The sequence below is a fragment of the Corynebacterium sp. ZY180755 genome, from assembly GCF_054331495.1.
The window spans coordinates 1,954,039-2,415,411 of sequence record NZ_CM135811.1; the positions used below are offsets into that span (position 1 = coordinate 1,954,039).

The following is a 461,373-nucleotide window of genomic DNA, read 5'->3' on the forward strand; positions in this document are numbered from 1 at the left end:
AAAGCGCGGCATCAATGAGCACGGTTTCCGTGGCATTGCAGACGGATGGGCGGCGGGTCTTGCCGTTGATCGTCAACTCAATGCCCTGGTCCACGTCCGCGTCACGGTCGATGTAGAAGTGGCAGTTGCCGGTGCCGGTCTCAATGGTTGGCACGGTCGCGCCGGTGACGACGGCCTCGATCAGGCCCGCGCCACCACGAGGAATAACAACATCCACCAGACCGCGTGCGGTGATCAGGTCCTGCACCGAGGAGTGGGTTTGGCACGGAAGCAGCTGCACCGTTTCCTTAGGCAGATTGAAGGAGGTGAGGACCTCCTGCAGGATCTCCACCAGCTTGGTGTTGGAGTTCACCGCGGTCTTGGAACCGCGCAGAAGCGCGACGTTGCCGGACTTCAAGGCCAAACCGAACGCGTCCACCGTGACGTTAGGGCGCGCTTCATACACCATGCCCATCACGCCCAGCGGCACGCGAACCTGGCGCATCTGAATGCCGTTAGGCATCACGGAACCACCAACGACCTCACCCACTGGGTCCTTGAGCCCAGCCACCTGGCGCAGACCACCCGCGATGCCCTCAATGCGGGCAGCGTCCAACGCCAGGCGGTCAATGAGGGAATCAGCCATGCCGTTGTCCCGGCCGGACTGGATGTCCATCTCATTCGCAGCGATAATCTCACTAGCTTTGGCAATGAGGGTGTCTGCCGCAGCGAGGAGAACCTCGTTCTTCTGAGCGGAGGTCAGCCCCGCAATCACAGGCGCAACGTCCTTCGCCTGACGCGCCAGATTGAGAACCTGCTCGCGCTCTTGAGCTTCCAGTTGGGTCTTGTCAGTCATCACTACATTCCTCTAATTGTTTTTTTCTAAATTCTCAAAGTCTTAATAGCCTGCCGCCGCGTCAACCTCAGTCAGCAGTGGCTGTCCTGCCTCGTACGCCGCAAGATTATCTACCGTCAGTGGCCCAAGCAGGGTGCGCGTGCGCTCCATGGTGGTAGCCACGTGTGGGGTAATCACCACATTCTCTAACTCCCACAGGCGGTGATCATCCGGCAGCGGCTCAGGGTTTACCACATCAAGGCCCGCCGCGAAGATCTGGTTAGATTCCAGCGCCTCAACCAGCGCCTGCGTGCGCACAATTCCGCCGCGGCCGACGTTGACAAAGATCGCAGACTCCTTCATATCCTTAAAGAACTCCGCGCCAATCATGTTCTCGGTGTGATCCGTCAGCGGCGCAATCACCACCACGAAGTCAGCGTCACCCACCAGATGCCGATGTGACGCGAACTCCTCAAAGCTAAAGGTGGCGTGCGCACCGGGAACGTCCCGACCAGACTTGTTTACCGCCGTCACCTCACAGCCGAAAGGCTCAAGGAATGCGATCAGCCGCTCACCAATGCGACCCGCACCAATCAGCAGGACCTTCTTACCACCGTGGAGCCACCTCGTGCGCTCATCGGTCTCGGTGTACATCCACGACGCGCGCTTAGTCACATGGGGATGCATGTGCGCTGCGGACAGCATGAGCGCCAACGCGGACTCCGCTACCGAGTCCGCGTACAAACCTCCGGCATTAGCCCACCGGACGCCGCGCTGCGCGGTCTCCGCAAGAATCCCCGCCTTGCGCAGGTGGTCTACGCCTGCGAACGCGTACTGGATGAGCCTGATGTTGTTGGGCAGGGGCTGCGGAAAGTCCTTGGGGAAAGAATTAAACAGCAAGACATCTGCATGAGCGATGTCCTTGACCATCTCATGCCCAGCATCGCGCAGAATGTGGGCTGTTTCTTCCCAGTATTCTGGGTGAAAATGGATCTTCATCCGTGCACTCCCCTACCGATTAAGCTACGCCCTAGACGCGAAGTTAGACAGGTAGTCCGCGTGTACAACAGGACGCTGCATGCCCTCGGGCAATTCATCAGTGTGCTTACCCAGCATGCTCACCAGGGTATCTGAGTCATAAGAGACCTCACCGCGGCCAATGATCTGGCCATCCATGGTCATGATCTCCACGATCTCACCAGAGCGGAAGTCACCAATGGCCTCCTTAATGCCCACAGCCAGCAGCGAGTTTCCACCGGAGGTCACCGCACGTGCCGCACCATCATCAATGCGCAAAATACCGGAGGTATCCGCCGCATAGAGAACCCAGAACTTCCACGCGGACAGGCGATTCTCCCGAGGATGGAAAGCCGTGCCCACAGACGCGGAGTCCAGCGCGGCGCCAATGTTATCTGCCGACGTCAACAGCACGGGCACGCCACCGCGCGACGCCAGGCGCGCCGCGGAAACCTTGGAGGCCATGCCGCCGGTGCCCACCTTGCCGCCGTCGCCAGCAATAACGCCCTTGAGGTCATTACCATCGCGCACCTCCGGCACGAAGTTAGCCGTTGGGTCCGATGGGTTCTTGTCATACAGGCCATCGACATCAGACAGCAGAATCAGTGCGTCCGCACTGGTCAGGTGCGCCACCAGCGCCGCCAGGCGGTCATTGTCACCGAAGTGCATCTCCGAGGTGGCCACCGTATCATTTTCATTGACGATGGGCACCGCGCGCAGCAGACGCAAACGCTCGATGGTGCGCTGCGCGTTGCGGGCGCGGTCGCGTCGGCCCGCATCAGAAGCGGTCAGCAGAACCTGGCCGATAGGGCGGTCATAACGCGCGAAGCTCATGCCCCATGTGTGGGCCAAGTGGACCTGCCCCACAGACGCCGCGGCCTGCTTGGTGGCAAGATCCGTTGGGCGAGACGTAAGACCAAGCGGGCCCATGCCCGCCGCCACAGCACCGGAGGACACAACGATAACGTCCGAGCCCTTCTCCATGCGCGCCTGGAGCGCATCAACAATGCGATCAATCTGCGCCGGATCAACACGGTAATCATCGTTGGTCAGGGATGAGGAACCGATCTTCACGACCACCCGCTTGGCCTTGCGAATGACCTCACGAACCGGGGAATCATACCCCACTGCCTTGTCATCAATATCGTCTGGAAGGTCAGGGAACTCGGCTTCATCGCTGTGCCCTGGGTAAGGGCTCATAGCCAAACCAAGGCCCGCCACAGTTGGCGTATCTGGGCTGGTAGCCTGCTCGTGCATGTCATTCACCTCTACGGGGTCACCGGAAGAAAGCGGTTGCTGCGAATCACGTGGGGTGGTCTCTGAAGAATTCGGTGTAGTCATATCCCGTCAATAGTAAGCATGACCGGCCATTTTTAACTAAAAATGAGACCACAAAAATATGGTGATCTTCCCCTTAAAAGAAGGCTGTATACCTCACGTCTGATCAGTTGAACGCCCAGTGAGTTTAGCCCACAGATAACCATTGGGTCCCCACACCCAGCGGCATAGAAGTTACGGCAAAAAATCGGCTGAATAAAACTTTTACCTGCGCCTTCTACATCCCAATACGAGCCTGACTGCCACGGGTTTTGGAAAAACTCGCTCAGGTCAATCCCGCTACGTGGGCGCGTGCAAGCTTCTCACGCCACCCCGAGGCTTTTCATAACGCTCAGCTGCGTAAAGCAGACTCACTCTGGGCGAGGTCACCGGCGTTTTTATCACCACCAAACGTTCACGGAGGCATGAGTAATGCCCCACACATCCTGCACGATCTGTGGGGCATCATTTCTTGGTGTTTGCTAACCCTGCCAGCGGTCGCGGTTAGCGGACTCACGCGTGACTTCAGGGTTGTCACCGTAGTCGTACTCATCAATGAGGCCGCGGCGAACCTGAGAGGCACGCTTACGCTCCGCAGCGGAGATACGGGTGTTCTTCTCCAGACGCATGTCCGTGCCACGGCCAGACAGCGTTGGATCGATGCCCGCAGCCGTCATAGGCTCCCACTCAAAGGTGACTTCGCCGATGGTCACCGCACAGCCAGCACGAGCGCCTTTCTTGTAGAGCTCCTCTTCTACACCCATGCGGTTGAGGCGGTCAGCGAGGTAGCCCACGGCCTCATCATTTTCGAAGTCAGTTTGGACGATCCAGCGTTCCGGCTTCTCGCCTTGAACAATAAAGCCACCCTCGATCTGCGGATCCTTGACAATGGTGAAGTCTGCCTGCTTGCCCTTCTTGCCGCGTGCATCTACCGCCTCCGGGCGCAGAATGATCTTCTGCTCTGCCTTCTGCTTCGGGCGATCCTTACGCGCCTTCTGCACAATCTCCAGCAGCTTGTAGCGCAGTGGATCTAGACCCTTGCGTGCGACAGCAGAGATGATAAAGACCGGCCAGCCGAACTGCTCCTCCAGATCCTCCTTCAGGAATTCCGCCAGCTCCATGGCTTCTGGAACGTCCACCTTGTTCAGCACGATGATGCGCGGGCGATCGCGCAGATCACCCAAGGAGGTGTCCTCGTCCAACGCTGACTGGTACTCCGCCAGCTCATTCTCCAGCGCCTCAATGTCCGAAATCGGGTCACGGCCAGGCTCCAACGTTGCGCAGTCAACCACGTGGCACAATACGGCGGTGCGCTCGATGTGGCGCAGGAAGTCCAGGCCTAGGCCCTTGCCCTCTGATGCACCGGGGATCAAACCCGGAACATCGGCGATAGTAAAGGTATCGTGCCCTACCTCAACTACGCCAAGGTTTGGTTGCAGGGTGGTAAACGGGTAATCGCCGATCTTTGGTTTAGCTGCGGACAACACAGAGATCAAGGACGACTTACCTGCGGATGGGAAGCCCACCAAGCCAACGTCCGCCATTGACTTCAACTCGAGCACCACATCATGTTCTTCACCCGGCTCGCCCTTCAAGGCGAAACCCGGTGCCTTACGCACGGACGATGCAAGTGCCGCGTTACCTAGGCCACCGAAGCCGCCCTTCGCTGCGGTGAACTGCATGCCCACGCTGGTCATGTCTGCAAGAGTCTCACCAGACTCGGTCATCACCACAGTGCCGGCTGGTACTTCAAGAACCAGGTCCTCACCGCGGGCACCATTACGGTGATCACCCGCGCCATTAGCACCGCGCTGCGCCTTAATGTGCGGACGGTAGTGAAGATCCAGCAGGGTGTGTACCTGCGAGGAAACCTCCAGAATGATGTCACCACCGTGGCCACCATTACCGCCGTCTGGGCCACCCAAAGGCTTGAATTTCTCACGGTGGATGGATGCACAACCATTTCCGCCGTCACCGGCTTTGAGGTGCAACACCACGCGGTCTACAAAACGTGCCATGAACGCAACCAGTCCTTAACTATCTCAATAAATTTGCTCACACCACTCTACCGGCAGTGTGAGCAAAACTCTTCATCGTATGTGGGGCGTTACTTGGCAGCCCGCTTGGAGTAAGGAGAAAACTCCTTCATTCGCTCCTTATACCACTTCAGTTTGGTGGCTGGTACTGGCTTTGGCCAATCGTTCGCACGGAACCAAGCATCAGAACCGCCGTCCACAGTGATGACACTGCCGCACAGGAAGGAGGCAGTGTCAGAGAGCATGAAGTAGATCCACTCTGCGATCTCTTCTGGCTTTCCGTAACCACCAATAGGTACTGGGAAGCTTTCGACTGCCGCGGCCTCCTCAGGAGTAGACAGCTGCTTCTCCAACAGTGGAGTCAAAATTGCTCCCGGCGCAATGACGTTGAGATGGATGCCTTCGCCCGCCCACTGCGCAGTAACAGCCTGTGCGCGCGCCCACTGGGTCACTGCAATCTTGGAGGCACCGTACGCCATAGATGGGGTGTTGTCCCCAAATACACTCACCCACTTGACTGCGCGGTCTACGTTATTTTTCTTCAGCGCCTTCACTGCTGGTGCAGGCACGAGCGGCATGGTGGTGGTGGAGTTAGAGCCCACGACGACAACCTTTGCGGAATCCTTCTTAGCCAGTGCTGGGCGCAGGCCTTCGAGCACCTCAGTGATGCCGTAGTAGTTAACCTCGAGGATCAGTTTCGCGTTTTCCTTGCCTGGGATAGGGCCAACGCCGGCAGCCAAGACCGCACCATCTAGTTCCCCGCCGCTGAGCTGAAGTGCTTGAGCGATAGCCTCGCTGCGTCCTTGTGCGGTGGACAGATCGGCAATGATCTCTGCCTCCTTGAGGTCAATGCCAATAACGGTGTGGCCTTCGGCGCGCAGTTTATTCGCCGCTGCTCCACCCATTCCGGACGCTGAGCCGGTGACTACGTACGTTCCCATAATGATTCTCCTTAAAGCTTTGTAACCGTATTAATGGCAGTTAATGAACTAATACGATGACGGCGCTACGCCACCACCGCGGGAGATCCTCATTTTCTCCCGCACCCATGTTGCCATAAAGGCGATCTGGCCCCGATTCGAGGCTGGCTTCACTTCCGTGACGTGCCCTAATAACACCACCGCCCTTGCCATGGCTTGCTAGCCTGGGTTCACACATGAACGCGATCACACCTCAGGGGTGTTAAGGTTTCTAGCTATGTCACGCGCCTGCGCAGGCACGTTGAACCGCATCAGTTGCAGTACCAATGACGCCGCAGCTACAGCTTGGAGCATTCCGCGCAGCGCCGAAGATGGAACACCTGCGTTTCTTGGCGATCCATCATCCCACCACGACCCCGTAGTAGGCGCACTGGGCACAGTGTTGCCCGCCTAAAGCAAAAATCCCAGCACACCAAAGCGGCATGCTGGGATTACTGAGTTTAGTCTGCTTTACCAGATGGTCACCACTGCGTTATTGCCACCGGAACACGTTGCCGTGCCACCGGAGTAGGAGCAGTTCATGGTGTACCACTTGCCGGTTACCGGTGAATACACGCTGGACAGACGTGGCGACGTGTTTCCGGAACGGTTTACCTCAGCCACATACGCATTGAATACTGCCCGCGCAAAGTCGTTGGATGTCACCGAACTAGACGCACTGTAATTGGTGAACGTCTTTGTGCCTGAGGATGCCGCTGGGGCCGCAGGAGCTTGGGTCTGATACTCAGTGACCACCACTGGGTCCGACGAGCTTTCGGAGCTGGAGTCAAACCATCCCTGACTAAAGCCAAGCGCCACAACGCCAAAGGCGATGAGCACAACCACGGAACCAATGATCGTTGCAATCAGACCGGCATTAGACTTCTGTGGCGGCTGTGGGTACGGCTGCGCATACACCATCTGCGGTTGGGGCTGGTACTGCGACGTGGGCGGGTACTGCTCTGGTTCATACATGGTCAGTAGCATCCTTGAGGGATAAGAAAATACTTAAAACAAGTTAAGAATGCCACTAGAATCCGCTAAATAAAAGGATGTTGTTATTTCTACCCCTATTAAGAACACCGTGAGGCAGGAAGCGCATCTAGGTGGGGGCTCAGGACGCTGACCATGGCGTTGATCATGGCCTGGCCTGCCTCGTAGGTACCCGCCGATGGCAGCGCCGTGATCCCTACAGCAACGCTGCCGGAGCTGTTAGCAACAAGCCCTAGTTGGCGCACCTGATACATGCCAGAGGTATCTGGGCCCCAGCCACCTTTAAAACGGGCACCAGGCAGTTGCCCTAGGCCGTAGGCTTGGCTGGGACTTATGTTCCCCATCAGTTCCAAGACGGGTGCGGAGCCGTGAACACAGCCAAGATTGGCAGCGAATGTTGCCTCCTGGCTTGCGGACCAGAGCGTCTGCCCGAAGGTAGAAAATTCTGGGCGCACTACAGCAGTATTGACGTTTACCCCAACCCCAGCTTCAGCCAACACCGAGTCCGCCGCACCAGGGGCGAGAATGCTGTTGAGGGTTTGCGCTGCAGCGTTATCGGACGCCGTGATCGCCGCCTGCGCGTGGGAGTACATATTTGGGTCCTGCTTCAGCGCCGCTATAGCGAGTGGCACTTTGATGGTGGACCACGCTGGGTAAGCTGAATCATCCCCGGCGACGGTGGCGTTCTCACCATCAGACACCGCGATCGCAGCCACCCCGCCCACTTGGCTTACGGCCGCGTCCACGGCCTGTTGCAAGATTTCCTGAACGCCTGTGCCTACTTCTTGTTCTTCTTGCGGCTGAGCGGACTCCACTGCAGACGGCGGTGCCGGCGCGAGTGTTCGGGATGAACTGGACGGCGCAGGAGCTGAGAGCGGCTGAGACTGGGGCGTCAACCAGTCCGCTTTGAGAGCTACCGCGAACAACAGCGCAGCGAGCACACCCACTACGGTGAAGATGACGGCCACAACAATGGGCCACTGTGGCTGGTGTGCATGGCGAGGAGTCATGCTCTTATTGTCACAGAACCAAAAAGATTAAGAAACACTAAGAAGAAAAGAAACTCGGCACTCCACAATCTGTGTGGAGTGCCGAGTTCTTTTAAAGCGTGAAAAAGGCTTAGGCCTCTGCAACCTCTGCAGGAACGATGTTCACGGTGCGACGGTTACGCTTGATCTCGAACTGCACGGAACCTGCAGCGAGAGCGAACAGAGTGTCGTCGCCACCACGGCCAACGTTCTCACCTGGGTGGAACTTGGTACCACGCTGGCGAACGAGGATCTCACCTGCGTTAACCTGCTGACCACCGAAACGCTTAACACCAAGGCGCTTTGCGTTGGAGTCACGACCGTTGCTGGAGCTAGATGCACCCTTCTTGTGTGCCATTGGTTTTCCCTCCTTCGGGAATGCTTAGTTTTGGAAAAAGCCAGTGGCTTTTACTTGATACCGGTGATCTTAAGAACGGTCAGGTTCTGGCGGTGCCCCTGACGCTTCTTGTAACCAGTCTTGTTCTTGTACTTCAGGATCTTGATCTTTGGACCCTTAACCTGGTCCACGATCTCAGCGGAGACACTTACCTTAGCAAGTGCATCAGCATCAGAGGTGACGTTTGCGCCATCTACGAGCAGAACCGGGGTGAGAGCCACGGAAGCACCAGACTCACCCTCGATCTTCTCGACCTTGACGAGGTCACCTTCAGCAACCTTGTACTGCTTTCCGCCGGTCTTGACGATCGCGTACATACGAGGGCTACCCCTTCTCTATACTCAATCCCCGGCCGGTGAGAGCCGAGGTAGGACTTAAAATGATTACTTTTGCGTTTTGAACCAGAGGTTTCACCACCTCTGGGATTATCTCCACTCACGCTAGCTGCACAAACAGCCATTTGGGCGCGCTGGGATAGTCTCTTCAAAACAGCGACTGTCCAAGACTACCCCTAACAGCACCCAAAAAACAAACCGGGGAAGAATTAACTTTCCTTCCGTACCGCGCGCCTACGCCCACGACCACGGCTACGAGTGCTATTTTCCTTCGCCGTTGATTCCACTGCAGTTTCTTCCGTCACAGCCTTTTCAGCTGAGCGGGAAGAACGCCTGCGCACAGCGCGACGCCGGCCTGAGGCCTTCTTCTCCTCAGGCTGGGCCGAATCGCTCGGCTCAGGCTGCGAAGATTCTTCAGCTGGGGCACCCGCGACGGCGGTCTTGCGAACGACGCGTCGGCGGCCGCCACGCGAGACACGAGTGACCACTACCGAAGACTCAGGTTCTGCCTTAGCGCCTTCACCGGCCTCGGCATCGGACGGCTCTGCAGCCTTGTCTGCCTGCAGCTGTGGCTTCTCGCTGCGCGCGGATGCGCGCTTTCGGGCGGCGCGGCGGCGGCCCCGCTGTGGCTCCTGCACCTCAGGTGCCGGCGTCTCCGCTGGCGCCTCAGATGCAGCGTGTGCCTCGACAACCTCCGGGGCCTCGTCGGCACGCTTTACTACCTTCCGGCCGCGGCGACGCTGTGGCGTGTCATCGCTAGGCTGCTCGAAGTCTTCTTTGCTTGGTGGCACATCAGACTTAGAGTTGCCGCGCGTCTTGCGCTTGCGACGTGGGTTCGACTCGAAGTCAGCCATCGCCTCCTCGTAGGTGGTGATCTGCGGCATGTGGTCCGCACCGGATGGCTCATCCGGATCCTCTTCACCGGCGCGTGCGAGCGCGGCGTCGACGATGTCTATCACAGAGGCAGCCGCATCCGTAGCTTCCGGCTGTGCTTGCTTCTTAGAGGACCGACGACGACGAGACTTCTTCTCCCCCTGAGGGGCCTGCTCATGATCGGCCGTTTCTACGCTCTCAGAAGGCTCTGCCTCGGCCATGACGACCGCTGCCGCAAGCTCCTCAATGCTTGGGGCATCGTGGGTAGCCTTGCCACCACGGCTAGACACCGCGTCCTGGTTCTTCCGTCCCTCATCCTCCGCTGGCTGGGCCTCATCCTTGTGGTGCATGGCCACAGCAGCAGGGTGACGGGTTGGATCCTGGTGGCGTACGCCGTGATCTTCCTTCTCTGCCTTCTTGCCCCCGTGACGGCGGGCATCACCGTGAGCCGAAGCCCCGCGGTGCTCCACTGGATCATCGTGGATGATCACGCCACGGCCCTCACAGCACTCGCAGTCCGTAGCAAAGGTCTCCAGCAGGCCAGTGCCCAAGCGCTTGCGGGTCATCTGGACCAAGCCAAGGGAGGTGACCTCAGAGATCTGGTGGCGCGTGCGGTCACGGCCCAGAGTCTCCTTCAGACGACGCAGCACAAGATCCTGGTTTTCAGGCAGCACCATGTCAATGAAGTCGACCACGATCATGCCGCCCAGATCACGCAGGCGCATCTGGCGCACGATCTCCTCGGCGGCCTCAAGATTGTTGCGGGTAACGGTCTCCTCCAGGTTGCCGCCCGCACCGGTGAACTTGCCGGTGTTGACGTCAATGACGGTCATAGCTTCCGTGCGGTCAATGACCAAGGTACCGCCGGACGGCAGCCAGACCTTGCGGCTCAGCGCCTTCTGGATCTGCTCGTCCACGCGGAACGCCTTGAAGGCGTCCTCGCCATCGTGCTCGGCACGGTCATAGTGAGTCAGGCGATCAGACAGCTCCGGCGCCACGGACGAGATGTACGCGTGCACGGTGTTCCACGCGCGCTTGCCGTCCACAACGAGCTCAGTGAAGTCCTCATTGAAGAGATCGCGAACAACCTTGACCAGCATGTTCGGCTCTTCGTACATGGTCTGCGGCTTAGCGCCCTTGGATTCTTTCTCCTTGGTGGTGCGCTCCTGAATCTGCTCCCACAGGGTGTGCAGGCGTCCCACGTCAGCCGCAATGGCTTCCTCGGACACGCCCTCCGCCGCGGTGCGGATGATGACGCCGCCATCGCCTGGCACTACCTTGCGCAGGATCTCCTTGAGTCGCTTGCGCTCCGGCGCTGGCAGCTTGCGGGAAATACCCGCGGTGCGACCACCTGGAACGTACACCAAGTAACGACCCGCGAGGGAGATCTGGGTGGTTAGGCGCGCACCCTTGTGCCCGATGGGGTCCTTGGACACCTGAACCAGTACCTGGTCACCGGACTTCAGCGCCTGCTCAATCTTGCGGTTGCGGCCACCCAGGCCCGCCTGACGCCAGTTCACCTCGCCGGCGTAGAGCACGCCGTTGCGGCCCTTACCGATGTCAATGAATGCGGCCTCCATGGACGGCAGAACGTTCTGCACGCGGCCCAAGTAGATGTTGCCCACCATGGACGCCTGCGTGTCAGAGGTGACGAAGTGCTCGACCAGCATGTCATCTTCCAGAACGCCCACCTGGGTGACAACACCTGGGTGGTCGCCGCGCTCGCGCTCGCGCACCACCATGGTGCGCGTCACAGATTCACGGCGGGCAAGGAACTCCGCCTCACTGACCACATGGCGCTTCTTGCGGGATTCCTCACGCATCTCGTTACGACGGCGTCGCTGCGCCTCAAGGCGAGTGGAGCCCTTGATGGCCATCGGCTCATCAATCTGCTCGACTTCCTCATCCTTTTCTTCAGCTTGACGACGCCCCTTAGCGCGCGCCGGCTTGGCGGTCTTGCGGTCATCGTCCGCACCGCGGCCGCGGGAGGTCCCGCGGCGCCCGCGGCGGCGCTTCTTTGGCGCGTCCTCGTCATCCTCAGCATCATCGGCGTCGAAAGAGTCCAAGGCGTCAGCGATCGCGGCATCCACCTTGGCTTGGTTCTCTGGGCTGACAGGTGGGGCCATGAAGATCGGCATAGCAAAACCGGTGGTCTCCGGCGCTGGGGTGATCTCGTCTTCTACGTCCTCAAGCAGCTCAGCGTCCTTCTCCAGCTCCACTGCCTCTTCCAGGTTGATGACGACGTCAAAGTCATCCTCATCCGCCCGCTCATCAGTATCAAAACGATCCATCTTCGCCGGACGGTTAGCCTCTACCGGCGCATCAGACTCCTCCGGATCATCCTGCTCCTCAGAGAAATCAAGATCATCCTCCTCATCCGCCAAGATGCCAGAAACCAAGCGCTGCTCGATCTCCTCTTCCACCTTGTCCTCGATCTGGGCGATCTCGTTCTCAACGTTCTTCTCCACCCGGTGACGCAGCTTAGCTTCATCCACCTCAGGCTGATCTACGCGGCCACCCAGCTCGCGGTCCACCTTCTCCTCAATCTGGGAGATCTCATTTTCCACGTTCTTCTCAATGCGGTGGCGCAGCTTCTCTTCCTCAGAGAACTCGGCCTTCTTCGCGGCCTTCTTGGCCACCTTAGGCTTCTCAGGAGCGGTGAGCTCTGCGCCCGTGAGGGTGTCGAGAAGCTTGAGGGCCTCATCCCTAGTGATGTTGGACGCAGAGGTCTTCTTCACCCCGAGATCACTGAGAGTGACAAGGAGCTCCTTGGTGGGACGGTCAATCTGCTTGGCCAACTGATGCACGCGCATCTTCTCACCAAGAGACGCCCGCACGGAGGCGAAAGGATCAGCACTCTGCTGTGCAGGCGTGTTCTTAGCGGTTGATTTCTTGGCCCCTGTTTTCTTGGTGCTGCGCTTAGTGGTCTTCTTCGCTGGAGCCTTCTTGGTGGCCTTCTCCTGCGCATCAGAAGCAGGTGTTGCTTCAGCCTTAGCTGAACGTTTAGTAGCGCGACGTGGGCGCTTCGTGGTTTCTTCCGCCACGGTCTCTCCTATGAGTGTGCACTGCAACCATCATGCCCCGGGCGCAACCACCAACGGTGACGGCGGCCAGCTGCCGCACAGGGAATGAATCAGCACATGCTTCCCTTCCGCACTGTGCCAGAAGGAAAACCATTATGAAGTTATTGCAGTGAAGTCTAATAAATTGTCCTTGTACTGCATGTTCAGCGGTCTTCGCCGGTGAGAATTATTGTGATTCTTCCCGTCCGGCGGAGCGATACAGCAATACTGCCTCCCATTGTCGCACACTTTCACCCCAGGCGGTGAACGATAAGACAGTTTCGCCCAGAAACCTATTGCCTAGGGTGATACAGCCCACTACAGTGGCGACTATGAGCGGCAATGAAGTTCAGAAAACTGGGGACGAATACCCCGTACAGCCGCTGCCTACAGACCCCGCCGCAGCGCAGCTGGAATACCACCGACGCGCAGGGATAATTCCCCCACCTCAATACAAAACGCTGCCCGGCGCGCTCGTGATCGGCGGCGGACTAGTTGCGATGAACCTATCCTTTCCAGTCCTATCCGTTTGCCTGCTTGTGGTTGGTTACCTGATGATTTTTCTAGGCAACCAACAAGGACTATCCCGCACCGGGTTGCAGACCAACATGGTGGATAACCAGGTCCTGCGCCGGAACATGAAGCGCTACATGGTGGGCCACACCATTACAGCATTCCTGCCACTCATCGGCGGCTTCGTGGTGTCCGTCCCACTGATTGCAACCCTGCCGGAATGGGCCGCCTTTATTAGCGGCGCACTGGTGGTAGGAGCCGGAGCCAACTATGCGATACGCCGGCTTTTCACCCTCAACACGCGTGACAGCAAGTTCCGCCTAGAGCATCTCCTACAGGGCGACCAACTGGAAGGCGTGACCCAACCACGCCTCGAGGTGGCGGAATCCTCCCGCAATGCAGCGGTAGCACGAGCGATGTGGAAGGCTGGGGCATTCTGTGGCACCCAAATCCAGCTGTGGAAGATCGCCTACATCATGGGCGTAGACATTGACACCGTCCACGCCGCGATCAAAGAACTAGAGGCAGCTGGCCTAGCCCAGACCAGCACCATCCAATCCCCACGTGAGGTGGCCAAGTGGTACGCGGAGCTCACCGCTACAGGGGTGCGCGTCTACAACCAGCTTGGCCACCGCTAAATCCTGGATCTGATGGACTCCGGCGCAGGAGCTGTCCGCCGTGCGCATGCCCCTCCGCGGCCACTTAAGCCCATGGATGGCCTCGCCCTACGCAAAACCCCGCCACGCACGTGACGGGGTGATGAGGTTCTAGAAAGCCACATCCTTTAAAAGTTAGGACCTTTGAGGTTAGGTCCTTAGAGGTTAGGCCTTTTGAGATTAGATCCTTAGAGGTGGGATCTTTAGAGGTTAGATCTTTAGAGGTTAGGGAACCAGATGGAGATCTCGCGCTCAGCGGACTCTGGGGAATCAGAACCGTGAACTACGTTCTCGCCAACCTCGAGTGCAAAGTCACCGCGAATGGTGCCTGGGGTTGCCTTAGCAACAGGGTCAGTGCCACCAGCCAGCTGGCGCCAAGCCTCAATTGCGCGTGGGCCCTCAACAACGCCTGCAACCAGTGGTGCGGAGGTGATGAAATCAACCAGCTCACCAAAGAATGGCTTGTCAGCGTGCTCAGCGTAGTGCTTCTCAGCGGTCTCGCGGTCAGTCACGCGCAGGTCCATAGCTACCAGCTTCAGACCCTTGCGCTCGATGCGGGAGATTACGTCGCCAATATGGCCATTGCGGACGCCGTCTGGCTTGATCAGGATCAGTGTACGTTCAGTCATAGACAAAAACTCTACCCGAGATTTAGCGCCTGCGCATGTCACCGTCTAGCTGTTGTTGGCCACTTCTCAGGTGTTGCTGGGTAAGGCGCACCATGACGAAGCCCCACACCAAGGTTGCGAACCCACCGATGAGAAACACGATCGCCCACGCCCAGCCACGGCCAGTGAGGACTGCAGCTACGGCGAGCGCTAAGAATGTGAGCGTCGAAAGGAAATAGATCCACTTCACGTTGGTTTAAGCCACCTGTTCCTTGTGTCTTGGAAAGCGTACTGTTCCCTTTGCTTGCAACTTAGCTATGCGTCACCAGCTAAAGCACTGCACTGAGCACAACAAACGACCGCCCACGGCCATTCCCTGTAGCGAGGGAGGCCATAGGAAGGGAGGCCTCACGCTGACGGTGCTGCCTTGAGGCGCATTACGCAGCATGCTTCCTCGCAATCAGCTCGAGATGCTCATCCACCACGTCAATGTTGGTGAGATCGTACAACATGCGCGCGCCCACTACATCCTCGATCTCCCCCAGCACGACGCCGCCTGCGTGGTACAGGAAGTCAATGCCTGCGTAGTCTATAAGTAACGCAGCGTTGATTATAGAAACCCACCGCCGCATGAGGGGCGTGGGTTCGATGAGCCGTGCCGAACCACCCAGGGTGAAGTTGGCCCGCAGCTGGCCACCTCTGGCTGTGCGCTCCACCGCCGCGAGGATCTTGCCGCCCAGGACGTAGACGCGCACATCTTTCCCAGGGGTGTCCGCTAGTTCCTGCACGATGACATCGCCTGGGTGCTCGCGACGATAACGTTCGAGTTCCGCCGGCGTTTCCACCAGCTGCACGCCCTGGCCGCCGTGGCCGTCGAGGGGCTTAGCCACCACGGGGTAGGCCACGCCGGTGGGTTCCTCATCACCTGGGCGCAACACTTGGTAGTCCAGAACTGGCACGCCCAATTCGCGCGCGAACTCGTAGCAGGTGTCCTTGTTGTTGGTGATCTCAGAAACTTTCGCGCTGTTGTACACGCGCACGCCTGCGGCCTCGAGGTGCTGATGCAGGGTGAGATCTATGCAGCGCATGATCGCCACGTCCGGCGCGCAGCCATAGGCCAAGGAGCGGGAAGCGTCATTAGCCATCATCAGCTTTAGGTCAATCCCATGATGAGGTGCGCGCTCAAGGTAGTGGCCAATCAGCCAGCGGTTTACTTCAGCGCGCTCTTGGTCATAGACCAGCCACGCCGTTAGTTTCGCCACTACATCCCCACCTCATTAACAACGTGCTGGATGATCTTGGCGCCCACATTCACGCCCGTACTGCGGGAGAGATTCACAAAGTGCGCGTTGGAGTTTACCTCACACAGAACTGGCCCCTCCGCGCCGAATAAGAGATCCACGCCGGCAAAGGTGAGCCCCAAAGCTTCGCAGGTGTCCACGGCCATGGCCACCTCCTCCGGCGTTGGCTGGTACGGCTGGGCAGTGCCACCATTGGTGAGGTTGGCACGGAAATCACCGTCATGGGCAGTGCGCTTAATCGCGGCCACGACTTCCCCGCCCACCACCTGCAGGCGGGTATCTTGGCCATGCGTTGCCTCCACATACTCCTGCAGCAGTGCGGGTCTGGTCTCCAGCTGATCAAGGAACGCTACGAGCTCGACCTCACTGTTAATGAGGTGGACCTGCGCGCCGAAGGAGCCGAATGCTTCCTTAGCCACCAATGGCAACCCCAGCGATGAGATGGCATCCGAAACAAATGCCGTGCCAGCCCAACTAACACCACGGAAGGTGTGCGGCGTAATCAGCGTGAGTGGCTGTGTAATATGGGGCGCCGCCTCTTTCAGGGCTAGGTAGGTCTTGGCCTTGTCATCACACAGTTCGATGGCGCGAGCATTGTTGAAGGTAGGGATCCCCTCAGACTCAATGCGCTTACACAGTTTTACGTCTTTATCCCAGAACAATGCGAAGTCCGGGTGATCGCCCCACTCCAGCTTGCCGTGAAGATCCACGTTGGTTTTGAGCTCGAGGTCCACGCCCTGCTCACGGGCACTGCGCAGGAGCCACTGGTGTAGCTCCTCAAACTTAGGGGTGTGGACGAAGCCGTTGACCACCAGCCAGCCCCGTAACGTGTTAGCCATTCTGGCTCCTGTGGGCCTCCTCGGTTACTGCATACAGGGCAACCTTTTTCAGTGCGCCTACAATTGCGTCGGCACGTGGCGCTTGCTCGAGGAAAAATTGGGAGTTGAACTCGATCTGGAAGCACGGGATCTGCGCCTCGCGCGCCACGTGCGAGGATACGGTGGTGGGCTTGGACGCGGTAAAGATCTCATCCACCACGACGTTTTTGAGACCAACCTGCTCCAACGAAGCGATGATCTCTTCAGTGATGTCATCGCGGCCAAAGATGTTGTTGCCGTGGGCGGTGCCGATGATGGCGTCATGCTCGCGCTCAGGTGAGAGCTGGTGGAGATCAAAAAGGACCGCCACCTTTTCCTCCACGATGTATTCGATCAGCGCATCACGGTAGGAGGACTGCTCATCCCAGTTAGCATCGTTGGCATCATTGCGGGTTTTGATGATCACCGGGAAACCGCCCTCGGCAAGCATCAACGCCATAGCACCCGTGCCCGGCTCGGCAAACTTATCTTCGCCATCGCGAACCTGTGCCACTGCATGGGGCGCGGAAAACATCACCGGCAGCGGATTGTCTTTTACAACAAAGTCCTCCGCCTGCTGGTGGATCGACGAATCAGTGGCGAAAGCTTCAACGCGGGAAAGGTGGTGAAGGAAGTCATTCATGGTGCTCACTAAATTAGCAGTTCTTTAACTGCCATGGACCGGTGAGCAAAAGGAGTCACCCGTCCACTCTCCCAGAATCACCTGCGAGTGATAGCCGATAACACTCATGGAATCGACCTTCTCTAACACAGCGTCCACATCAAGAACTTCATCCACTGCGTACCTAAGGTCCTCATACACTTCCGCAATAGCAACTGCACGGTCCTCGTGGTCATCCCACAGGACCTCATTAATAACCTTGTGCAGTGCTTGCTTCTCTAGCGCCTCGATATCCGCAATGTCAGCATGGATCTCGAGTTTGATAGTTACTTTCACGCGTCTAACAATAGGCATTTATTGCCCTTTACGGAACACAATTCCAGAACATTTTTTAGTGCTTAACGTGCGTCTTTACGCCTAACGACTCCCACAATTTCATCTTTCAGCAAGTCAATGCCCGCTGCATATGTACTACGTGGGCGGCGGTGCACATCGAAGGGACAAGAAATTTTTTTCCTCGCGATTGCTTCAGACCTCACGGCAATCAGGCGTGGGACAGAAAACTAAACTCTGGGGCCACATTTTTAAGATTTGGGACCTAGAAAGCCCTCAAAGATTAGAATTTTGTACCTGTTTCTACTCTCCACTAAAAACCCCGGCACCAGAGCGTTAAGCTGATGCCGGGGCGAAAAAACACGACTTACATGTGCTGGGTAGTGAGCAACCCACGCTTCATGCGTTCAATTAAGTTCTTGCGCAGGTACAGCAAGTACCACCACGCCGCGATGAACAAGATGGTGACAAAACCCATGGAAGGGTGAATGAAGAAGCCCAACAGCGCCGGTACCTGGATAGCCAAGTTTGCTGGAATCGCCCACTTGAACTTCTGGCAGAAGCTCAGAATCACCATGGCTACGGTCAGTACCGTGATGTAGCCCCAGTTGAAGGTGGTCCACAGCTGACCGTTTTGTACGCGCAGGATCACCGTGAGCACCAAGCCGGTGGAGATGGCCTGCATGAACATGGTTCCGGACATGACGCCACGCACGCCCTTGAGAGGGTCCTTGACGGGAGCGTGGCCAGGGCCCAGTGGGCCGTATTCAACTGGCTTTTCTTCCTTTTTACGAGCCACTACTGCGGTTCCTTTCCAAACAGGGTGCGTGCCTCACCAGCGGTAACAACGGAGCCGGTGATGACGACACCCGCGCCGGATTGAATGTCTGCTTCCTCGGCCAACTCTACGGCCAGCTCGATGGCACCCGGCAGGTTGTAGGTGACGTGCACACGTTCTTCTCCGAAGATATCACGCGCGTACTCGGCCAGATCATCAGCATGCAGTGCGCGTGGCGACTGCGTCTGCGTGATCACTACCTCACTGAAGACGGGTTCCAGCGCCGAGAGAATTCCCGATGCGTCCTTGTCACCCAAAACCCCGACTACGCCGATCAGCCGGTCAAACGCGAAGGATGAGGACAGGGCGCCAGCCAAGGCCTTAGCGCCGTGTGGGTTGTGGGCGGCATCAATCAACACAGCAGGGGTAGAACGCACGCGCTCTAGGCGACCCGGGTTGTGGACGGTACCCAGTCCCTCACGGATGATGTCCTTGTCCAGCTGACGACCAGCGCCCGCTCCAAAGAAGGCTTCCACCGCAGCAAGTGCCACCGCGGCGTTGCGTGCTTGGTGTTCGCCAAACAGTGGCAGGAAGATCTCGTCGTACTCTCCGCCTAGGCCACGCAGCGTCAGCTGCTGTCCACCGATGGCTTGGCCGGCGGCAGCTACACCGAACTCGCTGCCCGCGCGTGCCACCGCGGAGTCCACGGCGATAGCGCGCTCCAGAATTGCCTCCATGGCTTCTGGTTCCTGCTCGGCCACAATCGTGACGTTGTCCGGAGGGGTCAACAGATCATCAGCATCCCAGCGGGACTTGATGATGCCGGCCTTCTGCGCGGCAATCTCCGCGAGGGTCTCCCCCAGCATGCCCTGATGGTCCAAGCCAACAGGAGTAATCACTGCCACGTCTGCGTTGACCACGTTAGTGGCGTCCCACGTACCGCCCATACCGCACTCGATCACGGCCACCTCAACGGGCGCATCCGCGAACGCGGCATAGGCCATGGAGATGATGACCTCGAATTTGGACATCCGTGGGCCACCACCGGATACGGACTTCTCATCCACCATCTCGATGTACGGCTTAATCTCTTCATAGATCCGCACGAAGTCCCGCGGGTGGATGGGCTGGCCGTCAATAGCGATGTTCTCCGTCACCATTTGCAGCTGCGGGCTGGTGATGCGACCTGTACGGCGGTGGAAGGCACGCAGGATGGATTCGATCATGCGCACCGTGGAGGACTTGCCGTTGGTACCCGCCACCTGGATGACGGGGAAGGAACGTTCGGGGTTGCCCAGCAGATCCATGAGCAGTTCCACGCGCTCCAAGGTGGGGTCGATCTCCACCTCAGAGTTGCGGGTATCCAGCTCCGCCTCCACGATCGCGAGCGCAGCCAAGTCATCTGAGGTGATGGTGAGGGGCTCCGGCGCCTCCACATCGTGGCTGAGATCAACTGGCAACTCTAGGCCATTCTCACCTAGCTTCACTTCGCCCATTCCGGCGAGTCCGTCTGCTTCGCCGGAAATTTCCGCCATGGCGGCCTCGAGCAGCTCGTCATCAGACTTTGGCTGAGCTGGGTGCTCAAAACCCGCCTTTAGGCCCTCCTCGAAGTTGGAGCGCTCGTGATCATCGTGTGGATCAGACACTACTTAAGTTCCTCCAGACGAGCGGTAATACGCTCGACCTCTTCCTGTGCAATCTTCTGGCGTGCGCGGATCTTCTCCACCACGGCCTCCGGCGCCTTAGAAAGGAATGCCTCATTGCTCAGCTTCTTACCGGTGGTCTCCAGCTCCTTTTGGTTGGTAGCTAGGTCCTTCTCCAGGCGCTTACGCTCAGCCTCCTTGTCCACGGTGCCGGATGTATCCAGTTCCACCGTCACCGTTGCCTGGGACAGGCGCACCTCAATGCTTGCCGACGGCGCGAAGTCATCTGCAGGTGCGTCCACCTTAGCCAGCGAGCGCACCAGCGCCTCTTGGCCAGCCAAGTCGGCGGCGGCAAAGTCCACGCGAGCAGGAACCTTCTGGGAAGGCTTCACTCCCTGATCCGCGCGGAAACGGCGGATCTCGGTGATGAGCTTCTCGGTGTCCTCGATGCGGCGTGCGGCTACTTCATCAGTCTCCGCACCGCCGTTGGTCATCTCTGCGTCCGGCCAAGCTGCGACGCACAGGGATTCTTCATCGGTCAGCGCTGTCCACAGGACCTCAGTAACGAATGGCATTGCTGGGTGCAGCATACGCAAAACAGCGTTAAGGACTTGGCCGAGAACCAGCTGGGTGTTTTCACCGGTCTTACGCTCCGCGTCAGTTACGGCGTCTACATCGCGAGGAATCTGTACCTTCGCGTACTCCAAGTACCAGTCGCAGAACTCGCCCCACGCGAATGCGTAGAGGGCCTCGTTGGCCTTGGAGAACTGGTAGCGGTCCAAGTAGTCATCCACGGAAACGCGCAGCGCTTCCAAGCGGTCCAAAATCCATTTGTCCGCATCGGTGAGTTCCTCGCGAGCAGGCAGCTCACCTACGCGCGCGCCGTTCATCAACGCGAACTTGGTGGCGTTGAACAGCTTGGTAGCAAAGTTACGGGAGCTAGATGCGGAATCCTCGCCCACGGGGAGATCCACACCAGGGTTAGCGCCACGGGCTAGGGTGAAACGCAGTGCGTCTGCACCGTAGCGCTCTACCCAGTCCATGGGGTCAATGCCGTTGCCCAAGGACTTACTCATCTTGCGTCCCTGCTCATCGCGGACGAGGCCGTGCAGGAACAGATCAGTGAATGGGATCTGTGGGCGAGAATCAGTGCCCTCACCCAGAACCTCCGCAGTCTTCTTCGCTGCGTAGGTGCCGAACATCATCATGCGAGCAACCCAGAAGAAGAGGATGTCATATGCGGTGACCAAGACGTTGGTTGGGTAGAACTTCTCCAACTCTGGGGTCTTCTCCGGCCAGCCCATGGTGCTGAATGGCCACAGCGCGGAGCTGAACCAGGTGTCCAGGACGTCTGGATCCTGCACGTAGCCTTCCGGTGCGGTCTCATTTGGTCCTACGCAGACGATGTCGCGCTCGCCGGTAGCCTCATCCACTGGGCCGTACCAGATTGGGATGCGGTGGCCCCACCACAGCTGGCGAGAAATACACCAGTCGTGCATGTCATCAACCCACTCGAAGTAGCGTGGCTCGCTCGCCTTAGGGTGAATGACGGTGTCACCTTCACGGATGGCGTCTCCTGCCATCTTGGCCAACTCTTCGACCTTGACGAACCACTGCAGGGACAGGCGTGGCTCGATTGGCTCGCCAGAGCGCTCGGAGTGTCCGACACTGTGAACGTAAGGACGGATCTCCTTAACAATACGACCCTGCTCCGCCAGTGCTTCGCGGATCTTCACGCGCGCCTCAAAGCGGTCCATGCCGTCGAACTGGGTACCAGTGCCCGCAATGTGGCCGGTCTGGTCCATGATGGTTGGCATCTCAAGGTTGTGGCGCTGGCCCAATGCGTAGTCGTTCGGGTCATGTGCAGGAGTAATCTTCACAGCACCGGTACCGAATTCAGGGTCTACGTAATCATCCGCCACGATGATCATCTGGCGGTCTTCCAAGAATGGGTGCGGCAGCGTGGTGCCAACGAGCGCGGCGTAGCGCTCGTCGTCTGGGTGGACGGCCACGGCGACGTCGCCAAGCATGGTCTCGACGCGGGTGGTGGCGACGATGACGTGCGGTTCATCGTCGTTAAGCGAACCGTAACGGATGGAGACGAGCTCGCCCTCTACGTCCTTGTACACGACCTCGATATCAGAGACCGCGGTTTCCAAGACAGGAGACCAGTTAACAAGGCGGTTTGCCTGGTAAATCATGCCGTCGTCATAGAGCATCTTGAAGATGGTCTGAACAGCCTCCGACAGGCCATCATCCAAAGTGAAGCGCTCACGGGACCAGTCAACGGAATCACCAATGGCACGCATCTGGTTCTGGATGGTGCCGCCAAACTCGTGCTTCCACTCCCAGACCTTGGAGATGAAATCCTCACGCTCATAATCCCAGCGCTTCTTGCCCTCAGTTTCCATGAGCTTGGCCTCAACCTTTGTCTGGGTAGCAATACCCGCGTGGTCAGAGCCAGGAAGGGCCAGCACCTCGAAGCCCTGCATGCGCTTGCGACGAACGATCGCATCAATCAGCGTGTGGTCCAATGCGTGACCCATGTGCAGCTGACCAGTCACGTTAGGTGGTGGCAGAACAATGGAAAATGGTGGCTTATCACTGGAAGGATCAGCCTCAAAGTAACCCTTTTGCACCCACTGCTCATACAGTGAGGACTCATGGTCCTGAGGAACCCAGCTTGCTGGCAGTTTATTCGCACGATTTAGATCAGTCACGGTTAGCCATTCTAACGCATGACTGCGACACTGCCCCAAAGCACCCAATCTCCCCAAAGGCCATGCACCCACCCCCACAAGAAGCCTCACGGAACCCTCTGCAAAAACCATCACCACACAGCAGAAAAGTCCGCAGCGAGTTGCGCGCTGCGGACCTGGATGAGTTGAGGAATCTAGTAGAAGTAAACCGCCGCGTTGTTGCCACCCGTGCAACGAACGTATACGTCTACGTTCTCACAGTTCATGGTGTACATCTCGGAGGTGACAGGACTGCGCACCTCAATGCTCGGCTTCAAATTCTGCCTGATGTTGTCATAAGTAGCGTTCAGGCCTGCCGTCTGGGTATTGAACACCGCTTCTGCGAATTCACAGCTAGCGTTATCATTAACCGCCCAAATATGGGTGCCCCATCCGTCTCCTACGACGCACGACGTGGCCGGCTCACCCAGCACAGTGAAGCGCTGCCCCACCTCACTGATCTCAGCAGGATGATCCCTTAGCTCCAAAAGACCGCTCTCCCCTGCTGCCGCGTTCGCCTCAGGAAGCGGGGCCGAGCTATTGCCTGGTGCCGCTGGAGCAGCAGTCGCCGTTGCATCAGGCACACTAGGCGAGGCCACTGATGACTGCGCAGTTGTTGGATCGCTGGTTGTCTCCGCGGCCGATACAGCGACTGTTTGGGCAGTTGTTACGGCAAGGTTGTCACTCTGGGCATCAGAGCAAGCCGCAGCTGCTACAGCAGAGAGAGCCAGAACAGAAGCTAAGGCGGTGGTGCGTGCACGGTGGTTGGCGGTCATGGTGAACCCTCCTCGTCGTTATGAATGCTATGGGTATCCGAAGATCTCCCTATATCCATAAAATCGTAAAAATAGGATTAAGTGTTACCTGCATCACTAAATCCACAGGCTTATCGCATCACTAGTGGCTACACCGTCAGGAAGAGCACACAGCTCGCCAGAGCAGTACTAAGACTCCACACGGTCTTCTTTCCCGCGTTCTCGTTCGTCTTCTTGCAGTCATGGAAAAACATCTCAACGGCCACCTTTACTGGTCGTACTCTAATTGGCTGCACCGCACCTAAAAAATCTATCGATCATTAGATACTGGCGACGTAGTGACCATTGTGCCCTAGATCACCCAATGACGCACCTCCCTTGATCGCACGGGGGCACTCCTTACCCCAGAAGGCCACCACACAGACTTCGGAGACAATTAAAGCCGCACACCCCGAAGAGTGTGCGGCCCAATAAAACAGAAGCGTTTACTTCAGCAGATCTGCAACAGCGTCTGCCTCGCCCTGCAGCTCCTTGACGTTTGCGTCAATACGAGCCTGCTGGAACTCGTTGATCTCAAGTCCCTCAACAACTTCCCACTTACCGTCACGCGCAACGGTTGGGAGGCCGATGATGATGCCCTCTGGGATACCGTAAGCACCAGTGGATGGGATAGCTGCGGAAGCCCAAGACTCGGTGCCATTGATCCAGTCATGCATGTGATCAACTGCGGAGGATGCAGCGGAAGCCGCGGAAGACTTGCCACGAACCTCAATGATCTCAGCACCACGGTTTGCGACGCGTGGGATGAACTCCTCGGTGTACCACTTCTCATCAATCAGATCCATTACCGGCTTGCCCGCAGCGGTCGCGTAGGTGAGGTCTGGGAACTGGGTTGCAGAGTGGTTACCCCAGATAGCAACCTTCTCCAGCTCGGTCATGTCTACATCCAGCTTGGCGGACAGCTGAGACAGAGCACGGTTGTGATCAAGACGCATCATGGCGTTGAAACGCTCGTTTGGAATGTCCTTTGCCGCATGCATAGCAATCAACGCGTTGGTGTTTGCTGGGTTGCCAACCACCAGAACGCGGATGTCATCAGCAGCGTTGTCATTCAACGCCTGGCCCTGTGGGCCAAAGATCTTGCCGTTGTTTGCCAACAGATCGGCACGCTCCTCACCCTTGCCGCGTGGCTTTGCGCCAACAAGGAAGGCAGCGTTGGTGCCGTCGAACGCCTTGTTGGCGTCGTCAGTAACAACGATGTTCTTCAGCAATGGGAATGCAGAGTCATTGAGCTCCATAGCTACGCCCTCAGCGGCGCCGACTGCCTCAGGAATTTCCAGCAGCTGCAGCTCGATAGCCTGATCCTTGCCGTAGACATCACCATTAGCAATGCGCCACAGGAGGGAGTATGCGATCTGACCAGCTGCACCAGTAACGGCAATCTTCTTTACGGAGTTGCTCATAAAAGTCTCTTCCTTTTCCTGCACCGCAGTCCGTGGGTGGGACCCGGTGCAAACATCTATATATTCTGCGCCTTTAGCGCCACGTTTTATCACTCGCCGTACAAGTAGCGGCGACTCGGTCAACATTGATGCCGACCCCATACATTAAGCTCAGCCCACTGCCTGAGCCCAAGAAGCCTTGAGCATCCTTGAAACCACTCACCAGCCTAGTCTCTCCACGCAATGCCCGCACGGGCACTTTGCATTCTTGCAGGTCAAAGGGAATTAAAAACGAATAACTGTGTCAGTTTTCACAGGAAAAGCGCGATAATCGGGCACTATCTCAACTATTCTCACACATTCCCACCATGATGCCCGATTCCACACAAAGCCACCAAAACAGGTTGCACTCAGAATGCAAAACAAAAGTAATCAGACATCGTTACCCCCGAAATGATGAGGTTGGGCGCGAACTACCACACAATATGGAAATTCAATTCCGCTTAGCTATCTCCAGCTGTAACGTTTCAGACAAAGCGTGCCCACAACCACGTGGCGCGCCCCACTACAGCGAACCTGCAAACACTGCCCACCAACCCCCACGCTTTCTACACCTAGGAGCACATCTTGAGCCAGCCCGATTCTTTAGCCTCAGAACACCAGCCAAAGGATTCCCAGCCGGCGCCAGGAAACCGCGATGAACTGGGCCACGGTGGCGACATAGCTACCAAAGACGTACTCAACATCGCACTGCGCAAGTTCGCCGCCTTAGGATTCGCAGACGCAAAACTTGAGGCCATTGCTAAAGAATCCGGCATGAGCAAACGCATGCTCCACTACCACTTCGGTGACAAAAAAGGCCTCTACCGCCAGACCCTAGAACACGCCATCACCGTCCTACGCCCAGCAGGCGCAGACATTGAAGTACCCGCAGGTACCCCCGTAGTGGACGGCGTCCGCCTAGTCACAGACGCCCTGTTCGCCGCGTACGTTAACAACCCAGACGCCGTGCGCATGCTGCTTCTAGAAAACCTCCACCACTACGGCAAAGTGGGCGAAGGCAACCCAATCTTGGACCAGTCCGCAGTCATCCTGCAACTGGACAAACTGCTCATGCAAGGTCAAGATTCCGGCGCATTCCGCCCCGGTATTTCTGCGATGGATGTATTCACCATGGTCATCTCCATGGCCGTATTCCGCCTATCCAATCGCAACACCATGCTCAATCTATACAACTTTGACACTCTGGATGAAGAAAACACCCAAGGCATGGCCCGCATGGCATCAGACGCCGTACTAACCTTCCTCACCAGTAACCTCAAATCCACCAACGCTGTCAGCTACCTCACCGCTGGCGTCGGTTTCGATGCCCCAGATAAGGAACACCAAGAAGCTGCTAGCTACGACGTGGAATCGGACATCTTCGAAGTATAAGCACACACTAAGGGCCGGTGAACGAAAAGCTCGTTCACCGGCCCTGTGGTGTGTACTTAGGCGATCTTCTCGTCCTCATCACGGTCTACTAGGACCGGCTCAGATTCACCACGCACGGACTCCGGGGTGATGACGACACGGGAAATGTCCTCGCGATCAGGGATGTCATACATGACCGGCACCAAGATCTCTTCCATAATGGCGCGCAGGCCACGGGCGCCAGTATTGCGCTCGATAGCCTGATCGGCAATTTCCGCAAGAGCATCCTCCTGGAATTCCAAGACCACGCCATCCATGTCAAAGAGGCGCTCATATTGCTTGACCAGGGAGTTCTTTGGCTCAGTAAGAACCTTCACCAATGAAGCCCTATCCAAGTTGCCCACGGTTGCCACGATTGGCAGACGACCAATGAACTCTGGGATGAGACCAAACTTAACCAGATCCTCCGGCAGGACATCCTTAAAGATGTCTACCTCATCCTTTTCTTCCTTGCCCAGCAGCTCAGCGCCAAATCCAAGGCCCTTCTTGCCACGGCGGTCCTCAATCACCTTTTCCAAGCCAGCGAATGCACCAGCCACAATGAACAGGATGTTGGAGGTGTCCAGCTGGATGAAGTCCTGGTTAGGGTGCTTGCGCCCGCCCTGTGGCGGAATCGATGCGACCGTGCCCTCCAAGATCTTCAACAGCGCCTGCTGCACGCCCTCACCAGAGACATCCCGAGTGATAGACGGGTTGTCCGACTTGCGGGAGATCTTGTCCACCTCATCCACGTAGATGATGCCGCGCTGCGCGCGCTCGACATCGAAATCTGCTGCTTGCAGCAGCTTGAGGAGGATGTTCTCAACATCCTCGCCTACATAACCGGCCTCCGTGAGAGAGGTGGCGTCTGCGATGGCGAAGGGGACGTCGAGAAGCCTAGCCAGAGTCTGCGCGAGGTAGGTCTTACCGGAACCCGTAGGACCCAACATCAAGATATTGGACTTCTGCAGCTCAGTCTCATCCTCCGCAGAACGGCGGGTAGACTTCGCGCGCGCTTCCTCAGCACGAACACGCTTGTAATGGTTGTACACAGCCACGCTCAGGATGCGCTTGGCATCGTCTTGGCCGATAACGTACTTGTCCAAGAATGCTGAGATCTCAGACGGACGCGGCAGCTTATCACCGCGCTCCTTCTGCTCATTCTGGGCCTTACCCAGCTCTTCTTCAATGATCTCGTTGCAGAGCTCAATACACTCGTCGCAGATATACACACCGCCACCAGCAATGAGCTTCTTCACCTGCTTCTGGCTCTTTCCACAGAAGGAGCACTTCAGCATATCGGCGCTTTCTTGCATACGTGCCATTGAAAAGCTTTTCTCTTTCCTCGCCCAACAAACTTACAACCGCACCCATTGTAGACCCCTCACTGCGCCACAGCATGACCGCAGCAAAAGGCAACAAAAAGGTAGTACCCCACTCTATCGAAACCACGCGACATTGACCGCCGACGCCACCGGAAAGCGAACAAGAAGTTCCCCACATCAACTACCCTAAAATTCATGATCATCACGACAGCCACCTTTGACCAGATCGATGAGATTGTCGCGCTCTGGGAAGAATGCAAACTCACACGCCCATGGAATGATCCTGAAGCTGAGGCGGCCCAAGCCATCGACGCCCCAATGAGCGAAATCCTGATCGCCCTAGAAGGCGTAGATGAAGACGAAGAACTATCAAAGGACGTGGTGGGCAAGCCTGAGATCATCGGCACCGCGCTCGTAGGCTTTGACGGCCACCGAGGCTCACTGTACTACGTGGCCACGAAACCAATCCGCCAAGGCCAGCGCATTGCAACCCAGCTCATCGACGTCGCCGAGAAGTGGCTCGCTGACCGCGGAGCGTCCAAAGTACAGCTCATGTTTGAGCCCAGTGACGAACAGCTCCAAGGATTCTACGAGCACCTAGGCTACGGAGTCAGCGAGATGACGCTCATGCACAAGCAGGTCAATCAAGACTAAATTCCTTGTCCTTTAGGGAACCGATCCGGCCCTTTCCGCTTCTAACTCAAGTAACCAGAGTTCTCAAGCGAAAGGCCGGATTTCTTGTTTTCATCAGCTAGCCTCACCAGCACCCAGCGCAATCGACTACCCGCTGAGGTCCTTGCCGGCACCCTGATTCGTGTGCGCCGCGGATACTACGAACACACAAGCAAGTGGACGCGACTGTATAACTATGACAAACACCGCCTGCGGGCGATAGCACTGGGCGACAAGCTCACCGCAGGGGCACTCACTGGAGCCTCCGCGGCCACCGTTCTGGGCCTGCCCATCCGCATTACAGCCGCTACCCCGCTGGTGATGGTTGGCAAGTCCAAAGCTCATTCACAGGAGGATGGTCTCCAGCGAGTTGTGTGGTCACGTGGCGAGCAGTCACGGGTCACACACGTCCATGCCGAAGGTTTTACTGTGCCGGTAACGAGTCTGCCGTTCTGCCTAGCCGAGCTGGCGCGCGGCCTCTCCGTTGAGGAGGCAGTGGTAGCAATGGATCATTGCCTACACAACAAGCTCGTTACTCCAGCCGAGTTAACGGAAATGGCGAACGTGTACAAGCGCAAACCCCATGCGGGGCGCGTTATCCTCGCCGCCGACTTAGCCGAAGGATTAACAGAAAGCCCCATGGAAACGCGACTGCGATTGGCCATGCTGCGTGCGGGGCTCAGTGGCTTCCTCATCCAGCCGGAGATAGTGCTGTTCGGCATCAACAGGTTTATCCGGCCTGATTTCTTCTTCCCCGACAACCAATTGATCGTGGAATACGACGGGCAAGCGAAGTACGACAGTAGAGCCACTGCAGCATTCGACGACATGAACCGGATGCACGCGGCCGCTAACTGTGGCATTACATTTCTGCGCGTGAATAAAGAGTCGTTTTCCTCCGGCGCTTGGCTCAGGGATCTCCAGCGCTTACTCAGCCGACCTGCTGTCACCCCACACCCGGATGTTGGGATTCTCGGCGGTCAATTGTGCTCGAACCGATGGGTGATGGGCCAAAGCTAGGGAGTTTGGGCAAACGGGAGACAACGTTGGCTGTTGGGAATATAAAACCCCAGTTCGCCAGGTTGCGTTGTCGCAACGTTGTCTCCCGTTTGCCTGACCCAGTCAATTTCCCAACGATCTGCTTGCGGTCACCAAAGAGGTGGTAACCCCAGACGTGGTCCAGGATGCCGTACTCCACCCGTGGGAGGAGATGAAAGAAGCCCCGGCGGACGGGAGACAACGTTGGCTGTTGGGAACGTAAAACCCCAGTTCGCGAGGTTGCGTTATCGCAACGTTGTCTCCCGTTTGCCGGTTTTTGTAAGTTTCACGCAAAAACCCGCAACCACTTACGGTTGCGGGTTCTCAAGCACTAACTCTTACTGAGCGCTCTGCTTACGGTAATCGAAGACCTGGTCCACGATGCCGTACTCCACGCACTCCTGTGCGGTAAGGATCTTATCGCGGTCAGTATCAATACGGATCTGCTCTGCGGAGCGACCAGTGTGGCGAGCCAAGGTCTCATCCATCAGAGTTCGCATGCGCTCAATTTCCCTAGCCTGAATCTCCAGATCAGAAACCTGGCCACGTGCTCCCTCAGTTGCTGGCTGGTGGATCAGCACACGAGCGTTAGGCAGCATCGCACGCTTACCCGGTGCACCGGCAGCGAGAAGTACTGCAGCCGCGGACGCAGCCTGGCCGAGGCAGACGGTGCGTACGTCTGGGCGGACGTACTGCATGGTGTCATAAATTGCCATGAGAGAGGTGAATGAGCCACCTGGGGAGTTGATGTACATGGTGATCTCGCGATCAGGATCCATGCCCTCTAGAACTAGCAGCTGCGCCATGACGTCGTTAGCGGTGACGTCATCGACCTGGTTGGCCAGGAAGATGATGCGCTCTTCAAACAGCTTGTTGTATGGGTCAGTGGTCTTGGTGCCAAAAGCGGACTGCTCGACGAACTGTGGCAGCACGTAGCGAGAAGACGGCATCTGCATTCCGTTAGTCATTGGTGAATTCTCCTTTAAATCTGCTCGTGCTTAGTTAGCGATTGGGCCGTGTGCGGCGGAAATAACGTGGTCGACTAGGCCGTATTCCTTGGCCTCTTGAGCGGTGAACCAGCGGTCACGGTCAGAGTCCTTGGTGATCTGCTCGAAAGTCTGGCCAGTGTGCTCAGCAATAAGTTCGGCCATCTCACGCTTGGTCTGCGCGAACTGCTCAGCCTGGATGGCGATGTCAGCAGCGGTACCGCCCACACCTGCAGATGGCTGGTGCATCATAATGCGTGCGTGAGGCAGAGCGTAGCGCTTGCCCTTGGTGCCGCCGGATAGCAGGAACTGGCCCATGGACGCAGCAAGTCCCATACCGTAGGTGGCGATGTCGCATGGAGAGTACTTCATGGTGTCATAAATAGCCATGCCAGCGGTCACGGAACCGCCTGGGGAGTTAATGTACAGCGAGATATCGCGGTTTGGATCCTCTGCAGACAGCAGCAAGATCTGGGCGCACAGCTTGTTGGCGATCTCATCATCAACTTGGGTGCCGAGGAAAATAATGCGCTCACGCAGCAGGCGCTCGTAAACGGAATCGGACAGGTTCATACCTGCGCCGGCGGAAGCCAGTAGCTCATTGCTCATTGTTTTCGTACTCCTTGTTATCTATTCCTACGCGTGACTAGAACCCAAGATCCCAATTTCACGCGCGTTATACAATGCAACCCACCATACCAACGGAAAAGTCCCCGCATAGGCTCTGTTCGCTAACAGCGTTTAGCTCAGAAACCTACGCCCGTTAGCCGGAGAAATTTCAGTGTTCAGCAGGGACTTCCACGCGAAGGAGGGCTCAACCGTTGCCGGTTGAGCCCTCCGCAAAAGACAAGTATTACTTCTCTTCGGTTGCCTCTTCTGCTTCGTCCTCGTCCATGCCGAAGTAGACGTTAGGGTCAATTGCGTTGCCCTCTTCGTCCTTGACGGTGGTGCGGGTGATCACTGCTGCGAGTGCCTTGCCGCGACGAACGTCGGAGAACAGCTGGCCGATCTGGCCAGCGGACTGCAGCTGCTGGATGAACTGGTTAGGGTCCATGCCGTAGGACTGAGCGGTGAACAGGATGTGGTCAGTCAGCTCCTGCTGGGAAACCTCAGGGTTCTCCTGCTCAGCGACGGTGTCCAGGAACAGCTGGGTGCGGACAGCCTTCTCGGCTGCTTCCTTGTTGTCCGCATCGAACTGCTCGCGGGTCATGCCCTGAGCCTCGAGGGCCTTGTTCAGTGCAGCGTCGTCGTGTGCCAGCTGACCCAGGGTCTGGTGCAGCTGAGCGTGAGCCTGCTCTTCAACAACCTTCTCTGGGAGCTCGAACGTAGCCTTCTCCAGTGCAGCATCGAGAACGGCGTCGCGGATCTGTGCAGCCTGGTTAGCCTTAGCCTGCTCGCCTACGCGCTCAGCCAGGGACTCGCGCAGCTCCTCGACGGTGTCGAACTCGGACGCCATCTGTACGAAGTCCTCGTCCAGCTCAGGAAGCTTGCGCTCCTTGGACTGCTGAACGTGAACCTTAACTACAGCTTCCTTGCCCTCGTACTCACCCTGCTTGAGGGTGGTGGTGAACTCAGCGTCCTCGCCGGTCTTCATGCCGCGCAGAGCGGTGTCCAGGCCGTCGATCAGGTCACCTGCACCAATCTGGTAGGACATACCCTCAGCGTTAGCCTCTTCAATCTCCTCACCGTCAACGGTTGCGGAGAGATCGATGATGGCGAAGTCACCGGTCTTCATCTTGCGCTTGGTGTCCTTGAGCTCACCGAAGCGCTCACGGAGGCGCTCGATCTCAGCGTCGATAGCCTCTTCGTCAGATGGCAGAGCTGGGACGGTAACGGAGATCTCGGAGAAGTCTGGAACCTCGATCTCTGGGCGGACGTCTACCTCAGCGGTGAACTCGACAGTCTCGCCATCCTCCAGCTTGGTGATGTCGATCTCTGGCTGGCCAAGAGGAGTGATGTCATTCTCCTCCAGCGCCTGCTGGTAGCGGGTTGGGAGCATGTCATTGACAACCTGCTCCAGTACTGGGCCGCGACCGATGCGAGCGTCGATCAGCTGGCGTGGTGCCTTGCCCTTACGGAAACCTGGGATGTTTACCTGCTGTGCAAGTGCCTTGTATGCGTTATCGATCTCTGGCTTAAGCTCCTCGAAAGGAACCTCAACAGTCAGCTTGACGCGGGTTGCGCTCAGCTTTTCTGCGGAACTCTTCAACGTCAGTCACGCTCCTGGGTGGTTTATAAAAGTGTAAAAGTCTGGATATACAAGTATCACCCTCACCCAAATAACTTTGAGTGAGGGTGATATTGGTCGGGACGACAGGATTTGAACCTGCGACCCCCTGTACCCAAAACAGGTGCGCTACCAAGCTGCGCCACGTCCCGTTACAAGATGTACCTGAACAAGTTTGGGTCATTGCTTCACAAGGTGTCCCCTGTGCGGTACGGGATATGAGTTTAGACAACTTCCACGAAAAAACCTAATCGGCACACTATTCCCAGCTCAAAGGCACTTTTTAAAAGTTTAGACAGCAACCCATTTCTCCACACCGCACACCCCACCAACGGTGAGGAGCACGGCGACGCGGCACCCCGTGCCGAACAGGGGGACGTCGGCAAGAAAAAAGGAGCCCCACTTTCTTAAAGAAAGTGGGGCTCCTGGTGGAGGGGATGACGGGAATCGAACCCGCGTTATCAGTTTGGAAGACTGAAGTATTAGCCACTATACGACATCCCCACAGCATGCTTTCGCATGTGCTGGAACCCAACTGTATACGACACCGGCAAAACCAAGCAAATCACCACCCCACGTCAGCCGCGCGCAGGGTGATCAAAAATGGAGGAGTAACACCCTCCAGAGCAATCAATAGGAGTGATTGGCTTTACCTAAATTTACCCCCAAAAGCGTGTGACCAGCGAGAATAGCACACTTCCTACAATCCTATCTGCCCGCAGTTTTGCATTTTCTTAGGTTAAAAATGCAAGAAAACGCATGCAGCTTATTAATCGACTTATAGAATCATTCGCATGAAGCCAATGATTATCGACGCCAAAACCGGCACCGAACTGTGGACCGCCATTGAGTGCGCACAGTTTTCCGGTACGGCTCGTGGAACATTTACAAGCTATGCAGGTCGAGGTCGCGCACCTGAACCTGTAGCGCGTCTCCACGGACTGACTCTATGGAATAGCAATGACATTCGTTCATGGGTCGAAGAGCGCACCAAGGGCGCACAGGCGAAGAAGACGACAGAAGAGCCTTAGGGTTTGAGTCCTACTCTCAGTTTCTATCCACCGCCATTCCGCGAAGCACTAAACACGTGCTTCGCGTTTTTCTTTCCTACTCCCCCGCGGAACAATACAGGCGGCGGAAACGTTAGAAAAAGTAATGCTGATTCCTCACATTGTTGAGGCATTGTAGAGGTCAATCAACCACTTATCTTGGAGGCTTTAAATGGAAGCACTGTTACTTGCCGGCCTAGTCGTTGGCGGCCTGGTTTTCGCCGTATCGCGCAGCCAAGGCGGCAATACCAAGAAGCGCGAACAGGCTTCTTTCGAGGACGCCATGGCTGATGCCCGTAGGTGGACCGAGCGCCTTGGCGGACAGGTCCTTAATATCGCAGGTACAGACACCGCTTCCACGCAGGCGATCGCAGACGCATCCGAGCGCTTCACCGCAGCAAACTCCGCGCTATCTTCCGCCCAGACGGTCAAGCAGGCAGAGTTAGCGCGTGAATCCGCGCTCGAGGGACTGCACTACATGAACGCAGCCCGCGAGATCATGGGCCTGCCTGCCGGCCCTGAGCTTCCACCTCTCGAAGGCCAGCGCAAGGCCGGCAAGGTCACTGAGACCCGCACCATCAACCACGAGGGCCAAGAAATCACCGCGTCCCCAGTGGCTACAGATCGCACCCCGAACTACTACCCAGGTGGCATGGTTGCAGGCCGCCCAGTTCCTGCGGGCTGGTACTCCACCCCGTGGTGGGCTTCCGCTCTCACCACCGGCATGTGGACCGCTGCGTCCTTCATGATGTTCAGCTCCCTGTTCGGCGGCATGGCTGGTGTTGGTTACGGCGCCGACCAGTGGGAGGCCGGTTACGGTGACGGCTACGAGGACGGCCTCGCCGCCGCCGAGGGCGGCGACATGGGCGAGGCCGGCGAGATGGGCGAGGCCGGCGACATGGGCGACATGGGTGACGCCGGCGGTGACGGGGACTTCTTCGGCGGCGACGGCGGCATGTTTGACGGCGGCGGCTTCGATTTCGATTTCGACTTCTAAAACCTCTTTTTCGGGGGCTCACATTCTCACAGGATGTGAGCCCCCGTTTTTGCACTGATGAGGAGCCCAGGCCCATCGTTGCGGCCACAGGAGCCAAGAAAGCCTCCGCTGTTGTGCACTGAGCACAACAGCGGAGGCTTGAGTTGCTACGTAGTTTAGGATTCTGGGATCTCTGGTGCGATACCGGTGCGCTCGTAGTCAGCGAGGATGTCGATGCGGCGCTGGTGGCGTTCTGCCTTGCTCCACTCCTGGTCAAGGAAAGCATCAACGATCTTGAGTGCTTCTTCCTCGGAGTGCATACGGCCGCCGATGCCGATCAGCTGAGCGTTGTTGTGCTCGCGTGCCAGGCGTGCGGTCTCTTCAGACCATGCAAGTGCGCAGCGTGCGCCCTTAACCTTGTTGGCTGCGATCTGCTCGCCGTTGCCGGAGCCACCAAGTACGATGCCCAGGGAGCCTGGGTCGTTGACTACGCGGCTAGCTGCCTCGATACAGAATGCTGGGTAATCGTCATCAGCATCGTAGGTGTGGGCACCGCAGTCGATGACCTCGTGGCCAGCCTTGGTGAGGTGCTCTTTAATTACATTTTTCGTTTCGAACCCTGCGTGGTCCGCTCCAAGATATACGCGCATGCTCTTTACCTTAGCCGAAACCTTAGTCGAACTTTGGGAATTCCGTGCGCGTGCGCTTCAGCTCGAAGAAGTATGGGTTGGAGGCCAGCTGGACGGAGGCGTCGAAGAGCTTGCCGGCGTCTTCGCCGCGTGGGATGCGGGTGATGACTGGGCCGAAGAATGCGGTCTCGCCGAACTTGACCACTGGGGTGCCTACCTCGTCGCCCACGGCGTCCATGGCCTGCTGGTGGTAGCCCTTGAGGGATGCGTCGGCGTCCTCGGTATCCGCCACTGCTGCGTAGGACTCATCGAGGCCGACCTCAGCGAGGGCCTTCTTGATGAGCTCGTTGTAGGCGCCCTTTTCCTTCTTACCGGACTCGCCGCCTGGGTGGATGAGCGTTCCGAGGGCGGTGTAGAGCTCGCCTACCTTCTCTGGCTCCTTGTCAGCAACGGCAGCAAAGACACGCGCTGGGCCCCACGCCGCAACCATGCGCTCCATGTACTCAGGGTCTAGATCGCGGCCTTCGTTGAGGACAGCCAGGCTCATAGGGATCCACTCGACCTCAATGTCGCGTACCTTTTCTACTTCCTTAATCCAGCGGCTAGTCACCCACGCAAATGGGCACGTTACGTCGAACCAGAATGAGACTTTGTCAGCCATTGTTTTTCTCCTTAGTAGTTTTCTTTCGCGGGCGGTGGTGATCTCCCGTTTGATATCCCGCACCTCAACCAGCGTATGCGCGCAGTCCTTGTTTGTGCCACGTTGGTATTCTGGTGAGCCGTACGTTGACCGCATCCAGGTACTGCGGAAAGCTAGAAAGAAGGATGAATAAGAATGTCTTCGACTAATCTGACCCTCACCGAAGCCCGCCACCGAGCACGCCTTTTGAGCGTCAATCATTATGACTTTGCCATTGACGTCACCGGCGCACCACAGGGCGAGGAGACCTTCCCCTCCACCACCGTGGTCACCTTTGAGGTGAAAGAGGAGGGCTCCACGTTCATTGACTTGATCGCGCGCAGCGTGTCTCTAGTTGAGCTCGACGGTGAGGACATCACCGCAGCCGCCGTTTCTACCGCCCAGGAGGGCGCTAAGGCGGGCTCCTATGACTCCAAGAAGGGCATCGCGCTGAACAATCTCAGAGTGGGCCAGCATGAGCTCAAGGTGGTTGCGGAGTGCGAGTACAACCACAACGGCCAGGGCCTGCACGTGTTTACGGACCCCGCAGACGATGAGACTTACCTGTACACCCAGTTCGAGACCGCGGACGCCAAGCGTGTCTTTGCGTGCTTTGACCAGCCAAACCTGAAGGCTACCTACACCATTTCTGTTACCGCGCCGGATGAGTGGGAGGTCATCACCAACGCGCCCCAGCGCCGGACCAGCGCGCCTGCCGGTAGCGGTACGGTCAACATGTCTGAGGTGGACTACCCGCTGTCCACGTACCTGATCGCCATCTGTGCCGGCCCGTACGCCTCCGTGACCGATACCTGGCAGGGCACGCTCACCCACCACCCAGAGACCCCAGAGGACCAGCCGCACGAGCTGGAGATTCCGCTGGCCATTTACTGCCGCAAGTCCCTGTTTGAGCACCTGGACGCTGAGACCATCTTCACTGAGACCAAGCAGGGCTTTGACTTCTACCACGCGAACTTTGGCGTGGCGTACCCATTTGGCAAGTACGACCAGCTGTTCGTGCCGGAGTTCAACGCGGGTGCGATGGAAAACGCCGGCTGCGTCACCTTCCGCGACGAGTACGTATTCACCTCCAAGGTGACCAAGTCTCGCTACGAGCGCCGCTGCGACACCATCCTGCATGAGATGGCGCACATGTGGTTCGGCGATTTGGTGACCATGCAGTGGTGGGATGACCTGTGGCTCAATGAGTCCTTCGCAACCTGGGGCGCCGCTATTTCCCAGGCTGAGGCCACCGAGTACTCCAACGCCTGGGTGACCTTCGCTAACGCAGAGAAGTCCTGGGCCTACCAGCAGGATCAGCTACCATCCACGCACCCCATCTCTACTGACGCGTCTGACATCGAGACGGTGGAGCAGAACTTCGACGGCATCACCTACGCCAAGGGTTCCTCCGTGCTCAAGCAGCTGCAGGCGTACGTGGGCCGCGAGAACTTCTTCGCGGGCGTGCGCCAGCACTTTGCTAACCACGCGTTTTCTAACGCCACCTTTGATGATCTCCTCGGCGCGTTCGAGAAGGCCTCCGGCCGCGACCTCTCCGGCTGGGCTGACCAGTGGCTCAAGACCACCGGCATCAACACCCTGTCCCCGCAGTTCACGCTTACCGACGACGGCACCTACGCAACCTTCAACGTAGCCCAGTCCGGCGCGGCCCCAGGTGCGGGTGAAACCCGCACCCACCGCACCGCGGTGGGCCTGTACTCCTTGGACGACAGCGGAGCTGTCGTTCGCACCAAGCGCGTCGAACTGGACGTGGAGGGCGCAACCACTGAGGTTCCTGAGCTCGTCGGAGAGCCAAAGGCTGACCTGGTGATCGTCAATGATGATGACCTCACCTACTGCCTCATCGGGCTGGACGAGGACTCCGCGGCCTTCGTGGTGGACAACATCGATAAGATTGAGGACCCCATGGCGCGCACCCTATGCTGGTCCGCCTCCTGGGAGATGACCCGCAGCCAGCAGATGAAAGCGCGCGACTTCATCGCACTGATTGCCAAGGGCGCAGCCTACGAGACCGAAATCTCCGTGCTTGACCGCATCCTCCTGCAAGCGGTGAGCGCGCTCAAGACCTACGCTGATCCAGAGTGGGCCAAGGCAGAAGGCGCTGACATCCTGGCTGATGCGCTCATCGCCGGCGCCCAGACCGCAGCCCCTGGCTCAGACTTCCAGCTCGCCTTCATCCAGGCACTGGCCAAGGCACCGCTCAACACCGCGGCAGTCAACGTGTTTGATCAGATCCTAGCCGGCAACGCGCCGTTCAAGGGCCTACAGATTGACTCTGACCTCAAGTGGTGGGCCCTGACCGCCCTGATCGCGCACGGCACCATCCAGAACCCAGCCGCTGCGGTGGACGAGCTCCTTTCCGAGGACAAGACCTCCTTCGGCCAGGTAGCCGCACTGCGCGCGCTCGCCGCAGTCAACACCGACGAATCCAAGGCAGGCGTGTGGGACGAGGTGACCGCGCTGCCATCCACCCTGGGCAACCTGGCCATGCGCCACAAGCTAGAGGGCCTGACCTTCACCGGCTCCGGCCAACACCTCCAGCGCTTCAACGAGCGCTTCTTCGAGATCGCCCGCCCCATCTGGGACGAGCTGTCCAACGACGGCGCCGCCGACATCCTCGCCGGCACCTACCCACGCTGGGACATCACCGAGGAGGGCATCGCCCGCGCGAAGAAGTTCCTCGCCGACGAGACCCTGCCAAGCGGCCTCAAGCGCGTGGTCTCTGAGCGCACGGCCGAGGTAGAGCGCGCCCTAGCAAACCAGCGCTTCGACGCCGCCCAGTAGCCCGCCCACGCTTACTAGTGCTAGGTTGCGTACTGAGCACTAGTAAGTGAGGTCAATGCATGGACAAGCGAGTAGGAACAGCAGACCGAAACCACGCGCTGGACGTACTGAGCAACGCGTTTGCTGACGGATACCTGACCCTGCAGGAGTTCGACGAGCGCTCAGGGCGCGTGGTCGAGGCCACCTACCGCGCGGACATCGAGCATCTCCTGGCCGACCTCCCTCAGGACCCCACCGAAATGGCCATCCGCGGGCTGCCCCACCACCGCGCGGAAGCCGAATTAGCGCAGCTGCGCCGCAAGGGCAAGATTCTCAAGATCACGGACTCTGTCACCATTGCGTTCATGGCGTTCTGCTTTGTGGTGGCGATCCTCACCGGGCAGAACTGGCCCCTCTTCTTGGGCATCTTTGGCACGGGTGCCGGTCTCATTGGAGGCCGCGTTATCCTCGGCTTGAGCGATGCCGAGGAAGACTTCCTTGAAGAAATCGAGGCGGAAGAACTTAACAACCGCGAGGAGCGCCTGCGTATCGCGCTGAAACGACGCAAGGAAATGGGCAGCTAGTTAGCCGCCTTGATGATCTGGGCTATGTCCCTGCGGGCGTCGCGAGCTTCCTTAATGGGAAATACCGGCCACACATGGTTCATGCCCTCCACCTCGTGATAATCCACATCAATGCCGCGCTCCCTAGCGATGCGGCAGAGCTTGCGGGCGTCCGCGTTGAGGACGTCATAGGTGCCGGTGAACACGGAGATCCTGCCCAAGTTCTCCAAGCTTCCGTACATGGGCGACACGCGGTGATCCGTGGTATCCCACTCCCCCGCCCACATCTCGCCGGCCACGATCATGGTGGTCAGATCCAGCATGGAGTCATTGTCCTGAATGGCGGCGGCGGCCTCGTCCGTCATGGTGAGATCTAGCCACGGGGAAATCAAGATGATCTCGCGTGCACCGGGCTTGCCTTCGGCTGCGCGCAGCTGGGATAGCGCCAGCGCCATGCCGCCGCCGGCGGAGTCTCCCATCACCACGTCTGGGTTGAGCTCGTCCCACACCTTCATCATCATGGGGATGACCTCGCTGGCGGTGTGATTGGGGGCCAGCGGGTACAAAGGCATAAATATCTCTGCCTGGGCATTGCGGGCGAGCTCCTCTGCCATGAGCTCCTGGAACACGAAAGGGCGATGAGCGTAGCCGCCGCCATGGATATAGAGGACGCGGGTAGTGGAGGAATCCGCGTCATCGCCGTAGCGGATGGTGTCAATGCCGGCGATGGTGGAGCGGGACACGGTGGGCATGAAGCCTATGCGGGAGCGCCAGTAGCCGTCGTTGAGCAGGCGCTGGCGGCGGACAAACTTCTCCGCGGCCTCGCGCTCACGCAGGGGGCCGCGGCGGTTGAAGGTGCGGATGACGCGGTCTGCGCCCACTGCGCCCGGGCTGCGGGGATCAAACTCGTCGCGGCCAATAAGGCCCCACGTGGACAGCCATAACTTCCAGTACAACTGGAGGCCTTCCAACACGGCGGTTAGTCCTAGTCCCTTGAGTCTCAACGAAAACCCTCAATCAAAAACGGTTGTGGTGATGCGTTCGAGCCTACAAAACGGACTACGCCTGTGCCACTGCCTCCAGTGCGGTGTCGATGTCTGCGAGGAGATCCTCAATGTCCTCGATACCCACAGAGATACGGACCAAGTCACGTGGGACCTCCAGCTCGGAGTCCGTGACGGACTGGTGCGTCATGGTAGCTGGGTGCTCCAACAGGGACTCCACGCCACCTAAAGACTCAGCCAAGCAGATGAGCTTGGTGTTCAGGCAGAAGGCGCGGGCGGCGTCCTCAGAATGGAAGCGCACAGAAATCATGGCGCCAAAGCGGCGCATCTGCTTCTTAGCCACCTCGTGGCCTGGGTGGGACTCAAGGCCTGGGTACGCAACGGAGGCGACCAACTCGTGGGCGTCCAGGTGCTTTGCGATGACCTCGGCGTTGTCGCAGTGGCGGTCCATGCGCACGGCCAGGGTCTTGATGCCGCGGGCGGTGAGGTAGGCGTCGAACGCGGATGGGATGGGGCCCGCACCGCCCTGCATGAACAGCAGATCCTCATCAATCTGGGCGTCATTGGTGACGACAACGCCGCCCACAACGTCAGAGTGGCCGCCCAAGTACTTGGTGGTGGAGTGCAGAACTACGTGCGCACCCAGCTCCAGAGGGTTCTGCAGGTACGGGGACGCGAAGGTGTTGTCCACCACCAGCTTGGCTTCCGAGCCGGAGACAACCTCAGCCACGGCGGCGATGTCCGTGATGGCCAGGCCTGGGTTGGATGGCGTTTCCAGCCACACTACCTTGGTGTTCTCGCGCAAAGCCTCTGCCACCTGGGAGGCGTCCGTGGTGTCTACCACGGTGTAATTGATGCCCCACTGGGAGAAGATGGAATCGATCAGGCGGTAGGTTCCGCCGTAGGCATCATGGCCGAAGATCATGTGGTCACCTGGCTTGAGCAGGACGCGCAGGAGGACATCAGTAGCCGCCATGCCGGATGCGAACGCGCGACCAAACTGGGCCTTCTCCAGCGCAGCCACCGTCTGCTCAAGCGCCGTGATGGTTGGATTGCCGCAGCGGGTGTACTCGTAGCCACCGCGCAGCTCATTGAGACCGTTCTGGGCGAACGTGGTGGAAGCGTAAATAGGGGTGTTGATGGGGCCGTACAGGGAGTCGGGCTCGTAGCCAGCGTGGATGCTGTTGGTGGAAAACCCTTGGGATCGTGGATCAGCAGCAGACATGGGGACTCCTCAATCAGATAAAACGCTACAAAGTTATCCCCAGATAGTAGACCAAGCTGTCCATTTCTTACAGACTTCCGCCACTTTGGCCCAAGACGCCGCGCCCATAAGAGCCAAACCTGCACCACACACGGTTGCGCGGATCACACATCGCGATGAATAAAATTCCTTTTGGCTCACGCCCTAAGCGTTACTAAGGTGGGTTCCATGATTGTTGCGCAAGACGAAGCCCCCACCACTGTTTTTGACGTCAAACCCACCAATGTCATCACCCCAGCTCCCACCGCTGGTGAACGCATTGAAGAAGCGACGGAAGAACTCAACCGCTTCCAGCGCTGGCTCGCCAGCGACCAGGTCCAGCAGTGGCTCGTGGAAAAGCCTTTCGAGATCATCCTCACCATCATCGGCGCCATCCTGCTGCACGCCATCCTGGTGTTTGTCATCAACAAACTGGAAAAGATCAACATTGGCAAATCCCTGCGCGTACAGTCCGCCCTGGCGGCGCGCTTAGGGCGCCGCAACGCGGGCGCCGCCAGCAAGCGCGGCCAAGCCACCGAGGCGATGGTGGCCACCCAGGAGGAGCGGCGCCAGTCGCGCATTAGGACCCTGAGCTCCGTCGGAAAGTCCGCAGTAGCGATCTTCGTGTGGGTGTGGGCAGTCATTGCCATCCTGACCACCGTGGGCGTCAACGTGACACCACTGCTCGCCTCCGCCGGTGTGGCCGGCGTGGCCCTGGGCTTCGGCGCGCAAAGCCTGGTCAAGGACTTCCTGTCCGGCATCTTCATGCTCATCGAAGACCAGTACGGCGTGGGCGACTGGATCAACGTGGGCGAAGTAGAAGGCACCGTAGAAGAAGTCACCCTGCGACTAACCACCCTGCGCGACAACAACGGCACCCTGTGGTACATCCGAAACGGCGAAATCCTGCGCATCGGCAACTCCTCACAGGAATACGCCGTAGCCGTCATCAACTCCCCTGTCTCACTGAAAGCCGACACCAACGAGGCCACCGAAGCCGTCAAACGCGCCGTGGAACAAGCCATCGAACGCCCCGACATTGCCGAACTGCTGCTCAAGGAACCAGAGTTCGACGGCGTCAACGCCATCAAGGTGGACCACATGATCATCCGCACCCGTCTCGAAGTGCTGCCAGGCCAACAGTGGTTCGTCGAACGCGAGGTAGGCACCGCCATCATCCGCGAATTCCGCAAAGCAGGAATCCCCGCCCCCAACTTCGTCCCCACCACCAACCGACCAGAATAAGGAGCACGCCGTGCAGCTACCCGACCCCGCACAGCAACCAGCAAACCGCGCGCAACAACGCTTCTACGACTCCGTGGGCGGCGAAGAAACCTTCACAAAACTCGTCCACGAGTTCTACACCCGCATGCGCAACGACGACCTCATCGGCCCCATGTACCCCGACGACGACTGGGACGGCGCCGAAGACCGCCTACGCTGGTTCCTCGCCCAATACTGGGGCGGGCCGCAAACCTTCAGCGAACACCGCGGCCACCCACGCCTACGCATGCGCCACAACCGCTTCCCCATCGGGCCCGCCGAAGCCGAACGCTGGCTAGAGATCATGGACGCCTCACTGGCCACCATCGACGACACCACCCTCCCGCCAGCGCACCGCCGCGCCATGCGCGACCACATGGAGCGCGTGGCCATGATGCTGATTAACAAGGCGCCGTAAAACTGGGTGCGCTGGGGATCGGCTAAATGAGCAGGCTCAGGCCACGAGAGCTGTAAACGCTGCCGAAGGGGGCGTCAATGCGCACCCAGCGGCCACACTGGGAAACCCGCAGGTGGCGCGGCACGGAGGTGTCCTCGGCGAACATCGCCGGGATGAAGCCTAAGGAAGTACACGTGAAGATCTCCCGCATGGAGATCTCCGCGTGAGATGAGGTGGCCTCATTGGCCACCGTCAGCACCGTCTGATCCAAAAGCGACGCCGGTGGGCCCAAGGGCCCGGAAAACTGGCGCGCGAGCGCCTGGCCCTGGGTAGCGAGATCCTGAGCGACGGCGACGGGGATTTCGTCGATAAGCTGAAAACCGGCCACCGGCGGCAGCGCGCCAGCCCACGCAAAGTCACACGCAGTGAGGCTGGCAGACACAGAATCAGGAGAGCCCATGGCGGCCAAGAGATCCGCGGCGCGGGCCACGGAGCCGGAGCGGGACACGGTGCCGGCGGTGCGTCGGGAAGCAAGAGTAGAAAACGGCGTCTGAATAAACACCTCAACCACACCATCGCGCACCGACGACACACGCACCAACCCATCCGGGGAGGTACGCGTAAAACGCTGCAACATGGCCTTAACGCCCGCCGCAGCGTGCAAAGTTACATCAAAATGAGACATCGCTAGACAGTTGGCGCCACAGCGGCCTCAAGAACCGCACGCTCAGCCTCACTCAACGGACGCGCACGACCAGAATCAATATCCACAGCCACGGAAACAACCTCCACCACGCACGCCACCTTGCGGTCAGCGCCCTTAATCTCCTGGCGCGTAGCCAGAGAAGAATTGCCCACATGGGTGACAGAAGTTTCTACAACAACCTCCTGCGTACCCGGCAAAATCGGGCGGAAATACTCCACCTCAAGCTTGCGCACCACTACCGCCGGCATCTCCAGGCCAGCCTTATCAAAGAGACCGTAACCGTGCTCCATGCGAGCCTCCTGCGCCAACTCCACATAAGCAGAATTAGTAATGTGACCATAACGGTCAAAATCACCCCAGCGCACGGGGACTACACTCGAAAAAACATGCGGGTTGAGATCAGTCATTGTTCAGCCTCTTAAATTTAAGTATTCGTCCACTTGGTGTGCACTACAGGCACGACCCTAACAACCTTAGCCCCACTTTGGTGATTTAGCACACGCGAAACAACGCCATTCAGCAAAAGCAGCAGATCCGCTAGCACCCCAAACCATGAGGTGGCAGGAATAAAATAGCCCCGAACCGAGATAGCGGCGCGGGGGAACGTGCTGTGAGCCTACCTAGACTCAACGCGTGGGCGGTTAACCCAGGTGAGTTCAAAGCCCATGGCGTCGAAGAGGTCGAAGGCGTCCGTGGTGGCGTCCTCGATGCTATCTGCGACATCCTCACCACCGGACGTAATGTCCACCACCACTTCATCAGGGGTGGACTTAGCGACGTCGGTCACCTCCTGCACCATCCAGCCACCACGGCCACGCACACCCAGCTGATCCGTGGCGAGCTCATCAAACCACGCCTGCACCGCGGCGCGGGCGTTAGCACCACTGACGGTAAGGCGCACCGTCGCCGGCGCATCAATGCTGTTGTCTAACCAATCATGGTCCATCACGTATTTATTGCTCATGGCATACGAGTGTACGCATAAACGCCCACCACCAACGGCGGTGGGCGCGTGCCTGTAGCCGTAGCACCTTTAGGTGTTACGGCTGTTGTGTGTTTTTGGTGGGGTTTATCCGAAGATTTTTCTGCAGCCACCGAGCATGGCAAGCGGGTGCTGGTTTCTCCTATCCGGTAACCCGTAGGCTGATACCCAGTAGGCAAACGGTCCGCGTTTTTCAATGTGCCCGTGGATGTTGTTCCACCAGTCATCATCGTTGATCCCGTTGTGGTAGGCACATAGTGGCACCAAATTCTTGATGTTAGTGTCGCCACCGTTTTTCCATGCCACTACGTGGTGGAGTTGGCAGTCATCGAACGCCACCGTGCATCCTGGTGCTACACAGGTGGGGTTTTCCGCGAACGCCGCATAGCGTTGTTTCTGGTTGGCAAACCGTTGTGTGCGGAACATGTTGAGTGTGCCTTCTTCTTCATCCACAAGAGCAACCAGCCCATAATCGGTTAGTAGGCGTTCTAGGTATTCTTTATCCGATAGGACGGTGCCATCAGAACACACCACTTTAATACCGTCACCCTCACCACGAATGATTTTGGCGTGTTCTTCTACGGGGACTACTACTAGTGGTGTGTAGCCACCTTGGGGCACACCTGCGTCGCCGCGAAGGAGTTCGGCGAAGGCTTCACCCCGGGCCTGGTCCTTGGTTTTATCCTTATCCGCTTCCATCAGGCTTTTTACGGCTTCTTTAAGGCTGCGGTTGATGTCGGCCAGGTGTGCTTGGGGTGCGGTGAAATAGAGAGTGCCCATGCCGTCTGCACCACGGACGGTGCGCATCGCTGTTGTTCTCTTAGCGGGTGGTTGTTTCAGTTCTTTCACCCGCTTCAACGCGAGTGTGTTGATGACTGCTGCGGGGCGCTTCTTTCCGGTGAGTTCGCGCCAGAGGACCCATTGTTCGCGTTCAGTGGTGAGTTTTTCTACGTGTGCGCGGATCATGGTGAGTACGGACAGGGAGAACCCGTGTTCAATGGCTGCCTCGACGGTGCGGCGTTGCTGCATGGTGTACCGAGTTGTGCCGTAGAGCCAGGCGGCGGTGCCGATGAGTTCTTTTGCGTCGCGTGGGGCGATGGTGTCAAACTCCCAGTGTTTGCGGCCGTGGAATGCGCGCAGCAGGATGGCACCGCTGTTCATGGCGGTGAGGTAGTCCTGGAGTGCTGCGTGATCATCGGTCATGGCATCAACCGTAAACGCACACACAAGACCAGAAAAGCGGCCCCTAGGAAAACCGGCGATTCTGTGGATAACCCCCGAGGTTTCACCCCGAGGCGCCATTGGGGCCTGTGGATAACTCCTTAAAACACCGAACCCCGCCACCAGCGTGCGTGCTGGTGGCGGGGTATGAGCTGTGCCCGGCTGGGGTTTAGCGGGTCAGCTTGCGGTGGGTGACGCGGGATGGGCGTGCGGCCTCTGGGCCGAGGCGCTCAACCTTGTTCTTTTCGTAGTCCTCGAAGTTGCCCTCGAACCAGAACCACTGGCCCTCGGCAACGTTGCCTTCCCATGCGAGGATGTGGGTACAGGTGCGGTCCAGGAACCAGCGGTCGTGGGAAATGACCACTGCACAGCCAGGGAACTTCTGGAGTGCGTTTTCCAGGGAGCCCAGGGTTTCAACGTCGAGGTCGTTGGTTGGCTCGTCAAGCAGGATCAGGTTGCCGCCCTGCTTCAGGGTCAGGGCCAGGTTCAGGCGGTTGCGCTCGCCACCGGAGAGAACCTTGGATGGCTTCTGCTGGTCTGGGCCCTTGAAGCCGAACGCGGACAGGTACGCACGCGATGGCATTTCGTTCTGGCCAACGATGATGTAGTCCAGGCCATCAGAGACAACTTCCCATACGGTCTTTTCTGGGTCGATGTTCTCACGGTTCTGGTCAACGTAAGACAGCTTGACGGTCTGGCCAACCTTGACCTCGCCGGAGTCTGGCTCCTCCAAGCCGACGATGGTCTTGAACAGGGTGGTCTTACCCACACCGTTAGGGCCGATCACGCCCACGATGCCGTTGCGTGGCAGGGTGAAGGAGAGGTCCTTGATCAGGATGCGGCCGTCGAAGCCCTTGGTCAGGTTGTTAACCTCAACGACCTGGTTGCCCAGGCGTGGTGGGGTTGGGATCTGGATCTCTTCAAAGTCGAGCTTCTTGTACTGCTCTGCCTCTGCTGCCATTTCCTCGTAGCGCTGCAGACGAGCCTTGTTCTTGGCCTGACGTGCCTTAGCGCCGGAGCGAACCCACGCGAGCTCTTCCTTCAGGCGCTTCTGCAGCTTCTGGTCCTTCTTTCCTGCAACCTCAAGGCGCTGCGCCTTGGTCTCCAGGTAGGTGGAGTAGTTGCCCTCGTATGGGTAGAGCTTGCCGCGGTCAACCTCACAGATCCAGCCAGCGACGTGATCGAGGAAGTAGCGGTCGTGGGTGACGGCGAGGACGGCGCCCTTGTAGTCAGCGAGGTGCTTCTCCAGCCACTGCACGGACTCGGCGTCGAGGTGGTTGGTTGGCTCGTCAAGAAGAAGGAGGTCTGGCTCGGACAGCAACAGCTTGGCCAGCGCGACGCGGCGGCGCTCGCCGCCGGAGAGGTTGGTCACCGGCGCGTCGGAAGGCGGGCAACGCAGAGCCTCCATGGCCTGCTCAATCTTGGAGTCAACTTCCCACGCGTCGGCTGCGTCGAGCTCCTCCTGCAGCTTGCCCATTTCTTCCATGAGCTCATCGGTGTAGTTGGTGGCCATCTCCTCAGCGATGGCCTCGAAGCGCTGCTTCTTCTCAAAGATGCCGCCCAGGCCCTCCTCGACGTTCTCGCGAACAGTCTTCTCCTCATTCAGAGGTGGCTCCTGCAAAAGGATGCCCACGGTAGCACCTGGGTCAAGGAAAGCCTCGCCGTTAGATGGCTGGTCCAGGCCCGCCATGATCTTGAGGATGGATGACTTACCGGCACCGTTAGGGCCAACAACACCAATCTTTGCGCCTGGGTAGAACGCCATGGTGACGTTGTCCAAAATGACCTTGTCACCAATGGCCTTGCGCACGTTCTTCATCGTATAGATGAACTCGCCCACTGATAGTCCCCTTAAAGGTTTGAAAGTATTTCTTTTATCAGCCCTCTAGGGTACATGATCTGCACTATTTCCCCCACACAGCCAAACGGGAGCGCCTTCAAAAGGACACTCCCGTTTGTGCGTGCCGACGATCAGAATGGGGCCGCAGGTTCCTTGGTGCTCTGCTTACGGGTTGTTGTCACCGAACGTGGCTCCTTATTCGCCGCTGCCTTGGCAGCGGCGTTGGCACCGGAGCCCTCAGGCTCGGCCGCCGCCGCGGCGTCACCGGCGGTGTCTGCCGGCGGTGGGACGTCGGAAAGATCGGTGTCTACCAAGCCCTCATCGCTGTGGGGAGTGTCCAGCTCCACCCCGTCCAGCCTGACCTCGTCGTCGGCAATGCTGCGGCGCGAGCCCGCCACATACCAAGACAGCTCGAGGCCCACGTTGGTGGCGCGCAGAACCGGGCGGGAACGCTTGTTGCCGTCCTTATCCTCCCAGGAACTGGTGTACATGTAGCCGTTGGCCATGATCGGACGCCCCTTGATCAGGGACTTCTTCACGTTCCTCGCCAGCTGGCCCCAGCACTCAACGTCAATGAAGAAGTGGTCCATGTCCACCCACTCCACCGCGCCCGCGCCCTCTGGGTTGTAGCCGGCGTTAGCCAAGTTCTGCTGCGCCTGCGCCGCGCTGGCGGGATCCACCTGGCGCTGCACTCGGCGCGAACAGGCCACGCGCATCTTGGTCACGTAGTTGTTGTTGCGGGTCTTAGTAAGCTCTGGGTCCTCAATGAGGTTGCCCATGACCGTTACCGTATTGTGCATAGTGATTGAGTCACTTTCTCCGCCACACGTGGCGGTGTTCGGTGACCTTCCCTTAGGTTTCTTTCCCGCCCCAGTAAAAGAGGAAAGATCACAAAGGATTAAGTACTGCCCCACCACGTAGAGCCTTAAGGTGGCGCACCTCCCACTGTGGCAAGGTACAAGCGCCAACGCCACCCGCTTCGAGCAAAAGTGCCGTTTCTGTGGATAACCGCACACCTGCGCCAGGCGTTTTCCACAGGCGCGGTGGCTCATGCCCAAGAAGAAGGGGCGTACACGCTGCTTAGACCCTTGCCACCAATGCCTCTCCTGCTCGCCTAACCAAGGACACCACCGCTTGTACATGAGCCGAAGCACAAAGAAAGTCACCTGTAGATCAGGTCTTCTGCTCTACAGGTGACTTCCTTAGGGTAATGAAGGCTTAGGTATCCGCCCGCTTTTGTCGCTCGTCCTCAGAGACGGTGTCCTTGGATAGCTTCTGTGCCTCTCGCTTGGCGCGGTTCACGGACTGCGCCTGGGATGGGCGGGAGTGGGTGGCACCGCCGGAAAGCTGCGCCAGCATAGCGTTGTATGCGGCAAGCTCATCGTCTTCATCGATGTCATCCGCCGTAGCTTCGCCGGCGGCCACGGCCTGCTCGTGGTGCTTGCGGGCGCGCTCGGCCTTCTCATCAAAGGCCTTGGTCTCCTCGCGGTCCTCGCGCAGCCACAGCATGAACAGCGTGCCAAAAACGATCACCAGTGGGAAGGAGCCGGACGCCCACGCGATGCCGCCGCCAACATCCTGGTCCGCCATCAGGTCCACCTCGAACGGCAGCTCCAGCGAACGGTAGAAGTCCTCTGCGAGGATCTGTGACAGCTGCATCAGGTACACGCCAAAGTAGAGGTGGAATGGCATGGAGAACACCAGCCACGCAAGACGCTTGACCACGGAGTTGTACGCCGGCTTAGGATCGCCACCAATCATCTCCCAGTAGTAGAGGTAACCAGAGCCCAAGAAGACCCAGTTCATGATCAAGTGGCCCGCGTGCTCAGAGACCATGAGGTCATACCACGGCGTGATGTAGAGCAGGTAGAAGATGACCACGAACTGGATGGTGTTAAACCACGGCTTCATCACAAACGCCAGCGTGCGTGACTTCAAGAACGCCTGAATCCACTCGTGCATTCCTGGGCGCCCCGGCGCGCCAGGCTTAATGGCCTTCAGCGCCAGCTCGATGGGGTTGCCCAGAACTAGGAACACAGGAATAACCATGGACAGCACCATGTGGGCCACCATGTGCATGGAGAACATGGCCGTCATGTACAGGCCCACGCCGGAGCTCATGCACACGGCCAGGCTGATCGAGCCGAGCAGGAACCACGCCGTGCGCTGCCACTTCCACTCCACCCCGTTGCGGCGAAGACGCAGCACGCCCCAGATATAGAGGAGGGAAAGGATGATGCCCAGCGTGCCGAACATCAGGTCAAAACGCCACACGGTCCACACGCTGGTCAGTGTTGGTTCCTTGGTGACCTCGTAGCCCATCTCCAGGATCATGGGCGACAGTTTGATGTCACGCGGTGGCGGTGGCGGGGTGCGCGACATGGAGGTGGCAACGCCCATGATGGCCGCCATGAATACTGTCTCCACGATGGCCACGCGCGCGAACAGGCGCGTGGATCCGCCCGCCGCATTAATCAGCGGGATGGTCTTCTTCCGGTGGTACCAACCGAACAGCGCTAGCACGATGGTGAGCACAAACTTGGCCACCACCGTACCGCCGTAGGCCACGGTGAACAGGTCCTCAAAGCGCACGCGGATGCTGGCGTTGATCACGCCCGTCACGGCCATCACGATCGCCGCGATGAACGCAATCTTGGAGTATCGCGCAACGGCCACACCCATATCTGGGCCGAGCCTGCGCGCGTGGGCGATCAGGCCCAGCAGGCCGCCCACCCACAACAGGGCGAACAAAATGTGCCACAACAGGGAGTTAGTACCGTAATCATGGTCACCACCTGCCGCGGAGTGGCCCGACAGCCCCAGTGGCGCGGTGGTCAATACGGCGCCGACGAGCCACACCGGCTGCCACATCCACCGCGACGTAAACAGGCTCAGCGTGCCCACCACGAAGGAGATGCCGGCCACCATCAGCCACACGCGCGCGTCAGCCACCTGGCTTAGCGCGGTGGCGATGCCATCGACGCTGAGCACGCCGGCGAGGGGCTCGCCGGCGACGTCGGAAAGCACCAACGGCACCATCATGAGGCCTATGAGGCCAAAGCCAAACAGGGCGAAAGAGCCCGTGCGCTGCGCGACGGAACCGTCCGCGGACAGCGTTGCCGACTGCAGGTCATCCGTGCGCGGCGCCAGCAGGAACGACGACGCCAGGAAGCTGCCCACCGCCAGCGATACCAAAAACCACCCCAGCGCCCGCAGGAACGGCAGGCCCGCCAGCGTGAGCGGACCCGGGTCCGGGATGCCCAGCGCCGCCAGCGACTCGCCCGCAAAAGACCAGCCCAGCACCGCGGCCACCAGGCCCGCGACCAGCCCCAACATCACGTACAGCGGCCACGTGGAACGCACCGACGCACCCCCCGAACGCGCAGCGCCCGCATGCCCCTGCGGCCCGCGCGCCTTTCCCGACGACGACTCTTGCGTCATAGTTTCAGCCATGCCCTCTAGGGTAACGCAGAGACCAGCCAAACTCGATACCGCAAACTGAGGCGAGAACGGATTACGAAAACCCTGATTACGTTGGCCTCGTTCGAAATTCACGGGACCTTCCAGTACGCAGCCTCACGTTCATTTCTCAGCATCTGCTCCACAAAACAACGCCCCCGTAGACTCTATTAATTAACCAGACCCACGACGCAGAGCAACTCGTTGAATCAGATGTTCGATTGATTAATTAATGCACGGTTCCGTGTCGCTACTTCCGAATAGTCTAGGGACGATTGCAACAAGCAACATCCCCCAAAAGTGATTTCACTCACTATTCGACTAAAAAGTAGCCGGGGACAATTTTGAGCTTTAATATTTAAGTTGAGAATTGAACCTCAGTAAGCATCGCCTCGTTTGCGATGTTGATTGCTCCAGCCGGTGACTTTTTAGTTACCGGCTTTTTTCATACCCCTCCACGAAAGGATTGGCATGTCTCGAAATTACAGGGTAGGCATTGACGTCGGATCTTTTTCGATTGGTTTCGCAGCCATCGAAGTCAACGAAGACAACCTCCCGATTAGCATCCTCAGTGCCTCGTCTCTGATACATGATTCAGGTCTGGATCCAGACAAAATCAAATCTGCTGTAACTCGACTTGCATCCTCAGGTGTAGCCCGACGAACCCGCAGGCTTTACCGAAACAAGCGCCGCCGTTTGCTGAAACTGGATAAATACATTCAGTCTCTAGGCTGGCCTACAACGGAATTTGAAAACTACGAAGACCCATTCCTGCCATGGAAGGTCCGCGCTGAGTTGGCGCTTAGCTATGTTGAAGATGAGACAGAGCGCGGTGAAAAAATATCTATGGCGATGCGCCACATCGCACGTCACCGCGGCTGGAGAAACCCATACTCCAAGGTCAACACGCTGCACACCACCACTGCCCCATCCGAGGCCTTCAACACTGTAAAGGAAGAAATCCACAAGGCTACTGGTCGTGCCATTCCAGATGAAGTCACCGTCGGGCAGTTGATTGCTCTATGCAGTTTGGGATCACAGAAGCTACGCGGAGATGGCGGTGTCCTCTCAGCACGTCTGCAGCAGAGCGATCACGCTAACGAGATTTTAAAGATTGCCGAGACCCAAAAGCTGGACCGCACGACGACAATTGGTCTCATCGACGCGGTTTTTGCAGCCGAGTCCCCCAAGGGCTCTGCGGAAGGCCGCGTTGGAAAGGATCCTCTCCAACCGGGTAAGAAGCGCGCATTGAAAGCGACGGATAGTTTCCAGCGTTACCGCATCGCTGCACTGTTGGGAAACTTGCGGATCAGGCAAGAGGGCAAGAAACGCGTACTAACCAAGGAAGAGCGCCTGCTCGTCTTCGATTACCTAGTAAATCTGAAGCACTCTGAAGAGCCAACTTGGCTCAAGGTTGCGGAAATCCTCAACATCGACCGTGGCCAACTACTTGGCACAGCAACAATGACCGACGATGGCGAGCGAGCAGGTGCAGTACCACCAGTTCACGGAACAAACCGCGCAATACTCAGGTCAAAGCACAAGGAGCTCATTAGCTGGTGGAAGCAAGCTGATAAGAATGACCAGCGAGCAATGATCAAGGCTTTGGCCAATGCCGAAGTTGACGACTTCGATTCTGAATCGGGCGCCAAGGTTCAGGAATTCTTTGCGGGGCTGACCGATGAAGATCATCAGAAGCTCGATTCACTACATCTACCTATTGGTCGCGCCGCTTATTCCGAAGACACGCTGGAGCGCATCACCTCGAGGATTCTGGATGAAGGCGTGGACCTCTACCAGGCCCGCCTCGATGAATTCGGAATTGCTCCTGATTGGGCTCCTCCGGCACCGCCTGTGGGTGAGCCGGTTGGAAACCCTGCTGTTGACCGCGTGCTCAAAGCTGTATCTCGCTGGCTAGAAAATGCCGTTTCTGTTTGGGGTCCACCTCTGTCTGTGAATATCGAGCACGTTCGAGCAGCTTTCACTAGCGAGGCCGTCAGCCGTCAAATAGAACGTGATCAGGCCAACAGGCATAAGCGCAATATGGCTCTGTTCGCGGAAATGCAACACAAATTGGGTGTCAAGGAGAAGCCCCGTCGCTCTGACCTCTGGCGATACCAATCCGTTCAGCGCCAGAATGGCCAGTGTGCTTATTGTGGTAGCCCAATTAGCTACGGCAACTGCGAAATGGATCATATTGTCCCACGCGCGGGACAAGGCTCTACCAATAAGCGAGAAAATCTCGTGGCAGTATGCCACCGATGCAATCTGCAAAAGCGCAATATTCCGTTCGCTGTATGGGCCGAGCAGACATCCATTCCAGGGGTTTCTGTAAAGGAAGCAGTTGAGCGCACGCGCCACTGGATTACAGATCCAGGCCTAAGCGCAAAGGACTTCAATAAGTTTAGGTCTGAGGTTGTGACCCGCTTCGAGCGGTCCGCCGTTGACGAAGAGATTGATGCTCGCTCGCTAGAATCTGTCGCTTGGATGGCTAACGAACTTCGTGGACGTATTAACCAAGCATTCCAAGTACACGGCACCAGCGTGCGTGTGTACAAGGGTGCTCTTACCGCTGAGGCTCGTTATGCATCTGGCATTGCCCGTCGATTGGTGTTCATTGATGGCCACGGCAAGTCCCGCCTCGACCGACGCCACCATGCCGTTGATGCTGCAGTAGTTGCTTTTGCAACTCCATACGTGGCAGAAGTACTGGCGCAACGAGTTAACTTGCGCGAGGAGCAACGCATCACTGGTGGCCCTGAACAGTGGAAGGAGTTTACCGGCGCAGACGAAGCACACAGGTCAGAATGGCGCCGCTGGGTCACTCGCATGCAGGCTCTCGCAGAACTGCTTAATGCTGCTCTTGCAGAAGATGAGATTGTAGTGATGTCTAACCTGCGCCTGCGCCTAGGAAATGGCCTAGCCCATGAGGAGAGCATCCATAGCTTGGATAGGTCCCTCACCGTGGGAAGTGAACTTTCTACAGCAACAATCGATAAAGCTGCAACGGAAGCTTTGTGGTGTGCCCTGACACGCCACCCTGACTTTGATCCGAAGAACGGCCTTCCTGCGGACCCTTCACGAACAATCAAGGTCAATGGCAAGACCCTGGCTGCCGATGACAAGCTGGAGTTCTTCCCTGTTACCGCTGGCGCCATGAAGCTGCGCAACGGTTACGTGGAGCTTGGTTCCGCCTTCCATCACGCGCGTATTTACAAGATCACCTCTGGCAAGAAACCTGTTTTCTCCATGATGCGTGTCTACACCGTTGATTTGCTGAAACACCGCCACGAGGATCTTTTCTCCGTGGAGCTTAAGCCGCAAAGCATGACCGTGCGCCAGTGTGAGCCTAAACTGCGTGCTGCTCTTGCCGATGGCACGGCTGAGTACCTCGGTTGGCTAGTTGTGGATGACGAGCTTCTCATCGACACCACAGCATTCAACACTGGCCAGGTGTACACCACGCAGCAAGAGCTGGGAACCATCAGCCGCTGGAGGCTGGACGGATTCTTCTCCAATAGCAGACTCCGCCTGCGTCCTCTGCAAATGAGTGCGGAAGGACTCAAGAGCAATGCTAAAGATGATCTGAAAAAGATTATCGACGCACCAGGCTGGAGGCCTGCAGTCAACAAGCTATTTACGTCTGGAGACGTGGTTGTTATAAGGAGGGATGCATTAGGACGTGTTCGTCTGACCAGCGATGCTCACCTGCCAATTTCTTGGAAAGTGCAGTAGCAATGAATCCGGGCTGGAGGATTCTCGATCTCACCGCATTCAGCGGATCGCTTACTTACGTGCGTGGGCGGCTTAAGGCAGTTCCAACCGAGAATGACACACCTGCCGTTGAAGTTCCCTTATCCCATATCGCGGTTGTTTTGGTTGGAGTGTCCACCAGTATTTCAGGTGCTCTTCTCACCAAATTGACGGAGTACGACGTAGCTGTAATGGTTTGTGATTGGAAAAATGTTCCCCAAGCAGCAGTTTTTCCTTGGTCAAGCCATACACGTGTTGGGGCACGCCAACTGGCGCAAGCTCACATGCCGGTTCCACGTATGAAGTCCGCTTGGGCAAAGATCGTTCAAGCGAAGGTGCGAGGGCAAGCCAACAACTTTAAGGACACGGACACACTCACTGCTAGCAAGCTGCGTAGCTTGGCCCAGCGTGTCCGGTCTGGCGACCCCGACAATATTGAGGCTCAGGCTGCCCGCCTGTACTGGAGTAAGTTTGCTTCCGATTCAGCTTTCCACCGTAACGGAGGTGTTGGTGCCGATCCGATCAATGCAGCACTTGACTATGGTTACTCCGTCCTGAGAGGTTATGGTGTCAGAGCCGTCTTGGCCTCTGGGTTGTGTGCCTCCATCGGTGTATTTCATCGTGGCAGGTCAAATCCTTTCAACTTGGTGGACGACCTCATTGAGCCATTCCGGCCAGCAATTGATCATGCTGTCGCACATCTTGACATTGGCGATGAGTTACCCCTGAGTAGGGAAACTCGAACTGCTCTTGTTGCGGCTGCTGACTGCCAGTTCCTCGAAACTGGCGAAGGCATCTCCACAGTTTTCCAAGACTTCGCGCAGAGTTTCGGACTCTACGCCGAAGGCGAATCTTCTAAGCTATCAGTTCCCTCTTGGCAAGGGCCTTTCTGATGCCGCGAAAGGATAGCGAACCCATGTGGAGCGTTGTGATGTTTGATCTCCCGGTCAAAACTGCGAAGGAACGAAAAGAGGCGACTCGGTTTCGGAAACACCTACTGGATAACGGTTTCGCGATGGCGCAGTACAGCGTATATGTCCAATACCTTCCGCTGGCTAGTAGGGTGTCCACTTTGGTGAAGGGCATTAAGAGGGAACTTCCCCGCGGTGGCGACGTAAGAATTCTCTGTGTCACGGACAACCAGTGGTCCAAAACCATTCGTTTTTCCAACCAAAGTGAGGAAAATGTTGAGGAATTACCACCCCAACTAACCATTTTTTAACAGCCCAAAAACCGGTTTTCCTATGGTGAAAACCGGTTTTTTAGAGCCTCTGAGAAGTCTATCAGGGTTATTGAGAATTGAACCCCAGCGTGTGGATGAGGTGGTGTCTGAGATGGTGAAGTCTATCAGGGTTATTGAGAATTGAACCCCAGCTGTCTGATGGTAGGTAGTCGATGTCGAGGAAGTCTATCAGGGTTATTGAGAATTGAACCCCAGCAATGGCGCACGGGGGAACCTGGGCTTGTGAAGTCTATCAGGGTTATTGAGAATTGAACCCCAGCAAGTGAGTAGATTTTGAGCTTCATTAGAGAAGTCTATCAGGGTTATTGAGAATTGAACCCCAGCACGAGAGAGTGTTTGAGCTAACAGACGTGAAGTCTATCAGGGTTATTGAGAATTGAACCCCAGCTAGATGATCCTCGCTGCGCTCGGCATCGGAAGTCTATCAGGGTTATTGAGAATTGAACCCCAGCTACGGCGTAGGCGAGGTGACGCGGTGGGGAAGTCTATCAGGGTTATTGAGAATTGAACCCCAGCCATTGCCGACGTCCTTACAAACGGGGGTGAAGTCTATCAGGGTTATTGAGAATTGAACCCCAGCAGGTCATGAAGAAAGACACCACTTATAGGAAGTCTATCAGGGTTATTGAGAATTGAACCCCAGCTCCACTCTGCCAAGGAATACACGGAAGGGAAGTCTATCAGGGTTATTGAGAATTGAACCCCAGCTACACTGACTTCACTCTAGTCATTGATAGAAGTCTATCAGGGTTATTGAGAATTGAACCCCAGCTATTGATGAATGTGGTCATTCGAGGTTTGAAGTCTATCAGGGTTATTGAGAATTGAACCCCAGCGCATTCCTACGACGAGCATTCGGCTTAGGAAGTCTATCAGGGTTATTGAGAATTGAACCCCAGCTGCTGGTTGGTGGTGAGCTGGTTGCTGAGAAGTCTATCAGGGTTATTGAGAATTGAACCCCAGCTTATTGATGAGATTGACCGCATGTCTAAGAAGTCTATCAGGGTTATTGAGAATTGAACCCCAGCACATGGAGGACGCGGCCATTGGTCAGGTGAAGTCTATCAGGGTTATTGAGAATTGAACCCCAGCTATAGATTCATTCATGTCAGCAAGACAGGAAGTCTATCAGGGTTATTGAGAATTGAACCCCAGCAATCAGCTGGTATTCAACACGGTTATAAGAAGTCTATCAGGGTTATTGAGAATTGAACCCCAGCTGACACGCAGTCACTGGGTGACGCGGTGGAAGTCTATCAGGGTTATTGAGAATTGAACCCCAGCGGGTCACCCCGCGTGATGTTTGAGAACTGAAGTCTATCAGGGTTATTGAGAATTGAACCCCAGCATTTACCGCGTGCGCTACCACGGGAACAGAAGTCTATCAGGGTTATTGAGAATTGAACCCCAGCAGTCTTTTGCGCAGGCTGTTGTCCCAACGAAGTCTATCAGGGTTATTGAGAATTGAACCCCAGCTTGGTCACCTGTAAAAAACAGTGATGAAGAAGTCTATCAGGGTTATTGAGAATTGAACCCCAGCACATGAGACTCAGGTCATCGTAGGCTTGGAAGTCTATCAGGGTTATTGAGAATTGAACCCCAGCTGCATGGGCAGGTCTTTAAATACGGTGACGAAGTCTATCAGGGTTATTGAGAATTGAACCCCAGCAAGGCGCTGAACGCTGAACGTGAAGCACGAAGTCTATCAGGGTTATTGAGAATTGAACCCCAGCGGCGTGGACTGACATGGAGGACGCCGCCAGAAGTCTATCAGGGTTGTTGAGAATTGAACCCCAGCTCATGCCGGAAATGGTTCCCGTTGGCGAGAAGTCTATCAGGGGCCTTAAGAATCGAACCCCAGCCCCGCGCTAGCGAAGATGAGCCATGTCTATATAGTACTTCGACTTTCGAGAAATTAACTCCAGCGAATGACTCCGCCCGCGTTTTTACGATCGGGCAATGAGTGCGCTAATCTTGTAGTTTGCTGGCCTCCATAGCTCAGTGGACAGAGCAGAGGGTTTCTACCCCTTTGGTCGCGGGTTCGAATCCTGCTGGGGGCGCTTTGTCATCAGTCGGGTCATACTTGACAGTATGAGTCGGGACATGATGGACAAACCGGCGGGTTCAGAATAAAAATCTGAACCCGCCGGTTTAGTTTTTGGCGGGCTCGCATTGCCTCCTAGTGAGCAAGTGCGAGTTACGTCCCACGCGGCGTCGGATGGATGAGCGCTAATCGCGATTGAACACACAAGAAGCTAGGCGATCACCACGTCCACTCAGGTGGCACCCGCCGCAGCCCAGCCCTAGGCATGCCGGCACACTCCGACCCCTCATCGACTCCTCTTTCCTTTGGCCGGCACCAGACCACAAGATCATCATTCAGGTGGCCTCCCCAGCCTTCACTGAACTGATCTCAACGCCCCGAAGCTCCCTACCTGGGAACCCTCGCCACAATCATTCCGCGAGAAAGCGGCACAAAACTAGCCCACTCCCCTTGTGCGTTACTTAAAGGAAATGGACTAGTTGAAAAGATGTGCGTTAGGCGTTGACGAGCTCGTCTTGCGTGGCCTCTTGGTGTGCTTCGAATTCGCGGTTGACCTTGCGCACGCGGTTGGCGCGGACGGTCAGGGTGATCAGAAGTGGGACCACGGTGAAGATAGCCAGTGCGATGATTGCGGTGACGTAGGTGCTGCCAAGGTCACCTTGGGTGGCGTAGACGAATGCGTCGCGGCCGTACTTCATTGGGGTCAGTGGGTGCAGGATCTGGAAGATGCCCGGCACGGTGGGCAGTGGCCACACACCGCCGAAGGAGAACATTCCTAGCGCGAATAGGCCCAGCATCGCTAGTGCGCCCGTCACTCGGCCGAGCAGTGCGCGCAGCATCTGGTTGGTTGCCGCGGCGGCACTTGCCATGCCCAGGAAGGCCAGGGCGATGCCGGACTTGGACTGAGGGCTCCAGCCCACCATGCCGGATCCCACTGCCAGGACGGCGAGGATAACTAGGCCTACAGCTACCAGTCCGAGGAAGGAGATGAGGGTAGGCCCAACGTAGGAGGTGCGGCGGTTGGTGCCAAATACGTGCGGGATGCTCATTGCGGCAACGGCCATGAGTAGGAAGCCGAACACCAAGATCATGAGCATGGATGCGCCGCCGGAGAGGGACTTCACGGTTGGGTCGGCTGGATCCACAACCAACTGGACTGGGTTGGCGTTGGACTCAACGTACTTAATTGGTACCGCTACCTGCTTGGAGGAGGCCTCCACGTTGCTGATGGTCGGCGCAGATTTGGCGCCTTCGCCGAGCTTGATGGACAGCTCGGTGGTGCCGTCCTTGAGCTGGGCGGAGCCCGCCTTGAGCTGGCTCTGGCCGTTAAGCAGCTGCTCGGTGCCGGCCGCGAGCTCGCCGGAGCCGGAGTTGAGCTGGGTGGCGCCGTCGTCAAGCCTGATGGCGCCGTCATTGAGCTGGGTGGCGCCGTCGTGGACCTGGCCGATGCCGTCCTGCAGGCGCAGCATGCCGCCTAGGTACTCAGAGGAGGGGTCGGTGAGCATGTAGTGCAGCGTCGCGGTGCCCTCCTTCAGGGTCTGCAGCTGGGACACCAAGTTGTCTGGGTTGTTGGCATCCAGCTGCCCCAGCACGCCCTCCAGTTTGGTGGCCTGCTCGTTCAGCCCCACCTGGCGCAGCATCGGGATGACGGGGCGAACCTGCGCCGCCAGGTCCTGCGCCTGCTTCAGCGCTGGAACGGCCATGCCTGTGAGCTTGCCGACGCCGGCATCAATCTGCCCCGCACCGTCACCAAGCTGGGCGGTGCCGTCCACCAGGGTGGCCGCACCGTCACGCAGCTGGGCGGTGCCACCCACCAGCGTGCCGGTGCCCGCGGACAGCTCCTTGGTGCCGTCGTTAAGCTGCTGCGCACCATCGCGCAACTGGTTCGCGCCAGCGTTGAGCTGTGCGGTGCCGTCATAGGACTGGGACAGGCCCTCGTCGATCTGCCCGGCGCCGCTATCAAGCTGCTTGGAGCCGGCCGCCGCCTCCTTGATGCCACCGCCGAGCTGATTCACGCCGCCGATGAGGCGCTCAGCATAGGACTCAGAGATGGACGACGACACGGAGGTCTTGATCTGCGGCACCAGCGCGCCGGTCAGAACAGAGCTGTTGGTGCCGTTGAAGTCATTGAACTCGAAGGCAATTTCCGGCGCCTTAGGCTCCTCATCCATCAACGTGGCCACATCCTTGGAGAAGTTCTCCGGGATGGTCACCGTAAACAGGTACGTGCCGTTAGCCAGACCATCCTTAGCCTCCTGCTCACTCACCTCCGCAAAGGAAAGGTAGTCACGCGCCAGCAGGCCCTCAACCACGGACTCACCGAAGTTTGTGGTCTCACCCTCCTGCTCGATGCCCGCATCCTGGTTCACCACCGCAAGATCCACCTCGCGCAGGGACTTCGACGGGTCATACAACGCCCACATAAAGACCATCGCCGCAAGGATGGGAAGAACAATCAGCAACGTGACTGCAAGCTTCTTCCAATTCATGCGACGGTGGCCTTCACCGAAGTGCAAAATGTCTTTCTGTGATGCAGTAGAAGCAGACATAGGGTTGATACCTCTCCAAGATCTTAAGAAAGCAACCTGCACCATCTTGAGCCCGATGTGCGCTGGGTCACCTTCTTATGTGGGTCAGGTCACAACAATATACAAAGAAGTATCGTTTCCGAAACATTTTTCTTAAAAAATTTTTGGCAGCTACACCCTTTCCGCCCCTGCCAACTAGCCCCCGCTGGCCGCTTCCGAGGGACATCTCTGCGCTAGTCTACTGCTGCTGAATACCACTGATGGACACTTGTAATCGCCCTCCTTGCCTGCCGCGCGCCAGCACCCGGCGCGCGTGGGCTCCACAGGGGCGCAGCCTTGGATAACAGCAGCGCGCCTCATCAGTGCGGCGCTTCTGGTCGGTGCTGTCTTCTGGTCAGTGCGGCAACCCTCGACTAACGCCGTGCCCTCGGTTAGTGAGGTACACCTAGACCCTCTACCCCACCACCAGCCCCCTTACAAACAAAAAGGCTGCCCCAACCGGGACAGCCTTCACAACACACTCCGCGAGCTAAATCGACTCACGGCTTTCCATAATGCCTGTTGCCGCCCCAGCAACACGATCAATCAGCGGCTCACCGGAGTCAGTAATAGCCTGCTCCCCAGTACCGGCATCAAGAACCACGTACCACTCGCGGTCATTCTTCTCAGCAGTGCCCTGAATAACGCACACTCCATCATCGAGCATCTCAAAACAGTGCACACCATCTTCACAGCCCGTCTCGATCCACAACGACAGGTACGGCGTGCGCTCCATGACGCGATCTAGCAACTCATCTAACGTTTCTGGCTTTACCATTCGAACGCTCTCACTTTCGGCTTAGTGTGGGCGAACTAGCGAACCTTCCCCTCGCCTCACGGCAAGTTCGATCACTAGTAACTATGCCTGCAACTCTCCCCAATATTCCCCTTGTTCGCAAGACAAAACTAAAACTTTTTCCAAAAAGCCAGCTCAACACCCTTAAGCGAGGCACCCCCTTTTATAGTGGGGCCAAAGACTCTCCCTAGTTACCGGACTAGAGAGATCAAAGTCCGAACAATTAGATTTTCTCGCTTTTCAGCAATCGCCACCGCTTGCTCCACAACACAATGCTTTGTAAGTACCCGAACAAATGCAATAAAAACGACCGAACTTAGCAAACACCGCCCGAGCACTAATGGCAATCATGCAATCAGCAGAACAACCCTTCCCCCTGAATACTTACCTCCCGAACAGGCGCTAGCACTGGCGAGCTTCAATCCTCACTTACGAGGTTGCTTGCGCTTCCAGTAGTGCTTTTCGGAGTTCATCGTCGACAGCGTAAATGTAAAGACCTCTGACGCCTCGGGTCATAAGAACGTTAAGCTGGTTACGTAGCAAATCCTCAGCAACTGACACTTTGCTTCCATCTGACATCGTCCTCTTGCGGACGACATTCGGATTGAAGCTCTTACTTGCGTCGAATTCTAAGATTCCGTTGCGCATACGCACAGAAGGACCAATGATCACAGCGGCATAGTTCAAGTCAAAGCCTTGAATAGTGAAGATCGATCCGACTTCATCGATAGTCTGTGGCCTTTCTGCCCATGACTTCATTTTGTTTTCGCGTTTTTCTTCGCGAGTGTAGTCGCGCTGATTATTCCATGGTTTGGAAAACTCACCGATCTCTACGCACCAAGGACCGCCACCTTCCGGTTTATGCCCAGTCGTAAACTTCCAGTCATAGGTGGCGATCAGACGAGAGATGCCTTTTTCGAGTGTTGTTTCCTCATTTGCTAGAGGCCGAATCGCCTCGTGCATGAGCGTCGGGTCTTCAAAGATCCTGATCTCATACTTGTCTTCACCAGGCTTAGGCAGCGGCGTGACAACGCCCTTGTCAAGAAATGTTCGAATCCACTTCTCAGCGGGTCCATCCGAATCGATACGCATTTGCTGGGTCAGCTCAATGATTGTATGTTTTTCCTCGTCAAACAGCCATTTCATCAGGGATTCCTCCCAGAACTGATTACCTGCCAACGCCTGCATTGGGTCAAAGATTGCGATGACAACACGAGCTAGCTTAAGGATATCCTTCAGCTGATTATTACCACGGTAAGATTGCTTGCCTTGAGTCCACAAAAGGTGAGCTTCATCGATAAGAACTACGTCTACTCGTTCCCCATCTTTGTGTTTATTGATGAAGCTTGTAGGTTTCAGGACACGAGGCCTCTTCTTGCTGTGAATACCAAGCTTCTCTGCAATCGTTTCGTAAACCTTCAGCTGCTCATCATGGTTGACTAAAAGGTAGGCATCGAGATCCTGATAATCGAATACATCATCTATTTGGTCGACTTCTCCCTGGTAAAAGTCATAGAACAAGCTACTCATTAAAACCGTCTTGCCAGTGCCCGCGGCCCCTTGGACGAGGATTAGTTTGGCGTCCTCAGAAGCTGGAATCTCACTAAGGTCTGGACTCCGCATCACATCAAATGTGGCGTCTACAATTTGTTGCTTAGCCTGAACTTGTTCCTCGGTGAGTTTATGGAATGGTGAAGCCTTGAAAAGAGCAGAATCCTTGATTGTCTTTTCAAGCGGGAAGAGCTTCTTATCGTGTTTGCGGAGCTTCTTCCAGATGTCAGTGAAAACTTCATCAAATTGATCTTTAGTGAAGTAGTCCAGCTGGTCATTCGTACGTCTATTAAGGCACTTCACTTCTTCAGTAGTCTCATTGGTGCCGAGGTATAGGAGGAGTTTGTTCTCAACATCCAGGCTCATTGACTTAGTAAAGAGAGTGTTTGCAATGACGAACATCGTTGAATCTTCGTCACGAAGCTTCAACCAATTCTGAGATGCTGTTAGCTTCGCTTTCTCGCCAGAAGACAGGTCAGCGAAATTCTCTGGGTTCTGTAGGTAATCCAGAGCAAGTTTTACATCGCCCTTCAAATGCTTGTTAGTGCGCTGACGAATGGAATTGGATTCGCCGATGTAAACCTCGTATTTCGGTCCTTGCCATTCAGAATTCCGTGATGTGTAGATAACGTAAACCGTGGGGTAATCCAGGACAAACTTCGAACGAGTCTCATCGTTTTCCATCAACTTCAAGAATTCTTGAAACGAAGCCTCGGTGTAGTCGACCTTCTCGAGATAAGTCGTCGGCTTTAGGTCAGGACGCATAGATATAGATTAACGGCAGACAGCATTCAAGAACGTTAATTCAGACCAACGATCTTTACTTTGAGTATTTGCGGCTACTTCCTTTGAACTCCGTCACGGGATACTTAGACCTAGTTATCTCAAGTTTTTCCAAAATTAGCGACTCAGGATCTTCACCGATTTTATCTGCAAGCATGTAGCAATAAGTCAGCACATCCGCGAGTTCGAGACGAACGTTTTCAAGGGTTTCAGGGTTTCCCCATTGAAACTCTTCGAGTAACTCAGCCGCTTCAATGCTAATGCTCTTGGCTAAGTTCTCTGGCGTATGGAACTGGCCCCAGTCACGATCCGCAATGAATTTCCTAAGCTCCGCTTTGAGCATGTAATCAGTCATACTTCAAAGCGTAGCAACCCCGCTTTTATACCTATCGCTACAGCATTTTAGAATCTCACGCGCTGCACGGCAGCGCCTCGCCCCGCGGGTGCGGGGCGCGTGCGGTGTTGGGGCGCCGGAGGGTTTCCTTATTTAACCGGCACCACCGCGAACGCGCGTGCAGGGAACCCATCCCCCGCCGCGGGCTTCGGCCACGTAGCCACAATGAGGCCACCGGCTTCAGGAAGTTGATCCAGATTTGTCATTAATTCAATTTGCCAGCGATCCTGCTGGAGCCAATACAGCTCACAGGCAAGCTCGCCTTTGTCGATCCATGGGCCTGGATCCGTATCGGTTGTTTCGTGACCGATCGCGGTGATTCCGCGCTCCTTCAGCAAGAACTCAAGTGCTTCACGTGACCAGCCGGGGCAGTTGCAGTGGCCTTCAGCATCCTTGCCGTACATGTCATTGTCTTCCCAGCGCTTGGACCAATCTGTTCGCAACGCAACAAAACTGTTAGCGGGAATCTGGCCATTGCGTTCTTCCCAGCCTTGAAGATCCTCGACCGTTACGGCGTAGTTTGGATTGGCTGCGACCTCATCCACGATGTTGACAACTACCAGAGGGAGAATCATCTCCTCCACCGGTAGCTGATCTAAGGTTCTAGCATTCTCAACAAAGTGCACCGGTGGATCAACGTGTGTGCCCCACTGGCCGGGGAACGAATACTTGGTGACGGAAAAACCGTCATTTTTCACGGTGAATACGGTCTCATTAGTTTGATCAGGCAGCGCCGCAAACTTTGGCTGCCCCGGCTCAAATGTGTGCGTGAGATCAACAAACTTGTAGTCCTGCGAGTGCAGCGCCTTAGCGATCTCCCACAGCTTGTGCTCAGTCATATTCCCTAGCCCCTTTCACCTTTGGGTGTGCGATGTGGATGTGGTGTTTTGGGTTTGCGCACGGTGTGCGCACGCCGATACTGGAAAGACTAAGAAGCTCGCTTTGGGGTGACAAGCATTAGCAGGATTTTTATTCGCCATCATGCTTTTCATACGTTTACTGTTGCTCGGCTGACTTCCGTTAATTGCACTGGGTGTTTGTTGGGTCTTCCGGCGGCATTACATCCTGCGTGTGCTCTTGGGGTTTCCCCTTAGTGTCTGCTGCGGGGGTGTTCCCGGCGCGGTGGAGTTGCGGCGCCCGATTGAGCCACGGCTAAAGGCTTCTTGTCGCTGGCTTTCCTTTGTTCGTGCCAGCTACGGCCTTTTACTTGGGTTGCTTGAACCGCGGTTTTCTATCGGCGTAGTGCTGCGAGGATGCCAATCACGATCAGTGTGAGCATGGAGCCTGCCGCGGCGACGCCAGCGAACAGTGCGGTGCCACCTACAAGGGTGCTGCCCATGACTCCGTAGCCCAAGCCGACGCCCACGAGGACCGCCGCGATAAGAAACATGACTCCTGCTGCAATGAACCATGAGGTAAGGCTTGGCGGTTGCTGGTGTTGGGGATGCGGTGCTGGGGTGCTCTGGGGCGCGGGGTGTGTGGCATTATCGCGCCTGTGTGCTGGTGGCTGCTCGGGGCGTGTGGGCGCGTCGGCGCTGGGTACCTGGGGCTTGTGTGCCTGCGGTTTGTGTTCCCGTGGCTTATGAACTGCGCGGTCACCTGGATCTAGTGAGTAGGGATTTTCGGGCAGGTTCTGCGCTGGTTGTGGCTTAGGCGCCGCATGGTCGGGTTCCTGGATGTCGGGTGCATCCTGCGGATCCTGATACACCGCGTCCCCCACTAGGTGTGATTCCACCCAGTTAGTGAATACATCCATGGGGATAATCGGCTTGCCAAACTCCCGTGCCTGGGCTTCTTTGCCGTTGGTGTTGTCTGGCTCATCGGTGATCAGCGCATCCGTTTTAGTTTTGGTGACGCGCTCAGACAGCTCGAATCCGTACAGTTCACAAAACTCCGACCACGGCGCGGTGGATGGGTAGTTTTTGCCATTTACTGTGCCGTAGCCCTTGAAGGAGAGGCGGGCACCGGGGAGCAGGATGGCGTCAAGATCTAGTGGGGTGTCAGGGTGAGTTGGTGAAGTCATAGGCAACTTTCGTTTAAGGCACGATGATTTCCATTAGAACACCCCAGCATGACTGGGCTCTACCACTTAAGAATTTTCTAAGCGGATTCTTCATGGATTCTTATGTGCCTCTTAGCTGCTCAATCGCTTCCACTTTTCTGGCCTTTCCTACGGCTTCACCGGTTACACCTTGTGCTGGTGGCCGCAAGAGGCGGCATGACTCCCTCACGGCCTTAGACTCCGTAGCCTGCTTCTAGTTAGCTGCGGGCAGTAGCCGTCTGCTGGACGGCAATGTGATGGGGCGGGTAACGCTACATCGCGATCCAGCTTGGCTCGATGGTGAGAGTGATGACGAACGGGAGTCCCTGGACGTAATCCTTGGCGCTGCTCAACCACATCAGCACAGCCGAGCGCTCGCCAGCGCACACCAGGCGGTTGTTTGAGGTGACAGTCCTGCGCAGCCTGCGCCAGCGGTGAAATGTGCCACGCTGTGGCCTACTGAGGGGGTAGAAAACTACGGGCTTCAAACCCCCTACCTTGGCGGCGATAATTGATGAAAACCCCTAGTCAAAGGCCATAAAAGGCATTATTTAGAAAGGTTTCCCAAACAATTTCATAACTTCTTAAGTTTTTCTTTACAAGTTTTAATACACTAAGCCGGTACGTCTTTTAAGAGTCGTTACACCCCTCATTTTCCATTAGGAATCTCATCGAAGGCCCAGAATCCCGTGCACCACCAGCCGGACGAATCTGGGCCTTATCCTTTTCTTTGGTTTCCATTTAGCTCACTAATCTCTCCTTTGTGGGCCAGTGAAGTAGCATGGGATCAATCGTCTTTAGGAAAGGTTTTTTGCAATGGCACTGCCTCCACCATCAATGAACTCCCGCGCACTCGTCACCGGCGCCAGCCAGGGTATCGGCATGGCCATTGCGCGCGACCTTGCCAAAATGGGCCACAACCTCATCATCGTTGCCCGCCGCAAAGACATCCTTGATGAACTAGCTGCCGAACTCAACCGCAAGCACGCCGTGACGGTGGAAGTACGCGCCCTTGACCTCGCCGACGCCGAACAACGTCGCGAACTGGTGGAGGAAATCCGCGACCGCGAGATCAACATCATTATCAACTCCGCCGGCATTGCCTCCTTTGGCCCCTTTATTAAGCAGGACTGGAGCTACGAAACCAAGCAGTTCGACCTCAACGCCGCAGCTGTATTCGAACTCACCGAAGCCGTACTCCCCGGCATGGTGGAGCGCGCCATAGGCGCGATCTGCAACGTGGGCTCCGCCGCCGGCAACATCCCTATCCCCAACAACGCCACCTACGTGTTCACCAAAGCCGGCGTGAACGCCTTCACCGAAGCCCTGCACTACGAGCTCCGCGACACCGGCGTGACCTGCACCCTGCTCGCACCGGGACCGGTGCGAGACGCCGAGGTTGAGGACCCGTCGATCGTCGATAAGGTAGTGCCAGACTTCCTGTGGACCACCTACGAATCCTGCGCCAAAGAAACCCTCGAGGCCATGGCCGACGGCAAACGCCGCGTAGTACCTGGCCCACTGTCCAAGGCCATGAACATAGTCTCCCAGGTTGTCCCCACCCCGCTGCTCGCACCACTGGTGGGAAGCTTCTACAAGAAGATGGGCGAGTAACTTCCAGTTTGGTTAGTCCTATTACAGGACTCCACACAACGGGACTACAGCCTGAGCCCTACGGCGGAAAATACTTCCCATGGGCTCGGGCACCGCACACCCAATATCCTTGCGGCGTCTGGCAATAGAATCCGCTTCTTGGACTGCGGATTCGAGACCTCATGAGTAAGAATCTGCGCCCCATAATCCTTTGCTTGTGCAATCAGCATCAAGTCTGCAGAATCAGCAAATTCATCCTTAGCGTCCTGCGTAAAAATGCTGTGATGCATCAAACGCCCAATTAATCAGCGCAGCGACATTGGCTGAAGTTTTTTCTAGGCTGTAGCCAGAAGGTTGTAGGTATCTGTGATACTGCCCACTGCGCCAATCTGTCATTTCCTTGATTGATTTCCTACCGAACAGCATCAATGGAGAAGAACACGCCATTTTGATGTTGCGATTCGAGCCACGTCCAAAATGACGGTGCTAGATCGAATGAATAGTAGGTTCGAGCAGCAGCCATGAAGATATTTGCATCAAGCAGATACATCATCAGCTCCTCGCCCTAATAAACTCTGCATAGTGCTCAAGAGAATTCATCGACTTAATTCCCGTCAAACTCAATGCGTACATCGGCTGCAGTTTGCCAGCATTGAGTTCGCGAATAACTGCTCGAGAAAAGCTTTCACCGATCCGAAAACGGCGGATGTAGTTAATATTTCCACCGGAAGAAACCTGCCGTTGTTGGGCAATAATCGACTTGAGTCGGTCTAATTCTTGGCCGTACAGCTCTGAAAAGTCAGAGCGACTAACTTTTCCGATTCGCTTCAGCGCAGCAAGAATTACAAGCGTGCCACAACGATAAATCCGAGACAGTTCCTCAATGAGCTCAATTAGATCTTCGCTATAAGAAGGAGAAACTGTGCGATCGATCAACTGGGCCTTCAAATGCTCCGATGGCACAAGAAATTCAGCCGCTACCTCGTTACACCATTGTTCAGTGTCATTTCCCGAAGGCTCTCCTAGTGTCTGGTTCCCCAACGCCCCAATACCTCGCCACACGTGGGCGAGCTCATGAGCAAAAGTAAACAGCTGGCCGTTCATAGTCTGACCCCCATTGACAAAAACCAAAGGAGCCATTCGAGAGACTAACGAGAAACCGCGAAACTCTTCGGGGTCAAGTTTTCTATGCGTGTTGTCACCGACCATGGAGTTAAACATCGCAAGACCGCCGATAGCCTCGAATGCGGCAATAAGAGCATTACGTTGATCCTCGACAGAACCGTGACGCTCATTCACCTCAAAACTCAGTATCTGACGCATGTGGTCCGCAGTTTGCCGGGTCGTCCAATTCCCCGCGATACCAACAACTTCAGTCTCCGCGTAACCATATTCCTTGGCGGTTTCTTGGTACCAATTCTGACGACGAAGGCACGTGTTGATGACTTCATGTAACTCAGGAGAAACAGTTACGCCACCGGCGAAACCGTCACGAAAGTCCACAATTGGGAGCGAACGCTCAGGAATCCTATCTAGGAGAAAGTACCCGTAAGGAGTTCCTACCCGAGAAGCAAAACTTCTCAGCTGCCGCCACGTAGGCTGACTATCTCCGGAAATCCACTCTCGAATTTTGGGGTATCCCTCTAACAGTTCGGCAGAATCATGAGCTTGTTCCGCAGCCCAGCGAACGACATCAGGATTTACTGGTACACGAACTACCATTTTCTCCTCCTATGATGACGCCGTTGCCTTTGAACCTCCTATTGTAGGCAACGCACGAGGGGCAGGAGAAGAGAATTCGCCAATTGGGGGCCATCCTCAAGCACTCTCGCGATTAAGACAAGTTGATGAGGCCCCTTTCTATAGCAAGACCGGTATCCTTTCAGGCGCGCACCTGAACTTCTTGAAGCCAACAACAGCGGGAGGCAAGTTGACTCTAAGCGTTTAGCATGTGACCTACAATGGATGGTCATGAGCGAAAATGTTGCACCAAAGAACGACCGCCTTGTCTGGATCGACTTGGAAATGACCGGCCTGGACATCCACACCCACACCATCGTGGAAGTGGCAGCGCTAGTAACAGACGCAGACCTCAACATCATCGGTGACGGCGTCGACCTGGTAGTCCATGCCACCGAGGAAGAGCTAGCCAAGATGGATGACTTTGTGACCAACATGCACGCCTCCTCCGGCCTGACCGAAGAAATCCGCAACTCCACCGTCTCCCTCGCTGAGGCAGAAGACGCCGTCCTCGCCCTCATCGAGAAGCACTGCGACCCCGAGCACCCAGCACCACTGGCCGGCAACTCCATCGCCACCGACCGCTCCTTCATCCGCGAACACATGCCACGCCTAGACAAGGCCCTGCACTACCGCATGATCGACGTCTCCTCCCTCAAAGAACTTGCGCGCCGCTGGGAACCACGCGTGTACTTCAACCAGCCAGACAAGGGCCTCGCCCACCGCGCACTGGCAGACATCATCGAGTCCATCCGCGAGCTCGACTACTACCGCCGCGCCATGCTCCGCACGGATGTTTCAACCGAAGAAGCCGAGGCCGCAAAAGCCGCCGCAACCGACAACTACCAGCGGTTTTTGAATTCCTAGCTATTTGGGCTAATATAGTCCTCGCTGCTTTAAGCAGCGATGGTGGCTGTAGTTCAGCTGGTAGAGCACCAGGTTGTGATCCTGGGTGTCGCGGGTTCGAGCCCCGTCAGCCACCCCAAAGCCGAAGCCCTGAGCTTGAGAAATCAAGCTCAGGGCTTCATTGCTATCTCAGCCTGGCGACGGAAACCGCCGAGCGGCACGGGCCACGGGACTTGGTGTGGCCTATGCGGCGTCGGAAAGCATGCCCGACGGTTGATTAGCCGTCCACGTTGCCGGCGGACCATTCCTCCCAACTCATGTTCCAATCACCCAAACCATCGTAGACAGGCAAGGTCCCGCCGACGGTGTTCTTCACGCGGACGATGTCACCCCGCTGGGAGATGCTCATAAACCACTGCGCATCAGCATCCGTCATATTGATGCAACCATGGGAGGTGTTGGTGTTACCCTGCGCCCACACCGACCACGGTGCGCCGTGAACATAAATGCCCGAGTAGGACAACTGCGTCGCGTAATTCACCTTCGTACGGTAGCCACCATCCTCGTGAGCGTAGCCGAAAGTCTCAGAATCCATGATCAAACTCTCGTGCATATCCCCCACGATGTAGCGCCCATTAGGCGTAGCCCAACGCTCAACATCACGGCCCAAAGACACAGGAATCTCACGCAAAAGCTCCTGGTTCCGGTACACCTTCATGGTCTTGGTCTGATCATCAACGATGGAAATCATGCGATCACCAATAGTGAAACTGGTGGAAATGTCATCCGCACCATACATGCCGTTACCCAAGTCCGTACCGTACAGATCAGCCTCAACCTCAACCTCAGTACCGGACTCCCACGGATACTGCGGGCGCCAACGCACCTCATAGTCACTGATCCAGTAGAACGCGCCATCTACCTCAGGCGTGGTCTTGATCGTGATCGCATCCTGCGCGGCCTGGCGATCACCGACCGCCGAGTCAAAGCGCACGCCCACGGTCTGACCGACACCCACCGTGGAACCGTCCATCACGTTAAACCACGCGGACGCAGTGTAATCCGGAGCCACAGTCTGGAACTCAATGGTGGTTTCCTCACCATTTTCATCCGTAGCCACGATCGTGTACGTGCGGTAGTAGCCCAAAGTTTCAGCGGTCGTCCACGTCATCTTATCCGCGGACAACTCCGACTCAACCTCGTAGCCCTCCTCATTAGTCATGACCACATCCTTGAGCCCCTCGCCCAAAGACTTCACCTCAACCGGAACAGACGGATCAACATCAGTATCACCATCCTCCACCGTGGCGACCGGCGCCTGGCTTTGCGCTGTTTGGCTTTGCGCGGTTTGGCCTTGCGTGGTTTCTTGCTCGGTTTCTTGAGAGGCTGCGTTATCGATAGTGCAACCAGCCACCACCAGGGACAAACCGGCAATAACGGAGACCAAGACAAGACCGCTTCTGCGCACGCTAACCAACCACCAATCCAACGAGACACGAACAATCCACGGAAGCACCCAATGAGACTTGCTATGAGCTTCTCAGTGAGGCGAGACCCCAATGAGGCACGAACGGCCTTAATCCTAAGCCCCACCAACAAACATTTCACAGCGAAACACAAATGTGTTGCCGAAGCGTTATCTTGCACCCAACGCTTGGTAACGAACTGCGCATATTTTCGTAGGTACGGATTTTCCGTGGCCACGGATTGTCCTTAGACACGGATTTTCCTTAGACACGGATTTTCCGTGGGCGCGGATGAAGTTTCTCGCCATCCGATTAGCTTTGCTTGTTCCGCTCGGCTTTGGTTGTTCCGGTCAGCTTTGGTTGTTCCGGTCGGCTTTGGCTGCATGGGGAATGCGTAGCGTGCCCGATTCCCGCACAACCTAAGACCTATTAAAACACCGCCCTGAAATGCCGTTTTTACAAGCGCATGTCAGTGGGCTATATTTTTCTGGTTGCTTCTTGCAGCTTTACGCGCCATTAGCTCAATTGGTAGAGCAACTGACTCTTAATCAGTGGGTTCGGGGTTCGAGTCCCTGATGGCGCACCGATAGCCCTCTAGGCCTTAGATTTTAACGCTAAGAACCTAGAGGGCTTTTTCGCGCGCCCACTCCCCTTAGGCCCTAGTGATCGCGGAAATACAGAGTTCCAAAATCACCACCCTACGGATCTAGCCCCTCATAGACCACGCCGGCACCTAGCCGACCCAAGCCCCCAGCCCGAGCTCTTTAAGCCCTCTCTAAAACACTTCTTGACCTGCCGATTTTACAAGTAGCCATCATGTGCGTTATATTTTTCTTCGTTGCAGCGAGCAACGGTACGCGCCATTAGCTCAATTGGTAGAGCAACTGACTCTTAATCAGTGGGTTCGGGGTTCGAGTCCCTGATGGCGCACAATATGAGAAACCGGAGTGAAATTTCACTCCGGTTTCTCGCATGTTCAAGCAAGTAGAGGGTTAAGGGTCAAAATGGAATGAGTCCCCAGTGAAAATTCTACTGGAGACTCATTTATGTTGATGCTACAATTTTCGCCCAATTCCGGTGATACGGATGAATAAAATTACGATTGCGGCAAAGGCTAGAAATGAAGCTGCTTGAACCCATCCGGAAGCATCAGCGGTACTGATGTAGATCCCGAGAATGACTACGACTGCTAGCATAGCGATGCCTAGCTTCATGCCGCCGGTAAATTTCTCAAACTTCTTGTTCATTCAGTGACCTTCCTAGAGGAGGTATTCCGCGAATACTCGGGTTAATGGACAAAAGGGGATGCGATACTTTTGATTTTCTTACTGCGTAGGCAACGCGTCCCCGGCATAAAGGTACTCAAGCTCTGGGGTGACAGTGCCCGAATCGTAAGTAAATTCCTGGCCCTTAAAGCTGCACGTAATTGAGGTGTCCGTCACCGCGTCGCAGCGGATTCCACGAAACTCGATGAACTCGCCCTTATTCAGCTTCTTGGTTTCAGGCGGCAACGTCACCGACCCCATAGCCACGTTCACCGCGTAACCAACACCATGGGCCTCATCAAACGAAATGGCGTTAGCGGGCTGCACCTGGTCTGAGGTATCCGGCGTCATGGGAACCAGCGGCGGATTCGTCAGGTTAACCGTGCACATGCCGTGACCAGCCTTGGACTCGTTATAGAACCAGCAGCTGCCCTCCTCATTAGGAAGGACAAAGATCAGGTCACCGTTATCAATCATCATGGCCTGCGTGACGTCCTTGCTGGCGGCCTCTCCCGCCGTGGTGGTGCGCTCGCTGGGCGCGGTAGTGAGCTCGCTCACCTGCGCGGCCGAGGATTCCTCCACCGCGATCGTGCTCGTCGACGGCTCCTGCGTAGTAGACGTATCGGCACTATCTGAGCAGGCAGTCAAAGTAAGCGCACAAACGACAGTTGCTGCGAGGTATCGCTTCACAGACACACTTCCTTCTTGAGAGGGACATCTGAAAACAATCTTAACCCAGCTGAACTCGGGCGGGCCCGGGTTAGCGTTCCCGAAGAGGGATCTCGGAGCCGTCGGAAAGCGTGGGGTCATGGAAGAAGTCACCGCCGATGATGGCGATCTTGCGGGTGTCGTGACGCAAGCGGAACAGCCCCTCCTTCAGCATGCGGCGACCCATCTTGTTGGAACCCGTCACCTGCGTGAAGTTCAACACCACCGTGTCCACATCAAGCTCGTGGTCGGACAGGGAGTGCAGGATTGTTTCCGCCGCATTGAAATCAATGTAACCCTGCAGGTCAACGATGATGTCATTGCCCTTCTCGCGGACCTCGCGGATGGCATGAACACCGTAGCGATCCGCCGTAGACATCAAATGCAAACCCATGTCATGGCTCAAATACTTGAAAACCTCCGCACCACGCACCGAATTACCCTCCGGATCAAGACGCGGGGAAAACGTGGCCAAACCAATCTGACCCGGCAACGAACCAATCAAACCACCAGCCACGCCAGACTTCGCAGGAATGCCCACCTCAGCCATCCAACGGCCCGCACCATCATACATGCCAGCACTGCTCATCACCGCCAACGTCAAACGGCACACATCCGCATCAAGGATCTTCTCCCCCGTCACCGGCTGACGACCACCATTAGCCAACGTCGCCGCCATCACCGCCAAATCCTCGGCAGTCACCAGCACCGAGCACTGTGTCACATACGTACCCACCGCATCATGGGCCTCATCCTGGATCACGTCATAACTACGCAACATATGCGCCAACGAAAGATTACGATCCGCCGTAGACAACTCAGAATCATTAACCCCCTGATCAACCGCCAAATCACGACCAGCAAGCTGCGACAAATACGCCACAATCTTGCGCTCGCGATCCTCCGGCAAAGACTCCGGGCCGTTGATGAGTTGGGTAACAGCAATAGCACCCGCATTAATCATCGGATTCACCGGGCGGTGATCATCATCATCCAAACTCAACTCATTAAACGCCTCACCCGAAGGCTCCATACCCACAATATTCTTGACCTTATCCAAGCCCAGCTCCTGCAGCGCGAGGGCAAAAATGAACGGCTTAGAAATCGACTGGATAGTGAACTCCGTCTGAGCATCACCCGCCGAATACATATGCCCACTAGTTGTGCACAATGCAACACCCAAGGGGTTCGGGTCAGCATCAGCCAACTCAGGAATATAGTCCGCAACAGCACCATCAGTGTTGTCACGAACGCGGTCAAGAATATCCTCAAGATACTGCGGAATCGGGCTCTTCATAACCTCCTACAGTAGCGTGCACAACCCCCAATATGGCCAACCAGCTGCCGGCGGGGCGGGGTGGGCTGCTTGATGGTGTGCTGTGGTGGGCCGTGTGTGGCCTGGGGTGGGGTGGGATGTTTGACGGTGTGAGGTGGTGAGCAAGTGGCCTATGAAATCGTAGGGCCAGCAGCGCCCACCTCTATACAATCAGGACTTATGAAAGCACTCATCCTCGTAGACGTCCAGAACGACTTCTGCCCCGGTGGCTCACTCGCCACGGAGCGTGGATCGGACGTCGCCACCAACATCGCCCAATACCTACTCACCCACGGCGCCAACTACACCAGCATCATCACCACCCAAGACTGGCACATCGACCCAGGCACCCACTTCTCCAACAACCCAGACTATGTAGACACCTGGCCAGTACACTGCGTAGCCGACACCAACGGCGCCGCCCTACACCCCGCCCTAGCCACCGCCACCATCGACGCCGCCTTCCACAAAGGCCACTACACCGCCGCCTACTCCGGATTCGAAGGCGTACTCGCAGGCACCTACGGCACCGATGACGCCGTGGGTCTAGCCGAATGGCTACGCGACCGCGGCATCAACGAAGTAGACATCTGCGGCATCGCCACCGACCACTGCGTCCGCGCCACCGCCCTCGATGCAGTGAAGGACGGCTTTAGCGTCACGGTAATCAAACGCCTGTGCTCCCCCGTATCCGAGGAAGCTGGGCAGGCAGCGCTCGAAGAAATGGCAGCGGCGGGGGCTGCAGTTGCTTAGTTTTGTTACTCGGTAGTGCCGTCGGGGCCGCCCCTGAGGCGGGCGGCCCAGCCGACGCAGGGCCCTGGGCGCGGGAGCCTTGGGTGACGTCGATAAGCAAAAACCGCACTCCCCAGAACAGGAAGTGCGGTTGCGCTGAAAGCAAAAACTAGGAACGACGAGCAGCCAGAAGCTTCTGAATCTCCTTAAGCTGCTTACGCTTGGAACGGCCGCGAGCTGCGCTAACAACGATCAGGGTGACAATCGCTGCGCCAACGCCAGCCAAAATCTTCTGGATCTGAGGATCCTTAAGAATGTCATTAGCCTGGCCCTTAGCGTTATCTACCAACGCCTGCGGCTGGGAACGATCAGCAATCTGATCAAGGGTGCTAGCCAGCTGCGCGCGGGTGCGCTCAATGTCGCGCTGAATATCATCAATGCTGCGTGCCACGGTGAAAATTCTCCCTTATTCAAGTTCACAAAATTAGTACTCCCAATAACAATACCCGCAACAACACCTTTTCGGCACGTCGTGGTGCACAAAACTTAGCTACCATGAAACCCATGAGTGAAAACATCCGTCTGGAAGAAGGCCAAAAAGCCCCCGAATTCACCCTCACCGACGACCGCGGTGAACACGTCTCCCTAAGCGACTACGCAGGCAAACGCGTCATCGTCTACTTCTACCCACGCGCCAACACCCCCGGCTGCACCAAGGAGGCATGCGACTTCAGAGATTCCCTAGCAGACCTCAACAACACCGGAATCGACGTCGTTGGAATCAGCCCAGACAAACCAGAAAAACTCGCCAGCTTCCGCGAAGAACAAGAACTGAACTTCCCACTACTGTCCGACGAAAACAAAGAAGTCATGAAGGCCTACGGCGCCTTCGGCGAGAAAAAGAACTACGGCAAGATCGTGCAAGGCGTCATCCGCTCCACCTTCATCATCAATGACGGCGTGATTGAGAAAGCCATGTACAACGTACGCGCCACCGGACACGTCGCCCGCGTGCTCAGGGAACTTTCCTAAGCACAGACGCCATTGGGCAGATTTAGGCCGGATGGTCCGGCCGGACGGTTGGGCCGGATGATTGGCCCGGACGGTTCGGCAGGACGGTTCGGCCGGATGGTTGGGCCGGATGGTGCTGAGAGGTATTTAGCCTAGGAGGTCGCGCACTACGGCCTCGGCTTTGGAGAGTTCATCCTCGTCTTTGACCACGCGCACGTTCAAGCCGGGCTGGGGCAAGAATTCCTGACACGCGTGGTCCGGGATCACCTCAACGTCCGCTTTCAGGCCGCGGGCTTCGAGGTAAGCGTCGAAGTGATTGGAGATGCTCATGGGGACGAGTGTAGTGGAGGGACAAAAAACTAAACTTTGTGGGTGTTTTTGAGTATTTTTCTTTAAAAACCGGCTCAGAGTTTAGATTTTTGTTCCTTGAGGAACTTCCGCAACACTTTGGAGTCGAATCTGGTGGTGTCATCGTAGATGAAAGCACCCCATGGTTTCCGGCGTTTGGTGTTCTTCAGCGCCCGCAGCACAACGCCACGCCACGAGCCGTTCTTGAACATCGAGTCTTTGATGCGAACCACCGTAAAGCCAGCATTGACCAAGGCATGTTGGCGCGCCATGTCCGCCATCGCCGCCGCATGCGGATTCTGCTCGTATTTAGATTTGCCGTCATACTCCACGATCACGAGCTGATCCACGAATAAAAAATCTGGGCGATAGTAAGCACCAATATCCTCCAGATAGATCTTGGGTTGGGCGCAAAAAACTCCCGCGCCTAGGGCTAGGAGGCCCAGGCGGAGTTGCGATTCCCGCGGGCTCTCAGACGAGCCACTCATGAGTTCCACCGCCGACTGTAGGACGCGGACGTTACGTTTTAGGCGGTAATCCTGGGCAATAGACCGCATCTCAGATTCTGTAATGACACGCTCGTGCAGAAGAAAGTCAGCAGCAACCACAGCCTGCTCACAGCCATCCAACAACGCAATATGCGCCACCGTGTCAGCCGGGTGAGTCAGTCGAAAGGCACGATCCTCCTGCTCCCCTCGGCTGTTCATCACGGCAAAGGAGTGAGTCTGTGCCCTGTCCACTATAGATGGAGAAGTCTTCCGAAACGTGATGTGCTGATGAGGGCTGGCCTGAGGATTCAGTTTCAGGAACACAAAAGACCTGGAGTAATCCAACAGCGGGATGCCCGCCAATACCGCAGCGGCACGGCCAGTAATAACGGCGTTTCGATACTTCTGCGTTACAGCCTGAGCGCTCCACAGAAAACGATCACGAGGATAAGCATCCCTCCACCTCGCACCATCCACACTCCACTGAGGAGCGAGACGAACCAGCTTCCCCTGTTGAAGAAGGACTCCGGCCTTCCTGCGGCCAATGTCATCGGTATGAACTAACACTGGGAATCAACGTGTCCTCACACCGCCCCGAATTGCACTGATAGAGACTAATAGAAAGGTGAGCAGGTTTAAGGGTATGGGGTTTTTCGAAGACACTCGGAAAAACTAAACTTTGAGGCCAAATCTGTGGAATTTACCGCAAAAATGGGCCCAAAGTTTAGAATCTTGTCCCTGCCTGTGGATAACGCTGAGCCCCTGCTCCCAAGGTGATGGAAGCAGGGGCTCAAGGCATCTATTTTCCCAACTGTTTAACTACAGGAGGCCGTTGCGAACAAGGATATCCCTGATCAAGCCCTCCTCAGACTCAGTCAGTTGAGGGACCGGCGCTGGCATCTTCGCGGATTCGAAAACGCCCAGCAGCTTCAGGGAGACCTTAAAGCCACCCACGCCGGCACCAAAGCCCTGGCAGGAAGTAGCAAGGCGGGCAACCCACATGAGATCAGCCAAACGATCCTGCTCACGCTTAACCTGCGCCCAGTCACCAGCCTGGAAGGCATCCCACTGGCGGACATAACCCGCAGGATCAACATTGCCCAGGCCAGGAACAGAGCCATCCGCGCCGGACAGGTATGCACCATCAACAACAACCTCATGGCCAGTGAAGACGGCGAGCGGATGACCCGCAGCATGGTTTTCCAGCACAAGGTTACGGAATCCCACGTCGTCACCGGAGGAATCCTTCACACCAGCCAACACGCCCTCAACGCCCAGCTTGACCAGCATGGCAGAAGGCAGCTTGGAGTGGACACACACTGGGATGTCGTAAGCAAAAATTGGCATGTCAGGAACTGCAGCGTGAATGAGGCGGAAGTGCTCCTCAATCTGAGGCAAGCCACCCAAAGCGTAGAACGGAGCAGTAACAACCACAGCGTCCGCGCCACATTCCTTAGCATGGTGAACCAGCTCAATGACCTTGGCCGTCTGCGTCTCAATGCAGCCAACCATCACCGGAACGCGGCCATCAACAACCTTGAGGGATTCCTTCACAATCGCATCACGCTCAGCGAAGGTCACGAACGCACCCTCACCGGAAGAACCTAGAACAAACAAGCCATGAACGCCAGCATCAATCATGCGGTTGATGTTGCGCGCATACGACTCCATGTCTAGGGTGCCGTCATCATGACGAGCAATCACTACCGGAGGAACAACGCCCTTGAAAGTAGAAGACATAACGAACAATCCTTTCCTAATTAGAGCGTCGGGTGCAGAAGCGAAGGAGCGGCGCCCAAGAGTTTCTTGGTGTATGGGTCCTTAGGATTCTCAAAAACCTGCTGAGCAGGCCCAGTCTCCATGACCTCGCCCTTGTACATCACAGTGATGGTGTCAGAGACGTAACGAACAGTCTGAATATCGTGAGAAATGAACACCATGGACAAACCAAGCTGTTCCTTCAGATCCGTCAGGAGATTCAGAATCTGCGCGCGGACAGAAACGTCCAGCGCGGATGTTGGCTCATCCGCGATGATGGCATCCGGGTTCAGAGAAAGCGCACGGGCAATAGCCACACGCTGACGCTGACCACCAGACAGCTGACCAGGCAGTGCGTCCAGAGCAGACTCCGGCAGACCCACCATCTTGATGAGCTCATGAACACGCTCTTCACGCGACTCAGGTGTACCAATCTTGTGCACATCCAGCGGATCGCGCAGCTGGTCACGCACAACCATGCGGGAATTCAACGCAGTAGCAGGATCCTGGAACACAACGGACACCACGCGACCCATCGCGCGACGGTCCGCCGCCGTACGCTTGGTCACCTCGCGGCCGTTAAAGTACACGTGGCCACCGGTAGGAGCCTGCAAACCGCACATCACGTTTGCGGTAGTGGACTTGCCACAACCAGACTCACCCACCAAACCAATGGTCTCACCAGGCATGAGCTTCAAGCTCACGCCGTTCACAGCCTTGACAATGTGCGGGCGGAAAATACCACCAGTACGGGCCTTGAAGTGGACCTGAACGTTGTCCAGCTCAATGATCGGCTGGTTAGGGTCTCGCTGCGGACGATCCTTCAGAAGGAGATCTTCAGTAGACATTGCTTACCCCTTAGCTTGGGCATCGATGCCCATCTGGATGTAGTCGGCGTCGGAAAGCTGAGGACCGGTGAGCTTGCCTGCGCGCTCGAGCTCGGCGGCGTAGTGCAGCTCATCTGGAAGATCAGCGTAAACATGGAAGGTGCCAGGCACCGTGCGCATGACGCGCGGTGTTTCGATGCCCACCGACGGGTGCGAGGAACGAGGAGCAAAGCGATCGCCCTCAGGGAAGTCGGCAGGTGAAGGCACCGTGCCAGGGACCTGGTGGAGGCGGCCGGAGCCGGCCTCGATGGACAGCACAGCACCCAGCAGGCCGCGGGTGTACTCGTGACGAGGATCCGTGAGGATCTCGCGAGTAGAACCCTGCTCTATAACCTGGCCTGCGTACATAACGGTGATGGAGTAGGCAACCTCAGCAACCAAAGCAAGGTCGTGGCTGACGAAGATCATGGCGAAGCCAAGCTTGTCCTGCAGATCCTTAATCAGCTCAATAACCTGCTTCTGAACCGTCACATCCAACGCGGTCGTAGGCTCATCCGCGATCAACAACTGAGGATCGCGAGTCAACGCCATAGCAATCAGCACACGCTGACGCTGACCACCGGACAGCTCGTGAGGGTAGGAATCCAGCGTGCGCTTAGGATCCAGACCAACCAGCTCCAGCAACTCCTCCGCGCTACGAGTACCACCGCGGGACGTCATCTGCTTCATCTGAGCCCTAATCAGCATCGATGGGTTCAAAGAAGACAGCGCATCCTGGTACACCATCGCAATCTCATTGCCCAGCAGCTTATTGCGCTCAGCATGGCTCATCTTCAACAGGTCCTTGCCCTGGTAGAAAATCTCACCAGAAACCTGAGCCTTAGGATCCAGCAGACCCATGATGGTCAGCGCCATGATGGACTTACCACAACCAGACTCACCAACCAGACCCATGGTCTCACCCACAGGAACAGAGAAGGACACGTGATCCACCACGTTCACATCACCATGGCGTGGGAACCTAATGCACAGATCCTTTACCTCAAGCAATGGCTTAGTGCCAGGAGCCGGTGCGAAACGGTCAGTGCGCTTAGTCTCCACTTCCTGCAACGCATCCAAGCGCTGAACCAGAGAAGCATGCTGAACTTCGTAAGCCTTGACTGGATCAACCAGCAGCTTGTCAGCCTCGCGCGCAGCAGCAGGGTCGTGATCATCAACAACAGGGCCCTTAGGAGCCGCAACCATAGCGTCCGTAATACCCTCAGACAAGATATTCAGGCTCAACACAGTCAGCATGATCATCAAACCAGGGAACAGAGCCTGCCACCACTCACCACGCAGAACACCCTGCTGAGCAGCAGAAAGAATGTTACCCCACGTAGGAATAGGCTCCTGCAGACCAGCACCAATAAAGGTCAAAGAAGCCTCAAGAATGATCGCGTCAGCAACCAGCACAGTAGCGAACACCAACACCGGAGCCGCACAGTTACGCATCACATGCTTGATCAGAATCCACGGAGCCTTCGCACCGGAAACAACAACCGCATTAACGTAATCCTCACCGTACTCACTCATCACATTCGCACGAACAATACGAGTCAGCTGCGGAATGTAAACAAACGCAATCGAACCAATGATCACACCCAACATCCACTCAGGATGCTTAGGATCACGGAAAACAACCACGGTAACAGCAACCAGCGCGATACCAGGCACGGACATCACAACGTCCATGATGCGCATGATCAGCTCAGAAACCCACTTACGAGATACCGCAGCAATGGAGCCGATGATCGCACCAATGATCAACGCAACCAATGTTGCGCAGATACCCACAGCCAAGGAGTAACGGCCACCGTAGAGAAGGCGAGACAAAACATCGCGGCCCAGGTTGTCAGTACCGAACGGAAACTCACCACTCGGCGGCTGAGACTTCAGCGCAATAGCAGTTGGATCATGAGGCGCAAGCAGCGGAGCAAAGATCGCAGACAACGCCACAAGAATCAACACAATCGTGGCGATCTTAGAGCCCAAGCTCATACGCTTCCAGCCCTTAAACCTATGGACTGTATCTTTATCAGACAGTTTGGTAGCCAGTGTATTACGCATCGATTACACCGTCCTAATGCGAGGATTGATCAGGATGTACAGGAGGTCAACCACAATGTTGACCACGATGAACGCAATAGCCACCATCAACGTTGCGCCCTGCACAACCGTGACCCAGTTCATCGTGATGCCATCAATGAGCACACGGCCCATGCCAGGCAAGGAGAAAATAATCTCAATAACAACCGCGCCACCCATCAGGTAACCAACGCGCAAACCCAGCACCGTCACTGGTGTAATCAGTGCATTACGAAGCACGTTGCGGGAAACAACGGTGGACTTAGGAATACCAGCACCCAAAGCAGTGCGGACATAATCACGATCCAGCTCCTCCACCATGGAGGTACGTACCACACGAGTCAGCTGGCCAATCACCGGCACCGCCAACGCAAACGACGGCAACAGCATACGCAAAACCCAGCCGCCAAAATCCTCCGTCGGCGCAGGCAAATTACCAGCAACTGGAAGCTTGCCCATGAAAACAAGGACCAACAAAATAGCCAACCAGAACGAAGGCATCGCGATGCACACAACAGAAATCAGGCGAATAACCTGATCAGGCCAACGATCGCGGTACAGAGCAGCCAGCACGCCCAAAGGGAAAGCAAACACAACAGCAATGATCAGACCGATGAACGTCAGCTGCATAGTAATAGGAAGAGCCGCGAACACCTTCTCACTCACCAGCTGATTGTTCTGACCATACGTACCCAGGTCACCCTGGAGCATTCCGCCAACATAGGAGAAGAATCGAACCAGCCATGGATCATTAAGACCATTAGCCTCACGGTAAGCCTCAAGCTGCTCAGGGGTAGCAGACTCACCGAGCGCAGAATACGCAGGATCGATAGGGGACAAAGACATCAAGACGAAAACCAAGAACGTAACGCCCAAAACCATAATGGGCAGAGCGATCAGCCTTCGACCAATGAGTCGTATCAAGTTATTCACTTACACGCACTCCTTGAGAGACGATGCAGAGCGGTGGTGCCCTGCTTTCACAATCAATAATTTTGCTATTAACTTTTTAAAAAGAGGCGTCACAGTAACCAGAATTCAATTGGAAAGGGATGCCCAAAGGGGCGCAAAGATTGCCTGGACTAACAAGTTGAGCTGAATTTCTTGGAGACTGTCAGGACATTTCCAAGACAAGTGGTAGACACTGCATCATCCGAGTTAAGTCAGCTACCACCTACGCCCCTTTGGTGAATATGTGTGGAAATTGCATCCCAGCTTCTAGCTCTCCTCCGCCCCTCACCTTTAGTGACGCTACTCAAGGTGAGGGATCTCTACAGAGAAGTTTTTATGAACTTACTTCAGCAACTTTGCTGTAGCTACTTCACCTCAGCACCCACGGCCCACAGGCCGGTGGTACCGATGGACTTGAAGTTCTCCAGCTTGTTAGCGTTGTAAGCCGTGATCATCGTGCGGTGGAACAGTGGGTAGATTGGAACTTCTTCAGAAATAAGATCCAATGCCTCGTCCCACTTCTGCTGCTGCTCATCACCCTCAAGCTTGGTGGCGTCGGAGATCAGAGACTGCAGCTCGTCGTACTTAGCCTTGTCGCTCTGCTGCCAGAAAGTACGCTTCTGGGTCCAGACGTTGTCACCAAACCACCAGTTGATCAGCAATGCTGGGTCGTTACCAAATACGGAAGGATCGCCAGGAGCAATAGCTACATCGAAGGTTGGGTTATCAACATCCAAGTGGTTGGAGTACAGAGAAGCAGAAGCCTCAGTCTGAAGGTTGACGGTAACACCCACTGCCTCCAGGTCATTCTTAATCTGAGGAGCCAGATCAGAAATCCATGGGTGGTCAGTAGTCAGGAGGGTGATGTTCAGGCCATCAACGCCAGCCTCCTTCAACAGAGACTTTGCCTTTTCCTGATCGTAGGTAAAGACGTTAGCGGCCTCGTGGTAGTTAGGGTGGGACTCAGGCAGGAAGGACTTAGCAGCCTTAGCCTTGCCATCCATGTTGTTATCAATCAGCTGCTGAGTGTTGATCGCGTAGAAGAATGCTTGGCGAACCTTAGGATCGTTGAAAGGCTCCTTCTCAGTGTTGAACAGCAAGAATGGGAGGTTAAAGCCGTCAACTTCGTCGACAGTCATACCTGCGGCCTCAAGCATTCCAGCGTTGGCAGCAGGGACTGCCTCCATGACGTCGATGGTGCCAGAGGTACCAGCGGTAGTACGAGCGGTGTCATCCTTGATAACATCCCACACCAGCTTCTCCGCGCCGGCAGGCTTAGGACCGTTGTAGTTCTCATTAGGAACAGCGGTGACCTGGGAGTCAGTGATGGACTCGTACTTGTATGGGCCGGAACCGATTGGCATAGAGGTCAGCTCATCATCGGTAGCTGCCTCAGGAACGATCTTGACAATAGCAAGGCGCTGCTCAGCCAAGGAGAAAGGCTCCTTCAGCTTAATGGTGACAGTGGTGTCGTCCTTAGCCTCAACAGTATCGATGAAGTCAAGCATAGTGGCGTACAGGTTGCCCTCAGTCATCGCACGCTCGAAGGAAGACACAACGTCGGCGGTGGTGACAGCAGTACCATTCGAGAACTTAGCCCCATCACGAAGCTTGATCTCCATCTCGGTGTCAGAAACTGCGGTAGGAGCATCAGCTGCCAACGCAGGGTAGACCTCGTAGTTGCTCATATCGAACTCGTAGAGGCCCTCAACCACATGCCAGTTGGTACCCATGGCAAGAGCAGAAGACGTAGTGGATGGGTGGTAGTTGGTGGTCTCATACGCAACACCCATGGTGATCTGGCCGTTGCCGGAGCCTCCGCCAGCAGCCGCGCCCGAATCAGTTGAAGAATCGGAGCCACCGCAGGCACTGAGGGTCAGAGCGACAGCAGCAATCACTGCTGTCAGTGCACGCTTACGTTGAAACATGACTTCCTCTCTGTAAAGGGGATATTGGAAATTCCTATTCACTTATGAAGCTTGATAATCTCGGCGGCAAACTGGTCAAGGAACTCTGGGACAATTGAGTGCTCACCGCCCGGCAATAGCAGCACGGTCACATTCTGATTGCCCAGAGCATCAACCTCACGCTTGCCCTCAGCACCAACAATGCAGTCCTGTCCGTCGCTCGTCACAACAGTGGTGGGAACCGAAATCTGGGACACCATGTCTAGCCAGTTGTCTTGGAAGCTGACCTCACCCGTAGCAACTAGGTCTAAGTCCACATTGGCTTGGCCATAAATCCAGTTAATGTGCTCACGCATGCTCCACGGGCGCTTCGCCGCGTTCTCCGCGATAGCTCCAGCGGGATCCTCAGCCCACCGCTTGGCGCGCAGGTATGCGTCTGGAGCTTGGGCGCGGTAGAAAGCCTCAAACTCTTCATTCAGCCAGGCCGGATCCGCTAGGACGAGACCGCGAACCATATCTGGATGCCGTACGGCGATAGCGGTAGCAATGGCACCGCCCATGGAATGCCCTACAAGCAGTGGTTTCTTGCCAAACAGTTCGCTAACAAAGGTGATGAGTTCTACTGCCTGATCAACGCTTGCCTCAAATGGGCGCTCTAGCTCAGCGTCGGTAAAGCGGCGGGACTGGCCGTGACCAAGGGCGTCAACGGTGACGCTGTGGAATCCTTCACCCAGCTTGTCAATAAGCGGAGCCCACCAGAGAGACGAGTTGTTCACACCATGCAGGTAAACGACCAACGGGGCGTTGGGATCTCCGCTTACTGCGTAGTGCAACATGATGTGCCTTTCTACAGGGGTGAACAGCTGACGCAATTAAATTGGACCTCGATCACATTTCCTATGCCTATGTGACCAACCCCTATTATAGGTATGACATCATACGGAATCTTTGTTCCTGAGAAATTTACCCCCGCCCTAACCGGAGGGTTTTCAATCTTTTCGCAGTTCAGCTCGCCCAAAAGCGCATTATATGACGTCATACAATTAACCGAATGAAGGCGCTTGCATACAGAAAATCCACTTCCCCGAACAGGAAAACTACCCCCGCCATCCCACGCATCCTTAAGAATGAAGGGAGAAGAACCTGCCGATAACGCCGTTCATTTCGCGCCAAGAATCCACTGGGTAGGCCAATGCCCCATGGAAAGTTCCCTCCCACATATGCAAGGAGCACTCCACCCCACGATCAACCAGACCAGTAGCGAGCGCAATCCCCTCATCGCGCAGTGGATCTACCGGATTCACCACCACAAGCGTTGGCGGGAACACTTCAGGGTTTATGTCATCCACGCGTGGCATCACGTCAATCGCCTCCCTGTCACCCACGTACGCCCGCCACGCAAACACCGCAGCCTGTTTCGTCCATACCGGCCCGTCAGCATGGGTTATGTAGGACGCACAAGCCATCGATGGATCCAAGCAGGGTTCCAGCAGCACCAATCCGGCAAGACCATCTAGCTCACATGCAGCACTAAAGCTGAGACCTGATCCAGCGGAATCCCCATAAAAGAACGCTGGAAGATGAGCAAACTCCCCCATTGCCCACCGGGCCACGGTGAGCACATCTTCCTTTCCCGCAGGGAAAGGATGCTCAGGCGCGAGCCGGTACTCCGGCGAGACCACCACCGCCTGGAAACGCTCAGCCAAGAAGGCGTTGCGCTCGTCGTCAAAGCGGGCACGCCCAGCCACGTAGCCACCACCATGCGGGGCAATGAGCAGTCGTTCAGGATTGGAAGCGGAGAACATCCTGACCTCAATACCGGCCACATCGAGGATGCGCGCTCCCCAATCTCGGGCGTTAGCAAACATGCGATCCGCTTCCGCTCGCATTGCATTAATGTTCCACGTTGTCTGCTCCGGAGCACGACAATTGGCTAAAAGCTCAGGTTGAATGTAGTAATTCATCAAATGTGCAGCTTTCTCGGTGGTGGCCATTAGGGGCCACAGTCATATGATGTATGATGAATCTAGTTTAGGTTGCTTCTTCGCCCCGCACCACCACTTCACCCCTCAATTGATCCACCATCGGGCGTAACCAAGGTCCGCAAAGGAGTCTTTTTACATGAACAAGACCGCAAGCGCATCAAGCCAAGCTCAAGACGGCATCATTAATTTCATTAAAGACAAAGGCCTTACCCCCGGAGACCCGCTCCCCAGCGAAGCCTTCCTCTGCGAACAACTGGGGCTATCTCGCACCTCCATTCGCCAGGCAATTCACACACTGAGCTCGCTCGACATCATCGAGGTACGCCACGGCCACGGCACGTTCGTATCCAACATGTCATTGCAGCCACTCATCAAAGGAATGATCCTGCGCACGATCTTGGGATCAGAAAAATCGCTCGACACCCTCGATGAGATCGTGGAGCTTCGCAGCGCTATAGATCATTCCCTCGCCGACGAGCTTGTCGACGCATGGAAGGGCCAAGACATCTCAGAAATCATGGCCATCGTGGACGATATGCACGCCCACCACAAGGAGGGAAAGCCTTTCTACCAGCAGGATAAACTGTTCCACCAGAAGCTGATCGAGCCCACCCACAACTCCATCATGAAGGAACTCTCCGACGCCTTCTGGGAGATCCACATGGCACTCATGCCACGCCTTAAAGTGGTCATGCCAGGCGACATCAGCATCACCATCCAGGCCCACGCCTCCATGATCCAGGCGCTCCGCGCCGGCAACACCGAGCGCTATCAGCAGCTTGTCGACGAACACTACGCGCCGCTTCGGCGCACCATCGCGAACGCGCAAAAATAGGGCCGCACAGCTAGCAGCACGCTAGAGATAATACGACAGTCGTCCGACAACTTAGGGGTAGCTTCTACCCCTTTTTTAGTACCCCCAGACCACTAGTCGAAGAGCCTCCGCATATGACTTAACACACAGAATTGCCCCCATCTAGTGCCCACAAAACTCTAGCGCCAGCGTTTTAATGACCATCAGTACGGGCGTAATTATCCATTCCTAAGCTAAACCTTGACAACAAAAGCCCCCTAACCTGCCAGAACGCTCGCACGTTGCGTCAGGAAAAGGGCGAAGCTCTCCAACCTCATCACGGCGAGGCTGGAGATCCGTAATCAAGGAAAAGAGACGCAATGTCTAACGCTTCGAATGTCGCTGCTGAAACGATGACGCCAAAACAGCAAAAGGCAGTCAAGTACGCGACAACTCTCGCAATCATGGCCACGATGGGCCCATTCTTCTACGGCTTTGAGGGCATGGTCCTCAACGGTGCAATCAATGCCGTTGGCACTGAATTCCAGCTTGGTGATTTCGCCAAAGGCTTGGCAGGCGCCGCCGGCATCTTTGGCGGTTTCATCGGCGCACTAGGCGCAGGCCGCATTTCAGACAAAATAGGTCGTAAGACCACACTTATGTGGGGCGGTCTTTTCCTGCTTTTCGAGGCAGTTCTAGGCGCCTTCTCCCCATGGCTCGGCGGTTACTTCTTCCTCATCTTGACCCGTATCGTCGGCGGTATTGGCTTCGGTGTGGCAACCACTATCGCGCCAGGATACGTTGCAGAGATCTCGCCCGCCAAGATCCGTGGTCGCCTCATCGCTTTCCGACAACTCGCCATCATCTTGGGTCTACTGTTCGCGGCAATCATTAATTTCGTCGTAACCCGGCTCGCAGGTTCCTCCACCCAGGAATTAGCCTTAGGGTTCAAAGCATGGCAGTGGATGTTCCTATGCTTGCTCATTCCTGCGGTGTTCTACCTAGTCCTGACCCGCATGATGCCAGAAAGCCCTCGTTACCTGGTCTCTGTCGGAAGGGACCAAGAAGCTGCTGAGATCCTCGAACGAGTAACAGGCGATGAGCCAGACCAGGCACAGGAGCGCGTGGTCACCATCCGCCAATCCTTTGGTGAAACCGTGGAGAAGCTCTCCATCCGCCAGATCATGAACTCCAAGTGGCGCGGCCTTGTTCTTGTTGGCGTCGCAATCGCTGCCTTCCAGCAACTCACGGGTACTAACGGCATCTTCTTCTACTCCAATACGCTTTTTGAGGCGGTTGGTTTCACCGAAGACATGGCGCTGCAGCAGACACTGGTCCTATCCGTGTTCAAGATCATCGGCGTCACCACCGGTATCTTGCTCGTTGACAAAGTTGGCCGTAAGAACATGCTCATCTACGGCGGCACCCTGATCTTCCTCTCCTTGGCAGTTGTGGCAACGGTCTTTACCATCGCACCTACCGTCGACGGTCAACCGGATATCTCTCAGAACCCGGTCCTCGGTGTCGTAGCCGTTGGTGCACTGTGCTGCTTCCTCCTCGGATTCACGTCCTCGTGGGGACCTATCTTCTCCATCGTCATGGGCGAAATGTTCCCGAACAATATTCGTGGCGGTGCGATGAGCGTGGCCAGCGGAGCGGACTTCTTCGTCAACTTCCTCGTGGTACTTCTGTTCCCTTACCTCATCGCATGGTCCCCATCAGCTACCTACTGGATCTACTGCGCATTCGGTGTCTTGGCCGTCGCATTCACCGCGAAGTACTTGCAGGAGACCTCCGGTAAGGACCTGGAGGATATGAACAATCTCGTTCAAGACAAGTAATCACTGAAACGATTTTTCTTCCAAGAAAGCCAGCACCATGTCTGCTACTAAGCGCGATATCCCTGATAACGTCCGCAACGTCCTCGTCATCATGACGGATCAGCATCGAACGGACACCATCGGTTGTCTAGGCAACCCCCACGCCCAGACTCCAGTGATCGATAAGTTCGGTGAGGAGGGTTTCGCTTTCACCAATTGCTACACCCCAACCGCGATCTGCACCCCGGCGCGCGCCTCCTTGCTGACCGGCAAACTGCCCATCAAGCACCAGGTTCTCGCCAATCCGGAGTGGAACATCGCTTATGGCACGGAGATTCCTCTGGATGCGTGGACCTACACTCAGGAGCTTCGTGACCACGGCTACAACGTGGGTATCGTCGGAAAGTACCACTGTGGCCCGAACCTTCCGGATAAGTTCGGAATGGACGATGATTCCTACTGGGGCGCGGAGAATCCCGTGGCGAACGAGAAGTACGTCGCGTGGTTGGAGGAGAACAACCTCCCGCCGGTGAAGGCTCATGACTTCTGGCGCGGCAAGCTTCCAGGCAACCGCGACGGCCACATCATTGCCGCGCGGCTGAAGCAGCCGGAGGAGGCCACCTTTGAGCGCTTCATCGCGGATCGTTCAATTGAGAAGCTGCGCGAATATGCCAAGGACTGGAAGGATTCTGGTAAGCCGTTCAGCTTGGATGTTCACTTCTTTGGTCCGCATTTGCCGTACTTCCTGCCGGATGAATGGTTTGATTTGATCGACCCTAACGATGTCACGCTGCCGGAGAGCTTTGGTGATTCACTGATTGGCAAGCCGCCTATCCAGCAGAATTACGCAACGTACTGGTCTACCTCATCGTTTACGAATGAGCAGTGGAAGAAGCTCATCGCGGTGTACTGGGGTTATGTGGCCATGATCGATTTTGAAATTGGCCGCATCATCGATGCCGCGAAGGAGCTGGGCATCTTGGACGATACTGCGGTGTTCTTCTGCGCGGATCACGGCGAGTTTACTGGTTCCCATCGCCTGAACGATAAGGGCCCTGCCATGTACGACGACATTTACAATGTTCCGTTCATCGCCCACATCCCAGGCGTATCCAAGGTCGGCCGAAGTGAGAAGTTCATGTCTCTGATCGATCTCCCGGCCACGGTTCTTGATATTGCCGGCTTGGACACCTCTTTGGTGGAGGACGGCCGTTCCATTGTGGATCTGACCCGCGGGGATGATGTTGATGATTGGCGAGAGAATATCGTGTGTGAGTTCCACGGGCATCACTTCCCTCTTCAACAGCGAATGATCCGTACCAATGAGTTCAAGCTGATTGTCTCGCACGAGTCGATTAATGAACTCTACGATCTGCGCTATGACCCATCTGAGATGAATAACGTCTACACCTCACCGGTGTATGACGATGTACGTAGGGAGCTAGCGACCGAGTTGTACAAGCAGCTGCGCGAGCATGGAGATCACTCCTTTGCTAAGTGGATGGCTGCGATGACGGACTTTGATGTCCCGCTGGTCAATACGGCTCGTTCCGATCTTGATGAAGTTATGGCTGAGTAAGCCTCGAGCAAGGTTGCTGATTCTTGAACCCCAGGGTGATTTTCTTCTCTTTTATCACCGCTGGGGTCAAGAGTGGGCAATATGAAAACCAACGATCCGATTGCCTTAAGGAAAGGCTATTCCGTGAGTTCTAGGTTTCCTTTGATATCCGTTTCTCCCCCGTTGTCAGATCAGATAGTTCAGCTCTTGGCGGCAGCTCCGGCTACTCGTGGTGAGCTGTGTACTGCTTTGCAGGTGTCGCGTTCAGTGTTGGGGCGCGCACTCATTGATTTGCTGGATAAGGGTTTTATTGAGCAAGTAGCTACGAAGGCTCGGCCACAGCGAGGCAAGCCCGTGGGGGTGCTAAGTCTGAGGGATGATATGGCTTACGCCATTGGCTTGGACATTGAGCGTTCTCGGTCTACGGCTATTGTTGTTGACCGTGCGGGTCGTACCTTGATCGAGCTGGAGCATGTGTATTCCGGTTGGGATTGGGCGCGGATTTGCCACGATCTTTGTTCTCGGTTGAGGCTCAAGATGAGTATGTCTGGGATTAATTCTGACTCCGTGGCGGTACTTGGTGTGGGTGTTCCGTTTCCCGTTCGGAGGATCGTTTTTGGTGCCCACCCGGTTTCGGAGAGGAATTCCCGTTTTTATAACGATGAGTTGTTGCGTGAGTTGCAGGCGATATTTTCGTCCTTTTGGGATGTGCCTACTCTGTTCGACAACACAGTATGTATGTCTGGTCTTTCGGAAGCTGCTCGGTGCGCGGATGGGGCCTGTCGTCATCTGTATGTGCGGGTTTCTGGTGGTGTTGGTGGCTGTTTTGTTCACAGTGATGATGTAGGTCTTGCTCACGTTTTGGCTTGTGAGCTGGGGCATGTTGAGGCGGGGCTTGATGCGCGCAGTGTTAAGCGTTGTCACTGTGGCCAGCTGGGGTGTGTGGAGACGTTGGTTCGTATTGAGAGCTTGTGCCGTCGTTGTGACGAGGTTGATTTCGATGGGGTTGTCCGCCGGTTCTATGACCGGGATCCGGATGTGGTGGGCGTGGTCAATAATGCGGCGATTGCCTTGGGGCGTGCGCTGGCCACTACGATCACGCTTTTTGCCCCGGAGACCATCACGATTGGTGGTGAGGTTCCTTCTAGGATTCGTGAGTTTACTGAGCTTGTTCGCTTGGAAACTTATTCTCGGCTGATGCCGGAGCTGCTGAGTGAGATCACTGTCGAGGAGGCTGATTCTGAGCCGTTGCTGAGCGCGCGGGGTGCGGTGTGGGCAGCTTTCGGCTTTCTGTCTCAGGTTCCGTGCGGGGAGAGATGATTGATGAGACGCATTCCGTTGTCGGTGGTTACTAAACCTACTGGTGCTGCGTGCAATCTTGACTGTAAGTATTGTTTTTTCTTGTCTAAGCATCTTCTTTACGATGAGAAGCGGCAGTTGATGTCGCGGGATACTCTTGAGGCGTATGTCCGCAATTTCTTAGCGGCGTCTGAGGACGGGGAGGTTACTCTGCTGTGGCAGGGTGGCGAGCCGACGATGCGCGGCGTTGATTTTTATCGTGACGCGGTTGCTTTTGCGAAGCGGTATCGTCGCCCAGGTCAGCGGGTGCGCCACGGGTTGCAGACCAATGCGACGCTTATCGACGATGAGTGGGCGGCCTTTTTCGCTGAGAACGATTTTTTGGTCGGCGTCTCTATTGACGGCCCTGCACGGCTTCATGACACGTACCGTGTCAATCGCGCGGATCGCGCGACGCACGCCCAGGTGATCCGCGGTTACGAGATCCTGCGCCGGCATGGGGTGCGCACCAATATTTTGTGCACTGTGAACAGTGCGAATCAGGATCACGGCCTTGAGGTGTACCGGTACTTCCGTGATGAATTGCGCGCAAGCTTTATGCAGTTCATTCCCATCGTAGAGCGCTTTACCGAGGAGGAATTGGGTGCAGCTCACGATGGTTGGTCTTCTCGCAGTTTCCTGTACACGCAATCTGGTGACTACGTGTCCGAACGCAGCGTGACGCCTAAGAAGTATGGGCAGTTCCTCATCGATGTTTTCGATGAGTGGATCAGCAACGACGTGGGAGAGGTATTCGTATCAGATTTTGATGCCGCTCTGTCCGCCATGTTCAACATCCACCCGTTGTGCGTGCATGCCCCTGAGTGCGGAAACAATGTGGCGATGGAGTTCAATGGCGATGTTTACGCCTGTGATCACTGGGTGGAGCCGGATTGGTTGCTCGGTAACGTCCACGTCAGCGATTTCCCGAGCTTGGTTGAGACTCCCACGATGCAGCGTTTTGCTCGGAAGAAGAACACGGAATTGCCCGTCAAATGTCAGGAGTGCCCAGTGCGGAAGTTCTGTCATGGTGGTTGCCCTAAGGACCGTTGTGGTGATGACGGTGTGAATTATCTCTGCGAGGGGTTTTACTCGTTTTATTCCCATATCCGTGGCGATGTTTTAGAAATGGCGCGCCTTGTCACCTTTGGGCGCCCTGCGGCGGAGATTATGAGCAGAGGTACGAAGCCGTGATTGTTCTCGCTTCACTCATTGGTATTGTCATCGGCGTTATTGTGGGCGCTTTGGGGGCAGGTGGCGGCATTTTGTCCGTCCCTGTGCTCGTGTATTTACTTGGGCAGTCTCCCCACGATGCGGCAGCAGGGTCGCTGGTGATTGTGGGCTTGACCGCGTTGGTGTCACTGATATCTCATGCGCGTAGCGGTACTGTGCATTGGCCGGATGGCGTCTTGTTTGGCTTGCTGTCCGTGGCTGGATCGTTTGTGGGTTCTCGCCTGAATGCGAGGGTGGACGCCACGGTACTCATGATGAGTTTTTGTGCCTTGCTGTGCGTGATCTCCGCAACGATGGTCAGGCGCGCCGTGGCGGAGCAGAAAGCCGCGAGTGAGGTGAAGGAGAAGCTCGCTCCTGAGCCGGTGGTGAAAACCAACTGGCTGCTTGTATTTCTAGCGGCAACGGTGACAGGTTTTCTCACTGGTTTCTTTGGTGTGGGTGGCGGCTTTGTCGTGGTTCCTATGTTGATGCTGGTTCTTCATTTCCTGATTAAGGATGCTGCATCCACGAGTCTCGTGGTTATGGTCATTGCTTCCGCCTCTGGATTGTTGTCCAGGGTGGGCACAGACATCAGCGTCGATTGGGGTGTCATCGCAGTCTTTGCCGCCGGCTCCATGGTCGGTGGTGTGATCGGGCCAAAGCTCACCAAAAACGCCAAGGATTATGTGCTCACTGCGGTTTTTGCGGCGCTACTGGGCGCTGTTGCGGCAGTAACGTTCGTGGGCACTGTCCTTGGCTATTAGAGGGCTACTCGTTGCGGAGTGCTAGTTGAGGAGTGAGCCGAATTGCTTGGTGATCCAGCCTGGGTCGGTGATGGCGGTACCTGCGATGACTGCGTCGGCGCCGGCCAGGATGCCGTGGGCTACGTCGGCTGGGGTGTGGAAGCGTCCTTCGCCGATGATGAAGGCGGAGTCATCGTTGATGAGCTTGATGCCCTCACGCAGGCAGTCCAGGTCCGGACCTGCGGTCTTCTCGCGGTGCTCGGTGTAGCCGGCGAGTGTGGTGGAGATGATGTCGGCGCCGTCATCGTAGGCGGCCTTCATTTCCTCAGGGGTGGCGCAGTCGGCCATGATCAGGACGCCTTCCTCATGTGCCACCTCAACCAGGTCTTTGAAGCTGGAGCCGTCGGGGCGCTCGCGGAATGTGGCGTCAGCGCAGACCACCGCCGCCCCTGCGCGTGCGACGTCAGCGACGGACTTCTTGGTTGGGGTGATGTAGACGCCCACGGTGCCTTCTTTGGTCAGGCCGAAGATTGGGACGTCGCAGGCGGAGGAAATGGACGAGATGTCCTCCAGCCCGCCGTAGCCGCCGCAGCGGATGGCGGGTGTGCCGCCGTCTACGCACGCTTTTGCCACGTAGGTCAGGGTGTGGGTGTCGCGCATGGCGTGACCATCCGGCGCTTGGCACGAGACGATGAGTTTGCCTCGCACGAGGTCGATGATTTCTGCGCGCTTGTCCGCAAGGTTGGTTGCGGTGAAGGTGTAGGTCATGGTGTCTCCTTTTTCTTTGTCACGCTTGGCTTTGCGACGCGAAACAGCGCCGCAGGAAACGCCGCCGCGCGAGGCGTCGCCTCGCTAGACGTTGTCTCGTGCGTATTGCGCTGCGGCGATCAGTGGTGCGTTTCCGGTGAGCATGCTGGTGAGTACTGGGATGTCTTTGTTGGGAACCAGTGCGGTTTCGCGGATTCCGCGCTCGATGGGTTCGACGATACGCGCGCCGATTCCTACGACGCCACCGCCCAGGACTATTCCGGAGAGATCGAAGGCGCTTGTCAGGGCCCCGAGACAGCGGCCCAGTCCGGCGAGGTTTCCGTCGAGGATGTTTCTGGCGAGGGCGTCACCGTTGTCGGCTTTGTCCAGCACGCCGCGGAGGTCGATGGTGGCGTCCTGTGGAGAGGTCCATTCGATGCGACCGGCGTCTGGGTTGGCGGAAAGCACTTGGTAGTAGCGCGCCAAGGATGGGCCGCAGGCGATGTTTTCCGCCCTGTCCGCGTATCCGCGGAAGTCTGCACATACCAGCTCGGATACTTCGCCCGCGGACCCTGATGGGCCTGAGAGGAGTTCTCCGTTGTCTACTACTGCTCCGCCTACGCCGGTGCCCAGAGCGATGTAGAGGACTCGTCCGTGAAGCTGAGTTCCTGCGCCGAGGTGGTGTTCGCCGTAGGCCCAGATTCTTACGTCATTGTGGCAGGCTACGGGGACGTCGATGACCTCGTGAACTAGCTGCGTGAGGTTGGTTCCTCGCCATCCTGGGATGGTGGGACCGTTGTAGGTTACTTCCCCTGCTGGAGCGTTGATGACTCCGGGGGCGCCCATGCCGACGCGGGCAATGGTGATCCCTGAGACGGTGGCGGATTCGGCGGCTTCGCGGACGGCTACTTTTACTTGTTCCTGGATTGATCCGTTGGCGGGCTGGGAAGGAACGCGGCCCTCGGCGATCACGTGCGTGGGGTCATCGTCTGTGATGATTCCGTACGCGATTTTGGTCCCACCAATGTCGAGCGCGAGTGTTGCAGTGCTCATGGTTTGGGGTCCTTTCTTCTTGGGGAAGTAAACGCAATTTTTTACTAAATAACGTGGAAGGAAGCGTATTTATAAGTTATGATACATCATACATCATACCTGTAGTATTATAGGGTGTGAGCGTAAATGCCCGTAAAGAAAAACAAAATATTTCACCGAGAAAGGCTTGTTGAAAGCTGATGGGCAATCAGATTAATTACGTAGAAGGCAAAGTCATCACTGCCTCACGTACCTTCGAAAACGCACGAGTCTCAATGGAAGACGGCCTGATCACCGCCATTGAGGAACTCGATGCCACCTCAGATCACACGCTGACGTGGGTTCCCGGCTTTGTTGATCTTCATAATCACGGTGGCAACCGTGGAGCTTTCCCCACCGGAACCTACGAGGATTGTGTCACAGCAGCCTCCTATCACCGCAGTCAAGGCACTACTACCCTTTTAGCGTCAATGGTATCTGGCACGTGCGACGAGCTCAGCTCTCAGGCGGAGATTCTTGGCGCACTCACTGAGGCCGGTTACGTTGCGGGCATTCACATGGAGGGCCCGTTCATTTCCCAGTGCAAGTGCGGCGCACAGGATCCTTCCCGCATCGTCCCTGGAGACCCTGATTTCTTTGCCAAGGTCTGCGAGGCAGCTGGCGGCCACATGCGGTCCATCACGTTCGCCCCGGAGACCGCCAATGTTGAAGGGCTCCTTGAGGTATGTAAGAAGTACAACGTAATTGCGTCCCTAGGCCACACGGAGGCGGACTTTGCCACTACCGCCCAGGTCATTACCCAGGCGATGCAGCTGGGTGTCACCGTCACCGCGACGCACCTGTTCAACGCCATGCCTCAGGTACACCACCGCGAACCAGGCGCTGTGGGCGCTTTGATCGCCGCCGCTAAACGCGGAGAAGTCAGCCTCGAGCTCGTTGCAGATGGGGTCCATCTTCATGACGGCACCGTGGACTTGGCTTTCAACCACAAGGCGTTTGCTATTACCGACGCCATGGAGGCCGCAGGCATGCCGGATGGCCAGTACCGCCTAGGGCAGCTGAACGTCACCGTCACCGACCGCGTTGCACGCGTCGATTCCGGTGCGATCGCTGGCGGCACCTCCACACTGCGCGAGCAGTTCATGCGCTTTGCAGCGCGCCACAATGACCAGGAGTCTGTCCAGTTTACGTCCACTACCGCCGCCCACGTTCTTGGCGACGACACCATCGGCGACATCGCGGTAGGCAAGAAGGCAAACCTCGTCGGACTCACCCCTAACGGCGCCGTGGAGCAGGTGCTCGTTGGCGCAACAGAATTGTAATTTGAAGGGAAACTCATGGAAATCCTGATCCGCAAGACCACCGATGAAGTAGCACACCTTGCCGCGGACATCCTCCAGAAGTATGTGGAGCGCGGCAAGACGCTGGGCCTGGCCACTGGCTCTACCCCAGTTGAGACCTACAAGGAGCTGATCCGCCGCCACCAAGAGGAGGGCCTGAGCTTTAAGGACTGCCGCGCTTTCCTCTTGGATGAGTATGTAGGGCTGCCTCGTGAACACGAGCAGAGCTACTACTCATTCATCCGCGCGAACTTCACGTCACACGTGGATATTCCTGATGAGCTGGTCCAGTCCCCCGATGGCACATCCCCACACCCAGCAGAAGCCGCGCAGGCTTATGAGGACGCCATGATTGAGGCTGGCGGCGTAGACATTCAGATCCTGGGCGTTGGCACCAATGGCCACATCGGCTTTAATGAGCCAAGCTCTTCCTTGAATTCGGTCACCCGCTTGAAGACACTGCACCCGCAGACCATCAAGGACAACGCCCGCTTCTTCGCTTCCGCCGACGAGGTTCCACAGCATGTCCTCACCCAAGGCCTTGGCACGATTCAGCGTGCCCGTCACTTGCTGTTGCTCGCCACAGGCGAGGGCAAAGCCAACGCCGTGAAGGCCCTGGCAGAGGGCCCACTGTCGGCCCACTGCCCAGCGTCGATACTGCAGTGGCACCCACACGCCACCGTAATCGTGGACGAGGCCGCCGCAAGCAAGCTGGAGAATCTGGAGTACTACCGGTACACGGATGAGAAGAAGCCAAGCTGGCAGGAGCACTAAAAGCACAATCCCCGAGGAAAATTCCTCGGGGATTTAATCGTTATGGGCGGTCCAGCTGGAACTGAGCCACTACCTCGTTGCGGCGCCAGTGCTCGACGAAGAAGCTCAAGAACGGGATGGTGCCAGCCAGCGCGGTGATCAGCCACTTGGTTGGCTCCCAGCGTGCCTTAGTTCCCAAGTTCAGGGTTGCCACCAGGTACAGCATGTAGAAGACGCCGTGAACTTGGCCGATGTACGTTGCCCAAGTTGGGATGTCCACGCCAAAGATGTATTCCAGCACCATACGGGCGACGAGCAGGAGCAGCCACACGCCGGTGACCCATGCCGCCACGGAGAACAGTGTCAACGCGCTCTTGACGCGCTTCTTACGCTCGGGGTGTACTGCCTGCTGGGAAGTAGGGGTAGTCATAAATTTCCTATTGCTGGGGTTGTCTTATTGGTGGTTACGGCGACGCTGAGGAGAGTTCATCTTGTTAAAGTCCTCCACGGTGATCTGTGGCCGCTGGGGAAGGAAATCCTCATCAATGCTGGTCGCCGCACTATCCTGCACGTCTTTTGCGACGTACGTCTGCGAATCTACAGCGCCATCCTCCGCCGTGATGGCATCATAGCGGTCGTTCTCATATGCCAAGATCTGCTTGTAGGCGTAGACAAAGAAGGCACCGAACAGGGGCCACTGGAATGCGTAGCCGAGGTTTTGGAAGGTGCCGGAACCAGACTGGAACCTAGTCCACTGCCAGTACGCTAGGCCGAAGGTGCACAGCACCGCTATGACGAGAAGCACGACGTGCCACGCCTTGACTTTAAACCGGCGTGGTTTCTTGATTGCACTCTCGGAACTCACAATCCGGAATTGTACTACTTACCCAACTAAAGTTGTAGATAGTAACCGTGTTGGTGTGCCGGTTTTTATGTTCGGCGCGAACAATGTATGCTGTGTAATTACTGCGCCTGTGGCGGAATTGGCAGACGCGCTGGATTTAGGTTCCAGTGCCTTAGGGCGTGAGAGTTCAAGTCTCTCCAGGCGCACAGTGTAAAAACCACCTCCTAGGAGGTGGTTTTTTCTTTCAGGAGCGAGTTGCTAAGAGCTTATGTTTGCATGCGCGTTATAGATGCAGAGGCGAAAGGTGATCGTATAGTCACCTCGTCGCCCTTGCTAAGGATATGCAGATAGCTTGGGCGATTTTCATGCAGTAGCTTAAGCATTCAACAGCCCCAATCCTAGGCGCCCCCCAAACTGGTTCAGAAGCTCTAGGTATGGCACAAATTACGATGCAAATTCATACGCAAAGTGCTTAGTGTGGGGTGCTCTAGGGATTCCAGCGACAGCTTTCACTAGTGGTACGTGGTCGGCCACTGTAACTGGTATTAAGGCCTACAATTGGAAACTAACTGCTTCCACCATCGCACGAGCCCTTGGTCCTACATTCGTAAACGGGGCTGGAAAAGCCATCGGTGGTCCAGTTGTGATCGCAGCTGCTTTGGCTACTTCCGCAGGATTGTGCGCTTTTCAACAGTAACGGTTTATAGGAATAAGCATCTCAATGGTTTCTAGGAATAAGTATCTCGTTCGCCTCATTGTCGCCAGCATTCTTTTCTTTGTTATTGTCACCACCATCTTCGCTTTCTTTTTTTCTCTGGGACGGGGGCACACGCTAAATTTCGACGACGCAATTCCTTGGCTCGTCGGAGCTTTGGTCTCTGGACTGCTAACTGCAATCTGGATCAAAAGAAAAGCGAAAGTCTTTCGAGAACGCGACAATCTTTGGGGCCCACCAAAAAGTAGGAACACCTAATTTGTCAAAATAATAGCGTTCATCCTTATGACGAAGAGTCGGAGCTTTTCTTTAAAGCGCTGCCCCTCGCTTTCTAGGGTTTCGTCAATCCAGTTATCTTGGTCGTAGTCGTTATCGGCGGCACCGTACTGCTTGGTGGTGAGCATGACGTACTCACACCGGCCTAACGCATCTGTTTCAAAGCGATACATCCGTGGCGAGTTCGAACCGTCGGTGTTACGACGATAGGCCTTTTTGAAGTCGCGCCAACGCAACCGTGGAGTACTTCGCGACCTAGAAGTACACGGAGTTGGTCACGGTCGCTGGCAGATGCTGGGGTGCTATCCAGCCCGCCGCGGTCGGGTTCGACACGGGACTATGATTTGATATGCCCGTTGTGCGCGTAAGCCTGTAAACTCACAGCCATGCTTTCTTCCAGGTGTGTGCTGGGTGACAAGCTGCTGGCTAGAGTCAAAACTCCCCGCTGAAGAAGGGAAACCATGCTCTATATAGTTCCCGGAATACTAGTTGGAATAATTTTCTATCTTATTCTTACAGTAGTGAGCTGGTTCCTTGGCAATGTATGGCCGAAGGATCAGAGGCTGCGTGCACATAGTCGTCTTGCTATCCATTGCCTAGCCGCTATAACGTTTACTATTTTTCTTGTTACTTCCGGTGGCGGTGGGAATTGGGCTACTCACTTGCAGATTAGCGGTTTCCTATTTGCTGGATGCATGTTGAGCTTCGTAACATCATTCCGAGAAAATTCTCGTCCTCAGCGAAAAGAAACGGACAGATACCTGATAAAAAGGGGAGACAAAGACTCTACTTCTCAGCTATAGGCAACAATGTGCTGAAATTAGAGGTAGCAGAGCTTAGGAAAATTTTCTGAAACCAGGAATTATATCTGCTACAAACGTGCGTCACACTGTGCGATGCCGCAAAGTGTGACGCGAAAGGCGTCCTGCGGTATCTCAGCATTCACCCATATTTAAAGAATCGTTGAGTTTTATAGGCATGCAGTTTGTACAGTTTACTCTAAATGCTAAACATGCTGGTAGATAAGTCTTTTTATTTCTCTTTATCGTCATGTTCTACAGACAGCCCAGCGAGCATGATGCGGTAAAACTCGTTTTCAATGCTCTTGTCTTCGAAGTCCGCAGCGACGTGTTCCCAGTGGTACTCCTCCAACCGGGGCAGCATCGCGGTCACTGCCATCTTGAGGTAGAAACCTCGGCTGCGACCAGTGCGGGCGGATAGAACATCTAGCCGCTCGATGATATCTTCTGGCATCCGTACAGATACCACTCGCCCTGAAGGGTGGGGGCCTTGAACCATAACCAAAAGTCCTTTCCATCATGAGGTAAACAATGTTTACCATATGTCGTGGAACGGTGTAGATATTTTTCTCGACACCGCTCTCGATATTAGGTAAACATTGTTTACCTAATATCGAGAGCGGTTGAGCGCGAATTTTTCGTTATAGCTCCGGCCCCTCGCTTCTGGGATGCTATCGAGCCGATTGTCCTGGTGGTAGTCACTGTCGGCGGCAGCTTGCTGATGGATACGGGCCGCCATCGCATCATCTGACGTTGTGCTAATACCTAGTGAGTCGAGGAAGTCCATGGACTGACCAGTTTGGCCAGTTCCCAGTCCTGTTTGGCCTGCCCAAATAGTGCTTGAGGTGTGCGGTCACCTTGGGCGCGAACGCCTGCAGATACTAAGAGGTCGCGGGCGTAGTCGGCGGACTCACGCCGAGTAACCTGGCGTACCTTGCCGTGCGCGGTCTCGGTATCTCCCGGTTGAGTCTCGGCGATGTACAGGAGGTTACCTTCACGTCCTCGGGTCATCGGCACGCAAACGCCGGCTTTATCGAGGTTGCCGACACCGGCGACCACGCGGGCTACATCCACGGTTGCGCCTTGGGAACTATGCCCGGTAGCGGAATAACCGAGTTGAGCATGCTTTTCCAGGTAATCGCTTTTTAACGTCACTGTGGCAGAAGTATCGTCACACCGACGGGCAGTGATCGAGCCGTCATAGCCGATGGAATCGACAACCCAGCGTTGGCCATTGCGCACCATATCCCGTTGCTAGTAATCAGCTTCGATTCATTGCAATGAGTCAGGACTGCATCACCAACGCCAGCTTCCAGACCATCATTTAACCCCACCCACAAAACACACAAGCCGTAACACCACAAGGTGCTACGGCTACAGGCACGCGCCAAGTTACTGAGCCAGTTCCGCGATGACGGGCACGAGCTGCGCCAGTGCCTTTCCGCGGTGCGAGAGTGCGTTCTTTTCTTCTGGCGCCATCTGGGCACTTGTGCGGCTGGTGCCGGCTTCATCTTCTTCCGCTGGCACAAACAGCGGGTCGTATCCGAAGCCGTTCTCTCCTTGCTCGGCGCGGAGGATTCGGCCTTCCCAGCGGCCCTCCACAACGTGTTCGGTTCCGTCCGGTGTGACTAGGGCGCACACGGAGACGAACGCCGCCTGCCGGCGTTCGTCGGGGACGTCGGCCATCTGACCTAGCAGGAGGTCGTTGTTGGCTTGGTCGTCGCCGTGGCGTCCGCACCAGCGTGCGGATAGGACTCCCGGCATGCCGCCCAGCTCCTCGACGGCGAGTCCGGAGTCGTCGGCGATGGTGATCAGCCCGGTGTTGGCGGCGCCGGCGCGGGCTTTGATGAGAGCGTTGTCGGCGAAGGTGCGGCCGTTTTCGACGGGCTCGTCGTAGGCATCGACCGCATCCAGTGGCAGCACGTCCACGCCGCCTAGCCCGGCGCCGTCGAGGATGACTTTGAGTTCGCGCAGCTTTTTCGCATTGTTGGATGCTACGAGGATCTGCATGGTTAGATTCCTAGCGCTGCTTTCTGGGCTTCGATGAGTTCGCGGCAACCTTTTTCGGCGTAGTCGAGCATTTCTCCGAGCTGGGTGCGGTCAAATTCGTTGTGTTCGCCGGTGCCTTGGATTTCTACGAATTTGCCTTCGTCGGTCATGACTACGTTCATGTCTACTTCGGCGCGGGAGTCTTCGGCGTAGGGCAGGTCGAGGCAGACGTGGCCGTCGATGATGCCGACGGATACGGCGGCTACAGGTGGCAGCAGTGGTTCGCCTGGGACTACGCCGGCTTCTTTGAGGGTTGCGATGGCGTCGGCGAGCGCAACGTAGGCGCCGGTGATGGATGCGGTGCGGGTGCCGCCGTCGGCTTGGAGGACGTCGCAGTCGATGTTGATGGTGTTTTCGCCCAGTTGTGACAGATCCACAGCGGCGCGCAGGGATCGGCCGATGAGGCGGGAGATTTCGTGGGTGCGGCCTTTGACCTTGCCTTTCATGGATTCACGTGGCATGCGGTCGTGGGTTGCGGCTGGCAGCATGGAGTATTCGGCGGTGAGCCAGCCTTCGCCGGAGTCCTTCTTGAAGCGGGGTACGCCGTATTGGATGGAGGCGGTGCACATGACGCGGGTGTTGCCGAACTCGACGAGGACGGAGCCTGCTGGGTTGAAGGTGAAGCCGCGGGTGATCTTGACGGTGCGCATTTGGTCCACTGCGCGGCCATCGAAACGTTCGTAATCAGTCATGCACTCAAGGGTACAAGACGTGGGCGCGAGATTAGGCCCCGCGCCCATACACGCGCCCCTACACTCGCCCTTCACGCGTTGCTTAGACGTCGATCTCCATGCCTGAGTAGGCTACGGAGACTTCGCCGTCGAATTCGCTGCGCGCTGCGGCGAGGCAGGCGTCGGCGTCGCCCCATGGCGGGATGTGGATGAGGACGAGTTTGCCTACGCCGGCTTCTCGTGCGATGCGGCCTGCTTCTGCTCCGGAGAGGTGCATGTTTGGCGGGTTGCCTTCGTCGTTGTCGCACCAGGTGGCTTCGCAGAGGAAGACGTCTGCGTCTCGGGCGCATTCGATGAGTTGGTCGGTCCAGCCGGAGTCGCCGGAGTAGGCGAGGATTTTGCCGGTGCGGTCGTGCTTGATGCGCAGGGAGTAGGACTCGATGGGGTGTACGGCGGTAAATGGGGTGATGGTGAGGGCGTCGAGGATTTCTGGTTGCCCGGGTACCCATTTGCCGAATGCAAAGGTGTCGGAGAAGTCGACGATGTCGTCGATGGTGTCTGCGTCGATGCGGCCCATGCGTACGGCGGCGTCGGCTGGGCCGAAGCAGAGGTTGCGGCCTTTGGCGGCGCCGGTTGGGTGGTAGCGGCGCCAGACCATGAGGCTTGGGAAGTCTAGGCAGTGGTCTGGGTGCATGTGGGAGAAGACGACGTGGGCGTCTACGGGGTCGGCTACTTGTTGTAGTTTGGCTAGTACGCCGGGCCCGATGTCCATGATGACGTTGGTGCCGTTGCCTGGTTGCACGAGGTAGCCGGAAGCCGGGTTGTCTGGTGCTCCTACGCTTCCTGATGATCCAAGAACGGTTACTTTCATGCTTTTACTTTTTCACTTTTGTCCCGTGTGTGGGTAGTAATCGGACATTTTTGTGGCTAATTGCCTAGGAAACCACACCAACCCCGTATGTGTGATTTGCAACACTCCCCCATGTGTTGGGTCGTGATTAGACCACGTTAGGGCCCATAAATCGGGCGGCGAGCTGTTTGAATAGGGCTGGATCGCCGGTGGATTCGAAGACCCTGGTGGGGGTAACTGTGTCATCGGCGAGCATGTCTTGTTGGCTGAGGATGCGCAGCACATCCTTGGCTGTTTCCTCCGCGGAGGACACGAGCGTCACGTGGTCGCCCATGGCCAGTTGGATTACGCCGGACAGCAGCGGGTAGTGGGTGCATCCCAGCACGAGCGTGTCGACGCCCGCAGCTTGCAGCGGCTCAACGTACGCCTCGGCCACGCCGAGGATCTGCCTTCCGGAGGTGATGCCGCGCTCGACGAAGTCAACGAACCGTGGGCACGCTTGCGCGTAGGCCTCGACGTGGGGGTTGACCTCAAACAGGTCTTGGTAGGCCCCGGATTTCACGGTGCCTACGGTGCCAATCACGCCGACTTTGCCGTTGCGCGTGGTGGCCACCGCGCGCCTCACGGCGGGATGGATGACTTCGACCACGGGCACGTCGTAACGCTCGCGGGCGTCGCGCAGGCACGCCGCCGAGGCCGTGTTGCAGGCGATGACGATCATCTTGCAGCCGCGTTCGACGAGCTCGTCCGCGATCTTGAGTGCGTGGGAGCGCACTTGGCTAATGGGCAGTGGGCCGTAGGGGCCGTTGGCCGTGTCGCCGATGTAGATGATCGATTCGCCCGGCAGTTGGTCCATGATGGAGCGGGCTACGGTAAGCCCGCCCACGCCGGAGTCGAAAATGCCGATTGGTGAGTTGCGATCCACGTCTACCATTGTGGCCCCCTGTAACGCTTAGTGTTTCGTTGCTCCTGCTGCGCGCCCAGCCCGTAGCCGGACTGACCGTACCCTGTCTGCCCGTAGCCGCCGATCTGGTTCTGCTGGCGCTGTTGCTGGGCTAGTTTGCGCTGTTGTTTTTTGGCGGCGAGGGCTGGTGGGTCGTCGGAGGTGATGAAGATTCCTGCAAGGATGCCGCCGATGGCGCCGAAGAGGTGGCCTTGCCAGCTCACGCCGGTGGCGCCTGGGAAGACGCCCCAGATGAGGCCGCCGTACATGAAGGCCAGTCCGATGCCGAGGATGGCTTGGCCGGGGTGGCGGTTGAAGAAGCCGCGCACGATGAGGTAGCCGAGCCAGCCGTAGACGAGGCCGGAGGCGCCGATGTGGTTGGTGCCGATCCCACCGAAGAGCCAGGTGCCGATTCCGCCGACGAGGCCGGCGATGATGGTGACTTCCCAGAAGACGCGTTTGCCGCTCATGCCGATGAGGAAGCAGAAGACCATGCCGGGTACGGAGTTGGACAGGATGTGTTCAACGCCGCCGTGGAGGAGTGGGCTGGTGGCGATGTGCCAGATGGAGCCCAGGTCTAGGGGGTGGACGCCGAAGTAGTTGAGCTGTCCGCCGAAGACGGCGTAGTTAACAATGAACACGGCCCAGATGATGAGCAGAAATCCCACGGCGTGGGTGATTCCACTTCCGATGCGGCTGCGTTTTTGGCGGGGCGCTGGGGTGTTGGGGTAGGTGGGTTGGGGTGAGTAGTAAGTCACTTATTTGATCTCGCTTAGTGCAGTGAGTCCATATCCGGGTGAGGCGTGGGCGACGGCACCCACGATTGCTTGGGCCACCACGGTGGCTGCGGCGGCGGAGAGGGCGGTCATTGTTTCGGTGTCCACGCCGGTGCCGTCGCCGGTGGAGAGGGCGAATAGGGTGTCGCCGTCGAGTGGTGAGTGGGCGGGGCGTACGGCGACCGCGATTCCGTCGTGCGCGGTCATGGCGATGCGCTTGGCCTGTGCTTTGGTAATGGGGGCGTCTGTTGCCACCACGCCGATGGTGGTGTTGAGTTTGGCGGCGGGTGATTCCAGCGCGGCAAATTTTGCGGTGTCTACGGTGATGGTGTCGTCGCCGTACATCGTTCCCGTGCGCGGGTTGATGACGCTGCCCACGGGGTTGGCCACGATTCCGGCGGCCACGGTGTACTTTCCGACGCTCACCGAGGCCTCTCCCCAACCGCCGCGCAGGACGCCTGCGGTGGCACCGCACCCGGCCCCTACGGAGCCCTGTTCGGGTTCGCCCGCTGGCGCAGCCATCGCGGCGGCTGCGGCCGCCGCACCGTCGGCGGCGGTGGGGCGGTGCGCGGCATCGCCCACGAGCAGGTCAAAGATCACGGCCGCGGGCACGATGGGCACGATCGGCGAGTTGGCTTTGTCGTCAAGCACTTTGAAGCCGATGCCGCGGGATTCGAGTTCAGCCATGACGCCGTCGGCGCTGGCCAACCCGAAGGCGCTGCCGCCGGTGAGGGTGATGGCGTGGATGCGTTCGACGGTGTTGTGTGGGGCGAGGAGGTCGGTTTCGCGGGTGCCGGGCCCGCCGCCACGGACGTCCACGCTGGCCACGGCGCTGCCTTGGGCGAGGATGACGGTGCAGCCGGTGTCGCCTAGACTCTGGTGGCCCACTGTGATGCCTGGCACGCGTGCGAGGCTCACTGCAGTGGCCCCATCATTGCTTCGAGCAGGGACTCTTGGTTGTAGGCCAACCACTCCACGATGCTGTCGCGGTCAAGGCCGTCGGTGACCTCGCTGGAGGCAAGGTAGAGGCGGATGTCGTTGAGGGCGCCCAGCCACGCGTGAGCTTCCTCCTCCTGGAGGGATACCTCTACCCCGCCGTCAGGACCAATGGCTGCCGCTAGGACCTGGAGGTTCTCTAGCTTGGCCTTGGTGATGTCCGTCTCGTGTAGGGAGCGCAGTAGGGAGTTGTCGCCGTCGTATTCCTCGTCGCCTTCGCGTTCGAAGTCTGGGAGTAGGCGCGCAAGGCCTGGGTCCTCCGGCGCATCCTTGTGACCGGCGGACATGCCCATCATCTCCGCCAGCTCGTCCTTGGGAGCTGACTGGGCGCGCTCAATGAGCTTTTCTGCCACCATGGACGCCAAGTTGCCCAGCACCTCGCGCTCTACGGGCTCAAACACGGTCACGAACTTTGCCCCGCGCATCAGGGACTTCTTCTTTTTCCACGCCTGCATTAGTTTCCCCTAGCCCGCCTGCTGCATTGTTGCCCACAGGCCTGCGGTGTGAAGCTTTTTCACATCGCCTTCAACTTTGTCCTTTTCCCCCGAGGACACCACTGCTTTGCCCTCGGTGTGGACCTGCATCATCAGCTCGATGGCGCGCTTCTTGCTGTAGCCCAGCACGGTCTGGAACACGTACGTCACGTAACTCATGAGGTTGACCGGATCGTCCCAGACGATGCACATCCACGGCAGGTTCTCCGCCGAGGCGACATCCACCTCGATCTTCTCATCGAGTTCAGGCGTGGCCATCGGCGACGGCCCTAGCCGCACATCCATCAGTTCCTCATTGCTCATGACTCACCATAATAGTGGCATTCTCACCAGCCTCACAGTAGCACCGGCGAAGCGCAAGGATCCGCGGTGGGCTGTTCGCTTCGCCCAGCACGCCCCGTAATGCGGTGAGTGTGGGAAGCATGCGCCTGCCCCAGGCCCACGTTTGTTGGCCTTTATATTCGTCCCGTTGGCAGCTGCGCGTGGCCTGTTAGGGCAGGTTCCGGCCGCCGCCCTGCGGTCCCCGTGTGGGGCCAGTAGCTAGTTTTCGCCTAGGGGGCGTATTCTTGGTTGGGTGAATTCTGATTGCACCCCATCTACTGCCCTTCTGACTGACCGCTATGAGCTGACCATGCTGCAGTCAGCACTGGCTGACGGCACCGCTCATCGCGAGTGCGTCTTTGAGGTTTTTGCCCGTCGTCTCCCTAATGAGCGCCGCTACGGCGTGGTCGCTGGCACCGCGCGCGTGCTGGAGGCGGTGAAGAACTTTAGGTTCACCGAGGAACAGCTTAAAACGCTAGATTTCCTCAACGATCAGACGCTAGAGTTCCTGCGCAACTACAAGTTCTCCGGCCAGATTGATGGCTACCGCGAGGGCGAGCTGTACTTCCCTAACTCGCCGCTGATTACGGTCCGCTCCACCTTCGCTGAGGGCGTGATCCTGGAAACCGTCATTTTGTCCATCATGAATGCTGACTCCGCTGTGGCGTCGGCGGCCGCACGCATGGTGACGGCAGCGGATAGCCGCCCGATCATTGAGATGGGATCTCGCCGCACCCACGAGCACGCGGCGGTTACCGCATCCCGCGCGGCCTACTTGGCGGGCTTCACGTCCACCTCTAACTTGGAGGCCTCTCACCGCTACGGCATTCCGGGCGCGGGCACCGCGGCACATGCGTGGACCCTGCTGCACATTAATGAGGACGGCTCCCCTAATGAGGAAGCAGCGTTTCGTTCGCAGGTGGAGTGCTTTGGCAAGGACACCACGCTACTGGTGGATACCTATGACATCACCAAGGGCGTGGAGACCGCCATCGAGGTGGGCGGCACTGAACTGGGTGCCGTGCGTATTGATTCCGGCGACTTGGGCGTGATGACGCGCCAGGTCCGCCAGCAGCTGGATGAGCTGGGCGCCGTGAACACCAAGATTGTGGTGTCCTCTGATCTGGATGAGTACGTGATTGCGGGTCTTCGCGGTGACCCTGTGGACGTCTTCGGCGTAGGCACCTCCGTGGTCACCGGCTCCGGTGCACCTACGGCGTCCATGGTGTACAAGCTGGTGGAGGTAGACGGCCACCCAGTTGCTAAGCGCTCTCTGGACAAGAAGTCCGTAGGCGGAGGCAAGCGGGGTATCCGTACCCACCGTGACACGGGCACCGCTATTGAGGAGATCATCTTCCCATTCGATGCTGAGAAGCCAGACACCGGCAACGCCAAGGTCACTGAGCTCACCGTGCCGCTGATGCGCGACGGCGAGATTGTGGATGGCCTCCCTACGCTGGAGGAGTCCCGCGAGTACCTGGCCAAGCAGCTGATCACCCTGCCGTGGGAGGGACTGTCCCTGTCCAAGGGCGAGCCAGTGATCCACACCCGCCTGGTTGGTTTCTAAGTTGGAGTCACCGCTGTCGCACTCTACTCAGGATCTTCTCGCTGCCGCCGTCGAGTCTCTCGGCGGCGCTCCGCGTCAGGGGCAGCAGCAGATGGCTGACGCCGTCACTGCCGCGATGGAAGATAACATGCACTTGGCTGTGCAGGCAGGCACGGGCACCGGTAAGTCTTTGGCCTACCTGGTGCCCGCCATTCGGCATGCGCAGGCCACGGACACCACGGTGATTGTGTCCACGGCTACCATCGCCCTCCAGCGGCAGCTTGTGGACCGCGATCTCCCGCGCCTTGCAGACGCCCTGGAGCCACTGCTGGAGCGTCGGCCCACCTTTGCCATCATGAAGGGCCGCAGCAACTACGTGTGCATGAATAAGGTGGCGGCGGGCGCTATCGAGGGCGCGGAGGACGCGCTCATTGATGAGGAGGACCTCTCGTGGCTGGGCAAGCACGTCAAGCGGGTGCACGAGTGGGCCAATGAGACCGAGACCGGGGACCGCGACGAGCTGGAGCCGGGCGTGCCCGATCAGGCGTGGCGCCAGGTGTCCGTGACCGCTCGTGAGTGCATCGGTGCGTCGCGCTGCCCGCATGGTGAGGAGTGCTTCGCGGAGATCGCGAAGCGTAAGACCAAAGAAGTGGACGTGATCGTCACCAATCACGCGCTGCTGGCCATTGACGCGCTGGCGGACGTGGATATCTTGCCGGAGCATGACGTGGTAATCGTCGATGAGGCGCACGAACTCGACGGCCGCATCACGGCCGTGGCCACCAACGAGATCGGCATCACCGCCCTGAAGATGGCGGCGCGTCGCGCCGGCAAGCTGGGGGCCGACGGCAAAGACGACAAGCTGGTGGAGGTCTCCGCGGACTGGGAGCTGGCCATGGAGAGCGTGCCTGAGGGCCGCATCACCGAAATGCCGTCGGAACTGCACGGCCCCCTTGTGGCGCTGAAGGATGCGATCTGGCGCTGCCGCGAGCACATCCAGAAGCCGCCCGCCGGCGAGGAAGCAAACGATCCCGAACGCTTTGCCGAGCGTCTTTCCCTGTCCAATCACATGATGGACCTGCACGATTCCATCGTCCGCATCATGGAAGTCTTTGAGGAAGAGGATCCGTCCAAGCAGACCGACGTGGTCTGGGCATCCAATGAGATGCGGCGCGGCGCCATGTTGAAGGTGGCACCGCTATCGGTGGCCGGGTTGCTGGCCACCAAGCTGTTCTCTGAAAACACAGTGGTGTTGGCCTCGGCCACACTCACCATCGGTGGCAACTTCAAGGCCATGGCCGCACAATGGGGCCTGCCCAGGGGCACGTGGCGATCCCTCGACGCGGGCACCCCGTTCGATCCGCGCAAGTCCGCCATCCTGTACACGCCACGGCACCTGCCTCTCCCCGGCCGCGACGGCATTGGGCAGGAATACTTCGACGAAATCTATGACCTCATCATGGCCACCGGCGGCCGCACCCTCGGGTTGTTTTCATCTCGACGCGCAGCCGAAGCCGCCACCGAGGACCTGCGCGCCCGCCTGCCTTTTGAGATCTTCTGCCAAGGTGAGGACAACACCGGCGCGCTGGTGGACAAGTTCGCCAAGAATGAGAATTCCTGCCTCTTCGGCACGCTCTCGCTCTGGCAGGGCGTAGACGTGCCCGGCAAAAGCTGCTCACTGGTGATCATGGACAAGATCCCATTCCCGCGTCCCGACGATCCCCTGCTCCAAGCCCGCAAGGAAGCCGCCGACGCGGAGGGCCGCAACGGCTTCATGGAAGTAGCCGCCACCCACGCCGCCCTACTCATGGCGCAGGGCGCCGGCCGCCTGCAGCGCCGCATCACAGACAAAGGTGTTGTCGCTGTGCTGGACAAGCGCGTCGTGGAGAAACGCTACGGCGGCTTCCTCCTGCGCTCCATGCCGGACATGTGGCGCACCGACAACAAGGACACCGTCAAGGCCGCGCTGAAGAGGCTGGTCGCGGGATAAGCGTAGGCGCGCTAGGCGCAGTCCAGCGCGACCACGGTGACGGACCCCGGTGCGATCTCGGTGTAGCCAGCGTCGCGGATGGTAACGGCGCCGAGGGCGTCCACGAACGCGGCAAACTCATCGCGCGGGATCTCACGGACACTCAGAGGGTAGCCCTGATCGCGCCACTGCCTAGCGCGCTCTAGGGACATACTGCCCGCCAGCAACATTGAGCCATGGCCTACCTGGGCGGCGGTCTTTCCCGCGGACATGTTAAGGGACCGGTCCACGTAGATTACTGGGATATTCGGATCCGGTGCCTCACAGTCGTGGTGTGGAAGGTCAGTGCCTGAGATCTGGAGCTTGCGGATCAGAGGATCAACTGCACCCACGGCCGATGGCTGGAAGGCACGGGCCTGCGCCCCATTGTGGTCCACGGTGATGCCCGCAAGCTTTTGGACATTGTCCCAGCCTGAGTTTCGGGCGCGACGCGCAACCTTGCGAATGCGGTGCGCGTACCAATTCTTCAGGGCGTCGTAGTAGGTCTCGTCTCCATCCTCTTTCAAGCACGCCGCCACCACAGCCCGTGCCGCCGCAACGAGGATGTCGTTGCGCGACGGCGGATCATTCTTAGGGATACACAGAGCGATCTGCATCGCTTGAACTGAGGAAGGATCGCTCGGGTCCTCCCCCAGCCAACCACGATGCTGGACAGCATCAGCGAGGAGTTTATGGGCGTAGTCGAAAGTCACGCCTAGCTACGATACTCCAATGGGACACGGCGGTAAGGATTGCGCTCGTCAAGCACCTCAGCTTCAGCAGCTTCAATCTCATCGCGGGTGATGCCCAGCATGTGTAGCACCTCATCCAGGAAAGGCGACGACACTGCGGTGTCAGCTATTTCTCGCAGCGCCGGCTTAGCGTTAAAAGCCACGCCCAATCCTGCGGCGGAGATCATGTCAATATCGTTGGCGCCGTCACCCACGGCAATGGTCTGATGCATCTGCAGGCCGGAGTCCGCAGCAAACTCGCGGAGGAACTCAGCCTTAGCGGCGCGGTCCACGATCTTGCCAATCACATTGCCGGTGAGCTTGCCATCCACAATCTCAAGGGTGTTAGCGCGAACGTAGTCGAGCTCAAGGTCCTGCGCGAGGCCTTCGAGCACCTGAATGAATCCGCCGGACACCACCGCTGCCTTGTATCCCAGCTTCTTCAACGTGCGAATGGTTGTGCGCGCACCCGGGGTGAGCACAATGTCCTTTGCTACTTCATCAATGACGGACGCGTCTAAGCCGGCGAGGGTCTTGACACGCTCGCGCAGAGACTCCTCAAAGTCCAATTCGCCACGCATGGCGCGCTCGGTCACCGCCGCCACCTCGGCCTCGCGTCCGGCATGGGCCGCCAGCATCTCAATGACTTCACCGGTGATAAGGGTGGAGTCGCAATCGAAACAGATGAGGCGCTTAGAGCGGCGAATCAGGCCCGCACGCTCGATGGCAATGTCTACACCGATCTCCGAAGACAAAGCGGCCAGTGCTTTCCTAATGCTCTCGCCACCGCCCTCTTCAGGGTTAGCCACGGTTATCTTGAACTCGAGGCCAGTGACTGGGTAGTCAGCGATACCGCGGATTGTGTCAATGTTCGCGTCAAAATCAGCAAGCGCCTGACCGATGCGCGAAATCGCAGACGCCTCCACTGGGTCACCTAGCACCACGAGCTCATGGGTGGAACGAGGCCGGGAGGTCTGGGCTACTTCCTTCACCTCAACAGCCACTGACTGGCCGTAGAAGGACATGGACTCCTCCAACCCTTGTTGGAGGGTCACCACCTTACTCGGGTCCACGCCCACGTAGGCAGCTAGGGAGAGGAAGCCACGAAACTGGGATTGCTCAACATCTAGGACTTGGACGTCATGGCTGGTGAGTACTCGGAAGAATGCTGCTGTCACACCTGGACGGTCTTTTCCGCTCACAGTGATGACTGCTGGCTCGTAGCCGGCCTTGAAAGCAACGGTGGGTTTATTCTTTTGATCGGTCACGCATATTATTCTGGCACGTCAATATTAGACATAACAAGAGGCTCCCCCGTACAACGGGAGGAGCCTCTTGTTTGTAAGTCAGTGAGGAAAAATCTTTCCTACTTTTTAGGCGTTAGCCTTCTCCTTGGTCTTTGGTTCGTGATTACCGTGACCAACGTGTGCCTCGCGGCGCATGCGCTCAACCATGTGTGGGTAGTGCAGCTCGAACGCAGGACGCTCGGAGCGGATACGTGGCAGAGCGATGAAGTTGTGGCGTGGAGGAGGGCAGGAGGTTGCCCACTCCAGGGAGTTGCCGTAACCCCATGGGTCATCAACGGTGACGATCTCGCCGTAACGGTAAGACTTGAATACGTTCCAGATGAATGGAATAACGGATGCACCGAGGATGAAGGAGAATACCGTAGAGATCTGGTTCAGGGTGGTGAAGCCGTCGGAATCTAGGTAGTCAGCGTAACGACGTGGCATACCCTCGTTGCCCAGGTAGTGCTGGACCAGGAAGGTGCCGTGGAAGCCGATGAAGGTCAGCCAGAAGTGAACCTTGCCCAGCTTGTCATCCAGCATACGACCGGTCATCTTAGGGAACCAGAAGTAAACGCCTGCGCAAGAGGTGAATACAACGGTACCGAAGAGGGTGTAGTGGAAGTGAGCAACCACGAAGTAAGTATCGGAGATGTGGAAGTCCAGTGGTGGGGATGCCAGCATAATGCCGGTGAGACCACCGAAGAGGAAGGTGACGAAGAAGCCAACTGCCCAAACCATTGGTGCTTCCCAGGTGATGTGACCCTTCCACATGGTGCCCAGCCAGTTGAAGAACTTAACGCCGGTAGGCACGGAGATCAGGAAGGTCATGAAGGAGAAGAATGGCAGCAGGATCGCGCCGGTAACGAACATGTGGTGTGCCCACACTGCCATGGAAAGGGTACCGATGGACAGGGTTGCGAATACCAGGCCGATGTAGCCGAACATTGGCTTACGGGAGAATACTGGAACGATCTCAGAGACGATGCCGAAGAATGGCAGTGCCAGAACGTAAACCTCTGGGTGACCGAAGAACCAGAACAGGTGCTGCCACAGAACGGAGCCGCCGTTACCTGGATCGTAGATGTGGCCACCAAGCTTGCGATCGTACATAACACCCAGTGCAGCTGCGAGCAGCAGCGGGAAGATCATCAGAGCCAGGATGGACGCAACGAAGATGGTCCATACAAAGATTGGCATACGGAACATGGTCATGCCAGGTGCACGCAGGCACAGAACGGTGGTAACCATGTTGACTGCGGAAGCAACGGTACCAACACCAGTTGCACCAACGCCGACGATCCAGAAGTCAGAGCCGATGCCTGGGGAGTGGATGGAGTCAGCCAGTGGCAGGTACATGGTCCAGCCGAAGTCTGCTGCACCACCTGGGGTCAGGAAGCCGCAAAGCATTGCGACGATACCAACCTGGGTGATCCAGAAGCCGAATGCGTTAAGACGTGGGAACGCAACGTCAGGTGCGCCGATCTGCAGTGGCAGAACGTAGTTAGCAAAGCCCCAAACGATTGGGGTACCGAATGCAAGCAGCATGATGGTGCCGTGCATGGTGAACAGCTGGTTGAACTGCTCGTTGGACAGGAACTGGAGTCCTGGTGAGAAAAGCTCAGCACGAATGAGAAGTGCCATCAGGCCACCAACGAAGAACCAGATGAAGGACATAACGATGTACATCATGCCCAGCAACTTGTGGTCAGTGGTGGTTAGCATCTTCCATGCCAGCGTGCCCTTACGGGCTCCGCCGGTAGGTGCGGGCCTAGTTGGCTCGGTGTAATCCTCGAGCCGTGGCGCCACAGCGGTCATATGATCCTCCTGACTAGGGGGCACTCACGCTCTTACGTAACAAAGGGCGCAAGCATCCAAAAATTACACTGCCTTATCTTATGGCAGGGTAAGCGTCGATGCCAGCCTTTTTGTGGCTGGAATAAACCTGATTCTATCCACCTCACCTCCGTTTTTGAAACGAAACTGGCAACAACCTTGGGATAGTTACAAGCAAACTCCAAGCTCCCCGCCCATGGCGTGACTCGCACCACACTTTTCTGAGAGCATTTTCAGATCCCGTTCCCCTATTTACGCACCCCAATTACCCCCTACAGGTATCAACCCAAAGGTTGATCAAAGTGTCGGAGCGCGCGAGTTTTCGGCTACCGCGTATTGGGATCACTCCCGTCACAGTTGTCACTTAAGCTGCGATTGGTCGAGCACTTAACCACAAAAATAAACTGGCCATCAGCATTTAATTCACTGATGGCCAGCTTTTCTCACAGAGCGTTATTTAGAAGTCCCAGTCCTCATCGGTGGTGTTTTCCGCCTTACCGATCACATAGGAGGAACCAGAGCCGGAGAAGAAGTCATGGTTCTCGTCGCCGCCAGGGTTTAGCGCGGCGAGGATCGCCGGCGAGACCTTGGTCTCGTCGGCTGGGAACAGCCCCTCGTAGCCCAAGTTATTCAGCGCCTTGTTGGCGTTGTAACGCAGGAATCGCTTCACGTCCTCGGTCCAGCCTAGGTCATCGTAGAGATCCTCGGAGTACTGGCACTCATTCGCATACAGATCAAAGAGCAGGTCGAAGGTGTAGTCCTTGAGCTCCTCGCGGCGAGCTTGGGTTTCGATTTCTAGACCACGCTGGTACTTGTAGCCGATGTAGTAGCCATGCACAGCCTCATCACGGATGATCAGGCGGATAATGTCTGCGGTATTGGTCAGCTTGGCGTGGGAGGACCAGTACATAGGCAGATAGAAGCCGGAGTAGAAGAGGAAGGACTCCAACAGCGTGGAAGCAACCTTGCGCTTTAGTGGATCATCACCCTCGTAGTAGGACATGACGATCTTGGCCTTCTGCTGAAGGTTCTCGTTTTCCTCAGACCAGCGGAAGGCCTCGTTGATTTCACGGGTGGAGGCGAGCGTCATGAAAATGTTGGAGTAGCTCTTCGCGTGAACGGACTCCATGAACGCAATGTTCGTGTATACCGCTTCCTCGTGCTGAGTAAGGGCATCAGGAACCATGGATACTGCACCGATGGTGCCTTGGATGGTATCCAGCATGGTCAGGCCGGTAAACACACGCATGGTGGTTTGCTTCTCAAGGTCATTGAGAGTGTTCCAGCTCTTGATGTCATTGGATACTGGCACCTTCTCCGGCAGCCAGAAGTTGTTGGTCAGGCGGTTCCAGACCTCGAGGTCCTTGTCATCCGGAATGGTGTTCCAGTTAATTGCCTTCACCGGCTTCGGGTGATTAGCGAGGTATTCCTCGTAACCGCTCATCCCAACACTCCCCTATATATAAAGGTAATAATTACGAGACCCTAGATTACCACTAACTCCCGTGGCTTTCGATCCAGGCGATAGGTTGATCACAGCACAACTAATCCCCCGTAACCTACGGATTCTACGTAGGTTACGGGGGACCTAGTTGTGCACTTACAGCATGCAGGATACGCAGCCGTCTACCTCAGTACCTTCCAGCGCCACCTGGCGCAGGCGGATGTAGTACAAGGTCTTGATACCCTTGCGCCACGCATAGATCTGCGCGCGGTTGATATCACGAGTGGTCACGGTGTCCTTGAAGAACAGGGTCAGAGACAGACCCTGGTCAATGTACTTTGTTGCCTCAGCGTAGGTGTCAATGACTTTTTCGTAGCCGATCTCGTACGCGTCCTCGTAGTACTCGAGGTTGTCATTGTTCAGATGCGGTGCTGGGTAGTACACGCGCCCAATCTTGCCTTCCTTGCGGATCTCAATCTTGGAGGCGATTGGGTGAATGGACGAGGTGGAGTTGTTGATGTAGGAAATGGAGCCGGTTGGTGGAACCGCCTGGAGGTAGCGGTTGTAGATGCCGTCAGCCATAACGTCCTGCTTGAGCTGCTCCCACTCATCCTTGGTAGGGGTATGAACGGTGGAGTTAGCAAACAGCTCCTTGACCTTCTCAGTCTTTGGCAGGAAGTCCTCCGGATTGAAACGATCAAAGTATTCACCAGAGGCGTACTCGGACTTTTCAAATCCTTCGAATGCGTGGCCGCGCTCGCGAGCGAGCTTATTGGACGCGCGCAAGCACTGGTACAGAACAGCCGCGAAGTAAGCATTGGTAAAGTCCAGGCCTTCTTCCGAACCGTAGAAGATGTGCTCTCGACCCAAGTAACCGTGCAGGTTCATCTGACCCAAGCCAATTGCATGCGCGGCATTGTTACCTTTGCGGATGGACGGTACGGAATCGATGCTGGTCTGCTCAGATACCGCAGTCAGACCGCGGATGGCGGTCTCTACAGTCAAAGCAAAGTCAGGTGAATCCATAGCCATTGCGATGTTCATGGAGCCCAAGTTGCAGGAGATATCCTCGCCGACATGCTGGTAGGTGAGGTCGTCATTGAATACGGACGGGGTGTTAACCTGCAGGATCTCGGAGCACAGGTTGGACATGTTTACTCGGCCGTCGATTGGGTTGGCCTTGTTTACGGTGTCCTCGAACATGATGTACGGGTAACCGGATTCAAACTGGATCTCAGCAATGGTCTGGAAGAACTCACGGGCGTTGATCTTCTTCTTGCGAATGCGAGGATCCTCAACCATTTCCTCGTAGTGCTCGGTGATAGAGAGATCAGCGAACGGTACACCGTACACGCGCTCCACATCGTATGGGGAGAACAGGTACATGTCATCGTTCTTCTTAGCCAAGTGGAACGTGATGTCAGGGATGATGATGCCCAAAGACAGGGTCTTAATGCGGATCTTCTCATCCGCGTTCTCACGCTTGGTATCCAAGAAGCTCAGAATATCTGGGTGGTGCGCATTCAGATACACCGCACCCGCACCCTGGCGAGCACCCAGCTGGTTGGCGTAGGAGAAGGAATCCTCCAGCAGCTTCATCACAGGGATGACACCGGATGACTGGTTTTCAATGTGCTTAATTGGCGCGCCCGCTTCACGCAGGTTGCTCAGCAGCAACGCTACGCCACCGCCGCGCTTGGACAGCTGCAGCGCGGAGTTAATGGAGCGGCCGATGGACTCCATGTTGTCTTCAATGCGGAGCAAGAAGCACGATACTGGCTCGCCGCGCTGCGCCTTGCCGGAGTTCAAGAAGGTAGGAGTAGCCGGCTGGAAACGGCCCGTCATGATTTCCTCGACCAAGTGCTCCGCGGTCGCGGTATCGCCATCGGCCAAGGTGAGCGCAACCATGCAAACGCGGTCTTCAAAGCGCTCGAGGTAACGGGAACCGTCGAAGGTCTTCAGGGTGTAGGAGGTGTAGTACTTGTACGCACCGAGGAACGTCTGAAAGCGGAACTTGTGAGCGTAAGCCTGCTTGAACAGAGACTTCACAAAGGAGAACTCGTACTTATCCAGCACCTGCGGATCGTAGTACTTGTTCTTTACCAGGTAATCGATCTTCTCCCGCAGGTTGTGGAAGAACACGGTGTTCTGGTTAACATGCTGCAGAAAGTACTGGTTTGCAGCCTCACGGTCCTTATCAAACTGGATCTTGCCGTCACCGTCATACAGGTTCAGCATCGCGTTCAACGCGTGGTAATCCAGCTGATCCTCTGGATTTGCTGGCTCGGCCACAGAACGGCCCAACTTGGCTTCAGACACTAGGTGCTCCTCCTGGTGGGGACAATCAGGGGATTACCTGATCGCTTACTCATTATTTATGTTTATTACTATCCCAGAACGGGGTAGAAACTCTGGTCGATTGTACCCAGTTTGACCCCTCGCCACCACTTTCCGGCGATGGTTCCTGAGACATTACTGGGCGCTAATTTACAAGCCCGAGCTTCTGAGCATTCTGCTCCAACCCGCCGCGCACAATGCGCACGTCCTCATCATTACCCAGAAGCTCAAAGCGGTAGACGTACGGGACTTTGCACTTGCTGGAGATAACATCGCCGGCCTTGCCAAAGTCCGCCCCGAAGTTGGAGTTGCCGCCGGCAATCACGGCGCGGATGAGGCTGCGGTTGTGCTCATTATTAAGGAATCGAATGACTTGGCCCGGCACGGGCCGAGACGTCTGGCCCGTGATGCCCACTCCCCCGCCGTACGTGGGGCACACGAGCACGTAGGGCTCGTCGACAAGCAACTCAGGATCCTTCTTGTGAAGCGGTATGCGCTTGGCAGGGAACCCGAGCTTTTCCACAAAGCGTTTGGTGTTTTCGGTGGCGGAGGAAAAATAGACAATGAGCATATTGACCTCATAAAAAAGGCCCCACTACTTTAGCGGGGCGCGATACTGATCAAACTTAAGCAACCAAGGACTGGATGCGCTCTGGACGGAAACCGGACCAGTGCTCTCCGTTGACCTCTACGACTGGAGCTTGGAGGTATCCAAGAGCCATAACGTAGTCACGCGCCTCATCATCCTGAGAGATGTCTACCATCTGGTAATCCAGACCAGCGCGGTCAAGTGCCTTCTTAGTGGCGTTGCACTGAACACAAGCTGGCTTGGTGTAGAGGGTGATAGACATTTCTTTAAACTCTTTCTACTTGAGGTTTGATCAGGCGATTGAGGGAGCTTTTTGGAGCTTCTTGCAAGGTATTAAGCGCCGCGCCAATGCATCGACATGGCGTTCCTCGCGACGTAAAAAGACACTATACGTTGTGCTGAAGATACGCAACCACCACAACATATAGTAGTTACAACTATGAAATTCCCAGTACAAAACCTGCTACGGCCCCACATCTTGTAAGCACTAGACACTCCGGATAAAGCGGGCCTAATTCCACCCATGGCATTTACCCAGCTCGGCACACATAATTGTGAGCCAGTTCTCATTATTTAGACACCGTCACCCTCGCCCCCTAGGGTCGCATACCATCCCAAAGCCCACCCCAAAAGCAAGACACCGGAATGATTACGAACACGGTGTCACCACACCCGCCCCGCTTTCCTAACAAAAGACACGCCGAGCGTGTGAGTATCGACACCCGCGGCCATGCCCATAACGCAGAAAAAACCGGCACCACCTAAGCGGTACCGGTTTTATAAGCCAAGGGGAATTAGCCCTGGCGAGCCTTGAAACGAGGCTCCTTCTTGTTGATCACGTAGACCTTGCCACGACGACGCACAACCTGAGCGCCCGGCTTGTTCTTCAGCGACCGAAGGGACTTACGGACCTTCATCGGGCGCTCCTTTCTTTAGAACGGTGAATTATCAAGCGGCGGCTAAACATTAAGCCAGCCACGACACGAGGAATTACTTTATTACACTTAAGCCCAAAACACCAAACTTTGTTGTATAGGCCTAGAATGGCGACATGTCTGATGCAGCAAAAATTACCGACACCCAGCGCGAGATCATCTCCGAGCTCAACACTCATGCGGACATTGATCCGGCCAAAGAAATCGCCGCCCGCGTGGATTTCCTCGTGGATTACTTGAAATCCTCCCATACCAAGGGCTTTGTGCTTGGCATTTCAGGAGGCCAGGATTCCACACTCGCCGGCCGCCTCGCGCAGCTGGCGGTAGAAAAAGCCCGCGGCGAGGGCATTGAGGCGGACTTTTACGCAGTGCGCCTGCCCTACGGCGTTCAAGCCGATGAGGCAGATGCCCAGATCGCCCTAGAGTTTATTCAGCCAGACCATAGCATCACGGTCAATATTAAGGACACTACGGACGCAGCCGAGAAGCAGGTTGCCGCCGCACTGGGCCAGGAGGAACTCACAGACTTCAACACCGGCAATATTAAGGCGCGCCAGCGCATGATCGCGCAGTACGCCATCGCTGGCGAAAAGGGGCTGCTGGTGATCGGCACAGATCATGCCGCCGAGAACGTAACGGCCTTCTTTACCAAGTTTGGGGACGGCGCAGCAGATGTCCTGCCACTGTTCGGCCTATCCAAACGCCAGGGCGCGGCACTTCTGAAGGAGCTGGGCGCACCGGAGTCCACGTGGAAGAAGGTACCTACGGCGGATCTGGAAGATGATCGACCAGCACTCCCCGACGAGGAGGCCCTGGGTGTCACCTACACGCAGATCGATAACTACGTTGAGGGCACCGGTAAGGTCGAGCAATCCGCCCGCGAGCGTATTGAACACTTGTGGAAGGTAGGCCAGCACAAGCGCCACCTCCCGGTCACCCCGCAGGATGACTGGTGGAAGTAACCACCTAGATACATAGATCCCCTTACCGCTTGAGCGAGCGCGGTGAGGGGATTGTGCTTTCGATAGGCAAATGGGAGACAACGTTCGGTTTTCAAGAAGTGGCGACCAGCGGTTTTGCCGGATGCTAAACCAACGTTGTCTCCCGTTTGCCGCATCACCCAACCGCATCACCCAACCACATCACCCAATCGCATCACCCAACCACATCACCCACCGCGCTTTCAGATCTCAAGCACGTGCCGGGCTGCACGCACGAGTTCGCGCCCGTAACTCGGCCCGTGCGTCACCGCGTGCACGGCTAGCGGGTGCAGTTGGTGCAGCGGGATGCGGTCCACCCAGCCCGTAGAAAGCGGCGATACTTCCTGGTATCCCGCGATGATCTCATCAAGATAGGGCGCGCCAAACAGCGCAAGCATGGCAAGGTCCGTCTCCGGGTGACCACCGTGGGCCGCCGGATCGATGAACACAGGCCCAGTGACGCCGAACATGAGGTTGCCCGACCACAAATCACCGTGGATGCGCGCTGGCGTGTCCGGCGCCAACTCCTCCGCGTGATCCAGTATCCAATCGCAGGCTTTACCCACCACTGCGGCGTCATGAGCCGTGAGGTTGCCATTGTCTACAGCACGCTGCACAAACACCAGAACGCGCTGCTCCACGTAGAACTGAGCCCACTGTTGAGTGGGCTCACACGGCTGGGTCTGGGTGCCGATGTAGTTGAGCCCGTCCCACCCCTCCGGCGGGCTGCCATATGCCGGAGCTCCGGCGCGGTGGATGGCTGCTAGTTCCCTACCCGCGGTGCGGGCGGCACCCGGGGTGGGCGCTGCCCTTTCTACCATGGCCGTTTCGATGTGGTCCTCGCTGGCGCTGAGTACTTCCACAACGCAATTTGAGCCCTGCCTCAGCCAGCGCAACCCCGCGGCCTCAGCTAGTGCGGACTGGGGCTCGCGGGGATGTTTGGTGAAAGAAGACACTTAGTAGCGCTCTGGCTCTTCGCCTAGGTTGAAGGCGCGGCCGGAGATCTCGTTAGCGTTAATGCGTACGTAGTTGTACTTCAGGGTTGGAACCCATGGTTTGAGCTCAAGGGAGTCAGCCTTAGCAACTTCCTTGTTGTCTTTAACCAAGGTTGCGGTGCCCTTGACCACCACGGACCACGCCTTGTCACCGTCAACACAGTCAGCCTCAAACAGGACGTCGGGGTTGAGATTCACGGTGAATAGCTTGTTGCCTTCCGCAGTGCGGAAATAAATGTTGTTCTCTTCATCGATGACGTAGTTGACAGGGAAAATGTCCATGTCATCCTTGCGGCGCACTACTAAACGGCCCAGCTGCTGTGTAGCTAGGCGTTCGTACGATTGTTCCTCGGAGAGAACATTGATTGCTTCGGTGAATTCTTCGTTGCCAGCCATAGTGTCATTCTTCCACCCTTTGCTTACCCCGTGGGATTTCTATGCAAGGTTTTTTCTCACACTTTTGGCCTTATGCCCGCAACCCGCCGTCGGCTTCGAGGAACGCTACATACGGCGGGTCGACGAACTCCCATCCCTCAACAAGGGCGGCGATTCGCTCGCGAAGCTCGGCCTCATCAACCTCCGCGCTCGCGTGGGCGAGCGCGAAAGGCAGGAGGCCCATGGCCTCCTGATTGCCAATCCACGCCCACGCCAAGTCTTCGGTGTTGACAAAGATCGTGGTGCGCTTGTCGGGCTTGGCGTCGTCGGCAAGCTCAGCTAGTTCGCGGCGTTGGGATTCGTAGGCGCGGATGCTATCCAGCACTGCGGGGGACTGAATAAATTCCATGAGCTCTTCTATATTCATGCTGCCCATTGTCGCACACATGAGTATGTTGATTGGCAAGGAGGATCCCCATGATCAGAAGAGTTTCGGCAACCTTCGCAAGCTTCATCCTCATCGCTATTGCGCTCGCAATGTTTGCCGCCCCGGCGCACGCGGCCGATAACGTGATTGACAGCATCACCATTGACGTCACCGTCCATAAAGACGGCTCGGCTACCGTGACCGATGAGCGCCAGTACACCTTCAACGACGCCACTGAGCATTACATCCCATTCGCTGCTTTGGGTGAATCCGAGATCACGGACGTTTCCGTCAGCCAGGATGGCACACCCATGGAAGAGTCCACGCCGTGGGATGTAGACCGCAGCTTGGAGGAAAAGGCTGGGCAGTTCGGAATAGTGGACACCGATGATGGGCTAGAAATCGCATGGGGAATCGGCTCCGAGGGAGCCCATACGTCCGAGGTGAGCTACGTAGTCACCAACTTCGTGCGCACGCTTACTGATGGGCAGCAGGCCATCTACTGGCAGTTCCTCCACGAGGGTATGACCGACACCAACAATGTGGAGATCACCGTTCGCAACGATGCGGGCTTCGATTTCACTGCGGATAACACCCACCTTCAGGGTTACGGCTTTGAGGGCGAGGCACAAATCCGGCCCGGCGCGCTGAAGATGAGTACGGATACCTATCATTCTGATTCCCGTGCCGTCATGCTGGCGATCATGCCTCCCAATACCTTTGGCACATCAGCGTCCTGGCCTTGGAATGCGGAAGAAATTAAGGCCCAAGCTGACGAGGGCACGCAGCCCACGCCACCCGGTGTGATAGCGGCGATCATCGCCGGAGCGCTCGCCATTGTGGGCGCCGCTCTTGCTCTGGCTGCGCTCTTACTTGAGCAAGCGCCCTGCAAAGGCCACTGGCTTTGCCCCATCTTCGTGGAAGATAGAGCACACCACGTCCATGCCGGACGGTGAGGTGCTGGCGCTGAGTGGTTTGTACCATCACACGGATGAGCAAAAGTTTGTAGCTTATCTGCTGAAGTGGATTCTGGGCCGTAACCTCATTGAGCAGGAGTATGAGGTTGGCGTTATGTTGAAGAGGCCAAAACCCGGCCTGCGTATTGCCCAGCCACCCGCCTTTGAGAATGATTGCGAGCGTCAGCTGTGGGACTTGATCACTGCAGCCGCAGGCGAGGATGACCTCATTGAACAGTCTGAGATCAAGGACTTCTTTGCCAAGAAGCGGACGGAGTTCACAACCTGGTCTGAGAATGTGAGGGACTATTCCACCGACTACCTTGCTACTCACGGCTACACCATCAAGGTGCGCAAGACCGGATTGTTCCCGCGCGATGAGTACGAGCTCACCGAGCTTGGACGGGCCACCGTGGACCAGATGGATGGTTTTAGGAAGTACTTGCGCGACGGCTGGCACCCCGATGCGGCCCCGCAACCAGAAAAGCACTTGATGTGGGCCGGCTTCCTCGGCGCTCTGCGGGAAACGCAGCGACGCTTGGGCGATAACTACGCGTTCTATCCTGCGGTCTACGCTGCGAACTCTATGACCACCCAGGCTGCCCAGGGCTTTGCGCCCGCAAGCACGTCCGCTGGTGGCGGAGCAGGTGCAGCAGGGGCCGCGAGTGGCGGTGGCGCCCGCTAAGCCCCTCTCCCCTTTCCCCCAGTGCTGGCTCAAAGGACGCTAGGGCGAACGCGATGCAGCATCCGCTGAACGCCATTAGTTAGGAAGTTCGAGGAGTAGAGCCGGGTATTGCGGGGCGTTGACACGCCGCGGCGGGGCTGCTGGGTTGAGCGGGGTGCGGGTAGGCCACGGCGGGGTGCGGGTAGGCCACTGCGGAATCAACCTCAGTGGGGGCTGCTGGCCCGAGCGGGGCTGGGGCGCAGCGCTGCCGCCCGCTTGGAGTGAGTTTTTCATTAGTCTTTACTGTATGGGCGAACACGTATCTTCAGATTCCTACACTCCACAACAGCGCACCCGCTACCGTGAGCGGTTGATGCAGGATCTGGAGTTGTTTGACAATCACCTTCAGCACGCCAGTTTTGATGATAAGGGCACCATCGGCCTCGAGCTTGAGCTCAATTTGGTCGATGACCAGATGGAGCCCGCCACCACGTCGCGCAGTGTGTTGGATCATCTCTCTGATGAGTACCAGTCCGAGATTGGCGCATTCAACGTTGAGCTCAACCTCCCGCCCCAAACTATTGACGGCGATGGGCTGCTTGGGTTGCAGGCTGAGCTGGAGAACCGGCTGGCAGCCGTGCGCGAGGCCGCACGTCAGGAAGACTCCCACGTGGCGATGGTGGGAACCTTGCCCACGCTGAGCACTGAGTTCTTGTCCACCGAGGGGTGGATGACCGGTGAGAACCGCTACCGCGCGCTGTCTAACACCATCATGGAAAAGCGCGGCGAGTTGGTGCACATTGATATTGCTCGTGAAGATCACTACCACGCGCAGTTCCAGGACATTGCGCCGGAGTCTGGTTGTACCTCCATGCAGCTGCACCTGCAGGTGAAGCCATCGCGGTTTGCCGATGTGTGGAATGCCTCCCAGGCTATTGCCGGCGTGCAGGTTGCCACCGGCGCGAATTCGCCGTTGTTTGCTGGCCACCGCCTGTGGCACGAGACCCGCATTCCGCTGTTTAAGCAGGCTATTGATACCCGTACGTCGGAACTGGTGAATCAGGGAGTGCGCCCACGTGTGTGGTTCGGTGAGCGTTGGATTACGAGCGTGTTTGACCTCTTTGAGGAAAACGTGCGCTATTTCTCCCCTCTCTTGCCTGAGGATCGCTCCGATTCCGGCACCCCCATGATGACGGGTGATTCGCCTGCGCTGCATTACTTGAATCTGCATAACGGTACGGTTTGGCGCTGGAACCGTCCTATTTACCAGCCCGGTGAGGAAAGCTCTCACTTCCGTATCGAGAACCGTCTGCTACCGGCGGGGCCTACGCCGGTGGATATTGTTGCGGACGCGGCTTTCTACTATGGCCTCGTTGAATACCTTTCCAATCAGACTCGCCCGGTGTGGTCGAGGATGTCCTTTGCGGAGGCCAACAGCAACTTCGAGGCGGGCGCCCGCGATGGCCTCAATTCCATCATGAGCTGGCCTACTCTTGGCAGGATCAGTGTGATCGACCTGGTCAATAACTACCTCGTCGATCAGGCCGGCGAGGGGCTCATGCGGCTAGGGGTGTCCACCGAGGTGGTGGATAAGTACATGAACGTCATTTCCGGCCGCATGAACCACCGCCAAAACGGCGCGTCGTGGCAGCTGGACTACTGCATCAATCACTCCGTACCCGTTATGCTGCGGCGCTACCTGGAGCTTCAGGCCACGGGTGAGCCGGTGCACACGTGGCCCCTCACCTAGGCCGTCTCGCTGCTTGCCGACGTCCTTCCACCGCCGCCTGCGCGCGGCGTTTCCCTTTCCCCGCAGGTCACAGCCCTGCGGCGAGCAAGTGGCGGATAGTTATGGCTACCGTGGGACGTATGAAACTTCATGATGGAAACGAGATCCCACAACTTGGATTTGGCGTGTTCCAGATCCCTAACCCAGAGACCCAGGCTGCTGTCGAGACTGCACTCGAGGTTGGCTACCGCCACATCGATACTGCGGCTGTATACGGCAATGAGGAAGGCGTCGGCTCGGCGATTAAGAACATTGACCGCTCAGAGCTGTTTCTGACCACCAAGTTATGGAATGACCGCCACCAGGACGCACCAGCCGCGCTGGCGGAGTCCTTGGAGAAACTGGGAACGGACTATGTGGATCTGTATCTCATCCACTGGCCAGCCACCAAGAAATTCGGTGATTCCTTCATCAAGGCATGGGATGACATGCAGGAGCTCAAGGCCCAAGGACTGGCCAAGTCGATCGGTGTATCCAACTTTGATCAGCAACACCTCGATGCCATCAACGGCGAGGTCCCTGTGATCAACCAGGTGGAGCTGCACCCAACTTTCCAGCAGAGCGCGCTGCGTGCGCTACACGCTGAGCGAGGCATTGCTACTGAGGCATGGGGCCCGCTGGGACAGGCGCAAGATCTAAACAATGAGGAGATCGGCACGATCGCTCGGGAGCTGGGCGTGACGCCAGCGCAGGTGATCATCCGCTGGCACCTGCAGATCGGTAACGTGGTCATTCCAAAGTCCGTGACTCCGGAGCGAATCGCGTCTAACTTCGACGTCTTCAGCTTTGAGCTAACGCCTGAGCATATGGACAAGATTGCTGCCGTTGACGCTGCGAACCGCATCGGCCCTGCCCCAAGCGAAGCAGACTTCTAAGCAGCAAAAATGGGCTAATCGGTGGCGATGTCGCAGGGTCATTGTAGATTGGGAAGCATGACTCATGTGACGCCCATTTCACCGTACGCCTCCCCTCTCGTTGAGGTCCTAAAAGCTCAGGGCCCAACTACCATTGTGTGCGGTCCACAATCACGCGATGATGTCATCTCCGCCATTGCGCCCTTCGGCCCCTACTTGGGCGTTGAGGTTGTCACGCTGGAGATGGCTATCACGCATGGTGCCAAGCACCTCAGCCCGCGCAAGCCTCTCACCCACGCCGCGGTAGCGTCGCAGGTTGCAGCGCTGATGAGTGATGGCGCCACCCCAACCGTTTTTCACTCCAAGCAGCTCAACAATGAGGCCGTCACCCGAGAATCCCTCACTAACTCCATCACCACCGTGCTTAACTTGCCGCGCGAGTGGCGTGAGCCAGCACGCGGTGCGGATCTCCCTCACGTGGTGTATGAACTAGCCGTGCAGGTGGAGGAGAACCTCAAACATGAGTTCTTCACTCGTCCTGAGGCAGTCGAGGCCACCACACAAGCCCTAGCCTCCCGCACGGTCATCGTTGCGGGCCCTATCGGTTTTGATCCGTTCACAACGTGGGCGCTTGAGCAGCTCTCGCCTGACCACGTGTTCACTCTCAGCGTGGACTCCACTGCGCAGTACCACTCCTTTGTTTCTGAGGTAGATGAGGCGTCCTTTATTGCCCGCACCATCGTGGACAAGGTGGAACAGGGCGTTGCGCTGCATAAGATGGCCATCGGCTCCTGCACTGAGGAATCCTTACCGTTTATCACCCAGGCGCTGGATAAAGCTGGGGTGCCTTACTCTGGGCCAACGAACACCACGTGGCTGGAAAATCCGAGCCTACGCGCCATAGCGTTGCTGCTGCGGATTGACCCCGCGAAGATGCTGCGCACAGACCTCGTTAACCTGCTGGAGACGGGCAAGGTGCGCGGGGATAGCCCAAGCCTTGTTGCCTTTGACATCATCACCCGCAACAGCAGTGAAACCTACTATTCCGGCAAAGACTGGGATCAACCAGAGCCAGAAGGGCTGTCTGAGAAGAAGTCCTCGATGTGGAATAAGACCCTCGCCTGGATCAAGCATCTGCGCGAGCAGCTGTTTAAAGTCTGGGACTCCAGCTCGTGGGAATCGGCGTCTGACCAGCTCGCAGCCCTTATCAAGGAAGATCTTGCCGGTTTTATCGGCGCTGAGAAGGTGATGGCGGATGAGCTCCTGGCGCTCCTGTCCGGCATGAGCGGCCCAGTATCACGTGAGCTTGCCGTTGAGGTCGTACACAATTTTCTTGAGACCGCACAACCTCAGGTTAAAGATGGTTTGCTCAAGGTAGGGCTGCTAGACAAACTCGCAGGTCGCAACCTCTCCGTTGCTTTTGTTTGTGGCGCCACCGATAAGGCACTGCCGGGCAGCATCAGCATCGATCCGTCCATCACTCAGCACCAGCTCAGACTCACCTCCGCCGATTTCCTTCGCCACCGTCGAGCGGCATTTACCGCAGCAGCCAACAGCGCAGCCGAAGTCATTTACACTTACCCGCGCTCCCACGCAGACGGATCTGGCAAAGCCGAGCCATCACTGTGGACAGGCGGCACGTTCACTCGCCATGGGCCCGCATACTTGGATGTTGCCGCGGGCGAGCTCACGCCGCTGAATGCTGAGGAAGTGGACACCCTCAAAGCAGCCGTATCCGGTGACTCAACCTACGCGACTATTTCCTCAGCCCGCAAGGGCGGCAAAGCGAATGAATTCAACGGCTTCATTGCTACTGACCTAGGAAAGAAGTTCTTTGAAAAAGACATCTCCAATTCTGCGCTGGAGAACTTCGCTAACTCCCCTTTGACATTCTTCATCTCCCGCGTCTTGGGGCAAGGAGTGCTCGAGTCCCCTGAGGCACTCATGGACGTAGAGCCACGAGAGGCTGGCAACTTCTACCACGCCATCTTTGAGGAATGGACCAACCGCGTCTGGCTTCATGCCTCACCACGCCCTCGATCCGCAGCTGAGATCGACTGGGACAAGGCGTTCGAGACCCTGATGGAGATCACCCACCACCGGTTGAAACTTCTCCACAGCGGCACCATATCCACGTCAGTGGCTCGGCGCTTTTCTGACAATGCACTCAAGGCCATCACGGAATGGTTCGAGGTGGAGAAGTCGGACGCAGTAGACGGCGGATGGATTCCACTGGGTGCAGAGTTGAAGTTCGGATACAACCGCCACGCAAAGACACACGATGTCCCGCTCACTATCGATCTGCTCAATGGCCAAAGAATCACGCTCACTGGTTCAATTGACCGATTCGACTACCGCTTTAATCAGGCCAAGGAGCGCTATGAGCTCCGCGTTACTGACTACAAGTCAAGCAAGACCCCATATAAGATCACGCAGGAATTCCCAACGGGCGCACAGCCCAATAAAACTGGTACTTCTCAGTCCCCCTACCGCTTCCAGCTAGCCCTGTACGGCGAGGCCGTTCGCCAAGCCATCTCCCCGCAAGCACCTACTGGTTTGCTTGGTAACTTGGGCACACAGTTCCAGGGTAAAGACGTCGTCATCCAAGCGCGGTTCTGGCACTTTCTGCCTCAGGCTACGGAGCCGTTCAAGGAAATTGAGATTACAGACGCCGTCCACGAGACGCTGCTCGATCAGCTGACTGCCATCCACGAGATGATTACCAGCGGCCAATTCCCTGCAACGCCGCAGGAAAGGCGCTACCTCTTCGAAGAACGCCTGCGTCTTGGCCATTCCAACTACGACACCATCGCAGAGGGCTTTGCTGAACAAGCTCTCGTTCCCCTCACGCTCTCCTAAGTCCACGACGAAGAGGAAGGTAAGTAATCATGACGCACACCGACTTCATTGCAGAAGATGCCGCGGCGCGTAAGGACATCGTCCACAACACTGATCGTTCCTTATTCGTCGAGGCAGGTGCTGGATCGGGCAAAACTCACCAGCTGGTAGAGCGTCTTATCACGCTCATTGTTGATGACGGCGTGAGCATTGACCGCATTGCCGCCATTACCTTCACGGAGGCCGCTGCAGCAGAGCTTACGGCTCGCTTACGCAGGTCTCTCTCCACAATTCAACTCACTGGCGAACTCCCCAACGGTTTCTCAGACCCACGCACCTTTGGTGACATCACGCTAGCTCAGGACCGCGCAACGAAAGCTCTTGAAGGTCTTCCGGGTGCTGCGATTGGTACGCTGCACTCCTTCTGCTTGTTGTTGCTCAAACAGTTTCCGTTTGAAGCAGGACTCCCTCCAAAGGTGGAAAAGACCAATGAGCTCCAGGTAGGAGTGGGCCACGTTTCCGCGGCTGAAGCAACTCTTGAGTTTTTCGACGCAATCCTTGACGAGGATCCAGACGCTGAAGCTTTCCTCCGCGAACTGGACTGCGGAATTGTTCCTGCACGCCTGCGTGAGTGCCTTGAGTTGCTGCTCGCCAATGGCGTCAAGGTTCAGGCGATAGCTGACGTCGCTCAGTGGATGGACCAAAACTGGGGTGATCTTAGGCCAACCCTGCGCCACCCCATCAGCGTTGAGAAGCTCACCAAGACCAGTCTCCGTGAGCTATACACTAAGTTATCACCGTACAACCACCAGAACTACTCCGCTGCCGGCAACAAGTTCGTAGAGGCATACGTTGCCCCGCTGCTCGCGGAAATGGACAAAGTAATTGCCAGCAGCGAAGACGAACTCATCACCAATTGGGACTTTGAGTCCGGAGCCGACCATCGCAGAGGCGGTAACAAACCTGAAGTTAAGGCAATGAAGGACTGCCTCAAAAAGACTGAGCAGAAAATTAAGGAACTTCACAACGGCCGCCTTGTTGAGGCAACGTCCTATCTGCGCCGTGTCATGGCTGGTATCGCTGTGCACAATGCCCGTCAGCGAGTGCGCTCGGGTCGCTTAGAGTTTCATGACATGGTCTTCCTCGCAGCCGAGCTGCTGGCCAACCATGAGGCCGTTCGTCAGGCCCTACACGATCACTTCCATGCCATCTTCGTAGATGAATTCCAAGACACCGATCCAGTTCAGCTGCAGATTGTCACGGACATTGCTCGGGGATCTTCGGACAATCCATCTGAAGGCAAGCTGTTTACGGTGGGTGATCCTAAGCAGTCCATCTACAAGTTCCGCCGCGCGGACATTGAGTCCTTCATGCGAGCTAAGACCATGCTGAATGATCTGGCAGTTGCTCGCGACCCTAAGGACGAGGCCAAGGCCGAGCGGAAGATGCACCGAAACTTCCGCTCATCCAGCAGCGTAGTTAACTGGGTAAACCTCACCTTCGGGGAGCTGTTCAAGCAAACCTCCGGCGCCACGCCTCAACAGGCTAGTTATGAAGACATGATCCCTAATGACACCGACCACCCGGGACGTGTGGTGCTGGTGCGTTCGGGAGACCATCCCGACGGTGTAGATAGCGCGACCGCCAAGGCGCTGGAGGATGCTGACATTGTCAGCCTCATTAAGGCAGCCGTTGACAACCCAGAGGAAGGCTGGTGCCACCATGCAGGCAAGAAAGCTGGCGAGGGCTTCGCGTTAGAAGACATTGCCATCCTCGCTCCTACACACTCCATCGCCAAGCGCATCATGGCCGCATTGACCAAGAATGGCATCCCCTACGTCTCCGAGGGATCCCAAAGCTTGTTCGGCACTGAGGACATCACCGATTTCCTCGTAGTCTTGAGAGCAATTGCAGACCCAGCAGATGCGTTCACGCAGGTAGCCGCGCTGCGCAGTCTTGCATTGGCAGTCAGTGATACAGACTTGGCCACTCACTTCACTGTCGCACCTCTTGGCCACGTAGACGCGCAGATTAAATGGATCTCCGCGCAGCGCGACAAGCTTGCCCAGGTGCCGCTATCTGAGTTCATCCGTGACATTGCTGAGGACCTCCAACTGCGCCAGAAAGTCGCGTCCAACGGCCGTATCGTTGATCTCTCACGCCTTGATGCATTCTTAATTCAGGCGGATTCCTTTGCTAAGACCTCAGGCCTTGGCCTGAGGGAATTCGTGAATTGGGCACAGGACCAAGCGTTCAACACTCAGGGCGCAAGTGACCCAATTTTGGATAACTCCGTTCCGGGAGTCCGCATCCTTACCGTTCACAAATCCAAGGGACGCGAGTTCCCCATGGTGATCATGGCCGGTATGACTGCGCGTGCGAATAATGCGTTGGAACGCCGAGGCTTCTTGTCCGTTTCCGCTGGCACCGGCCTTGCCAATTTTAAATTGGACCCTGTGGAAACCGACAATTTCACAGAGTTTAGCAATATGGACAAGCTTGCAGACAAGAACGAGCAAACGCGCCTGCATTACGTAGCCGCTACTCGAGCTAAGTCGGTGCTGGCAATTCCGTTCGAATGCGTGTTGACCGATAAAGGCAAGGCCCACGGAGCTCAGACCTCGGCGCCGTTGTTTGACGTGGTCAACGCCCGTGATGACTTCATCGATGCAGCTGAGCTCAAAGCCCCTGAGGACCGGACGTTCGCCCACGTGGGTCTCACGGATCTCCCCGTAGAGAAGCTTGAGAACTCCGTTGCAAATCGTGAGCTACTCATGCAGAAGGCTTCGCAGGTCGCTCCCCGTGTGGCGGTCACTACCATCGCACACGCTCTGGATCATTCTTCAGAAGACATAGCGGCGGAAAAGCACGCCGCTGGAGCGCAGGGCGAGACTTCTCGCTCCGTGGCCGCAATGCAGACCGGCGCCAAGGTACGCGAATCGCTTACCCCGATCGCAGTGCCTGCTGGTTTTGAGAAAGGCATCCACGGCAATCACTCCATCATCGGTGGCCCTGCCTTCGGTAGCGCGGTGCATGGGGTTATGGAGTTGCTGGATGCAGATTCTGATGTTGCGCAGCTTGCTGCCACCGTCGCCCCGCTGCACGGTGTGGGCAAGGCACAAGTAAAAGACATTGTCCTCGCTGTGGAATCACTGCGAGCAACGGATGCCTTCGCACGAATCCTGGCCGCCGATGAGGTGATGCGTGAGGTTCCAGTCATCGCCGAGATCGATGGCGTGGCCGTAGATGGTGTCATTGACGTCCTCTACAAAGACGGTGAGGATTGGGTCATCGCTGACTACAAGACGGACCAGTTCACCAAGCCTGAGATGATCCAAAGCTACCTCACTCAGCTGAACCTCTACGCGGGGATTGTCGAGCAAGCGCTGGGAAAGAAGATCGATCGCCTTGAACTGATTTTCGTTGGTGAAGCTGAAGGAACGGTTGTCACTTACAAAAAATAGTGACAAGCATCCATCGGAGGTCTAATATTCCTCCGATGGAGCGTTCTATAAGTCCAGCCCGTCTAACAGCGGGAGGTTTTCTCCTCCTGATTCTGGCTGGAACGGTAGCACTGATGCTGCCGTTTTCCTCGCAGGGATCTCACTTCACCCCTTTCATGCCAGCTTTCTTCACCGCCACGTCCGCGGTGTCGCTGACGGGCTTGATCGTGGTGGACACGGCCACCTACTGGACGCCTATTGGTCAGGCCATCATCATCGGCCTGATTCAGCTTGGTGGTTTGGGCATCATGACTCTGGCTTCACTGTCAGGTTTGGTAATTTCCGGCAGAATCAGCGTGAAAACCCGCCAGTTCGTGGCGGCGGAGGGGCGCCCCATTACGGGCGCCAGTATCCGGAAGATGCTAGCTTTCACTTTCCTGTTTACCGTCGCAGCGGAATTGGTGATCGCTATTATTATTGGCACGCGCTTGATCGTGACTTATGATTATTCGTTTTCACGGGCCGCCTGGGAAGGCGTTTTTCATTCGATTTCGGCGTTCAACAACGCTGGTTTTTCAACGCACAGCGACAACCTGATTTCTTTCGCCCACGACGCGTGGATTCTTCTTCCCCTCGCCGCGGCACTCATCGGTGGCGGTTTGGGGTACCCGGTGTGGGCGGAGCTCCTGACCGGTCATACCTCTATCACCACTCGTATGACCGTTAAGGCCACCATTTTCCTGCTGGTTGTGGGGGCGGTTTTTGTTGCTTTCGCTGAGTGGGATGGGTTCTTGGCGGGAATGACGGTGTCAGAGAAAATCCTCAATGCTTTCTTTCAAGGAACCGTTCCGCGCACAGCCGGCTTCAACTCAGTCGATTACGCTGAGGCGCACCCCATTACTTTGATGGGAACCAACGTACTCATGTTCATTGGTGGTGGATCCGCGGGTACGGCTGGCGGTATCAAGGTCACCACGGCGTGCGTGCTTGTTGTGGCCATGGCGGCGGAATTCTTGGGCCGTGAAGACACCACCATCGCCAGGAGGCGAATCCCGCATACCGTGATGAGGCAGGCACTCGCCCTCACTTTCGCGGGCGTGGTTGTTGTCGCCTTTGGCATTGGCGCTGTTCGTGTTTTCGATCCCGAGTTCACCGGAGATCAGGTGAATTTTGAAGTCTTCAGTGCTTTTGCGACGGTGGGCTTGTCCACGGGAATAACGGCCACTTTATCCACCCCGTCGCAGCTTGTGCTGTGTTTCTTGATGTATCTTGGCCGCATTGGCCCCACCACGCTGGTGGCGTCCCTCGCCGCTCGCAGCGTGTTAAAACGTTACCGGTATCCCGAAGAAAGGCCGATCATTGGTTAGCATCTTTAACAAAAAACCTCCTAGCACCACACCTGTTGTGGTCCTTGGGTTGGGACGGTTCGGAGCCTCTTTGGTGAATGAGCTGCGTGATCACGGGGTGGAGGTGTTGGGCATTGATACTGATGAAAAGCGCCTCCGCGACGTCGATCTGACCGAATCTGTCATCGCGGATTCCACTGATCCGCAAGCCCTTCGCCAGCTGGGTGTGGAGGAGATCGAGCGTGCTGTTATCGCCATCGGTTCGGATCTCGAGGCGTCCATCCTCACTGCTTCCAACATTGTGGAACTGGGCGTGAAAGATATTTGGGCTAAAGCTGACTCAGAGGCGCATGCCCGCATCCTTTCTCAGATTGGGGTGCACCACATCATCCGCCCGGAGCGAGATACTGGCAGGCGCGTCGCCCACCTTCTGTGTGGCAAGTTTGAGGATTTCGCGGAGCTTGCCTCTAACTATGGTGTCACTAGGATGTCTGTACCGCCCGCCCTGACAACCATGCCGGTGGACTTGGATGCTATTTGGCGTGAGCACAGGGTGCAGTTGGTTTCCGTGCGTACCAGCAGTGGGGTGTGGACTCCGCTGAGCACCGGTGATGTCCTCACTACCTCTGATTTCATTGTGGTGGCTGGTTCCCCTATGGCATTGGAGGCTTTCAGCGCCGAGGAGTAAAAACTTCAGCTACTGACCTGCTGGCCTACCTATTTGCGTTAAGGATTAGTCCGCTCACCTTGTGGGTTTCGTAGTCGCAGCGATGCCTGTCAAACAGGGAACAGCTCCTTCTTGGTCCTCTAGTCCTTGGCGAACATATCCCTGAACGCGCGCAGCAGTGGCTTGGATGTAGCGGAGTCCACGTTTTCGAGGCTGGCGCAGAGATCGTCGTAATCGTCGGGATCGAAGTACCCGGCGGTTTTGTAGAACCCGGCGCGGGCGATCAAGCTTGGCGTATCGAGTTCTGGGTGGAATTGCGTGGCGTACTGCTTGGTGCCGATGCGAAACATTTGGACGGGGCAGCCTTCGCTGGTGGCCAGGAGAACGGCTTGCGCAGGCAGTTGGGACACCGCCTCTTTGTGCCCCACCGCGGCCAGGAATTGCTGCGGGACGCCCGAGCGCTGCACGAGCGGGTCTTCCAGACCGTCGTCGGTGAGCGAGATTTCCACGACCGAGACCTCCTCGCCGTGTGTGCGATCGATGATCGCGCCCTGGTGCACGCCGAGGGAGCCCACGCCGTAGCAGGCCCCGAAGAACGGGATGTCGTGCTCCATCACCATGTCGATCAGGTCAAAGATGTCCTGCTCCACGCGCAGCTGCTCAGCGGACTTAGTTTCCACTGGGTCGCTGGTGGTGTACGGGCTACCGCTGACGATCACGCCGGATATGTCATCTGGGGAAATGGCGGGCATGGCCTTGCGCTCGAGGCGAATTCGGATTAGCTGCTCGTCGTTAAGCCCCATGATGTCGCGGAAGGCTTCGTATTCCGCTTGTGCTGGTTCTTCTTCGCCGCGTGAGGCAACTAAAACGAAAGGTTTCATACTAGGAGATTAACCTAATCTGGGCGTTTCACTGGCGCTGGGTCCCTGCCAGCCGAATCAAAAAGGGGTGCCTACGGCCTTGGCTATACTGATGGCCTGACGTTTCACTGCTTTCATGGAGGTATTTGTACGGTGATTGAGAGTCCGCGCCTAGATCGGCTTCGTCTCATTTTTGGCAATGAGGGCTTGCAGAAGCTGCAGGATTCTACGGTGATGGTGTTGGGCTTGGGCGGCGTGGGATCGTCCTGCGCGGAAGCCCTTGCTCGTGGTGGCATAGGCACTCTCATCATGATGGACCGAGATGTGGTTGAGGAGTCCAACATCAACCGCCAAGCACTTGCTTTCACTTCAACGCTGGGGCACAAGAAGGCCGAGGTGATGGAGAAAATGGTGGAGGAAATCAACCCGTACTGCACGACCTACACCAAAGAAGTTTTCCTCACCGTCGATAATGTGCCGGAAACTCTCGAGTCCTTCCCGCGCCCAGATTACGTACTGGACTGCATTGATACTGTGTCTCAGAAGCTGGCGGTGGCGCAGTGGTGTGCGGAAAATGGCATCCGCCTCATTTCCTCCATGGGCGCGGCAAACAAGATGGATCCGGCGTACCTGAAGTTTTCGAACATCCGCCGCACACAGAACTGCCCACTCTCTAAGGTCATACGCATTGAGTCCCGCAAGCGCGGCATCCGCGGTACCGAGGTGCTCTACTCTTACGAGGAGTCTTTCAAGGTGCCAGGTGCAGGGCCTACCAAAGGCGAATCTCTAGGTTCCATGAGCTACATGCCGCCGATCATGGGCCAGATGATGGCTGGAAAGGTCATCCGCCGCCTAGCTGGCCTGGAGGAACTGCCTAATCCACCGCGCATGGGCAAGCCCGCACTCACGGTTGAGGAGTAGCATGCTGCTCGACACTCACTACCATTTCGACTTCATCCCCACCACCCAGCGAGAGTCCTTCCTTTCTACGCTCGCTGAATCTGAAGTCCGCATCGTCTCCCAGACGCTGCTGCCGTCGCAGTTTGTCGAGCATTACCCCAACGCCGCGCTAGGCTTCCACCCGTGGCAGGTGGCTGAGGCTGACGTTGAAAAAGAACTCGCGATCTTCCGCGAGAACCTTCCCCTCGCGCGCCTCATCGGCGAGATCGGCCTTGACTTCGGCCCGCGCCACGCCTCAGCGCGCCAAGAGCACGTGTTCCGCAGTATTCTTTCCGACGTCGCCCAGGCCGAAGAACCTCGCGTTCTCTCGATCCACTCGGTCCGCGCCACGAGCGCGGTATTGGACCACTTGGCGGACCTGCCGGAGCACATTACCAAGGTCATTCACTGGTTTTCCGGCACCTCGGATGAACTTACTCGACTGATCCGCATGGGCGGGTTGATCTCGGTGAATCCGATGATGCTCCAGGCCAAGCGTGGGCGTGCGTACGTCAGACAGGTGCCCGCCGATCGCATCCTCTTGGAGTCTGACTACCCACTGGAGCCTCCTTCCGGCGCGGGGGAAGACATCGCTCAGGAGCTGATTACTGCCATTGCGAGTACAGTGTCCACGATCAGTGAGATTCGTGGAGAGGACATGGCCCCCGTAATAAAGGAGAATCAGCGCAGGGTCTTTGGAGGCATCACCAGTTTTCCGGGTTTTTAGGGGAAAAGGACAAAAAACTAAACTTTGAGCCCATAATTGCCGGAAAAGATCAGAAAACACCCTCAAAGTTTAGTTTTTTGTACCACTACTGTTTAGATCGGTGATTCCTCTGGAACCTTCACGGCGGTGCCACGGTTGAGGGACTGCCCCGCAAAGAATGGCCTCGTGGAGCGCAAGCGCGCAGCTACTTCCACCACCACTAGGCCCATAGCAAGTGAACCCACTCCCATCACAAAAGTGCCAGATGTGCCCAGGATTGTGGTGTACCCGTAATCGGGTTGAAACATGTGGATCGCACTCGTGATAAAAACCCCACCCATCAGCACACCACCAATCGCGGGCAGTATGAAGCGGTTGAGTGCGTTGCGTGGGGTATCGAACAAACTTTTACGAAAGTATGCGATGCACGCAAAGGACGTAATGGTGTAGTACACCGCCACTGCCAGAGATGTTGCCTCGATAGTGTCAGCCAGCACATCCTGACTGATGATGGTCATGCCCACGTAAAACGCTGCGGATACTGTTCCAACAAATAATGTGGCATAGCCTGGGGTTTGATACTTGTTTACGGAGGCGAATTGTAGTGGCAGCGCCTTGTACACTCCCATGGCGAAAATGCCGCGGGCGGCGGGCAGGATGGTGGTTTGGCAGGTGGCGAGCGCGGAGATGAATACGGCGAAGACCAGCAGCCATCCCCACTCGCCGAGCGCGTCGCCGCGGAGGTTGTAGAAAACGTCGTCGGCAAATTCCTGATTGCTCAGGCCCACGCCTTCACCGCCGATGCCGGCGTACATCATGGTCAGGATTGTCATGCCCACGTAGGTGATGAGCAGCATGCAGGTGGTCATGAGGGAGGCAAAGCCTGGACCGCGAACGGGGTCCTTGGATTCCTCTGACAAACTCATGCAGGAGTCCCAACCCCAATAAATAAAGATGGCGAAGAGGACCGCTTGGAGGAAGCCGGTGGGGTTGTCGGTGGCAAATGGGTTGAACCACTGCCAGTTAAATTTCAGGGCGTAGTTGCCACTGTCGATAAGCTTCCACAGACCCAAGCAGAAAGCAATAATCGCAGCGTATTGCATGCCCAGCAGAGCATACTGAGTTAAGGCGCCTGCCTCCACGCGGCGGTAGGAAATGAAGGTCATGGCAGCGATCATGGCCACGCCCACGCTGGTAACCACCGCCTGATTGCTCCCTAGTGAACCATCACCAATCATGTACAGGAAGTAGCGCGACGCCACTTCAGACTGCGCGGCCATCACAATGACACTCGAGACCAGCACACTCCAGCCGGTGAACCAACCCGTACGCGGACCGAAGGTTTTACTTGCCCAAGTAAACGCCGTTCCAGCGTCCGGCACGGCGGTGGTGAGCTCTTTATACGCCATGGCCGTCAGCGCCATAGGAATGAACGCCACGATCAAAGCGATCGGTGCCTGCGCACCCGCCGCAATTACGATGTACCCCAGCGTTGCCGCCAGAGAATACAGCGGCGCCGTGCTGGACATCCCAATCACTATCAGGGGCCAAAACCCTAGCCTGCCGTCAGCAAGACCTTTATCAACCTTGTGCTCAACTGCCGGAGCAGGTCGCAAAACAACACCGTGGGCCATGGGCACCCCTTTGTTAAGTAACGGAAAAATCACCTTCAAAAAAACTTGACTTTGCGCCGCCAAAAGCACGCTTATTCACCCCATATCTCACACTATGACGATGAACTTTCCTATTCCCCTACCCCTACTCCGCAAATACGCAGGTTGCGGAAGCACTGTCTGCCCCCGCCAGCACGCACCGCCATGTCCAAGATCAGACATCCGAGTGAAATCTGTGATTCTTCTTTATCGCCCTCACCGCAGACCTACTTCCGCCGTGCATTTTGTTATTCCTCTTGGCGCGATGCGGTGTTTTGTGCTTGCCCGTGCCACAATGAAGGATGCGCATTTAGCGTCCAGGCTCCTCACCTTACTGAGACTCTTGCTAATTGCGTGTGGTTCTAGGAAGCAAGGTGAATGACAACGGTGAAAAAGGTCCCAAACTTTATCGATGAAGAAAAGACCGGCCCGCGGGTTCGGGGCGGTCTTGGTCGACTCCTACCCACTGTTGTAGCCATCCTTATTCTGCTTCTCGCGTGGGAGTTCTGGGTGCAATCGGGGGCTGTTAAGGAATCCCTCGTGGCGGCTCCAAGCAGTGTTGTGCACGCAATCGTTGATACGTGGCCGACACTGGGCCCTGCTACCGCGGTCACAGCTTTCGAAGGCTTTGTAGGCTTCCTATTCGCAGTGGTTCTTGGCATCCTGGTGGGCATCGCCCTTTACTCTTCACGCACGGTTAACGCCGCCCTATTCCCACTGCTATCCGCGGCACAAACCATGCCCCTAATCTCTATCGCACCCTTGTTTCTGATCTGGTTCGGCTTTGAGATCTCAGGCAAGATCGTCATCGTTACCGTCTTTGGCATGTTCCCCATCGCGGTAGCAACAATCCGCGGTCTGGCATCGGTCCCGCGCTTCTATTCGGACGTGGCACTCACATCAGGCGCAACACCTGCGTGGACACTATGGCATGTGAAACTTCGGGTGGCTGCGCGCCAAATCTTTGGCGGTATCAGAGTATCTGCGGCGTACGTGTTCGCCACCGCCGCCACCGCGGAGTATTTGGGCGCTAGGCAGGGGCTAGGCATTTGGCTTCAACAGGCCTACAACTCCTTCCGCACACCTCTAATTTTTGCTGCCACAGTGGTCATCATCCTGCTGACCGCCGTGTTGGTGCTGATGGTTAATACCGTCGAACGCGTCATGCTAGGTGATCCTTCCGTCGAAGACATGGGTGATCACTCCTAACAGAACCGCCCGATAAGGCTAGATCACCCAAAGCTGAGCCTCAATACTTTCGCGCACAATGGCCCGATCTGTGGATAACTTCCACGCCCAAAGGACGTTTTCCACAGGGTTTCGAGGAGGTTGCTTTACCGATCGCGTAAACGCCTTTACGGTTGCGTTTATGACCGATTTTGACGCAGAGTTCAGCGCTTTCCTCACCGCCTTAGACAGCGGCGCCGTTGTGCTGCGAGGATTCTTCGGCCGCAAGAAATGGGACTTCCCCACAATCGCCCCGGCCGAGGCCGAGCTATACATCACAGCTGCAAACTGGCTGTTTGGCCCAACCAAGCACGTCATGCAGCAACGCCGCACTCTCGAGGCTATCGAAACCCATGGTTTCTCCCTCTCCGTACTGGGGATGATCTGCAGCTACGTGGAAAAACTCAAAGGTGAGCGTGAGCAGTGGAAACTCTGGCGCGACCTGACCGAGGAGAAGAGACCTTCTAGCACAATTGCCGCATTGGCAAAGAAGCGCGTTACCGAGCTCAAACAAACTAAGCCCAAGCGCACTGAGAGTCTGCGCATCAGCCGCGGCAGTGACGGTATGAGCACCATGACCTACACTGCCCCTCAGGCACGCATCGCAGACATTTCCAAGTCAGTGACCCCCGTAGCAAAAGAAATCACAAGAGTCGACAGCAGCAAGACCAAAAACCAAGCTTTGGGCGAAGCCTTTGCCAAGCTACTGGAAAACGGCGGAAACGTAGCCGTTTCGCCTGTCATTCCAATGGTGAGCATCCCGTTGGAAGAACACGCCCAGATACTCCGCGGTGAAGGCGATGACCTCCGTCTCGCCTGCAGTGACGGCACAGAACTCACCGGCAAGGAATACGCGGAGCGGGCCCTGCTCAACCATGGGATCTACACAATCCTCGATCGCCTAGCCGGCGCGTTGGATAACTATCGTGATGAGCGTTTTGCTACTGAAAAGCAACGCTTAGCGGCTTTCGCGGAAAACCCCACCTGCGTGGCACCAGGGTGCAGTGTGCCGTTCGATGAATGCCAGATGCATCACGTCATCGCCTTCAAGAACGGCGGGCTGACCAACATGGACAACATTGTGCCTTTGTGCAAGTACCACAACGGCAAGAATGATGACGACTGGTGGCGCAGACTCAACGGCCATGTCGAAAAACGTGGCCCCTTCGCCTACTGGGTTTCCGCGTATGGTTTCAAAGACCGAAGAAACGAGCACCGGCTAGCCATGCTCGGTGCCGCTCGTAAACTTTTCGGATAACACCTCAACAAAAGCCGTAGCACCCAGGTGCTACGGCCGAAGGTGCGGGCAATGGTCCCCTACTGAAGGAACTCGTCGGTGGCCAAGTCCTCAGCGCGTGGCGCGGTGAAGGTAACTTCGTCATTTTCGTCGGTGTAGGTACCGCCTTCAGCGATGAAGTCAAAGTACTCCTGCGCCGCGGGGATATCTGCCTGCCCTAGGACGAAGGAGCCGTCGACAATGGCGGCCGGATCGCCCCAGTACTGCTCATCAACAATGAGATTCATGGAGTCCTTAGCCAACTGCGGGTCGATGTTGGCGTCGGTGGCTTCTTTGACCAAGATCTCTGCGGCCTCGTCTGGGTTTTCGTAGGCGTACTCGTAGCCGCGCTGGGCTGCGTGGACGAAGGCGCGAACGAATTCTGGGTCTTGTGCGACGGTGTCTGCCTTGGTGATGACTCCGATCTCATTGGGGTTGCCCGGCACGCCGTAGTCCTCACCGCGGAAGCAGTTCAGATCTGGGCCGTTGAGCGATGCCTGGACCCCCTCCCAGGTGGAATAGAAACCGCCGAAGTCCGCCTCACCTGCCTCCATGATTTGGAAGGTGGAGGTGCCCACGGTGACGGAGTCGAACTCGCCCTCGCCGCCATCGGCCTCGATCATGCGCTTGAGTATCGCGGAATCCTCGTTAGCGCCAAAGGAAGCAAAGGTTTTGCCATCTAGGTCTTTGGGGCGAGTGATATTGTCGTTGCTCTCGAGCGCACACCAGATGGCGCTCGGGCGTTGTTGTACTTGGAGTACCTGCTTGAGGTCTACGCCTTTAAGGCTAAGTGATCCAACGTTGGACATGTTGGACAGTGCGAAGTCTGCGAGTCCATTGTTAACTGCCTGCTCTGCGCCGGCTTGGGCTACGGCTACGATGTTGACGCTTAAGCCTGCTTCTTCAAACCAGCCCTTGTTCTTGGCTACGTATACACCAATGTGGTTGGTGTCTGGGGCCCAAGACAACATGAAGGTGGTTGCTCGAAGTTCCTGGCCGGCCTCGTTGGTGATGGTTTTGCCCATGGTGCCCGTGTCCGCACACGCTGAAAGCGTTAACGCTGCGGCAGAGAAAGTGGCGAGTATTGCGCCTGAAGTACGAATGTGGCGTTGTGCCATGATCACGACTCCCTATGTCGTTACTGTGGCGTCCTCTGGGATATGGATTTCGATGTCTTTGTGCTGTGGCAGAGGATCGCAAAGGGCCTAAGCACACTGTCAATGAGCCTAAATCATCGTGCCGTTGACCTGCAAGTTTCCCCTATCTGTTTTCATTATCAACAGTCAGGTGAAAACGTGGGTAGGCTTTGGGCATGACTAATCAGACTGTTAAAGCAATTGTGTCCATGGCAAAGGGCGAGCCCGTTGAGAACGTCACTATTGTGATTCCGGAGCCCGGCCCAAATGATGTGATCGTGAAGATCCAGGCCTGCGGTGTGTGCCACACGGATTTGGCCTACCGCGATGGCGATATTGAGGATGCTTATCCATTCCTGCTTGGTCACGAGGCAGCGGGCGTGGTGGAGACTGTGGGTGACCGCGTCACTCACGTGGAGCCAGGTGACTTTGTGGTTCTCAACTGGCGTGCGGTGTGTGGTGAGTGCCGTGCGTGCAAGAAGGGTGAGCCTAAGTACTGTTTCGCCACGTTCAATGCGTCGAAGAAGATGACGTTGGAGGATGGCACGGAGCTCACTCCTGCGCTGGGTATTGGTGCGTTTGCGGAGAAGACCTTGGTTCATGAGGGCCAGTGCACCAAGGTGGATAAGGATGCTGACCCTGCTGCGGCGGGTCTTCTGGGCTGTGGTGTCATGGCTGGTTTGGGTGCCGCGGTGAATACCGCGGACATCAAGCGTGGTGAGAGCGCTGCCGTTTTCGGTTGTGGTGGCGTCGGCATGGCAGCTATTGCTGGCGCCCATCTTGCGGGCGCGTCCAAGGTGATCGCCGTGGATATTGATGATTCGAAGCTGGAGCAGGCTCGTGAGTTTGGCGCAACGCACGTCATTAATTCCAAGGAGCTGAGCCATGATGAGATCGTGAAGGCTGTTCAGGATCTCACTGACGGTTTTGGCGCCGACGTCACCATTGACGCCGTGGGTATCGAGCCCACCACCCAGGCGGCGTTCTACTCTCGCGACTTGGCCGGCCGCATGGTCATGGTGGGTGTGCCTAATCAGACCAGCCGCTTTGATATCCCGGCCATCGATTTCTTTAGCCATGGTGGCGCGCTGAAGTCCTCGTGGTATGGCGATTGCCTGCCGGAGCGCGATTTCCCTATGTATGTGGATCTGGCCAACCAGGGTCGTTTCCCGCTGGAGAAGTTCGTCTCCGAGCGCATTACGCTTGATGAGGTTGAGCGCGCTTTCGACACCATGAAGGCGGGCAAGGTTCTGCGTTCGGTGGTGGAGATTTAAGCATGCAGATCGATTCAATTGTAACCAGTGGCAAGTTCTGCTTGGACGGCGGCGAGTGGGATGTGGACAATAACGTCTACATCATCGGCGACGCACAGGATGTGTATGTCGTGGACCCGTCGCACGACCTGGATGCCGTGGAGCGCGCTGTAGGTGAGCGCACCGTGCGCGGTATTGTGCTCACCCACGCCCACAATGATCACTGCGATCTCGCCCCCGCGGCCGCTGAGCGCTTCGGCTGCGAGGTCTACCTCCACCCGGACGATGACATGCTCTGGAAGGAATCCAACGGCGACGCACCCTACACCCAGCTGTCTGACCAGCAGGAGTTCAACATCGCGGGGCAGAAGGTCACCGTGTTGCACACCCCGGGCCACACCCCGGGCTGCGTCGTCCTGTACTTGCCGACGGAGAACACGTTGCTTTCCGGCGACACGCTCTTCAACGGTGGCCCAGGGGCCACCGGCCGCAAGTACTCCTCCTTCGAGACGATCATCGAGTCCCTGCGCGGCGTCGTGTTCCAGCTACCTGCTGAAACCACGGTCCTCCCAGGCCACGGCGACGCCACCACCGTGGGCGCTGAAGCAGCCCGCATTGATGAGTACATCGAGCGCGGTTACTAAGTAGCCGCCTGCCGCTAGGGGTGCCGTCGCCTCAGGCACCCCAGCGACACCACTACCCCGCCTCTAGCGCCTTGAACTGTTTTCGCGCCTAGCAGAGGCACGAATCCTTCCAGTACCCCATGAAAGAGATTTGATCCTTCTTAAAGCCGCACTGTTTAACAAGCAACCGCCGAAGCGAGCGGACGATTCCTGATTCGCCAGCGATCCAGAAGTAGTGCTTATCCGTGACGTGACTAGGCTCTCCCCACACGAGATCTTCCACGTCGCAACCGCCGTGTACCGCACAACGTGGTCCTAGGTGGGTAGCCTCTGGCCGATGATCCACGCCAATACCCTCAGCGAGGGCTAAGTGTGTCTTTTCACCTCGCGCCGCACCGTTGCGGGCTAGCCACACCACATCGAATCCCGTAGGAATATGGAAATCGTTTCGGAGATCATTGATATCCGCATCGGATGGGAGCTCAATAACCACCAGGCCGCTCTTCAATGTTTCTGTTTCTGGGGAGGATTGTGCGATATCGCTCAGAATTCTTCCGATCGCTGGTACCGCAGTTTCATCGCCGACCATGAACACATGGCTGGCGTTGCCGGGGAGGAACGCTATTCCGTTATGCCCCGCAGCACCATTGCTCGTACGAGCAGGCCCCACCAGAACAATCTCATCGCCCACAGTGGCCCCATCGGCCCAACTAGATGCTGGGCCGGCCTGACCACCGTTTCCATCCCCGTGTAGCACGAAATCCACATCGTATTCGGTGGTTTCGGCGGTCATGCGCTGCTCGCGAATTGAGTACGTCCGCATCACGCCACGTTCGCGTTCATCCATCGCTAACCAATTCTGGTACCAGTCACCTTCTACCGGCAATTCAGGCGTGCGTCCGGATTCCGTGAAGATTAGTTTGATGCGCTGGTCCAGGACAGCGTAGTCAGATCCAAGCTGCGCCATCTCTGGGCCACCGAATGTGATGCGGACGTAAGAGTCCCCTATCCGCTGAGTAGCCATTACTTGAGCGTGGACAGGTACATAAGTTGTCATATGCAGGCCTATTGAGGTGTTTGTTGGGAGCTAAAAGGGAAAACGTGCGGAGCCCCAGAGACTGGGTCGACACCAATGTGCGATTCGATGCCGAACACCTCTCGGATGCCCTCCACGGTGAAAACATCCTGTGGTTCACCCTGGGCAACAATCGCTCCGTCCTTCACGGCGATAATGTGATCGGAATAGCGCGACGCTAGATTCATATCGTGCAACACCATCACCACGGTCGTGCCCTCTTCACGGTTGCGCTGTGCAATGACATCTAAGACTTCTAGCTGGTTTGCAATATCTAGGAAGGTAGTTGGCTCGTCTAGGAGAAGAATGTCCGTATCCTGCGCCAGCACCATCGCGATCCACACCCGCTGGCGCTGGCCGCCGGAAAGCTCATCCACAGGGCGATCGGCCAAATCATAGGTTGAGGTTTTTTCCATCGCCCGCCGGACGATCGTGTCGTCTGCATGATCAAGACGCCCCAGCAAACTCCTGTATGGCTGGCGGCCGCATTCGACTAAGTCCGAAACAATAATGCCTTCAGGCGCAATGGGATTCTGGGGTAGCAAACCCACGGTTCGGGCAAATTGCTTGCGCGGAACCTTATCTGCTTTATCACCATCCAGATATACGTACCCATTCTTTGGGGCTAACAGCCGCGACAGAGCACGCAACAAGGTGGATTTACCGCATCCGTTCGCGCCGATGATGGAGGTCACTTTCCCGATGGGTATGTCGACCGTCAGATCCTTAGAAACGGTAAAACCGTCATACTCCAGTGTGAGGTCGCGACCACCAAACTCATGGACCCCGGCGCGAGGTTGTCTCACGTCGCGGGGTTTGGTTTTATCTTCCCCAGCCGTGGAGAATTCGGATACTTCAGTCATAATCACATCCCTTTTCGGTGGGAACGGATGAGCAAATAGATGAGGAAGGGTGCACCGAGGACGCCAGTAATCACGCCCACTGGATATCGAGCCCCCAGCAGGTTCTGGCCGATAAAGTCAGCGCCAACCGTCAGCACTGCGCCAACAGTGGCCGCGACCAGAGGAATAAATATGCCTCCCCGCATCAGCCGTGCTGCGATTGGCCCAGACATGAAAGCCACGAACGCGATCGGCCCAGCCGCAGCGGTGGCAACAGAAATGAGTGTCACCGCGCCAACAATGAGTATCACCCTAGAACGACCGACGTGGACGCCGAGCGCGGCTGCTGTATCGTCACCCAGGCGCAGCATCTCTAGGTTGCGTAGCTGCAGCACTACGATCGGCAGAACAATGATGGTCACAACCATGACCGGAATGACGCGTTCCCATGTTGCACCGTTGAGGGAACCGTTGAGCCAACGGGTGGCAGTGGGCAAATCCCATGCTGCCGCTCGCGAGAGAACGAATGTAACCACCGATTGGAGAATCGCCGTGAAACCAATACCCACAAGGATGAGGCGTGTTCCTGCAAAAGATCCTCTCCGGTAAGACAAGAGGTAAATGCCAGTGGCTACGGCTAGTGCCCCCACCAAAGCCCAAAGGCTCACTAGAGTTTGTGGCAGCCGGAAAACCAGAATTGCCACCACTCCGGTTGCGGACGCACCTGCTGAGATGCCGATGATGTCTGGCGACGCCAGCTGATTCCGCAACATCGTTTGGAAAACACAACCAGCCAGACCGAACGCCACGCCCACCAGTACGCCCAGCGCGAGACGCGGTAGGCGGATCTCGCCAATTGCGTACGAGGCCCCAGGGACGATCTGCCCAGACAGAACGTTCACAACATCCCGCAGCGAGTAGTTTGTCTCGCCTATCAACAGGCTAACTACACACAACGCGACAAGCAGGAGTAAAAGAGCAACGGCAACGGCGGCGTTGTGTTGTTTCCGACGTGGCTGGGACGCGTGCACCGCGCCGCTGCGCACGCGTGACGTTGAACTCATGATAGATCACGCAACTTTCGTGAACGCACAATCCAGATGAACAGCGGCGCTCCCAACAAGGGCATGACTACGCCCACATCGAGGTCTTCTGGCCGCACCAGTAGCCGCCCAATCGCATCTGAGAACAGTAGGAGGCTGGCTCCCGCTAAAGCAGCAGTTGGAATTAACCAACGGTGATCAGTTCCCACGATGTGGCGCATGATGTGGGGGACGATCAGCCCGACAAACCCAATTGGACCAGCCAAGGCCGTAGCAACACCGCATAAGATGACTGCGCCAATGGAGATGCCAAGCCGTGCGGCGCCGACGTTAACGCCTAAGCCGGCTGCAACATCGTCGCCCAGCGCGAGTGAGTTCAGCAGCCCCGCACTGACCATGCAGATAATCAGCCCCACCGCGAATACGGGAATGGCCCGCACAAGCGTTGACCACTCAGCACCGCCGATCGATCCGATCTGCCAGAAGCGGTAGGAATCCATCACTTCACTCCGGGGCAGGATAATCGCCGAGATCAGTGACGATATTGCAGCCGATGTTGCGGCCCCGGCGAGCGCAAGTTTGAGCGGCGTTGCGCCGCCTCGCCCTAATGATCCAACAAAGTAAACGAATGCTGCAGCGATTGCCGCACCGATAATGGCCAGGAGGATTGTTCCGGTGCTCTGCGCCATTTGACCAAAGAACGCTAAGCCTATGACGACGGCTAATGATGCGCCGGAAAGTACTCCAAGAATTCCTGGATCGGCGAGTGGATTTCGCGTTACCCCCTGCATTGCTACTCCTGATACCGCTAGTGCAGAACCAACTGCCACCCCTAGCGCTGCTCGGGGGATGCGCGTGGATACCGCCGAAGCATCGACGCTGGACGTATCCCCCGAGATCGCGGCAATAACAGCCGAAAGTGGTACGTCACGAGCACCTAAAACAATCGAGGCTATTATTGCCAATATCAGCAGGGCCACTAGCGAAAGAAGTACCAATACCCTTCTCACGTGGAATTACCCTATCCTTAACGAACTGTTACTTAGCCGCTGTCGCCAGCGTAGCTAGGTACTCATCCAGCGTGGATGGGATGGAAAGCGGTGATGGGTTAGCGGACGCGGCCAATGGGTCTTCGCCAAGGAAAGCTACATTGCCCTCCTTTACCGCACGGATCTTGCCAATCAGTGGGTCGGACTGCAGCTTCTTCAGAAGCTTTTGGTTTTCTGCTTCGTCATTGGAGCCGTAGGACACGATGATGTCTACGTCGTCAAACATCTCGGGATTCTCTGCGGACACCGTTGTCCAAAATTCATCGGTTTTGGCACTGGCATCTTCTACGGCCTTAGGGGCAACCAGGCCATGCGCCAGTGGGAAGCTCACTCGAGTATCGTGCGTTGTGTAGAAGCCAACTTCGGACATGTCATCCTGGCCGAAAGCGGTGAACAGAATTTTCTTCCCTTGTAGCTCTGGGAACTTAGCGAAGGTCTCATCAATCTGGTTATTGATGTCCTCCAAGTACTTCTTTCCTTCTTCCTCCTTTCCAATGGCCTTGGAATTCATCTCGATCATCTGCTCGTATGTCGCGGACCATGCAACGTCTGGGTATGCGACCGTCGGGGCAATCTTTGAGAGCTGCTCGTAATCTTCTTGGGTAATTCCGGAGTAGGTAGCCAGAATCACGTCGGGTTGTGTATTCGCAATCTGCTCGAAAGGCAGACCATCCGTTTCATCGAACAGCTCTGGAGCCTCCCCGCCCAGTTCCTTCAACTTCTCGTCTACCCAAGGAAGGACGCCATCGCCGTTGTCGTCACCCCAGGTGGCCTTTGACATGCCAACGGGAACAACTCCTAGCGCCAGCGGCACTTCGTGATTACCCCATGCAACGGTTGCGATGCGCTGAGGTTTGCCGTTGATTTCAGTCTCACCAAAGGCATGCTTGATAACGGTCTTACCTTCAGATTCTGAAGCGGAGGTGTTCTGGTCTGCAGCTCCCCCATTTGTTTGGCTTGCTTCTTCGACGGAACTGCAGGCGCCCAAGGTGAGTGCGGCAAGTGCAACGACCGCGGTAAGTGAGGTACGAAGACGATGAGTGGTGGACAAGTTGATCCCCTTATTCGAATGAGCCGGTGAGCGGTGTTTTCAACTCTGCTCACAGATGATGAGATCCGGAGTCAGAGCTTATCCTGCCCAAGTACTGAAACAACGCCAACGTAGCACACGTAAGTTAGGGTAGTCTAACCTTTCAACATAGAGTTTGCATCTAACGCCCACACAAGTAGCCCAGGCACCCCTCCTAGATTGTGCTTTGTATCGATTCACGTCACCTTTTGATTCTCCACGCGCAAAGCCAGCTAGAGCTTTACAGCAGCGCAGCGCGCTGAATGTAATCCTTCACCTCTGCCTAACTGCGCCCCACAAGCTCACGAATCCGCTTCAGCTCAGTAACTGAGATTCAGTCATCCCTGTGAGGCGGAAACCTCACCTCGGTTACAGTTCCTGAGCGCATTCGGAGGAGTAATAACCCCCTTTGGCGGTGGCGTGTTTTGCCGTTCGGATGTTCTCAATCAGCAACTCTGCAGCTGGGAACGCTGAGCCGAGACAGCTGAATATACTTTTGCTCACACAATCCCATCTGAGCTGGTCATTCTCACTTAACCGATTCATTAAATTGTGCACGCCGGACGTAAAATTATGAGGGTTTTACACCCACCGCCCATCCGAGCTCCTTAGATGAAAGGACATGCCTCATGAGCACAGCAGTGTCTCCTGACGTTGCAGAAAAGAAAAAGGAAATAAGTCACTTCAAACCGGCATATCTTGGATTGGCTTTCGCCGTCCTGATCGGTATCTTGCTTCTGCCGTTACAAGGCACCGGTGAAACTCCTCTCACACAGCAAGGCCACATAGCTCTAGCGTTATTGGGTTTTGCGGTTATCTTGTGGGTCACGGAGGCGGTCTCCTACCCTATTAGCGCTATCATCCTGACTGCTCTGATAGCTATCCTTATTGGGCTCACGCCCAGCGAGGAAGATCCAAGCACCGTCACAGGCACATCCAAAGCCCTGGGGACAGCCCTAGATGGTTTTTCAAGCTCCTCCGTGGCGCTGGTCGCCGCGGCCTTGATGCTTGCGGCCGCAATGCAAGTCACCGGTCTTCACCGCCGCATAGCACTGGGCATTCTCAGGATCGCCGGGGAGAAGACATCCCATGTGCTTGTCGGCACGATCATGATCTCTATTGTGCTGGCCTTCTTTGTTCCTTCCGCTACTGCCCGCGGTGGCGCTATCCTGCCTATTTTGCTCGGCATGATCGCGGCTTTCGGCGCAGCGAAGACCTCAAACTTGGCTGCCCTCCTGGTCATTTGTGCGGTTCAGTCTATTTCTATTTGGAACGTAGGCATCAAGACGGCTGCTGCGCAGAACCTTGTGGCTATCGGTTTTATTGAGGAGAGCTTGGGTGTGCAAGTCACGTGGGGTCAATGGTTCCTGTGGGCAGCCCCATGGTCCATCCTGATGTCTATCGCGCTGTACTTCATCATGCGCATGAGCATTAAGCCCGAAACTGACCGCCTCGCCGGTGGCCGCGATACCATCAAGCAGCAGCTTGCTGAACTAGGTCGGATCAAGCGGGAAGAAATCGTTCTGATTGTGGTTTCTGTTCTGCTGCTGTTGTTCTGGGCAACGGAAGGAATTCTCCAGCCTATTGACTCCGCCACCATCACCGTCCTAGCTATCGGTGTCTTGTTGATTCCACGAGTTGGAGTGTTCAACTCGTGGAAGGATCTAGAGCAGAAAGTGGACTGGGGTACTCTTCTCGTTTTCGCTATCGGCATTTCGCTCGGATCGCTACTTCTCAAGACGGGTGCCGCTCAGTGGCTGTCTAACTCCCTCTTTGGTGCCTTGGGGATTGAGAACTTCCCTCTCCTTGCCACCATCGCACTGGTTACGGCGTTTACCATTGTCATCCACTTGGGCTTTGCTTCTGCTACCTCGCTGGCTTCGGCATTGATCCCAATCTATATTGCCCTTGCAGCGACCCTGCCGGTCCCTGATCAGGGGCTCGGGTTCATCATCATCCAGCAGTTCGTCATTTCCTTCGGATTCCTTCTGCCCGTCTCCGCGCCGCAGAACATGCTGGCTTATGGAACGGGTACGTTCACCACGAAGCAGTTCCTCAAAGTTGGCATCCCGTTGACCCTGGTGGGCTACGTACTGGTACTCATCTTCTCAGCCACGTACTGGAACTGGATGGGCCTAGTGTAAAAAGCTTAACTATTTAGCCCCAAGCGCCGCGAGACCTCATGCTCGCGGCGCTTTACTTGATGAGGGTGCGTAGTGCGTCACGGGCATCCACGATACTTACATTCGGGTGGTTTTCCCGAAGTCTTTTAATCGCGCTAACCTCGCCATTTTTAAGAAATTCTTGGCGCAGAGCTGATTTCTCTTCTGGGCCAATTTCCAACGGCTGATCTCGATTATCCCTGTAATAGAAACCGAAGATCGCTAAGGCGAGCGCAAATATAAGACCTGCGTATCCTACAACCGCCGTTATATCAGTGGGGCGCCCAGAATAAGCAATCAATAAGCAGCTGACAACCAATGCGGTGAGAGACGAGCTAAATAGTTTTCCTCGCATGAACCCTACTTCCCGTGGAATCATGACGCGCAGTTGAGCTGCGCTCCGGTGATACGGAGCAATTTTCCCGCAGGTGCTCAGGTTGCGCAACAGCTCAATACCCGGTCTTGGGGTGGCGGCTAGGGCTTAATGGGGCCGTCGGAGCAGTGAGCCGTATCGCAGCACCTGTACCGGCGCCTCTTTTTCAGTAGCGGAGAATTCCATAGTCAAGCAATCCACCGCAGGCCTTAAGCGGGAGCAAAACACCTGAAGCACCACTACGCACCGCAAAAATGAGGGCGCCTGCGCCCATTCTACGAGCTCTAAGCCGGGATACTCCCATTGAAATAGCGAACCTACCTGCACAAATACAAAGAATCCGCAGGCTGTGATTGACCTGCGGATTCTTATTCGGTGGAGCTAACGGGATTCGAACCCGTGACCCCCACACTGCCAGTGTGATGCGCTACCAGCTGCGCCATAGCCCCGAAACGTAATTGCTTACGGAGTAGATAGTACTTCCCACCAAGGGATATAGGCAAAACGGCTGGTAAATAGCAGAAAAACCCAGCCGCGAAGCTGGGTTTTTCAATGAAGGATACCGAACGGATTAGATGTTGCTGGTCCAGTTCATTGTGTCTTCAACTTCCTTGCCATCCACGAATACGCGTGGGGAGGATACGGAGCCGCCGTCCTTTTCCAGCTTGGTGGCGTTACCGGCTGCCACCTCAGAGTTGAAGGTGCCCATGTTGACGCCGTCGGTGATCTGGGTGACTACATCCTCGGGTGCGCCGAGCTGGCCGGCAACATTACCGAACTTGGCGTTGTCCCACTGGCCGTAGATGTTGTCTTGCTCCTCCATGAGGAGGGTGCGGTAGTTCCAGTACAGTTCGGCGTCGCCGGTCTGCGCGATGGTGTAGGCGGCGGCGCCGGCGCGGGTGGATGAGCCTTCGGCGTTGCCACGGTCGAGGAAGTTGAGGGAGCGAATGTTGACGATGACCTTGCCGTCTTCGATAAGCTGCTTCATGTCGGCGTCGGTTGCTTCAGCCAGAGAGCTGCAGTGAGGGCAGGAGAAGTCTTCGTAAAGGTCTACTACCTTGGCGTCGTCGCCGGCGTTGTCGGCTTTGAGCACGACTGCGTTGTCCTCAAAGTTGGCGGAGAAGGATACGGCCTCGCGTTCCCGGTCGGCGTATTCATTGTTCTTGGCGTCGCGTCCAGAGATGACGATGTAGCCAACTACTACTGCAACGATAACGATGAGGGCGAGCAGAGCCCAGAGGAAGCCGTTGGACTTCTCATTAGGGTTTTTGATCTTGGTAGACAAGAGGTTTCCTTTGATTGTGCGTTGTTAAGACTGTCTAAGCGTGAAGCGCGAATTTGCGGAATGGGCGGAAGACGGTCCACATGGAGAGGAAGATGTAGAACACATCGCGTGCGATGGTCTTGGCGTAATTCATGCCCACGTCCCCATCCACTTCGGTGGCGCCGAAGCAGCCGCAGTCCGTGACGATTCCACGTGCCCACGCCTGCGCGATGCCAATGATGAAGAGGCTCAGCACGATGGTGGACAGGATACCGGAGAATCTGAGGAAGATACCCAGCAGGAGTAGGACGCCGCCGGCGATCTCCAGTGGGCCGATGACACGGGCGATGTAGCTTGCCCATTGTTCGGTGAAGATCTCGTAGCCTTGGACAGACTGCATTACCGTCATGTGGTCGCCAATTTTTGACCAGCCGGCTTTGATCCAGATGTAGGCCATGTAGAAGCGTGCGACGAAACTGACTACATCCAACACAATGGAGCCAATTGGGCGCTTTAGTTTACTGTCAGACACAATTTTCCAGAGTAACGAATGCTGTGTTAATAAAAAAGCTCCCCTACCTTCTCACAGGAAAGATAGGGGAAACTTTTATCATTCTTAGCCGCCGAGGACGTCAGAGACGAGGGCCTGTGCCTCTGCTTGGACCTTCTTCAGGTGGTCCTCGCCCAGGAAGGACTCCGCGTAGATCTTGTACTTGTCCTCAGTGCCGGATGGGCGGGCTGCGAACCATGCGTTCTCGGTGGTGACCTTGAGGCCGCCGATCGCCGCGCCGTTGCCCGGCGCGTTGGTCAGCTTGGCGGTGATGTTCTCACCAGCGAGCGTGGTGGCCGTGACCTGCTCTGGGCTCAGCGCCTTCAGGATTGCCTTCTGCTCGCGGTTGGCCTCGGCGTCGGTGCGGGCGTAGAACGGCGCACCGAACTTCTCAGCCAGCTCAGCGTAGCGCTGGGATGGGGTTTTGCCGGTGACGGCGGTGATTTCTGAGGCTAGGAGGTCGAGGATGATGCCGTCCTTGTCGGTGGACCAGACGGTGCCATCGTGGCGGAGGAAGGACGCGCCTGCGGACTCCTCACCGCCGAAGCCTACGGAGCCGTCGATAAGCCCTGGTACGAACCACTTGAAGCCCACGGGGACCTCGACCAGCTTTCGGCCTAGGTCTGCGACCACGCGGTCAATCATTGACGACGACACCAAGGTCTTGCCCACGGCGGTTCCCTCGCCCCATCCGGGGCGATGGGCGAACAGGTAGTCAATGGCCACCGCCAGGTAGTGGTTAGGGTTCATCAGTCCCGCGTCAGGGGTGACAATGCCGTGGCGGTCGGCGTCAGCGTCGTTGCCGGTGGCGATGTCATACTTATCGCGGTTGTGTACCAGGGAGGCCATGGAGTTAGGGCTGGAGCAGTCCATGCGGATCTTGCCGTCTGTATCCAAGGTCATGAAGCGCCACGCGGCGTCAACCAGTGGATTGACCACGGTGAGGTTGAGCTTGTGGGTCTCTGCGATTGCACCCCAGTAATCCACGGAAGCGCCGCCCATGGGGTCCGCGCCGATACTTAGACCGGATGAACGGATGGCGTCAATGTTGACCACGTTTGGCAGATCATTGACGTAATTCTCGAGGTAGTTGTGCTTCTGGGCACGTTCATCCAGAACGCCAGACACGCTCGTGCGTTTAACATCCCTCATGCCACCCGCGAGGATCTCGTTCGCGCGGTTGGCGATCCAGTCGGTCGCGTCGGTGTCGGCTGGGCCGCCGTTCGGTGGGTTGTACTTGAAGCCGCCGTCGCGCGGCGGGTTGTGCGATGGCGTGATGACGATGCCGTCGGCGCGCTTAGGGTCGGTGCCGGTGACGCCACCGGCAAGCTTCGCGTTGTGCGCGAGGATCGCGTGGGATACGGCAGGAGTTGGCGTGTAGCGGCCGCGGTCGTCGACAAGCACCGTGACGTCATTGGCGAGTAGAACCTCCATGGCGGAGATCATCGCCGGCTCGGACAGCGCGTGCGGATCGCGGCCGATGTATACAGGACCACCGATGTTGTTCGCGCGCCGGTAGTCCACGATCGCCTGGGTAGTGGCAAGAATGTGGTGCTCATTGAACGCCGTGTCCAGCGAGGATCCTCTGTGGCCAGAGGTTCCAAAAGAAACGGCCTGGTCAGGATTGGAAACATCCGGGGTGCGCGTGTAGTACGCGGTGACTACTTCGGCAATGTCGATCAAATCTTGGCTTTGTGCAACTTGTCCTGCACGCTCGTGTGCCATGTGTAAGCTCCTTCGATCAATACTCTTTTTCTATTGTCCTCCCTTTCCGTTTTCCTCGCACGGCTTCTGCAAAATTAAGTGGGTTTATACTGTGATCCATGTTGGAAGCGTTGACCGTGGGAGTAGGCGCCGGCCTCGGCGCCGTGCTGCGTTCGCTTCTCGACGTCTCCCCCTGGGCAATCCTGGGCATCAACGTACTCGGGTCGTTCCTCATGGGCTTCTTCCGCCCGCCCAAGTTCTGGGGCACCGGCTTCCTCGGCGGTTTCACGTCCTACTCCGCCTATGTAGTTGCTATAAGTAACGGTGCGTTACTTATAGCAACGTTGACCATCATCGGCTGTATCGCCGCCTACGTGCTGGGGAGCATGAGATGGGCATCCTAATCGTCTTTGTAGGTGGCATGGTCGGCGGCATGTGCCGCTACGTTCTCGCCCGTGCGCCCCAGTGGGGAGGCATCCCCGTGGGCACGCTGGCTGCCAATACTATCGCGTGCGGGATCCTTGGAATGGTTACTCAAGCAGAACTGACCGCTTTGTGGCAGTTCTTTTTGGGCGTCGGTGTCGCGGGTGCCTTGTCCACATGGTCCACTCTGGCCAAAGAACTCGGCGACATGCTGCGTGACCGCCTGTACATGCGCTTCGCCATTTACTTGGGCATCACGCTGCTTTCCGGTCTGTGTGCTACAGGTTTCCTAAGCTGGCTTGCGTGACTTTCCTGAGGCTTTCTTCCAAGGCAGCGCCGTCGCTTGTTCAGTCTGAATGTAGGTGAAGAAGGTTGTGGCCTGCGCTTTAATGCGAACTGCGGATACAAAAGAAGCAGTTCCCGTGGGGCCTTGAGGCGGGGCCTTTAGGGAACTGCTCAATCAGTGGTTGTTATTGTGGGGCTTGACTTTTGCCCTCATCGCTTAGGCGCTGGCTGGAGCCTGCTTTTTGCCTTTGCTATCTCGTCCGCCTTTGCCTGGTAGCCAACCTAGGAAGAATGGGATGGCGAGGATCACTAGCGCTGCCACCATGGTGATGGCACCGAATCCTAGGGTAAAGCCGGCGATCACGGCGATTGGGGCAAAGATGTTGACTGCGATCTCGATTGGTGCGTAGCCGACGTAGGCGATGCCATATTCGTCGAGGGCACCGGACTTCAGCTCTGGGTCCACGATCTTGAGGAGGGCAATGCCGGTGGCAACGGCTGCGGTTGCCCAGCCCCAGCTGAAGATGCCGCGCTCCAACCACTTTTCGCCGAAGAAAGCAGGCGAAACCACGAAGAAGAAGAACGTGCAGTACGCCACGCCGAGGACGAAGAGGATGAGCAATGGAATCCAGTAACTAGCCACGGCGGCAGGCACGATGGATGCCACACCGAAGGCGATCAGGAAGTCGGTTGAGGCACCGGAGATGGATTTTACGGTCGTCTGGTCCAGGTATTCTGGGCGCTTAATAACGGTGAGGAAGATGCGTCCACCAATGCCCACTATGAAGGCCAAAGCGAACAGCGGGATGGAGATGGACTCGAACTGATCCTGGACAAACTGCTGGATGATGTACGCGATGGTCACAGTGACGGCAATGAATCCACCGTGCAGGGCCAGCGGTTCGATGGAGGACGGATTGGTCGTTGCATTACCAATGGATGGCTGCATGGACTTCTTCCTGATCTCACCGGAACGCAGCTCCCATGGCAACTTTTCCGGCAGCGTAGACGTACGGCCGGTCTTGATACCCCAGTTGGCGAAGATGATACCGCCGACGATTGCAGCCAACGTGCCCACCGTAGCGGAGGTGAAGCCAAGAGATGCTGCTTCTTCAATACCGATGGAGTCCAGCGCACCACCGATTGCGGCTGCGGTACCGAAACCACCAACGAATCCGACAGGAAGAATCATGCCGAACCAGTCCGCGGTGCCAAATACTGGAACGAAGATCAAGACACCGATGAGTACGAAGAGTCCCCACTGCCCCAGGAACATGCCTGATGAGTAGGACCACATGTTCTTAGCTTTGGAGATGTCGCGGGACGCGAAACTCATGGAGTACGGCATGGCCGCGAAGACGACCGCAATGAGTAGCGTGGAGTAATCTCCGAGCGCATCAGAAAACGGCATGATTCCCAATACTTCTGGGCCCAGCAACAGGCCAAGCAGACCCGCTGTGATTGGTGCAGGAATCAAAAGATCTCGGAACCACTTGAAGTGCCTACGCATGAACGTGCCTACCACCAGCAGTATGGAGATCATTCCGACATCCATGAGCAAATCAAAGACGCTATATTCCACGAAAGCACCCCTTAACTTTTATTCTCAACAATCTTTTTCTCTCGGCCTGTGCCGAAATACCCGAATAATTTTATACTGGTGCCCAATAGCGCTCGGAATAATCCTGCAAACGTTATGCGATCTTTACGTACCTCAGGAGTGAGCTTTGGTGGAAGATTACGCACGGTGTGCTGGTTACGGAATTAGCCCTGTGAGTGAAACCTAGGAAAGCACACAAGCCCAGGTAGTCATTGCTTAAGTATGACTTCCTGGGCTTGGTTACAAGGTTCGCGTTAGTCCGCGATTGCCTCTAGTGGTGGCGTGCGGGATGCCTTAGCAGCAGGCCACAGTGCAGCGACCACACCCACCACCGCGGAGGCTACAAGCATGAGGCCCAGCATCTCCCACGGTATGGTCAGCTTATCTAGGCCTTGGCCGGCAAGAACCTTGAGGAAGGCCCAGCCCAATCCCACGCCTACGATTATGCCCACCAGCGCGCCGTAGATAGCGATTTGTACACTCTCCACGGTGATCATCGTGCGTACCTGGCGGCGTGCGGTACCCACTGCGCGGAGCATGCCAATCTCCTGGCGGCGCTCGATCACATTCAGTGCAAGAGTGTTAATGATGCCCAAGATGGCAACGATTACGCTCAAGCCTAGGAGTGCGTAGAGGATGTAGAGCATCTGGTTGATCATGGCTACCTGCTCACCCGCGAACTCCTCAGCGGTTTGGACGCGAACAACCAGATAATCAGCGACGGTTTTCTCTAGGTCAGCTCGCAGGTTCTCACTTTCGCCATCCACCAGCATGGCAAAGGTATTCTGCGCTGCTTCGTAGGCGGTTCCTTCGAGGGTTGCTGCCGACAATACGACGGTTCCCATCAGCTGGCTCTCACCGTACAGTCCCACGATCTTAGCCTTCGCCACCTGCTCCCCTTGCGTGCCGACGATGGGCAAGGTCTGCCCCATGGACCAGCCCTGCTTCGCGGCAAAGTCCTTATTCACCACGAGCCTGTTCGGCTCGTTCAGGTCAAAGTCGCCTTCGGCGTCCTTGATATTCAGGGAGTCACTCGCATTGCCGGTGGCGAGGGTGGTCAATCCCCCACCCGGCCCCTGCAGGCTCGCAACCTCACCGACTGCGACTTGGCCGTAAGAGAAGGTAGTCACGTTGTCCACGCCTGGGGTTTCGGCTACCTTTTCTGGAACTTCAGCCGGGATTGGGAACGAACCATTTTGCGGTCCGGAAAGGACGTAATCGGACTTCACCTCAGTGGCTACAAGATCCTCAATGGATGAGCTCATGGTAGAAGACAGCATGCCGATCACAGACACCAGAGCCACGCCCAGTGTCAGGGCGAAAGCCGTGGTTGCCGTGCGGCGCGGATTGCGCTTGGAGTTTGTTGCTGCGAGCTTTCCTACAGCACCAAACGGCGCGCCGATCGCGCGACCAATCCCACCCACCACGGGGATGGAAATCGCCGGGGAGGCAAGGAACACACCGACGATCACGAGGAAGGCGCCCGCGCCAACGCTAATGGCAGCAGTCTTGGTGGCCCAGTCGCTCACCACGCCAGCTACAGCTGCGGCGATGCCAGCCACGATGGCAATAGCACCTAAAACGGTACGTACCTTCAGGGAGGATTCACTAGCGGTCTCCGTTGACCGCATCGCCTCCACCGGACGCACCGCGCCAGCCTTGCGGGCAGGAGCCCATGCACTGACCACAGTGACGATCATGCCCAAAATAATTGGCACGATGATGCTAGTAGGAGTAAGCCCCAACCCTGCGTTGTCTAGTGGCATGTCCATCGCGGCAAAAATAGCTTGCAGCGCCTGAACCAGACCAAAGCCCGCCACTACGCCGATAGCTGAACCAACGAGACCCACAAAAGCGGCCTCAAGAACCACGGAACCGGTGAGCTGCGTGCGGGAAACACCCAGTGCGCGCAGCAAGGCGAATTCCTTGATCCGCTGAGCAACAATCATTGCGAACGTATTAGCGATGATGAAGGTACCTACCAGCAGGGCAATGAGGCCAAAGGCAATGAGGAAGTAGTTGACAAAGCTGAGAGCCTGCTTAATCTGACCAGTGATCTCCTCAGCGAGTGCGTCACCGGCCTCCACCTTTAGATCCGGGTAAGCACTGCTAAGTTGCTCCACTACCTGATCGGGATTAGTGCCTGCGACCATCAGCGTCCGCGTGCCGGCGCCGCCGGAGTACAGCTCCTGGTAACCATCAGCGGCCATGTACGCGGAAACACCGTGCGGGTTTCGTGACTCGGCCGTTGTTAAACCAACAACCTCTAACTCGTGCTGCCCCGCTGGATCGACAGCCAAAACACGCTGGCCTAGGGAGATGCCGTTCTTTTCAGCTTGCTCCTTGTCCACGGCAATTTGCTCAACGCCGCGTGGTGCGCTGCCCTCCACTACCTGTACCGGGTCACTCACCGCATCTTTCGGCGCATACCACGGCACTAAAGATCCGGAGACAGACTTGCCGCCAATCTGCGTCCGGTCAGGGTTAGCCAACACGATGGATGTGAAGGAGTTGATGTTCACTCTATCCACGTTCGGGTCATCGGTAATCTGCGTAATTTGCTCAGATGTCAAAGGACCAGAATCCGAGGTCACAACGGCATCCACGCCATCAAGTTCATTGGACACAGCCGAGTCAAACACGTTGTTAAGGCTGGAGGTGAACATCATGGAGCCAGACACGAAGGCAGTGCCTAGGACAACAGCAAGGATGGTAAGAAACAGGCGAAGCTTATGAGCCGCGATGGAACGCAAGCTCAACCGAGCCATTGTCATTACATATCCTCAATTCCGGACATAACCTCATGAATCTTGTCCATAGTAGGCTCGTACAGCTCTTCTACAATCTTGCCGTCGGCGAGGAAAACTACACGGTCAGCATAGGAAGCAGCTCTAGGATCGTGGGTCACGATAACGACAGTTTGCTTGTCCTTATCCACCGCAGTACGCAGGATCTCCAGGACCTCGCGGGAGGAGTTGGAATCAAGGTTGCCCGTTGGTTCGTCGCCGAAGATGATTTCCGGCTGAGCAACGAGCGCTCGAGCACACGCCACGCGTTGTTGCTGACCACCGGAAAGTTCCGCGGGACGGTGCTTAAGACGCTTACTCAAGCCAAGACGCGAGGTGACCTCCTCGTACCAAGCCTTGTCAACTTTCCTGCCGGCTACGTCGAGCGGAAGGGTGATGTTTTCTTCAGCCGTTAACGTGGGAACGAGGTTGAAGGATTGGAAAATGAAACCCAACCGGTCGCGACGAAGATTTGTCATTTCCTTGTCATTGAGTACACCAAGGTCTGTATCACCGATGAAGGTGGAGCCTGAGCTGATCTGGTCCAGGCCAGCCATACAGTGCATCAAAGTCGACTTACCGGAACCTGATGGGCCCATGATCGCGGTGAACTGCTCAGCGGCAAACTCAACATTAATGTGGTCAAGAGCCTTTACCTGGGTTTCGCCCTGGCCATAGGTCTTCACTAGGTCCACTGCACGCGCAGCAATGCCGCGTGAATCAGTAGCAGACATAAACTAATCTCTTTCTATTTCTTCCTATCTACACACATAGAACGATTGAAAGCTGAATTAGTTCCAGCTACACGGCTAAGGCCCTAGAACTTGAGGTTCTAGGGCCTTAGTTTGTTGTTAAGTTTTTGGTCGGCGGTGACTTACTCTCCCACACCCTCCCGAGTGCAGTACCATCAGCGCTGTCGGGCTTAGCTTCCGGGTTCGGAATGGGACCGGGCGTGGCCCCGACGCTATAACCACCGACACATCTATTACTGAGTGTGGACACAACCGCCTTGGTGGGGTGTGTTGTGTTGTGTCAGATACTGCATAGTGGACGCGTAGTCTATTACTGTTTTTGTTCGTAGAATGTTGTGGGTTTGTTGTTGGTTGTTTGTTGGTAAATTAGTACCAGTCGCCTTCACACCTTGCGGTGCTTCCAGGTCTGGCCTATCAACCCCATAGTCTGTGGGGTACCTCAAATGAAACCTTATCTTAAAACAGGCTTCCCGCTTAGATGCTTTCAGCGGTTATCCCTTCCGTACGTAGCCAACCAGCTATGCCCCTGGCGGGACAACTGGCACACTAGAGGTACGTCCGTCCCGGTCCTCTCGTACTAGGGACAGCCTTTTTCAAGTTTCAACGCGCGCGGCGGATAGAGACCGAACTGTCTCACGACGTTCTAAACCCAGCTCGCGTGCCGCTTTAATGGGCGAACAGCCCAACCCTTGGGACCTACTCCAGCCCCAGGATGCGACGAGCCGACATCGAGGTGCCAAACCATCCCGTCGATATGGACTCTTGGGGAAGATCAGCCTGTTATCCCCGGGGTACCTTTTATCCGTTGAGCGACACCACTTCCACTCGTAGGTGCCGGATCACTAGTCCCTACTTTCGTACCTGCTTGAGCTGTCGCTCTCACAGTCAAGCTCCCTTGTGCACTTACACTCAACACCTGATTGCCAACCAGGCTGAGGGAACCTTTGGGCGCCTCCGTTACGTTTTAGGAGGCAACCGCCCCAGTTAAACTACCCACCAGGCACTGTCCCCAACCCAGATCATGGGCCAAGGTTGAGATGCTCAATTCGATCAGAGTGGTATTTCAACTTGCGACTCCGCATCACCTAGCGATGATGAATCAACGTCTCCCACCTATCCTACACAAACCGAACCAAACACCAATACCAAGCTATAGTGAAGGTCCCGGGGTCTTTTCGTCCTGCCGCGCGTAACGAGCATCTTTACTCGTACTGCAATTTCACCGGGCCTGTGGTTGAGACAGCAGGGAAGTCGTTACGCCATTCGTGCAGGTCGGAACTTACCCGACAAGGAATTTCGCTACCTTAGGATGGTTATAGTTACCACCGCCGTTTACTGGGGCTTAAATTCTCCGCTTCGCAACCACAAGGGTTGCTAACAGGTCCTCTTAACCTTCCAGCACCGGGCAGGCGTCAGTCCGTATACATCAACTTCCACGTTTTCGCACGGACCTGTGTTTTTAATAAACAGTCGCTTCCCTCTATTCTCTGCGACCACCACCAGCTCAACCAGTCTGTCACCAGCAGTGGTCCCCCTTCTCCCGAAGTTACGGGGGCATTTTGCCGAGTTCCTTAACCACAGTTCACCCGATCGCCTTAGTATTCTCTACCTGACCACCTGTGTCGGTTATGGGTACGGGCCATATGTGCACTCGCTAGAGGCTTTTCTCGGCAGTACAGGATCACCAACATCCCCAACAATGGGTACGCATCACGCCTCACCCTCATGTGGCACGGATTTACCTATGCCACGGGCTGCACGCTTACACCACAATCCAATAAGTGGCTCGGCTACCACACTGCGTCACCCCATCACTTGGCTACTACCAACGAAGGTCCCACGCACACACACACCACAACTAATCAAAGAAAAGCAGTGGAGGTGTGTGGGTGGTTAGTACCATTGATTCACCACTGGGCGCGCACACACGGGTACCAGAATATCAACTGGTTGTCCATCGACTACGCCTGTCGGCCTCGCCTTAGGTCCCGACTCACCCTGGGAAGATTAGCTTAACCCAGGAACCCTTAGTCATTCGGCGGATAAGTTTTTCACTTATCATTCGTTACTCATGCCTGCATTCTCACTCGCACACACTCCACACCCGCAGGTTACCCTGGTGCTTCACAGTCGTGCACGACGCTCCCCTACCCAACAACACCCAAGGGTGTTATTGCCGCGGTTTCGGCGGTGTACTTGAGCCCCACTACATTGTCGGCGCAGAACCACTCGACCAGTGAGCTATTACGCACTCTTTCAAGGGTGGCTGCTTCTAAGCCAACCTCCTGGCTGTCTTCGCGATCCCACATCCTTTTCCACTTAGTACACTCTTAGGGGCCTTAACCGGCGATCTGGGCTGTTTCCCTCTCGACCAACGGAGCTTATCCCCCGCAGTCTCACTGCTGTACTCTCACTTTGACCGGCATTCGGAGTTTGGCTGACATTGCTAAGATTGTGGTCCCGCTCAACCAACCAGTAGCTCTACCTCCGGCAAGAAACATACAACGCTGCACCTAAATGCATTTCGGGGAGAACCAGCTATCACGGAGTTTGATTGGCCTTTCACCCCTACCCACAGCTCATCCCCTCAGTTTTCAACCTAAGTGGGTTCGCGCCTCCACAGCATCTTACTGCTGCTTCACACTGGCCATGGGTAGATCACCCCGCTTCGGGTCCAGAACATGCCACTCACACACCCTCATTAGGATTCGCTTTCGCTACGGCTACCCCACCCGGGTTAACCTCGCGACATGCCGCTGACTCGCAGGCTCATTCTTCAAAAGGCACGCCATCACCCCACAAGTGGAGGCTCTGACGGATTGTAAGCACACGGTTTCAGGTACTATTTCACTCCCCTCCCGGGGTACTTTTCACCATTCCCTCACGGTACTCATCCGCTATCGGTCACACTGAGTATTTAGGCTTACCGGGTGGTCCCGGCAGATTCACAGCAGATTCCACGAGCCCGCTGCTACTCGGGAACACAATCAAAAAACACCATCATGCTTTCACGTACGGGACTCTCACCCACTACGGTAGACCATTCCAAGCCACTTCCGTTAACACAACAAGCAATTTTCCAGCAGTCGGTAGCCCACTGACGATCATGCCCCACAACACCACACACGCAACCCCTACCAGGTATCACACGCACATGGTTTAGCCTCATCCACGTTCGTTCGCCACTACTAGCAGAATCACAATTGTTTTCTTCTCCTACGGGTACTGAGATGTTTCACTTCCCCGCGTAACCCCCACAACAGCTATGAATTCACTGAAGGGTAACCGCACATAACCACGGCCAGGTTTCCCCATTCGGACATCCTCGGATCAACGCTCTATTGGCAACTCCCCGAGGCTTAACGCAGCCTTACACGTCCTTCATCGGCTCAGCATGCCAAGGCATCCACCGTGTGCCCTTAACCAAACAACACAACAAACAGATACTCACAAACAAAAAACACTAAGAACAAAAAAGAATAGAATCTTTTCACTCAAAAAAATGAAGAAAAAACATATTCACACACATCACAATCAAAAAACACAATTTTTGACCACGATGAAAATGCAAAAAATACGCGTCCACTATACAGTTCTCACACAACACACCAACCACAACAACCACCAACACAAACCGTGCCGATACTTATTATCGTTGGCCACAGGAACAAACAATGTTGCCCCAGACACCCAACAGCATGCCAACCACTTCAAACTTATTTTGTCTTTTTATAACGTTGACTTTAAAAGACTTAACTGAACCAGGCACCACCGGAAACAATCAGTGTTTCCCAGTCATGACACCTTTGGGTGTGCTCCACCCGGATAAAATATGTGCCGCACGGTAACCACCATGCGGACTTGAAAATAATAATGCTCCTTAGAAAGGAGGTGATCCAGCCGCACCTTCCGGTACGGCTACCTTGTTACGACTTCGTCCCAATCGCCAATCCCACCTTCGACCACTCCCTCCACAAAATGTGGTTAGGCCATGGGCTTCGGGTGTTACCAACTTTCATGACGTGACGGGCGGTGTGTACAAGGCCCGGGAACGTATTCACCGCAGCGTTGCTGATCTGCGATTACTAGCGACTCCGACTTCATGGGGTCGAGTTGCAGACCCCAATCCGAACTGAGGCCGGCTTTCAGCGATTCGCTCACCCTCACAGGCTCGCAGCGCGTTGTACCGACCATTGTAGCATGTGTGAAGCCCTGGACATAAGGGGCATGATGATTTGACGTCATCCCCACCTTCCTCCGAGTTAACCCCGGCAGTCTCTCATGAGTCCCCGCCATAACGCGCTGGCAACATAAGACAAGGGTTGCGCTCGTTGCGGGACTTAACCCAACATCTCACGACACGAGCTGACGACAACCATGCACCACCTGTACACCAGCCACAAAGGGAAGATACATCTCTGCACCCGTCCGGTGTATGTCAAGCCCAGGTAAGGTTCTTCGCGTTGCATCGAATTAATCCACATGCTCCGCCGCTTGTGCGGGCCCCCGTCAATTCCTTTGAGTTTTAGCCTTGCGGCCGTACTCCCCAGGCGGGGCGCTTAATGCGTTAGCTACGGCACAGAAGTCGTGGAAGACCCCTACACCTAGCGCCCACCGTTTACGGCATGGACTACCAGGGTATCTAATCCTGTTCGCTCCCCATGCTTTCGCTCCTCAGCGTCAGTTACTGCCCAGAGACCTGCCTTCGCCATCGGTGTTCCTCCTGATATCTGCGCATTCCACCGCTACACCAGGAATTCCAGTCTCCCCTACAGCACTCAAGTTATGCCCGTATCGCCTGCACGCCCGAAGTTAAGCCCCGGGATTTCACAGACGACGCGACAAACCACCTACGAGCTCTTTACGCCCAGTAAATCCGGACAACGCTCGCACCCTACGTATTACCGCGGCTGCTGGCACGTAGTTAGCCGGTGCTTCTTATACAGGTACCGTCACATAACGCTTCGTCCCTGTCGAAAGAGGTTTACAACCCGAAGGCCGTCATCCCTCACGCGGCGTCGCTGCATCAGGCTTGCGCCCATTGTGCAATATTCCCCACTGCTGCCTCCCGTAGGAGTCTGGGCCGTATCTCAGTCCCAATGTGGCCGATCACCCTCTCAGGCCGGCTACCCGTCGACGCCTTGGTAGGCCATTACCCCACCAACAAGCTGATAGGCCGCGGGCTCATCCCTAACCGAAAAAACTTTCCACCATGAACACTAAATCACGGTCCTATCCGGTATTAGACCCAGTTTCCCAAGCTTATCCCGAAGTTAGGGGCAGATCACCCACGTGTTACTCACCCGTTCGCCACTCGAGTACCCAAGCAAGCTTGGGCCTTTCCGTTCGACTTGCATGTGTTAAGCACGCCGCCAGCGTTCGTCCTGAGCCAGGATCAAACTCTCCACAAAAAATAAGAAAAACAATTTCCTTATCAGGCTTCGTGAAAAGCCCAACCAAAACTGGCAAAAAAACAAACAACCAGCACAAACAACAAAAAATTGTTCACAAATGATTGTCCAAAAAATAATAGATGAAAAAACAAGAACACAATCCGACGAGGAAAAACTGCTCTTGCACGCTTCGTCACAACTAAGCGGGAACATCTAACGTTAATTCAACATGATTAACAAGGGCGAAAAAACAACAACCCTTGCCGGCCACACCAAACAACAAGCCCCACAAAGCCAACAAAACAAAATAAAAAGTACATTGGCACACTATTGAGTTCTCAAACAACACATCACCACCCAGCACCCAACTGGGCGCCTCAAGCAGCGAATTTCAAACTTACACCCACGAGCGAACCATGTCAACTCAAGGAAGTAAATCCATTCTGTCAACCAAACCAACCAGCGGCTGTCCCGGCGACTCGCTATAAGTTACACACATCCACAGATTTACACAAATTCCCTGCTAGAACTACGTTTTTACAAACAACTAAAGGCCGCTTAGTAAGCGGCCTTTAGGTTCTTGGCTCTAGGTGCCTAGGATTCACTCCTGCGCTCAATGGTGGCGCCGAGCGATTGCAGCTGTTCTACAAACTGCGGATAACCGCGATCAATATGGAAGACGTCGTAGACTTCAGTCACTTCACCTTCTTCGGCACAGAGTGCAGCCAACACCAGTCCGGCGCCGGCACGAATATCGGAGGACCAGACCGGAGTAGAGGAAAGGTGTTCTACTCCGCGCAGTACTACATGGTGACCATCAACGGTGGCATCGGCACCGAGGCGGACCATCTCATCAACGAAGCGGAAACGTGCCTCGAAGATGTTCTCTGTAATAACCGACGTTCCATCCGCAATGGAGGCGATACCAACAGCCATCGGTTGCAAGTCAGTTGGGAAGCCTGGGAAAGGAAGGGTCTGGTAGTCGGTTGCGGTTGGTCGCTTGTTCATGCGGACACGGAATCCCGTGGAGTAGGTTTCGATTTCCGCGCCGGCAACTTTCAGTTTTTCCAGTGGGAGGTGAAGGTGCTTCGGGGAGATACCGCCAACAGTAATGTCACCCTGAGTCATGGCAGCGGCGTACGCCCATGTGCCGGCGACGATGCGGTCACCTACTACTTCGTGAACGGTCGGCTGGAGCTTGTCCACGCCATCAATGATGATGGTGGAGGTACCTTCGCCCTCAATCTTTGCACCCATCTCTTTAAGCATGAGGCACAGGTCAACGATCTCCGGCTCGCGCGCGGCGTTTTCGAGAACGGTGCGGCCGTCGGCAAGCACTGCCGCGGTGAGGATGTTTTCGGTCGCGCCCACTGATGGAAAATCGAGATCAATCTCCGCGCCGCGGAGAGTTTCGGCCTCAGCCACGACGCAGCCGTGCAGGATGTGGGTGGATGCCCCCAGCTTTTCCAGGCCGGACTGATGCATGTCTAGCGGGCGGTTGCCGATCGCGTCACCGCCAGGTAGCGCGACCACCGCGCGGCCACAGCGCGCGGTGAGAGGTCCAAGCACGCAGACGGAGGCGCGGAATTGTCGGACCGCATCAAAGTCAGCGTCGGAAGATAGCGTGGCGGGAGTGGTGATGTGGACTGTGTCGCCGTCATCGTCCATCTCTACTGTGCAGCCAAGGCCTTCTAGAACGTCCTTCATGTAGGAGACGTCCAGAATTTTCGGGCAGTTCTTGAGAGTGGTAGTACCCTCCGCCAACAATGCTGCGGCCATGAGTTTGAGCACGGAGTTCTTCGCTCCGGCTACCTTCACAGAACCGTTGAGGGATGCGCCACCTGTTACAAGGAAATAATCTTTCACGGTTACAAAGCGTACCGAATTTTTGTGGACTACCGTTATGGCTATGGCTGTACATTTGACCAAGATTTATACCCGCACCGGCGATGATGGCACTACTGCCCTCAGTGATTTTTCCCGCGTTCCAAAGAACGATCCACGTTTGCAGGCGTACGCGGATTGCGATGAGCTCAATGCTTCCATTGGCGTGGTGCTCGCGATGGGTAACCCGTCGGAGGAGATCGTTGCCACTCTTCGCAGGGTCCAAAATGAACTCTTCGACGCGGGCGCCGATCTAGCCACACCTGACAATCCAGACTTGGGATACGAGCCACTGCGCATCACGCAGGAGTACATCGATCGCTTGGAGCAGGACTGCGACGCCTACAACGAGAAGCTCGAGAAACTGGACTCCTTTATCCTGCCAGGCGGCACTCCAGCCGCAGCGTTGCTTCACGTTTCCCGCACCATTTGCCGCCGCGCCGAGCGCGCGGCGTGGGCTGCGGTAGAAGCCGTTCCAGACACCACTTCTGTGCTTCCGGCGAAGTATTTGAATAGGCTTTCTGACCTGCTGTTTATCTTGGGTCGCGTAGCGAACAACTCCGACGACATCAAGTGGGTGCCAGGCGGCGAGCGCTAGTCCGTAGGATCCTAAAAAGGCGGGAGGGCCAAAGCCCTCCCGCCTTTTATTCTTGTTTTTACTAGATCACGGCAGTGCGCCGATGCGGCGTGCTGCGTTTACTGCTTCGTAACGGGTATGAGCACCCAGCTTGCGCATGACAGAGCGGAGGTAGCTCTTCACTGTCTCTGCGCCGATGCCCATCTCCTCAGCGGCCTCGACGTTGGTGTGACCCAGCGCCACGCAGGAAAGAACATCCAGCTCACGAGCGGAGAGCTTGGTGGTCTGCTTGACGCGAACCGGCGCAACCATTTGGTCACACAGCTCTTCAAGCTCGGTGCGAATATCTTCCTGCTCGATGCGGTTAGCCAACATGCGCAGCTTGGAGTGGGTGGAGCGAATCTGCTCCCACTCGGCGCCGTTCATCAGACGGCCCTGCTTATTCGCGCCGGCGCGAACGCCATCGGTGCGGCGCGCCGCTGCATTGACGGCCAAGTCCTGCTCAAGGGTGCGGGCCGTCATGGTGACTTCTTCAATGACCTTGTCGCCCAAACGCACTGGGGAGTGAACGCCAACGTACAGAACGCCGCGAACCTCACGGGTAACAATGACAGGCACAGCCACAATGGAGTGCATGCCTTCGTCTTGAATGACAGAGTCCATCTCGTGGGAAATCACATTAGCGCGGGTGTAGTCGCTCACGCCCACTGGGCGGCGGGTGGCAAGAACGCGTCCACCGACACCAACGCCAGCCTCAATAATCAAGTTCTGGAGAGCTGGAGTGCGAAGTCCAACCCACTGAGTGATCTGGAGTCGATTATCTGGCTGTACGCTCGCGTACATGGTTACCGGGATACCAGTAGCCGTCTTCAGTGATGCCAATGCAGAGCGGATTGCATCCTCATCTTCCTTGACGCGCTGTGCCTCCACGGACATACCTCCTGCGGGATAGAAAGTCACCTAATTTGTGGGTGATTCAAACTTCTGCCGGAAGTATAGCCACAACGCGGGGGTATGCAAAAGCACATTTCCACCCTCCGCCGTTTTGGTTTTAGTTCCGAATGGATTGCGTCGGGGGTGGAGGTCTGAAGTCAGTCACCGCCCCGAACTCCCCCACCCCTCAAAAAAGTTCCCGACTACCCCCGTGCGAACGCGCCCTTTTGGAGGTAATAACCACTAGCAAACATGCTGTTTATCAACACAATATTACGGATGGCAAGGTAGCCGCCCACCACGAACAGCAAAAACAGATTGCGCGCCATCTATCTACGCAGACAGCCTCCGTTGCCCCTCGGGCCACGAAATTATAGATGTAGCTCAGCTAATATTTAGGACTGATTAATGGTTAGAAACAAAAAGGAATTACTCAGCAGTTTTGAATATTTTTCACACAGCTAACTCGAATTCTCACGCCAAGCTCGCCACTTCTTCATTCACCTAAGGAACCAAGCTGACCCGTTCCACCTTCGCGGCAGACACAAAATGCAAGCGCACAGCAGGTCAGTAAAGTCCATCACCATGGACACACCCAAGAGATATAGACCACTTGTTCTGTTATAAAAGACCAAGCTGTCTAGCTTTTTTCGTGCAAGCGATGTACAGTGGTCGACATGGCACCACGAGGTGCAGATAAAAATCATCTATTTCTAGGAGCTTTTCTTCTCATGGCAAAGGTCTATGACAACATCCTTGACACCATTGGCAACACCCCATTGGTAAAGCTGAACCGTATTACCGAGGGCCTCGGCGCTACCGTGTTAGCAAAGCTGGAGTTCTACAACCCTGCTAACTCCGTCAAGGACCGCATTGGTAAGGCAATCATCGACGCAGCCGAGGCATCCGGCGAACTGAAGCCAGGCGGCACCATCGTTGAGGCAACCTCCGGCAACACCGGTATTGCCCTCGCGCTGGTTGGCGCAGCACGTGGCTACCACGTCGTTCTGACCATGCCAGAGACCATGTCCGCTGAGCGCCGTGTCCTGCTGCGCGCTTACGGCGCTGAAATCGTACTGACCCCAGGCTCCGCAGGCATGCAGGGTGCAGTAGACAAGGCAAACGAGATCCTCGCTGAGCGTGAGGGCTCCATCATGGCTCGCCAGTTCGCAAACGGCGCAAACCCTGAGATTCACCGCCAGACCACCGGCGAAGAAATCTGGGCTGACACCGACGGCGACGTCGACGTCTTCGTTGCCGGTGTTGGCACCGGCGGCACCGTCACCGGTGTTGGCGAGACCCTGAAGAAGTACAAGGAAGACGTTCACGTCTTCGCTGTTGAGCCAGCAGCTTCCGCACTGCTGAACACCGGCAAGGCTGGCCCACACAAGATCCAGGGCTTGGGCGCAAACTTCATCCCTGAGGTTCTTAACCAGAAGATCTACGACGAAGTCCTCCAGGTCAGCAACGAGAAGGCTATCGAGACCTCTCGCAAGCTCGCTGAGGCAGAAGGCATCCTCGGCGGCATCTCCGCTGGCGCTAACGTAGCTGCTGCACTCGAGCTGGCTGCTCGCCCAGAGTTCGAGGGCAAGACCATCGTTACCGTTATCCCAGACTTCGGTGAGCGCTACGTCTCCACCGATCTGTACGCAGACATTCGCGATTAATCGCCCACGAGCGTTCAGCCCGGCAAGGTACATCCTTGCCGGGCTCTTTGCACGGCTAGCCAATTTAATTCATTTCCCCGTGGTTGAAAACGCGCAATGTAGGTATAAACGAGTACGTTGTCAGTAAGTATTTGAACCACCAGAACGAAAGATCTTGATGTTCAGCATTATTCGGATGGTCCGTGAAGACCTAAAAAACGCCCGCGAACACGATCCAGCTGCCCGCGGTGACGTGGAGAACGCCATTGTTTATTCGGGTCTTCATGCTATTTGGTCTCACCGCGTCTCACATTGGCTGTGGACCCGTGGCTTCCGTGGCCCAGCCCGTATCCTGAGCCAAGCCACTCGTTTCCTCACCGGCATTGAGATTCACCCCGGCGCCACCATCGGCCGACGTTTCTTCATCGACCACGGCATGGGCGTCGTCATCGGTGAGACCGCCGAGATCGGCGACGGCTGCATGCTCTACCACGGCGTGACGCTGGGTGGCCAGGTACTAACACAGACCAAGCGTCACCCCACCCTTGAGGACAACGTCACCATCGGCGCTGGAGCCAAGGTGCTCGGCCCTATTACCGTGGGCAAGGGTTCCGCAGTGGGCGCCAACGCCGTGGTGACCAAAGACGTTCCTGAGTGCCACATCGCAACGGGCATTCCAGCAACAAACCGTCCGCGTAAGCCGGAAGAAAAGATCAAGCTGGTTGATCCGGACTACTACATTTAAAAAGTTAAAGCCGAGGCCACGTGGCCTCGGCTTCTTTCTTATGCCTTGACAGCGTCCTGGTATTCAGGGTTTTTCTCAATGAACCCCTTCACCGCGGAGCACGTAGGAATGATGAGGTAACCGAAGTTGCGGGTATCATCCAGCGCCTGCTGAATCAGCGGCTTGGACAGGCCCTGACCGCGGAACTTCTCGTCGATAACGGTGTGGTTGAAGTCGCGAACCTTGGCCTCAGCGTCCTGCTCGTACGCCGCGAAGCCGGCGAGCTCACCGTCTACAAAGATCTCGTAGCGCTGCTTGCTTTCGTTGTTCTTTACCTCGTTGCTCATTTTCCTAATTCCCTTCTGTTGGTAGTGGGCCTGGGCGCCACATAGCTAGTTCGGATTCCATGTCATCATTGTCTGGAATGTAGCCCAGCGGTACAAAGCCCATGGAGTGGTACAGGGCCGCAGAACGAGCCGAAGACGCCTCGAGGAAGATCGGGGTATCCCCCACGCGTTCGAAGCCGTGAGAAAGCAATGCAGAACCGATTCCTTCGCCCTGGGTCTCCGGTAGAGCCGCAATGGTGTAGAGATACCAGTGTGGGAACTGCGGGTGATACTTCGCATTGCGCACTTGGCGCACCACGTTAGAAACCACATCAGCGCCAAAGAGCCGAGCGCTCTCCGCCACCAACTTGGTCTGAGTCAAAAGAGACTTAGAAGCCTCCGGTGGCTCCCACAGCGCGCAAGCCACAACTCGACCAGTGGCGCCATCTGTAACTACGTCCACCACTCCCTCAGGCATGTAGTGCTGTTCCAGCTGGGACGTAAACAGCTGAGTCAAGATGTCGATCGGGTTCTCTTTGACTTTGTCTGACTTTCGCAGAAATGAAGCATCGTTTTTGAATGCTTCTGCGAGCACCAGCGCTACAGCGGGTACGTCGTCATTGGTTGCGGCTCTAATGGTGAACTTGTCATTCATTGTGCTGTGGTAACACATCCTTCTTGCTTGTGGCTTGCCTGCCCCATTGTGCCAGAAAATGAAAAACCCCGGCTCCTTTTTTCAAAGAAACCGGGGCTTCGTGGTGGCACGGACCAGGATCGAACTGGTGACCTTCCACTTTTCAGGCGGACGCTCTACCAACTGAGCTACCGCGCCACTGACCACAATGTGATCGAGCGACCCTGACGGGACTTGAACCCGCGACCTCCGCCGTGACAGGGCGGCGCGCTAACCAACTGCGCCACAGGGCCATTTTTATTTTTCAGTGCAGTTGTTCTCTGCAACGTGTTTAGACTCTACACAGTACTCTATTATCTGCACAAATCGGCAGGCAGACACATGTTTTTCAAGCTTTTCCACCTGGAAATAAGCCTCGTTGACACCGTGTACCCAGATCCTAGGTAAAGCAAAAACGGCACCTACTTAAAGTAGATGCCGTTGTTTGCGACCCTGACGGGACTTGAACCCGCGACCTCCGCCGTGACAGGGCGGCGCGCTAACCAACTGCGCCACAGGGCCTTATTTAATTGCCAATCACACAAGTGATTGAGTACTCCCAACGGGATTCGAACCCGTGTCGCTGCCGTGAAAGGGCAGTGTCCTAGGCCCCTAGACGATGGGAGCTAGTGCAGGTGTTCCTGCGCTGTGAGAAACTATACATGATCCGCAGCAATTAACAAAACCACAGTTCAGAGTGTAAAAATGTACCTCTATTTACGCTTTAAGGAGGCACATGTTCCGGCTCATCGGCATCGCGGTTTCAGTGGTTACTACAGCCTTGGCGCTTTACGCAGTGACCGAGGTGGTCCCTGGCATTTCCATCCACTCCCCTAACCAGGAAGAGGGAACGGGATTCCTGATTATCGCCCTCGTATTCGTTGCTGCAAACAAGGTAGTTGGACCAATTCTGCGCATGGCAGGAACACCACTGAAGTTCATCTCCCACGCACTATCACGATTGTTGGTAAATTCCGCACTGCTATGGATAACGCACCGAATCTCCACAGAGCTAGGGCTTGGGCTTTACATCTCTGACTGGTACTCACTGATAGCTGGTGCCGCCATCATGGCCATTGCAATGTGGATCATCACCACGGTCCGCGCCTTTCGCTAAGCCGCGCAACGCTAAACACCGCTTCACTTCTAAGCGTGATTACACTTATCGCTTGCCCACTAGTGCGGCTGAACGCCTCTCGCCTCTTAACTAGACAAGTTAGACCATGCTTTTCCAACCCCGCTCTGCGTCCTCAACATGCGAACCTGGGACAGAAAAGGATCTTGTCAGTTAAGCACCGCAAACAATCGGCATATCAGCCCATGTAAGTAATTTCGAGGTCTTGAATTGCCTACATCTAAGACCCACGTCGCTCGAATAACACTTCAAAAAAGAGATGGGTAGATAACGCTTCGCGGGGTTTAGTGCCAATGAAACTAGATTGCTCCAGAGGCTCCAGCAGCTGAGAAATCCACAAAAAAGGGAGCAGCTCATAAGCGCCACCCCCTTGAAGTCGTTATCCCGCTATGCGTTTTGGCCGTACCAGATAGACCCCAGCACACCCCTCACACAGCCTTCCAAGAAGACCGCGATGAGAGGTCGAGGATCATATTGGGTTCCCGGATTGCCGAAAATATTGAAAGACGTAGGCTGATAGAGCTGAATCAATCCGGAAATAATCCACTCATCTTCCACGCTCGCATGAATGAAGCCGTTAGCGCGGGCCGCAGCGATGATGGCGGAATTGGCAGCGTCTAGCTCCTGCTTCTTCTCCAACAGCAAAGGAGACAATTTCTCCTCCCCAGGCTCCAGAAGCGCCGGCACAAGAACGTTAATTCCTACAGGAATAACACGCTCAACCAACCCGAGCAGGATGTCCGCGGGCGCGCTGTGGCCGTCAGCCAACAATTGCATAGCCTCAGTCTCAAGAGCCACAACTTCATCGCACAGATGCACAACTACCGCTTCGACGAGGTCCTTGCGTGTTGGGAAATTGCGATACAGGGTGGCGATACCCACGTTCGCCTTTGCTGCAACCTGCTCCAGCCTTACCCTTTCACCTTGCGTGACAAACAGCATGCTCGCAGTTTCAATGATCCTGGCACGACGTCTAGCTGCATCCGCACGCAAAGGTTTCATGGTCACCCCCCTGTTTTTATTAAATCCACCTCCAGCCTAGTCGGTAGAGGTAAATTTTTTTCTACTTATAGTCAATATATTGCGCGCTAATATTTTTCGTTACTAGGGTCCGTACAGCCCATTGAACTAGTTTTTCCGGAATAAACATTCAGGACCCGCAACTTTCACTCCGTTCCCTCGCGCGACAACTTGCAGATCTATAGGAAACCGAAAATGAGCGAAGCTCTCCAGCTATCAACTAGGAGTAGGAATACAAAATATTGCCTTGACCCCGACCAAGAGACCCCGGCCCCCTCTCCCCTCGACTGCCTGCAGCAAGGCTCACGAAAGCGCGCCCTCCTGATCTAGCTGAAACAGCACGAACAGCAATACAGTGCCCATTTCAACTTAGCCAGCCGCCACGGCCAAATTGCACAACGACAGAAATTGGTAAAGCAAAGAAATCTGGGGCAAACACACAAAATGCGCGTCCCCCACGAAACTTCGTGCGGGACGCGCATTTTGCTCTTTAAGCTAAGAGCGCCTTTTCAATAGTCACCTACAAAGTAACTATCTATTGAGACAGACTTTCGTAATTAAGCAGCCTCGGAAACGTTAGAGGAACCGAAGGAAGAAGCAGTGTCGAACTGGAACTCCTTAACTGCGGAGGTCTCAGCACCGGCAGCGGTAGCCTCTACAGCGCCTCTACAGCGCCCTCGGTCTCAGCTGCGGAAGAGCCGCCGAGCTCAGCAACAGAAGAGCCACCGGTGAAGAGGTCACCCAGGGTCTGGAAGATGGTTGACTCGCCCTGGAACAGGTCGGAGACGGTGTTAATTACGGAAGACAGGCCGTTAAGTGCGGTGGAGAGTAGAGCGATATCCATGTTTTTTCCTCCTATGGACGGGGTGCCAGCTTGCTGCTGACAAGACTTCAGTTTGCTGACACCTGTTAGGGCGTCACACCTGTAATTTTGCCACGCAGCTCATTCACGTCAATCCCCAATTTAAGCTTTGAAAATTTACTTAAATCCCTAATAAACCTCTTATAACCGATAATAAATTGAACATCCATCCCTCACTAAGTCTCTGAGCTGGGAAAATGTTGGTTAGGCTTACCTTACTAAGTAAACAACCGGTAAACTTCAGGGAAAATGCTAATTTTTGAGCGCTCAAACAAAATTTTAAAATGTCACATCGCGCTCATTTAAACACCTTCAAAAACCGCAAAATTACCCCTATTTGTAGGTATTCCTAGGTGCTATCTGAGACCGTTTTGCAGTGAAAACTATCACTATGTGTCATATCCACAATTTTGCCGCTAATCACGTTAGCTCGAACGGGGGTACCAAACCTGCGTGAGTCACCGATGCTTCTTCCAGATCTCGGGGCGCTTCAAACATCCCCGAGGAGGGCGCCGGTTCATTTGGACGGCAAACTCCTCGGCGTCCTTTAATGGCATCTTCTGCCGCACCTAGGAGCAGCGACCGAAATGAACCTACTGTGCCGAATCCAATAGCCGCGTTGTTCGGATTAAGCCCACCTCAACAGAACAGTCGCAGCTTTACCGGTTAGGCAAAATTGCTACACCTCTACACACCCTCGAATTCCCTTGCTAGGACGTGCTGTTCGCTTTATTGAACTAGTTTCGTTAGGGACCGCTGTAGAAGGTGGCAGCTCGTAATTCGATTCCTCAATGGCTTGGGACTAGACACCATGGCATACGGTTGCGAGTCATCACCGAGAGCGCCGGAAGGGCCGATATCAGTTCCCACTCTACTTGGCACAAAGATCACTATGCCGACTGGGAAGGCCCATTCTTGGCTTCAGTTGGGGTTGGCAGATCGCTATTGTTTTCTTTGATCGCGAAAAGATCTGCGGAAGCTTCAGTGAGTAAACGTTCATTACCCACAACGATTAGCGGACACAGGCACACAGGCCACCGACTCACCGCTTTAGTGGGCACAAACGCAGAAGTTAGAGATAGGCCTCTCCGCGTGCAGTTGCCCTGATTCTCTCGGTTTACGGTTTCCCAAGCATGCCCCGTTGCACAGGTTTCATCCCAGACAGCAAAACACCGCATCCCCTGCTCAATCAGAGACAGGGGATGCGGTATGTGGTGGGCCCTCCGGGGCTCGAACCCGGGACCTGCGGATTAAAAGTCCGTAGCTCTACCAACTGAGCTAAAGGCCCAACGCCTATAAAATTTAGCAATTTCAGCCCGATTTGGGAAATCGAACTCGATGAGGAATGAGAGCCCCCAAGGTGGTGACCCTTGGGGGCTTTCAACTCGTACGCTTAGGAGAGCTTCATGGAGCCAGTCTCAGCAAAGCGCTGGTGGAAGGACAGTGCCTCGCCCATGATGTGTGGGGTGTGGAGGGTCTTCTTCTCGGTTGCGTATGCAACTGCGCGGTCGAAGTAGTCCTGCAGGATTGGGCGGTAGTCAGGGTGCGCAATGTCGATGATCTTCTGTGCACGCTGAGTTGGTGCCAAACCACGCAGGTCTGCGTAGCCGTACTCGGTGATGAGAACCTTCACGTCCTGCTCGGTGTGGTCAACGTGCGATACGAATGGAACGATCGCAGAGATGTCGCCGCCCTTAGCAAAGGATGGGGTGATGAAGGAGGAGATGTAGCCGTTACGGGTGAAGTCCGCGGAGCCGCCAACACCGTTCATGATGCGGGAGCCAACCACGTTGGTGGAGTTGACGTTGCCGTAGATGTCAGCCTCGATCAGACCGTTGGTTGCGATCAGGCCCAGTCGGCGGACAACCTCAGGGTGGTTGGAGATCTGCTGTGGACGCAGGATGATCTGCTTAGCGTACTTGGACGCCTCGTTGTTCATGCGCTCTGCGTACTCAGGAGACAGGGAGAAGGAGGTGGAGGACGCAACGGTCATCTTGCCGGCGTCGATCAGGTCGACCATGCCGTCCTGGATAACCTCGGTGTATGCCTGGATGTTCTCGAACTTGGAGTCCAGCAGGCCTGCCATCACAGCGTTTGGAACGTTACCGACGCCGGACTGCATGATGTACTTGTCGTATGCAAGGCGGCCGGCTGCAACTTCGCCCTCGAGGAAGTCCAGGAAGTGGCCAGCGATCAGCTTGGACTGCTCATCGATTGGCTTGAATGGAGCGTTGCGGTCTGGCTGGTCGGTCTCTACAACTGCAACAACCTTGTCCAGGTCGATGTCGATGTAGGTGGTACCGATGCGCTGTCCTGCCTCGGTGATTGGGATTGGCTGGCGGTTTGGCAGGCGGTTGATGCGGTAGATGTCTGCCATGCCTTCGAGCTCAACGGACTGCCAGGAGTTAACTTCGAGGATGATCTTCTCTGCGTTGTCCAGGTACTCGACGTTGTTACCGATGGAGGAAGAAGGAATCAGGTGGCCTTCTTCGGTGATGCGGACAACCTCAACGATGGCTACGTTCATTGGGCCGAAGAAGCCCTGCTCAACGTACATTGGGGATTCGGAGAGGTGGTAGTCAACGTAGAAGCTGGAGCCGTCGTTGATCTTGTTACGCATGATTGGGTCGGACTGGTAAGGCGTACGCAGGTTAATTGCGTCAGCCTCTGCCAGAACGCCGTCACAGTCAGGTGCGGTGGAAGCGCCGGTGAATAGGTTGATCTTGAACTCGTCACCCTTAGCGTGTGCTTCCTTGGCGCGCTCAGCGATTGCGGTTGGGAGTGCCTTAGGGTAACCAGCACCGGTGAAGCCGGAGATGCCGACATTGTCACCATTGTTAACGAACTGTGCAGCCTCCTCAGCGGACATTACCTTGCCAGCGAGCTGAGAATTCGCAATACGATCAGACATTCATCCTCCTAGACGAAACAGATGAGTTTTGTATGTTCGTGCGTGCCTTAGTCCTTTGTGAGGCAGCACAATGCTCACCTAGTTAGTTACGAACAACACAATACCGACTCCGCCCCTAAAATGTGACAGTTTGCACCCCTAAACTTCACCCCCTACCCCATATATCCCGACACAACAGGGGGTGCACTCAGTTCCCAACTGGGTTTTTCATATAACTACCAGCAATTACGTAGCCCATTGCAAGCCTTAAATGTGCGCCTTTTTCACCGCCCTGAGCGCTCACGTTAGGGCAGTTTTGCTAATTCTGCGAACCTACTCCTGACATAACAGGGCGGCTTGCTTTGGTTTTAGGGGGTCGGACGTTGCCCCCGATGCGCTTTCGTGGCGCCATAGGCTGAGTTGCTCTGAACTTACGTAGCGGGAAAGATAGCGGTCGTGACTTTGCAGATTGGATCTTTGACTCTTTCCTCCCCTGTTGTTCTCGCCCCCATGGCTGGCGTGACCAACGTTGCTTTCCGCACCCTGTGCCGCGAGCAGGAGGAGCAGAAGACCGGCACGGTGTCCGGCCTGTACGTGTGCGAGATGATTACCGCACGCGCGCTCGTCGAGGGCAATGAGAAGACCATGCACATGACCACCTTCGGCCCCAATGAGAACCCTCGTTCCATGCAGCTGTACACGGTCGATCCGGAGTACACCTACCTTGCGGCGAAAAAGATCGTGGATGAGAACCTAGCCGACCATATCGACATGAACTTCGGCTGCCCCGTGCCCAAGGTGACTCGTCGCGGTGGCGGCTCGGCCTTGCCGTACAAGCGTCGCCTGTTCGGCCAGATCGTTGCCGCGGCCGTTCGGGCCACGGAGGGCACTGATATTCCGGTCACCGTGAAGTTTCGCGTGGGCATTGACGACGAGCACCACACGCATCTCGACGCCGGCCGCATCGCCGTGGAGGAGGGCGCTCAGGCGGTTGCGCTGCACGCGCGCACCGCGGCGCAGCGCTACTCCGGCACGGCCGATTGGAATGAAATCACTCGTCTGAAGGAGCACCTCGCCCACACCGGAATTCCGGTGTTGGGCAACGGTGACATTTTTAAGGCCACCGACGCTCAGGCCATGATGGACCAGACCGGCTGCGACGGCGTGGTCATCGGCCGTGGCTGCTTGGGGCGGCCATGGCTGTTCGCAGAGTTGTCCGCCGCCTTGCGCGGCGAGGAGCTCCCACCGGAGCCAACCTTGGGAGAGGTCACCCGCATCATTTACCGCCACGCCGAGCTGCTGGTGGAGCACGATGGCGAGGCTAAAGGCTGCCGTGACATGCGCAAGCACTTTGGCTGGTACATGCGTGGATTCCCCGTCGGCGGTGAGATCCGTCAGCAGCTGTCCACTATCACCTCGCTGGAGGACCTGAAGCGGATTCTGGAGCCGTTCGCGGATTCGGATGCACTTGCTGAGGACTCCGACGGCGCACGTGGCCGCAAGGGCTCCCCGGGCAAGGTCATGTTGCCGGAGGGCTGGCTGGATGACCCAGAAGACGACACCGTCCCAGAAGGTGCGGACATCATGCACTCCGGCGGATAGATAGCGCGATTTCAGATACGCCCTTATTCTTGTAGTCATGCGTAGTGCCTATCAAGAGCGCCTGAACAGCTTCGCCGCGGACTTAATCGCCATGTCAGAGACGGTCCGCACCATCCTGGGGCTCGCCAGCGCTGCCCTTCTCAAACAACGCCCTACCAAGGCGGAAGAGGCCGTCAAGCTGTTCGCGGATCTAGAAGATGCCCGCCAGCGTTGTAAGAACTCCGCGGTGAGTCTGCTCGCGCTCGAAGGCCCTGTTGCCCGCGACCTGCGCCAAGTGGTCAGCTCCATCTACATTGTGGAAGACTTCGACCGCATGGGCTCGCTGGCCAAGCACATCGCCAAGACCGCAAACCGCCGCTACCCTAGCGCGGTTTTACCGGAGGATTATCAGGGCTACTTCAAAGAATTGGCGCGGCTGTGCCAAAACCTTATGGATAAGATCCATGACTTGCTAGAGGATCCCAACGCAGACGTTGCCCTCGATATTGAACGCGATGATGACGCCGTGGATGACATCCACTCCCACATCATGGCCAAGGTGACGTCTGATTCGTGGCCGCATTCCTCCCGAGAGGCCGTAGATATCGCCCTTCTCGGCCGTTTCTACGAGCGCTTTGCAGACCACACCGTGAACGTAGCCGCACAAATCGTTTTCCTCGCTACAGGCCTCAACCCGGATCAGTATTTGGAACAGCGCCAAGGCAAGAAGGACCAAGCCTAAAGCATCCGGCGTTGACACATGAAAGAAGGCGGGAACAGCGTGCGCCGTTCCCGCCTTTTTCGTGTGTGGTTATCCGAACCGGCCGGAGATGTAGTCTTCGGTCTCCTTCTGGTCTGGGTTTTCGAAGATTTTCTTGGTGGGGCCAACCTCAACAAGGCGGCCTGGCTTGCCGGTGGCCTCGAGTGAGAAGAACGCGGTCTGATCGGACACGCGCGCAGCCTGCTGCATGTTGTGGGTGACGATCACAATGGTGAAGTCTTCCTTCAGCTCGTGGATGAGATCCTCAACAGCCAAGGTGGAGATAGGATCCAGGGCAGAACACGGCTCGTCCATGAGTAGAACTTCAGGCTCAACGGCAATGGCGCGGGCAATGCACAGGCGCTGCTGCTGTCCGCCGGACAGGCCACCGCCTGGGCGATCAAGGCGGTCCTTGACCTCGTCCCACAGGTTTGCGCCACGCAGAGCCTTCTCGGCGGTTTCCTGTAGTTTCTTCTTATTTTTCACGCCGGAGAGTTTCAGGCCCGCAACCACGTTTTCCTCAATGGACATGGTGGGAAACGGGTTTGCTTTTTGGAATACCATACCGATGGTGTTGCGCACAGCTACAGGGTCCACCTTCGGGTCGTAGATGTTCTGACCATCGAGCAGGATTTCGCCTTTCAAGTAAGCACCTGGGATGACTTCGTGCATGCGGTTGATGCTGCGCAGCACGGTGGACTTACCGCAGCCAGATGGGCCGATGAAGGCGGTTACTGCCTGGTTCGGGATTTCAATATTGACACTTTGTACCGCATGAAAGTCACCGTAGTAAATGTTGACGTCGCGGAGTGAGAGTTTAGACATGGGGTTCCTTTAAGAAGTCTTTACGGAGAACTTTGCGGAGATCACGCGAGCCGCGATGTTCAGGACGGCGATGATAAGTACCAAGGTAAAAGCAGCGCCCCACAGTTTGGCGAGCACGGCGTCGGTTGCGCCAGCCTTGTACATGTCAAGCATCATCAGCGGCAGGGAAGACTGCGGACCAGTAAACGCGTCCCAGTTGATCATCTGGGTGGAGCCCACCAAGATCAGCACAGGCGCGGACTCACCCATCACACGGGCGATGGCCAGCATGATACCTGTCACGATGCCGGACAGTGCGGTGGGGAGAACTACCTTGGCAATGGTCTTCCACTTGGGGACACCCAGGGCGTAGGAGGCTTCGCGCAGGTCCATGGGGACAACACGCAGCATTTCTTCGGTGTTTCGAACTACCACAGGAATCATCAGCAGCACCAGCGCGATGGCCACGGCCATACCCGAACGCTCAAAGCCAAAGAGGACGATCCACATGGAGTACACGAACAAGGCTGCCACGATGGACGGGACACCGGAGAGGATATCCACCATGAAAGTGGTGACGCGGCCAAGCGTGCCGCCCCTGTCGTATTCCACCAAGTAAATCGCGGTGAAGATACCGATGGGGATGGAGATCGCGGATGCGATACCTACCTGAACCAAGGTGCCCACGATGGCGTGCAGCGCGCCGCCGCCCTGTTGGGTGTACATGATGCCCAGCTGGGAGCTGGTCCACCACTGTGGGTTGAGCACAGGGGCCATGCCGCGCAGAACGAGTTCGAGGAGAACCCAAACAAGGGGCACCAGGGCAAGGATCATGGTGCCGTAGACCAGGATGGTGAAGATTTTATCGGTGGTCTTACGGGAGCCCGAGATATCGGAGAAGGTTGAGGTGTGGCGCTTTGATTGAGTCTTTGTAGTCACGTCTTTGTCTCCTACTTCTTGTTCGCTACGAGAGAGCGGGCAAAGGCATTGACCACAAAGGTCAGAGCGAAGAGCACCAGGCCGGCGGCGATGTAGGCGCCTGCCTTAAGGTCAGAATTGAATTCTGGCGCAGCGTTCGCGATTGCAGTAGCAAAGGTGGTACCGCCGTCGAAGAGGGAGAAGCGGAACTCAGAGGATGGGGATACCACCATGTAAAGTGCCATGGTCTCACCCAGTGCGCGACCAAGTCCGAGCATGGAACCGGAGATGAAGCCGGACTTACCAAATGGCCATACGGTCATGCGGACCACTTCGTATTTAGTTGCGCCCAGCGCGAGAGCTGCTTCGATGTGTCCGCGTGGGGTCTGAATGAACACCTCGCGGGCGGTTGCTGCGATGACCGGCAAAATCATGACGGCAAGCACGATGCCGCCGGTCATGATGTTGCGGGCGGTGTCAAAGCTTGGGCTGTTTGAATAGGTTGCAAACAGCGGGAACCAGCCGAGGTTGGTGTTGAGGAATCTGAACACCTCGCTCAGTGCTGGGCCGAGCACCTGCCAGCCCCATAGGCCGTACACAATGGATGGTACGGCGGCGAGCATGTCCACCAGGAATCCGAGTGGCTTGACCAAGCGCTTTGGGGCGTAGTTGGTGAGGAAGATGGCAACGCCCAACGCGATGGGCATAGCGATGATCAAGGCCACAACGGAGATCAGGACGGTGACGGCGAAGAGGTTCGGAATACCGAACTTCATGGAATCCAAGTTGGTGAGATCCCAGCCGCCGGAGTAGGTGAAGAAACCACCAAGTCCGTCGGCGTTGTTGTTCACCGCGGGAACGGCACGCCAGATCAGGAATGCACCAATCGCTGCAATGAGAACGGTGATCACCGTTGCCGCTGAGTTGGAAGCGAATTCGAAGATCTTGTCGCCTGGACGCTTTGCATCCCCCATGATGGACGTCTGCTTGCGTGAACCCTCGTCGTTCTTGATGATGACGGTTGAATCCTCACCGTCTACTCGGCGTTCTGAGTCAAGGGTGCTAAGACCAGACTCTGTAGACATGCTCATGAGATTGTGCCTTACTTAATAGCGTCGACGGCAGCTGCAAGACGCTCGCCGTGTGCGGAATCTGGTGCAACTGGGATAAAGCCAAGGTCCTCCAAGCCGGAGTCCTGGGAGTTGAGAGCTACCTTCAGGAAGTCCTTGACCTGATCAGCGGTGCCTTCTGGATCGCCGGCTGCGGAGTAGTCAGAGCAGACGATCTCGTAGGTGGTCAAGATCAGTGGGTAGGAGCCCTCAGCGTTCTGTGCGAACAGCTTTTCTGCGTCAACAACCATGTCATTGCCCTCGGTGGTGAACTCGAGTCCATCCAGCGCGGTGTTGACGGACTCAGCGTTGAGCTCGGTTGGGCCTGCACCGAAGTCGATGTTGGCAACGTTGAGCCCCTGCTCGGTGGCGAAGCCGGACTCCACGTAGGTGATAGCGCCGGAGATGGCCGCAACCTCGTTGGCTACGCCGGAGGAGCCGTTGGCGCCGGAGCCGGTGGAGTTAGGGAATGCCTTGCCCTCAGACGTCCACTCACCATCGGTGGACGCTGCTAGGAACTTCTGGAAGTTGTCAGAGGTTCCGGACTCGTCAGAGCGGTACACAACCTTGATGTCCTGGTCTGGGAGGGTAGCGCCCTCGTTTTCAGCGGCGATTGCCTCATCGTTCCACTTGGTGATGTCGCCCTTGAAGATCTTGGCCAAGGTGGAGGTGGAGAGGTTGAGGTTGTCAACGCCTTCAACGTTGTAGGCGATCGCCACTGGGCCGATCACCATCGGCAGGTGCCACGCCTCAGCGCCACCACAGCGCTCGGAGGCCTGCTCAATCTGCTCATCCTTGAGTGGGGAGTCAGAGCCTGCGAAGCGAACCTGGTTGTTCAAGAACTGCTCCTGGCCAGAGCCGGACCCGGTTGGGTTGTATGCCAATGAAGCGCCGGACACAGCTGCCTGGTACTTGACGTTGAAGTAGTCCATTGCCTTCTGCTGAGAGGACGCACCCTCAGCTACCAGCTGACCGGAGGTGCCGGACAGACCTTCGATAGCTGCGGAGTTGGCGCTGCCACCGGCTGCGTTGTCAGAGGACGTGGAGCCGGTCTCGGAGCAAGCGGTAAGTGCGAGAGCGCTGATCGCGGTAGCTGCGAGGACGGAGCGCTTGAAGGTGATGTTCACGACAGATGTGCCTTTCAAAGGAGGGAAAAGTTTCATCGTTCAAGGGGCGCGCCTTGAACCCGACTAGTAAAACTAGGGCCTGAAAGTTACGCCCCGACCGCGAGAGAGTTAACTAAATATGAACTCCTTTTGAGTTCTTGAGAAACAACCATGGGCGCGTACCCATCTTTCCTGTTACGGACATCGCGGACGCGAGTTAATCGACCACGGAGGATGTCATTGAGTCCGCGGGGAGCGGCTTTCCTCTTAATGGGGGCTTCACACCACGATGAAAAGATGTGAACCGCACTTATATCAGTAGGCTAGATACAATGAGCACCAATTCCTTCCTCCCCACGGTGGCTGACAACATCAGCCACACCGTGGGTTCTACTCCTCTCGTCCGCCTTCACAAGGTGGCTGAAGATGTAGAGCTGTACGCCAAGCTCGAGAGTTTTAACCCCGGCGGTTCTGCCAAAGACCGCACGGCAATCGCACTTCTTGAAGCTGGCATCCGCCAAGGCCGTGTAACTAAGGACTCCGTCATCGTGGAGTCTTCCTCGGGCAACCTTGGCATGGCACTGTCCCGGGAGTGCGCCATGCGCGGGCTGAAATTCACATGCGTGGTGGATCCGCGCACCAACGAAAGAACCCTGGCCATCATGAAGGCCTTTGGTACTGAGGTGGTCATGCTGGATGCCCCCGACCCAGAAACCGGTGACTGGCTCATCGCGCGCCGGGCAAAGGTGCAGGAGCTGATCGCTCAGGATCCTCACGCAGTCAACCTCAACCAATACGCCAACACGGCAGCGTTTGATGCCCACTACGTCACCATGGGTGAAATCATCACCCAGCTGGGCAAGGAGCCGGACTATCTGTTGGTGGCGATGTCCACTACCGGCACCATCGGTGGCTGCATCACCAAACTCAACGACCTGGGCTCTCACACCACCGTCATCGGTGTGGACGCTTTCGGCTCCGTACTCTATGGCGGTGCCCGTGGCACCAGAATGCTGCCGGGCTACGGTGCGGGCGTGACCCCGGAGTTGTCGAAAAGCATCACCCCGCACCGAGTGGTGCGGATTAGCGACAAGGACGCCATCGCCGGCGCGCGCCACCTCGCGCGAACGGAGGGCTTCCTGCCCGGAGCTTCCGGCGGCGCGGTGATCGCGGCGCTTGAGCAGTGCGACTTTGAGCCAGGTGCGACCGTGGTTGTGATTTTGCACGACTCGGGCGAGGCCTACATGGATACGGTTTATAACGACGAATGGGTTAAGGAAAACATCAAGTGAAAGTAGCTATTGTGGGCGGCGGCCCGCGCGGACTTTGGGCAGCAGAGGAACTACTGTTTCGCGCCGAGCGCTTATCCGTGCCCGTAGATCTCACGGTATTTGAGTCCGGCAATCTGGGCGAAGGCTCTGCATACTATATAGACCAGCCACGCCAATGGCGGATCAACGCCAACAGCGCCATCATTAGGTCGCACGTGGGATCCTTTGATGACTGGCGCGAGGATTCCTCCGATCCTTTCCCACCGCGCGCCCAGGTGGGCGAGTTCTTCGCCTACTCCTGGCGCAAACTCGCGGAGCGTTTCCCCTTCACGGTGATACACGCCCGCGCGGAGCTTGATTCCCTCACCGGCTTCGACCAGGTCCTCATCGCGACTGGTCACGCCCCCACCTGGCCGGGTGCACTCAAAGGCGCCATCAGTGCCTACCCAGCAAGCAACCTCGCAGCAATCACCCCAGGCAGCCACGTCGCCATTCGTGGCGCGTCGCTGACCTTCATCGACGTTGCGCTGTATTTGTCCGCGCTGCCGGAGGACCAGCGCCCAGCCCGCGTCACCGTGCACTCGCGCTCCGGCCGCTTCATGGAGGTCAAACCAAACCCCGGCGAGGGCCCAGACATCACCGCACAGCTAGCCGAGGGCGACCGCCGAATCCGCCTGTGCGAGGACTTCACCCAGTTCCGCCAGATCCTCATCAACACCGCCGCGTCCCTTCGCCCCGGCCTTGATGAGGATCTGATCACCTCCATCATCGACGGCACTGACTACACCGGTGACTCCGTAGCCGAACTGCGCCGCAGCGTGGCCATGGACTTCGACGAGCACTGGGCCGTAGGTGCCACGTGGCGCGGGCTCTACCCCGCCATCTGCTACCGCACCTCCTTCGGCCGCCGCGCAGACCTGACAGGTTTCCACGAGCTGTCCCGCACTCTCGAGCGTGTTGCCTTCGGCCCACCCGCCGTCAACGCCGCCAAAATCCTCGAGCTGATCGACTCCGGCTTCATCGACACCTCCATCATGACCCAGGACGTCGAAACCGTCGGCGCGGACCACATCGTCGACGCCGTCCTCAGCCCCCAAGGCCTCGTCCCACACACCCTCACCTCCCAGCTCGTCAACGACACCGTCACCACAGACCACGCCGGTTTCATCGCGCCGGGTTGGGCTGTCGTGGGCCGCGACACCGAGGATCACGTGCTGGGCAATGACACGCTCTCGCGCACGCTTCACGACGTCATCCCGCGGTGGGCAGAAGCCGTGCTCGCAACCGCACCGGCATCCTTTGACCGCGGTGTCCACGCCACCGTGCCGCTTACGGCACGCCTCGAACACTGGGAGGCGCAGCTCGCGCAGCGCCCCGATCAGGCACAGGAGATCGTTGAAAAATTCGGCTCGCCCACCAACGTGCTCAACCCAGCACCGATGGGCCGCAACATCGCAGAGCTGGTCAATGCTGGCGCAGACCACGGCGTCACCGTCAAGGTGTTCTACGCACGCAAGGCCAATAAAGGCCTGTGCTTCGTGGATGAGGTTCTCAACACCGGCCACGGTGTGGACGTAGCCAGCGAACGCGAGCTACGCCAAGTCCTAGACCGCGGCATGCCCGCTGACCGCATCATCCTCTCCGCCGCGATCAAACCGGATGCCTTGCTGAAACTCGCTGTATCCGCGGGCGTGCCACTGAGCGTGGACTCCACCTCAGAAATGCGCAGGATCGCGCGCATCGCAGCCGAGCTGGGTACGGTTGCCAAGGCGGCCCCGCGCCTCGCGCCGGATCCTTCCACCATGCCACCCACCCGCTTTGGTGAGCGCCTGAGCGTATGGCAGGACAACCTCCCCGCCGCCGGCGGATCCGTGGCAGTGGTGGGCGCACACGCACACATGCACGGCTACGACGAAAAAGACCGCCGCTTCGCCCTCAACGAGTGCGTCCAGCTGCTCGATACCGCCCGCGAGCAAGGCCACCACCCTGAGTTCGTGGACCTGGGCGGCGGCGTACCCATGAGCTACCTCGATGATGGCTCTGAGTGGGAGGCTTTTAATAAGGCACGCGCCGAACACCCCGACACCTTCACGTGGAAGGGCGACCCGCTGAAAAACACCTACCCGTTCCACCAGTCCCCTACTCGCGGGGCATGGCTCAGCACACTGCTGTGCGGCGCAGTAGGCGATGTCACCGGCGCTGAGGCACTGATCTCCCGCGGCCTGCGCCTGCACTTGGAACCAGGCCGATCCATCCTCGACGGCTGCGGCATGATCCTTGCCGACGTCGCCTTCGTGAAAAAGCGCGCCGACGGTCTCCCCCTCGTGGGACTCGCGATGAACCGCACCCAGTGCCGCACCAACACCGACGACATCCTGCTGGACCCCATCCTCATCCGCACGGACCGCGACACCGACCCAGAATCCGCATGGAACGAATCCGTGGACGCATTCCTCGTGGGCGCCTACTGCATTGAGGACGAGCTCATCATCCGCCGCAAGATGCGCTTCCCCGCAGGGATCAAGGCCGGCGACATCATCGCCATCCCCAATACCGCCGGCTACTTCATGCACATCCTCGAATCCGCATCCCACCAGATTCCACTGGCCAAGAACGTGGTGACATCCGGCTCCGGCGTCGAACTGGACGCCATCGACGCAGGCTAACTGGCGGAATACACCACGTGGGACTCAATCGTGGAAAAGCCGAGCGCCTCATACGCCTTCACGGCAGGGGCGTTATCGGCCTCCACGTAGAGGATCACTTCCTCCATGCCCCTCAGGTGGTGCAATCCCATCTGGATGAGGGGCTGGCCAAGACCCCTGCCACGGTAGTCCGTGCCCAAGCCCACCACGTAAACCTCACCCTTGGTCTTGCTATGACGCTTCAGCCAGTGGAAGCCCGCAATCCTGTCATTCTGTGAGTCATAGAGAAACAGGACGTCACCAGGATCAAACCAGCTCACCTGCTGCGCCTTAGTGAGCCTATCCATATCCCAGCCACCCTGCTCGGGGTGCCACGAGAAGGCCTCATTATTAACCTTCAACCACTCTTCTTGCGCGTCCGGAAGCTCACTCAGGCTTTTGACCTCATATCCCTCCGGCGCGTCAAAATGCTCAGGCAGCGTGGTTGTAGACATCACTAGCAACTCGCGGGTCTTAACAAACCCCTTCTTCTTCGCTATAGCCTGCGCCGCCGGATGATCACCATGCGCCCAAAAATCAGTCACACCATCAGCTAGAAGTTCATCCACCAGCGCCGTGCCCTCACCACGCCCACGAGCCTCAGGGGCGATAAACAACTCCGCCTGCTGGCCATCAATCGCCGCAAGACCAATCAAGTCATCTCCGGCGTAGACGCTCACATGGCGGTGCCCCTTCGAATCGTCCTCTAAGCCAAGCAGAAACTGCTCAGACAGCGGTGCAATGCCGTCATTATCTTCCGTTCGCTTTGCTAACTGTTGAGCCACATTGTTGATCGTCATGACTCCACCATAGCGACGAAGCGCCAACAGCGTACACGTCCTACCCGAACCACATGAGGGTTTACCTGCATCAACCCGAATCTGTGGATAACTTTCCCTTCCGGTTTGGGTTATCCACAGGGATTTGAGGCCCTAGTTTCCTTCACACATTTTTGTGTTTAGCGTTGGGGCCATGACCGATGAACACGCAGCACTCCAGGACTACCTCACCGCCATGGGAAGCGGTGCCATCCTGCTGCGCGCATTCCACGGCCGGAAACACTGGGAGTTTGACACCATCGCTCCACGCGACGCGAAAGAACTCATCGGCACTGCCTCTTGGTTGTATGGCAAGACTCGGTACAGCATGCAGCAACGCAAGACACGGGAAGCCGCCATTGCCCACGGGTTCTCCCTCTCCGTGCTCACCATGATCCGCCGGCACGTAGAAAAACTTTCTACTGAACGCGAACAATGGGTCCTGTGGCGCGAGCTCACCAACACACCACGGCCTGCTGCGGTGATCAACACACTCGCGTTGAAGCGGGTGAAAGACTTGAAACAACCACCCGCCAGGCGAGACACCGCTATGCGTATTGTGCGTGGTGCCGACGGCATGGGCACCCTGTACTTCACCGCACCACAAGCACAACTCGCCGACATCAACCGCAGCCTCAAAGAGTCTGTTGCCACCATCATGGAACAAGACTCCGACAAAACGAAGAATCAGGCCCGGGGTGAAGCCTTCGCCGAACTCCTCCGCGGCGACGCCAACGTGCCCCAAGGCGGCTACACACCACTAGTAGTTGTTCCCGTAGAAGAACACGCCAAGATCATCCGCGGTAAAGGTGACGGCATTAAAGTGGTGTGCTCTGACGGCACCGTCTTATCCGATAAAGAATACCTAGAACGCCTACTAACAGACTATGGGCTGGTTGCTCTGGTGGATGAAGAAGAAGGCACCCTGAATATGTTCCGCACACAACGGTTTGCCAACCAGAAACAACGGTTTGCGGCGTTCGCGGAAAACCCCACCTGCGTAGCACCAGGCTGCACGGTGGCGTTCGATGACTGCCAACTCCACCACGTAGTGGCATGGAAAAACGGTGGCGACACCAACATCAAGAATTTGGTGCCACTGTGTGCCTACCACAACGGGATCAACGATGATGACTGGTGGACCACAATCCACGGCCATATTGAAAAACGCGGGCCGTTTGCCTACTGGGTGTCTGCTTATGGGTTACCGGATCGACGAAACCAGCACCCGCTCGCCATGCTCGGTGGCTGCAGCAAAATCTTCGGATAACCCCACCAAAAACACACAACAGCCGTAACACCTCAAGGTGCTACGGCTACAGGCGCTGCTATATTGCAGGCTTTAATGGTAAAGATTATAAGGTGAGTAAAGCAGGGAAAGTAGCCTCCGTAACTGTCGCCGCTCTAGCGGCCGTAGCTGGCGTTGCATGGGTGGGTGATTCCGCCCTCGCAGCCCGCACCGAACAGGCTATTTCACAGGAAGTGCGCGAACACGCCCGCCTTGAAATCACGCCCAACGTGAGCATCCAAACCTTTCCCTACACCACGGTGCACTTCACCGGTAACATCAGGGAATTGCGCGTGGGCATTTCTGACGTGACCGTCCCAATTTTTGGAATGGTGCGGACCAACACGATCCTTCAGGATGTCAGCGTCACCGACGAGCAACTGCAGACAGGGCGCATTGACGGATCCCGTGCGGCGCTGATTTCCCGCAACGTCGGCCTTGACGCCGTAGCATTGGGCGATCTCCTAGAAATCAAGGACTTGGATATTTCCAATCCCTATGACATCTCCCCCGCTGGCGGAAACGCGAACGAAGCCCAGCTTCGTGGCACGCCGCCAGGTTTTGATGAGGAAGTTGCCGTTGAAGCCACCCTGAGGCTGGTGGGTCCTACCTTCAAGCTCACCCCTGTGAAGCTGGTGGAGGGCGACCCCGCCCAGAGAGACAAGATCTTTGACGCTTTCCAGCTTGAGTTCAATACCAACACTTTGCCCATGGGTGCCCAAGCCAGCTACGTATTCCTGTCCGGCGGAACCGTGTTCTTCCAGGCCCAAGAGAGAAACGTCATCGTCCGTCTCTCGGACCTGTCACCAATCGTCTCACCTGACACCGCTGATCAGGTGAAGACGGAAATGTCCTAGATACGGATGTCGAAGAAGCCCAGCAGCTGACGCACCTTGGAAACTGGCGTTGCATCCACCTGCTCATCTGGGGCATACACCTTGATGGCCTCCGGTACAGCACCCAAGTGGACGCTTTCCAGTTTGCCTGCATACTCGCCGTCCACCTGGAATCGTTGTTCCTCGTGGCAATCCAGGTCTACGTCCATGGCGTCGTCAAACATCTCGATGCGCTGCTTGACAATCTTCTCAGTTGGGCGCTCCAGGAGGCCGCCGTGGCCTGCGCCGAATAGGTGCATGAGGCTTGCGGCGCCTGCCAAACCGTCGAGATCTTTGATTCCGAATAGGCTAAGGCCCAAGTCGAAAGAGTTACGTGGGTTGGTCACCACTGGCAGTGGGCCTAGGAATGTCCATGGGTTGGTGTTGGACGCGATCAAGATTGGTAGGCCCTGCGCCTCAAAGGTCTTGCCTTCGCGGTCGGTGGCGCGGACGTCGATGGTTGGCGGGGTGTCGAGGATCCTGCGCCACACGCGCGACGTGACGCGCAGGTAGCGCAGTGGGGTCGCGGAGAAACCCTTGTTGCGCAGACGCTCAACACCAGCAATCACGTCCGCATCAATACCAAAGCCTGCGTTCACGCAGAACCAGTTGTTATCCCATGTTCCTAGGTCAACTAGGCGGGTCTTATTCTGCGCAATCATCTCCGCCAAGACTTCGGCGGCATAGGTCGGCTCGCCTGGGAAGCCCAGTGCGCGGGCGAAAACGTTGGCTGAACCAGTTGGGATAACGGCGAGGGTTGGTAGCCGATCAACGTCTACGTTTGGTTTATCGCTACCGGCTTCGTACTCACCAAGCAGGCCGTTAATAATCTCGTTAACGGTGCCGTCGCCACCTACGGCGATGATAATGTCTGGATCGAACTGCTCCAGCGCTGGGTTAAAGTCCTCTAAAGTCTTGGCGTCTGGGCTTTCCAGTTTTGTTACGGGCTGTGCGTTGCCCAGTTTGCGCTGCATGATCTGCGCGCACATGTCCTTGGCGTGGTTTGGGCGCGTAGTGGAAACGCTCAGCAGCTCTAGGCCTTCAACGCCGCGAAGGATAGGGACTATGCGGGAGAACAGCTCGGGAGTCTGGCTGGTGGAGTTTGGATTCTGAATCAGCAGTGCTTTCATAGCTCACTACTCTACTGTAATTTTGGTTCAGCTATAGGTTTGGGGCTCCAAAATCGCACTACATCACGCTCTGCGCTACGCTAGTTCCTCATGAGCGAAAACATTAATCCAGCATCTGATACTCCAGCTGATGCTGCTGCCGCTGGCCAGCAGCCAAACGTTAACCTCACCGGCGATGACGCTGTAGCTCGCGCGGCTGAGCAGTGGAAGGGCACCTCTGCCCGCAACATTCCGGGCTTGGGCGAGCTTCCCATTGCGGATGATACCGCTAACCTGCGTGAGGGCCCATCCCTCAACGATGGCCTCCTCGCCCTGCTGCCTCTGATCGGTGTGTGGCGTGGCTCTGGTCAGGCGGATACTCCCGATAAGGGCCAGTACGCGTTCGGCCAGGAGATTGTGTTCTCTCACGATGGCGAGAACTACATTAAGTTTGAGTCCCGCACCTGGAAGTTGGACGATGAGGGTAACGCAGTTGGCCCAGACGAGCGTGAAGTGGGCTTCTGGCGCATCAACTTGGAGGACGAGATTGAGGTTGTCGTCACCCACGCTTCCGGCGCGGTGGAGATCTACTACGGCCAGCCGGTGAACGAGCGTGCTTGGCAGGTTGAGTCTGCTTCCACCATGGTTACTGCTACCGGCCCAGCTAACTTGGGCCCAGGTCGTCGCCTGTACGGTTTGATGCCTAACAATAACCTGGGTTGGGTGGATGAGCGCCTGATGGGTGAGGATATGCACCCACGCATGTCCGCTGAGCTTCAGCGCGTGATCGGCTAATTCGTCGTATGAGAATGCCCTGCTACCAATCATCAACGAGCAAGGTAGCAGGGCTTTTTGTTACTGGCTGAGTGCGTTGGTGATGAGTTGTTTGATCTCTGCTTCGTTGTCCGGCTTGGGTAGCTTCTTGTCATTTAGCCGCCGAACGCGGGTGGCCATGCGTACTGAGCTGACCAGCCAGACGGAGTCTGCTTTCTCTAGGTCTTCGATGTAGAGGGTTTTGCCTTTGCACCGCCATCCGTGTTGGGAGGCATATTCGAATAGGGCTGCTTGTGTGGTTCCTGCGAGTACACCGTTTCCTGGGGTCGGGGTGCGCAGCTTGTCGCCGCGTACGATTACCACGGTGGAGGTGGCTCCTTCTAGGATGCGCTCGCCTTCTTTGGTTTCTTCCGTGAAGATGACGTCATCGTAGTCGTGTGACTTCGCCCAGCGCAGTGCCGCCATGTTGGCGGCGTAGTTGAGCGTTTTTGCTCCCACGATGGCCCATGGCGGGGTGGGGTTGTCTTTTCCGCCTGGTTCTTCACTTGGTGCGGTAGGCAGGCCGGTGTTGAGCACGTAGCCGCGCGGGCTGGTGAGGACCTTGACGCCTTCTTGGCGTTGGTGGAGTGTTGTTTCTGGTACTGCGGTGACGGTGAGCCAGGCTGTTGGCACTTGGGTGGATTCACGGCCGCGGGAGTAGGTCCAGGTGCATTTGGCGTCGCCGTCGGAGATTTTGTTCCATTTTTCTACGGCTTCGTTGGTTGCTGAGCGCCAGTAGTCGAGGGATGGTTCAGGTAGGTCTAGTAGTTTGGCTGATTTTTTGAATCGCTCCGCGTGGCGGTCGAAGTTTGCTATTTTTCCGCCGGTGATGAGGAGTGTTTCGAAGACGCCGTCACCGCGTGTGACGAGGGCGTCGTCCCAGAACACGAGCGGGAGTTGTGCTCGGTGATCACGGATTGAGCCGCCAAATGGCTCAACGGCAATGATGATTGGTTCTGGTGTTGGATTCTGCGCAGCCATACTTAGAATTATGCCCCTTTGCTGGTTGTTGCGTGACCGTTGTGAGCAAATCTCCCGTCTTTGTTAAATCACTATGATGGGTCATTATGGCTGACTATTCTTCTGACTTGCTTGTTCTTAGTGGCGCAGCTGCCCCTCATGGTGATGAGGATCTTCCTGAGTACCGCGGGGTTGCGTGGCATTATGGTGACCCGTTGGTGGAGCAGCGGGCGTTTAGCATTGGCGCTGGTGTTGTCGATCGTTCTCACCGCAGGGTCATCAAGGTTGAGGGCGAAGATGCTGGCACGTTCTTGAATAATTTGCTGAGCCAGAAATTGGATTCGCTTTCCGACGCCCACACCGCCGCCTTGGATCTTGATCTCCACGGCCACGTCCTGCATCACATGGGCGTGCTTACGCACGCCGGGGTGTTTTATCTCGATGTTCCGGCGCCTCAGTTTGATTCGCTTTTTGATTATCTCACCAAGATGATTTTTTGGTCCAAGGTGGAGATCACGGAGGCGGACGTGGCCATCCTTACTCTGGTTGGCCCTGATCGCCCGAAGGCTCATGGGTTAGTGCGAGAGATGGTGGACTCGACGGACGTGTTTGTTCCCCGTTCTGAGCTCCTGTCCACGGCCAAAGCCTTTATTGCTGATGGTGTCAAGCCGGTGGGTTTGATGGCGTACACGGCTGAGCGCGTGAAGGCTCTTGTTCCGGAAATCGGAATTGATATGGATGAAAAGTCCATTCCTCATGAGTCCCCCGTCCTACTCAAGCAGGCGGTGCACCTGAATAAGGGCTGCTATCGCGGTCAGGAAACGGTTGCGCGCGTGGAAAATCTGGGGCGCTCGCCGCGTGCGCTGGTGATGGTGCATATTGATGGTTCTTCCCCTGAACAGCCGAAGCCGGGTGAGTCCATCACCTCCGGAGGCCGGAAGGTTGGCCGTATGGGCACGGTTGTGCACGATATGGATTACGGCCCTATTGCGCTCGCGCTGATCAAGCGCAGCTCTTTGAACGCACCCGAACTCCTCTGTGGTGTGACGGCACTATCCATCGACCCAGATTCTTTGCCTAAGGAGACGGGAATTCAGGCTGGCCGGGCTGCGATCAATAAGTTGAAGGGACTCTAGAGCGAAACCACTACTACCCACCTTAGGGGGAGAAAGTGAGGAAAACTCTTGGCGTTTCCGCAGGTCAATTGTCTGGGGAGACAAACGCGTGTGTTTACCGCTATTGTGTCTAACAGGAATATATTGAAATGAAGCCCACGGAGCATCTAAATTCCCAAGTTCGCTCCGCACATAACAAGGGGGTCATGCCATGGGTCGCGGTCGCGCGAAGGCAAAACAGACCAAGGTTGCACGTCAGTTGAAGTACAACACTCCAAACATGGATTTGGATTCGTTGCAGCGGGAGCTGGCGGGAAGTTCCCCTAGCGCTAAGGATCATGATCACGATTATGATGATCTTCCTTACGACGATCAGTACGCCGAGTACGCTGACTGGGATGAGGACGATTCCGCCTCTAAGTAATAACTAAAGAAAGCGAGGCCCTAGGGCCTCGCTTTTTTGTGTTTAGTAGTTCGGGTGGGCACCGCTGAGGATTACTTTGTCGGTGTCGTCGTCGCCAGCGTGGCGGATGGTGCCGAGTTCCCATGCATCAATGTGGCGGGCCGCCAGCATGGCCAGCGCGCGGTCGCGGTCCTTGGCGGAGACAACGGCCACCATGCCAACACCCATGTTGAAGGTCTTCTCCATCTCTTCGGTAGGCACTTTGCCCACGGATTCGATGTAGCGGAAGATTGGGCCTGGGGTCCAGGTGGCGCGGGACATCTCGCACACCAGGCCGTCGGGGATGATACGAACCATGTTGCCTACTAGGCCACCACCGGTGACGTGGCAGAAGGTGTGGACTTCGCATTCATCGGCGAGTGCGAGGCAGTCGAGGGCGTAGATCTTGGTTGGCTCCAGCATTTCCTCACCAAGGGTGCGGCCCAGTTCCTCCACGTGGCCGTCCAGCGGCAGGCCTGCCTTGTCCAGCAGGACGTGGCGGGCTAGTGAGTAGCCGTTGGAGTGCAGGCCGGATGATGCCATACCGATGACGACGTCCCCGGCGCGGACCTTGTCTGGGCCGAGGAGCTCGTCTGCCTCGACTACGCCCACGGCGGTGGCGGATACGTCGTAGTCACCTGGCTCCATCACGCCTGGGTGTTCAGCGGTCTCGCCGCCCAGCAGGGCGCATCCCGCTTGGACGCAGCCCTCTGCGATGCCGGATACGATCTGTGCGACGTGCTCTGGCACTACCTTGCCGATGGCAATGTAGTCCTGCAGAAACAGCGGCTCTGCGCCACACACGACTAGGTCGTCCACGCACATGGCAACGAGGTCGATGCCGATGGTGTCGTGCTTGTCCATTGCCTGCGCAACGGCGAGCTTGGTGCCCACGCCGTCGGAGCCTGCAGCTAGCAGGGGTTCGCGGTACTTCCCCAGCGCGAACAGGCCGGCAAAGCCGCCTAGTCCGCCGCGTACTTCTGGGCGGGTAGCTTTCTTGGCTAGTGGCGCGAACAGTTCAACAGCCTTGTCGCCGGCTTCGATGTCTACGCCAGCGGCCGCGTAGGAAACTGAAGTGTCCTTGTTCTCAGTCATGTAAAAGTGTTCCTTGATTGTGGTTATTACTATTCGACGCCACCACAGGATCCGCGCTTGAGCGCGGATACCAGTTCAGCGTTGTGGTTTCCTGCCGGCAGGCCCAGGGGGTACTCGCCGTCGAAGCATGCGCAGCACAGGTTTTCTCGCGGCTGCTGGGTTGCCTCTACCATTTGTTCCGTGGATACGAATCCCAGGGAGTCTGCGCCAATAGCGACGCACACGCTATCTACAATTTCTTTCTCGTTATCGCTGGTGACAGCGTTAGCGATGAGCTCGCCTGGGGATGCAAAATCAATGCCGTAGAAGCATGGCCACTTTACTGGTGGGCTGGCGATACGCACGTGAACTTCGGCGGCACCGGCTTCTCGCAGCATGCGGATCAGTGCACGCTGGGTGTTGCCTCTAACGATGGAATCGTCCACAACCACAAGCTTTTTGCCTTGGATTACTTCACGCAGCGGGTTGAGCTTGAGCCTGATGCCCAGCTGGCGGAGGGTGTCAGATGGCTGAATGAAGGTGCGCCCCACGTAAGCGTTCTTGACCAAGCCTTGGCCGAACGGGATGCCGGATGCCTGCGCGAAGCCAACGGCGGCGGGGTTACCGGATTCAGGAACTGGGATGACTAGGTCGCAGCCGTCGGCAGGATACTCCTTGGCTAGGCGACGGCCGATCTCTAGGCGGGACTCATTGACGTTGCGGCCGTTGATGGTGGAGTCTGGGCGGGCAAGGTAGACGTATTCGAAGACGCAGCCCTTTGGACGCGGCTTGGCAAACTTTTCGCTTCGCACACCGGACCCGTCAATAGCCACCAGCTCACCGGGCTCGATGGAGCGCACGAAGGATGCGCCCACGATGTCCAACGCGCAGGTCTCGGAGGCGATGACCCAGCCACGGTCTAGGCGGCCAAGGCACAGAGGGCGAACGCCCTCTGGGTCGCGGGCCGCGTACAGCGTGTGGCCGTCGGTGATGGTGAGGCAGAACGCGCCGTTCATGCGCGGCAGTAGTTGCTGGAGGCTTCCGTACAGGGAACCTGAGGTCTTGATGCCGTCGGAAAGCAAAGCCGTCATGACATCTGAGTCGGATGGGCGCTTGTCCTTGTTTACCAGGTTTTTCTCGGCGGCCTCATCGAGCAGCTGGAGGTAATTTACCAAGTTGCCGTTGTGGCACAGTGCCACGTCTGTGCCGTCGGCTGCCACGCGAAACATTGGCTGGGAGTTCTCCCACGTCACTCCGCCTGCTGTGGAGTAACGGGTGTGACCAACAGCCACGTCGCCTTTCAGTGACTCAAGGATCTGCTCATCAAAAATTTGGGAAACGAGGCCCAGGTCCTTGAATACTACGACTTGATCTCCGTCACCTACAGCGATGCCAGCAGCCTCTTGGCCGCGGTGCTGCAGTGCGAATAGTCCGAAATAGGTGAGCTTGGAAACTTCTTCGCCGGGTGCCCAGACACCAAAGACGCCGCATTCTTCGCGTGGTGCTTGTTCACCAAGATCGTCGAAGGCGGATGCAGGCGTCAACGTGCCACTAGCTTTCGGCTTATCTGTATATGCCACGGGGACAATGCTAGTGCCTTTGGTGGCGTGGAACAATCAATTTTTCGAAGTCTACTAGCCCCTGTTTATAACCAGTGAGGTGGCGCATTTCCTACCAGAAAAGGGCTGCACCGTGATGCAACCCAGTTCAGATAACATTTTTCTACAGGTACTAACCAGCCACCGAGGTCCCCAGCACCATGCCCAGGACGTAGGTGACTTCAAAGGCCAACGCACCGCCAATGACCAAGCGCGCTACAGAGCGCGTGTGGCTGCCCTCGGAGAACAGCGCAGACACAGTGCCGGTGATGGACAGGGTGAACAGCGCGGCAAGCAGCACCGAAATGACCCGCGCGCCCTCCGGAACAATCAGCACGACAAGCATTGGGATGATCGCGCCCGCCACGAAGGCTATTGCCGACGCCGCTGCGGCCACCCACGGGTTGGTGTACTCGCCTTCCTCAATGCCCAGCTCCAGCTCTAGGTGTGCACCGAGCTCGTCGTAGCTGCGCATCTGTTCGGCGGCTGCCTCAGCAGTGGGGCGCTCGACGCCTTTGCGCATGAGGATCCGTACCAGTTCCTCGTGCTCCGCCTCCGGCCTATTGGCCAGCTCCCAGCGCTGCCGCTCCACGAGGGCCTTCTCCGTGTCGCGCTGCGCGGAAACGGACACGTACTCACCCAGCGCCATGGAAACCGCGCCGGAGATCACCGCGGCGGTGCCTGCGGTGAGCAGCTCCCTGCTTCCGGCTCCCGCCGCGGCCACGCCGGTGAGCAGACCGGCAACGGAGACAATGCCGTCATTGGCGCCCAGCACCCCGGCGCGCAGCCAGTTGAGCTTGCTGCCAATTTTTGTCATGCTCTGCTCCGCGTATGTGTATGCGGGAGCAGCTGTGGTGTTGCTCATTGGGATCCCTCTTTTCCGTTCGGCTCGATCCGGACAAGTTCCACGCGCCGTGAGTTCTTGTGCTGTTACTAGAAATTGTGGCACCAAAAGAAAAGAGTTGCACCCAAGCCAATCCTTACCTAAATACCCCTCTAGCTGGGCTTTTTTAGGTTAGGGTAAGCAACGATGGGCAGCCACGTGGCCACTTCGTGGGCGCGCGTTCCAGACGCATCGATCTTGGGATTGCCCGCAAATTCCTCGGCCCCCACGGCCACGCGTAGCCACGTGAGTGGTTCCATTTCCACGATGTTGGGCGGTGTGCCGCGCGTGTGCTTGGGTCCCTCAATGCACTGAACTGCGACAAAAGGAGGTACGCGCACCTCTACGGTGTGCCCCGGCGCGTCATGTTCCAGTGCGCGGACGCTGCGGCGGACGGCGTCGGCAAGCAGGGGGCGGCTGGGTCGCGGTGTGTTTTCTGGGTCCATGACCCAGTCAATGACCGCTTGGAGCGCTGAGCGAAGTTTCGCGCTGTCATGATTACTTTTTGCCATGGGATTGATCCTAGCGTGGCAGAAATCACTATTGTTTATCCTATGACTACTTCTTCCCGCTCGCCTGAGATGACTCTTCGCTTCCTCGCTGCCCCTACTGATGTGATCATGGCCGGTGCCCATGGTGTGTCCGGTGGGCGCGTGTTGGAGTGGATCGATAAGGCCGCATACGCCTGCGCCGTGCAGTGGTCAGGTACCTACTGCGTGACCGCTTATGTGGGGCACATTCACTTCACTCGCCCCATTCCGTCGGGGCACCTCGTGGAGGTGCGTTCGCGCATTGCGCTCACCGGCAACTCCTCCATGCACATTGTCAACGAGGTCTTTTCTGCCGACCCACGAGAGGGCATCTTCACCCGCGCCTGCGATTGCCTGGTCATCTTCGTAGCCAAGGATCCAGAGACCGGAAGGCCAACGAAGGTGCCCACCTTTGAGCCTGCCGACGCAGAACAGGCCCGCGTCCATGACGCGGCCAAGTCCCGCATCGCACTACGCAACGCCATTGAGGCAGAGATGGAAAAGCAGACCTACGACGGCCCTTCCGACGCACCGCGTCTGATCAACCGCTTCCTTGCCAAGCCAACTGACGTCAACTGGGGCGGTAAAGTCCACGGCGGCACGGCAATGGAGTGGATCGATGAGGCCGGCGCGGCCTGCACCATGGAGTACTCAGGCGAGTACACAGTGGCTGTGTACGCGGGCGGCATCCGTTTCTACCGCCCTATCCAGATCGGTGACCTCATCGAGGTAGATGCCCGCATGATGCGCGCAGATGCCCGCAGTATGCAGATGAGCGTCCACGTGCGTTCAGGCGACCCAAAGGGTGGCCGTAACCACCTGGAAACTGCCATCCACGCGACGATCACGTACCTTTCCATGGACGAAAACTCCCAGCCGCTGCCAGCTCGTCCATTTACCCCTATGACCGAGGAGGACAAGCGCCTTGCCGAGCATGCAGCAACCCTCCGCAAGCTGCGCGGTGAATTCGCCCCTAAGCCACTTGTGACGCGCAGCATCGCCCAGCACTTAAATTAGCGTTCTTTCATTTTTCTGGAGATTGGTTCGAGGGACAACCACAATGGTGTGTATCGAACCAATCGAAAGGAAAAACAGTGAAGAAATTCATCATTGCAACCGCGTCCTCCGTCATGGCCTTGGGCCTTATGACTGCGTGCTCCGATTCCGGCAGCTCAGCCCCAGTTACTGTTACCGAGACCCCAGCGCCTGTGACCGAGACCGTCACCGAAAAGGCCGAGGCTACCGCAGATGAGACCGCCACCAAGGATGCAGCGGCACCGGCATCCAAGGATCAGAAGGAGCAGCGCGGTGTTGAGCGCCCGAAGGACGTTCCTTCCTCCGTCTCCAGCTACTCCACCGAGGCAGAGCGAGAGATGACCGAGGAAGGCCTCACCGAGGCCGATGTGGACTCTGTTGTTAAGGCTGCAGTAGACGGTGAGGCCCGCGTTGACTGGGATGGCGACGGCTACTTCGAGCTAGAGCACCAGGGCATTGACATCGACATCACCCCAGAGGGCAAGGTCCTGGACGTCAGCCGCTAAAGGAAAAACAATCCCACTGCACACTGTGCAGTGGGATTTTTTGTTGGGTTTAGTGTGCACCCACCACCGCGATCCAGATGGCAACCAGGTGCACCACGGCGGCCACGATCGTCGCGGCGTGGAAGACCTCATGGTATCCAACAACTTTGGCCTCGCGGCCTGGCCAGCGGAAGCCGTAGGTCATGGCACCGGCCGTATAAACCAGGCCACCGGCAACGAGGAGCCAGACCACAGCTGGCCCAGCGTTCTCCCAGAGCTGCGGCGCCAACGGAATGATCAACCAGCCAAGAGCGAGGTAGACCACCACGTCCAGCCAGCGTGGATGATTGATCCAGACCATGTTGAGGAAAACGCCCGCTATCGCACCCGCCCAAGCTACAACCAGAAGCCAGGGATGGTCAGGCAGCGCGATCAGGCATAGCGGTGTGTAGGTGGAGGCAATAAAAATAGCGATGGTGGCGTGATCCGCTCTGCGCCACCACGTAATGGTTCGGAGGGTTTTCCACGGGCCACGGTGATACGCAGCTGATACACCGAACAACACGATGAGCCCGAGCGCGTAGACGAGCACGCCCATCCCCTGCTGCCAGGGCAGTGTCATGAAGCCGTAGGTGGTCAGCACAGATCCTGATATCACTGACAGCCACGCCGCCACGAGGTGGAACCAGCCACGAGTGATCGGACGGGGACCACGATCATAGATCTGCCGAGTAAGCGTTATTAGGCCTTGTTCCATGACACAGATCATAACTTACGACCCCGTAGGTAGAAAGCTTTATTTCCGTTCGCACGATGAGTCACTACCCCCAATGCCAAGAAAAGAAGGCACCTCAACCCAGACCAGCAATGAGCACACGCGAGAACAACGGCACAGAGATCAGGCAGATTTAAGGATCTGCACAGGCCAAAAGGACTAAGGACTCCCCCCGTGGGTGTAAAAAGCCACGGTAAGTTCCGTATCAGGTGCTCAGTAACGATCAAATCACGGTGACATCCATGCTAGGGTTGCCATGTGTTTAGCAAGATCGCCTCTCAAAAAATCATCAAAGCAGCAGCTGCCGTCTGCACAGCCCTAGCATGCACCCTCGCCCCAGTAACGGCGAGCGCGCAGTCCACGTTGCCTCCAGAGGGCTTCAACGAGCCATGGCGTGGAAACACGCCTCACGTTGTATCAAAGACCCACATCGCCGGTAACCACTGGAAGCTGAAAGTGTGGTCACCTGCCAACAGGCGCGTAGTTACCAACAACGTCCTAGTGGCGGCAGGCACTGCGCCACGCGGCTCCCTGTACTTGCTACCAGGCATTCAGGGTGGCCTGCGCGGTTTGAACTGGATGACCCACACTGACGTTGCTCGCTGGTCTGCCAACAAGAACGTCAACATTGTGATGCCACTGGGCGGCAACTCTTCCCTGTACACGGACTGGAATTCCTACGATCCAATCCTGGGCACCAACAAGTGGAACACCTACATGACCCGTGAGCTACCTCCGATCATTGACAAGACCTTCCACGGCAACGGTCGCGACGCTATCGCGGGCTTGTCCTCCACCGGTGGCGCCGCTTTGGACATTGCTGGCGACGATAAGAAACGCTTCAAAGCCGCAGCATCCTTCTCCGGTTGCCCTGTTCGCTCCGGCCCGCTGGGTGGCACCGTGTCCACTGCCTTGATGGCCTACGGTGGCGGCAGCTCCCAGAACGCATGGGGACTGCCAGGCCACCCCGACTGGATTAAGCACGACCCAGCAGCACACCCAGGTGAGCTGCGCGGCACCAAGGTGTTCATCGGCTCCGCCACCGGCAAGCCGGGCGCCATCGACCGCACCAACTCACCTGGTCAGTACTTTGGGCCTTCCCAGATTGAAGCACTGTTCAACGAATGCTCCAACCAATACACCCGCAAGGCCCGTGCAGCCGGTGTGGACGTCCACCGCTACATTTCCCCTACCGGTTCCCACAGCTTCGGCCTGTTTGAGCACCAGCTGAAGCTCAGCTGGAACACCACCATCAAACCGGCAATCGGCTAAAGATTCCCAGCGCTTTAAGGGAGGAGGGCAATGCCCTCCTCCCTTACTTATTTCCCCGGCTCTACGAAAGCACCCAGCAAATTTTTAACTTTAGAATCTCCGGATCGGTTTTGTTTCCAAAGCGCCAGCTAACACCGGCTAACTGGAAATGACTGTGTTTTCAGCTGACTTTCAGGGATGAGCGTTATCAGCGTTACCGCAGGTGGCCAAATGTGATCTGAATTTTATTCGGTTGATTTCTTTTCTGCCGAGTGGTTAACTTCGTTGTATCAGGTCTTCACCTGATCGGCATTCTTTATTGGTGATTGCTAGCCCTACTCGTGGGGGCTGTTAATCGTTAAGAATGTCGAGGGCCAATCTCTTGGATATGGCCTCCCTTTCCCAAGGGAAACGCTGTGGGACGTTGAGGGGCGTCATTAACTGCAGCACAATCCAAGGTGCATGAGATTCCTTTCGAGAGACATCCTTTCTTTCAAAAGGAGATGGCCCCAGCTTTTGCTGGGGCCATTTTCATATCTTTTATGGGTTAAGTAGCAAAAAGCGTTTCTGGTTTGGCGTGTTGGATTATGTGCCGAAGTGGCGCCCTGAGAGCAATAGCAACGCTTGACGCTGTAGCGCTACTTATCGTTGAGGTAGTCCACGACAAGGTTTTCAATGATCTGGGAAACGTTAGCCCGCTTCTTCCACACTGCGGATCTTCACCTTCTTCCGGGAATCGTCCGGCAGATAGATCGTGGTGCGACGAGTCAGCGCCGTTTCTTTTTTTGAAATCCGAAGCGGTGAGCATGTGTTGCAATAAAAAGGCTTCCAAGACGCCGATTACGGCAAACTTGGAAACTTTCTTCTTACCAGTGGCGGGGATCACCGCTGAGCCGGATACCACCTTTTACTATATGGGCATCTTTCGCCACACGGCCTGGCATCGGCCACATGGCCGAACCCCTGCAAGGTTTCGGGAGGGACATACAATGCCGGCCCCAGCCTAACGATTCTTATTTCGATTCTTCTGATAGTTTGTCGCAGCTAAAAAGGTACTAGCCGCTCCAACCAAGGCACAGCAGCCCGAGCTAATCAGAACCGCCGTCGACGGGTCAGAAAGGGAAATCGTAAAAGCAAAAACGCCAACGCCTATCACCAGTGCAATCAGAGCTACAGACAACAATATTGCATCACGCATACTTTCCTCACAATCTCGTAGATACTGAAGGCTTATTGTCCGCTACATTCAGCGGCCGTAGCACCAACACCACCAGCTATTCCTGAAGCTGCAGCAATTGAAGTTCGAGTCTTAGCAGTCAAAAAACCACCCTTATTGGATTCGGATATCTGACTGTTCCCAGAGTAGGGACTTACTCTCACTAAAGACATCGACTGCCATTAACTTTATGGAAAAAGTACACATCCTTAATGGCTTCGAGACAAAACCCAAAGTATTGCTTCAGATATTCTTTAAAAACTGAAAATATCCTAGCTGTGACTGTGTACCTGACTTAGCTCCAGGAGTTTGCCCATATGCCTCGATGGACACTTCCTGACCTGAACTGCGCACTCCCCGCAGGCCTACGCACCCTCAGGTAACCTAAACCACGATTCCCAGACACACTTTTTGCTACTTAAACCGCCATTTTCATATCTTTTATGCGCGGGCGCGGTCGATCTCTTCCTCGATTGTCGGCCACAATCTACCCAAAATGTACTGCCATGTGATCACACCCAACAGACGGCGCTCGCCGTCGTCCGGTATCACCACGGCCAGCTGCTGGTTCTCAGCGCGCATCTTGTCCAAGGCCTCGTGGATGGTGGTGGACTGCGTTAGCACCAGAGCTTCCCTACTGAATTCCAGCGCCGTAGTACCAGGCGCGGCAAGCAGTGTGTCACGCACGTGTACAAAGCGCGGGGTCTCCCAGGTGTCATCGGACATGAGCACACGCATGTGGCCAATGCTGCGCGCGGTGTCCTGGACCTGGCTGACCGTTGCATGTGAATCCAGTATCACTGGGGCATCATCGTGAGCAATCGCCTCCCCCACGGTTGATGTCTCCAAAGCGATGACTCCAGTGATCTGGGAGGCGGATTCCTCATCCAGTGTTCCAGTGTCTCGGGAGTGATCAACAAGGCGCTGCAGGGTGTTGGCGTCATAACCACTAGCTGACGCGGACTCCACTGGGGTCTCACCCGCCTTGCGCACCAATGCGTTTGCCATGTGGTTAATCCATGACAGCAGAGGGCGGAAGAGGGCGATGAACCCGCGCGCGGGGATGGCGATGATCTTGATGGCAGACTCAGGGTGCGCAATCGCCCACGATTTAGGAGCCATCTCACCCACTACTAGGTGAAGGAAGGTGACAATAAACAGGGCCAGCAAGAAGCTCAGCGCGTCTGCCACACCTTCTGGGATTGGTAGTGCCTCGAAAACAGGCATGAGTAGGTGGTGCACCCACGGTTTGGTGATAGCGCCAAGAGCGAAGGTGGCTGCCGTGATGCCCAGTTGTGCACCCGCGAGCATGAGCGTGAGCTCATTTAAAGAGCGCAGTGCTGCGCGGGAGCTCGCGGAGGACTCCGCGGTTTCTTCCAGGCGATTGCGTCGTGCGGCAAGGAGGGAAAATTCAATGATCACGAAGAAGCCGGAAAGAACAATGATTCCGATGGTGATCAGCAAGGATGCGATCCAACTCATTTACTTCTCCTCCTCTTCTGGCTTAGTTTCCACCAATTCAAGGTGAACCTTGGCTGGTACGTTTCGGTCAATTTCGTGGATTTCTACGCGCAGCTGGCGCGTGGGGGCATCCTCGCCTTCCACGTAGTCCTCTGGCTCCGCCTCCAGCGGAATCTCATGAACGTCGCCTTCTTCTACCAATGCACCCGCGTGAGAGAGGATCAGGCCGGAGACTGTTTCAAAGTCGCCTTCTGGCAGCTCGTGTCCGATCGCGCGTTCAATCTCATCAATTGGGGTATCGCCTTCAACCAGCCACTCGTCCTCATCGGTGATGGTGATGTCTTCGGACTCTGGTTGATCGTGTTCGTCGGTGACATCTCCCAAAATTTCCTCGGCTAGGTCTTCGACCGTGATGATGCCGATGAAGCCGCCGTACTCGTCAATCACGCAGGCGAGTTTCTCGCCTGCGTTCTGCAGCGCGGTTACTGCGTCGGGCAGGCTCATGAGCTCGGTGAGCACCACGGGGTCACGCATGATGGTTTTCACTGGCGCCTCGGCGTCCGCGTTGTGATCGAGTACGTCAATCAGGTGAACTACTCCCACTGGGCTGTGTTCATCATCGATCACTGGGTACCGCGTGTGCTGCGTAGCCATCATGCGACGGACGTCTTCAATGCTCGTTTCCGGATCCACCACGTCCGTGCGCGAACGCGGGATCATGGCGTGCTCGACGTCGTGGTCTGGGAAATCCAACAGGCGGTCGAGAACGAGGAAGGTGTGGTCGTCTAGGTCGCCAGACTCCTTGGAGTTGGCAACGATGTGCCCCAGGTCCTCAGCCGTTGCCGTGGAGTCAACATCTTCCACTGGCTCAATCCCTACTGCCTTGAGTAGGGCATTGGAGGAGGCGTCAAAGAACTTGATCAGTGGGCCAAAGATCAGGAGGTAGATTTTGGTGGATTTAGCCAGCGCTAGGGAGGATTTCATGGGCGCAGCGATGGTGTAGTTCTTGGGGAACAGTTCACCAAAGACCATCTGCACCACGGTGGAGATCGCCAGCGCAGCGGTGGTGCCAATAGCAACCGACACGGCAACGGGGATACCCGTACCGCCGAGCAATTGGCCAATGGCTTCACCCACGAGGGGTTCAGCCACAAAGCCCACAAGCAGTCCGGTGACAGTGATGCCCAGCTGGGCGCCGGAGAGCATGAAGGATGTGCGCTGAGTAATGCCGAGCGCAGCGTGGGCTTGTTCATCGCCTTGATCGGCACGGGCGCGAAGCTCCGTGCGGTCCACAGACATGTAGGCGAATTCCTGGGCAACAAAGTAGCCGTTGGCCACGATAATGACTGCGATGACAAGAAGGCCCAGGAGGAGCAGGAGAACAGCGGAAATCATTGCTTAGCTCACCTGCCCTTTCACTTCTTGACGGCAGGTGAGCTTGGTCGCTCGATATTTAGGCGACGTAGGTTCCGGGGGCTCCAATGTAAGAATTTTCTCCTTGAACTCGGGTACTAGAAAAGTAATGACAGTCTAGCAATACTTTTGCGCCAGAATCCATCGCAGATGCCCCTGTTTACCTAGTGTTTACTTACACCGGCAGGATGGGGTCGAGCTCGTTGAAGATCTCCATGTCTTCCGGATCTACCTTGGATGGGAAGCGTGCTACCACTTCCCCTTCCGGTGAGACGAGGAACTTCTCAAAGTTCCAAGCGATGTCCTCCCCGCCGGTCTGCTCCTTCAGGTACTTAAACAAAGGCGTTGCCTCTTCACCGTTGACGTCACCTTTTTCCAGCAACGGGAACTGCACCCCAAAATTAACCTGGCAAAACTGGGCGATCTCTTCATCGCTGCCTGGTTCTTGTCCACCAAACTGGTTGCATGGTTGGGCAAGAACAAACAGTCCGCGAGGGGCAAGGTCCTCGAATAGTTTCTGGAGGCCCTCGTATTGCTCGGTGAAGCCACACTCGCTGGCGGTGTTGACGATCAACAGCGCGTGCCCCTGCCAATCGGCCATGGTGGTCTCACGGCCGTCGGCCATGGTCACTGGGATATCGTAGAAGCTCATTTACTGTTCCTTTCCAGTAGCTTGGTTAATCAGCCACGCCCACTCGAACGCTGTCTGGCGCCACTTTTCGTAGCGCCCAGATACGCCGCCGTGGCCGGCTGCCATCTCGGTCTTGAGGTAGAAGTTTCCACCGGTAGCGGTCGCACGAAGCTTCGCAATCCACTTGGCTGGCTCCACGTATAACACGCGGGTGTCGTTGATGGAGGTGGTAGCCAGAATGTTTGGGTAGTCCTTGGCCTCAACGTTTTCGTATGGGGCGTAGGAGGCCATGTAGTCATAGATTTCGCGCTCGTGGAGCGGGTCACCCCATTCATCCCACTCGCCGATGGTCAATGGGAGCTCCGGCTTGAGCATGGAGGTGAGGGGATCCACAAACGGCACCACGGCGAGGATGGCCTTGAACTTCTCAGGCGCCATGTTGGCCACGGCACCCATGAGCAGACCGCCGGCGGATCCACCTTCCGCTACCAGCATCTCTGGGCTGGTGACGCGCTTGTTCAACAGATCCTCTGCTACGTCAATAAAGTCTGTGAAAGTGTTCTTCTTGGTGGTTGTTTTACCCGTGTCGTACCAGCCACGGCCCATCTCGCCACCGCCGCGTACGTGGGCAACCGCGAAGATCATGCCGCGGTCCATGAGTGAGAGACGAGCAATTGAAAAACCGGGGTCAATGTTCGACTCGTAGGAGCCGTAGCCGTACAGCAGGGTTGGGTTCGGCTGCGTGGTGTCTAGATCCGCGCGGTGCACCAAGGAGACCGGAATCTTGATTCCGTCGCGCGCCGTCACCCACAGGCGCGATGAGGTGTAGTCCGCAGGAGTGAAATCGCCTTGAATTTCCCGTTCCTTGAGTTTGGTGCGCTCGCCGGTGGCAACGCGGTAGTCCCACACCTGGCTCGGGGTGGTAAAGGAGGTGTAGCCGAAGCGGAATACTGGCGCGTCCCACTCAGGGTTGCCCATGGACCCCACGGTGTAGAGTTCCTCGTCGAACTCCAGCTCTTCAAAGGTGGAGAATCCCTGGGTCAGGTCCATGACTGCGAGGCGCCCGATGGCGCCGGAACGGTAGCCCAGCAGCATGAAGTCGCGGTAGCAGTCAACGCCCTCGATGCGGACGTCGTCGCGGTGCGGCACCAACTCGTTGAGGTTGTCCAGCCCTAGGTCGCCTTCTTCGCGCCCTTCCACCGTGGTCCAGCCGACGGCCGAGTTCGGGCCGGTCTTGTTGTGGGTGACCACCCACACGTCTTCGCCCTCGATCACCGCGTGCTCGACGTCCACCTCAACGCCTGCTTCTCGACGGTGCAGGCAGCGCAGCTCACCCTCCGGCTCGTTCGCGTCCATGTACCACAGCTCAGTGGTCAGGCGCGAGCCTGACATAACGAAGAGGTACTTCTCGCTTCGGGTCATACCGACCCCGACGCTGAAGCGTTCGTCTTCGGTCTCTTGAAATACGAGAACGTCTTCGCTGGCGTCGGTGCCTACCTTGTGGCGCCATACGGTGTCGGAACGCCACGCGTCATCGACGCGCTGGTAGAACAGGTAATCCTCGCCGATCCAGGTGGCGCCGTAGTAGATGCCCTCGATGACGTCGTCAAGCAGCGTGCCGGTGTCTAGATCCTTGATTCGCAGCGTGAAACGCTCATCACCTGAGGTGTCCGTGGAGAAAGCGAGGTAGCGGCCGGAGGTGGTGATGGTCGATGCACCGAGGGAGAAGAAATCATGGCCCTCGGCCAACTCATTCATATCTAGAATGATCTGCTCGCCTTCTACGGGACCGTCCTCAGGGATCACTGGTGGCACCCACGCGTCCTCCCCTGGCTTGACGGGGATGCGGCAGGAGTAACCGTAGCTTTTCCCCTCCTCCGTGCGACCGTAGTACCAGAAGTTTCCGGAACGTACCGGCACGCTCATGGCGGTTTCTTTCACACGAGACTTGATCTCCTGGTAGATGTTCTCCCGCAGAGGCTCAAGGTGCGCGGTCTCCTGCTCCACATATTCATTTTCTGCGTTGAGGTGGTCCGTGGTTTCCTTGGACTCTTTCTCGCGCAACCACTCGTAGTTATCCACGAAGTCAATGCCGTGGACAGTGCGGGTGAAGGGATGAACTGGCGCTATCGGAGGATTCATGCTCATGAAGTCTCATCGTAATAGCAATGCGGAAAAATTTTTTTACACAACATCCTTATTGCTTAAATGCCAACTTAGGAGTAGCTTCCATAAAGTAAGGTTAGGTTTCCCTCAGTAAGGCAGAACTAAGTATGTTCCTAGCAGCGTTGCTCATTGGCTTAAGAGAAGGTCTGGAAGCCTCACTCGTCATCGGAATCCTGGTTGCCTTCCTTGTTAAGAAAGGCAAGCGCGCTGCCCTCCCAGCCGTCCGTAACGGCGTGATCAGCGCAGTCGGTTTATCGCTCGCAGTGGGCGCTTTCTTCACGTTCGGCGCTCAGTCCCTAAGCTTCAAGGCCCAAGAAATCATTGGCGGTAGCTTATCCATTCTCGCCGTAGTGATGATCACCTCCATGGTCTTTGTCATGCTCAAAGCTGGCAGGAACATGAAATCCTCCATTGAAGACAAGGCCACAGAGGCTCTGAACGCTGCCTCCGGCAAACAGCCCATGTTCTGGCTGGCATTCATCACGGTGGGCCGCGAAGGTCTGGAAACAACGTTGATGCTGTGGGGTTGGGCAATGCAACCGGCCGCTTTTGCCGGAGTGCTCATTGGTTTGGCCGTGGCGGTGGCTTTGGGTTATTTGCTCTACCGCAATGTCATTCGTCTCAACTACCAGGCCTTTTTCACCTGGACCAGTTTCCTGCTGATATTCGTTGCCGCAGGCGTCCTTGCTTACGGCATCCATGACCTGCAAGAGGCTGCGGTCCTTCCTGGACCGTTCTCTGGGGCGCCCATTACTCCCACTGATTTCCGAACGGGTGAAGTTCTCACTGGGTTCTTTACCCCCTACCCTTACTGGGGCGTTGCGTTCCCATTCGGCTGGGCCTTTGATGTCCAAGACACCATCTCCCCCGATGGTTTCCTCGGCGCAGTTCTCAAAGGCACCATCGGCTTCACACCACAGATGAGCTGGCTAGAAGTAAGCGCGTGGTTTGCGTACGTGGCTATCGTCTTGCCCCTCTTCATCGCTAAAACCAGATCACACAAGAAAGTATCACGATGAAAAAACAACTCATTCTTGTCACTGCCACCGCAGCCCTTCTTGCTACGAGCTGCTCCAACGCCCAAGAAGAGGCACCGTCTAGCTCGCAAAAGGCTCCCAGCGCTGGCACCCTAACGGTTTCCTCAACCGCAGATGCCTGCGAAGTATCTTCTCCATCCACGCAGTCGGGTACCACCACGTTCCGCATTACCAACGACGGCACCCAGACCACAGAGTTCTACCTCCTTGCCTCTGACGGCCTGCGCATCGTCGCCGAGAAGGAGAACATCGCCCCAGGGTCGAGCGCGGATCTCACCGTCACCCTGCAGCCTGGTGATTACTACACCGCCTGCAAGCCGGGCATGCGAGGCGGCAATGTGGATGAACAGAAGTTCGCCGTTACCGGTGACAAGATCGAGCTCAGTGGTGAGGACCAGGAGCTTTATGAGGCAGCTGTAGCAGACTACGTCAACTTTGCTAAGAACGAGGTTGCTCAGCTTCCACCGCTGGTCAAGGAACTAACAGACGCATACATTGCCGGCGATGACGAAAAAGCTAAGGAAATGTTCGCCCCAGTTCGCCTCCACTACGAACGCATCGAGCCCATCGCTGAAGCCTTGGGCATCCTCGATCCACGCATTGACTACCGAGAGATCGATTACCTGGCAGAGGCCGATGCACTCAAAGAAGACGACCCAACCTTCACCGAGTGGTTAGGTTTCCACCGCATGGAAAAGGACCTCTGGGTTCCTGACAAGGATGCGGTGCAGCCAGACGGCACCAGCGCCTACGACGGCTGGAAGCCATCCACGCCAGAAGATCGCAAGCGCATTGGTGAGACCCTCGTAGCGGACATCGACAAGCTCTACGAGATGGTCCATGCAGATGACTTCATTGAGGCCAACAACGTCTCCATTGCCACCGTCTCCAACGGCACGTCGGGACTGCTCGAGGAAATCGCCGTCAATAAGGTCACCGGTGAAGAGAACTGGTGGTCTCACAAGGACCTCTACGATTTCCAGGCCAACCTCGATGGCGCCCGTATCGCATTCGATTTGGTCAAGCCGATCGCTGAGCGTAAGGACTCTGATCTCACCGCACGGATTGATGAGGAGTTCACTGCCCTCCAAGAACTGCTCAACAAGTACGGCAACGCTGAGGAGGGATTCGTATCCTACGACGAGGTAGATTCCGAGCAGCAGCGCGAGCTCATCAACCAGATCGACGCCACTCGCGAACCACTATCTCAACTCACCGCAACTATCCTCGAGGGTTAAAATGGAACTTTCTCGCCGTGGTTTCCTCGCTCTAATGTCCGCAGCGCCCTTGGCTGCTTGCTCCACAGAGAAGCCAGCCCTAGGCGCCCCATCCCTAGAGAAACTGGAATACCCATTCCACAACGGTCAGCATCAAGCAGGCATTATCACGCCGGCGCAGGAAAACCTGTACTTCGCGGCCTTTGATATTGATGACAAGACTACGCACGAGGAGGTTGCGGAGCTTCTCCAGGACTGGTCATACGCAGCTCATCGGCTCATGATGGGTGAGGCAGTCGCCGCAGAAGGACCGTTCAATGGTAGCCCCTACGCCCCACCTGCGGACACCGGCGAGGCAGCCGACCACGGCCCCTTTGGTCTGACCATTACGTTTGGTTTTGGCGCCAGCATCTTTGACTCTCGGTTTGGGTTGAAGGACCAGAAGCCAAAGGAGTTCGAGCCGCTGCCCACTATGGTCAATGATTTCATTGACCCGAAGATCTCCGGTGGTGACTTGTGCATACAGGCCTGCGCCAACGATCCGCAGGTAGCGATGCACGCGGTCCGCAACCTCACGCGCATCGCCATGGGCCGCGCGAGCCTGCGCTGGTCCCAGGTTGGTTTCGGGCGTACCTCGTCCACCACCAAGGACCAGTCCACACCACGTAACCTCTTCGGACAAAAGGATGGCACCAACAACCTGAAGGCCGAAGACAGCGAGCTTCTAGACACGCACGTGTGGATTAATGACGGGCCTGAATGGGCTCGCGGCGGAACCTACCTGGTTGCCCGCAAAATCTACATGACGATCGAGGTATGGGATGGCCTGCGCTTGGAGGAGCAAGACCGCGTCTTGGGGCGCGCAAAAGGCACCGGGGCGCCGTTGTCGGGCGGGGATGAATTCACTGAACCTGACTTTTCCAGCGGAAAGATTGACACTCGATCCCATGTCTACCGCGCTCACCCAGACAACAATGATGGAATCCAGATGCTGAGGCGAGGATATAACTATGCTGACGGAAGCAATGAGTTTGGCCGCCTTGACGCAGGCTTATTCTTCATAGCCTTCGTCTCCTCCCCTGGCCGTTTTGCCAAGGTGCACTCCAACCTTGCGCGTGATGACATGTTCGTGGAATATCTGAAAACCCAGTCATCTTCCACGTTCATCGTCCCACCTGGGACCAATGAAGGAGAGTACGTGGGACAAAAGCTTTTTGGCTAGTCCCACATGCAATTAGCTCCCCTGGCTTTAGCCAGGGGAGCTAATTTTTAGGCGCGCTCGCCAATCCACTCAGAAAACTTCTGATCCGTGAGGCGCTCATATGCTTCAACGTAGCGCTCGCGGGTGGCTTCCACTACAGAGCCTGGAAGCGCTGGTGGTGGGGTTTCTCCATCCCAGCCAGATTTAGCACTGGTCAGCCAGTTGCGCACGTACTGCTTGTCAAAGCTTGGCTGAATTTTGCCCTCTTCGTAGGAGTCGGCTGGCCAGTAACGGGATGAGTCTGGGGTTAGGACCTCGTCGCCAATGACCAGGTTTCCGTCCTCATCGAGTCCGAACTCAAACTTGGTATCTGCAAGGATGATGCCCTTGCTCTCTGCGATCTTGGCTGCCTCGGCGTAGATTTTCAGGGATGCTTCCTTCAGCTCGGCTGCTCGAGCAGCGCCCAGCTTCGCCTCTACAGCTTCAAAGGTGACGTTCTCATCATGGTCACCAATCTCTGCCTTCGTTGCAGGGGTGAAGATTGGCTCCGGTAGCTTGGAGGATTCCACCAATCCCTCAGGAAGCTCGACACCGCACACGGTGCCATCCTCTTGGTACTCTTTGAGGCCAGATCCGGTCAGATATCCACGCACTACGCACTCGAATGGCAGCATTTTCAGCTTCTTCACCACGATTGCACGACCGAGCACTTCCTCGGGGATGCGTGGATCATCGATGTCGCCATCAAGGTGGTTGGGGAAATTGATCTCACCAAAGAAGAACATGCTCATTGCGGTGAGCACGCGACCCTTGTCTGGGATCTCTGGATCGAGAACATAATCGTAGGCAGAGATTCGGTCACTGACAACCATGAGCAAGGTGTCATCGTCGATCTCGTAGATCTCGCGGACCTTACCTGCGGAAATATGGTTGTACTGGGAAAGTTCTGGACGCATAATGGGAAATTTTAGACCTATCAGCCAGAAATGGTGAACCGATAGCACATTTTGGGGCAGAGGTTTAGGCGAAATCACAAAAACCCTGCCCCAGTAGTGTAGGTATCTCCGCCCCGCTGGGCTCTCGCGTGCGGCTGTTACAGGATCTCGCCTGGAACGTAGTTCGCGTACTCAGGGTAGCGGTTGACCAGGTCCTGGATGCGGTCGAGGACGCGGGAGACCTGATTCTCAGCGGCACCAATGAAGGCGTGGCGATCAGCCAATGCCTCGTCCAGCTGCTCGCGGGTCATTGGTAGGCGCTCGTCTGCGGCAAGGCGCTCGATGAGGTCCTGCTCGCCACCGTTTTCGCGCATGTTCAAAGCTACGGCAACGGCGTTCTCCTTGATAACCTCGTGGGCGGTCTCACGGCCAACGCCTGCGCGGACTGCTGCCATGAGGATGCGGGTGGTGGCCAAGAATGGCAGGTAGCGCTCAAGCTCGCGGTCGATCATGGCTGGGAATGCGCCGAACTCGTTGAGCACGGTGAGGAAGGTCTCGAACATTCCGTCCAGCGCGAAGAATGCGTCTGGGAGAGCAACGCGGCGTACCACGGAGCAGAATACGTCGCCTTCGTTCCACTGCTGACCGGACAGGTCAGCCACCATGGTGAGGTAGCCGCGCAGGATGATCTGCAAGCCGCCTACGCGCTCGCAGGAGCGGGCGTTCATCTTGTGTGGCATTGCGGAGGAACCAACTTGGCCTTCCTTGAAGCCTTCGGTGACGGTTTCGTTGCCGGCCATCAGGCGGATGGTGTGTGCTAGGGAGGATGGGCCGGCACCCAGCTGCACGAGGGTGGAGACGGCGTCAAAATCTAGGGAACGTGGGTATACCTGACCAACGGAGTCGAATACGCGGCCGATGCCCAAGTGGTCAGCGATCTGGGTCTCGAGGGAGCCGAGCTTCATCTCGTCACCGCCCATCAGGTCCAGCATGTCCTGTGCGGTGCCCATTGGCCCCTTGATGCCGCGCAGCGGGTAGTGGCGCAGAAGCTGCTCACAGCGTTCGATGGCCACCAGCATCTCATCGGCGGCGGAGGCGAAGCGCTTGCCCAGGGTGGTTGCCTGCGCAGCTACGTTGTGGGAGCGCCCAGCCATGACGAGGGACTGGTACATCGCAGCGCGCTTACCTATCTGGTTCACCACGGCAACGGCCTTGCCCAGAACCAGCTCAAGGGAGCGGTAGATTTGCAGCTGTTCAACGTTTTCCGTGAGGTCGCGGGAGGTCATGCCCTTGTGAATGTGCTCGTAACCGGCAAGCGCGTTGAATTCCTCAATGCGTGCCTTCACGTCATGGCGGGTGACCCTCTCGCGTTCCGCGATGGATTCCAGATCGATCTGGTCAATAACAGCCTCGTATGCCGCGATTGCATCGTTGGGAATGTCAACGCCCAGGGCCTTCTGGGCGCGCATCACGGCGATCCACAGCTGGCGCTCCATGACAATTTTCGCCTCAGCGCTCCACAAATTGGAAAGGTCTGCTGATGCGTAGCGGTTGGACAGTACGTTTGCGATTCTCTTCTTTTCAGCCACGTCGCCCATTATCGCACGATCTCCCCAATTTTTAACCCCTTATCTCCCCCTCATCTGCGTGAGCCACGAATCCAATTTTTTCATACACCCTGTTCGAGATCGGGTTCGCTTGGTCCGTGTACAGACGCGGGGTGAGCCCGCGATCCAGGAAATCCTGCGAGAGCCTTGCCACTACCCAACCTGCATATCCGCGCCCGCGGTGCTGCATAGGGGTAAACACCGGGCCAAAGTGGGCGATGCCGAACCCCACCTCCGCCGCCCTAGTCATGTGCACCGGCGTGCCATCGACTTCCCAGAACCAGTACAGACCCGCTTGGATCGCGCCGCGAAGCTCCTTCTCCCGCAACCTTCCGGACGTTAAGCTTGCGATCATTTCCGGTGATGCCTCACGCCCAGCGTCTGCTTCAGCGTCGATGACAAATTGCCTATCCCACGCAGCGATCAGGTCGTAGTCCCCCATCGTTGCTCGGCGCAGGGTACCCTCAGGCCGCTTAGGCCAATCCACCGATTCAAGAAAGAAAAGACGAGACTGGAACGTGACGCGAGGCGTTCGCCCCAACGAGCTAAGCAGTGCCGTGCATGAATCCACGTTGCCGTTGGCGGCAGTAATGTCTTCCTCCCTATCCTTGAGCGCTAACGCCAATGCTGCGATGTGCTCGTCACTCATCTTGGGCAAAAACAGCGCATGCGGGGCGTGCGGTTGCGTGCGCATTGCTACGTTCACCACCGTTTCCCCATCACAAATTGCCGCAAACCAGTACGGCTCGTTGGCTACAGGCTGTCTAGTGGTCTGTGACGCAATGACGGAACAATCGCGTACATGAGTACGCAAGAAATCCCCAGCGCGATCACTAAAGGCTTGAGGGGCTGAGAAGAATTCAACGTGCATTCAGGTATTCCTTTAACCTCCGGCAGGCTTCCTTGGTGTCCTCCACGGAGGCGCATAAAGATACCCGCATCCATTCCTTGCCGTGCTCAAGATCAAAATCGACGCCCGGCGCGAAGGCTACACCGATTTGTTCGACGAGCTCATTGCACCAGGCCTCGGAGTTGTCTGTGTAGTCGGAGACCTTTACCCAGAGGTAGAGGCCACCGTCCGGATCGGCGAACGTGCCCAGCCCCATGGCCGGAAATTCCTTGAGAAGAATCTCTCGAGCTTGGGCGTAGCGGGCCACGTGGGCGTCTAGTTCCGCTATTGCTTCGGGTGTGAAGGCGCCGAGGGCGGCGCGTTGGGACACCGCCGGCGGACACAGCGACAGCGATCCCTGCAGGTTTTTGAAGGTCTCCACGTGTTCTTCTGGCATGATCAGCCAGCCCACGCGCCAGCCAGTCATGGAAAAGTACTTCGATAGCGTGCCCACCACCACGGCTTTGTCGCTGAATTGGCGTGCGCTGGCGGTTTCGCGGCCGAAGGAGATGCCGTGGTAGTCCTCGTCGGAAAGAAGCAGGCAGTCATTCTCTTCGCACCAGTGGGCGATGTTGCATAGTTCCTGCGGGTCGATGATGGTGCCGGTGGGGTTGCCGGGGCTGGTCACGATCACCAGTTTTGGTTTTACTTCCTCCAGCATTGCGGCGGTGGGCTGGAAGCGGGTCTCCTCCGTGCAGCGCAGCTCCACCACGTTGGCGCCTAGGGTTTTCAGGATGTTGCGGTACGCCGGGTAGCCCGGCGTGGCAATGGCCACGGTGTCGCCGTGCTCGAGGTACATCAGGAACGCGGCCACAAAGCCCGCTGAGCTACCCGTGGTGATGACCACGTTGCGTGCCGACGTCCCCACGCCGTATTTCTGCGCGTGCCAGCGCGCGATCACCGCGCGCAACTGTGCGTCGCCGATGATCTCCGTGTAACCCAGGGGGTCGTCGTAAAGCACCTCACTGACAGCATCCAGTGCGGGCCGTGGCCCGCCTGTCGACGGCTGCCCCACGCACAGCATCAAGGTGTCCTTGCCCTCGTGGCGACGCTTGTGGATGAGGTCCAGCATCTCCATCACGCGGAAGGGCTCAACTGTGCTGCGAGAAGATAGGTTAACCATGAGCACAGTGTAGCCCTCGGCGCAGGTGACGCGAGGGGAGATTCACGGCTTCATGCAAGTGGCCCATGCCGATCATGTGATCAGCATGGGCCGGGGCACAGGTTCCTCAGGCTAGCCACGGGACGCGGCCGTGAGGAAAGCAGGGTGGTTATTTGAAAGAGGCGATGAGCTGATTGACCTGCTTGGAATCAATATTGACGTTCACGCCTTGAACGTGTGCCTGATTATCCAGCAGAAGCAGGAGGTCACCCACTGTGTAGTCACCTAATGCGAGGTTCTTAAGATCAGCAGTTGGGATCTCGCCCTCCTTGGCCAGTTTCTCCACTTGGCGGACGAAGTCCTCAGCACCGTCACCAAGACCTGCATTCTTGGCAGCCTCAGTGACGGCAGGCGCAGCAACCGCACCAGCAGCAAGGGCCAGTACAGCGCCCACCAGTGCGGTGGCATCCATGCCCAAGTCCGCCCCAGCCGGAACATTGAGACCATTGAGCTTGCCACCGGCGGCGTTGAGGTTGCCCGCGGCAAAGCCGGCGAGCTGGCCCTTATCGCCGTTAAACAGGTTCATGTCCACCGGCGTATTGATACCCGCAACTCGGCCAGAGTCAGAGCGCTGCCACATGGCAAGCTTGTTCCAACCACCCACGGGGCTCGGCGCGTGGTTCTGGTAGGCAGCCAACCACAGTGGGTACTCCGCAAACTGCTTAGTGTTACCCATGTGGTCGCTCCAGAAGTAGCGGTAGGTGTAGATCATTGGGCGCTTGCCCGTCAGGCGTTCAAGCTCCACGAGGAACACACGGGTCCATGCCTGCAGGGCGACTGGGCTCAGGCCTTCAGCAACCTCTAGGTCAAGAACCGGCGGCAAGTTCTGGCCCGGCGCATTCTTGATCTGCTGGGCAAAGTGGCGAGCCTGCGCGAGCGGGTCACCCGCTGGGCGGGCGTAGTGGTAGGCACCAACCTTGAGGCCAGCTGCCAGCGCTTGGCGAACGTCCTCCTCGTAGAAAGGGTTGATATAGGTACTACCCTCGGTGGCCTTGACCATCGCAAAATCTTGGGAGCCGTTGACCGCATTCCAGTCAATGCCCTGTGCACCTGGGTGCTGGTAGTTGGCCACGTCAACACCCGTTGCGATGCCGGAAGTGGCAATAGCCTGTGGCGCAACAACGGTTGAGAACGCCAGCGCTACTGCAGTGGCAACGGACAGTAATCCACGAGATTTTTTCATGACTAGCACGATACAACATCTGCCCCAATAGTCACAGTATTAACATCAGTTTCTTTTTTGGGTGTGCCATAAGATACAAAAAGCCTGCCTACGTGAGTAGGCAGGCTTATAGCGGAAAGATTGTTAAATAGTGATGCGCCCTTCAACGGCAGGAAGTGCGATATCGCTGCGGTAGTGGGATCCCTCCAGCTGAATGTCCTTGATAACGTCATACGCAGCATCCCGCGCATCAGCCAAGGTAGCCCCCTTACCAATCACATTGAGAACACGGCCACCAGCCGAAATCAGGTTGCCTTCCCCATCCTTAGCCGTGCCAGCATGCAGCACTGCCTCGTGATCAGCGCCGGTGATGATATCCCCCGTCACTGGGGAGGCCGGGTAGTTGTTGGCCGCGAGAACAACAGTCAGGGCGTAGCCTTCCTCCCATTGAAGTGGTGGCAACTGCGCAAGCTTACCGTTAGCTACTGCACTCAGCACCTGAGCCAGTGGGGTCTTCAGTAGTGCGAGCACAGCCTGGGTCTCAGGATCACCAAAGCGGCAGTTGAACTCCACCACGGATGGGCCTTCCGCGCCCCAAGCCAAACCCGCGTACAGCAGGCCGGAATAGGCACAACCGCGGGCGACCATCTCCCGAGCAACGGGAACACATACCTCATCCACGATGCGCGCGACGCCGTCCTCCGGTAGCCACGGCAACGGGGTGTACGCGCCCATGCCACCGGTGTTTGGCCCCTCGTCATTGTCCCCCACACGCTTGTGATCCTGAGCGGGAAGCAAAGGAACTACGGTCTCGCCGTCAACAAGGCAGAACAGGGAGACCTCAGGCCCCTCAAGGAAGGATTCCAGCAGAACGGGATTGCCGGCCGCCGTCACGGCGTCCACGTGAGCACGCGCCTGCGCACGATCCTCAGTCACCACAACGCCCTTGCCGCCGGCAAGGCCGTCATCTTTAACAACGTAATGGGGACCAAAGTTGTCTAGTGCTGCATCCTTTTCTTGATCGGTAGCATCCGGGGAAATCTGCTGCGCATGGGCAGTCTTAACCCCCGCCGCAGCCATGACATCCTTGGCAAACGCCTTCGACCCCTCAATGCGCGCCGCATCCTTGTTAGGGCCGAACACGGCAAAGCCATTCTCACGCAGCACGTCCGCCACACCGGCAACCAGTGGAATCTCTGGGCCAACCACCACCAGATCGGCTTTAATTTCCTGAGCCAAGGCCAACATCGCGGCAGGATCATCCACCTGCTTTGCCTCTGGATGAATGGTGGCGATCTTCTCCATGCCTACGTTTCCTGGTGCAACGTGCAACTCAGACGTAGCCGGATCTTTGGAGAGACCAAGTGCGAGGGCGTGCTCACGGGCACCGGAACCAATTACAAGAATGCGCATGGAAACATATTTTAGCAACGAACAACACGTAGTACCCTTTAAACCATGAGTAGCGTATTCACTAAGATCATCAACGGCGAGCTCCCTGGCCGCTTCGTTTACCGCGATGACGCGGTTTGCGCTTTCCTAACCATCGAGCCACTTGCCTACGGTCACGTTTTGGTTGTACCCATCGCTGAGGTTGACCGCTGGACTGACCTGAACCCAGAGATCTGGATTCAACTCAATGAAGTAGCGCAACTCGTTGGCAACGCAGTCATCAAAGCATTCGACGCACCGCGCGCCGGCTACATCATCGCCGGCTTTGACGTGCCACACACCCATATTCACGTCTTCCCAACCTCAAAGATGGCGGACTATGACTTCTCCAAGGCGATGGCCATGGATGAAACCGATCCAGCACAGATGGATGAGGCTGCAACCAAGCTCAGGGATATCCTCAACACGGACGAAAACGGCTTTAGCCAGGGGTAATGTCTCTTCTTTTGTGGCTGCCCACTCGGGGTAGCCTCCCAGATTCACCACCGTGCGACGAACAAGACGTCCCGGTGGTGTTTTTGCACGGCACCCTCGCATCCCCAGGAAACTTCGAGCTACCGGCAACAGAACTCGCCCGGCTACAAGTCCCGTTCTTTGCCCCCGCCTACGGCAAACGGGGTACCGGTGACCTGGACGATTCCCTCCGCGAGATTGTGTCCTTTATAGATTCGCTTCCAGTTCCGCAGGTGGACATTGTGGGCCACTCACTCGGCGGTCTCTTGGGCCTCCAGGTCGCTCACGCACGCCCGGGTAGAGTGCGCACCCTCGTGGGCCTCGGTGCGTGCTACAGAGGAGTTCCTCTTACATACAGGTTCCCACGGTTAGTGCACTGGGTAGGAGGCCCCGCCTACACCCAGCTCACCGACACCCAGCGGTTTGATGTTCGCGAGCCAGAGGGAACGCGCGTGGTGTCGATTGTTTCTAGCGGGGACACGATCGTGCCCGAAAGCTCCGCCACGCTCGGAGAGATCATTCATATTCACGGCATCCGCCACGAAATCCTGCCCCAGCAGACGCAGGAAATCATGCGGGCTTTAGGCCTTGACGGCAGGTAGCTCCACGCGGAACGTGGTTCCCTTCCCAAGGGCGGTGTCCACGGTAACCGTGCCGTCGTGAGCCTCAACCAAGGACTTCACAATCGCAAGCCCCAAACCAGAGCCGCCCGTGGCGCGCGTGCGGGACGTGTCGGCACGATAAAAACGCTCAAAGATATTGCGGGCATCCTTCTCGCTCATGCCCACGCCATCATCACTTACTTCCACAATGAACTTCTGCGGCTTGAGGTCCAAGGTTTCCTCCGTAATGCGGACCGTCACCTTAGCGTCATCGCCACCGTGCTTGAGCGCGTTAACAATCAAGTTTGTGAATACCTGATGCAGCTTGGGGGCATTGCCCAGCGCCATAGGCAGATTCACGGTGTCTGGGATGATGGACATCGTGCGCTCAGGGTAGGCACCCTGAAGTGAGCCAACGACACTCGTGATCAGCTCCAGCAGATCCACGGGCGCCTTCTCCGTGGTTTTTCCCTCCGCGCGGGTGAGGGCCAAGAGGTCTTCCACCAGCAGGCTCATGCGGCTGGCCTCAGTCTCGATTTTTTCGATCACCATGTTGGCGTCATCTGTAATACCCGAGCGGTACAGCTCAGCGTAGCCTTTCACGCTAGTCAGCGGGGTGCGAAGCTCGTGAGAGGCGTCCCCCACAAAGCGGCGCATCTCCTCCTCTTTGTTGGTCAGGCTGCTGATGTTGTCTTGGATTTGCTCCAGCATGGAGTTGACCGACCGCGCCAAAGAACCCACCTCAGTTTGAGCAGGCCAGTCCTCGGGAACACGGCGTTCCAGGTCACCGTGAGCAATAGCGTTGGCGGTTTCCTCTACCGTGCGCAGAGGGCGCAGGGTTTGGCGAATGATGTAGGAGGAAGCAAGGGCAATGAGAACGAGTGCACCTAGACCGATGGTGATCTGACCAAAGACGAGCCGATTAATCATCGCCTTTTCCCTGGTGATGTCCTTGGCAACAACCACTAGGAGATCACCCTTTTCCTCAGCCAGCGCACGCCACTTCACATCACGGTCTGAGCCGGGCTTGGAATCTACGTTGAACACGCCTTCATTGACGCGGAGCTTGTTAAAGTCCGGTTCGGAGTTCACGTAGTCACCGCTGAATTCGGTGCCATAGGATCGGTCTTTCTCAAACCATCCGTAGTACATATCTGATGGAAAGACGAGTGCCGTAGCTGGACCGTAACTGACACGAGTGCTCAGGCGCCCCTGCCAATCATCAACCTCCTGGCGCAGCTGGGCATCCACCGAGGTGTAAGAGGCGTGCTCGACCGATCGCTGAACCACAATAGAGCTACCGAAAATACCCACCGCGGAGAGCAGGACAATCAGGATCACCAGCACCGTGGACAAAGACAGCCCAAGGACGGAGTTTTTATCCACCAGCTTCTTAAGCCAGGGATTCCCTACTTTTACGGGTTCTTTGGCAACCATTGATTACGAGCGTGGAGTCCGCAGGACGTAGCCAACGCCGCGAACTGTCTGGATGAGCGGAGGTTCCTTGGTATCAATCTTGCGGCGAAGGTAAGAAATGTAGCTCTCCACCACGTTGCCATCGCCACCGAAATCGTAATGCCACACGTTGTCCAGAATCTTTGCCTTGGAGAGGACTACTTCCGCGTTGAGCATCAGGTAACGCAGCAGATTGAATTCAGTTGGAGAAAGCTCAACAACCTCCCCGCCCTTGGTGACCTCGTGAGTGTCATCATTAAGGGTCAGGTCCGCGTAGGTGAGGGTGGAGTCATTGTCCGTATCATCGCTCACCTTGCCACGGCGAAGGATGACGCGCAGACGGGTAATCACCTCTTCCAAGCTAAACGGCTTGGTTACGTAATCATCAGCCCCGATGGTGAGGCCATGGATGCGATGCTCCACTGCATCCTTTGCGGTTAGGTAAAGAACGGGCCCATCAAAGCCCTCGGCGCGCAGCTTGGGTAGGAGCTCGTAGCCATCCATGCCTGGCATCATCACATCAAGGATAAAAGCCTCCGGCTTGAACTCACGCGCCACCTCCAAAGCCTCGAGACCAGAGTGCGCTGTCGCAACCTCGAAACCTTGAAACTTGAGAGATACGTTGAGTAACTCAACAATGTTCGGCTCGTCATCAACAATCAGCACACGAGTCTTGGAATCAGGCATGAAAAGCTCCTAGGAAGTGGTTACGTTCTTTACTTAATTAACCTCCATAGTAAAGCTCCTCGAGCTGGGGCGTCACTGCACGCTGTCTGAGCGATGTCTGTGAGTTAGCTGTATCTACCACTGCGGGTTGTTGAGGTCCACGCCCTGCTGCTGCGCGTGGTGCTCTACCAGTTCCAAAAGGTAGTGCGCAGTACCCCGGTAGGTTTTCTCAAAACGGGGATCCTCAACATACATCCGCGCCAAAATAAGCTGCTTATCCGGGGTTACCTCGTAGAAACGTGCGATGGACTTTCGGTGCTGCTCCACCAGCTCTTGGGCGCGGTCGCTGCCTGGCTGAACGCCCTCGGCTTTGGCTTTGGCCAGGGCCACAATGAGCTCCTCCTGCTCGCGCTTAACGTCCGCCCAGTCACCGGCCCCCATGTTCGCTTGCGCTTGCTGGGACTGTGCCCATTCCGGGGTATCGCCCCATCGGTGCTCGGCCTCCTTGTGGTAATCCTTTCCAAAGTGATCAATCTTCTCACTCACCGTGAGCTCCTTCCCTTGCTCTTGCGCCGCGATGATGGCATCGAGCGCTGAGATTTGTTTAGTCAGTGAACGAGCGCGTCGCATCAGTACTTCACGCTGGCGGGCGAGACGCTGCATAGCGGTGCTGGGCTCGTCCAAGAGGGCTGCAATGTCCTTCAACTCAAGGCCTGCACTTCTGTACACCATGACCACCATGCCCAGCTCCAGATCATCCTCGGAATAGAGCCGGTAGTCAGTTGAGGTACGCCGCGACGGGCTAAGCACGCCCATGTCATCCCAGTGCCGCAGGGTTCGCGGTGTGACGCCAAGAATGGCCGCTGCTTCGCCGACGGTGTATTCATTGTCCATGTTCACGATTCCTAGTCAAAAGGTTGCCGCCACGGCAAGGTCAAAAAGCCAATTGAAACTGTAACGACCGTTCGGTACTGTCTCCCCTTATGACCGCTCAAGCTACCACCCCACAACAGCGCTGGACGTTCCTGCTCGTCATCTCACTCGGGCTCTTTGTCGTCGCGGCAGACAACTCGATCCTGTATACGGCTCTTCCTACCCTGCGAGCGGATCTCCACACGACTGAGCTGGAGGGGTTGTGGATCATCAACGCCTACCCGCTGGTACTTGCGGGCCTTTTGCTAGGAACTGGCACATTAGGCGACAAGATCGGCCATCGCCTCATGTTCCTTGTGGGTTTGACACTGTTTGGGCTGGCGTCACTGGCCGCGGCGTTTTCTCCGTCGGCTGTGCTTCTCATCCTGGCCCGCGCATTCCTCGGCGCAGGCGCCGCCACCATGATGCCAGCAACGTTGGCGCTGATTCGCATCACCTTCAGTGACGTGAGAGAGCGCAACATTGCCATTGGCGTCTGGGGTTCCGTGGCCACCATCGGCGCGGCGGTAGGGCCAGTCCTCGGCGGCTTTTTGCTGGAGCACTTCTGGTGGGGCTCCGTATTCCTCATTAACATCCCCGTCGTATTGGTGGCCACCTCGTGCACCATCGCCTTGGCACCGCCCAACGTTGCGGATCCTTCAAGGAAGTGGGACGTGATCTCCTCCGTGTATGCAATGGTGGCAATGGTGGGTGCCGTTCTCGCTATCAAGGAGCTGGCGCACTCCCCCATCAACGCTCAGATCCTGAGTGCAGCCGTGGTGGTCATGATCATCGGCGGGTGGTTGTTCAGCGCCCGCCAGAAGAAGCTTGCTGAGCCGCTCCTGGCTTTTGACCTGTTCACCAACCCCATGCTGCTTGCCGGTGTGACTGCCGCGGGTCTAAGCATGTTTGTCCTCGCCGGCGCGGAGATCCTCACAACTCAGCGGTTCCAGTTGGCGGAGGGATTTACCCCACTACAGGCGGGCCTCATCACGGCCGCCATCGCGCTAGCTGCTTTCCCGTCGTCCATTTTGGGTGGCGCGAACCTGCACCGCTGGGGTTTCAGGAACTTGATTTCCGGCGGGTTCCTGCTCATTACGCTCTCAGCATTCGTGAGCGTGTGGAGTATCACGATTGATCACTTTGGTATCTTCCTAGCGTCCATGGTGGTTGCCGGATTCGGCGTGGGGCTCGTGATGAGCGTGTCCTCCACCGCCATCATTGGTTCCGCCCCCGCCCGGCGCGCCGGAATGGCCAGCGCAGTGGAGGAAGTGTCGTACGAGTTCGGAACCCTCATGTCCGTGGCTGTGCTGGGTTCGCTGTTTGGAATGTTCTACGCGGCTCACGCGCCGGCTGGCGCGGAGAACATGGATGAGGCAGCCAGAAGCGATGTATTGGGGGATGCTGCCCGTAACGCTATCGATTCCGCGTACATGTCCAGCATGATCATCGCGGCGGCGGTGGCGCTTGTGGCCACGGTCATCACGGCAGTGTTGCTGAAGGGGAATCCGAAGGAGACTGACTATGCGCACGAGTAAGAAGCAGGCCCTCATTACTACCGCGGTGAGCATTGTGGAGAAAGCTGGGCTTGAGGCTTTGACCTATGACTCGCTGGCGCAGGCGTCGGGCCTGTCCAAGTCTGGTTTGATCTATCACTTCCCCACTAGGGAAGCAATGCTGCTGGCTATCAACAGCAAACTCGCTGCTGATTGGGAGGCAGAACTGGTACGGGTTGCTGGTGCACCGGCGAGTGAGCTAGGTCTGAGGGAGCGCGTACGCGCACTGTTGCACACGCTTTCAAGCAACGCCACCCGCGCGGACCTCTTGCTGGCCCTAGACGCCCGCCATAAGCCTAAGCTCCAGGCCGTCTGGGATGACGTGTTGAACAGGTGGAACGTGCCTCAGGAAATGCTGCGGGATAACCCGCAGCTGTTCTTGATCAACGTGATTGGTGATGGGCTGTGGATCCATGACCACATCAACGGCTTTAACTTGAGCGATGAGGAGCGCGCGCTCCTCATCCAAGCGGCGGAAAACCTACTCGCTTAGCGCTGGGAACTAGTTCCCAGCGCTGGCTCTTTGCCTTATGGGCGCGGGATGTTGCGGAGATTGCTCTTGGCCATTTCCAACATGTAGCCCACGCCGCCGTCGAGGACGGTGCGGGTTGCGGCCTTGGCAAAACCGGTGAGCATCTCTAGGTCGATCTCTGGTGGGATGCTGAGCGCGTTCGGGTCCGTGATGACGTCGATAAGCACTGGGCCTGGCGTTGCAAGTGCCTGCTGGAGCTGCTGCTTGGCCGTCTTCGGATCGTCGATTGTGACGTGTGTAAGGCCGATCGCGGCCGCTATGGCCGCGTAGTTCACCGCATCGTGGTCAGTCTCGTGCTCCGGCAGACCTTCAACCAGCATCTCCAACTTGACCATGCCCAGGGATGAGTTGTTGAAAACCACCAGCTTGGTGTCCAGCTCATGGAGCTTCACGGTGATTAGTTCACCCAGCAGCATGCCAAGGCCGCCGTCGCCACAGAATGCGATGACTTGGCGGTCTGGGTTGGCTGCCTGCGCGCCGATCGCCTGTGGTAGAGCGTTGGCCATGGTGCCGTGTTTGAACGATCCGATCATCTGCCGGCGCCCATTAGGGGTGATGTAGCGCGCAGCCCACACGTTGTTCATACCGGTATCAACGGTAAAGATTGCATCGTCGGCTGCCAGCTCATCCACAAGGTTGGCTATGTATTCAGGGTGGATGGGGATCTTGTTCTCCACGCCGTGGGTGTAGGCCTCCACCACCTGCTTAAGCTTCTTGTGGTGCTCCTTGAGCATGGAGTCCAAGAAATCCCTGTCCTGCTTCTCCTCGATCAGTGGCAGCAGCGCCTCGATGGTGGCGCCCACGTCACCGGTGACAGGGTGCGAGATCTTGGTGCGGCGCCCGATGTGAGAACCGTCGATGTCTACCTGAGCTACGTTCTTGCTGGGCAGGAAGTCATTGTATGGGAAGTCCGTTCCCAACAAGATCACGAGGTCCGCTTCATGCATCGCGTCATAGCAAGCGCCGTAGCCAAGCAGTCCGGACATTCCCACGTCAAACTTGTTACCCCACTGGATGTGCATCTTGCCCAGCAGGGAGTGGCCGATCGGCGCCTTGATCTTCTCCGCGAGGGTGAAGACCTTCTCGCGCGCATCCTTGACGCCCTCACCGCAGAATAAGGTCACGGTCTTGGCCTCATTAATTGCTAGGGCAAGGCGCTGGACCTCTTCGATGTCCGGGTGCAGCACGGTCCGCGGCGCGGAGATCCTGGACTGAGTAAACAGGCCCTCGGCAGCATCCTCCTTGGAAATGTCGCCTGGGATCACCAGGACTGAAACGCCTTTGCCTGCCATGGTGGACTGGATAGCGTGGTGGAGGACCACCTCGCCCTGCTCCGCGGAGTTGACCATCTCGCAGTAGGCGGAGCACTCGCTAAAGATCGCCTCCGGATGGGTCTCCTGGAAGAAGCTCGAACCAATCTGGCGCGAAGGAATGTGGCTGGCTATGGCCAGCACCTTGGCGCCATTGCGATGAGAATCGTAGAGTCCCTGGATAAGGTGCGTGTTGCCCGGACCGCAGGAGGCGGCGCAGACGGCTAGCTCACCGGTGGTGAGGGATTCAGCGCCAGCGGCGAAGGCCGCCGCCTCCTCGTTGCGCACGTGAACCCACTCGATGGTGGAATCACGCACTGCGTCCACAATCGGATTCAGGCTGTCACCCACGAGGCCGTAAATGCGTTTAACGCCTTGGGCTTCAAGGGTGCTCACTAACTGTTGAGCGAAGTTTTTACTCATAATCATCACGCTTTCGTCAGAGTTGAACACACACCATCGTCCTCCTTTATTTCTATTCTCGCCATGCCAAGGTATCCTCACAGTGATTATCATGAGCAGATTCGAACCAGATTTAGAGTCCCCAAATGATCCGGGTGCGCTGGAACGCGCTGCTCGCGAGCAGAATTCAGCGCCCGCGTCTACTGACGAGTCCCTGCTTCAAGCCTTCAGCAATCTGAAGGAGGCTGGGCGTGATGACAGCCCATCCGTGGCAACCATCGACGTCGCCCAGGCACCACCGCTGGCGCCCCTCGCGCCCGTGGACACGTCCGACCGCGACACGGTCATGGGTGTATTCGACATCGTCTCCAGGATTTGCGAGATCCACATCAATGCTGGTGTCACAGTCCCCGATTCCCAGGCCCAAGCACGCGCTATGCTGCAATCCTTCGGCCTGTGGAACGTGCACATTGATCTCACCGCACGTCGGATCCGCTTGTATACCCAAGCCACCGCCAACATTGCGGAACCGGTGGTACTCATCCGCGTCATGCCACCGGCGGAGCAGGACTTTGACAAGCTCATCAAGGTAGACAACCTGGTAAGAGACATCCTGGCGGGCCGCACCAACATTGTTGAGACGCAGGAGCGCCTGCTTCAGATTGAGACTGAGCCCCGGCCGTTCGGCCTGCACACCGTGGTTCTGAGCTGGGGAATCATGGGCGCGGCCGTCGCGCTGTTGATTGGTGGCGATCTCCTAGTTGCCACCCTGTCCTATATTGCCGCTACGGGCATCATGTACTTGCAAGCTTTCTTGGACCGCAAGAGCTTGCCGTACTTCTTCCAGAACGTGGCGGGTGGAATCTTCGCCTCGATGCTTGCCGCAGTGAGTTATCACGTGGCAGCAGACCTGGGGATCACGCTCAGGCCGTCGCTGGTGATTGCAACATCCATTGTCACCATGGTGGCCGGCCTAACGCTTGTCCAGGCACTGCAAAACGGCGTGGCCAGCGCCCCCGTCACCGCGTATGCGAGGTTCTTTGACACCATCATCAACACCAGCGGCATCGTGGCCGGTGTGGGTCTGGGCATTCTGATTGCGGAACTGATGGACATGTCCCTCCCGCCTATTGAGACGCTGGCGCCACCAAACTTCTCCTCTGACTTCATCCGTGTTGCGGGATCCGTGGGCGCAACCGCCGCCTTTGCCCGCGCCTGTTACGCCAACTGGTCCGCCACCGTGTTGTCCGCCGCCACCGCTGGTGTTGCGTCCGCACTGTACTACTACGCCCTCGTTCCGCTTGAGGGTGGCGGCGTATTCTCCACCGCTCTTACCGCCATCCTCATTGGCTTGCTCGGCGGCCTGTGGGCACGTCGCTACCGCGTCCCACCTCTGATCATCATGATCGCCGGCGTGACCCCGCTGCTGCCAGGCATCACCATCTACCGTGGCATGTACGGAATTCTTCATGACCAGCTCATTGCTGGTTTCGCCAACCTCACCATCGCCTTCGTCACCGCCGCTGCACTGTCAGCCGGTGTGGTCTTTGGCGAGTTCTTCGCCCGTAAGCTGCGCCGCCCGCGCGGCCTGAGCAAGTACACCGTGGCCATCAAGCGGATGGGGTATATCAACCGCCGCCGACAGTTCCGCCGCGCTATGAAGAACACCCCAGAGAATTCAGTAAACGTGCAGGTAGTCAACGAAGATCCGGCGATGTCTTAGCCGGTTTGTAGACTGTGGCGGCATGAATGAGATCGAGGTTGCCGCCGCCCTCCTTTTCGGCCCCGGCAGCAGAAAAGAAAAAGTACGCACACTCAAGGAGCATGGTCCGCAGGCATTGCTGGATCTGGTGGCGCCGCCCTCCCTCTTTGGAGGCGAAGGCCCCCAGCTGAACAAGGCTCAAGATCTGCTCCGCCACAGCTCGGTTATTGCGACGTCTATAAGCAAAAACTACCCGCGCATGCTCGCGCTTTCCGACGATGACCCCGGCCTACTATTCGTCACCGGAACCTTGCTGCGCGACGAACCCACCGTGGCCATTGTGGGCTCGCGCCACGCGCGCCCACACGATGTGGACTTCGCCCACAGCCTCGCTCACACGCTGGGCCGAATGGGGATCTGTGTGGTCTCCGGCCTCGCCAGCGGCATTGACACCGCCGCTCACCGCGGCGCCCTGCAGGCGGGCGGGCGCACCATCGCTGTCATGGGCACCGGCCCTGATCTCACTTTTCCCGAACACAACGCGCGCCTGCGCCAGCACATTGAACGCAACGGGGCGTGCGTCACTCAGTTCCCGCCGGGCCAGGCAGGGACCGCCTTCACCTTCCCCCGGCGCAACATCACCATGGCGGCGCTGTCGAGCGCCACCATCATCGTGGCAGCGAGGGAAACCTCCGGCACTAGGCATCAGGCTCTCGCCGCACTGCGCAACGGTCGCACGCTCATCATCACTCCGCAGGTAGCCAAGTGTGCGTGGGCCAAGCAACTGACCGGAAAACCCGGCGTGCACATAGCAAGCTCTGTCCCACAGATCACCGCGATTGCTAACACAGTTAACTGTCACGCGGCATTGAAACAGCAATAAGTGTCCTCGGGAAGACCGGACGGACACTTTCGCTACTTAACTCTCTCTTCTCAGCTGTTAGCTGCTCCAGTGGTTGATCTTAATTTCAGCCAACGAATTTCAGGAAGCACGATTGTGTGCACCCAGTGAGCGATCAGGGCTCGTTGCAGGAAGCGTGAAAACGCTCTTTTAAGCGACTTCGATGACACATTCTCCGGGTTTTCCCACACGACCTTCAGCAGTCACTGAAATCTCAGATATCGACGAGTTAGGAATTGATGTGGGAAGCTGCATTTCAGTTTGTTGGCTACCCATCTCAAAGGAGATTGTCTCCGGTTCTTCGGAGCCTGATTCCTTCCCTATTTTCACCTCAATACGATCACCAGGTTGGCCCTTGTACGTAATGAAAGCAACGGGCTTCTGGTGGTCGATATCCACTACTTGAGGATCGCATTTTCCATCACTAGACACGTTGCCAAGAATTGGATCGTCAGGCTCGCGGATGAGGAGATCTTCGTCCGCTGACTGAGTGGCCCCAGGGGCGGGCACTAGTTCAGGTTGCGTTGAGCATCCCGAAATGAAAGCCGCGACAACTAGGAGGCATGCTGCTACGTGGTGTTGCTTTTTTACCAATCGGATCGCTCCTCACACTGAATCCCGTTAGGAAAGAACACAGAACCAGGTATTCCGTTGCCGTCTCGGAACGTCACGAAAGCACCCTAGGGAAAGGCTACAAGAACCTTGCCTTTTTCCATCGCGTCTTTCTGACAACCAGTGGTAACCATGTAGCTTTCGCCGTATGAGGTACCAAAGGTTGCGCTGAAGGCCTTTACGTCCACTCCCCCTTAGTCGTGCACATAGCCTTGCGTTCTGCTGACGGATACGGGCTTAGCAGAAAAAGACCAGCTTGCTGAGTAAAGGGATAGTCAGCAAGCTGGTCTAGATGAGCTGAAGACGAGACTTGAACTCGCAACCTACGCATTACAAGTGCGTTGCGCTACCGATTGCGCCACTTCAGCACGTGTCAAAAAGACACGCCCAAATAGTAACCTACTTGCCTGCTACTCACCAACACAGGGAGCAAGTTAGCTAAAACAGCGGGCTTAGGGATACCTTAGGATGGCAAAACGTAAATAGGCTCAAGGGAAGTTGAAGGGGCACGAGTGGGACTACTAGACAAGCTGCGAAACGTCGCACAATCCAGCGACAATCTCGCAACCATTGACGTAGTCAAGGCAGCCCCGCCACCATCGCCGCTGGCTCCCGTTGATCTGACAGACCCACAGCAGGTTGCGGGTGTTATGGATGTAGCGGCCCGAATCGGTGACATCCTGCTTTCCTCCGGCACATCCAATCGCGATACCGTCGCACAGATCCAAGCGGTTACCTCCGCCTACGGTTTGGTCTACTCACACGTAGACATCACCCTCAACACCATCACACTGTTTGCAACAATTGGTGATGACACCAAAAAGACCCCTTTGAGCGTGTTCCGCGTGGTCAGTACCATGACCACGGATTTCTCCAGACTCAGTGAAGTCGACCGCCTCATCCGTTCCATCCAGGCCGGCGCCACCACCCCAGAGATGGCCATGCGTATCCTCGACAACATTTATGCGGCCAAGCCCAGCTACGGGGAGAAAGTGGCGCTGCTTGGCTGGGGTGGACTCGGCGCATCCGTGTCCGTCTTGCTTGGCGGAAACCTATTCATCGCTTTCGTGTCATTCCTCCTCGCCATCGCCATCATGGGATCTGCGAAGTGGATGGACAAGCACGGGTTACCAGTCTTTTTCCAAAACGTCATCAGCGGATTCCTTGCCACCGTGCCCGCGGCGGTGGTGTACGCGGTCGCCGCGGACTACGGCGTATGGATCACGCCCTCGCAGATCGTAGCGTCCGGCATCATCGTGATGCTGGCAGGACTGACACTTGTGCAAGCGCTGCAGGACGGCATCACTGGAGCACCAGTGACAGCGGGCGCCAGATTCTTTGAAACGATCCTGCTTACCGCCGCCATCGTGGCCGGCGTGGGCGCGGGCATCCAGGTGGCAGAGTTGCTGAATATTACGCTGCCACCACTGGAAACGGTCACCACAGACACCTACACCTCCGGTGCCGTCAAAGCACTAGCAGGCGCGTGCGCATCCGGTTTCTACGCGCTCGCCTGCTACGCGCAGTTCCGCTCCATCGTGGTCTCCAGCCTTGCGGCACTCACGGGTGCCGTGGTCTTCTACGTAGCGCTCATCCCCATGGGAATTAGCCAGGTGGCCGCCACAGCAGTGTCAGCTACCCTGATCGGATTGGCCGGTGGCCTGCTGGCGCGTCGTTTTATGATCCCACCGCTGATCACGGCGCTCGCCGGAATTACCCCCATGCTGCCTGGCCTGTCCATTTACCGCGGAATGTACGCAGCGCTCAATGAGCAGATGCTGGTTGGATTCACCAACGTTGCGTTGGCGCTATCTATCTGTTCGGCGTTGGCTGCGGGCGTCGTGTTCGGCGAATGGATTGCCCGTCGCCTCCGCAGGCCGCCAAAGCTTAATCTGTACGCCGCTTTCCGTCGCACCCGCCGATACACGTTCGACGAGCCAACCGATCCAGACACCACCAGCTTCACCGTGGTGGATGCAACCCACACGGCACGCGGACGTCGCCTGATCCGAAAGTCTCAAGCTAAGCAAAAAGAGCAATAAACGGGTACAATAAATGACTCGGACTGCGATTTTAAAAAGTGAAAATCGCTAGACTGACTGTTTTTAGGATTTATCATTATCCCCAGGAGGACCCTTGCCACCTAAGGTTTCAGACACCCGCGCCGCATCAGCTGAATCCCTGCACGCTGTTGAAGCAGAGACCGCGGCTGGCGCACGCCGTATTGTTGCCACCTACGCTGAGGACTTCTTCGACGGCGTCACGCTCATGTGCATGCTCGGTGTAGAGCCTGAGGGACTGAGCTACCGCAAGGTTGCTGCTGAACATGAGGCAGCTAACGCTCCGAAGAAAACCACCAAGAAATCTTCGAAGAAGGCAAGCAAGAAGGCGTCCAAAAAGACGTCCAAGAAGACCACTAAGAAAGCAGCTAAGAAGACCACCAAAAAGGCTGCGAAGAAGACAACCAAGAAAACAACTAAGAAGGCCTGATTCTTTGTGAGCGGTGACAACACGTTCGTTGTAGTAGCAAACCGCCTCCCTGTTGACATCCAAGTCGCCGCGGACGGCACCCGTACTGTAAGCCCGAGCCCTGGTGGCTTGGTCACAGCACTGTCCCCAGTGCTGGAACGCCACGAGGGTTGCTGGGTTGGCTGGCCTGGCACTTCGGATGACACCCTCGACCCCTTCACCACAGACGAAGGCGTGCTCCTGCACCCAGTTCACCTGACGGAGCACGATTACGAAGCCTTCTACGAGGGCTTCTCCAACGCCACGCTGTGGCCGCTGTACCACGATCTCATCGTGCAGCCAATCTACGATACCGAGTGGTGGGAAACCTACCGCGAGGTCAACCTCAAGTTCGCCCACGAGGTAGCTGAGGTTGCGGCAGAAGACGCCATCGTGTGGATCCAGGACTACCAGCTCCAGCTGCTTCCTGGCATCCTTCGCCAGATGCGCCCTGACCTCACCATCGGCTTCTTCCTTCACATTCCATTCCCATCCCCGGACCTATTCCGCCAGCTTCCGTGGCGTGAGGAGATCGTCCGTGGCCTGTTGGGCTCTGACCTGATCGGTTTCCACCTGCCATCCAGTGCGACAAACTTCCTAGAGCTCACCCGCGAGGTAGCAGGCGGCGTGGGTTCCCACACCGGCCAGCCGGACTCCCTTGAGGTCACCGGCGAAGTCAGTGTCCGCGAGGTGACCGCGCACGTACGCACGCCGGATAACCGCGAGGTAGGCGTCGCCGCTTTCCCAATTTCCATTGACGTGGAAGGTTTGGTCAAGCACATGCCTTCCCAAGAGGAATCCGCGAAACTGCGTGAGAAGCTGGGCAACCCTGAGACCCTCATCTTGGGCGTAGACCGCCTGGACTACACCAAGGGCATCCTGCAGCGCCTGCTGGCCTACGAAGATCTCCTAGAGTCCGGTGCGCTGGATCCGGAGAAGTCTTTGCTGGTTCAGGTTGCTACTCCGTCGCGCGAACGCATCGACCACTACAAGGTCACGCGCTCCCAGGTTGAGGAGGCCGTGGGCCGCATTAACGGACGCTTTGGCACCTTGGGCAAGCAGGTAGTTCACTACCACCACTCCTCCTTCCCTAAGTCTGACTTGGCAGCCCTGTACACCACGGCGGACATCATGTTTGTCACCTCCTTCAAGGACGGCATGAATTTGGTGGCCAAGGAGTACGTATCTTGCCACCCTGATGGCTCCGGCGCGTTGGTGCTCTCTGAGTTCGCGGGCGCAGCCTTCGAATTCCCTGAGGCGTACTTGTGCAACCCATTCGATATGGAGTCCATCAAGCGCGCGCTGTCGAACGCCGCGAATGCGCTGCTCAATAATGATGAATCTGCCGTCGAGCGCATGAAGACCATGAACCAGCAGGTTCTGGACCATGATGTAAACCTGTGGGCAACCTCATTCCTTGATTGCTTGCAGATCATCCACGAGTCCAACTAAAACCACTAAACTGCTAACCGCACCACTAGCTCACCGGTGGTGCGGTTAGGTATTTGTTCCCAAAGGATCTCCATGAAAAAGGCTATCGCAGCGCTGCTTACCCTCCCGATGCTTGTCTCTTGTGCGTCGGAAGAACCCCAGCAGAATGTTCGCCACACCGCCTGGCAGATCAGTGAGGTCTACGTGGATCCAGAGACCCCGCCTGCCATCCCGCGCGAGGTCATCGGCGCCGCCGTCATGAACTTTGGCGGGCAGTCAGCCAACGGATTCACCGGCTGCGCTTCCTTCAACGGAATCGTGGCGTTTACCAAGGACGGTGAGGAAGCGTCTCCTGAGGATGCGGATATGCTCGATGTCCGCACCGTGGAGTTCAGCCCGATTGATGAGAACCAGTGCGTGGGCAAAGTTCGATTCGTCCACGATGCACTGGTCCACATGTTGGTGGAGAACTCCTTTGATATCAAGCGCACCCCAGACGGCGCCCTGCGCATGATTGCCCAGACTGAGGACATTGATCCGCAGGGCTTCAAGCTAGATTCACTGGCCCCATCTCAGTCTGCGGAGTAGCTTGAAGGGCTTAAACAGTAGTCCCGCTGCCAACCGTGAGCTCAGTTACTAGACTTGGGTTTCATGAGCGCTACTATTTCTGATCTAGCCCACACTGACAATCTTCTTGTCATTTCCGATTTCGATGGCACCCTCGCTGGTTTTTCCACTGATGCCTATGATGTGCCGGTGAATCAGGAGGCCGTAGCCGCGCTGCGCAAGCTCGCCACCCTCCCCAACACTACGGTGGCTATTTTGTCAGGCCGCCACTTGGGCGGACTCATCCAGGTGAGCGGATTCAGCGAGCAAGAGTTCGTGCTCGCCGGGTCCCACGGCGCTGAGACGAGCGAGGATCAAGGCCTGCTCTCCCCCGAGCAGGAGTTGTTGCTTGCGAACGTCACCGAGGAGTTTGAAGCACTCATCAAAGACGTCCCCGGCGCCTTTGTCGAGCACAAGCCGTACCACCGCGTGTTGCACCTTATCTCCGTGGAGGATCCTGCGCTGCAGGAAAAACTGATGGTGGACGCACTCGCACTCGATATCCCCGGTGTGAAGATCAAGCAAGGAAAAAACATTGCGGAGGCTTCAGTCACGGACATCACCAAGGGCAGTTGGATTGCTGCCGCACTGGAGCGTTACAACGCCACTGCCGCGATCTTCATTGGTGATGACACCACGGATGAAGACGGCTTCAAGGTACTCAGTGAGCGCGACATGTCTGTCAAGGTAGGTGATGGTGAGACCGCCGCCACCAGCCGCGTACCTGACATCGAGGCCGTGGGCGCGCTCCTACAGCAACTCGCCCACGCCCGCGAGGCCGCTACTGCCTAGGCTCGGCCACCGTGTGACCTTCATGGAAGGTGGTTTCTAAAAGCTCGTGGCCGCAATCGCGCTTATTCGCAATAAGGTCAGTAAGCATGCGCCCGGCGTTGAATCCCTTCTGCTTGTTGGGCTGAATCACGGTGGTCAGGCCCTTGTCCAACGACCGTTCGATGCCGTCGAAGCCGGTGATGGACAAGTCCTCGGGGACACGAAGCCCCTTTGATTTCGCATACTCCCAAGCACCAAAAGCCATGGTATCTGTGGTGCACAGGACCGCGGTGAGGTCTGGATTCGATTCCAGCAGCTCCTTCGCTGCATCATAATTGTTTTCGGGGTCGTTGATATGGCGCTCGACTATGGGAACCAGCTCAGGGTCAATACCGTTTCGCTCAAAAACATCCAATGCCCCCAGAATGCGCAGGCGCTGAACGTGGTGGCGGGCGCGCGCCAGACGCTTGCGTGACACGATGCCGTTGTTTTCCTCGCTGTCCAAGCGAATACACAGAATGCCTATCTTTGTGTGCCCCGCAGTGACCAGTGCCTGCGCTGCGGGTGCGATGGCGGCGCGGTCATCAATACCCACAAATGGAATGTCAGACTCTGTGGTGGGCTGGTCACAGATCACGGTAGGCAAACCGCGCTGAAGCGCGGCCTTGAGGTACGGGTCCCCTTCCGCAACCGAGTACACCACGAAGCCATCCACCACCGCGGAGTTCACCAAACTACGGGCGGCGAGCTCATCGGTGGACTTTGGCCCCACCGGCACCAGCGTCATGGAAGTGTGCGTACCGTAGGAGGCCTCAGCCATGCCCGCGAGGAAGTCCACGGACGCGCGGTCCTCGAAGGCATAGGTCAGGTGCTCCGTCAGCAGGACACCAATGGTTCCCACGTGCTTGGTACGCAAGGATCGCGCCATGGGATCCGGCCCCGGGTACCCCAGCTCCTCCGCCGTAGCTAGGATTTTCTCCCTCAGTGCCTCAGACAACTGCTCTGGGTGGTTGTAGGCGTTAGAAACCGTTGTGCGTGAAACGCCCAACTCTTTAGCAAGGGACGCCAGCGAGGTACGTTTTGGGGTCTTAGACATACTCCTTAGGCTATATGCTGCGAAAAACAACGTACTTAACAGTTAAGACATTTACCCCGAAAGGGGTTGAGCTTTGTCGCTGTTATGATTTTGGGAAGTGTTTCATCACGGGCAGAAGAAAGGACCAGAACGCACGCACATGGTAGACATCAAGCCTTCTCGCTACAGCATCTGCGTCGACGGTGTGACGAGGAAGTACATCGCGATTGAGCCCGAAGGCCATGTGCGGGGTGTGTTCTTCTTTCTTCACGGATCTACCCAATCCGGCAACGTTGCTAGGCGGTTCACGGATCACACCTTTGATCACTTCGCGTCCAAAGGTTTTGTTGTCATTTACCCAGACGGCGTGGCACGGCACTGGAATGACTCTCGCGCCACCCTCCCGGAAAAGACCCGTGCGCTGGGCACGGACGATGTGAGCTTTATCAGCTCGATTATTGATCGGCATCAGGTTGACGGCGGCGAGCTGTACCTGACGGGTTACTCTAATGGCGGCCAGATGGTGCTCCGCCTCTTGCACGAGCTGGGCAGGAAGATAAACGGCGCAGCCTTGATCGCTGCCACTCAGCCGGAGGCAAACAACTTCCTCTCGGATCCGGCCGGATACTCAACTACCCCGCTCCTTTTCATGCATGGCACTCTAGACAAGCTTGTGCCCTTCGACGGCGGCCAGGCCGGCCCGCGTGCAGAGAAATCCCGTGGCGAAGTCATGGGATTCACCGAAACGGTGGAGTACTACGCCACAAAGAATGGCTGCGACTACGCGAACCGCACTTTACTGGCTCACAATGACACTCAATCCATTTTTCAGATCGACTACACCGGCCCCGCCCCAGTGCGAGCCATAGTGATGGATGGTGTGGGCCATGTTGTGCCTACCCATAACACCATTGACTCCCCGCACATTGGCCCCGCCACCACACTGATTGTGGCCGCGGACGTCATTGGTGATTTCTTCTTAGGGCACGTGACTTAAAACATGTAATGGCTCCACCTTGGTAGAAGGTAGAGCCATTGAAAGTTGGGCTACTAGTGTGCGCGACGCTGACGGGCGAACTCGCTCAAAACCACGCCCGCGGCAACGGAGGCGTTGAGGGACTCAACCCAGCCCGCCATTGGGATGGACATGATTACGTCGCAGTTCTCACGAACCAGGCGGGAAATGCCCTTGCCCTCAGAGCCGACCACAATAACCACTGGGTCAGTGCCACCCTTGTAGGAATCGAGGGTGTGCTCACCGCCGGCATCCAAGCCAACAACCTGGTAACCGTTGCGCTGGAACTCCTTGACGGTACGGGTGATATTGGTTGCCTTGGCAACCGGCAAGCGCGCTGCGGTGCCCGCAGAGGTACGCCACGCAACGGCAGTAACGGATGCGGAACGACGCTCCGGGATCACCACGCCGTGACCGCCGAACGCCGCAACGGAGCGAATAACGGCGCCGAGGTTGCGAGGGTCCGTGATGTTATCCAAGATGACAACCATGCCCTTTTCACCGGAATCAGCAATGTTGCCAATCAGGTCATGAACCTCGGTGTACTTGTACGGCGGGATTTGCAGGCCAATGCCCTGGTGCATGCCGTTGCCGGTCATACGATCCATCTCGTGGCGCTGAATCTCTAGCACTGGGATGGATCGCGCGTTGGCAATAGCCACTGCCTCGGACAAACGATCGTCATTGCCGGTACCAGCAACAATGTACAGCGCGGTAGAAGGCACCTTAGCCTTCAAGCACTCCACCACCGGATTGCGTCCCACTACGAGCTCGGTGGTTTCTTCCTTAACGTGGCGGCCGCGATCACGACGCTGGCGCTCCAGCTTTGCCTTGTATTTTGCGTGATAGACGCGGTCCTCAGCCTTAGGCGTTGGCCCCTTACCTCTGAGTCCACGGCGACGCTCACCGCCGGAACCCTTCTGTGCACCCTTCTTATTGGTTTTGCGCAGTCCTGGGCGCTTTGGGTCATTACCAGCCATAAAGTTTTCCTCTTTTAGTTATTTAGTGACCACTGTGGGCCATCAGCTGTATCGGTCACGGTGATGCCTGCGGCAGCGAGGCGATCGCGAACTTCATCCGCGGTTGCCCAATCCTTCTCAGCACGAGCCTGCGCGCGGCGCTCCAGCTCCGCCTTGACCAGAACATCCAAAGCGTCAAGGGCTTCATCATTTCCAGTGGCAGCGTCAGCTGACCACTGCTCAGATTGCGGGTCTACTCCCAGCACGCCGGTCATGGCACGCAAGGAGGACGCGATCTTCTCAGCAGCTGCTTTGTCGCCGGCAGCCAGTGCGGTGTTACCAGCGCGCACGGCGTTGTGGATGGCAGCCAGAGCCTTAGGCACGGAAATGTCATCATCCATCGCGGCAACGAATTCCTCCGTTGGCTCGCCAACCTCAACGTCGCCCACCTTGGCCAAGAACGCCTCGATGCGACGGTATCCTGCAGCAGCTTCCTTCAAGGCGTCCTCGGAGTACTCCAGCATGGAACGGTAGTGAGCAGAACCCAGGTAGTAGCGCAGCTCTACAGGGCGGACCATGGTGAGGATGTTAGGCACGGACAACACGTTGCCCAAAGACTTGCTCATCTTCTCGCCACTCATGGTTACCCAGTGGTTGTGCATCCAGTACTGGGCAAAGCCATCGCCGGCGGCGTGGGACTGTGCAATCTCGTTCTCATGGTGAGGGAACTGCAGATCCAATCCGCCGCAGTGGATGTCGAACTTTTCTCCCAAGTACCACGTGGCCATCGCAGAGCACTCAAGGTGCCACCCTGGGCGGCCAAAGCCCCACGGAGTTGGCCAACCAGGCTCACCCGGCTTTGCCGCCTTCCACAGCGCAAAGTCCAATGCTGAGCGCTTACCGGCGTTTTCCGTTTCGCCTTGCTCCATCTCATCCACGCGGTTGCCGGAGAGGGAGCCATAATCAGAACCCTCCGCAGCGTTCCACGCGGCCACGTCAAAATAAACGCTGCCTTCTGCGGCATAGGCAAAGCCGTTATCAATCAGACGCTGCATGTAGTCAACCATCTGAGTGACATGGCCCGTGGCACGTGGCTCTACGGATGGAGGAAGTACGCCAAGGGTGTTGTAGGCCTTGGTGAACTCACGCTCGAAAGTAGAAACCCACTCCCACCAAGGGCGACCATTTTCCGCCGCCTTGTTGAGAATCTTGTCATCGATATCCGTGACATTTCGCACGAATGCGACATCATAGCCCTTGGCCATAAGCCAACGACGCAGAATGTCGAAAGCAACACCGGAACGGACGTGACCAATGTGCGGGTAGGTCTGTGGCGTAGCGCCACACAGGTAAATCGAAACATGTCCGTCGCGCAGTGGCGTGAACTCTCGAAGGGACCTGGAACCGGTATCAAATATGCGTAAACTCACGCCCAATAGTCTAACTGATGTGCGTGAAGTTCCCTACACTTACTTCCACACCACAGCAGTGGCAACGGCAGCTCGGCCTTCCCTGCGTCCGGTGAATCCCAAGTGATCAGTTGTGGTTGCGGATACGGACACTGGCGCGCCCAAGATCTCGCTCATAACCCGCTCCGCTTCCTCGCGCCGCGGCCCCATCTTGGGGCTCTGCCCCACCAGCTGCACTGCACCGTTGCCAATGGTGAAACCATTGGCCTCAAGCAGTTCACGACACTCTCGGAGCAGGCGGGAGCCTGCTACGCCGTCGTACTCCTTGCGCCCTACCCCCACGAACGATCCCAAGTCCCCCAAGTTGGATGCGGACAGGAGGGCGTCGACAAGCGCGTGTGCGACAACATCGCCGTCGGAGTGCCCCTCACAACCGTCAACCCCCTCGAACTCCAGGCAGGCAATCCAACACGGCTTGCCAGCCTCAATCTGGTGGGCATCAGTGGCGATACCTACACGCGGAATAATGGGCTGGTTAGGGTTTGACATCTGGCACCTCAAAAATCGTTGGTTCGGCCTCATCCGTCACGGCTTTGGCCAGGGCGTAATCAATGGGAGTGGTGATCTTGAAGGCCATCGGGTCTCCCTGCACGCAGTGCACTGTCGCGCCGAACCACTCCATCAAACTGGCATCGTCTGTGGCCACAAAGTCTGGATCGTCCAACTCGAAGTACTTCTCATTGGCTTCCAGCAAGGCAGCCAAGCTGTACCCCTGCGGCGTCTGCACGGCGCGCAGGTCAGCGCGCGGCGGCGTGTGCTTCACTACGCCGTGGGCGTCCACCACCTTGATGGTATCTGCCACTGGGAGCACCGGAATCACAGCACGCTGGCCAGAAAGCACCGCGCGGGCAACGCGTGCGATCATCCCCGGCGGGGTAAGCGCACGCGCCGCGTCATGGATCAACACCACGGCATCCTCGGCATCAATAGCCTTCAAACCTGCATACACGCTATCCGCGCGTTCACCGCCACCGTGAACAAGGCGCACTGGGATCTCCGCGTTCAGCAGGTCCTCTTTCTCCAGAATCATGCGGGCGTAATCTTCCATGTCCGGACTGATCAGCACAATAACCTCATCCACCACGGCGGACGTAATCATCGCCTGAACGCTCCGCACCACCAGCGGGCGACCGCGCAATGGAACATAGCCCTTAGGAATATCAGCGCCCAGGCGTGTGCCCTGGCCAGCAGCCGCCACCAGCGCCACTACACGACGGGAAGTACCACTCACATTGCTACCTTTCATAGGAAAACGCCCCACACACCAAGCTTATTCTGGCGCACGGGGCGTTAAACAATTAAGGATTAATCCTCGTCATCATCGTCAAAGTTGAGATCGTCCAGATCGACATCCATATCGATGTCCTTCTTCTCTTCCTCTTTGTCTGGACCAGCAGCGCGGTGACGCTCGATGGTGTCATTGATCTCAGCAAGGAGCTTGTCAGCCTTCTCATCGTCCACATTCTCGGCCAATGCAAGCTCGCCAACGAGCACCTGACGTGCCTTAGCCAGCATGCGCTTCTCACCGGCAGACAAACCACGGCCCTGATCACGACGCCACAGGTCACGAACGACCTCTGCCACCTTGTTCACGTCACCAGAGGCCAAACGCTCCTGGTTAGCCTTGAAGCGGCGAGACCAGTTGCCAGCCTCTTCAACATCCGTCTCACGCAGGAAGCCGAAAACCTTGCGTAGGCCTTCATCACCCACGACGTCGCGCACGCCAACGAGCTCAGCATTCTTGGATGGAACGCGGACCACGAGATCAGACTGGTGGATTTGGAGAACCAAGTACTCCAAGGTCTTGCCACCCATCTCACGCTGTTCGATAGCCTCGATTACAGCCGCGCCGTGATGTGGGTAAACGACGGTATCGCCGACCTTGAATTCCATCTACACTCCTTGAAACAAATTTCAGTCAATCTCCGCCATTCTATCACGGACCCCACCTGCAGTGACGCCGTGGGCGGCGGGCAAACACTTTCCACCCCGAATCAGGCATCACGACACGAAAAAACAGCCAAGATCCAGTGTGAAACAGCACACCTTTTATGCAGTCGAATACCGGCGCCTTATTACACCACCATCCAAGCAACCCGCTTTCACCTGCACAGATTCAAAATGTGAAGCACAGACACCCAACTTGGTAACGGCGTTACTATGCGCCTAAAGATTCCCCCCGTTTGGAAAATTGAATCAACTATCAAGTGTGTGGACGGTAACGGAAGATACTAGAGTATAAAAAGAAAATCTGACTTGTTTTTGACCGATCTTGTAGTTTCGGGATCGGTACGATTACTCGCAGTCACATGAATTTTTAACCCCGAAGTTCTAAACCCGATGGAGGACGAACACGTGAAGTCCCTGAAGGCCACCGCTCGCCGTGGCGCGCTGATCTCTGTAGCCGCAGTTTCCGCACTGGCTCTGGCATCTTGCTCTGCCGGCCAGATTACTCAGACCTCTAGCCAGGTTGCTGCTGTTGACGGCGCTGAGGCTGCCACCGAGAGCAACACTGTAGTTGTTCGTGACGTAACCGTTCACGTGGACAAGGAAGGCCAGGCAGGCCTGAAGTTCGTTGCTGTTAACCAGGACAACACCAACAAGGACCACAACCTGCGTTCCGTTACCGTTGATGGCGAGACCGTAACCCTCAATGGTGATACCACCATCAAGTCCAACTGCTCCCTCGTTGCTGACCTGCAGGCTGAGCTGGATCGCTTCCCTCAGGCTGAAGCTGGCTGCATCAACTACGTTGCAACCTCTCTGCCCAACACCGGCCTGGCAGTTGGCGGCAACAAGGACGTTACCTTCAACTTCGATGACGGCGAGATCAACGTCGTTGCAACCATCTCCGAGCCAGTCTACGAGTCCGGCACCGTTGATCGTGTTGTTGGAGAGCGCTCCCACGACTCTCACTAATTCCTTTTTAAGGGGTTAAAAACTCTTCCAGATCGCTAAGGGGCGGTACCACGTGTGGTGCCGCCCCTTAACGCATCCCCGATGGCGGTGCGCGCAACGAGTGGTTTTTTGAGATTAATCTCAACTATCCGGCGGCCGTTTCACAAGGTTGTGAGGCTCAAGACTACCCATGTCTCAGCCATGGTCTAGTGTGTTGTCCATGGCAAAGAAAGTGCGAAGTATCCATAGCTGCAACGAGTGCGGCTACTCCTCCCCCAAGTGGCTTGGCCGCTGCCCTGAGTGTGGCGCGTGGGGGAGCATGGAGGAGAAAAAGCAGGCGGAAAAGGGTGGCGCTGCTACTGCCATCGCCACCGGAGTAGCACCCGCAGGCCTCGCCCCCACCTCACCCGCGCAGGCAATCACCCGCATTGATCCCGCTATAGCTACCGCGCTGACCACCGGCATCGGTGAGCTGGACCGCGTACTCGGCAAGGGCATTGTCCCCGGCTCTGTGGTTCTGCTCGCGGGCGAGCCTGGTGTGGGTAAATCCACCCTGCTGCTGGAGGTCGCAAGCAGGTGGGCGCAGCAGGCGGATGACAAAAACGCGGGCAAAAACCGCACGGCACTCTACATCACCGCGGAGGAGTCCGCTGGTCAGGTGCGCATGCGCGCGCAGAGGACTGACGCACTTCAGGAAACCCTCTTCCTGGCTTCTGAGTCCAATCTGGACGTCGTTTTTGGCCACGTTGATCAGCTGAAGCCAAGCCTTCTGATTGTGGACTCAGTACAAACCATGCACGCAGCGGGCGTGGAGGGCGTGGCTGGTGGCGTGGCACAGTCGCGCGCCGTGACAGCAGCACTGACCACCTTGGCCAAGAGCACGGGTATTCCCATTTTGCTGGTCGGTCACGTGACCAAGGACGGCAACGTGGCGGGCCCCCGTGTGCTCGAGCACTTGGTCGATGTTGTCTTGCACTTTGAGGGAGATCGTCACTCCAGCCTCCGCATGCTGCGCGGCATTAAGAACCGCTTTGGCGCTACTGATGAGGTGGGGTGTTTCGAACAGCAATCGGACGGTATCAAGGAGGTCCCTGATCCATCCGGGCTGTTCCTCTCCCATCGGGGCTCCACGCCGGACGGCACCGCTGTTACGGTGGCCATGGATGGGGTACGCCCGATCTTGGCCGAGGTGCAGTCGCTGGTGGTCCCCACGGAGTCAAAGAACCCGCGCCGCGCGGTCACGGGGTTGGACGCTACTAGGGTTCCCATGGTCCTGGCGGTCTTATCTGCGCGCGCTGGCCGACGCACCCACACCTCAGAGGTCTATGTGGCCACCGTCGGCGGCATGAAGGTTGGTGAGCCCGCCACTGACTTGGCGGTGGCGCTGGCCACCGCCAGCGCCATGGCTAAGAAGGCCCTCCCACCAAAGACCGTAGTGGTAGGCGAGGTTGGTCTCGCCGGCGAGATCAGGCGGGTCCCCAACCTCGAGCGCCGGCTCGCAGAAGCCGCACGGCTGGGATACAAGAAGGCCGTCATCCCGCAGGGTGATTACAAGCTCAGTGAGCTCCAGGGCATGAAGATTATGCAGGTAGCGGACATCCGCGAAGCCCTGTCTATCACCCTCAGCTAAGCAAAAGGGCCCAGCGTCAGCTGGGCCCTCGGGTGTGGACAGTAACGTAGCGTAGTTTTACCTGAGATTAAATGTTGCAGGCTGGGAAGCGTTGTTGCCCACCACGGTGTGGAGGTAGAAGCTACCCGGCTCTACTCGCTGGCGATCCTCGCACCGCTCCGGCGCCGAGGTGGTTCGAGACCACGTTGCCTGGTAGAAACGCTCTTCCCCTGGCGGAATGGTCTGCTCGCCTTCTCCCACGGAGTCGTTGCAGTCAATGTCTGCCCACATGCGCTCATTGCTGGTGAGGTTGTACACCTCAAAGCGTGGGGTGGCCTCAGTGAAGTCAATAATGCAGTCCACCGCAGTTGGGTTCTCAATGGTCATGTAGAACGTTGGCAGAATGCCCTCGCCGTAGTTTGGCTGGTCCGTGCGAGCACTGACTACCAAGTCATCAATGGTGCAGGAGTCCTTAGGTTTCGCTGAGGTGGTCTTTTCCGCCGCCGACTTCTCCGCCGGCTTTGCCGCAGACGACGGAGCTGGCTTGGCTTCCGATGTGACCTCGGACGTAGTTACCTCGGCCGGCTTTGAGGTGGTGGTTTCTGCTACTTGGGCCGTGTTTTCCTCATTGTTTCCACCGAGGGAACTGAGAATCCACACCAGCAGAAGGGCAAGCACCACGAGCACTACCACGGCCGCTGCACGGCGGCGTTGGTAGTACACCTGCTGCGGATGCCGGCGGCCGGCAGAACCAGGTTTATTGTTCTTTGAGTTAGTGTCCACGAACTCCAGCCTAAAACAGCCCGCGGATACATTAAGGGAGCTTAACCGGTGTGTCTAACACGGAAATAAGCTCCCTTGAATGCCCTTTTTTAAGGTTAAATGCCGTACGTCCTCACGGTCTGGACCTTGCCGTCAGACAGGCAGTAGCGGGCAGATACCAAAGCGGTGGTGCCTTCTTCTACCTTCTTCTTGATCCGAGAAGACAGCCACATAATCTTCTGACCAACGGCGTCAGCGTGGTAGCGCTCGTAGGAATCCGTGTGGTTCTTACCCTTGGAGCGCGCCTCCAGAATCGATGGGGTGATCTGCTCAACGATGGTGCGCTGGTGGCCCGTTGGGACTTCGCCCTCGCCGTTGAGCACATCAGTTGCTGCGCGAACCGCGCCGCAGCTTTCGTGGCCGAGGACCACAACCACCTCAACGCCTAGGCTCAGCACGGCGTATTCGAGGCTGGCCATGACGCCGGAGTCAACGATCTCGCCTGCAGTACGGATAACAAAGATGTCACCCAGGCCAGCGTCAAACAGAATTTCGGCTGGGACGCGGGAGTCACCACAGGTAAAGACGCACACTCGTGGGGTTTGACCCTTGGTGAGTTCAGCGCGGCGCTGGGCGTCTTGATTTGGACGAAGTGGCTTACCTTCTGCGAAGCGCTGGTTACCTTCCAGCAGTGCTTCCCACACTAGCTTTGGGTTGCGCTCTGTAATTCTATGCATGGTTTTATTGTCGCACCTTCACTTGTGAAGTCTCCTAATTTGTGACATTTATTGCCCGAATAAGGGGTAAATATCCCCAGATGAAAACAACAATCGTCTACACATTCAGCGGGAAAGCTTTGGATATTCGGGGGCAGTGGCCGAGTAGGCAAACAATGCAGGAGTGCGGATACAATGAGCACCAACTATGAGCGATCTTTCTACTGCCCCGGTGAACCCAAGCACAGATGCTGAGCGCGCGGAGTTCTCCGCAGTCATTACCCCCGCATTGCTTAAGTTCTACGCGGATAACGCCCGCACAATTGTGTGGCGGACACCTGAAACGTCCGCGTGGGGTGTGCTTCTCAGCGAGGTCATGAGTCAACAGACGCCCGTGAAGAGGGTGGAGCCGTCATGGATTGAGTGGATGCACACGTGGCCCACGCCAGCGCATCTCGCGGCTGCGGATACCGCGGATGTGTTACGCGCATGGGGCAAACTCGGATATCCCCGGCGCGCACTGCGGCTCAAGGAGTGCGCGCAGGCGATTGTGGATAAGCATGGTGGTGAGGTCCCGGAATCCGTGCCGGCGCTGCTGGCGTTGCCCGGTATTGGGGATTACACGGCCCGGGCAGTTGCGGCCTTTGCTTACCGCCAGCGGGTGCCGGTGGTGGATACCAACGTGCGCAGAACCTACGGGCGCTTGGTGGACGGCAAGTTTTTGCCACCCGCCGCTTCTAAGCGTGAGCTGGCGCTGGTGGAGTCCATGCTGCCTGAGTCCCCAGAGGTGGCCGCGCAGTGGTCGGTTGCGATCATGGAGCTGGGCGCTTTGGTGTGCACTACCAAGCCGGATTGTGCTTCTTGTCCGCTTATCGACGCCTGCACGTGGCAGCGCCTGGGGCGCCCCGCGCCCAGCGAGGCCGAACAAGATAAGGCACGCAAACGCGTGCAGAAGTTTGCCGGTACAGATCGCCAGGTACGCGGCAAGATCATGGCTGTACTGCGTGACGCCACGTCACCGGTGGCGATGCCTGATATTGAGGCGGTGTGGCCGCAGGATCCGGCCCAGCTGTCGCGGGCCCTGTTCTCGCTGCTGGAGGATGGCTTAGCCATACAGGATGCGAACGGCCACGTGGCGTTGCCGTAGTTGTTACTTCTTCCAGCGCCCGCGGTAGCTCAACCCTCCGGGAAGGTTGACCCACAGGCCGCCGCGGGAGTTGAGGGTGAGCGGGCCAATCTTGGTGGATAGGGATGCGCCGGAGCCGGAGAAGTTGATCCAGCTGTTTTTGCCTAATTTTTTGCGGTTGCGGAACTGAATTCCCATAGCCGTCCTTTTTGTGTTTTGTACTGGGTTTCGACATTCGATCGTACAGGATCTAGCCACCCCCTTCTGCGCCAAATAGTAATCTGGGTCACATTTAGGGCGGCTTTTGGTTTATACTCGGTCACACTGTTTGTTCACCAAACCTAAGAAAGTATGGCCATGAAGCTCACTTCTCTGTCAAAAGTCACCGCCGCCGTCGCGGCCTCCGCATTGTCATTGTCCCTGGCAACGGCCCCAGCTTCCGCGCAGTCCAGCCTGCCACCATCAGCCGCCGAGGCCTTTGTGTCTACCCCAACTGACCCGGCCCAGTTCGGCGCTCCCGGCACCGTGCTGAAGCGCACCCCTGCACCGCAGCTGCTCAACATCCTCGGCCCAGACCTCCCCGGCTACGCAGAGAAGCTTCTTTTCACCACAACCAACCAGCACGGTGAGAAGGTCAAGGCCACCGGCATGGTGATTCAGCCTGCCGTCAAGTGGCAGGGCAAGGGACCAACACCTACGGTGGTGGTGACTCCGGGTACCCGCGGCCAGGCCGATAAATGCGCAGCCAGCCGCAGCTTCTGGAACATTCCGGAACTGGGCACTGATCCTATTTCCGCCGTCAACAGGTATGAGGGAACTATCGCCCAGGCACTGGCCCTGAAGGGCATCCGTGTATTCATCGTGGACTTCATCGGCTTGGGAACCCCAGGTGTGCATACCTACATGAACCGCGATGACCAGGCGCACGCCACGTTGGACGGTGCGCGCGCGGCACTCGCGGCATCTGGCGCCGCACCTGATTCCCCTGTGGCATTCACCGGCTACTCACAGGGCGGCGGTGCTGCTGTCGCAGCGGGTGAGGCCGCTTCGACGTACGCCCCCGAGCTCAACGTCAAGGGCACGGCAGCTGGCGCGCCACCTGCTGACCTCATTGCTACCCTGCCCCAGGTCGACGGCTCCGCAATCTTTGGCGTTTTTGGATACGCACTCAACGGCTTGGTGGAGCGGTACCCAGAAATGCGCGCAGCGGTGGACGATCACCTCAACGCGCGGGGTAAGCAATTCTTGGCGGACAACCGCAACAGCTGCGTTGGAGAAAGCATTGCTAAGTGGGGTTTCCAGAAGTCCAGTAGCTTGACCAAGACTGGCGAATCCTTCAAGGATCTTATCCAGCGCGACGAGCGCTTCAGGAACCCCGTTGCGGATCAGCGCCTTGGTCTCAAGGACCTCAACGCACCGCTGGTGGTGTACCAGAACCGCACCGATGACATCATCCCATTTGCTCAGGCCAAGCAGATGGCTAAGGATTTCTGCGAAAACACTGATCAGCCGGTGTACTTCCACGAGTTCAACTACCAGGGCATTGATCCATCCAAGAAGGCCGTCATTGGCCACGCAGCGCCGCTGCCGGAGATGTTCCTAGGGGCGGCGAACTGGCTGCAGGGCCGCTTCAACGGCACCACTGCGCCAGACAACTGCGCCAAACTCTAACCTTTGGGCCGAAAATCGCCAATAAAGCTGGCGGTTTCGGCCGCAAAGGTGAAAGTTTCGCGCCTTAGAGAAGATCCTTGAGCATCGGATCAGCGATCTTCAAGGCCGCTTCGCGTGCTTCCGCGGCCGTCCAGGATGCCAACGCGTAAGCGGCCATTTGCTGGCACGTGGTGAAATCATGGACACGCAGCGCTGCACGTACTGCCTGCACCTTGGTGGGCGCCATGGACAGCGAGGACACGCCCAGGCCCACCAGCACCAGCGCCAGCAGTGGGTCACCGCCAGCCTCACCGCATACGCCAATGTGCTTCCCCGTTGCCTCGCCACCGTCGCAGGCTGCTTTGATCATGGAGAGCACGGCTGGCTGCCATGGGCTCAGGAGATGAGAAAGCTCACCCTGCATGCGGTCGGCCGCCATAGTGTATTGGCTCAGGTCATTGGTGCCAATGGAGGCGAAGTCCGCAATTGACAGCACCTGGTGCGCGCGGATGGCTGATGCCGGAGTCTCAATCATGATGCCCACCTTGGGCAGGCCGCAGGCTTTGGCCTTGTCTACGAACCAGTGTGTCTCCTCCACGGTTGCCACCATGGGAGCCATGACCCACAAGTCCGCGCCGGTCGCGCGCTGCGCGGATGCGAGCGCTTCCAGCTGGGTGGTGAGCAGGTCTTCACGCGCCTGGGATAGGCGCAGGCCGCGGCGCCCAAGCGCCGGGTTTTCTTCCTCGCCCAGGTCAGCGAAGCTCAACGGCTTATCGGCACCTGCGTCCACGGTGCGTACTACCACGCGGCGGTCACCAAACGCAGTGAGCACCTCGGTGTAGGTGGTGGTCTGTTCTTCTAGGCTCGGAGCACTGTCTCGATCCAGGAACAGGAACTCGGTTCGGAACAGGCCGGAGCCCTCCACATCGCAGTCAGCAGCCTTGTGTGCGTCTGCCGCCGTGCCAATGTTGGCGAGGAGCTTGACCTTTCGCCCGTCGCGAGTTTCACCGGCGCCGGTGGAGCCAGCCAGAGCTTTCTCCCGGCGCTGCGCCCTCTCCTCGAGTGCGGCTACGTCGTCGTCGGTGGGGTTAATGATGACCTCACCCACTCCTCCATCGAGGGCGAGTTGAGTCCCGTTGGCCACCTTGTCCAGAATGCCTGCGGCCTTCACCACCGCGGGGATTCCCAGCTGTGAAGCCAGAATTGCGGTGTGGCTGGTAGGACCACCAGCCGCGGTGATGATGCCTAGGGCATAGGCTGGATCCAGCGTTGCGGTTTCCGCAGGCGCTAGGTCATGGGCCACGATGATGGCCGGCCGATCCAGCTGCGGGATGCCCGGTTCCGGTACGCCTCGCAGGCGGGAGATGGCGCGGTCACGGATGTCGTACAAATCTGTGACGCGCTCGGCCATATATTCGCCGATCTTGCGTAGCTTGTTGGCATACACCTCCACAGCGTCATGCACGGACTGCGTTACGCCGGTGCCTTTCTTCAGCTCCTTGACCACGGCTTTAAGCAGGCCACGGTCACCCGCCAGCTGCGCGGTGGCCTCTAGGATGGGCTTGCTGGCAGCGGGGGCGGTGGCGGCGCGGGCGGTGAGCCCGGCTACCACCTGCGCCAAAGCGTCCTGCACCCGGGCCTTGTCTGCGTCTACGTCTACGCAGGCAGGCTCGGTGGTGTCAACACCAATAGCTGGGCGAACAGTGGCCACGGGGCCGGCGGCGTTACCAATGGAGACGCCGATTCCGTGTAGTACTTCCCTGTTTTCACTCATTGGTCTAGGCGTCCAGATCGGACTCAATGAGACGTACTACCTCATCAAGCGCGGCCTGGGCCTCAGGGGAGTCCTCGTCTACGGAGACCTCTACGGTATCGCCGTGCTCGGCGCCGAGGGACATGATCTCGAGCGCGGAGGCTGCGTCAGCTTCCTCGCCGTCGAAGGTGAGGGTGATTTCGAAGTCATCGTATTCTGCAGCAGCTGCGGCGAGGGTTGCGGCAGGGCGAGCGTGCAGGCCAACGGAGGATGCAACGGTTGCGGTACGGTTCAACATGATATGTAGGTTCCTTAATTTCTATAGTTGGTTGCTCAGACGAGCAATGTGTAGTGCTAGGTAGGCCACCTCGTCGTCAGAGAGCACTTGGTCAAAGCGCAGTTCGATGATGGTGGCAAGTGTGCGGGCGCACTCCGCGGCATCGGGGTAGCTGGCCATGATGGCCTCACCCACCGCGGTGTGCTCGCCGTCTAGTTGGTTGGTGTTTTGGAGCCGGACAAACAGGTAACGCAGGTGAGTGATGAACCTGCCCACGGACACCTCGCTGGTGTCTAGCTCCCGCTTGTAAAAGCCACCCACAATGGAGAGGATCTGCTGGATCAGCCCGGTCATGGTGTAGGTGTAGGACAGGTCGCCGGAGGTAAAACCCGCGTTGACTAGGTGGAGGGTTAACGCCACCACTTCTTGCTCAGGCAGTGGCACATCGAGGCGGGCGTTGACGGCGGCGAATAGACTGCCTGCTAGGGCAAAATCCTCGGCGTAGAGGTGTTGGACTTCTGCTTTGAGTGGGTACTCGATGAAGTTGCCGTGTTGGGCTCGGTCTATTGCGGCGCTGATGTGGTCCGCGAGAGCTACCACCAGGGTGAGTTTTTCCTGGCGCTCGGCCTCCACGCCGGATTCTGCCAGTGATTCGGTGACGATGCGGATGTAGCGTCCTGGGATCTCAGCCAGCATTGCGGCTAGGTGGTCTGGGTCGCGGCCGTCGGCGGGCACGAACACCTTGCCAATCTTGTCAGCATCAACTTGTTGGCCTTGCTTGGCTTGGAAGCCAATGCCGCGGCCGGTGACAATCACTTCCCTGTCACCTTGGCGGGCGAGCACCACGTTGTTGTTGAATACCCTCAGGATCTTCATGCGCTGGTCACCTCCTCACGTGTTTGTGGTTCGTTACAAGGTTACTTATCTACGCTCAGCACGGCCACGCCGGTGTGAGCTGTGCCATCAGCAATGCGCTCCACGTTGGCCAGTTGCTTGGAGTTGGTCACGGTCATGACCACGGTGGTGTCGTAACCCGCCTGGCGGACAGCGGCGAAGTCCACGTTCACCAGAGCCTCACCGGCGGTGATCCGCTGCTTCTTCTCCACGGCTGGGGCGAATCCTTCACCCTTCATCTTGACCGTGTCGATGCCCACGTGCACGAGGATCTCCACTCCGTCATCGGTCTTGATGCCGTAAGCGTGCCCCGTCTTAGCCACGGTGGCAACGGTGCCAGTCACCGGCGCAACCACGGTCTCTACGCCCGCGTTGTCACGAGGAACAATTCCCAGCCCGTAGCCCAGGGCGCCGGATGAGAACACGGGATCCTTGATCTCCTGCATGTCCACGATCGCGCCAGCGATCGGAGCGGCCACGGTTGAATCTGAGTTCTTGTCGACGTCGGCAGGCGCCGCACCAACCCCCGCTTCCTGCTCCTTTTCGGCCTCCTTGGCCTCCTGAGCAGCGCGTGCGCGCTGCAGTGCCTCGGCCTTTTCTTCCGGCGTGCGGTAGTCAGTGACGGCAATAAGCACCATTGGGATGATGAACGCCACGGCGATGGCGATCACGTAAACCCAGATTGGCTGGAACACGATGGTGGTAAGCAGAGAGGTGAAAACGAATGCGTCCGTCTTGACGCCGCCGTCAGCCATGCCCAGCTGGGTCAGTAGGGCGATGGTCAAACCACCGGCGAAGCAGCCAACCAGCATGCGTGGGTAGATCTTCTTGAAGCGGAGGTGGATACCGTACAGGGAAGGCTCGGAGATACCTCCGAACAGGCCAGCTGCCAGTGCAGACGCGGAGGTCTGGCGCATCTCAGGATCGCGGTCACGCATGGACACGATCAGCACACCAGCGGTAGCGCCGAAGCAGGCGAAGTTCCACGCACCCATTGGGCCCTGGATGAAGTCATAGCCCAAGGTCTGAATGTTGACCAGCATCAAAGCGTTCAGCGGCCAGTGCAGACCAAGTGGCACCAGGAATGGGTAGAGCATTGGGATAGCGATGGCGAAAATGAACGGAACGTTGTCATTCATCCACGACAATCCGGTGCCGATAGTGTTACCCATCCACACGCCGGCTGGGCCAATCAGGAAGGCCGTCACGGGGATCATGATGGCGAGGGTGAAGAACGGTACGAACACCATATGAACGGCAGAAGGAATGATCTTCTGGAAGCCCTTGTACACCAGCGCAGCAACAACAGCCATCATCAGCGGAACAAAGACGTTGCCGCCGTAGCCCTGCAGCAGCATGGTCATGCCAAAGATAGAAATGGAGCAGGTCTCAGTGCCTAGCGCCTCATTGGTGGTGCAGGTTGCAGCCACGTTCTCGCTGAGTCCCATGAAATCTGGGGTAAGCAGGGCAAACATGATTGCGCCGGTGACCCACGGGTCAATGCGCAGCTTCTTGCCCGCGTTGTAGGCGACCATGACTGGCAGGAAGTAGAACACGCTGTTCCACATCGCATCCACAAACAGCCAGGATGCTGGCTTCTCCTCCGCGCGGAAGTCCTGCACGCCAAAAGCGTCCATCACAGCAGCGAATGCAATGATCAACGACGCACCCAGCAGAACGCCAAGGATAGGGCGGAAGGAGTCAGACAGGTACTCGAAGAAGGCGTCCATCCATGGGAGCTTGCCTTGAGCCTTAGCGCGCTGCTCGGCCTTCACATCATCGTTGCTGCGAACGGCGCTTTCGGTGGAACGCATTTCCGGCAGGTTCTGCATAGCGTTGTACACGTTGGCGACGTCGCCGCCAATCACAACCTGATAGTGGTTCCCGCCCTGCGGAACAGCACCCATGACCTTGGGAATGGAGTCCAGCGCTTGCTTATCCACGCGGCTAGAATCCGCCAGCTCAAACCGCAGTCGCGTAGCGCAGTGGGTCATGGAAACGATATTGGATGGACCGCCAATGCCCGCCAAGATCTCCTCAGCGGTGGTGGTCAACGCCTGAGCCATGATCGTTGCCCCTTTCTCGTGTTCGGGCTGTGATTCTTTCCCAGAAATGACAAAAGACCTGAGGCTGAAGTGCTCACTACACACGTGTAATGAACATTCAGCCTCAGGTCTTGCCTCAAAGAAAGAGTAACAACCCTGAAGTTGTTGTAGATACCTTTAACCCTAAACCGATTCAGCGTGATGTTCAACCACAAACGCTTCATCAGTGACTAGTTTCATATCCCACGCCGCACTACTGACGCCGCTAGCAAAAGAAGGGAGGACACGGTGTAGCCCGTGTCCTCCCTTACAGGAAGTTGTAATTACTTCTCTTCCTCAGGAACCTCAACGCCCTCATCAGCTGCATCGATGACAGCCTGCTGAGCGTCCTGCACGTCCTCGGATTCCTCACCAAGGTCAGGCAGTGGCTTTGGTGATGGGGTGAAGGTGAAGGACGCCTTATCGGTTTCCTTAGACTCTCCATCCCAGTCAGCAACATCGACGGTGACCACGTCACCGGAGCCGACCTCACCGAAGAGGATCTTCTCAGACAGAACGTCCTCGATCTCACGCTGGATGGTACGGCGCAGTGGACGAGCACCTAGGACTGGATCGAAGCCACGCTTAGCCAGGAGGTTCTTAGCCTTCTCGGTGAGCTCGATGTCCATGTCCTTCAGCTTCATCGCCTTAGCAACGCGGCCAATGAGTAGGTCCACCATCTCCACGATCTGCTCCTGGGTGAGCTGATGGAAGACCACGATGTCATCGATACGGTTCAAGAACTCAGGGCGGAAGTGCTTCTTCAGCTCATCGTGCACCTTGTTCTTCATGCGCTCGTACTGGCCATCGGCGTCCTGCTCCCCGACGGAGCTGAAGCCCATACCCACGGCCTTGGAAATGTCCTGCGTACCGAGGTTGGAGGTGAAGATCAGAACGGTGTTCTTGAAGTCCACCACGCGGCCCTGGCCGTCAGTGAGGCGACCATCTTCGAGCACCTGGAGCAAGGTGTTGTAAATCTCCTTGTGTGCCTTCTCGATCTCGTCGAAAAGAACAACAGAGAACGGCTTGCGGCGAACCTTCTCAGTCAGCTGGCCACCCTCCTCATAGCCCACGTATCCCGGAGGCGCACCGAACAGACGAGATGCGGTGAAACGATCGTGGAACTCGCCCATGTCGATCTGAATCAGAGCATCATCCTCACCGAAGAGGAACTCAGCCAGCGCCTTGGACAGCTCGGTCTTACCAACACCGGACGGACCAGCGAAGATGAAGGAGCCGGATGGGCGTCGTGGGTCCTTGAGGCCAGCGCGGGTACGGCGGATCGCGCGGGAGACGGACTTGACTGCGTCTTCCTGACCGATGATGCGCTTGTGCAGCTCTTCTTCCATCTTGAGCAGACGAGAAGACTCTTCCTCAGTGAGCTTGAATACAGGGATGCCGGTCCAGTTACCCAGAACCTCAGCAATCTGCTCCTCGCCTACCTCAGCAATGTCCTCCAGCTCGCCGGAACGCCACTGCTTTTCCTTCTCGGCGCGCTCCTCGTTCAGCTGACGCTCCTTGTCGCGCAGACCTGCTGCCTTCTCAAAGTCCTGGTTGTCGATCGCAGCTTCCTTTTCCTTACGGACTTCAGCGATGCGATCATCAACCTCGCGGATAGAGTCAGGTGCGGTCATGCGCTTGATGCGCATGCGGGCGCCCGCCTCGTCAATCAAGTCAACCGCCTTATCTGGCAGGAATCGGTCATTGATGTAGCGATCAGATAGTTGAGCCGCTGCCGTCAAAGCACCATCGGTGATGGAGACGCGGTGGTGAGCCTCGTAACGGTCACGCAGACCCTTCAGGATTTCCACGGTGAGCTCAACGGACGGCTCTGGAACCTGCACAGGCTGGAAGCGGCGCTCCAACGCGGCGTCCTTTTCAATGTGCTTGCGGTACTCGTCCAAAGTGGTTGCACCAATGGTCTGCAGCTCGCCGCGAGCAAGCTTTGGCTTCAGCAGGGAGGCTGCATCGATGGCACCCTCTGCGGCACCAGCGCCCACCAGGGTGTGGATCTCATCAATGAAGAGGATGATGTCACCGCGCTGGTTGATCTCCTTGAGAACCTTCTTCAGGCGCTCCTCAAAGTCACCGCGGTAGCGGGAACCCGCAACCAAGGAACCAAGGTCCAAGGAGTACAGCTGCTTGTCCTTCAAGGTCTCAGGGACCTTGCCGTTGACAATATCCAGTGCCAGACCCTCAACAACTGCGGTCTTACCCACACCAGGCTCACCAATAAGAACAGGGTTGTTCTTGGTGCGACGTGACAGCACCTGCATAATGCGTTCGATCTCTTGCTCACGACCGACCACTGGATCCAGCTTGCCCTCCTTGGCAGCCTGGGTCAGGTTGCGGCCGAACTGGTCTAGGACCAGAGAGTTGGAGCGATCACCAGCACCGCCGGAGCGTCCACCACGGCCACCACCGAGGCCGGAGCCGGATGGGTTGCCACCGGTACCAGCACCAACTGGGCCGTTGTTGGCATCGTTTTCAGGGTTGTCCTGGCCGCCCTCGTAACCGGAGAGAAGCTGGATAACCTGCTGGCGTACGCGTGGCAGGTCAGCGCCAAGCTTAACCAGAACCTGAGCAGCTACGCCCTCACCCTCACGAATGAGGCCGAGCAGAAGGAATTCAGTACCAATGTACTTGTGGCCCATCTGCAGGCCCTCACGCAGGGAAAGCTCAAGCACCTTCTTGGCGCGCGGAGTAAATGGAATGTGGCCCACTGGTGGCTCAGAGCCGTGGCCAATAATCTCTTCTACCTCTTGGCGCACTGCCTCAAGGGAGATGCCCATGGACTCGAGGGCCTTGGCAGCAACGCCTTCACCCTCATGGATAAGGCCGAGCAGGATGTGCTCGGTGCCGATGTAATTATGGTTAAGCCCACGCGCCTCTTCCTGTGCAAGGACGATGACGCGACGAGCACGATCGGTAAACCGCTCGAACATGTGACACCTCTAGCTAATAGTTAAGTTTGTTTCAGTTTCACCCACTCTAACGCGCGCATGAGACCTTTCATTGCCCGATCCGCCCTTACCAGTAGCGAACCACCCCACAAAGCACTGTATTTGCGCAGGTTAATGGCCATTATTGGAGCTGTACGCCGGTAGCGAACAGCGCCCAGATAAGCGTTGTTCACGGGGTGGACGCGTCGCGCGCGGCGCGGAGGTATACCGCCCGCATCCACTGCGTTTCTTTTTCCAGATCCAGCTGCATTGGCCCAGATACGAAAAAAGGCGCAGGTGGAGCCGTTAAAACTAGCCCAACCTGCGCACTCAGTGATCCTTACACGGGATCAGAGGAATGCGTCGTGCGCACCTTTGGTTTATCCAGTTTCACCAGTGGGCTCACCAGGATGCCCAGGGCCGCGAAGGCCATGCCCAAAAGGAACGCGGAGGCCGCGCCGGAGGCGGTGGCGTCGGAAAGCACCTCACCTGCGGACTGCTTGCTGTTGAGGGTGAAGGTCATGGCCGCAACGAGCAGCGCGGTGCCGGTGGCGCCAGCCAGCTGCTGAAGGGTGTTGAGGATTGCGGAACCGTGACCGTAGAGGTTTTGTGGAAGCCCGCCCAGCGCCGTGGTCATCAGCGGAGTCATTGCCAGGGCAAGGCCGATGGCCAGAACAGCGAACAGAACCGCAACAACAAAGACCGCGCCGGAGACGCCAAAGTATTCCTTGCCGTCCCACGCGTGGATGTCGCGGGATACCCACCACATTCCGGTGACGCCCAGGAAGATGATGATGGAGCCCGGGATCAACAGCGGGCGAGGGCCAACCTTGTCATAAATACGACCAACGAATGGCGCGGCCAGACCCTGCAGCAGACCGCCTGGCATCACCGCAAGGCCGGACACAACTGGTGCGGCCATCAGGGCGTTCTGCAGCAAGATTGGAATGACGGTAACCAGGCCAATGAACAGGCCGAACATGACTAGCATCGCAATGATGGAGTAGCGGAAGCTTGGAACCTTGAAGGTACGCAGATCCAGAAGGGATCGGTCTTCCTTGACAAGCTTCAGCTGGCGCATCACAAAAACAATCAAGGCAATGACACCGATGACACCAACGGCGAGCACCACAAAGTTGCCTTGTTCCAGCGCCTTCTCAAAGGAACCCAGTGCGTACACCAGACCGCCGAACGCAATCACGGAAAGCACCACCGAGATGAAGTCCAGCGGGATAACGCGCTGCTCACCAATGTTGGATACCAGCTTCAGGCCCGCGATGAGCGCGATGGCTACCAGCGGGATCATAAACCAGAACAGGAAGTGCCAGGTGAAGTGCTGAAGAATAACGCCAGACAGTGTTGGTCCGAGCGCTGGCGCCACCGCAATCACGATCGAAATCAGACCCATGATGGAACCGCGTCGCTTTGGCGGGACGACGGTCATCGCTGTGGTCATCAACAGAGGCAACACCAGCGCCGTGCCGGCCGCCTGCAGCACACGGCCACCGAGCAGCACCGGGAAGGCCGGGGCAATGGCCGCCACCAAGGTGCCGGCCAAGAACACACCCAGGGCCGCGGTAAAGATCTGGCGGGTGCTAAAGCGCTGCAGCAAGTAGCCCGTGGTTGGGATGACCACAGCCATGGTGAGCAGGAAACCGGTGGTCAGCCACTGTGCGGTGGAGGTTTCAATCTGAAAGTCCTCCATGATGGACGGCAGTGCCGTGGATAGCACTGTCTCATTCAGAATCATGATGGTAGCTGCTGCAATGAGGACTACAAGCACCATCTTGGACTCAGTTGACAGAACCTCAGGCGCGTCTTTGCTTGCCTTCTTGTCATTTTCTTCGCTCGGCCCAATCATCGCATCCCTCTTCCTCAACTCTGATTCAAAAACTAGAAAATACTATCCCTTTTCATTAATTTTTCCCAATAATACGGATACCGGTGCCCGCTATAGCGAGGTCACCACCCACCTCCCCCGCCTTGCCGTCACTGGTTATCCACAGCTTTTTTGTTGAAACGTCAACAACTTGCGAGTTATCCACAGGAATTGTGAGGGATACGTGATCGGGGCTTGCCCGATCCTTACGCTGATGCCCATGGATATCATGAGCACGCTGCGCACTATCGACAGGCAAGGGATCGCCTTGATCAGGCAGGCCCATGGCCTGCCCAGGCATAGATTCCCCAAAATCCTCAGCACCGGCGATATCAAGACCCTCACCCAATTGGGCAAGGTCCTCTTCGGCCGCACCAAGTTCACCTCGCGGCAACGCGTGGTGGTTGAGCTGGCGGAAACCAACCAGCACGCGTGGACTACGCTCGCCATCATTAACAAGCACGCCCGCACACTCCCCAACGAAAAAGACCGCTGGAGAGTATGGAACCAGCTGGTGAGCATGACAGCATCAGACAAAGAGATCAACGCAGTGGGCAAGAAACTGGTACAGGAATTGGCTGAGCCTGCCCCACCCAGGGCCATTTCCCACACTTTCACCTCCGGCCCTGACGGCATGACGCGGGGCACCTACGTCATCCCCACGGACCAATTCCACGCAACGCGCGCCCAGTACCAAGACAACGTAGACAAAGAAAAGACGTTCCGTGAGGGAGAAGGCGAAGCGTTCTTGAAATTCCTCCAGGGCCAAAGCGCAGTCGATGACACCGAAGACGGTGCGCCAACCCGTAAAACCCCGCGCACCATCCTCGTGATCACCGCCAGCATCAGTGCCGCTACCCAGGTGATCAAAGGTAAAGGCAACCACCTGACCTTTGGCTGCTCCGACGGCACCGTCATCACCGGCCAACAGCTGCTCAACCAGCTCGAGTTCTGCGAAATCATGGCCGGGCTATTCCACGAAACCCTAGGACCTATTGAGCTACACCGATTCTCCCGAACCGCCAACCTGCCCATGAAAATCCTAGCCACCGCAGAAACCATGTGCTGCGCCACCCCAGGTTGCGGCATGCCCGCTGAACGCACCCAGATCCACCACATCGTTGCGTGGAAAAACGGTGGCGAAACCAACCAAAGTAACACCACGCTTCTCTGTGCTCGATGCAACGGAAGAAACGATGATGATCCCGATAAACCCCTCCACGGCCGCATCATTCGCCATAACGGCAAACCCATGAAACTAGGCACGTGGAAAGGCGCCCAGCCCCAGATCAACACCCACCCACGCGCCATGTACGGAGCCATGCACATCTTGAAAGAAGAAGACCGCTTGATCTAAGCCCGTAACGCACAACAGCCGTTGAACCATGGTGGTCCAACGGCTAGAAGTGCTGCCTAAAAGTCCCCTGTCCCGCCCTCACCGCACAAGCTACGCCAGTTCCCAGTATCGCGGTAGTGAGTTATACCCAATAATGCCTTTCGGCATGTGCCCATGTACACCATGCAGGTGAGAGGAGTGCTGTGAAGAGAGTCGAACCCTTCTGCCTTTTCTCACCACCAAGGCGCCATGATCCTCACCTAATCAAACCGAGGTGAGCCGGTCTGATACTCGGCCGAACACAGCGTGGCTTCCGTGCAGTTACCAACTTTGGCTAGCTAGTTTGCAGCTCGGTGGACCAGTTCAGCTGCTGGATTCGGGTATCCAGCAGGCGGTAGTCCTTTGCTGCCTGATCTGCTTTAGCGCGCAGATCGCTCACGTCCACGGTAGAGACGTACTTGATCTCGGAACGGGAAAACCGGTCTTGGCGGGTGCCGGCGGCATCAGCCAAGTTGGTGTAGAAGCGGCGACGCTGCAGGGCAACATCGCGCTTAGCAATTGCATCGGTAAGCGTGAGCTCATCATCGAACATGGTGGCGGTGTTCGTCGCATTGATGCGGCGGATCAGGTCCTCCACCTTGGTGTAGAGCACGGCAACCTCATCCAGCAATTCTTGGGGATCCTCGTCCGGAACGTCACCTTCTTGGATTCGGGCAACCGCCTTCAGCCGTTCCGTCAGGCGTAGCAGCCTGTTCTGTGCCTCGGCGCGCTCTGCTAGAGCTTCCGCAAGTAACATGTGGTCACACACCTCCTCTGTGTTGTTCTTTTCCTCCAGTTCTACCACCTACACAGCAAAAAATGCTCCCCATCCGTAGTGGATGAGGAGCAATGTGCACGCTTTAGCCCTTTTGTTCTGGCTTCACAATTGGGAACAGAACGGTCTCGCGGATGCCCAGGCCGGTGATCGCCATGAGCAGGCGGTCGATGCCCATGCCAGCGCCGCCTGTAGGAGGCATACCCTGTTCCATGGCCGCGAGGAATTCTTCATCCAAAACCATGGCCTCGTCATCGCCGTTAGCAGCCAGTCGAGCTTGGTCCTCGAAACGCTCGCGCTGGATCACTGGGTCGACCAGCTCGGAGTAGCCGGTTGCCAGCTCGAAGCCGCGCACGTAGAGGTCCCACTTCTCCACCACGCCAGGAAGCTCGCGGTGATCGCGGGTCAGCGGGGAGGTCTCTACTGGGAAGTGCTTGACAAAGATTGGGCCCTCCAGCTGGTCCTCGCACAGGACCTCCCAGATTTCCTCAACCAGCTTGCCGTGGCCCCAGCCGCCGTCCTTAGGAACGTCAAGGCCTACTACCTTGGCGAGCTCCTTGAGCTCGTCGACGGTGGAGTCCACCGTGACCTCAGGCTGGCCTGGGAACTTGCGGGCCAGTGCCTCGTTAAGAGATGGGTACATTTCGATCTCTGGCCACTCGTCGCCACCAAGGTCGTACTGGGTGCCGTCGGCAAGCGTGACGGTGGTGGAGCCAGCAACGGCTACTGCTACGGCCTGGATTGCCTCACGGATGGTCTTGGCAATGGTGTTGTAGTCACCGTATGCGTCATAGATCTCCAGCATCGCGAACTCAGGGGAGTGGGACTTGTCAATGCCCTCGTTGCGGAAGTTGCGGTTGATCTCGAATACCTTGTCAATGCCGCCCACAACGGCGCGCTTCAGGAATAGCTCTGGCGCGATGCGCAGGTAGAGGTCAATGTCCAGCGCGTTGGAGTGCGTCACGAATGGTCGCGCTGCCGCACCGCCGTGCAAGGTCTGCAGCATTGGGGTCTCGATCTCGTTGAAGCCCTCATCTTCTAGGTGGCGGCGCAGCGCGCGGATGGCCTTGATGCGAGTCATGGCGTTCTTGCGGGCGTCTTCACGAACGATCAGATCGTTGTAGCGCTGGCGCACGCGGGTGTCCTCGGCCATGTCGGCGAAAGCCACTGGCAGTGGGCGAAGCGCCTTGGACGCCATCTGCCACATCTGCGCCATGACGGAGAGCTCGCCGCGCTTAGATGCAATGACCTTGCCGCGGATGGAAACGATGTCGCCCAAGTCCACATCGGACTTCCAGGCGGCCAGAGCTTCCTCACCCACGACGGCAAGGGACAGCATTGCCTGAACCTGGGTGCCGTTGCCCTCTTGGATGGCGGCGAAGCACAGCTTACCGGTGTTGCGTACGAAGATGACGCGACCAGCGATGGCAACCTCTACCTCGGTCTCATCGCCGGCACGGAGGTAGGTAACGCCCTCGTCACCTGCAGGTTCCTCACCCTCAGGGACAACAACGAACTTTTTGCGCAGCTCAGAAATGGTGATGGTGCGGTCAACGGAGACAGGGTAAGCCTGGCCGCCGTTGTCAATCAGCTTCTGGCGCTTCTCACGACGGATGCGCAGCTGCTCAGGTACGTCATTTGCTGGGGTCTTCTTCTGATCAGTCACGGTGAATAAGAATACGCCATCGAGGGCAAAAATCGAACTGAAATGCACCACCCTTGAAAAGTGATATCACTTTAAGTTAAAGTGATATCAGATTATCTCCCCTGCCCCAGCAGCCCGCACGAAAGGAAAAGATCATGGCCCCCACCAACGGACCATCCCCATCCCCTGAACCAACACACGCGAAAGCGGATGCCTCCACCCCAGTCGGCCACGAGGGCGCACGCGTGACCGTGACGGAAAAAACCGCATGGACAGGAGGCGCAGGCTTGGGCGTGGCAGCCCTTCTTGGCTCGCTCATTCTTATCACCCTTGGCGTATGGGGATTCATCTACGGTGGCTTCCAACTCGACGCCGGCAACTCCACCGGCGCCCTGTGCATGATCGGCGGCGTCGTCGCCGCCATTGCCTCCGTCATCTTGGTGGCCATGGTCCGCATCACCTCACCAGGCCATACCCACGTGGTTCAGTTCTTTGGGCGCTATCTGGGCACCAACCGCCGCACTGGTCTCTCCATCATCCCGCCGCTGGCCACCAGCAAGAAAACTTCCGTCCGCGTGCGCAACTTTGAAACCAGCGCGCTCAAGGTCAATGATCTCAACGGCAACCCCATCATGATTGGCGCCATCGTGGTCTGGCAGATCGCAGACACGGCGAAGGCAACCTTTGCCGTGGAGGATGTTGAGGAGTTCATCCACTCCCAAGCCGAATCCGCGTTGCGCCACGTGGCTACCACTCACCCGTATGACGGCGGCACCGCCCACAACCCATCCCTGTCTGGATCCACCGGCCTCGTTTCTGATGAGATCGCCGCTGAAGTGGCAGCCCGCGTTGAGGTTGCTGGCGTGGAGATCATTGAAACCCGCATTTCGTCTCTCTCTTACGCGCCAGAAATCGCCCAGGCCATGCTGCAGCGTCAGCAAGCGTCCGCGATTGTGGATGCGCGCGAGACCATCGTGGACGGCGCTGTCTCCATGGTCGAGTCCGCACTGGAGCAGCTGGAGCGCAAGGATATCGTGGATCTTGATCCAGAGCGCCGCGCGGCGATGGTGTCCAACCTCCTGGTTGTCTTGTGCTCAGACAACAACGCCACCCCTACGATCAACACAGGCAGCCTCTACACCTAGAATTGATCAAATGGCTAGAAAAAGCATCCCCCTGCGCATCGATCCCGTCGTCGCCGACGCGATCGCGCGTTGGGCTGCTGATGAAGGCAGGTCCACCAACGCGCAAATAGAGGTGATGTTGCGTGATCAGCTCCGCAAGGCGGGGCGCCTACCTAAAGGTGCAGGCGATATCCCTAGGCGGGGCCGTCCGCCCAAGAAGGATTAGCCTTCCTGCTCCCCCACGTTCTTGAACCCAATTCCAACGGGCACGCCCACGTTGTCGATCAGGTGAACCTCGCCCAAAGTCACGCCGACGAACAACCGGCCGTCGCCTTCCGCAGGTGCCTCGCCTAGGCCGAGGGAGCGCAGCTCCAGGTAATCAGGGGTGACGTCGGCGGCGATCAACACTTCGCGCGCCGTGGCAAGGACCGCCTCTGCCCCGCCTTCAGCGGCGTAAGCGCCCGCCGTGAGCGCGGCGGACACGGCCAGCGCCTTCTCGCGGTCCGCTTCAGCAACGAGCGCGTTGGACAGGGAGATGGCCACGCCGTCTGGCATGCGCACGGTAGGTACGGAGTGGACTTTCACGGGCACGTGGAAATCATTGATCATGCGTTGAACGGTGACAAGGAGCTCGTAGTCCTTTTCGCCCAGGACAACATCTGTTGGTGCCACAACATTCAGCAGCGTCAGGATCAAGCTGGCGTCATGGGCAAGATGTGCGGGGTCCTCCATCCCGTTGTCAGCCACGTGGATGAGTGTGCGCGCGCCCTGTGGCCACAAGCTTCCTGGCGTGACGGTAAACACGGCGTCCACCTGTTCCTCCGCCAAGATGGCGGTATCTACGCCCTCATGAACGGAGGCAATCACAACGGCGCCGGGAATGCGCTTGGCCGCACGGATGAGCGCACGGTGGCCCGCATGCACTCCTGCCCCCAGAGGCACATACGCCACCGGCTTGCCCTTCTTCTTGAAGGCACTGGCCACCATGGCAATGGTGTGCGGGGTGTCAAATACTGTGGCTGCGCCAAACTCAAAGGCCATTGTCATTCTCCTCGCTCAGTGCCCACCACTGCGCATTGAATTCTTGTAGTTCCACTGCTGCGCGTGTGGTGAGGTGGGTAAATAGTGTCGCGTCGTGGTCATTGCCCAGCTGCGCTTTGGTTCGTATAAGGGTGGGCACGTCCAGCAGCTGGCGGTTAAGGCCCTGGTACGAGACGATCTGATCTACCACTGATGGGTCAGGGATGATCTCATCCAGGATCTGCCTGCCTGGGCGGGCAGCGAGGTTGTTGAACTGCCCCAGCGTCATGCCGGCAACCAGCGCCTTCAGGTAGCCGTTGCTCACTGGGACGGCTTGGACGTGGCATTCGCTCATCAGGAGCTCGCCCACGGTGGCGGCAATCTCGTCACCTGCGGTGATGCTGCGCAGATTCTCGCTCAGCTGGTAGCTGACCAGCACCACGGCTCCTTGGCGTTCCACTGGCCCCAACACCTCCAGCCCGAAGCGGGGGCAGGAGTGTAGGAAGATTTGGCCCCGCCGGCAAAACGCTGCCAGCTGGCCAACCAGCTCCTCCATGTCATCGGCGTCCACTGCCAGGTAGACCATTTCTGCGCCGGAAATGTCGCTCGGTTCGGTGGCGCGGATAATTGTGTGCCCGGCGCGCTCGAGGGATCCGGTGAGGGTGGAGTCACCAAAGCAGGCGATGCGCATGCGCGGTGGCTGCATTAATTATTTGTCCTTCTTGTTGCGCTTGAGCAGGTCTGCAACGGAGATTGCTTGGGTGTGTTCGTCGCGGCGGCGCTTGCCGTGGTTGGCGTCAGCTTCAGCTCTAGCCTCGGCGGAGCGCTTGCCCACATATGTTGCGCCAGCCTGCTCGCCGGTGCTGCGCTTGCCGGTTCCGCCCTGGACCCATTGGACTTTTTCGAACGTGTTGGTATCGAAGGTCTTGTTCTCTTTGCGGCGTCGCCCGCCTGCCACTGGCTCTGGGGCTTCCACGTCGATGCGCCCGAAGGATCGGGTTTCCTCCACTGCTTGGGCGCGCGTGGTCTTTCTCAGGCTGTCCTTGACCGCACCTGCTGGGGTGGCGTAGTTCTGAGGGTTCTTAGGCTGAGCCTTTGGCGTGCTTGCTCCAAAGATAGGCGCAGAGTCATCTACCTTTACCTCTGGTTTAACAGGTTCTGGTTCAGGGGTGACGGTTTCAGGCTGTGCTGGGGCAGGCTCCGGCTTCTTCTGCTCGGACTCGATCTCCGGGATGCGACGTGCCTGCGCGTGAATCATGGAAGGCTCAACGTAGGAGTGTCCGGTGAGGTATTCCAACTGGGAGCGCATCTGCTCGAGCTGCTCGCGGATCTCGCTGAGAGTCTCGGACTCTTCCGTGCGGATCTTCTGCGTGACACTCTCGGTGATGTCGCGTTCCATCTGGGCCTGGTCTGCGTCGTAGCGCGCCTTGGCTTCCTTCATCTCGAGGTCATGCTGGGCGCGTTCATTGCTGAGTTCAGCGCGGGTGGATTCAACCTGATTGCGGTAACGGAACACCAAGATGATACCAATGACGGCAGCCCACAGTGCCGCCAGCAGGGCGATCTTCAACGCGCCTATGCTGCCAGTGAACAGCATGACGACGGAAGCTACCAAGGCAAGAACTACCAGCACAATGAGAAGTGTTTGTGCGTTGTCTCGCTGGGGAGTTTCCGCTTCGCCCGTGGAGATGACGCTTGGCTTAGTCTCGTTGTTGTCCGCACTCATGCTAAATAAACTACCCCACTGGCTCGCCGTCTGTGGGAGGTGGCACGGAACAGCTGCGTTCCAGCCATACACCAGCGGCGGCAAGGGCCACGGAACCCAGCGCAGCAATGATCATCACCGGCCCCTCTTGCTGCGCCACGGCAAGCTGGCCCATCCGCGGGACAACGTAGATGGCCATGCCGGTGTAGACGCCGCCGAATAAGGCTCCCGTCCACGCAGACGCTTTGCCGATCACCATGAATTGGGCCGCCGCCACGGGGTTGAGCTGGCTGCGATCCTGACCAATTTTGTTGTCTTTGACTCGGTTGCGGACCCTGATGCCTAGGCACACGCACAGCACCGTGAGCCCAAAGAGCACAAAAAGCACGGAGATCGGGACGGGGCCAAGCAGGCCGTAGAAACGCGACACCACAATGAATGTGGCGGCAGCGAAGAACCCACCTAGGGCGAACAGGTAGGACATTGGCGTGTTCTTCATGGTTTCTAAGAATAGTTACTTCTGCGCCGGCACAACACCGGCCACCTCGTCGTGTGGTAGCTCGGCCACGAGCTCGCGCACGTCGGCGCCAAGCAACCTCGCGTGCGGGTCCGCGTCCAACCATGGGACGAGCACGAAGGCGCGCTGGCGGGCGTAAGGGTGTGGAAGGGTCAATACCTCATCTTCAGAGCGAAGCTCGGTGCCTGCCTCGTCCCACACGGTGATCACATCCACGTCCAGCGTGCGCGGGCCCCAGTGGCGGATGCGCTTGCGCTCGGCGGCGTCCTCCAGCGCCTGCCCGCGGCGCAGCAACTCCATGGGGGTGTTGTCTACGCGCACGATCAACACGGCGTTAAGGAACTCATCTTGGTCCGTCACGCCCCACGGCGGGGTGGAGAACACCTGCGAGCGGGCCAGTGTCTCATCCTTGAACTCCTCAAACACGGTCTCCAGCAGTCCGTAGCGGTCATCCATGTTGGAGCCGATGGATAGTACAGCGGTGATCATCGGCGGGAGCGCCTCGCAATCACGGCCACATCCGCGAACTCGCGTGGGATAGGTGCTTGCGGCTTGTGCACGGCCACCTCAACGGCCATGATCTGCGGGTAGGTCTCCATCACCTGATCCGCAATCACGCCGGATACTTTCTCAATGAGGTCATAGGGCTCGCCGGTGATCACGGCGTGGGCGATCTCCGCTAGGTCCGCGTAGCTGACCGTGTCATTCAGGTCATCGCTGTTTGCCGCCGGCTTGAGATCCAGCCAGCAAGTCATGTCCACAATAAAGTCTTGCCCCTGGCGCTTTTCAAAATCAAAAACACCGTGGTAGCCGTAGGCCTTAAGGCCCTTAAGTTCAATGCGATCAGCCATGCACCACAGCTTACCGAGCCATCCGCCAACGGGCCGCAACATCGACCGCGTCGCGGGAAACGGCCACGTCGTGCACGCGCACGCACCACGCGCCCAGCTGGGCGCTGATGGCCGTGACCGCGGCGGTCGCGGGATCGGCCTCCAGTGCTTTCGTGGCGACGTCGTCACGCGTCGTCACGTTGCGCTCCGCTCTGATCGCGGCGAGGAAGCGCTTGCGCGACGCGCCCACGAGCACCGGGTAGTCGTCGGCGATGAACTGCGGCAGGGCGTTGAGCAGCTTCCAGTTGTCCTCCGCGCTCTTGGCAAAGCCAAGGCCCGGATCCAGCGTAATGTTGCGCTCCTCAACTCCCGCCAGCAGCGCCTTATCGACAATCCGTGCGAGCGTATCGCGCACGTCCGCCACCACGTCACCACCGTGATCGGCCTGGCCCGCGGCATCACCAAACCGCACTGTCTTCCAGTGCATCAGGCACACCGGCACGCCGGCCTCAGCCATCACCGAGTACATGTCTGGGTCCGCCAAGCCGCCCGACACATCGTTAATCAGGTTCACGCCCGCCGTGACCGCAGCCTGGGCCACCGAGGCGCGCATGGTATCCACTGATGTCTTGATGCCATCCTGCGCCAACGCCTCAATCACTGGCACCACGCGCGCCAGCTCCTCGCTCGGTTCCACGCGGGTGGCCCCAGGCCGTGTGGACTCACCGCCAATATCTATGATGTCCGCGCCCTGCGCCACCAGATCGTGCGCGTGCGCAATGGCCTTATCAATCTCTAGGTACTTGCCGCCATCAGAAAACGAATCCTCCGTGACGTTCACGATGCCCATCACGAGGGTACGGCCATCAAGAGTCGTCTCAATTCCCAGCACTGAATCTTGCATGACTTAGATCATACGTCTCCCCGTACGCCACCACGCGATAGCCTCCCATCACCATCTCGCCACCCCACCACCGCGTGAGCACACGATTTCCGCTGGAATACGCCACTAGAACCACCGCAGGTGCATGCGCTCCACGCCCTGTAACTCCCCCTAGTTCAGGGCTAACTACACTAGGTCCCATGCCAGAGACCATCTCCATCGCTTCCTTCAACATCAACGGAATCCGCGCCGCCCACAAGCGCGGATTTACCACGTGGCTTAATGAGACCTCCCCCGATGTGGTCGCGCTTCAGGAGGTCCGCTGCCGCGTTGCTGACCTTCCGCTGGATGCGTTCGGTGATTACTACTTCACCTACGATCCGGGCACGCTACCCGGCCGCAACGGCGTGGGGTTCCTCACCAAGCAGCCACCGGCGGCGGTGCGTACCTGGGGCGCGGACGTGCTGCTGCGCGCGCCCGGCGGGGACAACGTAGACCTAGTAGAACCTTCACCCACCGGCGCGTTGGCCCGCGGCCTGAGCGGTTTCGTGGCCGAGGGCCGCTACATCGAAATCGACCTGGCTGATCAGCCGCTCACACTGGCAAATCTGTACCTACCCAAAGGCGGGCTGCCCGCGGAGCTGCAAGTCCCCGGCCGCATGCGCGACAAGCCGGACGGCGGAGCCAAGTACCTGCGCAAGCAGCGCTTCATGGCGTCCTTTTCCCGCCAGCTCAAGCGCAGCCGCACCGCCGCAAAGGCAGCGGGACGCGAATTCCTGCTCATGGGCGACCTCAACGTAGCCCACCAGAACCTTGACGTGACCAACTGGCGCAGCAACCAAAAGACCGACGGCTTCTTGCCGGAGGAGCGCGAATGGATCGGGGCACAGCTGTCCCCGCGCACGCTCGTCGATGTGGTACGCAGCCTGCACGGGGATCAGCCCGGCCCCTACACGTGGTGGAGCTGGATGGGACAGTCCTACGCCAAGGACGTGGGCTGGCGCATCGATTACCACCTCGCCTCCCCCGCACTGGCTAAGCGCGCCCAAAGATACCGCGTGTACGGCGAGCAGGACGGCGTGCGCATGAGTGATCACGCTGCGCTGCTCGTTGAGTATTCACTTCCTCATTAATCCCCGCCCGCGCTGTGCATGGGTTTTAAGCGGCACAGCGAATCACGCAGGCACCGCGTTGATGTGGAACTGACAATGCACACACATCGAAAGCGGTGCTCTCCGCAGGGGGAGAAAAAGACCACAAGACGCCGCACATGGCGTCTTGTGGTCTTTCTTAGGAGGCCTTAGCTTAGCCGCGAATCAGGCTCAGCGCCTCGGCGCGGGCCGCGGCGTTGCGGTGGAAGCCGCCGCGCACAGCGGAGGTTGTGGTGGTGGCACCTGGCTTGCGGATGCCTCGCATGGCCATGCACAGGTGCTCGCACTCGATGACCACGATCACGGAGTGGGCGTCGAGCTTGTCCACCAAGGCGTCTGCCACCTGGCTGGTCAAGCGCTCCTGGACCTGGGGGCGCTTGGCGTAGCCGTCCACCAGCCGCGCCAGCTTGGACAGGCCGGTGACTTTGCCGGAATCACCTGGGATGTAGCCGATGTGAGCCTTTCCGTAGAACGGCACCAAGTGGTGCTCGCAGGTGGAGTAGATCGGGATATCGCGGACTAGGACCAGCTCGCGGTGATCCTCAGAGAAGGATTTGTTGAGGACCTCGGATGGGTCAGTGTGCAGTCCGGCAAAGACCTCCTCGTAGGCGCGGGCCACGCGCGCTGGGGTTTCCAGCAGGCCCTCACGGTCAGGGTCCTCGCCCACGGCGATGAGTAGTTCGCGGACAGCTGCCTCAGCGCGCTCGCGGTCAAACTTGTGTGTCACTGTGCTTTAGTCCTTCTTCTCGTCATCGCCGATGCGTGGAATCACGCCCGTCTCATCTTCGCCCCAGCCGCCCGGCGCGCGGTGCTTGCCACCTTCATCCGGCAGCTGCTGCTCCGGCGCATCCAGGCCCTCTGGCGCAGGGTCTGCTACGTCGGAAGCATCACGTCCTGGGGCTTCTTCCTTCTCACCATCATTCCACGGGTGCTCCACGCGCTCGCGTTCTGGCAGGCGGAAGCCGATCTCTTCTGTCTCAGAAGGCTCTGAGCCGTACGCCTTCATACCCGGGTGCTCGGACGCTGGGGAAGCAGATGTGGCATAGGGGTTCTCGCCGGCATTCTGAGGCTCAAAGCCTGCTGGGGCCGCTGGCGTGGTGCCGCCGGCTGGTGGCCAGCCTGGGGCAGTCCAGTCGGATGGCGGCGGTGTGCCGCCGTAGGTGCGTAGCGCCTTGGAACCGGATGGCGCCGCGGTGGCGTCTGGACCGGCCGCTGGGGTGGCGTCGGCAGGAACAACCTCTGGGTTGTCCATGGTGCCCAGTCCGCGCAGCTCCTTGGGCTTGGCAGGACCCTGCTCAGGTGCAACCGGGGACAGGCCCTGGTTCTTTGCCGCCAGCTCTGCCTCGCGCTTGGCGCGCGCCGCCTTGGAAGCCTCCAGCAGGCTGAATGGCTTTGGTGGCTCTTCGCCGCGCTCGATGGCGAGCTCGGTTGGGGTCTTCACCGGCTCGCGGTTCTCCTGGCGTGGGAAGCGCACGTCCTCATCAGGGAATACGTCACCCACTGGGCGCGGTTGGAGACCGTCGAAGAGTGCCTCGAGGTCAGGGCGACGCAGGGTCTCCTTCTCCAACAGCTTCTCCGCCAGCTTGTCTAGGTAGTCACGGTTCTCGGAGAGGATGCGGTAGGCCTCTTCGTGCGCCTTATCAAGGAGGTACTTCATTTCCTCATCGATCTTGGCTGCAGTAGCAGGCGAGTACTCGAGGGTGCCGCTAGAGCCGCGGCCGGAGAATGGATCGCCCTGCTCGTCGCCGTACTTGACCATGCCCAGGCTTGGGCTCATGCCGTACTCGGTGAGCATGGACTTGGCAATCTTGGTGGCCATCTCGATGTCGGCGGAGGCGCCGGTGGTTGGCTCACCAAACACGACCTCCTCCGCTGCTCGGCCGCCCATGGCAAAGACCAGGCGTGCGTACAGCTCGTCGCGGTTGTACATGCCCTTGTCATCCTCGGGTGCCGTCATGGCGTGGCCGCCGGTGCGACCACGGGCCAAGATGGTGACCTTGTGCACGCGCTCGATGTTCTCCAGCGCCCACGCTGCCAGGGTGTGGCCACCCTCGTGGTACGCGGTGACCTTCTTCTCCTTCTCGGAGATGACCTTGGAGGAACGGCGAGGTCCGCCAACCACGCGGTCGGTTGCTTCTTCTAGGGCGTCGCCGGTGATCACGTTGCCGCCGATGCGGGCGGTCAGCAGCGCAGCCTCGTTCAGCACGTTAGCGAGGTCCGCACCGGACATGCCGGCGGTGCGGCGCGCAAGAGCCTTCAGGTCTGCGTCCTTGGCCAGTGGCTTACCCTTGGCGTGAACCTCGAGGATCTTCTCGCGGCCCTTAAGGTCCGGGTTGCCCACCGGAATCTGGCGGTCAAAACGGCCTGGGCGCAAAAGCGCTGGGTCCAGAATGTCTGGTCGGTTGGTGGCTGCCATCAAGATGACGCCCTCGCGCTCACCAAAACCGTCCATCTCCACCAGCAGCTGGTTCAGTGTCTGCTCGCGCTCATCATGTCCGCCGCCCATGCCGGAGCCACGCTGGCGGCCCACGGCGTCGATCTCATCCACGAAGATGATGCACGGGGAGTTTTCGCGCGCCTGCTTGAACAGGTCACGCACGCGGGAGGCGCCCACACCCACGAACATCTCCACGAAGTCAGAACCGGAGATGGAGTAGAACGGGACGCCGGCCTCGCCGGCAACGGCACGCGCCAAGAGGGTCTTACCGGTGCCCGGTGGGCCGTACAGCAGCACGCCGCGCGGGATCTTAGCGCCGAGCTCCTCGTAGCGGGATGGGTCCTGCAAGAAGTCCTTGATCTCATGTAGCTCGTCCACTGCCTCATCCGCACCCGCGACATCAGCAAAGGTGTTGGTAGGCATGTCCTTATTCAATTCCTTGGCGCGGGATCCGCCAAAGCCAAACATGCCCATGCCGCCGCCCTGCATGCGGCTGAAGAACCAGATGAGCAGGCCAAACACGATGAGCATTGGCAGGATGTAGCCCACCATGGACATCAGGAAGCTGTCCTGGGTGACGTTGGTGGTGTACTTCTCCGGCTTCGCGGCCTCCACCTTGGTGAAGATCTCCGGCGCGGTACGGGCCGGGTACTGAGTCATGATCTCAGTAACGTCCTGCTCACCCTCGTGCTCGATGCCGTTGTTCAGCGTCAAGCGCAGACGCTGCTCGCGGTCATCAATCTGGGCTTCCTTTACGTTGCCGTCATTCAGCTGGGCAATAGCCACTGATGTGTCTACCTCGCGGAAGTTGCGGGTATCACTGCTGAACAACGTGATGAGGTAAATGAAGATCAGCGACACCGCTGCGATGACGCCGATCTGGATAATCTTTTTGTTCTTCATGTAAAAGACAGTCGCGCTGAGCGCCCTTTATGCGCCCAACCTCGCCCTTTCTTTGTTGATCCCGAAAAAACACGCAGTGCAATGGGCACTGCTCACCGCTATGAGCATACAAGCTCGTGAAGGGTTATAGCTAAGGCCTGTCATCCCTACGGCGGTGCTTGCTGCTCCCTATAACGTTTAAGGGTGGGCATTTCGTTCCCACCCAACAGCAAAACGCCCGGCACCGCACGGTTTCCTCGCACCGGGTGTGGGGAAGAAAACCAAAAGCCGGCCTCCCCTTAAGGGAAGGCCGGCCTAAGGATAAGGCTTTACTCCGAGTAGACGCTCGGGTGCAGGGTGCCCACGTATGGGAGGTCGCGGTAGCGTTCGGCGTAGTCGAGGCCGTAGCCGATCACGAACTCGTTTGGAATATCGAAGCCCACGTCCAGCAGGTCGATGTGGGTCTTGATGGCCTCAGGCTTGCGCAGCAGGGTGACCACCTCAAGAGACGCAGGCTTGCGGTTCTTTAGGTTGCGGATGAGCCAGGATAGGGTGAGGCCGGAGTCGATGATGTCTTCCACGATGACCACGTTGCGGCCTTCGATGTCGCGGTCCAAGTCCTTGAGGATGCGGACCACGCCGGAGGATGAGGTGGAGTTGCCGTAGGAGCTTACTGCCATGAATTCCATCTGGGATGGGATGGACAGTGCACGCGCGAAGTCCGTCATGAAGAATACAGCGCCCTTCAAAACACCAATGAGGATGAGGTCATCCTCGGTGTCCTTGTATTTCTCAGATACGCTGTCTGCTAGCTCTTGGATACGAGCGTGAAGTTCTTCTTCATTAATGAGGACAGCTTCAACATCATCGCCGTAGCGGCCAGCGGGGACGTTGAAATCTTTCTTTTCGTGCATGTGGGCTCCTTGGGCGTCTTTCGCACAGTGGTGATGGGTTAGGCCATCGTTTGCCTACCGATAACGGAAATTGTGCCATTTTTCCGCACTACTTCCAACCTCGTGCCGCGATCTCCCCCGCATGCGACACCGCCCTGCCCGCGCCAGTTAGTCACCAGCGCGTCCACTGCTGCCACGATCGTTGCTGACACGGTGAGGTTATGGTGGTGCAGGAAATCTACGATCACCTGCCTGCGCACCGCGGGGGCTAGCGTGGCCAATGCCGTGGCGTTTAGTTCTGCTCGCTTGCCGACGTCCCCCGCCGCCGCAGCAACAACGTCCCTGTCTTGGGTAACGGTCGCTGCCGCACGGGCCAAGCTGGTGACTGCGTCACCAGCACAAAGATCAGAAAGCTGCGGGATGATCTGCGTGCGCAGCGCCACCCGCAGGAAGGCGGCGTCCTGGTTCATGGGGTCATTCCACACCTCAAGCCCCAGCTCCTCGCACGCACCCAGAGTTTGCGCGCGGCGCACGCCAAGGAGGGGCCGGACAAGGGTGCCATCTACGGCCTTCATTCCGGTGGCGTGGCCGCGCAGGGCAGACATGAGGAAGGTTTCTGCCTGATCGTCAGCTGTGTGCGCCACCCACAAGGGCGAGTTCCGCTGCCTGGCAACGGTGTGCAGTGCGGCGTAGCGGGCCTCGCGGGCCATGGCTTCGAGGTTGCCCGGCGCGACGGTGACCGCTATGACTTCGGCCGTGGCCCCTAAGGACTCCGCCACCTTTTTGGCGCCGCGGGCTACGTCGGCGGATCCTTCTTGGAGCTGGTGATCGATGATTACTGCGTGGGGTGATAGGTTCTCCGCCGCCGCTGCTGCAACAAGGGCGAGGGAGTCAGCACCACCCGACAGCCCGATCACGGGTGAAGGTGTGGCAAGGTTTCTCACCGCGCGCCGTACAGCAAGGAAGTGCGGGCACGTGCGTGGCCAGAAGGGCGTCACCATTTAGAACTCTCGAATAACTGAGGTGAACTCATCCATGGCCGCACGCTGGTCCAGCACGTTGGCGTCAGTGCTCAGAAGCGCGAATGAGTAGATGTGTTCGGATTGTGAAACCACCACGCCCGTCAGCGCGGAGGTCTCCGTGAGCGTGCCCGTCTTGGCTCGCACCCAGCCGCGTCCAGACATGCCCTCAAAGCGCTCGTACAGCGTGCCGGTGCCACCAGCGATGGGAAGCGTTCCAATCAGCGGGCGCAGCGCTTCATTGGTGACCGCCTGGGTGAACACCTCCGTCAACAGCGCCGGCGGGATCACGTTATCCACGCTCAAGCCGGAGCTATCGAGTAGGTTCACGCCGGTTAAGTCAAAGCCTGCCTCCGCCAGGATTGCCGTGGTGGCACCTGTTGGATCCGTCCCGTCGATTTCGCGGCCGATGGCCTCTGCCATCACGTTGTCAGAATCCTCCATCATCTGGGTGACTCGCTCGCGCAGCGTTGGTGACTGGGTGGTGGCCACGATGGTGGCATCAGTTTCTGGCGGGTCATACTCGGTATACCCGAAGCTCTTCACGCCAAGCCGGTCGGCGATGGCGCCGGCCACGTCTAGCGCTGGCGTGGTGCTGCGCGGCACGTCGCCCTCGGTGTCGCCGATGCGGGCGCCGTGGATCATCATTGGCTCCATGGGGGCAATGTATCCGCCCTGAATGTCTACTGGGTCCCAGCCCTGGGCAAACTTAGGTGCCTTCCATGCGGTGATGTCGATCAGGACGTTGCTCACACTGGGCATAGCCTTTTTGATCTGGTGGGCCAGCTGGTCAAGGCGGGCGGTGTCCATCCAGACGTCGCCAGCGGCCTTAATCACTGCCGTTTTCTCATCCTTTTGGTACACCTCAGTAGTGACCCTGTCGTCCGCGCCCAATTTCAGCAGGGCAGCCGCGGCCGTGAGGACCTTGGTGGATGAGGCGGGGCGACGCGGCTCGGTGGGGTTGAGCTCAAACACTGTTTCGCCCGTGGTGGCATCAACCACCTTCGCACCCAGGGAGCCCAGGCGGGGATCTTTAGCCAGTGTGGCTAACCGCGCCCCCAGCGCGGCATTATCCACCGGCGCTGCTGTGGAGCCATCAAGCCCAACGATCTCGCGCTCAGGCGCCGCTACCGTGGGTGCGGGGGCGTAGTTCAGCCGGTTGACCTCATTGACGTAGACTCCCGCGGCCACCGTAGACGCCACCGCTACAGTTGCCACACCCGTTGCTACCCACCACTTCGTCCTTTTCATCACCTTAACCCTATCGCGTTCTTCAACCTCTGCCCATTTAGCGGTAAGATGGTTAGGTCAAAAAGTTTGGGCACTCAGTGTGCAAACCACATCAAAACTCCCAAGGAGCAACGCAGAACATGAAGGTTGACGTAACCATTGAGATCCCTAAGGGTTCCCGCAACAAGTACGAGGTAGACCACGAGACCGGCAAGCTCTACTTGGACCGTTACCTGTTCACCCCAATGGCATACCCTGCTGACTACGGTTTCATTGACGAGACCCTCGCTGATGACGGCGACCCAATGGACGCACTGGTTATTCTGCCTGAGCCAGTTATCCCTGGCGCTACCGTCCGCGCACGCATCGTTGGCGTATTCAAGATGACCGACGAGGCCGGCGGCGATGACAAGCTGCTCTGCGTCCTCGATGATCCTCGCTTCGATGACTTCCAGGACCTAGAGGACGTCTCCGAGTTCACCCGTGATGAGATCGAGCACTTCTTCATCCACTACAAGGACTTGGAGAAGGGCAAGGAAGTACAGGGCGCTGGCTGGGGCAGCAAGGAAGAAGCTGTCAAGATCTACCAGGATTCCATTGACAACTACAAGGCCGCTCACTAATTAGGGCTGAGCTTTAAGGGGAGCAGACGCATCTGCTCCCCTTTTCTTATGCCCAGGCTCTGAGACTCCTACTCATTAATGAGTCATCAGCGCCGCGATTATGCCCACCAACAGCAGCCACACACCCAGCAACGCGGCAATCATTAACCACACGGTGCCCTGCCAGATGATCAGGCCCATGATTGCGCCCACGAGCATGATCGCACCCATCCACACAAGGATGCGGGGAATGGATGTGGCTGGCCGCCTCAGTACCCAGCACACGCTCACGACAACGGCAATGGGTAGCGCCAGTCCAGCGATGGTGACCAACGTTGCGCCCACAAAGGTGGGCAAACGGGTGATCAAGAACAGGCCCGCGACCAGCGCGCAGACGATCACCACGACCCACAAACGCAGCGCCATCAGGCCGGTGAGCTTGCGCATATTGTCAGCGTCCAGCGGCTCGCGGCGCTTGATACGCGCCGCATACGCTAGGTAGCCGTCACCGTTTACTGCCTTTCGTCCCATAAATCACTACACTAGTGCAGCATGAAGCATGTAGAGGTAAACGAAGTTCCAGAAGGCGCACAGCTGATCGACGTCCGCGAGGTTGAGGAGTTCGAGGCAGTGCATGCCCGAGGCGCCAAGAATATTCCAATGAGCGAGTTCGTGGGACGCATCAACGAGGTGGATGATGAGCAGGATATCTACCTCATCTGCAAGGCCGGTGGCCGCAGCCAGCAGGTGGGCCAGTACCTCGAGTCGCGCGACATCGAGTGCATCAACGTTGATGGCGGCACCGACGCCTGGGTCGCAGCAGGACTGCCAACCGAGTAGTAACCCAGTAAACGATCCGCCTCAGCGTCGCACCAGGTGCTGGGGCGGATTTTGCACGTGCCCTGAGGAGCACTCATTCCCCCTATTAGAGTGGGCGGCTAGATCAAGGGGCGAATGCAATTAGGGCTGTGACCATTAGGCAGCCGTCTCAAAAAATGGGGCACCCCAACAAAATCGTGAAATTTGCAAGCTCATACAATATGATTGGCAATCATGACCCAACCTTCTTTTCCAGCGGACCTGCTGTCTTCTCCGTCATTTCAGTTAGAGCGTTTGCGTCGCCGTACCCGCGACGAAGTAGAGGCACGTCTGAGTGAAAAGAAGGTTACTCTCCGTGAGTTCTGGGTTCTTACGTGCTTGACTGATTCTCATGCCACAAGCCAGGCTTCCCTCTGCGAGATTCTGGCTATTGATGCCTCAGATATGGTTCGTCTCATTGACTCGCTGGAGGCAAAGCACTGGGTAAAGCGCGAACGCGACCCCAAGGATCGTCGCCGTCAGATTGTTACCTCCACTAAGAAGGGACGCAATCAGCAAAAGCAGCTCAAGGTCCTGGTCTCTGAGGCTGAGGATCACGCACTTGATGAATCCACCTCAAAGCAGCTCAAGCACCTTCGTAAGCTCGCAAAAGCAATCATCGCGTCTGAGGAAGACATCTCCTAACCTGTGCTATGAGTCCTTCACTCGCTGGCTACCCCACTTCTTATCTCCGCGGCTCGGAAGCCCCGGAACCGCGTACCTTATACGACATCCTTGTAGCCACAGCGAAACAGTTTCCTGAGGCTGCTGCCATTGATGACGGCGCTGTCATCACCTACTCCGAGCTCATGGACGAGGTCCACGCTGGCGCGACGTACTTGCATGAGTGCGGCATCAAGCGCGGGGACCGCATTGGTGTGCGCATGTCCTCTGGGCACAAGGATCTCTATGTGGCTATTCTTGCCACCATCGCGGCGGGTGCAGCCTACGTGCCCGTGGACGCGGATGATCCGGATGAGCGCGCGGAGATGGTCTTCAGCGAAGCTGGCGTCAACGGCGTATTTACTGATGAAGGATTCAGGCTCATCCGCGCAACCCCCGGCGGGGATACCCGCTTGCCCCGCTTGGATAACCACGCGTGGATCATCTTCACCTCCGGGTCCACCGGCAAGCCCAAGGGCGTGGCCGTCTCCCACCGCAGTGCGGCTGCGTTCGTGGACGCTGAGGCCCAGTGGTTCCTGCAAGACGCACCGCTTGGCCCCGAGGACCGCGTTCTGGCGGGGCTCTCCGTTGCCTTCGACGCCTCCTGCGAGGAGATGTGGCTGGCGTGGGGGCACGGCGCGTGCTTGGTTCCTGCTCCCCGGTCCTTGGTGCGCTCTGGCATGGACTTGGGCCCTTGGCTGATTCGCCGGGACATCACGGTGGTGTCCACCGTGCCTACTTTGGCGGGCATGTGGCCGGCGGAGGCTCTGGACAATATTCGTCTGCTCATCTTTGGTGGGGAGGCGTGTTCCCAGGAGCTGGTGGACAAGCTTGCTAACGATGACCGCGAGCTCTGGAACACCTACGGGCCGACGGAGGCCACCGTGGTGGCCTGCGGCACGCAGCTGCGTCGCGGGCAGGCCGTACACATTGGCAAGCCCCTTGCGGGCTGGGACCTTATGGTCGTCGATAAGAATGAGCAGCCTGTCCGGATGGGCGAGGTGGGCGAACTCATCATTGGTGGCGTGGGCTTGGCGCAGTATCTGGATCCTGAGAAAGATCGGGAGAAATACGCGCCGCTGAAGTCTGTAGGATGGGCGCGCGCATATCGCTCTGGTGATCACGTGCGCTTAGAGGAAGACGGCCTGTACTTTGTGGGCCGCATTGATGATCAGGTCAAGATTGGCGGGCGCCGCATTGAGCTGGGTGAGGTTGATGCCAACCTCGCAGCGTTGGATAACGTCCGCCAGTCCACGGTGGTGGTGCAGACCACCGGCGCGGACCAGAAGGTGCTGGTGGGTTACGTTAGTGTGGACGACCCCGCCCAGGGCTTTGACCATGATGCGGCGCACGCCCGCTTGGCAGAGTCCATGCCCGCAGCGCTGGTGCCGCGCATCCACGTGATGGATGACTTGCCGGTGACCACCTCCGGCAAGGTAGATAAGAAGGTCCTGCCGTGGCCACTGCCCGGCGTAGAGGTAGACACCGAGGGCCTGACCCCTACCCAGTCATGGTTGGCTGGGCTGTGGGTTGATGCCTTGGGCGTTGCCGTATCCGGTGAGGACGCTGACTTCTTCTCCCTCGGTGGCACGTCCCTTGCCGCGGCCACCCTGGTGGGCAAAATCCGCGAGAAGGCCCCTACCATTGCCGTCCGTGACCTCTATGATCACCCTCGCCTCGGCGCACTGGCCGAGCGCGTGGAGCAGATTGCCAAGGAGTCCGGCTACCAGCTGGATTTTGGGCACACTGAAACGCACAAGATACAGCAGCCCCTACCCACGCCCGTCTCCTTAAGCACCCGCCTCAAGCAGGAGCTCATCCAACTTCCGGTCATGACTCTGCAGGCCACCCAGTGGCTGGCGTGCCTGTTGTTGATCAACAACATCGCCGCGTGGGTGAGCGCCAACTACTTTGAGATCAGCTGGGCTACCTCCGTGAATTGGTGGCTGGTGGTGGTGATGGTGATCATCTTTGCCACCCCGATCGGCCGCCTCCCCATTGGCGGCCTGGGCTCACGTCTGATCACCCGGGGCATTGCCCCGGGCACCTACGAACGCGGCGGCAGCGAGCACCTGCGCATCTGGGCGGCGGAGAGGCTTTCCGACGCCTCCGGTGTCCGCAACATCTCCGGCGCCACCTGGGTGAACTACTACGCCCGCGCGCTGGGCGTTGAGATTGGCAAGGGCGTAGACCTGCACTCCCTGCCACCAGTCACCGGCCTGCTCACCTTGGGCGAGCACAGCTCCGTAGAGCCCGAGGTGGACCTCAACGGCTACTGGGTTGACGGCAATAAACTGCACGTGGGTGCCATCACCATTGGTAGCAACGCCCGCATCGGTTCGCGTTCCACCCTGCTGCCCGGTGCCGTGATCGGTGAGGACGCCCATGTTGAGGCTGGCTCTACTGTCACCGCCGATAAGAAGGTCAAAGCCGGCGCCCGGTGGTCCGGATCCCCAGCCAAGAAAGTGGGCCGCTCTAAGCACCGCTTCCCTGATGAGCACCCACCACGGAAGTCCTGGTTTGTCCCCATCTACGGGGCATCCTCCATCCTTCTGTCCGCCCTACCCATGCTGGCACTAGCTATTGGTGGTTTCGCCATGGTGGCGGGCACAGCTGCAACCGGCGGAAACTACTTTGTGGGCGTGATCGTGTTTGCCCCACTGGGCGCGCTGGTGGCGTTCGCCTCATACATGCTGTTCATCTGGGTGCTGGTAAAGCTACTGAGCATTGGGCTTACACCGGGTGTGACACCCGTGCGCTCTGCTACCGGCTGGCGCCTGTGGCTGATCGAGCGGCTCATGGATGACGCCCGCACCTACCTGTTCCCGCTCTACGCATCCCAGCTGACCCCAATCTGGCTGCGCTCGCTGGGCGCAACGATCGGCCGTGATGTGGAGATTTCCACCGCCGTGATGGTGCCCAAGTTCGTGGAGATCCGCGATGGCGCCTTCCTCGCGGACGACACCCTGGTTGGCGGCTATGAGCTCGGCGGCGGCTGGATGCTGTCCGGCCCCACCCGCATTGGCAAGCGGTCCTTCCTTGGCAACTCCGGAATCGCCGCTCCTAACCGCAAACTGGGCAAGAACTCCCTGGTTGCGGTGTTGTCCTCCACACCCAAGAAGGCGAAGGCCGGTTCCAACTGGTGGGGCGCCCCACCAGAGCGCATGCGCCGCGTACAGGCCTCCGCCGGTGAGGGCGATACCCTCACCTACGCCCCAACGAAAAAGGTCAAGCGCCTGCGCGGCCTGGTAGAAACCATGCGCCTGCTCGCCCCCATGACCTCTGCGGCACTCGCCGCCGCTTACCTGGGTTCTTTGCAGCTGATCTACACCACCACGAACCTGGGCGTCACGTGGCTGCTATCAGGTGTGCTTCTCATGGCGTTCGGCGTGATAGCACTACTGATCACCGCCGCCGTGAAGTGGATCTGCATAGGCCGCCACACCAAAGCCGATCACCCGCTGTGGAGCTGGTTCGTGTGGCTCAATGAGCTGCAGGACACCTTCGTTGAGGTTGTTGCCGCGCCGTGGTTCTTTAACCCCAACCTAGGCACCGGTTCCATCAACAACGGCCTGCGGCTACTGGGCGCCAAGATCGGCCGCGGCGCGTGGATTGAGTCCTACTGGTTCCCGGAAACCGACCTCTGCGAGGTGGGCGCCGGCGCCACAGTGGGCCCTGGCACGGTGGTCCAAACCCACCTTTTCCAGGACCGCGTCATGAGCCTCGACTCCGTCGTCATCAAGGACGGCTCAACCTTGGCCGCCCACTCCGTGGCTCTGCCCGCCGCGGTGCTGGGCGTTGGCTCATCCGTGGCCCCTGGATCACTGGTCATGCGCGGCGATCAGATCCCAGCACACACTCGCTGGCAGGGCAACCCTGTAGAGCCCACCGCATAGGAAAACCCTCTGCCTTCTACGCTGACACGTGATAGAAAGCAGAGGGAGTCTAGCTTTTAGGCTAACCCACCAACACAACAATGTTGGTGGGTTTTGCTTAACGGCGGTTAGTCACCAATCTGGTCGCGGCCTCGGAGCACGATCAATGGATCTGGCTCGCCCACGAGCTCATGGTCCTTGTTGGTGTACTCGAACTTGCTCAGGATGTACCGCATTGCATTGATGCGGGCACGCTTCTTGTCATTGGACTTGATGGTGATCCATGGGGACTCATCAGTGTCCGTGTAGCGGAACTGCTCTTCCTTAGCGCGGGTGTAATCATCCCAACGATCCAAGGACGCCAAGTCCATTGGAGACAGCTTCCATTGGCGCACTGGGTCAACCTGGCGGATAGCGAAACGGGTACGCTGCTCCTTCTGGGTAACAGAGAACCAGAACTTAGTCAGGGAGATATTGGAGCCCAGGATCATGTTCTCCAGCATTGGTACTTCGCGCAGGAACTCTGCGTGCTGGGATTCAGTACAGAAGCCCATGACACGCTCAACGCCGGAGCGGTTGTACCAGGAACGGTCAAAGAATACGATCTCACCAGCACATGGGAAGTGCTGAATGTAGCGCTGGAAGTACCACGAGGTGGACTCACGAGGCGATGGCTTTTCAAGCGCAACGGTGCGCGCACCACGTGGATTGAGGTGCTCATTGAAGCGCTTGATGGTGCCACCCTTACCGGCGGCGTCACGGCCCTCAAAGAGGATGATGTGGCGCTGGCCGGTGTCCTTGGTCCAGTTCTGCCACTTCAGTAGCTCGATCTGGAGGGCACGCTTAGTCTTTTCGTACTCCTCACGGCTCATACGCTCTTCGTATGGGTAGTTTTCACGCCACGTGGAGATTGGGGTTCCATCCGGCGCTAGGAGCACCGGATCGTCTTCATCGCTGTCATCAACGATGTAGCCTTCAGTTTGCGCGAGGTCAATGACCGGGAGGTCGTCATTATCAGTGTCAGCCATATGTAAATAGTACCGCCAAAGTACTGTTTTTCTCCTACCTTCTTCAGGTATTTCCCCCATTTGTGCACACACCCCAAAAGATCCCACCAACCTGCGCAAACAATCCCCGAACCCCGCCCCAAGACACGGCAAAAGCCCCAGCAAAAGCTGGGGCTTTCAAGCTCCTCAGTTACCTAAATAGGTAGTACCTTAGGCAACCAAGCCAATCAGGCTGGAGATAGCGTCAGCAATCTTGCCGAGACCACCGAAAGCCTCAAAAAGGTGTCCAACAATAGGGTTTGCCTCGGCGTTGGTAGAGAGAGATACCCACTCGTTGATGTTCTCCATTTTTACTCCTTGATAAGAATTAGTTTTTAGGGAAAATTACTTACTACAGTAATTAAATGCCTAGGATTACCTTAGGCTTCTTTCTTTGGTGGGAGGTCGAGCCCTTCAGTACCTTCAGAGCTGGTGAAAGCCAGACCGAGATCCTGGATAACCTTTGGGAATTCTTGGAACACGGTGGTGACGTTACCCACGAGGGTCTTGAAGTTAGTGAGCTGCTCCGCAACTACAGCGAGATCAATGTTCATATGCATCTCCTACGAACGGGCTGCCAGCAGAACACTGGCAGGATGATGGTTTCCAACACCCTGTGGGGCGTTTCACGTATCATCATGCCACACAATCAGATCACGTCAAGAGCCTTGAAACACGCGGAAAAATAAGCTTTCGTCAGCAAATTAAAACAAGTTAGTTGGGGAATTTTGCCGTTTTATAGGTCTGAGCTGGGAAAACAACTTATTAGGTAAGCCTTACCTGATTAACAGAAGGTTAATTCGGGGTAAAACATTGGACAATCAGCCCCTGAAACCGTTACCGAAGTGTCATATCCCGCTCATTTTTAGTCACCGAAACGTTGCAAATTTCCACCCATTCGGGGGTATTTAGACCAATGATTTGGAGATAGTTTTTAGCACAAAACCCCAGTAAAACCGGATAATTTTCACTTCCGGAGCAGTAACACTAAAGGCGCCACCCACTGAACTGCTCCCCATTAGTTGGACTGAGAAATCAGAATCCAATTAGTGGGGAGTATTTTCATTGAGAGCACGAAGTTCTTTGACTGAATCCCAGCGGGAGCGTTTGGTTGAGTTGTTTGAGCAAGGCTACGGTTGCAAAGCCGTGTCCACCCAGCTGGGTGTTGGTTTTGATGCTGCTCGACGGCTCTATAACCGTTACAAGCTTCATGGCAGACTATGTCTTGTGGAGAAACCAACAAAGCAATCTTTTTCCTTCGCCATCAAGAAGGAAGTCGTCGAACGGCACTTAGCCGGTGAAACCAGAATGGATCTTGCCAGCAAGTTTGGCCTGTCGTCCGAGCAGCTCGTTGGAAGTTGGACGTGGAAGTACCGCAAAGAAGGTTGGGACGGGCTTAAACCGAAGCCCAAAGGCCGACCTAAAGGGTCACGTTCTGCGAAACCGTTGACGGACATCGAGAAACTTAAGGCTGAGAATGAACGGTTGAAAGCAGAGCTTGATTACATAAAAAAATTGAGAGACTTGAGGAACCGGGGACGCGCCTAAAAGTAGAGGTGATTGTCACCCTCAAGTCTGTTCACCGACTCGATGTTCTTCTTGATGTGGCAGGGCTAGCGAGGTCAACATATTTCTACCATCTGAAACGACTCGACATGCCGAACAAGCATGATGATCTAGAAGAAGAAATCAAGAAGATTTTCTTCGGCAATAAGAAACGGTTCGGTTATCGGCGAGTGTGGTTAGAACTGCGTAACCAAGGCATCGTAGCTAACCACAAATTGGTGTATAAGATCATGGATGCCAATGGATGGAAATCGAAGGTGCGCAAGAAACCAAAGTACAACTCCTACCAGGGCACAATCAGTACGATCGCTGAGAATGTGTTGGACCGTAACTTCACTCCCACTGCGCCGAATATGGCATGGGTCAGTGATGTTACCGAGTTTAAGGTCGCAGGCCAGAAGCTGTATCTGTCACCGGTGATGGATTTGTATGACCGCAGCATTTTGGCCCACGAGCTTGCCACGAAACCAACGACGAAGTTTACTGCCACATCGTTGCGTAACGCGATCAACTGGCATGATCCTGGTGAGGGGCTGATTGTGCATACTGATCAGGGCTTCCAGTATCAGCATTCCAGTTGGCGGAGCTTGATCTCATCGTGCGGTGGTGTGCAATCAATGTCGCGTAAAGGTAACTGTTATGACAATGCGGTGATGGAGAATTTCTTTGGGCACTTAAAGTCTGAGATGTTCCATGGTGAACGATTCGACAGTGTGGAAGAGTTAAAGGCAGCGATAGATGACTACATCCTCTGGTACAACACTCAACGATTGCAGGCACGGATAAAGGGCCTGACACCGATGGAGTATCGGAGTCAGACCCTTCAAGCCCTAACCGTTTAGAATTAACCCAGTCCAACTAATGGGGAGCAGTTCACACTGGGGTGGCGCCTGTAAGGCTAGATAGGGGTTAGGGAATTAGAAGCCCATTCCGCCCATCTCATCAGCACCTGGTGCTGCAGGAGCAGCAGGCTCTGGCTTATCAGCAACTACAGCCTCGGTAGTCAGGAACAGCGCTGCAATGGATGCAGCGTTCTGCAAAGCAGAACGGGTGACCTTAACTGGGTCATTGATACCCGCAGCCATGAGATCAACGTACTCACCGGTTGCAGCGTTCAGGCCCTGGCCCTCAGGCAGGTTAGAAACCTTGTCAGCAACAACGCCTGGCTCGAGGCCAGCGTTCTGAGCAATCTGCTTCAGTGGAGCAGACAGTGCCTCACGAACAATCTTGACGCCGGTAGCCTCATCGCCAGCCAGGCCGAGGTCATCGTCCAGAACGTGGGAAGCCTGCAGCAGTGCTACACCACCGCCGGCAACGATGCCCTCTTCAACAGCAGCCTTAGCGTTACGGACAGCGTCCTCAATGCGGTGCTTGCGCTCCTTGAGCTCAACCTCGGTAGCAGCACCAACCTTGATCACAGCAACGCCGCCAGCAAGCTTTGCAAGGCGCTCCTGCAGCTTCTCACGGTCGTAGTCAGAGTCAGAGTTCTCAATCTCGGTGCGGATCTGGTTGACGCGACCCTCAATCTGAGCAGCGTCGCCAGCACCCTCAACGATGGTGGTGTCATCCTTGGTAACAACAACCTTGCGTGCACGGCCGAGCAGTGGGATGTCAGCAGAGTCCAGAGACAGGCCAACTTCCTCAGCGATAACCTGGCCGCCGGTCAGGATGGCCATATCCTGCAGCTGTGCCTTGCGGCGGTCACCAAAGCCTGGTGCCTTAACAGCAACGGACTTAAAGGTGCCGCGGATCTTGTTAACAACCAGGGTGGACAGAGCTTCGCCCTCAACGTCCTCAGCAATGATCAGCAGTGGCTTGCCGGTCTGCATGACCTTCTCCAGCAGTGGGAGGAGATCCTTGATGTTGGAGATCTTGCCGGAGAACAGGAGGATGTATGGATCCTCAAGAACTGCCTCAAGGCGCTCCATGTCAGTTGCCATGTAGCCGGAGATGTAGCCCTTATCAAAGCGCATACCCTCGGTTACCTCGAGGTCAACACCAAAGGTGTTGGACTCTTCAACGGTGATGACAGACTCCTTGTTGAGCTTGCCGCCACCTACGGCGTACATAGCCTTAGCAATTTGAGCACCGATAGCAGGGTCAGCAGCGGAGATACCAGCGGTAGCTGCGATCTCTTCCTCGGTCTCAACTTCCTTAGCGCCTGCCAGCAGCTTCTCGGTAACAGTCTTAACAGCCTGCTCGATGCCGCGCTTGATGCCCATTGGGTTGGAACCAGCCGCAACGTTGCGCAGACCCTCGCGAACGAGTGCCTGTGCCAGGACGGTTGCGGTAGTGGTGCCGTCGCCTGCGACGTCGTCAGTCTTCTTAGCTACTTCCTTAACCAGCTCTGCGCCGATCTTCTCGTATGGGTCCTCGAGATCGATCTCGCGAGCGATAGAAACACCGTCGTTGGTGATAACTGGTGCGCCCCAGCCACGCTCAAGAACGACGTTGCGGCCCTTAGGGCCGAGGGTTACCTTAACGGCGTCAGCCAGAGTATTCAGGCCAGCTTCGAGGCCGCGACGTGCTTCCTCATCAAAGGCAATGATCTTTGCCATAAGTGAATGTTCTCCTTATTTATTATTGAGAGACGACACTCGGCGTCATGTATCTTCCCTTGTTAGGCGCCCGCGACGGCACGGAAGGCTTTGAGTGTGTAAGACTTCCTCACCTTTAGGAAAGACGGTAGCCGCAAGCGCCTACCGCATATAGTTTTGTCATTTTTTAGCACTCTGACATTTATAGTGCTAATTCGTTTCTAGCAGTCGGCACCTTAGAGTGCAAGAAACGCGCGTACGCCATAAGAGAACGATCCCGCCTACCGTGCGCTGACTGAGCAAACGCGTACTGCGTAACGCTGTGCATTACTGGGAGCACTGCCAGCTAGGCGCATTCCCCAACCTCGCTCACCTGTGGCGATTTTTGCTCTGAGAACCCGCACTATATGCGAAGGTGTTCCAGCTATGCCTACACTGGACAGTTATGAGTACTGATGAAAACAATCTTGATTCACTAGTGTCGAAGCTAAGGGCCAACATCACCGCCCAACGCGAGCAGATCTTCACCGACCTCAAGGAGATCGTGTCCTTTAACTCCGTGCACTCCGTCCCCGAGCTTGCAGCGGAGCACGACGGCGCGCGCCAGTGGGTGGTGGACCAGATGAACAAGCTGGGCCTAGACGTCACCGAATACCCATACGAGGGCGGGGCCACCACGGTCATTGGCACCAAGGAGCCTAAAGGTGATGCACCGACCATTCTTCTGTACTCACACTACGACGTCGTGCCTGCCGGCAACGTCGAGGCGTGGACCAACCACCCATTCGAGCTCACCGAGCGCGATGGCCGCTGGTACGGCCGCGGCGCGGCCGACTGCAAGGGCAACCTCGTGATGCACCTTGCTACCCTGCGCGCCGTCGAGAAGCTGGGCGGCACGGACCTAGGCATCAAGTTCCTCGTCGAAGGCTCCGAGGAGATGGGCGGCGAAGAGCTCTCCCACCTCATCAAGTCCCAGCCAGAGCTGTTTGCCAGCGACGTCATCCTGATCGCAGACTCCGGCAACGCCGCCGTGGGCGAGCCAACCACCACCGTGTCCCTGCGCGGCGGCGCGCAGTTGACCGTCACCGTGGACACTCTCAACGCCGCAGTGCACTCCGGCTCCTTCGGCGGCGCCGCACCGGATGCCGCGGCAGCGCTGATCCGCCTCATCGATACGCTGCGCGACGAGCACGGCCGCACCTGCATTGACGGCATCGACTGCCTCAAGAAGTGGGAAGGCGCCTCCTATGACCGCGACACCTTCCGCAAGGACGCAGGCATGCTCGACGGCACACAGATCATGGGCACCGCCGACGACGACCCAGCCGACATGGTCTGGGCCCGCCCAGCCATCTCCGTCACCGGCTTCACCTCCACCCCAGTCGATCAGGCCGTCAACGCCGTGCCCGCCACCGCACAAGCGCGCCTGAACCTGCGCGTCCCACCAGGAATGGACGCCGCCGAGGTTGCCGAAGCAACCAAGAAGCACCTCGAAGCCAAGGTGCCATGGGGCGCAAAAATCGCGGTTGAGGTAGAAGACATCAACAACCCGTTTACCGCACATACTGACGGCCCAGCCATACAAAAGTTTGGCACCTGCCTGTCCGCCGCCTACGGCAACAAGGACCTCACCATCAACGGCTCCGGCGGATCCATCCCACTGTGCGCGGAACTGCTGGAAGCAGTCCCTCATGCAGAGCTCGCACTGTTTGGTGTGGAAGAGCCACAGTCCACCATCCACTCCCCAGATGAGTCCGTAGACCCAACCGAGATTGAAAACATCGCGATTGCAGAAGCAGGATTCCTCCTCAGCTACGGCAAGTAACAACCACGACAAGGGGGCCACAGCCTTTAAAGGCTGTGGCCCCCTTGTGCTGCGCGGGGTGCGCTAGCGGCCTGGAATGACGGCGGAGGCGGCGTCGGAAAGCCCCTTGCCAAAGTTTTCAGAGCTACCAACAATGCCCTCTGAGGACCCCAGGTTGCCGTACTCATAAGAGTCCTGGTTCTCCTGAAGATCCTTCTGGGCGTACTCCGGCAGCGTAGGCTCAGCAGGCAAACGAGGCTCAGTCAAAATCTTGAGGTACTCCCCCAAGCTTCCCAGCAAACGCACCGAGCCCACCGCGTCCAAACCGGACGCCACCGGCTTGGAACACACCTCACGGGAAATGCGGGACGGATCTGCAGGACCATCGTGCTCGAGCGCATCAACAACAAGCGACTGAGCCGCGGGATCAACCAGCATTCCGAGGTGACCAGGGATCTTATTCGCGCACACATCCTGAACCGCCACATTGCGTGCCCCCTCCAGACGGGACACCTTATTAGCCGGCTGAATTCCGTAGTCCGTGCGCGAGTACACCGACGTCACAGAAATATTCTCAGGTAGCGGCTGGGCATGGACAGCCTTCATAAAATCACTGCCCACGGTCATCTGCCACCCAATGGCAGGACACTCCCCCAGGACCTGGCACAGCGCACCAACAAAAGTGGTGCCGTGCAAAGCGCCCGCTAAGGATACGAAATCATCAACCTTGGCCGCAGCCTCAGCGTCATAACGCAGCGCCCACAAAGTAGCGGTAGGGCCACCACTGTGGCCGATCACCGATATCGGAGAACCCAAGCGATTGTGCGCAAGAGTGATCGCGGAAGATACATACTCAGCCGAGTCAATCAGATCAGCGCGACCACTGCTGGGCAGATCAACCGTGCACACGTCAAACCCCTGCTGCTGCAAAGAGTTCTCGTAATTCCACGAATACGTACCGGTACTATCCGTGCCTACTCCGTGCACGAGCAGGACGGTCTTTTTGGCATCGGATGAAGCAACATCGCTTACGCAGCTAAAAGCCTTCTCATGCGCGGGCGGAATCTGCTCTGTGACAGCTGACGCCGCAGCAGTGGCAGGCACTGAAGAAAGCCCCAGCGCAAGCAAAACTGACAAGATCCGGAAACGCTTCATTATCTGTTCCTCACCGTAACGAAATTTTCAGGATTTCCCCGTAACATGACCGACGGGCGAGCGTACACCGATAGCACACGTGCTATCGAATCGCGCCACTGTCCTTACGTATCGATAACGCGAGGTACAACGTTACGGAGTCAGTGCCCAACAACCACCCCTAAGCAATGCCACCGCAGCAGGCGGACGCTGCACCGATTTCCGTGCACACTCAGCTCCACTACCTGGACAAATGGGGATTTCCCGAGAGTGTTTCAAGTCAACACCGCCTAGGACATCAGACGTCCGACTTGCATGTGTATACGACAGCAGATACCATTGCCACTTGTGACTTACAGCACCTAACACTCGGTGACAGTTTCAACAACTTCAATGAGCTACCAACAGCTAACGGTCCACCCAATACCGAAACCCAACGTCGATCCCGGCCCACCACAGCCATCCACACGATCGACTCACGCTACCAAGGTCACTAAGCAGAACACGTATATTTCAAGGACCGTAATACCCATGTCATTCTCCACCATCACCACGGAACGCACCTCCACGTTCACGAGCTTCCACCGTCCGGCAATCACCGCAACCGAGCAGGCACCACAGCAGTCCACCACTCGCGTCTTTGCAGATGACCCATTCCGCGCACGCTTTGGCCACAAGCTCCCCGTGGGACTACGTTCCGAGGCGCGTGGCATGCAGTGGCGGACCTTTGTGAGCACCTACGCGCCAGCATCCAACATCCGCGTCAATCTAACCGAGATTCAGCGCCTGCGCGGCGCATACAACCGCTACAACGTTGAGATCACCACCAACACCCCAGCCGGCCGCACAGTAGAAGTCACCGACATCGTGGCATCCGGCGCAATGCAGGCAGTATCCAACCTCCTGGCCGATCGTGGCCGCCGCGTCGAAATCTACTCCTTCCACCAGTTCGAAATCTTTGAAGCTACCGTCACCTTCATCTACGCAGGCGACAACAACAAGAAGCACTGGGCAATGGGCTTTGGCGGCACCCGTGAGCAGTCCATGGTTGCGGCAATGAACTCCGCATCCGAGCTCATCCACGGCTAAAACACGCCACATCTAACCCACTCGAGGTTCTGCCGAGTGGGTTTTTTGGGCTTTTCACTCGATAAACAATGTGTATGCGACTAACCCCGTTTTGATGTAGGCTGTGAAAAGTGTGAAACGCGTCTTAGTCCCTTTCAAGTGTCGCTATCCCACCTGAGTGGATAAAGGATCTATACGAGGACGCAACAGGATTGAAACTAGAAGAGAGGATTGCATTTAGTAGTAGTGCCTTAGTGCGCTGTTGGAGTTAAATGCTGTGGTCTTTTGTGGCTTCAGGCCTATCGTGTCCTGACGCTTAATCACGCGCAATTCGATATTTAAGCCCACAACCAACAAAGGATTCACCGACTCGTGCTCCTGCTACTGCTTGCACTCGCCGGCGCTTCCGTTCTAGCCCCGTTCCTCATCAGAGTCATTGGTAGGCCCGCGTTCGGGCTCCTTGCCATCACACCAGCCATTGGTTTCGGCTGGGTGCTGTCACACTTGATCAGAGGAACGTTCGATTCCGGTGGCGCAATTGTTGCCCACTACGGCTGGATGACAAGCGCCAATCTCAACCTCACGTTCAGGCTGGACTCACTTTCTGCGCTGTTCAGTTTGATCATCCTGGGCGTTGGAACGCTCGTCCTGCTGTATTGCTGGGGCTACTTTGACAATGCACCTAAGCGCCTGAGGTGGTTCGCGGGCCAGATGGCCGCATTTGCGATGGCCATGTACGGTCTCGTCATCTCAGACAACCTGCTACTGATGTACGTGTTCTGGGAGATCACCTCCATCCTCTCCTTCCTGTTGGTGGGATACTACGGCGAACGCGCATCCTCACGACGGTCCGCTACCCAGGCACTGATGATCACAGGACTCGGTGGCCTCATCATGCTCGTGGGCATCATCCTGCTGGGCAAAGAAACAGGCGCATGGACCATCTCCCAACTGGTCACCATGGACCTCGCAGGCACCAACAATATTTCGTGGGCCATCGTGCTCATGCTTGCGGGTGCGCTGACAAAATCCGCCATCGCGCCTGCCCACTTCTGGCTGCCCGGCGCCATGGCTGCGCCGACCCCCGTGTCTGCCTACCTTCACTCAGCGGCCATGGTGAAGGCAGGCATCTACTTGGTGGCACGCCTGTCACCTGCATTCAACTTCGCTGAGGCATGGTACTTGGTGATCATGCCACTGGGCATTCTGACCATGGTGATGGCCGGTTGGATGTCCCTGCGCCAAAAGGACCTGAAGCTGATCCTGGCGTACGGCACGGTCTCCCAGCTTGGTTTCATGATTACCGTTGTGGGCATCGGTTCCCGTGAAGCTCTCCTGGCCGGCCTCGCCCTGACCTTCGCGCACTCACTGTTCAAGGCCACCCTGTTCATGATCGTGGGTGCGATCGACCACTGCTCCGGAACCCGCGACGTTCGCGAGATCTCCGGCCTCGGCCGCAAGCAGCCCCTGCTTGCGCTGTTCGCCTTCATTTCAGCCGCATCCATGGCTGGCATCCCGCCTCTGTTTGGCTTCGTGGCCAAGGAGGCTGTGCTGGAGATGATCCTGCACGAGCCACTGCTCATTGGCATGCCGGGCAAGATAGTGCTGGTGGGCTACGTGGTTGGCTCCATCATGACCATGGCCTACTCCCTGCACTTCCTGCATGGCGCATTCTCTACCAAGCCAAAGACCCACCCCACTGGCGGTGGCGTATCACCGGCGGTGGAGAACATGCACCGCGTTGGGTTCAAGCTCCTGCTCGCCCCGGCTGTGTTGACTACTCTGACTGTGGTGTTGGGTCTGTTCCCAAAGCTGATCTCCCAGTTCCTGGAAGTCCACGTCCACACGGTCCATCCGCTCGCGGAGGGAGAAAAGGCGTCCTACCTCGCACTGTGGCACGGATTTACCGTCCCATTGCTCATCTCCGCCGTCATTGTCACCGTGGGCGCGATCATGTTCTGGCAGCGCCACCTCGTGGCCAAGCTCTACTTCCAGACCCCAGCTCTGGGCAACGCCAACGACGCCTACGACAGCGTCTTGGATTTCTTGCGCAATGTTTCCCTGCGCCTGACTGCATCCACGCAGCGCGGTTCCCTGGCTATCAACTTGGGAATCATCTTCCTCTGCCTCGCCCTTACACCAATGGTGTCCCTGCTACTGGGTGCGCGCACAGATATCCGCATGGAGCTGTGGAACTCACCTCTGCAGGGTGTTGCGGCCGTCATCATTATTTTGATGTCCATCGCCGTCACCGTGATGCATAACCGCCTGTCCGCACTCGTCATGACCGGCGTTATCGGATACTGCATTGCGTTTATCTTTGCCACCTACGGCGCCCCAGACCTCGCCCTCACCCAGCTTCTGATTGAGACCACCACCATGGTGATTTTCATGCTGGTTCTGCGCAGACTGCCGGCGGACGTCACGTGGCAGGCCGGTCCTCGCGCAACCCGTTTCCGCGCGTGGATGGCGGTTACCGTGGGCGTGGCTGTCACCGTCTTTGGTGTCTTCGCGGTCAACGCCCGCTCGGAGCAATCCGTTGCGTCTTTCATCCCGGACTTGGCGTATGAGATCGGCCATGGCGCAAACGCCGTCAATGTCCTTCTGGTGGACATCCGCGCATGGGATACCTTCGGCGAGAGCATGGTGTTGGTCATCGCCGCCGTCGGTGTGACCTCCTTGGTCTACCGCACCCGCAGCTTCCGACGCTCCTCCCGCCGCCCTACCCTCAGTGCCAGTGGGCGCCGCTGGCTGGCTTCATCTGGCGCCGATATGGCGCAGTCCAACACCGAGAAGGCCCGCAACCGGTCTCTCCTGGTGGACGTGGTCACCCGCCTGCTGTTCCCATCCATGATGGTGCTCAGCGTGTACTTCTTCTTCGTGGGCCACAATGCACCAGGCGGTGGCTTTGCCGGCGGTCTGGTGGCCGCCCTAGCTCTGACGCTGCGCTACCTCGCAGGCGGCCGCGATGAGCTGGAGGCAACCTTCCCTATCGACGCCTCCCGCGTGCTGGGCATCGGCATGTTGCTCTCAATCAGCACGGCGATCGTCCCCATCTTCTTGGGTAACCCACCGCTGACCAGCTACTACTTTGCGCCGGAAATCCCATTGATTGGCAAGGTGTCCATTACCTCCGTGCTGGTCTTCGACGCCGGCGTCTACCTGGTAGTTGTGGGCCTCATCCTTCACATCTTGGATTCCCTCGGCGCCCAGCTCGACCGCGACGAGGACATGCGTAAGCAGCGCGCACGCGACCGCGCCCGCAGGCTGCGCCGCGACGTTGAACGCAAAAAGGCACTACAGGCCAAGAAGGCAGCAGAAAGAAAACAGATGGCAACGACAACAAGTGAGGAGAAATAAATGGTAGCCAACCTATCCCTCGCTCTTGCCGCTGGCGTACTCATTGCGGCGGGTGTGTACTTGGTGCTTGACCGCGCTATGACCAAGATGATGATTGGCCTGCTGCTGATGGGCAACGGCGCTAACCTCATGATCCTCATGGCCGGTGGTGAGCCCGGTTCCGCGCCGATCAAAGGCCGCGAGTCCTTGATCTTCGGCGACCAGATCGCTGATCCGTTGGCGCAGGCCATGATCTTGACAGCCATTGTCATCTCCATGGCGATGACCGCCTTTATCCTGACCTTGGCTTACCGCCAATACCGTTACCGCACCCAGGACGTTGTGGACGATGACTCCGAGGACGCAGCAATCGCAGCACGCCCCATGATCGCATCTGCAGCCCCTGACCATGACGCATCCGATGACCCAGATACAGGCCGCGTCACTAGGAGCGGCGACGCGTTCGGCCCGAAGTCTTTCGAGGCTCCAGTGAAGGAGGACAAGGATGACTAGTTTCCTTGACGCGCTTGCCCCCCTGCTGCCAGCCATAATCCCCATGCCGGTGCTGCTACCGGCATTGGGCGCGGCCCTGGCTCTAGTCGCGGGCCGCTTCCCGCGCCTGCAGATGTGGATTACCATGACCCTGCTGGGGGCCATGATCGTGCTGTCTGTCCTCCTAGTGCTGCTGGTGGACAAGCAGGGAATCCAAACTCTCCAGATCGGTGGTTGGGACGCCCCAGTGGGCATCACCTTGGTGGCGGACCGGTTGTCCACCCTGATGTTGGCCGTATCGTCCCTCGTTCTGTTCTGCGTGATGTGGTACGCGATTGGGCAGGGTGTACGCGATCGTCGTAAGGAAGACCCGGTTGCGGTATTCCTGCCTACGTACCTGCTGTTGTCCATGGGCGTGAACGCCTCCTTCCTGGCAGGCGACCTATTCAATCTCTACGTGGGCTTTGAGATCTTCCTTGTCGCCTCCTATGTTCTGCTGACTTTGTCCGCATCGCAGGCGCGTGTTCGTGCGGGCGTGGGTTATGTCATGGTGTCCATGGTTTCGTCCATGGTGTTCATCCTTGGCCTAGCGCTTACCTACGCCGCTGTGGGTACCCTCAACATGGCCCACATTTCTGAGCGCATGGAGTCTGTGCCTTCTGGCACCCAGGCGATGATCTTTTCCGTGCTTCTGGTGGCTTTCGGCATCAAGGCCGCGGTGTTCCCACTGGATTCGTGGCTACCGGACTCCTACCCCACCGCGCCGTCACTGGTGACCGCGGTGTTTGCGGGCCTGCTCACCAAGGTGGGCGTGTACTCCATCATCCGTATGCGATCGGTGGTGTTCACGGACGGCTCTCTAGACACCTTGCTCATGTTCGTGGCGTTGGCCACCATGCTGGTAGGTATCTTGGGCGCGATGGCGCAGAATGACATCAAGCGTCTGTTGTCCTTCACGCTGGTATCTCACATCGGCTACATGATCTTGGGCGTGGCTCTGGGCACTGCGCAGGGTTTGTCGGGCGCGATCTTCTACGCGGTTCACCACATTCTGGTCCAGACTGCGCTGTTCCTGGTGGTTGGGCTCATCGAACGCCAGGCCGGATCTTCCTCGCTTCGTCGCTTGGGATCCCTGGCCAAGGCTTTCCCGTTGCTCGGCCTGCTTTATCTGATCCCAGCACTGAACTTGGGCGGCATTCCTCCGTTCTCCGGTTTCCTGGGCAAGATCATGCTTCTTCAGGCCGCCGCGTCCGAGGGCTCTACCTTGAGCTGGTTGCTGGTGGCCGGCGCGATCGTCACGTCTCTATTGACCCTCTACACCATGGTTCTGGTCTGGGCGAAGGCGTTCTGGCGCGACCGCGCTGACGCACCTGATGGCAGCACGGTCATGGCGCGCCCGTCTCTGCTTTCCGACGACACCGACGAGATCGATGTGGAGGAGCGCGTGGACGTGGGCCGCCCACCGGTGGGCATGGTCGCCGCTACCGCGGCTCTGGTTATCGCATCCTGCTCCGTGACCCTCGTGGCAGGCCCCGTCTCCGCCGTCACCACTCGCGCTGCTGATTCCGTTCAGGACAAGCAGGTCTACCGCTCCGCGGTACTGGGCGAGGATTATTCTTCACCATCGCGCAGCACTGACTCCGGAAACCAGGTCACCGAATCCTCCGGCGATGACCTTAACGTGCGCAAATCTGAGGCATCCTCAACAGCGATCCCGCCGATCACACAGTTCTCCACCACGGTGGCGCCAGCAGACCCAACTGCCGCCCGCGCTTCCCGCGATGCGCTCACATCAGCCCGTAAGTCGGCCGCGAGCGCGGAAATGACGAGCACGGTGGAGCCGATTGAAGACAACACCGAACCAACGGAAGGCCGCGACAATGAGATCAACCCTCGGGAGGAGCAGTAATGTTTGCTGGGCTTAAACGACGCTTCCACCCCCTGTTCATCCTGTGGACCGCGGCAATGTGGGTCATGCTTTTAGGCGAACTCAGCATTGGAAACGTGGTGGCCGGTCTGCTCATCGGCCTTCTCGTGGTACTTCTGCTACCGCTGCCTGCCGTTCCTGTTGGCAACATCAAGGTCAACATTGGGCCCCTGTTCACGCTTCTCGGCACATGGCTCGTCGATCTATTCAAGGGAGCGTTCCAAGTAGCGTGGCTGTCTATCCGTCGGCAAGATCCACCAAACACCGCGATCTTGGTATTGCCCATGCGCGTAGAGTCCGAGGCCGTCTTTGCCCTCGCCACCATCATGTACAACCTGCAGCCAGGTGGCACGGTGACAGACCTCGATATTGCTAACCGCCGATGGGTAGTCCACATCCTGGACGCCAGCAGCGACCGAACCATTAACCGCCAACGCGAGGCCGTCGCCCTACTCGAACGCCGCCTCATTGAAGCATTTGAAAGGAGCTAAACAGTGAACCCAGATATCTACAACTTTGTGCTCCTGCTCGTCGCCATTGCCTTTGCCACCTCATTCATCCTGACCGCCTTCCGCATCTTGGCCGGCCCGAACTCCATGGACCGCATGCTGGGACTCGATGGCCTCACCGCGATGTTGCAGTGCGCACTGGCAACCTACATTTGCTACTCCCTCGACACCACCGTGTCCAACGCCATGATCGTGGTAGCTTTGCTTGGCTTCATCGCGACCGTCTCCGTGGCTCGCTTCAGGAAGAAGGATGCCTAAATGAATGTCCAACTGATCACTGACATCGTCTCCTTGGTATTCATCTGCCTAGGTGCCTTCTTTGTGCTCTCAGCCGCCATCGGCCTCGTGCGATTCAAAGACTCAATGTCGCGCATCCATGTGGTCACGAAACCACAAACCGTGGGCCTCATCTTGACCGTCCTGGGCGCGATCATCCGCATGGTTGGTCACGACCAATTCGACGTCGGGCAACGAGGCGACATAGGAATACTTCTCCTACTGGTGCTCTTCACCCTCCTTACTAGCCCAGTCACCGGCCAGCGACTCGGCCGCGTGGTGCGCAGGGAGGCCCTCTACGGAACCCCAGAAACCATCTCCCGCAACGAAGCACCCGCGGCAGGAAAAAAGAAACGCGCCAAATAGCAGCGCCTGTAGCCGTAGCACCTTGGGGTGTTACGGCTGTTGTGAGTTTTTGGTGGGGTTATCCGAAGATTTTTCTGCAGCCACCGAGCATGGCCAGCGGGTGCTGGTTTCGTCGATCCGGTAACCCGTAGGCTGATACCCAGTAGGCAAAGGGCCCTCGTTTTTCTATATGGCCGTGGATGTTGTTCCACCAGTCATCATCGTTGATCCCGTTGTGGTAGGCACATAGTGGCACCAAATTCGTGATGTTGGTGTCGCCACCGTTTTTCCATGCCACTACGTGGTGGAGTTGGCAGTCATCGAACGCCACCGTGCATCCTGGTGCTACGCAGGTGGGGTTTTCCGCAAACGCGGCATAGCGTTGTTTCTGGTTGGCAAACCGTTGTGTGCGGAACATGTTCAGTGTGCCTTCTTCTTCATCCACCAGAGCAACCAGGCCGTAGTCTGCTAACAAGCGCTCCAGATACTCTTTATCCGATAGGACGGTGCCATCAGAACACACCACCTTAATGCCGTCACCTTCACCGCGGATGATCTTGGCGTGTTCTTCTACTGGGACGACCACCAGTGGTGTGTAACCACCCTGGGGCACACCGGCGTCGCCGCGGAGGAGTTCGGCGAAGGCTTCACCACGGGCCTGGTCCTTGGTTTTATCTTTATCCGCCTCCATGAGTGCTGTCACGGTTTCTTTGAGGCTGCGGTTGATGTCGGCGAGGTGTGCTTGCGGTGCGGTGAAGTACAAGGTGCCCATGCCGTCTGCACCACGCACAATACGCATAGCAATGTTGCGTCTGGCGGGCGGTTGTTTCAGTTCTTTCACGCGCTTGAGGGCGAGTGTGTTGATCACCGCCGCAGGCCGTGGTGCGTTGGTGAGTTCGCGCCACAACACCCATTGTTCGCGTTCAGTAGAAAGTTTTTCTACGTGTGCGCGGATCATGGTGAGTACGGACAGGGAGAACCCATGGGCAATGGCGGCCTCGACAGTGCGGCGTTGCTGGAGACGGTATCTGGTTGTGCCGTATAACCAGGCGGCGGTGCGGATGAGTTCTTTTGCGTCGCGTGGGGCGATGGTGTCAAACTCCCAGTGTTTGCGGCCGTGGAATGCGCGCAGCAGGATGGCACCGCTGTTCATAGCGGTGAGGTAATCCTGGAGTGCTGCGTGATCATCGGTCATGGCACCAACGCTAAACACAAAATCAAGGTCTGAAAAGTAGACCCTCTAAAACCCTGTGGATAACCCAAACCGGAAGTAAAACTTATCCACAGGCTATGGTGGCGGCAAATTCCTGAGGGTTACTGAGGCTCACGTTTTTGAACTCTGCCTGCGGAAACGTGCTGCGGTGTTCTTCGCCAGCTAGGACGAGCATGCGTGAGCTTAGCTTTCGCGCCTCCTCGCGTACGTCGAGGCCCAGATTTGATTCCAGCGCCGATTGCATGGATTTCTTCTGGCCTTTGAGCAGGAAGCTCGGCATGAATTTGAGTGCTGTGAGTTGGGCGTGCGTTTGCTTTTCGTCCACGTACACTTCCGGTGCGGATACGATGAGGCGGCGCACGCGAGAAGGGTTTCGGTCCGTGAGCTTAATGGCTATGGCTGCGCCGGTGCTGTGGCCCACGATGTCCACGTGGCGGATCTCGTGTTTGTCTAGGTACTTCTCGTATTCGCGGACCGCGTCATCGAAGGACAGCCCCGTGGTGTTGATGAGTTTAGGTGGGGAGCCCGCGGGCAGGTTTTGCACGACGCTTATGAGGGCGTCGGGGTTGTGCCCAAGTGGCTGGATGAGCAACAAGGGGGTCATGAGTTTTCTTCGTGCAGCGGGCGCAGGGTGTCTAGTTCATCTACTAGGGCATCAACGGCAGGCTTCCAGTCACCTTGCTGGTCGAACAGGGCGCGCTGGCGCTCGTAGGATGGGCCGCGGTCAATGATCTCGTGGATGAGTTGGAGCTCATCAAAGCAGTTGTATTCCCGCGCGATGTCTTCTAGTTTGTCGATCCATGCGACCAGCTCGTCGCGGACGTAGTATTCGTCGGTTTCGCGGCTGGTGATGATGAGGGCATCCATGCCGTAGCGGGCGGCGCGCCATTTGTTTTCCGCCAGGTGCCATGGTTGCAGTGACGGTAGTTCCTCGCCGCGCTCGTACATGCGATCAAAGTAAATGACCAAGCAGTGGGTCAGTGCGACCAGCGCGGAGAGTTCACGCAGGTTGCTGATGGAGTCCGCGATGCGGACTTCGATGGTGCCCCACTTGCCGGCGGGGCGGATGTCGAAGTGCATGCTGCCGGTGTGGTTGATCACGCCGGAGCGGTCTTGATCGTGCATGTAGCGTTCCCACTCGGCCCACGATGAGAACTGATACGGCAGGCCGGCGGTGGGCAACTGCTGATACAGCATGGTGCGGTTGGAGGCGTAGCCGGTGTCCACGCCGTCCCAGCCGGGGGAGCTCGCGGTGAGGGCGAGCATATGCGGGTACATGGTTAAAAGGGCGTTGATGATGGGCCATACTCGCTCTTTGTCGGAGACTCCCACGTGCACGTGAATGCCCCAGATGAGCATCTGGTTGCCCCAGTATTGTGTTCGAGAAATGATCTCGTTGTAGTGGCCTTTGGCACTGACGGGCTGCTTGCGGTAGTCCGAGAATGGGTGGGAGCCGGCGCCCCAGATCTTCTTGCCTTTTTCGGCGGCGGCTTCCTGCACGGCGTTGATTGCCCGCGTTAAGTAGCGCACAGCTTCCGGAGTGTCGTGGCACACGGGAGTCACCATCTCCACGGTGTTGGCAAGGAACTCTCGCTCAAGGTGGATGTCTGGATGTGCGGCGGCGACCATGTCCACGATCTCACCGGCTAACGGAACAAGGTCACGGGTCTCGGGATCTAGGATGGCTACTTCCCACTCCACGCCGAGGGTTGGCGCGGGGGAGGCGTTGAAGGGCTGCGCGGCGGGTTGAGCGTCACGCGCGGGTGCGGCTGGCTTGTTAAGCTCGGCGTTTGTACCGCCCGATGGCTGCTGTTTCATGGCGTAGAGGGCCCTTCGTGAGAAAAAGACTGCCGGTGGTGTGCTACTAGCAAACTCTAATGCGGCAGTCTTTGTGCTGCGAATCTTTTGTGTAGTTAGATTCAGTTGATCTGAGTCTCGCCGGCTAGGACCAGCACGATGGTGTTGGCGTCGCGGGTTTCTTCTGGCAGGTTGTCTACGCGGGCAACGGCAATGCCGCCCACGGAGTCAGCTAGCTTGCGCGCGGCTTGCTCAGCGCCTGCGGTGTCCGGCGTGAAGTAGACGGTGTTTTCTGGAACTACGCCCTCAGCGTAGTTGCCCACCTCACCCAAGTCGTAGCCACGGCCCTTGAGTTGGTCAGCTACGTCTTTGGCTAGGCCTGGGACCATGGAGTTGTTGAGCACGTGTACGCGTGGTTGTGGTGCGGGCTGGTTCCCACCAGCTGGCGCGGGCGCCGGTGCGGATGCTGGCGCTGGTGCGTCGGCAGGCGCGGGGGCAGATGATGGCCCGGCCTCCGGCGCTGGGGAACCCTCAGGTGCCGGGGCGGAGGAAACTGGCTGCGCTGGGGCGGAAGCAACCGGTTGTGCTGGTGGCTGTTGTGGTTGCAACGTGGAGCTGGAGTTGATTGCACCGTTGTCGTCGTCGCGGGTCATGGCGTAGATGCCCCAGCCTGCGAGCAGGACAGCTACGGCAATGAGGATCATGGCCATGCCTCGCAGTGGCAGGCCGTCGGCAGTGGAATTCTGATCAGTCACAAAAGTTGATTCTAGTCACAGGCGCAACAGTTGGACATCATTTTGGTTCTCCGTGTCGCTACCGCCCGGCGCGGCGGTGCTCGCGTTCGTCGCGTTTGCGACGAAGCCGTGCGGTCAGCAACGGGAAAGCCTCCATCATTTCTGGGGTGTCGATGGCAACGTTGAGGCGCTGGTAGTAGCGGATGGGCGTGAGCCCCAGCCGCTGTTTGATGGCATCTTCCTTGGCGCCGAGCGAGCGCGGCGCGCGGGACTCGAAGGTGAGGAGATCGCGATCGGTGGGGGCGTCGGAAAGCTGCCCTCCGAGGCCATGTTCGATTCCTGATGTTTCACCCTGATCGTGTTGCATGCCTACACTGTATTGCATGACTGTTCGTCCTATTGTTATTCACGGTGATCCGGTGCTCCACAACCCTACGGAGCCTGTTACGGAGCCGGTAAGCGAGCTCAAAGAGCTCATCGCTGACATGTACGAGACCATGGACGTGGCCCACGGGGTTGGCCTGGCCGCAAACCAGGTAGGTGTGGCTAAGCGCCTATTCGTATATAACTGCCCTGATATTGAAGGGGAAGACGGCGGGTTGCTGCCGGAGGATCAGCAGCGCTACCGCCGCGGCTGCGTGATCAACCCTGTGTTGGAGACCTCTGAGATCCCGAAGACCATGCCCCATGATGACGGGTCGGATGATGAGGGCTGCCTGTCAGTTCCGGGCGAGGGCTTCCCTACTGGCCGCGCGTACTGGGCCAAGGTCACGGGCCTCGATGAAAACGGTGAGCCAGTAGAGGTGGAAGGATACGGATTCTTTGCCCGCTGCCTGCAGCACGAGGTAGGCCACCTGGACGGTTTCGTGTACACGGACGTCCTCACCGGCCGCTACAAGCGCGCAGCTAAGAAGGCTATCAAGGCCAACGGTTGGACCGAGGCCGGCAACACCTGGATGCCGGGCGTGGACCCGGATCCATTCGGCCACGATGATCTTGAGGAAGACCAGATCTAAAATGTCCTACATTTTCCGCTCAGACAAGGTTGTGCCCGGCGAGCGCGTCGTGCTGCGCAGGCTTATCGACGGCCTCAAGTCCGACATCATCGGTCACGTCGAGTCCGTCAGCGAGGATGGCATCGCCATCCGCCCGCAGGAAGTGGGCGGCTTCCCGTCCTCGCTTGAGTCGGTATTTGTCCCCCAGGACGAGATCAAGATTGTCAAGAAACTCTCCCCACGCCGGGTCCTCAACTCAGAGATCCGCAACTTGGAGACCGCCTACTCCAAGGCGTTCCCCGGCATCGAGCACACCTGGTGTGGCCAGTGGCTGTTGCGCGCCGGCGACGGCATCACGGAGCGCTCCAACTCCGCGGCCCCGCTGGGCCGCTCCGCGCTGTTTAGCCCGCCGCCTATCGACGACATCAAGGCGTTCTACGCGCGCCACGGTCTCCCCGCCAAGATCCTGATCCCAGAGCGCATTGGCAAGCCCGCCGAGCAGCTCGCGCTCGCGCAAGGCTGGGAGCTGGGGCCAGAAATCATCGTGATGACCAAGAACCTTGAACCCTCTACCCCGCAGCTGCCAGAGGGGCTGGAGTTTTCTATTGAGGATCAGCCCGATGATGAGTGGCTGGCCATGTACCACTTCCGCGGCGAACCGTTGCCGCAGCACGCGCTCAACCTGCTGCGTGAGAAGATTGACGGCGAAATGGGCTTTGGCAAGATCGTGCACCCTTCCGCCGGCACCATCGCCATCACTCGCGCCACCATCACCGAGGTGGGCGACGTCAAGTACCTGGGCTACTCCGCGGTGGAAGTGGCCCCTGAGTTCCGCCGCCAAGGTTTGGGCACCGCACTGGGTGAGTTCATCATGAGCGACGGCCAGAAAAAGGGTGCTGACATCGCTTACTTACAAGTCATTGCCACCAACGCTGCAGGCATTGGGCTGTATCGCAAGCTCGGGTTCTACGAGCACCACCGGCACCGTTACGCAACGATAACAACTTAAGCCCATACCTATTTTTCTGAATGCTCAGTTGTTAGCCTAAAGCCATGAGCACAAGGTTTACGCCGCAGGATGAGTCACTGACTGGCCTAGATCTGCATCCCGCGCCATTCATGAACCGCTTTCTAGCGTATTTTATTGAGTCCCTCTGCTTGGGCCTCGTATCTAGTGCGATTGTTTACATTGCACTCTTAGTGGTGCAAGGAACCCTTGCCCCAGAACAAGACCTCCTCAACGGCGAAGGACCTTATCGCGCGGCTGCGGAAGCCACGCTTTTGTCAATTCTGTGGCTGTGGATGCGCGTTCACTACGAGATGCGCGGCAAGGCCACATTTGGCAAAAGCATCTGCAAGATCAGGCCTCATTATCTGGGCACGGGGCCTAGCCTTTCGCGGGTGCTTGTTCGCAACATATGGCTGGTCGCGGATCTACTAACCTTAGCGTACGCATGGATACGGGGGGTTTACGGTGACTGGGGACCGATGGAATCCGATGTCTCGGTACCGTGGCTCCTTCTCGTGGCTTTCACCTGCCTGTTTAATAAGCGCAGCCGGAGTCTCGCAGACAGGTGGGCGGTAGTGGAGTTCGTTCGGACATAACCGGTAGTATCGGATGCTATGCGCATCGTGAATTGGAACGTAAACTCAGTCCGCACTCGAATAGACCGTGTGACTGAGTTTTTGTTACGCCACGATGTCGATGTTCTAGCCGTCCAGGAAACCAAGTGCAAAGACGATCAATTCCCATACGAGCGCTTCGAGGACATGGGGTATAAGGTGGCCCATTTCGGCCTAAACCAGTGGAATGGAGTGGCAATCATCTCCCGCGTGGGGCTAGAGGACGTTCACACCCACTTCCCCAACCAGCCAGGTTTCAACAAGGATCCCCTCAAGGAGCAGTCCATAGAAGCACGCGCCATCGGTGCCCTCTGTGGAGGTGTGCGCGTGTGGAGCCTGTACGTCCCTAACGGCCGCGAAATCGCGGACCCACACTATGACTACAAGTTGCGCTGGCTACATTCCTTGGCAAACTACGTAGAAACCAGTAAGGATGAGAAGCTCGTCCTCCTGGGTGACTACAACATTGCGCCCAAGGATGAGCACGTGTGGGACATCCGCGCCTTCGACGGCAAGACCCACGTGACCGAACCAGAACGCCAGGCGTTCGAGCAGCTCTTGGAGTCCGGTTTGCAGGTAAGCTCCCCGCTGGAGGGATTCAGTTATTGGGATTATCAGGCTGGTCGATTCCAGAGAGGCCAAGGCATGCTCATTGATTTCCAGCTCTCCCGCGGACTCGAGGTGGACAACACCTTTATTGATGTAGACGAGCGCGCAGGCAAGGGAGCCTCTGATCACGCACCGGTGGTAGTGGACTATGCACCTGTCGCTTGATGTCAGCAACTGGCAGCTGATTGGCCTGCTACTTGACTACACCATCAAGATCATTGCCATCGGCTTCGTGCCGGAGGGACGCCGCCCGAGCTCCTCTACAGCATGGCTACTCGCCATTCTGCTCCTGCCGTACCTTGGCCTACCACTATTCCTGCTCATGGGCAGCCCTTACATCAATAGGCGCCGCCACCAAGTGCAGAAGGAAGCAAACCAGGCCATCACGGACGTCCACGAGCACGAACCCGATTACCCGCCGGGAGTGCTTTGCGACAATGAGATCCAATCCATCATCAAACTCAACCGCAAGCTCACCCACATGCCGGCGGTGGGTGCACTCAACCTGGGTCTGCATACGGAGTATGACAACATCATCCGGCGCATGGCGGAGGCCGTTGACCAAGCACAGGAGTACGTCCACGTTGAGATTTACGTACTGGCGTGGGACAACACCACAGACGTCTTCTTCCGCGCGCTGGAGAACGCGGTAAAGCGTGGCGTGAAGGTCAGAATCCTTTTCGATCACCTCGGCTCATGGCGCTACCCCGGCTACTTCTCCTTGGGCAAGCGCCTTGACAAAATCGGCGTGCACTGGGAACTCATGCTCCCCATTCAGCCGTGGAAGTGGCGTTTCCGCCGCCCAGATCTGCGCAACCACCGCAAGATGGTCATCATCGACGGCGAGCGCGGATTCATGGGCAGCATGAACATGATCGACTCCTCCTACCTCAGGCGCGCAAACCGCCGTGCAGGTAGGCACTGGGTAGATTCCATGGTCGAGCTGTCCGGGCCGATCATCGCCTCCATGAACATGGTCTTTGCGGTGGACTGGTACTTGGAAACCGAAGAACTCCTGCCCATCGATGATGACGCTCACGTGCCGGAGATTCCGGATTCCCGCCACACCGCGGTCAACATGGTTCAGCTGGTCCCATCCGGCCCCGGATACCAGACCGCGCCTAACCTGCGCATGTTTAACTCACTCATCCACCACGCTAAGCATCGGCTGGTGATGTGCTCCCCGTACTTCATTCCGGATGAATCCATGCTAGAGGCGGTCACCTCAGCCGCATACCGCGGAGTGGAAGTAGAGCTCTACGTGAGTGAAAAGGGCGACCAGTTCATGGTCCACCACGCCCAGTCCTCCTACTACCAGGCCCTATTGGAAGCTGGTGTGCGCATCTACCGCTACAAGCAGCCGTACGTGCTACACACCAAGTTCTTGCTTGCAGACCCTAGCGTTGAGGACGAAGCCCTAGGCGTGATCGGTTCCTCCAACATGGACATGCGCAGCTTTGGCCTGAACTATGAGATCTCCCTGCTGATTGCCCACGGCAACATCATTGATCAACTTAACGTTTTAACCAGTGAATACAAAGAAAACTGCACTGAGCTCACCCTGGAAGAGTGGAACCAGCGCAGTTGGGGTCGCAGGTACGTGGATAACGTTATGAGGCTGACTTCTGCGCTGCAGTAACGGCGCCGAAGGCCAAAAGTGAGCAGACGACCATGGCAATCGCCATCGAGCGTGCAGCGTTGTCCCCCAAGCCCACAATCGGCGCGATGGCTCCCGCGAGCATGAACTGAGTAAATCCCAGCAGCGCCGTGCCAGCACCGGCACGCTTACGAACAATACCGGTAGCAAGTGCTGTGGAGTTGCCCAGAATCATGGAGGTTGGGGCAACGCACAGGAACAGCAGTGGCAGGACTACCCACAGGTTAAAGGCCACAGCAGTGGACACCAAGAGCAGGGCGGATGAAACAACCACGGTCAGCACGGCCGCCCGGAGGATAGTAAACGGCGGGAACTTGTTGAGCAGGCGGTTGTTGAGCATGCCGCCGAACATCAGGCCCAAGGCGTTGATGGCAAAGATCATGGAGTACTGGTGCACGCTCAGACCAAACTGATCCTGGATGACAAAGGCAGACGCGGAAATGTAGGAGAACAGTGAGCCAAAGCCAAAGGCCACGCCCAGTCCAAAGAAGACAAAGGCCGGGAACTTCAACGCGTACGTGTAACCGGCAAGGGTGTTGCGGACGGAGGAATCCTCCCGCAACTGCTTGGGGCGGGTTTCCGGAATGAACACCAGTGCTACCACTAGCTGCACAACGGCAATACCGGTGAGCACCCAGAAGATTCCGCGCCAACCCACAGGCTCCGCAAGTATTCCACCAAGAACCGGCGCAGCCACCGGGGCTACGGACTGGATCACCATCATCAGGGTGTAGGCCTTAGCAGCTTTCGCACCAGCTGCTAGGTCTGGGATGATGGAACGAGCCACGGCCACACAGGCACCAAAGCCCAGCCCCTGCAGGACGCGGGAGAGGATGAGGATCTCAATAGTGGGCGATAGTGCTGAGACCACGGTGCCCGCCGCGGAGATGACTGCGCCCGCAACGAGTATTGGTTTACGCCCTAGCACGTCGGACATGGCGCCGCCGATGAGCTGGCCCAAAGCCAAGCCAAACACCACGGTGGTCAGTGTCAGCTGCACCATGGAGCTGGTAGTAGACAGCTCCTCCGTGATCTGTGGGAAGGCCGGAATGTACATGTCGATTGCAAACGGCCCAGACGCACTCAGCAGCGCTAGACCGCACAATAATTGCAGTGGTATCTGGTTATTCTTGGTCACAATCTCAACCGCCCTTAGTATTAAAAACAAACTTGACTACCATAACGCATGGAGGAAAGGAGGCGGGTTTTGTCCTACACAACGTCAAAGACGCCGTCTCTGGACCCTAATCAGTTCACGCGCCATCATGAATTAGGGGGCGTGGGCACCGCCCAGTTGCGTAATGAGGACCTAGAGGCCACAGATGCGCTCACCAGGCTCGGCGCTACGGTGGTGTGGTTATCCATCTTGGCGTCAGTGGGCGTCGTGGCCCTGGGCCTTCATATCCTGATGGAATCCTTGGTAGCCATCTTCCACGACACCGATATCCTAGCCACAGCTAGCTTGGGTACCGCATTCTTCGCCGGAATGGTTGCCACCCTCCTGCTGCAGTCCTCCACCATGGTCTCCGTCGTGCTTGTCACGAGCGTGGGCACGGGCACACTGCCCGTTGATGTGGCGCTGATGGCAATTTTTGGTGCAAACTTGGCAACCACCGCAACCCCGTTAGTATTCTCCTTTGTTTTTGCGAGGCAACGCGAGCATTTCCTGAGGGCAATGCGGGTTTCGTGGATGCACGTATGGTTTAACGCCTTGGGCATCATCACCATGGCACCCATTGAGCTGATGTTTCATCCGCTGCGCAATATCGCGCTGCAGCTCACCCAGCCGCTGCCTCGCATTGACAGTGTTGTGACCCCTCAGCTGTGGTCCGCATTCGACATATTCGCCCGAGAGAACCCCGAGACCGCCGCGATCACGGCATGTGCAGGTGCAGCCATAGCCGGCGCGGGAATGCACTTGGTTGCATGGAGAGTGCGGGTCCTGACTGGCGGAACCGGCTTCCCCATCCTTGAGCGCTCCGGTGGCTTAAAGGATGCCATTGGCATTGGCGTCGGCGCGGTGGGCACGATGGCCGCGGGGGCGTCATCGATTCTGGTGTCCGCTGTTGCCGCCATCACCAGCACACGGGGCATGGCCACGTCCTCCGCACTGCCGCTGATTTTGGGCGCGAATATCGGAACCACGCTCACGAGTATTGTGACGGCGATGAGCATGCAGGGTCAGATGGGAGTCATCTCCCTGCAGGTGGCCATCGTGCACGTGCTCTTCAACCTGACGGGCACGTTGCTGGTACTGCTGATCAGCCCGCTGCGCAGGCTGATTATAAAAATGGCCAGCTGGACCGCAAGTGTGTCTACTCGCAGTATGATCGTGGCGATCATCAGCATGGTGATGATCTTTGCCGCGATCCCAGCTGGCCTTATGGTGTTGTAATTAGGCGTCGCGCTTGTTCAGCACCACCACGCCGAGGATGAAGATGACGAGGGCCCACGCAAGGAAGTAGAGGCCCGAACCTTGGTAGCCCCACGGCGCATCCTGGATATCCTGGCGGGAGACAAAGGCCATCAAGTTGCTCATTGGGCCGAATTCCCGGAAGTGGTGGCCAATCTTAGGAATCAGCGCGAGCAGTCCCTCCAGCGCCGTGTACCACACCAGCATGATGGAGATGACGCCAGCAGTTTGGCGCAGCAGCCACGCAATACCCTGAGAAAAGAGGGTGAGCATGACGGCGGCAGCGGGCATCAGCCACATAAACTCCTTAGCTACTGGGTTGCCCCACACATCCAGCGTGGCGGATGCAAGGTCCGAGGCAGTCAGCTTGGCTACGTAGTAGCACGCCAGCGTAACGATGGCAGTCAGTACCGCAACGTACGCGGAGTACAGGCCAGCCTTGGCCACTGCTACCGTGGTGCGGTGTGGGGTGGCTATAAAAGTGGCGGACTGCACGTTAAAGCGGTACTCGCTCGTGACCACCATGACGGCCTGAATGATGACCACGTAGAAGCCCAGGCCTGAGATACCCAGGAGGGCGGAGTCCGCCGTCAGCAGCGGAATACCCATCTCGGACTCAGTGACCATCCAGCCTGCGATAGCGGCCATGCCCAGCGCAAAGAACACGTACAGCACGGTGGTCCACAGGAAGGCCTTGGTGGTGACCAGTTTGGTCCATTCTGATTTCACGGTGTTCATTACTTCTCGCCTTCCTTGCGGACGTCGTCAACGCGGTACTGGACAGAGTCGCTCGTCATCTCCATGAACGCTTCCTCCAAGGAGGCGCGGCGCTGCTGGAGCTCGGAAACCATGATTCCGCCAGTGAAGGCGAGCTCACCCACCTGGTCAGTGGAAAGGTTTGGCACCGTCAGCGTTGGTCGGTCTTCCTCGTCCACGCCAGCGGTGGCCTCGAAGCCCTGCTTCTGGAGCAGTTGCGCCAGCTTCTCATTGTCCGCGGAGCGCACCACAACGGACCCAGCGGAGTGATCCTTAATGAAATCGTAGGTGGAGCAGTTGGCTACCAAGCGCCCTCGGCCGATGACCACGAGTTCATCGGCCGTCTGGCTCATCTCACTCAGGAGGTGGGAGCTGACCAAGACAGTGCGGCCCTCGGCCGCCAGCGCGCGCAGGAAGTCGCGCACCCAGCGGATGCCCTCTGGGTCAAGGCCGTTGACGGGCTCATCAAGGATGAGCACCTCCGGGTCGCCCAGCAGGGCGGCCGCGAGGCCAAGGCGCTGGGACATGCCAAGGGAAAAGCCTCCGGCTTTCTTCTTGGCGACGTCGGAAAGCCCCACCGTGTTCAGGACCTCCCCCACGCGCGAGGTTGGAATGCCGTTGGACTGCGCGAGCCACTTCAGGTGATTCGCTGCAGAGCGGTTAGGGTGAACGGCCTTGGCATCAATCAGGGCACCCACCTTGGTCAATGGGTTCTTGATCTCCTTGTACCGCTGGCCATCAATGGTGGCCTCACCGCTCGTTGGGGTGTCCAGGCCCAAAATCATTCGCATGGTGGTGGACTTACCCGCACCGTTAGGGCCGAGGAATCCAGTAACGATGCCGGGCTTGACGGAAAAACTCAGATCATCCACTGCCCGCACATCGCCATACTGCTTGGTTAAACCGCGCACTTCAATCATGCCTAACAGTCTGGCATATCCAAGCGACAAGGACTATCGGAGTTGATTAATGTTCGCTCTCAGCATCGGCCACACCCGCGCGAATGCGGGCAGGAGATCCAACTCCGCCACCTCATCGATGGCAACCCACTTCAGCTCCTCAGATTCCTCATTGGGCTGGGTCCCAAGCTTGTGGGTCGCGGTGGCAATCACCGTGGTGTAAGTCCAACCACCTGCGAGTTCAGGGCGATCGGGATCAGCCTCGAACGGCCCAGCGGTCACAATCTCTGATCTGTACGTCACCTGCTCACGGCTGATGCCAGTCTCCTCATGCGCCTCGCGAGTGGCGGCCTCGAAGGCTGTTTCGTGAGCCTCCCGCGCACCACCGGGCAGCGCCCATGTGTCACCTTGCGCAGTCCACACCGCCCGATGCTGCATGAGCACGTGGCCTTCCGCCACCAGCAGCAGGCCAGCTGCGCCAAAGCGGCCCCACAGCTTGACACCGTTGGGACCTGCGGCCCAGCCCTCACTTCGCGGGGAATCTAACGCTTTGTCACCAACCATGAGCCCAAGCTTAAGTAAAAGTATTTCGCGCTGCACATTTTTCTCGCTTGCGCCATGTGCATCCACTATTCTTAAGTGTCAGTGCCCGATTCTCCGATTGTTCTAAGGACGCCATGAGTCATACACCTTCCCCAGCAGTCATGCTGGATGATGACTGGCTTGACCAAGAGCCGCAATCGGAGCAGCAAAAGAAGCTTTCCGGCCTATGGTATGAATTCATGCACCAGCCATTTACATGGCTGAGGCACCTAGTCACATTCCTGCGCTCCACCCCAGGCAAAATGACAAGCCTGGTCATCGTGGTATCCCTATCAATCTTGGCCGCGGGCTTGTCCATGTCCCAGAGCTCAGCAGAACGACGCGCAGATCTGGACTCACTGATCAGCAACACCGAACCCGTCTCCCACACCGCACACAACTTATACACGTCACTATCCCTAGCTGACACCTCCGCCACCGTGGGTTTCGTGCGTTCCGGCAGCGCCGTGGAATCAGCACGTGAGAGCTACAACCACAACGTACAAGAAGCCGCTCGGTCTGCGGCCCTGACCAGCTCAGGCCTAGAGTCTGACGCCGCCATGGATTATCTGGTCACCATCAACCAGTTGCTGCCTGTCTACACCGGCCTCGTGGATACCGCGTGGTCTAACAACCGCCAGGGCAACCCCGTGGGCGCGGCCTACATGTCTGAGGCAAACGCGCTCATGCGCCTGCAAATCCTGCCCGCGGCCAACGAGCTGTACCGGCTCACCAGTGAAGATGTGACAAACTCCCAAAACCGGTTGGCTACTCCGCAGTGGGTGCCCATCTCAGGATTGTTTGCCGCTCTCATCTTCTTGGTCTTAGCCCAAGTCTGGCTGGCGCGCACCACACATCGCCGCCTGAATCGGGGCTTTTTGGCCGCCACCGTTTTCATGGCCATCGCCACCGTCTGGGTGACCATGGCCAGCATCATCACGTGGCAAGCCGGCTCACACGCATTCGAGGAAGCTGCGCGCCCACTGGAAAAAGTAACCAGCGCCCGCATCATGGCGCAGCAAGCCCGCACCAATGAAACGCTGGCTCTTGTGCTTCGCCAGGCCCAAGATTCCAGTCAAACCACGTTCCCCTCGGCGCAGGTAGCGGTACGCGACGCTCTGATCGCATTTGAAGAATCCGTACTAGCGGATGACAACACCAATCGGGAGAACGTGGTTGAGGCCCGCACCGCCATGGATCAGTGGACGCGCAGCCACGATAGGCTGCTCGATGAACTAGGCGCCGGCAACTACGAACGCGCCGTTGAACTGGCGCTGGGAGAAGACGGCGAACAGACGCAGTACGCGGTACTTGATAACGAGCTAGCATCCTTGGCCTCCCAGGCCCGCGAGACGCTACGCAGCTACATGGGACAAGGTGCCGCGGCATCCCAGTTCGTCAACATCGCGGTACTCGTGCTCTCACTGCTCGCCGTACTGGCGGTGTGGATTGGCATCAGGCCACGATTGCAGGAGTACCTATGATCAAGAAAATCACCGCCGCGATCCTAAGCTCATGCCTGCTCGTCTCCTGCGCAGATTCCAAGAACTTTGACGGAGCATCAGACGAATTCAGCGTCGTCCGCCCACTGCCCGAAGGTGTGGAACTGGAAAAAGCCGGCTCCAAAGAGCCCCAGTCCGTGTTGACCACCAACCTGTTGGGATCACTTCGCCCAGATGAGCGAACGCCTAAAGAACGCGTACCAGAGATCTACCGCCGTGGCCGTCTCATCGTGGGTGTAGACCAATCCCAGAACCTGCTTTCCTTCCGCGACCCCGCCTCCGGCGAAATTGAGGGGTTGGAAGTAGACATCGCGCATGAGATCGCACGAGACATCTTTGGCGATCCCAACAAGATCGAGTTCCGCTTCATCAACTCCGCCAACTGGATTGACGCATTAGAATCCAAGCAGATTGACATCGCACTACGCGCCATCTCCGTCACCCGAGGGCGCCAAGACCAAGTTTTCTTCTCCACCCCTTACCTGACGGCCAACACCAGAATGTTGGTAGAACGCGGCGGTGAGGTATCTTCGCTGGAGGATCTGAAAGACAAAACGGCCTGCGTTTCCAGCGCATCCACCGGCCTACAGCGATTGCGCGAGATGGCACCAGATACGGATATCCTGATTGCCAACTCCGCCGCTGACTGCCTCATCATGCTGCAACAATACGACGCCGATGCCGTCATCTCAGATGACACCATCTTGTCTGGCATGGCCACGCAAGACCCCATGACTGAGGTGGTGGGCGAATCACTGGGTAAGGAAAGTTACGGCATTGCCATTGCAAAACCTGGCCAGCGTCACAACACTAGCGGGCTGATCCGCCAGGTCAATTCCACGCTGGAGCGCATCTTCCGCGACGGTAAGTGGAATTCGATGTACTCGAAGTGGTTCAGCGAATTCCTGCCGTACCAGCAACCACCGGCCACCAACTACCGAGCGGAGGACTCCGATGACGAACGATGATAAAGATCTCACCGCCGCAACGGAAGCTTCTGCCGCGTTCTTGGATGAAGATCACGAAGAAGGAAATCCCGGCACCCAGGCGGTGATGTTCAATCCCTTCGAGGATGACGATGACGAACCGGAGATGGATCTCAATGATCCCCAGTTTGCGGATCTGATCAAAGAACTCGATCGCCTGCCCTACTACCCCGGCGGGACGGCTCGCAACGTCCACGCTAAGGAGCCGGTAGAAGACAATGAGCCGATGGCAACGTCGGCAGTCCACTACGATCCTTTCGCCGACGAGGACATGGCCACCTCCGCCGTGCCCTTCGATCCCTTTGCCGAAGATGAGGAAGGCACCGCAGCCGTGCCCTTCGACCCCTTCGCCGATGAGGACGAAAATCAAGACGAGGAGAAAGAAGACGTAGGCGCCCGCGCCCGCAACGAGGCCATCTCCACGTTCCGCAAACGCCGCACCCATGAGCGCCAATCACGCCCAGTGGCCAACGGCATGGTCAGCCTGCCATTTATCCCCATCCCATCTTCAGGCCTCCCGCTCAAAGATCCCGCTGAGTCCAAGGCCGAACCTCCCGCCCTACAACCGGGCGATATGGTGGCAGACCAGTATGAGATCGCCGGCGTGATCGCCCACGGCGGCATGGGATGGATCTACGTGGCGCATGACCGCAACGTTTCCGGACGCACCGTCGTGCTCAAAGGCATGATGGACAAGGGCAACGAGCACGACTACGGCGCCGCAGTGGCCGAACGCGAATTCCTCGCCGACATCACCCACCCAGGCATTGTAAAAAGCTACAACTTCATCGATGACCCCCGCGTCAAAGGCGGGCTCATCGTCATGGAATACGCACCCGGGCCTTCCCTCCGAGAGCTGAAGAAGCAACAAGAAGGCGGCCTGTTCAGCATCGATATCGCCATCGGCTACATCCTCGAAGTACTCCCAGCGCTGAACTACTTGCACGCCCGTGGCGTGGTGTACAACGACCTGAAGCCGGATAACATCATCGCCACCGAAGACCAGGTCAAGCTCATTGACTTGGGCGCGGTATCCGGCATTGGCGCCTACGGTTTTATTTACGGCACCAAGGGCTTCCAAGCACCAGAAGTATCCAAGGTAGGACCAACGGTAGCCAGTGACATCTACACGGTGGGCCGTACCCTCGCCGCTTTGACGGTGAACCTCCCCATTGAAAACGGCGCCTATGCACCAGGCCTTCCCGGGCCGGGCGAGGAACCACTGTTTGCCCAGTACCTGTCCTACTACCGCGTGCTACGAAGGGCGACGGAGCCGGATCCCGCCGACCGATTCTCATCCATCCATGAGCTAGAAACCCAGCTCTACGGCGTGCTACGCGAGTTTCTGGCAGTGCGTGACGCCAAGCAGTTCCCCGCGCAACACTCACTGTTCTCCCCGCAGCGCTCCACTTTTGGCACCAAGCACGTCGTCTTCCGCACGGATCAGCTTATCGACGGCATCGAACGCAGCGTGCGCATCACCGCACCCGAGATCGTTGCCGCGCTTCCCATCCCACTGCTGGATCGAGATGACCCCGGCGCGATCATGATCTCCGGATCTTCGTACTCCGAGCCATCTGAAGCACTGGAAACTATGCGCCATGCCATGACGCAGGAGGAGTTCCACACCTCTAAAGAAATCCCCTTGGGCGTTGTGCGTTCCCTGCTGGATCTTGGATTCACGGCTGAGGCCCGCAGCTGGCTGGCAGGCCTCGAGCCACGTATGGGCTCCGACTGGCGCTTTCGCTGGTACTCCGGCATCACCTCATTGTTGCTAGAGGACTATCCCGGCGCCCAGTATGACTTCAACGAGGTGTTCTCTATCCTGCCAGGTGAGTCCGCGCCTAAGCTGGCACGCGCAGCGGTATCAGAAATGCTCCTCCAGCAACAAGGCTTGCAGGACACCCCCCTGCTGGACGCAGATCTAGTGGCGGCAGCATACAACCTGAAGGGCGAGCTCGTGGAGTCCATGGCCGGGATGTGGAACCAGCTCACCCAATCCCCCGTGGCACTGCGCTTTAAAGCGATATACATGTATTCACTGGTGTGGACGACCAACCCCACCACAGTCTCCTCCGCCTTTGGCTTAGCTCGCCAGCTGATGGCGGAGCGCCACGTGGAACTAGCAATCAAAGCCCTCGACCGCGTTCCTCAGTCCTCGCGCCACCATCGCATGGCGCAGCTGACCGCCATCCTCCACTTGATTGCGGGTGAGCTGTCAGAGTCTCGCGTTCGGCGCGCCGCTAGGCGGCTGGATGAGATCCCTACCAATGACCCGCGCTTCTTGCAGATCCGCATCGCGGTCTTGAACGCTGGCCTCACATGGCTTCGGGACTCAGGTCTTGAACAAGCCGCCAGCCCGAACGAGCTCTTCGAGTATCCGTTCAGCCAAGACGGCCTACGTACAGGCCTGTACGAAACCCTGCGGTTGCTGGCGCGTGCCACAACCAATGCGCAGCACCGCTACCAGCTGGTGGATATGGCAAACAAAGTTCGCCCGACCACATGGTTCTAAGTGTTCGCTTTTTGAAAAGGCGACAAAAAACTAAACTTTGAGCGCTAATCTGACTTTTTTTAAAGAAAAAAGCGCTCAAAGTTTAGAATCTTGTCCCTGCCCAGGCTCACCCCGTAAAAACACTCACCATTGCGTGAACCTAGATGTTGTTATTTAGTCCCCGCGAGTTCCTATACCTCTTCTCGTTACCTTCCCGTCGGCACTAAAGGGCACAGTAAAGCCCCGTGCGTTTTGCACGGGGCTTAAGCCATGAAGCTACTTAATACCGTTGGCCTTATCAGCAAGCTGCTTGGCGTAACGGGCGATAGCAAGCTCCTCGTTGGTTGGAACGACAAATACCTTCACCTTGGAATCGTCCGTCGAGATCTCACGAGGGCCATCATTTGGTGCAGCGTTGCGATCCGGATCAATCTTGATGCCATACATCTCCAGATTAGCCATGGCATCCTCACGCACGAAGCTTGCATTCTCACCAACACCTGCGGTGAAGGTGATGGCATCCACATTGCCCAACGCGATCATGTAGGAGCCTAGGAAGCGGCGCAGCTGGTGAATGTAGATGTTGTACGCACTCCATGCATCTTGATCACCGTTGTCCGTCATCTCGCGCAGTTGGCGGAAGTCATTCACACCAGCGATGCCCTTCACACCAGAACGCTTGTTCAGGAGGTTATCAATCTCATCGATGCTCATACCCGCGTTGCGGTAGAGGTGGAAGATGATGCCAGGATCGATGTCACCACATCGGGTACCCATTGCAAGACCAGCCAGCGGGGTCATACCCATGGTGGTGTCTACTGGGCGCCCCTTGCGAATTGCCGCTGCGGATGCGCCGTTACCTAGGTGCAGGGTGATCTGGTTGACCTCGTTTGGCTTCTTACCTAGAAGTGCTGGAACCTGCTGGGATACGTACTCGTGAGAGGTGCCGTGGAAACCGTATCGGCGAATACCGTTCTTCAGCGCAGTCTCACTCTCGATGGCGTACAGCGCAGCAGCTGGTGGCATTGCTTGGAAGAAACCGGTGTCGAACACCGCAACGTGTGGGATGTCTGGCAACAGCTCGCGAGCTACCTCAATACCGGAGATGTTGGCCGGGTTGTGCAGTGGCGCCAGTGGAATCAGGTCGCGCATCCACTCAACAACCTCGTCAGTGATGATCTCTGGCTTGGAGAACACCTGTCCGCCGTGAACTGTACGGTGGCCAACGGCGTAGAGGTCAACGTCCTTTGGCCCACAGCCATGCTCAGCCATCAGGCGGAAGGATAGATCCAAGCCCACTGAGTGGTTAGGGATTTCAGCCTCAATCTTGTGCTTTTCACCATTGTGCTTGAGGGTAATGGTGCCGGATTCCTCACCAATCTGTTCCACCAAGCCCTCTACAAACGGATCATCCGTTGCCTCCTGGGTTGGATCAACAAGCTGGAACTTAATAGAGGAAGAACCTGAATTCAGAACGAGAATCAATGACATTGTTTATCCTTCCACCTGGATTGCGGTAATGGCCACGGTGTTTACGATGTCATCAACGGTAGCACCACGGGAGAGATCATTTACTGGCTTGTTGAGGCCCTGCAGGATAGGGCCAACGGCCAACGCGTGGCCTGTACGCTGCGCAGTCTTGTAACCAATATTGCCCGCCTCCAAGTCTGGGAAGACGAATACATTGGCCTTACCGGCCACCTCGGAGCCAGGCAGCTTCTTTTCTGCGACAGTAGGGTCCACAGCGGCGTCGAACTGCAATGGGCCTTCTACCTTGAGATCAGGATCCAACTCGCGAGCCCGCTGGGTTGCCGCAATCGCGCGCTCTACGTCAGGACCGGAGCCGGAATCACCGGTGGAGTAGCTCAGCATTGCTACGCGCGGGTCGATGCCAAACTGCGCTGCAGTTTGTGCTGATACCACAGCGATCTCGCCCAGCTGCTCGGCAGTAGGGTTAGGGTTGACCGCACAGTCGCCGAACGCCCACAGGCGATCGCGCATCACCATCAGGAAGATGGAGGATACGACTGACGCACCTGGGCGCGTCTTGATGATCTGGAAACTTGGCTTAATGGTGTGCGCCGTGGTGTGGGCTGCGCCGGATACCATGCCGTCCGCCAGACCCTTGTGGATCATCATGGTGGCGTAGTAGGAGATATCCTTCATGGTCTCGCGTGCCTCATCCAAGGTGACACCCTTGGACTTACGCAGTTCTGCGAATTCCTCAGCAAACTCTTCCAGTTGAGGATCAGTCTGTGGGTCCTTCAGGTGTGCCTTAGACAGATCAAATCCTAGCTCGTTGGCGCGAGCGGTAATTTCATCAGGCTTACCCAAGATCGTGAGCTCAACAATGTCATCCGCGAGCAGGCGGTGCGCGGCCTCGAGGATACGATCATCATTGCCCTCAGGGAGCACGATGTGGGAGTACTCAGCCTTAGCCTTCTCCAGAAGCCACGTCTCGAACAGCGGCGCGGCCATAACGGGCTCCACGTCCTGCTCAAGGGACTGCTTGATCTGTGCAATTCCCTCCTCAGTAGCTGCTTCTTCAGCGGTAAATTCTGCACCCAAGGTGGCGCAGAGCTCTTCTGCCTCGTCGTGAACGAGGTCAACGTGGATACCTGGGGCATCAATAAGGAGAAGCATTGCTACGCCCAGCACAGAGGCAGCCTTAGCGTCAAAGTTGACATTGCCGGTACCAACCAACAGGACTGGATCACCATCAACTGGCTTCGCAGCCAAGATATCAGCAAGATTGGTGGAATCAGACACCAGTGGCACTGCGGTGAGCCCCAGCTTGGATGCAAAAGCGTCAATATCGAATCCATCAAAGTTCCGACCCGCGCGGGTAATGAGCGCGGACTTTACTGCGTTACCTGTCACTGACATTAAGTCCCTTTCTCTTTCTTATATAAGGCACCCATCTAGGTGCTCACCGCCGATGAGGAAGCCTTACTCCGGAACGTAAAGACAAAAGAAATCGGCAAATGTGGCTTACGGTTAAAAACTGCCTAAATGTGATTCAAAGCATAAGTTTACATGGCACACGCCACCAAAACACCGAAATCTAGGAGTTTCACAGAACACCCCTTCACTAGATTTACACCAACTACCTCGATTTTCTGCTTTTCCTTTAGTTATACCCACTTCAGACCGTGTTTTACAGCGGGCAAAAAGGAGCAAAAGTACCCCCGCACTCCGGCTTCACAGTCACTTAACTGAAGATTTTCTCGAAACACAGTGCAGGTGCCTGTAACAAGCGCACCACTTCGTGCCGGACACCACCGTGCGCAGTCTCGCATTTCACTATGTGAAACGCGTAAGCTGGGAGGTTGTTTTCCCCTTCTGAACACCGTTACTTATAGAGGAATTTTCTTACATGACTTCACCGTTGCGCGTCGCCGTTGTGGGCGCTGGCCCCGCAGGCATTTATGCTTCTGATCTCCTGATCAAATCCGATGTCGATGTTCAGATCGACCTCTTCGAGCGCATGCCAGCACCATTCGGCCTTATCCGTTACGGCGTGGCTCCTGACCACCCACGCATCAAGGGCATCGTTAAGTCCCTGCACGCAGTGCTCGACAAGCCCGAGATCCGCCTGCTGGGCAACATTGAGATTGGCAAAGACATCACCGTCGAGGAACTGCGTGAGTTCTATGACGCCATCGTTTTCGCCACCGGCGCCACTGGTGACCGCAACCTCAACATCCCAGGCCACAATCTGAAGGGCTCCTACGGCGCGGGTGAGTTCGTTGGTTTCTACGACGGAAACCCAGACTTCTCACGCACGTGGGATCTGTCCGCCAAGCAGGTCGCCGTAGTGGGCGTTGGCAACGTTGGCCTTGACGTGGCCCGCATCCTGGCAAAGACCGGTGATGAACTGCACGTCACGGAAATCCCAGACAATGTGTACGAGACCCTGAAGCAGAATCAGGCTGAGGAAATCCACGTGTTCGGCCGCCGCGGCCCAGCACAGGCGAAGTTCACCCCAATGGAGCTCAAGGAGCTAGACCACTCCCCAACCATCGAGGTCATCGTCAATCCGGAGGATATCGACTACGACGAAGCCTCCATCGAGGCTCGCCGCGACTCCAAGTCCCAGGACCTGGTCTGCCAAACCCTTGAGAACTACGCCATCCGCGAGCCAAAGGGCGCACCACACAAGCTCTACATCCACATGTTTGAAGCACCAGTGGAGATCCTGGGCGAGGACGGCAAGGTGGTAGGCCTGCGCACCGAGCGCACTGAACTCACTGGCGACGGCAACGTCCGAGGAACCGGCCAGTTCACCGACTGGCCAGTACAGGCCGTCTACCGCGCGGTGGGCTACCGCTCCGACAGCGTCGAGGGAGTGCCTTTCGACGACAAGAAGGCTGTCATCCCGAACGACGGCGGCCACGTCACCAACGCAGACGGCAGCATCGTTGATGGCCTGTACGCAACGGGCTGGATCAAGCGCGGACCGGTTGGCCTGATCGGCAACACTAAGTCCGACGCCAAGGAGACCACCGAGATGCTGGTCAATGACTGGAAGGACGGCAAGCTCACCGAGGCTACCCAACGTGATCCGGAAGCGATCACTGCGTTCTTAAAGCAACGCAGCATTGCTTTTACCACATGGGACGGCTGGTACGAGCTGGACGCTGCTGAGCGCAAGGCCGGCGAGGCCGAGGGCCGTGAGCGCAGGAAGATCGTCGAGTGGGATGAGATGGTCTCCTACGCGGCAGGTGAATACCAGATCTAAGATTAAGGACTCTGCGGAGTCCTTTTTCTTTTTCCACCCAGCGTGGGACTATGCTCTCTTAGCTATGCAAACCATATTTGCCGTGAATCCGCTCAAGGAGCTCTCTGCATTCGAGGTTCACCAGTTGTACAAGCTGCGCGTTGACGTTTTCGTGAATGAGCAAAACTGCCCGTACGCAGAGATTGACGATACCGATGCGGAGCCAACCACCCTCCACGTGACTGCATGGGAGCGCGACAGCTACGGCCGCCGCAATATCGTGGGCACCGCCCGGTTGTTCCCTGATGAGGTTGACGGGGAGAAGGTCTCCCACCTCGGTCGATTTGTCGTCACCCCGCGCCACCGTGGTAAAGGCGTGGCGTCGAGCCTGATGCTCCAAACCCTCAAGCTGTCCTACGAGCAATCCCCTGATCTGCCCGTGTACCTCACCGCGCAGGCACCATTACAGGACTACTACGCCGCTTTCGGCTTCAACGCCTGCGGCGAGGAATTTGATGATGAAGGGATACCGCACATCCCCATGCGCATGTCCGCTGCCCAACTGAAGAAGGCCATAGAGACCACAAGCTAACTAGCCGCACTCTGGGCGAGTTTTTATATTTACGCAGGTAGAAAGCGATGCGAGCTTAACATAACACTTAACATAACACTTACTTCCCACAGTGTTATGTTAGGTGTTATGTTGAGTGCGATGTTAGGCCTTAACCCTCAAGGCTGATGGCCGCTGCTACGCTGCGCGCGCGGATGCGTGCGGTATCCGTGTCCTCGGCGGTGGCAAGGCCAGCGCCCATTTTGCGGCCGGGGTAGGCGTCGCGCTTGCCAAACAGGCGCAGGTCTGACTCTGGGACGCTGAGGGCGTCGGGGATGCCAGAATAGTAGACCTCATCCAACTTCTTGTCCGCGGTGATCATGCAGCACGCACCCGGGGTGGTCAGGGTGACGTCAAGTGGCAGACCAAGCACCGCGCGGGCATGGAGGTCAAACTGGCTGAACCGCTGCGTTCCCAAGGTGACAAGACCGGCAGCGTGCGGGCGTGGGGAGACGCCGGAGAAGTAGATGTCCTCACCGGAGACGAACAGGTCCACCGCAAACAGGCCACGGCCACCAATCTGGTTGGTGATGCGGGCGGCAACAGAGCGGGCGTTATCCAGCGTCGCCTCAGAGAGGGCCACGGGCTGCCAGGACTCACGCAGACCGCCGTCAGCATTCATGTGGCCGATGGGCTCACAGAACCAGTTGGACAGGGCGCCGGTCTCAGCGTTGATGGATCGGCCCACCAACAAGGTGATTTCCACGTCGTAATCAACCACGGCTTCCACCATCACACGATCATGAATCTCCACACTGGCTAGTTGGGATTCATCCTCGAGCACCAAGTGGTTCTGGTTCTGGGTGTCCGTCACGGACTTGATAATGCACGGGAAGCCGGTGTGCCCCACCGCCACACGCAGCTCCGCTTCTGAGGAAGCAAACCCGTAACGCGCGGTAGGGATGCCCAGCTCATCCGCAGCAACGGTGCGAATGGATTCTCGATCAAAGGCTATGTCCAAAGCCCGAGCGCTAGGAACCACGCCTGCTTTCTTGTCTGTGAACTTGGACAGCGCGGCAATGTTTAAGCCATCCGCAGCTGGCACGATGAAATCTGGGCGAACAACTTCAATGAGTTCACAAAGCTGCTCCTCATCGCCCAGATCCAGCGCGTATGCATTGGGCGCAACCTGCGCACCCGGCGCGTTTTTGTAGGATCCGGCGACGTGAACGTTCACACCTAGGCTGTGGAATGCGAGCGCAGTTTCCTTACCCATCTCACCAGCCCCTAATACGAGGACTCGTGGCGCGTTGGTTTGTGGCGTGTAACTTTCAGTCATAACGAATAAGTCTAATCCTTGTAGTGGAAAAGACCCGCCGAAGCGGGCCTTTTCACCTGTGTTTTCCAGTAATGCTCAGCTTTTAGTCTGCCATCACATCATGGCGCACGATGGTCTGGTCGCGGCCTGGGCCCACACCGATGTAGGAGATGCGGCAACCAGAGAGCTCCTCCAGGCGCAGAACGTAGGCCTGTGCCTTCTCTGGCAGCTCTTCAAAGGTCTTGCATTCGGTGATGTCCTCGTCCCATGCAGGCATGGTCTCAAAGATCGGCTCTGCGTGGTGGAAGTCAGTCTGGGAGACGGGCATCTCATCGTAGCGCTTGCCGTTTACATCATAAGCAACGCAGATTGGGATCTCCCCGATACCGGTGAGAACATCCAGCTTGGTCAGGAAGTAATCGGTGAAGCCGTTGACGCGGGTAGCGTAACGAGCAATCACGGAGTCGTACCAACCACAGCGGCGCTTACGGCCGGTGTTTACTCCGATCTCGCCACCGGTGGTCTGCAGGTACTCGCCCCACTTATCAAACAACTCGGTTGGGAATGGGCCTGCACCCACGCGGGTGGTGTAGGCCTTGATGATGCCCAGGGAGGTGGTGATCTTGGTTGGTCCGATGCCGGAGCCAACGCAGGCACCACCTGCGGTTGGGTTGGAGGAGGTCACGAATGGGTAGGTGCCGTGGTCCACGTCCAACATGGTGGCCTGGCCGCCCTCCATCAGAACGTGCTTGCCCGCATCGAGCGCGGCGTTGAGCTCGTACTCGGCGTCAATGACCATGGGGCGCAGGCGATCCGCGTAGCTGAGAAAGTAGTCCACGATCTCATCCGCAACGATGGCCTTGCGGTTGTACATCTTGACCAAGATCTGGTTCTTGACGTCCAACGCGGACTCGATCTTCTGGCGCAGGATGGACTCATCAAACACGTCCTGCACGCGGATGCCGATGCGGGAGACTTTGTCTGCGTAGGTTGGGCCAATGCCACGGCCGGTGGTGCCAATCGCGCGCTTACCCAGGAAGCGCTCCTGCACGCGGTCTAGGACCTGGTGGTACGGGGCAACGAGGTGAGCGTTGGCGGAGATGCGCAGGCGGGATGCGTTAGCGCCGCGGGCTTCGAGGCCGTCAATCTCCTCGAACAGGGCCTCCAGGTTGATAACAACGCCGTTGCCCAGGATAGGCACTGCATTCTCAGACAAGACACCAGCGGGAAGGAGCTTCAGCTCGTACTTCTCACCACCAACAACGACCGTGTGACCAGCGTTATTGCCGCCATTCGGCTTTACTACGTAGTCAACGAGTCCGCCAAGGATATCGGTTGCTTTACCCTTGCCCTCATCACCCCACTGGGCACCAACGATCACAATTGCAGCCATGGATTACACATCCCTTTGAAGATTTGGAAGGGACCACGGTCCCTATTACCGCTTTATTTTATGCACCGAACACGCATTTACATAAATAATTTTCAGTTCGGCGCTTGACCGAAGCTTCATTCTACATTGCTAAACTTCTGGCATGCGCTTAATCATCTGCCAACTAGGTGACACTTCCCACACCCTCCCAGACGTGGAGGTGCTTAACCTTCCTGCTATCCCCACACGCAAGGATTTGAAGCGTCTGGATGAGATAGCGAGGGAAGTGTTGCCTGTAGATGACACCCCCAGCTTGGATGAGATTGCCAAGTCCCCGGACGTGGCCCACATGTCCACACCGCAACTGGCGCCACAGAAGCCAGCGGAGCCTCTGCGCATCATCGTTGTAGGCACAGACGCCGGCCTGTCGGCCGTGCTCACTAGGCTCATGCGTGCCGACAACCTCTGGGCCGAAATCGGCTACGTTCCCACAGCCGCTTCGGCGGCTGCGACCAACTGGGGCATCCCCGACAGCTTCACCGACGCCCTCGAACTGGCTCTCACCGGCAGTGTGCGCCCCGTGCCGCTGATTCGCGACGACAAGGCGATCGCCGTGGCCGCCACCGCCACCGTCACCCACGCCGAGCCAGGTGAGATCACCGGCGAGATAGTAGTAGACAGCGAAGTCTTGCTGCGCCATGAGGCAAACGGAAAGATCCCCACCCGCGGAGTTTACGGCGCAAAGCTGGTAGCCATGACTGACCAGCCGGGTATCGCAGCCGTGCTGCTGGATAGCCCGCTGGAGCCCCAGAAGCGGTCTGGGCTGGCTGGGCTGTTGGGAAAGACCACTGATCACGGTACTGCCGTGGCCGATACCCTACTCACCGGCCGTGCTCTTCAGGCCGGTGGACCACACTTGATGGTGTCTATAGACGGCGAATCCCGCAAGCGCCCTACGCAACGTGTGACGTTCTATAGGCACCTGCGGGATCTGCAGATTGTTAGGCCTGCTTAGTTACTGGTGGCTCAGCGGACCACGGGAACACGATCCACTCGTCGGTGTGCTTCCAGGTGTAGTCCGGCTTCACAATGGAGCGGGACTTCTCATAGATCACTGCGGAGCGAACCTCAGCACCGTGGGACTCGAGAAGCTTGATCACCAGCTCTAGGGTACGGCCGGAATCGGCTACGTCATCAACAACCAACAACTTCTTGCCGGCAATCTCGTTGGTGTCCAACATAGGAGCCAGCAGGACAGGGTCGGGCAGGGTCTCGTGGACGTCAGTGTAGAACTCCACATTGATGGCGTCGGATAGTTTCACACCCATGGAGTAGCTCAGCGCACCAGCTGGCAGGAGACCTCCGCGGGCGATGGCGATGATGACGTCTGGGGTGAAATCATCATTGACAATGGTTTGTGCAAGTTCCGCCTGGGCTTTGCCAAAGCCTTCCCACGTGAGGATTTCCTTGCCTTCAAGATCGGTTGCGTCTGCATGATAAGCCATAATCAAACTTTACATCCCTCAAGGACTGTTAGCTATTCTCACCTTTGCCAGACTTCTCAATCCAGATTTCTGGCGGGAACGCAGGGTGCTCGGAAGTAGGGATCAATACGGCAACTGCAGACTCTCGGCTCATGCCGCACACCTGCAACAAATCCACAATGATGGACCGAGACTGCGCGAGAATCACGATCGCAGACAACACGCCACCATCAGCGACCTCAAGGGACACCTTTGAGCCCAGCGTGCGCAGGGTCTTAACAATGTTCGGAATTTCCTGCGCCTCAGTAAGCTCAGCCTTCTTCAAATAAACATCGTGCAGACGCATCATCACGGCGGCCAGCTCGCGAATGATCTCGATCTGCTCCGCTTTGACCTTGTCACCATCTTGGCTGAGCACCATCGCCCGGCGCGCCAGCACGCGAGTGTTGCGCACCGCGTTATCCACCGGCGAGAGTATCAAGGAGAAACTCCTCACGCGCCTGCGGTAAGACCACAGGAATGGTGAGACCCTCGTGGACTCATCGGCTGCCTTCTTGGCCAACAGCATGTTGTTGATCGCGGCTTGCGAGCCGCGGACATGCTGGAGCGCCTCCTCGATGCGCTTGGCATCGCTGGATTCTAGGGCACTGGCGACGTCGAAAAGCACAGACGATGCGATGCGGAGCACCTTGGCCACTTCCCTGCGGCCACCAGCCAGCGGCGAGGTGGGCACGATTGCCATGACGACAATGCCCACCACACAGCCGGTGACGGCGTCCACCATGCGCTCAGGGCCGGACGCGGAGCCCGGCGGCATGATCGTTGCGATCAGGATGGAGCCGGTGGCCACCTGATTGACCAGCAGGGGCGAATCAGACAGGAAGGATGCGATAAGCAGAGAGAGCCCTACCGCGAGGGCGATCTGCCAGTCACCGGTGCCGATCCCCAAAATAATGAGGTCACCAACACCAACGCCCAGCGAGCAGCCGATGGATAATTCCACGGCACGCTTAATGCGGTTGCCGGAAGACAAGCCGAGAATGATGACTGCGGCCATCGGCGCGAAGAAAGGCACCTCATGGCCAAAAACCTTGGTGGCGATGAAATAGGCAATGCCGGCGGAGCAGGAGGCCTGAATGATCGAAATTAACGATGTACGCGTACGGAAAGCACGCGCCGCGAGGGAACCTTCCAGCTCCTTCAGCTGCGCGACTGTGCGGACGGTGTATCTAGGCATGGCACCACTTTAGGAAATTCGCTGCAGACACGCATAAAGGGCGACCACGGCCGCCCTTTACACATATCTGCTGTCACTCCACGCTACGTGGGATGACGAGATGAATTAATTACTTGGAAACAGTCTTACCTACGGAGTGCAGGTCCTGGCAAGCCTCGATGACGCGCTCGGACATGCCCTGCTCAGCCTTCTTCAGGTAGGAGCGTGGGTCGTATACCTTCTTGTTGCCAACCTCACCGTCGATCTTGAATACGCCGTCGTAGTTCTCCATCATGTGGCGAGCCACTGGGTTGGTGAATGCGTACTGGGTATCGGTGTCAACGTTCATCTTGATGACGCCGTAACGCAGTGCCTCTTCGATCTTCTCCTTCTCAGAGCCGGAGCCACCGTGGAATACGAAGTCAAATGGAAGCGCGTCATCATCCAGACCCAGCTTTGCAATAGCAGCCTTCTGGCCCTCAAGAAGAACCTCTGGGCGCAGCTTCACGTTGCCTGGCTTGTAAACGCCGTGAACGTTACCGAAGGTAGCAGCCAGCAGGTAGCGACCCTTCTCACCCGTGCCGATTGCGTCGATGGTCTTTTCAAAGTCCTCGACGGAGGTGTACAGGTTAGCGCCAGCCTTAGCCTGAACGCCGTCCTCTTCGCCACCAACAACGCCAATCTCTACCTCGAGGATGATGTTGGCCTTGTGTGCCTTCTCCAGCAGCTCCTGAGCGATGACCAGGTTCTCATCAATTGGAATAGCGGAGCCGTCCCACATGTGGGACTGGAACAGTGGCAGCTCGCCGCGGTCAACGCGCTCCTGGGAAAGAGCAATCAGTGGGCGAACGTACTCATCCAGAACTTCCTTCTGGCAGTGGTCAGTGTGCAGCGCTACGTTGATGCCGTAGTGCTTTGCTGCCTCGTGAGCGAAAGCAGCCAGAGCGCAAGCACCAGCAACCTTGTTCTTCACTGCCAGGCCGGAGCCGAACTCAGCGCCACCGGTAGAGAACTGAATGATGCCGTCAGACTCTGCCTCTGCGAAGCCCTTCAGAGCTGCGTTAATGGTTTCAGAGGAGGTGCAGTTGATGGCTGGGAAAGCGAAGCCGCCTTCCTTAGCGCGGTCAAGCATCTCGTTGTAGACCTCTGGGGTTGCGATTGGCATAGAGTTTCCTCCAAGAAAGAGTGTGTATTCGAATATCGAATTTCTGACTAGCACGCAGGCACGCCCGCGCGACCTATTAAACAATTATGCCAGCAAACCAAGCCCCGCGCGCGGTCTCCCAGCACAAACAAAACCACACAAACAAACACGAACGGTCACCTTTAATGCCTGATCGGTCACTGGCTCAGATGAGGCGCTGGAAAACAGCAGTTCACAGGCTTAAGTAGCACACAACCTAACAACGCACGCCCCAAAGGTGAAATAGCACACTACCCACCCTTTTGAACGCTTGCGATGGCCTGCCCAACGGAGGATGTTGGAACAAAAAGTGGACGGTCGCCACGCACTTGCCCGCTGGGAACGTGAAACCCACAGCAATAGCTTTTCAGGCTCACCACAAGGAAGGCGCAATGCCCGTCGTGCTGGAAATAAGGCGCGATCAGAAACCCGCGATCCCCTGAGCCCCACCCCAGAAGATAGGTCCGGTTTACGCCCTAGTCCTCATGCTCCGTGTTTCGTTCGTGCATGGAGCACCGAGCTGCAGCCTCCAGCAGCATCCATCCGGACAGCTGCACAGAGAGGTCGCGTTCATCAATGCGAACCACGCGCACAAGGTCGCTGAGAGCGCTAGCCCCCAGGCCAAAGGTGTGAGGAAGCTTGGCGTCAGCGGTCCAGTCTGTTGCGAACACCGGCAGTCCATCCACCTCAAGGCGGTGATTCCACACTGACTCCGCGGAAGCATAAATCAGGCGGGCAGCGATTTTCTTAGCTGCAATGTTGGCGGAATTATCCTCCGGCAATCGCACCGCAGCATCCGCCAAGTAGCGCATCAGGATTCCCTTGAACAGGCCGCCATCGCCGTCGCCGGTATCCCAGTCAATCACACCGTCTTTGTTAGCCAGTTCCTTAGCCACAGCATGGATCAGCGCGCGAGCGTGCGCGAGGTATGCCACGGCCTCGTCATCCATACCGTCCTCGCGCAGGGCTAGCGCAATCTCAACACAAGCGCCGATAACTACGCCTTGGCAGTACGGGAAGATGTACTTGACCAGGTCAGGACCGGCCATGGACATACGCAGCCCGTCCATCACTAGGCCTTTGTCATCAATCAGATTGTCAAAGATCCAATCCACAAAATGACGCGCAATATCTAGGCGGCCAATGCGTGCCGCCATGATTGCCGCAGGCCCGTTGGTAGGAACGTTATAGAACGTCTCCCCCACACGCCACGGAAGAACGCCAAAGGTGTGGTCAATTCCCTCCAAAATGTTGTCTTCCAGTTGACGCAGGTACTTCTTGCGCGGCAGACCGAGGGTTTCACACGCCCGGTTGAGAGCCAAGGCGAGCCACGTCTTGTCATCGTAGTAGTTGTTGCGGGTCAACTTGCCTAGTTGACGCACTCGAACGCCGGAGATGGTGTCAAGAAGACGGCGCTTGCGCGCCTTGGTGGGGCGGCGGTTGGTGGCGTCAACAAGACAGTCAATGTAATGCGCCTGCCACCAGTAATGCCAACGGTAAAACACCTTTTCCTTGGTGTGCGGCGGCCACGCCACCACACCCAGGTTGGTTCGCGGAAGCAGCCAGACCCTGGATGAATGACGGTCATTGATCGCGGATTCAGCAAGGTCGGCGCGATGGAACCATTTTTCCGGCACGGAGAGTCCTTCTCATGTGAAGCGTGTGGGCAACTATACGACTGCCCACTTTAGTCATTGTTTTACTACCACGCGTTATCTAGGTCAGCGTGCTGCCTGATCCACGCGTGCATGGCAATTCCAGCGGCCACGCCCGCGTTAATGGATCGAGTAGAGCCAAATTGCGCAATGGAACAAGTCATCAATGCATTGTCCTGGGCGTCTTGGGTAACGCCTGGCCCCTCTTGGCCGAACAGCAGCAAGCACCGCTCTGGCAGCTGCGCCGTTTCCAGCGGAACACACCCCGGCGTGTTATCGATAGCCACGATGGTGAGGCCCTGCTCCTTGGCCCATCCAACGAGGGAGGCAGTGTCAGGGTGGTGCATCAGGTGCTGGTAGCGGTCCGTCACCATGGCTCCCCGACGATTCCACCGCCGCCTGCCCACAATGTGCACCGTGTCCACCGCGAACGCGTTCGCGGTGCGCACCACGGTGCCAATGTTGGCATCGTTTTCAAAGTTCTCGATGGCAATGTGCAAGGCATGCCTGCGGGTATCAATATCCTTAACAATGGCCTCGCGTGACCAATAGCGGTAGGCGTCCACCACATTGCGGCGGTCACCATTTTCCAGCAGTTCCGGATCATACTGATCGCCCACAGGAAGCTCGCCCTCCCATGGGCCCACACCGTGGCGGCCCTCACCCCATTCGGTAGGACCAGGTTGATTTTCTGACAACGTTACGCCAGCCCCAGATCTTCAAGGCCGAGGATGTAACGGTACTCGAGGCCTTCAGCAGCGATAGCCTCGCCCGCACCAGTCGCACGATCAACAACGGTTGCCACACCCACAACCTCGGCGCCAGCCTCACGCAGAGCCGCAACCGCAGTGAGTGGAGAATTGCCGGTAGTGGTGGTGTCCTCTACTACCAGCACCTTCTTGCCCTCAATGTCAGGGCCCTCAATCCGGCGCTGCATGCCGTGCTTTTTGGCTTCCTTACGCACAACAAAAGCATCAATCGCTCGACCCTCGGCGTGCATGACGGAGGTAGCCACTGGGTCAGCGCCCAAAGTCAGTCCACCCACGGAGACGTAGTCCCAATCGGCGGTGAGCTCGCGCAGCAGCTGCCCGATCAGCTTAGATGCTTCATGGTGCAAGGTGGCACGACGCAGATCCACGTAGTAATCAGCTTCCTTGCCGGATGACAGGATAACCTTGCCGTGCACCACGGCCAGTTCCTTGACCAATTGAGCTAATTGGGCTTTCTTTGCTGCATCAATGCTCATGACGATCTCCTTACTTGCGTTCCTGGAAGAATTGTAGATGTTTAATCACCAAAAATGGTCGGCTTGTGGGTGTTGTCGCGAACGATTCGTGTTCCTTGGTAATTCTGGGGGCTCTCATCAAGGTTCTGTGCAATTGCCTCCACCTCATCACCGCCTACCTCACGGGGCTCAACAACACCGTGCGATTCCCCGCGTGCTCGGGTAGGCAGCGGGGCCCTTTCCTCCTCGCGCTCGATCTTAGGAATGACGGGGGTGGGATCTTCCTCATCGTCAGTAAAGCTCACCGGCGCATTGGGCAGAGGACGGGACGGATCCATCTCACTAAGATCAATCGGCTGCGACGCCCCCGTGCGTGGTGGCAGTACCCGTGCTGCATCAGACATCTGCGCCAACGGCTTAAATAGCGCGTCCCATTCTGTATGGTCAGCATTCTTGGTGGTTTGGGCAAGCACCCAATCCGATTCAATCCATACTGCCGTCACCGCCTGCGGCATGGCGGCCAAGGCCCTTCGTGCTCGCACATCGAGCATCCGCTCCGTGGCACCTTGATCATTACTGAGAATGGTGAAGCCCTCCATGTGGCATACGTGGATGAGGTCATCAGAGTTTTGAGCGTTATCAAGCTCACCTCGACGCATATCCACCACAACATCACTAGATCCGGGACGGCGCATCGCCATTACCGGCACCCCAGCTAAGTCCACAAAGTACATTTCATGTCCGGCCGCCGTGCCGGACACAACGTCTTTGGCAGGGGCACCTGCGGAAGCGGCTCCACGTGCCCATTCGTCGTTAAGAAAGTTGTCTACCTTCGAGTACTCGAAGCCATGGTGCGCAGCCCATGTTTTGCGCTCTCGGCGCATCGAGACCGGAATGACGCGGAAGCCGGACTTGTACGGGTCTTGTTCACTGAACACGCCAACAGCTGGCTCCTCACGCGGAAGCTCAATCGTCTCGCCTTCGAAATACTCATCCTCTTCTGCCGGCGCGTTGCTGGTGAGGTTGGTTTCAATGACCTGATCCGCAACCGTTGTTTCAGGAAGATCCTCCAGCTCGAGGTCCTCCGCAATCAATGCAGGGTTCTGTTCCTCTTCCTCCTTGGGATCAACAGCGCCTGATTCGGGATCATCCTCTTCTAGCGCAGCCGGCTCTGCCTGGACTTCTTCCTCGGCTACCTCAGCAGCATCCTCATCGGAATCATCGAGTCCATCTTCACCTACCTCAAGAGGATCCTCATCCACGGTTGGCTGAGGATCCGCATAGGGAGCTTCGCTCGTACCCACGCTAGGGGTTTCACCATGATCCTCACTAAGGAGTGGGGCTTCTTCCAGCTGGGAGGCTGCTTTGCTGCGACGGGAGACGTCAAGCAGCAAAAGTGCCAACCCCAGTAATCCGAGTACGGCGGCAATGAGGATCAAGAACATGGCACATAGCCTACTAGGCGCCGCCCGTCTCCACCTCATTAGATGCATCCGCACACCACTGAGACCAGCCACCGATGTAGTGCCGTGGGATTTCTAGCCCAACCAGAGCCATTGCCGCGATCACCTGCGCGGAGTGGTTTCCGGAACCGGAGTAAATGATCATGTCCTTGGTTTCAGGCGTGATGCCGTGTGCAGCAAACAGCTCAGTGAGCTCTTCCTTGGACTTGAAGCAATCATTCTCATCCAGAATGGAACGCGTTGGGATGTTGATAGCCCCCGGAATGTGACCGGCTTTGAGATCCAAGTACTCTTTACGGCCAGCAAAGCGGTTGGCCTCACGAGCATCAATGAGAATGCCCTTGTGCGCCTTAACCTCCTCAATGGTCGCGGTAGGCATCTGGCCGAGGTTAGCTTTGAACTCTTCCGAGTAACCAGCCAAGTTGCCTGGCCCGCCGAGGACGTTAAAGCCTTTACGCTCCCACTCGGCCTGACCGCCGTCAAGAATGACTACGTTGTCAAAGCCAGCCCATTTCAGGATCCACCATGCGCGTGCAGCAAACAGGCCATGGTGGTTGTCATACACCACCACCTGCTTGTCTGGGCTGAGACCCCAGCTGGAGATCCAGTGATCCAGGATCTCTTTGCTTGGGAGTGGATTGCGGCCAATGCTGGAACCCGGCACTCCGGCCAGCGCGAATCCAACATCACAAAACAGTGCTGTGGAAATGTGCTCGGAGCAGAATTGTTCCTTGCCCGTTGCACCTGGCTTGTCCCACATGGCCGCAAGGATCGTTTGCTTTTGGCCTTTACGGATCCTTGCGTCAAGTTCTTCAACTGAAATGGTGATCGTCATAATGTCCATGCTAGAGAGAAATTCGTCGCCTTGTTAGGCGTACCTGATCACAGTAGACGTCAGATGAGTGCAGGATACAGCGCTAACCATGAACAAACGTTCTAGTAGGCACGCGACCGTGTCTGCCACCGCGGTTAGCTTTTATTCCATGAATAACACCACTGATGCTAAGAAATTCTCCCTGAACCAGCCGCCTTCACCAAGCACGTTCGCACGGAAGCGGCCACCTACCCCACTACAGGCACGCCAAGATTGCATGATTACTGTGAGCGGCTTCACCGCGGTCTGCGTGGGAAACGTAGGTTTGATGACCGTGGCCATTACCACCACCATTGGTGAATCCATGTGGCAAACCAGCTTTAGCGAAGTTTTCTTGCTGCCCCAGAGCAAGCCTATTCCTCGACCGCAGGCCCAATCCCCCTTACCCTGGCCGCTCGTCGAGGTGTGTGAGACCCATCCAAGCGCCCTCGGCGCCAAGAAGTTCTTGGTTAAGAAAATCGATGCCGCCGTTGCCGCCATCCAGCGCGTTCACGGCAGCCTGCCTGTCCTGATTGATAGGCAGGCCATCTCAGACTACCGTTGCCACCTTCGGCCACGCGTTGCGATGATGCGCATGGCTACGCTGCGCAGCGTAACCCATGGCATCGCCCTTGCTCGCGCCGAACAGGCCCTGCCGGCTTTGCTAGAGTTTTGCCCTCAACAAGGTAGCTTGTTCGCGGCACGTATGGCTGATCGCTGGGAGATGGAGGCCGCAACGTGCTTGCCCATGATTAATGCTGGTCTGCGCCCACTTGTTATTGCTACCGACGCAGCCCGCTCGCACCGGAGTGCCACGGTGGCCGTGGCCACGTCCACCGGCACGATCCACACCTTCAGATCTGAGCAAAAACTTGGCATTCGCGAGCTGGAGATGGAGGGCATTGCCTCTGCGATGGTTCACTTCTCCGCTCAGTACCCGAACCGAAAGATCGTCATCCTTAGTGATAGTCGCCCAGCGCTCAGCCGCATTGCGGCACGCGGCTTCGGCATAGATAAAGTCGACGCAATCCTTGCAACGGGCCTAGTCACCCTCAAGTGGGTACGTGGCCATAACGGCCACGGCCTCAACGATATTGCTGACCGCGCTGCACGCATTCTTCGAATGCAGATTGAGTGCGAGTTTCCGGACGAATGGTTCGCAGACAGGTGCGCCAACCTGCGCGCAGAGCTTCTTGAGAACCTGAGGACGGATTCCAGGCTGAACAGCTACTTCTACGGAACAACACAAGCCGACCTCGCACTGGCGGGATAGCCCAGCCAGATGGTGCCCTTCAGGTAACGCGAGGCATGTTCCATGAAGCCCCTGTTCTAAGCGCATAAAAATGTTCCCCAATAGTCGGTGCTAAATTGCAGCCCAACAATTGGGGAACGGTTCACCCTGTGATCAGCGCGGCAGGCGATCGTAGAGGCGCGTAGCGTTACCGGCCAAGATTGCCTCTATCTCATCGGAAGACAGCTGCGAACCGCGGATGTAATCAAAAGCTCGGACGTACTTCTCCTCCTGGAAGTATGGGAAGTCAGAGCCTCCCATAATCTGCGTGAACCCGAAGGTCTCAGCAGCGAGGCGCAGTGAGGGTTCGTAGAAGTTCGCCGCGTCGAAGTACATCTTCTTCAGCTGCGCCCTCGGTGAGGATGGAAACGCGTCCCAGTCCTCGTAGTTATCCTCAATGCGCTGCGTTAGGAATGGGAGGTCTCCACCCAGGTGAGCGATGTGGAATGTGATATTGGGGAAGCGGCCCGGAACATCTGCTTTAAGCAGCTGCAAAGTTGCAGTGGCGTCTTCAACAGGAGCGCCATTTACCCAGTGCAGATCTGCGTTAGCCAGCATGGTGGAATCAGCGCCGCACCCAGTTGGATGGATGTTAACAACGGCGTTTTTGTCATTCAGTGCTTCCCACACTGGGTCCAATCGGGAGTCGTTCAGGTACACACCGTCACCGATGATGGTGGATATGGATACTCCCACAAAACCGGTCTCAGAGAAGATTCTTTCTACTTCAGCCACCGAGGCCTCAACGTGAGGAAGCGGAAGGGCTCCGTAGGCGTAGAAACGATCGGGATATTCGGAGAGAATTCGGGCGTACTCGTCATTAATCATCGTCGCTGCCTGCGCAGAATACTTGGATTCTGGAAGGTAAGGACTCTGAGGGGTTACCGCAATGATTTGTGCCTTCACACCCGCTTTATCCATCCATTCGAGGCGCTTGGACAAGTCTTCATCGGTGGAATCCGCGTTGAGATTCCGAGCAATGGCCACCTCGCTCTCACTTAGACCATGCTGGGTGAGAAAATCCAGGTAGAAGGATGGAAATACGTGAGCATGAGTATCGATTGCTGTAGGTCGATCTGTTTGATGCATCTAAGTGTCCTTTCTACTAAACGTCAGAGACTGGGCTCTTGCTGCGGGCGCCGCATCACTTCAACGGCCCCTAAACCTCTGTTTAGCGAGCTTTTAGACCATTGAAAATTGATTCATCTGAGTGGCGGGCTTGCAGGGATAGCACGATCGTAACAAGACCCAGTCCGATACCGATTCCAGCAATGACAACCAAGGCAGTAGCCGACGGCACTGAACGGCCACTGTAGGAGACTGCGAGAGCCGCCGTAATAGCTGCCACGATTGCAGACGACAACGACATTCCGATGGAGCGCATCAGGGCATTGACCGCGTTGGCGGAGCCAGTTTCATGAGCTGGCGCGTATTCAACGATGACCATTGGAAGGCCAGCGTAACCAATACCAATACCAATAGAAATGACAGTGGCCCATACCAAAATCCATACACCGGATGGAGCCCACGCTATACGCAGAATGTAACCAATGGTTACCACTGCGGCACCAGCAAGCAGTACTGATCGTGGACCGAAGGAGCGATCCAATCGGGAGCTAATTGGGGTGACAAAGAACATCAGCACAGCCGATGGCAACATGGCAAGACCTGCAGCGGTTGGTGACCAGCCAAATCCGTCCTCAGAGACTGGGTTCTGAAGCTCCAGAGTAGTCAGCAGCAGGTTGGTAAACATCATCAGACCGAAGGTCAGGGCGGCGATATCAACCAGCAATACTGGGCGATCAAACGTGGTACGCAGATTCACCAATGGAGAATCTTGACGCAGTTCGTATACCGCCCACAGACCGAAGAATACGAATCCTGCAGCAAACAGGCCTAGTACCAGTCCGCTTCCCCAGCCCCACGCAGCGCCCTGGGACACTGCGGTCAGCGTAGCAGTCAGACCGAACGCCAGCAGGATCGCACCTGGCACATCAAAGCGTCCGTCATGAGAACCCTTGTCTTCAGGGATGATCTTAAAAATAGCTACAGCAGATACGGCGGAAAGCACGGCAGCGAACCAGAACATAGATTCCCAGCCGAAGGCTGAGAGCAAAACGCCTCCGAGCGGGATGCCCAGGCCGCCACCGACACCGAGCATGGCGCTGAGCAAGGCCAACGCACCACCAAGGTGATGCCCGTGAAGGCTGTGGCGCATCTCAGCCATAGCTACTGGTACCAGCGCGGTGCCTACGCCCTGGAGTGCTCGGCCAAGAATGAGCGTGGTCACGCCGCCCAGCGGAGCAATGATGGAGCCGACTAAGACGATACCCATCGTCATAATCATCAACCAGCGGCGTGAGTACAAGTCTCCCAAGCGACCAATAACCGGGGTAGCAATTGCACCAGTAAGCAGGGTTGCAGTCACGGCCCAGGACATAGTGGTTTGGTCAGTTCCCAGTTCCGCAGGAAGCATTGGTATTGCCGGAATAACAAGAGACTGCAGCAACGTAACCACTAAACACGAAAATGCCGCCACGGCGACAAGTGAGTTATTACGTGGAGGAACACCGTCGTGTGGTTTAGCTTTGGCCTTATCGGCAGCCTGATGCTGCTCGTTGCGCACTTCAGTGCGTACGGAATCTTTTCCCTGGCTCATCTCGATCCTTGTTCTACTTTTCTACAATGTGTTGAAGATGTGTGAAGATACTAGGCAAAGATATGCTGAATCTGACAATCTATGCAGGAATCTGACAAATCGAGGTATTTTATGGTTTCTTTCGACAATCAGGCGTCACCCATTGCGCTTGATGAGACACGGCTAGATAATCTGGATCGCGCTATCGTGACTGCCCTGATTCGCCAGCCCGAGGCACCTTTCTCCACTATCGCAGAAGAGACACACGTCAGCGCTCGCACCGTTGCCCGCCGTTTTGAGGTGCTACGCCGCCGCGGCGTGATTAGGGTAGTCGGCCGTACGCTTCCTAGCTTTGGCGGACGATTAGCGTGGCTGTTCCGCATCAGTGGATCCCCCCAAAAACTTGATGCCTTAGCGCTAAAACTCCAACGGTTAGACACCACCCGCTGGCTCCGATACTCCTTGGATCGGGGTGAGTTGCTGTGCGGCAGCGTTACCGCGGGATTCGATCACAACGATCTCCTACACGGCCTGTATTCCACGGTTCCTGCCCGTGACGTACGGGTACACCAATTGCTCCACGTTTGGAGCGATGAGGGCGTGGTGACCTCGAGCCATGACCGCCTTGATGAGCTAGATCAGTTGGTCTTGGAGGCATACGCAAAAGATGGCCGCATTTCCGCAACCGACCTCGCCCAACAACTAAGAGTGGACCCCGCCACCGTGTCACGCCATCGCCGGAAACTCATCGAGGCGGGCATTCTGTTTTTTGAAACCAACGTTCACCCTTCATTTTTGAACACCTTCGGTGACTTCAACCTATGGTTGAGCGTGCATCCGGGAGCTATACAACAGCTGGGAAGACTTCTGTACTCGTTGCCTCAAACACGGTTTGTGGGGGCAACCAGCGGATCCTGCCAGCTCTACGCCAACATTGTGGTGCAGGAATCAGCGGACGTTATGACTTTCTTGGACGAGCTGGTGAATTCCCCTACTGCGCGCGACATGGGGATTGATGCTGGCAGCATAACGGCGGTGGAAACCATCCCCATGGGGCAAGTTATCCATCTTGCTGCGTCCTAAAAGTACAGATTCACCCCTCTTCTGCTCAGCGTTCTGACGGAAGTCCCCCATAACTCACCTACTGGCCTACGGAAGCGTCAGCAACAGAAACAGCCGACTGACGGTTTACGTCAGTCGGCTGCACTTCACTAGGTGCGATACCCCTCCGCATCACCTTGCTGCGTGGGCGGAAAGTGATAACGGGGTGGAAAGCACCCTATTCCGAGCGGGACCTCTACTGGGCGTTAATGTACAGGGACTCGCCGCCATCTTCTACGTCCACGTGCACGGTGTCACCATCACGGATGTCGCCTGCCAGAAGCTTCTTCGCCAGCTGGTCACCGATAGCTTGCTGGATGAGGCGACGCAGCGGACGAGCACCGTACGCAGGCTCGTAGCCTCGCTCGCCCAACCAGCTCTTAGCGGTATCGGAGACGTTCAGGTGGAGTCGGCGCGAAGCCAAGCGGTTGGCAAGATCACCCAGTTGGATATCGACAATGCTGGTCAGCTGCTCTGGTGAGAGCGGATCGAAGATCACAACGTCATCCAAGCGGTTGACAAACTCAGGCTTGAAGGCTCGCTTTACCGCGTCCATCATTTCCTCATTGGTGCCGCCGGCACCAAGGTTGGAGGTGAGGATCAAAACGGTGTTGCGGAAGTCCACCGTGCGGCCTTGGCCGTCGGTGAGACGCCCCTCATCGAGTACCTGCAGGAGGATGTCGAATACGTCCGGATGTGCCTTCTCAACCTCGTCGAAAAGCACGACGGTGTACGGCCTGCGGCGAACAGCCTCCGTGAGCTGGCCACCCTGGTCGTAGCCGACGTATCCCGGAGGGGCACCAACCAAGCGTGCCACCGAGTGCTTCTCACCAAACTCGGACATGTCGATGCGCACCATCGCGCGCTCATCATCGAACATGAACTCAGCCACGGCTTTCGCAAGCTCCGTCTTACCCACACCCGTTGGGCCGAGGAAGAGGAAAGAGCCGATTGGCCTATTAGGGTCAGCTACGCCCGCACGGGAACGGCGCACTGCGTCCGAGACCGCCGTCACGGCATCCATCTGGCCAACCACGCGCTTGCCCAGCTCGCCTTCCATGTTGAGCAGCTTCTCAGTCTCACCCTGGAGCATCTTGCCTGCTGGGATACCGGTCCACGCGGAGACCACTTCAGCGATGGTGTCAGGGGTTACCTCCTCCTCAACCATGGTGGAGTGGGCCTTGGTTTCAGCCTCAGCTACTTCCTTCTCCAGCTCAGGGATGCGGCCATAGCGCAGCTCCGCTACCTTGCCGTAGTCTCCATCGCGCTCAGCGATCTCTGACTCCTGGCGGAGCTTCTCCAGCTCCTCCTTGGCCTGGCGGACCTTATCAATGGAGTTCTTCTCATTGTTCCACCGAGCCTTCAGTTCGCCGAGGCGCTCTCGCTCATCGGCAAGCTCCTGGCGCAGCTTGGCCAGGCGCTCCTTCGACGCGGCATCAGACTCCTTGGCAAGAGCCATCTCCTCAATGTCGAGACGACGAACAACACGCTCGAGCTCGTCGATCTCCTGCGGGGAGGAGTCAATCTCCATGCGCAGGCGAGAAGCAGCCTCATCCACCAAGTCAATTGCCTTGTCCGGCAGGAAACGGGAGGTGATGTAGCGGTCAGACAGCGTGGCCGCCGCAACCAGCGCGGAGTCCTGAATACGAACACCATGGTGAACCTCGTAGCGTTCCTTCAAACCACGCAGGATACCCACCGCATCCTCTACGGAAGGCTCACCCACGAAAACCTGCTGGAAACGACGCTCAAGGGCAGCATCCTTCTCGATGTACTTGCGGTACTCGTCCAAGGTGGTAGCGCCAACCAATCGCAGCTCGCCACGCGCAAGCAACGGCTTGATCATGTTGCCCGCATCCATAGCGGAGTCGCCGGTAGCGCCGGCGCCGACGATGGTGTGCAGCTCATCAATGAAGGTAATAATCTCACCCTCAGCGGACTTGATCTCATCCAGAACAGCCTTGAGTCGCTCCTCAAATTCGCCGCGGTACTTGGCACCGGCCACCATGGAGCCAAGATCCAAGCTAATGAGGGTCTTGCCTTTCAGTGACTCCGGAACGTCCCCGGCGACGATACGTCGGGCGAGGCCCTCAACAATCGCCGTCTTACCAACACCAGGCTCACCAATGAGCACAGGGTTGTTCTTAGTACGGCGAGAAAGAACCTGAACCACGCGACGAATCTCAGAGTCACGGCCGATCACGGGGTCAATCTTGCCCTCGCGTGCGCGAGCAGTGAGGTCCGTGGAGTACTTCTCCAGGGCTTGGAACTGATCCTCTGGGGACTCGGTGGTGACCTTCTTATTGCCACGCACGGAAGGGAATACGCCCTTGATCACGTCATACGTGGCTCCGCGCTTGGTCAGAAGCGTAGCTGCGTCACCCTTGCCACGCGAGATCGCGGCAAGCATGACCTCGGTGGAGACGTACTCATCACCAAGCTCCCCCGCAAGCTCCTGAGCTGCAGTGAACACGTTGAGCGCATCACGGTTAAAGTTTGGGTTGGCCATGCCCGAACCCTCAGCCGATGGCAACTTGGAAATAAGCTCATCAGCTTCCTTGCGCACAATATCTGGATCCACTCCCGTTGCACGCAGAACTGGGACCGCAATGCCATCCTCTTGGCTAAGAATTGCCGAAAGCAAGTGCTCAGGGCGGATATCAGGATTTCCCTTAGCGGAAGCGTTCTGCAACGCGACCTGCAGAGCCTCTTGGGTCTTGGTGGTTGGGTTGAAGCTCGACACTTCTCTTCTCCTTAATAAATGCGTTTTATTGTTGAGTCTATGGCGCTTAATTCTATGCGCTTACATCTACCCCAACGCACCACAAGTTGAGTTTGTTCCACTCAACTTTGAAATTCTTAAAAAACCAATCCCCACTTGCCTCTGAAGTGCGTATACCTCGACCCTAACCTGCAGATTTACCCGCCTTAAGGAGACACACTTCCTCTGCGCCGGCACCCCTGTTCCGCCACGGCGATCACCAAGAAACACCAGTGCTTCCTTTTGAGAATAGTGACGCGTCAACATAGGATCGGTCCCTATGAAGAAGTTTGGTTTCCTGAGTTTTGGCCACTACGGCCACGGCATGAGCGCACGCGACAGCCTCCACGATCAGCTGGAGCTTGCCGTTAACGCAGATGAGCTGGGCGTTGACGGAGCATATTTCCGCGTCCACCACTTCGCCGCACAGGGCGCTGCCGCCATGCCAATGTTGTCTGCGGTGGCAGCACGAACCAAACGTATTGAGGTGGGCACAGGCGTCATTGACATGCGTTACGAAAACCCGCTGCACTTGGCAGAGGAGGCCGCGGCTCTCGACATGATCGCCGACGGCCGCGTCGCCTTAGGCGTCTCCCGCGGCGCGCCGGAGCTTGCCGACAAAGGCTGGGAGGCATTCGGTTACGATGCTCAGGCCCCTAACGGCTCCGACATGGCATATGAGAAGTTCCACCAGTTCATGGCCGCCATTAAGGGCGAGCCGGTCACCCGCGCCGCGCAGGACCAGTACCCACCGCATACCTACCCAGCTGGCGCGCCACTGCCTATCATGCCCCATTCCCCTGGCCTTCAGCAGCGCATATGGTGGGGAGCAGGCACCATCGAAAGCGCGGTGCGCGCCGCTAAGAACGGCGTGAACCTGATGAGCTCCACCCTGGTTTCTGAAGCCGATGGCCGTACTCTGGGCGAAGTTCAGCTAGACCAGATCCGCGCCTTCAAGGACGCATGGGAGGGTGACTTCGAACCACGGGTGTCAGTTTCTCGTACGATCTTCCCTATCGTGGATGAGCAGTCTCGCCGGCTGTTTGGTGCGCAGGGATCCTCAACGGATCAGATCGGCACCTTGGGGGAGGGCCGATACGTCACCTTCGGACGCACCTATGCGGCCGAGCCGGACGTCCTGATTGAACAGCTCAAGGCTGACCCTGCTCTCATGGAGGCAGACACCTTGATGCTGACCATTCCTAACCAAGCTGGCTGCGATATCAACACCAAGATTCTCGCTGACTTTGCCGAGTACGTGGCCCCAGCGCTTCAGAATTCGTAGTTGTTTTCTGGATACTCCAGAACCGGAAGGGACTCGCGGTCCTTGGTCACATCAATGTCAATATCAAAGACCGCAACCTCCACTTCATCACCCAGTTCCGCGAGTGTCTCACCCTGTGGATCAGCAATGATGGAGTGTCCAATTCCGGTGGGCGCACCCTCGGAGCGCTTATCCTGCGCAGGCGATTGGTCGCACGCGATGACGTACGTGGTGGAATCTAGTGCGCGCGCCTTGGCCAACGCACGCCACTGCACTAGTTTGCCTTCGCCATCCGCCCAACTAGTGGGCACGATCACCGCTTGCGCACCCGCACGCGCAAGTTCCCTAAACTGCTGTGGGAAACGGATGTCGTAGCAGACTGCTAGGCCGAAGGTGATGCCACGATAATCGAATTTCACCAACTTATCGCCTGGCTTTACGGTGTCTGATTCCTTGTATCCGTAGGCATCAAAGGTGTGGATCTTGTTGTAATGGACCAAGCTTTCACCAGGAATCGCTGCGATCGCCACGTTGTGAATGCGGTTGATCTCCTTGTCACCCTTGACCACGGTGTCCGCTGGGGTAAAGATGCCTGCCACAATGGCCATGTTGTGCTCATCCGCAAGTGACTGAATGGTGCTCACAAACTCACCATCCAGTTCCTCCGCTTGCTCATCTAAGCGGCCGGTGCCAAAACCCTGCATGGTGCCTTCAGGGAAAACTAACAGCTCAGCGTTTCTTTCCGCCGCCGAGGAAACGGCCTTGTGAACCTCCACGAGGTTGGCCTCTTTATCACCTGTTGTTGTAATTTGTGCTAATCCAATACGCATGTCACCAGCGTATGTGGATAACTTCTGGCCCGCCAGTAATTTATCCACAGGGTTTTGAGGCCACGATTGATCAGGGATGGATTCTGCGTCATTGTGGGACCATGACTATCCAATTCTCCCCCACAGCCATCTCACAACTGTCCTGCGTCCTCACCTCGCCGGGGTGCGCCAATACATTAGGCCCATCACTGACCGCCGAGGCAGTAGAGGAACTGATACGCGTCACCTCCTCCGCCCAGCGCCTCCGCGCACGCCACATTGATCAGCATGTGCACGAAGTGCGCAAGCTTGGACGCACCTTCGAGGAAATCGACCATCGTTTAGCCCGAGCGTTGGAGGGCTAATGCGTACACAAGCAGCTTTACTTCCACAATGGCGGGCATCATCGCTTGCTGAACTCGATCAACAGTCCGCCCACGTCACCGCGATACTGTCCGACACCGTGGGCGAGAGTTTCGCAGCAGCCCTCAGCCGCTTCACTAGACTCCTTGATCACACGCCAGAAGACCGCCTGCACCGAGCAGTAACTATCCTCAATCTCACTGCAGAGAGCGTGGATCTGCTCAACACGCTGTTCGACCGCAGCATCCTCGCCTCTGCCCTAGTACGTGACGTCCAGTCCATGGGACGCGTTCTTGATTTCGCCTGTTCACGCGCCATCCTTGCGCTGTGCACGGAACAAAGCGATGCAGACTTTGGACTCGCAGACTTCTCCTCGCTCACGTCCCAAGAGATCCATGAGTTCAATAGCATCAGAGCACCAGAGGAAGTACGCACTATCCTGGCGCGCCATCCTGACGCCACTCTGCTCGAGGTCAGCGAGAACACTATGGTGCTGGCGTTCGGCGATATTGACTCCGCCGACCACATCACCACCATCATCCCCGGTGTTGGTTCGCAATGGGACACGTACGCCTCCGTGGCCAAGGACTTTCATTCAGGTGGCGCCACCATCATGTGGTTTGGCTACACCCCGCCCGCATCTTTGCCCGCAGGTGTTGCAACCCAACCCGCCGCCGTAGGCGGCGAGAACCTGCACGCATTTCAGGATGCACTGCGGGCGCGAACCGACGCGGAGCTCACCGTGATCGGCCATAGCTACGGTTCCGTGGTGGCGGGCCACGCGGCGTCGGAAAGCAGCCTTGCCGCAGATACGCTGATTCTGGCCGGCAGCCCTGGCGTGCCCAAGGACCTCAAGAACGATCGCGTGGTTGTGGCACTCACGGACGCTGACCTGATCACGTTCACCACAACCAACCGCGTTGCCATCCACGGGGAGGACCCCGCACTTAATCCCCGTTATGAGCAATGGCGTTTCAGCGGCGGCCACTCGGATTACCTGAATAATCCCGAGTTTCGTGAGCGCGTAAAAAGCCCCGCTACCTCGAACGCCATGGGGTGAAAGGGAACCCAAAAAGGTAGCGGGGCTCACATCCCACCATCACCTGGTGGGAAGACCAAAACTAGCCAGTGACTAACTGCCGGCGTGGGCCAAACCTGGCGTGCACTGGATACTTAGTGCAGCGACCGCACCCGCAACAACGTAGGTACGCGCGGATAACCGCACCGGCCTCTTTTGTGACCCACAACACTGCGCGAGCACAAGACTAGCCTGAGCTAGGTACGTGATCCACCTTTACTTTTACGGGTGTAAGCGGGCTAAAAATTTGCACGATTTTAACCACACCCAATCATGCTGCCTGAATGTCTGCTAAGTGGAGCACAACAAATCTGCTAACCAACACTGCAGCGGGGGTAGGCACCAGGTATGCATTCCGTGAGCAGTGCTTCGACATTGGGAGATCATCGCGGCGTTCAGCTTTAAGCTGACGTACTCAAAGGGAGTGTGCGCCAGGGGTGTTCGCAGCCACCAGCGTCAACCAACGCCAAAGCCCCCGTTCACGCTTATGAACGGGGGCCGGCTCCACGTTAGGTCGAGCTATCTGCGCTTACCTCTGCGCGGTTCCCACATCACTACTGCGGTTGAGCGTGGGACGTGGACGATTTCACCACGCGGGCGTGCTGCTTTGCGGCGCAACTCTTCGAGCTCCTCACGCAGGCGAGCATTCTCATTCTTAAGCTCAAGAATTTCCTTAATGCCCGCCAAGTTAACGCCGTCTTCTTGGGAGAGCCGTTGGACGGTACGCAGCATCTCCACGTCATGACGCGAATACCTGCGACCACCACCGCGAGTGCGCTGTGGGGTAACCAACCCCATGCGGTCATAGGTGCGCAGAGTCTGCGCATGCATGCCCGCAAGTTCAGCTGCCACCGAGATCACAAAGACCTCGTCTTTATCATCAGAAGCCATTGTTTCACCTCACTTAGTTTCCTGCCCAGCCTGCTCGTGGATCGAAACCAGAGTCCTTCTCCGCCTGAGCATACGCACGCAGTGCAGACATTGCAGCCGCGTCGAGCGAAGACGGAACCGTGGCCTTGACCTTGACCAATAGGTCACCGGCTTTGCCGTTTCGCTTAGCAATGCCTCGGCCGCGGACGCGGAGCACCCGGCCATCCGGGGTGCCAGCTGGGATCTTAAGTCGTACAGCCTGATCCAAGGTAGGAACGGAGATGGTGTCACCTAGGGCAAGTTCCGCAAAGGAGACGGGAACCTCAACCTCAAGATTGTCACCATCGCGTGTGAACACCTTGTCTGGCTTGACCTGCACGTTCACAAAGAGGTCACCAGCTGGTGCACCATTTGGGCCAGCCTCACCTTGGCCAGCAAGGCGTACCTTTTGCCCATCAATCACGCCCACTGGAATGCGGACCGTAATTGAACGGGTGCGGCGCACCGTTCCCGTACCCGAGCAGTCAGCGCACGGATCCGTAATCTTCTTGCCGGTGCCGTCACAATCAGTACACGGAGCGCTAAAGCCAAAGGCACCACGGTTCTCGCTCTTGAAACCAGTACCCGAGCAGGTACCACAGGTGGATGTCTTTCCAGACTTAGACCCTGAGCCATGGCAGGTGCTGCATGGGGCGTCTCCCGTTAGTTGGATCGGGATCGTCGTTCCCTTAGCCGCTTCGCGGAATTCAAGGGTGATGTGCGTTTCGACGTCTGCCCCTCGCGTCGGCCGAGTTGGGCGGCTAGGACCAGCGCCGCGGTTGAAAATGCCACCGAAGATATCCCCAAGACCACCGTCTTGATGGCCTCCTCCGCCAAAGATGTCGGAGAAGTCGAAGTTCTCTTGCGTGCGAAACCCGCCGGGAAATCCGGCGCCTCCGCCCTGGCCACCAAAACCTGGGAAGCCACCTCGAGAGATCATCGCCCTGAAATCGTCATATTCTTTACGCTTGGCTGGCTCACCAAGCACATCGTATGCCTCAGCTACCTTCTTAAAGCGCTCCTCCGCTGCCTTATCCCCCGGATGAGAGTCAGGGTGATTCTCGCGTGCGAGCTTGCGATAAGCCTTCTTAATATCCGCCTCGGAGGCGTTCTTACTCACCCCGAGATCTTTGTAATAGTCCTTTTCTGCCCATTCTTGCTTCGGCGCCATAGTTTCTCCTCATCGGACTCACCGTGATGTCACAGATGAGACCTAGTTTTCTAAATAATTTTCGCTAGTTAATTCAACAAGTGCGGGAGTGATAAATTCCCACTTCCGCAACAAAGTTGAGTCTACAGGGCTAAAGGTTGTGGGCGTTAACTGCGTTCGCTGACAGCGTTATACGCCCGTGCTCCCAAAAAGCACCGCGAACAACTCCCTACATGCACACTGAACAGCACTTGCACGCATGGATACGTGGGGTTTGCGCGCAAGAACCAGCAACGGCATCTCCTTTCGCCGCGGTGCAACCACAGCCCCTAAAGGCAGGGCAACCACTGAGTCTCAGCGTGCGCTACCCTGAACATGGGCTACGTAGTGGACGCTGGCGCCTAACTCGGCACCAGCTCAGAGCTAAGGGCAGTGGGGCCTTTACACCCCCACTGCAAGCGTCTGCACGGTACCTCATCAAAGTAATTGACTAGCACATAAAAAGGATTGACATGCATATTGCAATTGTTGGCGGCTCGCAGGGCACCGGCGCAGCGTTGGCGGTTATCGCCCAGGAGCAGGGCCATGACGTCACCGTTATCTCGCGGTCCGGTAACGCACCCCACGGCGCGAAGGTGGTTAAGGGTGACGCCAGCAACTCCGACGTAGTCAAGGATGCAATTGCTGGAACCGACGCCGTTGTTGTCACCGTGGGCGGCGCAAAGGGCGCGGACAAGCCGCGCACCCAGATCACCAAGGCCGTCATCGAGGCCATGAAGGACTCCGGCCCACGCCGACTCATCATCCAGTCTTCTCTGGCGGCGGGCGATTCCACCCAGCAGCTGCCACCGTTGCTGCGCGCCATCACCCCGCTAATGCTGGCCAAGCCGCTCGCTGACCACAACGATCAGGAAGCAGCCGTCCAGGTCAGCGACCTAGATTGGACCATCGTGCGCCCAGCGGGCCTGAAAGACGCCCCTTCCAAGGGATCATGGAAGGCTCTTACGGTAGATGAGCAGGGCACGTTGAGCGGCACAGTTCCCCGTGCCGATGTTGCAAAGTTCATGCTGGAGGCTCTAGCGAATGATGACACCATTCACAAGGCCTATGGAGTTTCCTCCTAAAAGCACAAAAAATCTCCCTTCCGCCGCTCACAAGCGACAGAAGGGAGATTCTCTTATTCGGCGTCCTCAGTGCGCGGATCCGCGATGATCACCATGGCGGTGCGGAGCAAGCGGTCGTCATCAAGCATGTAGCCCTTGCGAAGCACAGTACCAATAGCCTTCTCATCGCCGGAGGAGAGGTCCTGGACTGCTTCATGGCGCTCAGGATCAAACTCGTCCCCTTCCACACCGAAGGACTTGACCTTCAGGGTAGTGAAGATGGAGATGATCTTGTCATGGAACGCCTTGACAGGTCCTTCCAAATCACCGTGCTTTTCTGCCAAATCCATATCATCCAGAATTGGCAGGAGCTGGGTGATTACCTGCGCCTTAGCATTGTCCACGCCTACCTTGCGCTCACGTTCGGTGCGGCGACGGTAGTTCGCGTACTCGGCGGACAGGCGCTGGAGATCCTCCGTGCGCTCGGCGAGTTGCTCTTCGAGAGTTGGCTCGGCCGGTGCCTCATCGGCTGCTTCCTTCTCCGCCAATTCGGCGTCGATGTCAGCTAGGGCCTCGTTAATGTCAGATTCCAAAGTAGGATCCAAGTCTGCGGTATCGGTCTCCTCAGCAGAATCTTGGGCCTCACGCGCCTCCTCGGCAGCAGCCTCAGCCTGCTCGGCGGAGGTTGCTTCCGGATCAGTGTTGAGTGGATCGCCTGGATTATCGGCCATACCGTTTTCTTGGGTCATTACTTCTTCTCGTCTTCCTCGTCGACTACCTCGGCGTCAACAACGTTGTCATCCTGTGGTGCCGCTGCACCCTCGGCACCAGCGTTAGCTGCCTCAGCCTCGTAGATAGCCTTGCCCATTTCCTGGGACTCGGTGTTCAGCTTCTCAACAGCAGCCTTGATTGCCTCGATGTCGTCACCCTTGAGTGCTTCATCAACGGCATCTGCAGCCTCGGTAACCTTGGTCTTGACGTCCTCAGGGAGCTTCTCGCCGTTCTCCTCCATGAACTTACGGGTCTGGTAAGCCACGGACTCAGCAGAGTTACGGGTCTCCTGCTCCTCGCGGCGCTTCTTATCCTCTTCAGCGTGAGCCTCAGCGTCCTTGACCATGCGATCGATCTCTTCCTGAGACAGACCGGAGCCGTCCTGGATCTTGATGGTGTTTTCCTTGCCGGTGCCCTTGTCCTTAGCGGTGACGTGGACGATGCCGTTAGCGTCGATGTCGAAGGTGACCTCGATCTGTGGGATGCCACGTGGGGCTGGGGCGATGCCACCCAGCTCGAAGGAGCCGAGGAGCTTGTTAGCGGAAGCCATTTCGCGCTCACCCTGGAAGACCTGGATCTGTACAGAAGGCTGGTTGTCTTCTGCGGTGGTGAAGGTCTCAGAACGCTTGGTTGGGATGGTGGTGTTGCGCTCGATGAGCTTGGTCATCACGCCACCCTTGGTCTCGATGCCCAGGGACAGTGGGGTGACGTCAAGAAGAAGAACATCCTTGACCTCACCGCGCAGAACGCCAGCCTGCAGCGCCGCACCAACGGCAACAACCTCGTCTGGGTTTACGCCCTTGTTTGGCTCGCGGCCACCGGTCATTTCCTTAACCAGCTCAGAAACTGCTGGCATACGGGTGGAACCACCAACCAAGACAACGTGGTCGATGTCATTGACGGAGATGCCTGCATCCTTGATGACCTGGTTGAATGGGGTCTTGGTGCGGTCCAGCAGATCGCTGGTGATCTTCTGGAACTCGGTGCGGGACAGGGTCTCATCCAAGAAGAGTGGGTTCTTCTCAGCATCAACGGTGATGTAAGGGAGGTTGATGTTTGCAGACTGGGAAGAAGACAGCTCAATCTTTGCCTTCTCAGCAGCCTCGCGCAGACGCTGTGCCGCCATCTTGTCCTTGGACAGATCTACACCGTGAGAGGACTTGAACTTTTCAATCAGCCACTCAACAATGCGGTTGTCCCAGTCATCGCCACCGAGCTCGTTGTCACCAGCGGTTGCGCGGACCTCTACAACGCCGTCGCCAATCTCAAGCAGGGAGACGTCGAAGGTGCCGCCACCCAAGTCGAATACCAGGATGGTCTGCTCAGCCTCGCCCTTTTCCAGGCCGTAAGCCAGAGCTGCAGCGGTTGGCTCGTTAACGATACGCAGAACGTTGAGACCAGCGATCTGGCCAGCGTCCTTGGTGGACTGACGCTGCGCATCGGAGAAGTAAGCAGGAACGGTAATAACGGCATCGGTGACATCTTCACCCAAGAAAGCCTCAGCGTCGCGCTTCAGCTTCATCAGCGTACGAGCGGAGATCTCCTGAGGGGTGTAGGTCTTATCATCGATTTCCTTGGTCCAGTCAGTGCCAATGTGGCGCTTGACGGAGCGAATGGTGCGGTCAACGTTGGTAACTGCCTGGTTCTTAGCGGACTGGCCCACCAGAACCTCGCCGTTCTTTGCAAATGCAACAACGGAAGGGGTGGTGCGAGAGCCCTCAGAGTTAGCGATAACCTGAGCTTCGCCGCCCTCAAGAACAGCTACACAAGAGTTAGTGGTACCGAGGTCAATGCCTACTGCGCGTCCCATTATGATTTCCTCCAAAGGTAAATTGTTTTCGTTTTAACAAGTTGATAGCCATCGGCTCAACTTCCGAGATTCATAGTACTCACGAACTAGAGCCTGTGCCACTCAACCTGACAATAGATGTAACTTCCAAACCGGAAAAGTTGTTCCCACCCGACTCAACTTTTTTTCAAAAAATCCTATTATTGCAGTTCAGAGGGTAAAAAGTTTTTTCACGAGGACAGCTCCCTCGACGCATCTACCTTACTTTAAGGTTGAGTCAGGCAGACTCAACTTTAACGGGGAGCCTGAAACCATCGGACCAATTCCCCCGCATCAGCCCACAAAAGTTCATCAATAGACAATTACAGTTCGACATCAGTTTCTCTTCTGGTTGTGTTTAACCTAAATCTTTGTGGCAGAGTTGTTGAATTATGAACGAAAACGAAATTCAACCAAACAGCCCCGGAAACCAGGGCACAACAGAGTCACAAGACTTTGCCGATGTCCTCGATGAGAAACTCACAGACGAGGAAAAGATTAATAATCCCGCTTACGTTTCTCCGCAGAACATCTCAGAAAAAGTTGACCGCGCCGTAATCCTGGGCAAGGACGGAAGATGGGCAGCCGGGTGGGCGCTGCGCTTCCTGCTTATTGTTGCCGCCGCAGTGGTGGCATGGAAGGGCCTCGCCATTCTTTGGCCCGCAGTGCTGCCAATTTTCCTAGCGCTGCTGATCTCCACCGTCCTGTGGCCTCCAGTGCGTTGGATGCGTAGCAAGAAGGTTCCAGCAGCACTCGCCACCCTCATTACGATCATTGGCTTCTTCGCCATCATCATCGGCGTATTCACCGCCATTGCACCGATGGTCGCCAGCCAGTCCAAGGATCTTGTTGCCAAGGCGCAAGACGGCATCAACCAGCTAACCCAGTGGGTACAGGGACCACCGCTGAACCTGGATACCTCACAGTTTGAGGGAGCCCTGAGTGAGATCACGAGCTTCCTGCAGGGCCGTTCCTCCGATATCGCCTCTGGCGTTTTCACTGGCGTGTCTGCCGCAAGCTCCATTCTGATCACCGGAGTCTTGGCACTGGTACTAACCTTCTTCTTCCTCAAGGACGGCACCAAGTTCCTGCCAACCATCCGCAAGGCTGCAGGCCCTAATGTGGGCTGGCACCTGTCTGAGGCCCTCACCCGCGTATGGAACACGCTCGCAGGTTTCATTCGCACCCAGGCCATCGTGTCTCTTGTTGATGCAATCCTGATCGGCATCGGCCTCTTGGTACTGAACGTCCCACTGGCTCTAGCACTGGCTGTGATCACGTTCTTCGCCGGCTTCATCCCTATTGTCGGTGCATTTACCGCTGGTGCACTGGCAGTTGCTATCGCGCTGGTATCCAACGGCTTCACCAACGCTTTGCTGGTGCTGCTGCTGATCATCTTGGTTCAGCAGCTCGAGGGCAACGTTTTGCAGCCAATCCTGCAGTCCAGCGCCATGAACCTGCACCCAGCAATCGTATTGCTCTCCGTTGCTCTGGGATCTACCCTGTTCGGCGTTGTGGGCGCGTTCTTGGCAGTGCCTGTGGCCGCAACCGTTGCCGTTTTGATCCGCTACCACCTAGAGATTGTGGCCCTGCGCGCCGGTGAGATCACCATCGATGACATTGAGATGGCCACAACGGCCGAGTCTTCCACGGCCAAGGACCCGATGGAGACCTGGCACAGCTTCGTAGGTCGACTCAATAGCATTGCAAAGCGCAAGCCGATCAAACCACTAGGACACCCCAAGTCCGCGAAATCTACTTCTCCCACGAAGGAGTAACTAACAAAGAACCAGCCCGCGGGCTGGTTCTTTTTTTATTTGCGGCTGTAGGTCTTACCCGGCACAGGCTTCGGTATGAGGCGGTCTAGGCTGACCGGTTCAAGGCCCTTGGCGCGGAGACCGTCAATGATGCAGCTGACAGCGTCCACCGTGGTGGCGTGAATGTCATGCATGAGGACAATATCGCCGGCCTGTGATTCATTCACCGCTACCCGGCAGGTGCGAGCAGGATCGCGGTATTTCCAATCCAAGGTGTCGATCTGCCACATGGCCAGTGCCATGCCCTTGTCTCCCGCAGCTCGGGCCACGGTTGGGTTGGTGGCTCCGTACGGTGGCCGCATCCAGCGCGGAGCACTGCCGGTGTTGCGTTGGATGATGTCATTGCCCTGCTGGATTTCTTGAGCAACTTGTTGGTAACTCAGCTGGTTGAGCTGCCGGTGGGTCATCGAGTGGTTGCCCACCGTCATCCCGCTGTCGGCCATGCGTTTGAGCATGCCTGCGTTCGATCGCGCGTTGGGCCCCACCACAAAGAAGCTCGCCTCGGCATTTTTTGCGTCCAGCAGATCCAGAAGGCGGGTTGTGTGCCCAGCAGGACCGTCATCGAAGGTAAGCGCTACGCAGTTTGTGCAGTCAGCAGGCGTGGCTGTGCGCCCCGCCCTGGTCTTGGGCTTGTCTACCAGACCCAGATCCTTGGCCACACGTTTCACCACTGGGTTAGACTTCACTTCTTTTGGCAGGGTTCGGTAGAAATTCCTGGCTGCATCCTGAGGTACCTGCGAACTTTGCGCCGACGCCTGAGTGGTTCCGGAGGCAAAGATACCCAATGCCACTACCAGCGCAGCTGCGCGCCTCGATATCCCCATATGCTGACACCTTTCTACGTACCGCTAGGTCTGCTTGCAAAAAAGACCGAGCGCTTAAACCCCATCTGTCACTCTAGTAACAGGGTTGATCATAGTGGACAATGCCGCGGCTATTCAGGTGCGAAACTCACACCCCACGATCACGCACCCCTCTGGTGAAGAAAGGCTTTTTCAGGCAGGCTCCTCCACGACATGCTTGGCCACCTCCCAGAGCCACACGTGGCCCTAGACAGCACAATGGCCCCTTGCGGGGCCATTGTGCTGAACTTATGAGGTTAGTACGCCGTCAATTGCTTATCCCCAGATAGCGTTGAATACCAAGACGGAGATGGAGGAAACGATGGCGGCCGCTGGCAGGGTGATGACCCAGGCGAGCGCAATTGGCTTCATCAGCTTCCAGTTGGCAGCTCGGTTGACGATACCCACGCCTAGGACTGCGCCGATCAAGATGTGCGTGGAGGATACTGGCAGGCCTAGGAGTGAGGCGCCCATTACCACGCCGGCTGCCGCCAACTCAGCGGAGAAACCAGATGCAGGGTGCATCTTGGTGATGCCGGAGCCAACCGTCTTGATAACGTGGCGGCCAACGAACCACAGACCAGCGATCAGCGCGATACCACAGGTAACCAGCGCTGCCATTGGCACTGTCGCTTCAGCGTTGATGGCGTCCTCACGCAAAACGTCAATGACAGCGGAGAATGGGCCGATGGCGTTAGCGATGTCGTTTGCACCGTGGGAGAACGCGAAGGCACACGCGGTGAACACCTGCATCCAGGAGAAGATCACGAAGGTAGCTCGTGGGAGGTCTTCCTGATTCAGGGACTTGGCAAAGATGTAGGTGGCGATCCAAGTAATGGCACCAACCATGCCCATGATCATGTAGTTACCCACAGAGGAGATGTGCAGGTTCAGGTTGTCCAGGCCCTTGAAGAGCAGCATTGCCGCAATGACGATTGCACCGAATGCAGCCAGCGGCGGAACGAGGATCTCGAGCGCCTTGTGGGTGCGCACGCTCTTGGAGCGTTCATTGATGTTGTGAAGCGCTCGGTAGTAGCCAGACTCGAAGTCAGATGGCTTAACGTCCCTGCCTTCAGCAAGCTTCGCTGCATCGCGAGACATCTTGCGGGAGTACTCCAGCTGCTCAGCCTCAGAAAGGGCGTCAAAGTCACGCTTGAACTCGTCGTGCAGCTTAAGGCGCGCGTTCTTGATTTGACGGAGGGAATCTTCGGCCTTGTCGTTGTACGTGAGGATGTAGCGCTTGACTAGGCCGAACAGAATGAGGGAGGCGAGGCCACCCAGAACCGGAGAGAGCACCCAGGAAACGGCAATGGTGCCGATCTGATCCCACTGGACCATGTCCATGCCACCGATGTTTTCCACTGCACCAATGACCAGGGAAGCACCGACGATACCGCCGATGATGGAGTGCGTGGTAGAGACAGGCCAGCCCATGCGCGTTGCTATCAGCAGCCACAAGGACGCGCCCACCAGCGACGCCATCATAATGAACGCGAACTGGTTAGGGTTCAGATCAATAGCATCAAGGTCGACGATTCCGCTCTTCACGGTGTCCGTCACGGCACCGCCAGCAATGACGGCGCCGGAAACCTCAAAGATCGCGGCGATGACCAACGCTTGCTTCAACGTCAGCGTTCCCGCACCCACAGAGGTGCCGAAGGAGTTGGCAACGTCATTACCACCGATGTTGAAGGCCATGAAGATGCCGAAGGCAATCGTGGTGATGAGGATTGCCTTGTTAGCTTCTGGGCCAACAAAATCGAAGGACCACATGGTGAAACTGATCAAACTAACAACAAGCAGGCCACCGAAAGTGAGGTGCCATGCAAGGTCGTTGCCACCACGCTGCTGCGTTGGATCCATCGTCAAGGATTCGTGAGACATTCGGACTCAACTTCCAGATAAATAACAGGTTTCATTAACGAAGACACAATGGCCCCCTTAGGTGAACGAAAGGTAAACCACTACGGGGATCTACCCATTAATTCTGTACTTCTCTTGACGTTTTTGGAGGAGATGTGAACAAAACCCCACATCACCCAATTTTGAGGCTGTGAGGGATCACATGAATTGAAGCCGTTTCTCGCCCACCACCAACCACCCCCATTTGGGGAATACCCTTGTGGGGCATCGGCAGGCACATGACCAAGGCACAGAATCAGCTAATGGATTCCTTAACAAAGTTTCCTTGGCAGCGTTTGTGAACTGCCGCATCGTGAGCACGCTTCTTAGCCAGGAAGTAGCCGCGAGCGGTCAGCGCAAAGCCAGCGATGAGGATGCCGAAGATGAGAAATGAGGTGGAAAACGGCAGAGTGACCCCCACCAAATCCAAGACCTTCGAAATGTTCAACGCCACGATCACGGTTCCGACGAATCCACCGAGCACAATGGCATTGACGCGGCTGATCATCCACGCGGCAACCGGCGCCGCAATCATGCCACCCACGAGCAGCGCCGCCACGGCGGCTAGGTTGGCCATCAAGTCATTCCACAGGCCAATCATAAAGCCTAGGGTCGCCGCCGAGGAGACCATAAACTCAGCGGTGTTCACCGTGCCGACGATTCTCCGAGGCTCTTGTCTGCCGAGGCTCAGCAGAGTTGAGGTGGTCACGGGTCCCCAGCCGCCACCGCCGGTGGCGTCAACAAAGCCGCCCACACCGCCGAGCGCGATCAGGAATGGGCTAGAGTAGCTCTTTTTTGTACCTTCGCGGCGCACCCGACCGCGACTGAAACGCACAACCAAGTTCAGGCCAACAGCCACCAAAATTGCCGACGTCACCGGCGCAGCCACAGAGGTGTCAATATTAGATAGGAACGTGGCGCCCGCGAATGCCGCTATGGCGCCAGGAACGCCCAGCTTTAACACGATCTTCCAGTCCACGTTGCCGAACTTCCAGTGCGCGATACCGGATGCCAAGGTGGTACCCACCTCCGCGGTGTGCACCACCGCGGAAGCCTGCGCGGGGCCGAGCCCCGCGAGGAACAACAAGATGGTGGTGGAGGTGACGCCGAAACCCATGCCCAGGCCGCCGTCGACAAGCTGGGCACTAAGGCCGGCGATGGCAATGAGAATGAGTGTTTTCATGTCTTTCCTTTATGCAGCAGCGAAGCGGGAGGCAACGATGTCCGCGAGCGCGGTGGTCAATGGTTGAGAGGACGTAATACGCTTGTGCGCTGTTTGCTCAACCACGGGCACTCGCTCAAACGCACGATCCAGGAGCAATCCGTCCGTAATAAACAGCGGGAGGATGTGCATGAAGCGGCAGTCGAGAGACTCCGCCAGCCGTTGCAAACATCCCTTATCCGAACCGGTGGCCTTAATGGAGCTGACGTTATGCCCACTCAAGGTGGCTACCTGGGCGGCCAAGTCAGTGACTGCCTCGTTAGCCCGAGCATCGGAAGAGCCCACGCTGTACAGCGCCACATGGCTTCCTGCCGGCGCTTCTTCTGATACCTTCGCCGCCAACAGTTGGGCAAGATCTGCCCCAGTGCCAATGGAATCCACCAAGACAACCTTCATGCCGCTTACGCGCCGCGCCTCATCAATGGCCTGCGGGACATCAACTTTGTGGTGGTAGGCGGAGGTAAATAGGAGCGGAACAACCACGGCTTCGGTGAAGCCTTGCTCAGCCAGCCGCACACAGGTTGTTGTGAGGTCTGGCTCATTGAACTCGAGGTGAGCCGCAAAGCTGGGTGTGCCTGCGAGCTCCCCTGCCACGCGCGTCAGCGCACAGACTCCAGCTTCCGCGTGTGGATGCCGAGAGCCGTGCGACAGCGTGACAAGCGCCCTCACGGTTATCGCTTCCCCGCCAGTCCTGCAGCAAGGGTATTGCCGGACGCGTTATCAATCAGCAGGAAGGAGCCCAGCGCACCACGCGCTACGTAGTCCTCCACCGGAAGTTCCGTGGCAAGTTCCACGGTGACATGGGCGATATCGTTCAGCGCCACAGATTCCGGTGAATCATTGTGCTGCTTGCCGTCAATGTCAATGATGCGGTCCACGGATGCAATGCGACCGCGAACCAAGTTCGCGCCGTAGCGCACCTTCACCATTTGTCCTGCGCGCAGTTCCTTCTCAGTGAGCGCAACGATGGTTGCGTCGAAGCTGCGTACAACGTCAGGGGCATTGCCACTGGAGATGAGGTCACCACGGACCAAATCAATCTCATCAGCCAAGCGCAGCACGACGGAGTCGCCTGCGGTGGCGGACTGAACCTCACCGTCTGAGGTATCAATACCCACGACGGTGCTGGTGCGAGTACCCGCGGAAGACACGGTGGTAATGGCGTCGCCTACGGCAACGGAGCCTGTTGATACCTGACCAGCGTAGCCACGGTAATCCAGGGAGTGCTCGCGAATGACGTACTGGATGGGGAAGCGGAAGTCTAAATCGTTCGCGCGTCCACGAGAAACCTCAACGGATTCCAGCAGTTCCAGCACGGTAGGGCCGGTGTACCAATCCATGTTGGTGGAGCGCTCCACCACGTTGTCGCCCTTGAGAGCAGAGATAGGCACAACATGTGGATCGCCCACGCCCAGGCGTTCTGCCTCAGTAACGAAAGTCTGCTTGATCTCGTTGAACACGTCCTCGGAGTAATCCACCAAGTCAATCTTGTTCACAGCGAGCACAACGGTGCGCACGCCCAGCAGCGCGGCCACATTGAGGTGGCGGCGGGTCTGCTCGACTACGCCATGGCGGGCGTCGACAAGCAAGACAACAACCTGGGAGGTGGACATGCCGGTGACCGTGTTGCGGGTGTACTGAACGTGGCCTGGGGTATCCGCAAGGATGAAGGTTCGGCGATCAGTAGCAAAGTAACGGTATGCAACGTCAATGGTGATGCCTTGCTCGCGCTCCGCGCGCAGGCCGTCCACCAGCAAAGACAGGTCAAGGCCTTCGAAGCCGCGGTCGGCGGAGGTGCGCTCCACGGACTCCAGCTGGTCAGCAAGAACGGATTTGGTGTCATGCAGAAGGCGACCAACAAAGGTGGACTTGCCGTCATCAACGGAACCCGCAGTACACAGGCGCAGCGTCTCGCGCGAGTTGATTAGCTCCGTAGCAGAAGTAGCGGTAGTCATCAGAAGTAGCCTTCCTTCTTGCGGTCTTCCATTGCGGACTCAGACAGCTTGTCGTCAGCGCGGGTTGCGCCACGCTCGGTGAGAGTGGAGGTGGCGATCTCAGCGATCACCTCATCGATGGTGGAGGCGGTGGAATCCACCGCGCCGGTGCAAGACATGTCACCCACGGTGCGGTAGCGCACGGTACGGGTCTGGAGGGTCTCGGCTTCCTTCTCGGTTGGGCCACCCCACTCGCCTGCGGTCAGCCACATGCCACCACGGTTGAAAACCTCGCGTTCGTGGGCGAAGTAGATCTCAGGCAACTCGATGCCACGGGCACCGATGTACTCCCAAATATCAGCCTCAGTCCAGTTGGAGATTGGGAACACGCGGATGTTCTCACCCGGCAGTTTTCCACCGTTGTAGAGGTTCCACAGCTCGGGGCGCTGGCGGCGTGGGTCCCAGCCACCAAAGCTGTCGCGCACGGAGAACACACGCTCCTTCGCGCGGGCGCGCTCCTCGTCACGACGAGCACCACCGAGCACGGCATCGTAGCCCTGCTCCGCAATGGTCTCCACCAGCGGTACGGTCTGCAGCGGGTTGCGGGTGCCGTCTGGGCGCTCCTGCAGGTCACCGCGGTCAATCCAGTCTTGTACATGCGCCACGCGCAGGCGGGCACCGGTCTTCTCAACCAAGCGGTCACGGAAGTCAATGACCTCAGGGAAATTGTGGCCGGTATCTACGTGCAGTAGCTCGAAAGGAACGGCGGCCGGTGCGAACGCGCGGCGCGCGAGCTCAAACACAACAACGGAGTCCTTGCCGCCGGAGAATAGCAGTCCCACTTTGTCGAACTGGCCAGCAACCTCTCGCAGTATGTAGATGGACTCGTTCTCGAGGTCCTTCAGGTGTGGGGACAACGCCTGCGCGGTGTCCGTAGGTTTGGTATTGGTCATGAGTGAAGTCCGCATTCTGTCTTAGCCATGCCAGCCCATCGGCCAGCACGTGGATCTTCGCCTTCGGCGACGGGCAAGGTGCAGGTAGCGCAGCCAATTGATGGATAGCCCTGCTTGGTCAGTGGGTGGATGATCAGGTCATGTTCTTCGATGTAGTTGTCCGTATCCTCCAAAGACCAGGTGATGATCGGAGAAATTTTGAGACGGCCAGTGTCGTCCAGGGACAGCGCTGGCGCGTGCGCACGCGTTGGTCCGTCGGCCCTGCGCAGGCCGGTAACCCAGCCCGCGTAGTCGCTCAGCGCGACAGCCAACGGCTCCACCTTGCGCATGCGACAACATGCGCCTGGATCGCGCTGGTAAAGGTTCTTTCCGTACGCAGCGTCCTGCTGCTCACGGGAGAGAATGGCCGTGGCACGCACGAGAGGCTGCGGGTACCGCTTCTCCACGTCGCTGGCTACAGCGAGCGTCTCCTCAAAGTGATACTCAGTGTCCAGGAATAGGAAGTGCGAATCCGGAAGATACTGAGACGCAAGCTCGGCGAGCACAGTGTTTTCCATGCTTAAAGTCACGACCAGCGTGCCCGGTGCGTACTCGTGAGCCCAATCAAGGATCTCTTCCGCCGAGGCGTTGTAGAGCTCATCAGCGTACTGTTCAACAAGTTCCTTGTTCTTTTGTGCGACATCCTCCGGCAAAGGGGCGGTTGCTTTTGGTCCTGGTGGGGACACGGATGGGTCGGTGAACTCACCGGCGCCGCCGAGTAGATTTACTCCGCTCATAGTGGTTCTCCTTTTTAAATTTCATACGTGCCGGCGAAGTGCCCGCGCTTGGATAGTGAATTCTTAAGAGCATCCGAAGAACTCAAGCTCGAGTTCGGAACATGCCCTGGCTCGTCTTGGCCGTGGAACATCACCGAGAACACGCGACGGCAGTCAGCACAGCTCCATGCAAATTCTGTTTCTACGTCAGGAAACAGCAGGGTGGATGCACAAAAGGGGCAGTATTCCGGATGGTTGCGGTTGGGGTTCGGCTTGCGACGAAACTTCACTGAAGGTCCGCCTCCTCCGCTCGCACAGCCCACTCGCGGAACTGTTCACCCGGCTCGCGCTGCTCCTTGAACTTCTCCACTACGCGAACCACGTAATCGCCAACCTCTTCAGACGTGACCTTGTGTCCGCGCAGCTTGCGACCGAAGAACGGATCCAAGCCCAAGGTGCCGCCCAGGTGAACCTGGAAGCCCTCGACACGATTGCCCTCGCTGTCCGTGACCGTCTGGCCCTTGAAACCAAAGTCCGCTACCTGAGTGCGAGCACAGGAGTTCGGGCAACCGTTCAGAGAGATCTTCAACGGCACATCAATATCGCCGAGGCGATCCTCTAGGTGATCAACCAGCTCGATGGCGCGTGCCTTGGTGGTGGTGTGTGCCAGCTTGCAGAACTCAAGGCCGGTGCAGGAGACGATGCCACGACGGAACTCGCTCGGATTGGAGTACAGGCCCGTCTCATCCAGAGCCTTCTGCAAGGCGGCTACGTCGCTTTCATCAACGTCAAGGAACAGCAGTTCCTTGTCCGGAGTAGTGCGCAGGCGGGTGATGCCAAACTTCTCTGCAACATCTGCAATAGCGATCAGCTGCTCACCGGTGGCGTGGCCTACGGTTGGCTTTACGCCTACGTAGAACTTGCCATCCTTCTGCTCGTGAACACCCAAGTGGTCACGAGAACCTGGATTGATTTCGACCTTTGGGCCGTCGATAAGCGGCTCGCTCAGGTACTCAGTCTCCAGCACCTCACGGAACTTCTCAATGCCCCACTGCGCAACCAAGAACTTTAGGCGCGCGCGGTTACGCAGGCGGCGGAAGCCGTAATCACGGAACAGGGTTGCTACGGCGCCCCATACTTCTGGGACTCGCTCAATAGGGATCCATGCGCCCAGCGGCTGGGACAGCATTGGATTGGTGGACAGGCCACCACCCACGAAGCACTCAAAGCCTGGGCCGTACTCAGGGTGAACGGAACCAATGAAGGCAACGTCCTGAATCTCATGAGTAACGTCCTGGCGGGCGTGGCCGGAGATAGCAGACTTGAACTTACGCGGTAGGTTTTGGAACTCCTCGCGCATCAGCCAATCATTGACGATCTCTTCGATAGCTGGGGTGCCGTCGATGATCTCGTCCTTGGCAATGCCCGCAACTGGGGAACCAAGGATGACACGAGGGACGTCACCACAGCCCATGAGGGTGGACAGGCCCACTGCCTCGAGCTTGTCCCAGATGGTTGGGACGTTCTCGATCTCGATCCAGTGCAGCTGGATGTTCTGGCGGTCGGTGAAGTCCGCGGTAGAACGCGCGTAGTCACGGGAGATCTCACCCACGGTGCGCAACTGCTGTGGAGTAACACGGCCACCGTCGAAGCGGACGCGGAGCATGAAGTACTCATCCTGCAGCTCGGAGTTGTCCAGCTGACCCGTGAGCTCGCCGCCTAGGTCCTGGCGGCGCTGGGTGTACAGACCCAACCACTTGAAGCGTGGCGCCAAGTCCTCCGCAGGAATGGATGAGAAACCTTCCTTGGAGTAAATGTCGATAACGCGCTGGCGTGCGGAAAGGCCACCGTCTTCTTGCTTGATGCGCTCATCAGCATTGAGTGGCTGCGTGCCATCAACCTTCCACTGGCCCTCGGGCTTTGGCTTACGCTGCCTGGCTGGGCGAGTTGGTGTGGTGGTCATGTGAAAGTCCTCTGTTTCTACATCGTCCGCTTCTCATGCGATGAATAAACGTGTCATGCGATGAGCAAGCGTGGATATGGAAAAATTTGCTTGGTGCAATTCAAGCGTACCGAGCGGTCTATCGCAATAGACCAATCAGTTCAGAACGGGGACTTTACCCAAAATACTCCCCCTGCCTGCATGTTTAGAGAAATTAGCCCGTGAATATATATCCCCTGACCGAGGTTAACTTTTCGTATAAGTGAATAAAATGCGACAGATACTTGCACAAGTCCGCCAAAATTGACTAGTTTTACAGACCACTTGGTCTATAACGATATATAACCGGAGGCACCTCCATCGCACAGGGTGTCTGTTGTAGGCTCGACCTGAGTTACAACATGTTTAAGCGAATCTAAAATTTTGAAAGGCACATGAGTTTCATGACCTCCTCAACCCCTAACTCTGCTGACCGCAAGCTCAAGGTGGCCGTTATCGGCGCTGGACCTGCAGGCATTTACGCATCCGACATCTTGGTGAAGAACACTGACGGCAACGTGGAAATTGACCTCATCGAGCAGATGCCAGCACCATTCGGCCTGATTCGCTACGGTGTCGCACCTGACCACCCACGCATTAAAGGCATCGTTACCTCCCTGCACCGCGTACTGGACACCCCACAGATCCGCCTGCTGGGCAACGTACACATTGGCAGGGACTTGACCATCGATGACCTGCGCAACCACTACGACGCAGTAGTATTTGCCACCGGCGCCGTAGGTGACCGCATCCCTACCCTGCCAGGCGCCGAGCTGGAAGGCGTCCACGGCGCTGGCGAGTTCGTCGGTTTCTACGACGGCAACCCACGCTTCAATCGCGATTGGGACCTGAGCGCCAAGCAGGTTGCTGTGGTGGGCGTTGGCAACGTGGGCCTTGACGTAGCACGAATCCTCGCAAAGACCGGCGACGAGCTTCTGGTCACTGAAATCCCAGATAACGTGTACGAGTCCCTGAAGAAGAACCAAGCCGACACCGTCCGAATCTTCGGCCGCCGCGGCCCAGCACAGGCAAAGTTCACCCCACAGGAGCTCAAGGAGCTGGACCACTCTGACACCATCAACGTCACCGTGGATCCGGAAGATATCGACTACGATGAGGCGTCCGAGCAGGCCCGACGCGACTCCAAGTCCCAGGATCTGGTCTGCCAGTTGATTGAGAATTACGCCATCCGCGAGCCCAAGCAGGCTCCGCACACCCTGCAGATCCACTTCTTCGAGAACCCAGTGGAGATTGTGGGCGATAACGGCAAGGTATCCGCCATCAAGACCGAGCGCACCGAGCTAACCGGCGACGGCAACGTTCGCGGCACCGGCAAGATCACCGAGTGGCCAGTTCAGGCAGTGTACTTGGCAACAGGCTACCGCTCCGACGCCATCGCGGACGTTCCTTTCGATGACAAGAAGCACGTCATTCCTAACGATGGCGGACACGTACTCGACGCCCCAGGCGGCCAGCCAGTAACTGGCCTGTACACCACCGGCTGGATCAAGCGCGGCCCAGTAGGCCTGATTGGCAACACCAAGTCCGACGCCAAGGAAACCATCGACATGCTGCTTACCGACGCCGCCAACGGCACCCTCAACGCACCGACCGCAGGCGACATCACCGAGCTCCTGAATGAGAAGAACATTGAGTTCACCACTTGGGACGGTTGGCACGCCCTCGACGCCGCCGAGCGCGCGCAGGGCGAGCCTGAAGGCCGCGAGCGCAAGAAGATCGTTGAATGGGAAGACATGGTCACCCACTCCCGCGTGCAGCAGTAAAACCCTGTGCAGCAGTAAATAACGATCCTCTGCCCCTTTCCTCACAGGAAAGGGGCATTGACGTTTTATAGACGCTCAGCTCACCCGCGACCGGATTCGCGCGATCCTCAAGGGCGCCGGCACAAGGCCTCGACCTTCTACTTAAAACCCAGCTTCTCCAGGGCTTCACCTAGTTCCTGTGCCCCGTGATCAATAGCCTGTGACCAGGAGACGGTGGCAGTCTCATCTGCATTGTCACTGACCTGTTTCAAGAGGGTGACGTCCACACCAAACTGCTGGCATACATACACCACAGCCCAGCCCTCCATGTCACACAGCTCCGCAACTTGGCTAAGCTTTTCCCGCTTTACCCCGTCATTAACAAAAGAATCCCCTGTGGCGAGGTACGCTTCCGGCAGCTTTCCAGAGGTAGAGACGTGAAGCCAGCGCTTCTGCGGCAGGCCGGTTATTTCCTCAATTTTGGTGTATTCGAAGTCATGCTTGATCACGCCGTTGATCTCAAACACACCAGACTGGCCATCCTTTAAGGACCCCGCAGTGCCCACATTGATAACACGCGACGGCAGTGGCCCTATGGCTAGGCGCCTGGCTAAGGCAGTTGCCGCAGCGACCGTGCCAATTCCAGTAACAAGAACTTCAGCACCATCAGGCACGTAGGCGGCCTCACCTTTGACAGCAGCGATAAACAGCGGGCGCGCGGCGTCACTCATGAACGAACTCCTTGGACTGTAGCCCTGAAGGTGGCTTTGGGTATTTCTGTTATCCATTCTGCCCAAGTGCCGGTACTGCCGGTGAGGTTTTAGAAGCGGTTCCCCTTTGTTCGGGTAGCTCCACCGTGTACACCCGCTTAGCGACCACACAACATACCGATCTGTCTATAATTTTATTCACTTTTTATTGCCCTTTACCTGCGCATTTAAGGTTAAAGGTCAATAACCCTTCATTAAATAGACAGCTTGGTTGTATATTTTTAGACAGTTCGGTCTACAAATGGTTAGACTGATCACCGTACACAACACATTCCAGCTGAAAGGTAAACGATGTCTCGCAATCCATCCATCGCCGTCATCGGTGCCGGCACCGCCGGCCTCTACATTGCCGATCAGCTCATGTGCCAGGAGCAGACGCTGCACGTAGACCTTATCGACGCCGCACCGTCCCCAGCCGGTATCGCACCGTTCGCCGGCAGCGCTAGTAGCGCAGCCAAGGCCAAGTCCACCACCAACTTCATTGGCAACGTCACCGTTGGAATTGACATCACCGTGCACGAACTCCAGGACCTCTACGACGTGGTCATCGATACCACCCGCATCCCCACCACAGAGTTCGCCACCAACGCCACCTTGGACGTAGCACTTCACCAGTTGAACGCCCTCACTAAGGAAGCGGGTTTGACCATCGGCCTAGCCGACTTCCTCATCGCCCGCGGAGTACCAGCCACCCGCTGGACAAATCCGCTGAATCTCCCCGCAGGCCGCACCTTCGCCGAGTGGGCGCAGGTAATCCACATGGCTTATGGCACTCCCGTATGCGTCTAGGATCGCCTCACCATCGCCCGTACCTCCAAGGTACGGGCATTAACTTTGCTGCGGCTTCGATGCTGTATCTAGTCGGTCAAGCATTTAAGGTATAAGCAGCACCTTTTCACCTCGCGAACTCCATACCACGCGGTGATTATTCTCCCCTAAAGGATCGTGATTTCCCTGATGCTTCTTGCAGCCACTTCCGCAGGATCAGCTACATCCACCTTCACCCTGATCATGGGCGTGTTGGGCATCCTGTTGTCGTTGCCATGCTGGATCTATTTCGTCCGCGCAGTGATGAGGATCTATGGCTTCATCTCCTCAGGCCAGCCCACCACTAAACGCACCGATCAACCAGGCAAGCGCATTGCCACTGTGGCGAAAGAAGTCTTCTTCCACACTGAAATGATCCGCAAACCCGCAGTGGCCGTTGCTCACTGGTTTGTGATGGTGGGATTCATGATCGGCGCCGTGGTCTGGTTCGAGGCCTACATCCAAACCTTCGCGCCACATTCGGGCTGGCCAATCCTCAAGGACTTTAGCCTGTACCACTTCGCCGAGGAAGTACTTGCGCTGGGCACGGTACTCGGCATCATATTCCTAATTGCCATCCGCGTGAACAAGGGACACCGCGAAAGGCTGTCACGCTTCTACGGTTCCAATGCCAAGGCCGCCTTCTTTGTTGAAGGCGTAATCCTGCTAGAGGGCCTAGGCATGCTGCTGGTCAAGGCAGCCAAAATCGCCACCTTCGGTGAGCATTCCTACTCCCCGTGGGCTGACTTCCTGACCCGCCACTTGGCAAACATCATGCCCAGCTCCCCTGAGGCAGTCTCTGCCCTAGCACTCTTTAAGCTGCTCGTGGGCATGGTGTGGTTGTTCATCGTGGCCCGCAACATCACGTGGGGCGTGGCGTGGCACCGCTTCCTTGCATTCTTCAACATCTTCTTCCGTCGCAACGCGGACGGCTCCCAAGCCCTAGGCAAAATGACGCCCATGGTAGACAAGGGCGAACCGGTCACCCTTGAGTCCTTGGAAGATATGGAAGAGGAACCGACCCTAGGTGTTGGCACCCTCAAAGACGCAAGTTGGAAGATGCTGCTGGACTCCTCCACCTGTACAGAGTGCGGCCGGTGCCAAGAGCAGTGCCCTGCATGGCACACCGCCAAGCCACTTTCCCCCAAGATGCTCATGACGGACATCCGCGACGCCGCGGTTGCCAATGCTTCCTACCTACAAGACCCAAACACCTTCGCCGCTGACGAGTCCTATTCCAACGTGGACCTCCTCAAGATGGTGGGCGAAGGCGACGCCGGCATCATCGACCCAGACGTGCTGTGGTCCTGCACCAACTGCGGCGCCTGCGTGGAGCAATGCCCAGTAGACATCGAGCACATTGACCACATCGCCAACATGCGCCGATTCCAGGTCCTAGCAGAGTCTGACTTCCCAAGCGAGCTCGCCGGCATGTTCAAGAACCTAGAGAACAAGGGCAACCCATGGGGCCGCAACGCCAGCGAGCGCAAGAGCTGGATTGATGAAGCCCGCCGCGACGGCATCGAGGTCCCCATCTTTGGCGAGGACATCACCGACTTTGATGACACCGAATACCTGTTCTGGGTCGGCTGCGCCGGCACCTTCGACGACGACGGCAAGCGCACCACCCGCGCCGTAGTAGAACTCCTGCACACAGCAGGAGTAAAGTTCGCCGTCCTCTCCAAGGGCGAGACCTGCACCGGCGACCCGGCGCGCCGCGCGGGCAACGAGTTCCTGTTCCAGCAGCTCGCCCTCGAAAACATTGAAAACCTGAACAACGTCTTCGACGGAGTACCAAAGGGCCAGCGTAAGATCATCACCTCCTGCCCACACTGCTTCAACACTCTGCGTAACGAGTACCCGGACTTTGACGGCCAATACGACGTGTTCCACCACACCCAGTTACTCAACCGCCTAGTCCGCGACGGCCTGCTCAAGCCAGTGCCACGCACCCCCGAAAACCGCAAACCAATCACGTACCACGACCCATGCTTCCTCGGCCGCCACAACAAAGTCTTTGATCCACCACGTGAGCTCGTCACCGCTGCCGGCGCCAACCTTGTGGAAATGGACCGCAACCGCAACGAGGGCTTCTGCTGTGGCGCCGGTGGCGCCCGCATGTTCATGGAAGAAAAGATGGGCACGCGCATCAACGAAAACCGCGCCGCGGAGGCCATCGGCACCGGCGCGGAAGAGATCGCAGTGGGCTGCCCATTCTGCAACACCATGATGACCACCGGCGTCAAGGCCCTGTCCGATAAGCCAAAGGACGCACCGGTAGTTAAGGACGTCGCCCAGATGCTTCGCGACGCCGTGCTTGTCGACGGCAAACTGCCAACCCGCAACAAGCCACTGTTCCTCGAAACCCCTAAGCGCGTGGCCAAGGAGACCACAACCACACCGGAACCAACCAAACCTGCCGCACCAAGCGCAGCGACGCCCGCTGTATCTGACTCCCCTGCCGCACCAAGCACCCCAGCGCCTAAGGCACCCGCCGCCCCTGCGCCAGGAGCAAGCATGCCAGCAGCACCGGGGGCAGCAGCGCCAACGCCGGCTGTTCCTTCAGCACCAGCGGCACCAGGAGCAGCTGCCCCAACGCCGGCTGTTCCTTCAGCACCGACGGCACCAGGAGTAGCAGCACCAGGTGCAAACGCACCAGTACCGCCCAAGGCACCCGCAGCAGCGCCAGCGGCACCAGGCGCAACAACTCCAAGCGCCCCAATCCCGTCGGCGCCAGCAGCGCCAGAAGCAGCTGCCCCAACGCCGGCTGTTCCTTCAGCACCGACGGCACCAGGAGTAGCGGCACCAAAGATCCCCGCGCCAGGCGCAGCAGCACCAGGTGCAGCAGCACCGGCGGCACCAGGATCAACCGCCCCTGCGCCAGGAGCAAGCGTGCCGGCGGCACCAGGCACAACGGCTCCAAACGCCCCAATCCCGTCAGTACCAGCAGCGCCAGAAGCAGCTGCCCCAACGCCGGCTGCACCTTCAGCACCAGCGGCACCAGGCACCAGCGCACCAAAGATCCCCGCACCAGGCGCAGCAGCACCAGGCGCCAGCACACCAGAGCCACCTAAGGCACCCGCAGCGGCTACCCCTGTAGCTCCCCAAACGCCAACCGCACCAGCGGCACCAGGATCAGCCGCCCCTGTGCCAGGAGCAAGCGTGCCGGCGGCACCAGGTACAACGGCTCCAAACGCCCCAATCCCTTCAGTACCGGCAGCGCCAGGATCAGCTGCCCCTGCGCCGGCTGCACCTTCAGCACCAGCGACACCAGGCACCAGCGCACCAAAGATCCCCGCACCAGGCGCAGCAGCACCAGGCGCCAGCACACCAGAGCCACCTAAGGCACCCGGTGCGGTAGTACCTGGAGGGACCAAGGAAGGTCAGTCGCAACAATCACCCGTTGCGCCAGGAGGCGCTATCCCGCCAGTGCCAGGCGCACCGGGGACAGTAGCGCCGGAGAACGAAAAATAACCCGTTCGATGAGGGCCGCTGAGTTAGCTCAGCGGCCTTTTTATTATCCGAAGAATGGCCATCGAGGAATACACCGATGCCAATCGTCGTTGAGGTTTACTACCATGAGAAACATGAGCGATCCGTACACCCCCGATTACCGCATCGGCGATGCAGAACGACAGCAGGCCATGGAAGACTTGGGCGCCCACTGGGCGGCAGGTCGACTGGACTATGAAGATTACGAAAAGCGCCTGAGCGACGTCACACAGGCGCAGACGCGTTCTGATATCTCCTACATCTTTGACGATCTACCAGCGTCCGCCTCACGTAATCAGTATGGGGCGCTTGAAAAGACGTACACCGAGTCCGAGATCATGCAGGCACGCGCTGAGGGACGCCGGACCCGCGCTGGCATCATGACGATCACGGCCACGATGGTCTTGGGATTTGGCATAGCCTTGGATGCCCCAATTCTTATGGTAATCATCCCAGTCGTCTTTGCACTTTTGTATCTGCTAAAAGTGGGGCCAGATTCTTGGTACATGCCATCGCGTGCAAAATTGGAGCGTGAGCGTATTCGTAATAATCGCTTGGAGCTGGCTGAGCGCACCCGCGAGATTGAGTCCCGCACAGCTATGCAGCAAGCAGAAATGAAGGCCCTACGTAAGCAACGAACCCAAGAGCTCACGAATACAGCGCTTGAGTTCACCAATGAGTCCATCAAGCGCTTCAAAAACCGCAGCAAGTAAATTCTTGTCATTTATGCCCAATCCTGCCGCTCATCAGGATTGGGTTTTCTGCTATCACGCCTAATTATCCGCTTGAGCATCCTCTAGAAAGCTCCTAGTGCACTGCTTGCCCGCTGGAAGCTACCATGAAGGGCCACACAACCCCTAAAGGCAAAGTGTTGGTCTTGGGTGCCGAACCTTTGAGCAGGAATTCAAATGTGCAGAAGTAGTCACATTGAGTTGTTCGAAGGTGACCAGCCCAAATGAGCACTCTGGGGTCCTCGAGTCCGACAAGCGCATCCCTATCGTGATTGGTGTTGATGATAATGTCACGGGTGGAGCTTCATCGTTGGGGATCGCTCCCTAACGGATGAGAAATATGCAACAGCCGACGAGTTTTCCGAGCTGTACTCCAATCCCATGACGGAACATCAGTAGCTAGGTGAGAAGCAGGACGCCATGCCGAAAAACCAGATGAAAGCTATTAGCGCATGCATGGCAGGAGTGCCATGCCGTTTCGATGGCAAGGCTAAACCCGTGCACACTGCACTCGAACTTGTCGAAAGCGGCGAAGCTATCTTGGTATGCCCCGAGGAAATGGGCGGGCTGTCCACACCCCGCCCGCCGGCGGAAATTGTCGGCGGTGACGGAGAGGACGTCCTAGCTGGTCGCGCGAAGGTACTCACAGCAGACGGTGTAGACGTGACGGAACAGTACGTTGCTGGTGCCAAGAAAGCTGCTGACGTGATCGAGGAACGTAAAGTTAACGCTGCGTTACTTAAAGCAAAAAGCCCTGCATGTGGCTGCAGCAAAATTTACGATGGCAACCATTCAGGAACACTGGTCGGTGGCATAGGAGTATTTGCCGCTGAGCTAAAGCGTCGCGGAATTCACCTAGAAGAAGCCTAACGGCCATGAGGATCCACTTCTCGCATAGGTGCTAAACCCGTCGAAACCTAGGTACAGCTCACCGAAAAATGGACTCCTCATGGAGGCGAATGTGGCACACAGGATCCGTTCCCTCTGGTTCTTGCACACGGTAGGTCGTTCCTGTCGGTGGCTTTGATCGGTTCCATGGCTTTGTAACCGATTCACCACGACTTTTTAATGGCCGGGGTTCTTCCTTTCTGCCTTACTGTCAGCTGCAAAAGTGATTTCCCGTCGAGCTTCATTGATCCTCTTAGCCCCGTTATCTATCCTTGCAGGCCAAAAAATGGCAACATAGAACGCGTGAGTAAGAAAGAGACCACCCAACCAGTAAAAAAGCGTCAGCGTCGCATTTTTGATCAATCGGACAAAATGAAGGACGTTCTTTATGAGATCCGTGGTCCGGTGGCGGCGGAGGCCGAGCGCATGGAGCTCGATGGCCATCGCATTCTAAAGCTCAATACAGGTAACCCTGCTATTTTCGGCTTCGAGGCACCGGACGTAATCATGCGCGACATGATCGCCGCACTGCCTACTTCTCAGGGTTACTCAACCTCTAAGGGCATCATTTCTGCCCGCCGCGCGATCGTGACGCGCTACGAGGTTATCCCTAACTTCCCTCTCTTCGATGTGGAAGATGTCTACCTAGGCAATGGCGTTTCTGAGTTGATCACCATGACCACTCAGGCTCTTCTGAATGACGGTGATGAAGTCCTAATTCCTGCGCCAGATTACCCACTATGGACGGCTGCGACGTCTCTCGCCGGCGGCAAGCCCGTGCACTACCGCTGCGATGAGGAAAACAACTGGTTCCCTGACATTGAGGACATCAAGTCCAAGGTCACGGAAAAGACCAAGGCCATCGTTGTTATTAACCCAAATAACCCGACCGGCGTTGTTTACTCCCGCGAAATACTGCAGCAAATTGTGGACGTCGCTCGTGAGAATGACCTGTTGATCCTGGCCGACGAGATCTACGACCGCATCCTCTACGACGGTGCAGTGCACACCTCTATCGCCACTTTGGCACCGGATCTCCTGTGCATCACGTACAACGGCTTGTCCAAGGCCTACCGCGTCGCAGGTTACCGAGCTGGCTGGATGGTTCTGACCGGACCAAAGCAGTACGCGCGGGGGTTCATCGAAGGCCTCGACCTTCTCGCTGGCACACGGTTGTGCCCGAACGTTCCCGCTCAGCATGCAATTCAGGTAGCTCTTGGTGGACGCCAATCGATTTACGACCTCACCTGCGAATCTGGTCGACTTCACAAGCAACGCGACGTTGCCTACGAAGGCCTAAATGCAATCCCAGGTATTAGCTGCGTGAAGCCACAGGGTGCTTTGTATGCGTTCCCAAAGATCGACCCTAATGTGCACGAGATCCATGACGACACCCAATTCATGTTGGATCTCCTGCGCGCAGAAAAGATTCTGATGGTTCAAGGCACTGGCTTTAACTGGCCTACACCTGACCACTTCCGCGTCGTGTTCCTGCCATGGAGGTCAGAACTCGAGGACGCAATCCAACGATTGGGCAATTTCATGGCAAGTTACAAGCAGTAAGCATCGCTTTACTTAACGCCCTAGGACGCAGCTTCAACGCAGATGCGTCCTAGGGTTTTTGTATTCCCGTAAGTTGCGGTGGTGGTTAATCGATCACCACGCTTTGCACAGCTGAATCAACAAGATCTACGTTGCCTTGGTCTTAGAAAAACCGGAGATTCTGCATTCTCCCTGTGTCTCTGGTTGAGGGGCGCGTTAAGCAGTTTCTGCGTCTACAAGAGACTTCTTATCAGATAAGTTGCTCAGCATTCGCTAATAGTCACGTCCTCCTAGCTATGCGGGCTTGAAGTTGATCTTGATCAAAACTATCGAGGTGGTACACCTCTTGCCCACACTAGTTATTGCCAGGTCAATGAGCTCCACGCCAGCCATCGCTAAGACCTAAACGGCCCGTTTAGTTGGATCCTGCACTGGCACCAAGACGAGAGCACCAACGAACAGGACGAGCGCAATCGCCAAGATACCGCCGCGATCGCCTTGTCCCAAAAGAGATACGAATGCGCCGAACAGGGCTGGGGTAAGCCAGCTTACGGCGCGACCAGTGGTCGTATAAAGCCCAAAGAACTGGCCTTCCTGTCCCATCGGAGCCACTCGGGTAAGGAAGCTTCGAGCTGCAGACTGAGCTGGACCGACACACAAACACAAGATCAAGCCACAAATCCAAAATACTGTTGTGCCTTCGCCAAAGTACATGACCACAGCAATCATGGTGAGAAGGATCAGGCAAGCAATGATGATGATCTTCGGCCCAATCTTGTCATCTAACAATCCACCAATCACTGCGCCGATGGCAGCTGAGACGTTAGCGGCAACGCCAAAAATCAAAACGGTTCCTGCGTCCAACCCGTACACGCTCACACCTAGTACAGCACCGAAAGCAAAAACTGCGCTCAACCCGTCGCGGAAGATTGCAGACGCTAGGAGGAAGTAGAACGCGTTGCGGTCGCCATGCCACAGCTCTTTGAGCGTCTGAAACAGCTGAGCATAGGCGGACTTGATGCTGCCGGTGTGATGACCAGCAGCGGGGATTTCTGGGACACGGAGTAAGGTTGGCAAAGCTGAAATACCAAACCAGACTGCCGCAAGGATGGCTACCAGGCGAATGTTCCAGCCACCTTCTGTGCTCAGATCAAAGAGTCCGCGGGTGGGGCCATCACCGGCAACGAATCCGAAGTAGCAAATCAATAGCAGTACAATGCCGCCAAAGTATCCGGCCGACCACCCCAAACCTGAGACGCGCCCCACGTTGTCTTCGGTGGAGACCTGACTGAGCTGAGCGAAGTAATTAACCTCAGCAAATTGAATAGTCACGGATCCAACGGCCAAAATGGTCAATCCAAGCCAAAAATAAATCGGCGCATCGTTCCGGATGAAAAACAGCGCGCCCATGAGCAGGAACGTTATCGCTGACCAAAATGCCAGTGCCCTGCGCCGCCTGCCCAAGTTATCTGAACGCTGACCAACTACCGGGGTCACGGCGAAGATCACCAAACCACCCACAGCCATTGACCAGCTCAGCCACTGTGCGGGTGTTTGCGATGTAGTGATTTGCTGTCCTACGGAATCCGTGAGGTAGACCGCGAAGATGAATGTGACCAGCACTGCGTTGAACGCAGCGGCACCCCAGTCCCACATCGCCCATGAGATCACCGTAAGCTTGTCTGTGCGTTTAGCCGAACTCGCCACCGATGCGGGGCCTGTGGAAGGTAGGTTCATAACGAAAATAGTAAAGCTTGCCCGTGTGTCCTGCAGCACTTCCTCAATATATGAGCCTAGGTATTTACTCTGAACGCGATCCTTCGCCTAAAAACTTAAGCGGCACCGAAATTACGCACTAGCGCTTTCCGCTATCGCTTCTGCGGCTATCACATCTTGCGAATACCAGAGTTGGCGGAATTGAGTCCGGCTAAGGAATGATGATTAACATCGCGATTACTCGAGGCACACCATGAGATAGAGACACGGCACCGCGTGCTGAACAATAGGCAGCGATCCCAAGATTGCGTATGGGCGCCTCTACACTTGCCCCCATGCCGGATCGCTGTGCATTGGGGACACACAGGACAGCCTGAACTGCTATGTATGCCCGATGGTTTGGCCTATTAAACCCGTCGCACCAACGCCGGAAGCAAGGAATCCACGGATTCCCGATCCTGGTTTAAGCCCTAACAAACGCACATAGCAGTTCAGAAGCTAGAAGCAAGCCGGTCTGCACACAGTGATTGCCCCACGAGCACAACGACCGAAGGATGTCCTGCGGAGAACAGGCTTTTCTGACCGTGCTGGTGATACCTGCTAGGGAACGCGAAAACCAGGACTTGGGGGCCTGAAGTTCCATCAGAGTTAAGCGGTAGCCATTTCCTTAAGCATCAATCACCCGCGCTAGTGCTAGCTACGAGCCAAGATCTCATCTACGCATGCGGAGACGGAAACGATCATTTCTGGGAAAAACTGGGCACAGTGGCTTTATGAGGAAGGGCTACTGAAAGTTCAGGTACGCCTTGGACGGAGTTGGACCACGCTGCCCCTGGTACTTAGAGCCCAGCTTGCCGGAACCGTACGGAACTTCTGCTGGTGAGCTCATCTTGAACAATGCAAGCTGACCTACCTTCATTCCCGGCCACAGCGTAATAGGCAGGTTGGCCACGTTGGACAGCTCCAAGGTGATGTAACCAGAAAAGCCAGGATCAATGAATCCCGCAGTGGAGTGGGTGAGCAATCCTAGGCGGCCGAGAGAGCTCTTACCCTCCAGACGTCCCGCAAGGTTTGGTGGCAGTGTGAACTTCTCCAGAGTTGAGCCCAGAATAAACTCTCCGGGGTGAAGAACGAATGGCTCATCTTCCTGGACTTCCACCAAGCTGGTCAGTTCATCTTGCTGCAGCTTAGGGTCAATGTGAGTGTACTTGGAGTTGTTGAACACGCGGAAGAATCGATCCATGCGCACGTCCACACTCGATGGCTGGATCAGCTCTGGGTCGAATGGGTCAATTCCGAGTTCGCCGGCGTCAATGGCCGCGCGGATGTCATGGTCTGAAAGAAGCACGCCATTAGTTTAACGCGCGGAGCATTTTCCCGTTAGGAAAGCAACGATTGTCTCCCCGCTGATTCCACCCCACATTTGTGGCCTGCTTGCTGGCGCTTCACACTTTTGGGTTGTTTAGGACTAGGATTATAGCCACGTCCTGCCGGCGTAGTTTAGTGGTAGAACATCAGCTTCCCAAGCTGAGAGTGCGGGTTCGATTCCCGTCGCCGGCTCCAATCAAATTACCTGTTCAGAGCATGATTCTGAACAGGTAATTGTGCGTTAATGACGGTCCTCGCCGTGGTCGCCAAGTGAGTAACTGGCGTCGCAATCCAGCTCCTCGATTTCCTCCTTCAGCGTGTAATCGATGAAGGCATGAAGGAGTTGGTTGCTTACGTGTGGCGCCACTGCGGAGATGGGTTCTGGCTGTGGGCGGGTGAGAATCCCTAGGGCCACTATTAAGTCAAATACGGAAATATCGGAGCGGACCACTCCTGCATCGACAAAAGTGCTGAGCAGATTCTTGAGCTTGTCCAAGGCTGCTTCTTGAGCAGTCATGACGTGCGCATCAGTTTTGACGTCTTGGACGTCCACGAAAGCCCCCAAACCCAACCCGGCGAGAGCGTGGAGGAATTCTGACCACGTGGTGGCGTTTACTTCGTGATTTTTAAACGTGTCTACTGTGGCGCCAATGTCTGCAATCAGCTCCACTATGACGGCGCGGGTGAGATCTTCGCGAGATGAGAAGTTGCGGTAGAAGGTGCCAACGCCTACATGGCTAGCTTCCGCGATGAGCTCTAATGCCACGCCGTGACCGTGGGTGGCGAACATGTGGCGGGCGTTGGCCAAGATCCGACGGCGACGCTCGAGAGCATCCGCACGCATAATGCACCTTCACTTTCAATGGGATGAGTTCTAGGAGGGGTAAGGGCTCTCTCTAATGTAACGCCCTCTGGTTACCGCTGATTCCAGACATTACTCGATGTCACTTGACAAGGAGTTTGTGTAGCGACATAATTCCTTGATCACTTGTGGAGGTTTTTCCTCCATAAACCTGAAGAGAGGGACGATGTCTTCCACCGAAAAGACCGCCACGTTACCGGCGCGCACAAAATTTACTAAGGCAGTGGCTCTAATTCTTGGGCTTTCCATCATCTTGGTAGGCATGCTCCTGCTGTTCATTATGCCCAGCCTAAAATCTGGCCCACACCATCTGGAGGTTGGCGTAGTAGCTGACCAAGCAACAATGAAACAAATTGAGTCTGCGCTCAAGGCCGATGATCCAGAGGCTTTTGACCTTGTTAAATTCTCCAATTCGGAAGAACTCAACACCGCCATTAAAGAGCGTAAGGTCACCGGCGGTTTTGACTTGTCGTCCGCCGACGACGTCCGCGTCGCCGTAGCCTCCGCGGGATCCACGGCTGTATCAGGCACCCTCACCCAGGTGGGAACAGGCATTGCCAAGTCCATGGGAACAGAGCCAACAATAGAGGACATCGTCCCCCTTCCCGCAGCAGATCCCACTGGCGTAGGAATCGGAGGATTGGCCTTCCCTCTCGTGTTTGGCGGAATTGTTCCAGCAGTAGCGTTCCGCTCACTGCTGTCTGGTCACCGCTTGTGGGTCTTGGGGGGAATAATTTTGTTCTCGCTGGTCGGCGGATTCATTGTGTCCCTCGTTCTACAGGAACTGTTCGGTTCAACCGACGGTGTCCTCCTGCCGGTGACCGGCGCCATGGCGCTGGGCATCGCAGCGCTAGCTCTGCCACTATCTGGCCTCGCCGAAGTCTTTGGCAACAGAGGTTTCACCCTGGCCGCCATGACCATGATGTTCGTGGGCAACCCCTTCGCAGGCATTGCAACGTCCTCTGTCTGGCTTCCTGGCGCCGTCGCCACGCTGGGGCAGCTCCTGCCACCTGGCGCCACCGGCACCCTTGTCCGTGCCGTGGCCTACTTTGATGGCCACGGTGGGACGCAGGCTTTCTGGACGCTCACTGCGTGGGTAATTTTTGGCCTCATCTTGTGGGGCGCCGCGCCAATTCTGGACACCAAGCGCGAGCGTCGCATCATCATCGAAAAGCGAACCACCACTCCAGAACCAGCAACAAACTAGAATCTCTAAAACTTGGAGATTGAGGACACATTCTCACGTTTGTGCGAAACTGAGCTTCGTTTCCCAGACTGGGTTAATTCTCAAGGGTTTGATTCCGATGGAACATCGGGGTTGGGCCCTTGAACTGTGTCTGAAGCCTGCTGAGCACGCCAAATATAGACGGTGGGATCCTCTGCGAAAACGTCACACAGCCCGAAGAAGTTAACTTACTGCCTGAAAGTTCAGCCAGAGTAGCCATCACCACGCTAAGCCGACGAACACTACAGGCCCCTCACCCTTATTCGATGGACCCATCCAGCAGAGGCGATAATGAAGACCATTGGTGGAATTACTCTGGCCACAAGGATTTCGAAGCAGCGCATCTCAGAAGGTATTAGCCCATACCGTTCCGCAAGCTCTTTTCGTGGGCTGGAGTCCCTAAGGGCTCATTACCCCAAAGACCAAGGCAAACGCATTTTGAGCCTCATCCCGTTTTCCTTATCCTCTTTCAGTCGTCTCGATTCAGCATTCAATTTCTTCTCACCACTAAACCTTCTGCTGCCGCGACGTTTGTTTTCCTGCCAGCTAGGCGTCTTAAAGGAACAATTAGGCAACAGAACTGAAAACTTTTCAAAAAAATTTTTGATAGCCAAAACGCCAGCTCAAGGCACTAAAATCGGGCATCCGGAAGCGACATCTAGTGGTCTTAAGACAATCATTGGTTTGAACCAAGGGTTTAAACGTGTAAGGTAAACAGCACGTTAACTTCATTGGACATTGTCCAATAGTTGGTTTGAAACCATTAATTTCTGTTCGTTTTCAAGTTCCACGGAAAGGAGCGCAAGCTCATGACTATGACTTTCTCACTAGATAACCAGAAGCTCTCCAACCGATGGAGCGAGCTGCTCACCCAGTGCCTCGAGGTTAAGGGACGTTCCACCACCCCAGAGCGCGCCGAGGAAACCCCAGCGGACCTCCACGCTTACATGATGGAGAAGATCGTCTCCCATCGCGCAGCTTAATAAGCTTCGTTTACTGCCCCGCCACTTACCCGTGGCGGGGCATTTTTGGCGTGCGTAGGACACGATTCACACTCTAACCTGCATAACTTCGCTCAGGAGCCGGAGTAGCATCGGGACTAGATGATACCCGCCCCATTGGCGCGCTCCACGCCAATGGTGGGAGTCCAAACCCACTAAGGAATGATCTTTAGGTTATGTCAGCCCCAACCCACAAGCCCTACGTCGATCCCATCGAAGCCCACGCTGATCACGCAACCAAGACTCACGGCCACCACCCTCCAGTTGTTCGAACCGTAAAGCATGACATTAACCAGAAGCCATTCATCGTCATCTGGGAAGTAACCCGTGCTTGTGGCTTAGTGTGCAAACACTGTCGCGCAGATGCCCAGCACGAACCCCACCCTCAGCAGCTCAGCACTGAGGAGGGCAAGCAGCTGCTCGCAACCTTGGCATCCTATGACGCGCCAAAGCCACTCGTGGTACTAACTGGTGGCGATCCTTTCGAGCGCGCGGATCTGGAGGAACTCGTCCGCTTTGGCACAGAACACGGCCTGAACATGTCGCTTTCACCTTCCGTGACGCCAAAGCTCACCCCGGAGCGCATTAATTCACTGCGCGAGGCAGGCGGCAAGGCCATGAGCATGTCCTTAGACGGTGCAACCGCTAAAACTCATGACGCCTTCCGCGGTTTCAGTGGAACATTCGAACAAACGCTTGCGATGGCTCCCCACATTAACAAGGCCGGCTATCGCCTCCAGATCAACTCCACCCTTACCAAGGGAAACATCCATGAAGCACCGCTGCTGCTCAAGACGGTGATCGAAATGGAAGCCAAAATGTGGTACGTATTCTTCCTCGTGCCCACCGGCCGTGGCGCTGATCTGGGTGCACTTTCCCCAGAAGAGCGCGAGGATGTTCTCCACTGGTTGAGCGATATCTCCAACCGGATCGCCATCAAAACAACCGAGGCTCCGCAATACCGTCGCGTAGTTCTCCAGCAGCAGGAAGCTAAGGAGAAGGGCCTTGAACCATACTCAGGTGGCGAACTATACAAGTACCTCACTAAGGAGACCACCAGGCTCCTAGGCGAGCATCCTGAAAAACCTCGGCGCCCGCGTTCCCCTATGGCTGTGAACTCCGGATCCGGTTTCGCCTTTATCGATCACATTGGTGATGTATACCCTAACGGCTTCCTGCCGCTTCACTGCGGAAACGTCAAGCAGACCAACTTCAAGGACATCTACACAGATTCTCCTGCATTTAAGGCACTACGCGATCCAGACCATTGGCACGGAAAGTGTAGCGTGTGTGAATACCACGACGTCTGCGGTGGTTCTAGGTCCACCGCCTACGCGCTCACCGGTGACTACACGGCATCCGACCCAACCTGTGTTTATGTACCACAGGCGTGGAAGGACATGAGTGAAGAGGAGCGCCAAGCGTCCACGGGCAGTGCCACTGTAAAGCTGCGCCTTCCTATCGCCCCGGTAGAGGAAGTTGGAGCTCGCCGCCACTAGCGAAGATAGATTCCTGACAAAGATTAGGTTGTGCGCCGCATTTAGGCAGTGCACAACCTAATCTTTGTTCAGGCAGGTAGGATCGCTTCTTATGACCGCACCAGATCCTAGTCCTGCACTTTTGCTCAAGAACCTGAGTAAAGTTTTCAGGTCTTTCCGGACTCAGAAGGCCACTGAAGTGGTAGCCGTTAACAACATCTCCCTGCGGATTGAACCAGGTGAGATCGTTGGCCTTCTGGGCCCCAATGGCGCAGGAAAATCCACGTTGGTCGATATGATCTTGGGCCTTATTTCCCCCACCTCAGGAACCGTAGAGGTTTTTGGCCAGAGTCCTAAAGACATGATCAGGCAATCTCGACTGGGAGCAGTCATGCAAACCGGTGGGCTACTTCCAGAGCTGACGGTGGAAGAAACCATCGCCATGATCGCCACCACACACGAAACAAACATCTCTGTCAGCCAAGCGCTGGAACAAGCTAATCTGCTTCAGATCCGGAAGCGTCGCGTATCTCAATGCTCCGGTGGTGAGCAACAGCGCGTACGCTTTGCCATCGCCCTTCTTGGGGACCCAGATCTCCTACTGTTAGATGAACCCACCACCGGTATGGATACTGTTGCTAGACGTCACTTCTGGGATGCAATGCGAGCCCAAGCCAAACTGGGTAAAACTATCATCTTCGCAACTCATTACCTTGAGGAAGCACAAAACTTTGCCTCCCGTATCGTCATGGTCAATGAGGGCCGGATCATTGCTGATGGAACAACCCACGATATCCAAGCACTCACCAATTTCCGCATGATTTCCTGCGAATTCCCCAGGCTGAGCGATTTAATGGTCTCAGACATCGGCCGCGCCCCGGGCGTATTGAGCGCAGTCAGGACAGGCAATGGCGTCAGGATTCAGGCCAACAACTCAGATGCGGTTGCTCGATGGTTGCTCACCAATACCAGCGCGTTCAATCTCACCATTTCTAGTAACTCGTTAGAGGACTCTTTTATCGCTCTCACCCAACAAGCCCTTTCAGCTGAGGAGGCGGGGAACTAAGTGAAAACCCTCCGATTTTCCCTTTATGACCTACGCCGCTTGCGCAGTGACTGGTCAACCATCCTATTCTCCGTCCTGCTTCCCGTGGCTTTCTACCTGATTTTTGGTTCGTCACAGGATGCTGGGAATGTCAGGCTGCGTGACGGCAATGGTTCTGCCTATGTGATGATCGGAATGGCCTTATATGCCGGCGCCGTGGGCGCTGTCTCCGCAGCTAGCAACGTGGTGTTGGAACTCCAAACCGGTTGGGGCAGGCAGCTTGCTCTCACACCTCTGAGGCCTTATCAAATCCTCATTTCTAACCTGACGAGCATCACGGTCCGCGCAGTGTTACCTATCACCGCAGTGTACGTCACCGGGTTTTTCACGGAGTCTTACATGCCCCGCATAGAGTGGATCTCAAGCTTCCTCCTTGTTTTCCTGTCAGCTCTGCCCTTTGGCGTACTCGGCTTGGCCGTAGCACTGGTACTTCGCACCACCAATGCCGTGTCCGTGGCATCGACCGCGGTGGTGGTCTTCGCCGCGGCGGGCAATGTTTTCATGCCACTTTCTGAAACCTTGTTCGGTTTCAGCCGCTTCACCCCTATGTACGGCCCAGCCGCACTGGCTCGCTATCCACTCACACACGGTGACATCCTGATCCAAAGCGAGACGCCTTTTGTCAATGATCCGCTGTGGTACGCGCTGGTCAACATTGTCCTGTGGCTAGGCTTGTACGTCATCCTTTGCCTATCGTCCTACCTTAGGGAAAAGGGCCGCATGTAAAAAAAGGAAGCACCGTGAGGTGCTTCCTTTTTTCGTCGTAAAGCTATCCCGTGCACCGAACGATCGGTTCTGGGTCATAGACCGTAGTAGTTGAATCGCGGGAGATCTCGTTACCTGCCAAGTCACGGATGATTCGTGTGTCTGAGGTGGTGAATCCCTGGGAACCACTGGATGGACTGCAGTTGGAACCGGACACGGACACCGGCTGCGGGCTGGTGTAGCTCCATCGGCCACCGTTGACGGACTCAACATCTACCGTCTTCACACCCATCATCGTCACTGTGACGCTGCCACCGCCCACGGAGGCAAGAATGCGGACCGGGTACTGGGAATTATTCTTGAACTGCAGGTCAATGGCGCCCTCGTACACAGTTGCCTCACGCCCCGCCGGGTAGCGGGAAATGTAGTAGGAGTGAGGGGTGTGCGCTACATCCTCAAAGCCCGCAAAGTAGGCTGCGTTGTACAAGGTGGTAGCGAACTGGGAAATTCCGCCACCCACGGCTGTGTCTGCACGACCGTTCAAGATGATGCCGGATTCCACAAACCCCTGCGCGGTACCACGAGGTCCGGTCCAGTTGTTGAGGGAGAACGTATCGCCCGGCGCGACGATTGCGCCATTAACCATCTGAGCGGTCAGCGCAATGTTAGTGCCGGAGGCAGCGGAGTAGCCACTTGTGGTGAACTCAGAAACTACTTCATCAAAGGTTGCTGCTTCAGCTTGTTCAGTGGTGAACGTTGCTGGATCATCCTCATAGACGGCGTCGAAGGTACGGTCGTCACCTTCTGCTGTGATGCGCTCGTCGAAGCCAGCCATGGTCTTGTCCCAATCGATGATTTCACCATCGGCGTGTGGGGTTACGGTTTTGTAGCCGGATGCGAAAGAGATCTGGGCGTTCTGTTTCTCCACCTCGGTCTCGGAGAGAGTCTCGGCCAAGATTTCCTGAGCGCGCTCGGAGTTGACGTCCATTCGGAACGTGTCGCCGTCAGGCACGAAGCTCACAACTTCATCCATGCGCTCCACGGGAATCACGCCATCTACATTCTCCCTGCCCTTGGCAATGATCGGCCCAGAAAGCGCCTGCTTTGCTTGGCCACCTGCAACCTTATCCACTGCCTTTTGATCCAGCGTTGGTTCTGTCACCTCAGCGTCAACCTCAACGCCTTCAGGCTTGAGCCAATCAGCCACGAGCTTTTCCTTGAGATCCTCAGCGCCCACGGCTTGACCATTGACGGGCTGCGGATCAATATTCACGCTTCCACCGGCGAGGTTGATGCCACCTTCTACTGGGTCACGGCTCAACTCTTTGCGGACCCGTTCCACTGCCGGAGACAGAGCCTGTTCGTCCACGGTGGTAGCGGGCTCAATCTCATAGGTGGTGAAGAAACTCTGGATACGCGTAATGGGGTTAAGTGACTGGTCACCGGCACTATCGACGGTACGCTCCCAATCAATGCCCATGCCGGATTCCGCTGGTACTAGCTGGGTAGTGAGTTCTCCCGCCTGAATAGTTACAGGCATAGTGGTGGCGTTACCAAGATTGTCTTCCAGCTTGCTTACTGCAGCCGCCTTGGTCATGCCACCGATTTCTACGCCACCTACGGTCACGCCTCTAGGAACATTGTCCTGATTCATCACGTAATCCGCACCGTAGGCTACTCCACCAATAACTACGGTTCCAAGAAGGAATCCGGCGACAACGCGTGCGCCGGTGTTTTTCTTTCCGTTCTTGCGCTTAGGTGAACGGCGAGGCGTTTTCTTACTCACGTGAACCCATCTAATAGTTGGTCTGGGGCATCATTTACTGCATATTGCACATATATTGTACTCAATGGTACTTTTCGGCGGCATTCGTACCCTATTCCGGTTGGCTACGTTGCGCCACTAAGTCATCGTTAGACCATGACGCAGTGTTACTAGGATACGCTGCGGAAGAAAGAACCTGATACTTAAGTTCAGGGGGTCACGGCACCGGCTTGGCAAGCGGTGGCAAAGCAACCCGGGCAGCTTGAGATGCTAGCTGCTCCACGGGGTACTCGCCGCTTTTGACCTTGGCCACGGCACGATCGATGGCAGGAATCAAGTGGGCAGTATTAATCCACAGAGCCTGATCCGCGCCAGCAACGAGGGACTGAGCAATAGCCTCAGCGGCCGGCATCCGGTTCGTAATGGCCTTCATGCCGGAGAGATCGTCCGTGAAGATGATGCCATCAAACGGCTTGCCGCCAGGATATTCGCCACTGCGCAACAATTTATAGGCAGCGGGGTTTAATGATGCCGGCACGGGCTCACCCAACCCAGGAACCACCATGTGCCCCATGAGCACTGCAGCAGGTTCCACGGTGAGCGCTGTGGCATATGGGACCAGATCGAATGACATCATCTCCGCCAACGGTGGCGTCACAACGTCCTTAAGATGCGAGTCTCCGGAGGCCCGGCCGTGACCTGGGAAATGCTTGAAAACGGGGAGCACTCCGGCGTCGCGTAGCCCCAGAGCATAGTTGGTGGCATACTCCGCCACACGCTGTGGCTCATCCGAAAAGGCACGGTCCCCCACCACATCGAGCCCCAGTGCGTCCACGTCTACCACCGGCGCAAAGTTCACATCAATACCCTTGGCTTTGAGCGCATTGCCCATGTCAAAGCCTTTACCACGCACGAGCTTGGGCGACAGCGTGTCAGCCATGACCCGCGCCGAAGGATACTGCCCCAAAATGTTTGCGTGGCGGAGAACTCGCCCGCCCTCAAAGTCAATGGAAACCCTGAAATCACGGCCCACTATCTTCTTCAATGCTTGGATATCGCGCCCTGGTGTGGTGAGCAATTCCTGATTGGTGGTGGATGTAATGAAGATGCCGCCAACGCCTTGCTTGAGGGCGAAAAGTGCGTCATTAAAATCACGCACTCCCACGTGCATCAGGCTGGCAACCGCTGCCCTGACATCCACCACCGGTGGCGGAGCCTGCGCCGGTTCTGGCCCCAGGGTAGGCGCCGGGGGCACGTAGGTAGCCTGAACCGTGGTTGTTTCCTGGGTCGCCGAACCTTCGTTGCCCCCACATGCGGAGAGCGCAGTTGCGGCAACGATGACGATGAGGGGGATTGCCCAAAAGCAACGACGGGTATTTACGCTCATAGACCTACTTCGGGATAACGCATGAAAACTATCCTAAATATTTCTGTGGTTCGACCTAGAATTGATTCTCCACTCACGCCGCATTTTACGGTGTTGCGGGGTGTGGATTAAAAAAAACAAGACTGCTAAGGTTGTGAGCATGGCTTTTGATTCCGATTCTCTGAACCGTCGCAGCGTGGGCCCAGCTATTGCCAGCGCCGCCGTTGGTGCTGCGTTGGGAATCGTCGCCGTGGTGGGTGTATCCTTCTTCTCCTCCAATGAGACCGTGCCCGAATCCGGTGCGACAACCGCTGATACCTCACTTCTGGGCGACCCAGAGTACGGCTCAAGGCAATAGCCCGTGCCGGCGCACATCGTAGGGTGGCTGGGCGCCTTTGTCCTCGCATTTGTGCAGCCGTTCGGCAAAGTAGCTGCCGACACCAAACACGACTTAGTGGCCAATCCCCATGGTTTCTTGAGCGGGGCTCTGCACGCGTGGACGGACACTTTCCCGCTGGGCCAAATGCAAAACCAAGCCTATGGCTACGTGTTCCCTCAGGGCCTGTTTTTCCTTCTCGCGGATCCGCTACCGGACTGGGTAGCACAACGCCTGTGGTGGGCGTTGCTGATGAGCATTGGCTTCTCCGGTTTCCTACTCCTTCTACGCCGAGCACAGGTGGGCACGGAGTTCTCCCGCATCCTAGCTGCGGTGTTATTCGTTCTCTCCCCACGTACCCTCACCTCGTTGGGCGCCATCAGCTCTGAGGCGTGGCCCATCATGCTGGCGCCGTGGACACTCTGGCCCCTCCTAGCCACCCACTCTTCCCGGCGCCCCCAAATCCCAACGTGGGCTATTGCCTCGAGTGTCCTTGCCGTCTCCTGCATGGGCGCGGTGAATGCAACGGCCACCATGGCTGCCTGCGTCCCCGCCGGCGCCTATTTGCTGTACCGCCGCGCCTGGCGCGCTCTCGGGCTGTGGCTTCTGGGCTGCGCTTTGGTCAGCGCATGGTGGATTGTTCCGCTTCTTGTCTTAGGTCAGTACGCCTCCCCTTTTACGGATTACATCGAATCTGCCACTGTCACCACCAGCTGGCTGGGGTTGGCGGAGATATTGCGAGGAACCACTAGTTGGGCGCCATTCGTAGAAACCGAGCGCATTGCCGGAAATCTTGTGGTTTCCAACCCGTATTTCGTGGTCATCACCCTCGGCATCAGCGCTATTGGCTTGATAGGTCTTGCCAAGGCACCGCGCTACTGGCTCTATCTTCTGGCCCTTGGCATCGCCATCCTGGGTGGTGCACACCTAGCCATCAGCTTTCTTGACGGCCCTGGCGTTGCCCTCCGCAATGTGCACAAGTTTGACTTACTGGTGCGCATGCCGCTCATGGTTGGTGTGGCCGTGGCGCTTTCTACCTTGCGCATCGGGCGAACCACCCCGCGGCAAGCGTCTCTGGCGGTCCTTGCTCTCCTGTTGGTGGCGTCAGCGACCTCCCCCGCATGGTCCGGCAGACTACTGCCACGGGGAGCATATGATGAGGTGCCTTCCTACTGGCACGAAGCCACGGACTACATCAATGAGCACGCCAAGAACACCCGCACGCTTATTTGGCCGCCGGCACAGTTCGCACGCCAGGATTGGGGCTGGACTCGTGATGAGCCAGCGCAGCCGCTACTCAGCGTGCCATGGGTGGTACGCGACGCAGTTCCTCTAGTGAATCCGGAGGCTATCCGCTCGCTTGATGGTTTGCGCTACCGTTTCAGCCAGGAGAACCTAGCTCGCATGGGCGTGGGTGCCGTTATCGTTCGCCACGATCTGGACACTACAGACCGAACTACAGCTAGCCTCTTGCCTGGCATGGACGCTACTAGCTTTGGCGAGGTTGACGTAGTGCTCATTGATCCCGATCGCACCATGGGAATAACCTCCGCTGCCAAGGTGCCACGAGTCGCTGGCGGCGGAGAGGTACTCAACATGCTCGGCGATGGCACATACCGTCTGGTAGATGGTGGCGCACAGATTGTTACCGATACCCCCATGCTGACTGGACGCAACTACGGCGAACTCGGCTCCGTTTCCGCCCCGCTGGCATCCTCGGAGGAAGCCACAGATGTTACTAACCCCGTGAAGGATTACCCCAGCGTTGGGCCACTTACTAAGGTGACGGGCGTGGGAGAGGTCACCGCATCCTCCTCGGCAGCTGATTCCTCCAGCTTTGGTGGCGCGAATCCTGCCGCATCGGTCACTGCGGCCGTAGACGGCGATGCAGATACAGCCTGGTACCCCACCCCCGGCCCCCAGTCCGGCCAGTGGTTAGAGCTTCGCCCAACAAACACCGCTGCGATCAATGTTGTGAAGATCCAAACCACGGGTGATGACGTGGAAATCACCTTTTCTTCCGGAGATGCGAAAGTCACCGAATACGTCGAGGCAGGTCAAACTCATACCATTCGAGTGCCAGGCCCCGCCGATAAACCGGTGAGGATCACGTTAGGTGCCTCGCGCACCCCAGTGGGCATCGCCGAGGTTTCTCTCTCAGACCGCCCAGTGACGCGAGTGGTTACCGTCCCAGATACCAGCCCCGAAGTGCAACAATTTATCTTCCAACGCGTCTTTGTGGACACTGGGACCATCATTCGTTCTTTCACCGCCCCGCGGGACATGACCGTGAGGGTGGAACCATCCACCTGCTATCCGCGCGTCTTCATTGATGGAGTCGAGTACACCTGTGGCGATGAGGTCAAGCTCACCGCTGGCGAGCACGAACTACGCAGCGATGTCACGTGGGTTAAGCTCACCGCTTTGGGCTTTGATCCGTCGGGGGCATCCACCCAGACGCTCACCCGCACTGGTGACGCGGGAGTAAGCGCCCAAGTGGATGTGGGGGCGTCTGATGAAGATCGCATCCTGGTCACCACGCGTGCATTCAACTCGGGCCTGCGGGGATGGCTGTCCACTGCTGAGGGAGACCTTGCACTGGAGTCCACCACCATCAACGCGGGCTCCCAAGGATTTGTCATTCCAGCAAGCAAGGAAGGGCAATTCCGCATGGAGTTCGCCGGAGACCGTGCCTACCGCCTCGGACTGTTTGCCGGCGGAACCCTCGCGATCATGACGGTATTGGGGTTGGCAACGTTTGTTGTGCGTAGGAGATCGCCCTGCGTATGGGATCAGATGGGCCCACGGGGCGCGAACCTGAGAGTATTCGCAGCTGTTACGGGTGCGCTCAGCCTTGCAGTCGGCCCGTTTGGGTTCCTTGCCGGCGCTGTTGCGTGGGCGATCATTCGATTCACGCTTATTCCGCGGCGGATGCTCATCACTGTGCTCATGCTGATTGCCGCTATGTGGCTGGGGCGCGCCGCGTGGCCGAGCGAGAACTACGCGGGAAACACCCTCATGTTGCAGTTGGTTTGCGCTCTGGCGGTGGCCACAATGAGCAGTCCCAAGCCGAAAGGGACAAAAAACTAAACTTTGACGCCTTTTTCTGGCAAAAGTGTGGAAAAAAGCGGTCAAAGTTTAGTTTTTTGTCCCATTGCTTCTAGCCCAAAGCCGTGGCAAAGGCTCCACCTGCCCAGAGGGAAATGGTTACGGCTGCGCCGGAAAGGTAGTTTAGCCACAGGAATACACGCCAACTCTTGTTGGCTTCCTCGCAGGTTTCATCAGTGATGTTCCAGTATCGCGCGGTATTGGCCACGTAACCCAGCGCAAAAATGCCTACTACCCAGGCAAAACCTGGGAGTAGGAACAGCAATATGGCGGCAGCCAAGTAGAACAAGGCCGCCAAGCGCGTGGTCGCACGAGCGCCAAAGGCAGTTGCGATGGAGCTTAATCCACCCTCGCGGTCAGCCTTGACATCCTGAACTGCACCCAGGGCGTGGGAGGCCATGCCCCACAGGAAGAATGCAGAGATGCCCATCCAGAAGTGTGTGCTCAACGCCGTGCTCACCAGCGTTGCGCCCACCAGCGCGGGGCTTACAAAATGCACGGATGAGGTAATGGAGTCCAGCATCGGGCGCTCCTTGAAGCGCAGTCCCTTGAAGGAGTACGCCAGCACCATGAACAGGGAGAACGTCAGCCATAGGTTGGAGACTAGGTTGCCCTGCCAGTACAGGATTGCGGCGAATGGTGCGACGGATAGGCCTGAGGACCACAGCAGTGCTGGGTGCAGGGCTTTGGACAGGACTGCACCCTCCACACCACCCTTGCGGGGATTGCGGATGTCAGACTCATAGTCGAACACATCATTGATTCCGTACATCGCGATGTTGTACGGGATTAGGAAGAAGATCACTCCCACGATCCACAGCCAGTCAATCTGCCCGCCGGCAATGATGTAGGCAGCACCGAAGGGAAATGCAGTATTAACCCAGCTGATGGGGCGGGACGCAGCAAGAACTGCTTTCAAAGTTGTCATTTACAGCTCTCGCTTAGTCTGGGTGTGGTCGTGTGTTGTCTGTCCAAGGTGGCTCAGGCCGTTCCACACTGCGGGAACAATCAGTACCACAAAGACGGCGTAGAAAAAGTCCTCCACCGGAACGAGGCCCAGTTGGAGGCCAAGGCGTTGTGCTTCGCCGTAACCCACCAGTCCTGCCCAGATCATCAGGTTGTCAAAGATCGCGGTGAGGATGAGCACGACCGCGCCCACGGCGAGCGTAGTTTTCACCTGTGCGCGATAAGCTCCCCGGCGCGCTACCCATACGATGATTGCTACCAGCAGGAACGGGAGGGAAATGTACACGTACGTCATGCCACGGCCTCCTGCCCTGCAAAGATGCGCCGGAAGAAGCTGGTCAGGTTGATGGTGAGATAGGTGAGGAAGAACAAGAAGATGGGTTCCTCCAGCGGCATCTCAGGGGCGAGTTCAATGCCCGTCATGTACTGCGTCTCTCCGCGGAAGAAGGTCCCGGTGGCGATCCCCAGTGCGTCCCAGATCAAAAATGCAATCACGGTGAGGATGCAGGTGGTCCACGCGGCTTTCTTGTTGTGGAAGAAGGCCAGTTTCCAGCGGTGATCGCAGATGATCATGCCCATCATGGAGAAGGCAAGGAAGCCTAGGTAGAAGAATGAGCTAACAGTCAAAGGCCTAGCCCTCCGTGTAGGGGCTTGGGCCAGGTGTGGTGTCCCCGTTGATGCGCTTGAGTACGTTCTCAGCGGAGATCAGGCACATGGGAACGCCCACTCCCGGTACCGTTGTGGCACCTGCGTAGTAGAGGTTAGCAACGTGCTTGGACTCGTTCTTTCCGCGGAAGAAGGCGGACTGTTTGAGCGTGTGAGCGGGCCCGATGGAGCCCGCGGACCATGCGTGGTAGCGGTCAGCAAAGTCTTCTGGGCCTAGGGTCTTGCGCACCACGATGCGCTCGGCGAGGTCAGGAATGCCAGCCCATTGCGCGATCTGCTCGATCGTGGCATCCGCGATGGAGCTCACAGCTGGGGATTCGTCGTCGCGGTAGGCGTTGCCGTGTCCGAAGCTTTCCGACGCCGGCACGGGCACCAGAACGAACAGGTTCTCGTGGCCCTCTGGGGCCACGTTCGGATCCGTGGCAGACGGCTTGGAAATGTAGATGGAGTGCGAGTGCCCCAGTGGTCGGGAAGCCTCCGGGCCCTCGTATACCGCGCGGAAATCCGCGGTCCAGTCCTCGCTGAACAACAGCGTGTGGTGGAGTAGCTGCGGTAGTTCACCCTTGACGCCGAGGAACAGCAAAACGGTGCCCAGACCGGGATCGCGCTTCGCCCAGTAGGACTCAGGGTACGTGCGCAGCTCTGGGGGCAACAGCTTGTTCTCAGTGTGGTTCAAATCTGCCGCAGAAACCACGATGTTAGCGTCCAGCTGCTCCACGGTTCCATCGAGGTTTCGAACGGTTACGCCGGTTACGTCTGCCTTCTTGGTAGGCAGCGCGCGAGAGACTTTAGCAGCAACGGAAGTGAGCGCGCCCTTTTTTGAGGTGCGGTTTTCGTCGAAGGTGGTTCGAATGGCGGTGGCTTCAGCGCCGAGCTTAAACACAACGCCGGCTTCTTTTGCCAGTTTCTCCACTGCTTTCACCACGGCATCGAAGCCACCCATGGGATAGCGCACACCCTCCACCAAGTCTGTGTGGCTCATCAGGGAATACAGCGCTGGGGTCTTGGCTGGCTGAGAAGATAGGAATACGGCTGGGTACTGCAGCACCTGCTTGAGACGGACATCCTTAAACAGTGCAGAGACTTTGGACTCCAAGTCCTTAGTGAGCAGACCTGCGAGGTTTCCCAGGCGGTCTTGCACGTCCTTCTGTCCCATGATTGGGCGCAGGTCCTTGAAGGTGGTGTACAGGAAGTAATCCAGTGCTATCTGGTAGGAGTCACTTGCCTCGTCCAGGTACTCACGAATGCGCGCACCCGCGCCCGGCTCAATGGATTCGTACAGGTCAGCGACCTTGTCCACGCCGGTGGAGAGGTCAACCTTTTCGCGGTTTTCTGGGTACAGGCGGTACGCAGGCTCCAAGTCCACCAAGTCATACGCCTGCTGTGTGGTGGTGCCACACAGACGGAAGAAGTGATCAAAGGCCTCCGGCATCAGGTACCACGATGGGCCAGTGTCCCAGCGGAAGCCCGGCGCCTCAGGGGTTTCGTAGGTGCCGGCCCGGCCACCGGCCTCGGGGAGTTTGTCGATGAGGGTGACTGGGTAGCCATCGCGTGCCAGCAGCGTTGCGGTTGCAAGCCCGGCCACGCCAGCACCAATGACGATGACCTTTTTGTTTTTGGTATTCATGATGGGTTCCTAGGGTTAGCTGCTGTCACGGCAGTGATGAGCGGACAGCAGTGGCGAGGATTTTAAGTTTGGTGGGTTGGGAGACGCTCACGCGGGTGGTGGCCACGTGCTTAGCGGGGAGGGAATCGATCTGATTGTTCAGCTCTTTGAACAGGTCAGCAGCAGCGCGTACGCCTACGCGGGCGCTGCGCGGTAGTAGTGGGATCACTGCATACGCCGCGTTGAGGTCTGCGTTGATGTCGTCGACAAGCACCCGCTTGGTTTCCTCTGTGAGCGCCTTGTTCTGGAGCTGTGGGAAGTAATCACGGCCGAGGCCATGAGTGTCCTCTGCGAGGTCGCGCAGGAAATTGACCTTCTGGAAGGCGGCACCGAGGCGGCGGGCGCCATCATCCAGGCGGGCGCGCTCTGCGTCACTGACGTGGTGATCCACCATGAACGCGGCTACGCACAACAGGCCGATGACCTCCGCGGATCCGTACACGTAGCTCTCGAAATCATCCTTGTCGTAACCCGACTGGCTGATGTCTCGGCGCATGGAGGCGAAGAAGGCCTTGACGTGCTCGTCCTTGAATCCACACCGACGCGCACTCAGGCCGTACGCGTGCAAGACAGGATCCGTGTGAAAGCGCCGATGCGGGGCCTCCAAAACCTGCTGCTCATACTCGTTGAGCATGGCCGCGATGTCGTCATTACTGACTCCTGCCTCCCCCGCGGTGCCGTCTACAATCTCATCCGCAATGCGCACCATGGCGTAGAGGTTTCGGATATCCGTGCGCACCTGCCCCTTGAGCAGGCGGGTGGACATGGAGAAGCTGGTGGAGTACTTGGCAATAACCTCGTGGGCGCTGGCTATGCTCATGGCATCATAACGAGCCAAGTAGCTGGGCGTATCTGAATGATTACCGCGGAACATAGGTGTAGACCAGCCCTTCAATTTTCTTGGTTACTCGGTAGAGGCCTTCCGTGACGTCTTCTGGGAGGTTCGCATTAGCGATCGCCTCACGAGCCTTGCCCAAGTGAATCTCGCATTCATCCACTACCTGTGCCACTGCCTGGGCTATATCTTCAACGCTCGGGTCCTGTTTGTTCTGCAGGCGGAAAGTCAACATAGTCACGCGACCTTGTAGGAGGTCACCTGCCGCTTCCTTTCCGGTATCTTCCGTACTGCCCACAACACCGGCAATATCATCGGCGGCCTGGAACACCATGCCCAGTTCATAGCCGATCTTTTCCATGGCGATCAGTTCAGATTCGCAATTGCGGCCGGCTGCAAGAGCACCGAGCTTTAGTGGCGCGGTAAAGGTGTAATCGCTGGTTTTGAGCAAATTTGAAAGATAAACCTGCTCCAAGGTGGTGGCCTTTTCATCAATGCGCATCAGGTGGCCGATGTCTAGGATCTCACCAGAAACCGTCACGTTGCCGGCGCGCGAAATCACCTTCAGGGCATCCTTGATCAAAGTGGGGTCAAGATCAGAATGTGCCAGCATCTCAAACACCTGCATGATGGCTTTGTCACCAGCAACAATCGCTGTGCTGGTGCCCAAGTGGTCCGCATCATCGTGGCCCAGATGCTTCAAGTAGTCGCGCGCAGATGCCTGAATGGTGAGGTTTCCCCGGCGTAGGTCATCACGGTCCAAGATGTCATCGTGAATCAAAAAAGCACCGTGCAAAAGGTCAACGCACGCTCCAAACAGGTCCACAGCCTCTTGATTAGCGTGGCTGCCCGCGGCAGTGGCAACCAGGAGGCTGCGAATTCGCTTTCCGCCCGATGCAACGTGCCTAATGCCACCGTGAACTTGATTCAGCAACACGGAGTTGTACACTTCATCGGCCTCAGTTTGGCTTCTAAGAAAAGCGTCCAATGCGACTGCGGCACCACTGTTTAGTTCCGAACTCACTGGTGCTGCTCCTTTCGCTCGAGCTCGTGCATCACTGCCTGCGCAATACGCCTCGGCAACAGACCACGCTGGCTGAGCCTGATAGGCGGGGACTGCGTACGGAAGTTAGTGAACATTGTGTGGAATCCGCGCTTGAAACGAGTCATCACCTGCCGGGCCCCAAACAGTGCCCTGCCATCCATGACAACCTCAAGATCATCCTGGTACCACACAGTTTGCGTGGGGCGCACTTGAAAGGAAAGGTGCATGTCTTCGTGGACGAACGTGTCCGAGAAATCCACTGACTCCTTCACCGTGTGCCACCAGCTGGCACGGATGGAGTACAGGGTGCCGAACATGGGGTTGTGCCCTAGTGCGGACTTCGTGCTGGAGCGGTAGGCGCCCACATAGCTTTTCGACGCAATCCGGTCCCACGGCGCTGGTAGCTCGAAGGTGGCCGTGCCTGTGACCGCAACCACCTCACGCGCGCCTGTGGCGCGCTGGCTTTGGTCTGCGGCGTTCCACGCCGCATGCATTTTCGCGATCAGATCCGACGGGGCAACGATGTCGGCGTCGGTACGAAAAAGGATGTCACCAGAGGCATTGTTGAAACCCGTTTGGGTAGCCCAGGTAATTCCCCTTCTGGGCTCTGCCACCACCCGCGCGCCGTGGCGCTTGGCTACCTCGGCAGAGTCATCGGTACTACCGTTATCAACTACCAGAATCTCATTAGCAGCAATGGTTTGCTGGTTGAGAGAAGTAAGTGCACGATCCAGAAGCGTCGCGTCATTCAGACACGGAATTATCACGCTGATTGTCCGACGTTTGAGCCCCCGAGCATGGGTTGTGGCTGGTGAAACACCGCCCATAGTCCGTAGAAATCCTTCCAAAAGCCCACATCCCACCGCGCATTTTCATGCGCATAAGACCCAAGCTGTCTAGCTGTAAAGCCCTCTGACTGCGCGTTCACCGAGGTTCTAACACCCCAAGGCCACACACGAGCCGGAAGCCGCAACGCCAACGGTTTTTGGTTCGAGCTTCCCCTTTAGAGGGCTCGAAGGAAAATCGATCGCGCGCAAAGTACTTATACGAGACTACCTGACATATTCTGAATTAAATAGACTCTGCTACAAAAAATGTGCTTCTTTCTTCATTCCTCCCATGAAGAAAGACCTTTGCCTAAGAAGCTCGTTCCTAGGCAAAGGCCCCTTCACATCGGCAGACAGATTGCCGATCTAACCTAAGCTTTAAGCACCAATGATGAACGCCTCGAGCTGCGCGCGAGCGTCCTCATCACCCATCTGCACAGGTGGGGACTTCATCAGGTAAGCGGACGCAGGAAGAACTGGGCCAGCGATCTTGCGATCCAACGCAATCTTCGCCGCGCGCACTGCATCAATAATGATGCCTGCGGAGTTAGGTGAGTCCCAGACCTCAAGCTTGTACTCGAGGTTCAGTGGAACCTCACCAAAAGCCTTGCCCTCAAGGCGAACGTAAGCCCACTTGCGGTCATCCAGCCACTCCACGTAATCCGATGGGCCGATGTGAACGTTGCGATCGTGCACCTTGCCGGCGATTGGAGATTCCTTCAGGTTAGAGGTGACAGCCTGAGTTTTGGAGATTTTCTTGGACTCGAGGCGGTCACGGTCCAGCATGTTCTTGAAGTCCATGTTGCCACCAACGTTCAGCTGCATGGTGCGCTCCAAGCGCACGCCACGATCCTCAAACAGCTTTGCTAGAACGCGGTGTGTGATGGTTGCGCCGACCTGGCTCTTAATGTCATCACCAACGATTGGAAGTCCCGCATCCGTAAACTTCTGGGCCCACTCAGGGTCAGAAGCAATGAATACTGGGAGCGCGTTAACAAAGGCACAGCCGGCATCGATAGCCGCCTGAGCGTAGTACTTGTCAGCTTCCTCAGAACCGACCGGCAAGTAGGACACAAGAACGTCTACTTCATTGTCACGCAGAACCTGTGCAACATCTACCGGCTCTTCCTGAGACTCCTCAATGGTCGCCAGGTAGTGCTGACCCAATCCATCGTATGTAGGGCCACGCTGAACGGTGACACCCAGGTTAGGAACATCAGCAATCTTGATGGTGCAGTTCATGCCAGCTTCAGTAGCTTCCGCTAGGTCCTTGCCCACCTTGTCCGCATCAACGTCAAAGGCCGCAACGAATTCCACATCGCTAACGTGGTAATCACCAAACTGGACGTGCATCAGGCCCGGGATCTTCTCCTCCGCTGGGGTGTCCTTGTAATACTCAACACCCTGAATCAGCGACGTCGCGCAGTTGCCCACACCGGCAATCGCAACGCGCACCTTCTTGTTAGCCATGGCTAATGAATCTCCTTTGGTAAGACACAAGCAAGCCTTCAGCCCTAACTCCATGAGATGAAACTGAGCAGAAGTACTAGACCTTGAATCTTTAGCTCTCGCGCCCACGCGCACAACGCGAGCACGCATCTGATTAATAGGTTGAGCGCCTGAGCAATCAATGCCCACGCACCGCCGCCAGAGCGACATTAAAAACCAAGGTTAAACCTCAAATTCATAATGGTCACGAATGCAGCAAAAACCGTATCGATCAAGTAAACAAGCCCGCGTCAGCGATTCCCGCCTCTGCCAGCACCAATAGAATTAGTGTGATTTAGGTAACATATTTGCAGAATCTTCTTAACTGTTCAGAAAGAGGTGGCAATAACGCAACGCCACGGCTCACGCCCTAGAGCCGTTCCTTTGCCTGTGCAGGAGAAATAGTTCTTTTCAGCCAGAAATTCTTTACCCACGCAGCCCCTGGCTGCTCAACCAAGTAGTAACTTGCAGCAGAGACCCCCACGCCCACCACCAAGGTCACTAAAGCCACAAGAAGAAACTGCCCACTAAAAACGGAGATGCCAAGGATAGGAAACACTGCACTCAACACCGCAATGTGCCACAGGAATAGTGAATAGGACCATCGCCCCAATAACGTCATCGCAGCGGAAGCCAGCAAACTCCGCTGATTGCCCAGAGCGTATGGACACAAAACCACCACCGCAAAAACGGTGCCCGCCAACAGGCGCAACGCGAATTCCACTGGGCTCGGATGGACCAAACCTAAAGGCCCATACCAATCCTGTCCGGCCACCCAGCACACGCCAAGAGCAACAGGCCAGCACACAAGTTTTGTCCACTGAGGAAGATACAGACGCCCCTCAAACTCCGCAACAATCATGCCCACCATAAACCACGGCAAGTAAGAGAATGGGAAGATCTGAAAATTCACCCCAGGCTCAGGCCACGGCATCAAAGCCCACAAAAAGCCGAGGACAGCAAGCAACCCGAAAATAAGAATGCGTTCCCTCCGAGCCCGCCCCCGCACGAGCACGGCTATGAGGGGAAGCGCAAGGTAGAAGGCCACTTCCACGCATAATGACCACAGATGGGTGAGTCCTCCTGCGAGGCCATGAGGAATATAGATCTGCGTCAGCGTCAAGGTAGCCACAGTGGTACCGATATCAGTGCCGAAGGCCTCCGGCAATAACGCTAGAACAGCAACAACGCAAGCCCAATAAGCCGGCATAATTCGGGCGCAACGCCTGAGATAATAGCCCTCTAGCCGAAAGTTCCTCCACAGCAGAAAAGCTGAGAGTGAAAAAAAGACAGAAACAAAGAAATCAAAGCGGGCGAGGACTGCCCCACCAAAAGTTTCCGGATCTACCCCAGTCTGAAACGCCACATGCGTAAGCACAACGCCTACGGCAGCAACCGCCCGCAGCCCTTCAAGCTGAGGCAGGAATCGCGGTAATGATCCGCCGGTATCTCCATGGGTAGTCAATTAAGGATCCTCATTACCGTTAGTTGACCAGACTCCTTCACATCTGCGCTTGTACCAACTACTTTGCCAAAACTAGTAGTCTAAAGCGAGAACACTTGGTGAAACTCCCCACCGGAAAGGACCAGCGGTGCCACGAAACAGCCACAACCGCTCTAACGCTCACTCATGGGCCATCCTCGGCGCCCTCATCGCCTTCATTCTTTCCGTAGCAATCCCAGCAATCACCATCGGCTCGATGAAACTGCTACCTCAAAACGTGGAACAAACCATCAGTAGTAGCCCTTCACCGGCAACCCTCTTCGACCCAAAAGCCAACTGCCCAATAGGCGCACCCCGCAGCTGCTACGTAGTTGACACAACAGCCCAGCTCACACGGGAGCAAAAAATCAGCGCCGCCGAAACAAAGAAGAACGTCAACCTGTCCGTGAACGAGGAGATCGTTCTCACGGACAATAACCACACCATCATCTCCACCAATGACCATCTGACATTGATCCGAGATTCCACCTACCCAGTCCTAGACCCCTCATCCAAGGTGTCAGTCACGGCGCCCAGTTTTCACATGAACCTAGGCACCGGTGAATTCACGCGAGACGGGCTCCAATACTATTTCCCCTTTGAAACCGAAAAGCGCTCGTACGACTTTTTCGACTTCTACGCCCAGCGCACAATTCCCCTTGATTTTCTGGAGGAAAAAGAAGACACATACGTTTTCACCCACACCATCACGCCAGAAAACCTCATTGACTCCGCAACCAGGGCCTACACTCACCCAGACGATATCTCTGATGAGCCCACGAGCGAGCCACTCCAATCCGAACTTTCTGACAGCCAACGCCAATCTCTTCGAGACATGCTCGTTACTGCGCCCGCCAGCGAGTTCTACCCACAAGGAACCAGTGTGACAGGCACAAAGGTGTCCGGCACCGTTATCCTCAAGCCTTATTACACTGTCACCCGAACAATCGCAGTGGAGCCCAACAGCGGCATCATATTGGACCGCTCAGACGATGTCTTCTTCTACCTAGCGCAAAGTGATGAAGAAGCCCAAGCAACTGCCGAGGCATTTGCTCGTGATCGCACAATCATCAAGGCCGATAACGACATGCGTACACGCACACTGTTCCAGACAACGTTGAGCTGGGACGAACGCACGAAAACTCAAGCTAAGGAAGCGGCCGCCCCTACCAACTCCACCCTTGCTAACTTGCGCATCTTCGCCTTCATCTGCCAAATAATCGGTCTGAGCCTGCTTGTCTTTGGCCTGTGGCGCTACAACTCAATCCGTAAGGCGTAGTGCGCTTGCCCACGCCACAAATGCGACTCAACCCGCTCGTCATCTACACGAGCGCGCTGATTGTGGTGCTTCTGTGGCCTTTTTTCCTACCTGGTTTTCTTGGCCTCAGGGACATGGTCATTCTTGATCATCCCGCGCTCACCGAATACGCATTTGGGTTGGGAGACACCCCGGCGCGCAATGCCCCACAAGACGGCTTTTTAGCGCTCATTGGAACGATCCTCCCCGCCGGCTGGGTTGCCCGCGCGCTCATCCTCGGCTCTGCCGCGTTGGGTGCCTATCTTTCCACCCTATGGGTGACAACAGCTGATAATCACCTATGGCGAAAAGCCGCCGCGATCACGCTGACGCTGTGGAACCCATTTGTCATAGAAAGGCTTCTCCAAGGCCACTGGTCATTGGTCATAGCAGCGTGGCTGCTGCCAGGAATTGCAGTTGTACACCGAACCTCTAGCAAGGCAGCACTCGTTGCTCTCTGTTCCCTCACCCCCACCGGACTCATTCTCGGGCTCATCACCGCGCTGTGGACGAGCTCCCGGCACTGGCGCCATTACAGCTACCTGTGTATCACTGGCGGGTTGTTGTCTTTACCATGGCTGGTCCCCAGCGTGCTGAATCCACCACTGACCTATGGCACAGATGTGTTTGTCGCCCGCGCAGAAGAACACGTAGGCACAATTGGTGCTCTTCTAGGCCTTGGCGGGATCTGGAATGAAGCAGCCATACCGGAATCGAGGCACACTGGTTTCGCCCTTTTTGGAGTTGTGCTTTTCTGCATACTGCTTACATGGATGCCTAGGCGGGAGTCAGTACTCGCCGCCTTGGGTCTCATCAGCTGCGTTTTCATGACATTCGGCCCCGTGGAATGGGTGACCTCTCATGTTCCGGGGACCGCGATGTTCCGCGACAGCCAGAAGCTCATCGTTTTGATGCTGCCTGCCCTGGTCGCTGCTGCATCACGAATAGGGGCCTCGCGCTCACCGTCAGAAACTAGTAAGAGCACATTCCTGCCAGCGCTAGTAATTTCCCTCGCTATCATGCAAGCACCCGACGCTCCTCTCGCCATGGGTGCACTCACCCCGCACACAACTGTGATCCCGTGGCGGCAGCTCGAGGGAACCACCCTCAATGCTGACTCCACTGGCCTCGTTGTTTACAACGACACTGTCATGGTTGATCCGTGGGCGAAAGCGACAGACACAATAGCAGGCGGTGAGCTACGCGTAGACGGTGAGACTGTGGACCCTGCGTCTGATGCTTACAACAGTGCACTTAAAGCGTGGGAAAACAATGACCTAGACGCCTTAACGGGCTTAGGTATTAGTGGTGTGATATCCCATGGCGAGTATCACTACTTGAAGCCCGGAAACGACTCGAAGTCTGCTCACTGGTGGCTAGGCCTTAGCCTTACCCTAATCTGGATTACTCAATGCCTTTTCTTGGCCGTTCAAGCACTCCGCAGCGCCAGACGCACTACCTCTTAGCGATATCCACCAAGAGATTCTCGAACTGCTCTCCGGTCTCTTCCCAAGAATACTGACGCGCATGGGCTCTCGCGGCAGCCCCTAAGGCCGAACGGAGCTCATCATCCTGCAAAAGGGTTTCTAACGCTGCACCAAGTTCGCGTTTATTAGCTACTAGGAGGCCAGTCTCCCCATCCATCACTGAATCCTGAAGTCCTCCAGAAGAAGCGTATCCGATAGTTGGTACGCCATGGACGCCAGCCTCGATCACAGCCAAGCCCCAGCCTTCTTTTCTTGATGGCATTAAGTGAACGTCCGCGCGATTAAGCAACGCATGCTTGTGGTCTTCGGCCACTTGGCCATGGAAAACAACGAGGTCATCAACACCATGCGCGATCGCATACTCTCGAAGGTTCTCTTCCCACCAGCCGGAGCCAACAACGTCCAGCACCACCCGGCGCCCAGCAATTTTCCCCTTAGCTTGTGCGATCTCCTTCACCACGTCAATGGCATGTTCAATCTGCTTGTGGGGAACCAACCGAGACAACGTGACCACATGAAAATCATCGTCGGGGCTGACGAACGGCAACACGGCAGGTGTTGGATCGACGCCGTTACGAATAATGGCGATATCTTTTTCATCCACGCCAAGCGCAACCAACTCAGACTTACTTGGTTGAGAAACAGTGACATACTGAGAGCCCCTGTACACGCGCGGCGACAGCGTTGACTCAATGAACCAACCGACCTTGGATAGCAGGAAACCTGCCACTGGCCATTGTTCTTTATGACAGTGGTGAGTCAGCAACACCGTTGGCTTAGCCGCAAACCATCGAGCGAAAAATGGAATTCCGTTTTGAGTGTCTACAACTACATCCACATTGCGCGCGGGTCCGATTCCTAAACGGCCCATCAACATTGTTACAGCTGCCGCAGGGTAAACACCAAACTTCCCGCCCCTGCGAACATATGTAACGCCAGATCGAGAACTTCTCTTCGGCGCGTCGGTGTGCTTGGCGGCTTGGAAAACCACCTCATGCCCATTACGAACCAAGTGTTCTGCAACTCTTTCGAGGTAGCGTTCACTACCACCGCCCTGCGGGTGGGTGGTATCGCGCCAACACAGCAATAGGATCTTCATCTAAGCTTCCAGAGTACTTACCAGCGGTATGGCAGTTCAATTCACTGGCAATAGCCACCGGCTACTGACTAGGTATCGGCAAAATGTCGATCCTATTTCTCACAGAGTTACTGATTAGACTTGCCAACTATGTCGAAGCTGCCACTCACGAGAAATCATGCCACCTTCCGCCGTAGCCAAGCCCTTCTTCGCAGTTTCACGTACGAGCAATCAGCACCCGAAAAATTCTACGGACCACTAGCGTATGACACGAGGGTCCTCATCGAATCCTTAAGCCAGGACATCAATAAACGTACGCTTAACGGCTTGAAGGTTCTTGACATCGGCGGAGGCCCAGGTTACTTCGCAACAGAATTCGATTCAGTGGGAGCAAGCTATTTCAGCGTTGAACCAGACGTAGGCGAAATGAGCGCTGCGGGCATTCAAGTAGCCAACAGTCTCCGAGGCGATGGCATGGAGTTACCTATCGCTGACAACTCAGTGGATGTCGCCTATTCATCTAACGTGGCAGAACACATTCCAGACCCATGGAAAATGGGTGATGAAATGTTACGTGTAACAAAACCAGGCGGCCTCGTGGTCTTGAGTTACACCATTTGGCTTGGCCCGTTTGGAGGGCATGAAACCGGCCTGTGGGAACACTACGTTGGCGGAGGATTCGCTCGGGACCGCTATACCGCCAAGCACGGTCACGAACCCAAGAACGTGTTCGGCACGTCGCTTTTTAACGTTTCATGTTCAGACGGAGTGGCGTGGGCGCGTTCCCTTAACCCGAATCTTGCCACTGTGGAAGCGCTTTTTCCTCGTTACCATCCGCACTGGGCGTGGTGGATGGTGAAGATCCCTCTCCTGCGAGAATTCCTCGTAAGCAACCTCGTTATTGTCGTGCGCAAGCGTTGATCATCCAGAAGTAAAGGCGGGGTGCCCTGTTTTAACAGGGCACCCCGCCTTGTGGAAGATGCTTACTCTACAGCGACTAATCCTTAGAGAGCGGACTCAATACGCTGGCGCATCTTGGCCATTTCCTCATGGAGCTCGGTTGGAACGCGATCGCCGAGGAACTTCAGGTACTCCTCAGAATCCTGCAGATCGGCAGCCCACTTAGCAGCAGGTGCGGTCAGTGCCTCCTTGACGTCCTCTACTGGCTCGGTCAGGCCCTCCAGGTCCAAATCCTCAGCGCGAGCCGTGTAGCCAACAACGGTCTCGTCAGCTCCGACGTTGCCCTCAATGCGGTCAACGATCCACTTCAGAACGCGAGAGTTGTCACCAAAGCCTGGCCACAGGAAGCGGCCGTCATCACCACGACGGAACCAGTTGACCAAGAAGATAGCTGGCATCTTGTCGCCACCCTTCTTGCCCATCTCAACCCAGTGTGCCAAGTAGTCACCAGCGTTGTAACCGATGAACGGCAGCATTGCCATTGGGTCATGGCGCAGAGCACCAACCTGGCCCTCTGCAGCAGCGGTCTGGCCGGAGGACAGCAGGGAACCAATCAGAGTACCGTGGTTCCAGTCCAGGGTCTGGGTTACCAGTGGCACGGTGTCTGGGCGACGTCCACCAAACAGGAATGCGTCAACCTTAACGCCCTTCCAGTCATCGTACTCAGGTGCAGCGGTAGGGCACTGTGCAATTGGCACGCAGTAACGAGAGTTAGGGTGAGCGGCGTCAGAGCCGGACTCAGGGGTCCAGTCCCTGCCCAACCAGTCAATGAGGTGCTCAGGAGTGTCACCGTCCATGCCCTCCCACCAGACGTCTCCGTCATCAGTGAGTGCAACGTTGGTGAACAGGGTGTTACCTGGCTCCATGGTCTTCATTGCAATTGGGTTGGAGGCGTAGTTGGTGCCTGGGGCAACGCCGAAGAAACCATTCTCAGGGTTGACAGCGTAGAGGCCGTCCTCGCGCAGGTGCAGCCATGCGATATCGTCACCAACAACCTCACACTTCCAGCCAGGGATGGTTGGAGTGAGCATAGCCAAGTTGGTCTTGCCACAAGCGGATGGGAATGCCGCAGTCATGTGGTAGACCTTGCCCTCTGGGTTAGTCAGCTTCAGGATGAGCATGTGCTCTGCCATCCAGCCCTCTTCCTTAGCCATGACAGAAGCGATACGCAGCGCGTAGCACTTCTTAGCAAGGATTGCGTTTCCGCCGTAGCCGGAACCGTAGGACCAAATTTCCTTGGTCTCTGGGAAGTGGGTGATGTACTTGGTGTCATTGCAAGGCCATGCAACGTCCTCTTCGCCCTCTTCCAGAGGCGCACCAACAGAGTGCAACGCGTGGACGAAGTCGCCGTCCTTACCGATCTTGTCCAGAGCCTCCTGGCCCATACGAGTCATGATGCCCATGGAGAGAACAACGTACGCGGAGTCAGTCAGCTGAATGCCCAGCTTTGGCTCTGGGTCATTAATAGGACCCATGCAGAAAGGAACGACGTACATGGTGCGGCCCTTCATAGAGCCACGGAATGCCTCGGTCATCTCTTCCTTCATCTTGACAGGATCAGCCCAGTTGTTTGTTGGGCCGGCATCCTCTTCCTTCTCGGAACAGATGAAAGTACGGGACTCCACACGAGCGACATCGGATGGGTTGGAGCGAGCGAGGTAGCTGTTAGGGCGCTTTTCCTCGTTCAGCTTGATCAGAGTGCCCGCGTCAACGAGCTCTTGGGTAAGGCGCTCGCGCTCTTCCTCAGAGCCGTCAATGAAAACGACCTTATCTGGCTGAAAGAGCTCTACGTTCTCAGCGATCCAGCCCAGCAGTGCCTTGTTCTCGGTTGGGGCTTCGCCAACGAGTCCCTTGATCTCGGTAGACATCGATTCTCCTGACATTTGTTGCACGTGTCTATTGTCTTCTTTCCACCAAACAGCGTATTGGAATAAGGCCGGTCATAACGGGCACTTTTTGAGATTCTCAACACAAAAACGCCCGACCTGCGATTACCCCCTGACATTCCCACGCCCACACGGGGGTATACAGCCACCAAATGTGGGTTCACACCCGATTAAGGGGGCAATGTCCTACGTCGTTTAAGTACACAACATTAAGCACAGCTCTTTCACTCTTTTGAGTGTTGAATGAGTCACTTTTCGCCTTTTTACTGGAGAAACAACAAATTCATCCCCAACAAAGGGTATTGCCACATTTGTTAAAGATTGGGGGTAGCCCGTCCGTACTTATTAAACCCACCTCATTCGTAAGCACCACCCGCGCCACCGCTAATACTGCTAATTTTCAAACGCTAAGAAATGAGGAAGGCACGTGCCCTCACTCACGGTGGCGTCAAAGTGGACCACTATCCCCATCTGTCACACAAGTAACTCTCACCCCATATTGAACAAAAGGGTATATAGAAGGCAGAATAGACCGGATGGATAATACTGATTTTTCTCAAAAGAACTCGGGCGTCGGTGACCTGCCATCCGGCCGCCCACTACAAACTGATTTCAACAAAGAATTCAACAACGACCTTGACTACCCACGCCTTGGAACCGTGAGCTTCCGTCGTGGCACCCTCACCGACAACCAAGAAGCCATGTGGAACGAGAACTGGCCTTGGATGGGCAAGGTGCTATCTGACGAGAAGATTGATGTTGAGGACTGGTTTGGAAGGACTGGCGCCAAGACCATCCTGGAAATCGGATCCGGTACCGGCACCTCTACCGCCGCGATGGCACCTCTTGAGGCTGACACGAACATTATCGCGGTCGAGCTGTACAAGCCCGGTCTGGCAAAACTCATGGGCGCTGCCGTACGTGGAGATATCAACAACATTCGTATGATCCGTGGCGATGGCGTTGAAGTCCTTACCCGCATGTTCGATGAAGGCTCACTTGATGGAGTCCGAATCTTCTTCCCTGACCCATGGCCTAAAGCCCGCCACAATAAGCGCCGCATTGTGCAGTCAGGTGTACTCAACCTCATTGCAACTCGCCTCAAGCCAGGTGGGGTACTCCACGTAGCTACCGACCACGCTGACTATGCCGAGTGGATCAAAGAGCTGGTCCACGTCGAACCACTCCTTGAATACATGGGCTGGCCATGGGAGGACTGCCCACAGTTGGTGGATCGCCAAGTAATCACCAAATTCGAAGGCAAAGGCCTGGAGAAGGACCACACCATTAACGAGTTCCTATGGAGGCGCAAGTGAGTAACCCCAATACTTCAGATCACCGCTCATCTGACCTGTTGATCACTGATGAACTGTTGCTTGTTTGGGACGCACCAAACCTTGACATGGGCTTGGGCTCCATCCTAGGCTCGCGCCCTTCCACCGCATATCGCCCACGCTTTGATGCAGTAGGACGTTGGCTTCTCGCAAAGTCTGGCGAGCTTGCCCATGACATTGGTAAGCACATTGAAGCTGAAGCAACCGTGTTCTGCAACGTAACTCCAGGCGGCGCAGAGAATGTCCGGCCATGGGTTGAAGCTCTGCGAAACATCGGTTTCGCTGTCTTTGCCAAGCCAAAGACCACCGAGGATTCAGACGTGGATCCTGACATGCTGGCCCACATCAAACGTCGTCATGAAGAAGGAATTCTTCGTGGCGTAGTGGTGGCGTCCGCCGACGGCCAGAACTTTAAGGAAACCCTCGACGATCTCGCTGACAGCGGTGTTTCCGTAACCGTGGTCGGTTTCCATGAGCACGCAAGCTGGGCGGTCACTGATGATCGCATTAAGTTTGTTGACCTAGAGGAAATCCCCGGCGTATTCCGTGAACCACTTCCTCGCGTTAATCTTGACGCTCTCCCAGATGAGGGCGCTTGGCTTCAGCCGTTCCGTCCGCTGTCCGCACTACTTTCCAAGTCCTCATAGGAGTTCACTATGTTCTCCACATGGGGAGATCTTGCTTATAAGTACCGCAAAGTGGTGCCGCTGATCATCATCGCGGCGATCCTGATGTTGTTTGGGCTCTTCGGCACCAAACTGGGCGAACGCATGAGCCAAGAGGGTTGGGACGATCCAGCATCGTCCTCCACCGCTGCTGCAAAAATCGAACAAGATACTTTCGGGCGAGACAACTCCGGCGATGTCATTCTCTTGTTCACGGATCCTCAAGGCATCAGCCAGTCTGCGCAGTTTGATTCCATCAAAAAGTACTTAAGTGACCTGAAGGAAAAGAACCCAGAGCAAATCGAAGGCGTAATTAGTTACTTTGATATGCGCAATCCTCAACTTGTCAGCGAGGACGGTACTACAGCTTTTGCCGCAGTCTCACTGGCCGGCGACGGGGAACAAACTCTCAAAGATTTCCGCAGCATCCAGCCACAACTAAGCCCTGAATTTGATGGGGTTGACGTTGATGTTGCAGGAGCAACTGCCGTTGCAGACGCCCTAGACGCAGGCATGGCAAATGACATTCTCCGTGCGGAGGTTGTCGCATTGCCCGTTGTTGGTTTGCTCTTGCTTGTTGTATTCGGATCCGTCGTAGCCGCATTCATGCCACTCATCGTGGGCGGGCTATCGGTCCTCGGCTCCTTGGGTATCTTGGCAATCTTGGCAGACGTCACTCAGGTCAACGTGTTTGCACAATCTGTGGTCACCCTACTGGGACTTGGCTTGGCCATTGACTACGGATTGTTCATGGTTTCACGCTTCCGTGAAGAAATGGATCTCGGAAAAGACACCCCCACGGCGGTCAAAGTCACCGTAGCCACAGCCGGCAAGACTGTAGTGTTCTCGGCGGCAATGGTAGCGGTTGCGCTATCTGGTCTTTTCCTATTCCCGCAAGCCTTCCTGAAATCGGTCGCCTATGGCGCAATTTCTGCTGTCGGGTTGGCAGCCATTTTGTCCATCACGGTCCTGCCAGCATTGTTCGGAATCTTGGGTAAGAACATTGATAAGTTCACTGTGCGGAAGACGTCTCGCGTTGGGCGACGAACAGAAGACACCTGGTGGTACCGCGTAGCTCAGTGGTCAATGAAGCGTTCGCGCATGGTGACCGTCGGTCTCGTGGCCGCCCTTCTTGCTCTTACTATTCCTCTTGCCGGCGTGAAATTTGGTGGCCTCAATGAGACCTACCTACCGCCAAATAATGAGGTCCGCCAAGCCCAGAATGTCTTCGACGAAAACTTCCCGCAGTTCAGGACGGAACCCATCAAGCTCGTCGTAGCCAACGCCACCAACGAGCAACTCGCGCAGGTATTTCAACAGGCCAATAGCGTTCAGGGCCTCACCAGCCGATTTGAGGTGTCTAATTCTAACCAGGAGGGCACCACGGTACTCTCTGCTGGTATTGCAGAACGAAAGGACAACGAAGCCGTAGTTGAGCAGCTACGGGCTATCGAAGCACCTGAAGGTGTTGATCTCTACATCGGTGGCACTCCTGCCCTCGAGGTGGAATCCATTGAGGCACTGTTCGAGAAGTTGCCTTGGATGGCTCTGTACGTTGTTGTAGCAACGTTCCTCTTGATGAGCTTGGTGTTTGGATCCATGATCCTTCCTGCCAAGGCAGTGATCATGACCGTTCTTGGTATGGGAGCTACGCTTGGCATCCTGACACTCATGTTCGTGGATGGCATTAGTGCAGATTTCTTCAACTTCTCCCCTGGCCCACTCATGAGCCCAGTACTCGTTCTCATCATGGCGATTGTCTATGGACTAAGTACTGACTATGAAGTATTCCTTCTCTCTCGCATGGTAGAAGCTAGAGAGAACGGGGAATCCACGGATGAAGCGATCAAATACGGAACCTCCCACACTGGTGGCATTATCACCGCAGCAGCGTTGATCATGATCGTGGTCTGTGGCGCTTTCGGTTTCTCTGAAATTGTCATGATGAAGTACATCGCTTTCGGCATGATCTTCGCCCTCATCTTTGATGCGACCATCATTCGAATGATGCTTGTGCCAGCAGTAATGCACCTTCTCAAAGAAGACAACTGGTGGGCACCGAAGTGGGTGAAACGCGCAAGCCAGTTGCTCGGACATAACAACACCCAGGAGCACAGTTCCCATACTTCTGAATTGGGAAACAGCGGCTCCAGTGAGCAAGTCCCAGCTCTTGTTGGTGCGGACGAGGTACGCGTAGCGGAAGAATCTCCATCCCCGGTTGCTGAAGAATCAGGAAGGCATACCCTCCTAGACGAGCCAGTGACTGCCACAGACTCATCACTAAATCAGATTGATGCCGATGAATCGCTCGAGCCGGAAGGACCTTCTCGAGGCGGGAGAGTAGCGTCAGAGGATAACGAATTAGTTCCGTTCAGTGAGCTGATTCAGAAGCTTAGGCAAGAGAAGGATTCATAGCCTTCACAACAGCACCGAGGAAAGAATGGCATTTTTCAAAAACAAATGGGTGAGGTTCCTTGGACCTCTGGCAATCTTGGCGATTGCGGCCTTCCTGTTGCGAGACAAAATGCCCTTCCTCGCCGAAGGCTACAAGGAAGTTCTCCGAGCCAACAATACGGGCCTTATTCTGGCTGTCATCTCCGTCATTGCTTCCATGGCCGCAATGGCGTTGGTCATGAAGCTGTTGCTGTCTGCTGGCGGGGATAGAGTTCCTTTTCTCAAAACACTGGAACTAACGTTTATTGCCAATTCCTGGTCATCCACATTCCCCGGCGGCGCGGCCATTTCCACGGTCTACCAGTTTCAGACGATTCGTCATTGGGGCGTTAACCTACTCATCGCCTCATGGTTTATTGCGGTCTCCGGTGCGTTATCAACGGTGTGGTTGATTGCTTTGGGGCTTGTAGCGATCTTTTTCCTAGGGGCTGAATTTTCTGTAGCACCGTTGATTGGCACCGCCATCATAACGATTGCTCTCGCCGCTGCCGTGTATTGGGCTACTCAGAATCCTAAGAAGACTAACGCACTTGTTTCACAAGTACTCCGGGGAATCAATAAGCTACTCCGCAGGGATCCAGAGAAAAATGTCGCCCAGGTCCGTGAGCAGATTCTCCAGTTAGATGCTGTTCATCTCAGTCTCGGAAAGTTCAGCGTCGTATCCCTACTATCCCTGATGAACTGGCTATTCGATATTTTGGCGTTGTGGTTTTGCGTTTGGGCAGTCACGGGCACCGTCCCTGGTCTGGAAAGGGTTGGCGAGATACCAGGCGTCCTCGGAATCACACTCGCATTCGTTACTGCGAAGATCGTGGGAACAGCTCAAGTGACCCCAGCCGGAATTGGGCCAGTGGAAGCAGCCATGACTGCCTCGCTGGTAGCAGTGGGACTGCCTGCTTCTTCCGCGTTCGGCACGGTGTTTGTGTACCGAATTCTTTCCTTCGCCCTCATCACCATTATTGGCTGGGTCCTGTACTTCATTTCGGTTTCTCGAGGCGGCAATAGAGCTGGCGTAGTGGCCGAAAATGCGCAAAACCATCCCGAGTAAAAGCCCGCGGAACTAAGCTAACAAGAGTCTAGATCAAGGAGAATCAATGAAGTTTTTCGCTTTTGACATCATCGCCGTTTTTGTTTTCGCGGTCCTCGCGCGAATGGCACACGGAGGCCTCGGTTTCTTGCACATCCTCGATACGTTTTGGCCATTCGCCATTGGCACGCTCATCGCGTGGCTATTCATTCGCAACCGAGTAGCTAACGCTTATGGTAGCGCCGCGGTAGTGTGGGTGACCACGGTGATCTGCGGACTTGGTATCTGGGCAATCCGTCATGATGAATTCCCGCACTGGTCCTTCATCATGGTGGCAAGCGTCATGAGTGCCCTTCTGCTCTTTGGATGGCGTTGGATCTACAACAAGGTGGCCAACAAATCTCAAGCCCCTGCTTAAGAATGAACCGGCCCCTTTCCTCACCTCGCAAGGTGGGAAAGGGGCTGTTTTGCTGTACGGATGTCTGAGTAACACGTTGGAAGAATCAACGTCCTAGACTGGAGTGCATGTCACAATCAACCATCAGTCTGAAACTTGCTCAAACGCGAAGCCAAGAGCTTCACATCGATAGCACCTCGCTCACCCTTGACCTCTCCCAAGCCGCAACCGCCGCAACCTACCCTGTTGTGGCTGAGCACGTCCTCTCCACAACCAACAGCAAATTGGTCTTGGACTATCTTGGTGAAGAAATTAGCTCAGTCACGATTGACGGGGAGAATACAGATTTCGAGTTTGATGGCTCAACGCTGACGGTTGCCGATGCGCCAACTGATACTGCCTTTACCCTGTCGGTTGCGGGAGTCTCCCGCTTTTCCCGAACCGGCCAGGGCTTGCATCGTTTTACCGATCCTAGTGATGAAGAAACTTACCTTTACTCCCACCTAGAGCCGTCGGATGCCCGCCGTATCTTCCCGTGTTTTGACCAGCCCGACCTTAAAACCACCTACTCCGTAACTATGGTGGTCCCTTCAGGATGGCAGGCTTTAACAAATCAACCAGAAGTTGATCGAGCAGAAACAGACGGGGGCAACGTCAAGGTCGTCTTTGCCCCTACTCCACTGCTTTCCAGCTACCTCACTAGTTTTGCAGCAGGACCGTACGTGGGTGTGCAGGATTCATGGACGTCATCGGCCGGCCAGGTGGTCGACCTAGGCGTGTGGACCCGCAAATCCATGGCCCAATACGTCGACGCAGAGATCATGGAGATTACAAAACAGGGCTTGAGCTTCTTCGATGATGCCTATGACTTCCCATATCCATGGGGTAAGTATGATTCGATCTTTGTACCGGAATACAATCTCGGCGCAATGGAAAACCCCGGCCTCGTTACTTTTACAGAGAAGTACATTTTCAGGTCCCCAGCAGCCAGAAATCAGCACGCTGCCCGCACCAATACCATCTTGCATGAGATGAGCCACATGTGGTTCGGTGACTTGGTGACCCCTCAGTGGTGGGATGACCTGTGGCTGAAGGAATCCTTTGCTGAGTTTATGGGCGCCGATTCCTCCGTGAGTGCCACGGAATACAAAGAAGCCTGGGTTAATTTCGCCGGAAATCGAAAGAACTGGGCGTACGTTCAAGATCAACTTCCTACCACGCACCCCATTAAGGCTGACATTCCTGATGTGGATGCGGCACGACAGAACTTCGACGGCATTACATATGCTAAGGGTGCGGCTGTGCTGAAGCAGTTGGTGCATTTTGTTGGCCGAGAGAATTTCTACGCAGCCGCTCGTGAATATTTCAAAGCACACGCTTTTTCTTCAGCAACCTTCGACGATCTCCTAGCAGCCCTCAAAAACCACACCGATCAGGATCTGGATCAGTGGGCTAAGCGCTGGCTGCGCACAACAGGCCCTGATCTCCTTCAGCCGGTCATGGTGATCGAAGACGATAAACTCGTTTCCCTAAGCATTAAGCATGCAGCGGACGCCGTCACCCGCCCACACCGCATTGACGTTTCGCTATTCCGCACAACTTCCACTGGCTCGCTGGAGAAGTTCCACAGCCTAGACGTGACAATTCCGGCTGATTCAGCTGATGGGCTCCATGTGGTTGAGGAAGCTGCTGGCTTGGACGCCCCAGCGCTGGTAGTCCTGAACGATAATGATCACACGTACGCGAAGGTCAGTTTCGATGAGGTATCTCTTGCTACGATCCGTGGCAACTTGTCCCAGATTCCAGATGAGATTACTCGCGCCGTAGTGTGGACGTCCCTGTGGAATATGACCCGAGACGCCAAGCTCGACGCCGCTGACTATGTCCGCCTTGTGCTGGCGCATGGAGCAGCTGAAAGCAATTCCACCCTTCTGACTCAGGTATTCGCCAACGCTTTGTTCGCTGCGCGCAATTACGTTCCTGCCGATCAGGCGGACAAGGTTCAGGCTCAGTTAGCAGACGGTATTTGGTATCTCCTGGCTGACACTGACCTAGCGGTGCCTGGCTCAGATACCCAACTGGTCCTGACCCGCGCAGCAATCGCGGCTCTTGCCAGCACCCCAGATTCTGACGCCGGAAGCCGCTTACGCCAGATCCTCGATGGACGCGTGGAAGGGCTCGAGCTCTCCCCAGATCTACGCTGGCAGATCATCTCAGCACTTGTTGCACGAGGCGAGACCTCTCAGATTGAAGTAGAAGCAGAGCAACAGCTGGACAATACTTTGACTGGCGCTGTTGCGTTCTTAGGAGCAAGCCATGCGTGGCCTGTCGCTGAGGCAAAGGAAGCGATCTTCGCTCAAGTTCAAGAGCCCGGTAAGTACTCCAACGATGAGGTGGATGCGCTGCTTGATGCTTTTAATGCTCCTCGATCTGCGGAGCTGCGGAAACCTTTCAGGGAGCCGTATTTTGAGGCACTGAAGTCAATGTGGGACAACCATCCTATCGAGATCGCCAACAGGCTCGTACGGGGACTGTACCCATCTACCCCAGAAACCATCCAGCTCACGGACGAAGTGTTATCGCAGGACATCCCTGGGGCGCTTCGCAGGGTCCTGCTCGAATGCCAGGATCAGCTCCGCCGCGAGCTCCTGTGTCGCGGTGAAATCTAACACGTAAACAAAGGCCTGTTTAGATGCATTGGGTATGCACCTAAACAGGCCTTTTAAGTGTTTTTTACATCGGTGGAATTGGATGCTTCTTATCTACGGTTTCCACCTGCTTGGTCTCTAGCTGGCGGAACGCCTGGCGGAGCATCAGACGAGTCTGATTCGGCTCGATGATCGCGTCCAAGTAGCCGCGTTCTGCTGCCACATAAGGGCTGGTCATGTTCTCATCGTAGAAGTCCATGAATACCTTCTTCATGTACTCACGTTGAGTTGGGTCCTCAATTTGGGCAAGCTGCTTGCCCTGAATCATAACCACTGCAGCAGCCGCACCCATTACCGCAATTTGGGCGGTTGGCCATGCAAGATTGATGTCTCCAGATAGGTTCTTAGAACCCATGACGGCGTAGGCGCCGCCGTAAGCTTTACGAACAATCAACGTCACCTTTGGAACTGTAGCCTGTACCAAGGCGAAGGCCAGCTTCGCGCCACGGTGAATCAGACCAACCTTCTCCTGCTCAACACCAGGGAGATAACCCGGCGTATCCACCACGAACAACAGCGGAATGTTGTAGGCATCGCAGATATTGATGAAACGCGCTGCCTTGTCGGCTGCGTCCGCGTCAATACATCCGGCGTATTCGAGTGGTTGGTTGGCAACAACACCCACGGACTTGCCATCTACGCGTGCGAAACCGGTGATGATGTTGGATGCGTAACCTTCTTGGATTTCAAGGAAATCATCCTCATCGAAGAGCTTCGCCAGAAGGTCTTTCATGTCATAGCCGGCGTTGGAGTCATCTGGGATAAATGAATCAAGCTCAACGGCATTGGCAACCTCTTCGTCGGAAGGGGCCGCATATTCCGGGTTCGGATCATTACAGGTCAAAGGAAGATGATCCAAAAGATCGTGGACGTAGTTAAACGCATCATCCTCATCCTTGGCTACGTAAGAGACGTTGCCGTTCTTCTCCTGCTGGCGGGCACCACCGAGCTCCGCTGAGGTAATTTGCTCGCCGGTAACCTCTTTAATCACTGCAGGGCCAGTGACGTACATCTCGGCCTCGCCATCAACAGCGACAACGAAGTCTGTTGTCACAGGAGCATAAACTGCACCGCCTGCGGATTTACCCATCATGATGGAGATCTGCGGGCTACGTCCAGACAGCGGCAGCTGGCGGCGTGCAATCTCTGAGTACATAGCCAAGGAGGTCACGGCGTCTTGGATGCGGGCACCACCAGAATCCTGAATACCAATGACAGGGCAACCGATCTTGATGGCCATTTCCATGACCTCAACGACCTTGCGCCCGAAGGTTTCACCCACCGAGCCGCCGTAGACGGTCTTGTCATGCGCGTATACCGCGACAGGACGGCCATCAATGCGACCGTAGCCAGTGACTACGCCATCAGAGTACGGAGCGTCTTTCTCGTCTGGTGTGCGGCCAAGTGCGCCGATTTCCACGAAGGAACCAGCATCAAGGAGCCTGTGAATACGTTGGCGGGGGGTTGATCGTCCTGCTTCATCACGCTTTGCCCGGGCACGTTCACTTCCAGGGTCTTGCGCCTTTTCCAGACGTGCGCGGAGATCCGCCAACTTCTCGGCGGTGGTGGAATTGGAACTCACCTTTTAACCTCTTCCGCTCTGCTTGATTTTTTTCATTCACTTACAAAGTTTAAAGGGTTCTGTCTGCCCCCTGTGGGACAGACAGCACCCTAAAGCAAATCTCTTAGAGACTGCTAGTTTCCGGAAATTGTTGCAATACGCTGTGAAAGCGCATGTCCAACTTTTCCAATCTCTGGCTCATCTACCACCGCGAGGTGGTCACCCGTGAGCTGAATAATCTCCAACTCATCTACGATAGCCGACCAACCGCCATCCGGAGCAATATCGGCGTACGTAGGCTCAAGTTCGATGGCGCCATCGTGCATGCGTTCAGCGCGGAAAAGCATGACGGGCACGTCTACCTCGGCCCAACGCCCCATATCCATCGTGTCTAGGATGCGATTATCCACGAAGGAAGCTCGCTGGTGCTCCAGCACACCAGCGCTGAGGCCGTGCTCTGACGCGTCAGTGTTAGCGAGGAAATCCGCCATCATGGCCAGGAGTGCATCTTCTCCGGCTGTCTCCAACAGCTCGTACGGAACTGGGAAGTCCAAGCCGTACGTCTTCTTGGCAAAGCTGGAGTAACGCTCCCACCGCTTCTTCGTTTCATCCAGCGTATTAGGGGCAGGATTGCGCGGGGATACCGTATCTAGCAGTGCGATCGTTGCAATTTCCACGCCGCTTCCCTTGAGCTGGTGCGCTACCTCGTAGGCCAATGCGCCGCCAAAACTCCAACCACCAAGGATGACTGGTAATCCTTGGGAGTATTCCTTGATTTCATCCAGGTACTGCTGAGCGCGCTCTTCCAAGGTTCCTTCAAGGCGTTCCACTCCGTACACCGGTACATCCGCTGGCAGACGGCGCATCAGTGGCTGGTAAACCACAGAGGATCCGCCAGCTGGGTGGAACATGAAGACCGCAGGTTTCTTCGATCCTTCTTCTCGGGCTCGGAGGACTCGAATGTTGCCTTCGACTTCCGTTTCTAGGCCCTCACGAACGATGTTTGCGAGCGGCTCCAGAGTTTCTGCTTGCAGTACCTGCTCGACGGATACGTCAATGCCCGCGCGTTCGGCCAAGCGTTTCGCAATCTCATCAGCAGTATCGCGTGAGATCTTGGGAAGCTCGCTGGTTACGCCCGCGGCTGCTTTGCCCGTGATTCCCGCCCACGTGGCAAAAACTAGTCGCTCAGATGCATCACGTGGTGCAACGCCTACGCCTTGCGCTCCAGTGTTTTCTGTATCCTCAGAAGCTTGTTGTGGCTGGGTTTCGGCTGCTTTAGCTGCCGCACTCGCCTCTGCGGGACTCAACGAAGCAATGTTACGGTCTCCCACCATTTGCTCCACTAGGGCAACGGCATCCGCAACAGAAGCATCCCTCAGAGCCTGTACTTGAAGTTCTGGAATTTGGAAGTCATGTTCGATGCGGTTCTTAATGCGCATACCCATCAGAGAATCCAAGCCCAAGTCAATCAAAGGCAGCTCTCGAGGGAGGTCTTCTACGTCATATCCCATCGCTTCTGACACGATGGTTCGCATACGATCCTCCACTGTCTCGCCCGTGGTTGGATCCCACTTGAGCTGCTCGCCAACGATGTCAGTTGGCTCGGAGCTCACCTGTGCTTGGCTCGATGGGTTATCAGCGAATCCAGTTGGAGCAGAAAGTCCTGCCACATTGAGGCTGCTCTTGACGGCCAATCCCTCGGCCACTAGAACGGTGGTTGCGCCAAGAACTCGGTAGATGGCGAGGGACAAGCCACCTGCATTGCGGGAGACAATGGTGGTCAGATCACCTTGAGGTGGGAGCGTGTCATGCTCTTCCACGGCCACGATAGTGGCATCAGGATTGACAGCCAGAACAGCTGCTTCCATCAGTGCCAACGCTGACGGAACCATCTCTGCCTTCGAGGCAAAGGCGGTTGAGCCGTCTGGAAGAACTACCTTCGTCCCTGGTAGATCGGCGGAATTGCCAGAGGATGGACGTGCAGCAGTCCAGTATCGCTGCTTCTTCCATGGAATCGATGGTGCGGCAATGAGTTCGCCAGCTCCCAGAACCTCATCGAAGTTGATGGGTGCACCAGCAACATACATCTTTGTCAAAAGATCGATGATTGAATCCGCAGTTGGGACCTTTCGCTTCAGAGCAAACAGAAGCTGCGCGTCTGGCTTGCCAACAGCAAAAGCGGTGCTCATCATGCCCATCAAAGCAACAGGATTAGGAGCAATTTCAACCAGCATGGTGTGCCCAGCGGCAAAGGCTTGTTCCGTTGCGTCTTGGAACCACACGGAATGACGCGTGCACTTTACAAAGTAGTCAGAGGTATGAACGGTGGAGCCTATTGGGTAGACAACGCCACGGTCAACAGAACTAAAGAGCGGAATGCGAAGCGGCTGTGGTTCGATACCGTCGATCTCAAAGGCTAGTTCGCCGAGGATAGGCTCAAGGGCACTGGTGTGACCTGCACCCTTAACGTTCAGCAGACGTGCAAACTTTTGCTCGGACTCCAGAAGCTCCACAAGCTTGACCACAGCGTCACGCGGACCGCCCACGGTAATCATGCCCGGCGCGGTGTAGACGGCAGGTTCGATTCCGGCGAATTCTGGATTCTCTGCCACGAACTTGTCCAAGTCCTCAACGGAGAATTCCACGACAGCCATCGCGCCAAGTTCGTCCTCCGAGAGGGACTTTTCACCTTCGCCCATGAGCCTGGAACGGTGGCAAGCGATGAGCATTGCGTCCTTGTCGCTCAGGCCACCAGCTGCATAAGCAGCGGCGATCTCACCCATGGACATACCCATTACGGCAGCGGGCTGAGCACCCAAATCTGCGAGGAGGTCAGTCAGAGCAATCTGAATTGCGGTGATCGCAACCTGAGCAGTTTCCGTGTCATAGGTCTTCTCATCGTCCATGACGATGTCCAGGATCGACCAGCCAGACTCGAAGTCCACGATCTGATCCAGCTCTTCAAGTCGCGCACGGAAGCGTGGTGATATTTCAACCAATTCCTTGGCCATCTTGCGGTGCTGAGATCCGAAGCCGGAGTACACAAATACGGGGCCGGTGGTCGATGGGGAATCAGCTGCGGCAATGCCTACGCTGACCTTGCCTTCGGCTACTTGTCGGAGGCGCTTAACCGCCTCTTCAACAGTTCGCGCCGTGACCACGGCGCGCGAACGGCCGTGGTTGCGTCCCGCCAAGGAGCGAGCGATCGGCTTGAGCTCCGCGTCGCTGCGGCCCTCGAGGAAGTCGGCAAGCGACTGCGCAGCTTGACGACGCCGGGACGGCAGCAAACCAGAAACAGGAAGCGCAACAAGGTCACCGGAGTCAAAGGTGGAGAGTTTTGGTTCTGGCTTGTTGTAGTCTTCTGGGTCAAATGCGGTGAGGACTACGTGAGCGTTCGTACCGCCAAAACCAAAGCCGGATACACCTGCGACTTTGCGGCCGGAATACTCAGGCCACTCTCGAGGATCCTCAACAACTTCAATGCGCTCAGCATCAAAATCTACGTAACGGTTAGGCCCTGCGAAGTTAAGGCTTGGTGGGATAGTGTCATTCTTGATTGCCAGAACCGTTTTAATCAGACCCGCGGCACCGGCAGCGGATTCCGTGTGGCCAAAGTTGGTCTTTGCGCTACCCAGCAACGTCGGGTTGTAGGCTTCGCGCCCCTGTCCCAACACGGCACCGATCGCAGTTGCTTCGATCGGATCGCCAAGAATGGTTCCCGTGCCGTGGGCCTCAACGTAATCGACGTCAGTTGGAGAAATACCCGCGTCAATGTAGGCACGCTGCAGGACATCCACCTGCGCATCCGGATTTGGCGCGGTTAGGCCGTTGGAGTGGCCATCCGAGTTCACTGCGGAACCCTTGATGACGGCAAGAATGTTGTCCCCATCTGCAATGGCATCATCAACGCGCTTGAGCACGAGCACGCCAGCACCGTCAGACCGTACGAAGCCATCTGCATCATCGGAGAAAGCATGGATCTTGCCAGTGGGGCTAAATACTCCCAGCTCACCAAAAGCTGTGGAGACGAATGGGGAGGCAAGAATGTTTACGCCACCTGCAATAGCGAGGTCAGCTTCACCGTCGCGCAGTGCGCGCACCGCTTGGTGCGTGCTTACCAGTGATGATGAGCATGCTGTATCAACGTTCACGCTCGGGCCACGGAAATCGAACGCGTAGGAGACACGATTCGCAATGATGGAACTTGCGGTACCGGTAAGTGCATATGGGTGTGATTCCGCTGGGTCCGCTGCAATGAGCATTCCGTAATCATTGTTTGAGGAACCCATGAACACGCCTACCGCTTCACCACGAAGCGTGTTCGGGGCAATATGCGCGTTCTCCAGTGCTTCCCAGGTCAGCTCCAAAATAATGCGCTGCTGAGGGTCAATGTTCACTGCCTCTAGTGGTGACAAGCCGAAAAACTCAGCATCAAAGGAAGAAATGTCCTCTAAGTAGCCACCCGTGTAATTCTGCTCGGCCATCTTGGCCTGCATAGCGTCATCGGAAGCGTATTCACTCCAGCGCCCCAAAGGTGGCTGGCCGATGCCATCGCGTCCTTCAACAAGCATCTGCCACATTTCATCAACGTTGTCAGCACCTGGGTATTTTGCAGCCATGCCCACAACTGCGATGTCATGCGTACCAGGGGTTGCGGCACCGCCACCAGTTATGGTGCGCACCTTCGCGGTAGGACGTGGACCCTTGTCGCCCTCAATGAGGCGCTTAGCGAGCGCGGCGATAGTTGGGTACTCGTAAGCAATCGTGGCATCTAGTTGAGTATCCATCAGACGCTCAAGCTCACCAGACAGGATCACGACATCACGAGAGGACAAACCAAAGGACTGCATTGGTTTGTCATCCGTAATCTCCTCAGCTGGCAAACCAGTGATCTTAATAACCCACTGCCTCAGCCACGTGCGCAGCTGTTCTTCCGTCATTGGAGAACTCCCGTTTGCCTGATTCTCGTTCTGATCCATTACTACGATTTACCTCGCTCTAACTGCGCCGGAGATCCAGCATTCGCCCTAAACATTCGCCCAAGACCGAACGCGTCTCGCGACACAGTACGTTGAACACAAATTACCGTCCATTTTATATCGCCACTTGAGTCACAAGCGTTTCACAAACGGTAAGTTGTTCCTATTCTTCTTTCAAACATTTAGTCACTACCAAACAAAAACCGGTGGTGCCATAACTTCGCGGACCCCAAAGATCCACAAAGATGACACCCACCGGATAGAGGCTGCCCCAAGCTGACTAAGGCTTAGTTGTTCTCTAGGTAGTGCTTCTTATTAACACGGCGCGCAATCTTGCCGGAGGACGAACGGGCAATCTGATCTGCCTCGAGGATCTGAATCTCCGCAGGAACAACACCATGCGCGTCGCTGACGGCTGCGCGAATTGCCTCAATCGCAGCGGCATCGCCGGCTGGGTCCTTATCCTGGTCACGCTCAACCAACAGGATGAGCTTCTCTACGTCATCGCCTTCCACAGCAAAGGCTGCAACCGAAGCGGCACGAACCTGCTCTGAAGCAGCTTCGACGGTGTACTCGATATCCTGCGGGTAGTGGTTACGTCCCGCAATAATGATCAGGTCCTTCAAGCGACCAGTGATGTACAGCTCACCATCCACAATTGCACCGAGATCGCCCGTTGCCATCCAACGATCATCCTCTGGAGCTCCCTGCGCGCGGGAGTTCTCTGCAAGACGCTCCCCCAGTGTGTTACGGAAAGTTTCCTTGGTGTCTGCTGGACGGTCAAGATAACCGGCAGCCGTGTTCTGTCCATGAGTCCAGATTTCACCGATTTGACCATCTGGAAGCTCCGCCTTGGTCTCTGGATCGACAATGACCATGTGCTGCGGGCGTACAACTTGTCCGACGGAAGTCAAGGACACAGCACCTTCTGCCGCCTTATCTACTGCAATCGCCTTGCCCTCAGCAAGCCCCTCACGGTCAAAGTAGTTGATGAGAGGGCGGTTCATCGTCTGCGGCGTGGTCACTAGGAGTGACGCTTCTGCTAGGCCGTAGGACGGGCGAAGAGCAGTCTCGTTCAATCCATAATCTTCGAAAGCCTGCTTGAAGCTTGTGACCGCAGATTCCGTGACCGGCTCCGAACCCACGATGATGCCGTCGACTGCCGATAGGTCAAGCGACTCGCCTTCATCCGGCTTGCCATAACGAGCAGCAAGCTCGAGCGCAAAGTTTGGAATTACGGTGTAGATATTGGAGTCCGATTCCCTTCGATTGAGCTGGTCCACCCACCTCTTTGGCTGCTGAATGAAGTCACGTGGTGACATCAACTCAAACTCCAGACCAAGCAAAGTTACGAAAGCGGCGATGATAATGCCCATGTCGTGATGCAAAGGCAACCAAGTGACGAGACGCAGCGGCGTCTGCAGCTTTGCCGCAGCAAAAATCTGCAAGACATTGACAATAATCGAGCGGTTGGTCAACACCACTCCCGCCGGTGTACGGGTAGAACCCGAGGTGTACTGCAAAAACGCAGTCAACTCTGCCGGAACTGTAGATCCGGATTCCATCAACGACTTTGCCGCGGGAGTGGTCAGTGGGTTCACCCATTGTGCAGCCACGGAATCAGGCAGAGAATCCACAGCAATCACACGCGGACGCTTCGTGCCTGGCAGATCCGCGAAAAACTTGCGAACAGAAGCAGCAGAATGCCTGTTAGTCAAAACTATCTTAGGCTCGGAGTCACCAATAACAGCGTTGAGGTGATCAGCGTGGCCTGGCTCGGACGGATCATACAGCGGAATGGGAATAAGCCCTGCATACATCGCCCCGAGGAAGCTAAAAACATACTCTGGCGAGTTGTTTGCGAGAATAACTACGCGATCACCCAAGCCGGCTACCTGCTGAAGGCGAGCAGCAATAGCCTTGATACGTGTATTGATCTCAGTTCGGGTGTAATCAACAGCTACGCCGTCTCGCGATTCAGAGAAATCCCAAAAACGCAAGCAATGGCGGTCTCCTCCACCACTAGCCAGATCTGCCTGATACAGGGCTTCACACATGCCAGCTAGAGTCAACTCAGGGCGAAGCTCAATCTCTCCCTTGTCGTTGAAGAATTGGCCCATAGCCTCGTGCAGATCCATTTTTCTCCTTCTAAACCGCGAGAAGCTTCACACGAACAATCTCGCCAGTATCTATTTCAAACTTGTTATTAGATAACCAATGTGGGGACCCATGCAACGCCCTGCGATCGCAGCGACGAAGTTATCGATCCCGTTTCATGTTTACTCTTACATCGTAAGCTGCGCCCAGTGTATTACTTTTCAATACAAAAATGTTGAGCTTTTGGCTACATCGTTCACCGTAGCCCCGCCCGATCCCCAGCAATGACGCAGTTCATCGGCGGAAAAGTTCGCACCAAACTTTTCCGCCGATGACACATGTTTTGGGCCTGAACGCGAGTTAGTTATTGGTTGATGAGGCCGTTAGCCCAGTCCACTATCCACGTGGATGCTGTCGCCCCAGGAATGACATTTTTGTTGGTTGCGTACGTTGCATGAGCAACGTTTGGTTTGACAAGGTCCTGTGCACGCGCGATCGCGTTCGTCACGTTTTCAGGGGCGTCACAAATCGAATCCCCTGGTGCACAGATCTGGAATACACGATCATCCAGAGCACCGAAGCCGCCCTCACGAGGTCCTCGCATGCTTGCACCAGGAACGATGGCTTGGATAATTCCGCTCAATGGCTGCAAAGCAATTTCTGCACCAACGCCTGCCACAGGATTGCCCACAGACTGGCCCACACCAGCCTGTCGGCGTCCATCAGCTACTAGGGCGACACCCCTAACACGTTCTGGCGGAATTGCTCCCTGCCCTGTACCAATTCGATTCGCAACGTCGCCGGCAATCACAGCACCTTGAGAGAAACCTGCCATGATGAAGTCCGTGAGCGGACACTCTGCGTGCACGTCACGCAATTCCTGCTCAAGAACACGTTGCCCCTCGTTTCGAGAATCGTCGTAGGACATTTCATTGTTGGCATTAATATTCCGGAACTGAGCTGTATACGGCAAGGTCCACACCTTCACACGCGCAGGATCATGCTGTTCCTGCAAAGGTCGCGTGATGGTCAGCATGTACGACCGAGGATTAGCCGTAGGATTGATCGGATCATCACCGGCCTTGGATTCCCACGTACCCGGTGCCGCAATGAACTCAACGTCTGGACAATACTCAGGCTGCACCGGTTTTTCAGGAGCAGCGATCTTGCCACCTTCATCCCAGCTCGGAGCCTGTACATCATCCTGGTTCATCCAGCGAGCGACACCCGTGAAAATCACGATCAATACAATGACGGTTGCAAGAACCGTGAGGACCTTTTTCATACCTTTAGCAGTATGCCTTCCTTGCAGAAGAGTTAATCATATCGACTACTTCTTCAAACGCTTTAGTGGTTCGACCTTGCTCAATCAGCTGACCAGCAACAGCCCCAATGGTTGCTTCATCCAGCGGAGCACCTTCGCTTCCGCACACGACACTCGCCGTACCGATCAGTTGATCTTCTATACCTTCAACGTCTACCCCGTCAGCCTTCAAGGAATCAAGGTATTCCCGATCTACACCGCTAAGTTGCAGGCTATTGTCAGGAATTTCCGAAACTTCCTGCGCGGGCTGATCCTGTGGCAATGGTGCCTCTGGGCTTTGAGCAACAGACTCGCTCGGGGCAGAAGTACTCGCGTCAGCGCCCTCTGATGGCGACTCACTAGGTGCAACACTGCGAGTCAGTGGCGCAATGGTGGTATCCGTTGAGGAATTCTCCACAGTAGCTCCACCGCAGGCGGTAGCCGCCACTGAAACAGCGGCCACCAACGCTGCGAATGAAGCCTTCTTAGGGCTAAAGGAACGCATTACTTCTTCTCTTCCTGAATGACGCCGTTGACTTGTCGAATGAGACCTCGCTCAAACTCAACAACCTCGCCACCTGCAGGAATCGACGCTTGGTCAGCGGTTGGGAATCCAAACTCACCTTGCTCGTAGCCCTTCTTACCCCACGCTTCAAAGATGTCACCCTTCTTGATGAGGTGTGCGCCGGTCTTAGCGGACCAGTAGAGGTAGCCGTTCTGGAATTCCTGGAAAGCACCACCCTTGATGAGCTTCTCATTGCCCACAGGGAAGCCAAGCGCAGACTCCATCAACTTGAGCTCACCGTACTTCTTAGCAATCTCGCCACGAACCCAGTTAGCCTTGCCATCCTTGTTGGTCACCACGTAACCACCTTGGAACTGCTGAACCTGTCCGCCGCTGAGGTCACGAGGTGCGCCGACTGGGTAGCCGAGGCTGCCGTTCTCCCACTTCAGATCACCCCAGCCCTTCATGATGGCCTTAGGAACCTCCCAAGCGCCCGTGCTTGGTGACCAGTAAATGTTGCCATTTTCGAAGGTTACGAAGCGACCGCCGTTAGCTAGTGGCCTCTCCTCTGAGGTTGGGAATCCCAGCCACGAGGATGGTCCACCAATCTCGGAGTAGCGAGCGTTAATACGTCCGTAGAGGCCAAAAGCACCGGTGTCAGCAGACCAGTACGCACGGCCGTTGTAGAAGTCCTGCACCTTGCCACCTGCAGCGTCGTATTCGTTGTTTACGCAATTGCCCAGCTCTGAGCCCTCTACTGCAGCAGCGATCGCACCAATTGGCAAGCAATCAGCACCGCGATCTTCCTTGGAAAGGCCCAAGGCGTCTGCGATGTATGGCCACGCGCGGGTCATTTCAAACTGCCAGTATGGCCAGTCATGCACGCCTGACGGACGGAACTTTGAAATGACGTCCACGTCAGCCCTCTTGGCGTACTTAACAAAAGTATCCGTGGTCATGCGGGAGATAACCTCAAGTCCCCCACCAGCAATGTTCGACGGTCCCTTTGCCACAGAGTTTGGCTGACCGTAGTCATCGCGACCAGAACCAGCAGAAACATAGACAACCATGTCCTTGAGGTCCTTCACACCCAGCTTTGGATCGTGATCAATCCACTGCTGGGAACCTGGCTGACCCCACATCTTGGTGGAATCGTATCCGCCACCATCCAACTGTGCAGCCATAATTGCCTGCGGCATACCAGGGGAAGTGGTGTCGAGGTAGCCAGAGAAGGAACCTACAAACTTGAACAGGTCTGGATTACGCTCAGCAAGATTAACTGCCGCGGTACCGCCCATGGACAGGCCTACAACCGCGCGATTTCCGTTGTCGCGCCAACCGTTTTTGAGAACTGGGATCAGCTCGTTGATAAGGAAAGATTCCCACTTGTAGTGCTTGCCGTTATTTGGCTCAAGCCAGTCCGCGTAGAAGGAGGACTGTCCTCCCACAGGAAGAATGACGTTGACGTTCTTGTCTGCGTAGAACTGCTCGATGTTGGTGTTAATGGTCCAACCAGACTCGGTGTCGAGAGCGCGCAGGCCATCAAGTGCCCACACCGATGGGAACTTGGCAGTTGGGTTCGAGTGCCAATCGCGAGCCAGGAGGACCTGAACCTGGATTGGCTTATCCGGCATTACAGCGGAGTTAATAAAGATGGAAATACGGCGGTCGCTCAACCACTCAACGCGATCAACGGATACGCCTTCTGGCAGCCCCTCGATCTCTGGACGATCAGTGCGAACTGGAGTACGGGTATCCGTTGGCTGATTCTGCAAGTAATCGGTTGAACCGGCTACTACGTCAGAAAGGGAAGAACCGTTGCTAGAGCTCTGGGCATCAGAGGGAGCCGGAATAATAGTTGCGCCTAGAGCAATGGCACAAGGCACAGCAGCGGCTGCAACCCATAGGGAGCCGCGCTTCTTCTTTTGGGATGCGGTGTCGCGCATGTAGAGATCCTTACGTAATTTTGAGCATTTCTTTTACAAATCCACACCCATTAGCTACAAAGCGCGTAGCCAAATACGCCCCTTTTCCAGCTGGTCAGTTTCCGAAGGTTCCCCTCCTCCGGACGTAAGGCTTCAGCTGCTGGGGTGAGTAAACGTATTTACACCAGAAATAACAATTTCCGGTTGAGTTGTGGAATGCCGTTGAAGACAAATCTTCGCTTCTCACTCTGTGCTTTTCTGGCTCTACGTGTGGGCGCAAGAACCTTGCAAGAGTTTCGATGCCAAAACTTACCTACCTAAGACGATTCAAGTTTAAGTTTAACTTGAGACTTTAGGTAGAGACACACCGCCAACAATTGCCACGTTTTTCACATTAGTTTCTCCCGTCCACCCACACCCCTCTAACCACGGTGCTTGGAATAGCACAGTGATTCTTGGCTACACAGACGCCCCCATTGCGCCGAAGAATCCCAGTTGACCAAATACGGCATTGCAGATACCACTATGGGAGCCGTCACACCCCACCCACAATCCGCGGGTAACGAAAACCGCCTAGCAGTTATCTACTGCTAGGCGGTTACACGGAAGGTAGTACGTTACCAGGCATTCATCTTGTTCAAGACCCGAGCCTTGGTCTTCTTAAGCTGGTAATCCCACTGGAGCCAGTTGTGAACACCTTGCGCTGGGTAATCAACGGTTGGGTTCAAGCCCTGAGCGCGGGCCTTAGCTTCCCAGATGACCGTGGTGTAGCGAGAGAACCACTCCAGAGCGGTACCTGCAGCGAGGTCACCTCGGTTGTACTTAGCAAGGTCTCGCGGTCCCGGAGTTCCACTAGCAGCGGATACGTAAATATCCTTGCCACGCAGGCCACCCATGTTCAAAAACGGGTCATTCTGGTAGCGCTGTGGGTGGAAAATCGTTCCGTACATGGAGTTGATGTTGAAGTTACCAACGTCGAGCATCGCGATACGCAGGAGAGTCTGCATACCAGGCAAAGTCATGGTCAAGTAACCGGACCAGCTCATAACCTGCTTAAACTGATTAGGGTTACGTGCCGCAAGATTAACCGCGGAGGTACCGCCCATGGACAAACCAGCGATGGAATTGTTGGTTGGGGATACGCCGAACTGGCGCTGCAGGTATCCCGGAAGCTCCTTGGTGAGGAAGGTTTCCCACTTGTAGTTCACGGTTCCCTGGTAGGTTGCTGGACCAATCCAGTCAGAGTAGAAGGATCCGGCGCCACCAACCGGCATCACCAGTGTGATGTTGTGATTGACGTATTCACGTGGGGCATTGGCATCGACAGTCCAAGCGCTTGCCTTTTCGGTCGCACGCATGCCGTCGAGCAGGTAGAGCGCCGCGTTGCCGCCACGCTTAGCTGGCTGAATCTGAACCTTGATGTTCTTGCCCATAGATGGTGACCAAACGTCACAACGCTGAACCCAGTACTTAACTGGATCCCACGTACAGGTACCAGTGGAGTCTTTTCGCAAATAGTCACGCGGTCCTGCAGAGGCGGTTCCTGCACCAGCTACCATCAGGGTGGACGCAACAGCAACGGCGGTCACAGCGGACGCGACCTTCTTGCCGACGCGACGAAGTCCCGTCTTTAAGCTCATAATTCTCCTTGCAAAGTTTAGCCACGCCACCAGAGACGCGGGATGCCTCCTGCCAGTGAGACGCAAGGCCGAAGGCTACTTCTGAAAGAATCCAGAAGAGTAGAAATCTCCATTTACGTAATTACTATCGCTGCGATCCAACATTCGTTACTTCGCCAGCTCAGATCAACTTTTCATACTAGACCACTGGACTTCTTTTGACCAGTTGTTCCTAATGTAACTTCCAAATCTGATCAGATTTTATTTCAACTCTCCCAGGCAACGAAGCCACTAATTCCGGGGCTCATCTGTCTTAATCTCAGGCTCCCAGTAAATAGGCAACACTGGTTCGACCGGCAGCAAGTCATAGTAATCCCACGGATCCTCAGAGAATTCGAGAGTACGACCCTTGGTCAGAGAGAACTTAATGTTGCTCAGGAACTGGGACCGTGTCAGAGGAGCACGGTAGCTCTCAAACAGTTCTCGGTAGTCTTGTGTGTACAAGACCCAGCGTGCTAGCTGTGCTTCATTTCGGTCGATCCAGATTGGGATCTTGTTGATGTCTACGGCAGAATCCGCAATCTGCCATTCCATCGGCAGATACTTGTCATGCCCGATACGCCCGTCTTCAATGCGCGGCTGACGCGCTGCAAGTGGGTTCGACAACCCCATTGGGTCAAGAATTCGAACATCCAATGGCGCATTCATGCTCGTCATGCCCAAGTTCATCATGGTTGCAGTAAGCGGAATGCGCGCAAGGTCAGTATCCTCGGCAGTTCGATCAATCGGTTCCCAGGACTGAACAGGAGGTTCCTTCTGCACCAAGATATTGACCATTTGACCCGAATTAGCCTCAATACTGGTGTCCAGCACCTCTTCCCAATCACCCATTGGACGAGTAGTGAGGAAATCCTCAGCAACAAGCGGAGCACTATCGCGTTTCGCAAACTGCGTCCAAAACTCGCGTTCGTCCACGATATTGATTTCTGCATCCAACTCAGAAGGAATGGTGAATTCATGCCCACCGGCCGCAGTGAAACCGGACCATACTATCGCACCAATGAAAAGCCCGATAGAGGAAAAAGCCGGCCAAGAAAATTTTGCACTTGGGGACCAAATTCTAATCACGGCCACAGGTAGCAAAAGCGTGAAGAGAGGCAGCAAAAGCATGCGACCATGCATGAAGTCACCGCCAACCCTAATGACGTAGAGCAGGTGGATGGTACCTGCGAGTAGCACTAAGGTTATTGCAGAGATGGGGTGCCGCAGTTTCTCACGGCCATTACCGGACATCGAGGTGGTAGATGTTGCCACAAGCACTGCTCCGGCGGCTACTGCGATACCTAACGCGATGTAAAGATTGTAAGGACTGGTGAAATCCTCAACGTACCCCCAGCCCGTAGCCCATTCGGAGCCCGAGGCAGACTTTGCTACCGCGGTATGTGGCACGATCAATCCATAGAAGCCCATCCTGAAGATCTGATAGGCAGCCGGAATTGGCAAAGCAGCTGCCAGAATTCCTAGGCCGACGCGGAATTTCGGGGCGCTGACCAGCAAGAGGATGCCCGTGAGTCCGCCATAAAGAGCGAGTTCTGGTCGCACCAACCACGATAATCCAGACCAAAAAGCAAGGACATACGTGATGCGCTGGGAAGGCTCCGCCACGTGCTTGCCATTTTTATTTTGGCTCCACGTCACTAGAAGCATCCACTGAACGGCAATCCAGAATAGGGAAAGACCCCATTCAAGACCTGAGGTAGCAAAGTCCCTTGCCGGTGGGAGCGCAATGTAGATGAGCAGACCGAAAGGAACGAGTAGCCAGTTCTTGGTGTTGTGAAGCTTCGCCGTTGCTAGAGCAGCGATGAGCACGGCGGCTGTGGTGAAGATGAGGGCTAACCACAGTGCAATATGTTCAAGTCGAGCATCACTAAAAAGAGCAACCACGTAAATCACGTATTGCCACAGCGTTGACGTGTTTGCCTCAACGCGTTCACCGGCGTTGAACACAGGTCCATTACCGGCTAGGAGATTCCTCACCGTGCGTAACACGATGAGCCCGTCATCGCTCATCCAACGACGCTGCCACGCACCATAAAAAGTGAGGCTGGCTACCGTCACTGCTGACAGCAGTGCCGTGGTGATAGTCAATTGACGAGTGTTACTCATGAGACAAAAGATTAGCACCGGTGTCGCTTGCTCATAGGAAGCGTCACCGGTGCTCAGGCCAAATAAATTTTAGGCTAAACCTGGAATGACGTACGTCGCCATCACGATACAGCCGATCCAAGCCAACGCGAGGATTTGAAGTGCTCGGTCAGACAGTGCGAGCTCATCTGGCGCGCCACCGTTACCTCGGTCCACGTCAGCGGCGTACCGGAGAATCGCCACGGTAAATGGCACCATGGAGATTTGGTACCACACACTCGCTGCGCCTTCTGCACCGGCAGCCATCTCGAAGCCCCACAGTGAGTAGGAAACCACAACGGCAGTTGCTGCCAACGTCCACACAAAGCGCAGGTAAGTAGGGGTGTACCCCTGAAGAGCCTTACGGATCTTCGCTCCAGTTTTCTCAGCCAGCAAGATCTCCGCATAGCGCTTACCGGATGCCATGAACAGGGAACCAAATGCTGCCACCAAGAGGAACCATTGGCTCAGTTCAATTCCGGCAGCTACACCGCCACCCATCGCACGGAGCATGAAGCCCGAGCTCACAAGTGCAATGTCAATCACCGGCTGGTGCTTCCACCCAAAGCAGTAACCAAGCTGAAGAACAATGTAGACAGCAATAACGATCGCAAGCCCATGTCCGGAGCTAGCAAAGTAGCTGACCGCCACGGAGGCAACGATCAAAATTGCCGCCATTGCGTAGGCCAACCCGATCGGCAGCATGCCTGACGCGATTGGGCGGAACTGCTTGGTAGGGTGCTGGCGATCTGCCTCAACGTCGCGTGCGTCATTGATCAGGTAGATGGAGGATGCCGCCATGCAGAACACAACGAAGGCAATGGCAACGTCAATGAGGGTTCGGCTGTCAAAGAGTACTTCGGTGCCAGCTGCTAGCGGCGCGGCCAGAACCAGGACATTCTTAACCCATTGCTTCGGACGCAGCGCCTTGATCATCGCGTCGGGAAGATTCTTAGGAGCTTGTCTCTTCTGGGTGTTATCCAAACCCTCCGTATGGGGCTCGGAACCAATGATTCCTTGTTGCTGAGTCATTTAAATTCGTTTTCCTTTTCCAGCACTGATGCGGTCTATAGCTTCCGTAGTAACTGCGCCAACCACAGCGCCAGCAAGGACGTCAGTTGGGTAATGCACTCCGAGTACCATACGCGAAAGCATCATGACAGGCACGCCAAGCAGTGGCAACGGATTACGAGTTATCTTTGCCAGTTTCAGAAGCGATGCGGTGGTGGACGTCGCATGTGAGCTCGGGAAGCTCAGCTTGCTCGGTGTTCCCACCCCAATCTTCACACGCGGATCATGTGGTCGCTTTCGCCGAACAACGCGTTTGATCACCACGGATGCTGCATGTGAGATAAATGCGGCAGCAATCAGTTTCAGCCACTCAGGACGGTTCTTCTTGTCCGCCAAAGCACCGATAGCGCCAAGCCCCATCCATCCTAAAGCGTGTTCACCAAAGTGAGAAAGCCCGCGTGCAATCTTGAACACGTTAGCGTCTGCGCCGATGCCCTTTTGAATCGCAACGATTATGTCCGCTTCATTGAAATTCTTCCCCATCGCCTGTTACTTCCCCTCTGGCTCAAAAATCTTGGACCAAGATTCCTTGGAAGTCAGCTGTGGATAAGCAGCGCGGTACTGGGATTGAAGGGTCGCGAACTTCTCAGCAACTTCCTTCTGAAGGCGTCGTGATTCCTTCATCAGCTCCTTCGCCTTCGCTAGATCGCGCTTACGATAAACAACCCCGCGACCATCTGCGGTGGTCACTGTTGCACCATCAACGCGAGAAAGACTAAACCACCGTGCTTCAATTGGGGCCCAGTTAGCCTGTGGAATCTCGTGGTGAGTTGGGTCTTCCTTCTTCAAGGAGTGGGCAAGGCCCTTTGCAAGCCACGCCGCCTTCTTTACTGGTGCTAGGCGTCCACCTATGTCCTTAGTTGGAACGCCAGGCGCACCAGATGGATTAGGCAATTGCGATGCACTTGGGATGACTACCGCATCGGAGAAATTCTTCCGCATGGCGTTAATGCGCGGCAGCGAGCTCTCGAGGATACCAAAGAGCTGGTCAGGACCAGCAAGGAAGTCCTTCATTGCCTCGTTCTGAATTGCGACAGTCGAGTACTCAAGGCACAGCAGGTGCTTAAAGGTAGCTTTCTGCATACTGCGGATAATCCCATCCACTGGGCCCTCGTGCTGCAGGGCAGCAACAACGAGCCTGTTACGGAGATGGAAGTACGCCTGCCAGTCAATGGCATCGTCTTTGTCAGACCATGCCATGTGCCAGATGGCAATGCCTGGCCACGTCGCGGTTGGGTAACCATGCTGACCAGCTCGCAGACCATACTCAGCATCGTCCCATTTAATGAACAGTGGAAGTGGCTGGCCAATCTCTTGGGCCACTATGCGCGGGATCATGCACATCCACCAGCCGTTGAAATCCACGTCAATACGGCGGTGCAGATCTTGGGAGTGCTTTGGTTTATCGTCGCCTGGAAGGTCAGGCTCAGTTGCGCGAGCGGACAAAGGCAGCTTCGCCAGATCGTGGTCGTACTTTACGTGCGGTGCCGAGGTCCACATGAAATCATGACGCCCAATGACCTCACCCATGGAGTGAAGGTGAGAGCGTTCCTGCAGGTTAAGCATCTGCCCGCCAATGAGCATGGGGCTCTTTGCGTAACGAGCTGCTTGGAGCGCACGGAGGATAGAGTCTGGCTCAATCGCAATGTCATCATCCATGTAGAGAATGAACGGTGATTCCGCTTTGCCTGCTTCACCGTTTCCGTCAACGCCTCCCGTTGCCTCATACATGATGCGAGAGTAGCCACCAGAGCCACCAAGATTGCCTTGGCGGAACTCGAAGAAACGATCACCAAAGTGAGCAACTGCCTCTTCGTATCCAGGCTCGTCCGCAGGGTGCTTGGTTCCCTGATCAGGCATGATCACTGTGTCAATAACAGCATCCACTTCCGGATCGGATGCCAACGCCTCGAGCGCTGCCACTGCATCAAATGGACGGTTGAAGGTTGGGATACCAACCGTGACGCGTGGCTCGAACGGGCCCACCTCCGTTCCGTCGGCAAGCTTCTGCGGCCCCGGCGCGCATGGCGCGTACCAACCGGTGTCTGAAATGCGGGTGTCGGTTTCCGCGGTAATTTCGAACCACAGCCAGCCACCGTTTTCGAATGGCTGCAGTGAGAGCTCAAACTCAATAGCTTCGTCCGTTGCAACCTTGCCCTCAACGCCTATGCGGGCGCCGTCAATTTTTGAACGGTACACGTCAACACGAGCACTACCTTGCACCTCAACGCGCAGGATAACGGTGTCGAGTTGGGACCAGCGTCGCCAGTAGCTAGCTGGGAATGCGTTGAAGTAGGTAAAGAAGCTAACTTCGTCTCCTCCCTTAATCGAGATGGAGTTGCGGTCATCCCAGGTTGCTCGGGCCTGATTGCGCTCTGATTCAATCAGATAGAGCATGCGAACGTCATATGGTTCACCTGCGCGAGGAAGCAAAAGCCTCTGCAGTCTTTCTACTGCTTTGGTCGCATCAATCTTCTCATCCCTCATAGAGGCGGAAACCTTTCTTCCTGTGCGTGCATCCGCTCAGTGAGCTTTGAATGACTTCCCATTGTTTTCGGGCACGTCAAAGTGAGCGGACATAGTTCCTTTTTCAGGGTAGTCCCACTGCTGTTTCTTTTCCTTTATGGCGCGCGGTGATGCTCACCAACCGAACGGAGGTTTCGGTTAAGTCACTTCCCTTTTGTCCCTAGAGGTGAGACTCCACCATGCTAAGAGGGAAACGGCGCATCCCACTAGTGCCCCCACCACAACGTCGCTTAGCCAATGCACGCCTACATAGAGGCGAGAGGTAGCAACCCCTGCTGCGATGCAGAAACACAGCAGTGTCCATGATTTCTTGAAAACCAGTGCAACGGCAGTTGCTAAAGCAAAGGCTCCCACAGCATGCCCAGAAGGCATGGAGGGGTTGAAGTGATATAGAAGCTGATCCTCGAGCGGAGGACGGTGCCTGTTAATGAGCCGTTTGAGCACAAAGCTCGTACCATTGGCCAGCAAGACCCCTACCGCAGGCAGGAAAACAAGGAGTCTGGGCGAGCCTTTGCGCCGTTCACAAAGGTAGAGGATTAGTGACACCACAATCGCGATGATTGCCATTGCGGTAGGGCCAGTTGCTCTAGTGAAAGGAACAACTAACCAGGTGAGAAGGTCACTTCTGTTTTCAACAAACACGGAGTGAACATGCAAATCCCAAGAGCTCATTGCAGATGGCTATCGCACTCCCATTTCTTTGAGAAGTTTCTTGATGTGCGCTTCGACGTCATCGGCAGCGCCACAGGAATTGTCATACCTGCGGTGAAGGTCCTCTCGCACTACTTCAAACTTGTCAATCACGATGGCGCCTTCCCTGAAAAATCATGTTATCCAGTGCTTTTTTGAGTAAACAGACACCGAACTCAATTTGAACCCACGTTAACTTTGAGCGCATCTTGAAATGAAAAATATCCCGTCCCCCTTGCCCCTGTCTCGACGACGGGGTGTGGGAGTACGGGATCTTTTCTTAAGAAACTGTTAGCTCAATTCGTCCACTAGTTTGTTATCAAACATGCTGAGTGCCGATGCGATGGCCATGTGCATGTCGAGGTACTTGTAGGTTCCCAAACGGCCACCAAAGAAGACCTTGTTCTCTTCGGTTTCCTTCTTGGCAAGCTCACGATACTTGAGGAGCATTTCGCGGTCAGCCGGAGTATTGATTGGGTAGTAAGGCTCATCCCCTTCTTTAGCGAATCGGGAGAATTCCTTCATAATGACAGTCTTGTCTTTTGGATAGCGGTCCTCGCGCTCCGGATGGAAGTGACGGAACTCGTGAATTCTGGTGTACGGGAACTCCGCATCGTTGTAATTCATGACCGGGGTGCCTTGGAAGTCACCCGTTGGAAGGACTTCGGTCTCAAAATCCAGCGTGCGCCAACCCAAGCGCCCGGCTGAGTAATCAAAGTAGCGATCCAACGGACCCGTGTACACTACCGGTGCCTGAGGAGATGCGGCGCGCAGTTCGTCTCGGACTTCAAACCAGTCAGTATCAAGGCGAAGTTCGATGTTCTCATGAGAGGCCATGTTTTCCAACCAAGCGGTGTAGCCGTCTACAGGCAGGCCTTCGTAGGTGTCGTTGAAGTATCGGTTGTCAAAGGTGTATCGAACCGGAAGCCTCGTGATGTTGCTGGCTGGCAGCTCCTTTGGATCGGTCTGCCACTGCTTAGCAGTGTAATCACGAATAAACGCCTCATACAGCGGGCGACCAATAAGGGAGATTGCTTTCTCCTCTAGGTTAGTTGCGCTGTGGGAATCGATCTCGCTGGATTGCTCAGCAATGAGTTCGCGAGCCTCATCTGGCGTGTAATACTTGCCAAAGAATTGGTTAATGAGGCCGAGCCCCATAGGGAACTGGTACGCGGTTCCATTGTGCATGGCAAATACACGATGCTGGTAACCAGTGAAATCCGTGAACTGATTGACGTACTCCCACACACGTTCGTTAGACGTGTGGAAAAGATGCGCACCGTACTTGTGGATCTCAATGCCAGTCTCTGGTTCAGCCTCAGAGTATGCGTTGCCACCAAGATGGCTTCGCCGCTCAACAATGAGGACCTTTTTGTCCAGTTTGCTTGCCGCTTGTTCAGCTACAGTCAGACCAAAAAGCCCGGAGCCAACAACAATCAGATCAAATTCACTCATGCTCCTGATCCTATCTAAATTGGCTAGCTAACGGTGGCATCCTCGCTGGAGTGACGCTCAGCGAGGATTCGAATCCGGTGTCGCCACAGTGCGAACGGGGATGATCACCGGCTGGCCTTCATGAACAATGACTTGCACGTTTGCTGCGTACAGGGACTCTATTTCTGCTTTTGTGAGAACTTCCCTAGCTGGCCCGCAACGATGAATACGGCCGCCGTTGAGGGTCGCTATCTTCTCACCGAACGCTGCTGCGAGTGTGAGATCATGCATGGCCGCAATAACCGTTAGCTGCCGCTTTGCCCTCAGATCATCCACTAGCTCAAGCACTTCCTGCGCGTGCCCAATGTCTAACGCTGAGGTTGGTTCATCCAGCAACAACACCTTAGGCTCTTGCACCAGGGAACGTGCCAGAGAGACTCGCTGGGTTTCGCCACCTGATAGTTCGCTCATGGAGCGGTCAGCAAATTGTTCAAGATTCAGCTCACTGAGTGTCTGCTCAACGAGCGACGGCTTATGGTCACCGTGCGGATATCGCCCGAGCGAGACGTACTCGTGAACGAGCATCCCCTCTGGCAGAGTTGGCTTCTGCGGCATCAATGCCACATTCTTGGCCCACTGCTTACGTTTTGATCTTCCTAGCGCTGAGTCAAGGCTAAGGCCGGCTACTTTAATCGAGCCGGCTTGCAACCTGCGAACTCCGGCAATCAAGCTCAACAAGGTTGATTTTCCGCAACCGTTTGGTCCCACAAGTGAGACCCATTCCCCTTTTTCCACGGTCAGTGAGAGGTCGTGAATAATGGGGCGTTCGGGGTTAAAGGCAAAGCTGAGCGATGAGAGTTCAATCACCGAGTACGCCCCCTATGGTTTCGCAGGATGAACAGGAAGAATGGTGCACCAATAAAGGCGGTAATAACGCCTACAGGAAGCTCCGCTGGGGCGAGGATCGTTCTCCCCACCGCATCTGCACAGACCATGAAGGTTGCTCCCCAGATCATCGTGAGAGGCACCAAACGCGCGTGGGCTGGACCCACTAGGAGCCGTACGGCATGGGGGATAACAATGCCAACGAATCCAATCAAACCTGATACGGAAACCACCGCTGCTGTGCCAAGCGTGGCAGTAGCAACCAGAAGCAATCGGATCAGTTGCGGGTTGGCTCCTAGGGCAGAAGCTTCATCGTCTCCCAGAGTCATGACGTCAAGGACTTTCACGCTCATCAGGAGAACCGCACAACAGACGGCCACAGGAATCGTAAGCGCAATGATGCTAGACCACGATGTAGTGCTGAGGCTTCCCAGCATCCAGGTATAGATCCTCTGGACGGTGTCAATATTCTGCTGCTGGATGAAGGTTTGCGCCGCTGATGCGAATGCGGCAACAGCTACACCTGCGAGCACCACCGTTGTTGGGTCGGTGTCCCTACCCACACCCGTGCTAAAGAGGTACGTGCTGACGACAGCCAACGTTCCGCCAACGAACGCGGCGAGAACGATCCCTACACCACCGAGCGTCAACCCAACAGCCGCACCAAAAACGATCGAAATCGTCACGCCCAATCCTGCGCCCGCTGACACACCCAAGAGATAGGGGTCTGCAAGCGGGTTTCGGAAAACCGCTTGGTAGGCAGCGCCAGCAGCAGCCAACATGGCACCAACCAACACTCCCATCACGATTCGTGGAAGCCTCACGCTGAAAATGATGACGGCAGTTTTTTGGCTTAGACCTTCTCCCCCGAACAAGGCAGAAAGTATGTCCGCCACGGACAGTCCTGCAGCACCAACAAACACCGATCCCGCTACTGCTATGAGGAGTACAGCTAGCGAGACGGCATAGAGTGCTACTGAGTTTGCTTTTCTGAGTCCCACAACGCGTTAGGCATTAGCGCCAACTAGGGCGTCTGCTTTCTGGTTAAGGTCAGCAGCAATCAGCTTAATGAATTCAGCGGTTCGAGTACCCCAGCGCGATGCCAGATCTTCGTTCAGGGCGATCATCGCGCGGTTTTTGACCGCGTCGATGGTGTCCCAGCCTGGCCTTTCTGCAACTTGATCGAGGGTTAGTCCCTCTGAATCCTGATTGGCAAAGAACATGAGGTCAGGATTTGCATCAATGATGGCTTCGGAAGACAGCTGTGGGTAATCCGTGTCGGATTCATTGGCGATCGAGCTCAGACCAAACTGACTGTAAATGTCGCCAATAAACGTGTTGTCCGTGATGGAATAGTAACTGCTATCTAGCTCGTGGTAGTAGGTCAATCCTGCGTCTTTGATGGCGTCTGGAACACTCGCGATGGCTTCCTCGATATCAGAGCGCATCTCCTCCACCTTGGCTTCGGCATCTTCAGTGTTGCCGGTGGCAACACCTAGGCGCTCAACCTGCTCGTATACTCCTTCGATGTCGGCAACGGCTGGGATGATGAGCATTGGAACATCGGTAGCTTCCAAGCCACTTGCCAGTGCTTCGTCGTCCTCTGATACCACCACAAGATCGGGGTCATGTGTCAAAACAGACTCCACATTGGGCATGTAACCAGATAATCCCTCAACCAACGGCGCATCGTCTGGGTAGGTAGAGTACTCGTCTACCGCCACAACCTGATCTCCTGCCCCGATATCAAAGAGAACTTCCGTCGCAGAAGGGGACAAACTTACGATTCTGGATGGTTCTTGCTCGATTGTGATTTCTTCACCAGATTCCACGTCACCGGAAACTACAGAAACGGGGAAGTTGCCTTCCGCACCGGACGCGGATTCCTGAACGGAATTGTCCTCATTCGCGCAGCCAACCAACGCTGCAGACAGGGCTATAACGCCAGCAAATGCGCCTGCGAATCGTCGCGTAACCCGAGTACGCGCAACGTGGGAATATGCCATATTCGATTCCATCCTTTTCTACGAGCTTCAACGGTTACGCTTTGTGAGCAGCTGAAACCAGCACAACACGTCTTGTACCGCACTTTGCTCATTTAGGCTCTCAGCCACTATGTACAAGCAGCAAGATAAGAGTACTCGCTGCTGCAGCCCTCACACGTATTTCCATTCAAGACTCTATTATCCTTCCTCCGCTTGAGAAAGACCTTATTAGGGCTCGGTCATGCGTTGTGCAGCAACAATTTAACGAATTACAAAAACTTTAAAAAATTTTCTCTTACGACACGCGAGTAACACCTTTAACATAAGACACATCTGCACTAGTGTGTCACTAGAGTTAACACACATCTATGTATGTCTCAGCCGCACTAGATTAGGGAGAAATATCGTGCAGCAACGACGTCGCCTTACCTCGGCCCCAACAAAGCCGGTAACAGCCACCGTGCTCGCTACCGCTCTTGTTGCTTCGGCAGCCGTAGGCATTGGCTCGCAGTCAATTTTGAAAACTCAGGACACATCAATTGAGCCGGTTACCGCGTCCGTTCAAACGGACAGCCTGGCTGGGGGCAAGAACGTAGTCATCAATGATGCAGCGATCGCCAGCCAGTCCGAGGGCGCTGGCCCCCGCACCGTTAAGGAATTCACTCGCGATCAGGAGTTTTCTCAGTTCGCGCTGACATGGACTGGCGATAAGGACGTTGCCACTTTCGTTCGTGGCGAGCGCCCTGACGGATCCTGGACCGAGTGGTTCTCCGCTGAACCTATCTCCGTAGATTCCGACGATCCAAACCTCAAGCGCGGTACCGATCTGATCTACATTGAGCCAACCAAGAAGGTTCAGGTTTCCGTAGCTGGTATCGACTTGGTGGGAGATGACTCCCCAGCTCCAGTATCTACAGCACCGGGGGCTGCAACCCCTGAGCAGGCCGATGAGGCGGCCGCGGCAGATCCACAGTCGTCCCAGCCAAAGATCGCTGAGCGGGCATCTGCACCAGCGCCAAAGGAACCTAAGCCTGCAGGCGCACTGCCATCCAACTTTGGTGACATTCAGCCAGTAGCGGACGCCCAAGATGCACCAAATACTGCCAGCCCAGCGAGCGATTTCGATGTCGTATTCATCGACGGCGGAGAAGGCGCTCCTGCAGCGCCTGACATTGACCTGGCTAGTGATTCTGATGGGATGCCACGGGTGATTTCTCGCGCCGGTTGGGGCGCTAACGAGTCACTACGTTGCGGCCGTCAGCCGGACTACCTGTCCCCAACTTCAGGTATTACGATCCACCACACCGCAGGGTCCAACAACTACTCAGAAGCTGAAGCGCCTGGCGTTTTGCGCGGTATCTACCAGTACCACGCCCAGACTCTGGGGTGGTGCGATATCGGCTACCACGCGCTCGCAGATAAGTACGGCAACCTGTACGAGGGTCGCTACGGTGGCCTGAACCGTGATCAGGTGGGCGCCCATGCTGGTGGTTTCAATTCCAACACGTGGGGTATCTCCATGATGGGCAACTTTGACACCATGCAGCCACCTAGCCAGATGATTCAGGCAGTTGGTGAGCTTGCTGGTTGGCGTGCGAAGGTGGCTAATCTTGACCCTACTGGATCAGGCGTGCACTACTCCGAGGGGTCTTCTTACACCAACTACCCTCTCGGCACTGCTGTGCGGTTGCCTAACATCTTTGCTCACAGGGACGTCGGCAACACGGCATGCCCTGGCCAGTACGCCTACGCACAAATGGATACCATCCGCTCCATTGCTAAGAGCAAGTACAACTCCATTTTGGCAACCTACGGTAAGAGCCCAGCTAACAACAAGCAGCAAGCACCATCCACTCCGGATGACGTGGTCTTGGATAACACTGCGCCAAGCGGCAATAACGCAGGGGCGGACGTTACCCAGGCGCTGAATTTGCTGTCCAGCCTTGCGGGCAACAATGGCGCCCCTGCGGGCGCTGACGCTGCAAGTATCGCTGCCACGCTGGGTGTTGTTGGTTCGCTGCTGGCTTTGGGTATCGGTCTTGCGGCAGACGCTGGCATGCTGCCAGGCACTACATCACAGATCGGTGATGTCCAGGTAGTTGATGGTCTTACCCTGAACCAGCTGATTCCAATGGTGAAGTCTGCAACGTCGCTAAGCGCAGACTCCGAGATGTCCGAGGGCGTCAACAAGCTCATCGACGCCGTGGGCCCTGTTCTGGGTGAGAACCGCACTGGTGTAGCAAGCTACACCAACGGCAATGGTGAAGAAGTTAAGTTCTCCCTGTTCGACAACGGTATTGTGCTCAACGCTGACTCCGTTGGAACCCGTGCACTGTGGGGCGCCATTGCTGATGCCTGGGCTGCCCAAGGCTTCGATGCTGGCCCGCTTGGTCTGCCAGTCTCTGAGGAATTCAAGGCTGGTCCACTAATCCGCGTGGATTTCCAGGGTGGTTACATCACCTTTGATCCAGCTACAGGCGCACTAGACATTGGCGTGAAGTAGTTTTCACAGGATGTGCCCACCACCTACCGCGTGGGGAGCAGATTAAAACACAGGCCACAAGCTTTCTCCCTAAAGCTTGTGGCCTGTTCCTATAGGGACCTGTCTACCGCAGCATTCCAGCGGCTATACATGTCCGCAACAGTGCTCTCGCTCATCTTCGCTGCCCACGTCTGATCAGTCCTGATGTAGCGCTTCAGCTCTTCAAGGTCTTTCCACAAACCTGCGCCTAAGCCGGCTGCAAAAGCTACCCCACTGGCGGTGGTTTCAATATCCATTGGCCGTACAACCTCTACTCCCAGGAGGTCGGCCTGCATCTGCATGAGCAAACTATTGGCAGTCATTCCTCCGTCCACCCGTAGGAGCGTTAGCTCCTGACCCGAGTCTTGAGCCATGGCATCTGTGACTTCGCGGACCTGGAAAGCAGTTGCCTCCAATGCGGCGCGCGCGATATGCGCCTTGGTTACGTAGCGAGTAAGTCCGGTGATGATTCCTCGGGCATCAGGCACCCAGCGAGGAGCAAATAGTCCGGAGAAAGCGGGGACGATGGTAACGCCGCCGCTGTCAGGAACGGTCAACGCTAGTTGTTCCACTTCGGCAGCAGTACTGATGAGGCCAAGGTTGTCGCGCAGCCATTGAATGAGCGCACCACCCATGGCCACGGACCCTTCCAGTGCGTACACCGGTTCTTGGCCGCGCAGTTGGTAGCAGACCGTGGTGAGCATGCCACCTTTGGAGATGACCTTCTCCACACCAGTGTTGAGCAGGAGGAACAGGCCAGTTCCGTAGGTGCATTTAGCCTCTCCCACACCAAAGCATCCTTGACCGAACATTGCCGCTTGCTGGTCGCCGAGCACCGCGGTAATGGGGACGCCGGCGAAAGGACCGTGGTGCTTGATTACGCCAAAGTCATCCACGCTGGCTCGGATTTCAGGAAGCATGGATGGGTCAATACCCAGCTCTGAGCATTGTTGTGGAGACCACTGGCACGTCTCTATATCCATCAGCAGTGTGCGGGATGCATTCGTCACATCCGTGAGATGCTCGCCGGTGAGTTTGAAGATCAACCAGGAATCGATGGTGCCAAACGCCAACTCACCGCGGGACGCTTTCTCGCGGGCGCCCTCGACATTATCCAGAATCCACGCGATTTTTGGCCCCGCAGGGTAGGAATTAGCCAACAGGCCAGTGCGCTCATGCCACGTGTACTGGTCACCACCAGATAAGGTGGCGGCAACCGCGTTGGTGCGGGTGTCCTGCCAGACGATGGCGTTGTAAATGGGGTTGCCGGTCTTGCGGTCCCATACCACGGTAGTTTCTCGCTGATTGGTGATTCCGACGGCGCAGATGTCGGTGGAATCCACATCTGCATCGGCTAGAGCGTGCGCCATCACTAGGCGAGTGTTGTTCCAAATTTCCTGCGGGTCATGCTCCACCCATCCCTGCTCAGGGAAGATCTGATTATGGTCGCGTTGACCGATGCCCACGCGCCTACCGCACGCATCGTAGATGATGCAGCGAGTAGAGGTGGTACCTTGATCAATCGCGGCTACATAGTTGGCCACTTAGATCCACCTCTCCATGACGCGGGCTACTCCAAAATCATCGTTGGTAGTGGTGATCTCGTCCGCAACGGACTTCACGGAGTCACGTGCGTTGGCCACCGCAACTCCGTGCCCAACCCAAGAAATCATCTCGAGGTCATTAGGCATGTCGCCAAAAGCAGCGATGTCTTCCTTTTCCACACCTACTATCTCCGCAACATCTGCAACGCCCGTGGCCTTGTTAATGCCAGGAGCCATGATCTCCAGCAGACCGTCATTCATGGAAAACGTCACGTGCGCCATGGATTCTGGGATGACGGGACGCACGCGCTCGAACATCTGCGCTGCGGTTAACTTATCGTTGCGCAGTAGGAGTTTCATAGCAGGGCGCGCGAGCAGCGTTGCTTCGTCTGTGATGCCGTGTTCGTTAGAGTCCCAGCTGTGCGTGAAGTCTGGGGTGGTGGTAAACAGCTCGCGGGTGTCTTCGAACGCTGATTTGCCCGCACGCTCAACAGCACACTCCACGCCACCTAAGTCTTCCAGAGACGCACGCGCAGAGGTCACCACTGTTCGCAATACCTCGGATTCGAGGTTGTGAACTTTGAGGATGCGATCAGCATCCGAGTCATAGATAACTGCGCCATTGGCGCAGATGCAGATCGGCCGAACGGGAAGCTGCTCCAGTACGTAAAAAATCCACCGTGGTGGGCGCCCCGTGGCGAGCGCAAAATAGCCACCTTGACCCACGAAAGCCGTGATGGCGTCGCAAAGCCGTGGGGTGATGCGTTCTTGGCTGGTAATTAGGGTTCCGTCGACATCACTGACCACCATACGGGGCCGGAACTGCTCCGTCATCACTACTTCCCCAGCTTCGCGCGGATAGCTGACACTACGGACTTTGCCTTGCCTGCTATACCGGTAGAGCCCTGAGCAGCACGAGCTTCCTCAGCGGCGATCTTCTCAGCCCGCTTTTGTGCGCGACGCTCGCGCTCTTTAGTCTCAATGACGGTGGCTTCATCGATGGTTGGGGCGCTACCACCTAGTGAAGCAGGCATCCAGTTTTCGCCGTCAGGAAATGGTCCGTACTCTGCAGCGTAGTCAGCGCGAACCTGTTCAAGCAGCTCCTGCATTGCGCTGCGCAGGCGCTCGGTCGACTCCTCCAAGCTGCCGTCGGTAGAAATAGGCTCACCAATGCGAACCCATACTGGGAAGTGGTTGCGACCAAGCTTCTTTGGATACCCCTTGCTCCACAGACGCTGCGAACCCCAAATCACAGCCGGGATCAGTGGGCAGTCTGCCTGTTGTGCGATACGCACGGCGCCCGTCTTCAGCGCCTTGACTTCAAAACTGCGAGAGATGGTGCCCTCAGGGAAAATGCCCACCAAGTTGCCCTGGTTCAAGGAGTCCACGGCGTCGTCCATGCTGGCGGCACCAGCGAAACGATCAACCGAGATGTGCTTCATGCCTCGCATGAGCTTGCCCACCACAGGCACGTCAAAAATCTCTTTTTTGGCCATGAAACGTACCACGCGCTTTCCGCGTACGTAGGCCGCGGTGCCGCCGAAGATGAAGTCATAGTAGCCAGTGTGGTTGAAAGCAATAAGCGCTGGGCCCTGGGCGGGGATGTGTTCCGGATTCTGGATGGTCATCTTCACGCCTTGGGCGCGCAGAACCGCGATGATGAGCGGGATAACCGTGCGCCCGTACAGTGACTCTTTGGCCTCAATTGGGTGGTCGGCTACCTTTTCCAGGTCCTTAGATACTCGAAAAAAGCCGCGCTTTTCCCAGTTGCTCATTGTGTTCTTCCCCTTATAAGTAACGTAACGTTCCTTATAGCTTATCGACGATTCCAAGCAGCAAAGAAAGCAGCGCCACCAATGGGGCGCTTGGTTACACAACAACAGGGGTGGGGCGCCTGCTTTGCATAGGCAAAGCAGGCACCCCACCCCTGTGAATATGCGTCTATGTTACAGCCGAAGACTGCGCACGCTGGTTACTTGACCGGCTCGAGCACTTCCTTGCCCACGAATGGCTGCAGTGCCTTTGGCACGAGTACGGAACCGTCAGCCTGCTGGTTGTTTTCCAGGATGGCAACGAGCCAGCGAGTGGTTGCCAAGGTGCCGTTCAGCGTTGCCGCGGTCTGCGCCTTGCCGTTCTCGTCGCGGTAGCGGGTGGAGAGTCGGCGAGCCTGGAAGGTGGTGCAGTTGGAGGTAGAGGTGAGTTCGCGGTAGGTGTTCTGGGATGGAACCCATGCTTCGGTGTCGAACTTACGGGCAGCGGAGGAGCCCAGGTCACCACCAGCTACGTCGATGATGCGGTAAGGAACCTCAACAGCGGAAAGCATCTCACGCTCCATGTTCAGGAGTGCCTGATGCTGGGCCTGAGCTTCTTCAGGCTTGCAGTAGACGAACATTTCTAGTTTGTCGAACTGGTGCACGCGCAGGATACCCTTGGTGTCCTTGCCGTAGGAGCCAGCCTCACGGCGGAAGCAAGAGGACCAGCCAGCGTACTTCACTGGGCCATTGGACAGATCGATGATCTCGTCCTGGTGGTAGCCGGCGAGTGCGACCTCGGAGGTACCAACCAAGTAGAGGTCATCGCGCTCAAGGTAGTAGATCTCCTCAGCGTGGGCGCCAAGGAAGCCGGTTCCCTGCATCACTTCTGGACGAACCAGCACTGGCGGAATCATGAGCTGGAAGCCGTTGTCGCGCGCCTTCTGAGCCGCCAGGTTAAGCATTCCTAGCTGCAGGAATGCGCCGTCACCGGTGAGGTAGTAGAAGCGTGCGCCGCCCACCTTGGTGCCGCGCTTCATATCGATCAGGCCGAGGGCCTCGCCAAGATCCAAGTGATCCTTTGGCTCGAAATCGAACTGTGGCTTTTCACCAACGTGCTCCAGCACAACGAAGTCATCTTCGCCGCCAGCTGGTGCGCCTTCCACAACGTTGGATAGCTTCATCTGAAGATCAAATACTGCCTGTTCAGCAGCTTTCTGCGCCTCATCGGCTTCCTTGACCTTGTTCTTGAGCTCGTTGGAACCCTCGAGCAGAGCTGGGCGCTCCTCCGGGGAGGCCTGGCCAATCTTCTTGCCAAATGCCTTCTGCTCGCTGCGGAGCTCATCGGCGGTAGAAATGGCGGATCGACGTGCCTCATCGGCAGCGATCAGCTCGTCAACCAGCTGGGGATCCTCACCACGGGTGCGCTGGGACTCTTTTACAACGTCAGGGTTTTCACGCAGAAACTTCAGATCAATCACGGCTATTACCCTACCCCGTTTGGCCTTGCTTTTCGACACGCACCCAGCGCAAAGGGGCACTGTGCCCCGGCGCGCGCCCGCGCGCAGTGCTCCTTGCTTTTTGTGCGCGGTGTCGGCAAGCACCACATTCTTAGATAGGACACCGCTGCATGCGCAGCTTTTCCATAACCACCGCAGAGCCCAGCGCACTGCCGTGCAGCGTGTTAAATTTTAGTGAGATAGCCCAATTCCTGTTCTGGTTATAACAACAAGGGTTAGAATGATATGCATGACCGACATTCATCCGGAGCTACCAGCACGCCCCCTGACTGACGGATCCAGTATTCCGAAGCACGCTCAGCTCAGGGAAATTCTTGAGGAGATCTGCACCGAGCACCTCCGCCCAGGCGACATGCTGCCTGGTGAGCGCATCTTGGAGGAGACCTACGGCGTCTCCCGCATCACGGTGCGTCGTGCCATTGGTGACCTTGTGGCCAGCGGAAAGTTGCGGCGCGCCCGTGGCAAAGGCACGTTCGTTGCTCACGCGCCCATGGTAGCGCGGATGCACCTGGCTTCTTTTAGTGATGAGATGCTCTCCCAGAACTTGACCCCCAGCTCCAAGATCTTGGCGGCAGCGTGGACCGTTCCACCGAATGACGTGTCCGTATTTTTCGACTCATCCCCTCAGGCACCGCACACGCACCTGCGCCGCCTGCGCTTAGGCGACGGCGAGCCCCTGAGCATCGATGATGCGTGGTACAACGCGCGCTTTGCGCCGGACCTGCTGGAAAATGACGTGTACAAATCCGTCTACAACATTCTTGATGTCCACTACGCGGTGCCCATCTCTGACGCTGATCAAATTGTCACCGCCGTGGTAGCTGATGATGAGATCGCATCATTGCTGGAGATCGATCCAGGTACGCCACTGCTGAAAGTCTTGCGTAAGGCCCGTTCCAATGACCGCCCAGTGGAATGGTGTTCTAGCCTATACCGCACGGACCGCTACGCGATCCAAGCAATAGTAGAGAAAGCCTAAGGCAACAGTTGATGTCTGGGAGCCACAAAAGTAGCAATCTTTTGTGGCTTTTCCGGTTTAAGGTGGCATGATGGGAGGCACTATGAAGAATTCTTGGCGTTCCGCGAAAGCAACCCGCATCATGCTGGTTGCCGCTTTGGCATCGACCACAGCGTTGAGCACCTACAACATTATTGACAGCCGCGAGGGTGGCTCCACCCAGCAGGCGATCAGCCCCGGCGAATCCGCCGTGGGTTCGGATGTTGAGTTCACCGCCGCCACATTCACCACCGCTGACGCCGGCGCCTGTCTCACGTGGCAAGAAGCTGGGGAGGGCTCAGACATCGCAGGTTTTGAGCAAACTAACTGCGATAGTGATCACCGCTTTGAAGTGTCTTCCCGTGAGGATCTCTCCGCCTACCCATCGTCCGAGTTCGGCGATGACGCTCCCATGCCAGACCTCACCCGCCAGGCTCAGCTGCGCGAAGAGCTTTGCCTGACGCCAACGCTGAGCTACCTCGGTGGCGTGTTTGACCCGCTGGGTAAGTACTCTGTGGCGTCCATCCTCCCGCCGCAGGAGTTTTGGGAGCAGGGTGACCGCACCCTGCTATGCGGCATTCAGGCTACTGACGATCAGGGCAACGTGATCGCTACCAAAGGCGCCGCAGCTACCCAAGACCAGGCTCGCGTCGCCCAAGTTGGTGAGTGCGTAGCCGTGGACGCGTCCTCCACTACCCGCGTGGTGGACTGCGCGGACCCGCACCAGCTGGAAACAACCAAGATCGTTGATCTTCTGCCGGTGTTCCCGGAAGGTACGCCTTCCATTGAGGATCAGGACAATCACCTGCGACGCGTCTGCACCCAGGCCGCGCAAGAGTACTTGGGTGGAGATGACGCCCTCTACTACTCCACCCTGCAGCCTTTCTGGTCTACCATCACCGCCAACTCGTGGACCGGTGGTTCCCACAGCGTGAACTGCTCTCTGGTATTTGCTAACCGCAATAAGTCCTTCGGCACTCTCGCTGGCTCGGCAACTGACAAGTTCACCATCAACGGCAAGCCTCCGGCAGCCCGCCCTAAGCGCAGCCCAATTGTGAACCCCGAGCCGCTGGAAGAAGTGGATGGCCAAGCACCTGCCGTCTCCGAGCCAGCAGCACCAGCCCCAGCGCCTTCCGCGGCTCCTGAGGCGCCAGCTCCGGCACCGGCGGCACCCGCACAATAACTATGGTTGAGGTCCCCAACGAGCGCTTTGAGGAGCTAGTGACTCGGGCGCTCGACCTGATCCCAGATGAAGTTCATGACCAGATCCGCAATGTTGTCTTCCTGATTGAGGATTACAACGATGATTGCCCGCATACCCTCGGCCTTTATGAGGGCGTGGGGCTCACGGAGCGCACCTTCGACCACAGTGGATTCTTACCGGACTCCATCACGATTTACCGCGAGGCCTTGAAGGAGTTCTGCACCAGCGAGGACATGTTGGTGGAGCAAGTCCGCATCACGGTCATGCATGAGATTGGCCACTACTTTGGTCTCGATGAAGATGACCTTCACCGGCTTGGGTATTCCTGATTAGCTAGCAAAATGTGGGGGAGGATGTTCGAATGAACCCCACTCCACCCACATGCGTGCAAGTAAAAACGGCGGGCTTTCTGCCGAGCCCTCTCCGCGCCTGCCTCCTTAGAGCTTTACCCCAGCCCAGCTTTCGCAGTGCCACTGCCCAAACGTGCCCTCGCTGACGTCAAGGACAACATATTTACAGTTGGCCATGTAGGTTTCGTACGCGATGGCGTCAGGAACATCCGAGCTGTTTTGCCCAACGATGCGGATGACGCCGCCATGACAGACCACCAGATGGTCCTCATCTTCGCCTAACTTCGCCGCAACCTCCTCCAAGAACGGCTGGTAGCGGGCAATAACATCATGAGGGGACTCGCCGCCCGGCAAGCTATGGTCCAACCCGCCGTGCATCCATGTGGTCAGTGACTCGTAGTAAGCGTGATGGGCTTCCTCATCCCTTCTCCCCTCGTAGTCACCCACAAAGATTTCGTGCAGCCCGAATCTAACGTCCACGGCGATGGAACCTTCAGGCAACCCGCGTTCACGCTCATACGATGCCACGATACGCTGGGCTGTCTGTTGGGTACGGATAGCTACCGCGCTTGTGACGCCGGTGAGGTTTTGTGATTCCTGCGCAAGGCGCACACCAGCATCAATGGCTTGCTGCTTGCCCAGATCCGTCAGTTCCGCACCAGGTGGGCGGGTGTCCAGTATGCGCGCTTCATTGGAGAAGGTCTGGCCGTGGCGAACTAATATGATCCGTCCCATGAGTTATTCCCCCTGTCCAGCACGAATTGCCTCCACCCATGCGCTTGCATTGGTGAAGCTGTCAGTGTCGCGCGTTTCCGCCAATAGTCGCTCGCGTTCGGAAGCGCTTGCCACAGGCCATGATCCTAAGAAGGAGATGATTTCGCTGCGCTGGTGCAGGGCGCGCAACGCTTCAGCAACGGTGTCCTCCGCAACATGACCGTTCAAATGGACATAGAAACGGTAGGTACCCAAGCCGTCTTCGATGGGGCGAGACTCAATGCGCGACAGGTCCACCCCGCGCAATGCGAACTCATTCAGTGCACGCACCAACGCACCTGGCTCATTGTGCAGGGTAAACATCAAGGCAGTACGGTCACATCCGGTGGCAGAGGTGGGCACTCCTGGCTTTCCCACCACCACAAAGCGCGTACGCGCACCGGCCACATCAGCCACGCCGTCTTCAACTACCTCAAGGCCGAACAGCTCGGCGGCGCGCTCCGGCGCCGCCGCCATATCTGCTTTGCCTTCGGCAACCATCTGGGCCGCCGCCGCGTTGGAGGAAGCGGCAACGAACTCATGCTGCGGAACGTGCTTGGCTAGCCACCCCTTCACCTGCTGGTAGGCAACGGGATGGGTGGCCACCGTGCGGACGTCGGCAAGCGACGTGCTGCTAGGCACCATCATGGCGAAAGCGATGGGCAGATCGTGCTCGTGATAGATCTGAACGGCGTCGCCCGATGCCAAGGCATCAAAGGTGGGGGTCACAGAGCCATCCACGGAGTTCTCTATAGCGACGCAAGCGAACGTTGCGTTACTTATACGAACCGCATCGATGGCTTCCTTAGGGCTGGAGCATGCAAGAAGTTCCACTTCCTGCTCCTCTACGCCAAAGCACCCCCGGCGCGCGAAGGCCCAGACGGCGGCTTCGGTGAATGTTCCTTGTGGTCCAAGATAGGCAACTGTCACGCTCATGATGTTTAGCTTAAACCACGTGGCGCTAGGCTTGCCTGTTATGTCCCAGCTTGGTTCAGTTGATCTGCGGGGGTTGGGCTCCAGCTGCGCATGGGTTGAGTAGACCGTGGGGCCTCCCACTCACGCAGGGTATCCGGATCCAGCACCGGGGCATCCACACCGCTGTGGCTAGGCCCCGCCCTAACCACGAACGTTGAGATGAGGAGAGCACACATGATCAGCATGAATGATCGCAGCCGACTTACCCGTGAGATCACCCTGGTGCTCGTCCTCACGTTCGGCATGTCCGGCGTGCGATCAGCACTTCGATTAATCTCTGCGCTTATTGATCCACGCCCACTCAGTGATCAGACCACCACCTTGAACAGCTCTCAAGCCGTGGTCCCGTGGATTGACGCCCTCCTGCAGTTATGCAGCGCAGCGGTATTATTCGGATGGGGAATGCTCGCGCTCTTTCTGCTCGCCAATGTTTCCTACAAGGGCCGGCCCACACCGCTGCCGCGTCTTCACGGGCTTATCGACGCACGCAACTGGGCCCACGGCGCGGGCCTCGCAGCGCTGATCGGCCTGCCCGGCCTCGCGTTCTACGTCACCGCGGTGAAGCTCGGCCTATCTAAAGAGGTAATCCCCACCGGCCTTGATGCGCGCTGGTGGGAGGACGGCGCGCTGCTAGTATGGTCAGCCGCAAACGCCTTTGGCGAGGAAATCGTCGTGGTGCTGTGGCTCATGACTAGGCTCACGCAGCTGGGTTGGAGCCTGCCCGTCATCATCGCCGCCAGTTCCATCTTGCGCGGAAGTTACCACTTGTATCAGGGAATCTCTGCGGGCCTGGGCAACATCATCATGGGTGTCGTTTTTTCCTACTACTTCTACAAAACAGGGCGCGTGTGGCCGTTGGTGATTGCTCACTTCCTGATTGATGCGGTGGCGTTCGTGGGTTATTCAGCCTTGGGCGGCAACCTGAGTTGGCTGGGATTGTAAGATGCCGGCGTGATGGGGCTGTTGTGACAGATGTGTTTTTGGCGGATGACGCGCTACCCTTATATTCATGACTTACGAGGGCCCTTCTTTTCGCGATGAGTACATCCTCGGACCCGATGGAAAACCGATAGTCGACCGTTACGGCCGACCAGTTCGGCGTCGCCAAGCCCAGCGCCGGCCACGCCGCGACCAGCCAACCGCGCAGCAGGGGCCCCGTAACGCGCCTAGCTCGCCCAACTCCCCACGCGACCCGCACGAGTTCCCCGCGCAACGCCCAGCCCAGAGCCCTCAAGGCCCACAGCGCGGTGGCTTCAATGAACCACGTTCCGTAGACTACGCCGGACGGCGCCAACACCAGGCTGGCCAGCCCTACCAAGGGCCAGCCGATCCGGTCGCCGCGGCGCAGGCACGCAACCAGCAGCGCCCGCAGCAGTACATTCCCACTGAGGCGGAACGCGCACGCCTAGAACGTCAGCGCTATGAACAGCAACGCGCCTACAACGCCGCACCACAGGCGCCTAGCTACCAGCTCTCCAATAGGTTCCTCAAAGCCTTGGATGAAAAAAGGCGCAATCCCGTCAAGCTGCGCCCAGCGGGGTGCGCAACAAGCGCAATCTGGCTTGTTGTCATTGTCTTGGTGCTCAACATAGCGGGCGTGTTCTGGCTAGATTCCCAGCTGGAACGCACCCAGGCACAATCACCGAACCAGATCGCTAACACAGCGGGCACGAACTGGCTGCTCGTAGGATCCGATTCCCGCCAGGGCTTCACCGATGAAGAAGCCAACCGCTTGGGCACCGGCGGTGACATTGGTTCCAAGCGCACGGACACCATCATGGTGTTGCACATCCCCAATGCGGGTAAGGCAACGCTCGTGTCCCTCCCACGCGATTCCTACGTCCAAATACCCGGTTACGGACAAGACAAGATCAACGCCGCCTTCACCTATGGTGGTGCGCCGCTGCTTGCACAGACGGTAGAGCAGAACACCGGCCTTCGAATTGACCACTATGCGGAAATTGGGATGGGAGGCCTCGCCAACGTGGTTGATGCCGTAGGTGGCATCGAGATCTGCCCTGCTGAAGGAATTTCAGATCCACTCGCAGGGCTCGAGATTCAGGCTGGCTGCCAGACCATGGACGGCCCCACCGCCCTTGGCTACGTGCGCACCCGCGCCACCGGCCTCGGCGATATCGACCGCGTACAACGCCAACGAGAGTTCTTCAGCGCCCTCGTGAATAAAGTAACCACCCTAGGCACCTACGGTAATCCTTTCCGAGGCTTCCCTACCATTAAGGCCGTTGCACAGTCCTTTACCGTGGGCGAGAGCGATCACGTATGGAACCTGCTCCGCGTCGCGCTTGCTATGCGCTCCGGCGTAGAGACCGTCACCGTCCCATACTCCGGATTCGCCGACACCGAGGTTGGTTCCGTGGTGATGTGGGACCAAGAACAATCCCAACAATTGTTCGCACGTCTGCGGTAGACCAGCACCGAATTCTCGATCCCTGCCCTGCTAGCTACAGCTAGCAGGGCAGTAGTATTTATCCCGTAAGCGTTGTGCGTGCGAGTTAAGAACTGCGAGTTGCTCACTACTGGTTTACCTCCGCAAGGCGTTGGCTCTGGGCTGTCCACGAAAGCCCGCTTGCCCCCATCCGCAGAGTTACGCCACCTTCAGTATGAGGACCTTTCGCGGTTAAAGGTGCCCACGGATGGTAAACGGAAATCCGCCCTTTCCCACCAAGGAGAAAGGACGGATCGCGCCTGAAGCTAGGCTTCTACTTCTCAATCTTTTGAATGAACTGGCCTTCTGCCTCAAGGCGGGCCTTGCGTTCTACCCAGAAGTCCGCATTCTTGATTCCCAGCGCCTCGGGATCAAATTGTGGCTCAAAGCCGGCCTTCTTCTGCTGGCTGTAGTCCTTGAGCGCCTTGAGTGCTGGAACCTGCAGGATGAGGATGGCCACGATGTTGAGCCAAGCGGTAGCACCCACGCCAATGTCACCGAGCAGCCATGCATCACCAGGAGTGGTGGTTGCACCGATGTAGACGGAGATCAGGATGAGAATTCGCAGTGCCCAGATGATCGTGCGACGTGCAGCTGGGTTCTGGACCCAGCGGTTGAGGTAGGTGAAGTTCACCTCGGCCAAGTAGTAGTACGCAACAACCGTGGTGAATGCGAAGAACGAGATTGCCAGCGCAACGAACGCAGCACCCAAACCGTCGGCGTAGGAGTCCAGGCCTGCCTGGACAAATCCAGGGCCTACTGGAACGTCACCGATGGTTGCACCTTGGTAGATGATTGCGCCGTCTTCGGACTCGCCCTCAAATACCTTGTACATGTCAGTGGAGATGATGATGAACGCGGTAGCAGAGCATACGAACAGGGTGTCAATGTAGACAGCGAATGCCTGTACAAAGCCCTGCTTTGCAGGGTGGGAAACCTCGGCTGCTGCTGCAGACTGTGGGCCCGTACCCTGGCCAGCCTCGTTGGAGTAGATACCACGCTTAACGCCCCACATGATTGCCACACCGAGCATACCGGCGAAGGTGGAGTTCAAATCGAAAGCCGACTTAAAGATCAGGCCGAACACTTCTGGGATTTGGTCGAAGTTCATAAACAGAACGACAATCGCGACGATGATGTACAGAACTGCCATGACTGGGACAACCATGCTGGCGAAGTTAGCGATTCGCTTGATACCACCGATGATAATGACGCCCAAGATCACAACCATGGCAAGTGCAGTCCACTTGGTATCAATATTCCACGCGTTCTCTACCGCCGCGGAGACACCATTGGCCTGAACTCCTGGCAGGAAATAGGAGGTAGCCAGGATCATGCAAATTGCAAAGAGGATTGCATAGAACAGCATGAACGGAGCTGCAGAGGTGTGCTTGTAGGCCTTCTCAATGTAGTAGGCAGGACCACCACGGTACTCACCGGTGTCCCGGTCCTTCTCCTTGTAAATCTGCGCCAAGCAGCACTCGACAAAGGAGGTAGCGGAACCAAGCAAAGCCACAACCCACATCCAGAAGACGGCACCTGGGCCACCAAACGCAATCGCTGTAGCAACACCGGAAATGTTACCCACACCCACACGGCCGGCGAGGGAAATCATCAGAGACTGAAAAGAGGAAATACCGGACTCGGATTTTTCCCCCTTCCACAGTTGGCGAATCATATCTGGAAGACAACGGATCTGCAGGAAACCAGTCCTGAGCGTGAAGAAGATGCCTGCGCCTAGGCAGAGGAACACTAGGGCGGGTGACCAGATGACGGTATTCAGAGAATCGATAATGCTGGACATTGCTAACCTCCTTGAGCTTGCACGGAAAACGAGGTGTTTGCCTAGCTAAACTCAGGAAAATGTGAAGTATACGGGTAAAGGTTCTTTAACTATAGACCTACAGATATAATTTTCTCGATTACCAGTAATTTCTTACCCCCAAACCCTTCCCCCGTCGCACCTTAGGCACCACGCTCATATGCAAAACGCCGCACATTCCACGAGGGAATGCGCGGCGGTAAAGCAAGAGCCGATTTAGCGGATGGTCACCTGTCGGGACTTGATGTTCTCCAACTGACGACGCTCATCAGCGCTCAACTGCTCATCGTTTCCAAGCTCAGCCACGATCAGCTTGTCCAGGGCCTCAAGGTCTGCAGCGTAGTCGGTGTAATCGCGCTTCGGATCCAGGTCCCAAACAGGAACAACCAGACCGTGAGTGCGGAAAACACCGGCAAACTTGGTTTCCTGGCCCAGCTTCAGCTCACCACGGGCAGCGATGCGAGCAAGTGCGCGAAGAACGCTCTCCTCATTTTCATCACGAACCCAACGAATATGAGCTTTCTCGCCTGGGTCAATCCACCACACGGTGCCAGGCACATTTGCCTTGATCTGGTGGCTCGGCAAGACGGAATCGTTTGCCGCCTCAATAGCGCGAGCATACTGAGGGTTGATCTGGGCACCTTCTGGGATCCACCAATTGAAGTTGTCGTACTCTGCAATGTCGAGAGCCTGATCCTCAACCAGCAGGTCCTTCAGCGCAGGCTGGGAGCCATCAGAAATGCCGGTCTCTAGAGCCTCACCGGGCTGAGCATTCTTAGCCCAGTTCAAGGCGTAAGCCAGATCGCGACCGGGATTCTGGGAACGAGTCTGGGTCTGGAGGGCAACATACGCTGCGCCGCCTGCCTGCTCGTCACGAACCAGTGCCGCGGAACCACCTGGCAGCACGGTGCACAGGTAGACATCGCGTTCACAGTCCTTAACCTCAACCTTGGTTACCGCGGAAGGAACAAACTCCTGCATCGCTACCAGGTCAGTTTCAAAAGACAGTCCATCGTATGGGCGTGGTTCGCGTTCTAGAGCAGCACGCTCAGCGGCACGTGCAGCAAGCTTCGCCTGACGGCGGCTCATGCCCTCAGGCAGCTGCTCTTTCTTCTTGTTCTTCTTGGCCATGGGGTGCAGTCTACCTTAGGAAATCGCCATTTAACCACCTCAGTTTAAGAGGCGCAGGTTTGCCCTTCTGAGCCTAGAGTTTCCAAGGCCACGTCAGGAAAGTCTGTCGCAATAATGTCTAAGCCATTGTCGCGGGCGAAGATCATATCCTCAGGCTCATTCACTGTGTACATGTAGCGAACGTTGTGCTTTGACTCCAAGATCGATGTACGCAGCTTAGCAAAGGCCAACGATATGCCCGTTCCGGAAGGCCTCGAGAACATAAAGTCCTTTTTATTAACCTTGCGCTCCCAATCCCTGCGCAAGTAGAACGTCTCCAGCTTCGGTGCATGGCGATGAATACGCATCATGGACTTATGCGAGAAACCAATGACATGGATCCTATCGCTATCCACTAGGCCCTTTTCTCTAAGGAGAGCAATGAGCGCACGCTCCAGTTTCCCGCCGTGGAGGGACGGGTGCTTTGGCTCGATGTAGATATGCTTGTCTTCAGTTTCAAAGACCATATCTAACAGTTCTTCCAGCGTAATTGCGCAGTGGAACGAATCTTCCTCGCACGTTTCATCAGAGATGCAGATCTTTCGGATCTGCTCCAGTTTCATGTGCTCCACTAGCTTGAGTACACCACCCAAGCGCAGGAGGGACTTATCGTGCAGGCACACGAGGTGCCCGTCCTTGGTCAAGCGGATGTCACACTCCACACCATGAATCGGCAATTCCAATGCGCGACGGTATGCCACCTCCGTCATCTCCGGAAACCTGCCATTAAAGCCACGGTGCGCGACAATCTTCACAATTCCTCCAAGAATGTAGTCCCGCTACCGATAGTAGTTATAGGAAGCAGAAGCGGCACCCCGTTTTAAAGCGCCAGCGTTGGTTTTTCGAGGGCGCGAGTTAATCGCGGGGTATCTATGAAGAAGGCCCGCCACACCTCGAAAGAGATGTGGCGGGCCTAGGCGAAGTAAAGCTTACTTCTCTTCGAGCTCGTCGCGCTTATCTTCTTCAGCCTTAGCCTTGAAGATAACCTCAACGCGCTTACCCAAGTCTGGGTCTACATTGGTCCAGTACTCGTAGCAACGAAGCTCGGTCTCTGGGGAAACGCCTTCCATCGCACCAGCAATGTTGTTTGCCAGGCGCTCGCGAGCTGCGTCATCCATGACCTCGCGAACCAAGATACCTGCCTGAATGAAGTCATCATCATCCTTGTGCTGAACGTATGCAGCACGTACCAGGTCAGTGCCGTGTGGGTCAGGGTTAACAAACAGGTCATTTGCCTGGCCTAGAGTCTGGCCGGACAGGGAGGTCTCGCCGCCGTCATCCAGGTAGCCAGCGCCCTTGGCGTGGCGGTTTGGTGTGTGAACAGGGTCAGCCTCGTCGTTGAAGAGGTACTGCATTGGACCCTCATGCTCGTAGGTGTTGACCTTGTTGATCGGCTGGTTCACAGGGATCTGCTTGTAGTTTGGTCCGATGCGGTAGCGCTGCTGATCAGCGTAGGCGAACGCACGAGCCATGAGCATGCGGTCTGGGGACAGGCCAACACCTGGGACGATGTTGCCTGGATCCAGTGCCAGCTGCTCGATCTGAGCGAAGAAGTTGCGTGGGTTCTTGTTCAGAACAAAGTAACCAACTGGGATCAGTGGGTAGTCCTTCTGAGACCAGGTCTTGGTGAGATCGAATGGGTTCCAGCGGTAGTTTTCCACGTCCTCTGGTGGCATGATCTGAACCTTGACGTCCCAGATTGGGAAGTCGCCGCGGTCGATTGCTTCGCGCAAGTCCTCACGGTGGTAGTCAGCGTTCTTGCCGGCCATCTCCTCTGCCTCAGCGTCGGTGAAGCACTCCCAGCCCTGGCGAGTCTTGAAGTGGTACTTGATCCACACTGCGTCGCCTTCTTCGTTGACCCACTGGAAGGTGTGGGAGCCGAAGCCGTCCTGGTGACGGGAAGTCTTAGGAGTACCGCGGT

At 56.9% G+C, this 461,373-nt stretch carries 396 protein-coding genes, 15 tRNA genes, 3 rRNA genes, 4 pseudogenes and 1 CRISPR repeat array (2 of these 419 cut by a window edge); of the genes and pseudogenes, 152 read left to right on the plus strand and 266 right to left on the minus strand.

Features of this window, described 5'->3' with window-relative positions; genetic code table 11:
* The 5 genes from ACXM2N_RS08910 to ACXM2N_RS08930 form a co-directional block, all read right to left on the minus strand.
* Positions 1 to 835 carry the 5' portion of a glutamate-5-semialdehyde dehydrogenase gene (locus tag ACXM2N_RS08910; RefSeq protein WP_458487921.1) on the minus strand. The gene continues 452 nt to the left of window position 1, outside the view, so only the first 835 of its 1,287 coding nucleotides appear in the window; it begins with the start codon at positions 833 to 835; the stop codon falls past the left edge of the window.
* Between the two features lie 42 nt (positions 836 to 877).
* Positions 878 to 1,813, minus strand: coding sequence for a D-isomer specific 2-hydroxyacid dehydrogenase family protein (locus tag ACXM2N_RS08915; RefSeq protein WP_458487923.1), 936 nt, complete (start codon positions 1,811 to 1,813; stop codon positions 878 to 880).
* A 24-nt stretch (positions 1,814 to 1,837) separates the two neighbouring features.
* Complete coding sequence (gene proB, locus ACXM2N_RS08920) at positions 1,838 to 3,088, minus strand: glutamate 5-kinase (protein WP_458491106.1); 1,251 nt, start codon at positions 3,086 to 3,088, stop codon at positions 1,838 to 1,840.
* Positions 3,089 to 3,630: 542 nt separating this feature from the next.
* Positions 3,631 to 5,166 (minus strand): GTPase ObgE, encoded by a 1,536-nt coding sequence (gene obgE, locus ACXM2N_RS08925; protein WP_458487925.1) that lies wholly within the window; start codon positions 5,164 to 5,166, stop codon positions 3,631 to 3,633.
* 89 nt (positions 5,167 to 5,255) lie between these two features.
* Entirely contained in the window at positions 5,256 to 6,125 is an 870-nt protein-coding gene (locus ACXM2N_RS08930; protein ID WP_458487927.1) for an SDR family oxidoreductase, read from the minus strand.
* Positions 6,126 to 6,381: 256 nt separating this feature from the next.
* On the opposite strand from ACXM2N_RS08930, the gene ACXM2N_RS08935 reads away from it, so the two are divergent.
* Positions 6,382 to 6,558 carry a hypothetical protein gene (locus tag ACXM2N_RS08935; protein ID WP_458487929.1) on the plus strand — a complete coding sequence of 59 codons (177 nt, stop codon included), beginning with the start codon at positions 6,382 to 6,384 and terminating at the stop codon, positions 6,556 to 6,558.
* A 56-nt stretch (positions 6,559 to 6,614) separates the two neighbouring features.
* Here the strand turns inward: ACXM2N_RS08935 and ACXM2N_RS08940 are convergent, their stop codons facing one another.
* The 5 genes from ACXM2N_RS08940 to ACXM2N_RS08960 all read right to left on the minus strand — a co-directional run bounded on the left by ACXM2N_RS08940 (position 6,615) and on the right by ACXM2N_RS08960 (position 12,813).
* The gene (locus tag ACXM2N_RS08940) at positions 6,615 to 7,118 is read right to left on the minus strand and encodes a hypothetical protein (RefSeq protein ID WP_458487931.1); all 504 of its coding nucleotides are present in this window, start codon (positions 7,116 to 7,118) and stop codon (positions 6,615 to 6,617) included.
* A gap of 98 nt (positions 7,119 to 7,216) precedes the next feature.
* Entirely contained in the window at positions 7,217 to 8,146 is a 930-nt protein-coding gene (locus ACXM2N_RS08945) for a hypothetical protein (RefSeq protein ID WP_458487933.1), read from the minus strand.
* 109 nt (positions 8,147 to 8,255) lie between these two features.
* Positions 8,256 to 8,522 carry a 50S ribosomal protein L27 gene (gene rpmA, locus ACXM2N_RS08950; protein ID WP_458487935.1) on the minus strand — a complete coding sequence of 89 codons (267 nt, stop codon included), beginning with the start codon at positions 8,520 to 8,522 and terminating at the stop codon, positions 8,256 to 8,258.
* Positions 8,523 to 8,572: 50 nt separating this feature from the next.
* A complete protein-coding gene (gene rplU / locus ACXM2N_RS08955) occupies positions 8,573 to 8,878 on the minus strand; it encodes a 50S ribosomal protein L21 (RefSeq protein WP_458487937.1) in 306 nt (101 codons plus the stop codon).
* Between the two features lie 227 nt (positions 8,879 to 9,105).
* Entirely contained in the window at positions 9,106 to 12,813 is a 3,708-nt protein-coding gene (locus ACXM2N_RS08960) for a translation initiation factor IF-2 N-terminal domain-containing protein (RefSeq protein ID WP_458487939.1), read from the minus strand.
* Positions 12,814 to 13,163: 350 nt separating this feature from the next.
* Between ACXM2N_RS08960 and ACXM2N_RS08965 the strand changes: the two genes are divergently transcribed.
* Positions 13,164 to 13,982: a hypothetical protein gene (locus ACXM2N_RS08965; protein WP_458487941.1), complete on the plus strand. Its 819-nt coding sequence runs from the start codon at positions 13,164 to 13,166 to the stop codon at positions 13,980 to 13,982.
* Between the two features lie 236 nt (positions 13,983 to 14,218).
* Here the strand turns inward: ACXM2N_RS08965 and ndk are convergent, their stop codons facing one another.
* The 11 genes from ndk to ACXM2N_RS09020 all read right to left on the minus strand — a co-directional run bounded on the left by ndk (position 14,219) and on the right by ACXM2N_RS09020 (position 25,098).
* Positions 14,219 to 14,629, minus strand: a complete 411-nt coding sequence (gene ndk, locus ACXM2N_RS08970) for a nucleoside-diphosphate kinase (protein WP_458487943.1) — start codon at positions 14,627 to 14,629, stop codon at positions 14,219 to 14,221.
* 22 nt (positions 14,630 to 14,651) lie between these two features.
* Positions 14,652 to 14,858 (minus strand): hypothetical protein, encoded by a 207-nt coding sequence (locus ACXM2N_RS08975; protein WP_458487945.1) that lies wholly within the window; start codon positions 14,856 to 14,858, stop codon positions 14,652 to 14,654.
* Between the two features lie 187 nt (positions 14,859 to 15,045).
* On the minus strand, positions 15,046 to 15,870 hold the full coding sequence (locus ACXM2N_RS08980) for an ATP-grasp domain-containing protein (protein ID WP_458487947.1): 825 nt from the start codon (positions 15,868 to 15,870) through the stop codon (positions 15,046 to 15,048).
* The gene (locus ACXM2N_RS08985) at positions 15,870 to 16,748 is read right to left on the minus strand and encodes an ATP-grasp domain-containing protein (protein ID WP_458487949.1); all 879 of its coding nucleotides are present in this window, start codon (positions 16,746 to 16,748) and stop codon (positions 15,870 to 15,872) included. The genes ACXM2N_RS08980 and ACXM2N_RS08985 overlap by 1 nt, the downstream gene beginning before the upstream one ends.
* Positions 16,741 to 17,418 (minus strand): hypothetical protein, encoded by a 678-nt coding sequence (locus tag ACXM2N_RS08990; RefSeq protein WP_458487951.1) that lies wholly within the window; start codon positions 17,416 to 17,418, stop codon positions 16,741 to 16,743. The genes ACXM2N_RS08985 and ACXM2N_RS08990 overlap by 8 nt, the downstream gene beginning before the upstream one ends.
* Positions 17,419 to 17,433: 15 nt before the next feature.
* The gene (locus tag ACXM2N_RS08995; RefSeq protein ID WP_458487953.1) at positions 17,434 to 17,724 is read right to left on the minus strand and encodes a hypothetical protein; all 291 of its coding nucleotides are present in this window, start codon (positions 17,722 to 17,724) and stop codon (positions 17,434 to 17,436) included.
* Positions 17,725 to 18,088: 364 nt separating this feature from the next.
* A complete protein-coding gene (locus ACXM2N_RS09000) occupies positions 18,089 to 18,520 on the minus strand; it encodes a DUF4233 domain-containing protein (RefSeq protein WP_458487955.1) in 432 nt (143 codons plus the stop codon).
* Positions 18,520 to 20,034 (minus strand): bifunctional folylpolyglutamate synthase/dihydrofolate synthase, encoded by a 1,515-nt coding sequence (locus ACXM2N_RS09005; RefSeq protein ID WP_458491108.1) that lies wholly within the window; start codon positions 20,032 to 20,034, stop codon positions 18,520 to 18,522. Before ACXM2N_RS09005 ends, ACXM2N_RS09000 begins: the two co-directional genes overlap by 1 nt.
* 110 nt (positions 20,035 to 20,144) lie before the next feature.
* Positions 20,145 to 22,862, minus strand: coding sequence for a valine--tRNA ligase (locus tag ACXM2N_RS09010; protein ID WP_458487957.1), 2,718 nt, complete (start codon positions 22,860 to 22,862; stop codon positions 20,145 to 20,147).
* A gap of 173 nt (positions 22,863 to 23,035) precedes the next feature.
* The gene (locus tag ACXM2N_RS09015) at positions 23,036 to 23,656 is read right to left on the minus strand and encodes a hypothetical protein (protein ID WP_458487959.1); all 621 of its coding nucleotides are present in this window, start codon (positions 23,654 to 23,656) and stop codon (positions 23,036 to 23,038) included.
* Positions 23,657 to 24,120: 464 nt separating this feature from the next.
* Complete coding sequence (locus tag ACXM2N_RS09020) at positions 24,121 to 25,098, minus strand: malate dehydrogenase (protein ID WP_458487961.1); 978 nt, start codon at positions 25,096 to 25,098, stop codon at positions 24,121 to 24,123.
* Between the two features lie 681 nt (positions 25,099 to 25,779).
* Between ACXM2N_RS09020 and ACXM2N_RS09025 the strand changes: the two genes are divergently transcribed.
* On the plus strand, positions 25,780 to 26,511 hold the full coding sequence (locus ACXM2N_RS09025; protein WP_458491110.1) for a TetR/AcrR family transcriptional regulator: 732 nt from the start codon (positions 25,780 to 25,782) through the stop codon (positions 26,509 to 26,511).
* Positions 26,512 to 26,567: 56 nt separating this feature from the next.
* On the opposite strand, the gene clpX is transcribed toward ACXM2N_RS09025, so the two are convergent.
* A complete protein-coding gene (gene clpX, locus ACXM2N_RS09030) occupies positions 26,568 to 27,854 on the minus strand; it encodes an ATP-dependent Clp protease ATP-binding subunit ClpX (protein WP_458487963.1) in 1,287 nt (428 codons plus the stop codon).
* Between the two features lie 195 nt (positions 27,855 to 28,049).
* Here clpX and ACXM2N_RS09035 point away from each other — a divergent pair, with 195 nt between their 5' ends.
* Positions 28,050 to 28,508 carry a GNAT family acetyltransferase gene (locus ACXM2N_RS09035; protein ID WP_458487965.1) on the plus strand — a complete coding sequence of 153 codons (459 nt, stop codon included), beginning with the start codon at positions 28,050 to 28,052 and terminating at the stop codon, positions 28,506 to 28,508.
* 84 nt (positions 28,509 to 28,592) lie between these two features.
* Entirely contained in the window at positions 28,593 to 29,546 is a 954-nt protein-coding gene (locus ACXM2N_RS09040; protein WP_458487967.1) for a hypothetical protein, read from the plus strand.
* A 356-nt stretch (positions 29,547 to 29,902) separates the two neighbouring features.
* Here ACXM2N_RS09040 and ACXM2N_RS09045 read toward each other — a convergent pair whose 3' ends face one another.
* The 5 genes from ACXM2N_RS09045 to ACXM2N_RS09065 all read right to left on the minus strand — a co-directional run bounded on the left by ACXM2N_RS09045 (position 29,903) and on the right by ACXM2N_RS09065 (position 33,281).
* On the minus strand, positions 29,903 to 30,532 hold the full coding sequence (locus ACXM2N_RS09045) for an ATP-dependent Clp protease proteolytic subunit (RefSeq protein WP_458487969.1): 630 nt from the start codon (positions 30,530 to 30,532) through the stop codon (positions 29,903 to 29,905).
* A 30-nt stretch (positions 30,533 to 30,562) separates the two neighbouring features.
* Positions 30,563 to 31,159: an ATP-dependent Clp protease proteolytic subunit gene (locus ACXM2N_RS09050; RefSeq protein ID WP_458487971.1), complete on the minus strand. Its 597-nt coding sequence runs from the start codon at positions 31,157 to 31,159 to the stop codon at positions 30,563 to 30,565.
* 244 nt (positions 31,160 to 31,403) lie between these two features.
* Positions 31,404 to 32,759, minus strand: coding sequence for a trigger factor (gene tig, locus ACXM2N_RS09055; protein WP_458487973.1), 1,356 nt, complete (start codon positions 32,757 to 32,759; stop codon positions 31,404 to 31,406).
* A gap of 93 nt (positions 32,760 to 32,852) precedes the next feature.
* A tRNA-Pro gene (locus ACXM2N_RS09060) sits at positions 32,853 to 32,929 on the minus strand.
* 277 nt (positions 32,930 to 33,206) lie between these two features.
* Positions 33,207 to 33,281 (minus strand) — tRNA-Gly (locus ACXM2N_RS09065).
* Positions 33,282 to 33,571: 290 nt separating this feature from the next.
* On the opposite strand from ACXM2N_RS09065, the gene ACXM2N_RS09070 reads away from it, so the two are divergent.
* Together ACXM2N_RS09070 and ACXM2N_RS09075 are read left to right on the plus strand one after the other, a co-directional pair.
* Positions 33,572 to 33,808: a helix-turn-helix transcriptional regulator gene (locus ACXM2N_RS09070; protein WP_458487975.1), complete on the plus strand. Its 237-nt coding sequence runs from the start codon at positions 33,572 to 33,574 to the stop codon at positions 33,806 to 33,808.
* Positions 33,809 to 33,998: 190 nt separating this feature from the next.
* Complete coding sequence (locus ACXM2N_RS09075) at positions 33,999 to 34,823, plus strand: DUF1542 domain-containing protein (protein WP_458487977.1); 825 nt, start codon at positions 33,999 to 34,001, stop codon at positions 34,821 to 34,823.
* Between the two features lie 155 nt (positions 34,824 to 34,978).
* On the opposite strand, the gene ACXM2N_RS09080 is transcribed toward ACXM2N_RS09075, so the two are convergent.
* Positions 34,979 to 35,452, minus strand: coding sequence for a ribose-5-phosphate isomerase (locus ACXM2N_RS09080; protein ID WP_458487979.1), 474 nt, complete (start codon positions 35,450 to 35,452; stop codon positions 34,979 to 34,981).
* A 22-nt stretch (positions 35,453 to 35,474) separates the two neighbouring features.
* The gene (locus ACXM2N_RS09085) at positions 35,475 to 36,092 is read right to left on the minus strand and encodes a mycothiol-dependent nitroreductase Rv2466c family protein (RefSeq protein ID WP_458487981.1); all 618 of its coding nucleotides are present in this window, start codon (positions 36,090 to 36,092) and stop codon (positions 35,475 to 35,477) included.
* A 174-nt stretch (positions 36,093 to 36,266) separates the two neighbouring features.
* Here ACXM2N_RS09085 and pepN (ACXM2N_RS09090) point away from each other — a divergent pair, with 174 nt between their 5' ends.
* A complete protein-coding gene (gene pepN, locus ACXM2N_RS09090) occupies positions 36,267 to 38,915 on the plus strand; it encodes an aminopeptidase N (protein WP_458487983.1) in 2,649 nt (882 codons plus the stop codon).
* Between the two features lie 59 nt (positions 38,916 to 38,974).
* Positions 38,975 to 39,478, plus strand: a complete 504-nt coding sequence (locus ACXM2N_RS09095) for a DUF1707 SHOCT-like domain-containing protein (RefSeq protein WP_458487985.1) — start codon at positions 38,975 to 38,977, stop codon at positions 39,476 to 39,478.
* Here ACXM2N_RS09095 and ACXM2N_RS09100 read toward each other — a convergent pair.
* The gene (locus tag ACXM2N_RS09100) at positions 39,475 to 40,431 is read right to left on the minus strand and encodes an alpha/beta hydrolase fold domain-containing protein (protein ID WP_458487987.1); all 957 of its coding nucleotides are present in this window, start codon (positions 40,429 to 40,431) and stop codon (positions 39,475 to 39,477) included. The two genes, ACXM2N_RS09095 and ACXM2N_RS09100, sit on opposite strands and share 4 nt — an antisense overlap.
* A gap of 85 nt (positions 40,432 to 40,516) precedes the next feature.
* Positions 40,517 to 41,686 carry a cystathionine gamma-synthase gene (locus tag ACXM2N_RS09105; RefSeq protein ID WP_458487989.1) on the minus strand — a complete coding sequence of 390 codons (1,170 nt, stop codon included), beginning with the start codon at positions 41,684 to 41,686 and terminating at the stop codon, positions 40,517 to 40,519.
* A gap of 207 nt (positions 41,687 to 41,893) precedes the next feature.
* Between ACXM2N_RS09105 and ACXM2N_RS09110 the strand changes: the two genes are divergently transcribed.
* Together ACXM2N_RS09110 and ACXM2N_RS09115 are read left to right on the plus strand one after the other, a co-directional pair.
* On the plus strand, positions 41,894 to 42,949 hold the full coding sequence (locus ACXM2N_RS09110; RefSeq protein ID WP_458487991.1) for a mechanosensitive ion channel family protein: 1,056 nt from the start codon (positions 41,894 to 41,896) through the stop codon (positions 42,947 to 42,949).
* A gap of 10 nt (positions 42,950 to 42,959) precedes the next feature.
* Complete coding sequence (locus ACXM2N_RS09115; RefSeq protein ID WP_458487993.1) at positions 42,960 to 43,385, plus strand: globin; 426 nt, start codon at positions 42,960 to 42,962, stop codon at positions 43,383 to 43,385.
* 22 nt (positions 43,386 to 43,407) lie between these two features.
* Here ACXM2N_RS09115 and ACXM2N_RS09120 read toward each other — a convergent pair whose 3' ends face one another.
* The 7 genes from ACXM2N_RS09120 to ACXM2N_RS09150 form a co-directional block, all read right to left on the minus strand.
* Positions 43,408 to 44,049: a hypothetical protein gene (locus tag ACXM2N_RS09120; RefSeq protein WP_458487995.1), complete on the minus strand. Its 642-nt coding sequence runs from the start codon at positions 44,047 to 44,049 to the stop codon at positions 43,408 to 43,410.
* Between the two features lie 2 nt (positions 44,050 to 44,051).
* Positions 44,052 to 44,477 (minus strand): acyl-CoA thioesterase, encoded by a 426-nt coding sequence (locus tag ACXM2N_RS09125; protein ID WP_458487997.1) that lies wholly within the window; start codon positions 44,475 to 44,477, stop codon positions 44,052 to 44,054.
* A 209-nt stretch (positions 44,478 to 44,686) separates the two neighbouring features.
* Positions 44,687 to 45,034 (minus strand): hypothetical protein, encoded by a 348-nt coding sequence (locus tag ACXM2N_RS09130; protein WP_458487999.1) that lies wholly within the window; start codon positions 45,032 to 45,034, stop codon positions 44,687 to 44,689.
* 105 nt (positions 45,035 to 45,139) lie between these two features.
* Entirely contained in the window at positions 45,140 to 46,255 is a 1,116-nt protein-coding gene (locus tag ACXM2N_RS09135) for an HNH endonuclease signature motif containing protein (protein WP_458488001.1), read from the minus strand.
* Between the two features lie 187 nt (positions 46,256 to 46,442).
* Entirely contained in the window at positions 46,443 to 48,113 is a 1,671-nt protein-coding gene (ettA, locus tag ACXM2N_RS09140) for an energy-dependent translational throttle protein EttA (RefSeq protein WP_458488003.1), read from the minus strand.
* Between the two features lie 131 nt (positions 48,114 to 48,244).
* Positions 48,245 to 49,255 carry a single-stranded DNA-binding protein gene (locus ACXM2N_RS09145; protein WP_458491112.1) on the minus strand — a complete coding sequence of 337 codons (1,011 nt, stop codon included), beginning with the start codon at positions 49,253 to 49,255 and terminating at the stop codon, positions 48,245 to 48,247.
* A gap of 76 nt (positions 49,256 to 49,331) precedes the next feature.
* Positions 49,332 to 51,449 (minus strand): cytochrome c oxidase assembly protein, encoded by a 2,118-nt coding sequence (locus tag ACXM2N_RS09150; RefSeq protein WP_458491114.1) that lies wholly within the window; start codon positions 51,447 to 51,449, stop codon positions 49,332 to 49,334.
* A 594-nt stretch (positions 51,450 to 52,043) separates the two neighbouring features.
* On the opposite strand from ACXM2N_RS09150, the gene cas9 reads away from it, so the two are divergent.
* From cas9 to ACXM2N_RS09170, 4 genes are all read left to right on the plus strand, one after another.
* Positions 52,044 to 55,307 carry a type II CRISPR RNA-guided endonuclease Cas9 gene (cas9, locus tag ACXM2N_RS09155; protein ID WP_458488005.1) on the plus strand — a complete coding sequence of 1,088 codons (3,264 nt, stop codon included), beginning with the start codon at positions 52,044 to 52,046 and terminating at the stop codon, positions 55,305 to 55,307.
* A 2-nt stretch (positions 55,308 to 55,309) separates the two neighbouring features.
* The gene (gene cas1 / locus ACXM2N_RS09160; RefSeq protein ID WP_458488007.1) at positions 55,310 to 56,218 is read left to right on the plus strand and encodes a type II CRISPR-associated endonuclease Cas1; all 909 of its coding nucleotides are present in this window, start codon (positions 55,310 to 55,312) and stop codon (positions 56,216 to 56,218) included.
* A gap of 23 nt (positions 56,219 to 56,241) precedes the next feature.
* Entirely contained in the window at positions 56,242 to 56,547 is a 306-nt protein-coding gene (gene cas2, locus ACXM2N_RS09165; protein WP_458491116.1) for a CRISPR-associated endonuclease Cas2, read from the plus strand.
* A 53-nt stretch (positions 56,548 to 56,600) separates the two neighbouring features.
* Positions 56,601 to 58,430: direct repeats of the CRISPR family, unit length 36 nt; unit sequence GAAGTCTATCAGGGTTATTGAGAATTGAACCCCAGC.
* 125 nt (positions 58,431 to 58,555) lie between these two features.
* Positions 58,556 to 58,628, plus strand: a tRNA-Arg gene (locus ACXM2N_RS09170).
* Between the two features lie 478 nt (positions 58,629 to 59,106).
* On the opposite strand, the gene ACXM2N_RS09175 is transcribed toward ACXM2N_RS09170, so the two are convergent.
* The 7 genes from ACXM2N_RS09175 to ACXM2N_RS09205 all read right to left on the minus strand — a co-directional run bounded on the left by ACXM2N_RS09175 (position 59,107) and on the right by ACXM2N_RS09205 (position 67,232).
* Positions 59,107 to 61,161: a YhgE/Pip family protein gene (locus ACXM2N_RS09175; protein WP_458488009.1), complete on the minus strand. Its 2,055-nt coding sequence runs from the start codon at positions 61,159 to 61,161 to the stop codon at positions 59,107 to 59,109.
* A 508-nt stretch (positions 61,162 to 61,669) separates the two neighbouring features.
* A complete protein-coding gene (locus ACXM2N_RS09180) occupies positions 61,670 to 61,957 on the minus strand; it encodes a hypothetical protein (protein ID WP_458488011.1) in 288 nt (95 codons plus the stop codon).
* A gap of 447 nt (positions 61,958 to 62,404) precedes the next feature.
* The gene (locus ACXM2N_RS09185) at positions 62,405 to 64,210 is read right to left on the minus strand and encodes a DNA/RNA helicase domain-containing protein (RefSeq protein ID WP_458488013.1); all 1,806 of its coding nucleotides are present in this window, start codon (positions 64,208 to 64,210) and stop codon (positions 62,405 to 62,407) included.
* 136 nt (positions 64,211 to 64,346) lie between these two features.
* Complete coding sequence (locus ACXM2N_RS09190; RefSeq protein WP_458488015.1) at positions 64,347 to 64,664, minus strand: nucleotide pyrophosphohydrolase; 318 nt, start codon at positions 64,662 to 64,664, stop codon at positions 64,347 to 64,349.
* Positions 64,665 to 64,792: 128 nt separating this feature from the next.
* Positions 64,793 to 65,542 (minus strand): cyclase family protein, encoded by a 750-nt coding sequence (locus ACXM2N_RS09195; protein WP_458488017.1) that lies wholly within the window; start codon positions 65,540 to 65,542, stop codon positions 64,793 to 64,795.
* A gap of 392 nt (positions 65,543 to 65,934) precedes the next feature.
* Entirely contained in the window at positions 65,935 to 66,726 is a 792-nt protein-coding gene (locus ACXM2N_RS09200; RefSeq protein WP_458488019.1) for a hypothetical protein, read from the minus strand.
* Between the two features lie 290 nt (positions 66,727 to 67,016).
* The gene (locus tag ACXM2N_RS09205; protein WP_458488021.1) at positions 67,017 to 67,232 is read right to left on the minus strand and encodes a hypothetical protein; all 216 of its coding nucleotides are present in this window, start codon (positions 67,230 to 67,232) and stop codon (positions 67,017 to 67,019) included.
* Positions 67,233 to 67,560: 328 nt separating this feature from the next.
* Here ACXM2N_RS09205 and cmrA point away from each other — a divergent pair, with 328 nt between their 5' ends.
* Complete coding sequence (cmrA, locus tag ACXM2N_RS09210) at positions 67,561 to 68,358, plus strand: mycolate reductase (RefSeq protein WP_458488023.1); 798 nt, start codon at positions 67,561 to 67,563, stop codon at positions 68,356 to 68,358.
* A 44-nt stretch (positions 68,359 to 68,402) separates the two neighbouring features.
* Here cmrA and ACXM2N_RS09215 read toward each other — a convergent pair whose 3' ends face one another.
* The 3 genes from ACXM2N_RS09215 to ACXM2N_RS09225 form a co-directional block, all read right to left on the minus strand.
* Positions 68,403 to 68,627 carry a DUF4411 family protein gene (locus tag ACXM2N_RS09215; protein ID WP_458488025.1) on the minus strand — a complete coding sequence of 75 codons (225 nt, stop codon included), beginning with the start codon at positions 68,625 to 68,627 and terminating at the stop codon, positions 68,403 to 68,405.
* A gap of 122 nt (positions 68,628 to 68,749) precedes the next feature.
* Positions 68,750 to 68,890: a DUF4411 family protein gene (locus tag ACXM2N_RS09220; RefSeq protein WP_458488027.1), complete on the minus strand. Its 141-nt coding sequence runs from the start codon at positions 68,888 to 68,890 to the stop codon at positions 68,750 to 68,752.
* Entirely contained in the window at positions 68,890 to 70,059 is a 1,170-nt protein-coding gene (locus ACXM2N_RS09225) for an ImmA/IrrE family metallo-endopeptidase (protein WP_458488029.1), read from the minus strand. The genes ACXM2N_RS09220 and ACXM2N_RS09225 overlap by 1 nt, the downstream gene beginning before the upstream one ends.
* Positions 70,060 to 70,308: 249 nt before the next feature.
* Between ACXM2N_RS09225 and orn the strand changes: the two genes are divergently transcribed.
* The gene (gene orn / locus ACXM2N_RS09230; protein WP_458488031.1) at positions 70,309 to 70,944 is read left to right on the plus strand and encodes an oligoribonuclease; all 636 of its coding nucleotides are present in this window, start codon (positions 70,309 to 70,311) and stop codon (positions 70,942 to 70,944) included.
* A gap of 42 nt (positions 70,945 to 70,986) precedes the next feature.
* Positions 70,987 to 71,062: transfer RNA gene (locus ACXM2N_RS09235), tRNA-His, on the plus strand.
* A gap of 138 nt (positions 71,063 to 71,200) precedes the next feature.
* On the opposite strand, the gene ACXM2N_RS09240 is transcribed toward ACXM2N_RS09235, so the two are convergent.
* Positions 71,201 to 72,400, minus strand: a complete 1,200-nt coding sequence (locus ACXM2N_RS09240) for a L,D-transpeptidase (RefSeq protein ID WP_458491118.1) — start codon at positions 72,398 to 72,400, stop codon at positions 71,201 to 71,203.
* Between the two features lie 499 nt (positions 72,401 to 72,899).
* Between ACXM2N_RS09240 and ACXM2N_RS09245 the strand changes: the two genes are divergently transcribed.
* Both ACXM2N_RS09245 and ACXM2N_RS09250 read left to right on the plus strand, forming a co-directional pair.
* Positions 72,900 to 72,972 (plus strand) — tRNA-Lys (locus ACXM2N_RS09245).
* A 274-nt stretch (positions 72,973 to 73,246) separates the two neighbouring features.
* A tRNA-Lys gene (locus ACXM2N_RS09250) sits at positions 73,247 to 73,319 on the plus strand.
* Positions 73,320 to 73,444: 125 nt separating this feature from the next.
* On the opposite strand, the gene ACXM2N_RS09255 is transcribed toward ACXM2N_RS09250, so the two are convergent.
* The 3 genes from ACXM2N_RS09255 to ACXM2N_RS09265 all read right to left on the minus strand — a co-directional run bounded on the left by ACXM2N_RS09255 (position 73,445) and on the right by ACXM2N_RS09265 (position 75,659).
* Complete coding sequence (locus ACXM2N_RS09255; protein WP_458488033.1) at positions 73,445 to 73,636, minus strand: hypothetical protein; 192 nt, start codon at positions 73,634 to 73,636, stop codon at positions 73,445 to 73,447.
* A 78-nt stretch (positions 73,637 to 73,714) separates the two neighbouring features.
* A complete protein-coding gene (locus ACXM2N_RS09260) occupies positions 73,715 to 74,350 on the minus strand; it encodes a hypothetical protein (RefSeq protein WP_458488035.1) in 636 nt (211 codons plus the stop codon).
* Between the two features lie 64 nt (positions 74,351 to 74,414).
* Positions 74,415 to 75,659, minus strand: a complete 1,245-nt coding sequence (locus ACXM2N_RS09265) for a glutaminase (protein ID WP_458488037.1) — start codon at positions 75,657 to 75,659, stop codon at positions 74,415 to 74,417.
* 198 nt (positions 75,660 to 75,857) lie between these two features.
* Between ACXM2N_RS09265 and ACXM2N_RS09270 the strand changes: the two genes are divergently transcribed.
* The gene (locus tag ACXM2N_RS09270; RefSeq protein ID WP_458488039.1) at positions 75,858 to 76,430 is read left to right on the plus strand and encodes an isochorismatase family protein; all 573 of its coding nucleotides are present in this window, start codon (positions 75,858 to 75,860) and stop codon (positions 76,428 to 76,430) included.
* Between the two features lie 148 nt (positions 76,431 to 76,578).
* On the opposite strand, the gene ACXM2N_RS09275 is transcribed toward ACXM2N_RS09270, so the two are convergent.
* Complete coding sequence (locus tag ACXM2N_RS09275; RefSeq protein ID WP_458488041.1) at positions 76,579 to 76,860, minus strand: DUF3618 domain-containing protein; 282 nt, start codon at positions 76,858 to 76,860, stop codon at positions 76,579 to 76,581.
* Positions 76,861 to 76,973: 113 nt separating this feature from the next.
* On the opposite strand from ACXM2N_RS09275, the gene bcp reads away from it, so the two are divergent.
* A complete protein-coding gene (bcp, locus tag ACXM2N_RS09280; protein WP_458488043.1) occupies positions 76,974 to 77,441 on the plus strand; it encodes a thioredoxin-dependent thiol peroxidase in 468 nt (155 codons plus the stop codon).
* A gap of 126 nt (positions 77,442 to 77,567) precedes the next feature.
* Here bcp and ACXM2N_RS09285 read toward each other — a convergent pair whose 3' ends face one another.
* The 9 genes from ACXM2N_RS09285 to ACXM2N_RS09325 form a co-directional block, all read right to left on the minus strand.
* Entirely contained in the window at positions 77,568 to 77,750 is a 183-nt protein-coding gene (locus ACXM2N_RS09285; RefSeq protein WP_458488045.1) for a hypothetical protein, read from the minus strand.
* Positions 77,751 to 77,824: 74 nt separating this feature from the next.
* Entirely contained in the window at positions 77,825 to 78,823 is a 999-nt protein-coding gene (locus ACXM2N_RS09290; protein ID WP_458488047.1) for a DUF559 domain-containing protein, read from the minus strand.
* 252 nt (positions 78,824 to 79,075) lie between these two features.
* Positions 79,076 to 79,996, minus strand: a complete 921-nt coding sequence (locus tag ACXM2N_RS09295; RefSeq protein ID WP_458488049.1) for a dihydrodipicolinate synthase family protein — start codon at positions 79,994 to 79,996, stop codon at positions 79,076 to 79,078.
* Between the two features lie 20 nt (positions 79,997 to 80,016).
* On the minus strand, positions 80,017 to 80,862 hold the full coding sequence (locus ACXM2N_RS09300; RefSeq protein WP_458488051.1) for an ABC transporter ATP-binding protein: 846 nt from the start codon (positions 80,860 to 80,862) through the stop codon (positions 80,017 to 80,019).
* Positions 80,863 to 80,865: 3 nt separating this feature from the next.
* A complete protein-coding gene (locus ACXM2N_RS09305) occupies positions 80,866 to 82,950 on the minus strand; it encodes a dipeptide/oligopeptide/nickel ABC transporter permease/ATP-binding protein (protein WP_458488053.1) in 2,085 nt (694 codons plus the stop codon).
* A gap of 3 nt (positions 82,951 to 82,953) precedes the next feature.
* Complete coding sequence (locus ACXM2N_RS09310) at positions 82,954 to 83,901, minus strand: ABC transporter permease (protein WP_458488055.1); 948 nt, start codon at positions 83,899 to 83,901, stop codon at positions 82,954 to 82,956.
* A 383-nt stretch (positions 83,902 to 84,284) separates the two neighbouring features.
* Entirely contained in the window at positions 84,285 to 85,847 is a 1,563-nt protein-coding gene (locus ACXM2N_RS09315; RefSeq protein WP_458488057.1) for an ABC transporter substrate-binding protein, read from the minus strand.
* 38 nt (positions 85,848 to 85,885) lie between these two features.
* Complete coding sequence (locus ACXM2N_RS09320; protein ID WP_458488059.1) at positions 85,886 to 86,662, minus strand: alpha/beta fold hydrolase; 777 nt, start codon at positions 86,660 to 86,662, stop codon at positions 85,886 to 85,888.
* Between the two features lie 285 nt (positions 86,663 to 86,947).
* Complete coding sequence (locus tag ACXM2N_RS09325) at positions 86,948 to 87,820, minus strand: alpha/beta hydrolase fold domain-containing protein (RefSeq protein ID WP_458488061.1); 873 nt, start codon at positions 87,818 to 87,820, stop codon at positions 86,948 to 86,950.
* A 127-nt stretch (positions 87,821 to 87,947) separates the two neighbouring features.
* Here ACXM2N_RS09325 and ACXM2N_RS09330 point away from each other — a divergent pair, with 127 nt between their 5' ends.
* From ACXM2N_RS09330 to ACXM2N_RS09355, 6 genes are all read left to right on the plus strand, one after another.
* Complete coding sequence (locus ACXM2N_RS09330) at positions 87,948 to 88,646, plus strand: FadR/GntR family transcriptional regulator (protein WP_458488063.1); 699 nt, start codon at positions 87,948 to 87,950, stop codon at positions 88,644 to 88,646.
* Positions 88,647 to 88,984: 338 nt separating this feature from the next.
* Positions 88,985 to 90,445 (plus strand): sugar porter family MFS transporter, encoded by a 1,461-nt coding sequence (locus ACXM2N_RS09335; RefSeq protein ID WP_458488065.1) that lies wholly within the window; start codon positions 88,985 to 88,987, stop codon positions 90,443 to 90,445.
* 37 nt (positions 90,446 to 90,482) lie between these two features.
* Positions 90,483 to 92,003, plus strand: a complete 1,521-nt coding sequence (locus tag ACXM2N_RS09340; RefSeq protein ID WP_458488067.1) for a sulfatase-like hydrolase/transferase — start codon at positions 90,483 to 90,485, stop codon at positions 92,001 to 92,003.
* A 186-nt stretch (positions 92,004 to 92,189) separates the two neighbouring features.
* Positions 92,190 to 93,302, plus strand: coding sequence for an ROK family protein (locus ACXM2N_RS09345; protein WP_458488069.1), 1,113 nt, complete (start codon positions 92,190 to 92,192; stop codon positions 93,300 to 93,302).
* Between the two features lie 3 nt (positions 93,303 to 93,305).
* Positions 93,306 to 94,514 carry an anaerobic sulfatase maturase gene (locus ACXM2N_RS09350; RefSeq protein WP_458488071.1) on the plus strand — a complete coding sequence of 403 codons (1,209 nt, stop codon included), beginning with the start codon at positions 93,306 to 93,308 and terminating at the stop codon, positions 94,512 to 94,514.
* Positions 94,511 to 95,296, plus strand: coding sequence for a sulfite exporter TauE/SafE family protein (locus tag ACXM2N_RS09355; protein WP_458488073.1), 786 nt, complete (start codon positions 94,511 to 94,513; stop codon positions 95,294 to 95,296). Before ACXM2N_RS09350 ends, ACXM2N_RS09355 begins: the two co-directional genes overlap by 4 nt.
* Before the next feature lie 21 nt (positions 95,297 to 95,317).
* On the opposite strand, the gene ACXM2N_RS09360 is transcribed toward ACXM2N_RS09355, so the two are convergent.
* Both ACXM2N_RS09360 and ACXM2N_RS09365 read right to left on the minus strand, forming a co-directional pair.
* Entirely contained in the window at positions 95,318 to 96,043 is a 726-nt protein-coding gene (locus ACXM2N_RS09360) for an N-acetylmannosamine-6-phosphate 2-epimerase (RefSeq protein WP_458488075.1), read from the minus strand.
* 84 nt (positions 96,044 to 96,127) lie between these two features.
* Positions 96,128 to 97,075 carry an ROK family protein gene (locus ACXM2N_RS09365; protein WP_458488077.1) on the minus strand — a complete coding sequence of 316 codons (948 nt, stop codon included), beginning with the start codon at positions 97,073 to 97,075 and terminating at the stop codon, positions 96,128 to 96,130.
* 179 nt (positions 97,076 to 97,254) lie between these two features.
* On the opposite strand from ACXM2N_RS09365, the gene ACXM2N_RS09370 reads away from it, so the two are divergent.
* On the plus strand, positions 97,255 to 98,376 hold the full coding sequence (locus tag ACXM2N_RS09370; protein WP_458488079.1) for an N-acetylglucosamine-6-phosphate deacetylase: 1,122 nt from the start codon (positions 97,255 to 97,257) through the stop codon (positions 98,374 to 98,376).
* A gap of 15 nt (positions 98,377 to 98,391) precedes the next feature.
* The gene (gene nagB, locus ACXM2N_RS09375; RefSeq protein ID WP_458488081.1) at positions 98,392 to 99,168 is read left to right on the plus strand and encodes a glucosamine-6-phosphate deaminase; all 777 of its coding nucleotides are present in this window, start codon (positions 98,392 to 98,394) and stop codon (positions 99,166 to 99,168) included.
* Between the two features lie 40 nt (positions 99,169 to 99,208).
* Here nagB and ACXM2N_RS09380 read toward each other — a convergent pair whose 3' ends face one another.
* Together ACXM2N_RS09380 and ACXM2N_RS09385 are read right to left on the minus strand one after the other, a co-directional pair.
* Positions 99,209 to 99,577 carry a DUF3817 domain-containing protein gene (locus tag ACXM2N_RS09380; RefSeq protein WP_458488083.1) on the minus strand — a complete coding sequence of 123 codons (369 nt, stop codon included), beginning with the start codon at positions 99,575 to 99,577 and terminating at the stop codon, positions 99,209 to 99,211.
* Between the two features lie 24 nt (positions 99,578 to 99,601).
* On the minus strand, positions 99,602 to 100,012 hold the full coding sequence (locus ACXM2N_RS09385) for a hypothetical protein (RefSeq protein ID WP_458488085.1): 411 nt from the start codon (positions 100,010 to 100,012) through the stop codon (positions 99,602 to 99,604).
* 103 nt (positions 100,013 to 100,115) lie between these two features.
* Here ACXM2N_RS09385 and ACXM2N_RS09390 point away from each other — a divergent pair.
* A tRNA-Leu gene (locus ACXM2N_RS09390) sits at positions 100,116 to 100,197 on the plus strand.
* 763 nt (positions 100,198 to 100,960) lie between these two features.
* Here the strand turns inward: ACXM2N_RS09390 and ACXM2N_RS09395 are convergent.
* The 11 genes and pseudogenes from ACXM2N_RS09395 to clpS all read right to left on the minus strand — a co-directional run bounded on the left by ACXM2N_RS09395 (position 100,961) and on the right by clpS (position 108,864).
* Positions 100,961 to 101,218, minus strand: a complete 258-nt coding sequence (locus ACXM2N_RS09395) for a hypothetical protein (RefSeq protein ID WP_458488087.1) — start codon at positions 101,216 to 101,218, stop codon at positions 100,961 to 100,963.
* 796 nt (positions 101,219 to 102,014) lie between these two features.
* Complete coding sequence (locus ACXM2N_RS09400) at positions 102,015 to 102,281, minus strand: ribbon-helix-helix protein, CopG family (RefSeq protein WP_458488089.1); 267 nt, start codon at positions 102,279 to 102,281, stop codon at positions 102,015 to 102,017.
* 266 nt (positions 102,282 to 102,547) lie between these two features.
* Positions 102,548 to 103,027, minus strand: a complete 480-nt coding sequence (locus ACXM2N_RS09405) for a hypothetical protein (RefSeq protein WP_458488091.1) — start codon at positions 103,025 to 103,027, stop codon at positions 102,548 to 102,550.
* A gap of 147 nt (positions 103,028 to 103,174) precedes the next feature.
* Positions 103,175 to 103,792 carry an RdgB/HAM1 family non-canonical purine NTP pyrophosphatase gene (gene rdgB / locus ACXM2N_RS09410; RefSeq protein ID WP_458488093.1) on the minus strand — a complete coding sequence of 206 codons (618 nt, stop codon included), beginning with the start codon at positions 103,790 to 103,792 and terminating at the stop codon, positions 103,175 to 103,177.
* A 2-nt stretch (positions 103,793 to 103,794) separates the two neighbouring features.
* On the minus strand, positions 103,795 to 104,523 hold the full coding sequence (gene rph / locus ACXM2N_RS09415; RefSeq protein WP_458488095.1) for a ribonuclease PH: 729 nt from the start codon (positions 104,521 to 104,523) through the stop codon (positions 103,795 to 103,797).
* Positions 104,524 to 104,605: 82 nt separating this feature from the next.
* A complete protein-coding gene (locus ACXM2N_RS09420) occupies positions 104,606 to 105,373 on the minus strand; it encodes an MBL fold metallo-hydrolase (RefSeq protein ID WP_458488097.1) in 768 nt (255 codons plus the stop codon).
* Between the two features lie 127 nt (positions 105,374 to 105,500).
* Positions 105,501 to 106,277 (minus strand): glutamate racemase, encoded by a 777-nt coding sequence (gene murI, locus ACXM2N_RS09425; RefSeq protein ID WP_458488099.1) that lies wholly within the window; start codon positions 106,275 to 106,277, stop codon positions 105,501 to 105,503.
* A 110-nt stretch (positions 106,278 to 106,387) separates the two neighbouring features.
* Positions 106,388 to 107,053 (minus strand): annotated as a pseudogene (locus ACXM2N_RS09430) (rhomboid family intramembrane serine protease); the annotation flags it as partial.
* Complete coding sequence (locus ACXM2N_RS09435; RefSeq protein ID WP_458488101.1) at positions 107,054 to 107,989, minus strand: P1 family peptidase; 936 nt, start codon at positions 107,987 to 107,989, stop codon at positions 107,054 to 107,056. It abuts the pseudogene before it with no gap.
* Entirely contained in the window at positions 107,986 to 108,522 is a 537-nt protein-coding gene (locus tag ACXM2N_RS09440) for a DUF2017 domain-containing protein (protein ID WP_458488103.1), read from the minus strand. The genes ACXM2N_RS09435 and ACXM2N_RS09440 overlap by 4 nt, the downstream gene beginning before the upstream one ends.
* Before the next feature lie 9 nt (positions 108,523 to 108,531).
* The gene (clpS, locus tag ACXM2N_RS09445) at positions 108,532 to 108,864 is read right to left on the minus strand and encodes an ATP-dependent Clp protease adapter ClpS (protein ID WP_458488105.1); all 333 of its coding nucleotides are present in this window, start codon (positions 108,862 to 108,864) and stop codon (positions 108,532 to 108,534) included.
* Between the two features lie 271 nt (positions 108,865 to 109,135).
* Here clpS and ACXM2N_RS09450 point away from each other — a divergent pair, with 271 nt between their 5' ends.
* Together ACXM2N_RS09450 and ACXM2N_RS09455 are read left to right on the plus strand one after the other, a co-directional pair.
* The gene (locus tag ACXM2N_RS09450; RefSeq protein WP_458488107.1) at positions 109,136 to 110,449 is read left to right on the plus strand and encodes a nicotinate phosphoribosyltransferase; all 1,314 of its coding nucleotides are present in this window, start codon (positions 109,136 to 109,138) and stop codon (positions 110,447 to 110,449) included.
* Positions 110,439 to 112,418, plus strand: a complete 1,980-nt coding sequence (locus ACXM2N_RS09455) for an ATP-dependent DNA helicase (protein WP_458488109.1) — start codon at positions 110,439 to 110,441, stop codon at positions 112,416 to 112,418. The genes ACXM2N_RS09450 and ACXM2N_RS09455 overlap by 11 nt, the downstream gene beginning before the upstream one ends.
* An 11-nt stretch (positions 112,419 to 112,429) precedes the next feature.
* Here ACXM2N_RS09455 and ACXM2N_RS09460 read toward each other — a convergent pair whose 3' ends face one another.
* The 8 genes from ACXM2N_RS09460 to ykgO all read right to left on the minus strand — a co-directional run bounded on the left by ACXM2N_RS09460 (position 112,430) and on the right by ykgO (position 121,576).
* Positions 112,430 to 113,149, minus strand: a complete 720-nt coding sequence (locus ACXM2N_RS09460; protein WP_458488111.1) for a peptidyl-tRNA hydrolase — start codon at positions 113,147 to 113,149, stop codon at positions 112,430 to 112,432.
* A 2-nt stretch (positions 113,150 to 113,151) separates the two neighbouring features.
* Positions 113,152 to 114,435 carry a phosphoserine phosphatase SerB gene (serB, locus tag ACXM2N_RS09465; RefSeq protein WP_458488113.1) on the minus strand — a complete coding sequence of 428 codons (1,284 nt, stop codon included), beginning with the start codon at positions 114,433 to 114,435 and terminating at the stop codon, positions 113,152 to 113,154.
* A gap of 105 nt (positions 114,436 to 114,540) precedes the next feature.
* A complete protein-coding gene (gene ctaD, locus ACXM2N_RS09470; protein ID WP_458488115.1) occupies positions 114,541 to 116,271 on the minus strand; it encodes an aa3-type cytochrome oxidase subunit I in 1,731 nt (576 codons plus the stop codon).
* 475 nt (positions 116,272 to 116,746) lie between these two features.
* Positions 116,747 to 117,733 carry a class 1b ribonucleoside-diphosphate reductase subunit beta gene (gene nrdF, locus ACXM2N_RS09475; RefSeq protein WP_458488117.1) on the minus strand — a complete coding sequence of 329 codons (987 nt, stop codon included), beginning with the start codon at positions 117,731 to 117,733 and terminating at the stop codon, positions 116,747 to 116,749.
* Between the two features lie 156 nt (positions 117,734 to 117,889).
* Positions 117,890 to 120,037 (minus strand): class 1b ribonucleoside-diphosphate reductase subunit alpha, encoded by a 2,148-nt coding sequence (gene nrdE / locus ACXM2N_RS09480; RefSeq protein ID WP_458491120.1) that lies wholly within the window; start codon positions 120,035 to 120,037, stop codon positions 117,890 to 117,892.
* A gap of 178 nt (positions 120,038 to 120,215) precedes the next feature.
* Positions 120,216 to 120,641, minus strand: a complete 426-nt coding sequence (gene nrdI, locus ACXM2N_RS09485; protein WP_458488119.1) for a class Ib ribonucleoside-diphosphate reductase assembly flavoprotein NrdI — start codon at positions 120,639 to 120,641, stop codon at positions 120,216 to 120,218.
* Between the two features lie 55 nt (positions 120,642 to 120,696).
* The gene (gene nrdH / locus ACXM2N_RS09490) at positions 120,697 to 120,921 is read right to left on the minus strand and encodes a glutaredoxin-like protein NrdH (RefSeq protein ID WP_458488121.1); all 225 of its coding nucleotides are present in this window, start codon (positions 120,919 to 120,921) and stop codon (positions 120,697 to 120,699) included.
* A 532-nt stretch (positions 120,922 to 121,453) separates the two neighbouring features.
* On the minus strand, positions 121,454 to 121,576 hold the full coding sequence (ykgO, locus tag ACXM2N_RS09495; RefSeq protein WP_005511141.1) for a type B 50S ribosomal protein L36: 123 nt from the start codon (positions 121,574 to 121,576) through the stop codon (positions 121,454 to 121,456).
* A 134-nt stretch (positions 121,577 to 121,710) separates the two neighbouring features.
* On the opposite strand from ykgO, the gene nadE reads away from it, so the two are divergent.
* Positions 121,711 to 122,556 carry an ammonia-dependent NAD(+) synthetase gene (gene nadE, locus ACXM2N_RS09500; protein WP_458488124.1) on the plus strand — a complete coding sequence of 282 codons (846 nt, stop codon included), beginning with the start codon at positions 121,711 to 121,713 and terminating at the stop codon, positions 122,554 to 122,556.
* Between the two features lie 221 nt (positions 122,557 to 122,777).
* Here nadE and ACXM2N_RS09505 read toward each other — a convergent pair whose 3' ends face one another.
* The 3 genes from ACXM2N_RS09505 to ACXM2N_RS09515 form a co-directional block, all read right to left on the minus strand.
* The gene (locus ACXM2N_RS09505) at positions 122,778 to 123,530 is read right to left on the minus strand and encodes a fructosamine kinase family protein (RefSeq protein ID WP_458488126.1); all 753 of its coding nucleotides are present in this window, start codon (positions 123,528 to 123,530) and stop codon (positions 122,778 to 122,780) included.
* Positions 123,531 to 123,965 carry a pyridoxamine 5'-phosphate oxidase family protein gene (locus ACXM2N_RS09510; RefSeq protein ID WP_458488128.1) on the minus strand — a complete coding sequence of 145 codons (435 nt, stop codon included), beginning with the start codon at positions 123,963 to 123,965 and terminating at the stop codon, positions 123,531 to 123,533.
* Positions 123,966 to 124,035: 70 nt separating this feature from the next.
* Positions 124,036 to 124,371 carry a hypothetical protein gene (locus tag ACXM2N_RS09515; RefSeq protein WP_458488130.1) on the minus strand — a complete coding sequence of 112 codons (336 nt, stop codon included), beginning with the start codon at positions 124,369 to 124,371 and terminating at the stop codon, positions 124,036 to 124,038.
* Between the two features lie 50 nt (positions 124,372 to 124,421).
* On the opposite strand from ACXM2N_RS09515, the gene ACXM2N_RS09520 reads away from it, so the two are divergent.
* Both ACXM2N_RS09520 and ACXM2N_RS09525 read left to right on the plus strand, forming a co-directional pair.
* Positions 124,422 to 125,327: a DUF2207 domain-containing protein gene (locus ACXM2N_RS09520; RefSeq protein ID WP_458488132.1), complete on the plus strand. Its 906-nt coding sequence runs from the start codon at positions 124,422 to 124,424 to the stop codon at positions 125,325 to 125,327.
* Complete coding sequence (locus ACXM2N_RS09525; protein WP_458488134.1) at positions 125,314 to 126,012, plus strand: hypothetical protein; 699 nt, start codon at positions 125,314 to 125,316, stop codon at positions 126,010 to 126,012. Before ACXM2N_RS09520 ends, ACXM2N_RS09525 begins: the two co-directional genes overlap by 14 nt.
* Positions 126,013 to 126,087: 75 nt before the next feature.
* Here the strand turns inward: ACXM2N_RS09525 and ACXM2N_RS09530 are convergent, their stop codons facing one another.
* Positions 126,088 to 126,285 (minus strand): hypothetical protein, encoded by a 198-nt coding sequence (locus ACXM2N_RS09530; RefSeq protein WP_458488136.1) that lies wholly within the window; start codon positions 126,283 to 126,285, stop codon positions 126,088 to 126,090.
* Between the two features lie 13 nt (positions 126,286 to 126,298).
* Here ACXM2N_RS09530 and ACXM2N_RS09535 point away from each other — a divergent pair, with 13 nt between their 5' ends.
* The 6 genes from ACXM2N_RS09535 (at position 126,299) to ACXM2N_RS09560 (ending at position 136,949) form a co-directional block, all read left to right on the plus strand.
* Positions 126,299 to 127,741: a glutamate--cysteine ligase gene (locus ACXM2N_RS09535; protein ID WP_458488137.1), complete on the plus strand. Its 1,443-nt coding sequence runs from the start codon at positions 126,299 to 126,301 to the stop codon at positions 127,739 to 127,741.
* A gap of 119 nt (positions 127,742 to 127,860) precedes the next feature.
* Positions 127,861 to 128,655, plus strand: a complete 795-nt coding sequence (locus ACXM2N_RS09540; RefSeq protein ID WP_458488139.1) for an aldo/keto reductase — start codon at positions 127,861 to 127,863, stop codon at positions 128,653 to 128,655.
* Positions 128,656 to 128,712: 57 nt separating this feature from the next.
* A complete protein-coding gene (locus ACXM2N_RS09545) occupies positions 128,713 to 131,493 on the plus strand; it encodes a PD-(D/E)XK nuclease family protein (protein WP_458488141.1) in 2,781 nt (926 codons plus the stop codon).
* Between the two features lie 29 nt (positions 131,494 to 131,522).
* Positions 131,523 to 134,936: a UvrD-helicase domain-containing protein gene (locus ACXM2N_RS09550; RefSeq protein ID WP_458488143.1), complete on the plus strand. Its 3,414-nt coding sequence runs from the start codon at positions 131,523 to 131,525 to the stop codon at positions 134,934 to 134,936.
* Positions 134,937 to 134,971: 35 nt separating this feature from the next.
* The gene (locus tag ACXM2N_RS09555; RefSeq protein ID WP_458488145.1) at positions 134,972 to 136,282 is read left to right on the plus strand and encodes a TrkH family potassium uptake protein; all 1,311 of its coding nucleotides are present in this window, start codon (positions 134,972 to 134,974) and stop codon (positions 136,280 to 136,282) included.
* 73 nt (positions 136,283 to 136,355) lie between these two features.
* Complete coding sequence (locus ACXM2N_RS09560; protein WP_458488147.1) at positions 136,356 to 136,949, plus strand: potassium channel family protein; 594 nt, start codon at positions 136,356 to 136,358, stop codon at positions 136,947 to 136,949.
* Between the two features lie 119 nt (positions 136,950 to 137,068).
* Here the strand turns inward: ACXM2N_RS09560 and ACXM2N_RS09565 are convergent, their stop codons facing one another.
* Entirely contained in the window at positions 137,069 to 137,809 is a 741-nt protein-coding gene (locus tag ACXM2N_RS09565; protein ID WP_458488149.1) for a glutamine amidotransferase, read from the minus strand.
* 132 nt (positions 137,810 to 137,941) lie between these two features.
* Here ACXM2N_RS09565 and ACXM2N_RS09570 point away from each other — a divergent pair, with 132 nt between their 5' ends.
* Positions 137,942 to 138,709 carry a tRNA threonylcarbamoyladenosine dehydratase gene (locus ACXM2N_RS09570; RefSeq protein ID WP_458488151.1) on the plus strand — a complete coding sequence of 256 codons (768 nt, stop codon included), beginning with the start codon at positions 137,942 to 137,944 and terminating at the stop codon, positions 138,707 to 138,709.
* A gap of 1 nt (position 138,710) precedes the next feature.
* Entirely contained in the window at positions 138,711 to 139,454 is a 744-nt protein-coding gene (locus ACXM2N_RS09575; protein WP_458488153.1) for a TatD family hydrolase, read from the plus strand.
* A gap of 92 nt (positions 139,455 to 139,546) precedes the next feature.
* Here ACXM2N_RS09575 and ACXM2N_RS09580 read toward each other — a convergent pair whose 3' ends face one another.
* Positions 139,547 to 141,067: an APC family permease gene (locus tag ACXM2N_RS09580; RefSeq protein WP_458488155.1), complete on the minus strand. Its 1,521-nt coding sequence runs from the start codon at positions 141,065 to 141,067 to the stop codon at positions 139,547 to 139,549.
* 396 nt (positions 141,068 to 141,463) lie between these two features.
* On the opposite strand from ACXM2N_RS09580, the gene ACXM2N_RS09585 reads away from it, so the two are divergent.
* Together ACXM2N_RS09585 and ACXM2N_RS09590 are read left to right on the plus strand one after the other, a co-directional pair.
* Positions 141,464 to 142,294 carry an ABC transporter permease gene (locus ACXM2N_RS09585; protein WP_458488157.1) on the plus strand — a complete coding sequence of 277 codons (831 nt, stop codon included), beginning with the start codon at positions 141,464 to 141,466 and terminating at the stop codon, positions 142,292 to 142,294.
* Positions 142,295 to 142,454: 160 nt separating this feature from the next.
* On the plus strand, positions 142,455 to 143,570 hold the full coding sequence (locus ACXM2N_RS09590) for an HNH endonuclease signature motif containing protein (RefSeq protein WP_458488159.1): 1,116 nt from the start codon (positions 142,455 to 142,457) through the stop codon (positions 143,568 to 143,570).
* Positions 143,571 to 143,629: 59 nt separating this feature from the next.
* Here the strand turns inward: ACXM2N_RS09590 and ACXM2N_RS09595 are convergent, their stop codons facing one another.
* A complete protein-coding gene (locus ACXM2N_RS09595; RefSeq protein WP_458488161.1) occupies positions 143,630 to 144,706 on the minus strand; it encodes an ABC transporter substrate-binding protein in 1,077 nt (358 codons plus the stop codon).
* A 194-nt stretch (positions 144,707 to 144,900) separates the two neighbouring features.
* Here ACXM2N_RS09595 and ACXM2N_RS09600 point away from each other — a divergent pair, with 194 nt between their 5' ends.
* Positions 144,901 to 145,998: an S-(hydroxymethyl)mycothiol dehydrogenase gene (locus ACXM2N_RS09600; RefSeq protein ID WP_458488163.1), complete on the plus strand. Its 1,098-nt coding sequence runs from the start codon at positions 144,901 to 144,903 to the stop codon at positions 145,996 to 145,998.
* A gap of 2 nt (positions 145,999 to 146,000) precedes the next feature.
* Positions 146,001 to 146,621 (plus strand): MBL fold metallo-hydrolase, encoded by a 621-nt coding sequence (locus ACXM2N_RS09605; RefSeq protein WP_458488165.1) that lies wholly within the window; start codon positions 146,001 to 146,003, stop codon positions 146,619 to 146,621.
* Between the two features lie 88 nt (positions 146,622 to 146,709).
* Here ACXM2N_RS09605 and ACXM2N_RS09610 read toward each other — a convergent pair whose 3' ends face one another.
* The 5 genes from ACXM2N_RS09610 to ACXM2N_RS09630 are packed head-to-tail and all read right to left on the minus strand — an operon-like array spanning position 146,710 to position 151,660.
* Entirely contained in the window at positions 146,710 to 147,657 is a 948-nt protein-coding gene (locus ACXM2N_RS09610; RefSeq protein WP_458488167.1) for a siderophore-interacting protein, read from the minus strand.
* Positions 147,658 to 147,665: 8 nt separating this feature from the next.
* A complete protein-coding gene (locus ACXM2N_RS09615; protein ID WP_458488169.1) occupies positions 147,666 to 148,538 on the minus strand; it encodes an ABC transporter ATP-binding protein in 873 nt (290 codons plus the stop codon).
* A 2-nt stretch (positions 148,539 to 148,540) separates the two neighbouring features.
* Positions 148,541 to 149,581 carry a FecCD family ABC transporter permease gene (locus ACXM2N_RS09620; protein ID WP_458488171.1) on the minus strand — a complete coding sequence of 347 codons (1,041 nt, stop codon included), beginning with the start codon at positions 149,579 to 149,581 and terminating at the stop codon, positions 148,541 to 148,543.
* Positions 149,578 to 150,570 carry a FecCD family ABC transporter permease gene (locus ACXM2N_RS09625; RefSeq protein WP_458488173.1) on the minus strand — a complete coding sequence of 331 codons (993 nt, stop codon included), beginning with the start codon at positions 150,568 to 150,570 and terminating at the stop codon, positions 149,578 to 149,580. Before ACXM2N_RS09625 ends, ACXM2N_RS09620 begins: the two co-directional genes overlap by 4 nt.
* Positions 150,571 to 150,598: 28 nt before the next feature.
* Positions 150,599 to 151,660, minus strand: a complete 1,062-nt coding sequence (locus ACXM2N_RS09630; protein ID WP_458488175.1) for an iron-siderophore ABC transporter substrate-binding protein — start codon at positions 151,658 to 151,660, stop codon at positions 150,599 to 150,601.
* Between the two features lie 647 nt (positions 151,661 to 152,307).
* Here ACXM2N_RS09630 and ACXM2N_RS09635 point away from each other — a divergent pair.
* A complete protein-coding gene (locus ACXM2N_RS09635) occupies positions 152,308 to 153,822 on the plus strand; it encodes an SLC13 family permease (RefSeq protein WP_458488177.1) in 1,515 nt (504 codons plus the stop codon).
* A 52-nt stretch (positions 153,823 to 153,874) separates the two neighbouring features.
* Here ACXM2N_RS09635 and ACXM2N_RS09640 read toward each other — a convergent pair whose 3' ends face one another.
* The 5 genes from ACXM2N_RS09640 to pgm form a co-directional block, all read right to left on the minus strand.
* The gene (locus tag ACXM2N_RS09640) at positions 153,875 to 154,195 is read right to left on the minus strand and encodes a hypothetical protein (RefSeq protein ID WP_458488179.1); all 321 of its coding nucleotides are present in this window, start codon (positions 154,193 to 154,195) and stop codon (positions 153,875 to 153,877) included.
* A 394-nt stretch (positions 154,196 to 154,589) separates the two neighbouring features.
* Positions 154,590 to 154,662, minus strand: a tRNA-Ala gene (locus tag ACXM2N_RS09645).
* Between the two features lie 122 nt (positions 154,663 to 154,784).
* A complete protein-coding gene (locus ACXM2N_RS09650; RefSeq protein WP_458491122.1) occupies positions 154,785 to 155,513 on the minus strand; it encodes a DsbA family protein in 729 nt (242 codons plus the stop codon).
* 19 nt (positions 155,514 to 155,532) lie between these two features.
* Entirely contained in the window at positions 155,533 to 156,009 is a 477-nt protein-coding gene (locus ACXM2N_RS09655; RefSeq protein ID WP_458488181.1) for a DoxX family protein, read from the minus strand.
* A gap of 84 nt (positions 156,010 to 156,093) precedes the next feature.
* Entirely contained in the window at positions 156,094 to 157,752 is a 1,659-nt protein-coding gene (gene pgm, locus ACXM2N_RS09660; RefSeq protein WP_458488183.1) for a phosphoglucomutase (alpha-D-glucose-1,6-bisphosphate-dependent), read from the minus strand.
* Between the two features lie 98 nt (positions 157,753 to 157,850).
* On the opposite strand from pgm, the gene ACXM2N_RS09665 reads away from it, so the two are divergent.
* On the plus strand, positions 157,851 to 158,135 hold the full coding sequence (locus ACXM2N_RS09665; protein WP_458488185.1) for a fluoride efflux transporter family protein: 285 nt from the start codon (positions 157,851 to 157,853) through the stop codon (positions 158,133 to 158,135).
* Positions 158,123 to 158,461, plus strand: coding sequence for a FluC/FEX family fluoride channel (locus ACXM2N_RS09670; RefSeq protein WP_458488187.1), 339 nt, complete (start codon positions 158,123 to 158,125; stop codon positions 158,459 to 158,461). Before ACXM2N_RS09665 ends, ACXM2N_RS09670 begins: the two co-directional genes overlap by 13 nt.
* 195 nt (positions 158,462 to 158,656) lie before the next feature.
* Here ACXM2N_RS09670 and ACXM2N_RS09675 read toward each other — a convergent pair whose 3' ends face one another.
* The 7 genes from ACXM2N_RS09675 to murA all read right to left on the minus strand — a co-directional run bounded on the left by ACXM2N_RS09675 (position 158,657) and on the right by murA (position 170,836).
* The gene (locus ACXM2N_RS09675; RefSeq protein WP_458491124.1) at positions 158,657 to 159,994 is read right to left on the minus strand and encodes a sodium/glutamate symporter; all 1,338 of its coding nucleotides are present in this window, start codon (positions 159,992 to 159,994) and stop codon (positions 158,657 to 158,659) included.
* A gap of 299 nt (positions 159,995 to 160,293) precedes the next feature.
* A complete protein-coding gene (locus ACXM2N_RS09680; RefSeq protein ID WP_458488189.1) occupies positions 160,294 to 162,807 on the minus strand; it encodes an ABC transporter permease in 2,514 nt (837 codons plus the stop codon).
* Between the two features lie 5 nt (positions 162,808 to 162,812).
* A complete protein-coding gene (locus ACXM2N_RS09685) occupies positions 162,813 to 163,559 on the minus strand; it encodes an ABC transporter ATP-binding protein (RefSeq protein ID WP_458488191.1) in 747 nt (248 codons plus the stop codon).
* Between the two features lie 127 nt (positions 163,560 to 163,686).
* A 5S ribosomal RNA gene (gene rrf, locus ACXM2N_RS09690) occupies positions 163,687 to 163,803 on the minus strand.
* 121 nt (positions 163,804 to 163,924) lie between these two features.
* A 23S ribosomal RNA gene (locus tag ACXM2N_RS09695) occupies positions 163,925 to 167,010 on the minus strand.
* 451 nt (positions 167,011 to 167,461) lie between these two features.
* Positions 167,462 to 168,988, minus strand: a 16S ribosomal RNA gene (locus ACXM2N_RS09700).
* Together the 16S, 23S and 5S rRNA genes form the textbook arrangement of a ribosomal RNA operon.
* 576 nt (positions 168,989 to 169,564) lie before the next feature.
* Complete coding sequence (gene murA / locus ACXM2N_RS09705; protein WP_458488193.1) at positions 169,565 to 170,836, minus strand: UDP-N-acetylglucosamine 1-carboxyvinyltransferase; 1,272 nt, start codon at positions 170,834 to 170,836, stop codon at positions 169,565 to 169,567.
* Positions 170,837 to 170,879: 43 nt separating this feature from the next.
* Here murA and ACXM2N_RS09710 point away from each other — a divergent pair, with 43 nt between their 5' ends.
* Complete coding sequence (locus tag ACXM2N_RS09710) at positions 170,880 to 171,452, plus strand: cob(I)yrinic acid a,c-diamide adenosyltransferase (RefSeq protein ID WP_458488195.1); 573 nt, start codon at positions 170,880 to 170,882, stop codon at positions 171,450 to 171,452.
* A 66-nt stretch (positions 171,453 to 171,518) separates the two neighbouring features.
* Here the strand turns inward: ACXM2N_RS09710 and ramA are convergent, their stop codons facing one another.
* Positions 171,519 to 172,361: an acetate metabolism transcriptional regulator RamA gene (gene ramA / locus ACXM2N_RS09715; protein WP_458491126.1), complete on the minus strand. Its 843-nt coding sequence runs from the start codon at positions 172,359 to 172,361 to the stop codon at positions 171,519 to 171,521.
* 734 nt (positions 172,362 to 173,095) lie between these two features.
* On the opposite strand from ramA, the gene cysK reads away from it, so the two are divergent.
* The gene (cysK, locus tag ACXM2N_RS09720; RefSeq protein ID WP_458488197.1) at positions 173,096 to 174,031 is read left to right on the plus strand and encodes a cysteine synthase A; all 936 of its coding nucleotides are present in this window, start codon (positions 173,096 to 173,098) and stop codon (positions 174,029 to 174,031) included.
* A gap of 175 nt (positions 174,032 to 174,206) precedes the next feature.
* Positions 174,207 to 174,755, plus strand: coding sequence for a serine O-acetyltransferase EpsC (gene epsC, locus ACXM2N_RS09725; protein WP_458488199.1), 549 nt, complete (start codon positions 174,207 to 174,209; stop codon positions 174,753 to 174,755).
* A 38-nt stretch (positions 174,756 to 174,793) separates the two neighbouring features.
* On the opposite strand, the gene ACXM2N_RS09730 is transcribed toward epsC, so the two are convergent.
* The 6 genes from ACXM2N_RS09730 to ACXM2N_RS09755 all read right to left on the minus strand — a co-directional run bounded on the left by ACXM2N_RS09730 (position 174,794) and on the right by ACXM2N_RS09755 (position 176,360).
* On the minus strand, positions 174,794 to 175,081 hold the full coding sequence (locus ACXM2N_RS09730) for a GNAT family N-acetyltransferase (RefSeq protein ID WP_458488201.1): 288 nt from the start codon (positions 175,079 to 175,081) through the stop codon (positions 174,794 to 174,796).
* A gap of 4 nt (positions 175,082 to 175,085) precedes the next feature.
* Positions 175,086 to 175,715, minus strand: a complete 630-nt coding sequence (locus ACXM2N_RS09735; protein ID WP_458488203.1) for a GNAT family N-acetyltransferase — start codon at positions 175,713 to 175,715, stop codon at positions 175,086 to 175,088.
* 101 nt (positions 175,716 to 175,816) lie between these two features.
* Positions 175,817 to 175,892: transfer RNA gene (locus tag ACXM2N_RS09740), tRNA-Phe, on the minus strand.
* Positions 175,893 to 175,913: 21 nt separating this feature from the next.
* A tRNA-Asp gene (locus tag ACXM2N_RS09745) sits at positions 175,914 to 175,987 on the minus strand.
* A gap of 194 nt (positions 175,988 to 176,181) precedes the next feature.
* Positions 176,182 to 176,255, minus strand: a tRNA-Asp gene (locus ACXM2N_RS09750).
* A gap of 32 nt (positions 176,256 to 176,287) precedes the next feature.
* Positions 176,288 to 176,360, minus strand: a tRNA-Glu gene (locus ACXM2N_RS09755).
* Between the two features lie 109 nt (positions 176,361 to 176,469).
* Here ACXM2N_RS09755 and ACXM2N_RS09760 point away from each other — a divergent pair.
* Complete coding sequence (locus ACXM2N_RS09760; protein ID WP_458488205.1) at positions 176,470 to 176,850, plus strand: phage holin family protein; 381 nt, start codon at positions 176,470 to 176,472, stop codon at positions 176,848 to 176,850.
* 405 nt (positions 176,851 to 177,255) lie between these two features.
* On the opposite strand, the gene ACXM2N_RS09765 is transcribed toward ACXM2N_RS09760, so the two are convergent.
* The 4 genes from ACXM2N_RS09765 to ACXM2N_RS09780 all read right to left on the minus strand — a co-directional run bounded on the left by ACXM2N_RS09765 (position 177,256) and on the right by ACXM2N_RS09780 (position 181,661).
* Positions 177,256 to 177,870: a TetR/AcrR family transcriptional regulator gene (locus tag ACXM2N_RS09765; protein ID WP_458488207.1), complete on the minus strand. Its 615-nt coding sequence runs from the start codon at positions 177,868 to 177,870 to the stop codon at positions 177,256 to 177,258.
* Positions 177,871 to 178,543: 673 nt separating this feature from the next.
* A complete protein-coding gene (locus tag ACXM2N_RS09770; protein ID WP_458488209.1) occupies positions 178,544 to 178,732 on the minus strand; it encodes a hypothetical protein in 189 nt (62 codons plus the stop codon).
* A 1,230-nt stretch (positions 178,733 to 179,962) separates the two neighbouring features.
* Positions 179,963 to 180,038, minus strand: a tRNA-Lys gene (locus tag ACXM2N_RS09775).
* A gap of 105 nt (positions 180,039 to 180,143) precedes the next feature.
* Positions 180,144 to 181,661 (minus strand): acetyl-CoA hydrolase/transferase family protein, encoded by a 1,518-nt coding sequence (locus ACXM2N_RS09780; protein WP_458488211.1) that lies wholly within the window; start codon positions 181,659 to 181,661, stop codon positions 180,144 to 180,146.
* A 435-nt stretch (positions 181,662 to 182,096) separates the two neighbouring features.
* Between ACXM2N_RS09780 and dusB the strand changes: the two genes are divergently transcribed.
* Entirely contained in the window at positions 182,097 to 183,242 is a 1,146-nt protein-coding gene (dusB, locus tag ACXM2N_RS09785) for a tRNA dihydrouridine synthase DusB (RefSeq protein WP_458488213.1), read from the plus strand.
* 37 nt (positions 183,243 to 183,279) lie between these two features.
* Entirely contained in the window at positions 183,280 to 183,963 is a 684-nt protein-coding gene (gene phoU / locus ACXM2N_RS09790) for a phosphate signaling complex protein PhoU (RefSeq protein ID WP_458488215.1), read from the plus strand.
* Between the two features lie 69 nt (positions 183,964 to 184,032).
* On the opposite strand, the gene pstB is transcribed toward phoU, so the two are convergent.
* The 4 genes from pstB to pstS all read right to left on the minus strand — a co-directional run bounded on the left by pstB (position 184,033) and on the right by pstS (position 187,939).
* Positions 184,033 to 184,806: a phosphate ABC transporter ATP-binding protein PstB gene (gene pstB / locus ACXM2N_RS09795; protein WP_458488217.1), complete on the minus strand. Its 774-nt coding sequence runs from the start codon at positions 184,804 to 184,806 to the stop codon at positions 184,033 to 184,035.
* Positions 184,807 to 184,815: 9 nt separating this feature from the next.
* Complete coding sequence (pstA, locus tag ACXM2N_RS09800; RefSeq protein ID WP_458488219.1) at positions 184,816 to 185,724, minus strand: phosphate ABC transporter permease PstA; 909 nt, start codon at positions 185,722 to 185,724, stop codon at positions 184,816 to 184,818.
* Positions 185,725 to 185,735: 11 nt separating this feature from the next.
* Positions 185,736 to 186,677, minus strand: coding sequence for a phosphate ABC transporter permease subunit PstC (gene pstC / locus ACXM2N_RS09805; RefSeq protein ID WP_458491128.1), 942 nt, complete (start codon positions 186,675 to 186,677; stop codon positions 185,736 to 185,738).
* Positions 186,678 to 186,805: 128 nt separating this feature from the next.
* On the minus strand, positions 186,806 to 187,939 hold the full coding sequence (gene pstS / locus ACXM2N_RS09810; RefSeq protein WP_458488221.1) for a phosphate ABC transporter substrate-binding protein PstS: 1,134 nt from the start codon (positions 187,937 to 187,939) through the stop codon (positions 186,806 to 186,808).
* Positions 187,940 to 188,250: 311 nt separating this feature from the next.
* Between pstS and ACXM2N_RS09815 the strand changes: the two genes are divergently transcribed.
* Both ACXM2N_RS09815 and ACXM2N_RS09820 read left to right on the plus strand, forming a co-directional pair.
* On the plus strand, positions 188,251 to 189,210 hold the full coding sequence (locus ACXM2N_RS09815; protein WP_458488223.1) for a pyridoxal-phosphate dependent enzyme: 960 nt from the start codon (positions 188,251 to 188,253) through the stop codon (positions 189,208 to 189,210).
* Entirely contained in the window at positions 189,207 to 191,855 is a 2,649-nt protein-coding gene (locus tag ACXM2N_RS09820) for an FAD/NAD(P)-binding protein (RefSeq protein ID WP_458488225.1), read from the plus strand. The genes ACXM2N_RS09815 and ACXM2N_RS09820 overlap by 4 nt, the downstream gene beginning before the upstream one ends.
* Here ACXM2N_RS09820 and mshD read toward each other — a convergent pair.
* Entirely contained in the window at positions 191,852 to 192,673 is an 822-nt protein-coding gene (gene mshD, locus ACXM2N_RS09825; protein ID WP_458488227.1) for a mycothiol synthase, read from the minus strand. The genes ACXM2N_RS09820 and mshD overlap by 4 nt on opposite strands.
* Before the next feature lie 172 nt (positions 192,674 to 192,845).
* Between mshD and ACXM2N_RS09830 the strand changes: the two genes are divergently transcribed.
* Together ACXM2N_RS09830 and ACXM2N_RS09835 are read left to right on the plus strand one after the other, a co-directional pair.
* A complete protein-coding gene (locus ACXM2N_RS09830) occupies positions 192,846 to 193,961 on the plus strand; it encodes an HNH endonuclease signature motif containing protein (RefSeq protein ID WP_458488229.1) in 1,116 nt (371 codons plus the stop codon).
* Positions 193,962 to 194,053: 92 nt separating this feature from the next.
* Positions 194,054 to 194,836 (plus strand): LmeA family phospholipid-binding protein, encoded by a 783-nt coding sequence (locus ACXM2N_RS09835; RefSeq protein ID WP_458488231.1) that lies wholly within the window; start codon positions 194,054 to 194,056, stop codon positions 194,834 to 194,836.
* Here the strand turns inward: ACXM2N_RS09835 and ACXM2N_RS09840 are convergent.
* Positions 194,833 to 195,984: a diacylglycerol/lipid kinase family protein gene (locus ACXM2N_RS09840; protein ID WP_458488233.1), complete on the minus strand. Its 1,152-nt coding sequence runs from the start codon at positions 195,982 to 195,984 to the stop codon at positions 194,833 to 194,835. The genes ACXM2N_RS09835 and ACXM2N_RS09840 overlap by 4 nt on opposite strands.
* A 90-nt stretch (positions 195,985 to 196,074) precedes the next feature.
* Between ACXM2N_RS09840 and ACXM2N_RS09845 the strand changes: the two genes are divergently transcribed.
* Positions 196,075 to 196,758, plus strand: a complete 684-nt coding sequence (locus ACXM2N_RS09845; RefSeq protein WP_458488235.1) for an FABP family protein — start codon at positions 196,075 to 196,077, stop codon at positions 196,756 to 196,758.
* A gap of 60 nt (positions 196,759 to 196,818) precedes the next feature.
* On the opposite strand, the gene ACXM2N_RS09850 is transcribed toward ACXM2N_RS09845, so the two are convergent.
* Positions 196,819 to 197,757 carry an aminodeoxychorismate lyase gene (locus ACXM2N_RS09850; RefSeq protein ID WP_458488237.1) on the minus strand — a complete coding sequence of 313 codons (939 nt, stop codon included), beginning with the start codon at positions 197,755 to 197,757 and terminating at the stop codon, positions 196,819 to 196,821.
* An 86-nt stretch (positions 197,758 to 197,843) separates the two neighbouring features.
* Between ACXM2N_RS09850 and ygfZ the strand changes: the two genes are divergently transcribed.
* Together ygfZ and ACXM2N_RS09860 are read left to right on the plus strand one after the other, a co-directional pair.
* Positions 197,844 to 198,872: a CAF17-like 4Fe-4S cluster assembly/insertion protein YgfZ gene (gene ygfZ / locus ACXM2N_RS09855; RefSeq protein WP_458488239.1), complete on the plus strand. Its 1,029-nt coding sequence runs from the start codon at positions 197,844 to 197,846 to the stop codon at positions 198,870 to 198,872.
* A gap of 190 nt (positions 198,873 to 199,062) precedes the next feature.
* Positions 199,063 to 199,275 (plus strand): DUF3073 domain-containing protein, encoded by a 213-nt coding sequence (locus tag ACXM2N_RS09860; RefSeq protein WP_458488241.1) that lies wholly within the window; start codon positions 199,063 to 199,065, stop codon positions 199,273 to 199,275.
* Positions 199,276 to 199,317: 42 nt separating this feature from the next.
* Here ACXM2N_RS09860 and purM read toward each other — a convergent pair whose 3' ends face one another.
* From purM to ACXM2N_RS09880, 4 genes are all read right to left on the minus strand, one after another.
* Positions 199,318 to 200,388: a phosphoribosylformylglycinamidine cyclo-ligase gene (gene purM, locus ACXM2N_RS09865; protein ID WP_458488243.1), complete on the minus strand. Its 1,071-nt coding sequence runs from the start codon at positions 200,386 to 200,388 to the stop codon at positions 199,318 to 199,320.
* Between the two features lie 29 nt (positions 200,389 to 200,417).
* Positions 200,418 to 201,947: an amidophosphoribosyltransferase gene (purF, locus tag ACXM2N_RS09870; protein WP_458488245.1), complete on the minus strand. Its 1,530-nt coding sequence runs from the start codon at positions 201,945 to 201,947 to the stop codon at positions 200,418 to 200,420.
* Positions 201,948 to 202,098: 151 nt separating this feature from the next.
* Complete coding sequence (locus tag ACXM2N_RS09875) at positions 202,099 to 202,830, minus strand: VIT1/CCC1 transporter family protein (protein ID WP_458488247.1); 732 nt, start codon at positions 202,828 to 202,830, stop codon at positions 202,099 to 202,101.
* Positions 202,831 to 202,961: 131 nt separating this feature from the next.
* Complete coding sequence (locus tag ACXM2N_RS09880) at positions 202,962 to 203,360, minus strand: sterol carrier family protein (protein ID WP_458488249.1); 399 nt, start codon at positions 203,358 to 203,360, stop codon at positions 202,962 to 202,964.
* A gap of 42 nt (positions 203,361 to 203,402) precedes the next feature.
* Here ACXM2N_RS09880 and ACXM2N_RS09885 point away from each other — a divergent pair, with 42 nt between their 5' ends.
* Both ACXM2N_RS09885 and ACXM2N_RS09890 read left to right on the plus strand, forming a co-directional pair.
* A complete protein-coding gene (locus ACXM2N_RS09885) occupies positions 203,403 to 204,395 on the plus strand; it encodes an acyl-CoA thioesterase (protein WP_458488251.1) in 993 nt (330 codons plus the stop codon).
* Positions 204,396 to 204,472: 77 nt separating this feature from the next.
* Positions 204,473 to 204,919: a hypothetical protein gene (locus tag ACXM2N_RS09890; RefSeq protein ID WP_458488253.1), complete on the plus strand. Its 447-nt coding sequence runs from the start codon at positions 204,473 to 204,475 to the stop codon at positions 204,917 to 204,919.
* Between the two features lie 49 nt (positions 204,920 to 204,968).
* On the opposite strand, the gene trhA is transcribed toward ACXM2N_RS09890, so the two are convergent.
* Positions 204,969 to 205,655 carry a PAQR family membrane homeostasis protein TrhA gene (trhA, locus tag ACXM2N_RS09895; RefSeq protein WP_458488255.1) on the minus strand — a complete coding sequence of 229 codons (687 nt, stop codon included), beginning with the start codon at positions 205,653 to 205,655 and terminating at the stop codon, positions 204,969 to 204,971.
* Between the two features lie 276 nt (positions 205,656 to 205,931).
* On the opposite strand from trhA, the gene ACXM2N_RS09900 reads away from it, so the two are divergent.
* On the plus strand, positions 205,932 to 206,945 hold the full coding sequence (locus ACXM2N_RS09900; RefSeq protein ID WP_458488256.1) for an alpha/beta hydrolase: 1,014 nt from the start codon (positions 205,932 to 205,934) through the stop codon (positions 206,943 to 206,945).
* A gap of 1,636 nt (positions 206,946 to 208,581) precedes the next feature.
* Here ACXM2N_RS09900 and ACXM2N_RS09905 read toward each other — a convergent pair.
* The 4 genes from ACXM2N_RS09905 to ACXM2N_RS09920 all read right to left on the minus strand — a co-directional run bounded on the left by ACXM2N_RS09905 (position 208,582) and on the right by ACXM2N_RS09920 (position 213,787).
* The gene (locus tag ACXM2N_RS09905) at positions 208,582 to 209,622 is read right to left on the minus strand and encodes a CNNM domain-containing protein (RefSeq protein WP_458488258.1); all 1,041 of its coding nucleotides are present in this window, start codon (positions 209,620 to 209,622) and stop codon (positions 208,582 to 208,584) included.
* Complete coding sequence (locus ACXM2N_RS09910) at positions 209,623 to 210,996, minus strand: hemolysin family protein (protein WP_458488260.1); 1,374 nt, start codon at positions 210,994 to 210,996, stop codon at positions 209,623 to 209,625.
* Between the two features lie 193 nt (positions 210,997 to 211,189).
* Positions 211,190 to 211,666 carry a glutathione peroxidase gene (locus ACXM2N_RS09915; protein WP_458488262.1) on the minus strand — a complete coding sequence of 159 codons (477 nt, stop codon included), beginning with the start codon at positions 211,664 to 211,666 and terminating at the stop codon, positions 211,190 to 211,192.
* Positions 211,667 to 213,787 (minus strand): S9 family peptidase, encoded by a 2,121-nt coding sequence (locus tag ACXM2N_RS09920; RefSeq protein WP_458488264.1) that lies wholly within the window; start codon positions 213,785 to 213,787, stop codon positions 211,667 to 211,669.
* Positions 213,788 to 213,918: 131 nt separating this feature from the next.
* On the opposite strand from ACXM2N_RS09920, the gene efeU reads away from it, so the two are divergent.
* Genes efeU through ACXM2N_RS09935 form a run of 3 tightly spaced genes read left to right on the plus strand, consistent with a single transcriptional unit; the run spans position 213,919 to position 217,287 of the window.
* Positions 213,919 to 214,830, plus strand: a complete 912-nt coding sequence (gene efeU, locus ACXM2N_RS09925; RefSeq protein ID WP_458488266.1) for an iron uptake transporter permease EfeU — start codon at positions 213,919 to 213,921, stop codon at positions 214,828 to 214,830.
* Positions 214,827 to 216,086 carry an iron uptake system protein EfeO gene (gene efeO, locus ACXM2N_RS09930; protein WP_458488268.1) on the plus strand — a complete coding sequence of 420 codons (1,260 nt, stop codon included), beginning with the start codon at positions 214,827 to 214,829 and terminating at the stop codon, positions 216,084 to 216,086. The genes efeU and efeO overlap by 4 nt, the downstream gene beginning before the upstream one ends.
* Before the next feature lies 1 nt (position 216,087).
* Entirely contained in the window at positions 216,088 to 217,287 is a 1,200-nt protein-coding gene (locus ACXM2N_RS09935) for a Dyp-type peroxidase (protein ID WP_458488270.1), read from the plus strand.
* A gap of 47 nt (positions 217,288 to 217,334) precedes the next feature.
* On the opposite strand, the gene ACXM2N_RS09940 is transcribed toward ACXM2N_RS09935, so the two are convergent.
* The 6 genes from ACXM2N_RS09940 to purD form a co-directional block, all read right to left on the minus strand.
* A complete protein-coding gene (locus tag ACXM2N_RS09940; RefSeq protein ID WP_458488272.1) occupies positions 217,335 to 218,222 on the minus strand; it encodes a phosphoribosylaminoimidazolesuccinocarboxamide synthase in 888 nt (295 codons plus the stop codon).
* Positions 218,223 to 218,359: 137 nt separating this feature from the next.
* Entirely contained in the window at positions 218,360 to 219,799 is a 1,440-nt protein-coding gene (purB, locus tag ACXM2N_RS09945; protein ID WP_458488274.1) for an adenylosuccinate lyase, read from the minus strand.
* A gap of 22 nt (positions 219,800 to 219,821) precedes the next feature.
* The gene (locus ACXM2N_RS09950; protein ID WP_458488276.1) at positions 219,822 to 220,679 is read right to left on the minus strand and encodes a GNAT family N-acetyltransferase; all 858 of its coding nucleotides are present in this window, start codon (positions 220,677 to 220,679) and stop codon (positions 219,822 to 219,824) included.
* On the minus strand, positions 220,669 to 221,775 hold the full coding sequence (locus tag ACXM2N_RS09955) for a pyridoxal phosphate-dependent aminotransferase (RefSeq protein ID WP_458491130.1): 1,107 nt from the start codon (positions 221,773 to 221,775) through the stop codon (positions 220,669 to 220,671). Before ACXM2N_RS09955 ends, ACXM2N_RS09950 begins: the two co-directional genes overlap by 11 nt.
* Positions 221,776 to 221,968: 193 nt before the next feature.
* Positions 221,969 to 223,042, minus strand: coding sequence for a glycoside hydrolase family 25 protein (locus ACXM2N_RS09960; protein ID WP_458488278.1), 1,074 nt, complete (start codon positions 223,040 to 223,042; stop codon positions 221,969 to 221,971).
* A 123-nt stretch (positions 223,043 to 223,165) separates the two neighbouring features.
* Positions 223,166 to 224,434: a phosphoribosylamine--glycine ligase gene (purD, locus tag ACXM2N_RS09965; protein ID WP_458488280.1), complete on the minus strand. Its 1,269-nt coding sequence runs from the start codon at positions 224,432 to 224,434 to the stop codon at positions 223,166 to 223,168.
* Between the two features lie 45 nt (positions 224,435 to 224,479).
* Here purD and ACXM2N_RS09970 point away from each other — a divergent pair, with 45 nt between their 5' ends.
* Positions 224,480 to 224,908: an HIT family protein gene (locus tag ACXM2N_RS09970; RefSeq protein ID WP_458488282.1), complete on the plus strand. Its 429-nt coding sequence runs from the start codon at positions 224,480 to 224,482 to the stop codon at positions 224,906 to 224,908.
* Positions 224,908 to 225,528, plus strand: a complete 621-nt coding sequence (locus tag ACXM2N_RS09975) for an esterase/lipase family protein (protein WP_458488284.1) — start codon at positions 224,908 to 224,910, stop codon at positions 225,526 to 225,528. The genes ACXM2N_RS09970 and ACXM2N_RS09975 overlap by 1 nt, the downstream gene beginning before the upstream one ends.
* On the opposite strand, the gene ACXM2N_RS09980 is transcribed toward ACXM2N_RS09975, so the two are convergent.
* The 3 genes from ACXM2N_RS09980 to ACXM2N_RS09990 all read right to left on the minus strand — a co-directional run bounded on the left by ACXM2N_RS09980 (position 225,508) and on the right by ACXM2N_RS09990 (position 228,543).
* Positions 225,508 to 226,965 carry a sensor histidine kinase gene (locus ACXM2N_RS09980; protein WP_458488286.1) on the minus strand — a complete coding sequence of 486 codons (1,458 nt, stop codon included), beginning with the start codon at positions 226,963 to 226,965 and terminating at the stop codon, positions 225,508 to 225,510. The two genes, ACXM2N_RS09975 and ACXM2N_RS09980, sit on opposite strands and share 21 nt — an antisense overlap.
* A gap of 3 nt (positions 226,966 to 226,968) precedes the next feature.
* Entirely contained in the window at positions 226,969 to 227,670 is a 702-nt protein-coding gene (locus tag ACXM2N_RS09985) for a response regulator transcription factor (protein ID WP_458488288.1), read from the minus strand.
* Between the two features lie 114 nt (positions 227,671 to 227,784).
* Positions 227,785 to 228,543, minus strand: coding sequence for a MerR family transcriptional regulator (locus ACXM2N_RS09990; protein WP_458488290.1), 759 nt, complete (start codon positions 228,541 to 228,543; stop codon positions 227,785 to 227,787).
* Positions 228,544 to 228,632: 89 nt separating this feature from the next.
* On the opposite strand from ACXM2N_RS09990, the gene ACXM2N_RS09995 reads away from it, so the two are divergent.
* Both ACXM2N_RS09995 and ACXM2N_RS10000 read left to right on the plus strand, forming a co-directional pair.
* Positions 228,633 to 230,099, plus strand: coding sequence for an MFS transporter (locus ACXM2N_RS09995; protein ID WP_458488292.1), 1,467 nt, complete (start codon positions 228,633 to 228,635; stop codon positions 230,097 to 230,099).
* A complete protein-coding gene (locus ACXM2N_RS10000; RefSeq protein WP_458488294.1) occupies positions 230,086 to 230,610 on the plus strand; it encodes a TetR/AcrR family transcriptional regulator in 525 nt (174 codons plus the stop codon). The genes ACXM2N_RS09995 and ACXM2N_RS10000 overlap by 14 nt, the downstream gene beginning before the upstream one ends.
* Positions 230,611 to 230,645: 35 nt before the next feature.
* Here the strand turns inward: ACXM2N_RS10000 and ACXM2N_RS10005 are convergent, their stop codons facing one another.
* Complete coding sequence (locus ACXM2N_RS10005; RefSeq protein ID WP_458488296.1) at positions 230,646 to 232,382, minus strand: pyruvate dehydrogenase; 1,737 nt, start codon at positions 232,380 to 232,382, stop codon at positions 230,646 to 230,648.
* Positions 232,383 to 232,473: 91 nt separating this feature from the next.
* On the opposite strand from ACXM2N_RS10005, the gene ACXM2N_RS10010 reads away from it, so the two are divergent.
* On the plus strand, positions 232,474 to 234,084 hold the full coding sequence (locus tag ACXM2N_RS10010; RefSeq protein WP_458488298.1) for a threonine/serine ThrE exporter family protein: 1,611 nt from the start codon (positions 232,474 to 232,476) through the stop codon (positions 234,082 to 234,084).
* Positions 234,085 to 234,106: 22 nt separating this feature from the next.
* Positions 234,107 to 234,946: a DNA-processing protein DprA gene (locus tag ACXM2N_RS10015; protein WP_458488300.1), complete on the plus strand. Its 840-nt coding sequence runs from the start codon at positions 234,107 to 234,109 to the stop codon at positions 234,944 to 234,946.
* Between the two features lie 168 nt (positions 234,947 to 235,114).
* Here the strand turns inward: ACXM2N_RS10015 and ACXM2N_RS10020 are convergent, their stop codons facing one another.
* Both ACXM2N_RS10020 and ACXM2N_RS10025 read right to left on the minus strand, forming a co-directional pair.
* Entirely contained in the window at positions 235,115 to 235,558 is a 444-nt protein-coding gene (locus ACXM2N_RS10020) for a hypothetical protein (protein ID WP_458488302.1), read from the minus strand.
* 313 nt (positions 235,559 to 235,871) lie between these two features.
* Positions 235,872 to 235,944, minus strand: a tRNA-Thr gene (locus tag ACXM2N_RS10025).
* Between the two features lie 144 nt (positions 235,945 to 236,088).
* Between ACXM2N_RS10025 and thrE the strand changes: the two genes are divergently transcribed.
* The 5 genes from thrE (at position 236,089) to otsB (ending at position 240,913) form a co-directional block, all read left to right on the plus strand.
* Positions 236,089 to 237,618: a threonine/serine exporter ThrE gene (gene thrE, locus ACXM2N_RS10030; protein WP_458488304.1), complete on the plus strand. Its 1,530-nt coding sequence runs from the start codon at positions 236,089 to 236,091 to the stop codon at positions 237,616 to 237,618.
* A gap of 94 nt (positions 237,619 to 237,712) precedes the next feature.
* Positions 237,713 to 238,066: a hypothetical protein gene (locus ACXM2N_RS10035; protein ID WP_458488306.1), complete on the plus strand. Its 354-nt coding sequence runs from the start codon at positions 237,713 to 237,715 to the stop codon at positions 238,064 to 238,066.
* Between the two features lie 6 nt (positions 238,067 to 238,072).
* A complete protein-coding gene (locus tag ACXM2N_RS10040) occupies positions 238,073 to 239,536 on the plus strand; it encodes an alpha,alpha-trehalose-phosphate synthase (UDP-forming) (protein ID WP_458488308.1) in 1,464 nt (487 codons plus the stop codon).
* 72 nt (positions 239,537 to 239,608) lie between these two features.
* Positions 239,609 to 240,103 carry a hypothetical protein gene (locus tag ACXM2N_RS10045; RefSeq protein WP_458488310.1) on the plus strand — a complete coding sequence of 165 codons (495 nt, stop codon included), beginning with the start codon at positions 239,609 to 239,611 and terminating at the stop codon, positions 240,101 to 240,103.
* Between the two features lie 63 nt (positions 240,104 to 240,166).
* Positions 240,167 to 240,913 (plus strand): trehalose-phosphatase, encoded by a 747-nt coding sequence (gene otsB, locus ACXM2N_RS10050; protein WP_458488312.1) that lies wholly within the window; start codon positions 240,167 to 240,169, stop codon positions 240,911 to 240,913.
* Here the strand turns inward: otsB and ACXM2N_RS10055 are convergent.
* Entirely contained in the window at positions 240,903 to 241,988 is a 1,086-nt protein-coding gene (locus ACXM2N_RS10055; RefSeq protein ID WP_458488314.1) for a LacI family DNA-binding transcriptional regulator, read from the minus strand. The genes otsB and ACXM2N_RS10055 overlap by 11 nt on opposite strands.
* A 139-nt stretch (positions 241,989 to 242,127) precedes the next feature.
* On the opposite strand from ACXM2N_RS10055, the gene ACXM2N_RS10060 reads away from it, so the two are divergent.
* Positions 242,128 to 242,964: an alpha/beta hydrolase family esterase gene (locus ACXM2N_RS10060; protein ID WP_458488316.1), complete on the plus strand. Its 837-nt coding sequence runs from the start codon at positions 242,128 to 242,130 to the stop codon at positions 242,962 to 242,964.
* A 53-nt stretch (positions 242,965 to 243,017) separates the two neighbouring features.
* On the opposite strand, the gene rlmB is transcribed toward ACXM2N_RS10060, so the two are convergent.
* From rlmB to ACXM2N_RS10085, 5 genes are all read right to left on the minus strand, one after another.
* A complete protein-coding gene (gene rlmB, locus ACXM2N_RS10065; protein ID WP_458488318.1) occupies positions 243,018 to 243,962 on the minus strand; it encodes a 23S rRNA (guanosine(2251)-2'-O)-methyltransferase RlmB in 945 nt (314 codons plus the stop codon).
* A gap of 14 nt (positions 243,963 to 243,976) precedes the next feature.
* Complete coding sequence (gene cysS, locus ACXM2N_RS10070; RefSeq protein ID WP_458488320.1) at positions 243,977 to 245,371, minus strand: cysteine--tRNA ligase; 1,395 nt, start codon at positions 245,369 to 245,371, stop codon at positions 243,977 to 243,979.
* A gap of 39 nt (positions 245,372 to 245,410) precedes the next feature.
* On the minus strand, positions 245,411 to 245,899 hold the full coding sequence (gene ispF / locus ACXM2N_RS10075; protein ID WP_458488322.1) for a 2-C-methyl-D-erythritol 2,4-cyclodiphosphate synthase: 489 nt from the start codon (positions 245,897 to 245,899) through the stop codon (positions 245,411 to 245,413).
* Positions 245,886 to 246,641, minus strand: a complete 756-nt coding sequence (gene ispD, locus ACXM2N_RS10080) for a 2-C-methyl-D-erythritol 4-phosphate cytidylyltransferase (RefSeq protein WP_458488324.1) — start codon at positions 246,639 to 246,641, stop codon at positions 245,886 to 245,888. Before ispD ends, ispF begins: the two co-directional genes overlap by 14 nt.
* 74 nt (positions 246,642 to 246,715) lie before the next feature.
* Positions 246,716 to 247,303: a CarD family transcriptional regulator gene (locus tag ACXM2N_RS10085; protein ID WP_458488326.1), complete on the minus strand. Its 588-nt coding sequence runs from the start codon at positions 247,301 to 247,303 to the stop codon at positions 246,716 to 246,718.
* 447 nt (positions 247,304 to 247,750) lie between these two features.
* On the opposite strand from ACXM2N_RS10085, the gene ACXM2N_RS10090 reads away from it, so the two are divergent.
* Positions 247,751 to 248,329: a hypothetical protein gene (locus ACXM2N_RS10090; protein WP_458488328.1), complete on the plus strand. Its 579-nt coding sequence runs from the start codon at positions 247,751 to 247,753 to the stop codon at positions 248,327 to 248,329.
* A 199-nt stretch (positions 248,330 to 248,528) separates the two neighbouring features.
* Entirely contained in the window at positions 248,529 to 249,938 is a 1,410-nt protein-coding gene (radA, locus tag ACXM2N_RS10095; RefSeq protein ID WP_458488330.1) for a DNA repair protein RadA, read from the plus strand.
* Between the two features lie 57 nt (positions 249,939 to 249,995).
* On the opposite strand, the gene ACXM2N_RS10100 is transcribed toward radA, so the two are convergent.
* A complete protein-coding gene (locus ACXM2N_RS10100; protein ID WP_458488332.1) occupies positions 249,996 to 250,700 on the minus strand; it encodes a hypothetical protein in 705 nt (234 codons plus the stop codon).
* A 95-nt stretch (positions 250,701 to 250,795) separates the two neighbouring features.
* Complete coding sequence (locus tag ACXM2N_RS10105; protein WP_458488334.1) at positions 250,796 to 251,416, minus strand: carbonic anhydrase; 621 nt, start codon at positions 251,414 to 251,416, stop codon at positions 250,796 to 250,798.
* Positions 251,417 to 251,603: 187 nt separating this feature from the next.
* Here ACXM2N_RS10105 and ACXM2N_RS10110 point away from each other — a divergent pair, with 187 nt between their 5' ends.
* Positions 251,604 to 252,542, plus strand: coding sequence for an A/G-specific adenine glycosylase (locus tag ACXM2N_RS10110; protein ID WP_458488336.1), 939 nt, complete (start codon positions 251,604 to 251,606; stop codon positions 252,540 to 252,542).
* A gap of 3 nt (positions 252,543 to 252,545) precedes the next feature.
* Here the strand turns inward: ACXM2N_RS10110 and ACXM2N_RS10115 are convergent, their stop codons facing one another.
* The gene (locus tag ACXM2N_RS10115; protein ID WP_458488338.1) at positions 252,546 to 252,719 is read right to left on the minus strand and encodes a DUF4236 domain-containing protein; all 174 of its coding nucleotides are present in this window, start codon (positions 252,717 to 252,719) and stop codon (positions 252,546 to 252,548) included.
* A 159-nt stretch (positions 252,720 to 252,878) separates the two neighbouring features.
* Between ACXM2N_RS10115 and ACXM2N_RS10120 the strand changes: the two genes are divergently transcribed.
* Positions 252,879 to 254,192 carry an alpha/beta fold hydrolase gene (locus ACXM2N_RS10120; RefSeq protein WP_458488340.1) on the plus strand — a complete coding sequence of 438 codons (1,314 nt, stop codon included), beginning with the start codon at positions 252,879 to 252,881 and terminating at the stop codon, positions 254,190 to 254,192.
* Positions 254,193 to 254,256: 64 nt separating this feature from the next.
* Here ACXM2N_RS10120 and ptsP read toward each other — a convergent pair whose 3' ends face one another.
* From ptsP to ACXM2N_RS10150, 6 genes are all read right to left on the minus strand, one after another.
* A complete protein-coding gene (gene ptsP / locus ACXM2N_RS10125) occupies positions 254,257 to 255,945 on the minus strand; it encodes a phosphoenolpyruvate--protein phosphotransferase (protein ID WP_458488342.1) in 1,689 nt (562 codons plus the stop codon).
* Positions 255,946 to 255,949: 4 nt separating this feature from the next.
* Positions 255,950 to 256,222 (minus strand): HPr family phosphocarrier protein, encoded by a 273-nt coding sequence (locus ACXM2N_RS10130; RefSeq protein ID WP_458488344.1) that lies wholly within the window; start codon positions 256,220 to 256,222, stop codon positions 255,950 to 255,952.
* Between the two features lie 21 nt (positions 256,223 to 256,243).
* Positions 256,244 to 257,077, minus strand: coding sequence for a PRD domain-containing protein (locus tag ACXM2N_RS10135; protein WP_458488346.1), 834 nt, complete (start codon positions 257,075 to 257,077; stop codon positions 256,244 to 256,246).
* 41 nt (positions 257,078 to 257,118) lie between these two features.
* The gene (locus tag ACXM2N_RS10140; RefSeq protein WP_458491132.1) at positions 257,119 to 259,164 is read right to left on the minus strand and encodes a glucose PTS transporter subunit IIA; all 2,046 of its coding nucleotides are present in this window, start codon (positions 259,162 to 259,164) and stop codon (positions 257,119 to 257,121) included.
* 299 nt (positions 259,165 to 259,463) lie between these two features.
* On the minus strand, positions 259,464 to 262,124 hold the full coding sequence (locus tag ACXM2N_RS10145) for an ATP-dependent Clp protease ATP-binding subunit (protein ID WP_458488348.1): 2,661 nt from the start codon (positions 262,122 to 262,124) through the stop codon (positions 259,464 to 259,466).
* Between the two features lie 337 nt (positions 262,125 to 262,461).
* Positions 262,462 to 263,982 carry an MDR family MFS transporter gene (locus ACXM2N_RS10150; protein WP_458488350.1) on the minus strand — a complete coding sequence of 507 codons (1,521 nt, stop codon included), beginning with the start codon at positions 263,980 to 263,982 and terminating at the stop codon, positions 262,462 to 262,464.
* Positions 263,983 to 264,220: 238 nt separating this feature from the next.
* Between ACXM2N_RS10150 and ACXM2N_RS10155 the strand changes: the two genes are divergently transcribed.
* Positions 264,221 to 265,357, plus strand: coding sequence for an HNH endonuclease signature motif containing protein (locus ACXM2N_RS10155; protein WP_458488352.1), 1,137 nt, complete (start codon positions 264,221 to 264,223; stop codon positions 265,355 to 265,357).
* Positions 265,358 to 265,670: 313 nt separating this feature from the next.
* Here ACXM2N_RS10155 and ACXM2N_RS10160 read toward each other — a convergent pair whose 3' ends face one another.
* A complete protein-coding gene (locus ACXM2N_RS10160; protein WP_458488354.1) occupies positions 265,671 to 266,132 on the minus strand; it encodes a DIP1984 family protein in 462 nt (153 codons plus the stop codon).
* 103 nt (positions 266,133 to 266,235) lie between these two features.
* Complete coding sequence (lysS, locus tag ACXM2N_RS10165) at positions 266,236 to 267,816, minus strand: lysine--tRNA ligase (RefSeq protein ID WP_458488356.1); 1,581 nt, start codon at positions 267,814 to 267,816, stop codon at positions 266,236 to 266,238.
* A 134-nt stretch (positions 267,817 to 267,950) separates the two neighbouring features.
* Between lysS and ACXM2N_RS10170 the strand changes: the two genes are divergently transcribed.
* Entirely contained in the window at positions 267,951 to 268,940 is a 990-nt protein-coding gene (locus tag ACXM2N_RS10170; protein WP_458488358.1) for an SPFH domain-containing protein, read from the plus strand.
* A 10-nt stretch (positions 268,941 to 268,950) separates the two neighbouring features.
* Positions 268,951 to 269,145 (plus strand): hypothetical protein, encoded by a 195-nt coding sequence (locus ACXM2N_RS10175; RefSeq protein ID WP_458488360.1) that lies wholly within the window; start codon positions 268,951 to 268,953, stop codon positions 269,143 to 269,145.
* Here ACXM2N_RS10175 and ACXM2N_RS10180 read toward each other — a convergent pair.
* The 7 genes from ACXM2N_RS10180 to folP are packed head-to-tail and all read right to left on the minus strand — an operon-like array spanning position 269,142 to position 273,895.
* A complete protein-coding gene (locus ACXM2N_RS10180) occupies positions 269,142 to 269,960 on the minus strand; it encodes a pantoate--beta-alanine ligase (RefSeq protein WP_458488361.1) in 819 nt (272 codons plus the stop codon). The two genes, ACXM2N_RS10175 and ACXM2N_RS10180, sit on opposite strands and share 4 nt — an antisense overlap.
* The gene (locus ACXM2N_RS10185; RefSeq protein ID WP_458488363.1) at positions 269,950 to 270,645 is read right to left on the minus strand and encodes a hypothetical protein; all 696 of its coding nucleotides are present in this window, start codon (positions 270,643 to 270,645) and stop codon (positions 269,950 to 269,952) included. Before ACXM2N_RS10185 ends, ACXM2N_RS10180 begins: the two co-directional genes overlap by 11 nt.
* A 3-nt stretch (positions 270,646 to 270,648) precedes the next feature.
* Entirely contained in the window at positions 270,649 to 271,665 is a 1,017-nt protein-coding gene (locus ACXM2N_RS10190) for a DUF6779 domain-containing protein (RefSeq protein ID WP_458488365.1), read from the minus strand.
* A gap of 10 nt (positions 271,666 to 271,675) precedes the next feature.
* Positions 271,676 to 272,143, minus strand: a complete 468-nt coding sequence (locus ACXM2N_RS10195; protein WP_458488367.1) for a DUF3180 domain-containing protein — start codon at positions 272,141 to 272,143, stop codon at positions 271,676 to 271,678.
* Positions 272,144 to 272,158: 15 nt separating this feature from the next.
* Positions 272,159 to 272,647 (minus strand): 2-amino-4-hydroxy-6-hydroxymethyldihydropteridine diphosphokinase, encoded by a 489-nt coding sequence (gene folK / locus ACXM2N_RS10200; protein ID WP_458491134.1) that lies wholly within the window; start codon positions 272,645 to 272,647, stop codon positions 272,159 to 272,161.
* Complete coding sequence (folB, locus tag ACXM2N_RS10205) at positions 272,647 to 273,012, minus strand: dihydroneopterin aldolase (protein WP_458488369.1); 366 nt, start codon at positions 273,010 to 273,012, stop codon at positions 272,647 to 272,649. The genes folK and folB overlap by 1 nt, the downstream gene beginning before the upstream one ends.
* Positions 273,013 to 273,022: 10 nt before the next feature.
* On the minus strand, positions 273,023 to 273,895 hold the full coding sequence (gene folP / locus ACXM2N_RS10210) for a dihydropteroate synthase (protein ID WP_458488371.1): 873 nt from the start codon (positions 273,893 to 273,895) through the stop codon (positions 273,023 to 273,025).
* Positions 273,896 to 274,074: 179 nt separating this feature from the next.
* Here folP and ACXM2N_RS10215 point away from each other — a divergent pair, with 179 nt between their 5' ends.
* The gene (locus tag ACXM2N_RS10215; protein ID WP_458488373.1) at positions 274,075 to 275,007 is read left to right on the plus strand and encodes an exodeoxyribonuclease III; all 933 of its coding nucleotides are present in this window, start codon (positions 274,075 to 274,077) and stop codon (positions 275,005 to 275,007) included.
* 172 nt (positions 275,008 to 275,179) lie between these two features.
* Here ACXM2N_RS10215 and folE read toward each other — a convergent pair whose 3' ends face one another.
* The 5 genes from folE to dacB form a co-directional block, all read right to left on the minus strand.
* A complete protein-coding gene (folE, locus tag ACXM2N_RS10220) occupies positions 275,180 to 275,752 on the minus strand; it encodes a GTP cyclohydrolase I FolE (protein WP_458488375.1) in 573 nt (190 codons plus the stop codon).
* Positions 275,753 to 275,758: 6 nt separating this feature from the next.
* Complete coding sequence (gene ftsH, locus ACXM2N_RS10225; RefSeq protein ID WP_458488377.1) at positions 275,759 to 278,365, minus strand: ATP-dependent zinc metalloprotease FtsH; 2,607 nt, start codon at positions 278,363 to 278,365, stop codon at positions 275,759 to 275,761.
* 308 nt (positions 278,366 to 278,673) lie between these two features.
* Positions 278,674 to 279,258 (minus strand): hypoxanthine phosphoribosyltransferase, encoded by a 585-nt coding sequence (gene hpt, locus ACXM2N_RS10230; protein WP_458488379.1) that lies wholly within the window; start codon positions 279,256 to 279,258, stop codon positions 278,674 to 278,676.
* Between the two features lie 38 nt (positions 279,259 to 279,296).
* The gene (tilS, locus tag ACXM2N_RS10235) at positions 279,297 to 280,238 is read right to left on the minus strand and encodes a tRNA lysidine(34) synthetase TilS (RefSeq protein ID WP_458488381.1); all 942 of its coding nucleotides are present in this window, start codon (positions 280,236 to 280,238) and stop codon (positions 279,297 to 279,299) included.
* On the minus strand, positions 280,239 to 281,507 hold the full coding sequence (gene dacB / locus ACXM2N_RS10240; RefSeq protein ID WP_458488383.1) for a D-alanyl-D-alanine carboxypeptidase/D-alanyl-D-alanine endopeptidase: 1,269 nt from the start codon (positions 281,505 to 281,507) through the stop codon (positions 280,239 to 280,241).
* A gap of 119 nt (positions 281,508 to 281,626) precedes the next feature.
* Between dacB and ACXM2N_RS10245 the strand changes: the two genes are divergently transcribed.
* Positions 281,627 to 282,109, plus strand: coding sequence for an inorganic diphosphatase (locus ACXM2N_RS10245; RefSeq protein WP_458488385.1), 483 nt, complete (start codon positions 281,627 to 281,629; stop codon positions 282,107 to 282,109).
* A gap of 75 nt (positions 282,110 to 282,184) precedes the next feature.
* Here ACXM2N_RS10245 and ACXM2N_RS10250 read toward each other — a convergent pair whose 3' ends face one another.
* On the minus strand, positions 282,185 to 282,619 hold the full coding sequence (locus ACXM2N_RS10250; protein WP_458488387.1) for a hypothetical protein: 435 nt from the start codon (positions 282,617 to 282,619) through the stop codon (positions 282,185 to 282,187).
* Positions 282,620 to 282,640: 21 nt separating this feature from the next.
* On the opposite strand from ACXM2N_RS10250, the gene ACXM2N_RS10255 reads away from it, so the two are divergent.
* The 3 genes from ACXM2N_RS10255 to ACXM2N_RS10265 all read left to right on the plus strand — a co-directional run bounded on the left by ACXM2N_RS10255 (position 282,641) and on the right by ACXM2N_RS10265 (position 287,505).
* Positions 282,641 to 282,928, plus strand: coding sequence for a rhodanese-like domain-containing protein (locus ACXM2N_RS10255; protein ID WP_458488389.1), 288 nt, complete (start codon positions 282,641 to 282,643; stop codon positions 282,926 to 282,928).
* A 213-nt stretch (positions 282,929 to 283,141) separates the two neighbouring features.
* Positions 283,142 to 283,591 carry a MarR family winged helix-turn-helix transcriptional regulator gene (locus ACXM2N_RS10260; protein WP_458488391.1) on the plus strand — a complete coding sequence of 150 codons (450 nt, stop codon included), beginning with the start codon at positions 283,142 to 283,144 and terminating at the stop codon, positions 283,589 to 283,591.
* An 8-nt stretch (positions 283,592 to 283,599) separates the two neighbouring features.
* Complete coding sequence (locus ACXM2N_RS10265; RefSeq protein ID WP_458488393.1) at positions 283,600 to 287,505, plus strand: Pls/PosA family non-ribosomal peptide synthetase; 3,906 nt, start codon at positions 283,600 to 283,602, stop codon at positions 287,503 to 287,505.
* Between the two features lie 107 nt (positions 287,506 to 287,612).
* On the opposite strand, the gene ppk2 is transcribed toward ACXM2N_RS10265, so the two are convergent.
* The 3 genes from ppk2 to ACXM2N_RS10280 all read right to left on the minus strand — a co-directional run bounded on the left by ppk2 (position 287,613) and on the right by ACXM2N_RS10280 (position 289,084).
* Positions 287,613 to 288,512, minus strand: coding sequence for a polyphosphate kinase 2 (ppk2, locus tag ACXM2N_RS10270; RefSeq protein WP_458488395.1), 900 nt, complete (start codon positions 288,510 to 288,512; stop codon positions 287,613 to 287,615).
* Positions 288,513 to 288,701: 189 nt separating this feature from the next.
* Entirely contained in the window at positions 288,702 to 288,839 is a 138-nt protein-coding gene (locus tag ACXM2N_RS10275; protein ID WP_458488397.1) for a hypothetical protein, read from the minus strand.
* 71 nt (positions 288,840 to 288,910) lie between these two features.
* Positions 288,911 to 289,084, minus strand: coding sequence for a hypothetical protein (locus ACXM2N_RS10280; RefSeq protein WP_458488399.1), 174 nt, complete (start codon positions 289,082 to 289,084; stop codon positions 288,911 to 288,913).
* 557 nt (positions 289,085 to 289,641) lie between these two features.
* Between ACXM2N_RS10280 and ACXM2N_RS10285 the strand changes: the two are divergent.
* Positions 289,642 to 290,938, plus strand: a pseudogene (locus tag ACXM2N_RS10285) (IS3 family transposase).
* Between the two features lie 75 nt (positions 290,939 to 291,013).
* On the opposite strand, the gene groL reads toward ACXM2N_RS10285, so the two are convergent.
* The gene (gene groL / locus ACXM2N_RS10290; protein WP_458488401.1) at positions 291,014 to 292,654 is read right to left on the minus strand and encodes a chaperonin GroEL; all 1,641 of its coding nucleotides are present in this window, start codon (positions 292,652 to 292,654) and stop codon (positions 291,014 to 291,016) included.
* A gap of 424 nt (positions 292,655 to 293,078) precedes the next feature.
* Here groL and ACXM2N_RS10295 point away from each other — a divergent pair, with 424 nt between their 5' ends.
* A complete protein-coding gene (locus ACXM2N_RS10295) occupies positions 293,079 to 294,458 on the plus strand; it encodes a M20/M25/M40 family metallo-hydrolase (RefSeq protein ID WP_458488403.1) in 1,380 nt (459 codons plus the stop codon).
* A gap of 63 nt (positions 294,459 to 294,521) precedes the next feature.
* Here ACXM2N_RS10295 and ACXM2N_RS10300 read toward each other — a convergent pair whose 3' ends face one another.
* Complete coding sequence (locus tag ACXM2N_RS10300; RefSeq protein ID WP_458488405.1) at positions 294,522 to 295,592, minus strand: esterase/lipase family protein; 1,071 nt, start codon at positions 295,590 to 295,592, stop codon at positions 294,522 to 294,524.
* Positions 295,593 to 296,102: 510 nt separating this feature from the next.
* On the opposite strand from ACXM2N_RS10300, the gene ACXM2N_RS10305 reads away from it, so the two are divergent.
* The 7 genes from ACXM2N_RS10305 (at position 296,103) to ACXM2N_RS10335 (ending at position 303,548) form a co-directional block, all read left to right on the plus strand.
* Positions 296,103 to 296,660 carry an acetyl-CoA acetyltransferase gene (locus tag ACXM2N_RS10305; RefSeq protein WP_458488407.1) on the plus strand — a complete coding sequence of 186 codons (558 nt, stop codon included), beginning with the start codon at positions 296,103 to 296,105 and terminating at the stop codon, positions 296,658 to 296,660.
* Positions 296,661 to 297,011: 351 nt separating this feature from the next.
* Positions 297,012 to 299,999 (plus strand): Na+/H+ antiporter subunit A, encoded by a 2,988-nt coding sequence (locus ACXM2N_RS10310; protein WP_458488409.1) that lies wholly within the window; start codon positions 297,012 to 297,014, stop codon positions 299,997 to 299,999.
* Entirely contained in the window at positions 300,000 to 300,491 is a 492-nt protein-coding gene (locus ACXM2N_RS10315) for a Na(+)/H(+) antiporter subunit C (RefSeq protein WP_458488411.1), read from the plus strand. It abuts the gene before it with no gap.
* Entirely contained in the window at positions 300,484 to 302,379 is a 1,896-nt protein-coding gene (locus ACXM2N_RS10320) for a Na+/H+ antiporter subunit D (RefSeq protein WP_458488413.1), read from the plus strand. Before ACXM2N_RS10315 ends, ACXM2N_RS10320 begins: the two co-directional genes overlap by 8 nt.
* On the plus strand, positions 302,379 to 302,888 hold the full coding sequence (locus ACXM2N_RS10325; protein WP_458488415.1) for a Na+/H+ antiporter subunit E: 510 nt from the start codon (positions 302,379 to 302,381) through the stop codon (positions 302,886 to 302,888). The genes ACXM2N_RS10320 and ACXM2N_RS10325 overlap by 1 nt, the downstream gene beginning before the upstream one ends.
* Positions 302,889 to 302,891: 3 nt before the next feature.
* Positions 302,892 to 303,164 carry a monovalent cation/H+ antiporter complex subunit F gene (locus tag ACXM2N_RS10330; protein WP_458488417.1) on the plus strand — a complete coding sequence of 91 codons (273 nt, stop codon included), beginning with the start codon at positions 302,892 to 302,894 and terminating at the stop codon, positions 303,162 to 303,164.
* The gene (locus ACXM2N_RS10335; protein WP_458488419.1) at positions 303,165 to 303,548 is read left to right on the plus strand and encodes a monovalent cation/H(+) antiporter subunit G; all 384 of its coding nucleotides are present in this window, start codon (positions 303,165 to 303,167) and stop codon (positions 303,546 to 303,548) included.
* A gap of 58 nt (positions 303,549 to 303,606) precedes the next feature.
* Here the strand turns inward: ACXM2N_RS10335 and ACXM2N_RS10340 are convergent, their stop codons facing one another.
* The 5 genes from ACXM2N_RS10340 to ACXM2N_RS10360 all read right to left on the minus strand — a co-directional run bounded on the left by ACXM2N_RS10340 (position 303,607) and on the right by ACXM2N_RS10360 (position 307,638).
* Positions 303,607 to 304,722 carry an HNH endonuclease signature motif containing protein gene (locus tag ACXM2N_RS10340; protein WP_458488421.1) on the minus strand — a complete coding sequence of 372 codons (1,116 nt, stop codon included), beginning with the start codon at positions 304,720 to 304,722 and terminating at the stop codon, positions 303,607 to 303,609.
* Positions 304,723 to 304,804: 82 nt separating this feature from the next.
* Positions 304,805 to 305,344: an alpha/beta fold hydrolase gene (locus ACXM2N_RS10345; protein ID WP_458488423.1), complete on the minus strand. Its 540-nt coding sequence runs from the start codon at positions 305,342 to 305,344 to the stop codon at positions 304,805 to 304,807.
* Positions 305,341 to 306,558 (minus strand): glutamate--cysteine ligase, encoded by a 1,218-nt coding sequence (locus ACXM2N_RS10350; protein ID WP_458488425.1) that lies wholly within the window; start codon positions 306,556 to 306,558, stop codon positions 305,341 to 305,343. Before ACXM2N_RS10350 ends, ACXM2N_RS10345 begins: the two co-directional genes overlap by 4 nt.
* Before the next feature lie 101 nt (positions 306,559 to 306,659).
* Positions 306,660 to 307,292, minus strand: a complete 633-nt coding sequence (locus ACXM2N_RS10355; protein WP_458488427.1) for a LytR C-terminal domain-containing protein — start codon at positions 307,290 to 307,292, stop codon at positions 306,660 to 306,662.
* Positions 307,293 to 307,350: 58 nt separating this feature from the next.
* Entirely contained in the window at positions 307,351 to 307,638 is a 288-nt protein-coding gene (locus ACXM2N_RS10360) for a DUF3263 domain-containing protein (protein ID WP_458491136.1), read from the minus strand.
* Positions 307,639 to 307,654: 16 nt separating this feature from the next.
* Here ACXM2N_RS10360 and ACXM2N_RS10365 point away from each other — a divergent pair, with 16 nt between their 5' ends.
* Genes ACXM2N_RS10365 through cls form a run of 5 tightly spaced genes read left to right on the plus strand, consistent with a single transcriptional unit; the run spans position 307,655 to position 312,137 of the window.
* Positions 307,655 to 308,287, plus strand: a complete 633-nt coding sequence (locus tag ACXM2N_RS10365) for a peptide deformylase (protein ID WP_458488429.1) — start codon at positions 307,655 to 307,657, stop codon at positions 308,285 to 308,287.
* A gap of 1 nt (position 308,288) precedes the next feature.
* Positions 308,289 to 309,275: an N-acetylglutamate synthase, CG3035 family gene (locus ACXM2N_RS10370; protein ID WP_458488431.1), complete on the plus strand. Its 987-nt coding sequence runs from the start codon at positions 308,289 to 308,291 to the stop codon at positions 309,273 to 309,275.
* A 44-nt stretch (positions 309,276 to 309,319) separates the two neighbouring features.
* Positions 309,320 to 309,871: an RDD family protein gene (locus tag ACXM2N_RS10375; RefSeq protein ID WP_458488433.1), complete on the plus strand. Its 552-nt coding sequence runs from the start codon at positions 309,320 to 309,322 to the stop codon at positions 309,869 to 309,871.
* 18 nt (positions 309,872 to 309,889) lie between these two features.
* A complete protein-coding gene (locus ACXM2N_RS10380) occupies positions 309,890 to 310,663 on the plus strand; it encodes an exodeoxyribonuclease III (protein ID WP_458488435.1) in 774 nt (257 codons plus the stop codon).
* Positions 310,647 to 312,137 (plus strand): cardiolipin synthase, encoded by a 1,491-nt coding sequence (gene cls, locus ACXM2N_RS10385; RefSeq protein WP_458488437.1) that lies wholly within the window; start codon positions 310,647 to 310,649, stop codon positions 312,135 to 312,137. The genes ACXM2N_RS10380 and cls overlap by 17 nt, the downstream gene beginning before the upstream one ends.
* Here cls and ACXM2N_RS10390 read toward each other — a convergent pair.
* Positions 312,109 to 313,293 (minus strand): multidrug effflux MFS transporter, encoded by a 1,185-nt coding sequence (locus tag ACXM2N_RS10390; RefSeq protein ID WP_458488439.1) that lies wholly within the window; start codon positions 313,291 to 313,293, stop codon positions 312,109 to 312,111. The two genes, cls and ACXM2N_RS10390, sit on opposite strands and share 29 nt — an antisense overlap.
* Positions 313,294 to 313,362: 69 nt before the next feature.
* Here ACXM2N_RS10390 and ACXM2N_RS10395 point away from each other — a divergent pair, with 69 nt between their 5' ends.
* Positions 313,363 to 314,550 carry a hypothetical protein gene (locus ACXM2N_RS10395; RefSeq protein WP_458488441.1) on the plus strand — a complete coding sequence of 396 codons (1,188 nt, stop codon included), beginning with the start codon at positions 313,363 to 313,365 and terminating at the stop codon, positions 314,548 to 314,550.
* Here the strand turns inward: ACXM2N_RS10395 and ACXM2N_RS10400 are convergent, their stop codons facing one another.
* Genes ACXM2N_RS10400 through ACXM2N_RS10410 form a run of 3 tightly spaced genes read right to left on the minus strand, consistent with a single transcriptional unit; the run spans position 314,551 to position 316,787 of the window.
* Entirely contained in the window at positions 314,551 to 315,306 is a 756-nt protein-coding gene (locus tag ACXM2N_RS10400) for a multidrug ABC transporter permease (protein ID WP_458488443.1), read from the minus strand.
* Complete coding sequence (locus ACXM2N_RS10405) at positions 315,306 to 316,244, minus strand: ABC transporter ATP-binding protein (protein ID WP_458488445.1); 939 nt, start codon at positions 316,242 to 316,244, stop codon at positions 315,306 to 315,308. Before ACXM2N_RS10405 ends, ACXM2N_RS10400 begins: the two co-directional genes overlap by 1 nt.
* 33 nt (positions 316,245 to 316,277) lie before the next feature.
* Positions 316,278 to 316,787 carry an NUDIX domain-containing protein gene (locus ACXM2N_RS10410; RefSeq protein WP_458488447.1) on the minus strand — a complete coding sequence of 170 codons (510 nt, stop codon included), beginning with the start codon at positions 316,785 to 316,787 and terminating at the stop codon, positions 316,278 to 316,280.
* Between the two features lie 113 nt (positions 316,788 to 316,900).
* Between ACXM2N_RS10410 and ACXM2N_RS10415 the strand changes: the two genes are divergently transcribed.
* The 3 genes from ACXM2N_RS10415 to ACXM2N_RS10425 all read left to right on the plus strand — a co-directional run bounded on the left by ACXM2N_RS10415 (position 316,901) and on the right by ACXM2N_RS10425 (position 321,808).
* A complete protein-coding gene (locus tag ACXM2N_RS10415) occupies positions 316,901 to 318,289 on the plus strand; it encodes a phenol hydroxylase (RefSeq protein WP_458488449.1) in 1,389 nt (462 codons plus the stop codon).
* Positions 318,286 to 319,275, plus strand: coding sequence for a glutamate ABC transporter substrate-binding protein (locus ACXM2N_RS10420; protein WP_458488451.1), 990 nt, complete (start codon positions 318,286 to 318,288; stop codon positions 319,273 to 319,275). Before ACXM2N_RS10415 ends, ACXM2N_RS10420 begins: the two co-directional genes overlap by 4 nt.
* Before the next feature lie 289 nt (positions 319,276 to 319,564).
* Entirely contained in the window at positions 319,565 to 321,808 is a 2,244-nt protein-coding gene (locus tag ACXM2N_RS10425; protein WP_458491138.1) for a tetratricopeptide repeat protein, read from the plus strand.
* Positions 321,809 to 322,063: 255 nt separating this feature from the next.
* On the opposite strand, the gene ACXM2N_RS10430 is transcribed toward ACXM2N_RS10425, so the two are convergent.
* Positions 322,064 to 323,278, minus strand: a complete 1,215-nt coding sequence (locus tag ACXM2N_RS10430; protein ID WP_458488453.1) for an acetate kinase — start codon at positions 323,276 to 323,278, stop codon at positions 322,064 to 322,066.
* 3 nt (positions 323,279 to 323,281) lie between these two features.
* Positions 323,282 to 324,673: a phosphate acetyltransferase gene (gene pta / locus ACXM2N_RS10435; RefSeq protein ID WP_458488455.1), complete on the minus strand. Its 1,392-nt coding sequence runs from the start codon at positions 324,671 to 324,673 to the stop codon at positions 323,282 to 323,284.
* 490 nt (positions 324,674 to 325,163) lie between these two features.
* Between pta and ACXM2N_RS10440 the strand changes: the two genes are divergently transcribed.
* Together ACXM2N_RS10440 and ACXM2N_RS10445 are read left to right on the plus strand one after the other, a co-directional pair.
* The gene (locus ACXM2N_RS10440) at positions 325,164 to 326,528 is read left to right on the plus strand and encodes an FAD-dependent oxidoreductase (protein WP_458488457.1); all 1,365 of its coding nucleotides are present in this window, start codon (positions 325,164 to 325,166) and stop codon (positions 326,526 to 326,528) included.
* 82 nt (positions 326,529 to 326,610) lie between these two features.
* Positions 326,611 to 327,099, plus strand: a complete 489-nt coding sequence (locus tag ACXM2N_RS10445; RefSeq protein ID WP_458488459.1) for a GNAT family N-acetyltransferase — start codon at positions 326,611 to 326,613, stop codon at positions 327,097 to 327,099.
* 130 nt (positions 327,100 to 327,229) lie between these two features.
* Here the strand turns inward: ACXM2N_RS10445 and purT are convergent, their stop codons facing one another.
* Together purT and ACXM2N_RS10455 are read right to left on the minus strand one after the other, a co-directional pair.
* A complete protein-coding gene (gene purT / locus ACXM2N_RS10450) occupies positions 327,230 to 328,396 on the minus strand; it encodes a formate-dependent phosphoribosylglycinamide formyltransferase (protein WP_458488461.1) in 1,167 nt (388 codons plus the stop codon).
* 82 nt (positions 328,397 to 328,478) lie between these two features.
* Complete coding sequence (locus ACXM2N_RS10455) at positions 328,479 to 329,768, minus strand: adenylosuccinate synthase (protein WP_458488463.1); 1,290 nt, start codon at positions 329,766 to 329,768, stop codon at positions 328,479 to 328,481.
* Between the two features lie 142 nt (positions 329,769 to 329,910).
* Here ACXM2N_RS10455 and ACXM2N_RS10460 point away from each other — a divergent pair, with 142 nt between their 5' ends.
* Positions 329,911 to 330,762, plus strand: a complete 852-nt coding sequence (locus ACXM2N_RS10460) for a hypothetical protein (protein ID WP_458488465.1) — start codon at positions 329,911 to 329,913, stop codon at positions 330,760 to 330,762.
* Here the strand turns inward: ACXM2N_RS10460 and ACXM2N_RS10465 are convergent.
* The 8 genes from ACXM2N_RS10465 to ACXM2N_RS10500 all read right to left on the minus strand — a co-directional run bounded on the left by ACXM2N_RS10465 (position 330,749) and on the right by ACXM2N_RS10500 (position 338,808).
* The gene (locus tag ACXM2N_RS10465; protein ID WP_458488467.1) at positions 330,749 to 331,252 is read right to left on the minus strand and encodes a phosphoribosyltransferase; all 504 of its coding nucleotides are present in this window, start codon (positions 331,250 to 331,252) and stop codon (positions 330,749 to 330,751) included. The genes ACXM2N_RS10460 and ACXM2N_RS10465 overlap by 14 nt on opposite strands.
* 28 nt (positions 331,253 to 331,280) lie before the next feature.
* A complete protein-coding gene (locus ACXM2N_RS10470; protein ID WP_458488469.1) occupies positions 331,281 to 332,468 on the minus strand; it encodes an FUSC family protein in 1,188 nt (395 codons plus the stop codon).
* Positions 332,469 to 332,577: 109 nt separating this feature from the next.
* Positions 332,578 to 333,612, minus strand: coding sequence for a class II fructose-bisphosphate aldolase (fbaA, locus tag ACXM2N_RS10475; protein WP_458488471.1), 1,035 nt, complete (start codon positions 333,610 to 333,612; stop codon positions 332,578 to 332,580).
* Positions 333,613 to 334,106: 494 nt separating this feature from the next.
* Positions 334,107 to 335,267, minus strand: a complete 1,161-nt coding sequence (locus ACXM2N_RS10480) for a glycoside hydrolase family 76 protein (protein WP_458488473.1) — start codon at positions 335,265 to 335,267, stop codon at positions 334,107 to 334,109.
* A gap of 65 nt (positions 335,268 to 335,332) precedes the next feature.
* Positions 335,333 to 335,983, minus strand: a complete 651-nt coding sequence (locus tag ACXM2N_RS10485) for a TrmH family RNA methyltransferase (protein WP_458488475.1) — start codon at positions 335,981 to 335,983, stop codon at positions 335,333 to 335,335.
* 2 nt (positions 335,984 to 335,985) lie between these two features.
* On the minus strand, positions 335,986 to 336,531 hold the full coding sequence (pyrE, locus tag ACXM2N_RS10490; RefSeq protein WP_458488477.1) for an orotate phosphoribosyltransferase: 546 nt from the start codon (positions 336,529 to 336,531) through the stop codon (positions 335,986 to 335,988).
* A gap of 41 nt (positions 336,532 to 336,572) precedes the next feature.
* The gene (locus ACXM2N_RS10495; RefSeq protein ID WP_458488479.1) at positions 336,573 to 337,955 is read right to left on the minus strand and encodes a hypothetical protein; all 1,383 of its coding nucleotides are present in this window, start codon (positions 337,953 to 337,955) and stop codon (positions 336,573 to 336,575) included.
* Positions 337,956 to 337,968: 13 nt separating this feature from the next.
* Positions 337,969 to 338,808 (minus strand): sulfurtransferase, encoded by an 840-nt coding sequence (locus tag ACXM2N_RS10500; protein WP_458488481.1) that lies wholly within the window; start codon positions 338,806 to 338,808, stop codon positions 337,969 to 337,971.
* A gap of 148 nt (positions 338,809 to 338,956) precedes the next feature.
* On the opposite strand from ACXM2N_RS10500, the gene ACXM2N_RS10505 reads away from it, so the two are divergent.
* Positions 338,957 to 340,099, plus strand: a complete 1,143-nt coding sequence (locus tag ACXM2N_RS10505; protein WP_458488483.1) for a hypothetical protein — start codon at positions 338,957 to 338,959, stop codon at positions 340,097 to 340,099.
* Positions 340,100 to 340,231: 132 nt separating this feature from the next.
* Here the strand turns inward: ACXM2N_RS10505 and ACXM2N_RS10510 are convergent, their stop codons facing one another.
* Both ACXM2N_RS10510 and ACXM2N_RS10515 read right to left on the minus strand, forming a co-directional pair.
* Complete coding sequence (locus tag ACXM2N_RS10510; protein WP_458488485.1) at positions 340,232 to 341,206, minus strand: amidohydrolase family protein; 975 nt, start codon at positions 341,204 to 341,206, stop codon at positions 340,232 to 340,234.
* Between the two features lie 82 nt (positions 341,207 to 341,288).
* A complete protein-coding gene (locus ACXM2N_RS10515) occupies positions 341,289 to 342,776 on the minus strand; it encodes an MFS transporter (protein WP_458488487.1) in 1,488 nt (495 codons plus the stop codon).
* Positions 342,777 to 342,887: 111 nt separating this feature from the next.
* Here ACXM2N_RS10515 and ACXM2N_RS10520 point away from each other — a divergent pair, with 111 nt between their 5' ends.
* Entirely contained in the window at positions 342,888 to 343,838 is a 951-nt protein-coding gene (locus ACXM2N_RS10520; RefSeq protein WP_458488489.1) for an Lrp/AsnC family transcriptional regulator, read from the plus strand.
* A 214-nt stretch (positions 343,839 to 344,052) separates the two neighbouring features.
* Here the strand turns inward: ACXM2N_RS10520 and clpB are convergent, their stop codons facing one another.
* Entirely contained in the window at positions 344,053 to 346,599 is a 2,547-nt protein-coding gene (gene clpB, locus ACXM2N_RS10525; protein WP_458488491.1) for an ATP-dependent chaperone ClpB, read from the minus strand.
* A gap of 298 nt (positions 346,600 to 346,897) precedes the next feature.
* Between clpB and ACXM2N_RS10530 the strand changes: the two genes are divergently transcribed.
* Positions 346,898 to 347,902 carry an LLM class flavin-dependent oxidoreductase gene (locus ACXM2N_RS10530; protein ID WP_458488493.1) on the plus strand — a complete coding sequence of 335 codons (1,005 nt, stop codon included), beginning with the start codon at positions 346,898 to 346,900 and terminating at the stop codon, positions 347,900 to 347,902.
* On the opposite strand, the gene ACXM2N_RS10535 is transcribed toward ACXM2N_RS10530, so the two are convergent.
* Positions 347,890 to 348,711 carry a carbon-nitrogen hydrolase family protein gene (locus tag ACXM2N_RS10535; RefSeq protein ID WP_458488495.1) on the minus strand — a complete coding sequence of 274 codons (822 nt, stop codon included), beginning with the start codon at positions 348,709 to 348,711 and terminating at the stop codon, positions 347,890 to 347,892. The genes ACXM2N_RS10530 and ACXM2N_RS10535 overlap by 13 nt on opposite strands.
* Before the next feature lie 101 nt (positions 348,712 to 348,812).
* Between ACXM2N_RS10535 and ACXM2N_RS10540 the strand changes: the two genes are divergently transcribed.
* Positions 348,813 to 349,055: a hypothetical protein gene (locus tag ACXM2N_RS10540; protein ID WP_458488497.1), complete on the plus strand. Its 243-nt coding sequence runs from the start codon at positions 348,813 to 348,815 to the stop codon at positions 349,053 to 349,055.
* On the plus strand, positions 349,055 to 350,113 hold the full coding sequence (locus ACXM2N_RS10545) for an alpha/beta hydrolase (RefSeq protein WP_458488499.1): 1,059 nt from the start codon (positions 349,055 to 349,057) through the stop codon (positions 350,111 to 350,113). Before ACXM2N_RS10540 ends, ACXM2N_RS10545 begins: the two co-directional genes overlap by 1 nt.
* Positions 350,114 to 350,650: 537 nt before the next feature.
* Here ACXM2N_RS10545 and ACXM2N_RS10550 read toward each other — a convergent pair.
* Positions 350,651 to 351,022, minus strand: coding sequence for a heat shock protein transcriptional repressor HspR (locus ACXM2N_RS10550; protein WP_458488501.1), 372 nt, complete (start codon positions 351,020 to 351,022; stop codon positions 350,651 to 350,653).
* Positions 351,023 to 351,035: 13 nt separating this feature from the next.
* Positions 351,036 to 352,211 carry a molecular chaperone DnaJ gene (gene dnaJ, locus ACXM2N_RS10555; RefSeq protein WP_458488503.1) on the minus strand — a complete coding sequence of 392 codons (1,176 nt, stop codon included), beginning with the start codon at positions 352,209 to 352,211 and terminating at the stop codon, positions 351,036 to 351,038.
* 491 nt (positions 352,212 to 352,702) lie between these two features.
* On the opposite strand from dnaJ, the gene ACXM2N_RS10560 reads away from it, so the two are divergent.
* Positions 352,703 to 353,314 (plus strand): NAD(P)-dependent oxidoreductase, encoded by a 612-nt coding sequence (locus tag ACXM2N_RS10560; RefSeq protein ID WP_458488505.1) that lies wholly within the window; start codon positions 352,703 to 352,705, stop codon positions 353,312 to 353,314.
* 53 nt (positions 353,315 to 353,367) lie between these two features.
* Here the strand turns inward: ACXM2N_RS10560 and grpE are convergent, their stop codons facing one another.
* Both grpE and dnaK read right to left on the minus strand, forming a co-directional pair.
* Positions 353,368 to 354,042, minus strand: a complete 675-nt coding sequence (gene grpE / locus ACXM2N_RS10565; RefSeq protein ID WP_458488507.1) for a nucleotide exchange factor GrpE — start codon at positions 354,040 to 354,042, stop codon at positions 353,368 to 353,370.
* Positions 354,042 to 355,874, minus strand: coding sequence for a molecular chaperone DnaK (gene dnaK, locus ACXM2N_RS10570; protein ID WP_458488509.1), 1,833 nt, complete (start codon positions 355,872 to 355,874; stop codon positions 354,042 to 354,044). The genes grpE and dnaK overlap by 1 nt, the downstream gene beginning before the upstream one ends.
* Before the next feature lie 410 nt (positions 355,875 to 356,284).
* Between dnaK and ACXM2N_RS10575 the strand changes: the two genes are divergently transcribed.
* A complete protein-coding gene (locus ACXM2N_RS10575; RefSeq protein ID WP_458488511.1) occupies positions 356,285 to 357,670 on the plus strand; it encodes an AI-2E family transporter in 1,386 nt (461 codons plus the stop codon).
* 35 nt (positions 357,671 to 357,705) lie between these two features.
* Here the strand turns inward: ACXM2N_RS10575 and ACXM2N_RS10580 are convergent, their stop codons facing one another.
* The 9 genes from ACXM2N_RS10580 to ACXM2N_RS10620 form a co-directional block, all read right to left on the minus strand.
* Positions 357,706 to 358,533, minus strand: coding sequence for a polysaccharide deacetylase family protein (locus tag ACXM2N_RS10580; protein WP_458488513.1), 828 nt, complete (start codon positions 358,531 to 358,533; stop codon positions 357,706 to 357,708).
* 294 nt (positions 358,534 to 358,827) lie between these two features.
* Entirely contained in the window at positions 358,828 to 360,435 is a 1,608-nt protein-coding gene (locus tag ACXM2N_RS10585) for an inorganic phosphate transporter (RefSeq protein WP_458488515.1), read from the minus strand.
* A gap of 274 nt (positions 360,436 to 360,709) precedes the next feature.
* The gene (locus tag ACXM2N_RS10590) at positions 360,710 to 361,636 is read right to left on the minus strand and encodes a sulfite exporter TauE/SafE family protein (protein WP_458488517.1); all 927 of its coding nucleotides are present in this window, start codon (positions 361,634 to 361,636) and stop codon (positions 360,710 to 360,712) included.
* Between the two features lie 9 nt (positions 361,637 to 361,645).
* The gene (locus ACXM2N_RS10595) at positions 361,646 to 362,344 is read right to left on the minus strand and encodes a sirohydrochlorin chelatase (RefSeq protein ID WP_458488519.1); all 699 of its coding nucleotides are present in this window, start codon (positions 362,342 to 362,344) and stop codon (positions 361,646 to 361,648) included.
* A gap of 2 nt (positions 362,345 to 362,346) precedes the next feature.
* Positions 362,347 to 363,630, minus strand: coding sequence for a sulfate adenylyltransferase subunit 1 (locus ACXM2N_RS10600; protein ID WP_458488521.1), 1,284 nt, complete (start codon positions 363,628 to 363,630; stop codon positions 362,347 to 362,349).
* Positions 363,630 to 364,562: a sulfate adenylyltransferase subunit CysD gene (cysD, locus tag ACXM2N_RS10605; RefSeq protein WP_458488523.1), complete on the minus strand. Its 933-nt coding sequence runs from the start codon at positions 364,560 to 364,562 to the stop codon at positions 363,630 to 363,632. Before cysD ends, ACXM2N_RS10600 begins: the two co-directional genes overlap by 1 nt.
* Complete coding sequence (locus ACXM2N_RS10610) at positions 364,559 to 365,338, minus strand: phosphoadenylyl-sulfate reductase (RefSeq protein ID WP_458488525.1); 780 nt, start codon at positions 365,336 to 365,338, stop codon at positions 364,559 to 364,561. Before ACXM2N_RS10610 ends, cysD begins: the two co-directional genes overlap by 4 nt.
* A 14-nt stretch (positions 365,339 to 365,352) precedes the next feature.
* Positions 365,353 to 365,607, minus strand: a complete 255-nt coding sequence (locus ACXM2N_RS10615) for a hypothetical protein (RefSeq protein ID WP_458488527.1) — start codon at positions 365,605 to 365,607, stop codon at positions 365,353 to 365,355.
* The gene (locus tag ACXM2N_RS10620) at positions 365,604 to 367,280 is read right to left on the minus strand and encodes a nitrite/sulfite reductase (RefSeq protein WP_458488529.1); all 1,677 of its coding nucleotides are present in this window, start codon (positions 367,278 to 367,280) and stop codon (positions 365,604 to 365,606) included. Before ACXM2N_RS10620 ends, ACXM2N_RS10615 begins: the two co-directional genes overlap by 4 nt.
* 413 nt (positions 367,281 to 367,693) lie before the next feature.
* Here ACXM2N_RS10620 and ACXM2N_RS10625 point away from each other — a divergent pair, with 413 nt between their 5' ends.
* Positions 367,694 to 369,082, plus strand: coding sequence for an FAD-dependent oxidoreductase (locus ACXM2N_RS10625; protein WP_458488531.1), 1,389 nt, complete (start codon positions 367,694 to 367,696; stop codon positions 369,080 to 369,082).
* A 137-nt stretch (positions 369,083 to 369,219) separates the two neighbouring features.
* Here the strand turns inward: ACXM2N_RS10625 and ACXM2N_RS10630 are convergent, their stop codons facing one another.
* Positions 369,220 to 369,792 (minus strand): nucleosidase, encoded by a 573-nt coding sequence (locus ACXM2N_RS10630; protein ID WP_458488533.1) that lies wholly within the window; start codon positions 369,790 to 369,792, stop codon positions 369,220 to 369,222.
* Positions 369,793 to 370,122: 330 nt separating this feature from the next.
* On the opposite strand from ACXM2N_RS10630, the gene ACXM2N_RS10635 reads away from it, so the two are divergent.
* The 5 genes from ACXM2N_RS10635 to ACXM2N_RS10655 all read left to right on the plus strand — a co-directional run bounded on the left by ACXM2N_RS10635 (position 370,123) and on the right by ACXM2N_RS10655 (position 377,312).
* A complete protein-coding gene (locus ACXM2N_RS10635; protein WP_458488535.1) occupies positions 370,123 to 370,620 on the plus strand; it encodes an FAD/NAD(P)-binding protein in 498 nt (165 codons plus the stop codon).
* A 168-nt stretch (positions 370,621 to 370,788) separates the two neighbouring features.
* Entirely contained in the window at positions 370,789 to 374,112 is a 3,324-nt protein-coding gene (locus ACXM2N_RS10640; RefSeq protein WP_458491140.1) for a (Fe-S)-binding protein, read from the plus strand.
* Positions 374,113 to 374,225: 113 nt separating this feature from the next.
* Positions 374,226 to 374,843, plus strand: a complete 618-nt coding sequence (locus ACXM2N_RS10645) for a DUF1707 SHOCT-like domain-containing protein (protein ID WP_458488537.1) — start codon at positions 374,226 to 374,228, stop codon at positions 374,841 to 374,843.
* Between the two features lie 438 nt (positions 374,844 to 375,281).
* Positions 375,282 to 375,731, plus strand: coding sequence for a DUF523 domain-containing protein (locus ACXM2N_RS10650; protein ID WP_458488539.1), 450 nt, complete (start codon positions 375,282 to 375,284; stop codon positions 375,729 to 375,731).
* Between the two features lie 390 nt (positions 375,732 to 376,121).
* Positions 376,122 to 377,312, plus strand: coding sequence for a pyridoxal phosphate-dependent aminotransferase (locus tag ACXM2N_RS10655; protein ID WP_458491142.1), 1,191 nt, complete (start codon positions 376,122 to 376,124; stop codon positions 377,310 to 377,312).
* 381 nt (positions 377,313 to 377,693) lie between these two features.
* On the opposite strand, the gene ACXM2N_RS10660 is transcribed toward ACXM2N_RS10655, so the two are convergent.
* Together ACXM2N_RS10660 and dcd are read right to left on the minus strand one after the other, a co-directional pair.
* Positions 377,694 to 379,028, minus strand: coding sequence for an MFS transporter (locus ACXM2N_RS10660; RefSeq protein ID WP_458488541.1), 1,335 nt, complete (start codon positions 379,026 to 379,028; stop codon positions 377,694 to 377,696).
* Between the two features lie 763 nt (positions 379,029 to 379,791).
* On the minus strand, positions 379,792 to 380,355 hold the full coding sequence (gene dcd, locus ACXM2N_RS10665) for a dCTP deaminase (RefSeq protein WP_458488543.1): 564 nt from the start codon (positions 380,353 to 380,355) through the stop codon (positions 379,792 to 379,794).
* A gap of 141 nt (positions 380,356 to 380,496) precedes the next feature.
* Between dcd and ACXM2N_RS10670 the strand changes: the two genes are divergently transcribed.
* Positions 380,497 to 380,570 (plus strand) — tRNA-Gly (locus ACXM2N_RS10670).
* 46 nt (positions 380,571 to 380,616) lie between these two features.
* Here ACXM2N_RS10670 and ACXM2N_RS10675 read toward each other — a convergent pair.
* Entirely contained in the window at positions 380,617 to 381,219 is a 603-nt protein-coding gene (locus tag ACXM2N_RS10675; protein WP_458488545.1) for a TetR/AcrR family transcriptional regulator, read from the minus strand.
* A gap of 184 nt (positions 381,220 to 381,403) precedes the next feature.
* Between ACXM2N_RS10675 and ACXM2N_RS10680 the strand changes: the two genes are divergently transcribed.
* From ACXM2N_RS10680 to ACXM2N_RS10705, 6 genes are all read left to right on the plus strand, one after another.
* Entirely contained in the window at positions 381,404 to 382,444 is a 1,041-nt protein-coding gene (locus ACXM2N_RS10680; protein WP_458488547.1) for an ABC transporter permease, read from the plus strand.
* Between the two features lie 309 nt (positions 382,445 to 382,753).
* Entirely contained in the window at positions 382,754 to 383,176 is a 423-nt protein-coding gene (locus ACXM2N_RS10685; RefSeq protein ID WP_458488549.1) for a hypothetical protein, read from the plus strand.
* 95 nt (positions 383,177 to 383,271) lie between these two features.
* The gene (locus tag ACXM2N_RS10690; RefSeq protein WP_458488551.1) at positions 383,272 to 383,445 is read left to right on the plus strand and encodes a hypothetical protein; all 174 of its coding nucleotides are present in this window, start codon (positions 383,272 to 383,274) and stop codon (positions 383,443 to 383,445) included.
* 194 nt (positions 383,446 to 383,639) lie between these two features.
* Entirely contained in the window at positions 383,640 to 384,962 is a 1,323-nt protein-coding gene (locus tag ACXM2N_RS10695; protein WP_458488553.1) for a TIGR04053 family radical SAM/SPASM domain-containing protein, read from the plus strand.
* Positions 384,963 to 385,053: 91 nt separating this feature from the next.
* Positions 385,054 to 386,007: an ABC transporter ATP-binding protein gene (locus tag ACXM2N_RS10700; protein ID WP_458488555.1), complete on the plus strand. Its 954-nt coding sequence runs from the start codon at positions 385,054 to 385,056 to the stop codon at positions 386,005 to 386,007.
* Complete coding sequence (locus ACXM2N_RS10705; RefSeq protein ID WP_458488557.1) at positions 386,008 to 386,772, plus strand: ABC transporter permease; 765 nt, start codon at positions 386,008 to 386,010, stop codon at positions 386,770 to 386,772. It abuts the gene before it with no gap.
* Between the two features lie 43 nt (positions 386,773 to 386,815).
* Here the strand turns inward: ACXM2N_RS10705 and ACXM2N_RS10710 are convergent, their stop codons facing one another.
* Together ACXM2N_RS10710 and ACXM2N_RS10715 are read right to left on the minus strand one after the other, a co-directional pair.
* A complete protein-coding gene (locus ACXM2N_RS10710) occupies positions 386,816 to 388,405 on the minus strand; it encodes a VanW family protein (RefSeq protein WP_458491144.1) in 1,590 nt (529 codons plus the stop codon).
* Between the two features lie 328 nt (positions 388,406 to 388,733).
* Complete coding sequence (locus ACXM2N_RS10715) at positions 388,734 to 389,903, minus strand: glycoside hydrolase family 3 N-terminal domain-containing protein (RefSeq protein WP_458488559.1); 1,170 nt, start codon at positions 389,901 to 389,903, stop codon at positions 388,734 to 388,736.
* Between the two features lie 139 nt (positions 389,904 to 390,042).
* Here ACXM2N_RS10715 and ACXM2N_RS10720 point away from each other — a divergent pair, with 139 nt between their 5' ends.
* Both ACXM2N_RS10720 and ACXM2N_RS10725 read left to right on the plus strand, forming a co-directional pair.
* Positions 390,043 to 390,240 (plus strand): DUF2613 domain-containing protein, encoded by a 198-nt coding sequence (locus tag ACXM2N_RS10720; protein WP_458488561.1) that lies wholly within the window; start codon positions 390,043 to 390,045, stop codon positions 390,238 to 390,240.
* A 3-nt stretch (positions 390,241 to 390,243) separates the two neighbouring features.
* Positions 390,244 to 393,348, plus strand: a complete 3,105-nt coding sequence (locus ACXM2N_RS10725; protein ID WP_458488563.1) for an alpha-(1->3)-arabinofuranosyltransferase domain-containing protein — start codon at positions 390,244 to 390,246, stop codon at positions 393,346 to 393,348.
* 70 nt (positions 393,349 to 393,418) lie between these two features.
* On the opposite strand, the gene ACXM2N_RS10730 is transcribed toward ACXM2N_RS10725, so the two are convergent.
* From ACXM2N_RS10730 to ACXM2N_RS10770, 9 genes are all read right to left on the minus strand, one after another.
* Complete coding sequence (locus tag ACXM2N_RS10730) at positions 393,419 to 394,294, minus strand: prenyltransferase (protein ID WP_458488565.1); 876 nt, start codon at positions 394,292 to 394,294, stop codon at positions 393,419 to 393,421.
* Entirely contained in the window at positions 394,295 to 394,627 is a 333-nt protein-coding gene (locus ACXM2N_RS10735; protein ID WP_458488567.1) for a lycopene cyclase domain-containing protein, read from the minus strand.
* Positions 394,624 to 394,959: a lycopene cyclase domain-containing protein gene (locus ACXM2N_RS10740; RefSeq protein WP_458488569.1), complete on the minus strand. Its 336-nt coding sequence runs from the start codon at positions 394,957 to 394,959 to the stop codon at positions 394,624 to 394,626. The genes ACXM2N_RS10735 and ACXM2N_RS10740 overlap by 4 nt, the downstream gene beginning before the upstream one ends.
* A 4-nt stretch (positions 394,960 to 394,963) precedes the next feature.
* Entirely contained in the window at positions 394,964 to 396,625 is a 1,662-nt protein-coding gene (gene crtI, locus ACXM2N_RS10745; protein WP_458488573.1) for a phytoene desaturase family protein, read from the minus strand.
* A 25-nt stretch (positions 396,626 to 396,650) separates the two neighbouring features.
* Positions 396,651 to 397,538: a phytoene/squalene synthase family protein gene (locus ACXM2N_RS10750; protein ID WP_458488576.1), complete on the minus strand. Its 888-nt coding sequence runs from the start codon at positions 397,536 to 397,538 to the stop codon at positions 396,651 to 396,653.
* On the minus strand, positions 397,525 to 398,523 hold the full coding sequence (locus tag ACXM2N_RS10755; protein WP_458488578.1) for a polyprenyl synthetase family protein: 999 nt from the start codon (positions 398,521 to 398,523) through the stop codon (positions 397,525 to 397,527). Before ACXM2N_RS10755 ends, ACXM2N_RS10750 begins: the two co-directional genes overlap by 14 nt.
* On the minus strand, positions 398,520 to 399,371 hold the full coding sequence (locus tag ACXM2N_RS10760) for a glycosyltransferase family 2 protein (protein WP_458488580.1): 852 nt from the start codon (positions 399,369 to 399,371) through the stop codon (positions 398,520 to 398,522). Before ACXM2N_RS10760 ends, ACXM2N_RS10755 begins: the two co-directional genes overlap by 4 nt.
* A gap of 378 nt (positions 399,372 to 399,749) precedes the next feature.
* Positions 399,750 to 400,841 (minus strand): inositol-3-phosphate synthase, encoded by a 1,092-nt coding sequence (locus ACXM2N_RS10765; RefSeq protein ID WP_458488582.1) that lies wholly within the window; start codon positions 400,839 to 400,841, stop codon positions 399,750 to 399,752.
* 388 nt (positions 400,842 to 401,229) lie between these two features.
* On the minus strand, positions 401,230 to 402,324 hold the full coding sequence (locus ACXM2N_RS10770) for an acyltransferase family protein (RefSeq protein WP_458488584.1): 1,095 nt from the start codon (positions 402,322 to 402,324) through the stop codon (positions 401,230 to 401,232).
* Positions 402,325 to 402,451: 127 nt separating this feature from the next.
* On the opposite strand from ACXM2N_RS10770, the gene ACXM2N_RS10775 reads away from it, so the two are divergent.
* Both ACXM2N_RS10775 and ACXM2N_RS10780 read left to right on the plus strand, forming a co-directional pair.
* Positions 402,452 to 403,621: a DUF3068 domain-containing protein gene (locus tag ACXM2N_RS10775; protein ID WP_458488586.1), complete on the plus strand. Its 1,170-nt coding sequence runs from the start codon at positions 402,452 to 402,454 to the stop codon at positions 403,619 to 403,621.
* 5 nt (positions 403,622 to 403,626) lie between these two features.
* Positions 403,627 to 405,105 (plus strand): hypothetical protein, encoded by a 1,479-nt coding sequence (locus ACXM2N_RS10780; protein ID WP_458488588.1) that lies wholly within the window; start codon positions 403,627 to 403,629, stop codon positions 405,103 to 405,105.
* On the opposite strand, the gene ACXM2N_RS10785 is transcribed toward ACXM2N_RS10780, so the two are convergent.
* The gene (locus ACXM2N_RS10785; RefSeq protein WP_458488590.1) at positions 405,095 to 406,225 is read right to left on the minus strand and encodes a glycosyltransferase family 4 protein; all 1,131 of its coding nucleotides are present in this window, start codon (positions 406,223 to 406,225) and stop codon (positions 405,095 to 405,097) included. The two genes, ACXM2N_RS10780 and ACXM2N_RS10785, sit on opposite strands and share 11 nt — an antisense overlap.
* 129 nt (positions 406,226 to 406,354) lie before the next feature.
* On the opposite strand from ACXM2N_RS10785, the gene ACXM2N_RS10790 reads away from it, so the two are divergent.
* Positions 406,355 to 407,125 (plus strand): class I SAM-dependent methyltransferase, encoded by a 771-nt coding sequence (locus ACXM2N_RS10790; protein ID WP_458488592.1) that lies wholly within the window; start codon positions 406,355 to 406,357, stop codon positions 407,123 to 407,125.
* 83 nt (positions 407,126 to 407,208) lie between these two features.
* On the opposite strand, the gene ACXM2N_RS10795 is transcribed toward ACXM2N_RS10790, so the two are convergent.
* Positions 407,209 to 409,032: a phosphoenolpyruvate carboxykinase (GTP) gene (locus ACXM2N_RS10795; RefSeq protein WP_458488594.1), complete on the minus strand. Its 1,824-nt coding sequence runs from the start codon at positions 409,030 to 409,032 to the stop codon at positions 407,209 to 407,211.
* Between the two features lie 554 nt (positions 409,033 to 409,586).
* Here ACXM2N_RS10795 and trmB point away from each other — a divergent pair.
* The 6 genes from trmB to pepN (ACXM2N_RS10825) all read left to right on the plus strand — a co-directional run bounded on the left by trmB (position 409,587) and on the right by pepN (ACXM2N_RS10825) (position 417,596).
* Complete coding sequence (gene trmB, locus ACXM2N_RS10800; RefSeq protein ID WP_458488596.1) at positions 409,587 to 410,366, plus strand: tRNA (guanosine(46)-N7)-methyltransferase TrmB; 780 nt, start codon at positions 409,587 to 409,589, stop codon at positions 410,364 to 410,366.
* Positions 410,351 to 411,031 (plus strand): NYN domain-containing protein, encoded by a 681-nt coding sequence (locus ACXM2N_RS10805; protein ID WP_458488598.1) that lies wholly within the window; start codon positions 410,351 to 410,353, stop codon positions 411,029 to 411,031. The genes trmB and ACXM2N_RS10805 overlap by 16 nt, the downstream gene beginning before the upstream one ends.
* Positions 411,032 to 411,040: 9 nt before the next feature.
* Entirely contained in the window at positions 411,041 to 413,464 is a 2,424-nt protein-coding gene (locus ACXM2N_RS10810; protein ID WP_458488600.1) for an MMPL family transporter, read from the plus strand.
* Positions 413,465 to 413,489: 25 nt separating this feature from the next.
* Positions 413,490 to 414,551: a lysylphosphatidylglycerol synthase transmembrane domain-containing protein gene (locus ACXM2N_RS10815; RefSeq protein WP_458488602.1), complete on the plus strand. Its 1,062-nt coding sequence runs from the start codon at positions 413,490 to 413,492 to the stop codon at positions 414,549 to 414,551.
* A 46-nt stretch (positions 414,552 to 414,597) separates the two neighbouring features.
* Positions 414,598 to 414,948: a DUF3054 domain-containing protein gene (locus tag ACXM2N_RS10820; RefSeq protein WP_458488604.1), complete on the plus strand. Its 351-nt coding sequence runs from the start codon at positions 414,598 to 414,600 to the stop codon at positions 414,946 to 414,948.
* A gap of 107 nt (positions 414,949 to 415,055) precedes the next feature.
* Positions 415,056 to 417,596, plus strand: coding sequence for an aminopeptidase N (pepN, locus tag ACXM2N_RS10825; protein ID WP_458488606.1), 2,541 nt, complete (start codon positions 415,056 to 415,058; stop codon positions 417,594 to 417,596).
* A 64-nt stretch (positions 417,597 to 417,660) separates the two neighbouring features.
* Here pepN (ACXM2N_RS10825) and ACXM2N_RS10830 read toward each other — a convergent pair whose 3' ends face one another.
* From ACXM2N_RS10830 to ACXM2N_RS10915, 18 genes and pseudogenes are all read right to left on the minus strand, one after another.
* Positions 417,661 to 419,217 (minus strand): acyl-CoA carboxylase subunit beta, encoded by a 1,557-nt coding sequence (locus ACXM2N_RS10830; protein WP_458488608.1) that lies wholly within the window; start codon positions 419,215 to 419,217, stop codon positions 417,661 to 417,663.
* A 113-nt stretch (positions 419,218 to 419,330) separates the two neighbouring features.
* Positions 419,331 to 420,428: pseudogene (locus ACXM2N_RS10835) on the minus strand (alpha/beta fold hydrolase); the annotation flags it as partial.
* A gap of 81 nt (positions 420,429 to 420,509) precedes the next feature.
* Positions 420,510 to 424,136 (minus strand): annotated as a pseudogene (locus tag ACXM2N_RS10840) (beta-ketoacyl synthase N-terminal-like domain-containing protein); the annotation flags it as partial.
* Positions 424,137 to 424,462: 326 nt separating this feature from the next.
* Positions 424,463 to 426,313: a FadD32-like long-chain-fatty-acid--AMP ligase gene (locus ACXM2N_RS10845; protein WP_458488610.1), complete on the minus strand. Its 1,851-nt coding sequence runs from the start codon at positions 426,311 to 426,313 to the stop codon at positions 424,463 to 424,465.
* Between the two features lie 323 nt (positions 426,314 to 426,636).
* Positions 426,637 to 427,557, minus strand: coding sequence for a cutinase family protein (locus ACXM2N_RS10850; RefSeq protein WP_458488612.1), 921 nt, complete (start codon positions 427,555 to 427,557; stop codon positions 426,637 to 426,639).
* Positions 427,558 to 427,561: 4 nt separating this feature from the next.
* Positions 427,562 to 428,080 (minus strand): hypothetical protein, encoded by a 519-nt coding sequence (locus ACXM2N_RS10855; RefSeq protein WP_458488614.1) that lies wholly within the window; start codon positions 428,078 to 428,080, stop codon positions 427,562 to 427,564.
* A complete protein-coding gene (locus ACXM2N_RS10860) occupies positions 428,080 to 430,026 on the minus strand; it encodes an alpha/beta hydrolase-fold protein (protein WP_458488616.1) in 1,947 nt (648 codons plus the stop codon). Before ACXM2N_RS10860 ends, ACXM2N_RS10855 begins: the two co-directional genes overlap by 1 nt.
* Positions 430,027 to 430,622: 596 nt before the next feature.
* A complete protein-coding gene (locus ACXM2N_RS10865) occupies positions 430,623 to 431,645 on the minus strand; it encodes an alpha/beta hydrolase (RefSeq protein WP_458488618.1) in 1,023 nt (340 codons plus the stop codon).
* A gap of 270 nt (positions 431,646 to 431,915) precedes the next feature.
* A complete protein-coding gene (gene zomB / locus ACXM2N_RS10870) occupies positions 431,916 to 433,790 on the minus strand; it encodes a flagellar motor control protein ZomB (protein ID WP_458488620.1) in 1,875 nt (624 codons plus the stop codon).
* A gap of 69 nt (positions 433,791 to 433,859) precedes the next feature.
* Entirely contained in the window at positions 433,860 to 434,840 is a 981-nt protein-coding gene (locus ACXM2N_RS10875; RefSeq protein ID WP_458488622.1) for a decaprenyl-phosphate phosphoribosyltransferase, read from the minus strand.
* The gene (locus ACXM2N_RS10880; protein WP_458488624.1) at positions 434,841 to 435,362 is read right to left on the minus strand and encodes a phosphatase PAP2 family protein; all 522 of its coding nucleotides are present in this window, start codon (positions 435,360 to 435,362) and stop codon (positions 434,841 to 434,843) included.
* Positions 435,363 to 435,368: 6 nt separating this feature from the next.
* Positions 435,369 to 437,366: a glycosyltransferase gene (locus ACXM2N_RS10885; RefSeq protein ID WP_458488626.1), complete on the minus strand. Its 1,998-nt coding sequence runs from the start codon at positions 437,364 to 437,366 to the stop codon at positions 435,369 to 435,371.
* A gap of 177 nt (positions 437,367 to 437,543) precedes the next feature.
* Positions 437,544 to 438,077 (minus strand): phosphatase PAP2 family protein, encoded by a 534-nt coding sequence (locus tag ACXM2N_RS10890; RefSeq protein WP_458488628.1) that lies wholly within the window; start codon positions 438,075 to 438,077, stop codon positions 437,544 to 437,546.
* Positions 438,078 to 438,086: 9 nt separating this feature from the next.
* Positions 438,087 to 438,209, minus strand: coding sequence for a hypothetical protein (locus ACXM2N_RS10895; protein ID WP_458488630.1), 123 nt, complete (start codon positions 438,207 to 438,209; stop codon positions 438,087 to 438,089).
* Between the two features lie 177 nt (positions 438,210 to 438,386).
* Positions 438,387 to 439,550: a UDP-galactopyranose mutase gene (gene glf / locus ACXM2N_RS10900; RefSeq protein WP_458488632.1), complete on the minus strand. Its 1,164-nt coding sequence runs from the start codon at positions 439,548 to 439,550 to the stop codon at positions 438,387 to 438,389.
* Between the two features lie 57 nt (positions 439,551 to 439,607).
* Entirely contained in the window at positions 439,608 to 440,396 is a 789-nt protein-coding gene (locus ACXM2N_RS10905) for an ABC transporter ATP-binding protein (RefSeq protein ID WP_458488634.1), read from the minus strand.
* Complete coding sequence (locus ACXM2N_RS10910) at positions 440,393 to 441,415, minus strand: FecCD family ABC transporter permease (RefSeq protein ID WP_458488636.1); 1,023 nt, start codon at positions 441,413 to 441,415, stop codon at positions 440,393 to 440,395. Before ACXM2N_RS10910 ends, ACXM2N_RS10905 begins: the two co-directional genes overlap by 4 nt.
* A gap of 6 nt (positions 441,416 to 441,421) precedes the next feature.
* Complete coding sequence (locus ACXM2N_RS10915; RefSeq protein ID WP_458488638.1) at positions 441,422 to 442,420, minus strand: ABC transporter substrate-binding protein; 999 nt, start codon at positions 442,418 to 442,420, stop codon at positions 441,422 to 441,424.
* A gap of 385 nt (positions 442,421 to 442,805) precedes the next feature.
* Between ACXM2N_RS10915 and ACXM2N_RS10920 the strand changes: the two genes are divergently transcribed.
* Positions 442,806 to 444,902, plus strand: a complete 2,097-nt coding sequence (locus ACXM2N_RS10920; RefSeq protein WP_458488640.1) for an N-acetylmuramoyl-L-alanine amidase — start codon at positions 442,806 to 442,808, stop codon at positions 444,900 to 444,902.
* Positions 444,903 to 444,991: 89 nt separating this feature from the next.
* Here ACXM2N_RS10920 and glpK read toward each other — a convergent pair whose 3' ends face one another.
* From glpK to serS, 4 genes are all read right to left on the minus strand, one after another.
* Positions 444,992 to 446,464, minus strand: a complete 1,473-nt coding sequence (gene glpK / locus ACXM2N_RS10925; protein ID WP_458488642.1) for a glycerol kinase GlpK — start codon at positions 446,462 to 446,464, stop codon at positions 444,992 to 444,994.
* Positions 446,465 to 447,298 (minus strand): HAD family hydrolase, encoded by an 834-nt coding sequence (locus ACXM2N_RS10930; protein WP_458488644.1) that lies wholly within the window; start codon positions 447,296 to 447,298, stop codon positions 446,465 to 446,467.
* 2 nt (positions 447,299 to 447,300) lie between these two features.
* Positions 447,301 to 448,239 (minus strand): lysophospholipid acyltransferase family protein, encoded by a 939-nt coding sequence (locus ACXM2N_RS10935; RefSeq protein WP_458488646.1) that lies wholly within the window; start codon positions 448,237 to 448,239, stop codon positions 447,301 to 447,303.
* Between the two features lie 197 nt (positions 448,240 to 448,436).
* Positions 448,437 to 449,696, minus strand: a complete 1,260-nt coding sequence (gene serS / locus ACXM2N_RS10940; protein WP_458488648.1) for a serine--tRNA ligase — start codon at positions 449,694 to 449,696, stop codon at positions 448,437 to 448,439.
* Positions 449,697 to 449,964: 268 nt separating this feature from the next.
* Here serS and ACXM2N_RS10945 point away from each other — a divergent pair, with 268 nt between their 5' ends.
* The 3 genes from ACXM2N_RS10945 to ACXM2N_RS10955 all read left to right on the plus strand — a co-directional run bounded on the left by ACXM2N_RS10945 (position 449,965) and on the right by ACXM2N_RS10955 (position 452,265).
* Complete coding sequence (locus ACXM2N_RS10945) at positions 449,965 to 450,714, plus strand: GntR family transcriptional regulator (protein WP_458488650.1); 750 nt, start codon at positions 449,965 to 449,967, stop codon at positions 450,712 to 450,714.
* 82 nt (positions 450,715 to 450,796) lie between these two features.
* Entirely contained in the window at positions 450,797 to 451,915 is a 1,119-nt protein-coding gene (locus ACXM2N_RS10950) for a septum formation family protein (protein WP_458491146.1), read from the plus strand.
* 2 nt (positions 451,916 to 451,917) lie between these two features.
* Positions 451,918 to 452,265, plus strand: coding sequence for a metallopeptidase family protein (locus tag ACXM2N_RS10955; protein WP_458488652.1), 348 nt, complete (start codon positions 451,918 to 451,920; stop codon positions 452,263 to 452,265).
* Between the two features lie 108 nt (positions 452,266 to 452,373).
* On the opposite strand, the gene ACXM2N_RS10960 is transcribed toward ACXM2N_RS10955, so the two are convergent.
* Both ACXM2N_RS10960 and pheA read right to left on the minus strand, forming a co-directional pair.
* Positions 452,374 to 453,021, minus strand: coding sequence for a histidine phosphatase family protein (locus tag ACXM2N_RS10960; RefSeq protein ID WP_458488654.1), 648 nt, complete (start codon positions 453,019 to 453,021; stop codon positions 452,374 to 452,376).
* A 3-nt stretch (positions 453,022 to 453,024) separates the two neighbouring features.
* Complete coding sequence (pheA, locus tag ACXM2N_RS10965) at positions 453,025 to 453,969, minus strand: prephenate dehydratase (protein WP_458491148.1); 945 nt, start codon at positions 453,967 to 453,969, stop codon at positions 453,025 to 453,027.
* A gap of 219 nt (positions 453,970 to 454,188) precedes the next feature.
* Here pheA and ACXM2N_RS10970 point away from each other — a divergent pair, with 219 nt between their 5' ends.
* Both ACXM2N_RS10970 and ACXM2N_RS10975 read left to right on the plus strand, forming a co-directional pair.
* Complete coding sequence (locus tag ACXM2N_RS10970) at positions 454,189 to 454,956, plus strand: CPBP family intramembrane glutamic endopeptidase (protein WP_458488656.1); 768 nt, start codon at positions 454,189 to 454,191, stop codon at positions 454,954 to 454,956.
* Between the two features lie 67 nt (positions 454,957 to 455,023).
* On the plus strand, positions 455,024 to 456,442 hold the full coding sequence (locus ACXM2N_RS10975) for an LCP family glycopolymer transferase (RefSeq protein ID WP_458488658.1): 1,419 nt from the start codon (positions 455,024 to 455,026) through the stop codon (positions 456,440 to 456,442).
* Positions 456,443 to 456,734: 292 nt separating this feature from the next.
* Here the strand turns inward: ACXM2N_RS10975 and ACXM2N_RS10980 are convergent, their stop codons facing one another.
* The 4 genes from ACXM2N_RS10980 to ACXM2N_RS10995 all read right to left on the minus strand — a co-directional run.
* Positions 456,735 to 458,264, minus strand: coding sequence for an alanine/glycine:cation symporter family protein (locus ACXM2N_RS10980; RefSeq protein ID WP_458488660.1), 1,530 nt, complete (start codon positions 458,262 to 458,264; stop codon positions 456,735 to 456,737).
* A 234-nt stretch (positions 458,265 to 458,498) separates the two neighbouring features.
* Complete coding sequence (locus ACXM2N_RS10985) at positions 458,499 to 459,413, minus strand: DUF5926 family protein (protein WP_458488662.1); 915 nt, start codon at positions 459,411 to 459,413, stop codon at positions 458,499 to 458,501.
* Between the two features lie 44 nt (positions 459,414 to 459,457).
* Entirely contained in the window at positions 459,458 to 460,207 is a 750-nt protein-coding gene (locus ACXM2N_RS10990; protein ID WP_458488664.1) for a glycerophosphodiester phosphodiesterase family protein, read from the minus strand.
* Positions 460,208 to 460,381: 174 nt separating this feature from the next.
* Positions 460,382 to 461,373, minus strand: partial view of a catalase gene (locus ACXM2N_RS10995; RefSeq protein ID WP_458488666.1) — the 3' portion only. 580 nt of this gene lie beyond the right edge of the window; 992 of the gene's 1,572 nt are visible here — the last part of the coding sequence; its start codon lies beyond the right edge, outside the window — the gene reads right to left on this strand; its stop codon occupies positions 460,382 to 460,384.

Excerpts from the sequence above, each read along its gene's own strand:
- ACXM2N_RS10160 (WP_458488354.1), bottom strand. The coding sequence starts at position 266,132 with ATGTTACTTGCGGAAGCTCTAGCAGAGCGCGCCGAGGCACAGAACAGG.
- ACXM2N_RS09295 (WP_458488049.1), bottom strand. The coding sequence starts at position 79,996 with ATGTCTTCTACTTTCAAGGGCGTTGTTCCTCCGGTAGTGATTGCTCGT.
- ACXM2N_RS09600 (WP_458488163.1), top strand. The coding sequence starts at position 144,901 with ATGACTAATCAGACTGTTAAAGCAATTGTGTCCATGGCAAAGGGCGAG.
- ACXM2N_RS10730 (WP_458488565.1), bottom strand. The coding sequence starts at position 394,294 with ATGACAACTTTGAAAGCAGTTCTTGCTGCGTCCCGCCCCATCAGCTGG.
- ygfZ (WP_458488239.1), top strand. The coding sequence starts at position 197,844 with ATGGCTGACTATTCTTCTGACTTGCTTGTTCTTAGTGGCGCAGCTGCC.
- ACXM2N_RS10455 (WP_458488463.1), bottom strand. The coding sequence starts at position 329,768 with ATGGCTGCAATTGTGATCGTTGGTGCCCAGTGGGGTGATGAGGGCAAG.
- ACXM2N_RS10500 (WP_458488481.1), bottom strand. The coding sequence starts at position 338,808 with ATGACGATCACCATTTCAGTTGAAGAACTTGACGCAAGGATCCGTAAA.
- ACXM2N_RS10335 (WP_458488419.1), top strand. The coding sequence starts at position 303,165 with ATGAATGTCCAACTGATCACTGACATCGTCTCCTTGGTATTCATCTGC.
- ACXM2N_RS09620 (WP_458488171.1), bottom strand. The coding sequence starts at position 149,581 with ATGAGTTCAACGTCACGCGTGCGCAGCGGCGCGGTGCACGCGTCCCAG.
- ACXM2N_RS09915 (WP_458488262.1), bottom strand. The coding sequence starts at position 211,666 with ATGAGCTTCTACGATATCCCAGTGACCATGGCCGACGGCCGTGAGACC.
- ACXM2N_RS09265 (WP_458488037.1), bottom strand. The coding sequence starts at position 75,659 with ATGAAGAGCCCGATTCCGCAGTATCTTGAGGATATTCTTGACCGCGTT.
- ACXM2N_RS10865 (WP_458488618.1), bottom strand. The coding sequence starts at position 431,645 with ATGAGCTTAAAGACGGGACTTCGTCGCGTCGGCAAGAAGGTCGCGTCC.
- ACXM2N_RS09325 (WP_458488061.1), bottom strand. The coding sequence starts at position 87,820 with ATGGCCACCACCGAGAAAGCTGCACATTTGATGAATTACTACATTCAA.
- ACXM2N_RS10305 (WP_458488407.1), top strand. The coding sequence starts at position 296,103 with ATGTCATTCTCCACCATCACCACGGAACGCACCTCCACGTTCACGAGC.
- bcp (WP_458488043.1), top strand. The coding sequence starts at position 76,974 with ATGAGTGAAAACATCCGTCTGGAAGAAGGCCAAAAAGCCCCCGAATTC.
- pyrE (WP_458488477.1), bottom strand. The coding sequence starts at position 336,531 with ATGAGCATTGATGCAGCAAAGAAAGCCCAATTAGCTCAATTGGTCAAG.
- ACXM2N_RS10515 (WP_458488487.1), bottom strand. The coding sequence starts at position 342,776 with ATGAGCCAGGGAAAAGATTCCGTACGCACTGAAGTGCGCAACGAGCAG.
- ACXM2N_RS09615 (WP_458488169.1), bottom strand. The coding sequence starts at position 148,538 with ATGACTGAAGTATCCGAATTCTCCACGGCTGGGGAAGATAAAACCAAA.
- ACXM2N_RS09515 (WP_458488130.1), bottom strand. The coding sequence starts at position 124,371 with ATGAATATAGAAGAGCTCATGGAATTTATTCAGTCCCCCGCAGTGCTG.
- cas9 (WP_458488005.1), top strand. The coding sequence starts at position 52,044 with ATGTCTCGAAATTACAGGGTAGGCATTGACGTCGGATCTTTTTCGATT.
- ACXM2N_RS10465 (WP_458488467.1), bottom strand. The coding sequence starts at position 331,252 with ATGGCTTATCATGCAGACGCAACCGATCTTGAAGGCAAGGAAATCCTC.
- ACXM2N_RS10170 (WP_458488358.1), top strand. The coding sequence starts at position 267,951 with ATGGCCCCCACCAACGGACCATCCCCATCCCCTGAACCAACACACGCG.
- ACXM2N_RS09730 (WP_458488201.1), bottom strand. The coding sequence starts at position 175,081 with ATGAGCAACGAGGTAAAGAACAACGAAAGCAAGCAGCGCTACGAGATC.
- ACXM2N_RS10365 (WP_458488429.1), top strand. The coding sequence starts at position 307,655 with ATGACTGTTCGTCCTATTGTTATTCACGGTGATCCGGTGCTCCACAAC.
- ACXM2N_RS10360 (WP_458491136.1), bottom strand. The coding sequence starts at position 307,638 with ATGCAACACGATCAGGGTGAAACATCAGGAATCGAACATGGCCTCGGA.
- ACXM2N_RS10580 (WP_458488513.1), bottom strand. The coding sequence starts at position 358,533 with ATGGGGATATCGAGGCGCGCAGCTGCGCTGGTAGTGGCATTGGGTATC.
- ACXM2N_RS09765 (WP_458488207.1), bottom strand. The coding sequence starts at position 177,870 with ATGAAACCTTTGCGTGCGGATGCAGCTAGACGTCGTGCCAGGATCATT.
- ACXM2N_RS09540 (WP_458488139.1), top strand. The coding sequence starts at position 127,861 with ATGAAACTTCATGATGGAAACGAGATCCCACAACTTGGATTTGGCGTG.
- ACXM2N_RS09420 (WP_458488097.1), bottom strand. The coding sequence starts at position 105,373 with ATGAAAGTAACCGTTCTTGGATCATCAGGAAGCGTAGGAGCACCAGAC.
- ACXM2N_RS10530 (WP_458488493.1), top strand. The coding sequence starts at position 346,898 with ATGAAGAAGTTTGGTTTCCTGAGTTTTGGCCACTACGGCCACGGCATG.
- ACXM2N_RS10685 (WP_458488549.1), top strand. The coding sequence starts at position 382,754 with ATGAAGACCATTGGTGGAATTACTCTGGCCACAAGGATTTCGAAGCAG.
- radA (WP_458488330.1), top strand. The coding sequence starts at position 248,529 with ATGGCAAAGAAAGTGCGAAGTATCCATAGCTGCAACGAGTGCGGCTAC.
- ACXM2N_RS09860 (WP_458488241.1), top strand. The coding sequence starts at position 199,063 with ATGGGTCGCGGTCGCGCGAAGGCAAAACAGACCAAGGTTGCACGTCAG.
- ACXM2N_RS09990 (WP_458488290.1), bottom strand. The coding sequence starts at position 228,543 with ATGGACAATGAATACACCGTCGGCGAAGCAGCGGCCATTCTTGGCGTC.
- ACXM2N_RS10280 (WP_458488399.1), bottom strand. The coding sequence starts at position 289,084 with ATGAACATTGATCTCGCTGTAGTTGCGGAGCAGCTCACTAACTTCAAG.
- ACXM2N_RS09270 (WP_458488039.1), top strand. The coding sequence starts at position 75,858 with ATGAAAGCACTCATCCTCGTAGACGTCCAGAACGACTTCTGCCCCGGT.
- ACXM2N_RS10805 (WP_458488598.1), top strand. The coding sequence starts at position 410,351 with ATGGAGGCGCAAGTGAGTAACCCCAATACTTCAGATCACCGCTCATCT.
- ACXM2N_RS09685 (WP_458488191.1), bottom strand. The coding sequence starts at position 163,559 with ATGTCTGCTACTGATTCACGCGGCATTGCTGCGCGTGCAGTGGACCTA.
- ACXM2N_RS09735 (WP_458488203.1), bottom strand. The coding sequence starts at position 175,715 with ATGAATGACAAGTTCACCATTAGAGCCGCAACCAATGACGACGTACCC.
- ACXM2N_RS09200 (WP_458488019.1), bottom strand. The coding sequence starts at position 66,726 with ATGACTTCACCAACTCACCCTGACACCCCACTAGATCTTGACGCCATC.
- ftsH (WP_458488377.1), bottom strand. The coding sequence starts at position 278,365 with ATGAAGAACAAAAAGATTATCCAGATCGGCGTCATCGCAGCGGTGTCG.
- fbaA (WP_458488471.1), bottom strand. The coding sequence starts at position 333,612 with ATGCCAATCGCAACCCCAGAGGTCTACAACGAGATGCTTGACCGCGCT.
- ACXM2N_RS09830 (WP_458488229.1), top strand. The coding sequence starts at position 192,846 with ATGACCGATGAACACGCAGCACTCCAGGACTACCTCACCGCCATGGGA.
- purT (WP_458488461.1), bottom strand. The coding sequence starts at position 328,396 with ATGACTGAAAGTTACACGCCACAAACCAACGCGCCACGAGTCCTCGTA.
- ACXM2N_RS10795 (WP_458488594.1), bottom strand. The coding sequence starts at position 409,032 with ATGTCTACCGAGATCAAGGGACTCGTTGGCGAAGCCCCAACCGAGAAC.
- ACXM2N_RS09580 (WP_458488155.1), bottom strand. The coding sequence starts at position 141,067 with ATGGCCCACGGTGTTGTTTTGCGACCTGCTCCGGCAGTTGAGCACAAG.
- ACXM2N_RS09085 (WP_458487981.1), bottom strand. The coding sequence starts at position 36,092 with ATGGCTGACAAAGTCTCATTCTGGTTCGACGTAACGTGCCCATTTGCG.
- folB (WP_458488369.1), bottom strand. The coding sequence starts at position 273,012 with ATGGCTGATCGCATTGAACTTAAGGGCCTTAAGGCCTACGGCTACCAC.
- purD (WP_458488280.1), bottom strand. The coding sequence starts at position 224,434 with ATGCGCATTCTTGTAATTGGTTCCGGTGCCCGTGAGCACGCCCTCGCA.
- ACXM2N_RS10960 (WP_458488654.1), bottom strand. The coding sequence starts at position 453,021 with ATGGGACGGATCATATTAGTTCGCCACGGCCAGACCTTCTCCAATGAA.
- ACXM2N_RS09950 (WP_458488276.1), bottom strand. The coding sequence starts at position 220,679 with ATGCACGTTGAATTCTTCTCAGCCCCTCAAGCCTTTAGTGATCGCGCT.
- efeO (WP_458488268.1), top strand. The coding sequence starts at position 214,827 with ATGAAAAAACAACTCATTCTTGTCACTGCCACCGCAGCCCTTCTTGCT.
- ACXM2N_RS10690 (WP_458488551.1), top strand. The coding sequence starts at position 383,272 with ATGACTATGACTTTCTCACTAGATAACCAGAAGCTCTCCAACCGATGG.
- ACXM2N_RS10135 (WP_458488346.1), bottom strand. The coding sequence starts at position 257,077 with ATGAAGATCCTGAGGGTATTCAACAACAACGTGGTGCTCGCCCGCCAA.
- ACXM2N_RS10145 (WP_458488348.1), bottom strand. The coding sequence starts at position 262,124 with ATGTTCGAGCGGTTTACCGATCGTGCTCGTCGCGTCATCGTCCTTGCA.
- ACXM2N_RS10350 (WP_458488425.1), bottom strand. The coding sequence starts at position 306,558 with ATGAAACAGCAGCCATCGGGCGGTACAAACGCCGAGCTTAACAAGCCA.
- ACXM2N_RS09635 (WP_458488177.1), top strand. The coding sequence starts at position 152,308 with ATGAGCACAGCAGTGTCTCCTGACGTTGCAGAAAAGAAAAAGGAAATA.
- ACXM2N_RS09020 (WP_458487961.1), bottom strand. The coding sequence starts at position 25,098 with ATGAGCAACTCCGTAAAGAAGATTGCCGTTACTGGTGCAGCTGGTCAG.
- ptsP (WP_458488342.1), bottom strand. The coding sequence starts at position 255,945 with ATGAGTGAAAACAGGGAAGTACTACACGGAATCGGCGTCTCCATTGGT.
- ACXM2N_RS09960 (WP_458488278.1), bottom strand. The coding sequence starts at position 223,042 with ATGAAAAAATCTCGTGGATTACTGTCCGTTGCCACTGCAGTAGCGCTG.
- ACXM2N_RS09815 (WP_458488223.1), top strand. The coding sequence starts at position 188,251 with ATGAGCACCAATTCCTTCCTCCCCACGGTGGCTGACAACATCAGCCAC.
- ACXM2N_RS09995 (WP_458488292.1), top strand. The coding sequence starts at position 228,633 with ATGACCGCTCAAGCTACCACCCCACAACAGCGCTGGACGTTCCTGCTC.
- ACXM2N_RS10415 (WP_458488449.1), top strand. The coding sequence starts at position 316,901 with ATGAGTCATACACCTTCCCCAGCAGTCATGCTGGATGATGACTGGCTT.
- ACXM2N_RS10700 (WP_458488555.1), top strand. The coding sequence starts at position 385,054 with ATGACCGCACCAGATCCTAGTCCTGCACTTTTGCTCAAGAACCTGAGT.
- ACXM2N_RS10630 (WP_458488533.1), bottom strand. The coding sequence starts at position 369,792 with ATGAGTGACGCCGCGCGCCCGCTGTTTATCGCTGCTGTCAAAGGTGAG.
- ACXM2N_RS10625 (WP_458488531.1), top strand. The coding sequence starts at position 367,694 with ATGAGTTTCATGACCTCCTCAACCCCTAACTCTGCTGACCGCAAGCTC.
- ACXM2N_RS09985 (WP_458488288.1), bottom strand. The coding sequence starts at position 227,670 with ATGCCTGATTCCAAGACTCGTGTGCTGATTGTTGATGACGAGCCGAAC.
- ACXM2N_RS09180 (WP_458488011.1), bottom strand. The coding sequence starts at position 61,957 with ATGGTAAAGCCAGAAACGTTAGATGAGTTGCTAGATCGCGTCATGGAG.
- ACXM2N_RS10710 (WP_458491144.1), bottom strand. The coding sequence starts at position 388,405 with ATGAATCAGGACAATGTTCCTAGAGGCGTGACCGTAGGTGGCGTAGAA.
- ACXM2N_RS09380 (WP_458488083.1), bottom strand. The coding sequence starts at position 99,577 with ATGACTACCCCTACTTCCCAGCAGGCAGTACACCCCGAGCGTAAGAAG.
- ACXM2N_RS09905 (WP_458488258.1), bottom strand. The coding sequence starts at position 209,622 with ATGAGTTGGATCGCATCCTTGCTGATCACCATCGGAATCATTGTTCTT.
- ACXM2N_RS09365 (WP_458488077.1), bottom strand. The coding sequence starts at position 97,075 with ATGAGCACTGCAACACTCGCGCTCGACATTGGTGGGACCAAAATCGCG.
- ACXM2N_RS10930 (WP_458488644.1), bottom strand. The coding sequence starts at position 447,298 with ATGACGGAGCAGTTCCGGCCCCGTATGGTGGTCAGTGATGTCGACGGA.
- ACXM2N_RS10790 (WP_458488592.1), top strand. The coding sequence starts at position 406,355 with ATGTCGAAGCTGCCACTCACGAGAAATCATGCCACCTTCCGCCGTAGC.
- ACXM2N_RS09545 (WP_458488141.1), top strand. The coding sequence starts at position 128,713 with ATGACTCATGTGACGCCCATTTCACCGTACGCCTCCCCTCTCGTTGAG.
- ACXM2N_RS09330 (WP_458488063.1), top strand. The coding sequence starts at position 87,948 with ATGAACAAGACCGCAAGCGCATCAAGCCAAGCTCAAGACGGCATCATT.
- ACXM2N_RS09145 (WP_458491112.1), bottom strand. The coding sequence starts at position 49,255 with ATGTACAAGCGGTGGTGTCCTTGGTTAGGCGAGCAGGAGAGGCATTGG.
- ACXM2N_RS10785 (WP_458488590.1), bottom strand. The coding sequence starts at position 406,225 with ATGAAGATCCTATTGCTGTGTTGGCGCGATACCACCCACCCGCAGGGC.
- ACXM2N_RS08945 (WP_458487933.1), bottom strand. The coding sequence starts at position 8,146 with ATGACTCCTCGCCATGCACACCAGCCACAGTGGCCCATTGTTGTGGCC.
- purB (WP_458488274.1), bottom strand. The coding sequence starts at position 219,799 with ATGGGCGACGTGGCTGAAAAGAAGAGAATCGCAAACGTACTGTCCAAC.
- ACXM2N_RS09185 (WP_458488013.1), bottom strand. The coding sequence starts at position 64,210 with ATGGAAAACGATGAGACTCGTTCGAAGTTTGTCCTGGATTACCCCACG.
- rdgB (WP_458488093.1), bottom strand. The coding sequence starts at position 103,792 with ATGCAGATCCTCGTAGCATCCAACAATGCGAAAAAGCTGCGCGAACTC.
- ACXM2N_RS09885 (WP_458488251.1), top strand. The coding sequence starts at position 203,403 with ATGACTACTTCTTCCCGCTCGCCTGAGATGACTCTTCGCTTCCTCGCT.
- ACXM2N_RS09565 (WP_458488149.1), bottom strand. The coding sequence starts at position 137,809 with ATGAAACCTTTCGTTTTAGTTGCCTCACGCGGCGAAGAAGAACCAGCA.
- ACXM2N_RS10650 (WP_458488539.1), top strand. The coding sequence starts at position 375,282 with ATGCCGAAAAACCAGATGAAAGCTATTAGCGCATGCATGGCAGGAGTG.
- ACXM2N_RS09590 (WP_458488159.1), top strand. The coding sequence starts at position 142,455 with ATGACCGATTTTGACGCAGAGTTCAGCGCTTTCCTCACCGCCTTAGAC.
- clpX (WP_458487963.1), bottom strand. The coding sequence starts at position 27,854 with ATGGCACGTATGCAAGAAAGCGCCGATATGCTGAAGTGCTCCTTCTGT.
- ACXM2N_RS09125 (WP_458487997.1), bottom strand. The coding sequence starts at position 44,477 with ATGACTGATCTCAACCCGCATGTTTTTTCGAGTGTAGTCCCCGTGCGC.
- ACXM2N_RS10370 (WP_458488431.1), top strand. The coding sequence starts at position 308,289 with ATGTCCTACATTTTCCGCTCAGACAAGGTTGTGCCCGGCGAGCGCGTC.
- ACXM2N_RS09975 (WP_458488284.1), top strand. The coding sequence starts at position 224,908 with ATGTCTCTTCTTTTGTGGCTGCCCACTCGGGGTAGCCTCCCAGATTCA.
- ACXM2N_RS10265 (WP_458488393.1), top strand. The coding sequence starts at position 283,600 with ATGAGTCCTTCACTCGCTGGCTACCCCACTTCTTATCTCCGCGGCTCG.
- ACXM2N_RS10085 (WP_458488326.1), bottom strand. The coding sequence starts at position 247,303 with ATGGAATTCAAGGTCGGCGATACCGTCGTTTACCCACATCACGGCGCG.
- ACXM2N_RS10105 (WP_458488334.1), bottom strand. The coding sequence starts at position 251,416 with ATGCATAGAATTACAGAGCGCAACCCAAAGCTAGTGTGGGAAGCACTG.
- ACXM2N_RS10340 (WP_458488421.1), bottom strand. The coding sequence starts at position 304,722 with ATGACCGATGATCACGCAGCACTCCAGGATTACCTCACCGCTATGAAC.
- ACXM2N_RS09970 (WP_458488282.1), top strand. The coding sequence starts at position 224,480 with ATGAGTAGCGTATTCACTAAGATCATCAACGGCGAGCTCCCTGGCCGC.
- ACXM2N_RS10440 (WP_458488457.1), top strand. The coding sequence starts at position 325,164 with ATGACTTCACCGTTGCGCGTCGCCGTTGTGGGCGCTGGCCCCGCAGGC.
- ACXM2N_RS09135 (WP_458488001.1), bottom strand. The coding sequence starts at position 46,255 with ATGACCGATGATCACGCAGCACTCCAGGACTACCTCACCGCCATGAAC.
- ACXM2N_RS10550 (WP_458488501.1), bottom strand. The coding sequence starts at position 351,022 with ATGGCTTCTGATGATAAAGACGAGGTCTTTGTGATCTCGGTGGCAGCT.
- ACXM2N_RS10695 (WP_458488553.1), top strand. The coding sequence starts at position 383,640 with ATGTCAGCCCCAACCCACAAGCCCTACGTCGATCCCATCGAAGCCCAC.
- pstC (WP_458491128.1), bottom strand. The coding sequence starts at position 186,677 with ATGGGGGATGCAAAGCGTCCAGGCGACAAGATCTTCGAATTCGCTTCC.
- cysK (WP_458488197.1), top strand. The coding sequence starts at position 173,096 with ATGGCAAAGGTCTATGACAACATCCTTGACACCATTGGCAACACCCCA.
- ACXM2N_RS09405 (WP_458488091.1), bottom strand. The coding sequence starts at position 103,027 with ATGGTGCGCAATGGCCAACGCTGGGTTGTCGATTCCATCGGCTATGAC.
- ACXM2N_RS09080 (WP_458487979.1), bottom strand. The coding sequence starts at position 35,452 with ATGCGCGTATATCTTGGAGCGGACCACGCAGGGTTCGAAACGAAAAAT.
- ACXM2N_RS10380 (WP_458488435.1), top strand. The coding sequence starts at position 309,890 with ATGCGCATCGTGAATTGGAACGTAAACTCAGTCCGCACTCGAATAGAC.
- ACXM2N_RS10875 (WP_458488622.1), bottom strand. The coding sequence starts at position 434,840 with ATGACTCAGCAACAAGGAATCATTGGTTCCGAGCCCCATACGGAGGGT.
- ACXM2N_RS09400 (WP_458488089.1), bottom strand. The coding sequence starts at position 102,281 with ATGGTTCAAGGCCCCCACCCTTCAGGGCGAGTGGTATCTGTACGGATG.
- ACXM2N_RS09335 (WP_458488065.1), top strand. The coding sequence starts at position 88,985 with ATGTCTAACGCTTCGAATGTCGCTGCTGAAACGATGACGCCAAAACAG.
- ACXM2N_RS10175 (WP_458488360.1), top strand. The coding sequence starts at position 268,951 with ATGGCTAGAAAAAGCATCCCCCTGCGCATCGATCCCGTCGTCGCCGAC.
- ACXM2N_RS10850 (WP_458488612.1), bottom strand. The coding sequence starts at position 427,557 with ATGAAAAAGGTCCTCACGGTTCTTGCAACCGTCATTGTATTGATCGTG.
- ACXM2N_RS09710 (WP_458488195.1), top strand. The coding sequence starts at position 170,880 with ATGGCTGTACATTTGACCAAGATTTATACCCGCACCGGCGATGATGGC.
- ACXM2N_RS09605 (WP_458488165.1), top strand. The coding sequence starts at position 146,001 with ATGCAGATCGATTCAATTGTAACCAGTGGCAAGTTCTGCTTGGACGGC.
- ACXM2N_RS09070 (WP_458487975.1), top strand. The coding sequence starts at position 33,572 with ATGAAGCCAATGATTATCGACGCCAAAACCGGCACCGAACTGTGGACC.
- ACXM2N_RS10130 (WP_458488344.1), bottom strand. The coding sequence starts at position 256,222 with ATGTTGAACCGTACCGCAACCGTTGCATCCTCCGTTGGCCTGCACGCT.
- dnaK (WP_458488509.1), bottom strand. The coding sequence starts at position 355,874 with ATGGGACGCGCAGTAGGCATTGACCTCGGTACCACTAACTCTTGTGTA.
- ACXM2N_RS10325 (WP_458488415.1), top strand. The coding sequence starts at position 302,379 with ATGTTTGCTGGGCTTAAACGACGCTTCCACCCCCTGTTCATCCTGTGG.
- ACXM2N_RS10300 (WP_458488405.1), bottom strand. The coding sequence starts at position 295,592 with ATGAAGCGTTTCCGGATCTTGTCAGTTTTGCTTGCGCTGGGGCTTTCT.
- ACXM2N_RS08985 (WP_458487949.1), bottom strand. The coding sequence starts at position 16,748 with ATGGCTAACACGTTACGGGGCTGGCTGGTGGTCAACGGCTTCGTCCAC.
- ACXM2N_RS09175 (WP_458488009.1), bottom strand. The coding sequence starts at position 61,161 with ATGTCTGCTTCTACTGCATCACAGAAAGACATTTTGCACTTCGGTGAA.
- ACXM2N_RS10150 (WP_458488350.1), bottom strand. The coding sequence starts at position 263,982 with ATGATTGGGCCGAGCGAAGAAAATGACAAGAAGGCAAGCAAAGACGCG.
- proB (WP_458491106.1), bottom strand. The coding sequence starts at position 3,088 with ATGCACGAGCAGGCTACCAGCCCAGATACGCCAACTGTGGCGGGCCTT.
- ACXM2N_RS10945 (WP_458488650.1), top strand. The coding sequence starts at position 449,965 with ATGACCGACATTCATCCGGAGCTACCAGCACGCCCCCTGACTGACGGA.
- ACXM2N_RS10560 (WP_458488505.1), top strand. The coding sequence starts at position 352,703 with ATGCATATTGCAATTGTTGGCGGCTCGCAGGGCACCGGCGCAGCGTTG.
- ACXM2N_RS09120 (WP_458487995.1), bottom strand. The coding sequence starts at position 44,049 with ATGTCTCATTTTGATGTAACTTTGCACGCTGCGGCGGGCGTTAAGGCC.
- ACXM2N_RS10510 (WP_458488485.1), bottom strand. The coding sequence starts at position 341,206 with ATGCATCAAACAGATCGACCTACAGCAATCGATACTCATGCTCACGTA.
- ACXM2N_RS10005 (WP_458488296.1), bottom strand. The coding sequence starts at position 232,382 with ATGAGTAAAAACTTCGCTCAACAGTTAGTGAGCACCCTTGAAGCCCAA.
- ACXM2N_RS09610 (WP_458488167.1), bottom strand. The coding sequence starts at position 147,657 with ATGACAACTTATGTACCTGTCCACGCTCAAGTAATGGCTACTCAGCGG.
- dnaJ (WP_458488503.1), bottom strand. The coding sequence starts at position 352,211 with ATGGCGCCGAAGCAAGAATGGGCAGAAAAGGACTATTACAAAGATCTC.
- rlmB (WP_458488318.1), bottom strand. The coding sequence starts at position 243,962 with ATGGCTGGTAATGACCCAAAGCGCCCAGGACTGCGCAAAACCAATAAG.
- mshD (WP_458488227.1), bottom strand. The coding sequence starts at position 192,673 with ATGACGATCAACAATGTGGCTCAACAGTTAGCAAAGCGAACGGAAGAT.
- ACXM2N_RS09850 (WP_458488237.1), bottom strand. The coding sequence starts at position 197,757 with ATGGCTGCGCAGAATCCAACACCAGAACCAATCATCATTGCCGTTGAG.
- efeU (WP_458488266.1), top strand. The coding sequence starts at position 213,919 with ATGTTCCTAGCAGCGTTGCTCATTGGCTTAAGAGAAGGTCTGGAAGCC.
- ACXM2N_RS10090 (WP_458488328.1), top strand. The coding sequence starts at position 247,751 with ATGGAGGACGAACACGTGAAGTCCCTGAAGGCCACCGCTCGCCGTGGC.
- ACXM2N_RS09005 (WP_458491108.1), bottom strand. The coding sequence starts at position 20,034 with ATGGCGGAAATTTCCGGCGAAGCAGACGGACTCGCCGGAATGGGCGAA.
- ACXM2N_RS10935 (WP_458488646.1), bottom strand. The coding sequence starts at position 448,239 with ATGAGCAACTGGGAAAAGCGCGGCTTTTTTCGAGTATCTAAGGACCTG.
- ACXM2N_RS09910 (WP_458488260.1), bottom strand. The coding sequence starts at position 210,996 with ATGATTTCCGCTGTTCTCCTGCTCCTCCTGGGCCTTCTTGTCATCGCA.
- ACXM2N_RS10955 (WP_458488652.1), top strand. The coding sequence starts at position 451,918 with ATGGTTGAGGTCCCCAACGAGCGCTTTGAGGAGCTAGTGACTCGGGCG.
- ACXM2N_RS09595 (WP_458488161.1), bottom strand. The coding sequence starts at position 144,706 with ATGGCACAACGCCACATTCGTACTTCAGGCGCAATACTCGCCACTTTC.
- ACXM2N_RS09225 (WP_458488029.1), bottom strand. The coding sequence starts at position 70,059 with ATGGTAGTTCGTGTACCAGTAAATCCTGATGTCGTTCGCTGGGCTGCG.
- ACXM2N_RS10720 (WP_458488561.1), top strand. The coding sequence starts at position 390,043 with ATGGCTTTTGATTCCGATTCTCTGAACCGTCGCAGCGTGGGCCCAGCT.
- ACXM2N_RS09095 (WP_458487985.1), top strand. The coding sequence starts at position 38,975 with ATGGACAAGCGAGTAGGAACAGCAGACCGAAACCACGCGCTGGACGTA.
- ACXM2N_RS10985 (WP_458488662.1), bottom strand. The coding sequence starts at position 459,413 with ATGGCCAAGAAGAACAAGAAGAAAGAGCAGCTGCCTGAGGGCATGAGC.
- ACXM2N_RS09875 (WP_458488247.1), bottom strand. The coding sequence starts at position 202,830 with ATGAGCAACACCACAGCTGCTCCCGCATACACATACGCGGAGCAGAGC.
- ACXM2N_RS10180 (WP_458488361.1), bottom strand. The coding sequence starts at position 269,960 with ATGGCCTTTGAGTTTGGCGCAGCCACAGTATTTGACACCCCGCACACC.
- ACXM2N_RS09550 (WP_458488143.1), top strand. The coding sequence starts at position 131,523 with ATGACGCACACCGACTTCATTGCAGAAGATGCCGCGGCGCGTAAGGAC.
- ACXM2N_RS10735 (WP_458488567.1), bottom strand. The coding sequence starts at position 394,627 with ATGACGTACGTGTACATTTCCCTCCCGTTCCTGCTGGTAGCAATCATC.
- zomB (WP_458488620.1), bottom strand. The coding sequence starts at position 433,790 with ATGAGTAACACTCGTCAATTGACTATCACCACGGCACTGCTGTCAGCA.
- grpE (WP_458488507.1), bottom strand. The coding sequence starts at position 354,042 with ATGACCCAAGAAAACGGTATGGCCGATAATCCAGGCGATCCACTCAAC.
- ACXM2N_RS10980 (WP_458488660.1), bottom strand. The coding sequence starts at position 458,264 with ATGTCCAGCATTATCGATTCTCTGAATACCGTCATCTGGTCACCCGCC.
- rpmA (WP_458487935.1), bottom strand. The coding sequence starts at position 8,522 with ATGGCACACAAGAAGGGTGCATCTAGCTCCAGCAACGGTCGTGACTCC.
- ACXM2N_RS09350 (WP_458488071.1), top strand. The coding sequence starts at position 93,306 with ATGAGACGCATTCCGTTGTCGGTGGTTACTAAACCTACTGGTGCTGCG.
- ACXM2N_RS09525 (WP_458488134.1), top strand. The coding sequence starts at position 125,314 with ATGCCGGACGGTGAGGTGCTGGCGCTGAGTGGTTTGTACCATCACACG.
- ACXM2N_RS09935 (WP_458488270.1), top strand. The coding sequence starts at position 216,088 with ATGGAACTTTCTCGCCGTGGTTTCCTCGCTCTAATGTCCGCAGCGCCC.
- purM (WP_458488243.1), bottom strand. The coding sequence starts at position 200,388 with ATGACTGAGAACAAGGACACTTCAGTTTCCTACGCGGCCGCTGGCGTA.
- ACXM2N_RS10295 (WP_458488403.1), top strand. The coding sequence starts at position 293,079 with ATGAGTACTGATGAAAACAATCTTGATTCACTAGTGTCGAAGCTAAGG.
- ACXM2N_RS09110 (WP_458487991.1), top strand. The coding sequence starts at position 41,894 with ATGATTGTTGCGCAAGACGAAGCCCCCACCACTGTTTTTGACGTCAAA.
- ACXM2N_RS10155 (WP_458488352.1), top strand. The coding sequence starts at position 264,221 with ATGGATATCATGAGCACGCTGCGCACTATCGACAGGCAAGGGATCGCC.
- ACXM2N_RS10250 (WP_458488387.1), bottom strand. The coding sequence starts at position 282,619 with ATGGGACGAAAGGCAGTAAACGGTGACGGCTACCTAGCGTATGCGGCG.
- ACXM2N_RS10190 (WP_458488365.1), bottom strand. The coding sequence starts at position 271,665 with ATGAGTGCGGACAACAACGAGACTAAGCCAAGCGTCATCTCCACGGGC.
- ACXM2N_RS10820 (WP_458488604.1), top strand. The coding sequence starts at position 414,598 with ATGAAGTTTTTCGCTTTTGACATCATCGCCGTTTTTGTTTTCGCGGTC.
- ACXM2N_RS10400 (WP_458488443.1), bottom strand. The coding sequence starts at position 315,306 with ATGAACACCGTGAAATCAGAATGGACCAAACTGGTCACCACCAAGGCC.
- ACXM2N_RS10345 (WP_458488423.1), bottom strand. The coding sequence starts at position 305,344 with ATGACCCCCTTGTTGCTCATCCAGCCACTTGGGCACAACCCCGACGCC.
- ppk2 (WP_458488395.1), bottom strand. The coding sequence starts at position 288,512 with ATGGCTGACACTGATAATGACGACCTCCCGGTCATTGACCTCGCGCAA.
- ACXM2N_RS09015 (WP_458487959.1), bottom strand. The coding sequence starts at position 23,656 with ATGACCGCCAACCACCGTGCACGCACCACCGCCTTAGCTTCTGTTCTG.
- ACXM2N_RS10765 (WP_458488582.1), bottom strand. The coding sequence starts at position 400,841 with ATGGCTAACAAGAAGGTGCGCGTTGCGATTGCCGGTGTGGGCAACTGC.
- ACXM2N_RS10855 (WP_458488614.1), bottom strand. The coding sequence starts at position 428,080 with ATGCGTTCCTTTAGCCCTAAGAAGGCTTCATTCGCAGCGTTGGTGGCC.
- ACXM2N_RS10410 (WP_458488447.1), bottom strand. The coding sequence starts at position 316,787 with ATGGTTGGTGACAAAGCGTTAGATTCCCCGCGAAGTGAGGGCTGGGCC.
- ACXM2N_RS09360 (WP_458488075.1), bottom strand. The coding sequence starts at position 96,043 with ATGACCTACACCTTCACCGCAACCAACCTTGCGGACAAGCGCGCAGAA.
- ACXM2N_RS09150 (WP_458491114.1), bottom strand. The coding sequence starts at position 51,449 with ATGTTGGGGCTGGTCGCGGGCCTGGTGGCCGCGGTGCTGGGCTGGTCT.
- ACXM2N_RS10275 (WP_458488397.1), bottom strand. The coding sequence starts at position 288,839 with ATGGAGAACATCAACGAGTGGGTATCTCTCTCTACCAACGCCGAGGCA.
- ACXM2N_RS09880 (WP_458488249.1), bottom strand. The coding sequence starts at position 203,360 with ATGGCAAAAAGTAATCATGACAGCGCGAAACTTCGCTCAGCGCTCCAA.
- dacB (WP_458488383.1), bottom strand. The coding sequence starts at position 281,507 with ATGAAAAGGACGAAGTGGTGGGTAGCAACGGGTGTGGCAACTGTAGCG.
- ACXM2N_RS10055 (WP_458488314.1), bottom strand. The coding sequence starts at position 241,988 with ATGTCTAAGACCCCAAAACGTACCTCGCTGGCGTCCCTTGCTAAAGAG.
- ACXM2N_RS10885 (WP_458488626.1), bottom strand. The coding sequence starts at position 437,366 with ATGAGGGATGAGAAGATTGATGCGACCAAAGCAGTAGAAAGACTGCAG.
- ACXM2N_RS10315 (WP_458488411.1), top strand. The coding sequence starts at position 300,000 with ATGGTAGCCAACCTATCCCTCGCTCTTGCCGCTGGCGTACTCATTGCG.
- ACXM2N_RS09190 (WP_458488015.1), bottom strand. The coding sequence starts at position 64,664 with ATGACTGATTACATGCTCAAAGCGGAGCTTAGGAAATTCATTGCGGAT.
- nrdF (WP_458488117.1), bottom strand. The coding sequence starts at position 117,733 with ATGAGCGGTTACGAGGAATACCTCGCTAATCACCCGAAGCCGGTGAAG.
- ACXM2N_RS10375 (WP_458488433.1), top strand. The coding sequence starts at position 309,320 with ATGAGCACAAGGTTTACGCCGCAGGATGAGTCACTGACTGGCCTAGAT.
- ACXM2N_RS08965 (WP_458487941.1), top strand. The coding sequence starts at position 13,164 with ATGAGCGGCAATGAAGTTCAGAAAACTGGGGACGAATACCCCGTACAG.
- ACXM2N_RS10860 (WP_458488616.1), bottom strand. The coding sequence starts at position 430,026 with ATGCGCGACACCGCATCCCAAAAGAAGAAGCGCGGCTCCCTATGGGTT.
- ACXM2N_RS10880 (WP_458488624.1), bottom strand. The coding sequence starts at position 435,362 with ATGGGGAAGAATTTCAATGAAGCGGACATAATCGTTGCGATTCAAAAG.
- ACXM2N_RS10915 (WP_458488638.1), bottom strand. The coding sequence starts at position 442,420 with ATGGCATATTCCCACGTTGCGCGTACTCGGGTTACGCGACGATTCGCA.
- ACXM2N_RS09300 (WP_458488051.1), bottom strand. The coding sequence starts at position 80,862 with ATGTCTACTGAAGATCTCCTTCTGAAGGATCGTCCGCAGCGAGACCCT.
- ACXM2N_RS10520 (WP_458488489.1), top strand. The coding sequence starts at position 342,888 with ATGGTTTCTTTCGACAATCAGGCGTCACCCATTGCGCTTGATGAGACA.
- ctaD (WP_458488115.1), bottom strand. The coding sequence starts at position 116,271 with ATGACCGCTGTGGCGCCACGGCTCGAGGATTACACCGAGCCAACTAGG.
- ACXM2N_RS09535 (WP_458488137.1), top strand. The coding sequence starts at position 126,299 with ATGGGCGAACACGTATCTTCAGATTCCTACACTCCACAACAGCGCACC.
- ACXM2N_RS10600 (WP_458488521.1), bottom strand. The coding sequence starts at position 363,630 with ATGACTACCGCTACTTCTGCTACGGAGCTAATCAACTCGCGCGAGACG.
- pta (WP_458488455.1), bottom strand. The coding sequence starts at position 324,673 with ATGTCAGTGACAGGTAACGCAGTAAAGTCCGCGCTCATTACCCGCGCG.
- ACXM2N_RS09195 (WP_458488017.1), bottom strand. The coding sequence starts at position 65,542 with ATGACTGAGCACAAGCTGTGGGAGATCGCTAAGGCGCTGCACTCGCAG.
- ACXM2N_RS10320 (WP_458488413.1), top strand. The coding sequence starts at position 300,484 with ATGACTAGTTTCCTTGACGCGCTTGCCCCCCTGCTGCCAGCCATAATC.
- ACXM2N_RS09980 (WP_458488286.1), bottom strand. The coding sequence starts at position 226,965 with ATGGTTGCCAAAGAACCCGTAAAAGTAGGGAATCCCTGGCTTAAGAAG.
- ACXM2N_RS10185 (WP_458488363.1), bottom strand. The coding sequence starts at position 270,645 with ATGCAGCCACCGCGCATGCGCATCGCCTGCTTTGGTGACTCCACCCTC.
- ACXM2N_RS10950 (WP_458491146.1), top strand. The coding sequence starts at position 450,797 with ATGAAGAATTCTTGGCGTTCCGCGAAAGCAACCCGCATCATGCTGGTT.
- ACXM2N_RS10575 (WP_458488511.1), top strand. The coding sequence starts at position 356,285 with ATGAACGAAAACGAAATTCAACCAAACAGCCCCGGAAACCAGGGCACA.
- ACXM2N_RS09105 (WP_458487989.1), bottom strand. The coding sequence starts at position 41,686 with ATGTCTGCTGCTGATCCACGATCCCAAGGGTTTTCCACCAACAGCATC.
- ACXM2N_RS09220 (WP_458488027.1), bottom strand. The coding sequence starts at position 68,890 with ATGATGTATCTGCTTGATGCAAATATCTTCATGGCTGCTGCTCGAACC.
- ACXM2N_RS10110 (WP_458488336.1), top strand. The coding sequence starts at position 251,604 with ATGAGCGATCTTTCTACTGCCCCGGTGAACCCAAGCACAGATGCTGAG.
- ACXM2N_RS10750 (WP_458488576.1), bottom strand. The coding sequence starts at position 397,538 with ATGTTCCGCGGTAATCATTCAGATACGCCCAGCTACTTGGCTCGTTAT.
- cas1 (WP_458488007.1), top strand. The coding sequence starts at position 55,310 with ATGAATCCGGGCTGGAGGATTCTCGATCTCACCGCATTCAGCGGATCG.
- ACXM2N_RS09670 (WP_458488187.1), top strand. The coding sequence starts at position 158,123 with ATGGGCATCCTAATCGTCTTTGTAGGTGGCATGGTCGGCGGCATGTGC.
- ACXM2N_RS10760 (WP_458488580.1), bottom strand. The coding sequence starts at position 399,371 with ATGGGCGGTGTTTCACCAGCCACAACCCATGCTCGGGGGCTCAAACGT.
- tilS (WP_458488381.1), bottom strand. The coding sequence starts at position 280,238 with ATGGTGACGCCCTTCTGGCCACGCACGTGCCCGCACTTCCTTGCTGTA.
- ACXM2N_RS10460 (WP_458488465.1), top strand. The coding sequence starts at position 329,911 with ATGCGCTTAATCATCTGCCAACTAGGTGACACTTCCCACACCCTCCCA.
- ACXM2N_RS09075 (WP_458487977.1), top strand. The coding sequence starts at position 33,999 with ATGGAAGCACTGTTACTTGCCGGCCTAGTCGTTGGCGGCCTGGTTTTC.
- ACXM2N_RS09510 (WP_458488128.1), bottom strand. The coding sequence starts at position 123,965 with ATGGCTGGCAACGAAGAATTCACCGAAGCAATCAATGTTCTCTCCGAG.
- ACXM2N_RS10255 (WP_458488389.1), top strand. The coding sequence starts at position 282,641 with ATGAAGCATGTAGAGGTAAACGAAGTTCCAGAAGGCGCACAGCTGATC.
- pgm (WP_458488183.1), bottom strand. The coding sequence starts at position 157,752 with ATGGCACACGAGCGTGCAGGACAAGTTGCACAAAGCCAAGATTTGATC.
- obgE (WP_458487925.1), bottom strand. The coding sequence starts at position 5,166 with ATGGCACGTTTTGTAGACCGCGTGGTGTTGCACCTCAAAGCCGGTGAC.
- rph (WP_458488095.1), bottom strand. The coding sequence starts at position 104,523 with ATGACTGATTACGAACGTTTCGATGGCCGCGCAGTGGACCAAATGCGC.
- cysD (WP_458488523.1), bottom strand. The coding sequence starts at position 364,562 with ATGACCAATACCAAACCTACGGACACCGCGCAGGCGTTGTCCCCACAC.
- ACXM2N_RS10245 (WP_458488385.1), top strand. The coding sequence starts at position 281,627 with ATGAAGGTTGACGTAACCATTGAGATCCCTAAGGGTTCCCGCAACAAG.
- ACXM2N_RS09215 (WP_458488025.1), bottom strand. The coding sequence starts at position 68,627 with ATGCATCACAGCATTTTTACGCAGGACGCTAAGGATGAATTTGCTGAT.
- ACXM2N_RS09640 (WP_458488179.1), bottom strand. The coding sequence starts at position 154,195 with ATGCGAGGAAAACTATTTAGCTCGTCTCTCACCGCATTGGTTGTCAGC.
- ACXM2N_RS09050 (WP_458487971.1), bottom strand. The coding sequence starts at position 31,159 with ATGAGCAATGAGCTACTGGCTTCCGCCGGCGCAGGTATGAACCTGTCC.
- ACXM2N_RS10610 (WP_458488525.1), bottom strand. The coding sequence starts at position 365,338 with ATGAGCGGAGTAAATCTACTCGGCGGCGCCGGTGAGTTCACCGACCCA.
- ACXM2N_RS10975 (WP_458488658.1), top strand. The coding sequence starts at position 455,024 with ATGACTTACGAGGGCCCTTCTTTTCGCGATGAGTACATCCTCGGACCC.
- ACXM2N_RS10420 (WP_458488451.1), top strand. The coding sequence starts at position 318,286 with ATGATCAAGAAAATCACCGCCGCGATCCTAAGCTCATGCCTGCTCGTC.
- ACXM2N_RS10495 (WP_458488479.1), bottom strand. The coding sequence starts at position 337,955 with ATGTTCTTGATCCTCATTGCCGCCGTACTCGGATTACTGGGGTTGGCA.
- ACXM2N_RS09440 (WP_458488103.1), bottom strand. The coding sequence starts at position 108,522 with ATGCAGGCGTGGAAAAAGAAGAAGTCCCTGATGCGCGGGGCAAAGTTC.
- ACXM2N_RS09840 (WP_458488233.1), bottom strand. The coding sequence starts at position 195,984 with ATGAAAGCACTGCTGATTCAGAATCCAAACTCCACCAGCCAGACTCCC.
- ACXM2N_RS10010 (WP_458488298.1), top strand. The coding sequence starts at position 232,474 with ATGAGCAGATTCGAACCAGATTTAGAGTCCCCAAATGATCCGGGTGCG.
- trmB (WP_458488596.1), top strand. The coding sequence starts at position 409,587 with ATGGATAATACTGATTTTTCTCAAAAGAACTCGGGCGTCGGTGACCTG.
- ACXM2N_RS10115 (WP_458488338.1), bottom strand. The coding sequence starts at position 252,719 with ATGGGAATTCAGTTCCGCAACCGCAAAAAATTAGGCAAAAACAGCTGG.
- nagB (WP_458488081.1), top strand. The coding sequence starts at position 98,392 with ATGGAAATCCTGATCCGCAAGACCACCGATGAAGTAGCACACCTTGCC.
- ACXM2N_RS10620 (WP_458488529.1), bottom strand. The coding sequence starts at position 367,280 with ATGACCACCACACCAACTCGCCCAGCCAGGCAGCGTAAGCCAAAGCCC.
- ACXM2N_RS10195 (WP_458488367.1), bottom strand. The coding sequence starts at position 272,143 with ATGAAGAACACGCCAATGTCCTACCTGTTCGCCCTAGGTGGGTTCTTC.
- ACXM2N_RS10535 (WP_458488495.1), bottom strand. The coding sequence starts at position 348,711 with ATGCGTATTGGATTAGCACAAATTACAACAACAGGTGATAAAGAGGCC.
- ACXM2N_RS10645 (WP_458488537.1), top strand. The coding sequence starts at position 374,226 with ATGAGCGATCCGTACACCCCCGATTACCGCATCGGCGATGCAGAACGA.
- ndk (WP_458487943.1), bottom strand. The coding sequence starts at position 14,629 with ATGACTGAACGTACACTGATCCTGATCAAGCCAGACGGCGTCCGCAAT.
- ACXM2N_RS08930 (WP_458487927.1), bottom strand. The coding sequence starts at position 6,125 with ATGGGAACGTACGTAGTCACCGGCTCAGCGTCCGGAATGGGTGGAGCA.
- clpS (WP_458488105.1), bottom strand. The coding sequence starts at position 108,864 with ATGAGCAATGAGGAACTGATGGATGTGCGGCTAGGGCCGTCGCCGATG.
- ACXM2N_RS09585 (WP_458488157.1), top strand. The coding sequence starts at position 141,464 with ATGACAACGGTGAAAAAGGTCCCAAACTTTATCGATGAAGAAAAGACC.
- pstB (WP_458488217.1), bottom strand. The coding sequence starts at position 184,806 with ATGTCTAAACTCTCACTCCGCGACGTCAACATTTACTACGGTGACTTT.
- ACXM2N_RS10425 (WP_458491138.1), top strand. The coding sequence starts at position 319,565 with ATGGCCACCTCCGCCGTGCCCTTCGATCCCTTTGCCGAAGATGAGGAA.
- ACXM2N_RS10045 (WP_458488310.1), top strand. The coding sequence starts at position 239,609 with ATGAAAAAGGCTATCGCAGCGCTGCTTACCCTCCCGATGCTTGTCTCT.
- ACXM2N_RS10000 (WP_458488294.1), top strand. The coding sequence starts at position 230,086 with ATGCGCACGAGTAAGAAGCAGGCCCTCATTACTACCGCGGTGAGCATT.
- ACXM2N_RS09035 (WP_458487965.1), top strand. The coding sequence starts at position 28,050 with ATGATCATCACGACAGCCACCTTTGACCAGATCGATGAGATTGTCGCG.
- ACXM2N_RS09665 (WP_458488185.1), top strand. The coding sequence starts at position 157,851 with ATGTTGGAAGCGTTGACCGTGGGAGTAGGCGCCGGCCTCGGCGCCGTG.
- ACXM2N_RS09575 (WP_458488153.1), top strand. The coding sequence starts at position 138,711 with ATGCTGCTCGACACTCACTACCATTTCGACTTCATCCCCACCACCCAG.
- ACXM2N_RS09130 (WP_458487999.1), bottom strand. The coding sequence starts at position 45,034 with ATGAGCAATAAATACGTGATGGACCATGATTGGTTAGACAACAGCATT.
- ACXM2N_RS08915 (WP_458487923.1), bottom strand. The coding sequence starts at position 1,813 with ATGAAGATCCATTTTCACCCAGAATACTGGGAAGAAACAGCCCACATT.
- groL (WP_458488401.1), bottom strand. The coding sequence starts at position 292,654 with ATGGCAAAGATCATTGCCTTTGATGAGGAAGCACGTCGCGGCCTCGAA.
- ACXM2N_RS09255 (WP_458488033.1), bottom strand. The coding sequence starts at position 73,636 with ATGAACAAGAAGTTTGAGAAATTTACCGGCGGCATGAAGCTAGGCATC.
- ACXM2N_RS10540 (WP_458488497.1), top strand. The coding sequence starts at position 348,813 with ATGACTATCCAATTCTCCCCCACAGCCATCTCACAACTGTCCTGCGTC.
- ACXM2N_RS09680 (WP_458488189.1), bottom strand. The coding sequence starts at position 162,807 with ATGGCTCGGTTGAGCTTGCGTTCCATCGCGGCTCATAAGCTTCGCCTG.
- ACXM2N_RS10845 (WP_458488610.1), bottom strand. The coding sequence starts at position 426,313 with ATGGATCTGCACGAGGCTATGGGCCAATTCTTCAACGACAAGGGAGAG.
- ACXM2N_RS10585 (WP_458488515.1), bottom strand. The coding sequence starts at position 360,435 with ATGTCTCACGAATCCTTGACGATGGATCCAACGCAGCAGCGTGGTGGC.
- pepN (WP_458487983.1), top strand. The coding sequence starts at position 36,267 with ATGTCTTCGACTAATCTGACCCTCACCGAAGCCCGCCACCGAGCACGC.
- cmrA (WP_458488023.1), top strand. The coding sequence starts at position 67,561 with ATGGCACTGCCTCCACCATCAATGAACTCCCGCGCACTCGTCACCGGC.
- ACXM2N_RS10970 (WP_458488656.1), top strand. The coding sequence starts at position 454,189 with ATGATCAGCATGAATGATCGCAGCCGACTTACCCGTGAGATCACCCTG.
- ACXM2N_RS09045 (WP_458487969.1), bottom strand. The coding sequence starts at position 30,532 with ATGACTAACGGAATGCAGATGCCGTCTTCTCGCTACGTGCTGCCACAG.
- pepN (WP_458488606.1), top strand. The coding sequence starts at position 415,056 with ATGTCACAATCAACCATCAGTCTGAAACTTGCTCAAACGCGAAGCCAA.
- glf (WP_458488632.1), bottom strand. The coding sequence starts at position 439,550 with ATGAGTGAATTTGATCTGATTGTTGTTGGCTCCGGGCTTTTTGGTCTG.
- orn (WP_458488031.1), top strand. The coding sequence starts at position 70,309 with ATGAGCGAAAATGTTGCACCAAAGAACGACCGCCTTGTCTGGATCGAC.
- ACXM2N_RS09760 (WP_458488205.1), top strand. The coding sequence starts at position 176,470 with ATGTTCCGGCTCATCGGCATCGCGGTTTCAGTGGTTACTACAGCCTTG.
- ACXM2N_RS09530 (WP_458488136.1), bottom strand. The coding sequence starts at position 126,285 with ATGAAAAACTCACTCCAAGCGGGCGGCAGCGCTGCGCCCCAGCCCCGC.
- ACXM2N_RS09520 (WP_458488132.1), top strand. The coding sequence starts at position 124,422 with ATGATCAGAAGAGTTTCGGCAACCTTCGCAAGCTTCATCCTCATCGCT.
- trhA (WP_458488255.1), bottom strand. The coding sequence starts at position 205,655 with ATGGAACAAGGCCTAATAACGCTTACTCGGCAGATCTATGATCGTGGT.
- ACXM2N_RS09315 (WP_458488057.1), bottom strand. The coding sequence starts at position 85,847 with ATGTTTCAACGTAAGCGTGCACTGACAGCAGTGATTGCTGCTGTCGCT.
- nadE (WP_458488124.1), top strand. The coding sequence starts at position 121,711 with ATGTCTGATGCAGCAAAAATTACCGACACCCAGCGCGAGATCATCTCC.
- otsB (WP_458488312.1), top strand. The coding sequence starts at position 240,167 with ATGAGCGCTACTATTTCTGATCTAGCCCACACTGACAATCTTCTTGTC.
- ispF (WP_458488322.1), bottom strand. The coding sequence starts at position 245,899 with ATGTCAAACCCTAACCAGCCCATTATTCCGCGTGTAGGTATCGCCACT.
- ACXM2N_RS10505 (WP_458488483.1), top strand. The coding sequence starts at position 338,957 with ATGAATAACACCACTGATGCTAAGAAATTCTCCCTGAACCAGCCGCCT.
- cas2 (WP_458491116.1), top strand. The coding sequence starts at position 56,242 with ATGTGGAGCGTTGTGATGTTTGATCTCCCGGTCAAAACTGCGAAGGAA.
- ACXM2N_RS10015 (WP_458488300.1), top strand. The coding sequence starts at position 234,107 with ATGAATGAGATCGAGGTTGCCGCCGCCCTCCTTTTCGGCCCCGGCAGC.
- phoU (WP_458488215.1), top strand. The coding sequence starts at position 183,280 with ATGCGTAGTGCCTATCAAGAGCGCCTGAACAGCTTCGCCGCGGACTTA.
- ACXM2N_RS10675 (WP_458488545.1), bottom strand. The coding sequence starts at position 381,219 with ATGCGTGCGGATGCTCTCGAGCGTCGCCGTCGGATCTTGGCCAACGCC.
- ACXM2N_RS10545 (WP_458488499.1), top strand. The coding sequence starts at position 349,055 with ATGCGTACACAAGCAGCTTTACTTCCACAATGGCGGGCATCATCGCTT.
- ACXM2N_RS09320 (WP_458488059.1), bottom strand. The coding sequence starts at position 86,662 with ATGTTGCACTACGCAGTAAGCGGAGATCCCAACGCCCCGTTGGTCGTT.
- ACXM2N_RS09340 (WP_458488067.1), top strand. The coding sequence starts at position 90,483 with ATGTCTGCTACTAAGCGCGATATCCCTGATAACGTCCGCAACGTCCTC.
- ACXM2N_RS09370 (WP_458488079.1), top strand. The coding sequence starts at position 97,255 with ATGGGCAATCAGATTAATTACGTAGAAGGCAAAGTCATCACTGCCTCA.
- ACXM2N_RS10815 (WP_458488602.1), top strand. The coding sequence starts at position 413,490 with ATGGCATTTTTCAAAAACAAATGGGTGAGGTTCCTTGGACCTCTGGCA.
- ykgO (WP_005511141.1), bottom strand. The coding sequence starts at position 121,576 with ATGAAGGTCCGTAAGTCCCTTCGGTCGCTGAAGAACAAGCCGGGCGCT.
- ACXM2N_RS09770 (WP_458488209.1), bottom strand. The coding sequence starts at position 178,732 with ATGGATATCGCTCTACTCTCCACCGCACTTAACGGCCTGTCTTCCGTA.
- ACXM2N_RS09675 (WP_458491124.1), bottom strand. The coding sequence starts at position 159,994 with ATGGATGTCGGAATGATCTCCATACTGCTGGTGGTAGGCACGTTCATG.
- ACXM2N_RS10120 (WP_458488340.1), top strand. The coding sequence starts at position 252,879 with ATGAAGCTCACTTCTCTGTCAAAAGTCACCGCCGCCGTCGCGGCCTCC.
- ACXM2N_RS10405 (WP_458488445.1), bottom strand. The coding sequence starts at position 316,244 with ATGATTGAAGTGCGCGGTTTAACCAAGCAGTATGGCGATGTGCGGGCA.
- nrdI (WP_458488119.1), bottom strand. The coding sequence starts at position 120,641 with ATGCTCATTGTCTATTTTTCCTCCGCCACCGAAAACACCAAACGCTTT.
- ACXM2N_RS08935 (WP_458487929.1), top strand. The coding sequence starts at position 6,382 with ATGTCACGCGCCTGCGCAGGCACGTTGAACCGCATCAGTTGCAGTACC.
- ACXM2N_RS10810 (WP_458488600.1), top strand. The coding sequence starts at position 411,041 with ATGTTCTCCACATGGGGAGATCTTGCTTATAAGTACCGCAAAGTGGTG.
- epsC (WP_458488199.1), top strand. The coding sequence starts at position 174,207 with ATGGTCCGTGAAGACCTAAAAAACGCCCGCGAACACGATCCAGCTGCC.
- ACXM2N_RS09955 (WP_458491130.1), bottom strand. The coding sequence starts at position 221,775 with ATGGAGATGCTGGACCTCATCCACAAGCGTCGCCACGAGGGCAAGGAC.
- ACXM2N_RS10590 (WP_458488517.1), bottom strand. The coding sequence starts at position 361,636 with ATGAAAACACTCATTCTCATTGCCATCGCCGGCCTTAGTGCCCAGCTT.
- ACXM2N_RS10215 (WP_458488373.1), top strand. The coding sequence starts at position 274,075 with ATGCCAGAGACCATCTCCATCGCTTCCTTCAACATCAACGGAATCCGC.
- ACXM2N_RS09555 (WP_458488145.1), top strand. The coding sequence starts at position 134,972 with ATGGAGCGTTCTATAAGTCCAGCCCGTCTAACAGCGGGAGGTTTTCTC.
- ACXM2N_RS10660 (WP_458488541.1), bottom strand. The coding sequence starts at position 379,028 with ATGAACCTACCTTCCACAGGCCCCGCATCGGTGGCGAGTTCGGCTAAA.
- rplU (WP_458487937.1), bottom strand. The coding sequence starts at position 8,878 with ATGTACGCGATCGTCAAGACCGGCGGAAAGCAGTACAAGGTTGCTGAA.
- ACXM2N_RS10060 (WP_458488316.1), top strand. The coding sequence starts at position 242,128 with ATGGTAGACATCAAGCCTTCTCGCTACAGCATCTGCGTCGACGGTGTG.
- ACXM2N_RS10470 (WP_458488469.1), bottom strand. The coding sequence starts at position 332,468 with ATGCCTAGATACACCGTCCGCACAGTCGCGCAGCTGAAGGAGCTGGAA.
- ACXM2N_RS10430 (WP_458488453.1), bottom strand. The coding sequence starts at position 323,278 with ATGTCATTGATTCTCGTTCTGAATTCAGGTTCTTCCTCTATTAAGTTC.
- hpt (WP_458488379.1), bottom strand. The coding sequence starts at position 279,258 with ATGCACGAAAAGAAAGATTTCAACGTCCCCGCTGGCCGCTACGGCGAT.
- ACXM2N_RS10655 (WP_458491142.1), top strand. The coding sequence starts at position 376,122 with ATGAAGGACGTTCTTTATGAGATCCGTGGTCCGGTGGCGGCGGAGGCC.
- ACXM2N_RS10260 (WP_458488391.1), top strand. The coding sequence starts at position 283,142 with ATGACCCAACCTTCTTTTCCAGCGGACCTGCTGTCTTCTCCGTCATTT.
- ACXM2N_RS09940 (WP_458488272.1), bottom strand. The coding sequence starts at position 218,222 with ATGCGTCCAGAACTTTCCCAGTACAACCATATTTCCGCAGGTAAGGTC.
- ACXM2N_RS09305 (WP_458488053.1), bottom strand. The coding sequence starts at position 82,950 with ATGCGTAATACACTGGCTACCAAACTGTCTGATAAAGATACAGTCCAT.
- ACXM2N_RS10715 (WP_458488559.1), bottom strand. The coding sequence starts at position 389,903 with ATGAGCGTAAATACCCGTCGTTGCTTTTGGGCAATCCCCCTCATCGTC.
- ACXM2N_RS08940 (WP_458487931.1), bottom strand. The coding sequence starts at position 7,118 with ATGTATGAACCAGAGCAGTACCCGCCCACGTCGCAGTACCAGCCCCAA.
- ACXM2N_RS10635 (WP_458488535.1), top strand. The coding sequence starts at position 370,123 with ATGTCTCGCAATCCATCCATCGCCGTCATCGGTGCCGGCACCGCCGGC.
- ACXM2N_RS09845 (WP_458488235.1), top strand. The coding sequence starts at position 196,075 with ATGAGCGAAAACATTAATCCAGCATCTGATACTCCAGCTGATGCTGCT.
- cls (WP_458488437.1), top strand. The coding sequence starts at position 310,647 with ATGCACCTGTCGCTTGATGTCAGCAACTGGCAGCTGATTGGCCTGCTA.
- ACXM2N_RS10890 (WP_458488628.1), bottom strand. The coding sequence starts at position 438,077 with ATGAGCTCTTGGGATTTGCATGTTCACTCCGTGTTTGTTGAAAACAGA.
- crtI (WP_458488573.1), bottom strand. The coding sequence starts at position 396,625 with ATGAATACCAAAAACAAAAAGGTCATCGTCATTGGTGCTGGCGTGGCC.
- nrdH (WP_458488121.1), bottom strand. The coding sequence starts at position 120,921 with ATGTCTATCACCCTCTACACCAAGCCAGCTTGTGTTCAGTGCAACGCC.
- ACXM2N_RS10640 (WP_458491140.1), top strand. The coding sequence starts at position 370,789 with ATGCTTCTTGCAGCCACTTCCGCAGGATCAGCTACATCCACCTTCACC.
- ACXM2N_RS09780 (WP_458488211.1), bottom strand. The coding sequence starts at position 181,661 with ATGTCTGATCGTATTGCGAATTCTCAGCTCGCTGGCAAGGTAATGTCC.
- folP (WP_458488371.1), bottom strand. The coding sequence starts at position 273,895 with ATGCAAGATTCAGTGCTGGGAATTGAGACGACTCTTGATGGCCGTACC.
- ACXM2N_RS09920 (WP_458488264.1), bottom strand. The coding sequence starts at position 213,787 with ATGAATCCTCCGATAGCGCCAGTTCATCCCTTCACCCGCACTGTCCAC.
- ACXM2N_RS09285 (WP_458488045.1), bottom strand. The coding sequence starts at position 77,750 with ATGAGCATCTCCAATCACTTCGACGCTTACCTCGAAGCCCGCGGCCTG.
- ACXM2N_RS10680 (WP_458488547.1), top strand. The coding sequence starts at position 381,404 with ATGTCTTCCACCGAAAAGACCGCCACGTTACCGGCGCGCACAAAATTT.